Origin of the sequence: Paraburkholderia aromaticivorans (assembly GCF_002278075.1) — a bacterium.
In the GTDB taxonomy this organism is placed as follows: domain Bacteria; phylum Pseudomonadota; class Gammaproteobacteria; order Burkholderiales; family Burkholderiaceae; genus Paraburkholderia; species Paraburkholderia aromaticivorans.
This window is the reverse complement of the sequence record NZ_CP022989.1, coordinates 2,394,723-2,856,095: the sequence shown is the minus strand read 5'-3', so window position 1 is coordinate 2,856,095 and position 461,373 is coordinate 2,394,723. Positions and strand designations below refer to the sequence as shown.

396 protein-coding genes, 10 tRNA genes, 3 pseudogenes and 1 riboswitch (1 of these 410 cut by a window edge) are annotated in these 461,373 nt (G+C 63.6%); of the genes and pseudogenes, 155 read left to right on the top strand and 254 right to left on the bottom strand.

The window, feature by feature from the left end:
- Positions 1 to 38: 38 nt before the first annotated feature.
- Positions 39 to 1,595: a class I SAM-dependent DNA methyltransferase gene (locus tag CJU94_RS13025; RefSeq protein WP_095419020.1), complete on the bottom strand. Its 1,557-nt coding sequence runs from the start codon at positions 1,593 to 1,595 to the stop codon at positions 39 to 41.
- On the opposite strand from CJU94_RS13025, the gene CJU94_RS40845 reads away from it, so the two are divergent.
- The 3 genes from CJU94_RS40845 (at position 1,582) to CJU94_RS13015 (ending at position 4,919) form a co-directional block, all read left to right on the top strand.
- Positions 1,582 to 2,751: a hypothetical protein gene (locus tag CJU94_RS40845; protein ID WP_157763741.1), complete on the top strand. Its 1,170-nt coding sequence runs from the start codon at positions 1,582 to 1,584 to the stop codon at positions 2,749 to 2,751. The genes CJU94_RS13025 and CJU94_RS40845 overlap by 14 nt on opposite strands.
- 141 nt (positions 2,752 to 2,892) lie before the next feature.
- Positions 2,893 to 3,876, top strand: coding sequence for a DUF3644 domain-containing protein (locus tag CJU94_RS13020; protein ID WP_095420337.1), 984 nt, complete (start codon positions 2,893 to 2,895; stop codon positions 3,874 to 3,876).
- Positions 3,877 to 3,950: 74 nt separating this feature from the next.
- Positions 3,951 to 4,919, top strand: coding sequence for a phospholipase D family protein (locus CJU94_RS13015; RefSeq protein WP_095419019.1), 969 nt, complete (start codon positions 3,951 to 3,953; stop codon positions 4,917 to 4,919).
- A gap of 216 nt (positions 4,920 to 5,135) precedes the next feature.
- Here CJU94_RS13015 and CJU94_RS13010 read toward each other — a convergent pair whose 3' ends face one another.
- The 6 genes from CJU94_RS13010 to guaB form a co-directional block, all read right to left on the bottom strand.
- Positions 5,136 to 5,894, bottom strand: coding sequence for a hypothetical protein (locus CJU94_RS13010; protein WP_095419018.1), 759 nt, complete (start codon positions 5,892 to 5,894; stop codon positions 5,136 to 5,138).
- 355 nt (positions 5,895 to 6,249) lie between these two features.
- Positions 6,250 to 9,189, bottom strand: a complete 2,940-nt coding sequence (locus CJU94_RS13005; protein ID WP_095419017.1) for a DUF927 domain-containing protein — start codon at positions 9,187 to 9,189, stop codon at positions 6,250 to 6,252.
- Between the two features lie 133 nt (positions 9,190 to 9,322).
- Positions 9,323 to 10,144 (bottom strand): hypothetical protein, encoded by an 822-nt coding sequence (locus CJU94_RS13000; protein ID WP_157763740.1) that lies wholly within the window; start codon positions 10,142 to 10,144, stop codon positions 9,323 to 9,325.
- 612 nt (positions 10,145 to 10,756) lie between these two features.
- Positions 10,757 to 12,340: a glutamine-hydrolyzing GMP synthase gene (guaA, locus tag CJU94_RS12995; RefSeq protein ID WP_095420336.1), complete on the bottom strand. Its 1,584-nt coding sequence runs from the start codon at positions 12,338 to 12,340 to the stop codon at positions 10,757 to 10,759.
- Positions 12,341 to 12,544: 204 nt separating this feature from the next.
- Positions 12,545 to 13,270: a hypothetical protein gene (locus CJU94_RS12990; protein ID WP_095419015.1), complete on the bottom strand. Its 726-nt coding sequence runs from the start codon at positions 13,268 to 13,270 to the stop codon at positions 12,545 to 12,547.
- 6 nt (positions 13,271 to 13,276) lie between these two features.
- Positions 13,277 to 14,737: an IMP dehydrogenase gene (gene guaB, locus CJU94_RS12985; RefSeq protein WP_095419014.1), complete on the bottom strand. Its 1,461-nt coding sequence runs from the start codon at positions 14,735 to 14,737 to the stop codon at positions 13,277 to 13,279.
- Between the two features lie 272 nt (positions 14,738 to 15,009).
- On the opposite strand from guaB, the gene CJU94_RS12980 reads away from it, so the two are divergent.
- On the top strand, positions 15,010 to 15,987 hold the full coding sequence (locus tag CJU94_RS12980; RefSeq protein ID WP_095419013.1) for a DMT family transporter: 978 nt from the start codon (positions 15,010 to 15,012) through the stop codon (positions 15,985 to 15,987).
- 105 nt (positions 15,988 to 16,092) lie between these two features.
- Here the strand turns inward: CJU94_RS12980 and CJU94_RS12975 are convergent, their stop codons facing one another.
- On the bottom strand, positions 16,093 to 16,425 hold the full coding sequence (locus tag CJU94_RS12975) for an RnfH family protein (protein ID WP_095419012.1): 333 nt from the start codon (positions 16,423 to 16,425) through the stop codon (positions 16,093 to 16,095).
- Positions 16,422 to 16,859 carry a type II toxin-antitoxin system RatA family toxin gene (locus CJU94_RS12970; RefSeq protein WP_028199353.1) on the bottom strand — a complete coding sequence of 146 codons (438 nt, stop codon included), beginning with the start codon at positions 16,857 to 16,859 and terminating at the stop codon, positions 16,422 to 16,424. The genes CJU94_RS12975 and CJU94_RS12970 overlap by 4 nt, the downstream gene beginning before the upstream one ends.
- 100 nt (positions 16,860 to 16,959) lie before the next feature.
- Here CJU94_RS12970 and smpB point away from each other — a divergent pair, with 100 nt between their 5' ends.
- Positions 16,960 to 17,406: an SsrA-binding protein SmpB gene (gene smpB, locus CJU94_RS12965; RefSeq protein ID WP_007181451.1), complete on the top strand. Its 447-nt coding sequence runs from the start codon at positions 16,960 to 16,962 to the stop codon at positions 17,404 to 17,406.
- A 253-nt stretch (positions 17,407 to 17,659) separates the two neighbouring features.
- On the opposite strand, the gene CJU94_RS12960 is transcribed toward smpB, so the two are convergent.
- The 3 genes from CJU94_RS12960 to ppsA form a co-directional block, all read right to left on the bottom strand.
- Positions 17,660 to 18,592 carry an SPFH domain-containing protein gene (locus tag CJU94_RS12960; protein ID WP_095419011.1) on the bottom strand — a complete coding sequence of 311 codons (933 nt, stop codon included), beginning with the start codon at positions 18,590 to 18,592 and terminating at the stop codon, positions 17,660 to 17,662.
- A gap of 50 nt (positions 18,593 to 18,642) precedes the next feature.
- Positions 18,643 to 19,098 (bottom strand): NfeD family protein, encoded by a 456-nt coding sequence (locus CJU94_RS12955; protein ID WP_095419010.1) that lies wholly within the window; start codon positions 19,096 to 19,098, stop codon positions 18,643 to 18,645.
- Positions 19,099 to 19,265: 167 nt separating this feature from the next.
- A complete protein-coding gene (ppsA, locus tag CJU94_RS12950) occupies positions 19,266 to 21,668 on the bottom strand; it encodes a phosphoenolpyruvate synthase (RefSeq protein ID WP_095419009.1) in 2,403 nt (800 codons plus the stop codon).
- A 540-nt stretch (positions 21,669 to 22,208) separates the two neighbouring features.
- On the opposite strand from ppsA, the gene ppsR reads away from it, so the two are divergent.
- Positions 22,209 to 23,024: a posphoenolpyruvate synthetase regulatory kinase/phosphorylase PpsR gene (gene ppsR, locus CJU94_RS12945; protein ID WP_091793354.1), complete on the top strand. Its 816-nt coding sequence runs from the start codon at positions 22,209 to 22,211 to the stop codon at positions 23,022 to 23,024.
- Between the two features lie 63 nt (positions 23,025 to 23,087).
- On the opposite strand, the gene CJU94_RS12940 is transcribed toward ppsR, so the two are convergent.
- The 16 genes from CJU94_RS12940 to rpsB all read right to left on the bottom strand — a co-directional run bounded on the left by CJU94_RS12940 (position 23,088) and on the right by rpsB (position 39,444).
- The gene (locus CJU94_RS12940) at positions 23,088 to 23,873 is read right to left on the bottom strand and encodes a TrmH family RNA methyltransferase (protein WP_095420335.1); all 786 of its coding nucleotides are present in this window, start codon (positions 23,871 to 23,873) and stop codon (positions 23,088 to 23,090) included.
- Positions 23,874 to 23,958: 85 nt separating this feature from the next.
- The gene (gene rnhB, locus CJU94_RS12935; protein ID WP_095419008.1) at positions 23,959 to 24,702 is read right to left on the bottom strand and encodes a ribonuclease HII; all 744 of its coding nucleotides are present in this window, start codon (positions 24,700 to 24,702) and stop codon (positions 23,959 to 23,961) included.
- Positions 24,699 to 25,868: a lipid-A-disaccharide synthase gene (gene lpxB / locus CJU94_RS12930; protein ID WP_095419007.1), complete on the bottom strand. Its 1,170-nt coding sequence runs from the start codon at positions 25,866 to 25,868 to the stop codon at positions 24,699 to 24,701. Before lpxB ends, rnhB begins: the two co-directional genes overlap by 4 nt.
- 3 nt (positions 25,869 to 25,871) lie before the next feature.
- Complete coding sequence (gene lpxA / locus CJU94_RS12925) at positions 25,872 to 26,660, bottom strand: acyl-ACP--UDP-N-acetylglucosamine O-acyltransferase (RefSeq protein ID WP_095419006.1); 789 nt, start codon at positions 26,658 to 26,660, stop codon at positions 25,872 to 25,874.
- A gap of 103 nt (positions 26,661 to 26,763) precedes the next feature.
- A complete protein-coding gene (gene fabZ / locus CJU94_RS12920) occupies positions 26,764 to 27,228 on the bottom strand; it encodes a 3-hydroxyacyl-ACP dehydratase FabZ (protein ID WP_006048683.1) in 465 nt (154 codons plus the stop codon).
- A 258-nt stretch (positions 27,229 to 27,486) separates the two neighbouring features.
- Positions 27,487 to 28,599 (bottom strand): UDP-3-O-(3-hydroxymyristoyl)glucosamine N-acyltransferase, encoded by a 1,113-nt coding sequence (gene lpxD, locus CJU94_RS12915; RefSeq protein ID WP_095419005.1) that lies wholly within the window; start codon positions 28,597 to 28,599, stop codon positions 27,487 to 27,489.
- Between the two features lie 75 nt (positions 28,600 to 28,674).
- Positions 28,675 to 29,196: an OmpH/Skp family outer membrane protein gene (locus CJU94_RS12910; RefSeq protein WP_208645366.1), complete on the bottom strand. Its 522-nt coding sequence runs from the start codon at positions 29,194 to 29,196 to the stop codon at positions 28,675 to 28,677.
- 61 nt (positions 29,197 to 29,257) lie between these two features.
- Positions 29,258 to 31,561, bottom strand: a complete 2,304-nt coding sequence (bamA, locus tag CJU94_RS12905; RefSeq protein ID WP_095419003.1) for an outer membrane protein assembly factor BamA — start codon at positions 31,559 to 31,561, stop codon at positions 29,258 to 29,260.
- 67 nt (positions 31,562 to 31,628) lie between these two features.
- A complete protein-coding gene (rseP, locus tag CJU94_RS12900) occupies positions 31,629 to 33,014 on the bottom strand; it encodes an RIP metalloprotease RseP (protein ID WP_095419002.1) in 1,386 nt (461 codons plus the stop codon).
- Positions 33,015 to 33,021: 7 nt separating this feature from the next.
- On the bottom strand, positions 33,022 to 34,227 hold the full coding sequence (locus CJU94_RS12895; protein ID WP_095419001.1) for a 1-deoxy-D-xylulose-5-phosphate reductoisomerase: 1,206 nt from the start codon (positions 34,225 to 34,227) through the stop codon (positions 33,022 to 33,024).
- 10 nt (positions 34,228 to 34,237) lie between these two features.
- Complete coding sequence (locus CJU94_RS12890) at positions 34,238 to 35,059, bottom strand: phosphatidate cytidylyltransferase (protein ID WP_095419000.1); 822 nt, start codon at positions 35,057 to 35,059, stop codon at positions 34,238 to 34,240.
- Positions 35,053 to 35,835 carry a polyprenyl diphosphate synthase gene (gene uppS / locus CJU94_RS12885; protein ID WP_095418999.1) on the bottom strand — a complete coding sequence of 261 codons (783 nt, stop codon included), beginning with the start codon at positions 35,833 to 35,835 and terminating at the stop codon, positions 35,053 to 35,055. The genes CJU94_RS12890 and uppS overlap by 7 nt, the downstream gene beginning before the upstream one ends.
- Before the next feature lie 171 nt (positions 35,836 to 36,006).
- Positions 36,007 to 36,567 (bottom strand): ribosome recycling factor, encoded by a 561-nt coding sequence (gene frr / locus CJU94_RS12880; RefSeq protein WP_095418998.1) that lies wholly within the window; start codon positions 36,565 to 36,567, stop codon positions 36,007 to 36,009.
- Between the two features lie 100 nt (positions 36,568 to 36,667).
- The gene (gene pyrH / locus CJU94_RS12875) at positions 36,668 to 37,381 is read right to left on the bottom strand and encodes a UMP kinase (RefSeq protein ID WP_011488865.1); all 714 of its coding nucleotides are present in this window, start codon (positions 37,379 to 37,381) and stop codon (positions 36,668 to 36,670) included.
- A 221-nt stretch (positions 37,382 to 37,602) separates the two neighbouring features.
- Positions 37,603 to 38,484, bottom strand: coding sequence for a translation elongation factor Ts (tsf, locus tag CJU94_RS12870; protein WP_091793333.1), 882 nt, complete (start codon positions 38,482 to 38,484; stop codon positions 37,603 to 37,605).
- A gap of 207 nt (positions 38,485 to 38,691) precedes the next feature.
- Positions 38,692 to 39,444 (bottom strand): 30S ribosomal protein S2, encoded by a 753-nt coding sequence (rpsB, locus tag CJU94_RS12865; protein WP_007181432.1) that lies wholly within the window; start codon positions 39,442 to 39,444, stop codon positions 38,692 to 38,694.
- Positions 39,445 to 40,033: 589 nt separating this feature from the next.
- On the opposite strand from rpsB, the gene map reads away from it, so the two are divergent.
- Genes map through CJU94_RS12850 form a run of 3 tightly spaced genes read left to right on the top strand, consistent with a single transcriptional unit; the run spans position 40,034 to position 45,496 of the window.
- Positions 40,034 to 40,843 carry a type I methionyl aminopeptidase gene (gene map / locus CJU94_RS12860; protein WP_095418997.1) on the top strand — a complete coding sequence of 270 codons (810 nt, stop codon included), beginning with the start codon at positions 40,034 to 40,036 and terminating at the stop codon, positions 40,841 to 40,843.
- Positions 40,844 to 40,873: 30 nt separating this feature from the next.
- Positions 40,874 to 43,444, top strand: a complete 2,571-nt coding sequence (locus CJU94_RS12855) for a [protein-PII] uridylyltransferase (RefSeq protein WP_095418996.1) — start codon at positions 40,874 to 40,876, stop codon at positions 43,442 to 43,444.
- A 6-nt stretch (positions 43,445 to 43,450) separates the two neighbouring features.
- Positions 43,451 to 45,496 (top strand): pseudouridine synthase, encoded by a 2,046-nt coding sequence (locus CJU94_RS12850; RefSeq protein ID WP_095418995.1) that lies wholly within the window; start codon positions 43,451 to 43,453, stop codon positions 45,494 to 45,496.
- Positions 45,497 to 45,723: 227 nt separating this feature from the next.
- Here CJU94_RS12850 and def read toward each other — a convergent pair whose 3' ends face one another.
- The 5 genes from def to CJU94_RS12825 form a co-directional block, all read right to left on the bottom strand.
- The gene (def, locus tag CJU94_RS12845; RefSeq protein ID WP_007181426.1) at positions 45,724 to 46,257 is read right to left on the bottom strand and encodes a peptide deformylase; all 534 of its coding nucleotides are present in this window, start codon (positions 46,255 to 46,257) and stop codon (positions 45,724 to 45,726) included.
- Entirely contained in the window at positions 46,254 to 48,320 is a 2,067-nt protein-coding gene (gene ligA / locus CJU94_RS12840; protein ID WP_095418994.1) for an NAD-dependent DNA ligase LigA, read from the bottom strand. Before ligA ends, def begins: the two co-directional genes overlap by 4 nt.
- Positions 48,321 to 48,510: 190 nt before the next feature.
- Complete coding sequence (locus CJU94_RS12835; protein ID WP_095418993.1) at positions 48,511 to 49,797, bottom strand: cell division protein ZipA C-terminal FtsZ-binding domain-containing protein; 1,287 nt, start codon at positions 49,795 to 49,797, stop codon at positions 48,511 to 48,513.
- Between the two features lie 139 nt (positions 49,798 to 49,936).
- Positions 49,937 to 53,455: a chromosome segregation protein SMC gene (smc, locus tag CJU94_RS12830; protein WP_095420334.1), complete on the bottom strand. Its 3,519-nt coding sequence runs from the start codon at positions 53,453 to 53,455 to the stop codon at positions 49,937 to 49,939.
- A gap of 158 nt (positions 53,456 to 53,613) precedes the next feature.
- On the bottom strand, positions 53,614 to 54,609 hold the full coding sequence (locus CJU94_RS12825) for a DMT family transporter (RefSeq protein WP_095418992.1): 996 nt from the start codon (positions 54,607 to 54,609) through the stop codon (positions 53,614 to 53,616).
- 437 nt (positions 54,610 to 55,046) lie between these two features.
- Here CJU94_RS12825 and dapC point away from each other — a divergent pair, with 437 nt between their 5' ends.
- The 6 genes from dapC to cls all read left to right on the top strand — a co-directional run bounded on the left by dapC (position 55,047) and on the right by cls (position 61,322).
- Positions 55,047 to 56,264 carry a succinyldiaminopimelate transaminase gene (gene dapC, locus CJU94_RS12820; RefSeq protein WP_095420333.1) on the top strand — a complete coding sequence of 406 codons (1,218 nt, stop codon included), beginning with the start codon at positions 55,047 to 55,049 and terminating at the stop codon, positions 56,262 to 56,264.
- A 71-nt stretch (positions 56,265 to 56,335) separates the two neighbouring features.
- Positions 56,336 to 57,163, top strand: coding sequence for a 2,3,4,5-tetrahydropyridine-2,6-dicarboxylate N-succinyltransferase (gene dapD, locus CJU94_RS12815; RefSeq protein WP_095418991.1), 828 nt, complete (start codon positions 56,336 to 56,338; stop codon positions 57,161 to 57,163).
- Positions 57,163 to 57,528 carry an ArsC family reductase gene (locus tag CJU94_RS12810; RefSeq protein WP_095418990.1) on the top strand — a complete coding sequence of 122 codons (366 nt, stop codon included), beginning with the start codon at positions 57,163 to 57,165 and terminating at the stop codon, positions 57,526 to 57,528. The genes dapD and CJU94_RS12810 overlap by 1 nt, the downstream gene beginning before the upstream one ends.
- A 158-nt stretch (positions 57,529 to 57,686) precedes the next feature.
- Positions 57,687 to 58,826: a succinyl-diaminopimelate desuccinylase gene (gene dapE / locus CJU94_RS12805; protein WP_095418989.1), complete on the top strand. Its 1,140-nt coding sequence runs from the start codon at positions 57,687 to 57,689 to the stop codon at positions 58,824 to 58,826.
- A 16-nt stretch (positions 58,827 to 58,842) separates the two neighbouring features.
- Entirely contained in the window at positions 58,843 to 59,727 is an 885-nt protein-coding gene (gene prmB / locus CJU94_RS12800; protein ID WP_095418988.1) for a 50S ribosomal protein L3 N(5)-glutamine methyltransferase, read from the top strand.
- 143 nt (positions 59,728 to 59,870) lie between these two features.
- Entirely contained in the window at positions 59,871 to 61,322 is a 1,452-nt protein-coding gene (gene cls, locus CJU94_RS12795; protein ID WP_095418987.1) for a cardiolipin synthase, read from the top strand.
- A 350-nt stretch (positions 61,323 to 61,672) separates the two neighbouring features.
- Here the strand turns inward: cls and CJU94_RS12790 are convergent, their stop codons facing one another.
- A complete protein-coding gene (locus tag CJU94_RS12790) occupies positions 61,673 to 62,152 on the bottom strand; it encodes a glutathione peroxidase (protein ID WP_095418986.1) in 480 nt (159 codons plus the stop codon).
- A 135-nt stretch (positions 62,153 to 62,287) separates the two neighbouring features.
- Here CJU94_RS12790 and CJU94_RS12785 point away from each other — a divergent pair, with 135 nt between their 5' ends.
- The gene (locus tag CJU94_RS12785) at positions 62,288 to 64,252 is read left to right on the top strand and encodes an ATP-binding cassette domain-containing protein (protein WP_095418985.1); all 1,965 of its coding nucleotides are present in this window, start codon (positions 62,288 to 62,290) and stop codon (positions 64,250 to 64,252) included.
- A gap of 121 nt (positions 64,253 to 64,373) precedes the next feature.
- Positions 64,374 to 65,432, top strand: a complete 1,059-nt coding sequence (locus CJU94_RS12780; protein ID WP_095420332.1) for a CaiB/BaiF CoA transferase family protein — start codon at positions 64,374 to 64,376, stop codon at positions 65,430 to 65,432.
- A 114-nt stretch (positions 65,433 to 65,546) separates the two neighbouring features.
- On the opposite strand, the gene CJU94_RS12775 is transcribed toward CJU94_RS12780, so the two are convergent.
- From CJU94_RS12775 to alr, 3 genes are all read right to left on the bottom strand, one after another.
- Positions 65,547 to 65,825, bottom strand: a complete 279-nt coding sequence (locus CJU94_RS12775; RefSeq protein WP_095418984.1) for a DUF2866 domain-containing protein — start codon at positions 65,823 to 65,825, stop codon at positions 65,547 to 65,549.
- 142 nt (positions 65,826 to 65,967) lie between these two features.
- Positions 65,968 to 67,344 (bottom strand): DNA repair protein RadA, encoded by a 1,377-nt coding sequence (radA, locus tag CJU94_RS12770; protein ID WP_095418983.1) that lies wholly within the window; start codon positions 67,342 to 67,344, stop codon positions 65,968 to 65,970.
- A gap of 79 nt (positions 67,345 to 67,423) precedes the next feature.
- Positions 67,424 to 68,494, bottom strand: coding sequence for an alanine racemase (gene alr / locus CJU94_RS12765; protein ID WP_095418982.1), 1,071 nt, complete (start codon positions 68,492 to 68,494; stop codon positions 67,424 to 67,426).
- Positions 68,495 to 68,712: 218 nt separating this feature from the next.
- Between alr and lplT (CJU94_RS12760) the strand changes: the two genes are divergently transcribed.
- Both lplT (CJU94_RS12760) and thiD read left to right on the top strand, forming a co-directional pair.
- Positions 68,713 to 70,020 carry a lysophospholipid transporter LplT gene (gene lplT / locus CJU94_RS12760; protein ID WP_091793303.1) on the top strand — a complete coding sequence of 436 codons (1,308 nt, stop codon included), beginning with the start codon at positions 68,713 to 68,715 and terminating at the stop codon, positions 70,018 to 70,020.
- A 58-nt stretch (positions 70,021 to 70,078) separates the two neighbouring features.
- Positions 70,079 to 70,885 carry a bifunctional hydroxymethylpyrimidine kinase/phosphomethylpyrimidine kinase gene (gene thiD / locus CJU94_RS12755; RefSeq protein WP_095418981.1) on the top strand — a complete coding sequence of 269 codons (807 nt, stop codon included), beginning with the start codon at positions 70,079 to 70,081 and terminating at the stop codon, positions 70,883 to 70,885.
- A gap of 69 nt (positions 70,886 to 70,954) precedes the next feature.
- Here the strand turns inward: thiD and CJU94_RS12750 are convergent, their stop codons facing one another.
- The 4 genes from CJU94_RS12750 to tsaB are packed head-to-tail and all read right to left on the bottom strand — an operon-like array spanning position 70,955 to position 74,442.
- Entirely contained in the window at positions 70,955 to 71,971 is a 1,017-nt protein-coding gene (locus CJU94_RS12750; RefSeq protein WP_095420331.1) for a DUF1853 family protein, read from the bottom strand.
- Complete coding sequence (locus tag CJU94_RS12745) at positions 71,968 to 73,152, bottom strand: uracil-DNA glycosylase (protein WP_095418980.1); 1,185 nt, start codon at positions 73,150 to 73,152, stop codon at positions 71,968 to 71,970. Before CJU94_RS12745 ends, CJU94_RS12750 begins: the two co-directional genes overlap by 4 nt.
- Positions 73,139 to 73,633, bottom strand: a complete 495-nt coding sequence (rimI, locus tag CJU94_RS12740) for a ribosomal protein S18-alanine N-acetyltransferase (protein WP_095418979.1) — start codon at positions 73,631 to 73,633, stop codon at positions 73,139 to 73,141. Before rimI ends, CJU94_RS12745 begins: the two co-directional genes overlap by 14 nt.
- On the bottom strand, positions 73,630 to 74,442 hold the full coding sequence (tsaB, locus tag CJU94_RS12735; RefSeq protein WP_095418978.1) for a tRNA (adenosine(37)-N6)-threonylcarbamoyltransferase complex dimerization subunit type 1 TsaB: 813 nt from the start codon (positions 74,440 to 74,442) through the stop codon (positions 73,630 to 73,632). Before tsaB ends, rimI begins: the two co-directional genes overlap by 4 nt.
- A 585-nt stretch (positions 74,443 to 75,027) precedes the next feature.
- Between tsaB and CJU94_RS12730 the strand changes: the two genes are divergently transcribed.
- The 3 genes from CJU94_RS12730 to aceA all read left to right on the top strand — a co-directional run bounded on the left by CJU94_RS12730 (position 75,028) and on the right by aceA (position 79,201).
- Positions 75,028 to 75,297, top strand: coding sequence for an acyl-CoA-binding protein (locus tag CJU94_RS12730; protein ID WP_095420330.1), 270 nt, complete (start codon positions 75,028 to 75,030; stop codon positions 75,295 to 75,297).
- 456 nt (positions 75,298 to 75,753) lie between these two features.
- The gene (locus CJU94_RS12725; RefSeq protein ID WP_095418977.1) at positions 75,754 to 77,385 is read left to right on the top strand and encodes a DEAD/DEAH box helicase; all 1,632 of its coding nucleotides are present in this window, start codon (positions 75,754 to 75,756) and stop codon (positions 77,383 to 77,385) included.
- A gap of 511 nt (positions 77,386 to 77,896) precedes the next feature.
- On the top strand, positions 77,897 to 79,201 hold the full coding sequence (gene aceA / locus CJU94_RS12720) for an isocitrate lyase (RefSeq protein WP_095418976.1): 1,305 nt from the start codon (positions 77,897 to 77,899) through the stop codon (positions 79,199 to 79,201).
- A gap of 253 nt (positions 79,202 to 79,454) precedes the next feature.
- Here the strand turns inward: aceA and CJU94_RS12715 are convergent, their stop codons facing one another.
- Together CJU94_RS12715 and CJU94_RS12710 are read right to left on the bottom strand one after the other, a co-directional pair.
- Positions 79,455 to 79,889, bottom strand: a complete 435-nt coding sequence (locus CJU94_RS12715; RefSeq protein ID WP_091793288.1) for a universal stress protein — start codon at positions 79,887 to 79,889, stop codon at positions 79,455 to 79,457.
- 189 nt (positions 79,890 to 80,078) lie between these two features.
- Positions 80,079 to 80,981, bottom strand: a complete 903-nt coding sequence (locus CJU94_RS12710) for a LysR family transcriptional regulator (RefSeq protein WP_095418975.1) — start codon at positions 80,979 to 80,981, stop codon at positions 80,079 to 80,081.
- A 180-nt stretch (positions 80,982 to 81,161) separates the two neighbouring features.
- Here CJU94_RS12710 and CJU94_RS12705 point away from each other — a divergent pair, with 180 nt between their 5' ends.
- Together CJU94_RS12705 and aceB are read left to right on the top strand one after the other, a co-directional pair.
- Positions 81,162 to 81,977, top strand: coding sequence for a haloacid dehalogenase type II (locus CJU94_RS12705; RefSeq protein WP_095418974.1), 816 nt, complete (start codon positions 81,162 to 81,164; stop codon positions 81,975 to 81,977).
- A gap of 81 nt (positions 81,978 to 82,058) precedes the next feature.
- Positions 82,059 to 83,669: a malate synthase A gene (aceB, locus tag CJU94_RS12700; protein WP_095418973.1), complete on the top strand. Its 1,611-nt coding sequence runs from the start codon at positions 82,059 to 82,061 to the stop codon at positions 83,667 to 83,669.
- Between the two features lie 233 nt (positions 83,670 to 83,902).
- Here the strand turns inward: aceB and CJU94_RS12695 are convergent, their stop codons facing one another.
- Both CJU94_RS12695 and rraA read right to left on the bottom strand, forming a co-directional pair.
- Positions 83,903 to 84,304 (bottom strand): gamma-glutamylcyclotransferase family protein, encoded by a 402-nt coding sequence (locus tag CJU94_RS12695; RefSeq protein WP_095418972.1) that lies wholly within the window; start codon positions 84,302 to 84,304, stop codon positions 83,903 to 83,905.
- Positions 84,305 to 84,387: 83 nt separating this feature from the next.
- Positions 84,388 to 84,882 (bottom strand): ribonuclease E activity regulator RraA, encoded by a 495-nt coding sequence (gene rraA, locus CJU94_RS12690; protein WP_095418971.1) that lies wholly within the window; start codon positions 84,880 to 84,882, stop codon positions 84,388 to 84,390.
- Between the two features lie 171 nt (positions 84,883 to 85,053).
- Here rraA and CJU94_RS12685 point away from each other — a divergent pair, with 171 nt between their 5' ends.
- Entirely contained in the window at positions 85,054 to 85,968 is a 915-nt protein-coding gene (locus CJU94_RS12685) for an AraC family transcriptional regulator (protein WP_095420329.1), read from the top strand.
- A gap of 121 nt (positions 85,969 to 86,089) precedes the next feature.
- On the opposite strand, the gene CJU94_RS12680 is transcribed toward CJU94_RS12685, so the two are convergent.
- The 7 genes from CJU94_RS12680 to gltX all read right to left on the bottom strand — a co-directional run bounded on the left by CJU94_RS12680 (position 86,090) and on the right by gltX (position 89,010).
- On the bottom strand, positions 86,090 to 86,554 hold the full coding sequence (locus CJU94_RS12680) for a GNAT family N-acetyltransferase (RefSeq protein ID WP_095418970.1): 465 nt from the start codon (positions 86,552 to 86,554) through the stop codon (positions 86,090 to 86,092).
- Between the two features lie 142 nt (positions 86,555 to 86,696).
- Positions 86,697 to 86,773: transfer RNA gene (locus CJU94_RS12675), tRNA-Asp, on the bottom strand.
- An 81-nt stretch (positions 86,774 to 86,854) separates the two neighbouring features.
- Positions 86,855 to 86,930: transfer RNA gene (locus tag CJU94_RS12670), tRNA-Glu, on the bottom strand.
- Between the two features lie 61 nt (positions 86,931 to 86,991).
- A tRNA-Asp gene (locus CJU94_RS12665) sits at positions 86,992 to 87,068 on the bottom strand.
- Positions 87,069 to 87,171: 103 nt separating this feature from the next.
- Positions 87,172 to 87,247, bottom strand: a tRNA-Glu gene (locus CJU94_RS12660).
- A 155-nt stretch (positions 87,248 to 87,402) separates the two neighbouring features.
- Positions 87,403 to 87,478 (bottom strand) — tRNA-Ala (locus tag CJU94_RS12655).
- A 122-nt stretch (positions 87,479 to 87,600) separates the two neighbouring features.
- Positions 87,601 to 89,010: a glutamate--tRNA ligase gene (gene gltX / locus CJU94_RS12650; protein ID WP_095418969.1), complete on the bottom strand. Its 1,410-nt coding sequence runs from the start codon at positions 89,008 to 89,010 to the stop codon at positions 87,601 to 87,603.
- 267 nt (positions 89,011 to 89,277) lie between these two features.
- On the opposite strand from gltX, the gene CJU94_RS12645 reads away from it, so the two are divergent.
- A complete protein-coding gene (locus CJU94_RS12645; RefSeq protein WP_425272192.1) occupies positions 89,278 to 90,369 on the top strand; it encodes a patatin-like phospholipase family protein in 1,092 nt (363 codons plus the stop codon).
- A gap of 157 nt (positions 90,370 to 90,526) precedes the next feature.
- Here CJU94_RS12645 and CJU94_RS12640 read toward each other — a convergent pair whose 3' ends face one another.
- The 5 genes from CJU94_RS12640 to CJU94_RS12620 all read right to left on the bottom strand — a co-directional run bounded on the left by CJU94_RS12640 (position 90,527) and on the right by CJU94_RS12620 (position 97,104).
- Complete coding sequence (locus CJU94_RS12640; RefSeq protein ID WP_095418968.1) at positions 90,527 to 91,192, bottom strand: C40 family peptidase; 666 nt, start codon at positions 91,190 to 91,192, stop codon at positions 90,527 to 90,529.
- A 136-nt stretch (positions 91,193 to 91,328) separates the two neighbouring features.
- The gene (locus CJU94_RS12635) at positions 91,329 to 92,960 is read right to left on the bottom strand and encodes an ABC transporter ATP-binding protein (RefSeq protein WP_095418967.1); all 1,632 of its coding nucleotides are present in this window, start codon (positions 92,958 to 92,960) and stop codon (positions 91,329 to 91,331) included.
- Positions 92,957 to 94,063, bottom strand: a complete 1,107-nt coding sequence (locus CJU94_RS12630; protein ID WP_095418966.1) for an ABC transporter permease — start codon at positions 94,061 to 94,063, stop codon at positions 92,957 to 92,959. Before CJU94_RS12630 ends, CJU94_RS12635 begins: the two co-directional genes overlap by 4 nt.
- The gene (locus tag CJU94_RS12625; protein WP_095418965.1) at positions 94,063 to 95,100 is read right to left on the bottom strand and encodes a microcin C ABC transporter permease YejB; all 1,038 of its coding nucleotides are present in this window, start codon (positions 95,098 to 95,100) and stop codon (positions 94,063 to 94,065) included. The genes CJU94_RS12630 and CJU94_RS12625 overlap by 1 nt, the downstream gene beginning before the upstream one ends.
- 39 nt (positions 95,101 to 95,139) lie before the next feature.
- A complete protein-coding gene (locus CJU94_RS12620) occupies positions 95,140 to 97,104 on the bottom strand; it encodes an extracellular solute-binding protein (protein ID WP_095418964.1) in 1,965 nt (654 codons plus the stop codon).
- A gap of 126 nt (positions 97,105 to 97,230) precedes the next feature.
- On the opposite strand from CJU94_RS12620, the gene fabI reads away from it, so the two are divergent.
- Complete coding sequence (gene fabI, locus CJU94_RS12615) at positions 97,231 to 98,025, top strand: enoyl-ACP reductase FabI (protein WP_095418963.1); 795 nt, start codon at positions 97,231 to 97,233, stop codon at positions 98,023 to 98,025.
- 155 nt (positions 98,026 to 98,180) lie between these two features.
- On the opposite strand, the gene CJU94_RS12610 is transcribed toward fabI, so the two are convergent.
- From CJU94_RS12610 to CJU94_RS12600, 3 genes are all read right to left on the bottom strand, one after another.
- The gene (locus CJU94_RS12610; protein WP_095418962.1) at positions 98,181 to 98,528 is read right to left on the bottom strand and encodes a hypothetical protein; all 348 of its coding nucleotides are present in this window, start codon (positions 98,526 to 98,528) and stop codon (positions 98,181 to 98,183) included.
- Between the two features lie 612 nt (positions 98,529 to 99,140).
- Positions 99,141 to 99,234: transfer RNA gene (locus CJU94_RS12605), tRNA-Ser, on the bottom strand.
- A gap of 181 nt (positions 99,235 to 99,415) precedes the next feature.
- On the bottom strand, positions 99,416 to 100,666 hold the full coding sequence (locus CJU94_RS12600) for an aspartate kinase (RefSeq protein WP_095418961.1): 1,251 nt from the start codon (positions 100,664 to 100,666) through the stop codon (positions 99,416 to 99,418).
- 77 nt (positions 100,667 to 100,743) lie between these two features.
- Between CJU94_RS12600 and CJU94_RS40840 the strand changes: the two genes are divergently transcribed.
- Positions 100,744 to 101,016: a hypothetical protein gene (locus CJU94_RS40840; protein WP_157763739.1), complete on the top strand. Its 273-nt coding sequence runs from the start codon at positions 100,744 to 100,746 to the stop codon at positions 101,014 to 101,016.
- 25 nt (positions 101,017 to 101,041) lie between these two features.
- Here CJU94_RS40840 and tilS read toward each other — a convergent pair whose 3' ends face one another.
- From tilS to cysS, 4 genes are all read right to left on the bottom strand, one after another.
- The gene (gene tilS, locus CJU94_RS12595; RefSeq protein WP_095420327.1) at positions 101,042 to 102,472 is read right to left on the bottom strand and encodes a tRNA lysidine(34) synthetase TilS; all 1,431 of its coding nucleotides are present in this window, start codon (positions 102,470 to 102,472) and stop codon (positions 101,042 to 101,044) included.
- Between the two features lie 48 nt (positions 102,473 to 102,520).
- A complete protein-coding gene (locus CJU94_RS12590) occupies positions 102,521 to 103,492 on the bottom strand; it encodes an acetyl-CoA carboxylase carboxyltransferase subunit alpha (RefSeq protein WP_095418960.1) in 972 nt (323 codons plus the stop codon).
- Between the two features lie 124 nt (positions 103,493 to 103,616).
- Positions 103,617 to 104,666, bottom strand: coding sequence for a DNA-3-methyladenine glycosylase family protein (locus CJU94_RS12585; protein WP_095418959.1), 1,050 nt, complete (start codon positions 104,664 to 104,666; stop codon positions 103,617 to 103,619).
- Between the two features lie 47 nt (positions 104,667 to 104,713).
- Positions 104,714 to 106,111, bottom strand: coding sequence for a cysteine--tRNA ligase (cysS, locus tag CJU94_RS12580; RefSeq protein WP_095418958.1), 1,398 nt, complete (start codon positions 106,109 to 106,111; stop codon positions 104,714 to 104,716).
- Between the two features lie 231 nt (positions 106,112 to 106,342).
- Between cysS and CJU94_RS12575 the strand changes: the two genes are divergently transcribed.
- The 4 genes from CJU94_RS12575 (at position 106,343) to CJU94_RS12560 (ending at position 109,289) form a co-directional block, all read left to right on the top strand.
- On the top strand, positions 106,343 to 107,155 hold the full coding sequence (locus CJU94_RS12575) for a tetratricopeptide repeat protein (protein WP_095418957.1): 813 nt from the start codon (positions 106,343 to 106,345) through the stop codon (positions 107,153 to 107,155).
- A 50-nt stretch (positions 107,156 to 107,205) separates the two neighbouring features.
- Positions 107,206 to 107,787, top strand: coding sequence for a peptidylprolyl isomerase (locus CJU94_RS12570; protein WP_095418956.1), 582 nt, complete (start codon positions 107,206 to 107,208; stop codon positions 107,785 to 107,787).
- A 151-nt stretch (positions 107,788 to 107,938) separates the two neighbouring features.
- The gene (locus CJU94_RS12565) at positions 107,939 to 108,433 is read left to right on the top strand and encodes a peptidylprolyl isomerase (protein WP_007181373.1); all 495 of its coding nucleotides are present in this window, start codon (positions 107,939 to 107,941) and stop codon (positions 108,431 to 108,433) included.
- A 58-nt stretch (positions 108,434 to 108,491) separates the two neighbouring features.
- Positions 108,492 to 109,289 (top strand): UDP-2,3-diacylglucosamine diphosphatase, encoded by a 798-nt coding sequence (locus CJU94_RS12560; protein ID WP_095418955.1) that lies wholly within the window; start codon positions 108,492 to 108,494, stop codon positions 109,287 to 109,289.
- Positions 109,290 to 109,412: 123 nt separating this feature from the next.
- On the opposite strand, the gene cysE is transcribed toward CJU94_RS12560, so the two are convergent.
- Together cysE and CJU94_RS12550 are read right to left on the bottom strand one after the other, a co-directional pair.
- The gene (gene cysE, locus CJU94_RS12555) at positions 109,413 to 110,252 is read right to left on the bottom strand and encodes a serine O-acetyltransferase (RefSeq protein ID WP_095418954.1); all 840 of its coding nucleotides are present in this window, start codon (positions 110,250 to 110,252) and stop codon (positions 109,413 to 109,415) included.
- 202 nt (positions 110,253 to 110,454) lie between these two features.
- Positions 110,455 to 111,291, bottom strand: coding sequence for an RNA methyltransferase (locus CJU94_RS12550; protein ID WP_095420326.1), 837 nt, complete (start codon positions 111,289 to 111,291; stop codon positions 110,455 to 110,457).
- Between the two features lie 409 nt (positions 111,292 to 111,700).
- Between CJU94_RS12550 and CJU94_RS12540 the strand changes: the two genes are divergently transcribed.
- The 4 genes from CJU94_RS12540 (at position 111,701) to CJU94_RS12525 (ending at position 118,217) form a co-directional block, all read left to right on the top strand.
- Positions 111,701 to 112,504: an inositol monophosphatase family protein gene (locus CJU94_RS12540; protein ID WP_095418952.1), complete on the top strand. Its 804-nt coding sequence runs from the start codon at positions 111,701 to 111,703 to the stop codon at positions 112,502 to 112,504.
- Between the two features lie 211 nt (positions 112,505 to 112,715).
- Positions 112,716 to 114,014: a lysophospholipid transporter LplT gene (gene lplT, locus CJU94_RS12535; RefSeq protein ID WP_095418951.1), complete on the top strand. Its 1,299-nt coding sequence runs from the start codon at positions 112,716 to 112,718 to the stop codon at positions 114,012 to 114,014.
- Between the two features lie 158 nt (positions 114,015 to 114,172).
- A complete protein-coding gene (gene mutS, locus CJU94_RS12530; RefSeq protein WP_095418950.1) occupies positions 114,173 to 116,857 on the top strand; it encodes a DNA mismatch repair protein MutS in 2,685 nt (894 codons plus the stop codon).
- A complete protein-coding gene (locus CJU94_RS12525) occupies positions 116,844 to 118,217 on the top strand; it encodes a hypothetical protein (RefSeq protein ID WP_095420325.1) in 1,374 nt (457 codons plus the stop codon). The genes mutS and CJU94_RS12525 overlap by 14 nt, the downstream gene beginning before the upstream one ends.
- Here the strand turns inward: CJU94_RS12525 and CJU94_RS12520 are convergent.
- A complete protein-coding gene (locus tag CJU94_RS12520) occupies positions 118,197 to 118,736 on the bottom strand; it encodes an FKBP-type peptidyl-prolyl cis-trans isomerase (RefSeq protein ID WP_011488927.1) in 540 nt (179 codons plus the stop codon). The genes CJU94_RS12525 and CJU94_RS12520 overlap by 21 nt on opposite strands.
- A 32-nt stretch (positions 118,737 to 118,768) precedes the next feature.
- Here CJU94_RS12520 and CJU94_RS12515 point away from each other — a divergent pair, with 32 nt between their 5' ends.
- Together CJU94_RS12515 and CJU94_RS41755 are read left to right on the top strand one after the other, a co-directional pair.
- Positions 118,769 to 120,028, top strand: coding sequence for a cupin domain-containing protein (locus tag CJU94_RS12515; protein WP_095418949.1), 1,260 nt, complete (start codon positions 118,769 to 118,771; stop codon positions 120,026 to 120,028).
- A 232-nt stretch (positions 120,029 to 120,260) separates the two neighbouring features.
- Positions 120,261 to 120,536 carry a hypothetical protein gene (locus CJU94_RS41755; RefSeq protein ID WP_091792954.1) on the top strand — a complete coding sequence of 92 codons (276 nt, stop codon included), beginning with the start codon at positions 120,261 to 120,263 and terminating at the stop codon, positions 120,534 to 120,536.
- 183 nt (positions 120,537 to 120,719) lie between these two features.
- Here CJU94_RS41755 and yoaA read toward each other — a convergent pair whose 3' ends face one another.
- From yoaA to CJU94_RS12490, 3 genes are all read right to left on the bottom strand, one after another.
- Positions 120,720 to 122,975, bottom strand: coding sequence for a DNA repair helicase YoaA (yoaA, locus tag CJU94_RS12500; RefSeq protein ID WP_095418948.1), 2,256 nt, complete (start codon positions 122,973 to 122,975; stop codon positions 120,720 to 120,722).
- 64 nt (positions 122,976 to 123,039) lie between these two features.
- A complete protein-coding gene (locus CJU94_RS12495) occupies positions 123,040 to 123,258 on the bottom strand; it encodes a DUF465 domain-containing protein (RefSeq protein ID WP_007181361.1) in 219 nt (72 codons plus the stop codon).
- A 127-nt stretch (positions 123,259 to 123,385) separates the two neighbouring features.
- Positions 123,386 to 124,315 (bottom strand): hypothetical protein, encoded by a 930-nt coding sequence (locus CJU94_RS12490; protein WP_095420324.1) that lies wholly within the window; start codon positions 124,313 to 124,315, stop codon positions 123,386 to 123,388.
- A 435-nt stretch (positions 124,316 to 124,750) separates the two neighbouring features.
- Here CJU94_RS12490 and CJU94_RS12485 point away from each other — a divergent pair, with 435 nt between their 5' ends.
- On the top strand, positions 124,751 to 127,096 hold the full coding sequence (locus CJU94_RS12485) for a Tex family protein (RefSeq protein ID WP_095418947.1): 2,346 nt from the start codon (positions 124,751 to 124,753) through the stop codon (positions 127,094 to 127,096).
- 182 nt (positions 127,097 to 127,278) lie between these two features.
- Here the strand turns inward: CJU94_RS12485 and CJU94_RS12480 are convergent, their stop codons facing one another.
- The 17 genes from CJU94_RS12480 to ndk all read right to left on the bottom strand — a co-directional run bounded on the left by CJU94_RS12480 (position 127,279) and on the right by ndk (position 146,778).
- Positions 127,279 to 129,165, bottom strand: a complete 1,887-nt coding sequence (locus CJU94_RS12480; protein ID WP_095418946.1) for a potassium transporter Kup — start codon at positions 129,163 to 129,165, stop codon at positions 127,279 to 127,281.
- Positions 129,166 to 129,448: 283 nt separating this feature from the next.
- A complete protein-coding gene (locus CJU94_RS12475) occupies positions 129,449 to 130,039 on the bottom strand; it encodes a phosphoribosyltransferase (RefSeq protein ID WP_095418945.1) in 591 nt (196 codons plus the stop codon).
- A gap of 3 nt (positions 130,040 to 130,042) precedes the next feature.
- A complete protein-coding gene (locus CJU94_RS12470) occupies positions 130,043 to 131,389 on the bottom strand; it encodes an adenylosuccinate synthase (RefSeq protein ID WP_095418944.1) in 1,347 nt (448 codons plus the stop codon).
- Between the two features lie 204 nt (positions 131,390 to 131,593).
- A complete protein-coding gene (locus CJU94_RS12465) occupies positions 131,594 to 132,745 on the bottom strand; it encodes an ATP phosphoribosyltransferase regulatory subunit (RefSeq protein ID WP_095418943.1) in 1,152 nt (383 codons plus the stop codon).
- Between the two features lie 254 nt (positions 132,746 to 132,999).
- Positions 133,000 to 133,191, bottom strand: a complete 192-nt coding sequence (locus tag CJU94_RS12460) for a DUF2065 domain-containing protein (RefSeq protein WP_007181354.1) — start codon at positions 133,189 to 133,191, stop codon at positions 133,000 to 133,002.
- A 44-nt stretch (positions 133,192 to 133,235) separates the two neighbouring features.
- Positions 133,236 to 134,138: a protease modulator HflC gene (hflC, locus tag CJU94_RS12455; RefSeq protein ID WP_095418942.1), complete on the bottom strand. Its 903-nt coding sequence runs from the start codon at positions 134,136 to 134,138 to the stop codon at positions 133,236 to 133,238.
- Positions 134,139 to 134,150: 12 nt separating this feature from the next.
- Positions 134,151 to 135,539, bottom strand: coding sequence for an FtsH protease activity modulator HflK (gene hflK / locus CJU94_RS12450; protein ID WP_095418941.1), 1,389 nt, complete (start codon positions 135,537 to 135,539; stop codon positions 134,151 to 134,153).
- A gap of 49 nt (positions 135,540 to 135,588) precedes the next feature.
- Entirely contained in the window at positions 135,589 to 136,803 is a 1,215-nt protein-coding gene (gene hflX / locus CJU94_RS12445; RefSeq protein WP_208645313.1) for a GTPase HflX, read from the bottom strand.
- 30 nt (positions 136,804 to 136,833) lie between these two features.
- Complete coding sequence (gene hfq, locus CJU94_RS12440; RefSeq protein WP_006051315.1) at positions 136,834 to 137,070, bottom strand: RNA chaperone Hfq; 237 nt, start codon at positions 137,068 to 137,070, stop codon at positions 136,834 to 136,836.
- 153 nt (positions 137,071 to 137,223) lie between these two features.
- Positions 137,224 to 138,561, bottom strand: a complete 1,338-nt coding sequence (gene der / locus CJU94_RS12435; RefSeq protein WP_095420322.1) for a ribosome biogenesis GTPase Der — start codon at positions 138,559 to 138,561, stop codon at positions 137,224 to 137,226.
- Between the two features lie 447 nt (positions 138,562 to 139,008).
- A complete protein-coding gene (gene bamB / locus CJU94_RS12430; protein ID WP_095418940.1) occupies positions 139,009 to 140,154 on the bottom strand; it encodes an outer membrane protein assembly factor BamB in 1,146 nt (381 codons plus the stop codon).
- 86 nt (positions 140,155 to 140,240) lie between these two features.
- A complete protein-coding gene (locus tag CJU94_RS12425; RefSeq protein WP_095418939.1) occupies positions 140,241 to 140,870 on the bottom strand; it encodes a YfgM family protein in 630 nt (209 codons plus the stop codon).
- A gap of 78 nt (positions 140,871 to 140,948) precedes the next feature.
- Positions 140,949 to 142,289, bottom strand: coding sequence for a histidine--tRNA ligase (hisS, locus tag CJU94_RS12420; protein WP_095418938.1), 1,341 nt, complete (start codon positions 142,287 to 142,289; stop codon positions 140,949 to 140,951).
- A gap of 21 nt (positions 142,290 to 142,310) precedes the next feature.
- Positions 142,311 to 143,627, bottom strand: coding sequence for a flavodoxin-dependent (E)-4-hydroxy-3-methylbut-2-enyl-diphosphate synthase (gene ispG / locus CJU94_RS12415; protein WP_095418937.1), 1,317 nt, complete (start codon positions 143,625 to 143,627; stop codon positions 142,311 to 142,313).
- Between the two features lie 86 nt (positions 143,628 to 143,713).
- Positions 143,714 to 144,823: a helix-turn-helix domain-containing protein gene (locus tag CJU94_RS12410; RefSeq protein WP_095418936.1), complete on the bottom strand. Its 1,110-nt coding sequence runs from the start codon at positions 144,821 to 144,823 to the stop codon at positions 143,714 to 143,716.
- Positions 144,824 to 145,039: 216 nt separating this feature from the next.
- Complete coding sequence (rlmN, locus tag CJU94_RS12405) at positions 145,040 to 146,191, bottom strand: dual-specificity RNA methyltransferase RlmN (RefSeq protein ID WP_095418935.1); 1,152 nt, start codon at positions 146,189 to 146,191, stop codon at positions 145,040 to 145,042.
- 161 nt (positions 146,192 to 146,352) lie between these two features.
- Positions 146,353 to 146,778: a nucleoside-diphosphate kinase gene (ndk, locus tag CJU94_RS12400; protein WP_007181343.1), complete on the bottom strand. Its 426-nt coding sequence runs from the start codon at positions 146,776 to 146,778 to the stop codon at positions 146,353 to 146,355.
- Positions 146,779 to 147,082: 304 nt separating this feature from the next.
- On the opposite strand from ndk, the gene CJU94_RS12395 reads away from it, so the two are divergent.
- Positions 147,083 to 147,781, top strand: coding sequence for a Bax inhibitor-1/YccA family protein (locus tag CJU94_RS12395; protein WP_011488947.1), 699 nt, complete (start codon positions 147,083 to 147,085; stop codon positions 147,779 to 147,781).
- A gap of 140 nt (positions 147,782 to 147,921) precedes the next feature.
- Here CJU94_RS12395 and CJU94_RS12390 read toward each other — a convergent pair whose 3' ends face one another.
- The 10 genes from CJU94_RS12390 to CJU94_RS12345 all read right to left on the bottom strand — a co-directional run bounded on the left by CJU94_RS12390 (position 147,922) and on the right by CJU94_RS12345 (position 157,150).
- Positions 147,922 to 148,695, bottom strand: coding sequence for an MBL fold metallo-hydrolase (locus tag CJU94_RS12390; RefSeq protein ID WP_095418934.1), 774 nt, complete (start codon positions 148,693 to 148,695; stop codon positions 147,922 to 147,924).
- Between the two features lie 7 nt (positions 148,696 to 148,702).
- Positions 148,703 to 149,842 (bottom strand): outer membrane protein assembly factor BamC, encoded by a 1,140-nt coding sequence (gene bamC, locus CJU94_RS12385; protein WP_095418933.1) that lies wholly within the window; start codon positions 149,840 to 149,842, stop codon positions 148,703 to 148,705.
- Between the two features lie 133 nt (positions 149,843 to 149,975).
- Positions 149,976 to 150,902: a 4-hydroxy-tetrahydrodipicolinate synthase gene (gene dapA, locus CJU94_RS12380; RefSeq protein ID WP_095418932.1), complete on the bottom strand. Its 927-nt coding sequence runs from the start codon at positions 150,900 to 150,902 to the stop codon at positions 149,976 to 149,978.
- 43 nt (positions 150,903 to 150,945) lie between these two features.
- On the bottom strand, positions 150,946 to 151,545 hold the full coding sequence (locus CJU94_RS12375) for a class I SAM-dependent methyltransferase (RefSeq protein ID WP_208645312.1): 600 nt from the start codon (positions 151,543 to 151,545) through the stop codon (positions 150,946 to 150,948).
- Between the two features lie 46 nt (positions 151,546 to 151,591).
- On the bottom strand, positions 151,592 to 152,794 hold the full coding sequence (locus CJU94_RS12370; protein WP_095418930.1) for a tryptophan--tRNA ligase: 1,203 nt from the start codon (positions 152,792 to 152,794) through the stop codon (positions 151,592 to 151,594).
- 6 nt (positions 152,795 to 152,800) lie between these two features.
- Positions 152,801 to 153,463: a site-2 protease family protein gene (locus CJU94_RS12365; RefSeq protein WP_095418929.1), complete on the bottom strand. Its 663-nt coding sequence runs from the start codon at positions 153,461 to 153,463 to the stop codon at positions 152,801 to 152,803.
- Between the two features lie 47 nt (positions 153,464 to 153,510).
- Complete coding sequence (locus tag CJU94_RS12360) at positions 153,511 to 154,146, bottom strand: L-threonylcarbamoyladenylate synthase (RefSeq protein WP_095418928.1); 636 nt, start codon at positions 154,144 to 154,146, stop codon at positions 153,511 to 153,513.
- A gap of 139 nt (positions 154,147 to 154,285) precedes the next feature.
- Positions 154,286 to 155,116, bottom strand: a complete 831-nt coding sequence (locus CJU94_RS12355; protein ID WP_095418927.1) for a 3',5'-nucleoside bisphosphate phosphatase — start codon at positions 155,114 to 155,116, stop codon at positions 154,286 to 154,288.
- Between the two features lie 151 nt (positions 155,117 to 155,267).
- Positions 155,268 to 156,152 carry an alpha/beta fold hydrolase gene (locus tag CJU94_RS12350; protein WP_095420321.1) on the bottom strand — a complete coding sequence of 295 codons (885 nt, stop codon included), beginning with the start codon at positions 156,150 to 156,152 and terminating at the stop codon, positions 155,268 to 155,270.
- Between the two features lie 86 nt (positions 156,153 to 156,238).
- Positions 156,239 to 157,150, bottom strand: coding sequence for a ferritin-like domain-containing protein (locus CJU94_RS12345; protein ID WP_095420320.1), 912 nt, complete (start codon positions 157,148 to 157,150; stop codon positions 156,239 to 156,241).
- 330 nt (positions 157,151 to 157,480) lie between these two features.
- Here CJU94_RS12345 and CJU94_RS12340 point away from each other — a divergent pair, with 330 nt between their 5' ends.
- The 3 genes from CJU94_RS12340 to CJU94_RS12330 all read left to right on the top strand — a co-directional run bounded on the left by CJU94_RS12340 (position 157,481) and on the right by CJU94_RS12330 (position 159,605).
- On the top strand, positions 157,481 to 158,005 hold the full coding sequence (locus tag CJU94_RS12340) for a gamma carbonic anhydrase family protein (RefSeq protein ID WP_095418926.1): 525 nt from the start codon (positions 157,481 to 157,483) through the stop codon (positions 158,003 to 158,005).
- Positions 158,006 to 158,069: 64 nt separating this feature from the next.
- Positions 158,070 to 159,020, top strand: a complete 951-nt coding sequence (gene hslO, locus CJU94_RS12335; RefSeq protein ID WP_095418925.1) for an Hsp33 family molecular chaperone HslO — start codon at positions 158,070 to 158,072, stop codon at positions 159,018 to 159,020.
- Positions 159,021 to 159,215: 195 nt separating this feature from the next.
- Complete coding sequence (locus tag CJU94_RS12330; RefSeq protein ID WP_095418924.1) at positions 159,216 to 159,605, top strand: hypothetical protein; 390 nt, start codon at positions 159,216 to 159,218, stop codon at positions 159,603 to 159,605.
- A 121-nt stretch (positions 159,606 to 159,726) separates the two neighbouring features.
- Here the strand turns inward: CJU94_RS12330 and ftsB are convergent, their stop codons facing one another.
- From ftsB to CJU94_RS12280, 10 genes are all read right to left on the bottom strand, one after another.
- Positions 159,727 to 160,164, bottom strand: coding sequence for a cell division protein FtsB (gene ftsB, locus CJU94_RS12325; RefSeq protein ID WP_095418923.1), 438 nt, complete (start codon positions 160,162 to 160,164; stop codon positions 159,727 to 159,729).
- A 107-nt stretch (positions 160,165 to 160,271) separates the two neighbouring features.
- The gene (gene eno / locus CJU94_RS12320) at positions 160,272 to 161,555 is read right to left on the bottom strand and encodes a phosphopyruvate hydratase (protein WP_042322785.1); all 1,284 of its coding nucleotides are present in this window, start codon (positions 161,553 to 161,555) and stop codon (positions 160,272 to 160,274) included.
- Positions 161,556 to 161,720: 165 nt separating this feature from the next.
- Entirely contained in the window at positions 161,721 to 162,575 is an 855-nt protein-coding gene (gene kdsA, locus CJU94_RS12315) for a 3-deoxy-8-phosphooctulonate synthase (RefSeq protein WP_095418922.1), read from the bottom strand.
- Positions 162,572 to 164,245 (bottom strand): CTP synthase, encoded by a 1,674-nt coding sequence (locus tag CJU94_RS12310; protein ID WP_095418921.1) that lies wholly within the window; start codon positions 164,243 to 164,245, stop codon positions 162,572 to 162,574. Before CJU94_RS12310 ends, kdsA begins: the two co-directional genes overlap by 4 nt.
- Before the next feature lie 174 nt (positions 164,246 to 164,419).
- Positions 164,420 to 165,223: an alpha/beta fold hydrolase gene (locus tag CJU94_RS12305; protein WP_095418920.1), complete on the bottom strand. Its 804-nt coding sequence runs from the start codon at positions 165,221 to 165,223 to the stop codon at positions 164,420 to 164,422.
- A 153-nt stretch (positions 165,224 to 165,376) separates the two neighbouring features.
- Complete coding sequence (locus CJU94_RS12300) at positions 165,377 to 168,001, bottom strand: DNA internalization-related competence protein ComEC/Rec2 (protein ID WP_095418919.1); 2,625 nt, start codon at positions 167,999 to 168,001, stop codon at positions 165,377 to 165,379.
- Between the two features lie 111 nt (positions 168,002 to 168,112).
- Complete coding sequence (locus CJU94_RS12295) at positions 168,113 to 168,901, bottom strand: TatD family hydrolase (RefSeq protein ID WP_095418918.1); 789 nt, start codon at positions 168,899 to 168,901, stop codon at positions 168,113 to 168,115.
- A 46-nt stretch (positions 168,902 to 168,947) separates the two neighbouring features.
- Positions 168,948 to 169,691 (bottom strand): lipoprotein-releasing ABC transporter ATP-binding protein LolD, encoded by a 744-nt coding sequence (lolD, locus tag CJU94_RS12290; RefSeq protein WP_095418917.1) that lies wholly within the window; start codon positions 169,689 to 169,691, stop codon positions 168,948 to 168,950.
- Complete coding sequence (locus CJU94_RS12285; RefSeq protein ID WP_095420319.1) at positions 169,684 to 170,937, bottom strand: lipoprotein-releasing ABC transporter permease subunit; 1,254 nt, start codon at positions 170,935 to 170,937, stop codon at positions 169,684 to 169,686. The genes lolD and CJU94_RS12285 overlap by 8 nt, the downstream gene beginning before the upstream one ends.
- A gap of 501 nt (positions 170,938 to 171,438) precedes the next feature.
- Positions 171,439 to 171,684: a hypothetical protein gene (locus CJU94_RS12280; protein ID WP_095418916.1), complete on the bottom strand. Its 246-nt coding sequence runs from the start codon at positions 171,682 to 171,684 to the stop codon at positions 171,439 to 171,441.
- Positions 171,685 to 171,825: 141 nt separating this feature from the next.
- Between CJU94_RS12280 and CJU94_RS12275 the strand changes: the two genes are divergently transcribed.
- The 5 genes from CJU94_RS12275 to CJU94_RS12255 all read left to right on the top strand — a co-directional run bounded on the left by CJU94_RS12275 (position 171,826) and on the right by CJU94_RS12255 (position 178,687).
- Positions 171,826 to 172,947: a regulator gene (locus CJU94_RS12275; protein ID WP_095418915.1), complete on the top strand. Its 1,122-nt coding sequence runs from the start codon at positions 171,826 to 171,828 to the stop codon at positions 172,945 to 172,947.
- Positions 172,948 to 172,991: 44 nt separating this feature from the next.
- On the top strand, positions 172,992 to 174,698 hold the full coding sequence (gene recJ, locus CJU94_RS12270) for a single-stranded-DNA-specific exonuclease RecJ (protein ID WP_095418914.1): 1,707 nt from the start codon (positions 172,992 to 172,994) through the stop codon (positions 174,696 to 174,698).
- Positions 174,699 to 174,889: 191 nt separating this feature from the next.
- A protein-coding gene (gene prfB / locus CJU94_RS12265) for a peptide chain release factor 2 (protein WP_096761528.1) occupies positions 174,890 to 175,994 on the top strand; the annotation gives its coding sequence in 2 pieces (ribosomal slippage) (positions 174,890 to 174,970 and positions 174,972 to 175,994; 1,104 coding nt in all).
- A 138-nt stretch (positions 175,995 to 176,132) separates the two neighbouring features.
- On the top strand, positions 176,133 to 177,659 hold the full coding sequence (gene lysS, locus CJU94_RS12260; RefSeq protein ID WP_095418913.1) for a lysine--tRNA ligase: 1,527 nt from the start codon (positions 176,133 to 176,135) through the stop codon (positions 177,657 to 177,659).
- A gap of 284 nt (positions 177,660 to 177,943) precedes the next feature.
- Positions 177,944 to 178,687, top strand: coding sequence for a glycine zipper 2TM domain-containing protein (locus tag CJU94_RS12255; protein ID WP_095418912.1), 744 nt, complete (start codon positions 177,944 to 177,946; stop codon positions 178,685 to 178,687).
- 123 nt (positions 178,688 to 178,810) lie between these two features.
- Here the strand turns inward: CJU94_RS12255 and iscX are convergent, their stop codons facing one another.
- The 10 genes from iscX to CJU94_RS12205 all read right to left on the bottom strand — a co-directional run bounded on the left by iscX (position 178,811) and on the right by CJU94_RS12205 (position 186,086).
- The gene (gene iscX, locus CJU94_RS12250; protein WP_007181290.1) at positions 178,811 to 179,008 is read right to left on the bottom strand and encodes a Fe-S cluster assembly protein IscX; all 198 of its coding nucleotides are present in this window, start codon (positions 179,006 to 179,008) and stop codon (positions 178,811 to 178,813) included.
- Positions 179,009 to 179,023: 15 nt separating this feature from the next.
- The gene (fdx, locus tag CJU94_RS12245; protein ID WP_091792893.1) at positions 179,024 to 179,365 is read right to left on the bottom strand and encodes an ISC system 2Fe-2S type ferredoxin; all 342 of its coding nucleotides are present in this window, start codon (positions 179,363 to 179,365) and stop codon (positions 179,024 to 179,026) included.
- Positions 179,366 to 179,525: 160 nt separating this feature from the next.
- Positions 179,526 to 181,397, bottom strand: a complete 1,872-nt coding sequence (hscA, locus tag CJU94_RS12240) for a Fe-S protein assembly chaperone HscA (protein WP_095418911.1) — start codon at positions 181,395 to 181,397, stop codon at positions 179,526 to 179,528.
- A gap of 158 nt (positions 181,398 to 181,555) precedes the next feature.
- Positions 181,556 to 182,083 (bottom strand): Fe-S protein assembly co-chaperone HscB, encoded by a 528-nt coding sequence (gene hscB / locus CJU94_RS12235; RefSeq protein WP_095418910.1) that lies wholly within the window; start codon positions 182,081 to 182,083, stop codon positions 181,556 to 181,558.
- 151 nt (positions 182,084 to 182,234) lie between these two features.
- Entirely contained in the window at positions 182,235 to 182,558 is a 324-nt protein-coding gene (gene iscA, locus CJU94_RS12230) for an iron-sulfur cluster assembly protein IscA (RefSeq protein ID WP_007181286.1), read from the bottom strand.
- A 156-nt stretch (positions 182,559 to 182,714) separates the two neighbouring features.
- A complete protein-coding gene (gene iscU / locus CJU94_RS12225) occupies positions 182,715 to 183,128 on the bottom strand; it encodes a Fe-S cluster assembly scaffold IscU (RefSeq protein ID WP_007181285.1) in 414 nt (137 codons plus the stop codon).
- Positions 183,129 to 183,208: 80 nt separating this feature from the next.
- Positions 183,209 to 184,432, bottom strand: coding sequence for an IscS subfamily cysteine desulfurase (locus tag CJU94_RS12220; RefSeq protein ID WP_095418909.1), 1,224 nt, complete (start codon positions 184,430 to 184,432; stop codon positions 183,209 to 183,211).
- A 75-nt stretch (positions 184,433 to 184,507) separates the two neighbouring features.
- Positions 184,508 to 185,038, bottom strand: a complete 531-nt coding sequence (gene iscR / locus CJU94_RS12215; RefSeq protein WP_095418908.1) for a Fe-S cluster assembly transcriptional regulator IscR — start codon at positions 185,036 to 185,038, stop codon at positions 184,508 to 184,510.
- A gap of 142 nt (positions 185,039 to 185,180) precedes the next feature.
- The gene (locus CJU94_RS12210) at positions 185,181 to 185,678 is read right to left on the bottom strand and encodes a low molecular weight protein-tyrosine-phosphatase (RefSeq protein ID WP_095418907.1); all 498 of its coding nucleotides are present in this window, start codon (positions 185,676 to 185,678) and stop codon (positions 185,181 to 185,183) included.
- A 168-nt stretch (positions 185,679 to 185,846) separates the two neighbouring features.
- Entirely contained in the window at positions 185,847 to 186,086 is a 240-nt protein-coding gene (locus tag CJU94_RS12205) for a hypothetical protein (RefSeq protein WP_095418906.1), read from the bottom strand.
- A gap of 274 nt (positions 186,087 to 186,360) precedes the next feature.
- Between CJU94_RS12205 and CJU94_RS12200 the strand changes: the two genes are divergently transcribed.
- Positions 186,361 to 186,933: a hypothetical protein gene (locus CJU94_RS12200; protein WP_095418905.1), complete on the top strand. Its 573-nt coding sequence runs from the start codon at positions 186,361 to 186,363 to the stop codon at positions 186,931 to 186,933.
- 257 nt (positions 186,934 to 187,190) lie between these two features.
- Here CJU94_RS12200 and CJU94_RS12195 read toward each other — a convergent pair whose 3' ends face one another.
- Both CJU94_RS12195 and CJU94_RS12190 read right to left on the bottom strand, forming a co-directional pair.
- Positions 187,191 to 188,606: a lactate utilization protein B gene (locus tag CJU94_RS12195; RefSeq protein ID WP_095418904.1), complete on the bottom strand. Its 1,416-nt coding sequence runs from the start codon at positions 188,604 to 188,606 to the stop codon at positions 187,191 to 187,193.
- A gap of 83 nt (positions 188,607 to 188,689) precedes the next feature.
- Positions 188,690 to 189,412 (bottom strand): (Fe-S)-binding protein, encoded by a 723-nt coding sequence (locus tag CJU94_RS12190; RefSeq protein WP_095418903.1) that lies wholly within the window; start codon positions 189,410 to 189,412, stop codon positions 188,690 to 188,692.
- Between the two features lie 179 nt (positions 189,413 to 189,591).
- Here CJU94_RS12190 and CJU94_RS12185 point away from each other — a divergent pair, with 179 nt between their 5' ends.
- A complete protein-coding gene (locus CJU94_RS12185) occupies positions 189,592 to 190,398 on the top strand; it encodes an IclR family transcriptional regulator (RefSeq protein WP_091792884.1) in 807 nt (268 codons plus the stop codon).
- Positions 190,399 to 190,434: 36 nt separating this feature from the next.
- Here CJU94_RS12185 and CJU94_RS12180 read toward each other — a convergent pair whose 3' ends face one another.
- A complete protein-coding gene (locus CJU94_RS12180) occupies positions 190,435 to 191,682 on the bottom strand; it encodes an ISL3 family transposase (protein WP_095417046.1) in 1,248 nt (415 codons plus the stop codon).
- Here CJU94_RS12180 and CJU94_RS12175 point away from each other — a divergent pair.
- The gene (locus tag CJU94_RS12175) at positions 191,681 to 192,100 is read left to right on the top strand and encodes a hypothetical protein (RefSeq protein WP_095417045.1); all 420 of its coding nucleotides are present in this window, start codon (positions 191,681 to 191,683) and stop codon (positions 192,098 to 192,100) included. The two genes, CJU94_RS12180 and CJU94_RS12175, sit on opposite strands and share 2 nt — an antisense overlap.
- Before the next feature lie 110 nt (positions 192,101 to 192,210).
- Here the strand turns inward: CJU94_RS12175 and pbpG are convergent, their stop codons facing one another.
- Positions 192,211 to 193,383 (bottom strand): D-alanyl-D-alanine endopeptidase, encoded by a 1,173-nt coding sequence (gene pbpG, locus CJU94_RS12170; protein WP_095418902.1) that lies wholly within the window; start codon positions 193,381 to 193,383, stop codon positions 192,211 to 192,213.
- 772 nt (positions 193,384 to 194,155) lie between these two features.
- Here pbpG and CJU94_RS12165 point away from each other — a divergent pair.
- Positions 194,156 to 194,728 (top strand): phasin family protein, encoded by a 573-nt coding sequence (locus tag CJU94_RS12165; RefSeq protein WP_095418901.1) that lies wholly within the window; start codon positions 194,156 to 194,158, stop codon positions 194,726 to 194,728.
- Between the two features lie 356 nt (positions 194,729 to 195,084).
- Here CJU94_RS12165 and lpdA read toward each other — a convergent pair whose 3' ends face one another.
- The 3 genes from lpdA to aceE form a co-directional block, all read right to left on the bottom strand.
- Positions 195,085 to 196,890, bottom strand: coding sequence for a dihydrolipoyl dehydrogenase (gene lpdA / locus CJU94_RS12160; RefSeq protein ID WP_095418900.1), 1,806 nt, complete (start codon positions 196,888 to 196,890; stop codon positions 195,085 to 195,087).
- Positions 196,891 to 197,011: 121 nt separating this feature from the next.
- The gene (gene aceF / locus CJU94_RS12155; protein WP_095418899.1) at positions 197,012 to 198,661 is read right to left on the bottom strand and encodes a dihydrolipoyllysine-residue acetyltransferase; all 1,650 of its coding nucleotides are present in this window, start codon (positions 198,659 to 198,661) and stop codon (positions 197,012 to 197,014) included.
- Between the two features lie 86 nt (positions 198,662 to 198,747).
- The gene (gene aceE, locus CJU94_RS12150) at positions 198,748 to 201,444 is read right to left on the bottom strand and encodes a pyruvate dehydrogenase (acetyl-transferring), homodimeric type (protein ID WP_095418898.1); all 2,697 of its coding nucleotides are present in this window, start codon (positions 201,442 to 201,444) and stop codon (positions 198,748 to 198,750) included.
- Positions 201,445 to 201,719: 275 nt separating this feature from the next.
- Here aceE and fixL point away from each other — a divergent pair, with 275 nt between their 5' ends.
- From fixL to folD, 5 genes are all read left to right on the top strand, one after another.
- The gene (gene fixL / locus CJU94_RS12145) at positions 201,720 to 204,236 is read left to right on the top strand and encodes an oxygen sensor histidine kinase FixL (protein WP_095418897.1); all 2,517 of its coding nucleotides are present in this window, start codon (positions 201,720 to 201,722) and stop codon (positions 204,234 to 204,236) included.
- Positions 204,233 to 204,877 (top strand): oxygen response regulator transcription factor FixJ, encoded by a 645-nt coding sequence (gene fixJ / locus CJU94_RS12140; RefSeq protein WP_007181270.1) that lies wholly within the window; start codon positions 204,233 to 204,235, stop codon positions 204,875 to 204,877. Before fixL ends, fixJ begins: the two co-directional genes overlap by 4 nt.
- Before the next feature lie 835 nt (positions 204,878 to 205,712).
- Positions 205,713 to 207,101: a DUF3300 domain-containing protein gene (locus CJU94_RS12135; protein ID WP_095420318.1), complete on the top strand. Its 1,389-nt coding sequence runs from the start codon at positions 205,713 to 205,715 to the stop codon at positions 207,099 to 207,101.
- Between the two features lie 20 nt (positions 207,102 to 207,121).
- The gene (locus CJU94_RS12130) at positions 207,122 to 208,063 is read left to right on the top strand and encodes a DUF2950 domain-containing protein (RefSeq protein WP_095418896.1); all 942 of its coding nucleotides are present in this window, start codon (positions 207,122 to 207,124) and stop codon (positions 208,061 to 208,063) included.
- Between the two features lie 362 nt (positions 208,064 to 208,425).
- Positions 208,426 to 209,286 (top strand): bifunctional methylenetetrahydrofolate dehydrogenase/methenyltetrahydrofolate cyclohydrolase FolD, encoded by an 861-nt coding sequence (folD, locus tag CJU94_RS12125; RefSeq protein WP_095418895.1) that lies wholly within the window; start codon positions 208,426 to 208,428, stop codon positions 209,284 to 209,286.
- Between the two features lie 110 nt (positions 209,287 to 209,396).
- Here folD and CJU94_RS12120 read toward each other — a convergent pair whose 3' ends face one another.
- A complete protein-coding gene (locus CJU94_RS12120; protein WP_095418894.1) occupies positions 209,397 to 210,512 on the bottom strand; it encodes an acyltransferase family protein in 1,116 nt (371 codons plus the stop codon).
- A 321-nt stretch (positions 210,513 to 210,833) separates the two neighbouring features.
- Here CJU94_RS12120 and CJU94_RS12115 point away from each other — a divergent pair, with 321 nt between their 5' ends.
- Positions 210,834 to 212,942, top strand: a complete 2,109-nt coding sequence (locus CJU94_RS12115; RefSeq protein WP_095418893.1) for a M3 family metallopeptidase — start codon at positions 210,834 to 210,836, stop codon at positions 212,940 to 212,942.
- 105 nt (positions 212,943 to 213,047) lie between these two features.
- On the opposite strand, the gene CJU94_RS12110 is transcribed toward CJU94_RS12115, so the two are convergent.
- Complete coding sequence (locus CJU94_RS12110) at positions 213,048 to 214,340, bottom strand: amidohydrolase family protein (protein ID WP_095418892.1); 1,293 nt, start codon at positions 214,338 to 214,340, stop codon at positions 213,048 to 213,050.
- A 204-nt stretch (positions 214,341 to 214,544) separates the two neighbouring features.
- Here CJU94_RS12110 and CJU94_RS12105 point away from each other — a divergent pair, with 204 nt between their 5' ends.
- Positions 214,545 to 215,243: an aspartate/glutamate racemase family protein gene (locus tag CJU94_RS12105; protein ID WP_095418891.1), complete on the top strand. Its 699-nt coding sequence runs from the start codon at positions 214,545 to 214,547 to the stop codon at positions 215,241 to 215,243.
- Positions 215,244 to 215,938: 695 nt separating this feature from the next.
- On the top strand, positions 215,939 to 216,247 hold the full coding sequence (locus CJU94_RS40835; RefSeq protein WP_157763738.1) for a hypothetical protein: 309 nt from the start codon (positions 215,939 to 215,941) through the stop codon (positions 216,245 to 216,247).
- A gap of 75 nt (positions 216,248 to 216,322) precedes the next feature.
- On the opposite strand, the gene CJU94_RS12095 is transcribed toward CJU94_RS40835, so the two are convergent.
- Positions 216,323 to 216,399, bottom strand: a tRNA-Met gene (locus tag CJU94_RS12095).
- A 78-nt stretch (positions 216,400 to 216,477) separates the two neighbouring features.
- Positions 216,478 to 216,765 carry a hypothetical protein gene (locus CJU94_RS12090; protein WP_095418890.1) on the bottom strand — a complete coding sequence of 96 codons (288 nt, stop codon included), beginning with the start codon at positions 216,763 to 216,765 and terminating at the stop codon, positions 216,478 to 216,480.
- Positions 216,766 to 216,935: 170 nt separating this feature from the next.
- Between CJU94_RS12090 and xth the strand changes: the two genes are divergently transcribed.
- On the top strand, positions 216,936 to 217,712 hold the full coding sequence (gene xth, locus CJU94_RS12085; protein ID WP_095418889.1) for an exodeoxyribonuclease III: 777 nt from the start codon (positions 216,936 to 216,938) through the stop codon (positions 217,710 to 217,712).
- Here the strand turns inward: xth and CJU94_RS12080 are convergent.
- From CJU94_RS12080 to glnA, 4 genes are all read right to left on the bottom strand, one after another.
- Complete coding sequence (locus CJU94_RS12080) at positions 217,709 to 219,832, bottom strand: prolyl oligopeptidase family serine peptidase (RefSeq protein ID WP_095418888.1); 2,124 nt, start codon at positions 219,830 to 219,832, stop codon at positions 217,709 to 217,711. The two genes, xth and CJU94_RS12080, sit on opposite strands and share 4 nt — an antisense overlap.
- 156 nt (positions 219,833 to 219,988) lie before the next feature.
- Positions 219,989 to 221,503 (bottom strand): nitrogen regulation protein NR(I), encoded by a 1,515-nt coding sequence (gene ntrC, locus CJU94_RS12075; RefSeq protein WP_095418887.1) that lies wholly within the window; start codon positions 221,501 to 221,503, stop codon positions 219,989 to 219,991.
- Positions 221,504 to 221,620: 117 nt separating this feature from the next.
- The gene (gene glnL / locus CJU94_RS12070) at positions 221,621 to 222,763 is read right to left on the bottom strand and encodes a nitrogen regulation protein NR(II) (protein ID WP_095418886.1); all 1,143 of its coding nucleotides are present in this window, start codon (positions 222,761 to 222,763) and stop codon (positions 221,621 to 221,623) included.
- Between the two features lie 199 nt (positions 222,764 to 222,962).
- Positions 222,963 to 224,378, bottom strand: coding sequence for a type I glutamate--ammonia ligase (gene glnA, locus CJU94_RS12065; protein WP_095418885.1), 1,416 nt, complete (start codon positions 224,376 to 224,378; stop codon positions 222,963 to 222,965).
- Positions 224,379 to 224,819: 441 nt separating this feature from the next.
- Here glnA and CJU94_RS12060 point away from each other — a divergent pair, with 441 nt between their 5' ends.
- Complete coding sequence (locus CJU94_RS12060) at positions 224,820 to 225,284, top strand: rhodanese-like domain-containing protein (RefSeq protein WP_095418884.1); 465 nt, start codon at positions 224,820 to 224,822, stop codon at positions 225,282 to 225,284.
- Positions 225,285 to 225,615: 331 nt separating this feature from the next.
- Here the strand turns inward: CJU94_RS12060 and CJU94_RS12055 are convergent, their stop codons facing one another.
- The 4 genes from CJU94_RS12055 to CJU94_RS12040 form a co-directional block, all read right to left on the bottom strand.
- On the bottom strand, positions 225,616 to 226,452 hold the full coding sequence (locus CJU94_RS12055) for a competence/damage-inducible protein A (RefSeq protein ID WP_095418883.1): 837 nt from the start codon (positions 226,450 to 226,452) through the stop codon (positions 225,616 to 225,618).
- 30 nt (positions 226,453 to 226,482) lie between these two features.
- Positions 226,483 to 227,316, bottom strand: coding sequence for an EI24 domain-containing protein (locus CJU94_RS12050; protein WP_095418882.1), 834 nt, complete (start codon positions 227,314 to 227,316; stop codon positions 226,483 to 226,485).
- 201 nt (positions 227,317 to 227,517) lie between these two features.
- Positions 227,518 to 228,516, bottom strand: coding sequence for a sterol desaturase family protein (locus CJU94_RS12045; protein WP_095418881.1), 999 nt, complete (start codon positions 228,514 to 228,516; stop codon positions 227,518 to 227,520).
- Positions 228,517 to 228,574: 58 nt separating this feature from the next.
- Positions 228,575 to 229,594, bottom strand: coding sequence for a YVTN family beta-propeller repeat protein (locus CJU94_RS12040; RefSeq protein WP_095418880.1), 1,020 nt, complete (start codon positions 229,592 to 229,594; stop codon positions 228,575 to 228,577).
- A gap of 595 nt (positions 229,595 to 230,189) precedes the next feature.
- On the opposite strand from CJU94_RS12040, the gene CJU94_RS12035 reads away from it, so the two are divergent.
- Positions 230,190 to 232,643: a YadA family autotransporter adhesin gene (locus tag CJU94_RS12035; protein WP_095418879.1), complete on the top strand. Its 2,454-nt coding sequence runs from the start codon at positions 230,190 to 230,192 to the stop codon at positions 232,641 to 232,643.
- Positions 232,644 to 232,881: 238 nt separating this feature from the next.
- Here CJU94_RS12035 and hrpA read toward each other — a convergent pair whose 3' ends face one another.
- Positions 232,882 to 237,336 (bottom strand): ATP-dependent RNA helicase HrpA, encoded by a 4,455-nt coding sequence (gene hrpA / locus CJU94_RS12030; RefSeq protein ID WP_095418878.1) that lies wholly within the window; start codon positions 237,334 to 237,336, stop codon positions 232,882 to 232,884.
- A gap of 23 nt (positions 237,337 to 237,359) precedes the next feature.
- Here hrpA and argA point away from each other — a divergent pair, with 23 nt between their 5' ends.
- The 3 genes from argA (at position 237,360) to proP (ending at position 241,352) form a co-directional block, all read left to right on the top strand.
- Entirely contained in the window at positions 237,360 to 238,748 is a 1,389-nt protein-coding gene (gene argA, locus CJU94_RS12025; RefSeq protein ID WP_095418877.1) for an amino-acid N-acetyltransferase, read from the top strand.
- A 110-nt stretch (positions 238,749 to 238,858) separates the two neighbouring features.
- Entirely contained in the window at positions 238,859 to 239,131 is a 273-nt protein-coding gene (locus CJU94_RS12020) for an oxidative damage protection protein (protein ID WP_007181244.1), read from the top strand.
- A gap of 718 nt (positions 239,132 to 239,849) precedes the next feature.
- Positions 239,850 to 241,352 carry a glycine betaine/L-proline transporter ProP gene (proP, locus tag CJU94_RS12015; protein WP_244220958.1) on the top strand — a complete coding sequence of 501 codons (1,503 nt, stop codon included), beginning with the start codon at positions 239,850 to 239,852 and terminating at the stop codon, positions 241,350 to 241,352.
- 75 nt (positions 241,353 to 241,427) lie between these two features.
- On the opposite strand, the gene CJU94_RS12010 is transcribed toward proP, so the two are convergent.
- From CJU94_RS12010 to CJU94_RS40830, 5 genes are all read right to left on the bottom strand, one after another.
- Positions 241,428 to 241,916 (bottom strand): metallophosphoesterase family protein, encoded by a 489-nt coding sequence (locus tag CJU94_RS12010; protein ID WP_095418876.1) that lies wholly within the window; start codon positions 241,914 to 241,916, stop codon positions 241,428 to 241,430.
- A 191-nt stretch (positions 241,917 to 242,107) separates the two neighbouring features.
- Positions 242,108 to 242,917 carry a hypothetical protein gene (locus CJU94_RS12005; protein WP_167397529.1) on the bottom strand — a complete coding sequence of 270 codons (810 nt, stop codon included), beginning with the start codon at positions 242,915 to 242,917 and terminating at the stop codon, positions 242,108 to 242,110.
- A 202-nt stretch (positions 242,918 to 243,119) separates the two neighbouring features.
- The gene (locus tag CJU94_RS12000; protein WP_095418875.1) at positions 243,120 to 243,536 is read right to left on the bottom strand and encodes a VOC family protein; all 417 of its coding nucleotides are present in this window, start codon (positions 243,534 to 243,536) and stop codon (positions 243,120 to 243,122) included.
- Complete coding sequence (locus CJU94_RS11995) at positions 243,533 to 244,075, bottom strand: helix-turn-helix transcriptional regulator (RefSeq protein ID WP_095420315.1); 543 nt, start codon at positions 244,073 to 244,075, stop codon at positions 243,533 to 243,535. The genes CJU94_RS12000 and CJU94_RS11995 overlap by 4 nt, the downstream gene beginning before the upstream one ends.
- A gap of 137 nt (positions 244,076 to 244,212) precedes the next feature.
- Positions 244,213 to 244,404, bottom strand: a complete 192-nt coding sequence (locus tag CJU94_RS40830) for a hypothetical protein (RefSeq protein WP_157763737.1) — start codon at positions 244,402 to 244,404, stop codon at positions 244,213 to 244,215.
- Between the two features lie 159 nt (positions 244,405 to 244,563).
- Between CJU94_RS40830 and CJU94_RS11985 the strand changes: the two genes are divergently transcribed.
- Positions 244,564 to 246,984, top strand: a complete 2,421-nt coding sequence (locus tag CJU94_RS11985; protein WP_095418873.1) for a glucose/quinate/shikimate family membrane-bound PQQ-dependent dehydrogenase — start codon at positions 244,564 to 244,566, stop codon at positions 246,982 to 246,984.
- A 167-nt stretch (positions 246,985 to 247,151) separates the two neighbouring features.
- Here the strand turns inward: CJU94_RS11985 and CJU94_RS11980 are convergent, their stop codons facing one another.
- Positions 247,152 to 248,072, bottom strand: coding sequence for a LysR family transcriptional regulator (locus CJU94_RS11980; RefSeq protein WP_095418872.1), 921 nt, complete (start codon positions 248,070 to 248,072; stop codon positions 247,152 to 247,154).
- A gap of 249 nt (positions 248,073 to 248,321) precedes the next feature.
- On the opposite strand from CJU94_RS11980, the gene CJU94_RS11975 reads away from it, so the two are divergent.
- A complete protein-coding gene (locus tag CJU94_RS11975) occupies positions 248,322 to 249,095 on the top strand; it encodes an SDR family oxidoreductase (RefSeq protein ID WP_095418871.1) in 774 nt (257 codons plus the stop codon).
- Between the two features lie 228 nt (positions 249,096 to 249,323).
- Here the strand turns inward: CJU94_RS11975 and CJU94_RS11970 are convergent, their stop codons facing one another.
- The gene (locus tag CJU94_RS11970) at positions 249,324 to 250,250 is read right to left on the bottom strand and encodes a LysR substrate-binding domain-containing protein (RefSeq protein WP_095418870.1); all 927 of its coding nucleotides are present in this window, start codon (positions 250,248 to 250,250) and stop codon (positions 249,324 to 249,326) included.
- 110 nt (positions 250,251 to 250,360) lie between these two features.
- Here CJU94_RS11970 and CJU94_RS11965 point away from each other — a divergent pair, with 110 nt between their 5' ends.
- The 10 genes and pseudogenes from CJU94_RS11965 to CJU94_RS11920 all read left to right on the top strand — a co-directional run bounded on the left by CJU94_RS11965 (position 250,361) and on the right by CJU94_RS11920 (position 262,476).
- The gene (locus CJU94_RS11965; protein ID WP_095418869.1) at positions 250,361 to 251,455 is read left to right on the top strand and encodes a tartrate dehydrogenase; all 1,095 of its coding nucleotides are present in this window, start codon (positions 250,361 to 250,363) and stop codon (positions 251,453 to 251,455) included.
- 240 nt (positions 251,456 to 251,695) lie between these two features.
- Complete coding sequence (locus CJU94_RS11960; protein WP_095418868.1) at positions 251,696 to 253,036, top strand: glycerate kinase type-2 family protein; 1,341 nt, start codon at positions 251,696 to 251,698, stop codon at positions 253,034 to 253,036.
- 1 nt (position 253,037) lies between these two features.
- Complete coding sequence (gene pyk, locus CJU94_RS11955; protein WP_095418867.1) at positions 253,038 to 254,456, top strand: pyruvate kinase; 1,419 nt, start codon at positions 253,038 to 253,040, stop codon at positions 254,454 to 254,456.
- A gap of 8 nt (positions 254,457 to 254,464) precedes the next feature.
- Positions 254,465 to 255,757 carry a phosphopyruvate hydratase gene (gene eno / locus CJU94_RS11950; protein ID WP_095418866.1) on the top strand — a complete coding sequence of 431 codons (1,293 nt, stop codon included), beginning with the start codon at positions 254,465 to 254,467 and terminating at the stop codon, positions 255,755 to 255,757.
- Between the two features lie 83 nt (positions 255,758 to 255,840).
- The gene (locus CJU94_RS11945) at positions 255,841 to 257,151 is read left to right on the top strand and encodes an MFS transporter (protein WP_095418865.1); all 1,311 of its coding nucleotides are present in this window, start codon (positions 255,841 to 255,843) and stop codon (positions 257,149 to 257,151) included.
- Positions 257,152 to 257,848: 697 nt separating this feature from the next.
- A complete protein-coding gene (locus tag CJU94_RS11940) occupies positions 257,849 to 258,826 on the top strand; it encodes a chromate resistance protein ChrB domain-containing protein (protein WP_095418864.1) in 978 nt (325 codons plus the stop codon).
- Positions 258,823 to 260,007, top strand: coding sequence for a chromate transporter (locus CJU94_RS11935; protein ID WP_095418863.1), 1,185 nt, complete (start codon positions 258,823 to 258,825; stop codon positions 260,005 to 260,007). The genes CJU94_RS11940 and CJU94_RS11935 overlap by 4 nt, the downstream gene beginning before the upstream one ends.
- Positions 260,007 to 260,174 (top strand): annotated as a pseudogene (locus tag CJU94_RS11930) (chromate resistance protein ChrB domain-containing protein); the annotation flags it as partial. The gene CJU94_RS11935 and the pseudogene CJU94_RS11930, both read left to right, overlap by 1 nt.
- Complete coding sequence (locus CJU94_RS11925) at positions 260,161 to 261,417, top strand: MFS transporter (RefSeq protein WP_095420314.1); 1,257 nt, start codon at positions 260,161 to 260,163, stop codon at positions 261,415 to 261,417. The pseudogene CJU94_RS11930 and the gene CJU94_RS11925, both read left to right, overlap by 14 nt.
- Positions 261,418 to 261,426: 9 nt before the next feature.
- Entirely contained in the window at positions 261,427 to 262,476 is a 1,050-nt protein-coding gene (locus CJU94_RS11920) for a YncE family protein (RefSeq protein WP_095418862.1), read from the top strand.
- Between the two features lie 282 nt (positions 262,477 to 262,758).
- Here the strand turns inward: CJU94_RS11920 and CJU94_RS11915 are convergent, their stop codons facing one another.
- The gene (locus CJU94_RS11915) at positions 262,759 to 263,544 is read right to left on the bottom strand and encodes an IclR family transcriptional regulator (RefSeq protein ID WP_095418861.1); all 786 of its coding nucleotides are present in this window, start codon (positions 263,542 to 263,544) and stop codon (positions 262,759 to 262,761) included.
- Between the two features lie 188 nt (positions 263,545 to 263,732).
- Between CJU94_RS11915 and CJU94_RS11910 the strand changes: the two genes are divergently transcribed.
- Together CJU94_RS11910 and CJU94_RS11905 are read left to right on the top strand one after the other, a co-directional pair.
- A complete protein-coding gene (locus CJU94_RS11910) occupies positions 263,733 to 265,016 on the top strand; it encodes an MFS transporter (protein WP_095418860.1) in 1,284 nt (427 codons plus the stop codon).
- Between the two features lie 4 nt (positions 265,017 to 265,020).
- Complete coding sequence (locus CJU94_RS11905) at positions 265,021 to 265,467, top strand: type II 3-dehydroquinate dehydratase (protein WP_095418859.1); 447 nt, start codon at positions 265,021 to 265,023, stop codon at positions 265,465 to 265,467.
- Between the two features lie 483 nt (positions 265,468 to 265,950).
- Here CJU94_RS11905 and CJU94_RS11900 read toward each other — a convergent pair whose 3' ends face one another.
- From CJU94_RS11900 to CJU94_RS11875, 5 genes are all read right to left on the bottom strand, one after another.
- Entirely contained in the window at positions 265,951 to 266,886 is a 936-nt protein-coding gene (locus CJU94_RS11900; protein WP_095418858.1) for an ATP adenylyltransferase family protein, read from the bottom strand.
- A gap of 42 nt (positions 266,887 to 266,928) precedes the next feature.
- Positions 266,929 to 267,414: an adenosine-specific kinase gene (locus CJU94_RS11895; protein ID WP_095418857.1), complete on the bottom strand. Its 486-nt coding sequence runs from the start codon at positions 267,412 to 267,414 to the stop codon at positions 266,929 to 266,931.
- A 637-nt stretch (positions 267,415 to 268,051) separates the two neighbouring features.
- Positions 268,052 to 269,053, bottom strand: a complete 1,002-nt coding sequence (locus tag CJU94_RS11885) for an NADP-dependent oxidoreductase (RefSeq protein WP_095418855.1) — start codon at positions 269,051 to 269,053, stop codon at positions 268,052 to 268,054.
- Between the two features lie 95 nt (positions 269,054 to 269,148).
- Positions 269,149 to 269,556, bottom strand: a complete 408-nt coding sequence (locus tag CJU94_RS11880) for a hypothetical protein (protein ID WP_095418854.1) — start codon at positions 269,554 to 269,556, stop codon at positions 269,149 to 269,151.
- Between the two features lie 9 nt (positions 269,557 to 269,565).
- Positions 269,566 to 270,426: an oxidoreductase gene (locus CJU94_RS11875; protein WP_095418853.1), complete on the bottom strand. Its 861-nt coding sequence runs from the start codon at positions 270,424 to 270,426 to the stop codon at positions 269,566 to 269,568.
- A gap of 88 nt (positions 270,427 to 270,514) precedes the next feature.
- Between CJU94_RS11875 and CJU94_RS11870 the strand changes: the two genes are divergently transcribed.
- Positions 270,515 to 270,958, top strand: a complete 444-nt coding sequence (locus tag CJU94_RS11870; protein WP_095418852.1) for a winged helix-turn-helix transcriptional regulator — start codon at positions 270,515 to 270,517, stop codon at positions 270,956 to 270,958.
- A gap of 420 nt (positions 270,959 to 271,378) precedes the next feature.
- Here CJU94_RS11870 and CJU94_RS11865 read toward each other — a convergent pair whose 3' ends face one another.
- A complete protein-coding gene (locus CJU94_RS11865; protein WP_244220823.1) occupies positions 271,379 to 272,344 on the bottom strand; it encodes a LysR family transcriptional regulator in 966 nt (321 codons plus the stop codon).
- Between the two features lie 101 nt (positions 272,345 to 272,445).
- On the opposite strand from CJU94_RS11865, the gene CJU94_RS11860 reads away from it, so the two are divergent.
- Positions 272,446 to 273,996, top strand: a complete 1,551-nt coding sequence (locus CJU94_RS11860; RefSeq protein ID WP_095418850.1) for an acetolactate synthase large subunit — start codon at positions 272,446 to 272,448, stop codon at positions 273,994 to 273,996.
- 506 nt (positions 273,997 to 274,502) lie between these two features.
- Positions 274,503 to 275,330, top strand: coding sequence for a class I SAM-dependent methyltransferase (locus CJU94_RS11855; RefSeq protein ID WP_095418849.1), 828 nt, complete (start codon positions 274,503 to 274,505; stop codon positions 275,328 to 275,330).
- Between the two features lie 136 nt (positions 275,331 to 275,466).
- Here the strand turns inward: CJU94_RS11855 and CJU94_RS11850 are convergent, their stop codons facing one another.
- Positions 275,467 to 275,901, bottom strand: coding sequence for a YybH family protein (locus CJU94_RS11850; RefSeq protein ID WP_095418848.1), 435 nt, complete (start codon positions 275,899 to 275,901; stop codon positions 275,467 to 275,469).
- Here CJU94_RS11850 and CJU94_RS11845 point away from each other — a divergent pair.
- The 6 genes from CJU94_RS11845 to CJU94_RS11820 all read left to right on the top strand — a co-directional run bounded on the left by CJU94_RS11845 (position 275,900) and on the right by CJU94_RS11820 (position 280,746).
- Positions 275,900 to 276,157 (top strand): hypothetical protein, encoded by a 258-nt coding sequence (locus CJU94_RS11845; protein ID WP_095418847.1) that lies wholly within the window; start codon positions 275,900 to 275,902, stop codon positions 276,155 to 276,157. The two genes, CJU94_RS11850 and CJU94_RS11845, sit on opposite strands and share 2 nt — an antisense overlap.
- 106 nt (positions 276,158 to 276,263) lie before the next feature.
- Positions 276,264 to 276,572 (top strand): EthD family reductase, encoded by a 309-nt coding sequence (locus tag CJU94_RS11840; RefSeq protein WP_095418846.1) that lies wholly within the window; start codon positions 276,264 to 276,266, stop codon positions 276,570 to 276,572.
- Positions 276,573 to 276,899: 327 nt separating this feature from the next.
- Positions 276,900 to 277,739 carry an ABC transporter permease subunit gene (locus CJU94_RS11835; RefSeq protein WP_095418845.1) on the top strand — a complete coding sequence of 280 codons (840 nt, stop codon included), beginning with the start codon at positions 276,900 to 276,902 and terminating at the stop codon, positions 277,737 to 277,739.
- On the top strand, positions 277,736 to 278,479 hold the full coding sequence (locus tag CJU94_RS11830) for an ABC transporter ATP-binding protein (RefSeq protein ID WP_095418844.1): 744 nt from the start codon (positions 277,736 to 277,738) through the stop codon (positions 278,477 to 278,479). Before CJU94_RS11835 ends, CJU94_RS11830 begins: the two co-directional genes overlap by 4 nt.
- A gap of 36 nt (positions 278,480 to 278,515) precedes the next feature.
- The gene (locus tag CJU94_RS11825; RefSeq protein ID WP_095418843.1) at positions 278,516 to 279,520 is read left to right on the top strand and encodes an NrtA/SsuA/CpmA family ABC transporter substrate-binding protein; all 1,005 of its coding nucleotides are present in this window, start codon (positions 278,516 to 278,518) and stop codon (positions 279,518 to 279,520) included.
- An 11-nt stretch (positions 279,521 to 279,531) separates the two neighbouring features.
- On the top strand, positions 279,532 to 280,746 hold the full coding sequence (locus tag CJU94_RS11820; protein ID WP_244220822.1) for an acyl-CoA dehydrogenase family protein: 1,215 nt from the start codon (positions 279,532 to 279,534) through the stop codon (positions 280,744 to 280,746).
- A gap of 37 nt (positions 280,747 to 280,783) precedes the next feature.
- Here the strand turns inward: CJU94_RS11820 and CJU94_RS11815 are convergent, their stop codons facing one another.
- The 6 genes from CJU94_RS11815 to CJU94_RS11790 form a co-directional block, all read right to left on the bottom strand.
- A complete protein-coding gene (locus tag CJU94_RS11815) occupies positions 280,784 to 281,845 on the bottom strand; it encodes an LLM class flavin-dependent oxidoreductase (protein WP_095418841.1) in 1,062 nt (353 codons plus the stop codon).
- Between the two features lie 150 nt (positions 281,846 to 281,995).
- Positions 281,996 to 282,379, bottom strand: a complete 384-nt coding sequence (locus CJU94_RS11810; protein ID WP_095418840.1) for a nuclear transport factor 2 family protein — start codon at positions 282,377 to 282,379, stop codon at positions 281,996 to 281,998.
- A gap of 215 nt (positions 282,380 to 282,594) precedes the next feature.
- Positions 282,595 to 283,386, bottom strand: coding sequence for an aspartate/glutamate racemase family protein (locus CJU94_RS11805; RefSeq protein ID WP_095418839.1), 792 nt, complete (start codon positions 283,384 to 283,386; stop codon positions 282,595 to 282,597).
- A 14-nt stretch (positions 283,387 to 283,400) separates the two neighbouring features.
- Positions 283,401 to 284,816, bottom strand: coding sequence for a dihydropyrimidinase (hydA, locus tag CJU94_RS11800; protein ID WP_095418838.1), 1,416 nt, complete (start codon positions 284,814 to 284,816; stop codon positions 283,401 to 283,403).
- A 10-nt stretch (positions 284,817 to 284,826) separates the two neighbouring features.
- Positions 284,827 to 285,555 (bottom strand): maleate cis-trans isomerase family protein, encoded by a 729-nt coding sequence (locus CJU94_RS11795; RefSeq protein WP_095418837.1) that lies wholly within the window; start codon positions 285,553 to 285,555, stop codon positions 284,827 to 284,829.
- Between the two features lie 42 nt (positions 285,556 to 285,597).
- Entirely contained in the window at positions 285,598 to 286,893 is a 1,296-nt protein-coding gene (locus tag CJU94_RS11790) for an MFS transporter (RefSeq protein WP_095418836.1), read from the bottom strand.
- Between the two features lie 217 nt (positions 286,894 to 287,110).
- Between CJU94_RS11790 and CJU94_RS11785 the strand changes: the two genes are divergently transcribed.
- The gene (locus CJU94_RS11785) at positions 287,111 to 287,809 is read left to right on the top strand and encodes a GntR family transcriptional regulator (protein ID WP_095418835.1); all 699 of its coding nucleotides are present in this window, start codon (positions 287,111 to 287,113) and stop codon (positions 287,807 to 287,809) included.
- Positions 287,810 to 287,955: 146 nt separating this feature from the next.
- On the opposite strand, the gene CJU94_RS11780 is transcribed toward CJU94_RS11785, so the two are convergent.
- From CJU94_RS11780 to CJU94_RS11730, 11 genes are all read right to left on the bottom strand, one after another.
- Positions 287,956 to 289,182 (bottom strand): HlyD/EmrA/EmrK family protein, encoded by a 1,227-nt coding sequence (locus CJU94_RS11780; protein WP_095418834.1) that lies wholly within the window; start codon positions 289,180 to 289,182, stop codon positions 287,956 to 287,958.
- Complete coding sequence (locus tag CJU94_RS11775) at positions 289,183 to 290,715, bottom strand: efflux transporter outer membrane subunit (protein ID WP_244220821.1); 1,533 nt, start codon at positions 290,713 to 290,715, stop codon at positions 289,183 to 289,185. It lies immediately after the preceding gene.
- 8 nt (positions 290,716 to 290,723) lie between these two features.
- A complete protein-coding gene (locus tag CJU94_RS11770) occupies positions 290,724 to 291,710 on the bottom strand; it encodes a glycosyltransferase family 2 protein (RefSeq protein WP_095418833.1) in 987 nt (328 codons plus the stop codon).
- A 10-nt stretch (positions 291,711 to 291,720) separates the two neighbouring features.
- Positions 291,721 to 293,295, bottom strand: coding sequence for a DHA2 family efflux MFS transporter permease subunit (locus CJU94_RS11765; RefSeq protein ID WP_244220956.1), 1,575 nt, complete (start codon positions 293,293 to 293,295; stop codon positions 291,721 to 291,723).
- A 56-nt stretch (positions 293,296 to 293,351) separates the two neighbouring features.
- Positions 293,352 to 294,683, bottom strand: a complete 1,332-nt coding sequence (locus tag CJU94_RS11760; RefSeq protein WP_095418832.1) for a glycosyltransferase — start codon at positions 294,681 to 294,683, stop codon at positions 293,352 to 293,354.
- A 10-nt stretch (positions 294,684 to 294,693) separates the two neighbouring features.
- On the bottom strand, positions 294,694 to 295,263 hold the full coding sequence (locus tag CJU94_RS11755; RefSeq protein WP_095418831.1) for a methyltransferase family protein: 570 nt from the start codon (positions 295,261 to 295,263) through the stop codon (positions 294,694 to 294,696).
- A 14-nt stretch (positions 295,264 to 295,277) separates the two neighbouring features.
- On the bottom strand, positions 295,278 to 296,240 hold the full coding sequence (locus CJU94_RS11750; protein WP_095418830.1) for an alpha/beta fold hydrolase: 963 nt from the start codon (positions 296,238 to 296,240) through the stop codon (positions 295,278 to 295,280).
- A gap of 426 nt (positions 296,241 to 296,666) precedes the next feature.
- Complete coding sequence (gene argE / locus CJU94_RS11745; RefSeq protein WP_095418829.1) at positions 296,667 to 297,836, bottom strand: acetylornithine deacetylase; 1,170 nt, start codon at positions 297,834 to 297,836, stop codon at positions 296,667 to 296,669.
- Positions 297,829 to 298,506 carry a DUF1028 domain-containing protein gene (locus CJU94_RS11740; protein WP_095418828.1) on the bottom strand — a complete coding sequence of 226 codons (678 nt, stop codon included), beginning with the start codon at positions 298,504 to 298,506 and terminating at the stop codon, positions 297,829 to 297,831. The genes argE and CJU94_RS11740 overlap by 8 nt, the downstream gene beginning before the upstream one ends.
- Positions 298,507 to 298,516: 10 nt before the next feature.
- A complete protein-coding gene (locus CJU94_RS11735) occupies positions 298,517 to 298,954 on the bottom strand; it encodes a RidA family protein (RefSeq protein WP_095418827.1) in 438 nt (145 codons plus the stop codon).
- A gap of 54 nt (positions 298,955 to 299,008) precedes the next feature.
- Entirely contained in the window at positions 299,009 to 300,358 is a 1,350-nt protein-coding gene (locus CJU94_RS11730; protein ID WP_095420311.1) for a flavin-containing monooxygenase, read from the bottom strand.
- 262 nt (positions 300,359 to 300,620) lie between these two features.
- Here CJU94_RS11730 and CJU94_RS11725 point away from each other — a divergent pair, with 262 nt between their 5' ends.
- The 6 genes from CJU94_RS11725 to CJU94_RS11700 all read left to right on the top strand — a co-directional run bounded on the left by CJU94_RS11725 (position 300,621) and on the right by CJU94_RS11700 (position 307,307).
- Positions 300,621 to 301,547: a LysR family transcriptional regulator gene (locus tag CJU94_RS11725; protein ID WP_095418826.1), complete on the top strand. Its 927-nt coding sequence runs from the start codon at positions 300,621 to 300,623 to the stop codon at positions 301,545 to 301,547.
- Between the two features lie 182 nt (positions 301,548 to 301,729).
- On the top strand, positions 301,730 to 302,893 hold the full coding sequence (locus tag CJU94_RS11720; protein ID WP_095418825.1) for an SRPBCC family protein: 1,164 nt from the start codon (positions 301,730 to 301,732) through the stop codon (positions 302,891 to 302,893).
- Positions 302,894 to 302,922: 29 nt separating this feature from the next.
- A complete protein-coding gene (locus tag CJU94_RS11715; protein ID WP_095418824.1) occupies positions 302,923 to 304,104 on the top strand; it encodes an ABC transporter ATP-binding protein in 1,182 nt (393 codons plus the stop codon).
- A 1-nt stretch (position 304,105) separates the two neighbouring features.
- Entirely contained in the window at positions 304,106 to 305,152 is a 1,047-nt protein-coding gene (locus CJU94_RS11710) for an ABC transporter substrate-binding protein (protein ID WP_095418823.1), read from the top strand.
- 37 nt (positions 305,153 to 305,189) lie between these two features.
- On the top strand, positions 305,190 to 306,443 hold the full coding sequence (locus CJU94_RS11705) for an ABC transporter permease (protein ID WP_095418822.1): 1,254 nt from the start codon (positions 305,190 to 305,192) through the stop codon (positions 306,441 to 306,443).
- A gap of 36 nt (positions 306,444 to 306,479) precedes the next feature.
- Positions 306,480 to 307,307, top strand: coding sequence for an ABC transporter permease (locus tag CJU94_RS11700; RefSeq protein ID WP_095418821.1), 828 nt, complete (start codon positions 306,480 to 306,482; stop codon positions 307,305 to 307,307).
- Between the two features lie 179 nt (positions 307,308 to 307,486).
- On the opposite strand, the gene CJU94_RS11695 is transcribed toward CJU94_RS11700, so the two are convergent.
- The 5 genes from CJU94_RS11695 to CJU94_RS11675 all read right to left on the bottom strand — a co-directional run bounded on the left by CJU94_RS11695 (position 307,487) and on the right by CJU94_RS11675 (position 312,816).
- Positions 307,487 to 308,062, bottom strand: a complete 576-nt coding sequence (locus tag CJU94_RS11695) for a TMEM175 family protein (protein ID WP_095418820.1) — start codon at positions 308,060 to 308,062, stop codon at positions 307,487 to 307,489.
- Between the two features lie 122 nt (positions 308,063 to 308,184).
- Complete coding sequence (locus CJU94_RS11690) at positions 308,185 to 308,535, bottom strand: cupin domain-containing protein (RefSeq protein WP_095418819.1); 351 nt, start codon at positions 308,533 to 308,535, stop codon at positions 308,185 to 308,187.
- A gap of 27 nt (positions 308,536 to 308,562) precedes the next feature.
- The gene (locus CJU94_RS11685) at positions 308,563 to 309,963 is read right to left on the bottom strand and encodes an FAD-containing oxidoreductase (RefSeq protein ID WP_095418818.1); all 1,401 of its coding nucleotides are present in this window, start codon (positions 309,961 to 309,963) and stop codon (positions 308,563 to 308,565) included.
- Between the two features lie 131 nt (positions 309,964 to 310,094).
- A complete protein-coding gene (locus CJU94_RS11680) occupies positions 310,095 to 310,283 on the bottom strand; it encodes a hypothetical protein (RefSeq protein WP_091792808.1) in 189 nt (62 codons plus the stop codon).
- Between the two features lie 223 nt (positions 310,284 to 310,506).
- Entirely contained in the window at positions 310,507 to 312,816 is a 2,310-nt protein-coding gene (locus CJU94_RS11675) for a putative bifunctional diguanylate cyclase/phosphodiesterase (protein ID WP_095418817.1), read from the bottom strand.
- A gap of 931 nt (positions 312,817 to 313,747) precedes the next feature.
- Here CJU94_RS11675 and CJU94_RS11665 point away from each other — a divergent pair.
- Positions 313,748 to 314,326, top strand: a complete 579-nt coding sequence (locus CJU94_RS11665) for a lysozyme inhibitor LprI family protein (RefSeq protein WP_095418816.1) — start codon at positions 313,748 to 313,750, stop codon at positions 314,324 to 314,326.
- A gap of 175 nt (positions 314,327 to 314,501) precedes the next feature.
- Here CJU94_RS11665 and CJU94_RS11660 read toward each other — a convergent pair whose 3' ends face one another.
- The 4 genes from CJU94_RS11660 to CJU94_RS11645 form a co-directional block, all read right to left on the bottom strand.
- A complete protein-coding gene (locus tag CJU94_RS11660; protein WP_095418815.1) occupies positions 314,502 to 315,044 on the bottom strand; it encodes a nucleoside deaminase in 543 nt (180 codons plus the stop codon).
- 42 nt (positions 315,045 to 315,086) lie between these two features.
- A complete protein-coding gene (locus tag CJU94_RS11655) occupies positions 315,087 to 316,220 on the bottom strand; it encodes a BMP family ABC transporter substrate-binding protein (RefSeq protein ID WP_095418814.1) in 1,134 nt (377 codons plus the stop codon).
- Between the two features lie 161 nt (positions 316,221 to 316,381).
- Positions 316,382 to 316,690, bottom strand: a complete 309-nt coding sequence (locus CJU94_RS11650) for a helix-turn-helix domain-containing protein (protein ID WP_095418813.1) — start codon at positions 316,688 to 316,690, stop codon at positions 316,382 to 316,384.
- Positions 316,691 to 316,711: 21 nt separating this feature from the next.
- Positions 316,712 to 318,145 carry an aminotransferase-like domain-containing protein gene (locus CJU94_RS11645; RefSeq protein WP_095418812.1) on the bottom strand — a complete coding sequence of 478 codons (1,434 nt, stop codon included), beginning with the start codon at positions 318,143 to 318,145 and terminating at the stop codon, positions 316,712 to 316,714.
- A 169-nt stretch (positions 318,146 to 318,314) separates the two neighbouring features.
- Here CJU94_RS11645 and CJU94_RS11640 point away from each other — a divergent pair, with 169 nt between their 5' ends.
- The gene (locus CJU94_RS11640; RefSeq protein ID WP_095418811.1) at positions 318,315 to 320,630 is read left to right on the top strand and encodes an FdhF/YdeP family oxidoreductase; all 2,316 of its coding nucleotides are present in this window, start codon (positions 318,315 to 318,317) and stop codon (positions 320,628 to 320,630) included.
- Positions 320,631 to 320,647: 17 nt separating this feature from the next.
- Here the strand turns inward: CJU94_RS11640 and CJU94_RS11635 are convergent, their stop codons facing one another.
- The 3 genes from CJU94_RS11635 to CJU94_RS11625 all read right to left on the bottom strand — a co-directional run bounded on the left by CJU94_RS11635 (position 320,648) and on the right by CJU94_RS11625 (position 322,082).
- Positions 320,648 to 321,151 (bottom strand): M48 metallopeptidase family protein, encoded by a 504-nt coding sequence (locus CJU94_RS11635; protein ID WP_095418810.1) that lies wholly within the window; start codon positions 321,149 to 321,151, stop codon positions 320,648 to 320,650.
- Positions 321,152 to 321,170: 19 nt separating this feature from the next.
- Entirely contained in the window at positions 321,171 to 321,803 is a 633-nt protein-coding gene (locus CJU94_RS11630) for a hypothetical protein (RefSeq protein WP_095418809.1), read from the bottom strand.
- Positions 321,804 to 321,997: 194 nt separating this feature from the next.
- A tRNA-Leu gene (locus CJU94_RS11625) sits at positions 321,998 to 322,082 on the bottom strand.
- 183 nt (positions 322,083 to 322,265) lie between these two features.
- Here CJU94_RS11625 and CJU94_RS11620 point away from each other — a divergent pair.
- Entirely contained in the window at positions 322,266 to 323,309 is a 1,044-nt protein-coding gene (locus CJU94_RS11620; RefSeq protein WP_095418808.1) for a LacI family DNA-binding transcriptional regulator, read from the top strand.
- 97 nt (positions 323,310 to 323,406) lie between these two features.
- On the opposite strand, the gene CJU94_RS11615 is transcribed toward CJU94_RS11620, so the two are convergent.
- Positions 323,407 to 324,060: a hypothetical protein gene (locus CJU94_RS11615; protein ID WP_095418807.1), complete on the bottom strand. Its 654-nt coding sequence runs from the start codon at positions 324,058 to 324,060 to the stop codon at positions 323,407 to 323,409.
- 499 nt (positions 324,061 to 324,559) lie between these two features.
- Between CJU94_RS11615 and CJU94_RS11610 the strand changes: the two genes are divergently transcribed.
- The 5 genes from CJU94_RS11610 to CJU94_RS11590 are packed head-to-tail and all read left to right on the top strand — an operon-like array spanning position 324,560 to position 329,296.
- On the top strand, positions 324,560 to 325,609 hold the full coding sequence (locus CJU94_RS11610; protein WP_095418806.1) for an ABC transporter substrate-binding protein: 1,050 nt from the start codon (positions 324,560 to 324,562) through the stop codon (positions 325,607 to 325,609).
- On the top strand, positions 325,606 to 326,430 hold the full coding sequence (locus CJU94_RS11605) for an ABC transporter permease (protein ID WP_095418805.1): 825 nt from the start codon (positions 325,606 to 325,608) through the stop codon (positions 326,428 to 326,430). Before CJU94_RS11610 ends, CJU94_RS11605 begins: the two co-directional genes overlap by 4 nt.
- 47 nt (positions 326,431 to 326,477) lie before the next feature.
- Entirely contained in the window at positions 326,478 to 327,380 is a 903-nt protein-coding gene (locus CJU94_RS11600) for an ABC transporter permease (protein WP_095418804.1), read from the top strand.
- Complete coding sequence (locus tag CJU94_RS11595; RefSeq protein ID WP_095418803.1) at positions 327,377 to 328,423, top strand: ABC transporter ATP-binding protein; 1,047 nt, start codon at positions 327,377 to 327,379, stop codon at positions 328,421 to 328,423. The genes CJU94_RS11600 and CJU94_RS11595 overlap by 4 nt, the downstream gene beginning before the upstream one ends.
- A 45-nt stretch (positions 328,424 to 328,468) precedes the next feature.
- Positions 328,469 to 329,296, top strand: a complete 828-nt coding sequence (locus tag CJU94_RS11590) for a phosphodiesterase (protein WP_095418802.1) — start codon at positions 328,469 to 328,471, stop codon at positions 329,294 to 329,296.
- 16 nt (positions 329,297 to 329,312) lie between these two features.
- On the opposite strand, the gene CJU94_RS11585 is transcribed toward CJU94_RS11590, so the two are convergent.
- The gene (locus CJU94_RS11585) at positions 329,313 to 329,549 is read right to left on the bottom strand and encodes a DUF2569 family protein (RefSeq protein ID WP_341868342.1); all 237 of its coding nucleotides are present in this window, start codon (positions 329,547 to 329,549) and stop codon (positions 329,313 to 329,315) included.
- Between the two features lie 212 nt (positions 329,550 to 329,761).
- Between CJU94_RS11585 and CJU94_RS11580 the strand changes: the two genes are divergently transcribed.
- Positions 329,762 to 330,973, top strand: a complete 1,212-nt coding sequence (locus CJU94_RS11580) for an MFS transporter (RefSeq protein ID WP_095418801.1) — start codon at positions 329,762 to 329,764, stop codon at positions 330,971 to 330,973.
- Between the two features lie 13 nt (positions 330,974 to 330,986).
- Here CJU94_RS11580 and CJU94_RS11575 read toward each other — a convergent pair whose 3' ends face one another.
- The 5 genes from CJU94_RS11575 to CJU94_RS11555 all read right to left on the bottom strand — a co-directional run bounded on the left by CJU94_RS11575 (position 330,987) and on the right by CJU94_RS11555 (position 333,335).
- Positions 330,987 to 331,415: a response regulator gene (locus CJU94_RS11575; RefSeq protein WP_095420310.1), complete on the bottom strand. Its 429-nt coding sequence runs from the start codon at positions 331,413 to 331,415 to the stop codon at positions 330,987 to 330,989.
- A gap of 20 nt (positions 331,416 to 331,435) precedes the next feature.
- Complete coding sequence (locus CJU94_RS11570; RefSeq protein WP_095418800.1) at positions 331,436 to 332,068, bottom strand: response regulator; 633 nt, start codon at positions 332,066 to 332,068, stop codon at positions 331,436 to 331,438.
- Between the two features lie 145 nt (positions 332,069 to 332,213).
- Positions 332,214 to 332,786, bottom strand: a complete 573-nt coding sequence (locus CJU94_RS11565; protein WP_095418799.1) for a ferritin-like domain-containing protein — start codon at positions 332,784 to 332,786, stop codon at positions 332,214 to 332,216.
- A gap of 101 nt (positions 332,787 to 332,887) precedes the next feature.
- Positions 332,888 to 333,049 (bottom strand): DUF1328 domain-containing protein, encoded by a 162-nt coding sequence (locus CJU94_RS11560; protein WP_006052455.1) that lies wholly within the window; start codon positions 333,047 to 333,049, stop codon positions 332,888 to 332,890.
- Between the two features lie 109 nt (positions 333,050 to 333,158).
- Complete coding sequence (locus CJU94_RS11555) at positions 333,159 to 333,335, bottom strand: DUF1328 domain-containing protein (RefSeq protein WP_095418798.1); 177 nt, start codon at positions 333,333 to 333,335, stop codon at positions 333,159 to 333,161.
- A 250-nt stretch (positions 333,336 to 333,585) separates the two neighbouring features.
- Between CJU94_RS11555 and CJU94_RS11550 the strand changes: the two genes are divergently transcribed.
- Both CJU94_RS11550 and CJU94_RS11545 read left to right on the top strand, forming a co-directional pair.
- Positions 333,586 to 335,055: a sensor histidine kinase gene (locus tag CJU94_RS11550; protein WP_095418797.1), complete on the top strand. Its 1,470-nt coding sequence runs from the start codon at positions 333,586 to 333,588 to the stop codon at positions 335,053 to 335,055.
- A 235-nt stretch (positions 335,056 to 335,290) separates the two neighbouring features.
- Positions 335,291 to 335,425, top strand: a complete 135-nt coding sequence (locus CJU94_RS11545) for an entericidin A/B family lipoprotein (protein ID WP_012433647.1) — start codon at positions 335,291 to 335,293, stop codon at positions 335,423 to 335,425.
- 329 nt (positions 335,426 to 335,754) lie between these two features.
- On the opposite strand, the gene CJU94_RS11540 is transcribed toward CJU94_RS11545, so the two are convergent.
- Positions 335,755 to 336,549 (bottom strand): DUF4397 domain-containing protein, encoded by a 795-nt coding sequence (locus tag CJU94_RS11540; RefSeq protein WP_095418796.1) that lies wholly within the window; start codon positions 336,547 to 336,549, stop codon positions 335,755 to 335,757.
- Between the two features lie 362 nt (positions 336,550 to 336,911).
- Between CJU94_RS11540 and CJU94_RS11535 the strand changes: the two genes are divergently transcribed.
- Positions 336,912 to 338,957, top strand: a complete 2,046-nt coding sequence (locus CJU94_RS11535) for an NADPH-dependent 2,4-dienoyl-CoA reductase (RefSeq protein ID WP_095418795.1) — start codon at positions 336,912 to 336,914, stop codon at positions 338,955 to 338,957.
- Between the two features lie 60 nt (positions 338,958 to 339,017).
- Here the strand turns inward: CJU94_RS11535 and CJU94_RS11530 are convergent, their stop codons facing one another.
- Positions 339,018 to 339,947: an EamA family transporter gene (locus CJU94_RS11530; protein ID WP_095418794.1), complete on the bottom strand. Its 930-nt coding sequence runs from the start codon at positions 339,945 to 339,947 to the stop codon at positions 339,018 to 339,020.
- A 948-nt stretch (positions 339,948 to 340,895) separates the two neighbouring features.
- Between CJU94_RS11530 and CJU94_RS11525 the strand changes: the two genes are divergently transcribed.
- The 6 genes from CJU94_RS11525 to CJU94_RS11500 all read left to right on the top strand — a co-directional run bounded on the left by CJU94_RS11525 (position 340,896) and on the right by CJU94_RS11500 (position 347,996).
- On the top strand, positions 340,896 to 341,306 hold the full coding sequence (locus tag CJU94_RS11525; RefSeq protein ID WP_208645311.1) for a GreA/GreB family elongation factor: 411 nt from the start codon (positions 340,896 to 340,898) through the stop codon (positions 341,304 to 341,306).
- A gap of 150 nt (positions 341,307 to 341,456) precedes the next feature.
- Positions 341,457 to 341,575: riboswitch (TPP riboswitch) on the top strand.
- 93 nt (positions 341,576 to 341,668) lie between these two features.
- Entirely contained in the window at positions 341,669 to 343,600 is a 1,932-nt protein-coding gene (gene thiC, locus CJU94_RS11520) for a phosphomethylpyrimidine synthase ThiC (RefSeq protein WP_095418793.1), read from the top strand.
- Between the two features lie 266 nt (positions 343,601 to 343,866).
- Complete coding sequence (locus tag CJU94_RS11515; RefSeq protein WP_095418792.1) at positions 343,867 to 344,079, top strand: glycine zipper 2TM domain-containing protein; 213 nt, start codon at positions 343,867 to 343,869, stop codon at positions 344,077 to 344,079.
- Between the two features lie 267 nt (positions 344,080 to 344,346).
- A complete protein-coding gene (locus CJU94_RS11510) occupies positions 344,347 to 344,835 on the top strand; it encodes a hypothetical protein (RefSeq protein WP_095418791.1) in 489 nt (162 codons plus the stop codon).
- Between the two features lie 323 nt (positions 344,836 to 345,158).
- Positions 345,159 to 346,757, top strand: a complete 1,599-nt coding sequence (locus CJU94_RS11505; RefSeq protein ID WP_095418790.1) for an L-lactate permease — start codon at positions 345,159 to 345,161, stop codon at positions 346,755 to 346,757.
- Positions 346,758 to 347,069: 312 nt separating this feature from the next.
- A complete protein-coding gene (locus CJU94_RS11500) occupies positions 347,070 to 347,996 on the top strand; it encodes a DMT family transporter (RefSeq protein WP_095420308.1) in 927 nt (308 codons plus the stop codon).
- A 543-nt stretch (positions 347,997 to 348,539) separates the two neighbouring features.
- On the opposite strand, the gene CJU94_RS41390 is transcribed toward CJU94_RS11500, so the two are convergent.
- Both CJU94_RS41390 and bamC (CJU94_RS11495) read right to left on the bottom strand, forming a co-directional pair.
- Positions 348,540 to 348,695, bottom strand: coding sequence for a hypothetical protein (locus CJU94_RS41390; protein ID WP_167397528.1), 156 nt, complete (start codon positions 348,693 to 348,695; stop codon positions 348,540 to 348,542).
- 177 nt (positions 348,696 to 348,872) lie between these two features.
- The gene (gene bamC, locus CJU94_RS11495; RefSeq protein WP_095418789.1) at positions 348,873 to 350,108 is read right to left on the bottom strand and encodes an outer membrane protein assembly factor BamC; all 1,236 of its coding nucleotides are present in this window, start codon (positions 350,106 to 350,108) and stop codon (positions 348,873 to 348,875) included.
- A 38-nt stretch (positions 350,109 to 350,146) separates the two neighbouring features.
- Here bamC (CJU94_RS11495) and CJU94_RS40825 point away from each other — a divergent pair, with 38 nt between their 5' ends.
- Both CJU94_RS40825 and CJU94_RS11490 read left to right on the top strand, forming a co-directional pair.
- On the top strand, positions 350,147 to 350,353 hold the full coding sequence (locus CJU94_RS40825) for a hypothetical protein (protein WP_157763736.1): 207 nt from the start codon (positions 350,147 to 350,149) through the stop codon (positions 350,351 to 350,353).
- Positions 350,354 to 350,568: 215 nt separating this feature from the next.
- Positions 350,569 to 351,033, top strand: coding sequence for a DUF2844 domain-containing protein (locus tag CJU94_RS11490; RefSeq protein ID WP_095418788.1), 465 nt, complete (start codon positions 350,569 to 350,571; stop codon positions 351,031 to 351,033).
- Between the two features lie 64 nt (positions 351,034 to 351,097).
- Here the strand turns inward: CJU94_RS11490 and CJU94_RS41750 are convergent, their stop codons facing one another.
- Complete coding sequence (locus tag CJU94_RS41750) at positions 351,098 to 351,394, bottom strand: hypothetical protein (protein ID WP_244220980.1); 297 nt, start codon at positions 351,392 to 351,394, stop codon at positions 351,098 to 351,100.
- Between CJU94_RS41750 and CJU94_RS11485 the strand changes: the two genes are divergently transcribed.
- Together CJU94_RS11485 and CJU94_RS11480 are read left to right on the top strand one after the other, a co-directional pair.
- On the top strand, positions 351,306 to 352,358 hold the full coding sequence (locus CJU94_RS11485; protein WP_244220955.1) for a DUF3443 domain-containing protein: 1,053 nt from the start codon (positions 351,306 to 351,308) through the stop codon (positions 352,356 to 352,358). The genes CJU94_RS41750 and CJU94_RS11485 overlap by 89 nt on opposite strands.
- Positions 352,359 to 352,497: 139 nt before the next feature.
- Positions 352,498 to 354,372, top strand: a complete 1,875-nt coding sequence (locus CJU94_RS11480) for a glycosyl transferase family 1 (RefSeq protein WP_095418787.1) — start codon at positions 352,498 to 352,500, stop codon at positions 354,370 to 354,372.
- 189 nt (positions 354,373 to 354,561) lie between these two features.
- On the opposite strand, the gene CJU94_RS11475 is transcribed toward CJU94_RS11480, so the two are convergent.
- Positions 354,562 to 355,071 (bottom strand): hypothetical protein, encoded by a 510-nt coding sequence (locus CJU94_RS11475; RefSeq protein WP_095418786.1) that lies wholly within the window; start codon positions 355,069 to 355,071, stop codon positions 354,562 to 354,564.
- Between the two features lie 161 nt (positions 355,072 to 355,232).
- Here CJU94_RS11475 and CJU94_RS11470 point away from each other — a divergent pair, with 161 nt between their 5' ends.
- A complete protein-coding gene (locus CJU94_RS11470) occupies positions 355,233 to 355,988 on the top strand; it encodes a cadmium resistance transporter (protein WP_244220820.1) in 756 nt (251 codons plus the stop codon).
- Positions 355,989 to 356,118: 130 nt separating this feature from the next.
- On the opposite strand, the gene CJU94_RS11465 is transcribed toward CJU94_RS11470, so the two are convergent.
- A complete protein-coding gene (locus tag CJU94_RS11465) occupies positions 356,119 to 356,448 on the bottom strand; it encodes a hypothetical protein (RefSeq protein ID WP_095418784.1) in 330 nt (109 codons plus the stop codon).
- 291 nt (positions 356,449 to 356,739) lie between these two features.
- Between CJU94_RS11465 and CJU94_RS11460 the strand changes: the two genes are divergently transcribed.
- Together CJU94_RS11460 and leuA are read left to right on the top strand one after the other, a co-directional pair.
- Positions 356,740 to 357,624, top strand: a complete 885-nt coding sequence (locus CJU94_RS11460) for a class I SAM-dependent methyltransferase (protein ID WP_095418783.1) — start codon at positions 356,740 to 356,742, stop codon at positions 357,622 to 357,624.
- Positions 357,625 to 357,894: 270 nt separating this feature from the next.
- Positions 357,895 to 359,613, top strand: coding sequence for a 2-isopropylmalate synthase (leuA, locus tag CJU94_RS11455; RefSeq protein WP_095418782.1), 1,719 nt, complete (start codon positions 357,895 to 357,897; stop codon positions 359,611 to 359,613).
- A 70-nt stretch (positions 359,614 to 359,683) separates the two neighbouring features.
- On the opposite strand, the gene CJU94_RS11450 is transcribed toward leuA, so the two are convergent.
- The 8 genes from CJU94_RS11450 to CJU94_RS11415 form a co-directional block, all read right to left on the bottom strand.
- Positions 359,684 to 360,472 (bottom strand): amino acid ABC transporter ATP-binding protein, encoded by a 789-nt coding sequence (locus tag CJU94_RS11450; protein ID WP_095418781.1) that lies wholly within the window; start codon positions 360,470 to 360,472, stop codon positions 359,684 to 359,686.
- A complete protein-coding gene (locus CJU94_RS11445) occupies positions 360,472 to 361,149 on the bottom strand; it encodes an amino acid ABC transporter permease (protein ID WP_095418780.1) in 678 nt (225 codons plus the stop codon). Before CJU94_RS11445 ends, CJU94_RS11450 begins: the two co-directional genes overlap by 1 nt.
- A 22-nt stretch (positions 361,150 to 361,171) precedes the next feature.
- On the bottom strand, positions 361,172 to 361,954 hold the full coding sequence (locus CJU94_RS11440; RefSeq protein WP_095418779.1) for an amino acid ABC transporter substrate-binding protein: 783 nt from the start codon (positions 361,952 to 361,954) through the stop codon (positions 361,172 to 361,174).
- A 357-nt stretch (positions 361,955 to 362,311) separates the two neighbouring features.
- Positions 362,312 to 363,763 (bottom strand): dihydropyrimidinase, encoded by a 1,452-nt coding sequence (hydA, locus tag CJU94_RS11435; protein WP_095418778.1) that lies wholly within the window; start codon positions 363,761 to 363,763, stop codon positions 362,312 to 362,314.
- 67 nt (positions 363,764 to 363,830) lie between these two features.
- Entirely contained in the window at positions 363,831 to 365,342 is a 1,512-nt protein-coding gene (locus CJU94_RS11430) for an NCS1 family nucleobase:cation symporter-1 (protein WP_095418777.1), read from the bottom strand.
- A gap of 122 nt (positions 365,343 to 365,464) precedes the next feature.
- Entirely contained in the window at positions 365,465 to 366,799 is a 1,335-nt protein-coding gene (gene preA / locus CJU94_RS11425) for an NAD-dependent dihydropyrimidine dehydrogenase subunit PreA (RefSeq protein WP_095418776.1), read from the bottom strand.
- Positions 366,800 to 366,866: 67 nt separating this feature from the next.
- Entirely contained in the window at positions 366,867 to 368,216 is a 1,350-nt protein-coding gene (locus tag CJU94_RS11420; protein WP_095418775.1) for an NAD(P)-dependent oxidoreductase, read from the bottom strand.
- A gap of 145 nt (positions 368,217 to 368,361) precedes the next feature.
- Positions 368,362 to 369,642, bottom strand: coding sequence for a Zn-dependent hydrolase (locus tag CJU94_RS11415; RefSeq protein ID WP_095418774.1), 1,281 nt, complete (start codon positions 369,640 to 369,642; stop codon positions 368,362 to 368,364).
- Between the two features lie 302 nt (positions 369,643 to 369,944).
- On the opposite strand from CJU94_RS11415, the gene CJU94_RS11410 reads away from it, so the two are divergent.
- The gene (locus CJU94_RS11410) at positions 369,945 to 370,697 is read left to right on the top strand and encodes a TetR/AcrR family transcriptional regulator (RefSeq protein ID WP_208645309.1); all 753 of its coding nucleotides are present in this window, start codon (positions 369,945 to 369,947) and stop codon (positions 370,695 to 370,697) included.
- Between the two features lie 96 nt (positions 370,698 to 370,793).
- Here CJU94_RS11410 and boxA read toward each other — a convergent pair whose 3' ends face one another.
- The 4 genes from boxA to CJU94_RS11390 all read right to left on the bottom strand — a co-directional run bounded on the left by boxA (position 370,794) and on the right by CJU94_RS11390 (position 376,413).
- The gene (gene boxA, locus CJU94_RS11405) at positions 370,794 to 372,032 is read right to left on the bottom strand and encodes a benzoyl-CoA 2,3-epoxidase subunit BoxA (RefSeq protein WP_095418773.1); all 1,239 of its coding nucleotides are present in this window, start codon (positions 372,030 to 372,032) and stop codon (positions 370,794 to 370,796) included.
- Between the two features lie 59 nt (positions 372,033 to 372,091).
- Positions 372,092 to 373,519 carry a benzoyl-CoA 2,3-epoxidase subunit BoxB gene (gene boxB, locus CJU94_RS11400; RefSeq protein ID WP_095418772.1) on the bottom strand — a complete coding sequence of 476 codons (1,428 nt, stop codon included), beginning with the start codon at positions 373,517 to 373,519 and terminating at the stop codon, positions 372,092 to 372,094.
- Positions 373,520 to 373,642: 123 nt separating this feature from the next.
- Positions 373,643 to 375,313, bottom strand: coding sequence for a 2,3-epoxybenzoyl-CoA dihydrolase (gene boxC / locus CJU94_RS11395; RefSeq protein ID WP_095418771.1), 1,671 nt, complete (start codon positions 375,311 to 375,313; stop codon positions 373,643 to 373,645).
- 116 nt (positions 375,314 to 375,429) lie between these two features.
- A complete protein-coding gene (locus CJU94_RS11390; protein WP_095418770.1) occupies positions 375,430 to 376,413 on the bottom strand; it encodes a helix-turn-helix transcriptional regulator in 984 nt (327 codons plus the stop codon).
- A 193-nt stretch (positions 376,414 to 376,606) separates the two neighbouring features.
- Here CJU94_RS11390 and CJU94_RS11385 point away from each other — a divergent pair, with 193 nt between their 5' ends.
- The 6 genes from CJU94_RS11385 (at position 376,607) to CJU94_RS11360 (ending at position 383,999) form a co-directional block, all read left to right on the top strand.
- A complete protein-coding gene (locus CJU94_RS11385; RefSeq protein WP_095418769.1) occupies positions 376,607 to 377,074 on the top strand; it encodes a DUF4863 family protein in 468 nt (155 codons plus the stop codon).
- 8 nt (positions 377,075 to 377,082) lie between these two features.
- Entirely contained in the window at positions 377,083 to 378,672 is a 1,590-nt protein-coding gene (locus CJU94_RS11380; protein ID WP_095418768.1) for a 3,4-dehydroadipyl-CoA semialdehyde dehydrogenase, read from the top strand.
- 141 nt (positions 378,673 to 378,813) lie between these two features.
- Entirely contained in the window at positions 378,814 to 380,406 is a 1,593-nt protein-coding gene (locus CJU94_RS11375) for a benzoate-CoA ligase family protein (protein ID WP_095418767.1), read from the top strand.
- Between the two features lie 8 nt (positions 380,407 to 380,414).
- On the top strand, positions 380,415 to 381,284 hold the full coding sequence (locus tag CJU94_RS11370) for an alpha/beta fold hydrolase (protein ID WP_095418766.1): 870 nt from the start codon (positions 380,415 to 380,417) through the stop codon (positions 381,282 to 381,284).
- Positions 381,285 to 381,479: 195 nt separating this feature from the next.
- Positions 381,480 to 381,806, top strand: a complete 327-nt coding sequence (locus tag CJU94_RS11365) for a hypothetical protein (RefSeq protein ID WP_095418765.1) — start codon at positions 381,480 to 381,482, stop codon at positions 381,804 to 381,806.
- Between the two features lie 81 nt (positions 381,807 to 381,887).
- Positions 381,888 to 383,999, top strand: a complete 2,112-nt coding sequence (locus CJU94_RS11360) for a phosphocholine-specific phospholipase C (protein ID WP_095418764.1) — start codon at positions 381,888 to 381,890, stop codon at positions 383,997 to 383,999.
- Positions 384,000 to 384,117: 118 nt separating this feature from the next.
- On the opposite strand, the gene CJU94_RS11355 is transcribed toward CJU94_RS11360, so the two are convergent.
- The 8 genes from CJU94_RS11355 to CJU94_RS11320 are packed head-to-tail and all read right to left on the bottom strand — an operon-like array spanning position 384,118 to position 391,110.
- Positions 384,118 to 385,407: an MSMEG_0569 family flavin-dependent oxidoreductase gene (locus CJU94_RS11355; protein ID WP_095418763.1), complete on the bottom strand. Its 1,290-nt coding sequence runs from the start codon at positions 385,405 to 385,407 to the stop codon at positions 384,118 to 384,120.
- 26 nt (positions 385,408 to 385,433) lie between these two features.
- Complete coding sequence (locus CJU94_RS11350; protein ID WP_095418762.1) at positions 385,434 to 385,718, bottom strand: MSMEG_0570 family nitrogen starvation response protein; 285 nt, start codon at positions 385,716 to 385,718, stop codon at positions 385,434 to 385,436.
- A gap of 14 nt (positions 385,719 to 385,732) precedes the next feature.
- Positions 385,733 to 386,902 (bottom strand): MSMEG_0565 family glycosyltransferase, encoded by a 1,170-nt coding sequence (locus CJU94_RS11345; protein WP_095418761.1) that lies wholly within the window; start codon positions 386,900 to 386,902, stop codon positions 385,733 to 385,735.
- Positions 386,899 to 387,882 (bottom strand): sll0787 family AIR synthase-like protein, encoded by a 984-nt coding sequence (locus CJU94_RS11340; protein WP_095418760.1) that lies wholly within the window; start codon positions 387,880 to 387,882, stop codon positions 386,899 to 386,901. Before CJU94_RS11340 ends, CJU94_RS11345 begins: the two co-directional genes overlap by 4 nt.
- Positions 387,879 to 388,496, bottom strand: a complete 618-nt coding sequence (locus CJU94_RS11335) for an MSMEG_0567/Sll0786 family nitrogen starvation N-acetyltransferase (protein WP_095418759.1) — start codon at positions 388,494 to 388,496, stop codon at positions 387,879 to 387,881. The genes CJU94_RS11340 and CJU94_RS11335 overlap by 4 nt, the downstream gene beginning before the upstream one ends.
- Positions 388,497 to 388,498: 2 nt before the next feature.
- Positions 388,499 to 389,569, bottom strand: a complete 1,071-nt coding sequence (locus CJU94_RS11330; RefSeq protein WP_095420305.1) for an MSMEG_0568 family radical SAM protein — start codon at positions 389,567 to 389,569, stop codon at positions 388,499 to 388,501.
- A complete protein-coding gene (locus CJU94_RS11325; RefSeq protein ID WP_095418758.1) occupies positions 389,562 to 390,608 on the bottom strand; it encodes a Nit6803 family nitrilase in 1,047 nt (348 codons plus the stop codon). The genes CJU94_RS11330 and CJU94_RS11325 overlap by 8 nt, the downstream gene beginning before the upstream one ends.
- Before the next feature lie 19 nt (positions 390,609 to 390,627).
- Complete coding sequence (locus CJU94_RS11320; RefSeq protein WP_095418757.1) at positions 390,628 to 391,110, bottom strand: MSMEG_0572/Sll0783 family nitrogen starvation response protein; 483 nt, start codon at positions 391,108 to 391,110, stop codon at positions 390,628 to 390,630.
- 351 nt (positions 391,111 to 391,461) lie between these two features.
- On the opposite strand from CJU94_RS11320, the gene CJU94_RS11315 reads away from it, so the two are divergent.
- The 4 genes from CJU94_RS11315 to CJU94_RS11305 all read left to right on the top strand — a co-directional run bounded on the left by CJU94_RS11315 (position 391,462) and on the right by CJU94_RS11305 (position 396,506).
- Complete coding sequence (locus CJU94_RS11315; protein ID WP_095420304.1) at positions 391,462 to 392,853, top strand: aminotransferase-like domain-containing protein; 1,392 nt, start codon at positions 391,462 to 391,464, stop codon at positions 392,851 to 392,853.
- Positions 392,854 to 392,866: 13 nt separating this feature from the next.
- Positions 392,867 to 393,001, top strand: coding sequence for a hypothetical protein (locus tag CJU94_RS42250; protein WP_279636584.1), 135 nt, complete (start codon positions 392,867 to 392,869; stop codon positions 392,999 to 393,001).
- A 102-nt stretch (positions 393,002 to 393,103) separates the two neighbouring features.
- Positions 393,104 to 394,903 (top strand): methyl-accepting chemotaxis protein, encoded by a 1,800-nt coding sequence (locus tag CJU94_RS11310; RefSeq protein WP_095418756.1) that lies wholly within the window; start codon positions 393,104 to 393,106, stop codon positions 394,901 to 394,903.
- Positions 394,904 to 394,925: 22 nt separating this feature from the next.
- Positions 394,926 to 396,506, top strand: coding sequence for a methyl-accepting chemotaxis protein (locus tag CJU94_RS11305; protein ID WP_095418755.1), 1,581 nt, complete (start codon positions 394,926 to 394,928; stop codon positions 396,504 to 396,506).
- Between the two features lie 72 nt (positions 396,507 to 396,578).
- Here CJU94_RS11305 and CJU94_RS11300 read toward each other — a convergent pair whose 3' ends face one another.
- The 7 genes from CJU94_RS11300 to CJU94_RS11270 form a co-directional block, all read right to left on the bottom strand.
- Entirely contained in the window at positions 396,579 to 396,959 is a 381-nt protein-coding gene (locus tag CJU94_RS11300) for a DUF5594 family protein (protein WP_095418754.1), read from the bottom strand.
- A gap of 99 nt (positions 396,960 to 397,058) precedes the next feature.
- On the bottom strand, positions 397,059 to 397,409 hold the full coding sequence (locus CJU94_RS11295) for a ribbon-helix-helix domain-containing protein (RefSeq protein ID WP_095418753.1): 351 nt from the start codon (positions 397,407 to 397,409) through the stop codon (positions 397,059 to 397,061).
- Positions 397,410 to 397,552: 143 nt separating this feature from the next.
- The gene (locus CJU94_RS11290) at positions 397,553 to 399,139 is read right to left on the bottom strand and encodes a GMC family oxidoreductase (protein WP_095418752.1); all 1,587 of its coding nucleotides are present in this window, start codon (positions 399,137 to 399,139) and stop codon (positions 397,553 to 397,555) included.
- Positions 399,140 to 399,186: 47 nt separating this feature from the next.
- Positions 399,187 to 399,891, bottom strand: coding sequence for a twin-arginine translocation signal domain-containing protein (locus tag CJU94_RS11285; RefSeq protein WP_095418751.1), 705 nt, complete (start codon positions 399,889 to 399,891; stop codon positions 399,187 to 399,189).
- Positions 399,892 to 400,001: 110 nt separating this feature from the next.
- Complete coding sequence (locus tag CJU94_RS11280) at positions 400,002 to 400,400, bottom strand: VOC family protein (RefSeq protein ID WP_095418750.1); 399 nt, start codon at positions 400,398 to 400,400, stop codon at positions 400,002 to 400,004.
- Positions 400,401 to 400,881: 481 nt separating this feature from the next.
- Positions 400,882 to 402,552: an acyl-CoA synthetase gene (locus CJU94_RS11275; protein WP_095418749.1), complete on the bottom strand. Its 1,671-nt coding sequence runs from the start codon at positions 402,550 to 402,552 to the stop codon at positions 400,882 to 400,884.
- Positions 402,549 to 403,469, bottom strand: a complete 921-nt coding sequence (locus tag CJU94_RS11270; RefSeq protein WP_095418748.1) for an SDR family oxidoreductase — start codon at positions 403,467 to 403,469, stop codon at positions 402,549 to 402,551. The genes CJU94_RS11275 and CJU94_RS11270 overlap by 4 nt, the downstream gene beginning before the upstream one ends.
- A gap of 176 nt (positions 403,470 to 403,645) precedes the next feature.
- On the opposite strand from CJU94_RS11270, the gene CJU94_RS11265 reads away from it, so the two are divergent.
- Complete coding sequence (locus CJU94_RS11265) at positions 403,646 to 404,350, top strand: TetR/AcrR family transcriptional regulator (protein ID WP_095418747.1); 705 nt, start codon at positions 403,646 to 403,648, stop codon at positions 404,348 to 404,350.
- 105 nt (positions 404,351 to 404,455) lie between these two features.
- Here CJU94_RS11265 and CJU94_RS11260 read toward each other — a convergent pair whose 3' ends face one another.
- Both CJU94_RS11260 and CJU94_RS11255 read right to left on the bottom strand, forming a co-directional pair.
- The gene (locus CJU94_RS11260; protein ID WP_095418746.1) at positions 404,456 to 404,644 is read right to left on the bottom strand and encodes a hypothetical protein; all 189 of its coding nucleotides are present in this window, start codon (positions 404,642 to 404,644) and stop codon (positions 404,456 to 404,458) included.
- Positions 404,645 to 404,786: 142 nt separating this feature from the next.
- Positions 404,787 to 405,695, bottom strand: a complete 909-nt coding sequence (locus CJU94_RS11255; RefSeq protein ID WP_095418745.1) for a LysR family transcriptional regulator — start codon at positions 405,693 to 405,695, stop codon at positions 404,787 to 404,789.
- Between the two features lie 147 nt (positions 405,696 to 405,842).
- Between CJU94_RS11255 and CJU94_RS11250 the strand changes: the two genes are divergently transcribed.
- The 5 genes and pseudogenes from CJU94_RS11250 to CJU94_RS11230 all read left to right on the top strand — a co-directional run bounded on the left by CJU94_RS11250 (position 405,843) and on the right by CJU94_RS11230 (position 412,319).
- Positions 405,843 to 407,963, top strand: a complete 2,121-nt coding sequence (locus tag CJU94_RS11250; protein WP_095418744.1) for a 3-hydroxyacyl-CoA dehydrogenase NAD-binding domain-containing protein — start codon at positions 405,843 to 405,845, stop codon at positions 407,961 to 407,963.
- Between the two features lie 81 nt (positions 407,964 to 408,044).
- Entirely contained in the window at positions 408,045 to 409,253 is a 1,209-nt protein-coding gene (locus CJU94_RS11245) for an acyl-CoA dehydrogenase family protein (RefSeq protein ID WP_095420303.1), read from the top strand.
- 12 nt (positions 409,254 to 409,265) lie between these two features.
- Entirely contained in the window at positions 409,266 to 410,396 is a 1,131-nt protein-coding gene (locus CJU94_RS11240; protein ID WP_095418743.1) for an acyl-CoA dehydrogenase family protein, read from the top strand.
- A 16-nt stretch (positions 410,397 to 410,412) separates the two neighbouring features.
- Positions 410,413 to 410,787, top strand: coding sequence for a helix-turn-helix domain-containing protein (locus CJU94_RS11235; RefSeq protein ID WP_244220819.1), 375 nt, complete (start codon positions 410,413 to 410,415; stop codon positions 410,785 to 410,787).
- A gap of 193 nt (positions 410,788 to 410,980) precedes the next feature.
- Positions 410,981 to 412,319: pseudogene (locus CJU94_RS11230) on the top strand (type II toxin-antitoxin system HipA family toxin).
- A gap of 177 nt (positions 412,320 to 412,496) precedes the next feature.
- On the opposite strand, the pseudogene CJU94_RS11225 reads toward CJU94_RS11230, so the two are convergent.
- From CJU94_RS11225 to CJU94_RS11215, 3 genes and pseudogenes are all read right to left on the bottom strand, one after another.
- Positions 412,497 to 412,712 (bottom strand): annotated as a pseudogene (locus CJU94_RS11225) (RidA family protein); the annotation flags it as partial.
- Between the two features lie 8 nt (positions 412,713 to 412,720).
- Entirely contained in the window at positions 412,721 to 413,470 is a 750-nt protein-coding gene (locus CJU94_RS11220; protein ID WP_095418742.1) for a creatininase family protein, read from the bottom strand.
- 123 nt (positions 413,471 to 413,593) lie between these two features.
- Entirely contained in the window at positions 413,594 to 414,880 is a 1,287-nt protein-coding gene (locus tag CJU94_RS11215; RefSeq protein ID WP_095418741.1) for an MFS transporter, read from the bottom strand.
- Positions 414,881 to 415,016: 136 nt separating this feature from the next.
- Here CJU94_RS11215 and CJU94_RS11210 point away from each other — a divergent pair, with 136 nt between their 5' ends.
- Positions 415,017 to 415,991 (top strand): LysR family transcriptional regulator, encoded by a 975-nt coding sequence (locus CJU94_RS11210; protein ID WP_095418740.1) that lies wholly within the window; start codon positions 415,017 to 415,019, stop codon positions 415,989 to 415,991.
- Between the two features lie 561 nt (positions 415,992 to 416,552).
- Here CJU94_RS11210 and CJU94_RS11200 read toward each other — a convergent pair.
- Complete coding sequence (locus CJU94_RS11200) at positions 416,553 to 416,861, bottom strand: hypothetical protein (protein ID WP_095420301.1); 309 nt, start codon at positions 416,859 to 416,861, stop codon at positions 416,553 to 416,555.
- 125 nt (positions 416,862 to 416,986) lie between these two features.
- Here CJU94_RS11200 and CJU94_RS40820 point away from each other — a divergent pair, with 125 nt between their 5' ends.
- Entirely contained in the window at positions 416,987 to 417,478 is a 492-nt protein-coding gene (locus CJU94_RS40820) for a hypothetical protein (RefSeq protein ID WP_157763735.1), read from the top strand.
- 842 nt (positions 417,479 to 418,320) lie between these two features.
- Here the strand turns inward: CJU94_RS40820 and CJU94_RS11195 are convergent.
- From CJU94_RS11195 to CJU94_RS11120, 15 genes are all read right to left on the bottom strand, one after another.
- Positions 418,321 to 418,397 (bottom strand) — tRNA-Pro (locus CJU94_RS11195).
- A gap of 63 nt (positions 418,398 to 418,460) precedes the next feature.
- Positions 418,461 to 418,880 (bottom strand): MerR family transcriptional regulator, encoded by a 420-nt coding sequence (locus tag CJU94_RS11190; protein WP_095418738.1) that lies wholly within the window; start codon positions 418,878 to 418,880, stop codon positions 418,461 to 418,463.
- 46 nt (positions 418,881 to 418,926) lie between these two features.
- Complete coding sequence (locus tag CJU94_RS11185) at positions 418,927 to 419,337, bottom strand: integration host factor subunit alpha (RefSeq protein ID WP_028200202.1); 411 nt, start codon at positions 419,335 to 419,337, stop codon at positions 418,927 to 418,929.
- Between the two features lie 69 nt (positions 419,338 to 419,406).
- Positions 419,407 to 421,842, bottom strand: coding sequence for a phenylalanine--tRNA ligase subunit beta (gene pheT / locus CJU94_RS11180; RefSeq protein ID WP_095418737.1), 2,436 nt, complete (start codon positions 421,840 to 421,842; stop codon positions 419,407 to 419,409).
- Between the two features lie 157 nt (positions 421,843 to 421,999).
- Entirely contained in the window at positions 422,000 to 423,013 is a 1,014-nt protein-coding gene (pheS, locus tag CJU94_RS11175) for a phenylalanine--tRNA ligase subunit alpha (protein ID WP_007181117.1), read from the bottom strand.
- 158 nt (positions 423,014 to 423,171) lie between these two features.
- Positions 423,172 to 423,531, bottom strand: coding sequence for a 50S ribosomal protein L20 (gene rplT / locus CJU94_RS11170; protein ID WP_006052502.1), 360 nt, complete (start codon positions 423,529 to 423,531; stop codon positions 423,172 to 423,174).
- 29 nt (positions 423,532 to 423,560) lie between these two features.
- Positions 423,561 to 423,758, bottom strand: coding sequence for a 50S ribosomal protein L35 (gene rpmI / locus CJU94_RS11165; RefSeq protein ID WP_006052501.1), 198 nt, complete (start codon positions 423,756 to 423,758; stop codon positions 423,561 to 423,563).
- Between the two features lie 252 nt (positions 423,759 to 424,010).
- Positions 424,011 to 424,535, bottom strand: a complete 525-nt coding sequence (gene infC, locus CJU94_RS11160) for a translation initiation factor IF-3 (RefSeq protein ID WP_073430551.1) — start codon at positions 424,533 to 424,535, stop codon at positions 424,011 to 424,013.
- A 49-nt stretch (positions 424,536 to 424,584) separates the two neighbouring features.
- Positions 424,585 to 426,492 (bottom strand): threonine--tRNA ligase, encoded by a 1,908-nt coding sequence (thrS, locus tag CJU94_RS11155; RefSeq protein WP_095418736.1) that lies wholly within the window; start codon positions 426,490 to 426,492, stop codon positions 424,585 to 424,587.
- Between the two features lie 252 nt (positions 426,493 to 426,744).
- Positions 426,745 to 426,821 (bottom strand) — tRNA-Val (locus tag CJU94_RS11145).
- A gap of 131 nt (positions 426,822 to 426,952) precedes the next feature.
- Positions 426,953 to 429,196 (bottom strand): RelA/SpoT family protein, encoded by a 2,244-nt coding sequence (locus tag CJU94_RS11140; RefSeq protein WP_095418735.1) that lies wholly within the window; start codon positions 429,194 to 429,196, stop codon positions 426,953 to 426,955.
- 60 nt (positions 429,197 to 429,256) lie between these two features.
- A complete protein-coding gene (locus tag CJU94_RS11135; RefSeq protein ID WP_095418734.1) occupies positions 429,257 to 429,610 on the bottom strand; it encodes a RidA family protein in 354 nt (117 codons plus the stop codon).
- A gap of 83 nt (positions 429,611 to 429,693) precedes the next feature.
- On the bottom strand, positions 429,694 to 430,608 hold the full coding sequence (locus CJU94_RS11130) for an alpha/beta fold hydrolase (RefSeq protein ID WP_095418733.1): 915 nt from the start codon (positions 430,606 to 430,608) through the stop codon (positions 429,694 to 429,696).
- 278 nt (positions 430,609 to 430,886) lie between these two features.
- Complete coding sequence (locus CJU94_RS11125; RefSeq protein WP_095418732.1) at positions 430,887 to 431,528, bottom strand: CoA transferase subunit B; 642 nt, start codon at positions 431,526 to 431,528, stop codon at positions 430,887 to 430,889.
- Positions 431,529 to 431,530: 2 nt separating this feature from the next.
- Complete coding sequence (locus tag CJU94_RS11120) at positions 431,531 to 432,235, bottom strand: CoA transferase subunit A (RefSeq protein WP_095418731.1); 705 nt, start codon at positions 432,233 to 432,235, stop codon at positions 431,531 to 431,533.
- A gap of 244 nt (positions 432,236 to 432,479) precedes the next feature.
- Between CJU94_RS11120 and CJU94_RS11115 the strand changes: the two genes are divergently transcribed.
- Positions 432,480 to 433,025, top strand: a complete 546-nt coding sequence (locus CJU94_RS11115; protein ID WP_095418730.1) for a LuxR C-terminal-related transcriptional regulator — start codon at positions 432,480 to 432,482, stop codon at positions 433,023 to 433,025.
- Positions 433,026 to 433,069: 44 nt separating this feature from the next.
- Here the strand turns inward: CJU94_RS11115 and CJU94_RS11110 are convergent, their stop codons facing one another.
- On the bottom strand, positions 433,070 to 433,501 hold the full coding sequence (locus CJU94_RS11110) for an acyl-CoA thioesterase (RefSeq protein ID WP_095418729.1): 432 nt from the start codon (positions 433,499 to 433,501) through the stop codon (positions 433,070 to 433,072).
- Between the two features lie 186 nt (positions 433,502 to 433,687).
- Positions 433,688 to 434,464, bottom strand: a complete 777-nt coding sequence (locus CJU94_RS11105) for an SDR family oxidoreductase (RefSeq protein WP_095418728.1) — start codon at positions 434,462 to 434,464, stop codon at positions 433,688 to 433,690.
- 189 nt (positions 434,465 to 434,653) lie between these two features.
- On the opposite strand from CJU94_RS11105, the gene CJU94_RS11100 reads away from it, so the two are divergent.
- Entirely contained in the window at positions 434,654 to 436,327 is a 1,674-nt protein-coding gene (locus CJU94_RS11100) for an electron transfer flavoprotein-ubiquinone oxidoreductase (RefSeq protein WP_095418727.1), read from the top strand.
- A 63-nt stretch (positions 436,328 to 436,390) separates the two neighbouring features.
- Here the strand turns inward: CJU94_RS11100 and CJU94_RS11095 are convergent, their stop codons facing one another.
- The 4 genes from CJU94_RS11095 to CJU94_RS11080 form a co-directional block, all read right to left on the bottom strand.
- Positions 436,391 to 437,869, bottom strand: coding sequence for a tetratricopeptide repeat protein (locus tag CJU94_RS11095; RefSeq protein WP_095418726.1), 1,479 nt, complete (start codon positions 437,867 to 437,869; stop codon positions 436,391 to 436,393).
- Between the two features lie 51 nt (positions 437,870 to 437,920).
- Positions 437,921 to 439,021, bottom strand: coding sequence for a chorismate synthase (gene aroC, locus CJU94_RS11090; protein ID WP_095418725.1), 1,101 nt, complete (start codon positions 439,019 to 439,021; stop codon positions 437,921 to 437,923).
- 174 nt (positions 439,022 to 439,195) lie between these two features.
- A complete protein-coding gene (locus tag CJU94_RS11085) occupies positions 439,196 to 441,133 on the bottom strand; it encodes an MFS transporter (RefSeq protein ID WP_095418724.1) in 1,938 nt (645 codons plus the stop codon).
- A gap of 281 nt (positions 441,134 to 441,414) precedes the next feature.
- Positions 441,415 to 441,876: a CBS domain-containing protein gene (locus CJU94_RS11080; protein WP_007181102.1), complete on the bottom strand. Its 462-nt coding sequence runs from the start codon at positions 441,874 to 441,876 to the stop codon at positions 441,415 to 441,417.
- A gap of 240 nt (positions 441,877 to 442,116) precedes the next feature.
- Here CJU94_RS11080 and CJU94_RS11075 point away from each other — a divergent pair, with 240 nt between their 5' ends.
- The 3 genes from CJU94_RS11075 (at position 442,117) to CJU94_RS11065 (ending at position 444,788) form a co-directional block, all read left to right on the top strand.
- Entirely contained in the window at positions 442,117 to 443,469 is a 1,353-nt protein-coding gene (locus tag CJU94_RS11075) for an O-acetylhomoserine aminocarboxypropyltransferase (protein ID WP_095418723.1), read from the top strand.
- Entirely contained in the window at positions 443,466 to 444,299 is an 834-nt protein-coding gene (locus tag CJU94_RS11070) for an alpha/beta fold hydrolase (RefSeq protein WP_095418722.1), read from the top strand. Before CJU94_RS11075 ends, CJU94_RS11070 begins: the two co-directional genes overlap by 4 nt.
- A 168-nt stretch (positions 444,300 to 444,467) precedes the next feature.
- Positions 444,468 to 444,788: an Mpo1-like protein gene (locus tag CJU94_RS11065; protein WP_012433756.1), complete on the top strand. Its 321-nt coding sequence runs from the start codon at positions 444,468 to 444,470 to the stop codon at positions 444,786 to 444,788.
- A 119-nt stretch (positions 444,789 to 444,907) separates the two neighbouring features.
- Here CJU94_RS11065 and CJU94_RS11060 read toward each other — a convergent pair whose 3' ends face one another.
- Positions 444,908 to 446,227 carry a YihY family inner membrane protein gene (locus CJU94_RS11060; protein ID WP_208645308.1) on the bottom strand — a complete coding sequence of 440 codons (1,320 nt, stop codon included), beginning with the start codon at positions 446,225 to 446,227 and terminating at the stop codon, positions 444,908 to 444,910.
- Between the two features lie 115 nt (positions 446,228 to 446,342).
- Between CJU94_RS11060 and wrbA the strand changes: the two genes are divergently transcribed.
- From wrbA to CJU94_RS11035, 5 genes are all read left to right on the top strand, one after another.
- Positions 446,343 to 446,945 carry an NAD(P)H:quinone oxidoreductase gene (gene wrbA / locus CJU94_RS11055; protein ID WP_095418721.1) on the top strand — a complete coding sequence of 201 codons (603 nt, stop codon included), beginning with the start codon at positions 446,343 to 446,345 and terminating at the stop codon, positions 446,943 to 446,945.
- A complete protein-coding gene (locus CJU94_RS11050; RefSeq protein WP_095420299.1) occupies positions 446,924 to 447,388 on the top strand; it encodes a DUF2069 domain-containing protein in 465 nt (154 codons plus the stop codon). Before wrbA ends, CJU94_RS11050 begins: the two co-directional genes overlap by 22 nt.
- A gap of 166 nt (positions 447,389 to 447,554) precedes the next feature.
- Positions 447,555 to 448,973 carry an FAD-binding oxidoreductase gene (locus CJU94_RS11045; protein WP_095418720.1) on the top strand — a complete coding sequence of 473 codons (1,419 nt, stop codon included), beginning with the start codon at positions 447,555 to 447,557 and terminating at the stop codon, positions 448,971 to 448,973.
- 50 nt (positions 448,974 to 449,023) lie between these two features.
- Positions 449,024 to 449,830: a metallophosphoesterase gene (locus CJU94_RS11040; protein ID WP_095420298.1), complete on the top strand. Its 807-nt coding sequence runs from the start codon at positions 449,024 to 449,026 to the stop codon at positions 449,828 to 449,830.
- Between the two features lie 115 nt (positions 449,831 to 449,945).
- On the top strand, positions 449,946 to 450,668 hold the full coding sequence (locus CJU94_RS11035; RefSeq protein WP_095418719.1) for an SOS response-associated peptidase: 723 nt from the start codon (positions 449,946 to 449,948) through the stop codon (positions 450,666 to 450,668).
- A 241-nt stretch (positions 450,669 to 450,909) separates the two neighbouring features.
- Here CJU94_RS11035 and CJU94_RS41385 read toward each other — a convergent pair whose 3' ends face one another.
- On the bottom strand, positions 450,910 to 451,068 hold the full coding sequence (locus tag CJU94_RS41385; protein WP_167397527.1) for a hypothetical protein: 159 nt from the start codon (positions 451,066 to 451,068) through the stop codon (positions 450,910 to 450,912).
- A 211-nt stretch (positions 451,069 to 451,279) separates the two neighbouring features.
- Positions 451,280 to 452,218 (bottom strand): LysR family transcriptional regulator, encoded by a 939-nt coding sequence (locus tag CJU94_RS11030; protein WP_095418718.1) that lies wholly within the window; start codon positions 452,216 to 452,218, stop codon positions 451,280 to 451,282.
- Positions 452,219 to 452,373: 155 nt separating this feature from the next.
- On the opposite strand from CJU94_RS11030, the gene CJU94_RS11025 reads away from it, so the two are divergent.
- Genes CJU94_RS11025 through CJU94_RS11010 form a run of 4 tightly spaced genes read left to right on the top strand, consistent with a single transcriptional unit; the run spans position 452,374 to position 457,210 of the window.
- The gene (locus tag CJU94_RS11025; RefSeq protein WP_095418717.1) at positions 452,374 to 453,918 is read left to right on the top strand and encodes an efflux transporter outer membrane subunit; all 1,545 of its coding nucleotides are present in this window, start codon (positions 452,374 to 452,376) and stop codon (positions 453,916 to 453,918) included.
- Positions 453,919 to 453,920: 2 nt separating this feature from the next.
- Complete coding sequence (locus CJU94_RS11020) at positions 453,921 to 456,131, top strand: FUSC family protein (protein WP_095418716.1); 2,211 nt, start codon at positions 453,921 to 453,923, stop codon at positions 456,129 to 456,131.
- Complete coding sequence (locus CJU94_RS11015) at positions 456,121 to 456,321, top strand: DUF1656 domain-containing protein (RefSeq protein WP_095418715.1); 201 nt, start codon at positions 456,121 to 456,123, stop codon at positions 456,319 to 456,321. The genes CJU94_RS11020 and CJU94_RS11015 overlap by 11 nt, the downstream gene beginning before the upstream one ends.
- A gap of 13 nt (positions 456,322 to 456,334) precedes the next feature.
- Positions 456,335 to 457,210 carry an efflux RND transporter periplasmic adaptor subunit gene (locus CJU94_RS11010; protein ID WP_095418714.1) on the top strand — a complete coding sequence of 292 codons (876 nt, stop codon included), beginning with the start codon at positions 456,335 to 456,337 and terminating at the stop codon, positions 457,208 to 457,210.
- 117 nt (positions 457,211 to 457,327) lie between these two features.
- Here CJU94_RS11010 and CJU94_RS41570 read toward each other — a convergent pair whose 3' ends face one another.
- Together CJU94_RS41570 and CJU94_RS11000 are read right to left on the bottom strand one after the other, a co-directional pair.
- A complete protein-coding gene (locus tag CJU94_RS41570; protein WP_208645307.1) occupies positions 457,328 to 457,795 on the bottom strand; it encodes a hypothetical protein in 468 nt (155 codons plus the stop codon).
- 185 nt (positions 457,796 to 457,980) lie between these two features.
- Positions 457,981 to 459,657 carry a methyl-accepting chemotaxis protein gene (locus CJU94_RS11000; RefSeq protein ID WP_095418713.1) on the bottom strand — a complete coding sequence of 559 codons (1,677 nt, stop codon included), beginning with the start codon at positions 459,655 to 459,657 and terminating at the stop codon, positions 457,981 to 457,983.
- A gap of 487 nt (positions 459,658 to 460,144) precedes the next feature.
- Here CJU94_RS11000 and CJU94_RS10995 point away from each other — a divergent pair, with 487 nt between their 5' ends.
- Positions 460,145 to 461,373, top strand: the 5' portion of a protein-coding gene (locus tag CJU94_RS10995) for an MFS transporter (RefSeq protein WP_095418712.1). The gene runs 31 nt beyond the window's last position; the window shows 1,229 of its 1,260 coding nt (coding positions 1–1,229); it begins with the start codon at positions 460,145 to 460,147; its stop codon lies off the right edge, out of view.

The following is a 461,373-nucleotide window of genomic DNA, read 5'->3' as shown; positions in this document are numbered from 1 at the left end:
CCACTATTCGAGACAGCAATTCCGTGAAGGGAACCCAATCAGAACTCATAGCCGAGCCCCCCCAGCTTCTGCCGAATCAGCGTGTCCAGCTCAGCGCCCTTGGCCATCTGCTCACCCAACTTTTCGGTCAGCTTCTGCATCTTCTCGACGAAAGTTTCATCGTCGTCCTCGACCTCTTCAGCACCGACGTAGCGGCCCGGCGTCATTACGTGACCGTGTTCGGCAATCTCGGCCAAGCTCACGCTGCGGCAGAATCCGGGGACGTCAGCATAGGCCACCTTCGCCTCGGCGTCGCCACGCCATGCATAAACGGTGTCGGCAATCTTGGCGATGTCTTCGTCGGTCAGCTCGATCTGCACTCGGCTCACCGACTGTCCAAGCTTGCGAGCATCGATGAACAGCACTTCGCCTTTACGAGTTGTCTTCTGCTTGGCGAGGAACCAGAGGCAGGCCGGGATCTGTGTATTGAAGAAGAGCTGTCCCGGCAATGCGACCATGCACTCGACTACATCGGCTTCGACCATCGCTGCCCGGATTTCACCCTCGCTGTTCTGGCTGGAGCTCATCGAGCCGTTTGCGAGGACGATGCCCGCACGTCCCACTGGCTTCAGGTGATATAGCATGTGCTGCAACCACGCGTAATTTGCGTTGCCCTGCGGCGGCGTACCGTAGGCCCAGCGCGGATCGCCTTCGAGGCTGCCATGCCACCAGTCCGACACATTGAAGGGGGGATTGGCGAGAACGAAATCAGCACGCAGATCGGCATGCTGGTCCCGCACGAACGTGTCGTTCGGCTCCTTGCCAAGATTGAAGTCGATACCACGAATGGCAAGGTTCATCGCTGCCAGACGCCAGGTGGTCGGATTCGACTCCTGACCGTAGATCGACACGTCGCCGAGCTTGCCACCATGCGCTTCAATGAACTTCTCGGACTGAACGAACATACCGCCAGAGCCACAGCAGGGGTCGTAGACCTTGCCGTGATGCGGTGCCAGCACAGCCACCAGCGTCTTAACAATGCTTGCTGGGGTGTAGAACTGCCCGCCTTTCTTGCCCTCAGCGCTGGCGAACTGACCAAGGAAGTATTCGTAGACCTGGCCGAGAATGTCTCGGGCGATGCTCGCATCGCTGCCGAAGCCGATCTTCGAGACAAGGTCGACGAGCTCGCCTAGCTTTCCGTCGGGTAGTTGGGCTCGGGCGTACCGCTTGTCGAGAATCCCTTTGAGTTTCGGGTTTTCGGCCTCGATCAGCGACAGGGCGTCATCGATGCGCTTGCCGATGTCGGCCTGCTTTGCTTGGGCACGCAGCGTTTCCCAGCGGGCAGCCTCGGGCACCCAAAACGCATTGACTTCCTTGTAATAGTCACGGTCGTCTAGTTCTGAAGCGATCAGTTCTTCATCGCAGTCCGGGAGGAAGTAATCGTCGTTCGGATCAAGAAACCGGCGAGCTAGTTCGTCACGGCGACCTTGAAAGGCGTCTGAAATATATTTGACGAAAATGAGACCGAGCACGATGTGCTTGTACTCTGCAGCGTCCATATTGGCCCGCAGCTTGTCGGCGGTCGCCCACAAGGTTTTTCTGATGTCTTCGATCATCGGTAAAAATGTTTGGCCAGAAGTAAGCGTCGGCGTCATTATGACGCTTACGGCGACAGAAGGCGTGTTTCCGAGGACCGCACGATTCGTGCGAATCGTATTAGCGGCAAAATGCTGGAAAGCGAGACGCTGGCCCAGGGGGCTGCTGCGGGCCATAGTGCGGCTGGACGTCAGTCAGAACTTTGAGGATGCGATGGTCCAGCCCGGCGCTTACCGGAGTGACGCGTGTTGGAGCATGACCAAACAGGCACTCATTAGCCATCGAACAAGCAAAATCGCAATGTACACTCCGGATCCGGTATCAGGCGCTACAGTCAAAGGGCAAATGCTCTCTGTCTCAGGCAATCTGACCTTCACAGGATTCCTGTACCGTAGTCAGTCAAACAGAATTTTTTTCGTCACGGCGTTACATCGCCTCACGGAAAACGAATACTACTTCTGCAAACACCGTGGGGAAGAAAACTCGTGGAGCGGGCGGTTCGGCAATGTTCTGAATGTCCCCGCGCTAAACGTCGCGGTTCCCTTGTATAACGGTGACCGGCCGGTGTTCCGTTGGTATCACGACCCATTCAACGCGTGCATCGACGTTGCGGCTGTAGAAATTCAAGCTCCGAAAAATGTCGCAGCAATCAACGATTGTGGCGTGTTCGGTGACTACACGATTGTTGAAACCGGCCTGAGCGTGACCACGGGATCCTCGGGTCTAATGTACTCGTTCCCTGGCGGATACAGTTTTCCCGATGGCCAGGCCGTAGCATACAAGTGCTCGCTTGCTGCCGATTTCCGAGCAAATCAGTTTAACTTCTTTGTACACTCGGCGGGCCGCGCCGGCAGCTCCGGTGGCCCGGTCGTTCTACGTAGAGAGCGACAAAGCGGAATCGAGATGCAGACGATCGGCATGTATGTAGCAGATCTCGGAGCTAATGGTGGTTTCGAGCAATCGAGTATCGAGCGATGCATGCCCTTACATTTTGTTAGAGAAGTTGTTGACGGAGTACCGGCGCTTGACGCACATGGCAATCTGATTCCCTATGCGCCACGGCTCGTGGTGAAGGATTCAACCAACTTGGAACCCTTTGATACTCTGCGCAGTGCCACCACAACGATCGGTTCATTGCCTGGACCGGCATCTTCCGCAGAGGCGCCCACATCGTGACGAATTGAACCAGGCGCCGCTGGGTCACGAGGAATGGACCAGCTAAGCTTAACCGTTTTGAATTGTTCATTGTCGACTGCTGCAGATTGTCGTTTGATTCGAGGGTTGTGATCTGGTCTGATGCTGAATGTCGGGGGAAGCATGGCAGCCAAGAAGCGAATTCGAACAATCGGTTCCGTCTCTAAGGAACTGCTGAAGAAATCTCGTGAAGCAGCCTTGGCTGCGGTGCAAGTTTTCAACAACCCAGCGATCACCTTCAAGGCTGAAATCTACGTGGTCTTGATGGTCATATCTTGGACATATCTTCTTCACGCCAACTACCGCAAGCACGGCATCGAGTATCGCTACTACCGGATGGTCGGCAAGAGGAAGCGATTCGATCACACTGCCAATGGAGCGGAGAAGTACTGGGAGCTTGAGCGCTGTCTCAACGATAAGGCATCTCCAGTTGACAAAAACGCGGCGAACAATCTGCGCTTCTTGATTGAGCTGCGGCACGAAATCGAACACCAGATGACGAAGCGTTTGGATGAGTTTTTGAGTGCTCGCTTCCAGGCCTGCTGCCTGAACTACAACGATCACATCAAAAATCTTTTCGGCGATGAGCACGGCATCGACAAGCATCTAGCGTTCAGCCTGCAGTTCTCTTCGATCACTCGCGATCACGTCAACCTTCTCGATCAAACTGTAGGGTTGCCGGGGCACATTCTTGCATTCATCACCGGTTTCGACGCCAAGTTGACTGCAGACGAGTTCAATGACCCCCGGTTTGCCTACCGCATACTGTTCGTTCCGAAGACTGCGAACCGCAAGGGTCAGGCGGATCAGGTTATCGAGTTCGTCAAAGCGGATTCTGAGCTTGCGAAGGGCATCAATGCGCAATACGCTGTTATCAAAGAAACTGAACGACCGAAGTATCTACCGAAGCAGGTTGTAGCGGCAATGCAGGCAGCTGGCTATCCAAGATTCAGCATGCACCACCACACGCAGTTCTGGAAACAAGTCGATGCAAAGAATCCGGCGAAGGGGTTGGGCACGCTGGTTGTGAAAACGTGGTACTGGTATGAACCGTGGATCGAGCAGGTGAGCGCTCATTGCGCCGACAACGCAGCTCAGTATCAATAGCCCCATAGTTACTGGACTGCTCGTCAGCCGCATTGGGGACTTTGATCAGGTTTTCAGAATACAACGGGGAAACGATGTTCATATGTTCTGACGAGAATGAATACAAACAATACGTCGATAAGTTGATCGAAGACAGCCATTCCATTGATATTGCTGTCGCTTTTTGGGGTAAGGGCGCATCCAAGTATTTGAAGAAATCCGCCAAGACTTTCAGGATTCTCTGCAACCTGACAAGCGGCGGGACGAACCCGGCGGAGATCGAGGAAATTCTCAAGCGGGGCTACGACGTGCGGCATTGTCCTGATCTTCACGCCAAAGTCATCGTCGGACCTAACTCAGCTATCGTGGGCTCCGCAAACTTCTCCACCAATGGCCTAAACATTGAGGAAGAGGAGTTCGACGGATGGCACGAGGCCGGTTATGTCACTGATAAAGTCACGGATGTGCGGAAAATGCAGACGTGGTTCGATGATCAGTGGGCGCACTGCGGACAGAAGATAACTCCCGCTATGCTCCGGCAAGCTAAGCTGAACTGGAGTCGTCGGGTTCGCAACCGAATCGCTCGCACCAAGGGGAATGACTCGATCCTGTCGATGACGCCAGAGCAATTAAAGGGCCGAAATGTATACGTCGCCGCGTATCGACTTGATCCGACTCCGCAGGCAACGCGCGCTTTCTCGAAGTGGCGGCAGACCAACCACCTGAATACTGATACTGAGATCAGCTTTTATGAGGACTGGGATGGTATGAAGACTGGGCAACAGGTCATATCGGTATATTCTGGCCCGGAAGGAGACATTCGGGTAGACGGGGCATACGGAATCGGAGATGTAATTCGAGCAAGGCGAACTGCTGGGTACAACAAGGGGGAAGAGATGATCCTTCACCTCTGCTCGCCGATCGATGAACTCGCCGGACGACAGTTCGGCAACCGGGAATGCGCAGCGTTGGAGAAACGCCTGAGGAAGGCCAAATGGTCCCTCCCGGGGGGAGCGGAAGGCGAACTGATTCCGGTTGAGAAGTTCCTGAATGAGTTTAATTAGCCTACCAGCCTTGCCAAGCGACGGACAAATGTGCAGCCACCTGCTGCCTAGCGCATCACGGCTGGTTTCGCACGCAATGCCGAAAAAGGTTATGTTCTGAAATTGGTTACGCACCTACGCCGTCCTTCAAAAATATCGTTCATCGGCTGGCTCAGTCGGCTCGTTGATCAATGCTTCAAACCTCGCCGCTGCAACGATCATCTGCAGACTGCCGTATCAGCGAACTGAGGCGAGCAGATCATCCACTGACGCCTCTAGCACACCCCACGAGGTCTTGCACGTGGCAAGATCGAAGTTCGCTCGTGTCGTTACCTCCACCCACGGATGTACGACGTTTCTCGATTCACGCAATGCATGACCGAATTTTCCACGGTCAGTCTTCAGCCACCCGACGTCAACGGCAACATCGATCAACGAGTTCAAGCTCCAATCTTGTATCGCCGGGACTTTGTCTTGTCGATCACGTGGCGCTTTCGGTGATTGATATGCCTCCGCAGGAGCGAGATTGGCACGTGCTAGCAAAAGGCCTTCGAGGATGCTGCCCATCATGATCACGGCGGAAGTGAAGCATTCAACGTGGATGCACTTCTGCGCTTCTCTCCATCGCCGTTCGATCGCGTCCTTGAGATTCGGAAGGGTGACTGTGAGCTTCGAGACGTCAGGGGGAGACAGGATAACTTTTTGAGGCTTAGCGATCGAGCCCGATTCAATGAATTTGATTGCACTACGGATGTAGCCAGCCAGTGCCTCTAAACGGACCCTGCGACTTTGCACATCGAAGTCGGTATCGGTTGACATTTCGCCGACAAACGTCCGAGGCAAACCTTCGACCGCCTCGAAGACGTGCTTCGCTTCCCGAACCTTGGCGTCGACTTCCCTCAGGCTACCGTAACGATCCAGGGCAGCCGAATCAGTGGAGGTGGTGATTTCTCCGAGCAAGCCCCGCAGCAATATCAACGCTTGATTTTTGTCCATTTCTTAGCGTAATTCAGCAGCTAAACTAAACCATTGTTATCCGCAAATGGCAAATCGGAAAGCCCCAAGCAGTACGATCGTGACCACGGTGACGGCCACGTGACAAGTGTATTTCTGCAGACCCCTTGACCAGCAAGGCTGTGACAATGTGACATTTGTGACGGTTTACAGAGATTACTCTTATCGACTTGCCGGATAGTAGGGTTTTATACCTGACAGTCGCCCTCCCTGGAAAAATAGAGGAATACTAATTCCATCCGTCACAAATGTCACATTGTCACAGCCTTTGATTGCCTTGGTTTCTACGCAATCAGGTTGGTGACGGCCGCGTCACGTCCGTCACCTAACCCGGCTATCAGGCAATCGCCAAATCTTGCTCGGCCTGCGGTTCCCCAGGACCAAAACCAATGATACGCTCGCTTATCCAGTACGCACGAATCGCGTTCGGCAGATCCGGTACCCGAGCCGTATTACTCGCATCACGCAACAGGAGCCCGTGTTTCCGAAGCGCATCAACGACGAGCTTCACGTTTAACCCCTCGCACACACGGCTCTTGAATGGCTCAGGCAACACGAAAAACATGCCACCGGTCTTTGTCGAGCCATAGTATCCGGCTCGATTGGAAATCACACGAGACTGCTCAGCACCTTCAAGTCCGTCTGGCCAACCTACGCGCTGAAACGCTGACTGACCATGCTGCTCGAAGAACCGCTGGACCTGTCGTAGCGCCTGTGCTTCCTCGCTAGACCCGGTACCGCCACGCTCCACGATCCATGCTTCGAAGCAATGCTGCAACATTACGATCGACTCATCTGCCGCCCAGCCTCCAATTCCTGCTCGTTCCGCCATTTCGCCAGCCAATGCTAATATGGCGAAACGCCGAGCAGCACGATTTACCAGACCGTCGGCATTCGAGCGAACAAACAGATTCTCGATGCCCCCCAGGCGCGTCTGCAATCCTTCGCAAAACACGGCATACCCCTGCTCTGCCATTTGCCCTACGAGGTACGACAGCCACGTGTGTCCCGCCACACCAAAGACTTGCAACGTCGATGTATGCAAATGATCAGCCAGCTCTTTGCTGCTCTCGAAGCCAGCAAGCGAATCGAATAGACCAAAGCCGTGACCGGCGTCGGCAGGCACGTTCAATAGTCGAACTTCCATGCCGGCCCGAGCCATCCGGCCAGCCGACTCGATGTGCTGCTGCAACGGAATCTCTCCCGTTGACATGAACAGCAGTCTCCACTGAAGGAGTCGGGCGGCATGCCCAGAGCGCCCCATCCTTTGCTTTCCTTGACCATTGCCCAGCATGTAAACGGCCTCGCCGGCCTCCTGCGGAGAAGCTTGATTCAGTTCATCGAGCAACAGCACGCTGTCATTCAAGCCGGCCGCAACTACTTCCAGCCCGTTCGAAGTCGAACGCCAAGACTGAATAATACGAGTAGGCTCGCCCCAAACGGATGCAGCTACACGCAAGGACGTAGTCTTCCCAACGCTGCTCGGACCAACGAGGTGAATGCCGCCGTTCTCAACCCCGAGCAAGCCTAGCAACGGTCCGGCCAGAGAAGTGCAAACCGACAGCATCAGTCGGGAATTGCTCGCACACAAGCGACCGACATCTCGATTCCACCTCGCAAGTTCACCATGTTGCCAGAAAGCCTTGCTCGCCGGGGCATCGCTATCGAGGGCCAGCGACTCCGACGCCGCGCCATACACCCTATCGGCTTGTACGAAAACGCCGTCATGCCAGCCCACGTTCCGTACCAGCCGATGCGTGTCCCGAGGAATTGCATGCTCAAGGTACTGCTGGAACTCGGCCCAGTTATAGACGATGACACCGAGATCGTTCATTTCGGCTTTCAGCGTACGGAGGTCAGACAAGCGAGAGCGCGGCAGAATATGCGTCTTCGTTCTGCCGTCCGGAGTATGCAGGACGAGCTCAAGACTCCACCCGGTGCTCACGTCGTCGCGGAGTTGTCGAACGATGTCCACCCGTGAACAAACAGGGACCGAGTACGGCTGACCATCCCTTCCTGCCTTGCTAGCCAATACACGACCGTCCCTCACTAAGTACATGGTGTCAGTGGCCCACGAAACATGTGGCCCCTCAGGTTCGATCAGCGCCTCCGAGGCTGTGGCCACACCATCCACCGATACCTCTCGCGTCGCGGCCGCTACAACTTCAGCAATCACCGAATGGTCCAAGCCAAGTGCCGCGACATCTGCGGCGTCCCAGCCCTTCAGTTCTACAGCTTTTTCGTCGTAGACCCAGCCCATCATTGGGCAGAACGTACGCAACAAGGACTCAACGTCGATCACACTGATCCTCGTGCTCAGATCAATCGCACGGATCAGCTGGACCACTCTGTCCTGATAGTTCAGGCCGGGGCCGTCGTTGTCACGCCAGATCACAACGTTGCGCCCTGCGAGCGGAGACCAGTCCGTCTTCGATGGTGCCGACGCTCCACCAGCGGAGGTCACCACCACAACTGAGGGCAGCATCTTTTGCAGAGCCAGTGCCGCCTTCTCCCCCTCGACAACGAAAACTAGCTGATCATCACACGCACCTGCCAGAGCGTTCAAGCCAAAGAGTGGGCGTTGACCCTCCGGCATTCCGCCGGTCCAGTGAAGCGAACCGTCCTCGTGCCTATCAACACGCAACGTCATGAAGGTCTTGCCGCCATCTGCCCTGCGCAAGCGCAACTGAACGAAGCACCGCTTTCCATCAGTGTTCAAGTAGTCGTATCGCTCTTCCACTGTCGAGCCATGCGACTCGAATCGTCGAACATCAAGTTCCGGGCTCCCGTCTGGAATGGGTTCCATCACTTGTGATGCGACCGACGAGCCGAATCTTTCCCGACCCATGCGATTAGCACTTCGAATTAAATCCAAGGCTGTCGGTACATCAGCCTGTGGCCTGAGCTTCTCCTGCAACTGCTTTGCGGCTTCTATCGGACGGCAGTCCCAGATATAGCTCGCAAGAGCGATCAAGTCCCCGCCCTTGCACTCGTCCAGAATTGCAAAGTCGGCGTATTTCCCGGACTCGACGTTGATCGAGAACGAACCAAGTTCATGGTCGTCGCGCTTCGGATTAATGGCGACGAACTCCTGTCCCCGGTACTCGCCTTCGAGACCAAGGATCTCCTCGACGACCGTGGCGAAATTCGCAAGAGCCAGTTCGGCAAGCTGCCCGAAATCGATCCGTCCTGGCCCCCCGTTGATCGAGGCAAGGGACGAAGCGTTCGTGAGCCCGTCACTCAGGGCGGGCGTTACTGTTTCTGAAAATGAAGACATGCAAGGATTCCTGCTATGTAGCTCTGGTGACACGGGGTATCCGTGTACCCGCTAGGAATCCGATGTTGGCCGCCCGATTTGCCTGACATAACGAATCAGGCAACTTTCTTCACAATCCATATAATTCAATAACTTACAGCGTATTCTGCCCGACAGGCCAGTTGCGGCGCACTTCCCTCGCTTTCGCCTGGAACGTTCGCCAGGCCTCTCCTCGAAGCGGTGCATCCTCGTTGTAAAACAGCACGTTACGAACCGTTTGGTAGCTTACAGACTCCGACAACTTATCTGATGCTCTCCGTGCGACGCGCCGAGCAAGGTCAGTGCGAGAGAGATTGGGAACGTCAGACGCCACCTGCTGGGCGATCTCGAAATACAGCTGGTGTCTATGCTGCGTCTCAGCACGGGGACCGGTCTGTTGCCTGTATCCAGCGGCGTGACTATGCCGTTCAACCCTGGCCTGATGACGGGACAACACGGAGAGCCCCTCTGGCATCGGCCAGGAAGAAGCCGCTGCCCATCGGAGAAAAGCAAGAACCCGTATGGATGCCTGTTGCCCTGGCGATTTGATCGCTAACCGGCCTCCCTGCACAGCATGCCGAACCGCCTCCATCCGGCGCTGATACTCCTTCTCATGGATCCCATAGCCGGGGACCTCCTCCGCCGCGTAAACGAGGTCGGCCGCTGCAATTGCAGACTTCGGATCGATACCCAGCGACAGCAGGACCAGTTCACCAGGCGCCGCCCACAGGCAGTCAGACCACTCCTGGAATCGCGCCGGGAAAATTTTGGCCAGATCCCGGACGTCATCGTCGACCGCAGAGGCCGAAGTGGCATCGCAGTCTTGATTGATGATGTCCGGCGATTCGATCCCGGTCGCGGATGACGCTCGACCCGGCACGATGCCAGCTGCATCGGAAACCTGATCAGGAAAAAAAGAAGTGGGGAAAGCATTCACGTCATGAACCCTCAAAATCGTTGCGATCGGCGATGCACTGACCTGACGCGATGAACACGTCATTGAAGGACATAGCCGTGAAACGAGCGAGGGGAACGGACACCACCTAAGCCGGAACGGGACCGGCAACTCGTGCTCTCGGATTCCACGCCCTGGATGGACCATGGAAACCACATAGCCTCATTCTACCCTGCCGGACGCGGGCGCATCCGAGCGTGGTTTGCCAAGGCCCGCAAGCAATTTTCTCTCAGGCGAGGGATGGTTCTCATCGTACGGCGCCGTAGCTGCCTCCGGCTGACGTGCAACTGTCTTACAGGGTATGTTTGAGCAATCCACCTGGCATGGAGCCATCGCAACCGTGAGTTGGCATGCCGCCCATGCTCTTCCAGTCGCGCCAGCAGGGTTCTGCCCGCCAGTCCGCCTCCACACCTGTTTATGCGACTACAATGCGAAACGGCCTGGCAATTGCCAAGCCGTTTCCTGTCCAAATCCTGTCCAAATCCGGGCTTGGACAGCGGACGAACTGAACCGGAAACCCGGTCATGAACTATCGCACCATCAACGAATGCGCTGCAGCGGGAGTCGACTAAGCCCCTGATTCGTCAGGATTTTTCACTCCCACTCGATGGTCGCCGGCGGCTTACCCGAGATGTCATACACCACCCGGTTAATCCCGCGCACTTCGTTGATGATCCGGTTCGACACATGCCCCAGCAGTTCATGCGGCAGATGCGCCCAATGCGCGGTCATGAAGTCCAGCGTCTGCACGGCGCGCAGCGCAACCACATATTCGTAAGTGCGGCCGTCGCCCATCACGCCGACGCTCTTCACCGGCAGAAACACCGCGAACGCCTGGCTCGTCAGATCGTACCAGGACTTGCCGGTTTCCTTGTCGATGAAGGTGCGCAGCGTCTCGATGAAAATCGCGTCCGCTCGGCGCAGCAGGTCCGCGAAATCGCGCTTCACCTCGCCGAGAATCCGCACGCCCAGACCCGGGCCCGGGAACGGATGGCGGTACACCATGGCCGGCGGCAAACCGAGCTTGACGCCGAGTTCGCGCACTTCGTCCTTGAACAGTTCGCGCAACGGTTCGAGCAGCTTCAGATTCAGCGTCTCGGGCAGGCCGCCCACGTTGTGGTGGCTCTTGATGGTTTGCGTGGCCTTCTTGCCCTTGCCGGCCGATTCGATCACGTCCGGATAAATCGTGCCTTGCGCGAGCCACTTCGCATCGGTCAGCTTGCCGGCTTCGGTCTGGAACACCTCGACGAATTCCGCGCCGATGATCTTGCGCTTCGCTTCCGGATCGGTCACACCGGCCAGCTTGCGCAGGAACACCTCGCTCGCGTCGACGTGAATCACCTTCACGCCCAGGTGGTCCGCGAAGGTCGCCATCACCTGCTCGGCTTCGTTCAGGCGCAGCAGGCCGTGGTCGACGAACACGCAGGTCAGCTGATCACCGATCGCGCGGTGCAGCAGCGCCGCCGCCACCGACGAATCCACCCCGCCCGAGAGCCCCAGAATCACGTGTTCCTGACCGACCTGCTCACGAATCTTCGCGACGGCCTCGTCGATATAGTGGCCCATTTCCCAATCCGGCCGCGCGCCGCAGATCTTCAGCACGAAGCGTTCGAGCATGGCGCGGCCCTGCACGGTATGCGTGACTTCCGGGTGCCACTGCAGGCCGTAGAAATGGCGCTTTTCGTCGGCCATCGCCGCGATCGGGCACGATTCCGTCGACGCCATCAGCGCGAAGCCCGGCGGCATTTCCAGCACCTTGTCGCCGTGGCTCATCCACACCTTCAACATGCCATGACCTTCCGCCGTGGTGAAATCGCTGATGCCTTCGAGCAGGCTCGTATGGTTGCGTGCGCGCACTTCGGCATAACCGAACTCGCGCAGGTGGCCGATATCGACCTTGCCGCCGAGCTGCTCGGCCATAGCCTGCATGCCGTAGCAGATGCCGAGCACCGGCACGCCGAGTTCGAACACGGCTTGCGGCACGCGCGGCGTGTCCGTTTCGGTGACCGAGCTCGGGCCGCCGGAGAGGATCACGCCCTTCGGCGCGAAGTCGCGAATGAACGACGCATCGACGTCGTACGGGTGAATTTCCGAATACACGTTGGCTTCGCGAACGCGACGTGCAATCAGTTGGGTGACTTGCGAACCGAAGTCGAGGATCAGAATCTTGTCGTGCATGGCAGCGGACGGAGTCAAAGAGTAAGCGGATACGGAATGCCGCGCACAGCGCGCGGCGTTGAATTCAAAGCGGTCCACGTGGGGACGATCGAGCGTGAAGCGTGACGATGCAGCGGCGTGGCCCGTACGGCGCCACATACCGTGGCCTGCGGCAAGCGCAAACGAAATCCGGTGACTTCGGCGGACGGCGTGGCGCGCGACGCCTCAGCCATGAAGCGGCGGCCGGGGCGCGTTGGCGGCGCCATCGCGGGCTTCGTCACGCGCGGCCGCGGCTTCTGCCCGCGCTGCGCGTTCGGAGGCCGTCAGGCCGGCTTCGTCGGCCACGGGGTGAAGCGGCGCCGCGACAGGACTGGCGGAATCGAGAGGCCGCGTAACCGGCATGACGGGCTCAACGACCGGCTCGGCGCGATACACCGGAAAGCCCGCTGTCACGCGGCCCGGCTCGCGGCGGTTGGCCGCGTCTTTTGCCGCGTCTTTGACAGCCTGCTTTTCGGCGCGTTCAGCGGCGGCGGCTTCGACCAGCCGCACTTTCTCGCGCCGCCGCACCGCGCCCGACAAACGCACGCCACCCAGACCGATCACCAGCAGCACGACACCCGTCAGCACCGCGACGATCTGACCGAAACCGGTCAGCGCCGGCGTATGCAGGCCGAGCAGCCAGACCAGCATCAGCACGCCGGTCAGCCAGTTCACATGGCCGACCACCCGCGCGACCGAGGACGTCAGCGCTCCGTCGATCGACGCGTGCAAGGCCAGCCACGCAAGCCCGATCAGCGCCACGCCAAACCCCTGGCCGACCAGAGCCGGCTGGGTCTGCACCAGAAGCAGCGCGTTGTACAACGAAGTCCACGGCGTCAGCAGAAACAGCAGGCCGAACGCAAGCAACAGCAAGGCATCGAGGATGAGTACACCGCGCAGCAATGGCTTCATTGGCGTTTAGTCCACGTGGTAGTTGGGTGCTTCCTTGGTGATCTGCACATCATGCACATGCGACTCACGCAAGCCCGCGCCCGTGATCTGCACGAACTCGGCCTTGTCGTTCATCTCGGCGATGGTGCGGCAGCCGCAATAGCCCATGCTGGCGCGCACGCCGCCGATCAGCTGGAACAGGATCGCGTTGACCGAGCCCTTGTAGGCGACGCGGCCTTCGATACCTTCCGGCACCAGCTTGTCGATGTTCGCGGAGTTGTCCTGGAAGTAGCGATCGGCCGCGCCGTCTTTCATCGCGCCGACCGAGCCCATGCCACGGTACGACTTGTACTGACGGCCCTGGAACAGGAACACGTCGCCCGGCGCTTCTTCGGTGCCGGCGAACATGCTGCCCATCATCACGGCATTCGCGCCGGCGGCCAGCGCCTTGCTGACGTCGCCGGAGAAACGCACGCCGCCGTCGGCGATGACCGGCACACCCGTGCCCTTCAGCGCTTCGGAAACGTTCGAGATCGCCGTGACCTGCGGCACGCCCACGCCCGCGACGATCCGCGTCGTGCAGATCGAGCCCGGGCCGATACCGACCTTCACGCCGTCCGCGCCGTATTCGACGAGCGCCTTGGCGGCCGCCGCGGTGGCGATGTTGCCGCCGATCACTTCGACGTGCGGGAAGTTCTGCTTGACCCACTTGACGCGCTCGAGCACGCCCTGGCTGTGGCCGTGCGCGGTATCCACGACGATCACGTCGACGCCCGCCTGCACCAGCAGCTCGACGCGCTCTTCGTTATCTGCGCCCACACCGACCGCCGCGCCTGCGCGCAACTTGCCATGTTCGTCTTTACACGCGTCCGGGTGTTCGGTCTGCTTGGTGATGTCCTTGACGGTCATCAGGCCGCGCAGTTCGAATGCGTCGTTGATCACCAGCACGCGCTCGAGGCGGTGGCTGTGCATCAGCGCCTTGGCTTCGGCGAGCGGCGTGCCTTCCTTGACGGTGACGAGGCGCTCGCGCGGCGTCATGATGTTGCGCACCGGCTCGTCCAGACGCTCTTCGAAGCGCAGGTCACGGTTGGTGACGATCCCCACCAGTTGCGCGCCTTCGACAACCGGGAAACCCGAAATGCCATGCTGGCGCGACAGCGCGATCACGTCGCGCACCTTCATTTGCGGCGGCACGGTGATCGGATCGCGCACGACACCCGACTCGAAACGCTTCACCTTGGCGACTTCACGCGCCTGTTCGGTAGCCGTGAGGTTCTTGTGGATGATGCCCACGCCACCCATTTGCGCCATGGCGATGGCGAGGCGGGCTTCGGTGACCGTGTCCATGGCGGCGGACACGAGCGGCATATTCAGGGAGATGTTGCGGGTCAGCCGGGTCTTGAGGCTGGTGTCGCGCGGCAGAACATCGGAGAAAGCCGGGACGAGGAGCACGTCATCGAACGTGAGTGCTGTTTGGATCAGACGCATGGCAAATCCTATAGGCGCAAAAGCGAATTATACGCGATACCTCCCTGGTTTTCACTGCACTAACAGCAGCTTAGCGAATTTCAGGTCGTTTTTTCGCGTGATCGGGCCGCCTGGATTTCGCTTGGCTGTTCGCCTCGGGTTCGATCCGGTTTCGTTTGCGCGTTCGGGTGCAGCAAGGCGTCGCCGGGTCCGAATGCAGAATCGAACAAGACGCCGGGGCCGCCAACCCGCTATTCTGCCGACCATTCCAGTTTTTCTTGCAGGAGCAGTCGATGCAGCGTGGCGTGGCTTATGGAGTTCTGGCCGGAGCCCTATGGGGCATGGTGTTTCTGGTGCCGCGCGTGCTGCCCGATTTTTCGCCGCTGCTGCTGAGCGCCGGCCGCTACACCATGTACGGCGCGGTCTCGCTGGCCGCCGCGCTGCCCATGGCGCGCTCGCTCGTCAAACGCCTGACCCGCGAGGATCTCGGCGCGCTCGTGAAGCTGGCGCTGGCCGGCAACCTGCTCTATTACCTGCTGCTGACGACGGCCGTGCACCTGATCGGCATCGCGCCGGCCTCGCTGATCGTCGGCGTGCTGCCCGTCACGGTGACGCTGCTCGGCCGGCGCGATCACGGCGCGGTGCCGCTCGCCCGCCTCGCCTGGCCGCTGGCGATGGTGATGGCGGGCATCGCCTGCATCAACATCGACGTGTTTACGGTGGCGGACAGCACGCCGGTGAGCGTCGCCACCAAACTGCTCGGACTGGCCTGCGCGGTCGGCGCGCTGGGCTGCTGGACGTGGTTCGCGGTCGAAAACGCCCGCTATCTGCAGCGCCAGACGCATTTCAGCGGCAATGAGTGGTCGGTTCTTTGGGGTGTCGTGACAGGCGCGCTCGGCGCCGCGCTGTGGCTCGTGATCGCCGTGCTGCCGTCGGGCGGCCCGCAAGACGAGTTGGCCGACGGCCGCTGGCACACCTTCTGGCTGCTCAATCTGGGCCTCGCGATCGGCGCATCGTGGCTCGGCAACGGGCTGTGGAACGCCGCGTCGAAACGGCTGCCGCTGACGCTGTCCGGCCAGATGATCGTGTTCGAGACGCTTTTCGCGCTGCTTTACGCGTTCATTTACGACCAGCGACTGCCGCGCCCGCCGGAACTGGCGGCCATTCTGCTGCTGGTGGCCGGCGTGTGCTGGTCGGTGCGCCAGCATGCCGACGACGATACGTCCGCAACGACACCAATCAAGGACAAGCCGCAAGTGTCGGCTCCTTGAGACCGGGCGCGCCCGGCATTGCCTGACGCACGGCTTCGCTGCCCCATCACCACGCCTCACGTGTCAACTGGCCGCGCGGCTTCCCGCACCCTGACCGCACTCCCCCTACCGCGAATCCTTGTTCTGCCAGCGCCGCCCTTCGATCGAGCCAGCCTTGCGGGTCTTCTCGACGCGGCGTTGACGCGACACCTTGGGATCGACCAGCAGCGGCCGGTAAATCTCCACCCGATCGTGGTCGGCGAGCACCGCGTCGAGCGGTTTGAGCTTGCCGAATACGCCCACCTTCTGCGTGCCAAGATCGATCTGCGGGAAACGCTTCAGGATGCCGCTCGCGTCCAGCGCCTGCTGCAGCGTGGCGCCTTCCGGTAGTTCCACGGCGATCAGCGCCTGCTCGCCGGGCGACGCGTAGCAGACTTCAATCGACAAGCGCGCGCTCATGCCTTACCGTAGCGCTGGTCGGCGCGCTTCACGAACGATTCGACGAAGGTATTCGCGATGTGACTGAACACCGGACCAATGATCTTCTCGAGAATGATGTTGGTGAATTCGTAGTGCAGCGCGAATTCGATCTTGCAGGCGTCGGCGCGCAACGGTGTGAAGCGCCAGAAGCCGGTGAATTTGCGAAACGGGCCGTCCGCGAATTCCATGTCGATGCGCGTGGGCCGCTCCATACTGTTGCGCGTGGCGAAATGCTGCTTGATGCCCTTGAAGTTGATATCGATCTTCGCCTCCATGCCGGTTTCGTCCTGCCGGCGAATTTCGACTCCCCCGCACCAAGGCAGGAAGTTGGGGTAATCGGCGACGTCGGTGACGAGGTCGAACATCTGTTCCGCCGAATGGCGGATCAACACGGTTTTCTGGACATCTGCCATAAATTGAACAGCGCGTGGCAAGGGTGGACGAGCGCAGCGGGCTTTCCTTGCCCCGCTTTGCTAAAATCGTGATTTTAAACGAGTTGGGCACTTTCCATTCATGAGCATCATCGACAACAGAAAAGCCTTCTACGACTACTCGGTCGAAGAACGCTATGAAGCAGGGCTCGTGCTCGAAGGATGGGAGGTCAAGGCGCTGCGCGCCGGGCGCGGCCAGATCAAGGAAGGTTATGTGGTGATCCGCAATAACGAACTGTTCCTGATCGGCACGCACATCAGCCCGCTGCCCGAAGCCTCGACCCATATCAACCCCGACCCGGTGCGCACGCGCAAGCTGCTTCTGCATAGCGAAGAGATCAGCAAGCTGATCGGCAAGGTCGAGCAGCGCGGGTACACGCTCGTGCCGCTGAACTTCCACTACAAAGGCGGCCGCGTCAAATGTGAGATCGGTCTGGCCAAAGGCAAGAAGCAGCACGATAAGCGCGAGACGGAGAAGAAGCGCGATTGGGAACGCGAGAAGGCGCGCTTGATGCGCTCGCCGAGTTGACGGATGGATTCGGCTGATCGGATCGGCGGCCGGCGCTGCGCGGATATGTCGCGCCTCGTTTGCCACCAACGCGCCGGAATCGACTCACAGGCGGCGCACAACCCGGCCCGTGAGCGCTCAAGCGAAAATGGCCCGCGGACTTCGCGGGCCATTCTTCTTTTCAACAGGTTAAAGCGCATCCGGCGGGTTCTGCGCGACATGCGCAGCGGTGCGCTGGCCTCAGCGCCACCCACTGTGCGCAGTGGTACGACGCTCAGCGCATCTCAGCCGCACCCTTCCCTTTGTTCACGATCGTCAGCGCCGAAGCGATCATCGAACTCATGTCGGCAAGGTTGCCCGGCACGATCAGCGTGGTGCCCTGCTTCGCCAGATTGCCGAACGCGTTCACATATTGTTCGGCCACCTTGAGATTGACCGCTTCCATCCCGCCATTCGACTGAATCGCCGCTGCAATCTTCTGAATCGCCTGCGAGTTCGCTTCGGCCACGGCCAGAATCGCCGATGCCTGACCCTGCGCCTGATTGATCGCCGCCTGCCGCTCGCCCTCCGACTTCTGGATCGCCGCCTCACGGCCGCCGGACGCGATGTTGATCTGCTCCTGCTTGCGCCCTTCCGAAGCGGCGATCAACGCGCGCTTTTCCCGCTCGGCGGTAATCTGCGCCTGCATCGCGTGCAGAATCTCCTTGGGCGGCGTCAGGTCCTTGATCTCGTAGCGCAGCACCTTCACGCCCCAGTTCGAGGCCGCTTCATCGAGCGACGAGACGATGCTGTGGTTGATGAAGTCGCGCTCCTCGAAAGTCTTGTCCAGTTCGAGCTTGCCGATGACCGAGCGCAGCGTGGTCTGCGACAACTGCGTGATCGCGAACACGAAGTTGCTCGATCCGTACGAGGCCTTCATGGGATCGGTGACCTGAAAGTACAGCACGCCGTCCACCTGCAGCTGGGTGTTGTCGCGCGTGATACAGACCTGGCTCGGCACCTCGAGCGGAATTTCCTTGAGAATGTGCTTATAGGCAATCCGGTCGACAAACGGAAACGCAAAGCTCAAACCCGGCGTCAGCGTACGGTGATAGCGGCCAAGCCGCTCCAGAACCCACGCATGCTGCTGCGGCACGATCTTGATGGTCTGCGCCGCCAGTACGATCACGATGATCAGAAGCACCGCCCCCACGATGGTCGAATCCATTACTGTCCTCCGGTCCCTGGTTGGAATAGTTGTGTGTGCTGCGAGAAGACTCAGGCCGTGGTGGCCCGTTTGGTCGAATGGCGGGCCGCCACGACGACGAGGCAACTGCCGCGCAATTCCGTGATTTCGTAGAGCTGTGCGTCTTCAGGTTCGCCCGCGGCCAGTTCGACATCCCATGCCGCGCCGCGATAATTGACGCGCGCCCTGCGCTCGTGCCAGGCCGGCACCGTGAGCGTCTGGCCGATGTCGAGATTGACGTCCGGGTTGCGCGACGCCTCCTTGCGCGTTCTGCGGCCAAACCGCGAACGCCTGAGCAGCAGGACCGCCGCCAGCGCCACCACGGCCGCGGCCGCGAACTGCACGTCGGCTGCGGCGCCCAGGAGATGCGCGATAGCGGCCGCCACACAGCCCAGCGCGATCATCAGCAGATAGAACGTGCCGCTGAGCAATTCCAGCACGACCAGCACGCCCGCCCCGATCCACCAGAACAATCCACCTGGCGCCACGTCGACCTCCACAAAGCAAAACACCCCGGATCTACCGGGGTGTTTATAGCACGAAGCGGGGGCATTTCAACGGGCGGCGCAGTACGGTTTAACGTGCATTGGGGCGCACGTTTGAAATACCGCGCCGCGCGTTATGCATGCCGCCTGAAAACGGCATGCCGCTCGCATTACTTCGTCGACTTAGCCAGCTGCTGCCACGTTTCGATGATCGTATCCGGATTCAGCGAGATCGACTTGATGCCTTCGTCGGTCAGCCACTGCGCGAAGTCCGGGTGATCCGACGGGCCCTGACCGCAGATACCGACGTACTTGTCCAGTCGCAGGCAGGTTTCAATCGCGCGCTTCAACAGGAACTTGACCGCCGGATCGCGTTCGTCGAAGTCGACTGCCAGCAGTTCCATGCCGGAGTCGCGGTCGAGGCCGAGCGTGAGCTGCGTCAGGTCGTTCGAGCCGATCGAGAAGCCGTCGAAGAACTGCAGGAATTCTTCAGCGAGGATCGCATTCGACGGCACTTCGCACATCATGATCAGGCGCAGGCCATTCTCGCCGCGCTTCAGGCCGTACTTGGCCAGCAGCCCGACCACGCGCTCCGCCTGCTTCAGCGTGCGCACGAACGGGACCATGATCTCGACGTTGTCGAGGCCCATCTCTTCGCGCACCCTCTTCAGCGCGATGCATTCCATCTGGAACGCTTCGGCGAAGTCGTCGGCGATGTAGCGCGACGCGCCACGGAAACCCAGCATCGGGTTTTCTTCGTCCGGCTCGTAGCGCGAACCGCCGATCAGCTTCTTGTACTCGTTCGACTTGAAGTCGGACAGACGCACGATCACGGGCTTCGGATAGAACGCCGCCGCGATCGTGGCGATGCCTTCGGTCAGCTTGTCGACGTAGAACGCGCGCGGCGATGCATGACCACGAGCAACGCTTTCCACCGCCTTCTTCAGGTCCTGATCGATGTTCGGGTATTCGAGAATCGCCTTCGGGTGAACGCCGATGTTGTTGTTGATGATGAACTCGAGCCGCGCCAGACCCACGCCTGCGTTCGGCAGCTGCGAGAAGTCGAAGGCCAGTTGCGGGTTGCCGACGTTCATCATGATCTTCACCGGAATCGGCGGCAGTTCGCCGCGCTGCACTTCGGTGATTTCGGTTTCCAGAAGGCCGTCGTAGATCTTGCCTTCGTCGCCTTCCGCGCACGACACGGTGACCAGCGCGCCTTCCTTCAGCACGTCGGTCGCGTCGCCGCAGCCGACCACCGCCGGCACGCCCAGTTCACGCGCGATGATCGCCGCGTGACAGGTACGGCCGCCGCGATTCGTGACGATCGCCGATGCACGCTTCATGACCGGCTCCCAGTTCGGGTCGGTCATGTCGGCGACCAGCACGTCGCCCGGCTGCACACGATCCATTTCCGACGGATCGTGAATCACGCGCACCGGACCCGCGCCGATCTTCTGACCGATCGCGCGGCCCGTGGCCAGCACGTTCGATTGACCCTTCAGCTTGAAGCGCTGCTCGGCCTTGCCCGCCGCCTGGCTCTTCACTGTTTCCGGACGCGCCTGCAGAATGAAGATCTTGCCGTCGCGGCCGTCTTTGCCCCACTCGATGTCCATCGGACGCTCGTAGTGCTTTTCGATGATGACGGCGTACTTAGCCAGCTCGATCACGTCTTCGTCCGTGATCGAGAAGCGGTTGCGCTGCTCGTGCGCGACGTCGACGGTCTTCACGCGGCCTTCTTCGCCCGCCTTGGTGAATTCCATCTTGATCAGCTTCGAGCCGATGGAACGACGGATGATCGGGTACTTGCCTTGAGCGAGCGTGGTCTTGTAGACGTAGAACTCGTCCGGATTCACCGCGCCTTGCACGACGGTTTCGCCCAGACCGTAGCTCGACGTGATGAACACGGCGTCCTTGAAGCCCGATTCGGTGTCCAGCGTGAACATCACGCCGGCCGCGCCGACGTCCGAGCGCACCATGCGCTGCACGCCCGCCGACAACGCGACTTCAGCGTGGGTGAAGCCCTTATGGACGCGATAGGAGATAGCGCGGTCGTTGTATAGCGACGCGAACACGTGCTTCATGCGATCGAGCACGTCGTCGATGCCGACCACGTTGAGGTAGCTCTCCTGCTGGCCCGCGAACGATGCGTCCGGCAAGTCTTCCGCCGTTGCCGAAGAACGCACGGCAAAGGACAGCTCTTCAGGCGAGCTGTTTTGCAGGGTGTCGAAGCCCGCACGGATATCAGCCTCGAGTTGCGGCTGCAGCGGCGCCTCGACGATCCATTGACGGATCTCCTTGCCCGCTTCGGCGAGCGCCTTCACGTCGTCGACGTCGAGCGTTTCGAGACGTTTGGCGATGCGTTCAGTCAGATTGTTGTGATTCAGAAAGTCACGGAAAGCCAGCGCCGTGGTGGCGAAACCGGTCGGCACGCGCACGCCGGCTTCGGCGAGCTGACTGATCATCTCGCCAAGCGACGCGTTCTTGCCGCCGACAATCTCCACATCGGTCATCCGCAACTGCTCGAACGGAACTACATACGCCTTATCCTTTGCGACGGTAACTGCGTTAGTCATACAAGCCCCTAAGTGTGAAAGAAATTCACGGTTGTGCAAGTGGGCTTGGACGCGAGACGCCCATTGGGAGCGTGACCTCGCGTCTTGCACAACCTGTTGGAGAAGCAATCGCCGCCAATCGCCCGACGCACCGGATGCACTGATGCGCGACGAAGAACGCGAATGGACGAATTTACCGATCGATCCACCACGTTCGCCGCAACATGGCGACTAAAATACCGGTCAAAAGCGAGGCGTTGACCGACCGTTCGGGGTGAGTTAGACGCCAATCGCCTGCAATTGCTTATCCAACAGGTTGCCGCTATTCTACCGTGCCGACTTTGAAAATGTGACAGTCGGACGAGAATTGCGCCTCGAATCGCGCCCCGGACCGGCTGACGGGCCTTTGCGAGGCCCCGCCGCCATCCGGGCGCAGTTGCGGTGCCCACGGTGCGCTGGTTGCACGCCGCTGCGCTCTCCGGTCAGCCACCGGGCAGCGGCGCCGACACAGCGATGTTTCATTCGAGCGTTTTTTCGCGCTCACGTTCCCCAGCCCCACTGATGCCGCCCACCGTATTCATCGTCTCCGACGGTACCGGGATCACTGCCGAAACCTTCGCGCATTCGATCCTCTCCCAGTTCGACCAGAAGTTCCGCCTGGTTCGCGTGCCCTTCGTCGACTCGACGGAAAAGGCCTACGCCACGCTCGAAAAGATCAACGAAGCCATCCAGCAGGACGGTCGCCGTCCGATCGTCTTCACGACGCTGGTGGACAGCGCGTCGAATCAGATCGTCAAAGGCTCGAATGCGCTCGTGCTGGACATGTTTCAGACCTTCGTCGAGCCGCTCGAACAGGAACTGGAACTGAAGTCGAGCCACGCCATGGGCCGCGGCCACCAGAACGCGGATACCGAGGAGTACAAGAACCGGATCGAGGCGATCAATTTCTCGCTCGCTCACGACGACGGCCAGTCCAACCGCAACCTGGCGGATGCCGACGTGATTCTGGTCGGCGTCTCGCGCAGCGGCAAGACGCCGACGAGCCTCTATCTGGCCATGCAATATGGCGTGAAAGCGGCCAACTATCCGCTGATTCCGGAAGATTTCGAGCGCGGCAAATTACCTACGCCGCTGCTCGCGCATCGGCAGAAGATGTTCGGCTTGTCGATCGATCCGCAGCGGCTTTCGGAGATTCGCAACGAGCGCCGTCCCGGCAGCAAGTACGCCGCGCCGGAGAATTGCCGCTATGAGATCAACGAAGCCGAAACGATGATGCGGCGGGAAGGGATCAAGTGGCTGTCGTCGACGCACAAGTCGATCGAAGAAATCGCAACGACGATCCTGCAGGAAATCAAACTCGACCGGCCGGCATATTGAGCCGCCCGGCAAGCGAGACGGCCTGAAGAAGCAACACGCGCAACAATGCGCGTGTCGCCCGCGTCAAGCACGCCCGCGCTGCTGGCGGCACTGCTCGAACACGCACACGGCCGCCGCGGCCGCCACATTCAGCGACTCCATGCCGCCCGGCTGGGGAATCGTTACCCGCAATGAGACCGCATCGCGCCAGATCTGCGAGACGCCCGCCCCTTCGTTGCCGAACACCCACGCGAGCGGGCCGCTCAGATTGCAATCGTAGATCGCCTCGGCGCCGTGCGAATCCGTAATAACGATCGGCACCGCGAGGCGCTCGATCAGCGGCTGCGCTTGCACGTCCTCGTGGATCTGCAGCAGGAAATGCGCGCCCATGCCCGAGCGCAGCACCTTCGAGGACCACGCGTACGCCGTACCCGGCGCGCAGAACACCTGCTGAATGCCCGCGGCCGCCGCGCTGCGCAAAATCGAGCCGACGTTGCCCGCGTCCTGCACGCCGTCGAGTACGAGGCAGGTTTGCGCAACCGTATCGGGCAGCGGCGTGTCGAGCTTGTCGACCAGCAGCAGAATGCCAACCCCGTGCACGACATTCGACAACTGCCCGAATAGCGCATCCGGCAGTGTCACGACACGATGATCTTCGATGCGCGAAACGATCGCCTGGGCTTCGTCGTGACGCAACGCGCCGTCGGTGACGATGCACATTTCCGGCTGCCCGGCGACGTCGAGATACGCGCTCGCGAGGTGAAACCCTTCGAGCAGCGCGTGGCCGCTTTTGCGCTGTTGATGCGTCGAACCGGCCAATGCCTTCAGACGTTTGTAGAGCGGATTGTCCCGCGAGGTGATGGCTTTCACAGGCAGCGACGACAGTGAGAATGAGGAAAGGGTTGGCGCGGTGGCAGGCTGCTGCACGTCACGCCCATGGGGCGCTTGTGCCAGCTTAGACGCCGCTGAGTTCGCCGAAGGCGTCGTCGTCGAGCATCGCGCCGGGCATGATGACCCTGTCACCGGCCGGCAATGTCACCCCCGTGCCGAAACGCAGATGCGCTTCCCGCACCGGCGCGAACGAACGCCGATGATGCTCGCAAGGCCCGTGTTCACGCAGCGCCGCGAGATGCTGCGGCGTGCCGTAACCGGCATGCGCATTGAAGCCGTAGACCGGATGCGCCTGGTGCAATTCGAGCAGCATGCGGTCCCGCGTGACCTTGGCAAGAATCGAGGCTGCCGAGATGCTCTTGACGAGCGCGTCGCCGCCGATCACTGCTTCGCTGCGAACACTCAGCGCCGGACAGCGATTGCCGTCGACTTTCACGAGCGTCGGCACGACGGAGAGGCCTTCCACGGCGCGCTTCATGGCCAGCATGGTGGCGTGCAGGATGTTCAGCGAATCGATTTCTTCCACCGATGCCGAAGCGATGCAATAAGCAAGCGCCCGGTCCACGATCTTGTCGTACAGATCGTCACGCTTTTTCGCGCTCAGCGCTTTGGAATCGTCGAGGCCGCGAATCATCGGCTTCGCCGGATCGAAAATCACCGCCGCGGCCACGACCGGGCCGGCCAGCGGCCCGCGCCCGGCTTCGTCGACGCCGCAGACAATGTCGTCCGGCGTCTCGAAGTTCAGGCCGACCTGCTGCGCCGCCGCTCCGGCAACGGTTTTGCGGCGAGGTGCACGCGCGCTGGTCACGGCCGCGCCCTGCGCTTTTCGATGACGCCCGCCACGACTTCCGCCGCACGCTGCGCGGTATTCTGCTTCAGCACGTGATGCATCTCCGTGAAGATTTCTGTCAGCGTGCGCCGGTTGGTCTCGTCGCGCAACTGTTTCAGCGTGGCTTCGGCCAAGGCCTGAGGCGTGGCGAAGTGCTGCAGGATCTCCGGCACCACGAAACGCCCCGCGAGAATGTTCGGCAGACCGACGTAGGGCAGATAGCCCTGACGGCGCATGATCTGGCCGGTCAGCCAGGGCACCTTGTACGAGATCACCATCGGCTTTTTCAGCAGCGCGGCTTCCAGCGTCACGGTGCCGCTCTTCACGAGAATCGCGTCAGCCGCGGTCATGGCGAGTTGCGACTGGCCGTCGGTAATCGTCAGCGCGAGGCCGGGGTGGGAATCCACCAGCGGCCGCAGCATCTCGCGCAGCGCCGGCGTGGCCGCCGGCATCACGAAGCGCAGACCGGGCTCCTGGTGCTGCATCATCTCCATCGCGGCGAAGAACGTCGGGCCGATCAGATCGATCTCCGAGCGCCGGCTGCCCGGCAGCACCGCGATGATCGGGCCCTCTTCCGCAAGACCCAGCGCCCGGCGCGCGCCGAGCGTGTCCGGTACGAGCGGAATCTCATCGGCAAGCGGATGGCCCACGTACGAAGCCGCGACGCCCGCCTTCTCCAGCAGCGCCGTTTCGAACGGAAACACGCACAGCATGTGGTCGACCGCCTTGGCGATCTTCTTGATGCGCCCGCCGCGCCATGCCCAGATGGACGGACACACGAAGTGCACGGTCGGGATCCCGGCGTCGCGCAACGGATGCTCGAGACCGAAGTTGAAATCGGGCGCATCCACGCCGACGAATACTGCCGGCGGTTCGGCCAGCAGTTGGCGCTTCAGTTCGTTGCGAATGCCGAGAATGCCCGGAATGTGCTTCAGTGCCTCGACATAGCCGCGCACCGACAGCTTTTCCATCGGGAAGTGGGCGTCGAAGCCCGTGGCGATCATGCGTGGCCCGCCGATCCCGTAGTACTGGGTGCCGGCCGGCAAACGGCTCGCGAGACCGTCGAGCAGCGACGCCGCCAGCAGGTCGCCGGACGGTTCGCCGGCCACCATCGCGACGCGCAGTGGACTGGGTTGCAATGCCATCGGTTAGCGGATGATGCCGCGCTGCGACGCTTCGACGAACGCGAGCAGCGTCTGCACCGGTTCGTCACCGTCGCCGCCCGCGGACGCGAGTTCGCGCAACTGGACCTTCGCCTCTTCCAGCGACAGGCCGTTCTTGTACAGCACGCGATAAGCCGCGCGCAGCGCCGAGATCGCGTCCGGCGAGAAACCGCGGCGGCGCAGGCCTTCGACATTGATGCCATGCGGTTCGGCCTTGTTGCCGGCGGCGATCACGAACGGCGGAATGTCCTGCACCAGCGCCGACGCGCCGCCCAGCATGGAATGCTCGCCGATGCGCACGAACTGATGCACGCCTGACATGCCGCCCACGATCGCGTGGTCGCCGATCGTGACGTGGCCGGCCATCTGCGCATTGCTCGACAGAATGACGTTGCTGCCGACGTGGCAGTCGTGCCCGATGTGCACGTACGCCATGATCCAGTTGTCGTCGCCAAGCGTGGTGACGCCCGCGTCCTGCATCGTGCCGGTGTGGATCGTGGTGAATTCGCGGATCGTGTTGCGGTTGCCGATCACGAGCCGGGTCGGCTCGTCCTTGTACTTCATGTCCTGCGGACGGCCGCCGACCGATGCGTAGTGGCCGATCCGGTTGTCTTCGCCGAGCGTGGTGTGACCTTCGATCACGCTGTGCGAACCGATCGTGGTCCGCGCGCCGATCGTCACATGTGCGCCGATCACGGCATACGGTCCGACTTCGACGGATTCGTCGAGTTGCGCGCCCGGTTCGACGATCGCAGTGGGATGAATCCTGCTCATGCGTCCTCGCTTCTGATTCTGTTGCGTTGTCTGGATGGGCATCTGGCGGGGCGAGCAGCGCGTGTGTCACGCCGCCGCGACCGCCCGGACACTGGCTTGAGCGTCAAGCGTCCTTGTCCGTGTGCCGCACCGCGCACATCAGGTCGGCTTCCGCCGCTACCACGCCATCCACTTCGGCGCGCGCCTTGAACTTCCAGATGCCGCGCATATGACGCTCGAACGTGCAGTTCAGGATCAGCTGGTCGCCCGGTTCCACCACGCGCTTGAAACGCGCGTTGTCGATGCCGACGAACAGATACAGCGTGTTCGACGGGTCGCTCGGCTCTTCCGAAAACGTCAGCAGAGCCGCCGTTTGCGCGAGCGCTTCGAGAATCAGCACGCCCGGCATGACCGGACGGGTCGGGAAATGACCCTGGAAATACGGTTCGTTGATCGACACGTTCTTCAACGCTTTGATGCTCTTGTGCGGCTCGAGTTCGAGCACCCGGTCGACCAGCAGGATCGGGTAACGATGTGGCAGCAGCGTGAGAATCTTATGAATGTCGAGATTGATTTTTTCGGTGCTCATGGTGTTTCTACTCACGCATTGACTGCGCGATGATGACTGCGGATGCTGGTGCAGGTGGGTTGATAACGCATGCTGCCGGCGCTCGCCATGACCCGGCGGCCGTGCCACCCGGTCACGGCAACCGACTTTGCTTCCTGATGCTCGCCCGCTATTTTACGCGGTGCCGGCCGGTTGCCCTGCGAAATGCCAGGCGAATTGTTGCGCGAGTCGGCTGTGGCTTACCCTGGTGCCTTACCTGGTACCTTACCCTGGTACCTCTCAGGCTTGGTCGTCTGCGCCACGGCTTGCGGCATTGGCAGCCGGACTGCCCTGCTTCTCAGCCGCGGCGTTTTCGAGCGCCTTGATACGATCGCGGAGTTTGTCGATATTGCGCAGCAACGCCGCGCTCTTGTTCCAGTCTGCATGGTTCACGGCCGGGAAGGCACTGGTGTACATACCAGGCTTCAGCAGCGACTTCGAGACGCCTGACTTCGCGGTGACGATCACATAGTCGGCGAGGGTGACGTGCCCGGCGATCCCAACCGCGCCGCCGATCATGCAATGACGGCCGATCGTCGTGCTGCCCGCAATGCCCGCGCAGCCGGCGATCACCGTATAGGCCCCGACCTTGCAGTTGTGGCCGATCTGCACGAGATTGTCGATCTTCACGCACTCTTCGATGATGGTGTCGGCCATCGCGCCACGGTCGATCGTGGTGTTCGCACCGATTTCGACGTCTGCCGCAATGGACACGCCGCCGACCTGCGGAATCTTCACCCAGCTGCCGGTACGCGCCTCACCCTCGCCGACGAAATCCGGCGCGAAGCCGAAACCGTCCGAGCCGATCACCGCGCCCGCGTGCACGATCACGCGCTCGCCGAGCTTGCAACCGTAGTACACCGCGACATTGGGATAAAGATGCGAGCCCGCGCCGATGCGCGTGCCCCGGCCGACCACGACATTGGCGTCGAGCCGCACGTTTTCGCCGATCACCGCGCCCGCTTCCACCGTGACGTGCGGGCCGATCACCGCGCTCGCGGCAATCTGCGCCGACGGGTCGATGGTTGCGCTCGGATGCACGCCGGGCACCGCCTTGGGTGCGGCGAGGTCGATGAAGGTTTGCGCGACGCGCGCAAAGTAAGCGTACGGATTCGGCGTGACGATGAAGTTACGATTCTCGCGGGAAGCGAGTTTGGCGAGGTCGTCGGCGTTGATCAGCACCGCGCCCGCACGGGTCGTTTCGACCTGCGACAGGTACTTCGGATTGGCGAGGAACGCCAGCTGGTCCGGGCCTGCCTGGTCGAGCGGCGCGAGACTGCCGACGCGCTGCGAACCATTTCCGACTACTTCACCGCCGAACCGCTGGACGATGTCCTCGAGCGTAAATGCCATGCCTGTCCTGTCTCCTACTGTTCAGTTCAACTTGTGAGATCTTGCGCTGCCGGGTCACCTGAGCGGCTGCCGCGATCAGTTACCCGACGCCGCCAGGGCCTTGAGCACCTGATCGGTGATATCGATACGCGGACTCACGTACACCGCTTCCTGAACGATCAGATCATAGTGCTGCGCCTCGGCGATCTGCTTGATCACCTTGTTCGCGCGGTCGAGCACCGCCGCCAGTTCTTCGTTGCGGCGCTGGTTCAGATCCTCGCGAAACTCACGTTGCTTGCGCTGGAAGTCCGTGTCGAGTTGCGACAGATCGCGCTGCTTCTGCGCGCGATCGGCGGGCGACATCGACGCACCGTTCTTGTCGAGGGAGTCGGACGTCGCCTTCAGCTTCTGCGCCATGTCGGCAAGGTCCTTGTCACGCTTGGCGAACTCGGCCTCGAGCTTGACCTGCGCGGCCTTCGCGGCAGCGGATTCGCGCAGGATCCGGTCGGAATTCACCGCCGCGATCCTTGCCTCCTGCGCATGCGCCACCCCGACACCCAAGGTCATTGCCAGCGCCAGCGCGCACGCCACACGTTTCGAAAACATACCGGTTAGCAAAGTCATCCTCTCGATACTGTAGTTTGGCCAGCCGCTCCTGGCCGAGCCGCCAGCCGCCGGATCAGAACGCCGTCCCGATCTGGAACTGGAATTTCTGGTACTGGTCGCCCGTATGCTTCGTGAGCGGGAAGCCCAGGCTCAGCTTGAGCGGACCGATCGGCGAGATCCACGCCAGACCGACACCATAGCCGTAACGCAGGCCGTTGGCGCCGATACTGTTGCCCTCCGTGCCCCACACGTTACCGGCGTCGAGGAACGTGAAGACACGCAGCGTGCGGTCGTAACCCGTGCCCGGCAGCGGGAACGTCAACTCGACGTTACCCACCAGCAGCTTCGAGCCGCCGATCGGGTCGTTCGTCTTCGCGTCGCGCGGACCCAGCGAGCTCGGCTCGTAGCCCCGCACCGAACCGATACCGCCCGCATAGTAGTTCTTGAAAATCGGATAAGGCTTGCCGCCGAGGCCGTTACCGTAACCGCCCTGGAAGTTGAAGCCCAGCACGAACCCGCGCGAGAACGAATAATAGTACTGCGCGTTGATGTCGGCCTTGTAGTACTGCGTGCCGCCGATCGGCGTGCCGTATTCGGCGTTCGCCTGCGTGAAGTAACCACGGCTCGGCACCAGTGCGCTGTCACGCGCGTCGCGTGACCAGCCTACCGTGATCGGCACGTTGTTCGACACGCGGCCGAATTCGTGCACGTAGTCGATATAGCTTTGCGGCGTGTTCGCGTCGATGTCCAGCTGGTTCTGCTCGAGGCCGGCGCCAAAGTAGACCGTGTCCACTTCGGAGAACGGAATACCGAACTTCAGGTCGCCACCGATCGTGACGATCTTGAAGCTCGAATCCGTGGAGTAATACAGCGGCTGATATGTACGGTAATAAACGTCGGTAATACGCTTGATGCCGTCGACCGTGAAGTACGGATCGACCTGCGTGACCGTCAGCGTGCGGTACGTCTTCGCGGTATTAATGTTCACCGCGAGACTCGTGCCCGAGCCGAACACGTTGTCCTGGGACACGCCCGCGGAGAGCACCACCTTGTCGGTCGACGAGAAGCCCGCGCCCAGCGTGATCGCGCCGGTCGGCTTTTCGGCCACCTTGACGTCCACGTCGACCTGGTCGGGTGTGCCTTCCACCGGCACCGTGGTCACGTCGACATCCGTGAAGTAGCCGAGACGGTTGATCCGGTCTTTCGACAGCGCGAGGCGGTTCGAATCGAACCACGAGCTTTCGAGCTGGCGCATTTCGCGGCGCACCACTTCGTCACGCGTGCGGGTGTTGCCCACCACGTTGATGCGGCGCACGTACACGCGGCGGCTCGGGTCCACCTGCAGCGTGAGGTCCACCTTGTGGTTGGACTGGTCGATCTGCGGCTGCGCGTTGACGGTGGCGAACGCATAGCCGTATTCGCCCAGCTTGTCGACGATCGCCTTGGTGGTGGCCTGCAGCTTTTCAGCCGAGAAGCGGTCGCCCGGTTTGATCTTGATGAGCTTCGCCAGCTCCGGCTCGCGGTCGAGCAGATTGCCCGCCAGCTTGATGCTCGAAATCGTGTACGGCTCGCCTTCATGCAGCGTGACCGTGAGATACATGTCCTTCTTGTCCGGCGAGATCGACACCTGGGTGGAATCGATGTTGAACTCGAGGTAGCCGCGGTTCAGGTAATACGAGCGGACGTTTTCGAGGTCGCCGGTGAGCTTGTCTTTCGCGTACAGGTCGTTCTTCGTGTACCACGAGAACCAGTTCGGCGTGGACAACTGCATTTCGTCGCGCAGCGTACCCGTGCTGAACGCCTTGTTGCCGATGAAGTTGATCTGGCGGATCTTCGCGCTCGGCCCTTCGGCCACCGAGAACAGCACGGACACGCGGTTGCGGTCGATCGGCGTGATCGTGGTGGTGACCTCGGCGGCGTAGTAGCCGCGCGTCAGGTATTGGCGCTTCAGTTCCTGCTCGGCCTTGTCGACGAGCGCCTTGTCGTAATAACGGCCCTGCGACAGACCCACGGCGCGCAGCGCCTTGGTCAGGTTTTCCTTGTCGAACTCATGAATGCCGGCGAAATCGATCGTGCCGATAGCCGGACGCTCCAGCACCTGCACGACGACGACATTGCCTTCGGTCGCAATCTTGACGTCGTTGAAGAAGCCCGTGGCATACAGGGCGCGAATGGCCTCCGATGCCTTGTCGTCGCTGAAGGTGTCGCCTTGCTTGATGGGCAGGTAGGCGAACACCGTACCAGGTTCGACGCGTTGCAATCCCTCGATCCGGATGTCTTGCACCACGAAGGGCGTCGTTGCGTGAGCAACCAGCCCATGCGCGGCGAATGCCGCGGCTATAACCGTCTTTGGAACAAAGCGATGAGGTTTAAACAACGTGCTTCCCCAGTGTGTATAGCTGCATCAGGTCGGGCGGTCGCCATCGTGAACGCCGCCGAACACTTTAAAAATGGATTAAACGAGCCAGATCGTTGAACAGCGCGATCGCCGACAACGCGACGATGCAGGCGAGACCCGCCCTCTGAAAAACGAGTTGCCAGCGATCGGAGACAACTTTACCGGTAACAGCTTCAACCAAATAATATAACAGATGCCCCCCGTCCAATACCGGAATTGGTAACAGGTTCAGTACGCCAAGGCTAATACTGACAAGGGCCAGGAACGACAGGAATGCAGAAGGACCTAGACGTGCGCTCTTTCCCGCGTAATCGGCGATCGTCACCGGGCCGGAAAGATTCTTCAGCGATGCCTCGCCCACGATCATCCTGCCGAACATGCGCACCGAATACACCGCCAGATCCCACGTGCGGCGCGCACCCAGTTGCAGGCTCTCGAGCGGCCCGTAACGCACGTCGATCGACGGCACCTGCGTGGCCAGTTCCGCGCCGATGCGGCCGATCTGCTGGCCCGTCGCTTCGTCACGCTGCGACTGCGGCACGAGGCCGATGTCTTCGAGCCTGGCCGCCGCCGGCCCGCCGCGCTCCACTTGCAGCGTCACCGGTTTGCCGGCGTGCGATTTTACATAAGCGATGAAGGCTGTGGCGTTGTCGGTCGGAATGCCGTCGACGGCGCGCAGACGATCGCCTGCGACGAGCCCGGCTTTCTGCGCCGCGCTGCCCGGCTGCACACCGGCCACCGTCAGCTTGCCACCACCAGGCTCGAAACCGAGATGCGACATGAAGTCGTCATCGACGTCTTTCTCGGTCAGGCCGCGCAGATCGAGCTGAAAGTCCGACGTGCCGTGTGCGTCTTTCGCGCTCAGCACGACGCGCTTGTGATCGAATGCCGCACCCAGCAGCTTCCAGCGCAGGTCCGACCATGAGCGCACCGGCTCGGATTCGCTGGCGTTCTCGGCGCGCACCGCAACGATCGTCTCGCCGCCGTCGAAGCCGGCGAGCGCCGCCGGCGTATTCGGCGCGGGCGCCGCCACCACGGCAGCCGGCTCGGTCACGCCGGTGGCGAAGACCAGCGCGAACAGCACGATGGCAAGGAGGAAGTTCGCGACCGGACCGGCCGCGACGATCGCAAACCGGCGCCACACGGACTGCCGGTTGAACGCATTCGGCAAGGCTTCCGCGGGAATCGGCTCGGCGCCGGTTTCGCGCTCGTCGAGCATCTTCACGTAGCCGCCGAGCGGCAGCGCGGCGATGGTCCATTCGGTGCCCGTTTTCGGGCTCACCCACTGGAACAGCGGCTTGCCGAAGCCGATCGAAAAGCGCAGCACCTTGACGCCGCACAGGCGCGCCACGCTGTAGTGCCCGTATTCGTGGACGACCACGAGTACGCCAATCGCGACCGCGAAGGCGAGCAATTCGATCAGCAGGTTCATGAGCGCCTCACTGGACGGCGCGTTCCGTGCGACGGGCGCCGTCAGGCAGACGCGCGATGAATTCGGCAGCGGCGCGACGCGCGGCGGCGTCCGCTTCGATCACGTCTTCGAGCGCGTGCGCGCTGCGGTTCGGCAATGCGTTGAGCACCGCGTCGACCACCTGGGCAATCGCCATGAAACCGATCCGACGCGACAGGAACGCTTCCACCGCGATTTCGTTCGCGGCGTTCAGGGCCGCGCTCGCCACACCACCCTCGGCCAGCGCCTTCATGGCAAGTGCGAGACACGGGAAACGCGCGTAATCCGGCTTTTCGAACGAGAGCGACGCGATCTGCGCGAGATCGAGCTGCGCGACGCCCGAATCCACGCGATCCGGGAAGGCCAGCGCGTGCGCGATCGGCGTGCGCATGTCGGGGTTGCCGAGTTGCGCGAGCACCGAACCGTCGGCGTAAGAGACCAGCGAGTGAATCACGCTTTGCGGGTGGATCAGCACGTCGATGCGCTCGCCCGGCAGATCGAACAGCCAATGCGCCTCGATCACCTCGAGACCCTTGTTCATCATGGTGGCCGAGTCGACCGAGATCTTGCGGCCCATGACCCAGTTCGGATGCTTGCAGGCTTCTTCCGGCGTGACGTCGACGAGCGTGGCCGGTTCGCGGGTGCGGAACGGGCCGCCCGAGGCGGTCAGAATGATCTTGGAGACGCCGCCGTGCAGCGCGGCTTCGCGCGGCAGGCATTGGAAAATTGCGTTGTGCTCGCTGTCCACCGGCAGGAGCACGGCGCCGTTGTCGCGCACCGCGTCCATGAAGATCGCGCCGGACATGACCAGCGCTTCCTTGTTGGCGAGCAGGATCCGTTTGCCGGCGCGCGCGGCGGCAAGGCTCGGCGCGAGGCCGGCCGCGCCGACGATCGCCGCCACCACCGTATCGCAGCCGTCGCTCTTCGACACGTCGACGAGCGCCTGCGGTCCGTACGTGACCTCGGTCTTGCAACCCGCCTCGCGCAATTTCGCGGCGACGCCGGCGGCCGTCTCGGCGTCGCCAACCACCGCGACTTCGGGCTGAAAGCGCAGGCATTGCTCGACGAGCTTGTCGCCGTTGCGATGCGCGCTCAACGCATAAACCGAAAAACGCTCGGGATGACGCGCGACGACGTCGAGCGTGCTGTCTCCAATCGAGCCCGTGGAACCGAGCAGTGTCAGACGTTTTTGCATATCTCTTTCTCTAGCCGAGCAGCAGCATGGCAAGCGGCAGCACCGGCAACAATGCGTCGATGCGGTCGAGCACGCCACCGTGCCCCGGCAACAGGCCACTTGAATCTTTCACCCCGGCCTGGCGTTTCATCATGGATTCGAACAGGTCGCCCACCACACTGAACGCGACCAGCAGGGTCAGGGCGAGCAACGTGCGCACGGCGCCCCAATGCGCCAGCAACGCAGAATACAGGGTCGGCTCGAACGCATGCAAAAAGACCGCCGCCGCAGCGACGATCATCACCACCAGCCAGCCGCCGATCGCGCCCTCCCAAGTCTTACCCGGACTGATGGCAGGCGCCAGCTTGTGTTTGCCGAATGCTTTTCCAGAGAAGTATGCGCCGATATCGGCCAGCCATACGAGGAGCAGCAATGACAGCACGAACGGCACGCCTTGCACGCGCGCGGCGACGAGAGCATGCCAGCACGCGACGAATACCACAATGCCGGCAAGAAACAGAAAGGAGCGCCAGGCGCCCTGCGCGAGCGTGGGCTTGCGCAGCAGCACGAACGGACCGGCGATCACCCAGAAAATCGCCGCCGCCTGAAAGAGCGGTCTTGCTTGCTCGATACCGGTGCCGAGCCGCGTGCTGGCGACCAGCGCCACCGCGGCCACCAGCGCATAAACGATCGGCCCCGCGCCGCCCAGCTTCAGCAGGCGCGCCCATTCCCACGCGGCGAACACGACGACGAAGGCGATCAGCGCGCCGAACGCGCCCACCGGCGCGAACAGCGTGACCGGCAGGAATACCGCCAGCAGGACGATCGCCGTGATGACACGGGTTTTTAGCATGGAAGCGAATCGACGTTTTGCGATTGCGGCTCGAGTTGAGCACTGGTGCGGCCGAAGCGGCGTTCGCGCTCCGCGTACGAAGCGATGGCGTGGCCGAGCGCGTCGGCGTCGAAATCCGGCCAGAACGTGTCGGTGAAGTAGAACTCGGTGTAGGCGAGCTGCCACAGCAAAAAGTTGCTGACGCGGCGCTCGCCGCCGGTGCGGATGAACAGATCCGGCTCCGGCGCATAAGCCATGGACAGATGCTCGGCGAACGATTCCTCGCTCACCTCGACCGCCTTGCCCGCCAGCGCCGACTGCTCGGCGAGCTTACGAGTGGCCTGCATGATGTCCCAGCGGCCGCCATAATTCGCGGCGATCGTGAGCGTCAGACGGGTATTGCGCGCGGTCTTGGTCTCCGCGCGCTTGATCAGGTCGCGGATGCGCATATCGAAGCGCGACAGATCGCCCACCACCCGCAAACGGATGCCGTTGGCGTGCAGTTTGCCGATCTCGCGCTCCAGCGCGGTCACGAACAGGCGCATCAGGAACGATACTTCGTCGTTGGGACGGCGCCAGTTTTCCGAGCTGAAAGCGAATAGCGTCAGGTATTCGACGCCCTGCCGGGCGCACGCCTCGACGGCCGCACGCACCGCGTCGACGCCGCGCGTATGGCCCGCCACGCGCGGCAAGCGCCGCTGGGTGGCCCAACGGCCGTTGCCGTCCATGATGATCGCGATATGTCGCGGCACCGCGGCGACATCAGGCACGCGCACGGTTGAGCTGGTATAGGTCATGGCCGTCGGGACAGTGACTGCAAATAAAGAAGTGGAAACCCTGAAAGTACTGAGTGCCCCCAAACCTGGCGCTTCACGCCAGCCGCCCGAGGCGGCAGTCCCCGAAAGGGACTCCCTGCGGGCCGGAAAACCCTTGGCGCGGCACGGCGTTTTCTTAAGAGGCGGACGGCCTCAGACCGTCATGATCTCGGCTTCTTTCGTCACGACGAGTTTGTCGATTTCCGCGACGAACTTGTCCGTCAGCTTCTGAACGTCGTCACCGGCACGACGCTCGTCGTCTTCCGAAATTTCCTTGTCTTTGACGAGCTTTTTCAGTTGCTCGTTCGCATCACGACGCAGGTTACGCACGGCGATCTTGGCCGTTTCCGCTTCGCTCTTGACCACTTTGGTCAGCTCGCGGCGGCGTTCTTCGGTCAGCGCGGGCATCGGCACGCGAATCACGTCGCCTTGCGTGGCGGGGTTCAGGCCGAGATCCGACTCGCGAATCGCCTTCTCGACCACCTGAACCATCTTCTTTTCCCACGGCTGCACGCCGATCGTGCGGGCGTCGATCAGCGTCAGGTTCGCGACTTGCGAAATCGGCACCGGCGAACCGTAGTAATCGCACTGAATATGATCGAGCAGGCCCGTGTGCGCACGGCCCGTGCGGATCTTCGACAGGTCGTTCTTGAACGCGTCGATGGAGCGCTGCATCTTTTGTTCAGCGCCCTTCCTGATATCAGCCACAGACATTTTTAAACCTCCGAACCTTCAAAACGGTGCGAGCCGGCCAGCGCGCGCAAGATGCGGCGACCCGGGCTCGCGTCAAAGCCCACGTTATGTGAACGAGAGTTTACACGTGGACGAGGGTGCCTTCGTCCTCACCTTGTACGATGCGCTTGAGCGCGCCCGGCTTGACGATCGAAAACACACGGATCGGCAGCTTCTGGTCGCGGCACAGTGCGAACGCCGTGGCGTCCATGACCTGCAGATTGCGGCCGATTGCCTCGTCGAAGCTGATCGTGGTGTAACGGGTCGCGCTCGGGTCTTTCTTCGGGTCGGCGGAATAGACGCCGTCCACCTTGGTTGCTTTCAACACGACTTCCGCGCCGATTTCCGAGCCACGCAGCGCGGCGGCCGTATCAGTCGTGAAAAACGGGTTGCCGGTGCCGGCCGCGAAAATCACGACTTTGCCTTCTTCGAGCTGGCGAATCGCGCGGGGCCGGATATACGGCTCGACGACCTGGTCCATGCGCAGCGCCGATTGCACGCGCGCCTCGATGCCGGCGTGGCGCATCGCGTCCTGCAGCGCCAGGGCGTTCATCATGGTGGCCAGCATGCCCATGTAGTCGGCCGTAGCGCGATCCATACCCGCCGCACCACCTGCGACGCCGCGGAAAATATTGCCGCCGCCGATCACCACGGCCAGCTGCGTTCCGAGACGGACCACTTCGGCCACGTCCGCCACCATTCGTTCGATGGTCGCGCGATTGATGCCGAAAGCATCGTCGCCCATCAGGGCTTCACCGGAGAGTTTGAGCAGGACGCGTTTATAGGCAGTGGGCATAGGGGTATCCAGATCGCGCAGAACAGGGCAACAACAAGGGACTAATGTAGGGGTGAAATGCTGATTCGGGCAAGCGTCGCCAAATTGACGAACCCTGGGGTTCGCCAGCGGCGGCCGCGCGGCGAGGGTCAACCCGCGCGCAGCCTTGCGGCGCTGCCGACCGCGGCAAAGTCTTGCTTCGCCGCGGGTCCAACGATACAACAGTGATGCTTAGGTGAAACTTATTGTTGCTTTGCAGCAGCGACTTGAGCGGCCACTTCAGCAGCGAAGTCGTCCTGCTTCTTCTCGATGCCTTCGCCGACCACGAACAGCGCGAACTTCTGCACGCTCGCGTTGCCGGCCTTCAGCATCTGTTCGATCGTCTGCTTGTCGTTCTTAACGAACGTCTGGTTCAGCAGCGACACTTCCTTCAGATACTTCTGCACGCTGCCGTCAACCATCTTGGCGACGATTTCAGCCGGCTTGCCCGATTCCGCGGCCTTCTGCTCGGCGATGCTGCGTTCCTTGGCGATCAGATCCGCCGGCACGTCGTCCGACGACAGCGACACCGGCTTCATTGCGGCGATGTGCATCGCCACGTCCTTGCCGACCTGCTCGTCTGCGCCCGTGTACTCGACCAGCACGCCGATACGCGTGCCGTGCAGGTACGCTGCCAGCTTGTTGGCGGTGTCGAAACGCACGAAACGGCGGATCGACAGGTTTTCGCCGATCTTGCCGACCAGCGCGAGGCGCACTGCGTCGACCGTCGAGCCGTCCAGCGGCAGTGCCGACAGAGCGGCAACGTCAGCCGGGTTTTGCGTGGCGACCAGCTCGGCGACCTTCTTCGAGAAAGCGAGGAAGTCGTCGTTCTTCGAAACGAAGTCGGTTTCGCAGTTCAGCTCGACCAGCGAACCCGCGTTGCCGCCGATGAACGATGCGACCACGCCTTCAGCCGTCACGCGCGACGCTGCCTTGCTGGCCTTGTTGCCCAGCTTCACGCGCAGCAGCTCTTCAGCGCGCGCCATGTCGCCGTCGGCTTCCGTCAGCGCCTTCTTGCATTCCATCATCGGCGCGTCGGTCTTTGCGCGCAGTTCTGCAACCATGCTTGCGGTAATTGCCGCCATCATTTGCTCCTTGAGTTCCGTCTGTCACACGCCGCCCGCACTTCGATGCCGGCGGCAAGAATTCGTTTCAGCGTTGTGCGTGCATTTTTGCGGACAACGCCTGGGCACCGCTCGGGAGAGACTGCCGGCAGCGCCCTACTACGATGTCGCGGCTTAAAAAAAGGGGGCCTGTAGAAAGCCCCCTTTTTTGCCGGACACGGGGCAGCTTTACGCTTCCGCGTTGACCTCGACGAACTCGTCGCCGTCGCCGCCACGTGCAGCCTGCACCACTTCGTTGACCGCGTTCGCACGGCCTTCGACGATCGCGTCAGCCACGCCAGCCGTGTACAGAGCGACAGCCTTGGAGGCGTCGTCGTTACCCGGAATCACGTAATCGATGCCTTCCGGCGAGTGGTTCGTGTCGACCACGGCGATGACCGGAATGCCGAGCTTGTTGGCTTCGGTCACGGCAATCTTGTGGTAGCCGACGTCGACCACGAAGATCGCGTCCGGAATGCCGCCCATGTCCTTCACGCCGCCGATCGACTTTTGCAGCTTGGCCATTTCGCGTTCGAACAGGAGCGCTTCCTTCTTGCTCATGCGCTCGGTTTCGCCTGCTTCCAGCGCGGCTTCCATGTCCTTCAGGCGCTTGATCGAGACCTTCAGCGTCTTGAAGTTGGTCAGCATGCCGCCGAGCCAGCGTGCGTTGACGTACGGCATGCCAGCGCGTTGCGCTTCTTCAGCGATCGTGTCGCGCGACTGACGCTTCGTGCCCACGAACAGGATCGTGCCGCGGTTCGCTGCCAGTTGACGCGCGTACTTCAGCGCGTCGTTGTACATCGGCAGCGTCTTTTCGAGGTTGATGATGTGAATCTTGTTGCGATGACCGAAAATGAACGGGGCCATCTTCGGGTTCCAGAAGCGCGTTTGGTGACCGAAGTGGACACCGGCTTCCAGCATTTGACGCATGGTAACTGCCATGAAAATCTCCGCGAGGGTTGGGTCTTAAGCCGGCTGCCGTATCGGCCGCGTTGCCATTTCTGTATCTTTGGCTGAACGCGGCGGACACCCTGGGTGCGCCGGCTTGCGAGTCTGTTGCCTTGTCTTGCTTTCCCACCTCATGGCGCAGGCAACCAGCGCCATGAGAAGCCAATCCTGCCACTTATCCTGCCACTTTAATCCTGCCACTTTATTGCTGCTTTATCGCCCCATAGAAGCGATAAAGCAAGACAGAGATCGACTTAGCCGAAGATTATAGCACGCGACTATTGCACGACTCAACCTGCCCCGGTAGCTCCCGTCTGCCGCGCCGGTTGCACCCGCGTCCCGGCCGTCGAATTCATATAGCCGCTTCGAGCCGCTTCGAGCCGGCCCGGCAAGGTGCAGCCGGCCGCGGCCCGCCTCGACATCGGGCGACGCCCGCACCGCCTGCGGAACGCGCAAGCTCGCAGGACCTGTTCCGGGCCCCGTCTTTCGGGCTCCCGACAGGCTCCACCCTGGTCGCAAAAGCCTGCGGCAGCCGGAATATGGTGCGATAATCTCGCAATAAATCGCATTTCAGGCCCGACTCATGGCTATTACGCTCAAAAACGAACACGATATCGCGCAGATGCGCGTCGCCTGCAAACTGGCGAGCGAAGTGCTCGACTACATCACGCCGTTCGTCACGGCCGGCGTCACGACCGGCGAACTCGACCGCCTGTGCCACGAATACATGCTGAAGGAACAGGGCACGATCCCGGCGCCGCTGAACTATCAGCCGCCCGGCTACCCGCCCTATCCGAAAGCCACCTGCATTTCCGTCAACGACGTGATCTGCCACGGCATTCCCGGCGACAAGACCCTGAAGAACGGCGATGCGCTGAACATCGACGTCACCGTCATCAAGGAAGGCTATTTCGGCGACACCAGCCGCATGTTCATCGTCGGCGAAGGCTCGATCCTGGCCAAACGTCTGGTTCAGACCACCTTCGAATGCATGTGGCTCGGCATTGACCAGGTGCGTCCGGGCGCCCATCTCGGCGATATCGGCTATGCGATCCAGAAGCATGCGGAAGGCCAGGGCTACAGCGTGGTGCGCGAATATTGCGGTCACGGCATCGGCACGGTGTTCCACGAAGACCCGCAGATCCTGCACTACGGCCGCCCCGGCACCGGGCTCGAGCTGCAAACCGGCATGATCTTTACGATCGAGCCGATGATCAACGCCGGCCGCCGCGACATCCGCACCATGCCGGACCAGTGGACCGTCAAAACGAAAGACCGCAGCCTGTCGGCGCAGTGGGAGCATACCGTGCTCGTCACCGAAACCGGCTACGACGTGCTGACCGTTTCCGCCGGCACGCCCGCGCGTCCGCCGGTCGTCGCGGCCACCGCCTGAACGACTTCCGAACTCACCTCGCGCCTGCCAATGAGTAGTGTTCCAGCCCTCGCCCAATCCCCTGCCAGGTCACTCAAGGCGGAGTACAAAGTGGCCAAAGCCCAACTGCTGGAACGCTTCAGGACGGCCACCAACGTCGACGCGTTGATGGCCGCGCTGGCTCGCGCCACCGACGATTCGCTGCGCGCCGCCTGGCACACCTGCGACCTGCCGGCCGAGCTGGCCTTGCTGGCGGTGGGCGGCTACGGGCGCGGCGAGCTGGCGCCGCATTCCGACATCGACATTCTGGTGTTGCTGCCCGATGCGCCGATCGGGCATCTGGAAGCCCGCATCGAACGCTTTATCAGCCTTGCCTGGGATTTGGGGCTGGAACTGGGCAGCAGCGTGCGCAGCGTATCGCAATGTCTCGATGAAGCCGACAACGACGTCACCGTGCGTACCTCGCTACTCGAAGCGAGGCGCATTACCGGTAGCGCCGAGTTGTTCGCCGACTTTGCGAAACGTTATCGCGAAGCGCTCGATCCCAAGGCCTTTTTCCAGGCAAAAGTGCTGGAAATGCGCCAGCGCCACGCCAAGTTTCAGGACACGCCCTACTCGCTCGAACCCAACATCAAGGAAAGCCCGGGCGGCCTGCGCGATCTGCAGCTGATTCTGTGGATCACCCAGGCGGCCGGCTTCGGCAGCAGCTGGCGCGAGCTCGAAGCACGCGGCCTGATCACCGAGCGCGAAGCGCGTGAGCTGCGCCGCAACGAAGGCTTCCTGAAGTCGCTGCGTGCGCGGCTGCATGTGATCGCCGGACGTCGCCAGGACATCATGGTGTTCGACCTGCAAACGGCGGTGGCCGAGAGCTTCGGCTACAAGCCGACCGCCACCAAGCGCGCGAGCGAACAGCTCATGCGCCGCTATTACTGGTCGGCCAAGGCTGTCACGCAGCTCGCCACGATCCTGATCCAGAACATTGAAGCGCAGCTTTTCCCCAGCACGAGCGGCATTACGCGGGTGTTGTCGGACCGCTTCGTCGAGAAGCAGGGCATGCTGGAAATCGCCAGCGACGACGTGTTCCAGCGCGAACCGAACGCGATCCTCGAGGCTTTCCTGCTCTACGAACAGACGCCCGGCGTGAAAGGCCTGTCGGCACGCACGCTGCGCGCGATCTACAACGCCCGCGACGTGATGGATCAGCACTGGCGGCGGGATCCGGAAAACCGGCGTCTCTTCATGGACATCCTGAAGCAGCCGGCCGGCATCACCCACGCGCTGCGCCTGATGAACCAGACCAGCGTGCTCGGGCGCTATCTGCTGAACTTCCGGCGCATTGTCGGGCAGATGCAGCACGATCTGTATCACGTCTACACCGTCGACCAGCACATTCTGATGGTGCTGCGCAATCTGCGGCGTTTCGCCGTGGCCGAGCACGCGCACGAATATCCGTTCTGCAGCCAGTTGATCGCGAACTTCGACCGGCCGTGGGTACTGTACGTGGCCGCACTGTTTCACGATATCGCCAAGGGGCGCGGCGGCGACCACTCCACGCTAGGCATGGCCGACGCGCGGCGCTTCTGCCGCAATCACGGCATTCCGGGCGAGGACGGCGAACTGGTCGTGTGGCTGGTCCAGCAGCATCTGACCATGAGCCAGGTCGCGCAGAAGCAGGATACGAGCGACCCGGAAGTCATCAAGCGATTCGCCGAACTGGTCGGCACCGAGCGCCGCCTCACGGCGCTTTACCTGCTGACGGTGGCCGATATTCGCGGCACCAGCCCGAAAGTCTGGAACACCTGGAAAGGCAAATTGCTCGAGGATCTGTACCGCGCCACGCTCGCCGTGCTCGGCGGCGCGCGGCCGGATGCGCATTCGGAGCTGAAGTCGCGCCAGGAAGAAGCGTTGGCGCTGCTGCGCCTCGAAACCGTGCCGGAAGGCGCGCAAAAGGCGCTGTGGGACAAGCTCGACATCGGCTATTTCCTGCGTCACGACGCGGCGGATATCGCGTGGCAAACGCGTGTGCTGTACCGCCACGTCGAAACGCCGACGCCGATCGTGCGGGCCCGCCCTTCGCCGATCGGCGAGGCGCTCCAGGTGCTGGTCTATGTGAAGGATCAGCCCGATCTGTTCGCCGGCATTTGCGCGTATTTCGACCGCAATGGCCTGTCGGTGCTCGATGCGCGGGTCAGCACGACCCGTCACGGGTACGCGCTCGATAATTTCCTCGTCGCGCATACCGAAGAAGACGTGCATTATCGCGATATTGCCAATCTGGTCGAACAGGAACTGACCGCCCGCCTCACCGGTGACGGCACCCTGCTTCCGGGACCGTCGAAAGGCCGGCTGTCGCGGACCTTTCCTGTTACGCCGCGTGTCGATCTTCGGGCCGACGAGCGCGGCCAATACTACATCCTATCCGTGTCGGCGAACGACCGGCCGGGCCTTCTTTATTCGATCGCGCGCGTGCTGGCCGAGCATCGGGTCGGCGTCGCTTCGGCGCGGATCAATACGCTCGGCGAACGTGTCGAAGACGTGTTCCTGCTCGATGGACGCGGCCTGTCTGACAGCCGTCTGCAAATTCAGGTCGAGACCGAACTGCTGCGCGCGATTGCAGTGTGAGATTTCATGCGAGTCAAATTAACAGCCAAGCACCCGCGGCCGGCTTCGTCCGAACGCGCCCCTGTCCGTACCGGAAGCACCTCGGCGCGTAAGCCGACGCGGCCGGCGGGCCCCCGGCCGGCAACGCCGGGATCGAGCGGCGCGCGAGGCGAAGGCGCTGGTGCCGCGGGCGCTGGCAAGCGGCCGGCAGGCAGCGGCAAGCCGGCCGGTGCCGGTGCGCGCCCCGCCAGGGCTGAAGGGTCGTTTTCGCGCGAGCGGGATGCCGGTGGCGCACGGCGCGCGCCGTCGGATCGGCCGCCGCGCCGTTTCGAAGGCGCTGGCGAGCGTGCGCCGCGCCGGGATGATGCTGAACGTGGTGAACGCGCGCCGCGCCGCTTTGAAGGTAGCGGTGAGCGCAGCGAACGTGCACCGCGCAGGGCGGACAGCGAACGCGCACCGCGCCGGTTTGAGGGCGGCGGCGACCGCTCCGGGGGCGCACCGCGCCGTTTCGAAGGCGCAAGCGAGCGCGGCGAACGGACTGCGCGCCGTGCCGAAGGCGGTGAGCGCGGCGAGCGGGCGCCCCGGCGTTTTGAAGGCGCGGGCGAGCGAGGCGATCGTCCGCCGCGTCGTTTTGAAGGTAGTTCAGATCGAGGCGAGCGTGCCCCGCGCCGCGAAACCGGCGAGCGTGCTGAACGCGCGCCCCGTCGCTTCGAAGGCAGCGCCGAGCGCGGCGAACGCGCTCCGCGCAGCTTCGGCGACCGCGCCCCGCGGCGCGAGGACGGCGAACGCCGTCCATTCAGCGGTGCGCGCCCAGGCGCGGGCCGCGCTTCAGACGGTGCGCCGCGCGGTGCGCGTCCGGAGCGCCGTGAACGCGATGCATCCGAGCGTCCGCGCTTCGGCAGCGACCGTGGCGCTCCGCAGGAGCGCCACGCTGGCGAGCGTGGGCCGCGCAGCGACAGCGCGCCACGCCGTTTCGAAGGCGAGCGCGGTTCATCCGAACGTGGCGAGCGCAGCTTTGCCAAGCCCGTCAAAAGCGGCTACGGCGACCGCTCCGAGCGTCCCGCACGCGCTCCGCGCGACGAACGCGCTCCGGCCAAACGTGAATTCGGCGATCGTCCGGCGCGCGGCGCGGAACGCACCGACCGTGGCGAACGCCCTGCCCGCAGCTTCGACAAGACGTTGCCGGCCGCCGGACGCCGCTTCGGCGACGACCGTCCCGCGCGCGCCGACAAGCCGCGGGCCTCGGCACGAGCCGAGCGCGAGAGCGGAACCGATGCCGCGCCGCGTACACCGCGTCGCGATTACGAAGACGCGCCGGGCACCCTGCGCCTGTCCAAGCTGATGTCCGAACTCGGCCTGTGTTCACGCCGGGAAGCCGACGAATGGATCGAAAAAGGCTGGGTGATGGTGGACGGCGAGCGCATCGACACGCTCGGCACCAAGGTGCGCCCGGACCAGCGCATCGAGATCGACCCCGCTGCGGAGGCCGCGCAGGCAAGCCAGGTGACCGTGCTGATCCACAAGACGGTGGGTTTCGTCTCGGGTCAGGCGGAAGACGGCTATCAGCCGGCCATTACGCTGGTCACGCCGGAGAACCGCTGGGAAGGCGACCGCTCGGGCATCCGCTTCTCGGTTGCGCACTTGCGCCAGCTCGCGCCGGCGGGCCGTCTGGATATCGATTCGACGGGCCTGCTCGTGCTGACGCAGGACGGCCGTATCGCGAAGCAGCTGATCGGCGGTCATTCTGAGATCGACAAGGAGTATCTCGTGCGCGTGGCGTTCGGCGAGCACACCACCGATGTCGAAAGCCACTTCCCGCCGGAGAGCCTCGCGCTGCTGCGACACGGCCTTTCGCTCGACGATGTGCCGCTCAAGCCCGCGCAGGTGAGCTGGCAAAACGGCGAGCAATTGCGTTTCGTGCTGCGTGAAGGCAAGAAGCGCCAGATTCGCCGCATGTGCGAACTGGTCGGCCTCGAAGTGATCGGCCTGAAACGCGTACGGATGGGCCACGTGATGCTGGGCGCGTTGCCGCCTGGGCAATGGCGCTACCTCTCAGCCGACGAATCGTTCTGACGCTGTGAGCCGGATGCGGAGGGCGCGGTTAAATCCTCACCCCGGCCGCTAGCAAGGCGGCGCAAAAAAACAACCCCGCGTTTTTTCGAGAACGTGGGGTTGTTTGCTAATGAGCCGGCCTTTCCGCCACCCAGCCACCCGTCAGCCTGAGCGACGCTGGGCTGGCATCACCTGATAGCCCGGCAACACGCACGCATTTTTAGAACACGTAGCCACGGCAAAGAGGGTCAATCGTCGCTATTCGGATCCATATCCGGAAACAGCACTTCCGTGAAGCCGAACTTCGCGAAGTCGTTGATCCGCATGGGATACAACTTGCCGATCAGGTGATCGCACTCGTGCTGCACGACGCGCGCGTGAAAACCCTCCGCGACGCGATCGATCGGTTTGCCGTACTGGTCGAAGCCGTGGTACTTGATCATCGAAAACCGGCTCACCGCGCCGCGCAGTCCCGGCACCGACAGGCAGCCTTCCCAGCCCTCTTCCATGTCCTGCGAAACCGGCGTGATGGTCGGATTGATCAGCACCGTTTCCGGCACTGGCGGCGCGTCCGGATAGCGCTCGTTGTGGCCGAAGCCGAAGATCACCACCTGCAGATTGACGCCGATCTGCGGCGCGGCGAGGCCCGCGCCGTTGGCGTCGTGCATGGTCTCGAACATGTCCTTCACGAGTTCATGCAGTTCGGGCGTGTCGAAGTGATCGACCGGATCGGCAATGCGCAACAGGCGCGGATCGCCCATCTTGAGAATTTCGCGGATCATAACTGCCCCTCCAGGAGCTTACGCATACCATCTTCGTCGAGTACGGGGATGCCGAGTTCCTCGGCCTTGGCCAACTTGCTGCCCGCTTCGGCCCCCGCCACCACATAATCCGTTTTCTTCGACACGGATCCAGCCACTTTCGCGCCCGCTGCTTCCAGCATTTCCTTCGCTTCTTCGCGGGCGAGGCTCGGCAAGGTGCCGGTCAACACCACCGTCTTGCCGGCCAGCACGCCTTGCGGCGCTTTGGGCGCGGGCGGCCCCTCCGGCCACGTGACCCGGCCCGGCGCGCGCAACTGCTCGATCACCGTGCGGTTGTGCTCTTCGGCGAAGAACTGATGAATCGACTCGGCCACTACCGGCCCGACGTCGTTGACTTCCAGCAAGGCTTCCACCGACGCGTCCATGATCGGATCCAGCGAGCCGAAGTGCCTGGCCAGGTCTTTCGCCGTCGACTCGCCCACATGGCGAATACCGAGCGCGTAGATGAAGCGCGCCAACGTGGTGTGCTTGGCCTTTTCAAGCGAGTCGAGCAGGTTCTGCGCGGACTTTTCGGCAAAGCGGTCGAGTTCGGCGAGCGTCGCGAAGCCGAGGTTGAACAGATCGGCCGGTGTGCGCACCAGATTCTGCTCGACAAGTTGATCGATGATCTTTTCGCCCAGGCCGTCGATATCCAGCGCGCGCCGCTGCGCGAAATGCCACAGCGCCTGCTTGCGCTGCGCCGGACAGAACAGGCCGCCGGTACAGCGCGCAATCGCCTCGTCGGGCAGCCGCTCGATATTCGAGCCGCACACCGGGCATTGCGTGGGCATGACGAATTCGCGGGCGTCGTCGGGACGCCGGTCGAGCAGCGCGCTCACCACTTCGGGAATCACGTCGCCAGCGCGCCGCACGATCACCGTGTCGCCGATGCGGATGTCCTTGCGCCGCACTTCGTCTTCGTTGTGCAGCGTGGCGTTCGTGACCGTCGCGCCGCCGACGAACACCGGTTCGAGTCGCGCCACCGGCGTGATCGCGCCGGTGCGGCCGACCTGCACGTCGATCGCGACGAGTCTGGTCAGCGCTTCCTGGGCGGGGAATTTATGCGCCAGCGCGAAACGCGGAGCGCGCGACACGAAACCGAGCGCCTCCTGCTCATCGCGCCGGTTGACCTTGTAAACCACGCCGTCGATGTCGTACGGCAGCTTCTCGCGCTTCTCGCCAACGGCGTGAAAAAAGCCCAGCAAACCCTCGGCGCCCTGCACCACCGCCCGCTCGCCGTTCACCGGCAAGCCGAGCTCCTTGTACCAGTCGAGCAGTTCACTATGGGTAGCCGGCATCTCCATGCCTTCGAGCACGCCGATTCCATATGCAAAGAACGACAGCGGCCGCTGCGCGGTGATCTTCGAATCGAGCTGCCGCAAACTGCCCGCCGCCGCATTGCGCGGATTGGCAAACTCCTTCTGCTCCGCGGCTCGCTGGCGATCGTTCAGGCGCTCGAAATCGCGCTTGAACATCAACACTTCGCCGCGCACGTCGAGCACGCGCGGCACGCGTTTGCCCTTGAGCTTGAGCGGAATGGAGCGGATCGTGCGGACGTTTTCGGTGACGTTCTCGCCGGTCGTGCCGTCGCCGCGCGTGGACGCCTGAACGAATACGCCGTCGACGTAACGCAGCGAAATGGCGAGACCGTCGAATTTCAGCTCGGCCGCGTAGTCGACCGGCACCGGGGGCTCGTTCGTATTCTTGCCGAGCGCGTCACCGACGCGTTTGTCGAACGCGACGATGTCTTCGTCCGCGAAACCGTTGTTCAGCGACAGCATGGGCTGGTCGTGCACGACCGGCTCGAAACCGCTGGCCGCCTCGCCGCCCACTCGCTGAGTAGGCGAATCCGGCACGATCAGGTCGGGATGTTCCGTCTCGATGCGCTCGAGTTCCTTGAACAGCCTGTCGTATTCCGCGTCGGGCAGGTCCGGCTGGTCGAGCACGTAGTACGCGTAATTGGCGCGTTCGAGTTCCGCGCGCAGCCACGCGGCGCGCTCTGCCGGGGCACTGCTTGCGGAGGGTGAGACGGGGGTTGGGGCCATGCTGTCGGAAGGTTCTTCAGTGAAATTCAGACATTGGATTATCGCAGGAAGCGTGCCCCTTTACATCGGCCGAATGGCCAGTTTCGGCGCGCGGCGCGTCCGCTCGAACGCCATGCGCGAGCTCGCCGCCTGAAACGACAGCGGCCGCACATCGTGCGGCCGCAAGTGACACTGGTAAAACTTAAAAAAATTACTGACTGAACAAACGCCGCGTGGCCGGCGAGCCGGCCGGAATCCCCGCCTGTTCGAGCTTCGCGTAGAGCGTCATCAGTTGCTTTTCGATGGCGAGCAATGCGGTTTCCGGCAACGGCCGCCGGCCGTCGTCGACCACCCGCCCGCCGATGCGCTCGGCCAACGATTTCGCGTAGTCGCACATCAGCCGGAACGGCAGGATGTCTTCGTCGGCCACCGGCACGTCGAGCACCAGCGTGATCATCTGACCGCCTTTGTAGGTCAGGTCGTCGCGCAGGAAGTTGGTGTCGCCGAACTGCAGCATGAACACCGGGCTTTGCCGCGCGTCGAGCTTGACGAAACGCGTACCGTCGCGCGAAAGCAGCAGGCCGTCTTGCGACGCAATCGCCTGCACGTAATTGGCGGACCACGGCGCGCCGTCGGAGAGCACGTTGATCGACAGCTGCGCGTCGCACTGCGCGGCAAAGCCGTCGAGCTCACGCGCCATCGCCACCGTTTCCAGCATGTCCGGAAATTCCGGCGATGCATCCAGCGCGTCCGCGAATTGCTGCACGCCGGTCACGAACTCGGAAAACTCCAGTTCGTTGAGCGCGCCGCTGCGGTTGGCCAATTGCGCGGCCGCACGCAACTCTTCATAGCGCGCGCCGTTCTGCAGCAGTTCCCACGCGCCGCCTTCGAGCTTGCCCTCGATATGCACCGGCTTGCTGCCCGCGCGGCGCAGACGCTGCGCAAGCGGAATCACCTTGTCGCCCGCCACCGGGCCGTTCAAACGGATCGGCACGATACAGTCGATGCGGCGATCGACGATCGCCGGCGGCGCCGACGAGATCGTCGTGGCGGCGGGCAGAATCGGTTCGGCCGGCTCGTCGGCCGGGCGGGCGGCTTGCGCGGCGCTGCCCGCCTGCGCGTGGTCGCCGGCTTCGGCTTCAGCCGTGCCCTCGGCTTCCGGGTAGCCGTTCGGCGTGACCGTCTCGGCCTGGATATCGGCTGGCGTATCGAGAGGCGCCGCTGCGGGGCCGCCGAAAGTCGGCTCGACGCGCGCCGCCGCGGTTTCTCCTGCCGCTTCGGTGCCCACCACCGGCTCGCGGCGCGTGGTCGGCCGGGCCGGCTCGATGAACGGGCTCTGTTCCTCCTGATCGTCCCGCGCGAAGTTCTCGGCGGTGTCGGCCGGCATTGGCCGCGGCATCTTGCGGCGCACCTTCGCGCCCTGCCATGCGTTGTACACGACCACGCCCCCGACCACCACGGCACCCGCGCCGATCAAACCGAGTGTCAACTCGTCCATGCATGCTCCATCAGCAATTCTTTTATCTGCGCGGCTTCTACGCCCGGCTCACGTGTCGCGCGGCCAACGGCCGCTGCGCTGAACGCGGACACCCGCGAATGTCGACTCAAAAGCAATTCAAGCGCAAATCAAGCGCAACTCAAACGATATTCTGGGCGAAACCCGCGGCCGTTTCCATGTCGACGGCAACGATGCGCGACACGCCCTGCTCCTGCATGGTCACACCGATCAATTGCTGCGCCATTTCCATCGCGATCTTGTTGTGCGAGATGAAAAGGAACTGGGTTTTGTCCGACATCGCCCGCACAAGGTTCGCGAAACGTTCCGTATTGGCGTCGTCGAGCGGCGCGTCCACTTCGTCGAGCAGACAGAACGGCGCGGGATTGAGCTGGAACATCGCGAACACCAGGGCGGTGGCGGTCAGCGCTTTTTCGCCGCCCGACAGCAGGTGAATTGTCGAATTCTTCTTGCCCGGCGGCTGCGCCATCACCTGCACGCCGGCATCGAGAATTTCGTCGCCGGTCATGATCAGTCTCGCCTGGCCGCCGCCGAAAAGACGCGGGAACAGTTCGCCGAAATGCTGGTTCACCTGGTCGAAGGTGCCTTGCAACAGCGTACGCGTTTCCGCGTCGATCTTGCGGATCGCGTCTTCGAGCGTTTCGATCGCGCTGTTCAGGTCGGTCGATTGCGAGTCGAGGAACGACTTGCGCTCGGTCGCGGCCTTCAGTTCGTCGAGCGCGGCCATGTTGACCGGGCCGAGCGCGGTGATGGCGTTGTTGATGCGCGTGACTTCGCCCTGCAGATACGACGGCTTCATGTCCGGCGTGAGCTTGGCCTGCAACTGCGCCTCGTCGACGCCGGCCGCGGCCAGCTGCTCGATGAACTGCTCGCCGTTCAGGCGCGCCGCCTGTTCCTTCAACTGCAATTCGTTGATACGGTCGCGCAGCGGCTGCAGCGCGCGCTCGGCCGTGAGACGCGTTTCGTCGGCGGCACGCAGCTTGGCGGTGAGGTCGTCGAGTTCGAGGCGCGCGGCGTGCAGCGCTTCTTCCTTGACGGCGCGGATGTCGAGCGCGTCCTGCAAACCGGTGTGCGCGGTCTGCTCGTTGATGGTTTCCAGCTCGGCGCGCGCGTCTTCCAGCGACGCCGCGACACGCTCGCTCTGCTCGTGCGCGACCTGAATGCTGCGCTTCAGTTCGTCGATGCGGTTCGCCACGTTGCGCGCGGCAAAGCGCGCGTCGGTAGCGGCACGGTCGAGATCGCGCGCCTCGCCGCGAGCGGCGGTGAGTGCTTCGTCGAGCGCTTCGAACGCCAGCTGGTGGTCTTCGAAACGCGCCTGCAATTCGGCGAGTTCACCGTCGTGACGCTCGAAGTTCGCTTCCGACTCCGCGCGCATCGCGCGTTGCTCTTCGATCTGCGCGGTGATCTCTGCGAGTTCCTCGCGAATCTGCGTGCTGCGCTGCGTGTAACGCTCGTGCGCCTGAGTGAGCTTGAGCACGTCCATTTGCAACGCGTGCACGCGCTGGGTGGCGCGCTCCGCCTGCTGGCGCACGTCGGTCAATGCCTGGGCGGCTTGCGTGTGAGCGGCTTCGGCGCGGATCGCGGCGGCCTTCGCCTCGTCGGCGCGCAAGGCTTGCGCGCGAACCTGGCGCGCCAGGTTTTCGATTTCCTGCTGACGCGCCAGCATGCCGGCCTGTTCGGAGTCGGCGGCATACAGTTGCACGCCGACGCGCGTCACCACATGCCCCGCCTTGACGACGAACGAGCCGCCTTCCGGCAGTTGCGAGCGCATGGAGAGCGCCTGCTGCAGATCGTCGGCGACGAACGCAAGGCCGAGCCAGTCGTTCAGGACCGCGCGGATGCCCGCGTCGTCGATCCGCACCAGCGACAGCAGCGGCCGCAATGCAGGCGGCGTGGCGGCCGGCTGGCCGGCTAGGGGCGGCGCGTAGAAGGCGAGCTTGGCGGGCGGCGCGTCGGTGGCGAATGCCTTGACCCAGTCGAGGTTCGACACTTCCAGCGCGGCGAGGCGCTCGCGCAGCACGGCCTCGAGCGCGGTTTCCCAACCGGCTTCGACATGCAGCTTTTTCCACAGACGCGGCAGGCCGCCCAGTTCGTGCTTTTCGAGCCACGGCTGGATCTTGCCTTCGGTCTGGACGTTTTCCTGCAACTGCTTGAGGGCGGCGAGGCGCGCGTCGAGTTGATGAATCTGCGCGCTTTCGGCCTGCACGCGCTCCTGCGCGGCGCGGCGCTCGCCGTCCAGACGCGGCAGCGTTTCCTGCGCGTCGGCGAGCCGCGCTTGCGCGTCGTGCAGGATTTCCTCGTGCTCGGCAAGCTGCATGCGCAAGTCTTCGAGTTGCGCTTCGTCGGGGGCGTCGAGACCGCCTGCTTCCGACTTCAAACGCTCGTGACGCGCCTGCAATTGCTGCAATTGCTGATCGGCATTGCGCTGATGCGCGGCTTCGAGCTTGAGCGCCTGTTCGGTTTGCGCGATCCCGCCGCGCTCGGCGTTCAACTCCGTTTGCGCATCGCGCCAGCGCGCTTCGAGCGCGGGCATCGCGTCGTGCTTGGCGGCGGCTTCGTCTTCGGCCAGCGCGGCTTTTTCTTCGGCAACGGCCAGTTGTTCTTCGGCCTCCGCCAGATCGTCTTGCGCTTTTTGCGCCTGCGATTGCCACTGCTCACGCTGCGCATTCAGTGCGGCGATCTGCGCCTGCACGCGATTGCGCGATTCGACGATGAACTTGATCTCGGCTTCAAGCCGGCTGACTTCCGAATTCGCCTCGTAGAGCGCGCCTTGCGCGCCCTGCATCGCGTCGCTGGCGGAGTAATGCGCGACGCGCAGCGTTTCGAGTTGCGCTTCGACTTCGCGCAGCTTCGCGGTGTGCGCTTCGAGATCGATCTGGGCCTGTTCGATCGCGCGTTGTTGGCGCTCCTGCTCGCTGCCGGCTTCGTTCTTGCGCAACAGCCACAAGAGCCGTTGCTTCTCTTCGCCGTCGGTCTGCAATTCCTTGTAACGCGTGGCGACCACCGCCTGCGCTTCCAGCTTCTCGAGGTTCGCCCCCAGTTCGCGGACGATGTCCTCGACCCGCGTCAGATTCTCGCGCGTGTCGTGCAACCGGTTCTCGGTTTCGCGGCGGCGTTCCTTGTACTTCGACACGCCCGCGGCTTCTTCGAGAAACACGCGCAGCTCTTCCGGCTTCGCCTCGATCAGGCGCGCGATCATGCCCTGCCCGATGATCGCGTACGCGCGCGGCCCGAGACCGGTGCCGAGGAAGATGTCCTGAATGTCCCGGCGACGCGCCGGCAAATTGTTGATGTAGTAGCTCGAAGTGCCGTCGCGCGTCAGCACGCGTTTCACGGCGATTTCGGCATACTGGCCCCACTGGCCGGCGGCCCGGCCGTCGGCGTTGTCGAACACCAGTTCGACGCTGGCGCGGCTACCCGGCTTGCGCGCGGTCGAGCCATTGAAGATCACGTCCTGCATCGACTCGCCGCGCAACTCGGAAGCGCGCGATTCGCCGAGCACCCAGCGCACGGCGTCGATGATGTTGGACTTGCCGCACCCATTCGGTCCGACCACGCCGACAAGCTGGCCGGGGACCTGGAAATGCGTGGGATCGACGAATGACTTGAAGCCAGCGAGTTTGATCGAGGTCAGACGCACGGCGATTTCGCTGTTTGAAAAGGGGAAAAATGGGTGGCTCTTGAGGGCCGCGCCAGCCGTTCGCCGAAACAGCGACACGGCCCGCGAACCCCCGCGAACCCTCGGGACACGGGCGCCGGCTTCACGCGCTCACGCATGCGCCGGCCAATGAGGGGCAATCATACCATCGCGCGTGGGCGGTTCTTGCCGTCCTTGTGCTCGCCGGGGTCCGCATCGCGTTCATTGGCGGAGCTCGCGTCCTGAATGGCCGGATCGGGCGGCATGGACCTGGTCCGATGCACCCAACTGGAGAGCGCCGAAGCCAGCACAATGCACACGCCGCCCGCCCATTCGCGCGAACCGGGCATCTCGCCGGCGAAGAGCCAGGCCGACAACGCCGTGACCACGATCTCGAACAGCATGATGATCGACGCCCGGTTGGCCGGCACTCGCGCGAGCCCGTACTGCACCAGCATATTGTTCGACGCCAGCAGGAAGCCGAGGCCGAGCACCAGCCACGCGGCCGTGCCGAGACGCGCGCCGGTGGGCGGCGCGGGCATTGCCTCGAACAGCGAAGCGCAGGCGCTGAAAATCGCCGCGCCGCCGAAGATCGTCGCGGTGCGCATTTCCGGCCTCATGTCAGGCAGCACGCGGCTCGTCTTGAGAATCAACACGTTGCTCATGGCAAAGCCCATGCCGCCCGCGAGGCCCGCCCATTCGGCGAGATTGCCGGGCACGGGAATGCCCAGTTGCGGCGACCACAGCATGGTCATCGCACCGGCGAGCGAGAGCGCGGCGAGAGCCGCGCCCGACCACGTGAGCCGTTCATGCAGGATGAAGTGCGCGAAGAGCGCGGTCCACGCCGGGGTGAGATAGAACAGCAGCAGCACCCGCATCACCTGGCCGTGAATCGAGCCCCACACGAAGCCGAGGTTGGTAATCCCCGCAGCGAGCGCGAGAGCCGGCAGCAGCCAGTGCCAGCGCACGGTTCTGAGCGCGCGATAACGCACCAGCAGCACGAACAGGCAGCCGGCGCCGCTCGTGAGCGCGCTGGCCGCCGTGCCCGTCACGCCGAGCGCATTCAGCATGCGCAATGGATACCAGATCATTCCCCACACCGACGCGCCCAGCATGATCGCGAGCGTCGGCCAACCGTTGCGAAGCCAGTTGGTCATGGTGCGGGGCTCCTTGCGGAGCCGTTCGCGGGGTTCCCGCCGAGGACCGCGGCGTTCTTGCGCCTGCTGGGTCCGAGTGTCTCCGGGACTGCTGCAACCATTGCTGCTCCTGCTTCTTTCTTGCACGAACCGTGCGCGGTTCGCGTCGTTCCCGCTGCAGCGCATTGCCTGCGCCGCCTGGCGGGTTGCGCCGTGGTTCACCGGCGCGATGTTGTTGGTCCGCTGCGCTGGCATGCGCCGCGCGGCGGCGCGCGGCGGCGGTTTGCTCCGCCGTATGGCCGACGCGCCCCGCGCACCACGCTATAATCATCCGCTCGCCGCTGCGGCCGTCTGTCTGGCGCGTTTGGCGCGCTCGGCCGGCGCGCTTGACGCCGGCCCGCGTGCTCCGCTTTTCCCGCATCCATCAGCGCTCATCTTCGATCAGGCTCGATCCGCCCGTGAACCCGCTACTCGACTCCCTTCAGCCCTATCCATTCGAAAAACTGCGCGCGCTGTTCGCGGACGTCACGCCGAACGCCAGCCTCGCGCATATCAGCTTTGGCATCGGCGAACCGAAACACCCCACGCCCGCGCTGATCCGCGACGCCGTGGTGGCCTCGCTCGGCGGCTTGTCCGCGTATCCGGCCACGATCGGAACGCCGGCCTTGCGCGAGGCGATCGCGAAGTGGGTCACGCAGCGCTACCACCTGCCGCCGGTCGATCCGGCCACCCAGGTGCTGCCGGTATCAGGTTCGCGCGAGGCGTTGTTCGCGCTCGCCCAAACCGTGCTCGATCCGAAAAAGAATGCCGACGGCGAGCCTGCGATCGTACTCTGTCCGAACCCGTTCTACCAAATCTACGAAGGCGCGGCGATTCTCGCGGGCGCGCAACCGTACTTCGTCAATAGCGATCCAGCGCGCAACTTCGCCTGCGACTATTCGGCGGTGCCGGCCGGGATCTGGGCGCGCACGCAACTGCTCTATGTCTGCTCGCCCGGCAATCCGACCGGCGCCGTGCTCACGCTCGACGACTGGCGCGAGCTGTTCGCGCTGTCGGACCGCTACGGCTTCGTGATCGCCTCGGACGAGTGCTACTCCGAAATCTATTTCGACGAAGCCAACCCGCCGCTCGGCGGCCTCGAAGCGGCGCACCGGCTCGGCCGCGGTTTCGAGCGGCTCGTCATGCTGTCGAGCCTGTCCAAGCGCTCGAACGTGCCGGGCATGCGCTCGGGCTTCGTCGCGGGCGACGCGGCGATTCTCAAGGACTTCCTGCTGTACCGGACATACCACGGCGCGGCCCTGTCGACGGTGTTCCAGAGCGCCAGCATCGCGGCCTGGAACGACGAAGCGCACGTGCGCGAGAACCGCGCGAAGTATGTACAGAAGTTTTCCACCGTGACGCCGATGCTCGCCGAGGTGCTCGACGTGCGCCTGCCGGACGCCGCGTTCTACCTGTGGGCGGACGTCTCGCGCACGGGCCTCACGGACACCGAGTTCGCCCAGCGCCTCTACGCCGACTATAATGTGACGGTTCTGCCGGGCTCGTTTCTCGCGCGCACTGCGCACGGCGTGAACCCCGGCCGCAATTTCGTGCGCATGGCGCTCGTCGCCGACGTCGACGAATGCACGCAGGGCGCGCAGCGGATCGTCGACTTTTGCCGCGCGCTGGCGGGTTGAGTTGCGTCAACGGCAACCTCCGCGCACCGCATTCCCTTCTTCAGACCTCAACTCTTCGATAAAGCACGCATATGTCGCAACACCTTCAGCAGATCATTGACACCGCCTGGGAAAATCGCGCCGAACTGTCGCCGAAGGCCGCGCCGGCCGACGTGCGCGAAGCCGTCGCCCACGCCATCGAGCAACTGGACAAGGGCCTGCTGCGCGTCGCCGAGAAGAAAGACGGCGACTGGGTCGTCAATCAATGGCTGAAGAAAGCCGTGCTGCTGTCGTTCCGCCTGGAAGACAACGCACCGATGCCGGCCGGCGGTTACTCCCAGTTCTACGACAAAGTGCCGTCGAAGTTCGCCAACTACACCGCTGAAGACTTCGCCGCCGGCGGCTTCCGCGTGGTGCCGCCCGCCATCGCGCGGCGCGGCTCGTTCATCGCGAAGAACGTCGTGCTGATGCCGTCGTACACCAACATCGGCGCATACGTGGACGAAGGCACGATGGTCGACACGTGGGCCACCGTCGGTTCGTGCGCGCAGATCGGCAAGAACGTGCACCTGTCGGGCGGCGTGGGCATCGGCGGCGTGCTGGAGCCGCTGCAGGCGAACCCGGTGATCATCGAGGACAACTGCTTTATCGGCGCGCGTTCGGAAGTGGTGGAAGGCGTGATCGTCGAAGAAAACTCGGTGATCTCGATGGGCGTGTACCTCGGCCAGAGCACCAAGATTTACGACCGCGAAACCGGCGAAGTCACGTATGGCCGCATTCCGGCGGGCTCGGTGGTGGTGGCGGGCAACCTGCCGTCGAAAGACGGCTCGCATAGCCTCTACTGCGCCGTGATCGTCAAGAAGGTCGACGCCAAGACGCGCGCGAAGGTCGGCCTGAACGAGCTGCTGCGAGGCGACTGATGGCGCGCGGCACCAAGACCGTCGTCTACGGCATCCCGAACTGCGACACCGTGAAGAAAGCCCGCGTGTGGCTGGAAGAGCACGGCGTCGAGTTCGAGTTCCACGACTTCAAGAAGCACGGCGTGACCGAGCCGCTCGTGCAGGACTGGCTGAAAGACGTGAAGCTCGACGCGCTGCTGAACCGTCGCGGCACCACCTGGCGCGCGCTGTCCGACGACATGAAGGCGGCCGCGGACACGCAGTCGGGCGCGATCGCGTTGATGATCCACAAGCCGTCGGTGATCAAGCGGCCGGTGCTGGTGGTCAACGGGCGGGTCAAGTCGCTCGGTTTTTCCGCGGACGACTACGCGGCGCTGTTCGCATGATCCTGTGCGCGTGCTTCAATGCGCATGATCGGTAGCCTGAGCGAACGCAACACGCAGTAAAACGCGGCCTCGGCCGCGTGGCTCAAAAGCTGTTGCCGGCTGCGGTGCCCCACCGCCAGCCGGCATTTTTTCATTTCAAAGTGGCTTGTATCGAATCCATGTCCGGCACCCTCGCCCTTACCGAACAACTGATCGCGCGCGCGTCCGTCACGCCCGACGACCAGCATTGCCAGCGCCTCCTGATCGAACGCCTGGCCGCGCTCGGCTTCGAGCACGAGACGATCGAATCGAACGGCGTGACCAACCTGTGGGCCGTCAAACGCGGCGCCGACGGCACCGCGGGCAAGCTGCTCGCGTTCGCCGGCCATACCGACGTGGTGCCGACCGGCCCGCTCGAACAATGGCACTCGGCGCCGTTCGAGCCGACCCATCGCGACGGCAAACTGTACGGCCGCGGCGCGGCGGACATGAAAGCGTCGATCGCGGGCTTCGTGGTGGCGAGCGAGGAGTTCGTCGCGGCGCACCCGGCGCACCGCGGCTCCATTGCTTTCCTGATCACGAGCGACGAAGAAGGCCCCGCCACCGACGGCACCGTGAAGGTCGTCGAGGCCTTGCAGGCGCGCGGCGAGCGCATCGACTACTGCATCGTCGGCGAACCGACTTCGAGCGCGCGGTTCGGCGACATGGTGAAGAACGGCCGGCGCGGTTCGATGTCGGGCAAGCTGATCGTCAAGGGCGTGCAAGGCCATATCGCCTATCCGCATCTGGCGAAGAATCCGGTGCATCTGCTCGCGCCCGCTCTGGCCGAACTGGTGGCCGAGCGCTGGGACGACGGCAACGAATATTTCCCGCCCACCACGTGGCAGGTGTCGAACATTCACAGCGGCACCGGCGCGACCAACGTGATTGCCGGCCATGCGGACGTGATGTTCAACTTCCGCTTCTCGACGGCAAGCACGGTGGAAGGTCTGCAGGCCCGCGTGCGCGCGATTCTCGATAAACACGAGCTCGACTACGATCTGCAATGGACCGTGAGCGGCCTGCCGTTCCTCACGCCGCGCGGCGAACTGTCGAACGCGCTCGCCACGGCGATCAAGGACGAAACCGGCGTCACCACCGAGCTGTCGACCACCGGCGGCACTTCGGACGGCCGCTTCATCGCGCGCATCTGCAAGCAGGTGATCGAATTCGGCCCGCTGAACGCCAGCATCCACAAGATCGACGAACATATCGAAGTCGCACACATCGAGCCGCTGAAGAACGTGTACCGCCGCGTGCTCGAACAACTGATTGCGTGACCCAAGGACTATTGCGATGACGCTCCCGTTTTCCACCGTTCGCGACCTGCTGCGTTTTGCGGTCTCGCGCTTCAACCAGGCTGATCTATCGTTCGGCCACGGCTCGGCCAATGCTTACGACGAAGCCGCCTATCTGGTGCTGCATACGCTGCATCTGCCGCTCGATCTGCTGGAGCCGTTTCTCGACGCGCGTTTGAGCGCCGCCGAAATCGACGCCGTGCTGAACGTGATCGAGCGCCGCGCCGCCGAACGCGTGCCGGCCGCCTACATCACGCATGAAGCGTGGATGCACGGCTTTCGCTTTTACGTAGACGAGCGCGTGATCGTGCCGCGCTCGTTCATCGGCGAACTGTTGCAGGACGGGTTGCAGCCCTACGTGGAAGATCCCGAACAGGTGAGCGCCGTGCTGGAGTTGTGCACCGGCTCCGGCTGCCTCGCGATTCTCGCGGCCCATGCGTTTCCGAACGCGGACATCGACGCCGTGGATCTGTCGGCGCCCGCGCTGGAAGTCGCCGTGCGCAACGTCACGGACTACAAGCTCGACGATCGCATCGCCCTGTTCGAGGGCGATCTGTATGCGCCGCTCGCCGAGCGCCGTTACGACGTGATCATCAGCAACCCGCCGTACGTGAACGCGGCGTCGATGCAGGAACTGCCCGCCGAATACAGGCACGAGCCGGCCATGGCGCTCGCGGGCGGCGCCGACGGTATGGACATCGTGCGCAGGATCATCTCCGAAGCACGCAACTGGCTGACCGACGACGGTGTGCTGGTCATCGAAATCGGCAATGAGCGCGAGCACGTGGAGGCGGCATTCGGCGGGCTCGATCTGGTCTGGCTGTCGACCAGTGCCGGCGACGACAACGTGTTCCTGATTCAGGCTGCCGATTTGCCGGTCTGAAGTTCCGCCGCATTCGCGCACGAAACCAGCAAGCTCGCCCGGCGCGCCCCGAAAGCACGCGCGTTCGGTAAGATAAGCGCGGTCAGCTTCCCGGCGCTCATCGATTCAGCACGGGCAGCCCCTCGCCAACCCTTCGTCCGCCTATGCAATTCGACCTGCTTCACATCGGCACGCTGGTCGGCCTCTGCCATATTCTCGGCGTGGTCGCCGCGTGCCATGCGATTCTCAACACCCGCACCTCGCAAGGCGCGATTGCGTGGGCCGTGTCGCTGGTCGCGATGCCTTATCTGACGCTGGTGCCGTATCTGTTCCTCGGCCGCAGCAAGTTTGCCGGCTACGCGGACGCGCGCCGCGTCGAAAACGAACTGCTGCGCGCGCGCGCACATCCGCCGCAGTGGGAAGCACGTGCCTCGTCGGCGAGCGTGCCCACGCTGGAGCTCGGCGGCAGGCTCGTGCATTCGCTCACGCGCCTCGGCGGCATGCCGTTTCTGCCCGGCAATACGGTGCGCACGCTGGTCAACGGCGCGGCGACTTTCGAAGCCATCTTCGAGGCGATCGAGAATGCGCGCCGCTACATCATCGTGCAGTTCTTCATCGTGCGCGACGACGCGCTCGGCGAGATGCTCAAAGACGCGCTGATCGCCAAAGCGCAACAAGGCGTGCGCGTCTATTTCCTGTACGACAGCATCGGCAGCTTCGATCTGCCCCGCCGCTATGTGGCGGCGCTGCGCGCGGGCGGCGTGGAGACGCATCCGTTCGCCACCCATCGCCGCTTCGTCAACCGGCTGCAAGTGAACTTCCGCAATCACCGCAAGATCGTTTCAGTGGACGGCGAACGCGCGTTTGTCGGCGGACACAACGTGGGCGTGGAATATCTCGGCGGCAAGCCGCCGCTTTCGCCATGGCGCGATACGCACATCGAGGTGCGCGGCCCGGCGGTCGCCAGCATCCAGTTCGTGTTCACCGAAGACTGGCACTGGGCCACACAGCAGTTGCCCGAGTTCGACATGCCGCCCGCTCCGGCCACCGACCCCGCCGCCAGCCAGGGCATGCACTGCCTCGTGGTGCCGAGCGGCCCGGCGGACAAGCAGGAGACCTGCTCGCTCTTTTTCGTCGAAGCGATCAATGCGGCGCGCGAGCGGATCTGGATCACCTCGCCCTATCTGATCCCCGATGAAGCGGTGTTCTCCGCGTTGCGGCTCGCGGTGCTGCGCGGCGTGGACGTGCGCATTCTGATTCCGAGCCGGCGCGACCACCTCGTCGTGTTCGCCGCCTCGAAACTGTATGCGTATGACTCGCTGCGCGCCGGCATCCGGATCTTCCGCTACCAGCCCGGATTCCTGCATCAGAAGGTCGTGCTGATCGACCGCGTGGCCGCGGCGGTCGGCAGCGCCAATCTCGACAACCGCTCGTTCCGGCTGAACTTCGAAATCATGGTGCTGACCGTGGATCGCGGCTTTGCCGAAGAGGTCGAAACGATGCTGCTGGCCGACTTCGCAAAGTCGAGTGAAATCGACCGCAACGAATACCGGCAGGCAAGCGCGTTCAAGCGCGTGCTGATGCATGTGGCGCGGCTCTTTTCGCCAATTCTGTAGGGGCCGCGTTGCGCCGGGCAAGTCCGGCCCGCCGCTGCTGCCTGAGGCCGGATTCGCAGCCGCGCGAAAACGGCGATTCAGGGCCGTCGAACCCGGGTGCCGTGCCTCAGGGTTAGCTAAGGGCGTAGCGGCCTTGAACTGCAGCCGCGACGCGTCGGAGCACCTGTCTTAGTGCTGTCTTAGTCATGCCGCGAGCGCAGTGGCCTCGGCCATGACGCGAAAGCGCCCGCCTTAGCCATTACGCGAGAGCATTTGCATCAGCCGTGGCGCGATAGCGGCAGCCTCGCCCATGCCGCGAGCGCACTGCGTTCTCCCATGACGCACAGCCAACCCATGATTCCCGCGGCCTCTCACAGCAGCTTTTCAATATCCTCGGTAATCGCTTCGGGCTTCGTCAGCGGCGCGTAGCGCTTCACCACGTTGCCGTCACGGTCGATCAGGAACTTGGTGAAATTCCACTTGATCGCCTCGAGACCGAGCAGGCCCGGCGCCTCGCCCGTCAGATAACGGAACAGCGGATGCGCGTTCGCACCGTTCACCTCGACCTTGTCGAACATCGGGAACGTCACGCCATAGTTCTTCTCGCAGAAGCTGCCGATCTGCGCGGCGTCGCCCGGCTCCTGCTTGCCGAACTGGTTGCACGGAAACCCGAGTACCGTGAGCCCACGCGCCGCGTAGGTGTCGTACAGCTTCTGCAAGCCGGCGTATTGCGGCGTGAAGCCGCATTCGCTCGCCGTGTTGACGATCAGCAAAACCTTGCCGCGATACTGCTCGAGGCTCACTTCCTCGCCGCCGAGCGTGCGTGCCGAGAACGAATAAATCGATGTCATGGGCTCCCCCCGTGAAAGCCGTCAGTCTATGCCAAAAGCTTCGCCGGTACAGTCGGCCGAATGGCCGACCCCGGTTGCGCGCCCGGTGTCAGCCCCGGCAGTCTAAAATAGCGGTTTTCTCCAGCCGGCCTCTTCGTGATCCGCTTTAACCAGTTCAGCCTCGCGCGCGGCACCAAGCCGCTCTTCGACCACACCACGTTCACCCTCAACCCCGGCGAAAAGGCCGGCCTGGTGGGGGCGAACGGCGCGGGCAAGTCGACGCTGTTCGCCGTGCTGCGCGGCGAGCTGCACGCGGACGGCGGCGATTTTTCGATCCCGCCCACCTGGCAGATCGCTCACGTCGCGCAGGAAACGCCCGCCGCGGACAAGACCGCCCTCGCCTACACGCTGGATGGCGACGCCGCGCTGCGCGCGATCGAAGCGCGCATTGCCGCCGCCTCCGCCGCCCATGACGGCGCGGCCGAAGGCGAAGCGCACGCCGCGTTCGCCGACGCCGACGGCTACACCGCGCCCGCGCGCGCCGAAGCGTTGCTGCTCGGCCTCGGCTTCACGCTCGACCAGACACGCGAGCCGGTCAGCAGCTTTTCGGGCGGCTGGCGCATGCGTCTGAATCTCGCGCAGGCGTTGATGTGCCGCTCCGACCTGCTGCTGCTCGACGAACCGACGAACCACCTGGACCTCGACGCGATCGTCTGGCTGGAAGACTGGCTGGCCCGTTATCCGGGCACGCTGATCGTGATCTCCCACGACCGCGAATTCCTCGACTCGGTCTGCAATGTCACGCTGCATCTGGAGCAGCAGCAGATCAAGCGCTACGGCGGCAACTACTCGCAATTCGAAGTGCTGCGCGCGCAACAGATCGCGCTGCAACAAAGCGCGTACGAGAAACAGCAGCGCACGGTCGAACATCTGCAGAGCTACATCAACCGCTTCAAGGCGCAGGCTACCAAGGCGCGCCAGGCGCAAAGCCGCGTCAAGGCGCTGGAAAAGATGGAGCTGATCGCGCCGGCGCATGCGGCCTCGCCGTTTACGTTCGAGTTCCGCACGCCGGATTCCGCGCCGAATCCGATGATGGTGATGGAAGACGTGCGTTGCGGCTATCGCAGCGAAGGCGAACCCAGTGTCGAAATTCCGATCGTGGACCACGTCATGCTGTCCATCCAGAACGGCCAGCGCATCGGCCTGCTCGGCGCGAACGGCCAGGGCAAGTCCACGCTGATCAAGACGCTCGCCGGCACGCTCGAGCCGCTCGGCGGCCACGTGCGGGAAGGCAAGGGGCTGCGCATCGGCTACTTCGCGCAGCATCAGCTCGAAACCTTGCGGCCGGACGACACGCCGTTGCAGCACCTCGCGCGTCTCGCGCCCGATACGCGCGAGCAGGAGTTACGCGACTTCCTCGGCAGCTTCAACTTTTCCGGCGAGATGGCGACCTCGAAGATCGCGCCCTTCTCCGGCGGCGAGAAAGCCCGTCTCGCGCTCGCGCTGATCATCTGGCAAAAGCCGAACCTGCTGCTGCTCGACGAACCGACCAACCACCTGGATCTCGAAACGCGTCACGCACTGACCATGGCGCTCGCGCAATTCGAAGGCACGCTGATCCTGGTCTCGCACGACCGGCATCTGCTGCGTGCCACCACCGATCAATTCATGCTGGTTGCGAAACATCGCCTGCAGGAGTTCGACGGCGACCTCGACGACTACCGCGACTGGCTGCTGCAACACGCGGCCGAACAGCGCGCGGCGCTCAAGGCGGGCGCCGGGTCTAACGGCGGCAATGGGGCAAGCGGAAGCGACGGCGGCGCGGATAGCGGCGTGAACCGCAAGGAACAGCGGCGCCTCGAAGCCGAAACGCGGCAGAAGCTCGCGCACCTGAAAAAACCGCTGCAAAGCCGGATCACGAAGATCGAAAAAGAAATGGACGCGCTCAATGCGGAGAAAGCGACGCTCGATGCATTCGTCGCCGATCCGGCGAGTTACGAGCCCGCACAGAAAAGCAAACTGACGGAGGCGATCCGCCGTCAGGCGGATGTGAACGCGCGCCTCGAAGCGCTCGAAGCCGAATGGCTCGAGACACACGAGGAACTCGAACAAATCGGCTAGCGGCACGCGGTTTCAGGTCCGCGCCGGCATCGACGAGAGGTTGGCTTTGTCTTCTGCGACATCATCAGGCTCAACGCCCGCGGCAGCGGCCGTGTCATCGGCCGGCGCCGCGCCGCCCGCGCTGCAGGGGCTGCGCGTACTCGACCTGACTCGCCTGCTGCCTGGCCCGGTTGCGGCCTTGCGGCTTGCCGAACTGGGCGCCGACGTGCTGAAGATCGAAGCACCCGGTGCCGGCGACCCGACCCGCACCATGATGCAGTCGTCGAGCGACCGCGTGGCCGGGCGGCCCGGCGCGTTTTACCGGCTGGTGAATCGCGGCAAGCGCGAAACGCGCCTCGACCTCAAATCCGAGGCGGGACGCAACGTGCTGTGCGCGCTCGCGGCCGAAGCGGACGTGCTGATCGAGAGTTTCCGGCCCGGCGTGATGGAGCGGCTCGGCCTCGGCTACAAAACGTTGCGCGCGGCCAATCCCCGGCTGGTCTATTGCGCGATCAGCGGATACGGCGCGAGCGGTCCGTTCGTCGACCATGCCGGTCACGATCTGAACTACATCGGCTACGCGGGCGTGCTCGATCAACTGGCGGGCCGTGACGGCGCGCCGATCCTGCCGAACTTCCAGATTGCCGACCTGCTCGGCGGCGCATTGAGCGCGGTCACGCAGATTCTCGCGGCGCTGTGGCATGTGTCGCGTGGCGGGACGGGCCGCTTCGTGGATGTCTCCATGACGCACGTCACCTACGCGCACAACATCGTGGCGCAGGTCGCGCTCGCCAATGAAGGTGAGGCGCCGGCCGCCGGCACCAGCCTGCTCAATGGCGGCGTGCCCTGCTATAACCTCTACCGCACGCTGGATAACCGCTGGCTCGCGGTCGGCGCGCTCGAATTGAAGTTTTGGGAAACGCTCTGCATGGCGCTCGACCGGCCCGAATGGGCCACGCGCCACTGGAGTCTCGGCCAGGCCATCGGCGGCCCGGACGCCGCCGCGCTCACGCAGGAACTCACCGAGGTCATCGGCAAGCGCGCGCTGGCAGAATGGGTTGCGATGCTGGAGGCGCTCGACTGCTGTGTCTCGCCGGTGCTGACGGCGGCCGAAGCCGCGCGGCATCCGCTGTTCAATCCGCCGTTTGACGATGCGGCGTACTTGAGCGGTGAAGAAGAGGAAGACCGGTCGATCCGGTAACGTGGCGGTGAACCCGCGCTGTGGTCCTGTCCGGATTGACCGGCAAAGCAAGGTCGATGCGCCAAGGTCGACGCGCCGCGCGTCCGTTTTCGGGTCTCTTTGTCCCGAACAACCTCAACGCCGCGTGGCAGTCTGTCGCGGCAAGGTCTGCCGCGGCGTCTTTTCGTCGTCGTACAGCATGTGCTTGCGGCCTTCCACATGACGGTCGATCGTCGCGCGGACTTCGGCGGCCGTGGCGTCTTCGGCCACCACCCGTCGCGAAATCTGACCCGCCGTGTCGATCCACTCGACGATCCGGCAGGCACCGCCCCACGGCTGGCGAATTGGCGCGGAAACGCGGCAGCCGCGCACCTGTATCGGCCGCTCGGCCACGGTTTCATATGACTGTTTCAAGGCGCGATCCTTTTTCGGGCATCAGAAGGGATGCAAACCCTTGCAGCTTAGGAAAAAGGAATGTCGGGTAGGTTACAGCCAATATGGAGATATTTACGGGCCATTACGGCGCGTCGGGCGCGCCAGCGCGCCCGACGCCCGTCTATTCGAGCGTGCGGACCCGGTCGATGGCCTGTTCGATCCTTTCGACCGCAACGACCTGTAAGCCTTCTATCGGCTGCTTCGGCGCGTTGGCCCTGGGAATCACCGCGACCGAAAAGCCCAGCTTGGCGGCTTCCTTCAGACGCTCCTGCCCGCGCGGCGACGGCCGGATCTCACCGGCGAGGCCCACTTCCCCGAACACGACCAGGCCCTTGGGCAGCGGCTTGTTGCGCATGGACGAGTGGATCGCGAGCAGCACGGCCAGGTCGGCGGCGGGCTCGGTGATCTTCACACCGCCCACCGCGTTCAGGAACACGTCCTGGTCGAAACACGCGATGCCGGCATGCCGGTGCAGCACCGCCAGCAACATCGCAAGCCGGTTCTGCTCCAGACCGACCGCAAGACGCCGCGGATTGGGCGCGTTGGCGGCGTCCACGAGCGCCTGCACTTCGACCAGCAGCGGTCGCGTGCCCTCCTGCGTCACCAGCACGCAGGAGCCCGGCACCGACTGTTCGTGCTGCGACAGAAACAGCGCCGACGGATTGGCCACGCCGCGCAAGCCGCGCTCGGTCATGGCGAACACGCCGAGCTCGTTCACCGCGCCGAAGCGGTTCTTGATCGCGCGCACGAGACGATACGAGGAATGCGTGTCGCCCTCGAAGTACAGCACCGTGTCGACGATGTGTTCGAGCACGCGCGGCCCAGCCAGCGCGCCTTCCTTGGTCACGTGGCCGACCATGATGATGGTGGTGCCCGACTGCTTCGCAATTCGCGTAAGCTGCGCCGCACACTCGCGCACCTGCGCGACCGAGCCCGGCGCGGAGGTCAGCGCGTCGGAATAGACCGTCTGGATCGAATCGATCACCGCGACGTCCGGTCGCTGCTCGGCGATCGTCGCCTGGATTTTTTCGAGCTGGATTTCCGCCAGCAGTTGCAGCTCGCTCGCCTTCGAGCCCGGCTCGAGCAACGAAAGTCGTTGCGCGCGCAACGCAATCTGCGCGGCCGATTCTTCGCCGCTGATATAAAGCGCGCGTTTGTCGGCGGCGATTTCCGCGAGCGACTGCAGCAACAGCGTCGATTTGCCGATACCCGGATCGCCGCCGATCAGCACCACGCCGCCCGGCACCAGACCGCCGCCGAGCACGCGGTCGAATTCGCTCACGCCGGTGGAAAAGCGCGGCACGTCGGACGCCTCGATATCGGCGAGACGGCGCACCGGCGCGCTCTTCGCGAGCGACTGGAAGCGGTGCGTGGACGGCGCCTCCGCCACCGACTCGACCAGCGTGTTCCACGCATTGCACGAGGGGCACTGACCGGCCCATTTCGGCGATTGCCCGCCGCATTCACTACAGATGTACACCGTCTTGGGTTTAGCCACGCGCTCGTTGCCTGTGTTGCTGTTCTTTGGATTGAAACGTTCAATGGGCGAGCCGTTGCCCTGCGCGCCGCCCGCGCTATTACTCCGCGCGCACCGGCACGCGCGGCGCCACGGCGCACATCAGCTCATAGCCGATGGTCCCGCACGCCTGCGCGACGTCGTCGATCGGCAGCGCGTTGCCCCACAGTTCGACGCGCGAGCCGACGTTGGCGGTCGGAATCGGCGTCAGGTCGACGGTCAGCATGTCCATGGAGACGCGCCCGACGATTCGCGTGCGCACGCCGTCGACGATCACCGGCGTGCCTTCCGGCGCGACGCGCGGATAGCCGTCCGCGTAGCCGCACGCCACCACGCCGATGCGCATCGAGCCGCGCGCCTTGAACGACGACCCGTAGCCGACCGTATGGCCTTCGTTGAGCGTTTGCACGGCGATCAGTTCCGAGGCGAGCGTCATGGCCGGTTGCAGCCCCGTGCCTTCGATCGCGGCCGTGACGCCCGACGGCGACGCGCCGTACATGATGATGCCCGGGCGCACCCAGTCGAAGTGCGTGGCCGGATGCCACAGCGTGGCCGCCGAATTGGCAAGGCTGCGCGCGCCGGCAATGCCCTGCGCGCCGCGCTCGAACGCCTCGACCTGATAGGTGACGCCGCGATCGCCGTCGGCGTCCGAAAAATGCGTCATCAAGGTGATCTGGCCTACACCCTGGCAGGCGCGCGCGCGTTCCCACGCGGCGCGGAACTTCTCCGGCGTGTAACCGAGGCGGTTCATGCCGGTGTTCATCTTCAACTGGATGTTGACCGGTTTGGACAGGCGCGCCATTTCGAGCATGCGCAACTGTTCGTCCGAATGCAGCGCGGTGGTCAGGCTGTAACGGTCGATCACGTCGATATCGGTCGGACGGAAGAAGCCTTCGAGCAAAAGAATCGGGCCGGCCCAGCCCAATTCACGCAACTTAACGGCTTCTTCGAGGTCCAGCAACCCGAAGCCGTCGGTTGCGCGCAGGCCCGGAAAAACGCGTGCAAGGCCGTGCCCGTAGGCATTGGCCTTGACGACGGCCCAGATTTTGGATTTCGGCGCGTACCGCCGGGCGACGGCGAGGTTGTTGGCGAGAGCGGCGGTATGAATCGTGGCTGAAAGGGGGCGCGGCATGGGATATTTTCGTAAAGACGCTTGCGAATCAGCGGCTTACAGGGCGTTTTCAGCGCTCGGCAGCCCGCTGGGCGGTGCGATCAAGGATTTTGCTAGTCCGAATCCAGCTATTTTCGTGATATAAAGCCGTGCGCACAACCCATTTCGAACGGCATAAGCCCGGACTATCAACCAGCGGCCGGGGCGGACAGACCGCAGCGAGGACAGCATCGCATCAGATGAAAAAAGGTTTTTACACCATCATGGCCGCGCAGTTTTTTTCGTCGCTGGCCGACAATGCGCTTCTGATCGCCGCTATCGCACTGCTGAAAGATCTTCACGCCCCGAACTGGATGACGCCGCTGCTCAAGTTGTTCTTTGTGCTGTCGTACGTCGTTCTTGCCGCCTTCGTGGGCGCCTTCGCCGACTCCCGTCCGAAAGGACGCGTGATGTTCGTCACCAACACCATCAAGGTGGTCGGCTGCATCACCATGCTGGTCGGCGCGCATCCGTTGATCGCGTACGGCATCGTGGGTTTCGGCGCGGCGGCCTATTCGCCCGCCAAATACGGCATTCTCACGGAACTTCTGCCACCTGACCGGCTGGTGGCCGCGAACGGCTGGATCGAAGGCACGACCGTCGGCTCGATCATTCTCGGCACCGTGCTCGGCGGGGCGCTCATCAGCCCGCACATCGCCGCGCCGATCCTGCGGCATCACATTCCCACCGTCAATACGCCTGCCGAGGCGGCGATGCTCGTCATCATGGTCATTTACGTGATCGCCGCGCTGTTCAATCTGCGCATTCCCGACACGGGCGCGCGCTATCCGAAGCAGGAACGCGGCCCGATCAAGCTCGTCACCGATTTCGCCGACTGTTTCCTCGTGTTGTGGCGCGACAAGCTGGGGCAGATTTCGCTCGCCGTCACCACGCTATTCTGGGGCGCCGGCGCGACACTGCAGTTCATCGTGCTGAAATGGGCCGAGGTGTCGCTCAGCATGTCGCTCTCCGAGGCGGCCATCCTGCAGGCGGTGGTCGCCGTGGGCGTGGCGGCCGGCGCGATTTTCGCGGCCTCGCGCGTGCCGTTGAAGAAGTCGCTTTCGGTGTTGCCGGTCGGCATCATGATGGGCATCGCCGTGATGCTGATGGCGTTCTACACGCGCGACCTGTTCCCGGCCCATTGGGGTCTCTATTTCGGCCGCATGCACGTGCCCGGCTATCTGATCGTCGCGTATGTGTTCCTGATGATCGTCGGCGGCCTGTCGGGCTTTTTCGTCGTGCCGATGAACGCGCTGCTCCAGCATCGCGGTCACGTGCTGCTGTCGGCGGGTCACTCGATCGCCGTGCAGAACTTCAACGAAAACCTTTCCGTGCTCGTGATGCTGTGCCTGTACGCCGTGCTGGTGTGGCTCGACGTGCCGGTTACCGCGGTGATCGTGCTGTTCGGCACCTTCGTCTGCGTGATGATGTGGTTCGTCATGCGGCGTCACCAGGCCAATCAGCGCGCGTTCGACTCGGTCGCGCTGATCGGCGAAGCCAAGCACTGACCCGCGCGGATCGTCCGCTCATGCCGGAGCCCGCGCCCTTCTCCCTCCTCGCTTTGTCATGACTCAACCGATTCCCAATGTGCTGACGATCGCCGGTTCCGATTCCGGCGGCGGCGCCGGTATTCAGGCCGACCTCAAGGCGTTCTCGGCGCTCGGCGCCTACGGCGCGAGCGTCATCACCGCGCTCACCGCGCAGAACACGCGCGGCGTGACCGCGATTCATGCGCCGGACCCGGGCTTTATCACCGCGCAACTCGACGCGGTGTTCGACGACATCCGCATCGACGCCGTAAAAATCGGCATGCTGGCGAACGCGCCGATCGCGCGCGCCGTGGCCGACGCGCTGCGCCGGCACAAGCCGAAGCACATCGTGCTCGACACGGTGATGATTTCCAAGAGCAATCACGCGTTGCTGCTGCCGGACGCGGTCGCGGCGGTGCGCGACGAATTGCTGCCGCTCGCCGATCTGCTGACGCCCAACCTGCCGGAAGCCGCCGCGTTGCTCGGCGTGCAAGCCGCGACCGACGAAGCCGGCATGGTCGAGCAAGGCGAAGCGCTGCGCGCGCTCGGCGCACGCGCGGTGCTGATGAAGGGCGGCCATCTGAGCGCGGCGGACAGTCCCGACTGGCTGGTGCAGGAAAGCGGTGCGCTGCGCCTGGGCGGCCCGCGCGTGCCGGTGAAGAATACCCATGGAACGGGCTGCACGCTGTCGTCCGCGATCGCGGCGCTGATTCCGCAACGTGGCGATCTGGCGAGCGCCGTCGCCGATGCGAAGCAGTATCTGACCGGCGCGCTGCAAGCGAGCGATCGACTCGACGTCGGTAGCGGCGTCGGGCCGGTGCATCATTTCTATCGATGGTGGTGAGGAGCGCCGCGGGCAGGGGCAGACCGGCCGGGTCGGCCGCGTCGGCCGTCGTACACGTGTGCCGCTCCCCTACTGCTGCCGCGCGTAATTTCGGGCCTGCTCGGGCCACTCGTCCGGCACGATAAAGCCGCGCGAATGCTCGACCAGATTACCCGCGCTGTCCTCGGTGAACGCGGCGACCATCGCCGGGCCGTGCTGATGCGACGTTTGGCCGGCGAGCGTTTGCGCATCGACGAAAATCAATCCCGCGGCCTGCGCCTCATCGGCTGAATGCCGCCGGGGCGCGAGCCATTCGAGCCGCGGCAAGGTTCGCCACTTCTGCGTATGGGCCGCCGCGAACGCCGGCCAATCGCCGCGCGTGACCCACCAGCCACGAGCATGCGTCGGATCGAGCTCGACAGCATCGAGCGGGGTTTCGCCGTGCCGGTAAAACAGCCAGCCTTTAATGAACATCCGCGGCGTCCACGGCCCCGGATAGCCGACCGATGCAAACTCCTCACGCGCGCTCAACGGCAACTGATGATTCAGCACGTGGGCGAGCTTGAGGTCGAAACGGTCTTTCAGGTTCGGGCCGACGTAGTCGGATAACCGCGCGGCTAACTGCGCGTGCCCGTCGCCGGCATGCAGATAGCACTTCACGGCCAGTTCCCAATGCAGACGCGCGCCGCGCCGCGTCTGAACCAGAAAATCGCATTCGCCGAGCGTGACGCCCGCGCGCCGCAAGGGCACGCCCGCGGCCACCAGCCGCGCCGCCGGTCCATGCTGGAGGAACCAGCCGAGCAGCCGTTCGGCGTAGCGGCCAAGACGCGTGATGCGCGTCGCCGCGAGGTCGTGATGCAAGGGTTCGGGCGCGGCGTCGAGCGCGCGCAGCCAGTCGACGGTTGCCTCCACTTCCTGCGGTGTATCGAAGGGATTCGCCAGCACGCCGACAGGTGGTTGCGGGCGCAACAGATCGGCACTGATCAGCAACCACGCCAGATCGCGCACGGCCGGATCATGCAAAGTGTCGAGCAGCGTAGCGCGGCGCGCGGCACCGACGCCAGGCGCGCCGCTCGAACCGGCCGCGGGCTCTCCGGCAGCGGTCACGTCGACGGGTTCGACGGCATACCGCCCGCCGCGCGCCACGTGTCGCGCGCGAGGCACAGGTCGGCCCAGGCTTTCGCCTTGTCGGGCAGGCTGCGCAGCAGATACGCCGGATGGTAGGTGACGATCACGGGCACCCCTTCGTATTCGTGCACACGGCCGCGCAGCGACGAAATGCTCGCGTCGGTTTTCAGCAGACTTTGCGCGGCGAAGCGGCCGAGCGCGACGATCAGCTTAGGCTTGACGAGCGCCACCTGACGTTGCAGATACGGCTCGCAACGCGCGACTTCGTCCGGCTCCGGATTGCGGTTGCCGGGCGGCCGGCATTTGATCACGTTCGCGATATAGACGTTGGTGTCGCGCGCGAGCGTCAGCGAACGCAGCATGTTGTCGAGCAACTTGCCGGCCTGGCCGACGAACGGCTCGCCCAGGCGGTCCTCGTTCTCGCCCGGCGCTTCGCCGATCAGCATCCAGTCGGCAGCGCGATCGCCCACGCCGAACACCGTGTTCGTGCGCTTCTCGCAGAGCCGGCAAAGCCGGCAGGCGGCGACGCGCTCGCTTAGCGCGTCCCAGTCGAGCGTGTGGATCGCGGGGGCAGCGGGCGCTTCGCTGGGGGCGTCCGTGGGCGCGTGGCTCGGCAGGTCGTCGAACCAGGCGAAATCGTCGTCCGGCGGTGCGTCGAATGCGGGTGGTTCGGGCGAACGCGATGGCTGCGGCGGCTGCTGCGGCTGAGGCTTTGGCTGACGCGTTTCAGCGGGCATCGGCGCCTGTTCTCGCGCCGCTTGTGCCGCCTCGTGCGCAGGCCGCGCGGGGTGTTCGCTTTGTGCCGCCGCGGCGTCGGCCCGTTGTGCCTCGCCGGCGCGCACGCCTCGCGGCGTGGTTTCCTGCCCGCGTGCGACGGGCGACGCGGTTTCCCGTGTGCGCGCTGCGGGCGGCGCGGTGTCCTGCGTGCGCGCGGCGGCCGGCGCGGTTGCCTGCGCGCGCGCGACGGCCCCCAATTCCGGCGCCGCGCCGCGCACATCGTCGCGACGGGCACCCGGGCCGGCCACGTCGCCAGCGCCCTGCCCGGCTAAGGCTTCGGCTCGTGCTTCCGCGGCAGCGGGTTCCTGAGCCGCCGCCATCCCACGACGCACCCATAACGGCGCGAGTCCGAACTCTTCCAGTACCGATTCATGCAGCGCCATCTGCGCCCTCCGTGGCAAACGAGAAACGCATCACGATGGCGTCCTCCCGGCTGCGATGCCGCGCCGGATAATAGTTTTTGCGCCGTCCGATCGAAGCAAAACCGAAGCGTTCGTACAACCGGATCGCCCGATGATTCGACGGCCGCACTTCGAGCAACAGACCGTCGAGCTTTTCGGCGCGGGTGATCCGCACCGCTTCGCGCAGCAGCGCGAGTCCGGCGCCGGCGCCTTGCGCCGCAGGCGTCACGCACAGATTGAGCAGATGCATTTCATCGACGACCGGCATCAACACGCAGTAGCCGATCAGCGTGCCGGTGACGTGGCGCAGACAGACGCCGAAGTAACCGTTGCGCAGCGAGTCGCCGAAATTGCCCCGGCTCCACGGAAATTCATAAGCGATTTTCTCGATGGCGGCGACTTCGTCCAGATCGCCTTCGGTCATCGGCGACATATACCGGTCCGCGAGCAACACGCCACTCATTGCCGGCCCTCGCCGTGAGTTGCATCGTGCGCGAGCCGGGCGGCTTTTTCAGCTTTCTCGGCTTTCTCGGCGACCCGCTCGGCCGTGGTCTGCGCCACCTTGTCGCGCACGTACTCCGGCGCGGCCTGGTCGGCGGGCACCGTGCGGCCGGCACGCAACGCGCGCAGCGCGGCGTGGGCAAGCGGCACGGCATGCGGCAGCGCTTCGCCGTCGACCCGGCGCGCCGCGGCAAGCGCGGGCAGCCGCGCGCCGAAGGCCGCGGCGGCGTTGCCGGCCAGCGTGAATGGGACATCGGGCAAAACGAGCCGGTCCGGCGTATCGAGCGAAGCCCTCTGCACGGTGCGCCACTCACCTTGTGCGTCGTCCCACGCGTAGTCGGCCCAATAGACTTCGTCCATGCGGGCGTCGAGCGCGGCGAGCACGCGCGTGACCGACGGATCCCGCAGGCGGGCGCTTTCGGCGCAGGCGAGCAGCGTGCTGACCGGCACGACCGGCAGGTTCAGGCCGAACGCCAAGCCTTGCGCGACGCCGGTCGCCGTGCGCAGGCCGGTGAACGAGCCCGGACCGGAGCCGAAAGCGACGGCGTCGCAGTCCGCCAGTTTCAGGCCGGCTTCGTCGAACAGTTCGCGAATGGCGGGAAGCAGGCGCGTGCTGGAAACCGCGCCGGTTTGCTCGTGGCGCACCCAGACGCGCGGTTCGGCGCGCGTTTCTCCGGGTGCTGCGCCGGCGGCGTGGCCGGCGGACGACACAAGCGCTACCGAGCAGAATTCGGTCGAGGTATCGAGGGCGAGGAGCACAGTTTGAGTCATGGACCGTATTGTAATCGGCACTGCGCGCGCAAATGTGGTTTGGCTTGCGGCGTGGGTGTCTGGGGGAGCGACTTGTATGTTCCGGCCGGTGCATTGGGTGGTTCAGCCGGTGCCTTGGATGGTTCGACCGGTGCCTTGGATGGTTCGGCCTGTGCCTTGGATGGTTCGGCCAGCGCCTTGGATGGTTCGGCCAGCGCCTTGGATGGTTCGGCCAGCGCCTTGGATGGTTCGGCCAGCGCCTTGGATGGTTCGGCCAGCGCCTTGGATGGTTCGGCCTGTGCCTTGGATGGTTCGGGTTGCGGGTTGGACGGTTCCGCTTGTTGGTTGGGTTGGCCGGCTCCGCTTGTGGCCTTGGCCGGTCAGGCCCGTGGCCTGGCCGGTCCCGCCTGCGCCCACGGCTCGCCGCGTTCGCACCCGGATAATTCGCCTTCACGCCCTGTATAGGCGGGGCCGCACGAGGAGCCCGGCGCCGCACCACGGCCCACGGCCGCTGTTTGGAATAAGCCCTCGGCCCCGCGGCGGCGTGCAATTGTTATGATCGTCAGCCGACCTTCATCCCAATCCCGCCCGGCGGGCAACATGACAATGACCGACATCGACACCCAGTTCACCCAGGCTCAGGAAGACGTGAAACAACTGCCGGAGCGCCCGGGCAACCTGACCCTGCTGCGTCTGTACGCCCTCTTCAAACAGGCGAGCGAAGGCGACGTGCACGGCGACAAGCCGGGCTTCACCGACATCGTCGGCAAATACAAGTACGACGCGTGGGCCGCGCTCAAAGGCACCGGGCAGGACGCTGCGAAACAGCAGTACGTCGAGCTGGTCGAGTCGCTGAAGAGCGGCGCGTCGGCCTGAGCGGGCTCCGGGCCGCCCGACGGGCGGTCAAAACGATGTTTGGCGGGCCGCCCCGGCCGGCCGCCACAGCAACTTTTCTGCCAGGAAAATTCCCAACAGTGGCGCGGTGCAGCAAAACCCTATACAATGCTGCCTGCGCTTCACTGCTTTGCCCGGCTTTCCTTTAGCGGCCTTTGCGGCGCAGCGCCTCGTAGCGTTTAGCTCCAATCCAGTTTAGAACCTGTCCCCTCCTGCCTAGCCCCCTACGGGCGATCATGTCCCAGGCTGGCGGCACGCCGTGTTGGCATGTCGCATCCGATACAGCTTCTAACGAAAAGCTCGCCTTCATTGTCGCGAGCTGCCCCCGTTTTTCGATTTGCTCGCTGCTTCTTTGCTCGCTGAATCCGACGACTTGGGTATGCCGATTGGCGCCGACGTTTTAATTCCGTGTGTACCAAGGATTTACCAAGGATTCTCATGACTTCGAGCAATACCCCCAGCAGCCCGTTGAACGCCATCGCCGACCAAGCCCTCGGTCTCGCCGACGCACCCGCCCAAGCCGCAGCCGTTGCTGCCGCCCCGGAAGCCGTCGCCGCGCAAGCCGCAGCGCCGAGCGGCCCGTCGTTCGCGTCGCTCGGTCTCTCGCCGGACGTCGTCTCCGCGCTGACCGCCGCTGGTTATCAAAACCCGACTCCGGTTCAGCAACGCGCAATCCCCGCCGGCATCGCCGGCCGCGATCTGATGGTCTCGAGCCCGACCGGTTCGGGCAAGACCGCTGCGTTCATGCTGCCCGCCATCGAGCGTTTCTCACAACTGCAAAAGGCACAAGCCAGCCAGCCGCGCGAACCGCGTCCGGCTGACGGCGCCCGCACGCGTCGTCCGCAACCGGTTGCCCGTCCGACCATGCTGGTTCTGACGCCGACCCGCGAACTCGCCATGCAGGTCACCACCGCCGCGGCCACGTACGGCAAGCACCTCAAGCGTCTGCGCACCGTCAGCATTCTGGGCGGCGTCGCGTATGGCCAGCAATTGATGCTGCTCGCGAAGAACCCGGAAATCCTGGTTGCCACCCCGGGCCGTCTGATCGACCACCTGGAACGCGGCCGCATCGATCTGTCGCAACTGCAGATCCTCGTGCTCGACGAAGCCGACCGCATGCTCGACATGGGCTTCATCGAAGACATCGAAACGATCGTCGCCGCTACGCCGGCTTCACGTCAAACCATGCTGTTCTCGGCCACGCTCGACGGCAAGATCAGCTCGCTGACCGGCCGTCTGCTGAAGGATCCGGAGCGTATCGAGATCGTTCAGCGTCTGGAACAACGTACCAACATCGCGCAAACCGTCCATTACGTCGACGACCGCGATCACAAGGACCGTCTGCTCGACCATCTGCTGCGTGACGAGGGCCTCGACCAGGCTATCGTTTTCACGGCAACCAAGATGGACGCCGACCAGCTGGCCGGCCGTCTGGCCGACGCCGGTTTCGAATCGGCCGCCCTGCACGGCGACCTGCCGCAAGGCGCGCGTAACCGCACGATCCGCGCCCTGCGCGAGCGCCGTGTGCGCGTGCTGGTGGCCACGGACGTCGCCGCTCGCGGTATCGACATTCCGGGCATCACGCACGTGTTCAACTACGACCTGCCGAAGTTCGCCGAAGACTACGTGCACCGCATTGGCCGTACCGGCCGTGCCGGCCGCTCGGGTATCGCGGTGAGCCTCGTGCATCACGCTGAACAGGGCGCGTTGAAGCGCATCGAGCGCTTCGTGCGCACCCCGCTGCCGGTCAATGTGGTCGAAGGCTTCGAGCCGCGCAAGTCGGCTCCGTCGGGTAACGGCCGTCCTGGCTTTGGCGGCCGCGGCCGTCCGGGCGGTGGCAATGGCGGTGGCCGGCGCTTTGGCAGCGGTGCGGGCAAGCCGGCCGGTAACGGCGGCGGTTCGCGCACCAGCAGCGGCACTGGCGGCGGCTGGGCCGGCAAGTCGGCTGGCGGCGGCTCGCGTGAAGGCGGCTTCGGCGGCGGTTCGCGTGAAGGCTACGGCGGCTCGCGCGACGGCGGCTACGGCGCACGCCGCAGCGACGGCCCGCGTACGGCGCGTCGCGGCAGCTAAGCACTGAGCGGGCACGCGCTGCTTCAGGGCTCACGGGCCGTTTGCAGCGCCCGTATCAGTACTGTGCAGTCAGCTTCAAACGACCCGAATGGCCTCGCGCCATTCATCAGTCGAAAAAACCGGTGCTCATGCGCCGGTTTTTTTTCGTCCATCGTTCGGCACGTCCCAAATTTCACGATGTGGAAAATTTTTTTGCCTCGTAAAAAATCGTGCTGCAAGGCACAAGACGGCCTATTGCAAGATGGGAAAAGTCCTTTCTCAATGTGAAATTATGTCAATAAGTCGCTGATTATAAATAACAATAAATATTCCAAAAACACCATCGGACGACTATTGCGCGACCCTCGATTTGCCTAGACTCTTATATAAGACTTCACGAAACGAAACACCTCACCGGGCCGGCCGCTTCGACGAAGACCGCAAGTTTCTTTTATGGACCAGAGGACGCGCCAAGGCGCCAACGCCGGTCGACAGAGTCACTCATCCATTGCAGGCAACCAAGGAGCAAATCATGTCCCGTCAAGAACAGGCCAAGCAACTTCAACAGCAATGGGAAACGGATCCGCGCTGGAAAGGCGTGAAGCGCAGCTACACGGCGGAAGACGTGATCCGCCTGCGCGGCTCGGTGCAAGTCGAGCACACGCTCGCCAAGCGCGGTGCGCAAAAGCTGTGGGAAAGCGTGAACAACGAGCCGTTCGTCAATTCGCTCGGCGCGCTGACTGGCAACCAGGCCATGCAACAGGTCAAGGCCGGCCTGAAGGCGATCTATCTGTCGGGCTGGCAAGTCGCGGGCGATGCGAACGTCGCCGGTGAAATGTACCCGGACCAGTCGCTGTATCCGGCGAACTCGGTGCCGCTCGTCGTGAAGCGCATCAACAACACGCTGACGCGCGCCGACCAGATCCAGTGGTCGGAAGGCAAGAATCCGGGCGACGAAGGCTACATCGACTATTTCGCACCGATCGTGGCGGACGCGGAAGCCGGTTTCGGCGGCGTGCTGAACGCGTTCGAACTGATGAAGGCGATGATCGAAGCGGGCGCCGCCGGCGTGCACTTCGAAGACCAGCTCGCTTCGGTGAAGAAGTGCGGCCACATGGGCGGCAAGGTGCTCGTGCCGACCCGCGAAAACATCGCCAAGCTCACCGCCGCGCGTCTGGCTGCGGACGTCTCGGGCGTGCCGACCGTGCTGCTGGCTCGCACCGACGCGGAAGCCGCCGACCTGATCACGTCGGACATCGACGAAAACGACAAGCCGTTCCTGACCGGCGAGCGCACCGTGGAAGGTTTCTACCGCACGAAGCCGGGTCTCGAGCAGGCGATCTCGCGTGGCCTCGCCTACGCGCCGTACGCCGACATGATCTGGTGCGAAACCGGCAAGCCGGACCTCGAGTTCGCGAAGAAATTCGCCGACGCGATCCACAAGGAATACCCGGATCAACTGCTGTCGTACAACTGCTCGCCGTCGTTCAACTGGAAGAAGAACCTCGACGACGCCACGATCGCCAAGTTCCAGCGCGAACTCGGCGCGATGGGCTACAAGTTCCAGTTCATCACGCTGGCCGGCTTCCACGCGCTGAACTACTCGATGTTCAACCTCGCGCACGGTTATGCCCGCAACCAGATGACCGCCTTCGTCGAAATGCAGCAGGCTGAATTCGCTGCGGCCGAAAAGGGCTTCACCGCGGTCAAGCACCAGCGCGAAGTCGGCACCGGCTACTTCGATGCCGTGACGCAAACGGTCGAACGCGAAGCATCGACGACCGCGCTGCACGGCTCGACGGAAGACGAACAGTTCTTCGACAAGAAGGTCGCGTAATCGACCGCGCCATCTGCTGGCTGCTGGCGGGAACGCGGCAGGCAGAGGGACGCCAGGCGGCTCCCGTCAGAGAGCCGCGTCACAGGGAGGAGCGCGGCCGTCGGCGTGTGAATCGATCAGCGCCGACGGCTGGAATCTGGGAGAGACGGCAGCAGCAACCCGCTTGCATGGGACAAAGCCAGCGCAACGCATTGTGCGTCGAACACAGCGCGCGCCGGCCTCACCGCCGGCGCGCTTTTTTGCGCTCCCGATTTCAGCGATACACGATCACCGGAATCTTCGTATGCGTGAGCACCCGCTGCGTTTCGCTGCCGATCAGCAGACTGCCCAAGCCGCGGCGCCCATGCGACGCCATGAAGATCACGTCGCAGCCGCCCTGCTCCGCCGCTTCGATGATGCCCAGATACGGCGCGGGGTGCACGCTGGTCCGGCTGTCGACCGTCACGCCGACACGGCGCGCCGCCATTTCCACTTCACGCAGATGCACACGCGCTTCGCGCTCGCTGCGCTGCAGGAATTCGGAGGGCGGTTCGACCACCACGTCGGAGAACGGCGAGTAAGGGTATTGCGGCAGACATGCGTAGGCGGTCACGCGCGCGTTGACGGCCTGGGCAAGATCGATGGCGCCGTCTATTGCCTTGCGTGACAGGTCTGAACCGTCAGTCGGAACCAGGATGTGCCTGAACATGATGCCCTCCGTCGCCGGCTTCGCGCAGCGCGGCGTCAGCGTACAACGAGGCTCGGCGTAAAAGCCGCTTCAATCGATTGTAGGTCGCGGAATTGAGCGCATGAATCCGCCAGGGGTCTGTCCGCATATCGGAAACCCCCTGTTCGCGGCGCCACGCTCGCCCGGCAACGCGCGCGGCGGTGTCCTGCGTCAGCCCCAGTAGCCGGGATCCCCATACGTATGTTTGAGAAAGTCCAGAAACAGTCTTACCCGCAGCGGCAAATGGCGGCGCTGAGGAAACACCGCATGAATGCCGATGGGCGGCGCGGCGAATTCGTCGAGCACGCTGACGAGCCGCCCGGCCGCGATGTCCGTGCCGACCTCCCACCACGAGCGCCACGCGAGACCGTAGCCGTCGAGGCACCACTCGTGCAGCACGGCGCCGTCCGAGCATTCCATCGTGCCGGACACCTTGATCGAGACCACCTTGCCGTCCTGCTGGAACATCCAGCCGCGCTGCTGGTTGGCGCTCGCGCCGAGCGCGAGACAGTTGTGATGCGCGAGGTCGGCGAGGCTGTGCGGCGCGCCGCGCCGGCTCAGGTAGGACGGCGACGCCACGCAGACCCGGCGGTTCTCGCCGAGCTTGAGCGACACCAGCGACGAATCCGGCAGTTCGCCCAGACGCACGGCGCAATCGAAACCCTCGTTGACCAGATCGACGAGCCGGTCGGACAGGTCGAGCGTGATCGACACGTCCGGATGGGCGACGGTGAACGCCGGGACCAGCGGCGCGACGTGCCGGCGTCCGAAGCCAGCCGGCGCGGAGAGCCGCAGATGGCCGCTTGCCTTGACGCCGCCGGCCGACACGCTGGCCTCCGCGTTCTGCATCTCGTGAATGATGCGCTGGCAGTCTTCCAGAAAGGCCGAGCCTTCGAAGGTCAGCGTGAGCTTGCGCGTGGTGCGCACCAGCAATTTGACGCCGAGGCGCTCTTCGAGCGCGTCGATGCGCCGGCCGATGATGGCCGGCGCGACGCCTTCCGCCGAAGCCGCGGCAGACAGGCTGCCTTTGGCTGCGACGGTCACGAAAGTCTCGATCTGCTTGAAACGGTCCATAAGCGAGGGGGCCGCGCCGTCCCATCAAGGCATTTTCCTTGAGACGCGACGCGCAGAAGGTGGTCGGTGCGCGTCAGATTAGGTGCATGAAAGTAAAAGATCAAGTGATGTTTAGCCTCTTTTTTAGCGCAGAGCATCACTAATACAATTCGTCCTGACCTCTGATAGGAGCGCACGGCAATGTCGGCCACAACGACACTCTCCCCCAAAGCAGTGATTTTCGACGCGTACGGCACGCTCTTCGACGTGCATTCGGTGATTGCTGCCGCGGAGCAGATGTTCCCAGGCCACGGCCATGCGCTCTCGCAGTTGTGGCGGCAAAAACAGATCGAATACACGCAGTTGCGCACGCTCGCCGGTCCGGCGGGCAACCCCGGTGCGCACTACCGGCCGTTCTGGGACATCACGCTCGACGCATTGCGCTTCGCCGCGAAAAAACTTCAGCTCACGCTCGGCCGCACCGCCGAAAAACGTCTGATGGACGAATATGCGTGCCTGTCCGCTTTCCCCGACGCCGTGCCCGCGCTGCGCCAGTTGCGCGACGAGCCGTTAAGCTCCGCGCCGTCCGCGGGCGGCGAATCGGCCTTGCGCCCGCGTCTCGCAATTCTCTCGAACGGCAATCCGCAAATGCTCGACATCGCCGTAAAAAGCGCCGGCATGACGGGCCTGTTCGACCACGTGCTATCCGTCGACGCCGTGCGCGCCTACAAGCCCTCGCCCGCGGCTTATGCGCTCGGCACATACGCCTTCGGTGCGGCGCCGCGCGAGCTCGTCTTCGTGTCGTCGAACGGGTGGGACGTGGCGGGCGCGACGTGGTTCGGCTTCACGACTTTCTGGCTCAACCGGCAAAACGCACCAGCCGAAGAACTCGGCGTCACGCCGCATGGCGCGGGCGCAGGCATGACCGATCTGCTCGCTTTTCTGAAGACCCCCGCGTCGCCCGGCCGCACCAGCGGCGCCGGCGGCAGCCGCACACGCCACAGCCCTGGCGCGTGACGGCTCCCTCTGGAAGGCGCGACGCACATCAATCGCATTTTCAACATTTGTATTTGCAATCTGACCGACCAAGGAGAAAACATGGCGAACCCGCAGTCATCGCATTCATCGTTGCAACTGCCGCAAGGCATGGAAATCACGGCTGAGATCAAGCCGGGCTATGAAGCGATTCTCACGCGCGAAGCGCTCGAACTCGTCGCCGCGCTGCACCGCAGTTTCGAGCCGCGCCGTCAGCAGTTGTTGCAGGCACGCGCGGAGCGCACGAAGCGCCTCGACGCCGGCGAGCGTCCCGACTTTCTTGCCGAAACGAAAAGCGTGCGGGAAGGCGACTGGACCATCGCGCCGCTGCCGCAGGATCTGCAATGCCGCCGCGTGGAAATCACCGGCCCGGTCGAGCGCAAGATGATCATCAACGCGCTGAATTCGGGCGCGGATTCGTACATGACCGATTTCGAAGATTCGAATGCGCCGAGCTGGGATAACCAGATCACCGGCCATATCAATCTGAAGGACGCAGTGCGCCGCACGATTTCGCTGGAACAGAACGGCAAGTCGTACACGCTGAACGACAAGGTCGCCACGCTGATCGTGCGTCCGCGCGGCTGGCATCTGGACGAGAAGCACGTGAAGGTGGACGGCAAGCGCGTGTCGGGCGGCGTCTTCGACTTCGCGCTCTTCATGGTGCATAACGCGAAGGAACTGGTCGCGCGCGGCTCGGGCCCGTACTTCTATCTGCCGAAGATGGAGAGCCATCTCGAAGCGCGTCTGTGGAACGACATTTTCGTCGCCGCGCAGGAAGCGGTCGGCGTGCCCCGCGGCACGATTCGCGCGACCGTGCTGATCGAAACGATCGTCGCCGCCTTCGAAATGGACGAGATCCTGTACGAGCTGCGCGAACACAGCTCGGGCCTGAACGCCGGCCGGTGGGATTACATCTTCTCCGCGATCAAGAAGTTCAAGGCCGACCGTGACTTCTGTCTGGCCGACCGCTCGCAGATCACGATGACCGCGCCGTTCATGCGGGCCTACGCGCTGCTGCTGCTGAAGACCTGCCATCGCCGCAATGCGCCGGCGATCGGCGGCATGAGCGCGCTGATTCCGATCAAGAACGATCCGGCCGCGAACGACAAGGCGATGGCCGGCGTGCGCTCGGACAAGGCGCGCGATGCCGGCGACGGCTACGACGGCGGCTGGGTCGCGCATCCGGGCCTCGTGCCCATCGCGATGGAAGAGTTCGTCAAGGTGCTCGGCGACAAGCCGAACCAGATCGGCAAGCAACGCGACGACGTGCTTGTCACGGCGACCGACCTGATGGACTTCCGCCCGGAAACGCCGATCACCGAGGCCGGCCTGCGCAACAACATCAACGTCGGCATTCACTACCTGGGCGCGTGGCTCACCGGCAACGGCTGCGTGCCGATTCACAACCTGATGGAAGACGCCGCCACCGCGGAAATCTCGCGCTCGCAGGTATGGCAATGGATCCGCTCGCCGAAGGGCAAGCTCGACGACGGCCGCAAGGTGACGGCCGAGCTGGTGCGCGAGTTGTCGGCGCAGGAACTCGACAAGGTGAAGCAGGCCGTGGGCGGCGATACGAAGCCGTATGAGCGCGCAGCGCAGATCTTCGAGGAAATGTCGACGTCGGAGCAGTTCACCGACTTCCTGACGTTGCCGCTGTACGAGGAAATCTGAGGCCGCCATCGAGCCTCATGCACCTGAGTGACATCAGGTGCATGAGCAGTGCGTGAGCAGTGCATGAGTGAAGGACGACGCAGTAGCAAGCCCGCCTTCGCGTCTCATACAGAGCGCGAAGGCGGCTTGAGTCGCAAGGCTGACCGACCGGCGGCCCGACAGGCGCAGGCTTGCCGGGCCGTTTTTTTATGCGCGCGTGACGCGCGTGGTTTGCGCTTCGGTTTGCACGTGGGTCAGCGCGTGCTGCGGTACTCGACCCAGTCGCCCGATCTGATTTCGGGCAAGCCCTTCACCGCATTCGGCGCAACGGGATAGAAGCGGCAGTTCACCACATTGCCATCAACTTTCACCATCACTTCGCGCGCGAGAAAACGATCCTCGACGCCCGGGTAGACCGCCTCGATTTCGTCGAGCACCGCGACCAGCTGGTCGTCGATTTCATAGACGTCGCCGATCACGTCGACACCGGCTTCGTCGACCACGAGGCCCGGGTACAGGCCGAAATCGAACAGATGGCCGCGGACCGTGGCGGTGCCGAGCAGATTGGGCGCGGCAATCTCGTTGCGCGCGGCCGCCTGGCTGATGTCGTTCACTTCACCGGCGCGCAATGTGCCGTATACAAAGACGGTCTGCATCGTCGTTTGCTCTCCTTGAATAGGGGCTCGGGTGACTCGTGATTCTGTTCGAGTTCGAGCCCGAGCCCTGGCTGAGGTTCAGTTCAATTCAGCGCCGCGCTCGCCACGAGCACGCCGTCGATATCCGCGTAAATCCATTCCCCGGGACGCACCAGCGCGCCGGGCAATTGCACCGCCACGCCACGCTCGCCGGTGCCGAGCTTCTGGCCGCGCCGCGGGCAGGTGGCCAAAGCCGCGATGCCGACGTCGACTTCATTGAGCTCCAGCGTATCGCGCACACAGCCGTTCAGGACGATGCCCGCCCAGCCGTTCTGTTGCGCGATCTGCGCGAGGTTGCCGCCCACCAGTGCGCAACGCAGGCTGCCGCCGCCGTCGACCACCAGCACGCGGCCCGCGCCCTGCTCTTCGAGCGTGGCGCGCACGAGCGCGTTGTCCTCGAATACCTTCAGCGTCACCGCTTCACCGCTGAAACACTCGGCGCGGCTAAACAGGTGAAAGACCGGCTCGAGCACGCGCAACGTGCCGAGCGCCAGTTGGTCCTCGTGCGCGTCGCACAAGTCCGTGGTGGCAAAGCTCATGGAGTTCTCCTCGGATGTGGGCATCGGGACATTATGCAACGCCGGCTGCCACGCAACACCTACAATGAGAAACCCGCGGCGGTTTGCCGTAGCGGGTTTCGCATGGCGGCGCCTTCGCATCACTTCTGGGTCCGCGCTTTTCGCGTTCCGTTATCGGGATCGATCTTCACCATGACTTCGTCCGTCGACACGGAGCTGTCGAGCTTCGTACGCTTTGCCGACATTCCGCCCGAGTTCCAGCCGACCGAAACGCATCCCATCCGCGTGCGCTCGCGGCAGATGCCCTCGGGCTGGCGCATCGCCCGTCACACGCATGCGTGGGCGCAGGTGGCCTATGCGTCGCGCGGCGTGCTGCGGGTCGCGACGACCGGCACCACGTGGATGGTGCCGCCATCGCGCGCAATCTGGGTGCCGCCGCATGTGACGCACGAAGTCGTCGCCGTCGAAGACGCATTCCTGCGCACGCTCTATATCTCCGAGAGCACGGTGCCGGCCGGGCTCGATACACCGCGCGTGGTCGAAGTCTCGGATCTGCTGCGCGAAGTGATCGCCGCGCTCGACACGCCGGGCATCTCGGCCACGCGCGAGCAGTTGCTCGGCGCGCTCGCACTCGACGAATTGACCCGCTCGGAACCGCTGCCGCTGTCGGTGCCAATGCCCAACGAAAAGCGCCTGCGCGCGCTGTGCGAAGCGGTGATCGCGGATCCGACGCATGGCGAGTCGCTCGAACAATGGGCGTCCAGCGTGGGCGCGAGCACGCGCACCATTGCGCGGCTGTTTCGCCAGGAGCTGGGGGTGAGTTTTTCGCAATGGCGCCAGCAGGCGATTCTGGCGCGCGCGATTCCGCTGTTGAGCCAGGGGCGGCCGCTCTCGCATGTCGCGCTGGAACTGGGCTATCAGAGTCAGAGCGCCTTCTCCGCGATGTTTCGCCGTGCGTTCGGCGAAAGTCCACGCGCGTTCATCGAGCGTGGCTCGGAACATCGCGTGGGAGATGGCGAGCATGGCGACACGGGGACGGATAGCGAGACCGCGGCGCAGGACCGCGCCGATGCATCGAGCGATACTGAACGCAGACTGAGCGGGTAAAGACCCGCGTATCGAACCCGATCTGCCAAACGCGCCGCCGGGGATCCGACGCCTCAGCCGCGGCAACCAATAGACAACTGAGCGGCAACTAAGCGGCAACTAAGCCGCAACTAAGCCGCAACTAAACCCGTCGTGCCAGATGACGGATTGCGCCGAGCTGCGCAAGACGTGGGCCGGTCAGCTTGTAGCCTTTGCGCTGATAGAGCCGTGCGGCGGGATTGTCGACGAATACCCGCAACTGCAACTCGCGCAGCCCACGCTCGCGGGCCCATTGATGCGAGACATCGAGCAGATACGTGCCGGCGCCGAGCCGGCGATGGCCTTCGGCAATCTGCACGTCGCGGATATGCAGCGAATCGCCCTCTTGCGTGATGCGCAGCACGCCGATCGGCGTGCCGTCCACCTCGAGAATGAAATTCTCCGACTCGCGCCAGCTGCCGAGAAACAGATCGCCACGCCAGACGAGATGGTGGCGACGATAGTAACCGCCCATGTTGTTGCGAGTCAGCGCCTCGGCGAACTCGAAATCGTCCATGCTGGCTTTGCGCAGGTGAAACGCCAACGGAGCTTCGGTGGGATCGAACATGGCGGAGCGACGGAGATGAGTCGGATCAACGGTAAAACAGGCCACGCCCGCTGGCAATGGCTGTTTGTCCCGAGCATACCCAGGCGCAATGGATAGCGGAATAAAAAAAGCCCACTTCTTTCGAAGTGGGCTTTCTCAAATCTGGCGGAGCGGACGGGACTCGAACCCGCGACCCCCGGCGTGACAGGCCGGTATTCTAACCAACTGAACTACCGCTCCAGATTTTCGCATGGCGGTTGATGAGACTGGCTCATTGACCGCTGCACCGTTCAAACTTCCAACCGAACGACGCCGATATGCTGGCGTCCCCTAGGGGATTCGAACCCCTGTACTCACCGTGAAAGGGTGATGTCCTAGGCCTCTAGACGAAGGGGACAACGTACTGCTTACACCTTTAATGAAAAAGCCCGTTCAAGTTTGGATGAACGGGCTTTGTCTGGCGGAGTGGACGGGACTCGAACCCGCGACCCCCGGCGTGACAGGCCGGTATTCTAACCGACTGAACTACCACTCCAGTCTTTACACCCTCGCTTGCGAGCGTCGGTTATTTCTCTGCAAGCTGCACTGCTTTACTGCCCACCGAGTTGAACTCGGAACACTAAAGCGACGCTGATGTTTGGCGTCCCCTAGGGGATTCGAACCCCTGTACTCACCGTGAAAGGGTGATGTCCTAGGCCTCTAGACGAAGGGGACATAATCTTTTCAGATCTGTCTTTATCTTGCTGCTAACTCCCGCCAACTTCCGTTTCGTCAGCAGCAAAGACCGATATTCTAACTACGTTACAACTGTTTGTGAAGTCTTTTTTGCTACAAGTTCCAGACTTCGGAACAACTTCACTCTGCTCTGATGGTGGAGGTAAGCGGGATCGAACCGCTGACCTCTTGCATGCCATGCAAGCGCTCTCCCAGCTGAGCTATACCCCCCTTGCAGAACAGAAACGAGATTCTAGAGGCCAATTTGCGCTTTGTAAATACCCTTTGAGCAATTGCATGCGACTTTTTTCACAAGTCACATGCAAACCCGCTCAAGGCATGGGCGAACGCGCTCAGGACAGCGCTTTTTCGATACGACCCACGACGACATCACGCCCGAACAGCATCAGAACGCTGTCGATGGACGGCGTATGCGTGGTGCCCGCCACCAGTAGACGCACCGGCATGGCCAACTGCGGCATCTTCAGCTTATGGGCGCCGAGCGTCGCCTTCAACGCGGCGGCGATTGCTTCCTTGGTCCACTCCACGGTCTTCAGCGCAGCGGCCAGATCGGCGAGCGCCGGGCGCACCACGTCGGTCACGTGTTGCGCGAGGGACTCGGCATCAGGCGCCGGCGTGCGATAGAACATCGCGGCGTTCCCGGCGATCTCCTTCACCGTCGATGCGCGATCCTTCAGCAAACCCACCACGGCTGTCAGATCGGCACCCTGAGCGAGCGCGGCTTCGTCGATACCCAACTCGGCGAAGAACGGCTTCGCCAACTCCGCGAGGCGCGCGTTGTCGGCTTCCTTGATGTAGTGCGCATTCAGCCAGTTCAGCTTGTCGTGGTCGTATTGGGCGGGTGACTTGCCCAGATGCTCCAGATCGAACCACTCGACGAACTGTTCCCGCGAGAAGATTTCCGCGTCGCCATGCGACCAGCCCAGACGCGCCAGATAGTTGACCACCGCCTCGGGCAGGTAACCGGCGTCGCGATAACCCATCACGCTCATCGCGCCGTGGCGCTTGCTCATCTTCTCGCCCTGCTCGTTCAGCACGGTCGGCAAGTGCGCATAGACCGGCGGCTCGCCGCCGAGCGCGCGCAGAATGTTGATCTGCCGCGGCGTGTTGTTGACGTGATCGTCGCCGCGAATCACGTGTGTGATGCGCATGTCCAGGTCGTCGACCACCACGCAGAAGTTGTAGGTCGGCGTGCCGTCCGGGCGCGCGATCACGAGGTCGTCGAGCTCTTCGTTCGAGATCTCGATGCGGCCCTTCACCGCGTCGTCCCATGCCACCACACCGTTGAGCGGGTTACGGAAGCGCAGAACCGGCTGCACGCCCGCCGGCGGCTCAGGCAGGACCTTGCCCGGCTCCGGACGCCAGGTGCCGTCATAGCGCGGCTTTTCGCCGGCTTCGCGCTGACGCTCGCGCAGTGCGTCGAGTTCTTGCGTCGACATGTAGCACGGGTACACCAGGCCCGCGTCCTGCATCTGCTTGAGCACTTCGCGGTAACGGTCCATGCGCTGCATCTGGTAGAACGGACCTTCGTCGAAATCGAGGCCGAGCCACGCCATGCCTTCCAGAATGGCGTCGACGGATTCGGTGGTGGAACGCTCGACGTCGGTGTCCTCGATCCGCAGCACGAAGGTCCCTTTCATCTTGCGCGCGAACGCCCACGGGTAAAGCGCGGAGCGAATGTTGCCGAGGTGGATGAAGCCGGTGGGACTCGGTGCGAAACGGGTACGAACGGAGGTGGTCATTAGCGGTTACTCGGAGGACGGGCGCCGGCGCCCGGGCGGATATCGCCCGTGAAGCGCGGCAGCGGAGCGCACCCATGCGGCGCACAGGCGCCGCGCATGGACACGAAGGAAATAAATGCGAGAGGCGAATTATACCTTCCGCACGCGGGTTGCCTGCCCTCGTCCGAACGGCCGATGCGCCCCGCGTGCCGCGCCTTGCGGGACCCGAGGACTGACTCTGCAACGTTTCATTACCGCGCCGCCGCGGGCGCCGAGCTTTGATTTATGATGTGCGCGCGCTGCGGCCGGAGTTGGATCCACAGCGCATGGAATCGCCGCCGGCGATCCTGCCGTCTGACTATCCGCCTGATCGCGGCCCGGGTGACGCCTGGCGCGTGGCCCGCGCCGTTGCTGGAGAACTCGTTGAAGCCCTCATCGCCCCGCCTTGCCCGCCGCAATTTTTCATTGGCCGCCGCCTCCGCGGTACTGGCCGCCTGCACCACGACCGGCGGCAAAACCGATAGCACGCCCGTCGCCGGCACGCCCCTCACGCCCGCCACGAATACGCCGCCGCTCGACAAGCCGCAGCGGCCGCTGCGCGTCGCGCTCGCGCTCGGCGGCGGCGCCGCGCGAGGCTTCGCGCACATCGGTGTGATCAAGGGGCTCGAGGCGCGCAATATCCAGATCGACCTGGTGGCCGGCACGAGTGCCGGCTCGGTGGTCGGCGCGCTGTACGCCTCGGGCATGAACGGCTTTGCGCTGAACAAGCTCGCCTTGACCATGGACGAAGCATCGATCAGCGATTGGGCCATGCCGTTTCGCACCCGCGGCTTCCTGCAAGGCGTCGCGCTGCAGAACTATCTGAACACCACGCTCAACAACCGCCCGATCGAGAAAATGGCCAAGCCGCTCGGCGTGGTCGCCACCGACCTGAAGAGCGGCCAGCCGATCCTGTTTCAGCGCGGCAACACCGGCGTCGCGGTGCGCGCGTCGTGCAGCGTGCCGTCCATTTTCGAGCCGGTGAAGATCGGCGGGCGCGAGTACGTGGACGGCGGCCTCGTCAGCCCGGTGCCGGCGTCGTTCGCGCGCAAGATGGGCGCGGACTTCGTGATCGCGGTGGATATCTCTCAGCGCCCGGAAAGCGGCCTGACGGCCAGCTCGTTCGACGTGCTGATGCAGACCTTCACGATCATGGGCCAAACCATCAAGGCCTATGAACTCGACAAATACGCCGACGTCGTGATCCGGCCGAACCTCGTCGCCATGAGCGGCAGCGATTTCTCCCAACGCAACGCCGCGATTCTGGCGGGCGAAGAGGCGGTGGCGAAGATGATGCCGGAGTTGCAACGCAAGCTGGCGGCGAGCCGCGCCGCGGCGTAAGCCGACCTGGGAGCGTGGCGCCCGGCGGTTTTGTCAGCCGCCGCTCAAATGCAAAAAGCCTGCTTCATTCGAAGCAGGCTTTTTTACACTGGAACCGCCGCCGAATGGCCCACAAACCGGCCCACAAACCGGTCCACCAATCGGGCCGCGCAATCCGTTACTGATTGCCGCCGATCGCCGCGTTCACACGCTTGCGCAGATCCTGGCCGTCCTGATAGGAGGTTTCGATCCGGCGGGCGCCCGTGAAGCGCTTTTCCCAGTAGCCGCTATCCATGTCGTCGACACGGATCGTGCTGCCGGTGGAAGGCGAATGCACGAACTTGTTGTCGCCGATGTAAATGCCCACGTGCGAGAACGTGCGGCGCATGGTGTTGAAGAACACCAGATCGCCCGGCTTCAGGTCGCTCACGCGAACCTTCTCGCCGACACGGCTCATTTCCTCGGCGCGGCGCGGCAACGCCATACCGAGCGTGTCCTGGAACACATAGCGCACAAAGCCGCTGCAATCGAGCCCGGAATCCGGCGTGTTGCCGCCCCAGCGGTAGCGCACGCCGATCATGTTCAGCGCGCCGACGACCACGTCGCCCGCTTTTCCGGCCATGCCGGAGAGGAACGATTTGGCGCCGCTCTCGCTATCCGGCGCGGTGGCTTGCGAACTGGGAGTGGTCAAAGAATTCGACCCGTTGGGGGTCGAATATAAGGCATTCTGATTGAAACTGCTTACTTCGTCGGCGAACGCGCCGGGAGCTGCTGCCATCAAGACGCCAATGAACATCCCGGCGACGACGCGCGTGCAAGCCTGGGTTAGGTTTCTGTGCTGCATTGGTCGGTATTTTTTGCCTAAAAATCAGAGAGCTACGGAAAAAGTTTGGTCGATACTAGCCAGTAAGTATTCACGTGTCAAAACAAATAGAAAAATTCAATCGAGACACGCACTCAATTGGTGAAAGGGTGAAAAATCAATGATCAAGCGCTGCTTTCAGTAGCTTTCGAGTGTACGGGTGCGCGGGTGTCGCAAAAATTTTCTCAACCTCGCCGGTTTCGACGATCGAACCGTTTTGCATGACCGCGACCCGATGCGCCATCGCCCCGATCACAGCCAGATCATGGCTGATGAATACGAAGCCCAGGTTGTACTTCTGTTGCAACCCGGCGAGCAGTTTGAGCACCTGCTGCTGGATGGAAACGTCGAGCGCGCTGGTCGGTTCGTCGAGGATCAGGATGCGTGGCTCCAGCACCAGCGCGCGGGCAATCGCAATCCGCTGACGCTGGCCGCCGGAGAACTCGTGCGGATAGCGTTGCAGCACCGTGCGGTCGAGGCCGACTTCGCGCAGCACGGCGATCACCTTGTCGCGCCGCGCTTGCGGCGTCATGTCCGGCCGGTGCAGCGCGAGCCCTTCACCGACGATCCGCTCGATGGTCTGGCGCGGCGAAAGCGAACTGAACGGGTCCTGAAAGACGACCTGCATGTTCGAGCGCAAGGCGGTCTGTTCGGCGCCGCGGTAGCTGCCGAGCGGCCTGCCCTGAAACTCGATCTCGCCATGCGTGGTGCGTTGCAGACCGAGCAACGCCATCGCCAGCGTCGATTTGCCCGAACCCGATTCGCCGACGATCCCGAGGGTCTCGCCCTGGCGCACCGACACATTCGCGTCCGCGACCGCGCGAAACCGCCCCGCGCGAAACCAGCCGCTGAAACCCGGCAGCTTCGTTTTGAAATCGACCGAGATCTCGCGCGCTTCGAGCAGCACCGGCGCGATCGGCAGCACGGGCACGACCGTGCGTTGCGGGCGGCTCGCCAGCAGACGTTGCGTGTACGGATGCTGCGGCGCCCCGAACACCTGTTCGACCGGCCCGCTTTCCACCAGAACACCCTTCTCCATCACCGCGATGCGTTGCGCGAAGTGGCGCACCAGATTCAGATCGTGCGTGATGAGCAGCACAGCCATGCCGCGTTTTTCCGCTTCGTCGCGTTGCAACTCGAGCAGCAATTCGACAATCTGCGCGCGAATCGTCACATCGAGCGCCGTGGTCGGCTCGTCGGCCAGCAGAAGACGCGGACGGCACGCCAGCGCCATCGCGATCATCGCGCGCTGACGCTGGCCGCCGGAAAGCTGATGCGGATAGCTGTTCACGCGCTTGCCCGGCTCGGCGATGCCGGTACGCCCCAGCAGCGCCACCGCGCGCTTGCGCGCCTCGTGCGCGCTCACGCCGTCATGCGCGACGATGGTTTCCGCGATCTGGTCGCCGACCGTATAGAGCGGATTGAGCGCGGTCATCGGCTCCTGGAAGATCATCGCGATATCGGAGCCGCGCATGCCGCGCATCTCGCGCTCGCTTTTGGCGAGCAGGTCCTCGCCGTCGAAATGGATCGAGCCGCTCACCTGCGCGTCGCTCAGCAGACGCAGGATCGACAGCGCGGTCACGCTCTTGCCCGACCCCGATTCGCCGACCAGCGCCACCCGTTCGCCGCGCTGGATCGCGAGCGTGACGTCGCTCACCGCGATGGTGCCGCCGAAGCTCACGTGCAGATGCTCCAGTTCGAGCAGCGGCGCCGCGGTCTGGGATACGTTGTTCTGCGGGCCGGCGCTCATTGATTGCCTCCGGCGCGCATGGCATCGGAGATGCGCGTGTCGAGCGCGTTGCGCAGCGCATCGCCCATGAAGGTCAGCAGCAGCAGCATCGCCACCAGCACGCCGAAGGTAGACAGCGAAATCCACCACGCGTCGAGATTCGCCTTGCCTTGCGCGAGCAGCTCACCGAGGCTCGGCGTCGGCGACGGCACGCCCAGACCCAGAAAGTCGAGGCTAGTCAGCGCGAGAATGGCCCCGCTCATGCGAAACGGCAGAAACGTGATCACCGGCGTCAGGCTATTGGGAAGGACATGCCGCCACATGATCTGCCAGTTCGACAGCCCCATCGCGCGCGCCGCGCGCACATAGTCCTGATGGCGATTGCGCAGAAACTCCGCGCGCACGTAGTCGGACAGGCCGATCCAGCCGAACAGCGAGAGCAGCACGATCAGCAGGATGAAGCCCGGCTCGAAGATCGACGAAAAGATGATCAGCAAATAAAGTTCGGGCATCGCGCTCCAGATTTCGATCAGGCGCTGCCCGACGATATCGATACGTCCTCCGAAATAACCCTGCACGGCGCCCGCCGCAATGCCGAAAATCGTACCGATCAGCGTGAGCACCAACCCGAACTCCACCGAGACGCGAAAGCCGTACAGAAGACGCGCGAACAGGTCGCGCCCGCGGTCGTCGGTGCCGAGCCAGTTGTCGCGCGACGGCGGCGCCGGGTTCGGCGCCTTCGAAAAGTAATTCAACGTATCGTAGTAATAGCGATTCGGCGGATACAGCGCGAAATTGCCCGGCGTGTCGAAACGCTGCTTGACATACGGATCGAGATAGTCGGCCGGTGTCGGGAAATCGCCGCCGAACGTGGTCTCTGCGTACGTCTTGAACATCGGGAAATACAGGTTGCCGTCATAGCGCACCACGAGCGGCTTGTCGTTCGACCACAGCGGACCCGCCAGGCTCGCCGCGAACGCCACGACGAACACGATCAGGCTCCAGTAGCCCAGACGCTGCTGGCGAAAGCGCTGCCACACACGGCGCGCGGGCGAAGGCGAGACGAACGCGCGCGCGGTTTCGGCGCGCGCCGACGCATCGGCGGAAAGACGGGCTCGATTCATCAGCGCTCCAGTTGTTCGAATTGGATGCGGGGATCGACCCACACATAGCAAAGATCGGAGATCAGCTTGGTCGCAAGACCGATCAGCGTGAACAGATACAACGTGCCGAGCACGACCGGATAGTCGCGCCGCACCACCGATTCGTACGACAGCAGCCCAAGGCCGTCGAGCGAAAACAGCGTCTCGATCAGCAGACTGCCGGTAAAGAACGCACCGATGAACGCCGCCGGGAAACCGACGATCAGCGGCAACAACGCGTTGCGGAACACGTGCTTCCACAGCACGCGCTTTTCCGACAGACCTTTGGCGCGCGCGGTCAGCACGTACTGTTTGCGGATCTCGTCGAGAAAGGCGTTCTTCGTCAGCATGGTGACCACCGCGAAACTGCCCACCACCGAGGCCGTGATCGGCAACGCGATATGCCACAGATAGTCGAGCACCTTGCCGGCGACACTCAATTGCGCCCAGTTGTCCGACGTGAGATTGCGCAGCGGAAAGAGTTGCAGGAACGTGCCCCCGCCGAACAGCACGAGCAGCAGCACGCCTAGCACGAAGCCCGGAATCGCGTAGCCGATCAGCACCACGAGGCTCGTCGCGACATCGAAACGCGAGCCGTTGCGGATCGCCTTGGCAATGCCGAGCGGCACCGATATCAGATAGGTCAGAAAGAACGTCCACAAGCCAATGCTGATCGACACCGGCAGCTTGGAGACGATCAGCGACCACACGCTTTGATGGCGGAAGTAACTCTGGCCGAGATCGAAAGTCGAGAAGCGCTTGAGCATCAGCCCGTAGCGTTCGAGCGGCGGTTTGTCGAAACCGTACAGCGCTTTCAGTTGCGCAATCTGCTGCGCGTCGACGCCGCTATGCGAGCGCAGGCCGAACGGCGCGCCGGTCTCCGCGCCTTTGCGCAACTCGTGCTGCATCTGCTCGACCGGACCGCCGGGGACGAACTGGATCACGGCGAAGGTCAGCGTCAGCACGCCGAGCAAGGTCGGAATCATGAGCAACAGACGTTTGAGGATGTAGCTCCACATGGCGGCGTTCCGGTGCGAAGGCGATGAATGAATGGCGCGTTAGCGCGGCTGGGCCTGGGCCTGGGCTTGCGGCTGCGGCTGGGCAAACCACCAGGTCGACGTGATCCAGCCTTCCGCTGAATAGTACAGGGGCAATGTTTCCGGCCACGCGAGGCCGCGCTTGAACGCCACCCGATGCGTCGCGCTGTACCAATGCGGCACCACATAGTAGCCATGCATCAGCACGCGGTCGAGCGCGTGCGTGGCGTCGATCAGTTGCTCGCGCGTCTGCGCATGCACGAGCGCGTTCAGGATGGCATCGACCGCGGGTGACTTCAGCCCGATCACGTTGCCGGAACCTTGCGTATCCGCCGCCTTGCTGCCAAAGCGCTCAATCTGCTCCGAACCGGGCACCTGCACGTCCGGCAGGCGAATCGTGGTGGTGTCGAAATCGAAGCTGTCCAGACGCTTCTGATACACCGCGAAATCCGACACGCGAAACGTGGCCTCGATACCGAGCTTCTGCAGATTGCGGATGAATGTCGCGACGATCGGCTCCATCTGCGCGGACGAGCCGGAGTCGTCGAGAATTTCGAAGCGGAACGGTTCACCTTTGGCGTTGCGCAAAGCGCCGTCGCGGTAGGTCCAGCCGGCCTGTTGCAACAGCGCGCGCGCCTGCAACAGATTGGCGCGCAGCGAACCGGGCGGGTCGGTGTCCGGTTGCTTCGGCGGCGGCCCGAACACCGCGGGGTCGAGCTTCGCGCGCCACGGTTCCAGCAACGCCAGCTCACCCGGCGAAGGCAGCCCCTTCGCCTGCAGATCGGTGTTGGCAAAAAAACTGTCGATACGCGTGTACTGATTGAAGAACAACTGGCGATTGAGCCACTGAAAGTCGAGCGCGAGATCGAGCGCCTTGCGCACGCGCACGTCCTGAAACAAGGGCCGCCTCGTATTCAGCATGAAGCCCTGCATGCCGGTGCCGTTATGTTGCGCAAACACGTGCTTGATGAGCTCGCCATTATCGAACTTCTTGCCGACATCGCGCCGCACCCAATTGCGCGCGACGTACTCGACCAACGCGTCGTACTCGCCGGCCTTGAACGCCTCCAGGCGCGCCGTGCTATCCGAATACAGCTTGTAGACGATGTGATCGAAGTTGTTGGTGCCGACCCGCACTGGCAACGCCGCGCCCCAGTAATTCGGGTCGCGCCGGTACGTGATCGTGCGGCCGTTGTCGTATTGCTCGATCAGGTACGGGCCGCTGCCGATTGGTTTTTCGAACGCCAGCTGGTCGAACGCAATCCGGCTGCCGTCCGGCTTCATCCCCCACTTGCGCGAGAACACCGGCATGCCGCCCGCCAGCAGCGGCAACTCGCGATTGCGCTGGTGAAACTCGAAGCGGATCGTGTGCGGGTCGACCACCACCGCGCGCGTGATCTCGCCGAAAATCGATGCGAATTGCGGCGCGGCCTGCGGGCTTTTCAGCGTATCGAGCGAAAACTTGACGTCGTCGGCGGTGACCGCATCGCCGTTCGAAAAGCGCGCGCGCGGATTGATGTGGAAGGTGACGGACAGGCCATCCGGCGCGATGCTGATGTCGTCCGCGAGCAGCCCGTAGGCGGACGCCACTTCGTCGCTGCTGCCGGTGGTCAGGCTTTCGAACATCAGGTCCACACCGGGCGCGGTATTGCCGCGCAGCGTGAACGGATTGAATTTATCGAAGCTGGTAAGACGGCTCGGATTGGCCAGCACCAGCGTGCCGCCTTTCGGCGCCTCCGGGTTGACGTAGTCGAAGTGCTTGAAATCCGCCGGATATTTCGGGTCGCCGTATTGAGCGATCGCATAGACCGCGTGCGCTCCCGGCGCCGCGAGCAAACCGGCCACGGCCAGCACGCCGCACATCATGGCAGCACAGGCGGAGCGCCGGGAACGCGGCGCAATCGCGAGGCCGGCGCGCGAGGGTCTGTGAATCACGCTGCACCAGGGTGCACGAGGCGTTGGAACCCGTCGCGAGCCGTTTGTCATAGGGGCCTTGTTGGTCAGTGGGCGAATGCAGTGTGAGAGAATTCTACCCAATAAACTCACGCGATCCGCACGTGCATTGCACACCGCATCCACGTGCGCGGCTCGCCGAGCCGATCAGGAGATTCCATGGGCTTCCTCGCTGGCAAACGTATCCTGCTGACCGGCTTGCTGTCGAACCGCTCGATTGCATACGGTATCGCGCAAGCCTGCAGGCGCGAAGGCGCCGAGCTGGCGTTCACCTATGTCGGCGAGCGCTTCAGGGACCGCATCACGGAGTTCGCCGGCGAGTTCGGCAGCAACCTCGTGTTCCCCTGCGACGTCGCCGACGACGCGCAGATCGACGCCCTCTTCGCCTCGCTCAAGCAACGCTGGAACGGCCTCGACGGTCTCGTTCATTCGATCGGCTTTGCGCCGCGCGAAGCGATTGCCGGCGATTTCCTCGACGGCATGACGCGCGAAAATTTCCGCATCGCGCACGACATCTCCGCGTACAGCTTCCCCGCGCTCGCCAAGGCCGCGCAGTCCATGTTCACGCCGGACGCGTCATTGCTCACGCTCAGCTATCTCGGCGCCGAACGCGCGATTCCGAACTACAACACCATGGGTCTCGCCAAGGCTTCGCTGGAAGCCAGCGTGCGTTATCTGGCCGTCTCGCTTGGCGCCAAAGGCGTGCGCGTCAACGGCATTTCGGCGGGTCCGATCAAGACGCTGGCGGCAAGCGGCATCAAGGGATTCGGCAAGATTCTCGAGTTCGTCGAACAGAATGCGCCGCTCAGGCGCAACGTCACGATCGAGCAGGTCGGCAATACGGCGGCCTTCCTGCTGTCGGATCTGGCGGCCGGGGTGACCGCGGAAATCGTGCACGTCGATAGCGGCTTTAGCGCGGTGGTGGGCGGTATGGCCGCCGCGGTTGCGGAGTGAGTGGGTCATTAGCATGAGCCGATGGCGCTCTGTCGGCGCCGCTGCTTTTTGCGGGCCTGTTGCAGACTTGTTTGCAGAAGCCCAATAGAAAACCGCCCTTTCGGGCGGTTTTTCTTTGACTTCGCGTTTGGATCAATCAATCGCGGCCTGGATGCTTAGTGCCAGCCGCGATGATGGTCGTAGTGGTCGCGGCCGTAGTCGTACCGGCCCGGCGGATGATGACGGTACCAGTCATCACGCGCCCAGTAGCGGCGGCCATCCCAGTAGCGGTCGCCATGCCAGCCGATCACGATCGACGGGCCGCCGTAGTACACGGGAGCCGGCTGATAGACGACCGGCGGCGGAGGCGGCGGAGGCGGTGCATAAACCGGTGCCGGCGTGACGTAAACCGGCGCGGGAATGCCGATGTTGACACCGATGTTGACCCCGCCGGCCATTGCTGCACCCGACGCACCCAACGCGAAAACCCCGATCAGAAGCGGAACAAGACGAGCGGACTTCATCGATCACCCTTTGGAAGAATGTGTTGTTGGCGGAAATATAGCGCAAGGCGCTGTTCCGCGTATTTCAGCTTTGTAATAACTGATGCATAACATCGCGTTCATGACGGGCCGGTTACGTCTCGTTACATTGGACTGAATTTCGGTGAAGAAGCGGTGGTGTTGTAACCGGCGCGTGCGTCCGTCGCGGCCCGTTTTCCGACATTTCCGACGTTTCCGACGCGATGCGGGGCGACCTCATTCGACGGCGCGTCCATGCCCCCGCTCTTCGCGCCGACGCTGGCATCGACGAGCGGCTACGCACGGCAGCAGACCTCGCCCGCACAGACGCCATACGTAGGATACCCAGGCATTATTCCGTTACCGATATGTGTTGTCGACGCGCGGAAACGCTCGCGCCCTGTCTGCGCTTTAACGAATGCTTCCGCGCCGCGATCTTCCCTCGTGGCAGTGAAGATGGCCGAATTCCAACGAGGCGAGTTGAAAGCCCGACGAATATCGGCGACATGGAAACCATCGCAAAGCCCATCACACTCTGCTCGACGACGCGCTGAATAGCGCGCCCAAAAACAAAACCCCGCAGAGCCTAGACTCTGCGGGGTTTGCCACCATTGCTGGCGGAGACGGAGGGATTCGAACCCTCGATCCAGGTTTTGGCCCAGATGCTCCCTTAGCAGGGGAGTGCCTTCGACCTCTCGGCCACGTCTCCCAAACTTTCGGTCGCGCAGGGAGTCAGCGCGACGAAGCCAAGATAATAGCGGGCCGAACCACGAAGGTCAATGTCTGGCGAACACTTTTTGTGCCAGTTTTGTCATTGACGACGCAATTTATTCACATCGACCACGCAAAACAAACGGAGCGCTCTGGTACGCCCCGTGGTTCAACGCAAATTACGCTTGATCCAGTTCGAACGCTTTATGCAGCGCGCGCACGGCGAGCTCCATGTACTTCTCGTCGATCAGCACCGAGATCTTGATTTCGGAGGTGGAGATCATCTGGATGTTGATGCCCTCTTCCGACAGCGTGCGGAACATCGTGCTCGCGATGCCGACATGCGAGCGCATGCCGACGCCGACCACCGACACCTTCGACACCTTCGGATCGCCCAACACCTGCTCGGCTTGCACGTGGCCTTTCACCTGGCTCGTGAGGATGTCCATGGCGCGCTGATAGTCGCCGCGACCGACCGTGAACGTGAACGCCGTTTTGCCTTCCACGCTCTGGTTCTGGATGATCATGTCGACGTCGATGTTCGCGTCCGCCACCGGGCCGAGAATCTGATACGCGATGCCCGGCTTGTCGGGCACACCCATCACGGCAATACGCGCTTCATCGCGCTGAAACGCGATGCCCGAGATGACTGCTTTTTCCATGGTCTCGTCTTCTTCAAAAGTGATCAGGGTGCCCGACTTCATTTCAGCGTCGAGCGGTATCAGCGGATCGGTCAGGCTCGACAGCACGCGCGTCTTCACCTGATATTTGCCGGCGAATTCCACCGAGCGGATCTGCAGCACCTTCGAACCCAGGCTCGCCATTTCCAGCATTTCTTCGAACGTCACGCGATCGAGCCGGCGCGCTTCTTCCACCACGCGCGGGTCGGTCGTGTAGACACCGTCGACGTCCGTGTAGATCAAGCACTCATCGGCTTTCAGCGCAGCCGCGACCGCGACCGCCGACGTATCCGAACCGCCCCGGCCGAGCGTGGTGATGTTGCCCTCGGGATCGATGCCCTGGAAGCCGGTGATCACCACCACCTTGCCCGCGTCGAGATCGCGCAGAACGCGCTCGCCGTCGATTTCGCTGATACGCGCCTTCGTGAATGCGCTATCCGTTTTGACCGGCACTTGCCAGCCGGCGTAGCTGACCGCGTCGACGCCGGCTTCCTGCAGCGCGATGGCGAGCAGCCCCGAACTGACCTGCTCGCCCGTAGCGGCGATCATGTCGAGTTCGCGCGGGCTCGGCTGACCCGTGATTTCTTTCGCGAGACCGAGCAAGCGGTTGGTTTCGCCGGACATCGCCGACGGCACGACGACCATCTTGTGGCCGGCCTTGTGCCATTTCGCGACGCGCTTGGCGACGTTCTTGATGCGCTCGACCGAGCCCATCGAGGTGCCGCCGTATTTGTGTACGATGAGTGCCATTGTCGTTCTGAACTGGAGGAGAAACCGCGCTGGCGCGCTGGAGACGACCGCACAAAAGCACAGGAGCGCAACGTCTTGTGAACGACGGCAAAATGTGTGGCGGCGTAAATGCAGCACGCGTGCAGCACGCGCGGATTTGCCCGGGAATGATCGCTGATGGCTTATCGGAAACGACGGATCACGATCGCAGACCGGTAAAAGCGACGGCAAAAGCGGGTCGGGCAAACAAGTTAAATTACCCGATCGAGCGTAAAAAGACAAGCCGCAATGGCTATCGAGAGGGGTCGAATAGGGGCCGCAAAGGCTTGTTTCATGCGGATTGGCGCCCTCTTTCCGGATTTGCCGGCTAGCTCATCCGGGTGGCCGACCGGCCGGTCAGGCGATCAGCAGATCCTCGCGCCAGACGATCCTGACGCACGATTCGGCCCCGTCGGCGTGTTCCGGCAACGCCGCGCGATTTATCCCGAGCAAAGGCACGAATAGCAGGTCGTCGCCGACGTAGAGCAGCGGCACGTCGCGCTTCCATGCGGGAATACCGCGTTCCTGGAACAGGTTTTTCAACGTGCGGCTCGGCGCATGGGGCGCCTCGCCTGTGCGCATCCGTTCGCCCCCGCTGCGCGCGCGCGCGCTCAGCACGCCGCGCCGCAGAACGCTGCCGGCAATCGCGTCGGGGTCGCCCGCGGCTGCTTCGGCGAATACGAACGTGCCGCGCCATTGCGGCAAACGCCAGACCGGCTCGCCCTGCCACGCGAGTTCGCTGACCGCGCGCGCGGCGAGCGCGGTTTCGTCGGCGGGATCGCGGCTGTCGCCCGCTTCCCAGTACACGAGGCCACGATAGCTGCGCAACGCATGGCCTGCGTGATCGATGCGCAACGCGTGGCCGTCGTCCGTGGCGCCGATTTCCCGCAGTTGGCGCAGCGCATCGCCAAGACGCGCGCTCGACGCGGCGACGAAACCCAGCGTGCGCATCCAGTAGCGCATGAGATTGAGCGCGCGGTCGTCGTCGAGCGCGAGCAAGGCATCGCGCGAGAGCGCGCGCCCTTCGTCGCGCGATGCGCCTTCCATATCGAGGCGCGCGAGCGCATCGAGCAAACGCTGCGCCGACGCCGCGTGCGCCGCCGTGCGGGCCAGCGCGTCGCGAAAGCCGGGAAAGTGGACAGCCAGCGCCGGCATCACGTCATGGCGCAACGCATTGCGCGCATAGCGCGTGTCCGCGTTCGACTCGTCGTCGATCCAGCGCAACGCGCGATCGCCCGCGTACTGCTCGAGTTGCGCACGCATTAAGTGAAGCAGAGGTCGCACGCGCGTTGCGGACGCCCTTGCCGGCAGATACTCGGGCGCCATCGCGGCAAGACCGGCGAGGCCGGCGCCCCGCAGCAATTGCAACAGCACGGTTTCAGCCTGATCGTCCGCATGCTGCGCGAGCCAGAGCGTGGCGACGCCGCGCGACCTGCACATGGCGTCCAGCGCGCGATAACGCGCCTCGCGCGCGGCGGCTTCGACGCTCACGCCCGCGTCGCGCGACACCTCGACGCGCTCTGCCGCGAACTCGACGCCACGCTCCCGCGCGAACGCCTCGCAATGCGCGAACCACGCATCCGCATGAGCGCTCAGGCCGTGATGCACATGCAGCGCCACGCAACGCGACGCGCCGGCGACGCGCACCGCGGCATCGAGCAGCACACTCGAATCCACCCCGCCACTGAACGCAATCGCAATACGCGCGTTGGCCGCAAGCGTGGACAGCGAAACGCCGACCGCCTCGAGAACGAGGCGGTCGGCGGGTGTTTCGGCGGTGGAGGTCACGTCGCTCGCGCGTGAGGCGCTGAAGGACGAAAGCAAACGCGCGCGGGCTTAGACACCCGGCGTCGTTTCCTTGAACTTGCCGTACGACATCAACCGTTCGAAACGGCGTTGACGCAGGTCGTTGATGCTCATGCCCTGGAACTGGCGCAGCGAATCGGCGAGCGCACGGCGCAGCATGGCGGCCATGCCCTTCGGATCGCGATGCGCACCGCCTAGCGGCTCGTTGACGATCTTGTCGATCAGGCCGAGCGCCTTCAGACGATGCGCGGTCAGGCCGAGCGCCTCGGCGGCTTCCGGCGCTTTCGCGGCGCTCTTCCACAGAATCGATGCGCAGCCTTCCGGCGAAATCACCGAATAGGTCGAGAATTGCAGCATCAGCACGCTGTCGCCCACGGCAATGGCGAGCGCGCCGCCCGAACCGCCTTCACCGATAATCGTCGCGATCAGCGGCGTTTTCAGTTCCGCCATCACATACAGATTGCGGCCGATCGCTTCCGATTGACCGCGCTCTTCCGCACCGATGCCCGGGTAGGCGCCCGGCGTGTCGATGAACGTGAAAATCGGCAAGCCGAATTTTTCGGCGAGACGCATCAGACGTTCGGCCTTGCGATAGCCTTCCGGACGCGGCATGCCGAAGTTGCGCAGTGCGCGCTCCTTGGTGTCGCGGCCCTTCTGATGGCCGATCACCATGCAGGCCTGGCCGTTGAAACGCGCAAGGCCGCCGACGATCGACAGGTCGTCCGCATAGTTGCGGTCGCCGTGCAGTTCGTGGAAATCCGTGAACAGCTCGTTCACGTAGTCGAACGTGTACGGGCGTTGCGGATGACGGGCGATTTGCGAAACCTGCCACGGCGTCAGGTTCGCGTACAGATCTTTGGTGAGCTGTTGACTCTTCTTGGACAGCCGCTCGATCTCTTCCGAAATGTCGACGGCCGAATCGTCCTGCACGAAGCGCAATTCTTCGATCTTCGCTTCGAGTTCAGCGATCGGCTGTTCGAAATCCAGAAAGGTGGTCTTCATTGGTTGTAATCCTTGGACTTACCGGCAGCGCGTATTCTAACCGCGCGCGCCGATGTCAAAACCATCTCGCAACTATCAATCTTTAATAATCGATAGTTTTTGATTTGATCCCGTTTCTTGTTCTTCAGTAGTCGACCGGCAACGGGTCAAGACTACGCCACATGTACCAGGTGGCGACGGTACGCCACGGTTCCCAATTGGCGGCCACCTCGCGCGCTTCACTTCGCGTGACCGGTTCGCCGCTGAAATAATTGACGCTGATCGCGCGGATCAGTCCGAGGTCGTCGAGCGGCAGAACGTCGGGACGCGACAAATTGAAGATCAGGAACATCTCCGCCGTCCAGCGGCCAATGCCGCGAATCTGCGTGAGTTCGGCGATCACCGCCTCGTCTTCCATCGACGTCCATTTGCCGACGTGCAGCGCACCCGAAACGAAATGCTGCGCGAGGTCGAGCACGTACTCGGCCTTACGTTTTGACAACCCGCACGCGGTCAGCTTGTCCAGACCGAGTTTGATGAACTGCTGCGGCACCAGCTTCGGACAGGCGGCCTCGACTTTCGCCCAGACGGCTTGCGCGGACGCCACCGAAATCTGCTGCCCGACCACCGAGCGCGCGAGCGTGACGAACGGGTCCCCGCGGCTGAGCAAATGCACCGGACCGAACTTCGGAATCAGTTTTTTCAGAATGCGATCGCGCTTGACGAGATCGGCACACGCCTTGTCCCAATACGCGGGCCGCGTGACTTCAGGCGTGAGGCCGCCGACCTGCACCGGCACCGCGACTTCGCTCGCGCTCGCCGCTTCGCCGCCCGCGGCGGACGACGCGCGCGTTTTGCGCACGACTTCGCCTTCGTGCCCATCGGCCGTTACGCGGGCGAGCTCCTGCACGTCGCCGGCCAGTTCGACCGGCAAAGCGCCGTTGCCCTTTGCACGCGACGTCCTCGCCCGCTTCGCAACAGGCGCGTGCACCGACGCACCGTTGAGCCCGCGTTTGACCGTGGTCTTCTTCGATGTGCCCGTTGCGGTCTTGGCCACCACCCCGGCGGCGTTCGACGATGCTTTCTTTACCACGCCGCTGCCCGTGCGAGCCGACGTACGTGTCGACTTTCCCGCGGCTGCCGCGTTTGTTTGAGACGCGGCTCGTTTAGCCGGCGTCTTCGTGGCCGTTGCCATCCTGCCTCCTGCCTGGCGAGTCGATCAAAGGGACGGTCGAGGTGCGCTCACACGCGCCGCCACTCGGTCAATCCGCCGGGTTTGTCTTCCAGTGCAACGCCGGCCTCGAGCAATTCGGACCGGATCCGGTCTGCTGCCGCAAAGTCCTTCGCCTGCTTCGCGGCCGTGCGCGCGGCAATCTTCGCTTCGATCGCGTCGGCCTCGAGCGCGCCAGCGGCGGCTGCCCCCGCTGCCTGCTGCAGGAAGGCGCGCGGCTCGCGGCCGAGCAGTCCGATCACAGCACCCAGCGATCGCAATTGACGGGCCAGCGCCGGGTCGCGCGTGCGGTTCACTTCAGTTGCCAACTCGAACAACACCGATACGGCAACCGGCGTGTTGAAGTCGTCGTTCATTGCTGCCTGGAAACGCTGCGCATACGCTTCGTTCCAGTCGAGTTCCGCGCCGTCGGGCGTGACGTCCTTCAGCGCGGTGTACAAACGCGTGAGGGCGTTGCGCGCGTCGTCGATATGCACGTCGCTGTAATTCAGCGGCGAGCGGTAATGCGCGCGCGCGATGAAGAACCGCACGACCTCGGCATCGTACTGTGCCAATACTTCGCGAATCGTAAAGAAGTTGTTCAACGACTTCGACATCTTCTCATTGTCGATCTGTACGTAGCCGTTGTGCATCCAGAAATTGACGAAGGTTTGACCGGTAGCGGCTTCACTTTGCGCAATCTCGTTTTCGTGGTGCGGAAACTGCAGGTCCTGGCCGCCGCCGTGAATGTCGAAATGTTCGCCGAGCAACGTGCAGCCCATGGCCGAGCATTCGATATGCCAGCCGGGACGGCCGCGCCCGTACTTCGAATCCCAGCCGGTGTCGGCCGGCTCGTCCGGCTTGGCCTGCTTCCACAACACGAAGTCGAGCGGGTCCTGCTTCGCGTCGTTCGCCGCGACGCGTTCGCCCGCGCGCAGATCTTCGAGCGACTTGCCCGAGAGCTTGCCGTAATTCGCGAACTTGCGCACCGCATAGTTCACGTCGCCGTCGCTCGCCTGGTAGGCGTAGCCGTTCGCTTCGAGCTGCTCGATCATGCCGAGCATCTGGGGAATGAAGTCCGTGGCGCGCGGCTCGACGTCGGGACGCTGGATGCCGAGCGCGTCCGCATCTTCATGCAGCGCCTTGATGAAGCGGTCGGTCAGCGATTTGATCGTTTCGCCGTTCTCCACTGCGCGCCGGATGATCTTGTCGTCGATGTCCGTGATATTGCGCACGTAGGTCACGTCGTAGCCGAGCGTGCGCAACCAGCGCTGCACGATATCGAACACGACCATCACGCGCGCGTGGCCGACGTGACAATAGTCGTACACGGTCATCCCGCAGACGTACATCCGCACGACGCCGGCTTGCAGCGGCACGAAAGTTTGCTTGTCACGCGCGAGCGTGTTGTAGATGCGCAGTGATTCCATAGAGAACGGTGCGTGGGCCGAAAGAAATCCGCAATGTGTTTCGAGCGCGCCGCGCCCAGCGAACAGACGGCGGGTGCGTCGCGTACAGCGAAACCGGTGCAACGGGTGCGGCGGTCAGGCTGCGATCAAGGCGGAGACGACCACGAGTGGCGAAAAGACAGTTTGCGGTTCGACGGAACGCGCAGACCTTTTGTTAGAATGGGTCGGAGTATAACATCCAGACCTGAGCCTATGAAACCTTCAAGCGGCCGCGCGCGCAGCGCTGCGACCCTCGCCGCGACGGCCTTCGGCGGCGTCGCGCGCGGCATGACGCACGGCGCGATCCACGGCGGCGTTCGTCACACCACGCGCGCCCTCGCCTTGCGCGCCACCCTGGCTGTGGCCCTTGCGGCCGTACCGGCCGCGGCCGCCTTCGCGCAGAAAACCGCCACGCTGCCACAAGGGCCCGCCGTGCGCGACAACACGCCGGAAATCGACGCGTCGATCGCGCAGAAAAACTGGGCGGCCTCATTGACCCAGCTCGACGCGCGCATCGCCTCGAATCCGCGCGACGCACAGGCGAAATTCAAGCGCGGCACGGTGCTCGCCCACCTCGGCCGCGATGACGAAGCCATCACCGCGTTCACCGAACTCACGCAGACCTACCCCGAGTTGCCCGAGCCGTATAACAACCTCGCCGCGCTCTACGCAAAGCAAGGCCGTTATGCCGAAGCGCGCGCCGCGCTCGAAACGGCGACCAAGGTCAATCCGGGCTACGGCCTCGCTTACGAAAATCTCGGCGACCTGTATTTGCGCATGGCCAACGAGGCTTATCGCCGCGCGCAGAGCCTCGGCAAGGCGAGCGCCACCACCACGCAGCGCCTCGCGGAGATCCAGAAGGTGATTTCGCCGGTCAAGACCCAGGCGCCCGCAAGACAGGCCGCCTCTGCGGAAGACGACTACACCGCCCGCGCCACCTCGAACATGACGCAGACGCCGAGCTTCCAGTACGGCGGCGCGAACGGCTCGCTCGCCATGCCGCCCTACATGGCGCCGTCGAAGTAATACGCCGTTACGTTTTTGCGCAACACGTTTTTCCAACCCCGAGGAACTTCATGAAATGGTTGATGTTGGCGCTCGGCAGCGCCGCCCTGATCGCAAACGCGCCCGCTTTTGCCCAGTCCGGTTCGCAAGCCGCGCATCCGTCCGTCCTCCTCAAGACATCGGAAGGCGACATCCGCGTCGAGCTGTATCCTGAGAAAGCGCCCAAGACGGTCGCCAACTTTCTCGACTACGTGAAGTCCGGCCAGTACAGCGGCACGATTTTCCATCGCGTGATTCGCGGCTTCATGATTCAGGGCGGCGGTTATACGCAGAGCTTCGCGGAGAAGCCGACGCGCGCGCCGATCGTGCTCGAAAGCCGTAACGGTCTGAAGAACACGATCGGCACGCTCGCCATGGCGCGCACCAGCGATCCGAATTCGGCCACCGCGCAGTTCTTCATCAACACGGTCGACAATGCCGGCCTCGACTATCCGAATCCGGACGGCAACGGCTATGCGGTGTTCGGCAAGGTCACGAGCGGCATGGACGTCGTGAAGAAGATCGAAGGCGCGCCGACCACCTCGCGCGGCCCGATGAGCGACGTGCCGCAAAAGCCGATCGTGATCGAGTCGGCAACGCTCGTCGGCAAGTAATTGCAGCAATCGGGGCGCGCAACAATCAGCCACATGCAGCGCGCCTGAATAAAAAGCGTCAACGCTCAATCCACGCCCCGGCGCGGCCCGACGTCAACTCATGACGGCTCGCCGCGCCTTTTACCCACCCCGTTCATCAAAGGATTCCATCATGGTTGAACTGCATACGAACCACGGCGTCATCAAACTCGAACTGGACGCTGAAAAGGCGCCGAAGTCGGTTGAAAACTTCCTCAACTACGTGAAAGCCGGCCACTACGACAACACGGTGTTTCACCGCGTGATCGACGGCTTCATGATCCAGGGCGGCGGTTTCGAGCCCGGCATGAAGCAGAAGCCGACGGCCGAGCCGATCACCAACGAAGCGAACAACGGTCTGAAGAACGTGAACGGCTCGATCGCCATGGCGCGCACGAACGACCCGCATTCGGCCACGGCGCAATTCTTCATCAACGTGAACGACAACGACTTCCTGAACCACTCGTCGCCGACGCCGCAGGGCTGGGGCTACGCCGTGTTCGGCAAGGTGGTCGAAGGCATGGACATCGTCGAGAAAATCAAGAAGGTCAAGACGGGTTCGAAGGGCTTCCATCAGGACGTGCCGGCAGACGACGTGGTGATCGAAAAGGCCGTGATCGTCGACTGAGCGTGAGCTCAGCGTGAACCAAGCGTCGACCCGTTCGAACTGATATCAGGCACCTTCAATGCTGCAAGAAACGCCGCTGCGAAGCGTCGCCGCGGGCGTGCCTGGCGAGGGCAAACGCCCGCACGCCGCACGCCCGTTTTTTTTCCTCTCCGATATTCACTTGAGCGAGGCGATTCCGCACACGGTCGCAGCGTTCGAGCATTTCATCCGCGTGACGGCCGAGCAGGCCGATTCGGTTTTCATACTCGGCGATCTGTTCGAGTACTGGATCGGCGACGACATGCTGGCCGAGCCGTTCGTCGCGCGCATGGCGGCGCTGCTTCATACGTTGTCCGAGCGCGGCATCGCGCTCTACATCATGCACGGCAACCGCGATTTTCTGCTGGGCAAGCGCTTCATGAAAGCGGCCGGCGCGATCTGGCTGCCCGATCCGTTCGTGATCACCGCATTCGGCACGCGTATCGCGCTCGCGCACGGCGACGGCCTGTGCACCGCGGATCGCGGCTATCAAATGTTCCGCCGTTTTGGGCGTAGCCGGTTCGCGCAGCTGCTGTTCCTGGCGTGGCCGCTGCGCTGGCGTCAGAAGCTCGCCGAGAACATGCGCTCGAAAAGCGAGCAAGGCCGCTCGCGGCCGGTTTCGCCGAAGTACGACGTGACCGGGTCGGCCGTGGCCGCGTTGTTCAAATCGTCGAAAACGGCGACCATCATTCATGGGCACACGCACCGGCCGGCGCGGCATCGCGAGCCGGGCGGCACGCGCTGGGTACTGCCGGATTGGGATCTCGACCACGGCGAGCGCCGTGGCGGGTATCTGCGTATCGATGCCGAAGGGATACGGGCGTTGCCGTTGAATTGATCGTGGCGGCGCGGCTTTCGCGCCGCGCGATGGTGTGAGAGTCCCCGTGTAAGTGCGGGCGCTAATCGGGGGCCGTTCGGTTTGACGCGGCTTCGGCTTCGGCTTCGGCTTCGGCCAGAAGCGTCAACGCTCCACCGCCGCTCCCTCGACCTTCCCCGCGATCGCAGCCGACAGACGCCGCAGATCGAGCAACGCCGCATCCGCGCCTTGCAACCCTTCCAGACTCGTGCCCAGCCGCTCCAGCGCGTCGACGATTTCGTCGATGCGCTTCGCTTGCGTGGCGGCGTGATCGATCAGGCCGTGAATTGCCAGCGACACGGGATCGTCCGCATTCGGCGTGATGCCGTAAGCGCAGAAGCCGCTGCTTCCAGCGGAGCGTTTGACGTCGCGCGCGGCGCCGCCGGAATCGGCGTTCGCCGCGCGCGCAGCCGTTTCCGATGCCATCGCCGCCGGCACGATGATGCGCGCGGGATTGCCCACCGCCGTGCCGCGCGCCGGCACGGGCTTGGTCACCACCGCGTTCGAGCCGATCTTCGCTTCCGCGCCGATCGTGAAACCGCCGAGCACCTTCGCGCCCGCGCCTACGATCACGCCGCGCTCGAGCGTGGGATGCCGCTTCGCCCCGCGCGTGAGCGAGGTGCCGCCGAGCGTCACGCCCTGGTAGATCGTGCAGTCGTCGCCGACCTGCGCGGTTTCGCCGATCACCACGCCCATGCCGTGATCGATGAACACGCGCCGCCCGAGCGTCGCGCCCGGATGGATTTCAATGCCGGTCATGAAGCGCGCCATCTGCGAGACGAAACGCGCGAGCCAGCGGCGGTTTGCCCGCCAGCAGGCATGCGCGAGCCGGTGCAGCACGAGCGCGTGCAGACCCGGATAACACGTGAGGACTTCCCAGGCGCTGCGGGCGGCGGGGTCGCGCTCGCGGATCGTGGCGATGTCTTCGCGAAGTCTCGTGAACATGGCAGGACTGTGTCGTGGGGAGAAAGGGCTGCACGCGAGACCTGGCACGCGTGACGGCATGGCTTGCCGCAAAGCACGCCGGCAGCTTTGCTTAGAACGTTTCGAGGATTGTAGAGCCAACCCGCAAAACCTGCCGGAAGCCCACGCTGCCCGCGGGGTCGTCGCCGGCCAGCCGGAAAGCACTGGCGACGGCATGCCGTTCTCAGGACGCGTCACCGTCCTTGCGCCCGGTCTTCAACAGGATGTGCTTGGCGATACCGCGCACGATATTCACTTCCTCACGCTCCAGACCGGAGCGAGCGAACAGGCGGCGCAAACGCGACATCAGCTTCTTCGGATTGGCCGGGTCGAGAAATTCGAGCGCCACCAGCGCGCTTTCCAGATGCACGAACATGCTCTCGATCTCGTCGCTCGCCGCCCGCGCACCGGCCGGCTCACCCTGCCCCGCTGCAGCTTGAGGCGCGGAATAGGCCGTGAGCGTTGCACTGTCGGTCGAGAGATACATGGTGCGCAACTCATACGCCAGCACCTGCACGGCCTGCGCGAGATTGAGCGAACTGTAGGCCGGATTGGCCGGAATGTGCGCGAGCGCGCTGCACCGCTCCACATCCTCGTTCGACAAACCCGTGCGCTCGTTGCCGAACACCAAAGCGATCTCGCCGTGCGTCGCCTGCTCGCGCGCGACGCCTGCCGCGGCACGTGGCGTCCATTGCGGCGGTCCGTATTCGCGCAGCCGGGCAGTCAGCGCGATCGACCAATGCACGCCGCTCAGCGCGTCGGCGAGCGTCGGCACGATGTGCGCGGACGCCAGCACGTCGTCGGCGCCGCTCGCCATGGCGATGGCCTCCGGATCGCTTTGCACGTGCGGCACGCGCGGCGATACCAGCACTAGCCGCGAAAAACCCATGGTTTTCAGCGCGCGCGCCGCGGCGCCGACGTTGCCCGGATGGCTCGGTTCGACGAGGACGAAGCGGGTCGAGGTGAAGCCGCCGCGCAGCTCGGCTACGGCGGGATCGGAAGAATGGTGGGTGTGGTCCACGATGGAATTCAGCAAACTAAAGACGCGTATGGTAGCGCCAACGCCGCAGCGGGTCAGAATTGCACGCGAGAGCGCACGAAAATGTGCACACAAACGCGTCCGCACGCGCGCTCGCGAATGCCGAACCGCGCCGCGAAAAACCGTGAAGATGACCGCTCGCCCCGCGAACGCTGCCGCCGCGCCCGGACTCAGGTAAAATACCGGAATTCGCGTCCAGCTTTGCCGCCCGGCCTGGCATGAGCGCCTCGTTCTTATCCAATTCGTCTCCGTCGGCGGAATGCGCACCGGTCCTGGACCGGGCGGGCGTTCCGTGCTGTTTCCGCGCCTCATCGAGGGCGCCCAATTAGCGCAGGTTAGCGCTCATTTACCGGCCAGCAGCCGTGCTGCCCCGGCACAAGGATCCAGTCTCATGCATCCCATGCTCAATATCGCTGTGAAGGCCGCGCGCCGCGCAGCCCAGATCATCAACCGCGCGTCGCTCGACCTCGATCTCATCCAGGTCAGCAAGAAACAGCACAACGATTTCGTCACGGAGGTCGACAAAGCGTCTGAAGCGGCGATCATCGACACGCTGAAGACCGCCTACCCCGATCACGCCATTCTCGCCGAAGAATCCGGCGAGTCGGAGAATGAATCCGAATACCAGTGGATCATCGATCCGCTCGACGGCACCACCAATTTCATCCACGGTTTCCCGTACTACTGCGTGTCGATCGCGCTGGCTCACAAGGGCATCGTGACGCAAGCCGTGGTCTACGACCCGACCCGCAACGACCTGTTCACCGCCTCGCGCGGCCGTGGCGCGTTCCTCAACGATCGCCGCATCCGCGTGGCCAAGCGCGACCGTCTGGCCGACGGCCTGATCGGCACCGGCTTCCCGTTCCGCGAAAAGGACGGCCTCGAAGCGTACGGCCGCCAGTTCGCTGAAATGACCGGCGCCTGCGCCGGCCTGCGCCGTCCGGGCGCCGCCGCGCTCGATCTGGCGAACGTCGCCGCCGGCCGGATGGACGGCTTCTTCGAGCAAGGCCTGAATCCGTGGGACGTCGCCGCGGGCAGCCTGCTGATCACGGAAGCCGGCGGCCTCGTCGGCAACTACACGGGTGATTCGGATTTCCTGCACATCGGCGAAATCGTTGCGGGCAACCCGAAGGTCTACGCACAGATGATCCCGATCCTGTCGCGCTACAGCCGCACGCGCCAGCAGCCCGCATAAGGCCTGCGGCGTGGCGCCGGCTCCTTACCGGCGCGCGGATTGTGACCAAAGCGGCTTCGGCCGCTTTTTCATTGGCGCGCCTGCATGCAGCGGGCGTTCGTGCTACAAAGCGGGAAGCCGCGCCGGCGTGCTCGATTGCCGGCTGCGTTTCGCGCGTTTTCGCTGCGCCCTGCTTTGCGCCTGACTTCTCGCGCAGCTTCCGATCCGCTTCATGAAAAAAGGCTTCTACACAATCATCGCGGCGCAGTTCATTTCGTCGCTGGCGGACAATGCACTGTTGATCGCGGCCATCGCGCTGCTCTCCGTGATCCGCTCGGCCGCCTGGGTCACGCCGCTGCTGCAGATCTTCTTCACCGTTTCCTACGTGCTGCTCGCGCCGTTCGTCGGCGCTTTCGCCGATTCGATGCAAAAGCGGCATGTCATGTTCGTCTCCAACGCGCTGAAGGCGAGCGGCTGCCTGATGATGATCGCGGGCGTTCATCCGATGATTGCCTACGGCGTGGTCGGCTTCGGCGCGGCCGCGTATTCGCCGGCCAAGTACGGCATCCTCACTGAACTGCTGCCTGCGGAAAAACTCGTCAAGGCGAACGCGTGGCTCGAGTCGGCCACGGTGCTATCGACCATTGTCGGCACGATGGTGGGCGGCGCGCTGATCAGCACCTTCGCGGACAAATTCGTCGCGCATGCGCATCTGCCGCTGATCCGTTCTTCCGCCGACCTCGCCATGTTCGCGACGATGGTGACGTATGCGATCGCCGCCGCGATCAACATCTTCATTCCCGACACCGGCGCGCGTTATGAAAACCGCCTGAAAGAACCGAAGAAGCTGGTCGGCGATTTCTACCATTGCTTTAACGTGCTGTGGGCCGACAAACTCGCACAGATCGCGCTGTGGGTAACGACCCTGATGTGGGGTGGCGCGGTGACGCTGCAACTGCTGGTGCTCAAATGGGCCAACGTGAACCTCGGGCTGTCGCTCTCGAAGGCGGCGGTCATGCAAGGCGTCACGGGGCTCGGCATCGCGGTGGGCGCGGCGGCCGCGGCCGCGCTGATTCCGCTGCGCCAGTCGCTACGCGTGTTGCCGATCGGCATCCTGACCGGCGCGGTGGCGATCGCCATGGCGTTCTACAACAAGGACCTGTTCCCGCCGGGTTCGGGCATTCGCATCGGCAGTTACGTCCTGCCGTTCTACATTCTGCTCGCCTATCCGCTGATGATCCTGCTCGGAGCGCTGTCGGGATTTTTCATCGTGCCGATGAACGCGATTCTCCAGCATCGCGGCGCGACGCTGCTCTCCGCGGGACATTCGATCGCGGTGCAGAATTTCAACCAGAATCTCGCCGTGCTGCTGATGCTCGGCGCGTATGCGCTGCTGCTCACTGCGAAGATGCCAGCGCAGTGGATCATTGTCGTATTCGGCACGTTCATCACCTTCATGATGTGGCTCGCCAAACGGCGCAGCGCGGTGAATGAACGCACGGTGGACATGCGGGTGATGGTGGAAGAATGAGGCCGTGCGCAGGATGACACCGACACGGCGACCTCCGCGCGCGGGTTGCCGCCCGGACATGGGGTTCGCGATGCGGACTGGCCGTCCCGCCAGGGTCCGTTCCCCTGGCGACAGGTTAAACTCACGCCCTGAACAGCTAACGCAAGAAAACACCGAGGATGGGCATTCAAACCGCTGCGGCCAACGACGTCGCACAGCACACCCCGATGATGCAGCAGTACCTTCGCATCAAGGCGGATCATCCGGGCACGCTGGTGTTCTACCGGATGGGCGACTTCTACGAACTCTTTTTCGAAGATGCGGAAAAAGCCGCACGTCTGCTCGATCTGACACTCACGCAACGGGGCGCGTCGGCAGGCAATCCGATCAAGATGGCCGGCGTGCCGCACCACGCGGTCGAGCAATATCTGGCCAAGCTCGTGAAGCTCGGCGAATCCGTCGCGATCTGCGAGCAGATCGGCGATCCGGCTACGTCGAAGGGCCCGGTGGAGCGCAAAGTGGTGCGCGTGGTCACGCCGGGCACGCTTACGGACGCCGCGCTGCTGTCCGACAAGAGCGATGTCTACCTGCTGGCCATGTGCGTCGCCCACAATCGGCGCGGCGTCGCGACCAGCGTCGGCCTCGCGTGGCTGAATCTGGCAAGCGGCGCATTGCGCCTCGCCGAAGTCGCGCCCGACCAGGTGGCGGCCGCGCTCGAACGGATTCGTCCCGCGGAAATTCTGGTAGCCGACACGCCCAGCGACTCGGCGAGCTGGACGCCGCCGGTCAACGCGGGCGCCCTCACCCGCGTGCCGGTCTGGCACTTCGACATCAACTCGGGCACGCAGCGCTTGTGCGATCAGCTGGAAGTGGCCGGGCTCGACGGCTTCGGCGCGCATTCGCTGACCTGCGCGTGCGGCGCAGCCGGCGCGTTGCTGCTGTACGCCGCCGCCACGCAAGGCCAGCAGTTGCGTCACGTGCGCAGTCTGAAGGTCGAATACGAGTCCGAATACATCGGCCTCGACCCCGCCACGCGCCGCAACCTCGAACTGACGGAAACACTGCGCGGCACCGAGTCGCCCACGCTGTGTTCGCTCCTCGACACCTGCTGCACCACCATGGGCAGCCGTCTGCTGCGCCATTGGCTGCATCATCCGCCGCGCGAATCGGCGGTGGCGCAAGCGCGCCAGCAGGCGATCGGCACCTTGCTCGACGCGCCGCCGGGCGCGGGCGTCGACGCGTTGCGCGGCGCGTTGCGGCAGATCTCGGACATCGAGCGGATCACCGGGCGTCTCGCGCTGCTCTCGGCGCGGCCTCGCGATCTGTCGAGCCTGCGCGATACCTTCATTGCATTGCCCGAGTTGCGCACGCAGCTCGCGGCCGTTTCGCCGAATGCGGATTCGCTGGCGCGCATCGACGCTTCGCTCGAGCCGCCGCAAGCCTGCGTCGAACTGCTCAGGCGCGCGGTCGCCCAGGAACCGTCGGCCATGGTGCGCGACGGCGGCGTGATCGCGCGCGGCTACGATGCCGAGCTGGACGAGTTGCGCGATATTTCGGAAAACTGCGGGCAGTTCCTGATCGACCTCGAAACCCGCGAGCGCGCGCGCACGGGCATCGGCAATCTGCGCGTCGAGTACAACAAGGTGCATGGCTTCTATATCGAAGTCACGCGCGGCCAGACCGACAAGGTGCCGGACGACTATCGCCGCCGTCAGACCCTGAAGAACGCCGAGCGCTACATCACGCCGGAACTGAAAACGTTCGAGGACAAAGCGCTGTCCGCGCAGGAACGCGCGCTCGCCCGCGAACGCTCGCTTTATGACGCGTTGCTGCAGGCGCTGCTGCCCTTCATCCCGGATTGCCAGCGGGTGGCTTCGGCACTCGCCGAGCTCGATCTGCTCGCGGCCTTCGGCGAGCGCGCCCGCGCGCTCGACTGGGTCGCGCCGACGTTCTCGCCGGAGGCCGGCATCGAAATCGAGCAGGGACGGCATCCGGTTGTCGAGGCGCAGGTCGAGCAGTTCATCGCCAACGACTGCACGCTTACGCCCGAGCGCAAACTGCTGCTGATCACCGGTCCGAACATGGGCGGCAAGTCCACCTTCATGCGGCAGACCGCGCTGATCGCGCTCCTCGCGTATGTGGGCAGCTACGTGCCCGCGCGGCGCGCCGCCTTCGGCCCGATCGACCGTATCTTCACGCGTATCGGCGCGGCGGACGACCTCGCCGGCGGCCGCTCCACCTTCATGGTCGAGATGACCGAGGCCGCCGCGATCCTGAACGACGCCACGCCGCAGAGCCTCGTGCTGATGGACGAGATCGGCCGCGGCACCTCCACCTTCGACGGCCTCGCGCTGGCGTGGGCCATCGCGCGGCATCTGCTCGCGCACAACGGCTGCCATACACTCTTTGCCACCCACTACTTCGAACTGACGCAGTTGCCGGCGGAGTTTGCGCAGGCGGCCAACGTGCACCTGTCGGCGGTCGAACATGGGCACGGCATCGTGTTCCTGCACGCAGTCAGCGAAGGGCCAGCGAATCAGAGCTACGGTCTGCAGGTCGCGCAACTCGCCGGCGTGCCGAATGCGGTGATTCGCGCGGCGCGCAAGCATCTTGCGCATCTCGAACAGCAGTCGGCCGCACAGCCCGCGCCGCAACTCGATCTGTTCGCCACGCCCTTGCCAATGCTGCTCGAAGACGCGGATGACGAGCGCGACGCGAAGGAGAAGCCGCCTGTGTCGCCCGCCATGCAGGCGCTCGTCGAGCGCTTGCGCGGCATCGATCCGAACGATTTGCGGCCGCGCGAAGCACTCGACCTGCTGTACGAATTGCATGAACTGGCCGCGGCGCCGGATGCGGATCATTGACGCACACAGGCGCTCGCAGCGTCCGCGCAAACTTCGCGCGGCGCTGACTCTCGCCCTCCTCACGCTCTCGGGAGGCGGCGTGCCGCTGGCGGGGTTGTCGGCGGGGTTGTCGGCGGGGTTGGCAATCTTCGCGCCGGCGGCCCACGCCGACACGCCGCGCTACACCTTCGCGGTCATCGCCAACACGATGCAAAGCAGCGCCGACGAAACCCCGACGCAGCGGCTGATCGAAGCGATCAGCCGCGAGCGCGACATGTCGTTCATCGTGTACGACGGTAATCTGAAGGGCGCGAAAGAGGCCTGCCGCGACGCGCTGTACGAACGTCGGCACGCGTTGCTCGAAACGTCGCGGCCCGCCCTCTTCTTCATTCCCGGCCAGCATGACTGGGCCGATTGCGGCACGGCCGAGGCCGGCGGCTTCGATCCGGTCGAGCGGCTCGATCTGTTGCGTCAGACACTTTTCGCCGACGCCACGTCGATGGGGCAGAACCCGATCGCACTCACGCGTGAAAGCGAAGTCTCGCGCTTTCGCCCGTATCGCGAGAACGTGCGCTGGCAAGCGGGCGACACCGTGTTCGTCGGCCTGAACGCGCCGAGTCCCAACAATCATTATCTGACCGCGGGCGGACGCAATGGCGAATTCGAAGATCGCGTGATCGCCAACGCGTTCTGGCTCGAACACGCCGGCGAGTTCGCGAAACGTCGCGACGCGCGCGCGATTGTCGTGTTCATTCAAGGCGATCCGGACCCGGAGCGTTACGAACGCCCCGACCGTTTTGCGTGGCTGCGGTTTGCGCGCAACACCCGCCGCGACGGCTTCCTGGAATTCAAGCGCAGCCTCGTCAAGCTCGCGCAGATATTCCACGGACCGGTGCTGGTGATTCATTGCGACGACGAACGCGCGAGCGCCGGCTTTGTGATCGATCAGCCGCTACGCAACGACAAGGGAATGCTGGTGACGAATCTCACGCGTGTCGCGCTCGCGCCGCATGACCGTCTCAATCAGTGGATTCAGGTTGAAGCGGACCTTGGCAGAAAACCGCCGTTCCGCGTGAGTGTGCGCGACGTGCCAAAGCAAATGCCGATGCCCACGGCGCAACCCGTAATGCCGCGCGACGAACCGGCGGCTTCGATGCCGGCTGTACCGGCGCTCGGCCCCGCTTCGGAATTGCCGCCGCTGCTGCAGTCGCCGGGCGATTCGCAACTGGATCAGCAACCGCGCATACCGGCCGATCAGGGCGGCGGTGGATACGGGCCGGCCACTTCCACTCCGCCCGCTTCCGCTACGCAGCCGCGCACGCCAGGCGCTACTTCAAGCGTGCCCGGCCTGCCCGCCAGCTCAGTGCAGCGTGGGCCCTGACTTGTCTTCTTCATCGTCCTCGTCGTCGTCGAGAACTTCCAGGCCGTCGGCGCCGTGCGCGTGTTCATGCTGGATTTCGTCTTCGGTAGCGGGACGCACGTCTTTCACGGTCAACGCGAAACGCAGCGCCATGCCGGCAAGCGGATGGTTACCGTCGAGCACCACCTTGTCTTCCGCGACGTCGGTCACCACGTAGACGAGCGAATCGAGATCCTCGTCGCCCTCTTCCGGCGTGCCCTCGAATTGCATGCCGACTTCGAGCGGTTCCGGGAAGCGATCGCGCGGCTCGATCTTCACGAGATCGGGATCGTATTCGCCGAACGCGTCTTGCGGCTCGAGCTGGATCTGGGTCTCGAAGCCGGCCTCGTGGCCGTCGAGCTCTTCCTCGATCTTGGGGAACGTGCCATCATAGCCGCCGTGCAGATAGACCATCGGCTCGTCGCTTTCTTCAATCAGATTGCCCTGCGCATCCGACAGCTTGTAAGCGACCGACACGACGGTGTTCTTTGCGATTTTCATTCGATTCTCCAGAATACAACTCACATTATACGATGCCCAAGCGGCCCACTGACCACCCGGCCGACGCTGCATCGGCACGGAATTCGTCGCCGGCTTCAAAGCCGGCCCTGCCCGCTGCTCCGGTTCTGCCGCCCTCGCCAGACACGCCGACACCGCTGCTCGGCAATCTCACGCCGTCGCAATTCATGCGCCGCTACTGGCAGAAGAAGCCATTGCTGATTCGCCAGGCGATTCCGAACGTCGAGGCACCGCTCTCGCGCGAAGCATTTTTCGAACTGGCCGATCGGGACGAAGTCGAGGCACGTCTGATCACGCATTTCCGCAATAAATGGCAGCTGGAGCACGGTCCGTTCGCGCCTGACGAACTGCCGTCGCTCAAGCAGCGCGCGTGGACCCTCCTCGTGCAAGGCGTGGATCTCTACGACGACCGCGCGCGCGCCTTGCTCGACCGCTTCCGTTTCGTGCCGGACGCGCGCCTCGACGACCTGATGATCTCGTATGCAAGCGACGGCGGCGGCGTAGGCCCCCACTTCGATTCCTACGATGTGTTTCTTTTGCAAGTAAAAGGCAAGCGACGTTGGCGCATCAGCGCGCAGAAAGATCTGACACTGCAAGCCGGCTTGCCGTTGAAAGTTTTACAGAATTTCCAGGCCGAAGAGGAATGGCTGCTCGAACCGGGCGACATGCTGTACCTGCCGCCGCACATCGCGCATGACGGAATCGCCGAAGGCGAATGCATGACCTGTTCGATCGGTTTTCGCGCGCCCTCCACGAGCGAATTGACCGCGCAGTTCCTCTACCATCTGGCCGAGCGCGGCGAGGCGGCGGGCAGCGCGGGTGCGCTTTATCGCGATCCGCAGCAGCCCGCTGTCGAGCGTCCGGCCGAACTGCCGGCCGCGCTGGTCGAAAGGGTTGGCGCAATCCTTGCTGGCATCAAATGGAAAGAGCAGGATATTGCGTCGTTCCTTGGTACGTATCTCAGCGAACCCAAGCCGAGTGTCGTCTTTGATCCGCCGCAAAGGCCGCTTAATGAAGCACGTTTCATCAGTCAGGCATCGAAGTCGGGTATTCGACTGGACCGGAAGACTAATTTGTTGTACAACCGCCGTTTTTTCTTCGTAAATGGAGAGGAAACGTCATTCGACGGCGCAAAAAAGTGGTTGTTTGACCTCGCAGATCACCGGTCTATGAGTGCGAAACGCTTTGTAACACTCTCACACGATTCGTCGGTGACAGCACGGCTACACGAGTGGTATTGTGCGGGCTGGATACAAGTGGGCGAGCTTGCGTAACTCCGCCTACCTGCTATACCGTACAGTGAAATTTTGTATGAGAAAGACAACGTATTGACCCCGGATTTATGGATTGTCAGTACGAAAGTGCATATAATTTCCGCCCAAGCCGTAGGGAAGATTCCAGCTCGTCAGAAGAGCGTCTCCACCAGCGGCCCAGGTCGGTGTTGGAGCACATTACCGGTTTTATTTTGCGCTGTTGCTTACCTTTAAACCATAAAAGGACGTGATCATGAAGAAATCCCTCCTCGTAGCATCCCTGTTGGCAGCTGTGGCACTGGCTGCATGCAACAAGAGCAACGACCAGGCCGCTGCCCCGGCTAGCGACGCAGCTGCTGCTTCGGCACCGGCTGCCGCAGCTTCGGATTCGGCTGCTGCTGCTTCGGGTGCTGCTGCTGCTGCGAGCGACGCTGCTGCTTCGGCTACGACCGCTGCTTCGGACGCAAGCGCTGCTGCTTCGGACGCTGCTGCTTCGGCTGCTGCCCCGGCTTCGGGCGCAAGCCAGTAAGCTGCTGCATAGGGTTCGCCTCTGGGCGAAAACTGCATCGGGAAATCATCGCGATTTCCCGGGCGGTAAAGCAAAACGCCACGGATTCACATCCGTGGCGTTTTGTCATTTAAGCGCCGCTTTTTCAACGGCGTTCAGTGATTCCAATCCAATTCCAATCAGCCTCGATCGGCGTCAATCAGCTTATTGAGCCGGTGTTGCGTTCTCTTCAAAGAACTCGCGCACCACCTCGATCTCACGTGTGCGTTTGAATGGCGGCAGGCTTTGCCAGATACGGCGCCCATACGGTTTATCGACGAGGCGCGTGTCGCAGATCATCAGCACGCCGCGATCGGTCTCAGCGCGAATCAGGCGCCCTGCGCCCTGCTTCAGCGTAATCACGGCCTGCGGCAACTGATGCACGGCGAACGGGCTCAAGCCCTTCTTGGTGAGCGCGTCGAGACGCGCCGACAGAACGGGATCGTCGGGCGGAGCGAACGGCAGCTTGTCGATCACCACGAGCGACAAAGCGTCGCCGCGCACGTCCACCCCTTCCCAGAAACTCTGGCTGCCCACCAGAATCGCATTGCCGTACGACCGGAACCGATCCAGCAACTCGGTACGGCTCGCATCGCCCTGCACGAGCAGCGGATAGTCCCAGCCGCGCGCTTCGATCGTGTCGCGCAGCTTCGCCGAGATGCGGTCCACCGCGCGCAGCGTCGTGCACAACATGAAGACGCCGCCGCCCGATGCCTCGATCGCCGGCAAGGCGGCGTCGAAGACGGCGTCGGTGAACATCGGCGAGGACGGCTGCGGCAAATTGCGCGGCACGTACAGCAGCCCCTGCGTCGGATAGTCGAAAGGACTGGGCAGCGTCATTGAACGTTTTGCGTTCAGACCCATCTGCGCGGCATAGTGCGTGAAATCGCCGCGCACCGACAACGTAGCCGACGTGAAGATCCACGCGCGCGGCACGCCGGCGCGCTGCTTCGCAAAGATCGGCGCGACCGACAACGGCGTTTCGTGCAATTGCACGGTATGTGCGAAGACTTCGATCCAGCGCACCTTTTCGTTCGGGTCGGCGCGCTCGGCTTTGCCGTCCGCCGAGGTGGCATCAGCCGCCTCGCGCTCGGTCTGCGTGGGCGGCGTGGTCCAGCCGGCGAGCACGCCCTGCAACTCGCGCGCGCGGCGCAGACACGCGCCGATCGATTCGGCGCGCTCGGCCTGACCCGCCAGCGCGGACGCGAGGGCATCGAGTTCCGTCTCCAGCGTTTCGAGCGCGGGAAACAGCGGATGGTCGTCCGGCAACTGGCCAATCGACAGGCGCACCGAGTCTTCCTTGAAGGCAAGCCGGACATCGCGCGCCGCACGTTCGAGCGTCGAGCCGAGCGTGACCCAATCCACCGTTTCACGCGCGTGGCCCAGACCTTCAGCCACCGAATCGCGCGCCAGTTCCAGAAACTGCGTGGTCGAAAGCGTCTCGCCGAAAAACAGCGTGGCTGTTTCGGGCAACTGGTGTGCTTCGTCGAAGATGATGGTATTGGCGGTAGGCAGCAACTCAGCCATGCCCGTATCGCGCAACATGATGTCGGCGAAAAAGAGATGGTGGTTGACCACCACGATATCCGCCTGCTGCGCCTCACGGCGCGCCTGCATTACGAAGCAGTCCTTGTAATGCGGACACTCCTGGCCGAGACAGTTTTCGCGTGTCGACGTGACCATCGACCACACCGCGGCCGTTTCGGGCACGCTGGCCAGTTCGGCCTTGTCGCCTGTGCGCGTGATCTTCGCGAAGCGCACGATATCCTGCAGATACGAAGTTTCCTGGCGCGACGGCAGACGGCCGTTATCGGCGGTGCGCTGGAGATAGTAGTGACACAGGTAGTTCGCGCGACCTTTAAGCATGGCGACCGATACCGGCACCGCGAGCGCATCGCGCACGGTCGGAATGTCACGCTGAAAGAGCTGGTCCTGCAGATGCTTCGTGCCGGTGGAGACGATCACCTTGCCGCCCCATAGCATGGCCGGCACGAGATAGGCGTAGGTCTTCCCCGTGCCCGTACCGGCTTCGACGATCAGCGTGTTCTCGCTGCCGTCGAGGCCGCCCGATTCGGCGTTCTCTGTGGGCTGCGCGGTGGCCTCGGCGCCCGGCGCCTGCAGGCGCCGCGCCGGACGCTTCTGCGCCTCGAACATCGCGGGTTCGGGCATCGCGCGACCCGACGCTTCCATAGCTGCGGCCACGGCGCGCGACATTTCGATCTGCGACGCACGCGAGCGGTATCCGTCGATCTGACGGGCCAGCAAGCCGTTGTCGGCGAAGATCTCGTCCAGTTCGGCGGCGCGGCGCGGGTTGAGCGACGCGCTCAGCGCGGACGCGGGCGCACGCGGCGCCGGTGCAGCGGCTGCGGATGCGTCGTCGCCCGGCGTGACACGGGATGAAGTTTCAAGCGGTGAATTCAAGGCAAGCGCTTCCTGCAAAGTCCGGCTCGCGCGGCGCGCGCCCGGCGCCTGCCAGGCTGCGGACTCAGGCGCGTGCGTCCGGTTCGAGCTGCAACTGCAGCAAGATGATGGTGTCCTTGACTTTGAGTTTGCGCTTTTTCAGGCGCTGCAACTCGAAGTCGTCGATGCCGGGCTCATCCGACATTCGGTCGATCAGGCGGTCGAGGCCACTATGCTCCGATTCCAGTTGCAGAATACGGTCGCGAAGTGTGTCCGCGTTGATGACGTGATGTTGATCGCGCATACTCGCCTCCTCTCGTCGACGGCACGGGCGGCGTATGCCGCCCGATGCCTGAGGTTGCTGTCCGGCTTAAAACGCGTTACGGCGACTACGGCCCTGCCACACACGCTCAGGGCTCACTCCGGCACTGTTACTGCTGCTGTTGTTGCTGCTTTTGCTGCTCTTCGATCTGCTGCTGTTTCAGCGCGTCCTGACGTTTCTGCTCGGCTTTCTCGGCCGCCTGCTTCTGACGCGCTTGAACGTCGGCCTTGTGCTGCGCCGCGTCGGCCTGCTTCTTCTCGAAGCTCTGCTGTTTCTGCACCCGCTCCTGGGCCTTCTGCGCACCTTGGGCACGCGCTTCGTCGAGCTTGCGCTGGAAGTCGGCCTGCTTCTGATCGTACGCCTGCTGGTTGGCCGCGGCCTGCGACGGGCTGACGCCGCGCTTCGCCTGATCCAGCGCATGCTGACGCTGCTTTTCCTGATAGGCCTGCTCATTGGCGCTGCGCTGCGGCGCCTCGGCGGCGCGCTGCGCCTGATCGAGCTGATGCTGGCGCTGCTTGTCTTCGTAAGCCTGGGCGTTGCGCGCGTCTTCGGCGGCGCGCTGCGGCGCGTTCGCTTCGTCCTGCGCGCGTTTCAGCGCGGCCTTCTCGTCGCGCTCGCGGGCGCGCTGCGTGCGCTGTTCGCCGTCGAGCGCAAGCTGTTCCTTGCGAATGTCGGCCTGCACCGAGCGCATGCTGTCGCGCGCCTTGTTCAGGCAATAATTGACGAAAAACTTGCTATAGCAGTCGTGTTCCGCGACGCCATAGCGATAGTTGTTCTCCTCGGTGCGCTGATCGAGGGCTTTCTGGCGCGCGTCGAAAGCGCTGGTCGGCGCGTCGGCGTTGTCCGTGCCGTCGGCACTCGTGCCGCCCTGCGCATTCGTGGCGCTCGCCGCCTCTGCGCCCGGCGCAGCCGCCGGCGCGAGAGCGCCGGCGGGTCGCGCCGCGCCGCTGCCGGCCGGCCTCGCGGATTGCGCCGCGGCCGGCGTGGACGCGACGAGCGCGGCGGCGAGAACGCACGACGCACACGACGCGAGCAACACGCCATTGGAAAGAAGCGCTGCGCCGACCAGCGGGCGCGAAGCCGACACGAGCAAGCCGAGCGGTGAGCGCAGCGAGCGTGGCGAAAAGCGCGACAGGGAGCACGACAGCCAGCGCGATAAAAAACGCGACGATAAAAACGGCGGCAATTGTGCCAGCCGGGGTGTCAAGCAGGAGACCAAGCGAGAGCCCAGGCGGTTGATGGACAAGGAGATCGGCAACGTCGTAGAGGGGCAGCGGAACATGCCCGAAATTCTATCACCCCGCGGTTGAGCCCTTTTGCATTTATGGCAAAATGCCCCGCTCCAGCAACCTGGTCGCAGCGCGCACGCCCGGCGTGCCCGGACGTGCCCCATGTGCCTCACGTGCCCTAACGTGCCTTCACGTGCGGTTAGCGCGCGGCCCCCGAACTGAGTCCGCAGGAACACCAAGACCTTATGACGGAAACCGTAGCACTCAAGATCGTACAGCGCATCGCCGCCGAACTGTCCGTCCAGCCGCGCCAGGTCGCGGCCGCGGTGCAACTTCTCGACGAAGGAGCGACTGTTCCGTTCATCGCCCGCTACCGTAAGGAAGTGACCGACAATCTCGACGACACGCAACTGCGTAACCTCGAGGAACGCCTGCTGTATCTGCGCGAGCTGGAAGACCGGCGCGCCGCGATCATCGCCAGCATCGACGAACAGGGCAAGCTGACCGACGAGCTGCGCGCCGCGATCGAAGGCGCCGACAGCAAGCAGGTGCTGGAAGACCTGTATCTCCCGTACAAGCCGAAGCGCCGCACGCGCGCGCAGATCGCCCGCGAAGCCGGCCTGCAGCCGCTTGCCGACGCGCTGCTCGCCAATCCGCTGCTCGACCCGCAAACGGAAGCCGCCGCCTACGTGGACGCCGAAAAAGGCGTCGCCGACCTCAAGGCCGCGCTGGACGGCGCGCGCGACATCCTCTCGGAGCAGTTCGGCGAAACGGCCGAGTTGCTCGGCAAGCTGCGCGAGTATCTGTTCAACCAGGGCGTGGTGTCGTCGAAAGTGGTGGAAGGCAAGGAAAACGCCGAGGAAGAAAAATTCCGCGACTACTACGACTATGCGGAAACCATCCGCACCGTGCCGTCGCATCGCGCGCTGGCGCTGTTCCGCGGCCGCAATGCGGGCGTGCTGATGGTCAAGCTGGGTCTCGGCGAGGAACTGGACGCGCAGGTGCCGCATCCGGGCGAAGCGCTGATCGCGCGCCACTTCGGCATCGCCAATCAGAACCGTCCGGCCGACAAGTGGCTCTCCGACGTGTGCCGCTGGTGCTGGCGCGTGAAGGTGCAGCCGCATATCGAAAACGAACTGCTGACCAATCTGCGCGACGAAGCCGAGCACGAAGCGATCCGCGTGTTCGCGCGCAATCTGAAGGACCTGCTGCTGGCCGCGCCCGCCGGACCGAAGGCCGTGATCGGCCTCGACCCGGGCATGCGTACCGGCGTGAAGGTCGCCGTGGTCGACCGCACCGGCAAGGTGCTCGCCACCGACGTGATTTATCCGCACGAGCCGCGCCGCGACTGGGACGGCTCGATCGCGAAACTCGCGCGCATCTGCGCGCAGACGCAGGCCGAACTGATCAGCATCGGCAACGGCACGGCGTCGCGTGAAACGGACAAGCTCGCGAGCGAACTGATCGCGCGTCATCCGGAATTCAAGCTGCAGAAGATCGTGGTGTCCGAAGCCGGCGCGTCGGTGTACTCGGCCTCCGAACTCGCGGCGAAGGAATTCCCCGACATGGACGTGTCGCTGCGCGGTGCGGTGTCGATTGCGCGCCGTCTGCAGGATCCGCTCGCGGAGCTGGTGAAGATCGAGCCGAAGGCGATCGGCGTCGGCCAGTATCAGCACGACGTGAACCAGCGCGAGCTGGCCCGTTCGCTGGATGCCGTGGTCGAAGACTGCGTGAACGCCGTCGGCGTGGATGCGAATACCGCGTCCGTCGCGCTGCTCGCCCGCGTCTCTGGCCTGAATGCCACGCTGGCGCGCAATATCGTCGACTATCGCGATGCGAACGGTCCGTTCCCGTCGCGCGAACATCTGCGCAAGGTGCCGCGGCTGGGCGACAAGACCTTCGAGCAGGCTGCCGGGTTCCTGCGCATCAACAACGGTGAGAATCCGCTCGACCGTTCGTCGGTGCACCCGGAAGCGTATCCGGTCGTCGAACGCATGCTCGCGAAAATCAGCAAGCATGTCGGTGAAGTGCTGGGCAACCGCGACGCGTTGCGGGGCCTGTCGCCCGCGGAATTCGTCGACGATCGTTTCGGGCTGCCGACCGTGCGCGACATTCTGCTCGAACTCGAAAAGCCGGGCCGCGACCCGCGTCCCGAGTTCAAGACGGCGACCTTCCGCGAAGGCGTCGAGAAGGTCAGCGATCTGACACCGGGCATGGTGCTCGAAGGCGTCGTGACCAACGTGGCGGCATTCGGCGCATTCATCGACATCGGCGTGCATCAGGACGGTCTGGTGCACGTCTCGGCGATGTCGACGAAGTTCATCAAGGACCCGCACGAAGTCGTCAAGGCCGGGCAGATCGTCAAGGTGAAGGTGCTGGAGGTCGACGTGAAGCGCCAGCGTATCGCGCTGACCATGCGCATGGACGACGAGGTCGGTGTGGCCGCGGCGCGCAGCGGCGGCGGCCAGCAGGAGCGCGGCGGCGCGGGCCGCTCGAGCGGCGGTGGACGCGGCGCGCCGCAACAGCGCTCGCGCGAGCCGGAACCGGGCGGCGCGATGGCGGCTGCATTCGCCAAGCTCAAGCAGAAGTAAGCTCGTGGGTTAAGCGCGTGATTCGCTCACGCGCCGGCTGTGCTTGCCGAGCGTCGCGCTTTGCATGCTCACTTGCCGTGCTCATTGCTCTGCCGAACACGCGGCATATAAAAAACCCACGCATTCGCGTGGGTTTTTTTTCGCCCCTGCTTCCAGGGACATCCGCGAATCCGCGGCGACCGTCAAATCTCGATCTTCGTCCCTAACTCCACCACCCGGTTGGCCGGAATACTGAAGAAGTCCGTCGGCTTCGCGGCGTTCTGGTGCATCCACGCGAACACGCGCTCGCGCCACACCGACATGCCCGGCAACTGCGTCGGCACCACCGTTTCGCGCGCGAGGAAGAACGACGTGTCCATCAACTCGAAGGTCATGTCATGCGTGCGGCCCACTTCGAGCAGCACCGCCTTCACGTCCGGCGTTTCGTTGAAACCATAGGCGGCCTTGACGAGATACAGTCCGCCCTCGATATCCTTCACCGTTACGCGCTCCGCATCGTTGACGTACGGGATATCGCGCGTCACGAAGGTCAGGAAGATGGTCCGCTCATGCAACACCTTGTTGTGCTTCAGATTGTGCAGCAGACTCACCGGCACGAGCGAATCGCTGCCGGTCAGATAGATCGCCGTGCCCGACACGCGATGCGGCGGATGCGCGAGCAGCCCCTGCAGGAAAGGCATGAGCGGAATACCGTCGGCGGCCGTGCGTTCCTTGACGATCATGCGCCCCTTGTACCAGGTCATCAGCAGGAAGAACAGCAACGCGCCGATGCCGAGCGGCAGCCAGCCGCCTTCTTCGACCTTCAGCAGATTGGCGCCGAAAAAGCCTAGATCGACCGTCATGAATACGCCAATGATCAGCGCCACCAGCAGCTTGTTCCAGTTCCACACTTTCACCATCACCACGCAGGCGAGAATCGTGGTGATCACCATGGTGGCCGTCACCGCGATACCGTATGCGGCCGCCAGATTGTCCGAACTCTTGAAGGCAATCACGATGCACAGAATGATGAACAGCAGCATCCAGTTCACCACCGGCACATAGATCTGCCCGATCGCCAGTTCCGACGTGTGCAGAATCTTCATACGCGGCACGTAGCCGAGCTGGATCGCCTGGCTCGTCAGCGAATAGGCGCCGGAAATCACCGCCTGCGAGGCGATCACCGTTGCGACGGTGGAGAGCACGACGAGCGGCAGCAACGCCCAATCCGGCGCGAGCAGGAAGAACGGGTTTTCGATCGCCTTCGGATCGTGCATCAGCAGCGCGCCCTGGCCGAAGTAGTTCAGCACCAGCGACGGCATCACCAGCACGTACCACGCCATGCGGATCGGCTTCGCGCCGAAGTGCCCCATGTCGGCGTACAGCGCTTCGGCGCCGGTCAGCACCAGCACCACCGAGCCGAGCACCACGTAAGCCTGCAGCACGTGCGCGGCCATGAAGGTATAGGCGTAGTACGGGTTCAGCGCGCGGATCACGTTCGGCGACTGCAGGATGTGCCACAGGCCGAGCGCCGCGAGCACCACGAACCACAGCACCATGATCGGACCGAACAGGCGGCCGACCATGGCCGTGCCGTGCCGCTGGATCCAGAACAGCAGGATGAGGATGACGATCGTCAGCGGCAGCACCAGATGCGACAGATGTGGCGCGGCAATCTCCAGACCTTCGACCGCCGAGATCACCGAGATGGCCGGCGTGATCACCGCGTCGCCATAGAACATGCAGGCGCCGAAGATGCCGAGCATCATCAGCAAGCCGGCCATTTTCGACTTCTCGTCGAGCGAGCGCAGCGCCAGCGCCATCAGCGCGAGCACACCGCCCTCGCCGTTATTGTCCGCGCGCATCACGAACAACACGTACTTGATGCCGACCACGATCACGATCGCCCAGAACAGCAGCGAGATCACACCGAGAATGGATTGCTCCGTCAGCGGAATGCCATGAGATGGGCTGAAGGCCTCTTTCAGCGAGTACAACGGGCTTGTGCCGATATCGCCGAATACCACTCCGATCGCGGCAATGGCGAGGGAAGGCAGAGGCTGTTTGTGCTCGTGATTGTTATCTGTCATAGACGCGAGGAAATCCGTTCGCTGGGCGGAAAAAACGACCGCTATTCTAAACTGCCCGTCTGGCGCCGCCCGGCCTGTTGTGGATACACCACGTGATGGTCCGCGCAGTGTAGCACTGCGATATCGGCGCGTCTGCTGCGCGGGCCGTATTGCGGGCGTCGCCGGAGCGCGGTTTGCGAAGTACGCCTGCATGGCGCGCCTACAAAAAAAACGGAGCTCGATGAGCTCCGTTTTGCGAGACGACGCGGGATACGACGCAACAAATTCGGCGCCGATGTGCGCATCACTGTTCCGACGACTCCTGCGCCTGCGCCGTGCCGCGCTTGATCCATGCGCCGAGGTTATGCGGACGAACCGTGTCCCATTCCTCGAACGGTTGATGGATCCACGGATTGGTGGGCAAATACTGCACATGGTAGTCGGGCTTCACCTTCGAGCAGCCCTTGTACCAGAGCACCGCCGAACGCACCGCGGTGATCGCCGGATAGCGCTCTTTCAGATGCTGCTGGACACGCGCGAGCGTCACGCCCGAATCGACCAGGTCGTCGACGAGCAGCACGTTGCCGTGCAGTTCGCCGCGCGTCATGGTGATGTATTGCGCGATGTCGAGCTCGCCCTGCTCCGTGCCGGCCGCTTCGCGATACGAACTCGTGGCGAGGATCGCCAGCGGCAGATCGTAAATGCGCGAGAGCTGATCGCCTACACGCAGACCGCCGCGCGCGAGGCACAGGATCTTGTCGAATTTCCAGCCCGACTCGTGCACCTGCAACGCCAGCAGTTCGATCAGCCGGTGATACTCGTCCCAGCCGACCCATAGATTCTTGTCGTCGTTGCGCGGATCTTTCATCGCAATCATGGGTACACCTTGCACCATGGCTTAAACCTTGAACGGATGACGAAGCAGAATGGTTTCGTCGCGATCCGGACCGGTCGACACCATGTCGATCGGAATGCCCGCGACTTCCTGCACACGCGACAGATACGCACGCGCATTCGCCGGCAGCTTGTCCCATTCCTTGATGCCGACGGTGCTTTCCTTCCAGCCCGCGAAGGTTTCGTACACCGGCACGCAGCGCGCGACTTCCGAAGCCCCACGCGGCAGCAGGTCGACATTCTGGCCGTCGACCGTGTAGCCGACGCACAACTTCACTTCGTCCAGACCGTCGAGCACGTCGAGCTTGGTCATGCACAGACCCGACACGCCGTTGATCTGGATCGAGCGGCGCAGCGCGGCGGCGTCGAGCCAGCCGGTGCGGCGCGGACGGCCGGTGACCGAGCCGAATTCCTTGCCGACGGTCGCCAGTTCGAGGCCGATCGCTTCCTGACGGCCAGCGTTGTCCGCGTCGTACAGTTCGCTCGGGAACGGGCCCGAACCGACGCGCGTGCAATACGCCTTGGTGATGCCGAGAATGTAGTTCAGCTTTTGCGGACCGACGCCCGCGCCCGCCGTGGCCGCACCGGCCACGCAGTTGCTCGACGTGACGAACGGATACGTGCCGTGGTCGATGTCGAGCAGCGTGCCTTGCGCGCCTTCGAACAGCAGGTTGCTGCCGGCCGCGTTCGCGTCGTACAGGCGGCGCGACACGTCGGTCACCATCGGCTTCAGACGGTCGGCATAGCCGAGCATCGTGTCGAGCGTTTGCTGGAAGTCGACCGCGGCGACGCCCAGGTATTGAGTCAACACGAAGTTGTGATAGTCGAGATTTTCACGCAGACGTTCGGCGAAGGTCTCCGGCTCGAACAGGTCCTGCACGCGCAGACCGCGGCGTGCCACCTTGTCTTCGTAGGCCGGGCCGATGCCGCGGCCGGTGGTGCCGATCTTGCCCGCGCCACGGCGCGCTTCGCGGCCTTGATCGATGGCGATGTGATACGGCAGGATCAGGGTGGTGGCTTCGGAAATGAAGAGGCGATTCTGAACGTCGACCCCGGCGGCTTCGAGCTCGCCGATTTCCTTGAACAGCGCTTCCGGCGACAACACGACGCCATTGCCGATGTAGCACGCTACGCCGGGATGCATGATGCCCGACGGAATCAGACGCAAGATGGTTTTCTTGCCGCCGATGATAAGCGTGTGACCGGCATTGTGACCGCCCTGGAAGCGAACGACGCCTTGAGCGTGGTCCGTCAGCCAGTCGACGATCTTGCCCTTGCCTTCATCACCCCACTGGGTCCCCACGACGACGACGTTACGCCCGGGGTTCACATTCACTGCGCTGGCAGACATGTTGTTTCGTAAGCTGGTTAAAAACGTATTCTACCTATGTTCGCGGAACCTTCCGAATTTTTCCGTTTCCGCTCAACGGTATGCACGTTATGGTGGGTATAGCGAAAGTAGCGCGGCCACCGGCCGCGCCCTGCTTTGGCGACATAGTCGACGCCGTCCGACATGCCATGAGGATCGCCCTCAGGCGGGTCTGCTGCAACGCGCTCAGGCGCGCGGTTCGACGACCCAGTTACCGTTGCGCTCGACCAACACGCGGTCGAACGCGAATTCGTCGAGATCGTGTTCGTGGCCAGGCAGCGCCTGAATCACCACCTCGCCGGCATCGCGCAACGCGGCGACGCTCACGCGCAACGCCTCGCCGTGCTGCCACGGCGCAAGAATCGCGCTGCTGCGCGCTTCGACCGGCGAGATCCGCGCCACCTCGCGCAGATCGAGCGAGAAACCGGTGGCTGCCCGCGCGCGGCCATACGCCTGGCCCACGTGGTCATAACGGCCGCCGCGCGCCACCGCGTTCGGCACGCCGTCCACATACGCGGAGAACATCACGCCGCTGTGATAGGCATAGCCGCGCAGATCGGCGAGATCGATCATCACTTCGGCGCCGTCCACCTGGCTCGCGAGGAACGCGAGGTCGTCGAGCGCGCGGGCGATGGCCGGCATGGCCGGCAAACGTGCACGGGCTTCGTCGAGTACCGACGCGTCGCCGTACAACGTGGGCAGCGCGCGCAACGCGTCGCGAATCGCAGGCGTCAAGCTGGCCGTCAGTTCGACGAGGCGCGGCACGTCCTTGCCCGCCAGCGCGTCGTAGAGCGACTGCCCGAGCTCGGCCGCGGCCGGCTCGGCTTCGATCAGCGCGGCGAGCACGCCCGCGTGGCACAGGTCGAGGCGCACTTTCGCGAGGCCCGCCAGACGCAGCGCGTCGAGCATCAATTGCTGGATCTCCAGATCCGCTTCCAGGCCGGCGTGACCGTAGATTTCCGCACCGATCTGAATCTGCTCACGCGTCGCGTGCAGGCCGCGCGGACGCGTATGCGCGACGTTGCCCGCGTAGCAAAGACGCGTCACGCCCTGGCGGTTCAGCAGGTGTGCGTCGATCCGCGCCACCTGCGGCGTGATGTCCGCGCGCAGACCGAGCGTGCGTCCGGACAACTGATCGACGAGCTTGAAGGTGCGCAGATTCAGATCGTGTCCGCCGCCGGTGAGCAGCGACTCGAGGTACTCGAGCAACGGCGGCATGACCATCTCGTAGCCGTACGAACGGAAACGGTCCAGCAAATGGCGCCGCAACTCTTCGATCTTGCGGGCTTCCGACGGCAGCACGTCGGCAATATTCTCGGGAAGTAACCAGGTCGACATCGATACAGTCCTACGACGTTGAACACGGCGGCTGGGTGCGCCGGTAAGTGAGTGTGAATGGCGGGTGGCGGCTCGATTTTGGCGGCTCTCGCGGGCGTTGCAATGACCTGCGGCGAGCGCTTGCGGCTTTTGGCCGCGGGGCGCTGCACTGCGCGGGGTTCAGAACCCTCGGGCACTGGCGCGCAACGGCGGACATGCACTCGAGCGCGGGCAGCTTGCGCAGCCTGTCAGCCCGCCCGCAAAAGCACGCCCCTTCAGGTCACGATGAACAGCAGAATCAGCCCGAGCACCATCACGATCAGACCGCCCACACGAATCTGGTGCGGCGGCCGTTCCGCTATTTTACGAAACGTGTCGCGCCAGGCGCTCGGAAAAACGAACGGAAACATCCCTTCGATAATCAGCATCAACGCGATCGCGAGCAGTAACGAGCCGGCTATATCCATGCGAATGAAGGCGCCGCGATGCGGATGCCGCGGCGTTCCGGTTATCAGTGTTTGCGCGCAACCGCGGGAACGTCCGGGGCAGCGCCGCCGGTCGGGCTACGCATGAAGCGGAAGAACTCGTTGCTCGGGTCGACCACGATCACGTCGCCCGGCTTGAAGGTGTTCTTGTACGCCTGCATGCTTTGATAGAACTGGTAGAACTGCGGGTCGGTGCCATACGCTTCGGCGGCGATTTCCGCTGCCTTTGCATCGCCCTCGCCCTTGATGGTTTGCGCCTGACGATAACCGTCCGCGAGCGTCGCCTGTTGCTGGCCGAGCGCGTCCTGCCGGATCTTGTCGGCCTCGGCCGTGCCCTTCGCGCGTTCGTCGGCCGCGACCTGCTGGCGTGCGGCGATCATCCGCTTGTAGACGGAATCGGCCATCGACGCGGGGAAGTCGACACGCGTCAACTGCACGTCGATCACCGACACGCCGAGCGATGCCGCGGCCTTGTCCATCGCGGCACGCGCCTCGTCGGCGACGGCCTGCTGGCGAGCCAGCGCGTCGGACAGCGTGACCTTCGCGAACGCGTCGCCGAGCGCGCTGCGCGACAGCAAGGTGAGCCGGTCCGGCAGGCTCTGCGCGTCGCCCCTGGTTTCGGCGAGCAGCTTCAGCGGATCGGTCACGCGGTATCTGACGACCGGGTTGGCCAGCAGATCGGTCTTATCGGACGTCACGTAGCGGTCTTCGTCCGGTGCGTCGAGCGACTGGATGCGGTTATCGACCAGCGTGAGCGTTTGCAGCGGCGGCGGCAATTTGACGTGCAGGCCGGGGCCGAGCAGGCTCGGCGCCTTGTCGCCATGCGACGACAGCACGGCCAGATGACGTTGATCGACGACGAACACCATCGACGAAGCGGCAAACAGCACGATAACGACAGCCACGACGAGCGCAATGATCTTGTTCATGAGGTGCGCTCCTTATTGAACGTCGTCTTCACGCATACGGCTGCGGAAGGAGTCGCGTGAGCGCAGCGCGTCGCTGCTGGCTGCCGCCTGGCTGGCGGGCGTGGCAACCGCCGCCGGTGCGGAAGCTGCGGCGCCGGTTGCGGCGGCGGCCGGCGCGGCCGACGGCAAGGCGGCAGCGCTTGCCGCCTGCGGCGCGGCAACGGCCGCGGCGCCCGAAGCGGCAGCCGCCTCGGCTACCCGCTGGCGAGTCTGCTCGACCAGCTTGTCGAGTGGCAGATACAGCACGTTGTTGCCGTTCTTGCTGTCCACAAACACCTTGGTCGTATTCGAATAGATCTGCTGCATGGTTTCCAGATACATGCGCTCGCGAATCACCGCGGGCGCTTTCGAGTACTGCGCGTAGACCTGCTTGAAGCGCTCGGCGTCGCCCTGCGCCTGAGCCACCGTCTTGTCGCTGTACGTTTTTGCTTCGTCGATCTGGCGCGCCACGTCGGCTTGCGCGCGCGGCAACAGGCCCGCGGCATAGGCCTCGGCATCGCGCTTCGCGCGCTCGTTTTCCTGACGGACTTTCGCGGCGTCGTCGAACGCGGCTTGCACCTGGTCGGGCGCCTGCACACCCTGGATCGTCACACCGGTCACGGCGAGTCCGGACTGATATTCATCCAGGGATTGCTGGATCGCCGCTATCAGTTGCTGGCGAATTGTTTCGCGGTCCTGATAGAGGACGTCGTTGGTGCTGCGCGCGCCGACGATGCTGCGCACCGCCGCCTGCGCGGCCTGCATCACGCCCTGATCGGGATCGACGCTGCGAAACAGGTAGTCGGTCGGCTTCTTTACCTGGTATTGCACGGCGAAGCGCACGTCGACGATATCCGCGTCGTGCGTGAGCATCGACGCGTCTTTCACATTCGCGAGACGCACCACGTTATTGCGGCCGACCTCCACCTGGCGGACCTGGCCGATATTGACGAGCTCATGCGCTTCGAACGGATACGGCAGACGCCAGTGCACACCCTGCCCCGCCGTGTAGCGATACTTGCCGAACTGCAGCACGACGCCGGCCTGGCCGTCCTGCACGACGAACACCCCGCTGCCGAGATAAATGGCCAGCAGCACGCCGATCACGATGCCCACGCCAATGCGCGCGCCACGACCGTTGTCCGGGCGGCCACCGCCCGCGCCGCCGCCCTTGCGGCCGAACACGCGGCTCAAACGGCGGTTGAAATCGCGCCACATCTCGTCGAGATCGGGCGGGCCTTCACCGTCCTTGTTCGGCGGACGCTTGGGTTCGTTTGGACGTTGCCGGTCGCCATTGCCTTCCCCCCGGCCCCAGCGCGGATCGTTCAGTGAAAGCATGGCGCGCATGCGCAGCCAGATACTCCGCTCGTTGTAATCGTTCACCTGTGTTCGTTCACCAGAGTAGACAGCGGGTCAGTGCAATTGGAACGGGTCAGTGCCCGAGTTCTGGGACCTTGCGGTCGTCGCGTGGTGCCGCCGACCGGTCTTCTTCCGATAGATCGACCAGCGTTTCGGGAAGAGGTTCGGCAGTAGCGATTTCAGCGATGGCAGCGCGCAGTGTGTCCAGCCCTTGCCCCGTGCGCGCGCTCAAAAAGACGCGCGAAATATTACCATACTCGTCCCTTTCAACCGCATCCCCACGGGCCGCCAACTCGGGCACCGCGTCTATCTTGTTGAAGACCAGCACCTGCCGGATGGTGTCCGCACCGATTGCGTGCAACACCTCGTTCACCTGATCGATCTGGTCGAGCCGCACCGCGCTCGACGCATCGACCACGTGCAGCAGCAAGTCGGCGTGAATCGTTTCTTCGAGCGTGGCGCGAAACGCCGCCACCAGTTGGTGAGGCAATTCACGGATGAAGCCGACCGTGTCGGACACCACCACCTGCCCCGCTTCGTCGCCGAGATAGACTCGCCGCGAGGTGGTATCGAGCGTCGCGAACAACTGGTCCGCCGCGTAGGCCTGGGCCTTGGTGAGCGCGTTGAAGAGCGTGGATTTGCCCGCGTTCGTATAACCGACGAGCGACACGGACATGGTCTGATTGCGGCTGCGCGCGCGGCGCTGCGTGCCGTGCTGACGGCGCAGCTTTTCGAGCCGCGTCTTGAGCGCCTTGATGCGCTCGCCGATCAGCCGGCGGTCGGTTTCGAGCTGCGTTTCGCCCGGGCCGCGCAAACCGATACCGCCTTTTTGCCGTTCCAGGTGAGTCCATGCGCGGATTAGCCGCGTGGACAGATACTGCAGTTGCGCGAGTTCCACCTGCAGCTTGCCTTCGTGGCTGCGGGCGCGTTGCGCAAAAATATCGAGGATCAGACTGGTGCGATCGATCACGCGCCGATTAAGCGCTTGCTCCAGATTGCGCTGCTGCGCAGGCGCCAGAGCGTGATTGAAAATGACGAGTTCGATGTCGTTCGCCTCACACGCAAGACGCAGCTCTTCGGCCTTGCCGCTGCCGACGAACATCTTCGCGTCGGGACTGGAGCGGCGCCCGGTGAGGGTGACTAAGGGATTCGCGCCCGCGCTTTGCGCGAGCAGGCTGAGTTCTTCTAGGCTGGCTTCGAAATCGATCTTACCGAAGTCGACGCCGACAAGCGCTGCATTGATCAAATTGGAGGGTATCAAAATGAGGCGGCCGGAAGTAATCGCCAACGGGCGACGTGACGCCGGCCGCGACGGGGGTTAGGACTGTTCGGAATCCGGGTGGAAATTCACCGGGCGGGCTGGCACGACAGTCGAGATTGCGTGCTTGTAGACCATCTGGGTGACCGTATTCCGGAGCAACACGACGTACTGGTCGAACGATTCGATGTTCCCTTGAAGCTTGATGCCGTTGACCAGGTAGATCGACACCGGCACATGCTCTTTACGCAGTGCGTTCAAAAACGGGTCTTGTAACAATTGCCCTTTGTTGCTCATAGCAAACTCCGTATTTTTTTGCAGGTTGACTTAATTGACGACGAAGAAAAAGAGATCCGCCGTCAACCGCTACACTATAGCCGATTTTCATTTTTGCGCGAGCGACCTGGCCAGGCGGCCAAAGCCAGCACACACGCGGGTTTCAGCCTGGATTTAGCCTTTATCCGCGTAAGGGTTCGTCGACGATCTGAACTCTATGCGCAATGGAGTCCCAGTCAGCTTGAAAGTTTCCCGGAAGCGGTTTTCAAGGTAGCGTTTGTACGTTTCGGTGATCGCGTCGAGCGCGTTGCCGTGAATCACGATGATGGGCGGATTCTGTCCGCCCTGGTGCGCGTAACGCAGTTTCGGGCGCACCGGACCACGTCGGCGCGGCTGCTGGAATTCAACGGCATCGATCAGCGCGCGTGTGAGCTTCGGCGTCGGCAGCTTGGCCATGGCGGCTGCGTACGCGTCGTCCACCGAGCGCATCAATGGGCCGATTCCGGTTTTTTCCGCAGCGGAAATGAAATGGAATTTGGCGAAGTCGAGAAATTTTAGTTTGCGCTCGAGGTCCGCCTTGGTGCGCTCGCGCACATGCGGATCGAGCCCGTCCCACTTGTTCACGCCCACCACCAGCGCGCGGCCCTGCTCCACCACGAAGCCGGCAATGTGCGCGTCCTGCTCCGAGATGTCCTGGCGCGCGTCGAGCAGCAGGATCACGACGTTCGCGTCGGAGATCGACTGCAGCGTTTTCACCACCGAGAATTTCTCGATCGCTTCGAACACTTTGCCGCGGCGACGCAGGCCCGCGGTATCGATCAACGTGTACGGCTTGCCGCCGCGCTCGAAATCGACGTAGATCGAATCGCGCGTGGTGCCCGGCATGTCGAATGCGATCACGCGCTCTTCGCCCACCAGCGCGTTGATCAACGTCGACTTGCCGACATTCGGACGGCCGACGATCGCGATCTTCACGCCGCGCGTCTGCTTCTCTTCGTCGCTTTCTTCCGGCTGACCGGCGTAGGCGACTTCGAGCGCCTCATTGATCATTTCCGTCACGCCGTCGCCGTGCGCCGCGGAAATCGCGCGCGGGTCGCCGAGGCCGAGTTCGTAGAAGTCGGCGGCGACGGTGGTGTACTTCATGCCCTCCGCCTTGTTGACGACGAGGAAGATCGGCCGGCCGACCTTGCGCAGATAGTCCGCGATCGACTTGTCTTGCGGCGCGAGGCCGTTGCGCCCGTCGACGATGAACACGACGATGTCCGACTCCTCCACCGCCTGGCGCGTTTGACGCGCCATTTCGTGGAGGATGCCGTCTTTCGCGACCGGCTCGAAACCGCCGGTGTCGACGACCAGATACGGCCGTTCGCCGGTGCGGCCTTCGCCGTAATGGCGATCGCGGGTGAGACCGGGCAGGTCGGCAACCAGCGCGTCACGCGAACGCGTGAGCCGGTTGAACAGCGTGGATTTCCCCACATTGGGGCGCCCAACAAGGGCAATAACGGGTTTCATCAGATGTTGTTCACGGTGAAACGCGAGGATCGAAATCGACCGTCCGCGTAGCGACGCCATGCGGCCGCTACACGGCAGCGTTTGACGAAAATTATCACGAATTCGGCCAGCCCCGGATGCGCTGTCAATATGCGCACCCGGGCGGACGGGGGTTTGGCTGTATGGGGCAGCGCCAACGGGCCGCCAGGTTCAGCCCTACCTGCTCGACGGCTCGCACGCCAGTTCGAATACGACTCTACGCGGTATTTGCGAAGATGCCGCTGGTGGTGGCGCCGCAAGCAGCCACCGATGGCCACGCGGACCCGTGCGCCATGTCTGATCCGACTTGCCGGACCAGCCAGTCCGGCGTCATTCTTCTACTTACTCTGCTCTGCAACCTACTCTTCTGAAACGCGTACGGCCGGCAAAGCCGGCCTGCACGCTCGACAACGAGTGCCTCCCGCGCGATCAGCGCGGACGGTAGCCGTACAGGTCGCCGTCGTGCGTCAGCACCACCAGCGTCTCGCCGGCCAGCACCGGCGCAGCGGTAATCGGGCTGCCGTCGGTCTTCACGCGCGCGACGAGCGTACCGTCGTCGCGGGACAGGAAGTGCACGTAACCCTGGTAGTCGCCCAGCACCGCGGCGTGGCCCAGAATGAACGGCACGCTCAACTCGCGGTTCTTCAGCTTGTCGTTCTTCCACAGCGGCGCGCCGTTGCTCACGTCGAACGCCGACACCACCGACCAGTCGTCCGCTGCGACCACGGCGCGGTCATCCTGCGCGAGGCCGCTCGTGCTCGAGAACGCCTTTTCCCACACTGCGCGGCCGGAGTTCGCGTCGAAGCAGCCAATCTGGCCCTGGAACGTGACGGCACAGGTTTCCGAACCGACCAGCGTGGGCGGGCCGGTCACGTCGTTGATCCGTTCCACTTCCGTCACGCCCTTCGGATAGGACACCGGCGTTTGCCAGTAGTTGTCGCCCGTCTGCAGGTTGATCGCGGCGAACGCGCCGCCCGGGAAACCGGCCAGCACGGCCGCGTCGCCGGCGAACGTCATGCCCGAGGACACGCGCAGATTGAGCGGCACCGCGCGATTGCGGTAGTTCCACTTCTGCTCGCCGGTTTGCGCATTGAACGCGACGATCTGACCGTCGACCGTACGCACCACCACGAGGCCGTTGCCGACGAGCGGCGGCGAGATGATCTCGCCCGGCGCCTTGGCGGTCCACAGTTGCTTGCCGTCCGCGCCGAGCACATACACGTCGCCCTTCAGGCCGCCGACCGCCGTGAGCGTGCCGTCACTGCCGACACCGGCCGACAGGTCGTCATGCAGCTTGACCCGCCAGATGTCCTGACCGGTTTGCGCGTCGATCTTCGCAACCGAACCGTTCGCGCCAGCCGCGTACACGGCATTGCCGACCGCCACCGGCGAGAACAGATAACGGCCCGCCTTACCGACGCTCGCCTTCCAGGCCTGCTGCACGTCGAGCACGGGTTTGAACTCGGTGAGCGGCGTCGGCACGCGGCGCTCGTCTTTCGTGGATGAGCAAGCCGCCATGGTGAGGACGGTCATCGCACAGGCAACGGGCACAGCGTAACGTTTCAGCAGATTCATCGGTGGACGAAGCATTCAGGAAATGAGTTAAAGGAGACCAACTGGTCGTTGCATGTGGCGCTGATTGTGGCGCTCAGATGCGGCGATCAGCCGCCAAGCGCATCCAGCTTGAACTGAATCAACTGGCGTGCCGAACTATCGTTTTTCGACAGCGAATCGAGCGCGAGCTTGTAGGCCGCGCGCGCATCTTCACGCTTGCCTTGAGCGGCGAGCAGATCGCCGCGGCCGTTCGCCACGATGCCCTTGAACGCGTCGGACTGCGGTTCGGCGAGCAGCGCAAGACCCTGATCGTAAGCCTTGTCGTCGAGCAGCAGCGAAGCGAGGCGCAGCTTGGCGATCTGCTTGAACTCGTCGTCTTTCGCGTGATCGATGGTCCATTGCAGTTGCGCCTTCGCGGCGGCTTCGTCGCCCACGGCATACAGCGCCTTGGCGGCGCCCAGCGCGGTCATCTGCGCATACGCGGTGCGGCTGAACCTGTCTTCCATGTCGGTGGCGACGCGGGTGATCTTCGCCTTGTCGCCCGATGCCATGGCTTGCTGCACCTGGTCATACAGCACGGCGGCTTCTGCCGCCTCGCGCCGCTGCCAGAAATTCCAGCCGTTCCAGCCGGCCGCGGCCACCAGTGCCACCAGCACGATCCATGTGGTTGCATTGCCCCACTGCGTCCACCATGCCTTCAGACTTTCAATCGATTCTTGTTCGTCGTGGTAACTCATTGCCCGGCGATTTCCTCTTTCTTGCTACGTGTGCGTGTCGAGCCCGGTTGGGAATCAAGCGGCTCGACGACATCGCGATCAGTCGTCGCCGTCTTCGGCGGTTGCAACCATCGCATTGATTAGAAATTCGGTCAAGTCTTCGGCGGGCACGTTATGTTGCTCGTTTTTACCGCCGTTAGCATTTGTATCGCGCAGCGGTTTCACGCCGACCGTGCCATTGGCGATCTCGTCTTCGCCGAGCACCACGGCGAAGGCGGCGCCGCTTGCATCGGCACGCTTCATCTGCGATTTGAAGCTGGCTGTCTGACCGTCGGCACTGCAATGCAGGATGACGTCGAGGCCCGTGTCGCGCAAACGCTCGGCGATGATAAAGGCCTGTTCGCGCGCCGCGTCGCCCTGATGGACCACGTACACGTCGCAACCTTCGTCTTCCGGCACGAGCTGCTCTTCTTTCAGCAATTCGAGGATCCGCTCGACGCCCATTGCCCAGCCACATGCCCCGGTGGGCTTGCCGCCGAGCTGCTCGATCAGCGGATCGTAACGACCGCCGGCCGCGACGGTGCCCTGGGCGCCGAGCTTGTCGGTCACCCATTCGAACACGGTCAGATTGTAGTAATCGAGGCCGCGCACGAGACGCGGATTGATGGTGAACGGAACATTGTTCGCTTTCAGAACGCGCTGCAAACCTTCGAAATGCGCGCGCGATTCTTCGCCGAGAAAATCGATCAGCTTAGGCGCGTTCTGCGCGACTTCCTGCATGGCCGGGTTCTTCGTATCCAGCACGCGCAGCGGGTTCGTATAGAGACGACGTTTCGCCTCTTCGTCGAGCACGTCCATGTGCTTTTCGAGGTACGCGATCAATTCGACGCGATGCGCCGCGCGCTCCTGCGCGAGGCCGAGCGAATTGATTTCGAGCTTGATGCCCATCAGCCCGAGGTCGTCCCACAGCCGCTGGCACATCATGATGATTTCAGCGTCGGCGTCCGGACCGGCAAAGCCCAGCGCTTCCACGCCAACCTGATGGAACTGGCGATAGCGGCCGCGCTGCGGACGCTCGTGGCGGAACATCGGTCCGATGTACCACAGGCGCTTCGGGCCGTCGTACAGCATGTTGTGTTCGATCACCGCGCGCACCACCGCCGCCGTGTTCTCCGGGCGCATGGTCAGATTTTCACCGTTCAACGCGTCCGTGAAGCTATACATCTCTTTCTCGACGATGTCGGTCACTTCACCGATACCGCGCTTGAACAGCTGCGTATGCTCGATGATCGGCGTACGGATATTCTGGTATCCATACGAACGCAGCATCGACTTGACGGTCGTTTCGAAAAATTCCCACAGCCCGGCTTCCTGCGGAAGGATGTCGTTCATGCCCTTCACGCCGGACAGCTTGTCGAGCTTTTTCTTCTGTTCACTCATCTGTCTTTCGATAGCCGATGTTTAATTGAGTGCTTCGGCGCGACCATAGCGGCGCTCGACGTAGTCACTCACGATTTGCTGGAATTCTTGCGCGATGTTATCGCCGCGCAGCGTCTTCACCTTCTCGCCGTCGATGAATACCGGCGCGGCCGGGTTCTCACCCGAGCCCGGCAGGCTGATGCCGATGTTGGCCTGCTTCGACTCGCCCGGACCGTTGACGATGCAACCCATCACCGCGACGTGCATCTTCTCGACACCAAGATACTGATCGCGCCACACCGGCATCTGCGTACGCAGATAGGTCTGGATTTGCGACGCCAGTTCCTGGAACAGCGTGCTGGTCGTACGGCCGCAACCCGGGCACGCGATGACCATCGGCGTGAACGAGCGCAGACCCATGGTCTGCAGGATTTCCTGGCCGACGATCACCTCGCCGGTGCGCGATCCGCCCGGTTCCGGCGTGAGCGAAATGCGGATCGTGTCGCCGATGCCCTGCTGCAGCAACACGGACAATGCCGCGGTCGATGCAACGATGCCTTTCGAGCCCATGCCCGCCTCGGTCAACCCGAGATGCAGCGCGAAATCGCAACGGCGCGCGAGTTCACGGTACACGGCGATCAGATCCTGCACGCCGCTGACCTTGCACGACAGAATGATCTGATTGCGCGACAGACCGAGCTCAACCGCCCGTTCCGCCGAGCCGATCGCCGACTGGATGAGCGCTTCGTACATCACGCTTTGCGCTTCCCACGGCGTGGAACGCGCGGCGTTCTCGTCCATCATCTTCGCGAGCAGGTCCTGATCGAGACTGCCCCAGTTGACGCCGATACGCACCGGCTTGTCGTACTTCGCCGCCGCTTCGATCATCTGCGCGAACTGCGTGTCGCGCTTCGCGCCGTGGCCCACGTTGCCCGGATTGATCCGGTACTTGGACAGCGCCTCCGCGCACGCGGGGTAATCGCGCAACAACAAATGGCCGTTGTAATGGAAGTCGCCGACGAGCGGCACCGACACGCCCATGCGATCGAGTTGCTCGCGCACGGCCGGCACGGCCGCGGCCGCTTCCGGCGTGTTCACCGTGATACGCACCAGTTCCGAGCCGGCCTGCGCCAGTTCCTTGATCTGGATCGCGGTGCCGATGGCGTCCGCGGTATCCGTGTTGGTCATCGACTGGACGCGCACGGGCGCGTCGCCACCGATCGTGACGAGCTGGCCGCCCCAGCGGACGTCGACCGCGTGCGACTTGCGCCGCGCGGCCTGGCCGCCGAACACCGGCTCGTTGGAAACGATCTTGCTGTTAGATTGGGATTGAGCTTCGGAATGCATCGAAAGACCCATTTACGCCGCATGCGCCACACAAAAGACGTAGCGCCTGAATTGAAAAAGCGCCGCGGACCGGTTGGCCGCGGCGCATACCGTATCTGTCAAGGCAGCGCGAAGCGCGCCACGTTGCCTTTGGCCGCCGCATATTTCGACGGATCGACCGGCTGGCCATCGAGCGTCAGCGATTCAAGACCGGCCTTGTTGCCGACCGTAATCTTGAATGGCGCCGCACCCGTCACTTCTTTTGTATCGCCCGCATGCACGAGGCCGGAGAACACTTCCTTGCCGTCCTTGCCGCGCACACTGAACCAGCTGTCCTGCGTCACCCGCAATGCGACGACTGACTCGCCGGCAGCCGGCGCCACCGTTGCCGCCGACGCACCCGCGACGACCGCCGGCGCGCTCGCGCCCGGCGCCGCGGCAGCCTGGGCCTGCGAGCCGGCCTTCGGCGCGGCCGCTGTCGCCGTAACGGCCGGCGCCGACGACGGCGTCGTGCCGGTGGCGAGCGGCGCGGGCATCGGCGTGGCCGACGCTGCGTTCTCTGCTGCCACCTGCGCGTCCGGCGTGGACGCTGACTCGGCCAGCGCCGCCTCGGAACCCGCCGACTGACCTTGCGCCACCGCGCCCGATGCGCCGGTCGCGCCGCCAGCGGCACCGTTCGCGCTCGCTTTCAGTCGCGCAAGCCACGCCGACGAATCGCCGCCATTGGTATGCCACATGCCGAGCGCGATCACCGCAACGATCACCGCTGCCACGCCCCACAACCACGAGCGGCTCTTTTGCCCACTGCCGCCCAGCGAGAGCGACACCCTGCCGCGCGGCAAATCCTTACCCGACGACGCCGGCATAGACAGATCCGGCGCGGCGACGCCTTTTTCGCGGCGCAACGCCGCCGTGAACGGCGTGGGATCGGCGCCCAGCATTTTCGCGTAACTACGCACCACGCCCAGCGCGAAGGTGGTGTCCGGCAAGTGGCTGATGTCGCCCGATTCGAGCGCGCGCAACTTGATCGCAGACACTTTCAGACGCGCCGACACGTCGTCGATGGTCCAGCCTTTCGATTCGCGCAATTGGGTCAAGCGCGCGCCCACCGCCGTCAACGAATCCATGCCCGGCTGCACAACAGGCTGCACCACCGCCCGTGCGACCGGCGCCGGATGGCTTTCATTCGTGTCTGTGTCCTGCGGCTGCGGGTGCTGCGGCTCACTCATCCCAAATCCTTTCGCGTCGTTCTTTTTCACTCGTGCAACCCGGACGGGCTCAAGCCTCACGTCCAAATCGCAGACCGTTTATAACAAAATGCGCGGCTTTGTGTGCCGCTTCCGATCGCTTCTGCAAACTTTCTTTTCAATCGACGCCGGCACGGCAGGTTTTCGCGCGTTCGCGGACATTTCCCCGAACGCAGGCGTCCCGCGGCCTCAGCACGATTACACGGCGCGAACCTCGATAATCTTCGCCGCCTTCCCGGTGCGCTCAGCGAGGCGCGTGCGGTCTTTCACCGCACCGGCCAACTGACCGCAGGCAGCGTCGATATCATCGCCGCGTGTCTTGCGCACCGTGGTGACGACGCCAGCGTCCATCAACACTTGTGCAAACCGCTTGATCTGTTCCGGCTTCGAGCGGATGAGGCCCGACTCAGGGAACGGATTGAACGGAATCAGGTTGAACTTGCACGGCACGTCGCGCGTGACGGCGAGCAGCTCGCGCGCTTGCGCTTCGCTGTCGTTCACGCCGTCGAGCATGCAATATTCAAACGTAATGAAATCGCGCGGCGCGACTTTCAGATAGCGCTGGCAAGCCGCCATCAATTCGCGCAGCGGATACTTCTTGTTCAGCGGCACCAGCATGTCGCGCAGCGGATCGCTAGGCGCATGCAAGGAGACCGCGAGCGCCACCGGCAGATCGGCGCCGAGCCGGTCCATCATGGGCACGACACCCGAAGTGGACAGCGTGACGCGGCGGCGCGACAAGCCGTAGGCGTTGTCGTCGAGCATCAGGCGCATGGCCGGCACGACCGCGTCGTAGTTGAGCAGCGGCTCGCCCATGCCCATCATCACAACATTCGTGACGACGCGCTCGCCCTTGCCGTCACCACCCGTGGCACGACCGCCGTCTACGCCGCGCGTGGCGCGCAGCGCGAACTCAGCCATGCGCAACTGGCCGATGATTTCGCCGGTGGTGAGATTGCGGGAAAAACCCTGTTTGCCGGTCGAACAGAAACGGCAATTGACCGCACACCCGGCCTGCGACGACACGCACAGCGTACCGCGCGTTTCCTCGGGGATGTAGACGGTTTCAACCGCGTTGCTGTTGCCGACATCGATCAGCCACTTGCGTGTGCCGTCGGTGGAAATATGGTCGCTGACGATGCCCGGCATCGAGATCGTGGCGCGCCCTTTGAGCTTTTCGCGCAAGGACTTCGCCAGATCGGTCATGCCGTCGAAGTCGGCAGCGTTGTACTGGTGAATCCAGCGCTGCAATTGCTTGGCGCGAAACGGCTTCTCGCCCAGGTTGTCGCAGTAGGCGACGAGCCCTTGGGCGTCGAGGTCGAGAAGGTTGACGGTGGGACTGCTCGTCATATCGAATCCTGCCATTTCAGTGCGAGACTACGTTCATGCAACAAGCTGCATGAACGCAATGCCGTTCGCGCCCATTCCTGCTGCTTTTACCTTACTACTTTGCCGGGCGATTCGTGCGATAAATCAGATCGGCTGCACGAATCGCACTGGACAAGTCCGGCTTAACGCGAGTAGACGTTCACTTGCGGGAAGAAGAACGCGATTTCGACCGCTGCCGTTTCAGGCGCGTCCGAACCGTGCACTGCGTTCGCGTCGATGCTGTCTGCGAAGTCGGCGCGGATCGTGCCCTTTTCCGCCTTCTTCGGGTCGGTTGCGCCCATCAGATCACGGTGCTTCAGGATGGCGTTCTCGCCTTCCAGCGCCTGCACGACGACCGGGCCCGAGATCATGAAATCGACCAGGTCCTTGAAGAACGGACGGGCAGCGTGCACGGCGTAGAACTTCTCCGCGTCGGCGCGCGACAGATGAACCATGCGCGAAGCCACGATCTTCAGACCAGCGTTCTCGAAACGGGTATAGATCTGGCCGATCACGTTCTTGGCCACTGCGTCCGGCTTGATAATGGACAGGGTGCGTTCGATCGCCATAAAAACTCCAAAAAATTAAGAGGTTACAGATTCAAATGAATCCGCTATTGTAGCATGTTCCCGTGTATGATTGCGATTGAACCCTTACAGCATTGAAAGACTCCAAGCAGGAGTTTGTGAATGCTGGTAGCGTAGGCCGCGTGGGTACCACGTGAGTATTTTCAGGGCATTGAAACTCCCCGCCCGCGCGCCAATCTTAGGGAGGAGAGCGCCACACCGGGGCAGGCATTCCACCGGCGCGGCACGGCTCGCTACAACCCGCATCACAACCATACGCAACTTGCTTCTGAGGTAAGGAGAGACCATGAACGATCATCCGTATAGCTTTGGCCGCAATGGCGCGGTCAGCACGGTCGAAACGCGTAACCGCGTGCTACGGAACACCTACTGGCTGCTCGCGCTGTCCATGATTCCGACAGTGCTCGGCGCGTGGGTGGGCCTCGCCACGGGTTTCTCGCTGTTCGCCGCCACGAGTCCCGCCATGAGCATGCTGGCGTTCTTCGCGATCGCTTTCGGCTTCATGTTCGCCATCCAGAAGACCAAAGACAGCGCAGCCGGCGTGTTCGTGCTGCTCGGCTTCACGTTCTTCATGGGCCTGATGCTGTCGCGCATCTTGAGCTTCGTGCTCGGTTTTTCGAACGGCCCGTCGCTGATCATGCTCGCCTTCGGTGGCACTGGTGTGATCTTCGCGTCAATGGCAACCATCGCCACGGTCAGCAAGCGTGACTTTTCGGGTCTCGGCAAGTGGCTGTTCATGGGCGTGATCGTGCTGCTGCTCGCATCGGTCGCGAACGTGTTCCTGCACCTGCCGGCGCTGATGCTCACGGTGTCGGTCATGGCCATCGTGATCTTTTCGGCCTACATGCTGTTCGACGTCCAGCGCGTCGTGAACGGCGGTGAAACCAACTACATCACCGCCACCCTCGCGATCTACCTGGATCTGTACAACGTGTTCGTCAACCTGCTCGCGCTGCTCGGTATTTTCGGCGGCAACCGCAATTAAGACTGATTCGCGGGGCGCGGCGTCAAAACGCCCCGCCTTGAAGAAAAAGCCCACAACGAGCGATCGTTGTGGGCTTTTTTCATGGCTCTCTGGCGGCTGTCGCGCCGGCTGATCAACGGGCGTCGGCCGTCAGACGGACTTCACACGCTCAGCCACGCGAACCCCTCGTCCTGCGACGCCACCACCACTTCCGTAGGCGCCGCGCCCAGCACGCCCGCCATGGCGGCCTGCGCCAGTTCCGGCAAATTGTTCTGCTGACTCAGATGGGCGGCGACCAGGTGGCGCAATCGCGACCGGTCGAGCGAAGCCAGAATTTCAGCTGCCGCGTCGTTGTTCAAATGCCCATGGTTACCGCCAATACGCGCTTTCAGCGATTGCGGATAGCGACTGCCCGCGAGCATCCGCGCATCGTGGTTGCATTCGAGCACGAGTGCGTCGCAACCGCTCAGCACCGAACTGATATGCGGTGTGGACGTGCCGACATCCGTCAGCACGCCAAGCCGGCTCGCACCGTTCGAGAGCACGTATTGCAGCGGCTCGCGAGCGTCGTGCGGCACCGTGTATGGGAGGATGCTGAGGTCGCCGATCGCCACCGCTTCGTCACCCCACAGCACCTGCAGGTCGATATCGGCTTCGTCGGCGCCCACCGCGCGGGCGGTGCCCCAGCTCATGTACAACGGAATCGACCACTTGCGCGCCAGCGTCAGCGCGCTGCCAATGTGGTCGCCATGTTCATGCGTGATCAGAATCGCGTCGAGACCTTCGACGCTCGCGCCGAGCCGCGTCAGCCGCCGCTCGACTTCTTTGGCCGAAAACCCGCAGTCGAGCAGCACACGCGTGGTGGTCGCGCCGCTTTGCGCTTCCACCAGCATGGCATTGCCTTCACTGCCGCTGCCGAGACTCGCGAACCTCACGGCCCGTTTAGTTGAGTTGCGCGTGCAGCAGCGTCACGATGCGCTGCGCGTCGGACGAATTGTCCACCTGCCCGTTCGCGTTCAGCACCGCCACCTGCGTGACCGTGTCGCCCTTCGAGCGCACATTGACGAGGAATTCCTGACCCGGCTTCTTCGCCGAATTGCCGCTGTAGAACAGCTTGCCGAACAAGCCCTCTTTCTTCAGCTCCTGCATCGAGTCCGCGTAGCGCACGTAGTAGATGCCCTTCGCACGATCGCGGTTGTCGACGGTGAAGTTGGTGCGGTCGAGCGCGAGGCCCACGCGCAGCCATGCGCGGTCGAACGACTCCTGCAGATCGAGCGTGGATGCGCCCGCGCTCTGTTCGAGCGTGGTCGGCGCGGCTGCCGGACGCGCGTCGGTCAGCAGTTGCTTCGATTGCGCCTCGGTCAGGCCGAACTTCTGCATCAGCTTGGTCAGGAACAGCGCTTCGAGCGCCGGATCGCGCGGACGCTCTTCCCAGCGCGACGAGGTCTTGTCCTGACCCGTCAGCATTTCTTCCATCGCGCTGTGCGTAATGGAGATGTCGGTGGTGTCGCCGGGCGCGCGCGACACGAGCGTGCGGAAACTGTCACGCGTGCCAGACGAATAGGCGAAATCGATGACCTTGCCGACCGTGCGGCGGAACCAGTCGTCCGGGATGTTGGCGCGGTTTTCGGCCCAGTCGGTCGTCATGATGCCGGTAGCAGGCGCGTCGGTCTTCAACGCGAAGCCGTTCTCCTGCCAGAATTCCTGCAACTGCGGCCAGAGTTGTTCCGGGGTGCGGCCGTCGACGACCAGCCAGCGGCGATCGCCGTCGCGTTCGATATGCATGCCGAGCGGATCCTGCGCGTTCGGCTGGCCTTCCGTGGAATTGCCCGCCGCCGTCACCGCGCGCGGCTGGGCGCCTCCCAGCGCCAGATTGGCCGGCGGCGCGACATAGCGCTGTTCGGTCGGCGTGGTGCTCAGATCGCCCGGAACGGCGAGCGGCGGCGCGCTGGCCGCGCCCTTGTAGTTGACGCGGTCGGAAGCAAACCAGTCGTTCAGCGTGTCACAGCCGGCGAGCGTCGTGAGGGCAAGCGCCAGCGCCGCCATGCGGGTTGCGTGGAGGGAAAGTGCGGAACGTTTCATGAGGTCCTTCGTGATGCTGGAACGCGGTGCCTTGGTTCTGTGTGCCGGGAACGTGGGCTGGATCGACGTCGGTTAAGGGAGTGCCGGTGGCAGGCTTTCGTTAGCGCTGGTGGTTGCCGCGGACGCTATCCGTCTAGCCCAGCAGGCCCGCTTCGCGCAACGCGCCGCGCACCACTTCGTGGTATTGCGGGTCGAGCGGCGTGAGCGGCAGGCGGATTCCGCCCTGCACACGACCTAACTGCTGCAGCGCCCATTTGGCCGGAATCGGATTCGATTCGATGAACAGGTTCTTATGCAGCGACAGGAGCTTCATATGAATCTCACGCGCGGTTTTAGCATCCGCGGCGAGAGCAGCCTTGCAGAGATCACTCATGGCGCGCGGCGCGACGTTGGCAGTGACCGAAATATTGCCGTGGCCGCCGAGCAGCATCAGCGCGATCGCGGTGGGATCGTCGCCGCTGTAGATGCCGAAGTGCGACGGCGCGGACTTGATCAGATGCGCGGCGCGATCGATATTGCCGGTCGCTTCCTTCACACCGATGATGCCGGGCACCTGCGCGCAGCGCAGAATGGTTTCGTTGCTCATGTCCGCAACGGTGCGGCCCGGCACGTTGTACAGAATCACCGGCAGATCGACGGTTTCGGCGATCTTCGCAAAGTGCCGGTAGATGCCTTCCTGCGTGGGCTTGTTGTAGTAAGGCACGACCTGGAGCGTGGCGTCGGCGCCGACTTCCTTGGCCTGCTGGGTGAGCTCGATCGCCTCGGTCGTGGAGTTGCCGCCCGAGCCCGCGATCACCGGAATCCGGCCCGCCGTGTGCTCGACCGCGGTCTTGACCATCAGCACGTGTTCTTCGACCGACAGCGTGGCCGATTCACCGCTCGTGCCGACCACGACGAGAGCGTTCGTGCCCTCTGCGACGTGCCAGTCGATCAGTTTGCGAAACGCCGGCAGATCCAGGCTGCCGTCTTCGAGCATCGGGGTGATGATGGCAGGAATGCTGCCGCGAATCTGAACGCCGTCGTTGCTGCCGAGCTTGCTGCTTTGGTTGCCGTTAGTCATGAAACGCCATGAATTTGATCAGGTAAACCGCGATTGTAGCGGATTAGCCAGCCAACTCGTAACAAGGCGGAGATGCCGCCTGCGCGGGGTCGTCTGAGCGCTCCGCCTCCAGAATTGCGCAGATCCGCTGGACGTAGGCCGGGCGCGGCTGCGCGAGAAAACCGTCCTGAAAAGCGACCACCCGGAGCTGGCCGCGCACCCGCTCGAGAAGCTCGCCGGGCGCCAGCAGAAACGCCGGATTAGAGGGTTTGCCGACGCTTTCGTTTCCTTGCGCGAAGGTCTCGTAAACCAGTACGCCGCCGGGCGCGAGCGCGCGCAAAAGCTGCGGAAAGAGCGGCCGGTGCAGGTAGTTCGTCACCACCACGGCAGCGAACCTCGCGTCCGCGGGCAACGGCCACGCGGCGCCTTCGAGGTCGGCTTCAACGGGTGTGACGAGCGGCTCGCCGCGCAGCGTGCCGAGCGCCGCCGCGTCGCGGTCGATAGCCGTCACCGGATGCCCCCGCGAGGCAAAGAAACGCGCATGCCGCCCCGCCCCGGACGCGATATCGAGCACCGCGCCGCCCGCGGCGACCAGATGCGCCCAATCGCGCACCCAAGGCGACGGCTCGCCCAATCCGTGCATGGCGGCTGCGCAAGTGCTCATCGGCGTACTCATAGCCTCGGGGGGCTCGTCGGTTGCATCGCTTGCGTCAGTTGTACGAGAGGCCCATGGCTTCGCGCACATCGCGCATCGTTTCCGTGGCGAACTTGCGGGCCTTGTCGCAGCCGTCGGCGACGATCGCGCGCAACAGCGACGGGTCGTCCATGTACTTCTGCGCGCGCTCGAGCATGGGCTGCTGCTCGCGCAGAATGCCCTCGATCACCGGCTGCTTGCACTCGAGACAGCCAATGCCGGCCGAGCGGCAGCCCTTTTGCACCCAGTCGTGGGTGGCTTCATCGGTGTAGACCTGGTGGAGCTGCCATACCGGGCACTTGTCCGGATCGCCCGGATCGGTGCGGCGCACCCGGGCCGGGTCGGTCGGCATGGTGCGGACTTTCTTCGTAATCGTCGCCGCGTCTTCACGCAAGCCGATCGTGTTGCCGTACGACTTCGACATTTTCTGGCCGTCCAGACCCGGCATGCGCGACGCCTCGGTCAGCATGGCCTGCGGCTCGACCAGAATGATCTTGCGCGAACCTTCGAGGTAGCCGAACAGGCGCTCGCGGTCGTTCATCGACAGGCTCTGCGATTCCTGCAACATGGCCCGCGCCTGCTCGAGCGCTTCGTCGTCGCCTTCCTGCTGGTAGGCGTTGCGCAGTTCGTGATAGAGCTTGGAACGCTTGCCGCCGAGCTTTTTCGCCGCCTCGTTGGCCTTTTCTTCGAAGCCCGGTTCACGGCCGTAAAGGTAGTTGAAGCGGCGCGCGATTTCACGGGTCATTTCGACGTGCGGCACCTGGTCTTCACCCACCGGCACGAGCGAGCCGCGGTACAACAGGATGTCCGCCGCCATCAGCACCGGATAGCCGAGAAAGCCGTAAGTGGACAGATCCTTGTCCTTCAGCTTTTCCTGCTGTTCCTTGTAGGTCGGCACGCGTTCGAGCCAGCCAAGCGGCGTGCTCATGCCGAGCAGGAGCGCCAGTTCGGCGTGCTCGGGCACCTTGCTCTGGATGAACAGCGTGGCCTGCGCCGGATCGATGCCGGAAGCAAGCCAGTCAGTCAGCACGTCCCAGACGTTCTTTTCGATCACCTCGGGCGTTTCGTAGTGCGTGGTCAGCGCATGCCAGTCGACCACGCAGAAGAAACACGGGTACTCGGACTGCAGCCGCACCCAGTTTTTCAGCACGCCGTGATAGTGGCCGAGGTGCAACGACCCGGTGGGCCGCATGCCGGAGAAGATACGGTCTGGGAACATGATTATTTAGAAAAGCGAAACAAGGGGAGTCAGAATGGCGGTGATCGCGCTGTAGCCGACCGTGACGAGCGGGTTCAACCAGTAACGCGTCAGCGTGCCCGTCATGACCAGTGCCATCACGATGAAGAACCCGTAAGGTTCGAGGCGCGACAGCGTGATGGATTGCCGCGGCGGCAACAGCGCCATCAGCACACGGCCGCCGTCGAGCGGCGGCAGCGGAAACAGATTGAGCACGCCGAGCACGAGATTCACGCCCACGCCTGCTCCCGCCATGCGCGTGAAGAACAGCTCGTCCACATTCAGCACCGCCAAGGCGACCCCGAACAGGCCCCAGATCAACGCCTGCACGAAGTTGCAGGCCGGCCCCGCCGCCGCGACCCACAGGCTGCCCCAGCGCGGATTGCGCAGGTTGCCGAAAGCGACCGGCACGGGCTTGGCGTAACCGAACATGAACGCGCCGCTGGTGGCGAAGTACAACAGCAACGGAATCGCAATCGTGCCGAGCGGATCGATGTGCCGCATCGGATTGACGGACACGCGGCCGAGCACGTAAGCGGTGTTGTCGCCGAGCCAGCGCGCGACGTAGCCATGCGCAGCTTCGTGCAGCGTGATGGCGAAAATCACGGGCAGCGCGTATACCGCAATGGTCTGTATCAGGGAAGAATCCATAGCTCGTTATTGTAACAACGCGATTGCGTGCGTCTGTCCGCTTTCACTCATGCCGTCTCTTCGAGGCCGAACGGCGCGAGAGAACCGCGCCCCGCCCTCACCAGCACCGGTTGCGCGCCGGTCAGGTCGACCACCGTGGACGGCTCGCATACGCAGGGGCCGCCGTCGATCACCAGATCCAGTTGTTTTTCCAGCCTTGCGCGGATTTCTTCCGGGTCGTTCATCGGCTGGGTTTCACCCGGCATGATCAGCGTCGAGCCGAGTAGCGGCTGACCGAGTTCTTCGAGGATCGCCAGTGTGATCGCGTGATCCGGCACGCGCAGCCCGATGGTCTTGCGCGACGGGTGCGAGAGACGCCGCGGCACCTCCTTGGTGGCCTGCAGGACGAATACGTACGGACCGGGCGTCACCGATTTGATCAGCCGGTACTGCCGGTTGTCCACCATCGCGAAATTCGAGAGTTCCGACAGATCGCGCACCAGCAAGGACAGCAGTTGCTTTTCGTCGAGTCCGCGGATGCGCCGCAGACGCTCGACGGCATCCTTGTCGTCCAGATGGCAGGCGAGCGCGTAGCTCGAGTCCGTCGGCAGCGCGACCACGCCGCCATCGTTGATGATCTGCACGGCCTGCTTGACGAGGCGCGGCTGCGGGTTGTCAGGATGAAGCCGGAAGTATTGGGACATGGCTAACGTTAGCTGACGAATGAATGGCGGCCGAACGGCAGATGAGCTGCGGCGGCAGACCGGCCGGCAGACTGGGCGCAGGCGCGCGCCGGGCGCCGCCGGCTTTCGCGCCCGACGTGCCGCCATGGGCACAGCGCGGTCACAGCCAGCGTTCCCAGACGGGTTTCAGATCGGAGGGCAACTGCGGCAGCGTGCCGAGGTCGACGCGGCCTTCGCCGGGTGCGTGGAAGTCGGAGCCGCGCGACGCCTCGAAGCCGAAACGGCGAGCGACATCCGCGTATTCGCGATATTGATCGGGCGTGTGGCTGCCCGTCACCACTTCGATCGCCTTGCCGCCGAGATCGATGAATTCGGCGAAAAACGCGTCGAACTCGACCGGCGAGTAAGCATAGCGCCCCGGATGCGCAATGATGGCTTCGCCGCCGGCGGCCTGGATCCAGCCGACCGCGTCGGCCAGTTTGGCCCAGCGGTGCGCCACGTAGCCGGGTTTGCCGTCGCCGAGATAGCGGGTGAACACGTCTTGCGTCGAACTGGCGTAGCCGCTTTCCACCATGAAGCGGGCGAAATGCGTGCGCGAAATCATGTCCGGGTTCGACACGTATTTGAGCGCGCCCCGATAGGCGTCCGGTATGCCGAGCGTGGCCAGCTGCTCGCCGATCGCCTCCGCCCGCGCGGCGCGGCCGTTGCGGGTGCGCGCGAGCCCGTCGATCAGAATCGAACTGGTCGGATCGATACCCAGGCCGACGATGTGCACCGTGCGCGAAGCCCATGTCACCGAAATTTCGACGCCGCTCAGATAGCCCAGGCCGAGCGCCTCGGCGGCGACTTTCGCGTCGTGCTGGCCGCCCAGTTCGTCGTGATCGGTGAGCGCCCACAGCGTCACGCCACCCGCGTGCGCGCGCCGCGCGACTTCGGCCGGCGCGAACTGGCCGTCGGAAACGGTGGAATGACAGTGGAGGTCGGCGTTCATCGTTGTCTTGAAAAGGATCTGCACTCATTTTACTGCAACGCAGTAAGTGGGCGCAGAGCTATCTCGCGCAAACGCCGCCCCGAAGAACGTGCCCTTGCGGGGCGCTCCGCTCGAAGCGCCCCGCGGAGACGTTTTAGCCTTTCCGGAAACGCTACGCGCAAAACCCCTCGATCAGCGCCGCCACCTGCTCCGGCTGGTCGTGGTGCACCATGTGCCCCGCTTCGTCGATGATCTTCTCGCGCCAATTCGGGAACGCCTGAAAGCGCGCCTTGAATTCGTCGCGCGGGATCTCGCCCGCGATCTGCGCGAGCGTCGGCGAGTTGGCGGCTTCCACGTGCAGCACCTTCGCACTCACCTTGCGCCACGTCGCCATCACTTCGTCGAGGCGATACAGCGCGGGGCCGCGCAGCTTGTGCGCGGGATCGGCGAGCAGCATGAAACGCCCTTCTCCGTCCGGTTTCGACCAATGCTGGGCGAGAAACTGCGCGCGCTGCGGATCGAGGCGCGGATTGGTCTTGATGAGGCGCGCGGCGACCTCGTCGAGCGACGCGTAGCGCTTCAATTGCGGCGGATCGCGCAGCTCGTCGAGCCAGTTGCGCAGGCGTTTGGGCGCCTGCGCCGCGTGTGACGGCGCAAGACCGAAACCTTCGAGATCGACCACCCGCCGCACCCGTTCCGGCCGCACGCCGGCATACACGCAGGCGATGTTCGCGCCCATGCTGTGGCCGACCAGATTCACCTCGCCGGTCGGCGCATAGTGGTCGAGCAAGGCGTCGAGATCGGCCAGATAGTCCTGGATCCAGTAATTGCCGCCGCCGCGCTCCGCCACCGGCCAGTCCGACAGGCCGAAACCGCGCATATCCGGCGCGAGCACCTGCCACTCGCCGCCCAACGCGTCGACCACGAACTGGAACGAGGCCGCCACGTCCATCCAGCCGTGCAGCATGAAGAGCATCGGCGCATCCGGGTTGCCCCAGCGTCGCACATGCAGACGGATGCCGCGTACGGCGACGAATTCAGACTGGGAAGTGTTCATCAACGGCACGTCCAAAAAAAAAGAATGATCGTTCGATTATAACGAGATAGCCGGACAACGCGCGGAGCCGGATTGCGAAGGAAACCTCAGTCGGCGGTGGCGGGCGGCGTCGCGTCCGGCGCGTCGAGCCCCGCGAGGGCTGCCAGTTCGGCCAGTTCCGCTTCATCGAACCCTGCGTCGCGGCGCGCGTCGAAATTGAACGGACCGCGTAATTTCGGTGCGTGATACTGGTCGGCGAGGCGGGTATACGTGGGGTGAGGGTCGAGGCCGCTGGCGTCGCACAGGTGCCGGAACCAGCGGTTGCCGATCAGCACGTGGCCGATTTCGTCGCGCAGGATCACGTCGAGAATCGCCGCCGACGCCTGATCGCCCGCCTGCAGCAGACGGGCGCGGATCGGCGGCGAGGCGTCGAGGCCGCGTGCTTCGAGCGTGCGCGGCACCAGCGCCATGCGCGCCAGCACGTCGCCGCGCGTGCGCTCGCACATGTCCCACAGGCCGTCGTGAGCCGGAAAGTCGCCGTAGACATGACCGTACTCCGCAAGGCGCACGGCCAGCAGCGAGAAGTGATATGCCTCTTCGGCGGCGACTTTGAGCCAGTCGGTGTAGAACGCGGTGGGCATGCCGGCAAAGCGCCAGACCGCGTCGAGCGCGAGATTGATGGCGTTGAATTCGATGTGCGCGAGCGCGTGCAGCAAAACCGCGCGCCCTTGCGGCGATTGCATGCTGCGCCGCTTCAAATGGCGCGGATCGACCAGTTCAGGCCGCGCGGGACGGCCGGGCAGACCGGCGGGTTCGTCGAGTTCGAGGTCTGCGGCGCACGCCACGCCGCCTGCGAGCACGGCGGCGTAGAGCGCGCGGGCCGCGGCGGCCTTGGCGGCCGGATCGGCTTCGCACAATGCGGCGAGTGCCGCGGTGCGCGCGCAATGGGCTCGCCGCCCGAGATCGGCGACGGGTGACTCAGCTGGAACGAATGACGCGAACGGAGCGGCAGACATCATGGGAAACGAATCGACAAAGGAAACGGCAAACAAGGCAAAAAGCGCGGAGGCCGAGGAAACGGCGAAGCGGGACACCGGCACGTCGGCACGCGGTCTTCGCAACCGCGGTGGCGGCGCGGCCACGCAAACGGCCGCCCGCACCACGCGGCAGCGCAGATCCCTGCAGCCGCGCCAAGCGACTGAACCACACAACCGTTTACAATACTCGATTCGACGGCCATCCAACGCGGCCGGAATACTGGTGCAGCGGGACAGCCCGGCGGCACAAGACATCCGGCCAGTTTCGCACCCGAATCCAGCCTACGTAGCGACCGTTCCAGAGGAGACATTGTGACCATTTACAAGCTTGGCGAAGCCGCCCCGACCATCCATGAAAGCGTATTCGTCGCGGATTCAGCCAGCATCATCGGCAACGTCACGCTGGAGGAAAACGCCAGCGTCTGGTTCGGCGCGACGATTCGCGGCGACAACGAGCCCATCACCATCGGCGCCGGCAGCAATGTGCAGGAAAACGCCGTGCTGCACACCGACCCCGGTTTTCCGCTGACGGTCGAGCCGAACGTGACGATCGGCCACCAGGTCATGCTGCATGGCTGCACGATCAAGGAGGGCTCGCTGATCGGAATTCAGGCCGTGGTCTTGAATGGCGCGGTGATCGGCCGCAACTGTCTGGTCGGAGCGGGCGCCATCGTTACCGAAGGCAAGGTGTTTCCCGACAATTCGCTGATTCTCGGCGCGCCCGCCAAGGTGGTGCGCGAACTGACCGAGACGGATATCGCCAACATGCAGCGCGGCACGGCAACGTATGCCGAGCGCCGCGGATATTACAAGGCGCAGCTCGTGCGCATCGGCTAACCAGCCGGAGCGCGCGGCGCGCACGGCGCGGCATCACGCCGCGTCATTCGACCGAGGAAAAGTTGTGAGCGACCAGTTGCAAAAATTCATGTTCAGCGCGGCGCCGGTGCGCGGCGAGATCGTTTCGCTGCGCAATACGTGGCAGGAAGTCCTGACACGCCGCGATTATCCGGCGCCGGTGCGCACGGTACTGGGCGAAATGATGGCGGCGTGCGCGCTGCTGTCGGCGAATCTCAAGTTCGACGGCACGCTCATCATGCAGATTTTCGGCGACGGCCCGGTCAAGATGCTGGTGGTGCAGTGCGGCTCCGACCTCTCGATGCGCGCCACCGCCAAGCTGTCGGGCGAAGCGGCCAACGTGATCGGCGAGACGACCAGCATGGTCGATCTGTTGAACGCGAGCGGTCACGGCCGCTGCGTCATCACGCTCGACCCGGCCGACAAGCAGCCCGGTCAGCAACCGTATCAAAGTATCGTGCCGTTGTCGGGCTCGGATGGCCCGCTTAGCTCCATGGCCGAAGTGCTCGAGCATTACATGCACCATTCGGAACAGCTCGACACGCGCCTGTGGCTCGCGGCGAACACCGAGCGCGCCGTCGGCATGCTGCTGCAAAAATTGCCGGGCGACGGCGGCATCGTCCCGCATCCGGGCGAACTGGACGCAGACACGTGGGAGCGTGTCTGCACGCTGGGCGGCACGATGTCGCAAGACGAGCTGCTGAAGGAAGACCCGGAAACGATTTTCCGGCGCCTCTTCTGGCAGGAAAACGTTCAGCATTTCGAACCGGCGAAGGCACGCTTCGAGTGCACGTGTTCGCGCGAGAAGGTGGGCGGCATGCTGAAGATGCTGGGCCGCGAGGAGGTGGACGGCGTACTTGAAGAACGCGGGCACGTCGAGATTCATTGCGAGTTCTGCAATCAGCGTTACGAGTTCGATCCGGTGGACGTGGCGCAACTTTTTGTCGCCGATGCGCTCTCACAAGGTGTGACGCCCGCGGCTGACCAGCGGCATTAATCGGGTCGCCGGCGCGCGGGCTTTCTGCGCGCCGAACGCTGCTCCATCACCCCCGCATGACGGCAGCAAAAATACTGCGCCGCCCGCTGCCTTTTCAGGGCCCGGGCGGCGCAGTACCTTTGATCGTTGCGTTGAATCATTGGCGGTGCAGGCGGCGCGTGGTTTGCTTAGGCGTCCGACCAATGGAGATAGAACATGAACCACCCTGCTTCATTGATACCGCTGCTTCGTCATACGCGCGCGGCCGCCGTGCTGGCTGCGGTCGTCGGCAGTGGCATGCTGGCCAGCTGCATGATGGACCCGCCGGGCCCGTCGCCGATTTACAGCCGCCTGCCCGCCAATCAGTCAGGCGCCGCCAGCACCGCCCAGCCGCTAACGCCTGCCGAGCGGCAGCGCTACGATGCGATCGACCAGCAGGTCATGGCCGAGCAGAACCAGGCAATCGCCGCCGAAAATGCGGCGCAGGCGTGGTCGCGTTACTACACGCCGCCCGTCAGCGTGTACGGCAGCTATTACGGTGGCGGTTGGGGGCACGGCTGGGGTACGGGGATCGGCGTCGGTTACGGCCCGTACTGGGGCTGGTAAGCGGCGGCAAGCTCACGCGCGCGACGATCCCAGTCCGGTGAGCGAGGCCAAACAAAAAAAGCACGGTGAGAACCGTGCTTTTTTGCGCCATTCGTACTGACCCGTTACGCTGCGAAGAAGCTCAGTGCGCAGGAGGTTTCTTCGCGTTCGCGGCCGCTTTGCCGCCGTGTTTGCGATCCGGCTTGGCGCGCGATTCCGGATTCGGCACCACATGCAGCGGCGCTGCCGACATCTCGCCACGCGTGGACGTAGTGACCGATGGCGTGTTCGCCGTCGGCAAAGGCGCATTCGGCGACACGAACTGCACGAACACTTCGCCGTCCTTCACCATGCCCATTTCGTAGCGTGCCCGTTCCTCGACAGCGGCCGTGCCGTTCTGCAGATCCTGCACTTCGCCTTGAATGCGCTCGTTGCGCAGCTTCGAGTCGGCATTCTTTTGCACTTGCTGCGCCAGTTGCTGCTGCAACTCGTGCACGCGCAGCCAGCCGCCGTGCCCCCACCAGAGCGGGTACTGGATTAGCGCCAGTAGAACGATCAGGACAGCAGTGACAAGCCGCATGAAGTAAGCACAATAAATACACGCCGCCCTGCGCTATACGCAGGGCGGCGGGGTCAATCAGAAACGAAGGATAACCGGCTCATCGGTCAGCGCCAGCACTCCAGCCATTAGCGCAGATTGTAGAACGCCGACTTGCCCGGGTAGCTGGCGATATCACCGAGGTCTTCTTCGATGCGCAGCAACTGGTTGTACTTGGAGATGCGGTCCGAGCGCGACAGCGAACCCGTCTTGATCTGACCGGCGTTCAGGCCGACTGCGATATCCGCAATTGTCGAGTCTTCGGTTTCGCCCGAACGGTGCGAGATCACGGCCGTGTAGCCGGCGCGCTTGGCCATTTCGATTGCCGCGAAGGTTTCCGTCAGCGTACCGATCTGGTTGATCTTGATCAGGATCGAGTTGGCGATGCCCTTCTCGATGCCTTCTTTCAGAATGCGCGTGTTGGTAACGAACAGGTCGTCGCCCACGAGCTGGACCTTCTTGCCGAGCTTGTCGGTCAGCGTCTTCCAGCCTGCCCAGTCGCTTTCGTGCATGCCGTCTTCGATCGAGACGATCGGGAATTTGTCGGCCAGGTTCGCGAGGTAATCCGCGAATTCCGTCGACGACAGTTGCAGGCCTTCGCCAGCCAGCTGGTACTTGCCGTCGTGGTAGAACTCGCTTGCTGCGCAGTCGAGTGCGAGCAGCACGTCTTCACCGGCGCGGTAGCCGGCTTTCTCGATGGCTTGCAGGATGGTCGACAGGCATTCGTCGTTGCTGCCGAAGTTCGGTGCGAAGCCGCCTTCGTCGCCCACTGCCGTGCTCATGCCGCGATCCGACAGGATCTTCTTCAGCGCGTGGAACACCTCGGCGCCGCAGCGCAGTGCTTCGCGGAAGGTCGGCTGGCTGACCGGCACGATCATGAATTCCTGGATGTCCAGGCTATTGTTGGCGTGCGCGCCGCCGTTGACGATGTTCATCATCGGCACCGGCAGTTGCATCGCGCCCGAGCCGCCGAAATAGCGGTACAGCGGCAGGCCGGCTTCTTCAGCGGCGGCTTTCGCGACGGCCATCGAGACAGCCAGCATCGCGTTCGCGCCGAGGCGCGACTTGTTGTCGGTGCCGTCGAGTTCCAGCAGCGTCTTGTCGAGGAAAGCCTGCTCGGAAGCATCGAGGCCCATGATCGCTTCGGAGATTTCGGTGTTGATGTGCTCGACGGCCTTCAGCACGCCCTTGCCGCCGTAACGGCCGGCTTCGCCGTCGCGCAGTTCGATCGCTTCGCGCGAACCCGTCGACGCACCCGACGGCACCGCGGCGCGGCCCATCGTGCCCGACTCGAGCAGCACGTCGCATTCGACGGTGGGGTTGCCTCGCGAATCGAGAATCTCTCGACCGATGATATCTACGATAGCACTCATGGTTTCCTCAAGAAATGACGTTGAATTCTTTACTGTGACACTGTATCTGGCGCAGACCGGTCTCCCCGGCAAACTGCTTGCGCGCCGATACGTTCGACGACCATTGCGTGCATTCGCCGCGTGCCGATTGTGCAATCCGATCGTGACACGCGGTGAATGCCTGAATCAGTTGAAATCGCTTTCGAGGAACGGCGCGCGCTTGACGGCCTGATCGAGCGTAACCAGCGTCTCGAGCAGATCGGCCATGCGATGAAGCGGCACCGCGTTCGGACCGTCCGATTTGGCCTGCGCCGGATTCGGGTGCGTTTCCATGAAAAGGCCGGCCACGCCAACCGCCACCGCGGCGCGCGCCAGCACCGGCACGAATTCACGCTGACCGCCCGAACTCGTGCCCTGCCCGCCCGGCAACTGCACCGAGTGAGTCGCGTCGAACACGACCGGCGCGTTGGTTTCGCGCATGATCGCAAGCGAGCGCATGTCCGACACGAGGTTGTTATAGCCGAACGACACGCCGCGCTCGCACGCCATGAAACGGTCTTCCGACAGACCCGCTTCACGCGCGGCGTCGCGCGCCTTGTCGATCACGTTCTTCATGTCGTGCGGTGCGAGAAACTGGCCCTTCTTGATGTTGACCGGTTTGCCCGAACGCGCGCAAGCGTGGATGAAGTCCGTTTGACGGCACAGGAAAGCGGGCGTTTGCAGCACGTCGACCACGGAGGCGACCTGCTCGATCTCGTGCTCGGCGTGAACGTCGGTCAGCACCGGCAGACCGAGTTGACGCTTCACTTCGGACAGGATGCGCAAACCTTCGTCCATGCCCAGACCGCGGAACGACTTGCCGCTGCTGCGGTTGGCCTTGTCGTACGACGATTTGTAGATGAACGGAATATTCAGCTTCGCGCAGATTTCCTTCAGCCGGCCGGCTGTGTCGATCGTCATCTGTTCGGATTCGACGACACAGGTGCCCGCGATCAGGAAAAACGGCTTGTCGAGCCCGATTTCGAAATCACCAAGCTTCATGCTTTCTCCCCGACTTCGGTCGCCGCGCGCGACTGCTGATGCGCGAGCGCCGCTTCGACGAACGACTTGAACAGCGGATGGCCGTCACGCGGCGTGGACGTGAATTCCGGGTGGAACTGCACGCCGACGAACCACGGGTGCATGCTGCGCGGCAATTCCATCATTTCCGGCAGATCTTCACTCGGGGTACGGGCGCTGATGATAAGGCCGCCGGCTTCGAGTTGGGGCACGAAGCGGTTATTGACTTCATAACGGTGGCGATGGCGCTCGTTCACGTCCTTGCCATAGATCTCTTCGGCCATCGTGCCGGGCTTGATCGGGCAACGTTGCGAACCGAGGCGCATCGTGCCGCCCAGATCCGACTCTTCCGTGCGCTTTTCGACGCGGCCTTCGCGGTCGTACCACTCGGTGATCAGCGCGACCACGCGGCTCGGCGTTTCCTGATCGAACTCGGTGCTGTTCGCGTCTTTCAGACCCACCACGTCGCGAGCGAATTCGATCACCGCCAGCTGCATGCCGAGGCAGATGCCGAGATACGGCACCTTCGCTTCACGTGCATAACGGATCGCGGCGATCTTGCCTTCGGTGCCACGACGGCCGAAGCCTCCCGGCACGAGCACAGCGTCCAGATGCTTGAGGCTTTCGACGCCTTGTGTCTCGATTTCTTCCGAGTCGATGTATTCGATGTTGACCTTGGTCGACGTATGCATCGACGCATGGCGCAGCGCTTCGATCAGCGACTTGTACGACTCGGTCAGATCGACATACTTGCCGACCATGCCGATCGTGACTTCGTGCTTCGGATGCTGAAGCTTCTCGACGAGATCGGACCACATGGACAGATCAGCGGCCTTCGGCGTGAGCTTGAGCTCTTCGCAGATGATCGCGTCCAGCCCTTGATCGTGCAGCATTTGCGGAATCTTGTAGATGCTGTCCGCGTCCCACACCGAGATCACGGCGTCTTCCGGCACGTTCGAGAACATGGAGATCTTCGCGCGCTCGTCGTCCGGAATGCGGCGATCGGCACGGCAGAGCAGCACGTGCGGCGAGATGCCGATTTCGCGCAGCTTCTGCACGCTGTGCTGCGTGGGCTTGGTCTTCAGTTCGCCGGCCGTGGCGACCCAGGGCACCAGCGTGAGGTGCACGAAGCACGCACTGTTGCGGCCCATGCGCAGGCTCATCTGACGCGCGGCCTCGAGGAACGGCAGCGATTCGATGTCGCCCACGGTGCCGCCCACTTCGACGATGGCGACGTCCGGCTCACCGCACGTCGCGGAAGCCGCGCCGCGTTCGATGAACGCCTGGATTTCATTCGTGATGTGCGGAATGACCTGCACCGTCTTGCCGAGATAATCGCCGCGGCGCTCCTTGCGGATCACCGATTCGTAAATCTGGCCCGTGGTGAAGTTGTTGGCCTTGCGCATCTTCGTGCTGATGAAGCGCTCGTAGTGGCCGAGGTCGAGGTCCGTCTCCGCTCCGTCTTCCGTCACGAACACTTCGCCGTGTTGAAACGGGCTCATCGTGCCGGGGTCGACATTGATGTAGGGATCGAGCTTGAGGAGGGTGACTTTAAGACCGCGCGATTCGAGGATCGCGGCGAGGGAAGCGGCGGCAATACCCTTGCCGAGGGAAGATACTACGCCGCCGGTGACGAAAACATATTTGGTCATCGCTGGATGCTCGCGGGAAAAACGGATTATACCGTAAAGCAGGGTCTCAACCCAGCAAAATCCGAGCGATGTCTGCGTGCGCATAGGCCGCGACGGCGGCCGTCGCCCCGCGTCGATCATGCACCGTTTTCTGAGGCATGTGCGCCGCGGCGCGGCGCGGGGCTCAACGCGGCGTCACGCGCGCCGCTCCAGTTCATGCAACATGCGTTGCACCGCGCGGGCGGTTTCGAGCGGCTTTTCCATCGGGTACAGGTGGCTGCCCTCGATCCATTCCACATGACCGCCGGTGGCGCGCCGGGTGGCGTCCAAACCGGCCTGGCGGATTTCCTTCGACCGCGTGCCGGCGATGAACCCCACCGGCACCGGCGCGCCCCGGGCGAGCCGCGAGCCGAGCGTATGCGGCAAGGTTTTGTAGATCTGATACTCGGTACGACGGTCGAAAGCCAGCGAACGCGAGCCATCGGGCGACGTTTGCGGGATGCCGAAGTCGATGTAATCGGACAGCATGCGCTCATCCCAGCGCGCGAACGCCGGCTTCGAATGAAAGTGCCGCCACGCTTCGTCGCGGCTCGCCCACTGGGTGCGGCGCGTGCGGGTGGCGGCCGCTGGCGACAGACGCTCGTCGAGGCCGGTCCATTGCGACACCCGCAGCATGCTGCTGCGCCAGCCGGCGATCACCGGCGAATCGAGCATCACGACCCCTCTCACCCACTGCGGCTTCTTCAGCGCGGCCATCAGCGACAGATAGCCGCCGAGCGAATGCCCTACCAGCCACACCGGGTGTTCGTACTTTCTGCCGATATCGTCGAGCAACTGCTCGACCAGGTGCGGCCAGTCCTGTGTCACCGGAAAACGCGCGTCGTGACCGATCCGCTCGATGGAGCGCAGCTCGTAGTCGTCGGCGAGTTCGGCGAAGATCGTGCGGTAGGTCGACGCCGGAAAGCCGTTCGCGTGCGAGAAGTGGATGATGTTTTTCAACTGCGGCTATCTCCGTGCTGTTTTTTGCGTGCGGGGCTTTCGTGCGAGCTTGCGTGCAGGCAATTCGCACAGCGGCGCGCTTCTTGGGCGAGTCTTGAGCGATTCGTTCGCGCTTCTTCTATCCATGCGGCGGGCATTTCACCAGCGACCCTGTTAGCGCTCCATCCAGTAACGGCGCTGTGTGTCGCGATAACGATCGAGCGTGAGCGTGGCGCCGTTCCCGGCGGCGCCGGCCCGCGCCGCGCCGTTCGGGTTCACCTCGACCCGCACCGCGCCGTCCGTATCGCTGCGCCCGAGCTCGATACGCCGCGCCTTGTAGCGCTCGAACACACCCGCATTCGGATGATGAAAACGGTTGCGATAGCCTACCTGAAATAGCGCGACGAGCGGGTCGATAGAGTCGAGGAACGGCTCGGTCGACGAGGTCTTGCTACCGTGATGCGGCACGACCAGCACTTGCGCCCGCAATGCGCCGCGATCGCGGGCGAGCAGGATGCGTTCGACGGGCGCCTCGATATCCGCCGTCAGCAACGCAACGATGCCGGGCGGCGCTGTTTGAACGCGCGCGGTCGCCTGGCTCGGCGCGGCCGGCGACGTGCTAACCCGCAACACGCAGCAATGCGCGTTGGGCTTGCCTTGCAGCGGGCCGGCGTCCGGCCAGAGCATCGCGAACTCGACGCCGTCCCACTGCCAGCGCTGGCCTGCCGCGCAGGGCAGCGTCCCGGCGCCGTGCTGCCGCGCGTTCGACCACAACGCATTCGACGGCGCCAATGCCGCCACCATCTGACGCACCTCGATCGCATCCAGAACGGCGGGCGCGCCGCCGGAATGATCGGAATCGGCGTGGCTGACGATCAGCGTATCGAGCGCACTCACGCCATGCGCCTGCAAGAACGGCACGACCACCCGCTCCCCCGCATGAGTCGATTCCGGACCCGGTCCCGTGTCGAACAACAGCGTGTGATGCGCAGTTTCGACCAGCACCGAAGTTCCTTGCCCGACATCCAGCGCGGTGAGGCGGAAACTGCCGGGCGGCGGCCCGGACGGCGCCGGCATCAGGAGCGGCAGCCATGTCAGCGGCGCGGCCCAGCGCAACGGCCAGCCACGTGGCGCGAGACACCAGAGCACGCCGAGCGCCGCCGCGGCGAGCGTCCACGCCCCCGGTTGCGGCAAGCGCCAGAGCGCCCACGCAGGACCCGAGAGCCGCTGCAAGCCCGCTATCAGCCATTCCAGCAGAGCGTGCGCGACGTGCCACGCGTGGATGTCGAACGGTGCGGGCAGCGCGACTCCGGCCAGTACCGCCGGTGTCACGAGCAAGCTCACCCATGGAATCGCGAAGGCGTTCGCGAGCGGGCCGATGAGCGGAATCTGCGCGAACCAGTAGACGGTGAGCGGCGCGAGCGCGACCGTCACGGCCAGCTGCACGTGCGCGGCGCCACGCAGCCTTTCGCCGGCGCCCCGCACGCGGCGCGACAACCCGGCACGCAGTCTCTTTAGTCGCGAAGAGGCGTCGCCGCCCTCGTCCGCATCGTCGTGGCGCTGTTCGTGGTCCTGCACATGAGGCCGCCCCGACGTGGCGAACAGAATCGCGGCGACCGCGCAGAACGACAACCAGAATCCCGCCGACACGACCGCCCACGGATCGATCAGCAGCACGAGCCCCAATGCCCATGCGAGCACCGCCGAACGCGCCACGTTGCGCCCGCTGACAAACGCGAGCGCGACGACGCCCGCCATCCACAACGCGCGCTGCGCCGGCACGTTGAAGCCGGCCAGCGCGGCATGCAGCGCGGCGAACAGCGCGCCGCCCGTGATCGCGACGACTTGGGCTGGCAGCCGCAACGGCCAGTCGCGGCCGACCCACCCGGAACGCCGCCAGAACGCGCCCGCGAGCCAGCCCGCCAGGCCCGCGACAAAGCCGATGTGCAGCCCCGAAATCGCCACCAGATGACTGGTGCCGGTGTTTCGCATCAGCAGCCAGTCCGCGGCGCTCACTGCGTCCTGCGCGCCGAGCGCGAGCGCCACGACGATTCCGCGGTGCGGCGCGTCCCCGAGCACCGCGTCGATCCGTGCGCGCAGCGCGGCGCGCCAGCGGTCCACCAGCACGCCGACACCGCGCGCATAGCCGCGCAATCGCACCGCCTGAGCCGGCACGCTCACGTAGCCGGTAGCCCGCACGTTGCGTGCGAGCAGCGTGGCCTCGGCATCGCGCACGCCGAAGTTGGCATTGCCATGCGGACGTTTGAGCCGCACGGTCAACTGCCAGCGGGCGCCGGGTTCGAGAACCGGCGGCGGCGCATCGTCGGCGATCCACGACAGTTGGATCACACGCGGAAAAGGGTCGATCGGCGCGCCGGTTGATTCGACCTCGAATAAAAAACGCGCGCCGCTCTCGTCATATGACGGCAAGCCTTTGATATTGCCGACGACTTCGATATCGCGGCCTTCCCACGCGGTCGGCAAGCTCACCGAGACGCGCATTTCCGAGCGCAGCGCGGCGTAGCCGAAGCCCGCGCACAGCGCCGCGCACCACACCGCGCTCCAGCCGGCGAACGAACGCGCGCGCGGGCTGAAGCGGACGCGGCGCACGGGCGTAGTAAGCGCCGCCGCATGAGCGTGATCGACCCGCGCGCTCGCATGATCGCCCAGCCCCCACACCGCCACCACCGCAGCGCAGGCGACGAGCAACAAGCCGCAAAACGCGAGCCAATCCGGCAGCGCCGCCTGCCGCTGCAGCCACATCACGCCCAACGCAAATCCACACCACCATGCGCGCATCCGCCCTCCGCCAGCAAACGCCGGGCGACGCCGCGGCCACGCGCGGGCGTCAGCGAGCCCGCGGGGCGTGGGTGTCGCCCGGCGCGAACCACTCAGACCATCCGGGTTCGATTATGCAGAGGAAAGTGCGAGCCGCGGCAGCGCGGCGAGCGCGTTAGCCGTTGTGCCTAGGGCGGCTTCGTCGGCGGCCATGCCGCGCAATTGCGCAAGGCCCGCGCCGATGGCCGGAATCTGCTCGGGCGTATTGCGCTGCCTGTAGATCCAGGCAGGCGCGATGTCCGGCGCGTCGGTCTCGACGACCAGCGCGTCGAACGGCAACTGCTCAGCGAGGCGACGAATTTGCCGCGCGCGCTCGAAAGTCAGATTGCCGCCGAAACCGAGATGCATGCCCTGGTCGATATACGCCTGAGCCTGCTGAAAACTGCCGTTGAATGCATGCGCGATGCCGCGATGAATCTGATGCCGCCGCAGTCCCTTGATCACCTGATCCTGCGATTTGCGCACATGGCAGATCACCGGCAGATCGAATTCGCGCGCGAGTTGCAACTGACCGTTGTAGAAGAATTGCTGGCGCGCGTCGTCGAGACCGTCGACGAAATAATCGAGGCCGATCTCGCCGATGCCGACAAAGAGAGGATCGTCGAGACTCGCCTCGATTTCCATGCGCAGCAGTTCAAGATCGCTCTCCTGCGCCGACGGGGTGAACAATGGATGGATGCCGAGCGCATACGCGCCGCCGTCGATCCGGTGCGCCAGTTCGCGCACCGTCGCGAAGTTCTCGCGGCCGATCGCCGGAATCACGATCCGCGCGACGCCCGCGCGATGCGCCGCCGCCGCGACCTGCGCGCGGTCGGCGTCGAATTCCGAAGCATCGAGATGACAGTGAGTATCGATCCACATGACGTGTCTCGCTAGCGGCTCAGCATCGGCTCACGGCGTCCGGCAATCAGACCGGCACCGGCGGCTCTTCGTGCAGCACGCCGTCGCGCAGCCGCATGATGCGGTCGCAACGCCCCGCCAGTTCAGGATCGTGCGTGACGATCACGAAGCTCGTTTCGAGCGTTTGCGACAGTTCGAGCATCAGGTTGAACACAGTGTCGGCGGTGCCGCCGTCCAGATTGCCGGTCGGTTCGTCGGCCAGCACGCAGGCGGGCCTCGTCACCAACGCCCGCGCGATCGCGACGCGCTGCCGCTCGCCGCCCGACAGCTCGCCCGGACGATGCTTCGCGCGATGCCCCATGCCGACGCGCTCCAGCACCGCGAGCGCTTCGCGGCGCGAGGCTTCGGTCGTCATGCGGCGAATCCGCAGCGGCATCGCGACGTTATCGAGCGCGGAAAACTCCGGCAGCAGGTGGTGGAACTGATACACGAATCCCAGTGCGCGGTTACGCAGGTCGTTGCGTTCGCGCTCGGAGAGCTTGGTGAAAGGCTTGCCCATCACCGAGACATGTCCGGCGCTCGGATCGTCGAGGCCGCCGAGCACGTGCAGCAGCGTGCTCTTGCCGGAACCCGAGGCGCCAACGATCGCCAGCTTCTCGCCGCGCCGCACGCTCAGTTGCGTGTTGTTGAGCACCGTCACGTTCAGACCGCCCTGCACGAACGACTTGGAGATGCCGGTTGCTTCCAGCACGTAGGGATGCGGCACGGTGTCGGAAGAAGCCATGGAAAGGTTAGCGGAACGGTCATTCATAGCGCAGCGCCTCCGCGGGGCGGACTTTGGCACCGCGCCAACTCGGGTACAACGTGGCCAGCGCGGACATCATGAAAGCGATCACGCCGATTCGCGCGACGTCGGCCGGAACCAGCTCGGACGGCAGTTCGCTGATGAAATACACCGACGGCGGCAGGAACTGCACGCCGAGCAGATGTTCGATCATCGGCACAAGCCACGGAATGCTCCACGCGATCAGGCAGCCGAGCGCGACGCCGGTGGCCGTGCCGATAAAGCCGATCGTCACGCCCTGCACCACGAAAATCTTCATGATCGAGCCGGGCTGCGCGCCGAGCGTGCGCAGAATCGCGATATCGGCCTGCTTGTTGGTCACCGTCATGACGAGCGAGGACACCAGATTGAACGCGGCCACCGCGATGATCAGCGTGAGGATGATGAACATCATGCGTTTTTCGATCTGCACCGCCGAGAACCAGGTCTTGTTCTGCTGGGTCCAGTCGCGGATATACAGATCGCCGGAGAGGCTGCGCGCGAGCTGATGCGCGACTTCCGGCGCGCGCTGCATGTCGGTCAGACGCAGCCGGACGCCGGTCGGCGCGGGCAGCCGGAACAGCGCCTGCGCGTCCTTGATGTTGATCAGCGCGAGCGTGCTGTCGTATTCGTAATGCCCCGACTCGAAAATCCCCACCACCGTGAACTGCTTCAGCCGGGGCAGCATGCCGGCGGGGGTGATCGTGCCTTCCGGCGCGACCAGCGTGATCTTGTCGTTGACCGTCACACCGAGATTGGTGGCGAGGTCGGCGCCCAGCACGATGCCGAAGTCGCCCGGCACCAGCGCGTTCAGACTGCCGCCTTTCATCTCCTTGCCGATATCGGACACCTGCGGTTCGAGCGACGGCTCGACGCCGCGCAGCGCCACCCCGCTCACCGCATCCTGGCGCGTGAGCAGCGCCTGTGCTTCGACATACGGCGCCGCACCGATCACTTCCTTGTTCTGGCGGGCTTCCTGGGCGGTCAGTTGCCAGTTGGGCATCGACCCGGTCGGCGAGAAGATTTCCACGTGCGCGAGCACCGACAGCATCCGGTCGCGCACCTCTTTCTGAAACCCGTTCATCACGGACAGCACGACGATCAGCGCCGCGACGCCGAGCGCGATGCCCGACATCGAGACGAGCGCGATGAAGGAAATGAAACCGTTACCGGTCGTGCGTTTGCCGGCGCGGGTGTAGCGCCAGCCAATCTGCCATTCGTAGGGAAATTTCAAGCGAATCCTTTTCTGCGTGTTCGGTCCGGCGCCGCGCACGAAGGTGTGAAGCACCTGCCGTGCGGCCCGAGCGTCGTGATCATTGGTGTCGTTGCGCAGCGGATGGTTCCGGCATGGCGCGCCATGCCGTAGCAATGCGCGCACCACCCCGATCCGCGTCGGTCTGAAAGTCAGCCACCGCTGGCACCGCCGTTGCCACCCGCGGTTGCCACCTCAATCAAGCGCGAAGTTTGCCATACAATGCCGCCGGATCGCGCAAAGACAGTCTGGAGCGGCGTGCGGACGCAATGAATGGCCGCGTCCGGTCGGTCCGGCCAACGCGTCTGTCGTGTCGGAGTGCAAAGGTGGCGGCCGTGCCGAGCGACGTGCCGGGACTGAAAAGCTGCGGCCGTGGCGACCGACGTGCCGGCGCGGAAAGGCAGCGGCCGTGCTGACAGCCGCGCTCCAACGGAAAAGCGGCGGGCGACGCGTTCCGGACGCGAGACACCACCCCGATTACCTCTACCGCAGGTTATAACGCCCGCGCAGCTCGTTGATGATGCCCGCGGCGGCGCTGTTGGCCGCCTCGCGCACGTCGGCGTCCTTGCGGTCGCGGTGCAGATGGCTGATGTCCCAATTGCAGCCGCCTTCGTCCTCCACGGTTTCGTGCAAGCCGGTGGGAATCCAGCCGGCCGTGGCCGGATTCGCATCGAGGGCCTTGACGACCAGCGCCAGCAATTCCTGCTCGGTTTTGAGTTCACGCGACATGACAGTCTCCATCGTCCCATGCGCGGTGCCGCCGCGCGCGGCTGTGGCTCCCGGCTGGTGGCGGCGCCGACCCGGCGGACCGCCCGCCGCGTTCATCGCGCGGAAGCTGATGGACGAAATACTCGCACTCTTTGCCCTACAATGCGCAGCATCATGCTCGCCAACCGCCTCCATCTTCTCCTGCCCTTCGCGCTGCCCGCCGCAGCGGACGCCCCTACCGCCCTTCACGACATCCGCAGTCCGGCCCTCGACCGGCTGATCGCGCGCGCGACGCTGGTGGAACGCGTGATCGGCGAAGACTTTCAGCGCACGCTGCCGCACGAGCGCTGGGTGGCGCGCCAGTTCGGCGCATTGCCGAGCGGCGCGGCGGCCGCCGACGAAGCGCCGCTCGCGCCGTACATGCTGCGCGCCGACGGCGGCGAACCCGGCAGCGCGACGTGGGCCTGCGTGCAGCCGGTGCACGTGCGCATCGCGCATGATCATCTGGTGCTGATCGATCCGGCCTCGCTCGACCTGTCCGACGAAGAAGCCAGCGCGCTGCTCGCCGTGGCGCGGCCGTTGATCGAGGAACTCGGCGTGCGTATCGAAGCGCCGCGGCCCGTGCGCTGGTATCTGTCGGGCGAAGGGTTCGGCACGCTGGCGGGCGCTTCGCCATTGCGCGCGAGCGGGCGCAACATCGAAATCTGGCTGCCGCACGAGGCCCATTCCGGCGAGCGTTCGCGCGCCTGGATGAAACTGCAGAACGAAGTGCAGATGGCGTGGTTCGAGCATCCGGTCAATCAAGCGCGCGAGGCGAGCGGCCTGCCCGCCGTCAATTCGATCTGGTTTCACGCGCAAGGCGCGGCGCAACCGGTGCGCAGTCCGTTTGCACGAGTGTTCTCCGACGCGGCGGCCACGCGCGGCCTCGCGCTGACCGCCGGCGTGCCGGTCGATTCGCCACCGGCCTCGTTCGGCGCACTGGCGGCGCTGGCGGAACACGCCGGCGGCAAGCCGCAGGCAAACGCGGGCGGCACCACGCTGGTCGAACTCGATCCGTTCTCCGCACCGTATATCGAGCAGGACTGGGCGCGCTGGAACGACGCCTTCGCCGCCTTGCAAACGGACTGGTTCGAACCGGCGCTCGCCGCCCTGCAATCCGGCCGGCTCGACGAACTCGGCCTGACCCTGTGCGGCGACACCGGCTCGGTGACCCTCTCGGTCACGCGCGGCGATCTGCGCAAATTCTGGCGGCGGCGCGTGCTCGCCTCGCTCTTCATCGAATGAACGATTGATTGAATGACCCAACGAATGATCCACGGCCTTTCCGAATGACTCGAATCGTTACGCGCGCCGCGTCTCCCGTCGACGCCGACATCCTCACCCGCCACGGCCTGCATCCGGTGCTCGCGCGCCTCTACGCGGCGCGCGGCGTGTGCATGCCCGACGAAATCGAAACCGGCCTCGCGCGGCTCGTGCCGCCGGTCGCGCTCAAGGGCTGCGAAGACGCCGCCGCCCTGCTCGCCGACGCGATCCAGAACCAGCGCCGCATGCTGGTGGTCGCCGACTACGATTGCGACGGCGCCACCGCCTGCGCGGTCGCCGTGCGCGGCCTGCGCATGTTCGGCGGCCGGATCGAGTATCTGGTGCCGAACCGTTTCGAATACGGCTACGGCCTGACGCCCGAGATCGTCGCGCTGGCCGCGCGCAGCGCGTCGGGCAAACCGGATCTGCTGATCACGGTGGATAACGGCATCGCCAGTGTGGACGGCGTGGCAGCGGCCAACGCGCTCGGCATCGACGTGCTGGTCACCGATCACCACCTGCCCGGCGACGAGCTGCCGGCCGCCCGCGCGATCGTCAATCCGAATCAGCCGGGCTGCACGTTCCCGAGCAAGTGCATCGCGGGCGTCGGCGTGATGTTTTACGTGCTGCTCGCGCTGCGCGCGGAATTACGCCGCCGCGGCGCGTTCAACGATAACTTTCCCGAACCGCGCCTCGACGGCCTGCTCGATCTGGTCGCGCTCGGCACGGTCGCGGACGTGGTCAAGCTCGACGGCAACAATCGCGTGCTGGTCGCGCAGGGGCTGCAGCGCATCCGCAAAGGCAAGATGCAGCCGGGCATCGCCGCGCTGTTTCGCGCCGCCGCGCGCGACGCCCGCAGCGCGTCGGGCTTCGATCTCGGCTTCGCGCTCGGGCCGCGGCTGAACGCGGCGGGCCGACTGTCGGACATGTCGCTCGGCATCGAATGTCTGACTACTGACGACATCGGCCGCGCCTGGGATCTCGCGCAGCAACTCGACACGATGAACCGCGAACGCCGCGAAATCGAAGCCGGCATGCAGCAGCAGGCGCTCGAAGACCTCTCGGCGATCGACCCCGAGGGCCGGACCACCATCACACTGTTCAATCCCGCGTGGCATCAGGGCGTGATCGGCATCGTCGCGGGGCGGCTGAAGGAGAAATTCCACCGCCCCTCGTTCACCTTCGCGCTCGCCGACGACAGCGGCCAGACCGTCAAAGGCTCGGGCCGCTCGATCGCGGGTTTCCATCTGCGCGACGCGCTCGACCTGATCTCGAAGCGCGAACCGGGCCTGATCGTCAAGTTCGGCGGCCACGCAATGGCCGCGGGCCTCACGCTCGCCGCCGCCGACGTGCCGCGCTTTACCGCCGCGTTCGAAGCGGTCGGCTGCGAATGGCTGTCCGAAGAGGCGCTTTCGCGCACGGTGGAAACCGACGGCGAGCTCGAGGACGCTTACTTCACGCCACAGTTCGTCGAAATGCTCGATGCCGCCGTGTGGGGCCAAGGTTTTCCGGCGCCGGTGTTTTCGGGCGAGTTCGATGTCGCCTCGCAGGCGCTGGTGAAAGACAAGCATCTGAAGCTGCAACTGGTGCGCGGCCGCCAGCGCTTCAACGCGATCTGGTTCAATCACACCGACACCCTGCCCGCGCGCACCACGGTCGCCTATCGTCTCGCGAGCGATACGTGGAACGGCGTGTCGCGCGTGCAACTGATCGTCGAACACGCGGCGAGCTGAAACGGCGAACGCAAGGTTCGAAGCGAAGCACCGGGTCAAGGCCGCGCCGCGCGCTGCGGCCCGGCGCCCGGAAAACGTCGAAAAGCTCCGCAAAATCAACCCCAAACACGCGCCGGATCGCTCGATAGCGTCCGGCGCGTCGCGCCGATCGGCTATAATTTCGTCTTTTTACGAAGCTATAAAAGATCGACATGGAAGCGGAACGTCTCAACGCGATCGAAGCCTCACTGGCGGACCTGCGCACACGCGCGGACTCGCTACGGGGGTATCTTTGACTACGACGACAAAGCACTGCGTCTAATCGAAGTCAACCGGGAACTCGAAGACCCGGACGTCTGGAACGACTCGAAGCACGCCCAGGCCCTCGGCCGGGAAAAGAAGCTGCTCGACGACACCGTGGGCAAGCTCACCGCCCTCGATAACGACCTGCGCGACGCGCAGGACCTGTTCGACATGGCCCGCGAAGAAGACGACGAGGAAACCCTCCTCGCCTGCGAAGCCGACGCGCAAGGCATTGAACAGCGCGTGGCGGACATGGAATTTCGCCGCATGTTCGCGAACCCGGCGGATCCGAACAATGCGTTTCTCGACATCCAGGCCGGCGCCGGCGGCACCGAGGCGTGCGACTGGGCGTCCATGCTGCTGCGCCAGTACCTGCGCTACTGCGAGCGCAAGGGCTTCAAGACCGAAGTACTGGAACAGACCGACGGCGACGTCGCGGGCATCAAGAACGCCACCATCAAGATCGAAGGCGAATACGCATACGGCTTTTTGCGCACCGAAACCGGCGTGCACCGCCTCGTGCGCAAGTCACCGTTCGACTCGTCGGGCGGCCGTCATACGTCGTTCTCGTCCGTGTTCGTGTACCCGGAAATCGACGACTCGATCGAAGTGGACATCAATCCGGCCGATCTGCGGATCGACACGTACCGCGCGTCCGGCGCGGGCGGTCAACACATCAACAAGACCGATTCGGCCGTGCGTATCACGCACATACCGTCGGGCATCGTCGTGCAGTGCCAGAACGACCGTTCGCAGCACCGCAACCGCGCCGAAGCCATGGCCATGCTGAAATCGCGCCTGTACGAAGCGGAAATCCGCAAGCGTCAGGAAGAGCAGGACAAGCTCGAAGCCGGCAAGACCGACGTGGGCTGGGGTCATCAGATCCGCTCGTACGTGCTGGACAACAGCCGTATCAAGGACCTGCGCACCAACGTCGAAATCAGCAACACCAAGAGCGTGCTCGACGGCGACCTCGATCCGTTCATCAGCGCCAGCCTGAAACAGGGCGTCTAAGCGCAACCGGCGCGGCCCGCGAGGCCGCACCGCCTCTTCGCCGTTGCTTCGCTGTTTCTTTACACCGCCTGAGGTTTTTACTGACTGGCCACCCGCATGCGAGCCACTCCCGTGCGGGCCACCGAATACCAAATCATCATGACCGAACCGACCCAGCCGAATGTCGTGCCCGAGGTGGACGACAACAAGATCATCGCCGAGCGCCGCGAAAAACTGCGCGAGTTGCGTGAGCAAGGCGTCGCCTACCCGAACGATTTCCGCCCCACGCACCACGCCGAAGATCTGCAAGCGCAATACGAGCACACCGACAAGGAAGCGCTCGAAGCGAATCCGCTCGAAGTCGCGATCGCCGGCCGCATGATGCTCAAGCGCGTGATGGGCAAGGCAAGCTTCGCGACCGTGCGCGACGGTTCCGGTCAGATCCAGTTCTTCATTACGCCCGCCGACGTCGGCCAGGAAACGTACGACGCTTTCAAGAAGTGGGACATGGGCGACATCGTCGCGGCGCGCGGCGTGCTGTTCCGCACCAACAAGGGCGAGCTGTCGGTGCGCTGCACCGAACTGCGCCTGCTGTCGAAGTCGCTGCGGCCGCTGCCGGACAAGTTCCACGGCCTGTCCGACCAGGAAATGAAGTATCGCCAGCGCTATGTCGATCTGATCGTCACGCCGGAAACGCGCAAGACGTTCGTCGCGCGCACCAAGGCGATTTCGTCGATCCGCAAGTTCATGTCGGACGCCGACTTCATGGAAGTCGAAACGCCCATGCTGCACCCGATTCCGGGCGGCGCCGCGGCCAAGCCGTTCACCACGCACCACAATGCGCTCGACATGCAGATGTTCCTGCGCATCGCGCCGGAGCTGTATCTGAAGCGCCTCGTGGTCGGCGGCTTCGAGCGTGTGTTCGAGATCAACCGTAATTTCCGCAATGAAGGCGTGTCCGTGCGCCACAACCCGGAATTCACGATGATCGAGTTCTACGCCGCGTACACCGATTACAAGTGGCTGATGGATTTCACCGAGCAGTTGATCCGTCAGGCCGCGATCGACGCGCTGGGCACGGCCACCTTCACGTACCAGGGCCGCGAACTCGATCTGGCGAAGCCGTTTCATCGCCTCACGATCACGCAGGCGATCCAGAAATACGCGCCGCAGTATACGAACGAGCAACTCGCCGACAGCGCTTTCCTGCGCACCGAGCTGAAGAAGTTCGGCGTGGATGCCTCGCAGCCGCAATTCCTGAACGCCGGTGTCGGCTCGCTGCAACTGGCGCTGTTCGAGGAGACCGCCGAGTCGCAACTGTGGGAGCCCACCTATATCATCGATTACCCGATCGAGGTGTCGCCGCTCGCGCGCGCGTCGGACAAGGTGGACGGCATCACGGAGCGTTTCGAGCTGTTCATCACCGGCCGTGAAATCGCGAACGGCTTCTCGGAACTGAACGATCCGGAAGATCAGGCCGCCCGCTTCAAGAAGCAGGTCGACCAGAAAGACGCCGGCGACGAAGAAGCCATGTTCTACGACGCGGACTACATTCGCGCGCTGGAATACGGCATGCCGCCGGCCGGCGGTTGCGGCATCGGCATCGACCGTCTGGTCATGATGCTGACCGACAGCCCGAGCATTCGCGACGTGATTCTGTTCCCGCATCTGCGCCGCGAAGACTGATCGCAGCACGGTTCAAGGCGGAACAGGAGCGCCCGGCACGCGCCGGGCGTTTTTTCTGATGGGCGAGAAATGCATCGCGCCTATCTAGTGGTTTGTAACCATAGGTAAAAACTGCCCGTCATACCGATTTGGCCGGCGGGGTTCGCCGTGCGGGCGCGTGCCTTTGACGCCGGGCCGTCACGGCGATTGCCCGGAAATCGTTACAAATTGAAACCCTCGCGGAATCGATTTGCCAGACACTTTGTCTTACCAAAAGTCGACTCTGCTAAAGACGGAGGCAAAAAATGGACAACCGCAACACGCAACCCACCACGCAAATCCAACAGCCTGCGCAACCACGCCGGATTCACCCGCTCGTCGCGACCGCTGCCGGTGCAGTGATCATCGCGAGCCTGGCCGCCACGGCCGCAGTGACCGGCCTGTTTCCGAAGGCGTCCAGCAACGGCGCGCAAAACGATCAGACCCAGGCGGCGCAAGTCGCCACACAAGGCACCCCGCCCGGCGTGATCGATTCGGCGGCGCCGGCCAACCCGACGCCGCAACAGGCCAGCCAGCAGGCCGCCCAGCAGCAGGCTGCGCAACAGCCGCAACCCGCGCCCGCTCCGGCACCCGCACAACGGCAGCAATACGCGCAGCAGCAACAGGCGCAGCCGGCACCTAACTACGCTCAGCAACCGCCCGCACAACCGGCCTATTGCTCGACGTGCGGCACGGTCGAAGCCATCTCGGCGGTACGTCAGGAAGGGCACGGCACCGGCATTGGCGCAGTCGGCGGCGCGGTGGCCGGCGGCGTGGTCGGCAATCAGTTCGGCAGCGGCAACGGCCGCACCGCGATGACCGTCCTCGGCGCGCTCGGTGGCGGTCTCGCCGGCAACTCGGTCGAAAAACATATCCGCAGCACCACGTCGTACTCTGTGCGCGTGCGCATGGAAAGCGGCAAGACGCGCTACTTCACCTACCATGAAGCGCCGCCGTTCCAGCAAGGTCAGCGCGTGCGGGTGGAGAACGGCACGCTCGTGGCAAGCTAGGCGTTGGCCGGGCGGCTTTCGAAACGCCACAAAAAAAGGCGATTCCAATGGAATCGCCTTTTTCTTTGCCGCGGCCGGGAGCGCGAGCCGAACGCCGACCGGCGCCGCAAGACTCAGCGACGCTCAGTAATCCGCGTCTTCAATCCATGCAGCCTGAATCGCCTCGAGGATCTTTTCGTTCGACCGGTTAGGATCGTCGTCGAATCCTTCCAGTTCGGTGACCCAGCGGTGCAAGTCGGTGAAGCGCACCTGTTGCGGATCGATGTCCTGGTGCTTGTCAGTCAGGGCCATCGCGATGTCTTGCGTATCGGTCCACTTCATGGCTGCATCCTCCTGTTAGTGGTTTTCCTTCGCGTGGTTGATCGAGTAGCGAGGGATTTCGACAACCAGATCCTGCTCGGCCGGCACCATGGCCTGGCATGACAGGCGTGAGGTCGGTTCGAGCCCCCATGCCTTGTCCAGCAGATCGTCCTCGTCTTCCTCAGACGGCGTCAAGGCGGCGAAACCCTCACGCACGATCACGTGGCAGGTCGTGCATGCGCACGACTTCTCGCACGCGTGCTCGATTTCAATGCCGTGCTCGAGCAGGCTGTCGCAGATGCTCTTGCCGGGCACGGCATCGATCACCGCGCCTTCCGGGCACAGTTCGACGTGAGGCAGCACAACGATTTGAGGCATACATTTTCCGTTTGGGTCTGAGGCACGGCGGCCGCAAACAGGCTCCGTACCATTTTACTGGCGACGCGAGGACTTTTTAAGTCCACCCGTCGCGATTCGGTTTCTTGCGGCCGAGGAGGCCGAGCGCATCAGGCGGCCTCGCCTGCCGCTACCGCCGCGCTCAGATCTCGTCGAGCTTGCGGCCCGCGAGCGCGCGGCGAATGCCCTTGTTCATGCGGCGGGCGGCGAATTCGTCGGTGCCTTCGGCGAGAGTTTTGGTGGCGGCTTCGATCGCGTCGACGTCGTCGCTTTGCGCGACGTTGCGCAACGCTTCGAGCAGCGTGTCGAGTTCGGCGCGCTCGCTGTCGTCGAGCAGTTCGGCGTCGGCGGCGAGCGCCGCGTCGGTGGCTTCCACCAGACGCCGTGCTTCGACCTGCGCTTCGCGCAGCGCGCGAGCCCGCATGTCGACCTCAGCGGTCGAGAAGCTGTCTTCGAGCATTTTCGCGATGTCGTCGTCGGCAAGACCGTAGGACGGCTTCACCACTACCGACGCCTCCACCCCCGAGCCCTGCTCGCGCGCGAACACCGACAGCAACCCGTCCGCGTCCACCTGGTAGGTCACGCGAATGCGCGCCGCGCCGGCGGCCATCGGCGGAATGCCACGCAACTCGAAACGCGCGAGCGAGCGGCAGTCGCTGACGAGCTCGCGCTCGCCTTGCACGACGTGGATCGCCATGGCCGTCTGGCCGTCCTTGAAGGTCGTGAAATCCTGCGCGCGCGCGACGGGAATCGTCGAATTGCGCGGGATGATCTTCTCGGTCAGGCCGCCCATCGTTTCGACGCCGAGCGACAGCGGAATCACGTCGAGCAGGAGCCAGTCATCGCCGTCCGCGCCGCGGTTGCCCGCGAGCAGATCGGCCTGGATCGCCGCGCCGAGCGCAACCACCTGATCCGGGTCGAGATTGATCAGCGGCGGCTGGCCGAAGAACGACTCGACCGCACGGCGGATCACCGGCATGCGCGTCGCGCCGCCGACCAGCACCACGCCCTTGATGTCTTTGGTCGTGACCTTGGCGTCGCGCAGCGCCTTTTTCGTCGGGCCGAGCGTGCGCTGAACCAGCGCCTGCGTGATGGCCTCGAAAGTGGCCGCGCCGATCGTCAGATCGATCCGGGTGCCGTTGGAAAGCGTTGCCTGCAGCCTTGCATCCGGCGCGTCCGACAACGCCTCCTTGGCCACGCGTACGCTGTCCAGCAGCAGGCGGACGTCTTCCGGTGCGAGCGTTTGCGGCGCGATCCCCACCTGCTCCAGCACGTGGCGATACAGCGCGTGATCGAAATCGTCGCCGCCGAGCGCGGAGTCGCCGCCGGCCGCGAGCACTTCGAACACACCCTTGGTGAGCTTGAGAATCGACAGGTCGAAAGTGCCGCCGCCCAGGTCGTACACGGCGTACAGACCCTCGGAGCCGTTGTCGAGGCCGTAGGCAATCGCGGCCGCGGTCGGTTCGTTCAGCAGGCGCAGCACATTCAGGCCCGCCAGCCGCGCGGCGTCTTTGGTGGCCTGGCGCTGGGCTTCATCGAAGTAAGCGGGCACTGTGATGACGGCGCCGACCAGCTCGTCGCCGAGCGTGTCTTCGGCGCGCTGGCGCAACGTCGCGAGGATTTCGGCTGAGACTTCGACCGGGCTCTTCACGCCGTCGACGGTGCGGATCTGCACCATGCCGGGAGCGTCGACGAAATCGTACGGCGCGTTTTCCGCGCCTTCCACCTCCGCCTTGCCACGGCCCATGAAACGCTTGACCGAGACGATCGTGTTGCGCGGATCGCTCGCCGCCTCGGCCTTGGCTGTGCGGCCGATGCGGCGGCCGCCCTTTTCCAGGTAGCGCACCACCGACGGCAGCAGCGCATGGCCCTCTTCGTCGGGCAGCACGTCGGGCACGCCGCTGCGCACGGCGGCGACGAGGGAATTGGTGGTGCCGAGATCGATGCCGACCGCCAGACGCCGCTGGTGGGGCGCCGGCGCCATGCCGGGTTCGGAGATTTGCAGTAAGGCCATCTGGATCTTCTCGGGGCCACTCGGCCCCGTCCTGAATTTTCGCGTTGCTGGATGAAATGCTACGGCGCTTTGGGTCGCTTTGGGTCGCTTCGGTCGCTATCGCCGCACTCGTGCCGGCGCCGTGCGACCGACGGCGCGCTCTTGCTCGCTCAGGCTCGCTAGTTGTCGAGCCGCTCGATCTGTGTACCGATTTCCGACGCCACCCTCTCGATGAACATCAACTGCCGCACCGCCTCGCCCGCCGCCTGATTCGCGCCGCTGTCGAGCAACGCGCCGAGCTTGTCGAAACGTATGCGCTCTTCGTCGCGCAACTCGGCGAGCAAGGCGTCGAGCGCATCGACATTTTTCGCCGCGGCCGCGTCTTCGATCCTTTCGCGCCATTCCATCTGCTGCATCAGGAACGCCGGCTCCATCGCCGTATTGTTCTCCGCGCCGACATCGATGCCACGCAGATGCAGCAGATAAGTAGCGCGCTTTAACGGATCGCGCAGCGTCTGATACGCCTCGTTGGTGCGCGTCGCCCATTGCATCGCAATGCGCTTTTGCGCGTCGCCGGCCGCCGCGAAGCGGTCCGGATGCACTTGCGTCTGGACCGTGCGGTAGGCGTGATCGAGCGCCGATGCGTCGAGCGCGAATCGCGCCGGCAGGTCGAACAGGTCGAAGTGGCTGTCGTTCAGCGAGGCCATCGGATAGGAGAGGTCCGTTCAGGAAAAGCGCACCGGAGTGCAGTCTAAAAACGCGGCTCGGCGGAGCGTGGCGGCGCGGGCGAATGCGCGGATCAAACTAAAAAGGCGGCCCGCGCCGCCTTTGATCCGCTGCACGCGGAAATGTCCGGAACTACACGCGGAACGATTCGCCGCAACCGCATTCGTCCTTCACATTCGGGTTGTTGAACTTGAAGCCCTCGTTCAGCCCTTCACGCGCGAAGTCGAGTTCGGTGCCGTCGATATAGGCGAGACTCTTCGGGTCGACAATGATCTTCACGCCGTTGCATTCGAACACTTCGTCTTCAGGCGCGAGTTCGTCCACGTACTCGAGCTTGTAGGCCAAGCCGGAGCAACCGGTGGTGCGCACGCCGACGCGCAAGCCGACGCCTTTACCGCGACGGTTCAGGTACTTCTGGACGTGCTGTGCTGCCTTTTCGGTCAACGTAATTGCCATAGCGTTTCTCATTGCGCAGCGCGCGCCGGCCGTTAGTCTGCCCGCTCACGCGCTGCTACCCTCTGCCTGCATCAAATATCGCTCGTGCCGGACGGCTGCTTCAACCTGCGCCGTCCGTTTCGATCCACCTGAAACCGCGTTGCAACCGCCGCTCGATCAAGCGTGCTGCTTTTCGTCTGCGACGACCGCTTCACCGTGACGTTGCTTGTAGTCGGCGACCGCTGCCTTGATCGCGTCTTCCGCGAGGATCGAGCAGTGGATCTTCACCGGCGGCAACGCCAGTTCTTCGGCGATCTGCGTGTTCTTGATCGACATGGCCTGATCGAGCGTCTTGCCCTTCACCCATTCGGTGACGAGCGAGCTCGACGCGATCGCCGAGCCGCAGCCATACGTCTTGAACTTCGCGTCTTCGATGATGCCGTCCGCGCCCACGCGGATCTGCAGCTTCATCACGTCGCCGCATGCCGGCGCGCCGACCATGCCGGTGCCGACCGCATCGTCGTCCTTCGCGAAGGAACCAACGTTGCGCGGGTTTTCGTAGTGGTCCAGAACCTTGTCGCTATAAGCCATGATGACACTCCTTGATTCGTTTCAACCTGCAATTCGTGCAATTCGCAATTCGATAAATCCGACCTGATCCAAACGGCGCGTCAGTGCGCTGCCCACTGGATGGTCGAAATATCGATCCCGTCCTTGTGCATTTCCCACAGCGGCGACAAGTCGCGCAGCTTCGAAATCTTCGTCTTCAGCAGGTTGATCACGTAATCGACATCCTGCTCGGTCGTGAAGCGGCCCACCGTGAAGCGGATCGAGCTGTGAGCCAGTTCGTCGTTACGGCCCAGGGCGCGCAGCACGTACGACGGTTCCAGCGACGCCGACGTACAGGCCGAGCCCGACGACACCGCCACATCTTTCACCGCCATGATCAGCGACTCGCCTTCGACGAAATTGAAGCTGATGTTCAGGTTGTGCGGCACACGCTTTTCCATGTCGCCGTTCACATACACTTCTTCCATTTCCGACAGGCCGCGCAGCAGACGGTCGCGCAGCATGCGGATACGTTCGTTTTCCGTCGCCATTTCTTCACGCGCGATACGGAACGCCTCACCCATGCCGACGATCTGGTGCGTGGCCAGCGTGCCCGAACGCATGCCGCGCTCGTGGCCGCCGCCGTGCATCTGCGCTTCGATGCGGATACGCGGCTTGCGGCGCACGTACAACGCGCCGATGCCCTTCGGGCCATACGTCTTGTGCGCCGAGAACGACATCAGGTCGACCTTCAGCTTTTGCAGGTCGATCGCGATCTTGCCGGTGGCTTGCGCCGCGTCGACGTGGAAAATGATGCCCTTCTCACGGGTGATCTCGCCGATCGCCTCGATGTCCTGAATCACGCCGATCTCGTTGTTCACCGACATGACCGACACCAGAATCGTGTCCGGACGCAGTGCGGCCTTGAACTTCTCGAGGTCGATGAGGCCGTCTTCTTTAACGTCCAGATACGTGACTTCGAAACCTTCGCGTTCGAGTTCGCGGCAGGTATCGAGCACGGCCTTGTGCTCGGTCTTCACCGTGACGATGTGCTTGCCCTTGCTCTTGTAGAAGTGCGCCGCACCCTTGATTGCCAGGTTGTCAGACTCCGTGGCACCCGAGGTCCAGATGATTTCGCGCGGGTCGGCGTTCACCAGCGCGGCGACATTCTCACGCGCTTCTTCGACCGCGCGCTCCGCCGCCCAGCCATACGAGTGGCTGCGCGATGCGGGATTGCCGAACTGCTCGCGCAGATACGGAATCATCTTGTCCACCACGCGCGGATCGATCGGCGTCGTCGCGCTGTAGTCCATGTAGATGGGCAGATGGAGAGTGTCGTTGTTCATCAATTGCTCCGGGGACGTCATGTGCTCTGGCTTCTGGGTTTCTGATCAGGCTGCGGTCGTTGCTCGATACCGCGCCTAGGACCCGGCCATGTTGAAAACGGAATTGGGCCCTTTGGGCGCCACGCGGACGGGTTCGACCGCCGACGCCTCGTTGCGCCTGTCGCGCAATACGGCCGGCGCGCCTTCGCGCGAACGTTGCTGATCGACCAGATCCTTCAGGGAGACCGAATCGAGGTACTCGACCATTTTCTGGTTCAGCGTGGACCACAGTTCGTGCGTCATGCAGTGGCCGTCGTGCTGCTTGGTGCCCTCGCAGGAGCCCTTGCCGCCGCACTGGGTGGCGTCGAGCGGCTCGTCGACCGCGATGATGATGTCGGCCACGGTCACGTCTTCAGAGCGGCGGGCCAGATTGTAGCCACCGCCCGGTCCGCGCACGGACTCGACGATTTCATGACGACGCAGCTTGCCAAACAGCTGCTCGAGGTACGACAGGGAGATATGTTGGCGCTGGCTGATACCCGCAAGCGTCACCGGGCCCTGCTCCTGGCGCAGCGCCAGGTCAATCATCGCCGTGACGGCGAAACGGCCTTTCGTGGTGAGTCTCATATGTAGGGGAACCGCAATTCTCGACAAGTTTTGTCAAGTATAAATACATGAGCGATTTAGTCAAGTATCCCTATCGCAATTTGGGTCATTTGCTTAATTGCTGGAGAGGCGCGGCGCGCCGCGATCAAACCGTGGCCGAACCCTACGCCAGCAAGTGAGGACGTAACGCCGCGATCAGGCCGCGGCAAGCCGCTTCACATTGATCCAGCACCTGCTCGAAACCTTCCGCGCCGCCGAAGTACGGGTCGACGACTTCGCGGGCGCCGCCCCAGCGGGCATCGGCTTCGGGGACGAACTCCATCAGCAGACGAATCTTGTCGCGCTGCTCCGGCGCGCAGACCTGGAGTAACGCGGCGACGTTCTTGTCGTCCATGGCGATCAACAGATCGAAGCGCTCGAAGTCCGCCGCGGCGATCTGGCGACCACGCAAGGCGGCGAGCTGGTAGCCTCGCCGGCCGGCCGCATGTTGCGCTCGCTCGTCCGGCGGCTCGCCGATGTGCCAGTCGCCCGTGCCGGCGGAGTCGATCAGAATGCGCTCCGCGAGCTTCGCTTCGTCAACCAGATGGCGCATCACACCTTCCGCAGTCGGTGACCGGCAGATGTTGCCGAGGCAGACAAAGCAGATGGAGACGGTTTTCATCAGAGGCTTTTCCGGCGCGCCAGGCGCAGCGACCGACGGTTAGCAAACAGGTGCGGCGATTATACAAAGGTGGCCGGATTTTCGCCGGAAGCCCGGCAGCAGCGGTCTGGCGCGGCGCCGCGCGCCGATGCGCTCGCATACCGCTCCAGTCGCGCTTCCCTTTTGCGCTTACGACGCTTCCGCGAGCGGCATCGCGGCGACGGCGCGCATCGGCTTGGCCGGCAGCGTCGAAGCGGCGTCAACCATGCCGTACGACACCGCGCGAGCCAGTTCGGCCGTCAACTGATCGGCCGCGAGCGGGGCTTGCGACGCGTGCGAAGCGGTATTGCCGCAAATGTGCAGATAGGCGACCACAGCGAGCGGCACTACGATGGCAAGGGGCCAGTACACCGATATTGTCTTTTTCATGATGTCGTTTGTTCCGATTGGGGGCGGATGAGCTTGCAGCCCACTATGCCCAGTCGGAATCCTATAGAAATTCGCAATCAGGAAAAACCCGGCGCCGCGAGATACATCGTTGCTCTCAATGAAACAGTCAATCGGCTGCTCTTGCAGCGCGCGCCACCGGCGCGGCTTGCGCCACCAGAAAAGAAATCCTTACAAACGCATACAAAGCTTTTGCGACGGATGGCGATAATGGCGGTCTTAAAGATACATAAGCCCCAGTACTGGTCTACCTCACATGAAACCCTTCGCACCCATCGCCTGTGTCGCTGTTGCCGCCCTGCTCGGCGGCTGTGCGGTCTATCCGGACGGCACGCCGATGTACGGCAATGCCAACAGCGGATACAACGGCTACAACACCTATGACGGCTACGATGGCTACGACGGCTACGCCGCCGGCGTGCCGGTCGTGCCGCAAACCAATGTCTACATGGGCTACGGCAACTACTCGGGACCGGGTTACTATGGCGGGCCGGGCCGTTATTACGGGCCGGGCCCCGGCTATGGAGGCTATCCGGACCGAGGCAGGCCAAACGACGGCAACTATGGACATGGCGGCAACCACGGCGATAACGGCAACTGGCATGGTCAGCCGGGTGGCGGCGGATCGCACGGCGGGCCACCGCCTCAAGGCGCGGTGGGCGGGCCGCGGGGGCCGAGCGGATCGAATGCGCCTCGCCCGGGCGCGGCCGCGCCGCCGCCTCCACCGCCGCCGCAACAGGCAGGCAACGGCGGCCATGGCAATGGAAACAACGCTGCGCCGGTGCGCGGGGTGCCGGGTCGCCAGTCCGGTCAAATGACGGACCACTGAGCGCGGCCACGTCGAAACTGCACGGGGGCGCACCGCATCGGCCATGCGAACGCGCTACGAGCGTCGGCGTGCAAACACGCTGGAATCGTGAACGACGGGACGGCGCTGACAACCCCGCGCGACTGTGCCCCCCTTCAAGAGCGTCAGAACAGAAAGCGGCATGGGCGACCAGACGGCGAGAGCCGGAATCTCCAGCTCCCGCCCAACGCCGCCAGACTTCGAAAGCGCGACGGCAAGCGTCGCCAGGCGAAACCCGTTCAGCCGATGTGGCTGCGCTGCGCGGCGTACAACTCCCTGAATGTCCGTCCGACCGGCGCGGGCATGTCCCGCGTGTCGGTCCAGCCCGCGCCGCCCAACGGCAGCCTGGCGATCGACCGGTTCCTGCCGCCCATGCGTTCCAGCACGCGCACGGCCAGTTTCGTGAAGAGCGCATAAGCATCCGGATGGAGCGCCAAAAAGCCCCACACGGCGAGCCCCGCGCGCTCTTTCCAGGGCCGCAGACGCCGCTCCACCTGCTTTTCGCGCAGCTTGCGCAACAGATCCGACAACGGAATCCCCACCGGGCACACGCTATTGCACTCGCCGCACAAGGTCGCGGCTTGCGGCAAATCCAGCGCCTTGTCGATCCCGACGTAGCTTGGCGTCAACACTGAACCCATCGGCCCGGGATACACCCAGCCGTACGCGTGCCCACCCACCTTCTGATACACCGGGCAATGGTTCATGCACGCGCCGCACCGGATGCACCTCAGCATGTCCTGAAAGTCGCCGCCGATCAGACCCGTGCGCCCGCCGTCGACGAGCACCACGTACATATGTTCGGGACCGTCCTGATCGCCCGCGCCGCGCGGGCCGGTCAGCACGGAGAAGTAGTTCGAAGTGGCCTGCCCGGTCGCCGAGCGCGGCAGCAGGCGCATCGCCGTAGCCAGATCCTCGAGCGTGGGCAGCACTTTCTCGATGCCCGTCACGGCTACATGCACGCGCGGCATGACGGTGCACATGCCTTCGTTACCCTCGTTTGTGACCAGCACGACCGAGCCGGTTTCCGCCACCACGAAATTGCCGCCCGTCACTCCCATGTCCGCCGTCATGAAATGCGGTCGCAGCATCTCGCGCGCTTCACGCGTCATGTCGGTGATTTCGGTGAGGCGCGGGCGGTTGTGGGTCTTCGCGAACAGATCGGCGATCTCGTCCTTATCTTTATGGACGACCGGCGCGATGATGTGGCTCGGGGGCTCGTTGCCGTTGATCTGGAGAATGTATTCGCCCAGATCCGTTTCGATGGATTGCACGCCCATTTGCGCGAGCACTTCGTTCAGGCGCATTTCTTCGGTGACCATCGACTTGGTCTTGATCACCTTCTTCACTTCGTGCCGGCGCGCGATGTCGCCAACGAGCCGCGCAGCCTCCTGGGTCGTCTCGGCGAACAGGACGGTCACGCCACGCCGGGCGGCCTCTCGCTCGAAAGTTTCCAGCCACACGTCGAGATTTTCCAGCGCGCGATTGCGGCGCTCCTTCAGCGCGGCGCGCGTGGCCGGAAAGTCGATCTCGGTCATCGCCGCGGCGCGGGCCGAGACGAATTTGGTCGACAGCTTGGTGAGGTTCTGTTGCAACCGCTGGTCGGCGAGCTTCTGACCAGCGCGTGCCTTGAATTGCATGGATTGGACTTGCATGGCGGCCTATGCGTAATCGGGCAAAGCGCACGTGAAAGCTGACGCGCGCGCATCTGAGAACGGTGGGAATGCGGCGAGGAACGTTACAGGTCGCCGGCCAGCACCTGCGCGATGTGGAGCACCCGCGTGGTGACGTCGCCGGTACGCCGCAAACGGCCTTCGATATTCAGCATGCAGCCGAGGTCGCCGAGCACCACCGCGCCCGTGCCGCTCGCCCTGATATTCGCGCATTTTTCGTCGACGATCGCCGTGGAAATATCGCCGTACTTGACCGCGAAGGTGCCGCCGAAACCGCAGCAATGCTCGCAATCTTTCATTTCGCTCACCGCCACGCCAACCTGCGCCAGCAAGGCGCGCGGCTGCGCCTTCACGCCCAGCTCACGCAAGCCGGAGCAGGAATCGTGGTAGGTGACCCGCCCGGCGAACTCGCCCGGCTGCAACTGCACCTTGGCCACGTTCACGAGGAAATCGGTCAGTTCGAACACTTTGGCGCGCAGCCGGCCGAAACGGTTCATGAGCTCGGGATCGTCGGCGAAGAGGTCGCCGTAATGCGTGCGGATCATGCCGCCGCACGAACCGGACGGCACCACGACGTAATCGAACTGTTCAAATTCGCGCAGGGTTTTCTCGGCCAGATCGCGTGCGATGCGCCGGTCCCCTGAGTTATAGGCCGGCTGCCCGCAGCAGGTTTGGGCAGGTGGCACTACCACCTCGAAACCCGCGGCTTCGATCAGCTTGATGACCGAAAACCCAATCTCGGGACGCATCAGGTCGATCAGGCAGGTAACGAACAATCCGACTCGCATGAGCCCTCCTTCGGGAAAACGTGCCTGATTATCCGCTGTTTGGCGCACAATACCAACGGCCGGAAGGCATAGGACGTAGGTCAAGTTAAATTGGAATAACGGCTCCAAGCGCTTTCTTTTTTTTCACTATACGGGATACAATCAATTTCCGCTGTTTGACGCGTCAACTGATTCCTCCCATGAGCGATACGAACCCGGATCCCAAAACTTCGATCCAGGTGATCGAACGCATGATGCGCCTGCTCGATGCACTCGCTGCGCATAGCGACCCGGTCAGCCTGAAAGAACTCGCCATCCGCACCGAACTGCACCCTTCCACCGCGCACCGCATCCTGAACGACATGGTGATGTGCCGGCTGGTGGACCGGTCCGACCCCGGCACTTACCGTCTCGGCATGCGTCTGCTCGAACTCGGCAATCTGGTCAAAGCCCGCCTGTCGGTACGCGACGCGGCGCTCACGCCGATGCGGGAACTGCATCGCCAGACCGGCCAGACGGTGAACCTGTCGGTGCGCCAGGGCGACGAGATCGTCTATATCGAACGCGCTTATTCCGAGCGTTCCGGCATGCAGGTGGTGCGCGCCATCGGCGGGCGGGCGCCGTTGCATCTGACCTCGGTGGGCAAGCTCTTCCTCGCCGCGGACGAATCCACCCGCGTACGGGCTTACGCCACTCGCACCGGTTTGTCAGGCCACACGCAGAACAGCATTACCGACCTGACCAAACTGGAGCGCGAGCTGTCGCACGTACGCCAGCAAGCCTGCGCGCGCGATAACGAAGAACTGGAACTGGGCGTGCGCTGCATCGCCGCCGGCATTTACGACGACACCGGCAAGCTGGTCGCCGGTCTGTCGCTGTCGGCGCCGGCGGACCGCCTGCAGGACTCCTGGCTCGGCCAACTCAGCCAGACCGCGCTGATGATCTCCGAGTCGCTAGGCTATCGGCCGCAGCCCGCGCAGGACCATTCGCATAGTCATCACGCGTAAGCCGGCACCCGGCTTACCGGCAATAAAAAAGGTTCGTCAGTAAAAAGTGTGGGTTGTCGGCGGCTCGGGCAAATTGCCAAGTGCATGATATAGCGCGATTTCCGTCGTTCGAAACGTCCGGAAGCCGTACGCTTTTCTCATGGTGACTTTGGCCTTGTTGTTCAAACCCTCGACGATTCCGCTGGAGAACTGCTTGCGCGCATGAAAGTAGTTGAGAATCAGTTCTCGATGGGCGCGCACGGTGCGTGCGAACTTCTTCATTGGTTCGATGCGTGAGCGCATGACCCGGGTGCACCACTGATCGAGGAACTTGCCTGCCCAGACAGGCGAGATGTAATCCCAGATCTGCTGGAACTCCTCCTTGAGAAGATAGGCGCGGACACTGCGCAGGTTGTAGTGCAGCAGATCGCGCAGGCGCAGTCGCTGATTGTCAGTAAGGTTCTCTGGCCGCTTGAGCAAACACCAGCGGGACTTCTTGAGGACTGGCTCATAGCCGTCGCGGGTCATGCGGCGAGCTTCCTCGGCGCGAACCTCGTCGATCGCCTTGTTCATTTTGGCAACGATGTGGAAGCGGTCGAGGATGTTCAGCGCGTTGGGGCAATGTAGTGCGATCATCTCGATGTAGGGCCGCCACATGTCCGAGCAGACGAACTCGACCTGCTCGCACAACCGTTTGCCGATCATGACGAAGAACTTTGCGAAGCTTTCCTTCGTGCGCTCCTGGCCAACCCAAAGCAGGCGCACGCAGCTGGCCTCGATCTGATAGACCAGCGTGAGATAATTGTGCCCTCGGCCATACTGGATTTCATCGACGCCCAAAGCGCGGATGGTGCCGAGTTCGCGATGGGCCAGCCCCCAGTCGACCACCCACTCCACCGCCTGGGCAACCTTCTCCCAACTGGTGCGAAAGCTTTGCGCTGTCTCTTTCCAGGAGAGCTTGCGTGCCCACTGCGCGAGAAACAGCATGTAGGCCTTGGTCAGCGTGTGCTTGCCGATGGCCCACGGCACCGTCTCGACCTTCACGCCGCACTCACGGCAGTCGACGCGGCGCATGGCGTACAGCAAAATCACCGCGAAGCCCCAGATCGGAATAAATTCGAAACTACGCGATGCGAGCGTGTCATAGCCGCTGCCAGGCCGGTTGCAACACGAACAGATCGGCTTCGAACCCTTGCGTGGCCGCACGTCGATCTCGATGGTTTTGGACTGCTCGCACAGTCGGGCACTTTCATAGACGAAGCCGGGAAAATGATGGCAGGCATTGAGCAGGCGGGTCAGCAACATGGTTAGCAAGCGCGCGGGAATCAGTAAAGACGCTATTGTTACCTCAGATCCGCACGCACTGGAGCGCTACGTCCCGGACTTGCAGAACTGGCCTGCCTCATGGCGCTTCGAGGACGAGGACATCCCATTCGGACAGGCGCTCGTGAAGGTCTTCACACCTTTCCTGCAACACCTGCTGACCCACGGCTATGCCCGCAAAACGTTGCACCGCCACCGCGATCACCTTTGGATGCTTGGTGGCCATCTCATCGAAGTCCGTCACGTCGATCCGGACTTAGCCGCCATGGATGCCCGCACACTGCTTCTCAATGAGATCCACGAGTTCGGTGGCCCGCTTTCGAGGCACCTCTCCGAGCACGAGCAGAACGCCTTTGACGCTACCTGCAAGAAACTCTATCGCTTCCTCTGTCCCTCATGAATCGCATCAAACCACCCACAGATTCCGCCGACGAGCCATAAAAAAAGCCTCGCAGGTGCGAGGCTTTTTTATTGCGGACCGGTTCGCAAACCGGCCGCTGAGGAACCGCTTCAGGTGCCCGCACCGCTGGCGTCCGCGCTGGTGATGCGCGGCTGATCGCCGCCGTTATCCAGCCACGTGCGCAGACGTGTTGCGTCCGCGAACCGCGAGTACTTACCCGACGAATCGAGCAGCACCATGATCATCGGACGGCCGTGAATGGTCGCCTGCATCACGAGGCACTCGCCCGCTTCGTTGATGAAGCCGGTCTTTTGCAGGCCGATGTCCCACGTCGGGTTACGCACCAGCGCATTCGTGCTGTTGTACGCGAGCGAGCGCTTGCCGGTGTACACCTCGTAGCTGCGATCGGTCGAGAACCTGCGGATCAGCGGATACTGATAGGCCGCGTTGACCATCTTCACGAGGTCGCGCGCGCTCGACACGTTCTGGCTCGTCAAACCCGTCGGGTTTTCAAAGTGCGTGTCGGTCATGCCGAGTTGCCTCGCTTTCGCGTTCATGGCCGCGAGGAACGCCGGACGGCCGCCCGGGAAGTAACGCGACAGCGCCGCGGCCGCGCGATTCTCAGAAGCCATCAGCGCGATATGCAGCATGTCCTCACGCGACAGCACGGAGCCCACCGACAGGCGCGAGCCGGTGTTCTTTTCGTAGTCGCGGTCTTCGTCGGTGACTTCGATCTGGTCGGTCATCGGCTCTTTCGAGTCGAGCACCACCATCGCCGTCATCAACTTCGTGATCGACGCGATCGGCACCACGGCGCGCGAATTCTTGTCGAAAAGCGGTTCGCCGGAGTTCTGATCGATCACGTAAGCGACGCTCGAGCGCAGCATGAGCGCGTCCGGCGTTTCGTGCAGACCGAAAGCTTGGCCGACGCTCGGCGAACGCGGCTCGTACGCGACGCGCCGCACCACGGAGTGGTGACGGCCATTCGACGTGTACGTCACGCGCTTGCGCTTGGCGCCCGCGCGTGGCGCGTCGTCTTCAGCGGCTGCGGTCTTGGCCACCGCGGCTTTCGATGCCTTCGACACCTTGGCAGGGGCGGCGGCCGGCTTCTTGGCCGCTTTCGCGTGTTTGGAGGTTTTTGCAGGTTCGGCGGGCGTGGCGGCAAAAGCGCTCACAGGCGTAGCGAACGCCGCTGCGATGACCATGGAGGCGGCCACCGACAGAGCGGTGCTGCGGGCCGCGCCGTGGATCACTTTTAGCGACGAAAACATGTCGGTTTTCATGGGTGTTCGGTAGGGAGCGGCGAGAGGTTTTCCGCAAGTGTAGTAAAACAACGAAAAATTAGCAATTTGAAGCACTTATGAGCGCTCCTTAAACCGGCTTGTAAGCTCCGATCGCAAAACACGAATAAGTGCCTCATCCCGATCGAAAAAAACGATCGCCGGGGCGCATCGCCTCGCTGCTGCCGCCATACGCGAGAATCGAGGTGATTCTTCCAGCATAACGGCAATTTCGAGACAACCTTGATCAGGGGAAATACGGTCAAGGCTCGGCAGGTCGAGCCCTATCGGTGAAACGGTACGACGCCGGAATTGCACGGATTTGTTAAACGTCCGCTGGAAACCGCCGACGCGCATTCGACCGAATTGTGTCGTTAACGTTCCGTGACACTTTCCGGTTTACATCGATTTGCAACTCACGTTGTTCGCGAATTGTCGGATGTTAGCGCCTTCCCTTCCAGCATGCGCTGGGAGGTCAAAATGCCTCACCAACGTGCCAATCAATACGGCATTTTTCTCGCACCAGCGCGGTGCAACACTCAATTTGACCTGCGTCATGCAGGCGTCATGCTCAGTGCATAACATCTTGTTTTATCAGTAATTTCTTAATATGGTGCGACGCACAAAAAACACTTGACATTCGTTGCCAGCATCCTAAAATGGGAACCATTGCTGCGATGCACAATACATCGCGGTCCGGCGGGACGCACCAATGTGTCTCACCACTTACCCAATGCGGTCCGCATAGACAGACCGCGATCCAGGAGCGTAAATCATGACTCTGCTGACCCCCGAGCAATTCGCCGCAGCCCAGAAAGCCAATTTTGAAACGCTGTTCGGCCTGACGACCAAAGCATTCGAAGGCGTCGAAAAGCTGGTTGAGCTGAACCTGCAGGTCGTGAAATCGACGCTCGCGGAAAGCCAGGAAAATGCCCAACGCGCGCTGTCGGTGAAAGACGCACAGGAACTGCTGGCACTGCAGGCAAGCCTTGCCCAGCCGGTGGCCGAAAAGGCGCTGTCGTACGGCCGTCACGTGTATGAGATCGTTTCGGCAACGCAAGGCGAATTCACCCGCGTCGCGGAAGCACAATTCGAAGAGCAAAACCGCAAGGTCCAATCGCTCGTCGAAAACGTTGCAAAGAATGCCCCGGCTGGTTCGGAAACCGCTGTCGCCGTGATGAAGTCGGCCATTACCGCCGCCAACACCACGTACGAAACGGTTCACAAGGCAACCAAGCAAGCTGTCGAAATCGCTGAAAGCAACTTCAACGCAGCTGCAACGGCCGCATCGAAGGCAGCTTCGCAAGCCGCTGCACAAGCTTCGCGCTCGGCCAAGAAGGCAGTCTAAGCTTCCGTCTCAAGCATCATCCCCGCAGGCATCATTGAGCGCCGGCACAGCTCACTCGCTGTGCCGGCGTTACCGCAAGCAACAGCGTCGTGCCGTTGCCGCTCGCACGGTGTTAATTGGCCGAACGCTCCGATACGTTGCATAGCGTATCGTTTGCCCGGCGCAAGGCCGGGATTTTTTTCCCGCCGCTTTTGTCCCGTCGCCGTTTCGTTCACTTCACATGTGCCGATAACGCCGTCGTTGCGCGGTAACCGCCCCACTCTGCTGCTCAAAAAAAACGGCGCGTCCTTTGCGGGACGCGCCGTTTTTTATGTCATCCGGCCTGCCCGCATGAATGCGGACGGGGCCGAACCGTATTACTTCTTTTTCTGCGGCGGCAAATCGGTACACACGCCTTCATACAACTCGGCGGCCATACCGATCGATTCGCCGAGCGTCGGATGCGGATGAATCGTCTTGCCGATATCCGTTGCGTCCGCACCCATTTCGACCGCGAGACACACTTCGCTGATCAGGTCGCCCGCGTTCAGACCGACAATCCCGCCGCCGATCACGCGATGCGTTTCCTCGTCGAACAGCAGCTTCGTGAAGCCTTCGTCGCGGCCATTCGCGATCGCGCGGCCCGATGCCGCCCACGGGAACACCGCTTTGCCGTACTTGATGCCGGCCGCCTTCAACTGGTCTTCCGTCTTGCCGGCCCACGCCACTTCCGGATCGGTGTAAGCCACCGACGGAATCTGCAGCGCGTCGAAATACGCCTTCTCGCCATGCGCCGCTTCTGCCGCTACGTGGCCTTCGTGCACCGCCTTGTGCGCGAGCATCGGTTGACCGACGATATCGCCGATCGCGAAGATATGCGGCACGTTGGTGCGCATCTGCCTGTCGACGTCGATAAAGCCGCGATCCGTCACCGCGACGCCGGCCTTGTCCGCACCGATCTTCTTGCCATTCGGCGTACGGCCGACGGCGACCAGCACCAGGTCATAGCGTTGCGCTTCGGCCGGCGCCTTTTCGCCTTCGAACGAGACGTAGATGCCGTCGTCTTTCGCTTGCGCACCGGTCGTCCTGGTCTTCAGCATGACGTTCGCGAAACGCTTGCTGTTGTACTTCTCCCAGACCTTGACCAGATCGCGATCCGCGCCGGCCATCAGGCCGTCGAGCATTTCGACCACGTCGATCTTCGCGCCGAGCGTGGCGTACACCGTGGCCATTTCCAGACCGATGATACCGCCGCCGATCACCAGCATGCGCTGCGGAATCTGACGCAGTTCGAGCGCGCCGGTCGAATCGACCACCCGCGGATCTTCCGGAATGAACGGCAGCTTCACCGCTTCAGAGCCCGCGGCGATGATCGCCTGCCTGAACCTGACGACCTTCTTGCCGCCTTCGGTCTGCACTTCCATGTGATGCGGATCGACGAACGTGCCGTTACCCGTCACGACTTCGACCTTGCGCATCTTCGCCATGCCGGCGAGACCGCCGGTCAGCTTCTTGACCACGCCCGACTTGAAGTCGCGCAGCTTGTCCAGATCGATCTGCGGCTTGGCGAACGTGATGCCGTGCGCGCCGAGCGCTTCGGCTTCGTCGATCACGAGCGCGGTGTGCAGCAGCGCCTTCGACGGAATACAGCCGACGTTCAGACACACGCCGCCCAGCGTCGCGTAACGCTCGACGAGCACGGTCTTCATGCCGAGATCGGCCGAGCGGAATGCCGCCGAATAACCGCCGGGGCCCGAGCCGAGCACGAGCATGTCGCATTCGATATCCGCGCTGCCGGAGAAGCTGCCCGCTTGCGGCGCGGGGGTTGCCGCTTTGGCCGGAGCCGCCGCCTGGGCCGCCTGCGGTTTGGCCTCCGCTTGAGCGGGCGCTTTCTCAGGTTCTTTAGCCGCAGCCTTCGGTGCATCTTTCGCGGGCGCCGCGTCCGCCGATGTTTCGACGAGCGCGATCACCGTGCCTTGCGAGACTTTGTCGCCGGCTTTGACGCGTACTTCCTTGACGGTGCCGGCGGTGTCGCTCGGCACTTCGATGGAGGCCTTATCGGACTCGAGCGTCATCAGCGCCTGTTCATTCTCGATGACATCGCCCGGTTTGATATTGACTTCGATGACATCGACATCCTTGAAGTCACCGATATCCGGCACTTTTACTTCGACGAGACTCATTAGTGTCCCCTTCTCTTATTGATCGTTGACGAGGTGCACGCAAACGGACAGACGCGGATCACGCGAGGCAAGCCTGGGCAACCCAGGTAACCCGCGCCTGCAACCTGACCTCAAACCACGATCAAAGAATCACACGCCGGAAATCGGCAAGAATCGCACCCAGATACGCATTGAAGCGCGCGGCTTCCGCCCCGTCGATAACGCGATGGTCATACGACAAAGACAGCGGCAGCATCAGGCGCGGCACAAACTGCTTGCCGTCCCACACCGGCTTCATCGCACCGCGCGACAGGCCGAGAATGGCGACTTCAGGCGCGTTGATGATCGGCGTGAAGTTCGTGCCGCCAATTCCGCCCAGCGACGAAATCGAGAAGCAACCGCCCTGCATCTGATCCGGCTTCAGCTTGCCGTCGCGCGCGGCCTTCGACAGATCCGTCATTTCCTTCGCGATCTCGACCAGACCCTTCTTGTCCGCGTCGCGAATCACCGGAACCACCAGACCGTTCGGCGTATCGGCGGCAAAACCCACGTGGAAATACTGCTTGAACACGAGGTTGTCGCCGTCGAGGCTCGCGTTGAAAGTCGGGAATTTCTTCAGGGCCGAGACGACGGCCTTGATCACGAACGCCAGCATCGTGATCTTCACGCCGGCCTTTTCGTTTTCCTTGTTCAACTGCACGCGCAGCGCTTCGAGCTCCGTGATGTCCGCTTCGTCATTGTTCGTGACGTGCGGAATCATCACCCAGTTGCGATGCAGATTCGCGCCCGAAATCTTCTTGATGCGCGACAGCGGCTTCGGATCGATCGGACCGAACTTGGTGAAGTCGATCTTCGGCCACGGCAGCAGGTTCAACTCGCCGCCACCCGCGGCAGCCGGAGCCGCGGCACCGGCCGGCGCCGCACGCTGGCCGGTCATCACGCCCTTGATGAAGGCGGTCACGTCGGCTTGCGTAATGCGGCCCTTCGGACCCGTGCCCTGCACCTGCGTCACGTCGACGCCGAGTTCGCGCGCGAACTTGCGCACGGACGGCGAGGCATGGCTCGCGTGACGCGCGCCGCCTTCGCCGGCCGGAATCACCGGCGCCATAGCGAGCGCCGACGGCGCCGCCGGAGCCGGCGATGGAGTCGCCGGTGCATCGGACGGCTTCTCGACGGGTTCCTGCTTCGCTGCCGGAGCCGGCGCGGCCGCGCCGCCTTCCGTTTCGACCACGACGATCACCGAGCCTTCCGATACGGTGTCGCCGACCTTGACCTTCAGTTCCTTGACGATGCCGGCGGCCGAGCTCGGCACGTCCATGGTCGCCTTGTCGGATTCGAGCGTCACCAGCGACTGCTCTTTCTCGACGCGGTCGCCGACCTTCACCGCGACTTCGATCACGGGAATGTCTTTGTAGTCGCCGATATCCGGCACTTTGACTTCCTGCAGGCCGCCGCCGCTCGCAGCGGGAGCGGGAGCCGGCGCGGCAGCCGGCGCGGCAGCCGGAGCAGGCGCGGCGGCAGGCGCCGGAGCGGGCGCAGCCGCGCCGCCTGCAGCGCCTTCCAGCACGACGATCAACGAACCTTCCGACACGTTGTCGCCGACCTTGACCTTCACTTCCTTGACGACGCCGGCGGCCGAGCTCGGCACGTCCATGGTCGCCTTGTCGGATTCCAGTGTAACGAGCGATTGCTCTTTCTCGACGGTGTCACCCGCCTTCACCAGCACCTCGATCACAGGGATGTCCTTGTAATCGCCGATATCCGGCACCTTGACTTCGATCGCTTGACTCATTGTTAGTGTCTCCTGGGCCGCGCACGCGCCCGGCCCCTGTCGATCAGGGGCGGGCGCGCACGCCACGGCACACGGGGAAGGATGCCTTAGACGGTCATCGGGTTGGGTTTGGCGGGATCAAGGTTGTATTTCTTGAGCGCCTCGGCGACGACCTTGCGTTCGATCGTGCCTTCGTCTGCCAGTGCATTCAACGCGGCAACCGTGACCCAGTAGCGGTCGACCTCGAAGAAGTGGCGCAGCTTTTCACGCGTGTCCGAACGACCGTAGCCATCCGTGCCCAGCACGACGAACTTCTGCGGCACGAACGCGCGGATCTGCTCGGTCAGCGCACGCACGTAGTCGGTCGAGGCGATGACCGGACCTTGCGCGTCCTTGAGCAGCTTCTCGACGTGCGAGAGCTTCTTCTCTTCGGTCGGGTGCAGCAGGTTCCAGCGCTGCACTTCGTGGCCTTCGCGCGCGAGTTCGGTGAAGCTCGGCACGCTCCACAAATCGGCGGCGACGCCCCAGTCGTTCTTCAGCAGGTCGGCGGCGGCGATCACTTCGTTGAAGATCGTGCCCGCGCCCATCAGTTGCACGCGCGGCGCCTTCTTGTCCGCTTCGGCCTTGCGGAACGAGTACATGCCCTTGATGATGTCGTCAGCCACCGAGTCGCCCTGCGGAATCGCCGGGTGCTCGTAGTTCTCGTTCATCACCGTGATGTAGTAGTACACGTCTTCCTGATCCGCGACCATGCGGCGCAGGCCGTCCCGCATGATGACCGCGAGCTCGTAACCGAATGTCGGGTCGTAGCTGATGCAGTTCGGCACCGAAGCCGCCCACAGCAGCGAGTGGCCGTCTTCATGTTGCAGACCTTCGCCGTTCAGCGTGGTGCGGCCGGCCGTACCACCCAGCAGGAAGCCGCGCGAACGCATGTCGCCCGCTGCCCATGCGAGGTCGCCGATACGCTGGAAGCCGAACATCGAGTAGAAGATGTAGAACGGGATCATGATCTCGCCGTGCGTCGAGTACGACGTCGCGGCCGCGATCCAGTCACACATACCACCGGCTTCGTTGATGCCTTCCTGCAGGATCTGACCGGTTTCCGACTCACGGTAGAACATCAGTTGATCGGAATCTTCCGGCACGTACTTCTGGCCTTCCTGATTCCAGATACCGATCTGACGGAACAGGCCTTCCATACCGAAGGTACGCGACTCGTCCGGCACGATCGGCACGATGCGTTTGCCGAGCGCCTTGTCCTTCAGCAGGATGTTCAGGATCCGCACGAACGCCATGGTCGTGGAGATCTCGCGGCCTTCGCCCGTGCCCTTGAGCAGCGGCTCGAATGCCGACAGTTCCGGCACCGGCAGCGATTCGGCCTTCTGGCGACGCGCCGGCAGATAGCCGCCGAGGTCCTGGCGGCGAGCGCGCATGTACTCGAGTTCCTTCGAACCGTCTTCGAACTTGAGGTACGGCACGTTGACGATCTCCTCGTCGGAGATCGGCAGGCGGAACTGGTCGCGGAATTTCTTCAGCTGATCGACGTGCAGCTTTTTCTGCTGGTGGGTGATGTTCATGGCCTGGCCGGCTTCGCCCATGCCGTAGCCCTTGATCGTCTTCGCGAGAATGACGGTCGGCTGCCCCTTCGAATTCGACGCTTCCTGGAACGCTGCGTAGATCTTGTGCGGATCGTGGCCGCCGCGGTTCAGGTTCCAGATTTCCTCGTCCGACCATTCGGCGACCAGCGCCTTCAGTTCCGGCGTGTTGAAGAAGTGTTCGCGCACATACGCGCCCGACTCCGACTTGTACGTCTGGTATTCGCCGTCGACCACTTCCATCATGCGGCGCATGAGCGCGCCCGATTTGTCGCGCTGGAACAGTGCATCCCAGCGGCTGCCCCAGATGACCTTGATGACGTTCCAGCCCGCGCCGCGGAATTCGCTTTCCAGCTCCTGGATGATCTTGCCGTTGCCGCGCACCGGACCGTCGAGGCGCTGCAGATTGCAGTTGATCACGAACACGAGGTTGTCCAGGCGTTCACGGCCGGCCATGCCGATCGCGCCGAGCGATTCCGGTTCGTCCGTTTCGCCGTCGCCGAGGAAGGCCCAGACCTTGCGGCCGTCGGTCTTCGCAATGCCGCGCGCCTGCATGTACTTCATGAAGCGCGCCTGATAGATCGCCATGATCGGGCCGAGGCCCATCGAGACGGTCGGGAATTGCCAGAAGTCCGGCATCAGCCACGGGTGCGGGTACGACGAGATGCCCTCTCCGCCCACTTCCTGGCGGAAGTTGTCGAGCTGGTTCTCGGTCAGGCGGCCGAGCAGGAACGCGCGCGAGTACACACCCGGCGACGAGTGGCCCTGCACGAACACGAGATCGCCGCCATGTTCAACGGACGGCGCATGCCAGAAGTGGTTGTAGCCGACGTCGTACAGCGTGGCGGCCGACGCGAACGAGGCGATGTGGCCGCCGACGTTGGTTTCCTTGCCGGCGCGCAGCACCATGGCAATGGCGTTCCAGCGGGTATACGAGCGGATACGGTGTTCGATGTCCTGATCGCCGGGGATCTTCGCCTGGCGCGAAACGGGAATCGTGTTGATGTACGGCGTGTTGGCGGAGAACGGCAGGTGTTCGCCATGCACGCGGGCGAATTCGATCTGTTTCTCGATCAGGTAGTGAGCGCGATCTGGGCCCACAGCAGAAATCACGCCATCCAGCGCTTCAAGCCATTCGCCGGTTTCCTGGGGATCGTCGTCTTTTTCAGCAGCGACATATTTCATGACTTCGTCGGGTACAGCGGACATGCTCGTCTCCTGGATGTAGAGGAACGCTCTTTGAACAGACGACGCGGACGAAGCACGGCCGCGGCAGCTTCGGCCGATTGTAATAAGGGTCCCGACGTCCGCGCAACAAAATTTTCGAATTACGAGATTCACTCTCACAATGCGAAAAATTGTTGCGACGCAACCTGATTTGACTGCCGATCGACGGATACGTCGGCTAGTTTGCGCCGATTAAAGGTACTTTCAGCGCTTTTTTGCGCCATTTGCTAGCTACGCGCTGCGCTACAATGCCACGCATGTTGACCGAACGGCTTTTCGCACGCTCGGCGCGCACCGCCGGTTCGCCGGCGGATTCGACGCCGTCCTCCCGCTGGCACCATGGGCCATGGTGGTCCAATTCCTATTTGCTCACGCCGCTCCTGTCGATCCTGGTTTTTCTGGTCGTCATGAGTCTGATTCTGTGGAGTCTGAACCGGCGCGAACAGCAACAGCAGGAAGACACGCTTTACCGTAACGTCGCGTGGGCGCAGCAGCAGATCCGCCTTTCCATGACCGGCGCGCAGGAGCAAATCCAGGCGCTCGCGCGCGATCTGGTGGCCGGCCACGCCGATCCGCATTCGTTCCAGGTGTCCACCACCGACATCATGCAGGGGCATCCCGAGATCCTCTACATGAACTGGTACACGAGCCAGCAGCAGCCGCGCTGGCCGAATACCGCGCTGCCCGTGTTCGGCCAGCGGCTCGCCCGCCCGAACGACACGCAGATGGACGAAGCCGTCAAAGCCGCGTTCGCCGAGGCGCGCAACACGCGCCGCCAGGTTTATTCGCCGCTCATCTACGACGACCTCGGCAACGGCTACATCACGCTGCAAACGCCGGTGTTCCGCGACCGCGACTTCCTCGGCACGATCGCCGCGGTGTTCTCGGTGGAAGGGATCCTCAAGCACGACATCCCGCCCGAACTCTCGGCGAAATACAAAATCTCGATCATCGACGTGAACAACCGCGAGTTGACCACCACGTCGACCCGCCCGCGCCTGCCGCGCGACATGTTCTACGACCTGCCGCTGGACCCGCCGGGCCAGGGCGTCTCGGTGCGCGTCTACGCGTTCCCGCAGATGACCAACTTCACCAACAACACGCTCGTGTGGCTGGTGGCGGGCCTGTCCTGTTTCGTGTTGTGGAGCCTGTGGAGCTTGTGGAAGCACACGCGGCAACGCTTCGAGGCGCAGCAGGCGCTATACGCCGAAGCGTTCTTCCGCCGCGCGATGGAAAACTCGGTGCTGATCGGCATGCGCGTGCTCGACATGCACGGGCGCATCACCCACGTCAATCCGGCGTTTTGCCGCATGACCGGCTGGGATGAAAGCGATCTGGTCGGCAAGAACGCGCCGTTCGCCTACTGGCCGCGCGACGCTTACCCCGAAATGCAGCGCCAACTCGACATGACGCTGCGCGGCAAGGCGCCCTCATCGGGCTTCGAATTGCGGGTGCGCCGCAAGGACGGGTCGCTGTTCCATGCGCGTCTGTACGTCTCGCCGCTGATCGACAGTTCGGGCCGCCAGACCGGCTGGATGTCGTCGATGACCGACATCACCGAACCGAAACGCGCGCGCGAAGAGCTCGCCGCCGCGCACGAGCGCTTCACCACCGTGCTCGAAAGCCTCGACGCCGCCGTGTCCGTGCTGGCCGCCGACGAGGCCGAACTGCTGTTCGCCAACCGCTATTACCGCCACCTCTTCGGGATTCGCCCGGACGGTCATCTGGAATTGGCGGGCGGCGGGTTCGATAGCGCACAGGCGTCGTCCGATTCGATCGATATGGTGGATACCTACGCCGGGCTGCCCGCCGCGGCGTTGACCGAAAGCACCGCCGATGCGCAGGAAGTTTACGTGCAAAGCATTCAGAAGTGGTTCGAAGTGCGCCGCCAGTACATCCAGTGGGTGGACGGCCACCTCGCGCAAATGCAGATCGCGACCGACATCACCACGCGCAAGCAGGCTCAGGAATTGTCGCGCCAGCAGGACGAAAAGCTGCAGTTCACCAGCCGTCTGATGACGATGGGCGAAATGGCCTCGTCGCTCGCCCACGAGTTGAACCAGCCGCTCGCCGCGATCAATAACTATTGCTCCGGAACCGTCGCACTGGTTAAATCCGGTCGGACGACGCCTGACAATCTGCTGCCCGTGCTCGAAAAGACGGCCCAGCAGGCGGTGCGCGCCGGCATGATCATCAAGCGCATTCGCGAGTTCGTGAAGCGCAGCGAGCCGAAGCGCCAGGCCACCCGCGTGGCCGACATCGTCGCGGACGCGGTCGGTCTGGCGGAAATCGAAGCGAGGAAGCGCCGCATTCGCATCGTCACGGATCTGCGCGCGCGCCTGCCGGTGATCTACGTCGATCCGGTGCTGATCGAGCAGGTGCTGGTCAACCTGCTGAAGAACGGCGCCGAAGCGATGGCCGAAGCCCGTCCGAACGCGGTCGACCCGGTGATCCGCGTGGTCGTGCGGCTGGAAGGCGGGTTTGTCTGCATCAGCGTCGTCGACCAGGGACCGGGCGTCGACGAAGCAACAGCCGAGCGGCTGTTCGAACCGTTTTACAGCACCAAGTCCGACGGTATGGGCATGGGGCTGAATATTTGCCGTTCGATTATCGAATCGCACCGCGGTCGTCTGTGGGTGGTCAACAACGTCGAATCCGACGGCCATATCACGGGCGCCACGTTCCATTGCAGTCTGCCAATTGGAGAGCCTGACGGCCCGAGCAACGGCGGGTCACAGGCGCCGACACCACAAACCGTTACGGGAGAGCTATGAACAGCCCAGTCACCACACAGGAAACTGTCTTTGTCGTCGACGACGACGAGGCCGTGCGAGATTCGCTGCGCTGGCTGCTGGAGGCGAACGGCTACCGCGTGCAATGCTTCTCCAGCGCCGAGCAGTTCATCGACGCATGGCAGCCGCACACGCATCCGGGCCAGATCGCCTGCCTGATCCTCGACGTGCGGATGTCCGGCATGAGCGGGCTCGAGTTGCAGGAACGCCTGATCGCCGACAACGCGTCGCTGCCGATCATCTTCGTGACGGGCCACGGCGACGTGCCGATGGCCGTGTCCACGATGAAAAAAGGCGCGATGGATTTCATCGAAAAGCCGTTCGACGAAGCCGAGTTGCGCAAGCTGGTCGAGCGCATGCTCGACAAGGCGCGCAGTGAAAGCAGCAGCGTGCAGCAGCAGCGCGCCGCCGCCGAGCGTCTGGGCAAGCTGACGGCGCGCGAGCATCAGGTGCTCGAACGCATCATCGCGGGCCGCCTGAACAAGCAGATCGCCGACGACCTCGGCATCAGCATCAAGACGGTCGAAGCGCACCGCGCGAACATCATGGAAAAGCTCAACGTCAACACGGTCGCCGATCTGCTGCGACTCGCGCTGTCGAACAAGCCGCAACCGGCGCAATAAGCCGCGCCCGGCGGTATGCCCCGGAGGACATCTCCTCGCGGGAGTCGCCGCCAGAAAAGTGAGCGCGTAGCAATGGCCGGACTATCGATGAGTCCGGCCCGTCTCGCCCTCCGCACCTGTCATGCGCCTCACCGCTTCCCTCCTTCCCGCCTGCAATTTCTCTGATCGCCTCGCGTTTCCCGCCAGTTAGTTCTCTGACCGGCGGACGCTGCCCCGCGTGATATTCCGCTCGACGGCTGACGCTGCCCCGCCTGTCCATTCCGCTCGCCGCATCACCGTCCTCGTCTGTTAGTCCTCTCGCAGCCTCACGCTTCCCCGCCTGCTATTTCGCTTACCGCCTCACGCTGCCACGCCCGCCATTTTGCTCACAGCCTCACGCTCCGCCGCCTGATATTTCCGCGCAGCGCTCCGTTCGACCATCCCCTCGAACTGCGCCAAATCGACGCAGCGAACAGCAAATAGTACGCATTACTCAGCAACCGCTTACACTATTGCGCAACAATTTCTTTCCTCAGACAAGATTGACGGACTGATCCGCACCCTTTAATTTACGCAGAACTCCTTAGCGGATTGCGCCGATAGAGCGCTGCCCGCGGGAACGACGTGCTGCAAAAAACCGCACGCTGAATCGCCTAGTGGTGCGAAACAATCGGACAGGCTCGAACGTGTCCGTTTCGTAGCATCGTGTTCGCCGAGCGCTTTGACGGCCAACCGGACAGCCGCTCGCTTCACCACTCCTTGCCACTTCCTTGCGAATTTCCATCGCGGCGAACCGACGCAGCCCGTGTTGCGCACCAACGTCGCGTCTTATCAACACCACCGGGAGAAATTCATCGTGAAACGATCCGGAGCACACCGCTCGCGTGTGTTGTTTGTCTGCGCCGTCCTTGCCGGCGCCCCGCTCGTGGCTGGACTTGCCGGGCCGGGCGTCGTCCATGCGCAAGGCGCCGCCAGAATGTCGAACCAGCAACTCGATTCGCTGGCCGCTCCCGTCGCCCTTTATCCCGACGCCCTGCTCGCGCAGGTGCTGATGGCCTCGACCTTCCCGCAGGACGTGCGGGCGGCGGCCGCATGGTCGCACGCCAACTCCAGGCTGCAAGGCGACGATGCGGTCAGAGCCGTCGCGTCCGAGCCGTGGGACGCGAGCGTGCAGTCACTCGTCGCGTTCCCGCAGGTGCTCGCCACCATGGCATCGAAAGCCGATTGGGTCTCGCAACTGGGCACCGCGTTCCTCGCCCAGCCCAATGACGTGATGGACTCCGTGCAGCGTCTGCGCAGGCAAGCGCAAGCGGCGGGCAGTCTGAAAACGACTGCGCAGCAAACGGTCGTGGTCGAGCAGAGCACGATTCAGATCGTGCCGGTCAACCCGCAGGTGGTGTACGTGCCGACCTACAACCCCACGGTGGTCTACGGCGTGTGGCCCTATCCCGCGTATCCGCCGGTGTATGTACCGCCGCCGCCCGGTTACACCATCGCCACCAGCTTCGCGGCAGGCCTCGCGTTCGGCACGGGCATCGCCGTGGCGAACGCGCTGTGGGGCGGTTTCAACTGGAACTCGCATGACGTCAATATCAACGTGAACCGGTACAACAACATCAATGTGAACAACCGGCTCAATGTGAACGGCAACACGACGAACTGGAACCGCAACACCGACGTCAATCGCAACGTGCACAACGCGAATGTCGAACGCAACCTGAACGGCAACCTCGGCGGCACGCAGCGCGATGCGTATCGCGGCCGCGACAACGCCCGCGCTCAGGCACAGCAGACCCTGCAGAACCGCACGGGACAGAATCCGGGCGGCAGCGCGAGTGAACGCGTGCAAGGGATCCACCACGGCGGCACGGCAAACCCCGAATTGCAGAACCGCGCGCAAAACGTCAATCGCGACAATGCGCTGCGCGGCGCCGGCGATGGCAACGCCGCGCGCCAGGACACGCTGCGCGGCCAGACGAGCCGCGACGCGCTCACCGACCGCGGCGGCCAGCAGCACACACACGGCGGACTCGGTGCAAACGGCGGTGGCCAGCAACGCCCGCAGGAAGGTCTCGGCGCGAACGGCGGTGGCCAGCAACGCCCGCGGGAGGGTCTCGGCGCAAACAATGCCGGCCAGCCGCACACATTGGGCGGCCTCAACACAAGCGGCAGCGCGCAGCGCGGCGCAAGTGCCGGCAACTGGGGCGGCGGCGCAGGTGAGCGCCACTTCGGCCGCAATCGTTGATCAATGAAAAGGAGTCTCTGATGATGCGTCTATTCTCACAGGGCACGCTGCGCGCCCACGTCGTGACCGTTACCGTCGCTCTCGGCACCACTGCGACGGTGCTCCTCGCGCCGGCGCTGCTGATCAGCACGATCCCGGCCCATGCGCAGGCGCTCTATCCCAGCGCGGACGATGCCGCCAATGCATTCGTCGAAGCGCTCGCCCGCAACGACGAGGACGCGCTCAAGCGTGTGCTCGGCAGCGACTTTCAGCGCTTCATTCCGACCGACGGTATCGGCGAGGACGACATCTATCAGTTTCTCGGCGAATGGTCGAAAAACCATCAGATCGTCCAGGACCCCACCGCGGACAAGGGGCGCGTCACCGCGCACCTGACGGTGGGCTACAGCGGCTGGAGCTTGCCGATTCCGCTCGTGCAAGCGGGCAAAGGCTGGCGTTTCGATCTACCGGCGGCGCGCGACGAGATGCTGACGCGCCGCATCGGCCGCAATGAGCGCGCGGCGATCCTGACCTCGCTCGCCTATCTGGATGCGCAATACGACTATCGCAACCTGACCCGGCACTACGCACAGCGCTTCGTCAGCACGCCGGGACAGCATGACGGCCTGTATTGGACCACGGCGCCCGGCGAAGCGGAAAGCCCGCTCGGCCCGCTCGCCGCCACCATGCCTGGCGGCACGCTGCCTCAGGAGGCCTATCACGGCTATCACTATCGCATTCTCACCGCGCAAGGCCCGCACGCTAAGGGCGGCGCGCAGAACTACCTCGAAAACGGCGTGCTGAGCAAAGGGTTCGGGCTGATCGCGGCGCCGGCCGATTATGGCAAGACCGGCGTGATGAGCTTCATCGTCAATCAGGAGGGGCAGGTGTATCAGAGGAACCTTGGACCGCAAACCACGCAAGTGGCGGCGCAGATCAAGTCGTTCGATCCCGACTCGGATTGGCAAGCGGTCCAGCCATAGCAGGCGAATTGGCGGCCGCGGCGGCGGACCGGCGGTCACGGCCGCACAGGTTGAACGAGCGGAACGAGTCGAAAGCCGGACGTCAAACCGGGCGTCGAGGGGGCGGTCAGCGGCGCATCGAACCCGTCGCGCGGAGCACGCGCGGCACGCACGCCACGGCGCAGCCATGCAGCGGCGCATCCGTAAGCGGCGCGGCTGGCGGGGCCGGTATAATGTCGGACTTTGCAGCGCCGCTTAACCCCGATTCGCGCCGCGCGCTTTTCACGTGCCGACCCATTCCCGCTGAAAAGCGCCATCGCGCCTGGCACGCTCGGGCGCCTGCGCCCTGCCCCGCTTTCCAAACTGCCCATCTCGACCCGACCATGACTGCCAAATTGATCGACGGCCTCGCCCTTTCCAAGACCCTGCGTGCCGACGTCGCCGCGCGCGCCGCCGCCCTCACCGCCCGCGGCCATCAGCCGGGCCTCGCCGTGGTGCTGGTCGGCGACAATCCGGCCAGCGAAGTGTACGTGCGCAACAAGGTCAAGGCGTGCCACGACAATGGCCTCGGCTCGTCGTTCGACCGCTATCCCGCTGATCTGCCGGAAGCCGAGCTGCTTGCGCGCATCGACGAACTGAACCGCGATCCGCTCATTCACGGCATTCTGGTGCAACTGCCGCTGCCGCCGCATATCGACAGCCACAAGGTGATCGAGGCGATCGCGCCGGAGAAGGACGTGGACGGCTTTCACGTCGCCAACGCCGGTGCGCTGATGACCGGCCGGCCGCTGTTCCGCCCGTGCACGCCGTATGGCGTCATGAAAATGCTCGCCGCTTACGACATCCCGCTGCAAGGGGCAAACGCCGTGGTGATCGGCCGCTCGAACATCGTCGGCAAGCCGATGGCGCTGCTGCTGCTCGAAGCCGGCGCGACCGTGACGATCTGCCACAGCAAGACGCGCGATCTGGCCGCCCACACGCGCAATGCCGACGTGGTGGTCGCCGCCACCGGCCTGCGCAATATTCTCACGGCGGAGATGGTGAAGCCGGGCGCGGCGGTGATCGACGTGGGCATGAATCGCGACGAAGCCGGCAAGCTGTGCGGCGACGTCGACTTCGCGGGTGTCAAGGAAGTGGCCGGTTACATCACGCCGGTGCCAGGCGGCGTCGGCCCGATGACCATCACCATGCTGCTCGTCAATACGATCGAAGCCGCCGAGCGCGAAGCAGCGGCACACGCGTAAAGCATGAGAAGGAAAGCCGGCAGAAGCGGATTCGCCGGCATCGAGACCCTGCTGCCCTGGCCTTGCGCCAGGGCAGCGCCCACGAGCGGCGCCGAACGCGCGCCGTACGCTCAGCGCGTGGCTTGATCGCCGGCCGGCATGCCTGCCGCGAGCGGCGTCGAGCGGCGTGCGAGACGCCCGCGGCACCACTTCAGCACCGGCCGCTCCACGAAGTGCCATGACAGCGCCGCGCACAACAGGATGATCGGCGCGGCGACGAGGACCGCCGCCACGTGCCCCAGTTGCGGCGCAATGTTCGCCACGCACTGCTGAACCATGAAGCCGTACAGATAGATACCGTACGAGTAATCGTGACGCGGCACGAAGCGTCGCAACAGCGGCGTCGTCCCGACCCACAGCACGCCGTACACGAAGGCCAGATAGAACAGCGGCTGCGCGCCGGCCGTGTCGCGGAACACCAGAAACACCATCGTGAGCGCGAGCGCCGTCAAGCCGTTGATGTCGATCCGTTCACGCCAGCCGTACAGCAACATGCCCAGCATGAAGAACGGCTCCGGCCAGAACGAATAACCGCCGGGCGTTTCGCTGAAGTCGCGCAAACCCACCTGCCAATGCGACAGATTCACGCGCAGCACGAAGGCGGCGCAACCCAGCGCGGCGGCGAGCGCCACGCCGCGGGAGCTGGACAGCAACCCCACCATACCGGTCACGAGCACGATCAGATAGCAACGCACTTCGAGCGGCAGCGTCCAGAGCGGTGCGCAGACGTCGACAGGAAAACGGTTGTGCTCGAACACGCCGGGCAGTGCCCAGCCGGTTTTCAGCACGATGGTCGAGAAATTGTCGAGATTGGCCCACGTCATGCCGGAGGCGAAATATTCGCGCAGCGGCAACGTCGTAAAGAGCGGGCCGACGACGAACACCGTCACCAGCGAACCGGCCGCCACCGCCGGCCACAGTCGCGCAATGCGCAAGACGGTGAAGCGCGGCACCGAGCGTTGCCGGTCGAAGCTGGCGGTGACCAGCATGCCGCTCAACAGGAAAAAGGCGTAGACGCCCAGCGCGCCGAAACCGTCGAAACCCAGCGCGTTCTGGACCCAATCCGTGGTGCCGTCGGGTGCCTGGAGCAGATACGAATGGCCGTAGACGACGGCGATGGCAGCCAGCAGTCGCACGAGGTCGAAGTTGTTGCCCTTGCGTGATAGAGCATCCGAAAGCAGGTTCATCGATACCTCATTACAAAAACAAAAAGCGCCGCCGACCGATAGCGACACTCCACCTTGCCGCACAGCAGCAATGCGGACCGTTCGCTTTCGCACAGAGCACAGTGGCGCTTTTTTGCCCGCGCGGCGGCGCCCCGCCACGCGCACAGTGCGGCGACATCTGATAATTTGTCTGCCGACGGATTGGAAACGGCGCGCCCTGCCCCAATAATGTCTGTATCGGCTGCGCCAGGGCGTCGTCGCGCACGCCCCGAAAGAAGTCCTTCTGGGGAACCGCCGTCCATGCACCGATTACCCGTTCACCCGCGTCAGACAGGAAGCCTCATGTCCACTACCGCCTCGAATCACGACAATCCGCTCCTCGATTTCTCCGACCTGCCGCGCTTTGGCCAAATCCGCCCCGAACACGTCACGCCCGCCCTCGATGTACTGCTCGCCGATGCGGCCGCCGCCGTCGAGCGCGCCGCCCAGCCGATCACGCCCGCGTCGTGGGCCGACGTGGTCGAGCCGGTCGAGCGCGCCACCGAGCCGCTGTCGCGCGCCTGGAGCGTGGTCGGCCATCTGAACGCCGTCGCCGATACGCCCGAGCTGCGCGCCGTGTACGGCGAGAATCTGCCGCGCGTCACCGAGTTCTGGTCGAGCGTCGGACAGAATCTCGCGCTCTATGAGAAGTACAAGGCGCTGCATGCCAGTAGCGACTTCGCTTCGCTGACCGGCGAGCGCAAGAAGATCCTCGGCAATGCGCTGCGCGATTTCCGCCTGTCCGGCGCGGAATTGCCGGAACACCAGAAGCCGCATTTCGCCGAATTGCAGGAACGCCAGGCGGCGCTGTCCAAAGCGTTTTCGGATCACGTGCTCGACGCAACCAACGCCTATGCGTATATCGTCGAAGCCGGCAATGAAGCGCAACTGGCCGGCCTGCCCGAAGACGTGGTCGAAGCCGCCAGGGAAGCGGCCGAGCGCGAAGGCAAAACCGGCTACAAATTCACGCTGCACTTCCCGTCGTATTTCCCGGTGATGCAGTACTCGGAAAATCGTCCGATGCGCGAAGCAATGTATCGCGCCTATGTGACGCGCGCCTCGGAACTCGGCCCGCAATACGGCAATGGCAAGCCCGAATGGGACAACACCGCGGTGCTCGCCGAGCAGTTGAAACTGCGCGCCGAAGAAGCGCAGATGCTCGGCTACAACAACTTCGCCGAAGTCTCGCTCGCGCCGAAAATGGCGGAGTCGCCCGCCCAGGTCATGAGCTTTCTGGAAGACCTCGCCACGCGAGCGCGTCCGCACGCCGAACAGGACTGGAAAGAACTGCGCGAATTCGCCGCGAACGAGCTTGGCATGGGCGAGCTGCAACCGTGGGACATGACGTTTGCCGCGGAGCGTCTGCGGCAGAAGCGCTATTCGTTCTCCGAGAACGAGGTCAAACAGTACTTTCCGGAAGACGCCGTCTTCAAGGGTTTGTTCAAGGTCACTGAAACGCTGTTCGGCGTGCGTATCCGTCGCGACGAAGCGGCCGTGTGGCATCCGGACGTGCGCTTTTTCCGCGTCGAGAATCAGGACGGCGGCCTCGTCGCACAGTTCTATCTCGATCTCTATGCGCGCGAAGGCAAACGCGGCGGCGCCTGGATGGACGACGCGCGCGGCCGTCACAAGCATACGCACGGCAGCGTGCAAACGCCGGTCGCGTATCTGACCTGCAACTTCTCGGCGCCGGTCGGCGGCAAGCCCGCCTGCTTTACGCACGACGAAGTCATCACGCTGTTCCACGAGTTCGGCCACGGCTTGCACCACATGCTCACGCGCGTCGACGAACTGGGCGTGTCGGGCATCAACGGCGTCGAATGGGACGCGGTCGAACTGCCGTCGCAATTCATGGAGAACTTCTGCTGGGAGTGGGACGTGCTGAGCGACATGACCTCGCACGTCGAAACGGCGAGGCCCTTGCCGCGCGAACTGTTCGACAAGATGCTCGCCGCGAAGAACTTCCAGAGCGGTCTGGGCACGCTGCGCCAGATCGTGTTCTCGATGTTCGACATGCAACTGCATACGGGCTTCGACGCATCCGGCACGAAGAACGCCACCGAACTCGCGAGCGAAATCAACGAGCGCTTCCACGTCGTGCCGCAAGCACCGTTCTCGCGTTGGCCGAACACGTTCAGCCATATTTTCGCGGGCGGCTATGCGGCGGGTTACTACAGCTACAAGTGGGCTGAAGTGCTGTCCGCCGACGCCTACGCGGCATTCGAAGAAGCGGCGCAGGCGGCGAGCGGCAGCGTGCTCGATCAGGCGACCGGCATGCGTTATCGCACGGAGATTCTGGAGGTGGGCGGCAGCCGTCCTGCAATGGAATCGTTCAAGGCATTCCGCGGCCGCGAGCCGAACATCGACGCCTTGCTGCGGCACAACGGCATGACGCCGGGCGTCGCGCCTTGATGAGTTGAGGTTGATACACGCGTCGGCGCCTTGCTCGGGCCGATGAAAGCCGGTGACCTGCTTGACGCAGGCACCGGCTTTTTCATTTGAGCGCCGAACGCGCGACTAGGCGCGATGCAGTTTGAAATCCACCTCAGACGGCCGCCCTTCGAGCGACAGCGCCGCGCGCGCCGCCGGCGCGCGGCTCACTACCTTGCCGCGGCTCACCACCGCGAGGCGCGCGGCGCGCAGGCGGATCGCTTCGACCGGATTGCGCGCGTCGAGCAGCACGAGATTGGCCGCGCAGCCCGGCGCGATGCCGTAGCCTTCCAGACCGAGAATGCGCGCGGGGTTCACCGTCACCGCGTCGAAGCAGGCGCGCATGCCCTCGACACCCGTCATCTGCGCCACATGCAGGCCCATGTGCGCCACTTCGAGCATGTCGCCCGAGCCGAGGCTGTACCATGGGTCCATCACGCAATCGTGGCCGAACGCGACGTTGATGCCCGCCGCCATCATCTCCGGCACGCGCGTCATGCCGCGCCGTTTCGGATAAGTGTCGCTGCGGCCTTGCAGCGTGATGTTGATCAGCGGATTCGCAATCGCCGCGACGCCCGCCTCGCGCATCAGCGGCAGGAGCTTGCTGACGTAGTAGTTGTCCATGGAATGCATCGAGGTCAGATGCGAACCGGTCACGCGCCCCTGCAAGCCGAGCCGATGCGTTTCGGCCGCGAGCGTCTCGATGTGGCGCGACATCGGATCGTCCGATTCATCGCAATGCATGTCCACGCGCAAGCCCTGCTCCGCCGCGTATTCGCACAGCAAACGCACGGACTGCGCGCCGTCGGCCATGGTGCGCTCGAAATGCGGAATGCCGCCCACCACATCCACGCCCATCGCGATCGACCGCTTGAGGTTCTCGAAAGCGCCCGCGCTGCGCAACACGCCGTCTTGCGGAAACGCCACCAGTTGCAGGTCGAGATACGGCGCGACACGGCGTTTCACTTCGACCAATGCTTCGACGGCGAGCAGGCGCGGATCGCACACATCCACATGGCTGCGGATCGCCAGCAGCCCGCGCGCCACGGCCCAGTCGCAATACTGCAGCGCGCGCTCGATCAGTGCCTCCTGTGTCAGGTCCGGCTTCAGTTCGCCCCATAGCGCGATGCCCTCCAGCAGCGTGCCCGACGCGTTCACGCGCGGCAAACCATAAGAGAGCGTCGCGTCCATATGGAAATGCGGGTCGACGAACGGCGGCGTGACGAGCGAGCCCGCGGCATCGATTTCTTCACGCGCATTGGCGGCCAGATTCGGTTCGACGGCGACGATGCGGCCCGCTTCGATGCCGATGTCGACCGGCACGTCTCGCTGCGGCGCGGCGCCTTGCGGCAGCATCGCGCGGCGGATGATCAGATCCATATATCGCTCCCTTTGACCCTTCCTGATTGATCAGGATTCTATCGGCGTCAGAAAGCGCGTGGCGACGTTTTTATGCGGCGCCGTTGCGTCCGCCCGTACCGGCGAGCGACGCGCGATCCGTACCGGCTACGGGTCCCGCCTCCCGCCTATACTCGCCTGACAGACGGTCGATGCCACGCCGTCATCCACTCATGGAGCAGGTACATGAAGACCATCGGCGTGATCGGCGGAATGAGCTGGGAATCGTCCACCGAGTATTACAGGCTTCTGAACCGCTACGCGAAGGCGCGTCTCGGCGGCCACCACAACGCCCGCAGCCTGATGCTCACCGTCGACTTCGCGCCGGTCGAAGCGCTGCAGCGCGCGGGCGACTGGGACGCGCTCGGCCGGCAGATGGCCGACGCCGCGCGCCAACTCGAACGGGGCGGCGCCGATCTGGTGATGCTTGCGACCAATACGATGCATCGCGTGTATGAATCGATCGAAGCGGCGATCGAGGCGCCGTTCCTGCATATCGCCGACCCGACCGGCAGCGCGTTGCGCGCGGCAGGCGTGGAACGAGTGGGCTTGCTCGGCACGCGCTATACGATGGAGCAGACTTTTTACACGGCACGCCTCGACGAGCGCTACGGCCTCACAACGCTGGTTCCCGACGCAGCCGAACGCGCGGACGTGCACCGCATCATCTACGACGAGTTGTGCCACGGCCATGTGAACGACGCCTCGCGCGCGGTGTATCAACGTGTGATCGAAGCGCTGGCCGCGCGTGGCGCGCAGGCTGTGATTCTCGGCTGCACGGAAATCACGTTGCTGATCAAGCCGGAAGATTCGGTGCTGCCGGTGTTCGACACGACCGCGTTGCATGCGCAGGCGGCGGTGGAGTGGGCGATTGGAGTGGAGTGAGCGCGGATGGGCGGGTAAGCTGGAACGCCCGGGGAGCGTGGCAGCTATCGCGAGAAGATTGTTTTGAGACGGAGTCTGCGGCACATTGGAAAACGGACGCGCGAATTATGCTGCTATTCATTTTATCCAATTGATCGAACGATTCCGAACTACATCAATGTCCAGCCAGAACGCTCACCTACATCGCCCCATCAAGACCGCAAAGCATGCATGGCGTGAAAAATCATCCAGCGTTGCCCCCCCGGCGTTCAAAGCGCATTAAAAGAGGCCATGCGTGCTGAATCCGTTTCGGACGCGGATTTCAACGATCTCCTGTGGATCATGGCGCAAGAATCGGCGGGCATCGACGGCACGCGGCCTGTTTCGACTACTGCGGGCGCAGTAGGGCCTGAATCCACGCGGGGAAGCATCCTTTGGTGATGCGAAGGAAGAATGTCAGGGCGGCATACGCTACATCTATGGCCGTTACCGCTCTGCCCATTCCGGCAGGTCATTCTGGCAGTACCCGCCACTGGTATTAAACAATGCGTCTAACCCACGTCCGGTTTGCGGCCTTAATACTCGCTGCGCTATCCAGTTTGAGCCATGCGGAGCCACTTCCCAAGTTTGAGAATTGTTCCGTACCGGTTGAATCAAAACATGCCACGGTCCCGCGCCTGAAGTTTGCCGATGCCCCAGCGCGGAAATACAGGACCGTGATTCGTGATGCAGCCAGTCAGCGGGTCAACTTTGCTGGACACTATGTCCTTGCGACCTGGGGTTGCGGGTCCGGCTGCGTTACGGCGGCGGCAATCGACTCGAAATCAGGTCGGGTCAGCTCACTGCCATTCACGGTTTCCAACTGGCCGATGGACGTCACCGCGCCGCTTTCCTACCGCACGAATAGTTGCCTTCTTGTTGTGCGCGGCAGCCGTAACGAAAGCACCGACCGCGGAACTTACTACTACGCGTTTGATGGCAAGGCGTTCACGCTGCTCAAGAGTAAAAACGAGGCCAGGCAGTAGTCCAGATTGCGACGATGCTGGGCGCACAAGTTAAAAAGCCCGCGTGGCTTGTGCCAGCGGGCTTTCAACAATGCTTGGTTGCGGGGGTAGGATTTGAACCTACGACCTTCGGGTTATGAGCCCGACGAGCTGCCAGACTGCTCCACCCCGCGTCAGAGAAAACGGATTGTATAGAGATGTTCGCAAGACGTCAAACAAACGCACGAATTATTTCGCGTTCGTGACGCGACTCAAAGATCCTGGACTGTCGCGCCGTCCACCTTGCCGTCGATGATATCCGCGCCGTACTGGCTCGCGCTGCGTTTAGCCACGCCGAAATCGGAGAACGTTGACGGCAGCACGAGACGAAACACGCGGCTCGCCGTCGAGCCGCTGATCGCGCCGGGCCGGCAAACCCGCACCGCGACGTCGTAACCTTCGGCGTGACGCTTGTGGCCGTCGAATTTGTCGAACGTCCGCGAAAACACCAGCGGGTGCACTTCGAAGTCCTTATAAAGCGCTGGGTAAAGTTCAGCCATAATGCCTCTCCGATGCGCAAGAATGCGAGTGTGTGTGATCCCACTATACGCCGCAGCGGGACGGCATCATCCTTTTATTTTCACTGCCCCGACGGGGCCATTTTCACGCCCCCCTCTTCCTCGCGATAAGATGCGGGACTATCGGAATCACGCAAGCTTGTGAGAATGTCATGAAAATCGCCACCTGGAACGTCAACTCCCTCAAAGTCCGCCAGCAACATGTGATCGACTGGCTCGAAACCAGCGGCACCGACGTGCTCTGCCTCCAGGAACTCAAGCTGCCCGACGAAAAATTCCCGCGAACCGAACTCGCGGAGAAAGGCTACCGCAGCTGGTTCGCTGGCCAGAAAACGTATAACGGCGTCGGCATTCTGGTGCGCGACGGCCTGAGCGTCGATGAAAGCAGCATCGTGCGCAACATTCCTGGGTTCGAGGATCCGCAGCAACGTGTGATTGCGGCGACTATCGAAGGCACGCGCGTTATCTCCGCCTATTTCCCGAACGGCCAGGCGCCGGGCACCGACAAGTTCGCGTACAAGCTACGCTGGCTCGCCGCACTGCACGACTGGATCGCGAGCGAGATGGCGTTGCATCCCAAGCTCGCGCTGCTTGGCGACTACAACATCGCGCCGGAAGATCGCGACGTGCACGATCCGAAAGCATGGGAAGGCCAGAACCTGGTGTCGCCCGAAGAACGCGCGGAGTTCGTGCGGCTGATCGAGCTCGGCCTCGTCGATGCGTTCCGTCGGTTCGAGCAGCCTGAGAAACTCTACTCGTGGTGGGACTACCGGATGATGGCGTTCCGCCGCAACGCGGGGCTGCGTATCGATCACATTCTGCTGTCGAAGGCGTTGGCCGAGGTGTGCTCGTCGTGCGACATCGACAAGGTGCCGCGCAAGTGGGATCAGCCGTCGGACCATGCGCCGGTGGTCGCGCAGCTCGGCTAACCGCCGACGGGTGGAACCTCACGCGCCGAACCGTTGCGCCGCTGGGCGGCGCCCAGGCAAGACCAGAGGAACTCGATCACGAGCGCGTCCTGCTCCGCCATTTGCAGCCCATCCGCGGCGCCGTGGCCGCCCTGCGTGTCCTCGAAATACCAGACCTCGTCAACGCCGAGCGCTTGCATGCGCGCGGCCATCTTGCGCGCATGGCCGGGGTGCACGCGGTCGTCGCCGGTGGATGTCATGAGCAACACGGGCGGGTACGCGCGATCAGCCGACACCCGATGGTAGGGCGAATATGCGGCCAGCACCCTCGCGTCCTCGGGGACGTCCGGATCACCATATTCTTCGAGCCATGACGCCCCGGCGTGCAGAAGATGGTAGCGACTCATGTCCAGAAGCGGCACCTGGCTGACCACCGCGCCGAACAGTTCGGGCCGTTGCACCATGCACGCCGCCACCAGTAAGCCACCGTTGCTTGCGCCCTGAATGCCCAATTGCGCGGGCGTCGTCACCCCCGAGGTAACGAGCGCCTGTGCGACCGCGATGAAATCGTCGAAAGCGCGCTGGCGATTCGGACCGACCGCCGCAGTGTGCCAGGCAGGTCCGAATTCCCCGCCGCCACGAATATTCGCGACCACGTAGACACCGCCCGCCTCCAACCATCCAACGCCGGTCCCGCCCAGGTAAGCCGGCGTCAGCGGGATCGCGAAGCCGCCATAGCCGCTCAGCAGACACGGCCGTGCCTGCTGTCCGGGCTCGCGCGGCCCGATCAGGGTGTAGGGCACTCGGGTGCCGTCTGCCGACACCGCGTGAGCGCGCGTCACGGCGAAAGGCGCGGCATCGAAATTGGCGGGGAATCGGTCAATCAATTCCCACTGCGTGAGATCGTCCTGCATCAAATCGACAATCCAGCAGCAGCCGGGTTGAAGATAGTCCTCCACGCTGACATACGCCTCGTCGCCCATGGTCGGCTCGATCGGTGCAACACCGACCTGCACGTTCTCCTGCGATGGAAACTCGCGCGCAACCCACTGCCAGCTTGCAGCGTCCGACCGTTTCGCCTGCCACAGAACGGTATGCTGTCGAACGTCGTCGAGATACGAGACGATCAGCACGTGCCGCGTGAACGCGTAGTCGCAGCCCGAAGTTGTCGGCGTGGGCACGAAAAGCGGCGCGCAATCGCGCTCGCCGCGCAAAAACGCTGCCTCGCGAATGGCCAGCAATGCACCGCCGGCATAGACCACCCCGCCGCAGTTCCAGGCAAGGCGCGGTTGCAGCAGCAGCCATCCGCCCCACGCGCCGATTGCAACGTGCGCAGGCACTTCAAAGCGCTGCCATTGCCGCGAATCGTCAAGATAGTAGGTATCCGAATCAAACGAATCGACGCAGACGGATAGCGCGTGGCGCCGGTCGATGGGATCGAAAAGCGCGCCCACCGAAACATCGTCGAATTCAGCGCGGAACACGACCGGCGCGTGCGTTACCGGTGTGCCGCGCGACCAGCGCCGCACTTCGCGCGGGTAGCCGGAACGCGTCACACTCGTGGCGCCGTTGTCCCAACCGAGATAGACGGTGTCACGGTCAATCCACGAGATCGAATGTTTGCCCGGTTCGGGAAGCGCAAATCCATCGTCGACGAAACGAAGTGTCAGGAGATCGAACTCGCGCACGCCGATTGCATCCGAACCGCCGGACGACAGGCAAATCAGCGCCCGGTCGCCATCCGGATAGAGAATTTGCTGATCGACGCACACCCATGGCGTCTGCTCGTCCTCGCCGAGCCGGTCGAAGTCTATCAATGTCTGCCAGACGGGTTGACCGGCACGCCAACTCGCCCACGACGCGCGGCGCCAGATCCCTCGGGGAGTCGCTTCGTCCTGCCGGAAATCGTACGCCCAATCCCGCCAACGCGCGGGAATGACCGGGCGATCGTTACGCAGGTAGATGGAAGCTAGCCGGTTCCTGAGCGAGTCATAGCGCGCCCCGCTCCCCCATGCCGCGAGCGTTCGCGCGTTCTGCCGCTCCACCCATCCGAGCACCGCCGGATCGTCGAGCGCTTCGAGTGCGAGGAAGGTATCGGGGGAAAGCGGCCAAAAAAACGGCCTGGAAAACGACGTCGGCATAACGGCTCCTTCAACAGAAAGGACAACCGATTATGACGCTCGCTGCGCATGCAGCCTCATTAAGGCGACATCGTGCCGCACCATGCGCGCGAGACGCGCAAGGTGCGGCACATCAAGGGGATCTGGATAAACAGGTTTGCCGATCCGGCAGTCCCATCAAGGCTCGAGATTCAGTTCCTGAATCTTGCGCGTTATCGTGTTGCGGCCGATACCGAGACGCTCCGCCGCTTCCACCTTGCGGCCGCGCGTGAAGTCGAGCGCTTCGCGAATCACCGCCGCTTCGAACCGGCGCGCGAGTTCGTCCATGACGTCAGCCGCGTTCTCGCGCAACATGCGAGCGACTTCGGTGCGCAAGCCGCCTTCCCACGCGCTGACGGCATTCGCGACCGGCAAGCCGCCCACGGCGGCCGAATGCGCCACGGCGCTCGCGCCGTTGACCGACGCGCCGCCGGCGAGGCCCGCATCTGCCGTGCCGATCGCGCCGCCACCGCCGGGCAGATCGGTCACGCCGGCTTGCGCGGGTCCGAGGTCGGGCGGCAAGTCCTTGATCTCGATGGTCTGCGCGGGCGCCATCACCGTCAGCCAGTTGGCGAGATTCTCCAACTGACGCACGTTGCCCGGAAACGGCAGCGACGCGAGATAGGCCAGCGCCTCTTCGGACACGCGCTTCGGCTCGACGCCGAGATCGCGCGCGCTCTTTTGCAGGAAGTGGCGCGTGAGCAGCGGAATGTCTTCGCTGCGCTCGCGCAGGGCCGGCAAACGCAGGCGAATCACATTGAGGCGGTGATACAGGTCTTCACGGAACAGGCCCTGGCGGACGCGCGATTCGAGATTCTGGTGCGTCGCCGCGATCACGCGCACATTGGCGCGCAACGGGTTGTGGCCGCCGACGCGATAAAACTGCCCGTCCGACAGCACGCGCAACAAGCGCGTCTGCAAATCGAACGGCATGTCACCGATTTCGTCGAGAAACAGCGTGCCGTTCTCGGCCTGCTCGAAGCGGCCCTGGCGCATGGCCTGCGCGCCGGTGAAGGCACCCCGCTCGTGGCCGAACAATTCGGATTCCAACAGATCTTTGGGAATTGCCGCGGTGTTCAGCGCGATGAAGGGACCGTTCGCGCGTGGGCTATGTCGGTGCAACGCACGCGCGACCAGTTCCTTCCCGGTGCCTGATTCGCCGGTAATGAGCACGGTTGCCGCGGAATGGGACAGGCGGCCGATCGCGCGGAACATGTCCTGCATGGCCGGCGCCTGGCCGAGCATTTCCGGTGTTTCGGTGACGCGCTCGTCCCACGTCTGTTCGCCGCGCATGCTTTCGTCCACCGCGCGGCGAATCAGCTCGACCGCCTTGTCGACGTCGAACGGCTTGGCGAGGTATTCGAACGCGCCGCCCTGGAATGCGGCGACCGCGCTATCCAGGTCCGAGAACGCCGTCATGATGATGACGGGCAAGCCCGGCACCTTGTCACGCACGGTTTGCAGCAATTCGAGGCCGGAGCCGCCAGGCATCCTGATGTCGGACACCAGCACCTGTGGGCTGTCATGGTCGAGCGCGGCCGATGCCTCACGCACATTCGCGAAGCTGCGGGTCGCGAAGTTTTCGCGGGCCAGTGCTTTTTCGAGCACCCAGCGAATCGATTGATCGTCGTCTACTATCCAGATCGGCTTCATATAGGTCGTTCAGAAGTCTTGAGAGGAAAAACGCCCCCTAACCTGTCGCTTCGCGCCAGGCCCCCCGAGGGGGGGTGAGAAACACCGGGACAGCCCGGCGTTTTCCCACCAGGGGTGTTAGCAGTCGAGCGGCAGCAGAATCTGAAACTCGGTGTGGCCCGGGCGGCTATCCACTTCGATCAGACCGTCGTGCTGTTGCACGAAAGTCTGCGCGAGCGTCAGGCCGAGACCGCTACCGTCCTCACGCCCCGATACGAGCGGATAGAAAATGCGGTCACGGATTTCTTCGGGGATGCCTGGGCCGTTGTCAGTGATATGCAAGTCCAGTGCCAGCTTACATAAACGTTTCGACACGGTGATCTTGCGGGCAATACGGGTGCGCAATTCGATCCGCGCATCGCCTTGCGAAATACGTTCGCGCAGCGCTTCGGCCGCGTTGCGCACGATGTTCAGGAGCGCCTGGATCAGTTGCTCCTTGTCGCCGCGCAGGTCGGGCACGCTCACGTCGTAATCGCGCTCGATGGTGAGGCCGCGCGGAAACTCCGCGAGAATCACCTGGCGTACGCGTTCACACACCTCGTGAATATTCACGTCGCCGACGATATGCGGATGGCGGTGCGGCTCCAGAAGACGGTCGACCAGCGTTTGCAGCCGGTCCGATTCCTTGATGATGACCTGCGTGTACTCGCGCAATTCGTCGCGCTGACGCTCGCCGAGTTCGAACTCGAGCAGTTGCGCCGCGCCGCGAATCCCGCCGAGCGGGTTCTTGATCTCATGCGCGAGATTGCGGATCAGTTGCTTGTTGACCGCCGTGAGGTCGTTGATGCGCTCCTCGCGGTCGGTGCGCAGATGCCGCTCGTTCTCGAACAGTTCGAGCAGCACGTAGTCTTGCGCGCCTTCCAGGAAACCGACGATCGCATGCACATGCAGCGGCTCGTGGCCCGGACGCTCGAGCACGGCGTCCAGATGTGTCGCGTGAAAACGATGGGCGGCGATCGCGGAAATGGTCGCGACCAGTTCGTCGGCATTCGAGAAGATGTCCGGCCACGCCATCTGCGTGAGTTGCCGGCGCGAAAGATCCAGCATCGATTCCGCCGACGGATTCGCAAACGCGACGCGCAGCGTGCGCTTTTCGAGCACCAGCACGACCGTCGGCAACGCCTCGAAGCCCGGCAGCAAACCGGAGCTGACGAGTTGCGCGTCGTCCGAGAGCGTCTGCTCGTGCCCTTTCCTTGCCTTGATCAGATTCTTTAGAACCATCTTGCAGTCTGGCCGATAGGAGATGGTGATAAATCAGGTAGTCCGCTTGTTGCCTTGCTCAATACCCATACAACGCCCGTACGCCGCAAACGTTGTGTTCGGCCTAACAAAAAAGGGACGGCGCCGCCGTCCCTTCGTGACCGATCGCGAGCGTCGGGCAAAGCGCTTCGCCGCGTGAAGGGCGAAGCGCCATTGCCGCTTACAGCGAGTAGTACATTTCGAATTCGATCGGGTGCACCGACTGACGATAGCGTTGCAGCTCGCCCGTCTTCAGTTCGATGTACGCGTCGAGCATCGAATCCGTGAACACGCCACCGCGCGTCAGGAATTCGCGGTCCGCGTCCAGCGCGTCCAGAGCCTGGTCGAGGCCGGCGCACACGGTCGGGATCTTTGCATCCTCTTCCGGCGGCAGGTCGTACAGATTCTTGTCGGCGGCTTCGCCCGGGTGAATCTTGTTCTGCACGCCGTCCAGACCCGCCATCATCAGCGCGGAGAAGCACAGGTACGGATTCGCCATCGGATCCGGGAAGCGCGTTTCGATACGGCGGCCCTTCGGATTCGACACGTGCGGAATACGGATCGATGCCGAACGGTTGCGAGCCGAGTAAGCCAGCTTGACCGGTGCTTCGAAGTGCGGCACAAGGCGCTTGTACGAGTTCGTCGACGGGTTCGTGATCGCGTTCAGCGCGCGAGCATGCTTGATGATGCCGCCGATGTAGAACAGCGCGAATTCCGACAGACCTGCGTAACCGTTGCCTGCGAACAGGTTCGTGCCGTCCTTCCAGATCGACTGGTGAACGTGCATGCCCGAACCGTTATCGCCGACCACCGGCTTCGGCATGAACGTTGCCGTCTTGCCGTACGTGTGCGCGACGTTGTGGATGATGTACTTCATCTGCTGCAGCCAGTCGGCGCGTTGCACCAGCGTCGAGAACTTCGTGCCGATTTCGTTCTGGCCCTGGCCCGCGACTTCGTGGTGGTGCACTTCGACCGGAATGCCGATCTGTTCGAGCAGCAGACACATTTCCGAACGGATGTCCTGGAACGTGTCGACCGGAGCGACCGGGAAATAGCCGCCCTTCGTGCCCGGACGGTGGCCGGTGTTGCCGCCTTCGAAGTCCATCGACGACGACCACGGTGCTTCTTCCGAACCGATCTTGACGAACGTGCCCGACTGATCCGTGCCCCACTTGATCGAGTCGAAAATGAAGAATTCGGGTTCCGGACCGAAGAATGCCGTGTCGCCGAGGCCCGTGCTCTTCAGATACGCTTCAGCGCGCTTTGCCAGCGAGCGCGGGTCGCGCTCATAGCCCTTGCCGTCCGCCGGTTCGACGACGTCGCAGGTCAGCACGAGGGTCGATTCTTCGTAGAACGGGTCGATGAAGGCCGTGTTCGCGTCCGGGACCAGCAACATGTCCGATGCTTCGATGCCTTTCCAGCCGGCAATCGACGAACCGTCAAACGCATGGCCGCTTTCGAACTTGTCTTCATCGAATGCCGACACCGGCACCGAAACGTGTTGCTCCTTGCCGCGCGTGTCGGTGAAACGGAAGTCGACAAACTTGACGTCTTCGTCTTTGACGAGTTGAACGACGTCGGCCACGGATTTACTCATAACCTATCTCCTGATTAACGAATTCGGCGGATTCAGCCGCCGCCCAATCTAGCTGACCCGTCCCGGCGCGTCCACCCCTCAATGGTCGGGGATGAATATAAAACTTTGCTCGGACAAATCGATTGGCACCAATAAAGCAGCATCTGTGCCACGTATGCGCCAACCCGGCGCAAAACGACGCCACGCGCGCGTTTGCGGGGAATGGGCGCACCGAACGGCATGCAGCCCCCCAATCTTCACGGCCGTTTACGCACCACAATTGTGCGCGCGGCAGATCAACAACAGCCGGCACTTCTATTTTGGTGCATGCGCAAAAATTTGCACCATATTTGCGCGCGACTGCGGACGCGATGTTTGCCCGAGCGCCGCCGTTCGAGCCGCGGATATGCGGCCTTCGCCGCGCGCTAGAATGTTCATTTAGTCCGAAGGAGATTTGCGCTCATGAGCTCGCTCGAACAGTTGTACGCAGCCGCGGACAAGCGCCGCACCGAGAACCAGTTGCCGTACGCCGGCGCGGTGTCACCGGCCGAAGCATTCGAACTGTTGCAACTCGATCCGCGCACCCGCCTCGTCGACGTGCGGACCCGCGCCGAACTCGATTGGGTCGGCCGGCCGGTGATCGGCGACGGACAATACGCGCACGTCGAATGGACGCGCTATCCGGGCGCGGTGCCGAATCAGGAATTCCTTCAGCAATTGAGCCAGGTCGCCACGCCCGATACACCGGTGCTGTTTCTGTGCCGCAGCGCCGCGCGCTCCAAGCTTGCCGCGATTGCCGCCACCCAGGCCGGCTTCAACAAGGCGTACGACCTGCTGGAAGGATTCGAAGGCGACAAGGACGGCCAGGGGCATCGGAAGACGGTGTCGGGCTGGTGCTTTCGCGGGTTGCCGTGGATCGGCGCGTAAGTGCGGCGCCTGACGGGTTGATTGCGGCCTCGCCGTTGGCTGGCCGTTGGCTTGCTGTTGCCTCGCCGTTGCCTCGCCGTTGCCTCGCCGTTTGCCTCGCTGTTGCCTGGACGGCTTCCCTGAACGTTCCCCGAACGCTGCCTGTTGCCCCACAACGCGCCGAGGCCGGTTCAAAAGCGTCCTGACGAGCCTCGCGCGTGAGGACAGGCCCATCGTCCGCGCCGAATGTGGCGGGCCGATGATGCGCTCAAGGCGCGCGCGGTTCGACAACAATCGCAATGAAAAACGGGCGCCGCAGCGCCCGATCGACTCGAAAGGTACGCCGCGCGGATCAGGCGCGCGGTTTCGCCGCCGCGGCCGCCGCCTCGGGCTCGACGATATCGCCGCCCAGCAGATGCACTCCTTCGCGCAGTTTGACGAAGGCCGCCGCCACCGCCTCGGGCTCGCCCTTCACGCCCAGGTCGATGTGATGGCGCGCGTACACCCCGCCGCGTTCCGCGTCGCCCACGCTCGGCAGGCTGAAGACCCGCACGCCCGGAAAGTCGTGTTCGATCTTTTCCATTAGCGGCGTGAGGCGCGACTCCGGCAACTCGAACACCAGTAGCGACTTCTCCGCGTGCGGCATGGCGTGATGCAGATGCGCGTATTGCGTATCCAGCACCCACTCGATCATCGGCCACGCCATGACCGGGAAGCCCGGCACGAAGTGATGCTGCCGGATCGAAAAACCCGGAATCTTGTTGTAGCCGTTCGGAATGATCGACGCGCCTTGCGGGAAGGTCCCCATATTCAGCCGATGCCGGTTCTCCGGCGACTCCAGATCGAGCGGCGTCGCCGGGTTCGCCGGGTGCATCTCGCGGATGCGCTCCTGGATCAGCTTCGCGGCCTCCGGGTGCAGTTCGAGCGGCACGCCGAGCGCGGCCGCCGCGCATTGGCGCGTGTGGTCGTCCGGCGTGGCGCCGATGCCGCCCGTGGAGAACACGATGTCGCCCGAGGCGAACGTACGCCGCAGCGTCGCCGTGATGCGCTCGGGGTCGTCGCCGATGTACTCCGCCCAGCCGAGCGACAGTCCGCGCGCGCCGAGCAATTCGATGACCTTCGGCAGATGCTTGTCGATACGCCTGCCCGACAGGATTTCATCGCCGATGATGATGACGCCAAATGCCATTGCCGCCTCTTTCGCTTAGTCAGTATTTCATCAGTAGGAAACCGGCGCCGTGTGCCGCACGCCGCCGTGCTCTTCCGCGCGCATGCGTTGCAGCGCGCGCAAACAGTAGTAGCCGAACCATAGCGCCGAGAACACGAGGATGAACGCATAGATCCAGATCGTCACGGCCGTGATCACGGGGAACAGCACGATCAGCCAGACCGACGACGCCCACAGCAGCGTAGGCAGCGATCCCAGCAAGCCGCTTGCAATGCCGATCAACAGCAGCGGCAGGCGGAAACGCCGCACCAGCGCACGCCGCTCGTCACGCGTGGCATGCAGCGCGAGCGCGTCGTAGCTCATCACGCGATACGTGAGCCACCCCCACAGCAGCGGCGGAATCAGCGCGAAGAACGGCGGCACGAGCCAGAGCGGCAGCGTGACGATCAGCAGCATCAGACAGACCAGCGTGGTCCACAACGCCTGAGCGAGGCTACCGTACCACGTTCCGCCGTGGCGCATTTCCAGGCTCGGGAACTGGCGGGCGGACAGGAAGCGGATGACGGCGGGCATCGACAGCGTGGCGATCAGCAGCAGCACCGTGACGACGATCAGCGGAATCGCCATCGCGATCACGATAAACGGCGCGATCGCCGTGTGCAGCGCCGAAAAACCGAGCCAGTCGAACAGATGATAAAGCGTCACCGTGAACGACCAGCCTTCGAGCCAGGCGCGGGTCGCACCGATCAGCGTCTGCCAGGAAAACCACAAGATCACGCCCCACCCGACCGTTGCCGCGAGAAACGGCATGAAGGTCAGCCAGAGCATGCGCGGGTGGAGCGCGCTTGCGAGCGCGCGCCCAAACGAGCGCAACAGATCATTCATGCGAGCCAGTGCCGGTGAACGAAACGATTGGAATAGGAGAAACGCGCGACGAGCCAGCCAGCCGGCCCGCCGCCCGTCCCAAAAGGGGACTTTGCCGCGGGGCGCCCCCAAGGGGACGTCCTGCGGGGCGTGCGCAAACGTGAACAGGATAAACCACGTGACGCGCCGCCGGGGAAACCGGCGACGCGGGAGAATGCGCGCTCAAACGGCGGCGGCGTCGTTACTTTCGGTGCGGCGCTTCGGCGAAAGACGGCCGGCGATGCGCACGAAGGCGAGCCAGTGCTGCGCCCAGAAACCGTCGCCGTAACGGCGGCCTTCGAGTTGATCGCTGATGCCGGTCGGCTCCATCTCGCGGCTCCAGGACACGCTGCGAAACAGCATGTCCCACCACGGAAACAGCACGCCGAAGTTGCAACCGTACTTCAAACCTTCGTGGCCGTAGCCGATCGCATGGTGACGGCGATGGAAGGTCGGACTCACCAGCAGGCGCTCGCCGAGCCAGCCGAAATACAGACGGATGTTCGCGTGCTGGACGCTCTGCGCGAGATTCGTGATCGCCACCAGCACGACGAACTGCGACGGCGGCACGCCGATCACCAACGCGATCACCGCGAAGAAAGAGGCTTGCAGCAGACCGTCGAGCAGATGGTTACGGTCGTCGGACCACAGCGACATCTGCTGCTGGCTGTGGTGCACCGCGTGCAGTTCCCACCACACGCCGATCCGGTGTTCCCAGCGGTGATACCAGTACCCGGCGAAGTCGAGCACGAGCAGATACATCACGAACGTGACGAGCGGCTGTGTGGTCACGCCCGGCCACAAATTGTCGAACTCGATATTCGAGATATTGCGCAGCCGCAGCCACGCCTGCACGTTGTCGAAGAACGGCTGCAGCGCGAAGAAAAAGAACAGGTTGAGAATGCCGAGCTTGGCGATCCACGTGTAGATCACGTCGACGCGCACCGCCTTGCGGTTCGACCACTGCTCGACCGGACGCAGCGCTTCGAGCGGACGCAGGATCGCGTACATGGCCAGCACTTCGAAGACGCCCACGATCACCCAATACAGGCTGTCGTAGGTGTCTTCGTCGTAATCCATCAGGTTAAAGCGGAACAGCAGCGGCTGCACCACGTCGACGTACAGCAACGTCTGCACGGCCGAAACGAAGCTGTCGAGCGAAGAAAAAATCAGATGGAACATGGTGCTGGCCTGTTACTTCATCCGTGACGGTTCGCCTGGTGCAGCATGAGCCCTTCCATCAGGCGCCGTTCGGCGCCGTGACCGGCGCGCGATTGAAGAAATAGATGCCGTGCGGCGAGCGGCCCACGGCAATCGTCTGGATCAGCTTACGCGTTGTCAGGTCGATGATGCCGACGTGCTTGGCGAAGCGGAAGGTAACCCACAGATAGCGTTTGTCGGCGGAAAGTTCCATGTCGTCGGGTCCGGGCATCAAACCGGTGATGTCGCCGACGTTGGTGAGCGAGTCCTCGTCGATGATGCTGATGGTGCTCGCCACCCGGTTCGACACCGCCACGTGCTTGCCGTCAGCCAGCGAGCGGAAGTTATGCGCGCCGTTGCCCGTGTGGATGGTCTTGACGATCTTCTGGTTGCGCCAGTCGACCACCGCGACGTAATCCGCGCCGGTCATCCCGACCAGCAGGTATTTCTCGCCCGGCGTCATCCACAGGCCCGCCGGCACCTTGCCGACCTTCATCTTCCACTTGACGGTTTGCGTGGCGAGGTCGATCGCAGCCAGTTCGCCGGAAACCTGCAGCGTGACGAATACCGTCTTGCTGTCCGTCGTGAACGCCATGTGGCTCGGCATGACCGCGAGCGGCAGGCGCGATGCCAGCGTCATCTGGTTCTTCTGGCCGTCGTAGTGATAGATGTCGAGGCGGTCCAGACGCAAGCCGGTGGTGACCAGCCATTTGCGGTCAGGTGAAAACCCGATCTGATACGGATCTTCGATATTTTCGACCCAACGCTGCACCTGGCCGGATTTGGGATCGACGAACATCAGATTGTTCGACACCGAATTCGCCACGATCAACGACGAATTGTCCGGCGTGGACATCAGATGGTGCGGTTCCTTGCCGGTGGGCACGGTGCCGATGACCTGGCGAGTGGTCTCGTCGATCAGGCTCAGCGTGGCTTCGCCGGAATTGAGCACGATCACGTTGTTGGCGTGAGCCGCCGGAGAAAAAAACCCTGCGGCGGCGACCAGCGCCGCGCCCGCGGCGAACGTGGCAGTCAAGCCGGGAAGAAAAAATTTGCGCATGAAAACTCACATCGGAGAACAACCATCATTGTAGAACGTTTGCCAGGACCAGCGGTTGACGTAGGTCCATGTTCGGACGCAAGAGAATCAGGGGCACGATGACCGTTCGCGCCGCCCGACGAGCGGGCCCGGCGCAGTCCGCGCTCACGCCTTTCTGAACGGCGCGCTACGTTTATCACGCCTGAGAACTCGAATCTCATTTAAAGGCATGTGAATACAAGAACACACTCAAATTAAAAACATAATTGCCAGAAAAACTGCGACCATTCTTTGTTTGATTTATTTTTTCACGCCGGCGAGTGGAAAGTTACACCCACAAAATGATTTTTCCTCGCTGACTTCAGATTTAACTGCCCTCTCCGGACATCGCCGGATTGGACAATCCCGCAGCCTCATCGCCCACGCAATCAACCCGGTGGACGCGCAGGCATGACGCGGGCGTTTCGTGCGCGCAAGAATGACCAGGACGCCGGCACGGTAAAAACAAAACGTGCGGGCGCCTATTCTTGCGCAATTTACCAGGGCGATGAATTCTTATTGGCTCCCCCGCGTTAATGCTCCGTCCACTTACGCAATACCGCGGAGTTTCCAAACAATGAATTGCAGCAACCCCAGTAGCCCATTAATCTGCTGTGAAGCGACGCCAACGTCGCTGTCGGCACCGGCGCCGGCACCGGCGCCGGCAAGATCGAAGACATGGCGAGCAACGGCCCGAACGAAATCGATCGCTCAGGCGGTGCTGATGCTCGCGGCATTGGCGCAGGGTGCGTCCGCGGCTCATGCCACGGTCTATTTCACGGCAGCTCCGTTCAATCCCGCTACCGACCAGGACGCCGCGGCCACCGGCCCCGGCTCGATTGCAGCGGGTATCGCGGCCCAGGCGGCAGGCGCCTATTCCATTGCGCAAGGCATGCAGGCGAGCGCGGCCGGCATCCATTCGATCGCGCTCGGCATGAGCGCGCAAGCGCTGAGCGAAAGCGCGATTGCAACGGGCTTTCAGGCCACGGCGGCAGGCACCTTCTCGATTGCGACGGGCGTGCAATCGACCGCGCAGGCCTTTGGCTCGCTCGCGACCGGCGTGCAAGCGGCGGCGCTGGGCGGCAAATCGACCGCGACAGGCTTCCAGTCGGATGCCGAGGGCGACAATTCGGTCGCGACAGGCGCGCAAGCAAGGGCGACCGGCACGAATTCCGTCGCGATCGGCTACCTGTCCCGCGCGTTCGGCACGAGTGCCTTCGCCGGCGGCAATCTGGCCGTGGCGGCAGCCGACTACAGCACCGCGATCGGCAATCAGGCCTTCGCGAACGGCGTGGGGGCAATGGCCTTGGGCGCATTCGCGCAGGCCGCCCGCGACAATGCCACGGCGCTCGGCGCCAATGCCGCCGCCTCGGCAACGGGCGCCGCCGCGCTCGGCGCCTATGCATCCGCGGCATCGGCAGGCAGTATCGCCGTCGGTTACGCCGCCGTTGCCGAGAACGCCGGATCGATTGCGATGGGCCGTGACGCGCATGCGGCGGCGGACGGCTCGGTGGCCCTGGGCCAGGGTTCAGCGGCCGAGCGCGCCAATACCGTCTCGGTCGGCTCCGCCGGCAACGAGCGGCAGGTCACGAATGTCGCGGCCGGCACCCAGGCGACCGACGCCGTCAACCTGAGCCAATTGCAGGCCGCCAGCGCCAACGCGTCGCGCTATTTCAAGGCGAACGGCCTGAACGACGGAACCGACGGCGCATCGGCCACGGGCGCCGACGCCGTCGCCATCGGCAGTGCGGGACTCGCCGCGGGGCAAGCCAGCGTTGCCGCCGGCACCGGTTCGCAGGCGAGCGGCGACTTCAGCACGGCGGTCGGCGGGTTCGCCACTGCTCAGGCGGACGGCTCCACGGCGGTTGGCCATCAGGCGAGCGCGACGGCCGCCAACGCCAGCGCACTCGGCGATCAAGCCCAGGCCGCGGGCGCGAATTCCACCGCGCTCGGTTATCAGGCCAGCGCAGTGGCCGCCAACTCCGTCGCACTCGGCCAAGGTTCGGTGGCCGACCGCGCGGGAACCGTCTCCGTGGGCTCCGCTGGGCAGGAACGTCAGATTGCGAACGTCGCGCCAGGCTCCGCCGACACCGACGCCGTCAACGTCGCCCAGTTGAAAGCGGTGAGCGCCCAGAGCGCGGCCACCGCCGCGAAGCTCGATGGCGCGGTGATGTACGACAAGAACGCCGATGGCAGCGTGAACCGCAACAGCGTCACGCTCGGCGGCGACAGTTCGGGCGGCGGCAGCGTGATCCCCAGCTTCGCAGCCGGGGTCAACGCGGCGAGCGGCGGCACCATGATTCACAACCTCGCAGCCGGTGTCGCCGGAACCGATGCGGTGAACGTGAATCAGCTGAACGCGGCGATCGCGAGCGCCGTCAACAACGCGGCGGTCGATACGGCCGATCCGTTCTTCAGCGCGCAAGGCAATCGCGATACCGAAGCCGCCGTGTCCTCCGGCACGCACGCCGTCGCCATGGGCGCCAGCGCCCAAGCCACCGGCACCAACGCGATCGCCATCGGCGCGAGTTCGCTTGCCAGCGGCAATAACGCCACCGCGCTCGGCGCGGCGGCGAAAGCCGGCGCCGACAACTCGGTCGCGCTCGGTCAGGGCTCCGTCGCGGATCGGGCGAACACGGTGTCGATCGGCGCGGCGGGCCAGGAACGCCAGCTCACCAATGTCGCCGCCGGCGTGCAAGGCACCGACGCCGTCAATGTCAGCCAGTTGCAGCAAAGCGCGAGCGGCGCGGTCAGCCAGGCGAACAGCTATACCGACGACCAGATCCGCTCGGCCCGCCGCGACGGCTACGGAGGCACGGCATCCGCCATGGCGATGGCCGGTTTGCCGCAAGCGGTCCTGCCAGGGCGCGGCATGGTTGCGATGGCCGGCGGCACCTACGCCGGCCAGTCGGCGTTCGCCATCGGCGTATCGCAGCTTTCGGAAACGGGCAAGTGGGTCTACAAGCTGCAAGGCACCACGGATTCGCGCGGCCAGTTCGGCGCGTCGATCGGCGCCGGCATGCACTGGTAGGCCGAACCGGCAGGACAAGTCCGGGCCACGGTCGCTGCCGTGAGCCCGGGCATCGCTCGAGCGGGTGCCCCGGCGCGGGTCCAAATAAAGGCTCGCGCCTTTCGCGCGTGACGTCATTCTCATAAGGCGACGGCGTCGCGCGCCTTTTTTAACCACGCGGCAAGAGCGTGCCGCCGCGCCACGCGAGCCGACCGCCAGGCCGAGCGCGCATGGCGCGCCGCCCCGCATGTGTCGGCACTTAGCGCTGCATCGACTCCCACACCTTGTAAAGGCGCTTCACCGAAACCGGCATCGGCGTACGCAACTCCTGGGCGAACAGGGAGATTCGCAACTCCTCCAACAGCCAGCGGAATTCCGACAAACGCGGATCCAGCACGCCGCCACGCTGCGCCACCGCGCGCTGATAGTTCTGCAACAGCGGCTGGAATTCGGCGAACTGGCGAGCGTCGCGCGCCGGGTCCGCCTTGAGCTTGTCGATGCGCAGCGCGATCCCTTTCAGATAGCGCGGGAAATGCGCCAGTTGCGTGTACGGCGTGTCGACCACGAAGCGCTTGCCGATCAATCCGTCGAGCTGATTCTGCAGGTCCGCATGCGCCGCCGCGAACGACTTCGCCTGCACCAGTTTCTTCGTCACGCTCGCGTATTCGCTGAGAATCTGACCGACCAGCCGGGCGATTTCCTGAGCCAGCAAAGTCAGGCGGCTGCGCCCCTCGTCGCGGCGCGTGTGGAAACTGACGTCGTCGTCCGGCAACGGGTCTTGCAGACAGGCGCGGTCGAGCGCGGTATCGATCAGTTGATCGCGCAATTCTTCCTGGGTGCCGCGCGGCATGAACTGCATCGCCATTTCGCGCAGCCCCGGCAGATTCTTTTCCAGATACTTGATCGGCTCCTTCAACTGCAAGGCGAACAAGCGGCGCAATCCCGCGCGATGAATCCGCGCGGCTTCGTCCGGGGAGTCGAATACTTCGACGTCGCAATGCGTGCCGCGATCCACCAGCGCCGGATAACCGAACAGCGTCTGCCCGCCGCGGCGGATTTCAAGCAGCTCGGGGAGCTTGCCGAAGTTCCACGTCGTCAACTTTTCATACAGCGCGGTGCCCTGCGCGCCGTCTTGCGGCGCGGTCTGCGGACCCGATCCCGATGCGGGAGCGCCTTTGCCGCGCTGCGCCGCTGCGCCTGCCTGGCCGGACGCTTGCGACGGCGTCGCGACGCTGCCGCCGCCCGCGTCCGCCAATGCCGCGCCCGCCGCGCTCGATGCGATCTTCTGAAAGTGCTGCTGCGCCTGGCCGCCGAGTTCGGCGCGCAATTGTGAGAGATTGCGGCCCATCGCGAGCTGACGCCCGTGCTCGTCGACGACCTTGAAGTTCATGAACAGATGCGGCGGCAGCGTTTCGAGCTTGAAGTCCGACTGCTTCATCGCGACCTGAGTCTGCTCGCGAATATCGGCGATCAGCGATTCCAGCAAACCGCCCGCACCGAAGCGCGCACCGCTATGCCGGTCGACGAAACCCGCCGCATACTCGGGCAGCGGCACGCAATGACGGCGCAGCTTCTGTGGCAAGGACTTGAGCAGCAGCTGCGTCTTCTCCTTCAGCATGCCCGGCACGAGCCATTCGCAGCGCCGCGCGTCGACCTGATTCAGCGCGTAGAGCGGCACGCCGAGCGTGACGCCGTCGCGCGGCGAGCCCGGCTCGAAGTGATACGTGAGCGCCATGTCGACGCCCGCCATCGTCATGCGTTTCGGGAACAGATCGGTGGTCACGCCGGCGGCTTCGTGCCGCATCAGATCGTCGCGCGACAGATACAGCAGCCGCAGCTTGTCTTCCGGCTGCCCGCTCTTTTTCACCTCGTCGCGATACCAGCGCTCGAACGACGCACCGGTGTAAATGCCCTTCGGCAGCGCCTGGTCGTAGTAGGCGAAGATCAGTTCGTCGTCGACCAGCACGTCCTGGCGGCGCGACTTGTGTTCGAGTTGTTCGATATCGGCGAGCAGCTTGCGGTTGTGCGCGAAGAACGCGAGCTTCGTATCGAACTCGCCTTCCACCAGCGCACCGCGAATGAACAGCTCGCGGGCGCGCGCCGGATCCTGTTTGCCGAAGCTCACGCGTCGCCGGTGATAGATCGGCAGGCCATACAGCACCGCGCGCTCGAATGCCGAGACCTGCGCCGCGCGCTTTTCCCAATGCGGCTCGGAAAGCGACTTCTTCAACAGATGCGCGCCGATCTTCTCGATCCACTCCGGCTCGATCTTCGCGATGCAGCGCGCGTACAGGCGGCTCGTCTCGACCAGCTCGGCGGCCATGACCCACTTGCCGGCTTTCTTCACCAGTGCGGAGCCCGGCCACAGGTAGAACTTGATGCCGCGCGCGCCGAGGTAATACGGTTCGTCGTCGGCTTTCAGGCCGATGTTGCCGAGCAAGCCCGTCAGCAGCGCGAGGTGGATCTGCTCGAAGGTCGCTTCCGCTTCGTTCAAGCGCCAGCCGTGCTCACGCACCACCGTGAGCAGTTGCGAGTGCACGTCGCGCCATTCGCGCAGGCGCAGTTGCGACAGGAAGTTCTTGCGGCACTCCTCGTGCAACTGCTTGTTCGACTTCTTGTGCGCGATCGCTTCTTCGAACCAGTTCCAGATTTTCAGCCATTGCAGGAATTCCGAGCGCTCGTCGGCGAACCGGCGATGCGCCTGATCGGCCTGCTCCTGCGCTTCGATCGGCCGGTCGCGCGGGTCCTGGACGGACAACGCGCTGGCGATGATCAGCACTTCCTTCAACGCCTGCTGGTCGCGCGCGGCCAGAATCATCCGGCCGACGCGCGGGTCGAGCGGCAGGCGCGCGAGCTCGCGGCCGAGCGGCGTGAGCTGGTTGTCGTCGTCGACGGCGCCGAGTTCGTTGAGCAGCTGGTAGCCGTCGGCGATGGCGCGGCCCGGGGGCGGCTCGATGAACGGGAAGGTCTCGATCGCCGTCAGATGGAGCGACTTCATGCGCAGAATCACCGACGCCAGCGACGAGCGCAGAATCTCCGGATCCGTGAAGCGCACGCGGCCCTGGAAGTCGCTTTCCTCGTACAGGCGGATGCAGATGCCGTCGGCAACCCGGCCGCAACGGCCGGCCCGCTGGTTGGCGGCGGCCTGCGAAATCGACTCGACCTGCAACTGCTCGACCTTGTTGCGATACGAGTAGCGCTTCACGCGCGCGAGGCCCGTATCGACCACGTAGCGAATGCCCGGCACCGTCAGCGAGGTTTCGGCGACGTTGGTGGCCAGCACGATGCGGCGCGCGTTCGAGGTGCGGAACACGCGCTCCTGCTCGGCCGCGGAAAGACGGGCGAACAGCGGCAGAATTTCCGTATGCGGCGGATGGTGCTTGCGCAGCGCCTCGGCGGCGTCGCGGATTTCGCGCTCGCCGGGCAGGAACACGAGCACGTCGCCGGGACCTTCGCGGCAAAGTTCGTCGACGGCGTCGACGATCGCGTCCATCAGATCGCGATCGGTTTCGCGCTGGGTTTTCGGCCGCTCGCCGCGCGACGCGGACGAAGACGTGCTGCCTTCCGCCGCTTTGACGGCGGGGCTGTCTTCCGCAACGGGCCGGTAGCGCACCTCGACCGGATAAAGCCGGCCGCTCACCTCGATCACCGGCGCGGGCTTCTCGTCGCTGCCGAAGTGGCGCGCGAAACGGTCCGCGTCGATCGTCGCCGAGGTCACGATCAGCTTCAGATCGGGACGCTTGACGAGAATTTCCTTCAGATAGCCGAGCAGGAAGTCGATGTTCAGGCTGCGCTCGTGCGCCTCGTCGATGATCAGCGTGTCATACGCTTTGAGCAGCGGATCGGTCTGCGTTTCCGCGAGCAGGATACCGTCGGTCATCAGCTTGACGGAGGCGCCCGGCGACAGGTTGTCGGTAAAGCGCACCTTGTAGCCGACCACTTCGCCGAACGGTGTGCCGAGTTCCTCGGCGATGCGGCGGCCCGTCGCCGACGCGGCGATGCGGCGCGGCTGCGTGTGGCCGATCAGCCCCGAGCCGCCCGCACCGCGCCCGCGGCCCAGTTCGAGGCAGATCTTCGGCAATTGGGTCGTCTTCCCCGAGCCGGTCTCGCCGCAGACGATCACCACCTGATTCCGTGCGATGGCCCTGGCGATTTCCTCGCGGCGGCCCGAGACGGGCAGCGCTTCCGGATAGGTGATCGGCGGAATCGGATTGGGCTCCACGACACGCGGCGCGCGTGGCGCACGCGGTTCGCGTGGTTCGCGTGACGGCGGCTCGCGGCGGGCGGCATCGCTCGTTACCGGCGATTTTTGCGCCGGCGCGCCGCCGGATTCGCGGCGCGAAGCTTCGCCTTGCGCGGGCGCACGACGCGGTTGCTCGCCGCTGCGCCCAGAAGCGTGACGCGGCTGATCGGCGCGGGCAGCGCCTTTCTGCTGATTCGGGCCGGGCGTAGTCGCGGGCTGTGCGCGCCGCTCGCCGCCGGCCTGTTTCACCGTTTCGCCACTGCCTTCCCCGTGCGCCTCGCGTGAGGACTTATTTTTTTGCGCCGGAGCCTGCGCATTTTCCGCGGCGCGCCGCGATTCGCGCGCCGCGTGCGGCGCGTCGGGTTGAGCGTTCGGCGCATTGCGGCGCGCGGCGTCGCCGGTCTTCACCTGATCGGCGGCCGGCGCCGCATTCTCGTTCGCCGCAGCGGGACTTTTGGGTACATTCGACATGGGGGCGCATTATAATCCCCGGCATGAATTCCCAAACCGACCTCGTCCCCGCGCCCGCGAGCGCTCCGGCCCCCACCGGAGCAACGGAAAACCTCGCACAGCATGCGCAATTCGTCGACTGGATGCGCTCAGTCGCCCCTTACATCCACGCGTTCCGTAACAAGACGTTTGTCGTCGGTTTCGGCGGCGAGGTGGTGCATCAGGGGCTCCTGAATGCGCTCGTGTCCGATATCGCGCTGCTGCAGGCCATGGGCATCCAGATCGTGCTGGTGCACGGTTCGCGCCCGCAGGTCGAAGAGCAGATGAGCCTGCACGGTGTGGAATCCGAGTTTTCGCACGGCATGCGCATTACCGACGCGCGCGCGCTCGAGTCCGCGAAAGAAGCGGCCGGCGAAGTGCGTCTGGATATCGAGGCCGCCATCAGCCAGGGTTTGCCGAACACGCCCATGGCTCACGCGCACATCAGCGTGGTGTCGGGCAACTTCGTGACGGCGCGGCCGGTCGGCATTCTCGACGGTGTCGATTTCGCCCACACCGGCGTGGTGCGCAAGATCGACGCCGATTCGATCCGCCACTCGCTCGCAAGCCGCAAGCTGGTGCTGCTCTCGCCGCTCGGCTTCTCGCCCACCGGCGAGGCCTTCAACCTGTCCATGGAAGACGTGGCGTCCGCCGCGGCGATCGCGCTGCGCGCCGACAAGATCGTGTTCCTGACCGAAACGCCGGGCCTGATGCAAGCCGGCGAAGACGGCCTCGAACTGGTGCGCGAACTCTCGCTCGACGACGCCTACAAGCTGCATGAAAGCGGCGAGGTCACCGGCGACGCGGGTTTTTACCTGAAACACTCGATCCGGGCCTGCCGCGGCGGCGTGGCGCGGGCGCACATCATCCCCTACGCGCTCGACGGCAGCCTGTTGCTCGAACTGTTCCTGCACGACGGCGTGGGCACGATGATCTCGTACGAGAACCTCGAAAGCCTGCGCGAAGCCACGCCGGACGACGTCGGCGGCATTCTCGCGCTGATCGAGCCGCTCGAATCGGACGGCACGCTGGTGCGGCGCGGCCGTCACCAGATCGAGCGCGACATCGACCATTTCTCGGTGATCGAGCACGATGGCGTGCTGTTCGGCTGCGCGGCGCTGTATCCGTACACGCAGGAGCGCATCGGTGAAATGGCGTGCCTCACGGTCGCCCCGGAAGCGCAGGGCACGGGCGACGGCGAGCGGCTGTTAAAGCGCATCGAGCAACGCGCGCGGGCGCGCGGCCTGACGCGCATCTTCGTGCTCACCACGCGCACCGAACATTGGTTTCTCAAGCGCGGCTTCGTCAAAGTCACCGTCGACGACCTGCCGGAAGACCGTCGCAGACTCTATAACTGGCAGCGCAAGTCGCTCGTGCTGATGAAACAGCTCTGAGCGGACGCATATAAAGCGGCTGCCCGCCCACCTTGATAAAGTAGACATTTTTCATGGGACCGCAGTCAGTGCTGAAGCACTGACTGCGGTCGACACAGGAGAAGCACAGCATGACTCGTATGGTTCAATGCGCGAAGCTCGGCAAGGAAGCCGAAGGCCTCGATTTCCCGCCGCTGCCGGGCGAACTCGGCAAGCGGATCTACGAAAGCATTTCGAAGGAAGCCTGGCAGGCCTGGTTGAAGCAGCAAACCATGCTGATCAACGAAAACCGCCTGAACATGGCTGATCCGCGCGCACGTCAATATCTGATGAAGCAGACCGAGAAGTTCTTTTTCGGCGAAGGCGCGGACACGGCGCAGGGCTACGTGCCGCCGTCGGCGTAGTCGAACGCCCGCGCGCCTCAGGCTGCATCAGCGAAATCCGCGCCACGTGCGCGGATTTTTTTGTCCGCGCCGGTCGCGGGCCCTCAGCATGGTCGGCAGAAGCCGGGCACGCCACCGACCCTGCCGCACCCGTTAAAAAATTCTCCAACCGGTACATTTTCGCGCCGTTTTAAGCTACTTCTTCAGACTGCCGGGATCCGCTCAATCCCCCGCCCGGCAAGGGATTGAGCACCCTCGCCGAGCCCCCCGCCGGATACCGGGTTTGCACGATCCTCTGTCATCGTGCTATCATGTGCACCGTTCCAACAGCATTTCACCTTCATTCACGTTCTCTTCAGGCTGGCGCGCAGTGCGTTTGCCGAGCCGGATTGAACAGTTTTTATACAAGAAGGCTTGTCGGTCGTTTCCCGTCTCATGTCACCGCATGAGCAGCGAATAAAGCACCGGCCTTTTTCGTTTCAAGCCTTCCAGCGGCGCACGGGCCGGCTTTTCAGCCACCCCAGCGTCCTCATGCACCTGCCCCCCTTCCACGGCCACGCAGGTGCAACAGTCAGCACAATCTAGACGAGTGTTTTTTCGCGACCTGTCTCGCGAGGCACGGGCGTTGTGTTTTCCATCGCGCCCTGCTCTGTCGCCCTTCCGTGGCGATGGAGACGCTTTTCGCCTCGCCCGCGAAACCGCGCTTCCCAGCAACCGTGGCGGAACGTTCATGCGCATCATGAGTTTCGTCGCAGTCATTGGAGTTTTCACCTTGACCGCTTCCAGCAACGGCTTCTGGCGACATCACAAAGAAGAACAACGCCTCTCTCTGGACGACATTACCGTCGTCGACAAATCTCTCCTCAAGCGGGCCGTCGGCGCGATGGCGCTCGGCAACGCGATGGAATGGTTCGATTTCGGCGTGTACAGCTACATCGCCGTCACGCTCGGCAAAGTGTTCTTTCCGTCGGCGAGCCCCGCTGCGCAGTTGATCGCCACCTTCGGCACGTTCGCCGCGGCGTTTCTCGTGCGGCCGGTGGGCGGCATGGTATTCGGGCCGCTTGGCGACCGCATCGGCCGTCAGCGCGTGCTGGCCATGACCATGATCATGATGGCGCTCGGCACCTTCGCGATCGGTCTGATTCCGAGCTACACGACGATCGGCATTTTCGCGCCGGTGCTGCTGCTGGTCGCGCGTCTGGTACAAGGCTTCTCGACCGGCGGCGAGTACGGCGGCGCGGCGACCTTCATCGCCGAATTCTCGACCGACAAGCGCCGCGGCTTCATGGGCAGCTTTCTCGAATTCGGCACGCTGATCGGCTACGTGCTCGGCGCGGGCACGGTGGCCGTGCTGAGCGCCACGCTCTCGAACGACGCGCTGCTTTCGTGGGGCTGGCGTGTGCCGTTCCTGATCGCGGGTCCGCTGGGGCTGGTGGGTCTGTACATCCGGATGAAGCTCGAAGAAACGCCCGCGTTCAAAAAGCAGGCCGAACAACGCGAAGCGGAAGACAAGGCGCTGCCCAAGCAGTCGTTCCGCGAGCTGCTCATGCAGCAATGGAAGCCGCTGCTCCTGTGCGTCGGCCTCGTGCTGATCTTCAACGTCACCGACTACATGGCGCTCTCGTATCTGCCGAGCTATCTGTCGGCCACGCTGCACTTCAACGAAACGCACGGCCTGTTTCTCGTGCTGCTCGTCATGGTGCTGATGATGCCGATGACGCTCGCCGCCGGCCGCCTGTCCGACACGATCGGCCGCAAGCCGGTGATGCTGTTCGGTTGCGTGGGTCTGTTCGCGCTGTCGATTCCCGCCCTGCTGCTGATCCGCATGGGCACGGTGCTGCCGGTGTTCGGCGGCCTGATGATTCTCGGCGTGTTGCTGTCGTGTTTTACCGGCGTAATGCCGTCGGCGCTGCCGGCGCTGTTCCCGACCAAAATCCGCTACGGCGCGCTCGCGATCGGCTTCAATATTTCGGTGTCGCTGTTCGGCGGGACGACGCCGCTCGTGACGGCGTGGCTGGTGGACCGTACCGGCAATCTGATGATGCCCGCGTACTATCTGATGGGCGCTTCGCTGATCGGTATCGTCTCGGTGCTCGCACTGCGCGAGACCGCCCGTAAGCCGCTGCTCGGCTCGGGCCCGTGCGTGGCGACGCGCGCGGAAGCCCATGCCGTGCTGCGCGGCGAGCGTGAAGCCGCGGAGATCGACGAAGGTTATGCGGCAACGGCCACGGCGCGTGCCTGAGCGCGCGTCGCGCCGCTGTTAGCGCAAGTTCGCTTGTGTGAGAACGGGCCGGCAAACCTTTGCCGGCCCGTTTTTTTATGGGAGCAACGACTCGAAGCTCGCGCCGGCGCTCGCCCCTTCGACGATCAGGATGCCCGCAGAAACCGGCAATTTGAAACGCCTGGGCCCCGCGCTGCCCGGATTGACGAACAGCACGCCGTCGCGTTCGCTGATCGACGGTTTGTGTGAATGACCTGTCACCACCACGCCGAATCCCTGGCTGCGCGGGTCGGCCCCCACGTCGGCGATGTCGTGCACGACGAGTATCGCCACTTGCTGCGCGGTGAGTGTGGCATGCGTCGGCAGCGACGCGGCCCAGTCGCCGGTGTCGTTGTTGCCGCGCACCGCCGTGACCGGCGCAATTTGCGTGAGCGCTGCGAGCACGGCTTCGTTGCAGATGTCGCCCGCGTGGATGATCGCGTCGCAACCTGCCAGATAGTGCAATGCCTCCGGGCGTACGAGGTTGTGCGTGTCGGAGATCAGGCCGATTCTCGTGCGTGTGGTGGGTCGATTGCGCAAGGTCATGTTGGCAGTATCGGGTAAATGGGCGGGCCGTGTGCGGGATCGCGTCTCGCATGAGCGTGCGTGCCGCGGGTCGTTAGCGGAGCGTTGTTAGTCGCTTGCCCTTGGCCGTTAGCCGTACGCGGCAACGAACTGCGACTAGCCGCGACGACCAGAACTGAACCGCAGCAAGACATGCGGCAAAACCCGCGCGCTCAATCCGCCGCCTGCCGCTTGGCGAGCTCACGCGCCACAAGCCGCGCCGGCCGCTTCGCGTCGAGCATCCGCTTCGTCGCGCCCTGCACGACGATCGACACCACCGCCGCGCACACAAAACTCAGCCACACGTCATATCGCGGCAGCAGCGTCGCGGTCACGGCGAAGAATGCCGCAAACGAGGCACGGCCGATCACCATGCCGCGCATCAGCAATGCGACGAAGTCCGCGCCGTGCGCCCGTTGCGCCGAGACCGCGAGCACGATGCCGAGCAAGGGAAATACCGAGAGCAGTCCGCTCCACGCGGCGCCCATCGACGCGGACAGCGTGGTCACGGCGAGCGTCAACAGCGCGCCGCCGAGCATTCGCACAGCGAGGTCGCCGATGCCGAGACGCGCCGCCGGCGCGTGGCCGGTCACGCGCGGCAAGCCGCTGAGCGACACCGCAACCGCCGCGCAGGCCGCCGCCATGGCCCACGCGAGGCCGACCGGACACTGCGTGAGCAGGATCGCCACGCCGACCCAACCCACCATGCCGACGACCAGCGCAAGCGGCCACGCAAAGCGCCGGCAGGTCCATGCGTACGCAAAATTAAACGCTTCCGACGCGGCAATCGCCGCAACCGAGGCCGCCGACGCCTGCGCCGCGAACGGCGAACCGCGCTCCAACGCGAGCAGCAAGACGATGGGCCCGGCGACCACCGGCAGCCCCGCGAGCCACCCCGCCACCGACGGCCCCCACACGCGTCCCGCCACGGTCAGCGCGGCGACAAACGCAGGCACCAGCACCAGCTTGAGCGCGAGCAGCATGTTTATGCTTCCCGCATGAATTCGACGCGTGCGGGTACGCCAGTCAAGCCAATTCCGATCACGCGATTCCGTTGCAATGACGATTGCTTGCCCACACCCGCAAGGCGCACACGCCCGTTCCTCGCGAACGACGAATTGAGCGACGCCCCGCCAACGTGAAGGTGATGGATGTCCCAGCGGCGGAACCGACAATCTCCCCGCATCAGGTGATGCTCCTCGGCGCCTGGATCATCTTCCAGCCGTTGCCGGCGGGGTCGCGGAAACCGGCATCGACACTGCCGTAGCGGTCCACCGGCTCCTGGGTGAATTCCACGCCGCGGGCCTTCAGGCGGTCGTAACTGGCGCGGCAGTCGTCCACGGACAGGACCAGCGGCGGCATGGCTCCCTTGGCGACCATGGCGCGTAAAGTTTGCGCGGTGGCCTCGTCGTGGATGGGCGGGCCGGGTGTGAACAGCCCGAGCTGAAACGACGGCTGATCGGGATGCTGGACCGTGAGCCAGCGATAAGCGCCGTTGCGCACGTCCGTGTGAACACGGAAGCCGAGCTTGTCGACGTAGAACGCAAGCGCTTCGTCCTGGTTATCGACGTACAGACCTACCACATTGATACCCTGGTTCATGACACCTCCCTGGTTGATGGCCGGACTGTAGCTCCGGCCGCACCGCGGCGCTTCTCCAAAACTGCGATGGTGAGATCGGGGCGCTGCGCGGCCTTCACGACGCAGGCCGGCATGCTCTCGAGCCGAGGCATGTTGGCTTGGGCCTCGACGCGCATCGCGCTGGGGCTTTTGCCTGTGATGTCGTGGAAGGTGCGGCCGAACGTTCCGAGGCTCTCCCAGCCGGTGGCAAAGGCAATTTCCGTGATGCTGAGCGCGGTGTCGCGCAACAGCGTGGCGGCCTGTTCGATTCGGCGCGTCAGCAGATAGCGGTGCGGTGGGACGCCGAAGGCCCGCTTGAAGGAGCGCGCGAAATGCGCTTCGGTGACGCCGCTGACCTCGGCCAGACGCTTGACCGGCCAGGCCTCGTGCGAGGCGGTGTCCATGCGGTCTTTGGCGCGCAGCAGGCGGCGTAGCAGGACCGGATCTTGCAACACGTCGACACTGACCCGCGCAGGGGACGAGGCAAGCGGCCGGGCATGATGGTCTTCGCGAGGAGGCATGAGTTCCGAAGGTGCGGACGGAATGCGTAGTTTAGGCTCGCGCGAGACCTTCGTGGGCGCAAATTGCGTGTACGGAACTTCGAGACGCACGGCATCGGCTGCATCCGTATGGGAGACGACAACAGTGGCTTTGTCTCTCATGCGGATGCAACCACGCGGCGCTCCATGCGCCCGTCACCACCTACAATTTGAGCGCGCACGTTGCCGTGGGACACCGTCGCGCAGGTGAAGAACGGCACGACCGGCACCTTCCCGATATTCGCGACGCCGTGCGATTCGCGTTCGCTGACGATCCCGACCGCCAACGAATCCCAGACCCGTGCAAACATCGGGATAATGCAGGTGTTCACGTCACTGTTTTACCGGTCTGCACGAGCGCAGGGAACCGGCCGGATGCGTCGCTGGCGTTCGCGCCGGCGTACGAGCGCTGCGGGCATCGCGTGACAGGCGGTGCGAGCGGCACCCTTAAGAACAAGGTTGAGGTCATCATGTCCAGACAATCGACATCGCCGGGCTTCATCGCCGTCATCACACTGCTGTTCAACGCGCTCACCGCGCTCTATCTGCTGATAGGCGGCGCATGGCTGCTCTCGCTGGGCGGGTCTGCTTATTACGTCGTGACCGGTGTCGTTCTGCTCGGTGTGAGCTGGCTGCTGTACCGCCGCAGTCCGGCGGCGCTCGTGCTCTACGCACTCGTGCTGGTCGGCACGGCCGCCTGGGCGCTGTGGGAGTCGGGTCCCGACTTCTGGGCGCTTGCGCCGCGCTCCGGCGTGCTCGTCGTGTTCGGCGTGTGGCTGCTGCTGCTCGTGAGCTGGCGCCTCGACGCGCCGCGCAGGCTCGGCGTCGCGTCGCTCGCCGGCGCGCTCGTGATCTGGGCCGGCGTGCTCGTCTACGCGAGCTTCAACGATCCGCAGACCATCAACGGCACCCTGAGCGCGGCGTTCACCACGCCCGCGGCAAACCCCAACGGTATCGATCCCGCCGACTGGCCGGCCTACGGCCGCACCCAGGAAGGCACGCGCTATTCCCCGCTGCAGCAGATCACGCCCGAGAACGTGAAGAACCTGCAGGTGGCCTGGACCTTCCGCACCGGCGACATGAAAGGTCCGAACGACCCCGTCGAGATCACCAATGAAGTCACGCCGATCAAGATCGGCAATCTGCTCTATCTGTGTTCGCCCCACCAGATCCTGTTCGCGCTCGATGCGAAGACCGGCGAGCAGAAGTGGAAGTTCGATCCGAAGCTGCGGCCCGATCCGTCGTTCCAGCACGTGACCTGCCGCGGCGTGTCGTACCTCGATCTGTCGGCGAGCGCCGCGACCGCGCAGCCCGCCGCGTCCGCGAGCGACGCCGCTCCGGCAGCCGCGGCGGCGTCCTCGTCCAACGCTGCGTGTACGCGACGCATTTATCTGCCCGTCAACGATGGCCATCTCTACGCGCTCGACGCGCAGACCGGCGAGCGCTGCGTGAACTTCGGCTATAACGGCGACCTCGACCTGCAGCACGCGCAACCGGTCACGACGCCGGGCATGTACGAGCCGACCTCGCCGCCGATCGTCACGAACACGGCGATCATCGTGGCGGGCGCGGTGGAAGACAACTTCTCGACCCGCGAGCCTTCGGGCGTGATTCGCGGCTTCGACGTGCGCACCGGTCAGTTGCTGTGGGCGTTCGATCCGGGCGCGCAAGACCCGAACAAAATCCCGGGCGCGGGCGAACACTACACCTTCAATTCGCCGAACTCGTGGGCTCCCTCCGCCTATGACGCGAAGCTCGACATCATCTATCTGCCAATGGGCGTGACGACGCCGGACATCTGGGGCGGCAACCGCACGCCCGAGCAGGAGCGCTATGCGAGCGGCCTGCTGGCGCTGCATGCATCGACGGGCAAGCTGGCCTGGTTCTACCAGACCGCGCACCACGATCTGTGGGACATGGACCAGCCTTCGCAGCCCACGCTCGCCGACATCACCGGCAAGGACGGCAAGCCCGTGCCGGTCGTGTATGCGCCCGCCAAGACCGGCAACCTGTTCGTGCTCGATCGCCGCAGCGGCGCGCCGGTCGTGCCCGCGCCCGAAACGCCGGTGCCGCAAGGCGCCGCGCCCGGCGATCACGTGTCGCCCACGCAACCGTTCTCCGAACTCACGTTCCGTCCGAAGAACCTGCTCACCGACGCCGACATGTGGGGCGCGACGATGTACGACCAGCTCGTGTGCCGCGTGATGTTCCACAAACTGCGCTATGAAGGCACGTTCACGCCGCCTTCGCTGCAAGGCACGCTGGTGTTTCCAGGCAACCTCGGCATGTTCGAGTGGGGTGGCATTGCTGTCGACACCGATCGACAGATCGCCATCGCCAATCCGATCGCGCTGCCGTTCGTCTCGCGTCTGATCCCACGCGGCCCGGGCAATCCGATGCAGCCGCACCCCGGCGAAAAAGGCAGCGGCACGGAGGTGGGCATCCAGCCGCAATACGGCGTGCCGTACGGCGTGACGCTGAACGCGTTCCTCTCGCCGTTCGGCCTGCCGTGCAAACAGCCGGCGTGGGGCTACATTTCGGCGATCGATCTGAAGACCAACGAGATCGTATGGAAGAAGCGGATCGGCACCGTGCGCGACAGCTCGCCAATTCCGCTGCCGTTCAAGATGGGCATGCCGATGCTCGGCGGGCCGATCGTGACGGCGGGCGGCGTCGCGTTCATCGGTGCGACGGCGGACAACTATATCCGCGCGTTCGATGCGAACAACGGCAAGGAACTCTGGCGCGCGCGCCTGCCCGCGGGCGGCCAGGCCACGCCGATGAGCTATTCCATCGACGGTCGTCAGTACATTGTGATCGCCGCGGGAGGCCACGGGTCGTTCGGCACCAGGCTCGGCGATTATGTGATGGCTTACGCGCTGCCGCAGTAGCGGATTGATCGGGCGCGGTGCGGCGCGAAGTGCGCCAGCACCGCCCGCATTCCGGATTGCAACGGCCGAATGAATCCCGCCATCACCGTAGGCGTCCTTGCCAATCAACCGCTGTCAAAGGTGCTGGCTACCGTGCCAGGAAGAACCGGCGCCCTGATCGGCCGGTTTCACTTTCTTCCACTCGAATTGCCTGCGAGTTGCCCTTTCAACAGCGCATCGAGCCAGTCGGCGAACACCTGAACCCTGCGCGACAGATGTTGCCGATGCGGATAGAGCAAGTTCATCGGCATGGGCGCGGCCCGATAATCGGGCATCACCTCGATCAATTCGCCCGCACGCAGATGCTGCTGCACGTCATAGGCAGGAATCTGGATCAAGCCGAGTCCCGCAAGGCAACACGCGATATAGGCCTCCGCGCTGTTGACGCTCACGCGGCCCTGCGTGCTCAACGTCCTTACGGTTTCGCCGTCTAGCCACTCCCAGGGCGCGATACGCCCGCTCGACGGCGAAGCATAGTGAACCACCTGATGGGCCGTCATGTCGCCGGGGGTGCATGGTGTGCCGTGACGGGACAAATAGCAGGGGCTCGCTACGTTGATCAATGGCAGATCGCCAATGGGACGCGCGATCATGCCGGAATCGTGCGGCTTACCCACGCGCAGCACGCAGTCGACGCCCTCTTCCACGAGGTCGATCGTGCGATCGGTCAGGCTGAGCGTGATGTCGATCTTCGGATAGGAGGCAAGGAAGTCCGGCAGCGCGGGAGCGATGATCAGCCGTCCTATACGACCGGGAACGTCCACGCGCAGCATGCCGCCCGGCCCTACCGAAGTCTGCCGGAACAGGTTCTCGGTCTCCTCGACATCGGCGATCAGACGCAGGCAACGCTCATAGAGCGCGGCGCCATCCTGCGTCGGCGACACTTTGCGCGTTGTCCGATGCAGCAGACGGGCGCCGATCCGCCCTTCCAGTTCCTGAATCGCCGCGGATACGGACGAACGAGGTAAGCCGAGCGTGTCCGCGGCGCGCGTGAAATTCGCGCATTCGACCACGCGCGCGAAGACGCGAAACAGGTCAATGCGATCCACGTTCGCTCCCACCTACAAGACCGCTCGGCTCGATGACATGTTCAGCTTTGTGCGCGGGATGCAGTCCATCGGTCCGGCACGCTCGCGCGCCGGCGGTCTCGCTCATCGTCATGTCCAGGCACGCCTTTCCACTGTTCGACTTTTCTGACCAGTGATGTCAGAAACAATAGGTTTAAATGATTTTCCTGGAATATATCATCCGGCAGGATGGGAGGCTGCATCGGGCGGCTTCGACACTGGGGATGAACCATGGCAGACCACAGCATCAAAGGCAAAACCGTCGTCATTGCGGGCGGGGCGAAGAACCTCGGTGGACTGATTGCGCGGGATCTCGCCGCACAGGGCGCGAAGGCAGTGGCGATCCATTACAACAGCGCCGGCTCCAAAGCCGCAGCGGAAGAAACACGCGCCGCGATCGAATCGGCGGGTGCCACGGCAGTCGCTTTCCAGGCGGATCTGACCTCGGCCGGCGCGGTCGAGAAGCTGTTTTCGGATGTCGCCGCCGCCGTCGGCCGCCCCGACATTGCGATCAATACGGTCGGCAAGGTGTTGAAGAAGCCGTTTGTCGACATCACCGAGGCCGAATACGATGAAATGACGGCGGTGAATTCCAAGTCTGCGTTCTTCTTTCTCCGAGAGGCTGGCAAGCATGTGAACGACAACGGCAAGATCGTCACGCTCGTCACGTCGCTGCTCGGCGCATTTACTCCGTTTTACGCCGCCTATGCGGGCACCAAGGCGCCGGTCGAGCATTTCACGCGCGCGGCGGCCCGGGAATTCGGCGCGCGCGGCATCTCCGTGACAGCGGTCGGCCCCGGGCCGATGGACACGCCGTTCTTCTATCCCGCCGAAGGCGCCGACGCGGTGGCTTACCACAAGACCGCCGCCGCCCTCTCGCCGTTCTCCAGAACTGGCTTGACCGACATCGAGGATGTGGTGCCCTTCATCCGCCATCTGGTCAGCGACGGGTGGTGGATTACGGGGCAAACCATTCTGATCAACGGCGGTTATACGACTAAGTGAGCGAGCGAGTAAGCGAGCGAGCGAATGAAATCGCTCGCATCCGATATCGGCGAGGTGTGGGTGATGGCAAGGGCGGACGACGCCGGTGGTACGGCCAGGGGCGCTGGCGTGCGATACGTGCCCGGCTGTTCCTGGCCGGAACGGAAGATGGGCAGCCTGATAACGCAGCGCGACATCTACGGGGGCTCTCAAGGTACGGTCCGCTTTCAACACCTCGCCGCCAGGCCGTTACGCGAGTTCGCGCGCTTCGCTACCAAGGTCCTGCGCGATAAAGTCGACGAACGCGCGGATGCGATTCGACATCTGGTGGCGCTGCGAATACACCGCAAAAATATCGGCGTTCGGCGTGTCATGGTCGGGCAACACCTGAACCAGTGAGCCATCGGCCAGATACTGTTTGATGTCCCACTCGGCGCGCATCAGGATGCCGTGTCCTTCGAGCGCCCACTTCACCGCGATCTCACCATCGTTCGTCGTCAACGTGCCGTTGATCCGCACGGCTTCCGTCTTGCGCGAAGCGCCCCTGCCTGAGGTCAAACGCCACACGCCGTAGGCTTCATCGCCCTGGCGGATGCCGATGCAGTTGTGCCGCGTCAAGTCGTGCGCGGTCATCGGTATGCCACGTGCGGCGATGTACGAAGGCGCGGCACACAGCAGCCGCCGATTGCCGGCGAGACGACGTGCGACCACGCGCGTATCGGGCGGCTCACCGAAACGGATACAGACGTCGAACGTGTCGTCTGTCAGCGGCGGCGGCGTGACAGACAACTGAAGCTGAACCGACACCTGCGGATGTTTCGCCACAAAGCGCGAAATGATGGGCGCGACATGGCTGCGTCCGAAGCCGAGCGTCGCGTTCACGCGCAGCAATCCCTTCGGACTCTTCTTCGCCGTGCCCAATAGTTCAGCCAACTCGTCGATCTCATCGAGAATCCGGCGTGCGTGCTCGAGGTACAACTCGCCCTCCGGGGTGAGCATCATCCGGCGCGTGGTTCGGTTGATCAGCGCAACGCCCGCGCGGCTTTCCATCAGCGTCAGACGCTTGCTGACGGCTGCGGGCGTCAGTCCCAGTTCCCGGGCCGCGGCGCTCAGACTGCCCGACGCAGCAAGTGTCGAAAAGAAACTCAAATCAGACGGGTCGACGGTGTCGCGCATGACCTTCACTTGTGAATGAAAGTTAAGGATGCTTTGAGTTTAGCACCGGTTTTTGCGGTCAGAGAGGGATAAAGTTCACCCACACCCCACAACACGTGAAGGACGGAGACATGAAGACCTATCGCATCGCAACCATCCCCGGCGACGGCATCGGCAAGGAAGTCGTACCTGCTGGCGCGCAGATTCTCGAAGCACTTGCAAAGACCACAAAGTCGTTTGCGTTTGAGTTCGAAAACTTCGATTGGGGTGGCGACTACTACCGCAAACACGGCGTCATGATGCCCGCGGACGGCCTCGACTCCATCCGCCACAAGGACGCGATCCTGTTCGGCTCGGCAGGCGATCCGGACATTGCCGACCACATCACGCTGTGGGGCCTGCGCCTCAAGATCTGCCAAGGATTTGATCAATACGCCAACGTCCGGCCGACCCGCATCCTGCCGGGAATCGATGGACCGCTGAAGCGCTGCAAACCGGAAGATCTGAACTGGGTCATCGTGCGTGAAAATTCAGAAGGCGAATATTCGGGCGTGGGCGGCCGGGTCCACCAAGGGCATCCGATCGAAGCCGCAACTGACGTCTCGATCCTGACCCGCGCCGGCGTCGAGCGGATCATGCGTTTCGCGTTCCGTCTCGCTCAATCCCGACCGCGCAAGTTGCTGACCGTCATCACCAAGAGCAATGCGCAACGCCACGCCATGGTGATGTGGGACGAGATCGCACTCGAAATCTCGAAGGAATTCCCGGACGTCAAATGGGACAAGGAACTGGTCGACGCATCGACCGCACGCATGATCAACCGTCCGGCCACACTCGACACGATCGTCGCCACCAATCTGCACGCCGACATTCTCAGCGACCTGGCCGCTGCACTCGCCGGCAGCCTCGGCATCGCGCCGACGGGCAACATCGATCCGGAACGCCGCTATCCGTCGATGTTCGAACCGATCCACGGCTCGGCGTTCGACATCATGGGCAAGGGACTCGCCAATCCGGTCGGCACCTTCTGGTCAGTCGTCATGCTGCTGGAGCATCTCGGCGAAGTCGACGCCGCGAGGCGTGTCATGCAGGCAGTCGAAGCCGTCACTGCTGACACGTCTCTGCACACACGCGATCTCGGCGGCACCGCAACGACGGCGCAAGTGACTGCCGCTGTTTGCGCGCTGATCGAGAAAGCGGCCGTTCCCAGCAGCAACGCAGCGTAAGCGCCAGGCCACCCGCGCACGGTTGCAGCCCGCACCGCGCGCCCACCAGGTGGTGGGCGCGGTCGAGCAGCGCGGGCGTCCCACGTGTTCCTCAGACTACGACAACGCCGCTGCGTTGCGCGGCCGGTCGAACTCGTCCTTACGCAGCAAATATGAAGCAGGAGACACCATGTTCACTTCACTCGATCTCGCGCCCTTCGATTCTGCTCCGGCCAGCGCGGCCGCCACGCGAGAGCAGAAATGAAAACCTCCGCCCATGTCAGGCCGTCAGCGAACAACGGCGCGCCCAGCGAACCGGATATCGACTGTCTGCTGCAAGAGATGTTCAAGGCCGCCATCTCGACCGCACAACCGGCGCTTCGCGTCCCTGGCTTCCTTCCGTCTCCGCCTCGCGGGCGAACCATTGTCATCGGCGCAGGCAAAGCCTCGGCAGCCATGGCGAAGGCAGTCGAAGATCACTGGAGCGGGGAGATCGAAGGTCTTGTCGTCACGCGCTACGGATACGCCGTTGCATGCGAGCGAATCGAGATTGTCGAGGCGGCCCACCCGGTACCCGACGAGAACGGGCTGAAAGCAGCTCAACGGATGCTGCAACGTGTCTCGGGCCTGACCGCCGACGACCTGGTGCTCTGCCTCATCTCTGGAGGCGGATCTTCGCTGTTGCCGCTACCGGCCGATGGCCTGACGTTGCAGGACAAACAGGAAATCAATCAGGCATTGCTTTCCAGCGGCGCAACCATCTCTGAAATGAACTGCGTCCGTAGACACCTCTCGGCAATCAAGGGCGGTCGCCTTGCTGCAGCGTGCTATCCGGCTCGTGTCGTCAATCTGATCATCTCGGACGTGCCCGCCGATGCCGCAAGCGATATCGCATCAGGTCCGACTGTGCCGGACGCCACGACCTGCGCGGACGCCCTGGCGGTGCTGCGACGCTACGAAATTTGTGCGTCCCCAGCGATCATCGATCTGCTGGAAAACAACCGTACGGAGACGTTAAAGCCCAACGATCCCCGCTTGCCGGACATCGAAACCCATCTGATCGCGACGCCTCAACTCGCCCTCGAAGCCGCTGCGGCGCAGTCACGCGCCGCGGGAATATGCGCTTACATCCTCAGTGACGCGATCGAAGGAGAGGCGCGCGATGTGGGCGCCGTGATGGCCGGCATTGCGATGCAGGTAAGCCGACGCAGTCAGCCCTTCCCTGCACCCTGCATCCTGCTGTCCGGCGGAGAGACGACCGTCACCATCCGGGGAAACGGCCGCGGTGGACGCAACGTTGAATTTCTGCTTTCCCTTGCCGTCGCGCTGAACGGCGAGCCCGGTGTATTCGCCCTTGCAGGTGATACAGACGGCGTTGACGGTCAGGAAGAAATCGCCGGCGCGCTTCTCAGGCCAGACACTCTGGCGCGGGCCAGGATGCGTGGCATCCGTGCGACCGAGCGTCTTGAAGACAACGATGCTCACGGCTTCTTTCAGGCGCTTGGCGACTCGGTCATCACCGGGCCGACGCTGACCAACGTCAACGATTTCCGTGCCATTTTTATTGCCGCTCAGCACGGCGATCTTTCGGGGAGTAGATAAGATGCGCCGCAATCGAAATGCAAAAATTGTCGCCACCTTGGGTCCGGCTAGCACCAGTCGCGAAACCATTGAAGCGCTGTTCAAGGCGGGAGCCGATGTCTTCCGCCTGAACTTCAGCCACGGAACGCACGAGGACCATCAACGTCGTCTCGAAATCATCCGCTCCATCGAGCAGGACGCAGGTCGGCCCATCGGCGTGTTGCTCGACCTTCAGGGTCCGAAGCTGCGGATTGGCACGTTTGTAGATGGTCCCATCAAGCTTGAGAAAGGCGCCATGTTCCGCCTCGATCTCGACGCAAAGACACCCGGCGACATTAATCGTGTCGCGTTGCCGCACCCGGAGATCTTCGCAGCGCTCAAGGAGCAAACGAATCTTCTGCTCGACGACGGGCGTGTCCAACTCCGGGTCGAGCGTTGCGGCCCGGACTTCGCGCAAACATCTGTTGTTGTTGGAGGCGTACTCTCCGAGCGCAAAGGCGTCAACGTTCCTGACGTCGTGCTTCCGCTTTCCGCAATGACGGACAAGGACCGTCGCGATCTGGAGTTCGGCCTCACGCTGGGTATCGACTGGTTGGCGCTTTCGTTCGTTCAACGCGTCGAGGACATTCTCGAGGTGCGGAAAATTGTAGGCGACCGCATCGGGATCGTCGCGAAGCTGGAAAAGCCCGCAGCGATCGGAAGCCTTGATGCGATCGTAGAGGAAGCAGATGCCGTGATGGTTGCTCGAGGCGATCTCGGTGTAGAGATGCCAGCCGAGCAGGTGCCAGCGATTCAAAAGCGCATCGTGCGGGCCTGTCGCAAAGCCGGGAAGCCTGTCATCGTGGCTACACAGATGCTCGAATCGATGGTTACAGCCCCCGTTCCTACGCGAGCCGAAGCCTCCGATGTAGCAACAGCCATCTACGACGGTGCCGATGCCGTGATGTTATCGGCCGAATCGGCAAGTGGCAAATATCCCGTCGAAGCCGTGCGGATGATGGATCTCATCATTACCCAGACAGAAGCCGACCCGTACTACCGCGAGGTGATCACTGCTTCGCATACGGCGCCTCGTGCAAATACCGCGGATGCGATCGGGTACGCAATGCGCCATGTCACGGGTCTGCTTAACGCGACCGCGACCGTTGCCTACACGAGTTCCGGATATTCGGCGCTGCGGATGGCGCGCGAACGGCCGTGCGCGCCAATTATCGGCATGACCCCGCGACAGGCCACTGCCCGTCGCCTGGCATTGGCGTGGGGCGTGCACCCTGTTCTCTGCGACGAAGTCATCGACGTTCTCGAAGTCAGCGAACTCGCGTGCCATACCGTCCGCGAAGAAGGGTTTGGAAGAACGGGACAGACCGTCGTGATTTCCGCGGGCGTGCCTTTTGGGACACCCGGCACGACCAATCTACTGCGCATCGCGCAAATCCAGTGAGGTGTGAAATGGCACGTATTCAAGACGTCAAGGGATTTGAGCTTCTCGATTCCCGAGGTAATCCGACTGTCGCCGCGCGGGTGACGCTGGACGACGGTTCAACCGGATTTGCCATCGCCCCGTCGGGCGCATCGACCGGCGCGCGCGAGGCGCTGGAGTTGCGTGATGGCGATACGACCCGATACGCCGGCAAAGGGGTCCGGCTCGCCGTAGGCCACGTCAACGGAGAGCTGCGGCAGGCGTTGCTCGGATGCGAGGCGATCGAACAGACTGTCATTGATCGCCGCATGATCGAGCTGGACGGCACACCGACGAAAGCGCGTCTCGGTGCGAATGCGATTCTCGCAGTCTCGCTGGCGACAGCCAAGGCGGCGGCCGTGGCAGCAAGGGTTCCGCTCTACAGGTCCGTTGCAACGACGCAGACGGCGCACTTGCCGTTGCCAATGATGAACATCATTAATGGTGGCGCCCACGCGGACAACAATGTGGACCTTCAGGAATTCATGATCCTGCCGGTCGGCGCACCCACCTTCTCAGAAGCGTTGCGCTGGGGCGTCGAAGTTTTCCACGCACTCAAAAGCGTCCTGAAAGAGCGGGGACTTTCGACCGCCGTAGGCGATGAAGGTGGCTTCGCTCCCGAGTTGGCATCCAATGAGGCAGCGCTCGACATCATCATGCTCGCAATCGAGACGGCCGGTTACGCGCCGGGGAAGGACATTCACCTCGGCCTGGATACGGCGAGTTCCGAATTCTTCATCGATGGCAAATACGAGCTTGCCTCCGAGGCACGGAGTTTCGACTCGCTCGGCTTCGTCGAATATCTGGCAAAACTCGCTGACAGCTATCCGATCGTGTCGATCGAAGACGGCATGGCCGAGAACGATTGGGACGGCTGGAATCTGCTGACCCAGCGGCTTGGTGACCGGCTGCAACTCGTCGGTGACGATCTGTTCGTGACCAACACAGCGATCCTGAGAGAAGGCATCGAGCGCAAAGTCGCCAACTCGATTCTCATCAAACCGAATCAGATCGGCACGCTTACCGAAACGCTGGCAGCTATCGCCATGGCGGAACAGGCGGGCTATTCATCGGTGATTTCGCATCGGTCCGGCGAAACCGAGGATACGACCATCGCTGATCTAAGCATCTGCACGGCGGCGACACAAATCAAGACTGGTTCTCTATGCCGCTCCGAGAGAGCGGCCAAGTACAACCGGCTTCTACTCATCGAGGCGGAACTCGGCGACAGGGCGTTGTATCGCGGAGCATCCGCCCTCCCGTTGGCCATCGGCAGACCATAAAAGCCGGACCAATGGCTGCCGGACTGCGTGCTTACGTATCCCATTTTCAATAGAGCAATGCTCAAGCCTCCAAGGAGGAGACAATGATTTCCGATCTCGAAGCCCGGGTTTCCCGGAAGCTCATGCTGCGGATAATTCCGTTTGTCATGCTGCTGTATTTCGTCAGTTTTCTCGACCGCGTCAACGTGGGTTTCGCCGCGATGACAATGAACAAAGCCATCGGCCTTTCGCCGACGGCGTTTGGCCTGGGTGGTGGATTGTTTTTTATCGGCTACTTTCTGTTCGAGGTGCCGTCGAACCTGATTCTTCACAAGGTCGGGGCGCGATTGTGGATCGCACGCGTGATGGTAACGTGGGGCATCGTTTCCGCAGCGTCGGCTTTCGTGATCGGCCCGAATACCTTTTACGCGCTTCGCTTTGTGCTCGGCGTCGCGGAAGCCGGCTTCTTCCCTGGCATCATCCTGTACCTGAGCCTGTGGTTCCCGGCGCGCCAGCGCGCCGTTGCAGCGGCCTGGTTCATGGCGGCGGCTCCCATCTCCACGGCGATCGGCTCGCCGATCTCAGGCGCGATCATGAAGCTGCCGCCGATCGCCGGCCTGGCCGACTGGCAAATTCTGTACATCCTTGAAGCCCTTCCCGCAATCATTCTTGGCTTCGTGGTGTTGAAGTACATGACGGACGCGCCGTCGAAAGCACACTGGATGCAACCCGAAGAACGCGAGTGGTTGATTGCGAAGCTGAAGGCCGAAGCTGACGCACGGGAATCGCACGCCGGGCATACCGCCGGGGCGCTGAGCGCATTGCGCGACCCACGGGTTCTGGCGCTCGCCTTGATCTACTTCGGTACGTCGGCGGGTCTGTACACGCTCGGCCTTTGGGCTCCGCTGATCATCCGTCAGTATGGCTTCGGCTCGTTCGAGACCGGCCTCATTGCAGGCATTCCCAGCGTACTGGCGGTAGTCGCAATGATTCTGTGGGCCAAGCATTCCGATCGCACCGAAGAACGCACGTGGCACGTGGTGATCCCGTGTGTCCTCGCGTGCCTGGGTTTTGTCTTTGTCGGTCAGGCCAGCACGGCATTGATGGTCATTCTTGCACTGGTCATCGTGAATATCGGTATCAGCGCCGCAAAAGCGCCGCTGTGGGCGATGCCGAGCATGTTTCTTTCCGGCGCGGGAGCGGCTGCGGGCATCGCGATGATCAACTCGGTTGGCAATCTCGGCGGCTTCGTCGGCCCGTTTGTGATCGGCTGGCTGAAAAACGTGACGGGTAGTTATTCGGCCGGACTGTATGTCGTCGCCGCGACGTTGGCGGTGTCCGCCGTCGTGACATTGATGCTGAGTCGGCGAGCACAGCAAACACACGCACCCGTTGGCCAACGGCACGGTCACTAAGCTGACTGATCGTCAGGGATCGAAGCGGCCTGCAGATGGGTTCAGTCTGGCCTTGCCCGGCCGCGGGTATCTCAACTGATGTCGCGAAGACGCCTTACCGAGAGACTTGATCGAAAGCGGTCGTTCGGTGTCACACCGGCGAGCGTCCCTTCGTGGCCGAGAGCACGTATCCGAACGCTCGCCGGGCAGTTCCCGTCCGTCGCGAGAAATAGTCACCCGGTTCCATGGGCGCGCAGTGGAATGCCACGGGCGACCGGGCGTTACACCGGCTGCTATGTCCGCGCCACTGTGTCGGGCGATTTTTCCGACCATACGCTGGCGAGTGATGCGCACCTTCACACCTGCCGCGCAGGCACCCGTGGGTCTGGTCATTGTGCCCTGTTCACGCCAGCATGGTACGGACGGGGACATCGCCGACGGGCTCACCTGGGCAAAGGCATGTCACGCCCCTCAGGAGACGTTCGTATTGTCCCGGCGAACGACCGAAGTCCCTCTGCGAGAGGACGATCGTAGTTCTGGACGCGCGGAGAGTTCGACGGCATCGGCCCTTTGGACAACACATATTCCGTATTCCACGTTCGTCCCTCCATCGACTTCGTCCGCGCGCTCGCGGCGCGGACCACGCCGTGCCCAGGTTGGGCAAACGTGCCCGGACTCCATCTTGTAGAGTACGCTACCATGTTGTAACGTAAACAACATGAACTCATCGAACAACTGGCTGTTACTGGTCCTCACGCTCCCGACCGACAACGCCACCGCCCGCATGCGCTTCTGGCGCGCTCTCAAAGCCAGAGGCTGCGCAGTCCTGCGTGACGGGGTTTATCTGTTGCCCGCGACCGACGCCGCCGAAGCCGAGCTGCTGGAACTTGGATCGAGTATCGGCGAAGCCGGTGGGGCGGCGCATCTCATCCGGGCTCCCAGTCGCGGAGCGGATCAGGAAGCCGAGTTCCGGTCCCTTTTCGACCGGGCCGACGAGTACGCAGCTTTCATACGGGCGCTTGCCGATGCGAGAAAGACCCTGTCCAGCCTCTCGCCCACAGAAATCGCCCGCCTGTTGAGGCGCACGGGCAAGGACTTCGAGGCGATTTCCGGTATCGATTTCTTCAGGAACGAGGCATCGACCCGCGCCGAGGCGGCGTGGCAGGATTTCGTCGCGCTGGCCAACACGATCCTGTCGCCGGGGGAGCCTCATCAGGTCGAAGGCGCCATTCCCAAGCTGCGCCGCGAGGACTATCACGGCCGGATCTGGGCGACGCGCCAGCGGCTGTGGGTGGACCGCGTGGCGAGCGCGTGGCTCATCCGGCGCTTTGTTGATTCCGAGGCGCGTTTTCTGTGGCTTTCATCCCCCGACGAGTGTCCTCCCGACGCCCTCGGCTTCGACTTCGATGGCGCCGCCTTTTCCCACGTTGGCGAGCGCGTGACCTTTGAAGTGCTGGTGGCCAGCTTCGGTCTTATGGACCAACCGGGACTACTCAAACTGGGCACGCTCGTCCATGCGCTCGATATCGGCGGCGAAGTGGTACCGGAAGCCATCGGCTTCGAAGCCGTCATGACGGGAGCGAAAGCGCGTGCGCTGACCGACGACGCGTTGCTGGCAGAAATGAGCAACGTCCTTGATTCGCTGCTGGCGCATTTTGCCGCCACTGAAAAAACCGACGCAGGGAAACGCCAATGAGCACCGTCACGCACGCCGTGCCCACTTACACGCTCGGTCAACTGGTCCGCTACATGTTGCGACTCGGCACCATTGGCTTCGGCGGGCCGGTCGCATTGGCCGGCTATATGCACCGCGACCTCGTCGAACGGTTGGGCTGGATCAGCGAAGAGGACTACAAGGAAGGAATAGCGCTGGCCCAGTTGGCGCCGGGGCCGATGGCCGCGCAACTGGCCATCTATCTCGGATATGTGCACTTCCGTGTCCTCGGCGCCACGCTCGTGGGCATAGCGTTTGTCGTCCCATCGTTCTTGATGGTTGTGGCGCTTGGTTGGGCCTATGCGCACTTTGGCGGCCTGTCGTGGATGCAGGCGGTCTTTTATGGCGTGGGCGCGGCGGTCGTCGGCATTATCGCGATGAGCGCGTACAAGCTGACAAAGAAGACGGTCGGTTCCGACAAGTTGCTATGGGCGATCTTTCTCACACTGGCCGCCGTCACGTTCGTGACGGAATCGGAGATTGCGTGGCTCTTCATCGCCGCGGGCGTCATCGGATGGTTGCGACGCGCGCCACCGAAGTGGCTCACCAAAGGCAGCGTACACGGACTTGCTGTAGGGTACCTGCCCGCAATGAGCGGCTTACTGAGCGGTGTCGACCTTCCACTGCTCGGACAGATCGGGCTGTTCTTCGCGAAAGCCGGCGCATTCGTCTTCGGCTCCGGTCTCGCCATCGTGCCGTTTCTGTACGGCGGGGTCGTCACCGAGCACCATTGGCTGAATGACCGCCAGTTCGTCGACGCGGTTGCCGTGGCGATGATTACACCGGGACCGGTCGTCATCACAGTCGGATTCATTGGATACCTGGTGGCAGGTTTGGCCGGCGCATGTGTCGCGGCCTTGGCCACATTCCTGCCGTGTTACCTGTTCACCGTGCTTCCGGCACCGTACTTCAAGAGATACGGGAAGCTGCCGGGCGTCAAGGCGTTCGTGGATGGCATCACGGCGGCCGCCGTTGGAGCCATCACGGGCTCCGTTCTGGTCATCGCGAAACGATCTCTCATCGATATCCCAACCATTGCGTTGGCGCTCGCAACCGTGCTGCTTCTGTTGCGCTTCAAGAAACTGCAGGAGCCGGTCATCGTCATCGCAGCGGCACTATTTGGTCTTGTCGTTTATCCGCTTGTTCATTCTCACGGTATCTAGTTGTGCGCGGCGCGGACACAAGTCGGCTCGACCCGGCTCCGGAGGCGAGCGGGCTTTACGCGATCTCGATCGGGCTGTCCCGCGATTGCGACCACGAGCGGTTGCGGCACGGCACGGTTGTGTACGGCGCGCTCCATGCGTGGTGTCGAGGCGATGCGCACATCTAGGAGAGAGTCTGCGATCGCCGGTCACAGTGCATTGGCACGCCTGATCTTGCCCGCCGGGGCAGACGAAAGCGCGGTACCCCTGCTCATCGGTCGCGGGTTGCGCGGTTTCTGCGACGGATTCGTCGCGGTGCTTCTGCCGGCGTACCTGCTCGCTCTAGGTTTCGGTCTACTGGACGTCGGACTCGTTAGCAGCGCCACGTTGATCGGTTCGGCGCTCGCGACAATCCTGGTCGGAATCTTCGCCGCGCGCCATCCGCCGCGTCGCGTGCTCATCCTTGCAGCGGGCCTGATGGCCGCGACCGGCATGGGCTTCATGGGATCGTCTTCGCTCTGGCCGTTGCTCATCGTCGCGTTCGGCGGAACGCTCAACCCCAGTTCAGGGGACGTCAGCCTGTTTCTACCGCTTGAACTGGCGATCCTCGCGGGTTCAGCCGCAGGCGATGCGCGCACAGCGATATTTGCCCGTTATAGCCTGGTCGGCGCGGTGTCCGCCGCCGTGGGTGCTTTGGCGGCAGCTATTCCAGGGTGGGTGGTCCTGCACATCGGCCTGTCACTGCTTGCTGCCCTGCGCGCAATGTTCGGCGTTTATGCGCTGGTCGGACTTGCTCTGTGGCTCCTCTATCGCAGGTTGCCAGAACCGCAACAGCAAGAGCCGATTCGCAACGCATCGTTGGGTCCGTCGCGCGGAATCGTCACGCGCCTCGCACTACTTTTCAGCGTGGACGCATTCGCTGGTGGCCTGGTCGTGAACTCGTTGCTGTCGCTGTGGTTGATGCAGCGCTTTGGCCTTTCGCTGGCCGCGGCGGGTCAGTTCTTCTTCTGGGCAGGGTTGTTGACCGCAGGTTCGCAGCTCGCCGCGGTGCCGCTGGCTCGCAAGATCGGATTGCTGAATACGATGGTATTCACCCACATCCCATCCAGCCTCTGCCTGATTGCTGCCGCTCTCGCACCGTCCTTGCTGCTGACGCTAGCGTTACTGCTGATGCGCAGCGCGCTGTCGCAAATGGACGTGCCAACCCGGACCGCCTATGTAATGGCGGTGGTGACGCCGCCCGAGCGGCCTGCAGCCGCGAGCTTCACAGCGGTACCCAGAAGCCTGGCGGCGGCACTCGGCCCCACGCTGGCAGCAGCGCTGCTGGCTGTCGGATGGGTCGGCGCCCCGCTTATCGCCTGCGGGGTGCTCAAGATTAGCTATGACCTTGCCCTGCTAGGGGTGTTCCGACGGGTGAAACTCACCGAGTAGAGTACGGTCATGAATTCACTTCATATCCGGCCGGTCGCTCGTTGGCGGCTTCGTTTCGCGTACGCTCTCGCTGCCGTGCTGGCGCTCGTCGCGTTTCGGGCTTCGCGTGCAGGTGATGGTTTTGAACCCGGCGGTCTGCCACTCAAGTTGATAACCGACGCGCCGCTCGGCGGAGGGCCGACACGACTCGACTACGCGAGCCTCGATCCGGGGCGTCATCTGCTGTTCATCGCGCACCTGGGTGACGGCCAGGTCATCGTGTTCGATACGCGCATTGCGCGCGTTGTCAGCCGGATTCCGGACGTCGCCTCAGTGCATGGCGTACTGGCGATTCCTGAGCTGTCACGTGTTTATGCGTCGGCTACGGGGTCGCACGAGGTTGTCGCAATTGATGAGGTGACGCTGAAGGTCACCGCGCGTATGCCGGGTGGCACCTACCCGGACGGCATGGCTTACGCTCCCGATGCGCATAAACTGTATGTATCCGACGAAACAGGTGCGACGCAGACCGTGATTGACGTTCGCTCGAACACGCGGATCGCGACGATCCCGCTCGGCGGCGAGGCCGGCAATACCCAGTACGATCCGGTTTCCCGGCACATTTTCGTGAACGTTCAGTCCCGACGACAACTGGTGGACATCGACCCCGCCACCGATCAAATCGTCGCGCGTATCGATTTACCCGGCGCACGCGGCAATCACGGACTGCTCATCGATCCAGGACAACGGCTCGCCTTCATAGCGTGCCAGGGCAATGACAAACTGCTGGTACTCGACATGCGCACGATGCACGTCACCTCATCCTTTAGCGTCGGCCACGATCCGGATGTCCTCGCTTTGGACTCCGCACAGCATCTGGTTTATGTGGCAGGCGAAGCCGGCATTGTCTCGATTTTCAGAGCCGAAGCAGGCACCGTATCGAAAATCGGCGACGCTCACGTTGGCCCCAATGCACATGTCGTCGCGGTGGATCAACTTACGCATCGGGCTTACTTCCCGCTCAAAAACGTCCACGGACAGGCAACGTTGCGTGTGATGGAATCGACGCTAAGGCAATAAGTCGCCGTCAGACGCATTGACTCGCGAACGGACGAGGCAGTCTGGTGCAAAGTGAGATGGATGGGGAGGCTGGATGAAGTTCGCTTTCCTGGCCCGGTAAAGTAGCGCACCGATAAGCTCTGCGCCAAAGCAACTTTACAGCCGACCTATGCCAGTGCTCCTTATCGCTCAAGCCGCGTTTTGGCCTGCGGCCCATTCTCCCGTGATGCAGCAGCGCCTCCTCAGCAGTTCGATCGAAGTGGATCAGGCTTGCTTTCCACACGGCGCTGATCCAGTTCCGCCTCATCCCTTACCGAGTGGCGGCCGACTGGGAAACCCCGCCATATTACTCAACTGGGCCAGTTCATTCGCTGCCTCGCGCAGCAGGACCGAGTACTCGTGGATCTTCTCGGCGGTCAGCCGCACCCGTGGACCGGCCAGACTGATCACGCCGACGCAGCGCGAGCCGCTTACCACGGGCACCGCCACCGCTGACATGCGCGGAGCAAACACCTCGTCGATCATCGCGTAACCACGCACACGCGCGGCGTGCAGGAAACCCAGCAGCGCCTTGAGCGTCGTCGGCGCATTGGGTCCGAACTCGTTTGGCTGTCCGAAGCCCTGCTTCAAAACCAGTGCGATCGCCTGTTCGTCGGTCATCGTCATGAGCCACGCGTGTCCGGTCGACGTGCATGAAAGTCGCGCAGCCTGGCCCATGTCGGGATCGTAGCGAAAGCCGATGCGATGCCCGTCCGCCTTACCCACCCAGATAATTGCTTCGCCGTCCACCAACGACAGCCGCGCCAGTTCACCGCTCTGCGCGGCGACGCGTTCGATGATCGGCTGGGCGATATCTGCGATCCCCGTCAGGCTCAGGAACTCGAGTCCGTTCGACGTCATGCGCATTGTCAGGATGTACTGGCTGTGATCGGCCAGTTGCCTGACATACCCGCCTTCAACGAGTTCGGCGAGCACGCGGTGACACGTGCTGCGCGGCAGGGACAAGGCATCCGCAATGGCAACGAGGCCCACGCCTTCGCCTTGCGACGCCAGCAAATCGAGAATTCTTAGACCGTTTTTGAGCGACATGTCCCGCCCACTTCCACAATGTGAAATGCAGTTCCGGTACGGAACGCCCCCTCTTTGCAGCGCAAACAATAGCACTGGTTCGTCGCCAGAAGCGAACGTTTCAACATATCGAAAATTCAGGAGACAACATGTCATTTCTTGCTAATTCAGACCTTGCCGCGGAAGAACAGTCCGCGCAGGCTCACTTGATGGCGCGCCGGGCGGTGGCAGGCGCAACCGTCGGTACGGCGCTCGAATGGTTCGACTTCGCGTTGTATGGCGTCGTCGCGGCCACGATCTTTCCGAAGCTGTTTTTCCCGTCCCTCGACCCGACCGCCTCGCTGCTCGCATCGCTGGCGAGCTTCTGGGCCGGGCTCGCCGCACGTCCGCTGGGTGCGGTGATCTGCGGGATGCTGGGCGACCGTTGGGGACGCCGCAAACTGATGCTGGTCACAGTCTCGGTAATGGGCGTGTCGTCGTTCCTGATGGGATTGCTGCCCACTTACCACCAGGTTGGCATCCTCGCGCCAACGTTGCTGGTCTCGTTGCGGATCATCCAGGGTTTCGCGCTCGGCGGGGAATCGACGGGCGCGCAACTGATGGCGGTGGAGCATGCGTCAGCAGCGCGACGTGGGTGGTATTCGGGTCTACTCGGCATTTGCTCGCCGCTCAGCCAGATCCTCGCCAATTTCTCGCTGTTTACGCTCGCCGCCGTGCTTTCGTCGGACGACTTCGATTCATGGGGATGGCGAATCCCGTTCCTCGCAAGCTTCGTCCTTGTGCTGCTGGGCATCTACATCCGCAGGAAGGTTAGCGAGACACCGGCCTTCGAGGCGCTCAACAGGAGTGGCGCGCGCGCACACGCCGCCAATCCGCTCGGCATCGTATTCAAGTACCACTGGCGCACCGCGCTGCGTCTGACGCTGTTCTTTTGCGGGCCGGCTGCGCTGTTCTATTTGATCGTGGTTTTCTCACTCAGCTACCTGACGAAACACCTCGGCGTACCGAAGCAGACCGGATTCATGCTGCTAATGGTTGCGAATGTCTGTGCAATCGCGGGGGCGCTGGCGGGCGGCTATCTGAGCGATCGGATCGGACGCAAACGTGCGCTGATGATCGGCTCGTTCTGTACGCTGATCTGCTGCCTGATCTACTTCCCGATTCTCAACCAGAACTCGATCGCCATGACGATGGCCGTGATGGGCGCGTTCCTCGGATTCACACAGTTCCAGAGTGGCATCCAGCCGGTCTGGTTCGCTGAGTCCTTTCCGACCGAGGCGCGCTACACGGGGTCCGCACTGTCGTACTCGGGAGCCAACCTGCTCACCGGCGGCCCGATGCCGATCGTCGCCGTGGCGCTGCTCAATGCCTTTAACGGGTCCCCGTGGGCCATCGTAGCGGTTTGCGGCTCACTGAACCTGATCTCCTTCCTGATGATCGCAATATCCCGGGAAACCAAAGGCACGTCCCTGGAACGCTCTTCTACACATTGAAACCATGACTCGCAAACTCTACATCCTCAATGGCTCCAATCTGAACATGCTGGGCGCAAGGGAGCCTCACATTTACGGCACCACCACGCTCAAGGACATCGAAGAGAACTGCCTGACGCTGGCTGACGCGCTCAAGTTCGACTGCGTATTCCGTCAGACCAACAGCGAAAGCGAGCTGATTGACTGGATCCAGGAAGCGTTCCTGCAGGACGCGGCGCTGATCATCAATCCGGCCGGTTTTTCGTTCGGCCGGATTCCGGTGCTCGACGCAGTCAAGCTCGTCCGTCGGCCGGTAGTGGAATTGCATATCACCAACATACATGCGCGTTCGGAAGAATATCGTCACTCGACCATCTCGGTAGCGGCTACGGCGGTGATCTGCGGGGCAGGAGCAAACGGATATCTGCTAGCGATCCGCGCGATTGACGATCTGTGGGGCAATCCAACCTGAGCCGGTCCCTCAATTCATGAAGCACGCTGGCTCCGTGAGGGAGCCGGCTTCGGCCGACGTGCGCGCGTCGAGCATCGGCCGGGTTCGGGGCGGACCAGCCGTTCGAGTAACCGTTGCATGGATGGGGCGAGTGGCAGAAATGGGCCGCATTGAGACCTTACTTTCGGCCACCACTACGGCCGGATCTACGGTCTCGGGTGGCACAGCTATTTCGCATCTGGAAGCCCTTGCCCATTAAGGTTGGGCCGGAACGTCGTCGCGATCCGGTCGTGAGTTGGCACAACTGTTGTGCCCAACGTTGACAGTTTCAATACGCTCTACGCCACCGGGATCCGGTGCTTTGTCGATGACGAAATGCACGCACTGCCTGGCGCGCAGGATCACACCCGGCAAGGCCTGTACCACTTCACTGTCGGAGGCGCGGTGGACAATCAGCGCCCGTGCACATTCCCGCCTCCGAGGTTCAGCCTTGGAGCGATAACGCTATGCAGATGGGCCCGGTTGACCCACGGCAGCAGGGACCGCGACACGTTGCAGCACGGACATCGGACCGAGCCTTTTAATGACTTCCATCTGTGCTGCGTCACGCACGAAGAGCGATCCGGCAAACCCCAGAGCATTCACTGAAATGCCTTCGACGCATTCTGAATGCCGTGGTACGAGCAGCATCCATCGGCGGGTGACAAGCAGGTTGTACGGTGCCGACTGATGCAATTCGCCATTCACATTGATCGCTCTCAGGCCAGTAGCTTCGAGCAACGCGTGGTAGCAATCGATCGCAGCGTTTGCTGCCTGCCGCGAGGCGGCAGGAGCCAGTTCCAGACGGGCAAACGCGTGCAGGAAAGGCAGGCCGGGTACAGTGCCGATCGGATCTTCCATGCCGCTGGGCCTAAACACGGATTCAACGGGTAGCGGCGGACCTGATTCTCCGAGCGGCAGCGGCACGATCTGCAGATGCTTGTGGCGTTGACTCGCGCCGGATTCCGCTCCACCGTTGTAGAAGCCGAGGCCGTCGAACTCGGCCATGCAGGCGGTCAATGCAACAAAGTCCGCAAACTCGAGCAATGCTTCCTGCGGTTTGAAACAACGGGTGACGATCAGGAGATGATGGTCGACGACGTTGAACTTGTTGAGCAAGGCGACGTGAGTGTCCGAGAGATCGGCCACAAGGAGGTCGGGGTCGTAAGGAAGGAACGGATTCACCGCGCTGCACGCGCCCACCTCCACCTTGCGCGGCTGTCCGGCCTCCTCCTTGCGCGCGAGGCTGGAGACCTGACGGACGAGAAAACGTATTCCGCGATCTTCGAGCACCGTCTGGATTGTCGCGATCGGCCGCAGTGCACCAAGACGCAGCGCGTGCTCAGTCTGACGCAGGATGGCCGGCCACAGCGTGCCGGGGTGCAGATGTAGATGTTCCATGGTTCGATCGGCACGCGGGTCGCGCGAGGAGAGCGGCCGCACCTACACTTTGTAACCGATAGCACGTAACAGATCCTTACGCCATTGAACGTCCTCCTCGTTTTCCACGCCGAGCGGCGGGAACCCGTCAACCACACCCAGGATGCCGCGCCCCTGCTCTGTCTCGGCCACCAGAATCTGCGTGGGATTCGCCGTCGCACAGAATATCCGGCATACCTCCGGCACAGCTTTTATCGCGTTCAGAACATTGACGGGGTAATAGCCATCGCCGAGAAAAATCACGAAGCTGTGGCCCGCACCGATGGCCGTGGCATTCCGGCACGCCAACTCGACCAGGTCGGCGTCGGTGCCAGACCGGCGCACAAGGCGCTTACCTGACGCTTCACAAAAAGCCAAACCAAACTTGATACCCGGAACGGTACCGACCATTGCCTCGTGCAGATCCTCGACAGACTTGATGAAGTGGCTTTGCCCAAGGATGAAGTTCATCACTTCGGGTTTGATGATTGTTACCGTAAGCACTTGCATATCGGACCTCGCTCTGTGCCGCCAGGAACACTGGGGGAGAGGCGGTTTTCGCCAGCAGGCGGGTATCGGTTCATCACGTTTTGTCGGACTGCGACCGCCCCGACCATAATCAAGCCTAGTACGAACCGGACACGCATGCTTGTGCATTTCCTGCACCAAGATGGATTTTCACAGTGCCGGACAGCGCTGGCGAGTCGTATCGGACCGGCCAGGTGGATTCGTGCTCAAGAAGTGTAAATGCCAACGTATCGATATTGTTGGAAGAAGTGTGGCCATTTGTTCGAGCACACCGAACATCTCGCTAAACACGAGAGCGCCCATCCGCGTTGCCCGCCATGCGCAAGCGAGAAGTGTCTGCACGTACCGCAGCCATGTATCGCCAAGACGTCGAAAATAGAGCTGAGATCTCGCCTCGCTTCAATTCGTCCATGGAACGGATGATTAATCTTCGGCGCGATATTGTCGCGACGAGAGGCAATGATGATCGTCTCAGGTCGACCCACAGCAGCCGCTCGGACCTCCGCTGCGCGGGCGGCAGCTCTCAGAGTACAACCGCCGTCCGCCCGGGAATTTCGATCAAAAGCGGCGGGCCGCCTTTGCTTCCCCGGAATGGCCGCCCTTCTGTCGGGCACACCCATCACCTCATCTTGACAACGACTTTGCCTTTGGCTCGCCCGGTATCGACGTAGGCCATCGCCTCCCTGGTCGATTCGAAGGGAAAGATCCGATCCACAACCGGGCGTATGACACCGGAATCGACGAGGGCTGTGATTTGGCGCAGCTGGTCTCCGCTTGCCCTCATGAACAGAAATGAATAGCTAACCTTAAGACGTTTTGCCTGCTTCCTGATCCGATAACTCAGGAGGCGCATCACCAGTGCCAGGAACCGGGACAAACCGAGCTCCTTTGCAAAATCCGGATCCGGTGGACCAGAGATCGAGATGAGCTGTCCGCCGGGTTTGAGCACGCGCAGGGATTTGCTGAGCGTCTGCGCGTCGAGGCTGTTTATAACCACGTCATAGTCGGCAAGGATATTCTCGAAATGGTCCTTCCTGTAGTCGATGACGACGTCGGCACCGAGGCGTTTGACCCAGTTCACGTTCGCCGTGCTTGTTGTCGTCGCGACGAACGCGCCGACATGCTTCGCCAACTGGATCGCAAACGTTCCGACACCACCGGATCCTGCGTGGATGAGAACCTTCTGTCCTTTTGCGAGGTGCGCTTTTTCGATCAACGCCTGCCAGGCAGTCAGACCAACCAGCGGAATGGAGGCGGCCTCTTCCATGGTAAGCGTCTTCGGTTTGATCGAGAGGTCCGCTTCGTTCACTGCAATCAGCTCGGCAAACGCGCCGATCCGATCTTTATTGGGCCGCGCATAGACTTCGTCGCCGGCCTTGAATCGCTGCACGCGCGGTCCAACCCGCACGACCACCCCCGCCACATCATGGCCCAGAACGAGCGGCAAGCGGTAGGGCAAAACGAGCTTGAATTCGCCGTCGCGGATTTTGGAATCCAGAAGGTTCACCCCTGCGGCGTGGACCTGGATCAATACGTCATCGTCGTGTAGTTCCGGTTCCGGCATTTCGCCAATCCGCACGCCATCCTTGCGTCCATAGCGTTCGAGAATAAATGCTCGCATAGTGTTTTGTTTCCCAGATTTGACTTGTCGGTCCATGCGTTCTTTTCTTGGCAGCGATCGGGACCTGAGCCTGCACCCCGCAGCATGCTCCGCAACTACGAACTCAGTGTTCCTGCTTCGTGGCTCGCGTCCCCGATGCGTGCGACGCACACGAACGCCAGAGCAAGCGCGGCTTCTATCAGGACGGCAGCCAGGATGCCGGACCGGGCATGGCCGGTGAGGAGCTCGAAGACCCCAAGGCCCGCAAGAGTTAAGCACGCAACAGTAAAACCTTTAACGAGAGCGGAACGGGCGGACGATGGTTCGGCGTTCCTCGCCGAGAAGAACATCACCCCAATGCCGACATACAGAGCAGCTCCGCGCCGACCGATCAGTCCGACCGGATATGAGAACTCGACACCCCACCTTGACGGAAAGAAACTCGGCGCAAGCATCCAGGCGAATCCCAAAGCGAAGAAAACGAGTGCAGACAGGATGGCAAGATTGCGGAAGTTGACGTTCATGGCGATCTGCTATTTTTGCGGGACCGGACTGCCAGACCGCGACGCCGGTATCGTGTCGAGCCGCAGGTCCTTCCGAAGCGCGGCATCCACCATGCCCGCCGGCGCGAATCTGCGCAGCAATTGCAGACGACTCGCGAGCGCGCCGGCTGGGTACCGGAGTCTCGGACGAACCGCAACTGCAGCCCTCAGCACGACGTCGGCCACGACGCGGGGCTCAGTGGCGCTTGCCATTACCTCATTGACACGGTTGCTGACGACCGCACGAGCCTCGCGGTATGCATCGAGCTTGGCATCGGGCTCCAGAAAATTCGCGTCGAACGGCGTCTTCGTGTAAGCCGGCTCAATAACCGAGACACGGATGCCCCAGGTGCGAAGTTCATGGTCGAGCGATTCGGAATAACCTTCAATTGCATGCTTCGTTGCGGCATAGAGCGCACCGTACGGCATCGGCACGAAACCGAGCACCGAGCCGATGTTGACGATGCGACCACTGCGCTGGTGTCGCATGTGGGGCACGACGGCGCGAGTCATCCGGACGACTCCAAAGAAGTTCGTGTCGAAGATCGATCGGGCCTGCTCGATCGAGCTTTCTTCGGCGCCGGCCGGAGCGACACCAAAGCCCGCGTTATTCACCAGCACGTCGATGCGACCCGCCTGTCGTATGACTTCGTTGACCACGGCGGCGACGGATTCATCGCTGGTGACGTCGAGGGTCAGCATCTCGAAGGATCGCTGGCCGGTGAGGGCCGCCCGTCTGCTGGTGCCGAAGACCGTGTAGCCTGCGTCGGCGAGCCGCTGTGCGGTGGCTTGCCCGATGCCGGAAGATGCCCCCGTAACAAGGGCCACGCCCAAATTCCTTCTGTCGACCATGCGAAGCTCCGTGTAAGAGGACTGTAGTAACTATCAATTTGAAATCGACTATACTGGTAAATCGAGAGCATGTCACTATCAAAATAGTATGGACGACAAGAATTTTTGCGATGAGCCGTGTCCGATCGCGCGCAGCCTGGGTGTCGCCGGCGACGCGTGGAGCATCCTTATCCTGCGCGACGCCCATGCCGGTCTCACACGCTTTGACCAGTTCCGCAAAAGTCTGGGCATTGCACCGACCATGCTGACCCGGCGACTGGCAACGCTGACAGAGGAGGGACTGCTGGAAAAACGCCGCTACTCTGAGCACCCGCCGCGCGAGGAGTACCTTCTGACGGCTGCCGGGCGAGACTTCCTGCCGGTGCTCTTCATGATCGGTGCATGGGGGCGGCAATACCGTGGCGACGGCAAGCTGGTTCGCTTCCTGGATGCGGAAACAGGAACTGAGATCAGGGCGGTGGCGATCGACGAGGTCACGGGAGCGAGGATCGGGACTCGTCCGATACGCGTTGTCGACCCGGGCAAAGATTGACGCTGCGATGATTGCGCTGCCTCGCTTCGTGACGTAGGTCAGCCGAACGCCCCAGGGCTTCGATTCTGATGGATCCCGCTGGCAAATCTATTGGGCCGCACAGTCCGTGACAGTCGGCTAGCTGAGCCTAAGCAGGCGCTCTGATGTCTGGGTGCAAGCGAGATCGACCGGCCGAAACCGGCCGCTTTGCAACGAATGCAGAACATTCGAGGCCATCCTGCGCCGCCGGATAACCAGCTTCCTCAGCCGGATCACAACGATCGCGTCCCCACGCCGACGCATGCCGTCGACAGAACCACTTCGGCGTTGCTGCCCGCTTTGTGCGGCGTGTTATCACGCCCCGCCAGCCGCCCATCTGCGCGGCACGGTCCGCAATTCACGATTAGCGGCCGGGGAGGTGTCGATCGGAAACCCTCCGAGTCACAAAAACATCGCACCATCGGCCACCAGCGCGGGAGTGATCCGGCTCTTGAGCAGATCGAGCCACGCCTTGGTTTTTGCGTCGAGAAAGTGTCTGGAGGGGTACAACGCGAAAACACCGATTTCCGGTGTGCGCCAGGACGGCAGGACTCGAACGAGGCGCCCGCTACGAATCGACTCCTTGATCGTAAAGAACGGCAACAACGATATTCCACTGCCCTGCTCCGCCACGCTTAACAGCACGTCCGGGTTGTCGGCAATGATCGGCCCGCCGGGTTGCATCCGGAATGACCGCTTGCCCGATATCAGTTCCCATTGCGCGGGCGCGGAAAAATTGACTAGCTGCACACAGGCATGATCCTGCAGGTCGCGCGGGTGCTTCGGCGCGCCGCGCAGCGCAACGTATTCCGGTGCCGCGCATAGCACGCTGAATATCTTCCCCAACGGCAGCGCGACCAGCCCGGAATCGGAGAGCTCCCGCGTGATATAGATGCCGACGTCAATGCCCTCCGCGAGAAGCGCAGGCGCGTATTGCGAAGTCGCGTACTCGATGCTCACCTTCGGAAACTCGGCGCAAAACGCTGCGATTTGGGGCACGACGTAACGATTGCCAAAGTTACCCATGCATTGAACTCTGAGCCGCCCGGCCGGTTCGATCGTCGATCCCGATGCAAACGCCTCCGCCACGTTGACGCGTTCGAGGATATCCCGGCACTGAGCCACATACGCCTCGCCTGTGCTCGTCAATGCAATCCGACGGGTCGTTCTCTGGAGCAGTCGGGTACGAAGCCGCTCTTCCAGCCCGGAAACGAGGCGGGATATCTGCGCGGTGGTGAGATCCATTTGCTCGGCCGCGGATGTGAAGGTGCCGGCGTCCACGACTCTGACAAACGCCGTCATTGCATGAAGCAGTCCGTAATCGAGATTCTTACGCATGGGGTAATAAAGTTTCCAATCCGGCTCCATTGTTACGCACATTAAGACTGCCGAGAATGGCCGTCAAGCGGTGCCGCGTCCAATCCCCGGGATGTCGGCGCTCACTTATCGACCTCTTTGGAGCAAACACCATGAACGGTGCGGAAAGCCTGCTGAAGTCGCTCGTTGCCAGCGACGTGGAAGTGTGTTTCGGCAACCCCGGCACATCGGAAATGCATTTTGTCGCGGCACTCGACGCCGTAAAGGAAATGAGGCCCGTACTAGGCTTGCAGGAAAACGTCGTGACGGGCGCGGCGGATGGATATGCACGCATGGCGGGCAAGCCGGCCGCCACGCTCCTGCACCTTGGTCCGGGGCTCGCGAACGGTCTGAGCAACCTCCACAACGCACGCCGGGCTTCCAGTCCGATCGTCAATATCGTCGGCGACCATGCGTCATCGCACGCACGATACGACGCACCGCTTGCGTCGGACATCGCGGGCTTCGCGCGCCCGGTGTCCGATTGGGTGCACTCGTCCACGAGTGCCCGATCCGTCGGCGCGGATGCGGCGCGCGCCGTAGCCGCCGCGCGGTCGGCGCCGGGACAGATCGCGACGCTGATCCTGCCGGCCGACACGGCGTGGGACGCCGCCGAAAGCGTCGCGGCACCGCTGCCACTTCTGCCGCGCATGCATGCCGACGGGTCGACGATCGACCGTGTCGCCAGCGCCCTGAAGCGAGGCGTGAAGACCGTCCTGCTGATGAGAGGCGCAGCGCTGCTCGGCGATGCGCTGACAGCAGCGGGCAAGATCGCGGCGAAGACCGGCGCGCGGCTCGTGTGCGACACCTTTGCCCCACGCCTCGAGCGTGGCGAAGACCGGGTACCGGTGGAGCGGCTTCCGTATTTCGGCGAGCACGCAGCCGAATTCCTCGCCGGAACCGAACTGCTGATCCTGGTCGGCGCGCGCCCCCCTGTCAGTTTCTTCGCGTATCCCGACAAACCCGGCTGGTTGACGCCCGAGGGTTGCGAGATCACCGTGCTGACGCATCCGCACGAAGACAGCGCGGCCGCATTGTCGGCCCTCATGGAGGCGGTGGATGCGCGGGGCGCGCAGGCACGGGTCACCCGGCGGGAAGCCATCGCGCTGTCGCTCGACGGCGCGCTCGACGCGAAAAGCATTGCTCAGATCGTGGCGATGCACCTGCCTGTGAACTCGATCGTGGCCGACGAGGGCATCTCGTCGACCCTGCCTCATTACGAAATCCTGAACAACGCCGCATCGCACGATTTTCTTAACCTGACCGGCGGCGCGATCGGCAGCATGATGGCGGTCTCGACCGGCGCCGGCATTGCGAGTCCAGACCGCAAGATCGTGACGCTGGTCGGCGACGGCAGCGCGATGTACACCGTCCAGTCGCTCTGGACCCAGGCACGCGAGAACCTCGACATTGTCACTGTCGTGTTCGCCAATCGCGGCTACAAAGTGCTCAACAACGAGTTGCTCCGCGTGGGCGCTGCGTCGAATGGTCCCGGCGCCGCGGCGATGCTCGACCTCGGCAGACCGGCGTTGGACTGGGCGTCTATCGGACAGGGCCTCGGTGTGCCCGCCTTTCGCGCGCGTTCCCGCCGCGCCTTCGAGGAGGCGTTCGCGGCCGCGATGGCGCAACGCGGCCCCCGCCTGATCGAAGCGGTGATCGAGTAATCGTCGCGCTGGGCGAAGCGCGCTCGCGGCTGAATGGTCGATCGGGTCGTTCGCGAATGGGCGGCCGACACGAAACGCCAGTCAAGCGTGACGCGATTGCATTGCGATTGGTTGGCTTGCAACGGATGTCGCGCCTGCGGCGGCTCAGCCGTGGTTTGCAAGGTCATTGCGCGGCTTTCTCTTCGGTGATCGGCCGATCAGTATCGGTGGACTGCTGACGTGTCTGAGCGTTGAGGCGGTGTTGGGCTATTTCGCCATGGTCTCGCTGCTCGGATCGATTGTGGTCGGCGCTTTCGCGTTGGGAACGGGCGGCCCGATGCGAGACCGCGGCCGCCCCAAGCCGTGTTCGATTCGACGATTGTGTGGAATAGCGCAAGCGGTCATAGTGCGGTCGGAAAGCGAACCCAGGCCCACGCGCCAAGGATGCCAGAGCGGATCCTTGCGGCACGACTGTTCAATCCGTTGCGCTGCACCTAGAATTTCCGCATGAGCATGAAGGAGGCGCCATGGACAGCTTCGACAGCGTCGGTACCGACATTCGCTTCGCTGGCTCAATCCCCGAGCTCTATGACAGTCATCTCGTTCCGCTGATTTTCGAACCCTACGCCGCGGATCTCGCGAAGCGGGTCGCCGCGCACCAGCCGTCCCGTGTGCTCGAGACCGCGGCCGGCACTGGCGTGGTGACCCGCGCAATGGCGCATGCATTGCCCGCACATGTCGAGCTCGTGGCGACCGACCTGAATCAGCCGATGCTCGATCGCGCCGCGGCAATCGGCACCCCAAGGCCGGTCACGTGGCAACAGGCAGACGCGACCCGGCTGCCGTTCGACGACGCGAGTTTCGACATGGTCGTCTGTCAGTTCGGGGCCATGTTTTTTCCGGACAGAGCGCGCGCCTTCTCTGAAGCCCGGCGCGTCCTTCGGCGCGGCGGCCTGTTCCTGTTCAACGTGTGGGATCGCATCGAGGAAAACGAGTTGGCCGATACCGTCACGGCGACGCTCGCTGCCCTCTTCCCGGCGGACCCACCGCTTTTCATGGTGCGCACACCGCACGGCTATTTCGACACGCATGTGATTTCCCGCGATCTCGCGGCTGCGGGCTTCGACGCGGCGCCGCGCGTCGAAACGATCGCGGCGCGCAGCCGCGCGGCATCGGCGCGCGTGCCGGCCGTCGCCTATTGCCAGGGAACGCCGTTGCGCAACGAGATCGAGGCCCGTTCCGCAGCGGGTCTTCAAGAGGCGACGGCAGCGTCCGCGGCTGCCATCGTTGAGCGATTCGGCACGGGACCAGTCGACGCGAAGATTCAGGCACACGTGATCCAGGTCCAGCGCTGACGGGCCCAGCGTTGCTGCGGGGATCCGGCAACCATGCCCGCCCCCCATGGCGGATACGTGGTCGACCCGCAAGCGCACAACCGCCTACGGCCGTATACGCCCTGAAAATCCCCTTGAGAATCCCTTTACCGCTCGATCAAAGACCCCGGCCGTCTCTCAAGACAGCTTCTCCCGTGCGGGGATTGGTCAGGGTGACGTTTTCGAGTGCCTTGATTCGCCACTCGCCGACCTGCCGCGTCAGCACGGCCAGGATCAGCGTATCGACGGCATGCGCGCCCGCCGGATGCGCCGCACCCACCGTGAGGCGGCTCCAGAAATGCATGAGCGTTGCGTCCTCGCCGATCGCGACCACGTCGATCAACTCGTTCTCCAGCGTTGAATCGCTGTAGATGGTTGCGTGGATAGGCGCGTGCAGCTTGATAATCGCCTCCACGCCGCGCACGTAGTGCCCGAAACGGTTCACGAATGTCGCATCGTCATGGAACAGTGCTCCGAGCGACTCCATGTCGTGGTTGTTCCAGGCGGTCTGAAACACGTGAAGCGCGTCTTCGGGTTGTCTCATTTGAGTCATGTGGATTCTCGCCTCTGTCTACATTGACATGGCCGCCGTTCACATCGGGCGCTTGCTGTCCGGCGGCCAATGCCAATTCTGCCCTGCCATCGAATTGCTCGATTCGACGCGTCAAGCAAGCATGCGCGACGATCTCTACCAGCCCGTGCCGTCCATCGTGCACGAAATGCTGCCGCTTGCAATCAGCCGGTTCACGGCGCGTTGTCCGGGCGTAGAATCCAAGCTGAAATCTCGCCCGGGTAAAACGGCTGGATAGCCGAACCCGTATCAGTCTGGCACGATCCCGGCCGCCGGCGGAGTGGAGCGCGAGACGCTCATTCTGTCACGCACCGCACTCGCCGGGTCCTCAAGGAGACATGACCATGGCAAAGCTCGTCGCACTGTACAAGACACCGTCAGACCCGACCGCGTTCGACGCGCACTACTTTTCGAAGCATGTGCCGCTTGCGAAAACGATATCCGGGCTTCAGCGCTACCAAGTCAGCGCCGGGCCGGTAGCCACCCCGCAAGGTGCCTCCCCGTATTATCTCGCAGCGATCCTGAGCTTTGATTCGATGGATTCCCTGCAGCAGGCACTCAGTTCACCTGAAGGCAAAGCGACAGCGAGCGATCTGGCCAATTTCGCCCAGGCCGGTGTCGAGCTGCTCGTGTTCGATACTAAGGACGTTTAAACACGGCGCGTGGAAAGCTTACCCGCCCCCCCACGCGCCCCACTATCAAGCAACCCTGGAAAAGACACCAACGCCCGAGCCGTCGCGCGCCAACCGTCGACCGCTGCAGGCAATGCGCGAGAACTGAAAAGCAAAGCATAAAAAACTGTTTGTCATCGCAATGCCAGTCGGCCTCTAATAACAAACTCGCCTTCGCGAGGCACCGCCTTTTGCCGATACATCTTCGCCATCCGGATCACTGGGCAAAATGAATTCGCCCTGAGGTGTGTTGACCCGTACTGGCTCCCTCTCGGAGCAGTCCTTTTTCATGGCTAATCTGGGACCGACATGGCAGACGTCACTTATTCTCGCAGCAGCTATGTCGCTTCGACCCGGTTCTACCGGGGCGTGTCGAAACGCGCGTTCTACAGATGGCTATCGTGGATCGTCCCCGCTCTAATACTCGTACTGTGGCAAGTTGCGGCGCGCGTTGGACTGATTGCCCCTCAGGTGCTGCCCGCCCCGAGCAGTGTTGCCGCAACCGCGCTGGATCTGGCCAGAAACGGCGAACTCTTCGTTCACCTGGGCGTTTCACTGTTACGGGCCGCCGCGGGCTTTGCGATCGGCGGCACGATCGGACTTGCACTCGGCATCCTGGTCGGCTTTTCGCCGCTCGCGCAGGCGCTGCTGGATCGCTCGATCCAGATGGTGCGCGCGATTCCTTTTCTCGCGATGCTGCCGCTCGTCATCGTCTGGTTCGGGGTCGGCGAAGCGGCGAAAATCTTTCTGGTCGCGCTCGCCGTACTGTTCCCCATCTACATCAACACCATGCTTGGGATTCGCCAGATCGATCCGAAGCTGATGGAACTCGCCAAGGTCATCGGGCTGGACAGGAGCGCGGTTGTGCGACGGATCATTCTGCCCGGTGCGATGCCGTCGATTCTCACGGGCGTGCGTTATGCGCTCGCCCATGCCTGGCTCGCGCTGGTCATCGCCGAAACGCTCGCGACCACGAAAGGCATCGGCTTTCTGGCCATGGATGCCCGCGAATTCCTCCAGACCAACGTCATCCTGTTGACCATGATCATCTACGCGATCATCGGCGTCGTGGCGGACGCGCTGGTGCGGCTGCTTGAAGCGCATTTCCTCTCATGGCACGCGAACTACACCGACGGAGCGCACAAGTGAGCCTCGATCTTGCACTGCCCCAGGATGCCGCCGCTCCGGTTCTCACCGAAGCGCGGGCAGACCGCGCCCCCCTCGCCGTCTCGGTGCGTGGTCTGCAGCGCCGCTACGGCACCCGTGTCGTTATCGACGCGCTGGACCTCGATATCCGCGAAGGTGAATTTGTCGCGCTGCTCGGCGAAAGCGGATGTGGCAAGACTACCCTGTTGCGCGCGCTGGCCGGGCTCGATCAGCCCGACGCCGGTCAGATTCGCGCGCCCGAACGTCCTTCCGTCGTGTTCCAGGAGCACCGTCTCCTGCCTTGGGCGACGCTGTGGGAGAACGTCGCGCTCGGTCATGAAACGACGGTTGGCCGCTCCGGGGCGGCGCGCGCATTGGCCGAAGTCGGACTTTGCGGCCGCGAAGACGACTGGCCGCGCAACCTCTCTGGCGGTCAGGCGCAACGCGTGGCGCTGGCGCGCGGCCTCGTCCGCGAGCCCGCGTTGCTGCTGCTCGACGAACCATTCGCGGCGCTCGACGCGCTCACGCGCATCAAGATGCACGGACTCGTCGAGGAACTCATCGCGCGCCATCACCCCGGCGTGTTGCTCGTGACACATGACGTCGACGAAGCGCTCACGCTCGCCGACCGGATTCTCGTCATGCGCGCGGGGCGCATCGCGGCTTCCTTCGAACCCAAACACCACACGCCGCAGGCACTGCGGCCGATCCTGCTCGATGAACTCGGCGTTCAGTCCCACTGAGCGCTTTTTCCGCATGACTCCAAGGACCTGATAAGGATGAACGATTCTTCATTGAGCCGCCGCCAACTGTTGCGCGCGGCGGGTGGCCTGCTGGCCGGCGCCGCCGCCAGCAGCCTGTTTCCGGTTCGCGCAGCCGAGCCGCGCAAGCTGACCCGCAACACCGATACTGTTCGCGTCGGCTGGGGCTACGGCGCCCTGCCGGACATTGCCAAACAGCGCGGCGTATTCGAAAAGACGCTGGCTGCAAAAGGCATCAAGGTCGAATGGGTCGGGCCGTTCCCGAATCACGCGCCTTCGATTCAGGCTGTGGTCGGCGGCAGCGCGGATTTCGGCTTCTGGGGATCGACGACACCCGCACTGGCCGCGATGCTGGCCGGCTCACCGCTCGTCTTCAATGCGTTCGACATCTATTCGCCCCGCTCGACCGCGATCATCGTGAAGAAATCGAGCGGTATCCATTCGGTGGCCGATCTGGTGGGCCGCAAAGTGGCGATCAACCGGTCGGGATTGGGTGAATTCCTGCTGATCGCAGCGCTGGAAAAGCATCATATCGACCGCAGCAAGGTCGAGTTCGTCTACCTGAATCCGCCCGATGCCGCGCCGGCGTTTGCGCAAGGTGTAGTCGACGCGTGGTCGATGTGGTCCCCGGCCGTGGATATCGCGCGCCACGCCAACGACGCCAGGGACATTTTCAACGAAGGACGCGACCTCGATTTCCCGATCGATTACAGCTCTCTCGTGACGCGCCGAAAATTTACCGAAGAGAATTCCGAACTGATTCGCGCAGTGATCGACGCGTACTACGTCGAAGGCGCGTGGCAGTCGGCGCACTCCGCCGAATCCGAACAGCTCGTGCAGCAGGAAGCCAGATATCCGGATCAGGTGCGCGACTATCTGACGAGCCTCAAGCGTGTGAATCAATTCCACGAACCCGACGACGCCGCATTCATCGCGCAGTTCCAACGCGCCGCCGACTGGCTCGCGGAACGCAAGATCATCAAGTCGCGAATCAAGGTCGCGGATTACAGCGTCAAGGTTTGATGAGGCACATCATGGGAACCACGCTTATTTCGCCATTGTCCGCCACACTCGGGTTTGCTGAAAGCATCGCCCATATCGCATCGACTGCGGCGGAGCGGGAACGGAATCATCGTCTGCCGCACGAGGAGATCGCGATGCTCAAGGCGCTCGGCTTCGGCGCGCTGCGCCTGCCGGCCGACGCCGGCGCGCAAGACGTGTCGTTGAGCGGATTGTTCGTCGTGGCACGCGACGTCGCCGCGGCGGATTCGAACATCGCTCACGCTTTTCGCAATCATCTGTGGCAAGTCGAAGCGGCGCTCAGACGCCGGGACCACCCGTTCCATGCGCACGTTCTCGATCTGACGAGGAACAGGAAAACCGTCGGCCTCAGTTTCACCGAGAGCGATGCGGTGGCGGCCGGCGCGCGACCGAGCCAGGTCCTGAGCCGGCTCGAATGGGACGAAGCGCGGCGCGCGTATCTCGGCTCAGGCGAGAAGGTCTACGCGACCGGCAATCTCTACAACGACGCATTCGTCGGCCTCGCAGTGGAAAGCCGTGAAGGCAGGACCGTGCAATACGTGTTCGACCGCGGCCAGGGCGTCAGCAACGACGACGACTGGCAAGGATTCGGTCAGCGCCTCACGGGCTCAGGCACGGCTAAGTTTCATGCCGTGACCGTGCCCGCGGCTCATGTCTATCCGACCGACCCGCCGCGAACCGGCGAAGCGGCGCCGTGGGGATACACCTTTCACCAGGTCTATCTGACCAACTGCATTGCAGGCATCGTGCGGCGGGTCGCGTTGGACGCCGTCGAGGTTCTGCGCGCACGCGGGCGCAACTTCTATCACGGCGACGCGGCGCATCCCACGGACGAGCCTGTGCTGCAAACGCTGCTCGGCCGCATTCGCGCCTATGCAGCCAGCGTCGAGGCCACCGCCGATCGCGCCGTGGCAGCGCTTCAGCGTGCCTGGGACAGCTATGCAACCGTGGACGAATACGACACCACGCTGGCTGCCACGTTCGCGGCGGCGGAAGCCAAGGTCGTGATCGACGACCTCGCCCCGCAGATCGCCAGCTGGCTGATCGACCTCGGGTCGGGCTCGGTCGTGTCTCGTGTGGGCGCGCTGGACCGGCATTGGCGCAACATCAAGGTGATTGCTTCACACAATCCGCGCCTGTACAAGGAACGGCTCCTCGGGCAGAACCTGCTGAACGGCCAGCTTCCGCCCACCGGCGCGTTCTTCTGATCACACCACGTCGCGCGCGCTTCGGGCCCGGCTGCGCTCAGTTGGACAGCAGCCGGCGAACGCGCGGCACGACCTCCTCCGCGAAGCTGCGCATGTCGGCTTCGAAAGGCTGGAACTGCAGCATGAAGAGTTCGATGCCCGCCCGGTGAAACGCGGCGACGCGCCGCGCAACGCTATCGTAATCGCCGACGAGCCCCGCGGCCGTGCCGCCGTTCGAACCGACCCGCGGCGATTGCGCGAAGGTCTGGTGCATCACGGCTTTCGGATCGATATTGGCCTTCTGCCGTTCGCGCAGCGGCTTGTCGAGCTCGGCCAGCTCGAACAGGTGGGCGAGGTGCGCCTCTGCCTGCGCCGGTGTTTCGCGTGCGATCACGAAGGCCGACAGCCCGAAACGCAATGCATCCTGCCCGGCGGGACGCGCGCGAGCGGAGACGTCGGCGATGAGACGCGCGACATCGTCATGCGGTTGTCCGTTGATGAACCACACGTCGCCGTGCGCCGCCACCAGTTCGCGCGCCGGCTCCGATTCGCCGCCCACATAGATGCGCGGGCGCGCGCGAAACGGATCGGCAGGACGCAAGCGGTATTCGTCGATACGAAAGTGATCGCCGTGATGATTGAGGACTTCGCCGCGCAGCAGCGCGGCGACGACTTCGATCCATTCGCGGCCGTACGCGTAGCGCTCATCGTGCTCGGGAAAGCCAATGCCGGCCCGTTCGAGCTCCGGACGATTCCACGCGTTCACCAGGTTGATCGCAAAGCGCCCGCCGCTGATGTGCTCGATCTGCTGGGCCATCTTCGCGAGCACGACCGGATGATAGAGATAGGGCTTGATCGCCGTGATGATCTCGATGCGCGACGTGAGCGCCGCCAATGCAGCCGATGCGGTCCATGCCTCGAGCTGGTCGAGCGAAGGGTCGTGCGGATTGATGGTGTGCTGGGCGACGAGCACCGAGTCGTAGCCGAGGCGCTCGGCCTCGAGTACGAGCGCCTTGTTGCGCGCCCACGAGGCGTCGTAGGGTTCGGCGGGATCCTGCAATGCGGCTCGGCTGCCGTGCACGAGCGCCCAGACGCCGAAGCGTGGAAGTTTGACTGACATCGATTAGATACGCGAGGAAAGCGAAAGGGCAAAACGCCCATGCTACCCTCGCCGGCGCGCGCGGCCTTCCAATTTCTATCGATATGGAAGTGACGCAAATGCATTAAGCGCGGCGTTGCGACCGCCTCGATCGATCGCCGCAACGCGTTGTTACGCGATCTGCTGGACCCATTGGCTCCGCCAAGCCGGTGCTTCGAAAGGCTCCGAAAAATACTGGGTCTCGTGAACGACCTTGCCGTTGCTGAACTCCATAATGCTCACCGTGTAGTTCAGTCGGTCGCCATAGGTGATGGCGTATTCAGTGATCCAAAGATCACCTTCTCCCTGAATTCGCCTGACATCGAACCCTGCCGGCTTGCCCGGATGATGACTCCGGAGTGCCTGCAAGTTCTTTCGCCCGAGGATTCGTTCGCCCGACTGAGGATAGTCACAGACGGCGTCGGCGTCGTAAATATCGTGCTCCGCGTCGAGATCGCCGGCCGCGGACGCCTGCCAGTGTGCATTCAGGGCTTCACGTATTTCTCTTTCCTGCATGGCGTGCCTCCGGCTACCCGTTGACGTTTTCGATCGCGCGACGCGCGGCATTGCGGGTTGATCAAAGCCCTTCCTTGACTATTCAATACGAATAGCTGAAAGAGATAGTCTCGATCACCCGCTACTCAGGCTTGAATGTGAAGACGATACTCCTTTCCTCCAGCGCTTCCTGAACCAGGCGGCCTGTTGTCGATCAGGGCGGTGCGACCCCCTCATCATCCGCCGGTCTGAGCGGCTGGCGTGGTACGCGCGGATAAGTCGCTCGGTCCACCGTTCAGTAGCCGTTCGAGCGGCTCGGGCAGACCCCGGTTCGGTTTGACTGGCGGATGGCTGAAACTGCCCTTCGTCGCTTTCTTCGGACTTAGCCGGATAAGGCCCTCAAGCTGGGTAATCGCACTCGACACGCCATCCACCACCGGCACCGGCAGTTCGTTGCGGATCTCCCGTGCGAGCCCTGCAAGGGGCGCGCCGGCGATGATAACGACGTCGGCACCGTCCTCGTCTACCACCTGATTGCACAAAACCTTCAGTCTTGCGGCGTAATCCTGTTGCACGCTGCCGATATCGCGCAACGGCTCCTCGAGCGCGCGAATGCTGGCGAGCCGGCTCGCCAGATGACTGCGTTCGACAGTCTCGCGATACCACGCCTTGATTCGCGGCGAGATCGCAATGATCGAGAAGCGCTGCCCGAGCGCTGCCGCGGTGATGAGGGAGGACTCGGTCAGGCCGACGACCGGCACGTCGATCAGTTCCTTGATGCCCTGGAGGCCCGGATCACCAAATGCTGCAACCACGACACCATCGTAAGTGCCATGGCGCTCGGCGGCCACGCACGCTGTCGCGTAAGCGCCGACCAATGCTTCAAAGCGTGTCTCGATGTACGCGACGCCGAACTGTGCGGTCGCGACCTCGATTTCCGTGCCAGGCGATGCACTGCGCTGCGCCTCCGCATGAATCAGCTTCGACACGCTTTCGGAGATGTTTGGGTTGATCACCAGTATCTTCATGCTGCGCTCCGATATCAGAGGTCGACGAACTGCGGCTTGCCAGCGGCGAGAAAGCGGCCACGACCGGCCTCCGGCCCGAGATAGCGGCCGCTCTCGACCAGCAGTTCGCCGCGTGACAGGCAGTGCTGCGGCCAACCTTGCACGCTTCGGCCTTCGTACGGCGTGTAGTCGACGTTGTGGTGCAGTGCGTCGTTGTGGATGGTGACCTGCTTGCGCGGGTCCCACAGCACGATGTCGGCATCGGCGCCAATCGCGATCGTACCCTTGCGCGGATAGAGGCCGTACAGCTTCGCGGGGTTCAGGGAGGTCAGCTCGACGAACTTGTTCAATGACAGCGTGCCGCGGCTCACCCCATCGAACAGCAGCGGCAACCGCGTCTCGATGCCGGGAATGCCGTTCGGGATATGCTCGAACGACACCTCTTTGCCTCCGGGCTTTTTGCCTTGCGGATCGTCGTATGAGAACGGCGCATGGTCGGACGAGAACACACTGAAAACGCCGCGCTTTAGCGCACTCCACACGGCCTTCTGGCTCGACGCGTCGCGCGGCGGCGGACTGCAAACGCACTTCGCGCCGTGATAACCATCCTCATGGCCGAGGTCCGCGGCACTCAGGTACAGGTACTGCGGGCAGGTCTCAGCGTAAATGTTGAGGCCGCGCCGCTGGGCCCATTCAATCTGCTCGATCGCGTCCTCGCCAGACACGTGAACGATAAGGATAGGCACGTCGACGAGTTCGGACAAAGCAATGGCGCGGTGCGTCGCCTCTCGCTCGATCACCCCTGGCCGTGACACCGCGTGATACTTTGGCGCGTGTTTTCCGGCTTCGGTGAGCTTGTCCGTCAGCCACGCGATGCAGTCGGAATTCTCCGCATGCACCATGACGAGCGCCTCGTTGCGCCGCGCAACATCCATCACCTCGAGGATTTCGCGGTCGCTGAGCTTGAGGTCATCGTAGGTCATGTAGATCTTGAACGACGTGTAACCGGCCGCGATCAGTTCCGGCAACTCGCGCTCCAGAACCTCCGGCGTCGGATCGGAGACAATCAGGTGGAACGCATAGTCGGTGACCGCGCGACCGTTGGCGCGGCGATGGTAGTCGTCGACCGCGGACTTCAGCGACTGGCCCTTCGCCTGTGCGGCAAAGGGAATCACGGTCGTGGTGCCGCCGCACACGGCAGCACGCGTGCCCGTGTGGAAATCGTCCGCCATCTTCAGCCCGTCGGGCATTGGCTGATCCAGATGGCAATGGGCGTCGATACCGCCGGGCAACGCCAGCAGGCCGGTGGCGTCGAGTTCGCGCCTTGCTGCATCGAGATGCCGGCCCAGCGCGACGACGATGCCGTCCTTCACGCCAATATCGCAGCTAAAACGCTCTGACGCGGTCACCACGTCAGCGTTACGGATGACCAGGTCGTACATGGTTGTCATGGCAGATCCCTTACGCGACTTCGGCAAAGAGCCGGCCCCAGCCCGCGAGCCGGGTCGTATCGTAGCCGACGAGTTTTAGCGATTTCCATACCACGGTGGAAATGGTGTCGTAGAGGGGAATACCATGGTGCTGCTCCACCTCTGAGGCAAGATGCGCGGCGCGCAGGTTGGTGCAGAAGGTGACGATTGCCTCCGGGCGGTGCATCGCGACCTCGCCGATCTGTGCGCGCAGCGTATCTTCGGTCACTTCGGAAAACTGGAAGTTCACCTTCAGGCCCAGGTGATTTTCGCAAGAGCAGTCGATGCCTTTGTCGCGGTAATTCGCGACGATCCTCTGCTGGACTTCCTTGAGGTATGGAGTGACCAGGCCGAATTTTTTCACGCCGGCTTTCTCCAGGATCTCGTTGAGCGCCAGCACCGACGTGGTCGCGGGGATACCGGTCGCGTCCTCGATCTCGCGGCACAGGCGGCGGTCGGTCTCGAAACCGAGCCAGCCGGACGAAGTGCCATTCCATGCGATGACATCGACCTTCGCGTCGGCCAGCAGCCTGGCGGCCTGAATGATATGGGTCGTGTCGAACTGTCCGAGCGCCCGCTCGGACAGAGAGATCTCGGTGACCGTGAAGCGCGAGAAATGGACGCTGACACCGGGCAACTGGGCCACCATTGCGCTTGTAATCGGTTCGAGCGCGGTGTTCGACGAAGGGGTAAGCATGCCGATCAGGACGCGTTTGCTCATGATGAAGTCTGTAATCAGTTGTTGAAGGTGAGAAAGCCCCGCTCAGACCGGCAGCTTGCGTTCGTAATCGATGAGCGCCGAACAGACGAAGAGCCCTACGCCTGCGGCGGCGAAAAACATCAAGGCCAGAAAGTAGGAGCCGGTCGTCTGAACGATCAGGCCAACAATGATCGGAACCAGAATTCCGCCGATATTGCCGCCAAGGTTCATCAGGCCGCCGAGAAAACCGATCTTGTTGCGCGTACCGAGGATGGACGGCAGGCACCAATAGAGACCGCACCAGCGCAGAAAGAACAAGGTGGATGCAAGCAGCACCACGACCGTCACCGGATTGCCGACATAAGCCACCGAGAAGATCGACACCGTGGCCGCTACGGCTGCTATGGCGAACAGGGTTCGCATCACGCGGTTGGGCGAGCCGCCGGCCGCCTTCCACTTGTCCGCGATCCATCCGCCGACAAGCTCACCCACGAAGCCGCTGAAGAAGATTGCGAAACTGGCTCCGCCCATCTGCTGGATATTGAACCCGTGCACCTTGTTCAGATAGTTCGGCATCCAGGTGAGCAACCCGTAGAACACGGAGTTAAAACACATCCAGCCGAAGAACATGCCCCACACCGAGCGGTACCGGAAAAAATCAAGGCTACGTCCGCTGGCATGAACGGGCTCGCTGCGGTGTTCCTCCTGCAGCGCCGCTTCGAGATAGTCGGCTTCGGCCTGATTGACTGCCGGATGCTCGCCCGGATTGTTTCGAATGTAGTACCAGGCAAATACACCGGCAAGCATGGTGCCCACCCCGGCTACCACGAACGAAGTGCGCCAGGATCCGAACTCGCTGATCAGCCCGGAGATGATGATCGCACCGAGCGCGGCGCCCAGCGGCGCGCCACCGTCAAGCAGCGTCGCCCCGCGGCCGCGTTCGTGGCGCGTCATCCACATTGCGTTGAGCTTGCCGCCGGCCGGATAGATCGGTGCTTCGGCGAGTCCCAACCCCAGCCGCGTGAGGATCAGCGCGGTGGCTGTCGAGCAGACTGCGGCAATGCCCTGAAAGAAGCCCCAGAACAAGGTAGCGCATGCAATCACGATACGCGGCTTGAAACGATCAGCCAGCATGCCCCCCGGAATCTGCATGAACGCGTAGGTCCAGAAGAACGAGCTCAGAATCAGGCCCTGCACAGCAGGGGCTATATGAAACTCCTTTGCGATCAGGGGCATGGCCACGGACAGCGAGGCCCTGTCCACATAGTTGATCGAAATGAGCATCAGCATGATCAGAAAGATTTTCCAGCGTACGCCGGTCCTGACCTCGGCCTGCACGGCGGTCTCTACGAATCGCATCTCTGTCTCCTCCGTCTTGCCTGAACATGGCATTCGGGTTTCAGTTTTGTAGCCGGGACCACTCCCGGTCCGGTGCGCTGCATGCGCCAGAGCAGTATATGATGCCTAATTATGAATTACAAGCGCTGTAAGTGCTTGAATTTTATACATATTTAATTTTGTGGAACATCGAACCAACCTGTAAGACAATTAAGCGAAACAGGAAAACAGGGACGGCATGGAGATGAAGTCATTAACGGCTGAGACACGCAAGCGCATCAGCCTGCGCGGCACGGGCATGTACGCCGCGATCGCCGAACAGTTGCGCGAGATGATTCTCGAAGGCGAATTGCCTCCCGGCGCGCATATCGACGAGAAAGCCCTGTGCGAGCAGTTCGACATTTCCAGAACGCCTTTGCGCGAGGCGCTCAAAACGCTGGTGACTGAAGGTCACGTGACACACCGGCAGCACATGGGTTTTCAGGTCGCGCCAATCAGCAAGGATGAGATAGGCGCGATCTTTGAAGTGCTGCATGGACTGGAAGAAACCGCGGGTCGACTTGCAGCGCAGCGTATTGACGACAAGCAGATGAGAGTGCTGCTGGAGCGCCATCGCACCATGGAGGCTTATCACCGCGAGGGCAAGCGCACGGCCTACTATCGCGCCAACCAGAAAGTGCATCAGCAGATCGTCGATGTGGCCGGCAATGCCGTGCTATCCGACCTGTACGCTTCGTTGATGAGCAAGATCCACCGCGCGCGAGGCGCGGCCAATGCCGATGTTCTGCGGTGGAGCGAGTCTCTTGGAGAACACGGTGCAATACTGGATGCGCTGTCGAGGCGCGACGGAGCATGCCTCGCCCGGTTACTACGCGAGCATTCGGAACATACGGCAGCGGAAGTGATGAAAGTGCTGCAGGCCACGAGCGGGAATTAGCGCAGGCGCCGGCCGGCGGGTCGATCACCCTGGCGCCATATCGGGCAAGCGCTTCCTCCCGGCTCCCGTTCCTGCAACCCGGCGCAGAATCCGGCTGCCCCGTGTGCGCGCTCGTAGCCAACAGCCTGCGAGCGCACCGCAATTCGCTATCTATCCCCTCCCCGCTCGCTATTCTCCCGAATAATTCTCTCGATCAACGCATCCGCATCACGCGCAACGTTGTCATGCACACGCGTGCTTTGCGTCGGCGCGGGCGTATCGTTGCCGATCAGTTGGCCACTGCGCACGTGCGTATCCACCGACACCTGCATCGACAATCCGAGCCGCAGCGGATGCGCGGCGAGATCGGCCGGGTCCAGCGAAATCACGATCGGCACACGCTGCACGACCTTGATCCAGTTACCGGCGGCGTTCTGCGGCGGCAGCATCGAAAACGCACTGCCGGTGCCCGCCGAAAAGCCCTCCACCCGCCCGCGATACACCACCTGCGAGCCATATACATCCGACACGATGCGCACCGCCTGCCCCACGCGCATGCCGCGGATCTGCCCTTCCTTGAAGTTGGCCTCGACCCACAGACGTTCGAGCGGAATGATCGACATCAGCGCGATACCCGGCCCGACCTGCTGGCCGATCTGCACCGAACGCTGCCCGACCGTGCCGTCGACGGGCGACACGATAGTCGTGCGCTGCAGATTGCGATAGGCGAGCCGCACTTGCGCGGCCGCTTGCAGAACAGGCGGGCTCGACTCGATCGGAAATTTGCCGCCGAGCGCGCGTGCGGCGTCCAGTTGAACCTGTGCCGAAGCCAGATTCGCCTGCGCAACGGCGACCGCTTCGCGCGCGCGCGCCAGTTCTTCCGGCGACACGACTTCGACCAACGCGTGGTCGCGCGCCGCCAACGCGCGCTGCGCCAACGCCAGCTCGGCGCGGCGCGCGTCGATGGATTGCACGTAGAGCTTGCGCGAGATCGTCGCGTTCGCCACCTGCCGCACCGCGAGCGTCAACTGTGCGCGCGCCTGTGCGAACGCCGCCGCCGCTTCGGCGTCGTCGAGTTTGACGAGCGGCTGCCCCGCGCGCACCTGGCGCGTGTTGTCCACCAGAATGTCGGTGACGGTACCCGGTATTTGCGCGGCAATCTGGACAATATTGCCGGCAACGTAAGCGTCGTCGGTCTCTTCGAAAAAGCGCGCACTCACCCCCCACCAGCTCAGCCACGCCGCGCCGGCAAGCGCCACCACGCCGAAGAAAATGCCGAAGCGGCGCCGGCGCGTCGCCCGGATGCGATTGCGCTCGCCGAGCGCCGCGCTTGCCGCGTTGACCCGTTCCTCGGTCCAGCCGGCGGCGTCATGTGCCTGTTTATCGTTGTGCATTCAATCGAAGTGCGTATCCGTAATGCGCGCGTGAGAGGGAAAAGAAGTCTGATCATGCGAAATCGGCGCGCCGGCCACCTTGCGCTCGTCGAAGCCGCCACCGAGCGCGCCGACCAGCGCAACCTGCAACAGCCTGCGGCGGCCCTGCAAATCGACCTGCTGTGCGCGTTCATCGAGCAACGAGAGGTCGGCGAGCGTCACGTCCTTCTGCATGCCGATACCACGCCGGTGCCGCTCTTCGGCAATCGCGACGATGCGTGTGGCCGCCTCCACCGCGCGGCTCTGCTCGTTCGTGAGCGTGTCCACCGTGCGCAATGAAGCGAGCTGGCGCGCGACCTCGCCGAGCGCTTCGTCGACGGTCTTGTTGTAGAGGCTCACCGAAGCGTCGACGTTCGCATAGTCGCCACCCAGTTGTGCGCGCAAGCGGTTGCGGTCGAACACCGGCAGCGAGATCGCCGGGCCGATCGAGCCGGTCATCGCCGCGCGCGAGAACAGCGCGGCAGGCGTCAACGCAGTCAAACCGGCGAATGCGACGAGATTCACGTCGGGATAGAACTGCGCGCGCGTGGCGTCGACATTGGCGAGCGCGGCTTCGGCCCGCAACCGCGCCGCCACGATATCCGGGCGGCGGCCCAGCAGATCCACCGGCAGATGCGCCGGCAGCGGAGCATCTGCCGCCGCAGCCAGTTGCGGTCGATGCAGCGACAAACCGCGCTCCGGCCCGCGCCCGCTCATCACGCCGATCTGCAACTCGGTCAAGGTGATGCGCTCGTCGTTGAGCGTCTGTTGCGCGGCGAGCCGGCTTTGCTTGAGCGCCGCGTCCGCGGCGTCGTAGGCGTTATCGAGGCCGCGCGCGCTACGTTCGCGCAACACTGCATCGACCTGCTCGGCCGCCTGCTGCTTCTGCCGCAGAATGTCCCGCATCGCGTACGCGCGATCGAGTTCGCAGTAGAGCGTCACCATCGCGACCGTCAGCGTGAGCCGCACCTGCTCCGCGTCGATCCGTGCCGCGTCGCGCGTCGACAGCAACCCGCGCGAGAGCGCCGCATTCTTGCCCCACAGATCGAGTTGATAGCTTAGACCCGCGAGCAGCGCGGCCGGCGACACCGTCGGATCGTTGAACACCTGCACCGGAATCTGCTGGCCGCCAACCGACACGTTGGCCACATCCGCGGGTTGCGGCAAGCGGGTCTTGCTCACGGTCGCGAGCGCCGTGCCGGTGAGGCCGGTCAGTGACGCGAACTGTTCGAGCTGCGCCTGCGCGGCGCCCACGCGTGCCTTGGCGATCTGCAGGTCCGGGTTGTTCTGCAGGGCTTCGGCAAGCAACTCGTCGAGCTGCGAATCGCGATAGCGCCTGACCCAATCGGGCGTGGGCCACGCGCCCGTCGCGCCCGAACCGGCGGTTTGCGCGAGCGCATCGGCGGATGGCTTGCGAGGCTGCACGTTCGCGTGCAGGCCGGCATCGCTGACGCAGCCGCTCAGCGCCGCTGCAATCAGCAGCAAGGGCCACGAATGGCGCATGAACCATCGCATCGACTGCCTCATGAATGGTGCGTGCGAGGCATCGCACCTTCGGTCGCGGCCGGCGCATTCACGCCGACCGGCCCGGCCGTTTTAGCCGCGAGGCGCGGGCGGGTCCGCGCGAGCGGCCCCATCCGCACGAACAATCCATCGATCAAACCGAGTGCAATCGCATTCAGCTTGCCGAGCTTGTGTTTTTCCAGCAGCACGATCTGGACGATTTGCCACAACGTAAGCAGATTCGGCACGAACGCGACCGGCAGACGCATTCCATATTGGAACGCCAATTGCATGCCGTTACGCGCGCTGTAGTAGCGCCGGAATGCAGGGTGATTCATCGTCGTCAACTCGAAGGGCCCCCATTGATGGCGCCGCCGCGTACCGATCCGATGCGACAACACCAGCGACGGCACCACGTATATCGGTACATTGCTCAACAACGCACGCAGGCAATACTCGGTGTCCACATGATCGATAAACAACGATTCGTCGAACCGGCCAAGACGCGCGAACGCTTCGCGCGAAATCACACAACCGGACGAGATCAGGAACGCGCAGCGCTGCACGCTGAGGTCCGCGCGCAACGACAGTCTTTCGACACCGAGACCGCTGGTCGCCAGTTCCGGCAGGAAGCGCTGATCGTTTTCATCGAAGATGCGCGGGCCGGCAAGGAACGCACCGCCGCTTAGCGACGCACACCGGTCGCGCATCACGTCGAAATAGCCGGCCGGCGCGTCGGAATCCTGATCGAATAGCGCGACGGCATCCGCGCCCCGCTCGAATAGCGCGCTCAGACCGCCATTGAAAGCGCCGGCAATACCGTGGCGATTGCCGTGATGCAGCACCTCGATCCCTGCTTCGCGCAGCATCCGGGCCGCGCGGCTGTCCGGCTGCGGGGAATTGTCGACCACCAGCAGACAGTCGCACTCCGCATGCATCGCCACGGCTCGCGCCAACTGCGTCTCGCTCGGGTGGAACAGGATGACCAACGCGCCCAGCATCGTCATGTCGATTTCCTCAGTGACCTGGTGTCATCGCGGCGCCGCGTTTGGGGCGCGTCAGCCACATCATCGCGGCGAGCACGAGGCAGGTGACGCTCGCCATGTAGAACATGTCGCCGGTCGCCATCATGTACGCCTGTTGCTGCACGATATGATGCAGCGTGCTCAGTTCGCGCGCGCCGTCGATGCCCATGCCGTGCAGGATCTGAACGAAGCGCTGCGTGTTGCCGGAGGACTTCGCCACCGACTGCGCGACCACGTCGTAGTGATACAGCGCGCGGTTGTCCCACAGCGTCACGCTCATCGCCGTGCCGAACGCGGCCGACAGCGTGCGCAGAAAGTTCGACAGACTGGAGGCCGCGGCGAGCTTGTCGTCGGACACGCGCGACAGCGTCGCGGCGGTCAGCGGAATAAAGAAGCATGGCAAGCCGATACCCTGAATCAGGCCGGGCGTGATGATCTGGGTAAAGGTCATCGTCAGCGTGAAGTGCGCGTCCCACCACAGCACGCCCGCAAAGATCAGAAAGCCGAACGTGGCGAGCACGCGCGCGTCGAAACGCGCGGAAAAGATCCCGACGAGAATCGAGAACACCAGCGCGAGCACGCCGAGCGGAGCCGTGGCGAGCCCGGCCTGATACGCGGTGTAGCCCATCACGGCCTGGAGCCACAACGGGAAGATCACGCCGACTACGGAGAAACTCATCATCCCGAGCGAAATGATCAACACGCAGAACGAGAACGTGCGGTCGCGAAACAGACTGAGGTCGATCACCGGATCCTTCTCGCCCGCCTCCCAGATCAGCAGCGACACGATCGCGAGCGCGGCGACGATGGCGAGCGTCAGGATGAGCGGCGAGTCGAACCAGCCGCGGTCGTGACCGAGATCGAGCACCGCCTGCAGCGAACCGACGCCCACGATCAGCAGCACGATGCCCGGCAAGTCGACCGGCGCGGCCGTCGCACCGTGCGCGTCACGGGTATCGGCACGCAGCAGTGTCGTGCACACCGCGAACGAAAAGATGCCGATCGGCAAATTGATCAGGAAGATCCAGGGCCACGAGAAGCTGTCGATGATCCAGCCGCCGACCACCGGCCCCAGGATCGGCGCGAGCAGCACGGTCATCGCCCACAGCGCCAGGGCCACGACGCGCTTATCGGGTGGAAACGTGCGCAACAGGATGGTTTGCGAGAGCGGCACCATCGGCCCGGAAAAGAGGCCCTGCAATGCGCGGCACACCACCAGCACATGAAAGTCGCCGGCCACGCCGCAAAGCAGCGAGGTCAGCGTGAACAGGATCACGGCCGCGAGAAAGAGGCGCGTTTCGCCGAGCCGTCGCGATAGCCAGCCGGTCAACGGCACGGCGATCGCGGCGGCGACCGAGTACGAACTGATCACCCACGTGCCCTGGCTGTTGGACACGCCAAGGCCGCCGGAAATGGCCGGGACCGCGACGTTGGTCACTGTCGAGTCGAGCACCTCGATGAAGGTCGCGAGCGAGAGCGCGAAGGTCAGCAACGCGAGGCGGGCGCCGCGCATGGTTTGCTCGTTGTGCTCGTTGTGCTCGTTGTGTTTTTCGCGCCCGCGGTCCATGCCGGGGCGCACATCATGGCTTGCGTCGCCGCGCTCCGGCAGTCGCGCCGCGGTGCTCATACGCTCTGCCCGCTAAGCGACAACGTGGTCGACAACGCGCGAACATCGCCTTGTTGCCGCAGGTGCGACTGCATGAAACCCTCGATCACGCGCGCCGCCGCTTCGCATCCATTCGGTGATGTTGCAAGCCGGTCGTATATGCGCCCGCACTGCGTCGCTATCGACGGATTGCCGAGCACCTGCCTGAGCGCGCGCGTCAAAGTCCGCGCCTCGACGGGGCCGTCGAGCCGAACCCCGCAACCACTCGCGACGACGCGCCGCGCATTATCGAACTGATCGTGTGCGAACGGCGTCACCACTTGCGGAATACCGGCGGCATAGGCCAGCGCCGCCGTGCCGATGCCGCCGTGATGCACCAATGCGCGACAACGCGGCAACAGGGTTTGCAGCGGCACATAGCGGCGCTCGATCAGCATGGGCAACGAAATCGCCTCATCCTCAGCGGCGCGATGCTCGATTGTCGCGTCGGGCCGCAACAGAATGCCGCGCAGTCCGCTCTCCCGCAGCGTGTCGCGCACCGCTCGCCCATAACGCGCCTGATCGATCAACGTCGAGCCCGCCGTGAACACCACGGGCCGTTCGCCCGCGGCGAGAAAAGCATCGAGTTGCGGATCGGGCGCGCGCTCAAGCGTGTCGTTGAAGAGCGGAAAACCGCTCATGCGATACGGAGCCGGCCAGTCGGGCTGGGGCCGCGCGAACCAGTCGGGAAAAAGACATAGCACGCCATCGGTCGAATGCAACCATTTGCCGACGATGCGCGTGGCCGGTGCGAGCCCCAGTTCCTCGCGCAGCGCGTTCAGCGCCGGACCGCACACCTTGTCGAGCGCGTACCGTTCGATCGCACGCATCAGCGCCACCTTCACCGCGAGCGGCAAGCGCCGTGGAATGGTCAGCCGCGGATGGGTCGGCGGAGCGTGCGCGGAGAGCAGGGTCGACGGCGACACCTGAACCGACACGAACGGCACGTGGTATAGCTCCTGCATCAGCCGCGCGGAAAAGGCCCATAACGTGCCCACCAGCACGGTGTCTTGCGTGGTCAAGGATGCCAGGGTGTCGAAATGCGCCCGCAGGGTTGGCGCTATGACCGCCCACAAGGTGCGAAACGATGTGCGCGGATGCCACAGCGCCGGGTTCTCCATGGCCTGCGCGTATTGCGCGGCCGTGCCGATCGGCACGAACGTGAAGCCGCGGTGCGTCGCCGCTTGCGCGAACGGCGCATGCGTGCAGAACACGATCTCGTGTCCGCGCGACGCGAGTTCCGCGCCGATGCCGAGCAGCGGATGCACGTCGCCCGCGGAGCCGATCGCCGTAATGATGACTCGCGTCATGCCCGGCAGCTCAGAAGAGACCCGGGATCAACGCGGCCACGTCGCGGCGATACTGCGAATAGGCCCGGCCGAAGTGCCCGGTCAGCCAGCTCTCTTCGATCCGCACCTTGTATGCGAGCGAAGCGAAAATCAGCAGCAGCCCGAGCGCGCCGCGCCATTGCATGCCGATCAGCACCGCGCCTGCGAGCGCCAGCAGACAGCCGGTATAGATAGGATGCCGTACGAGCCCATACGGGCCGCTGCGCACCAGTTCGTGATCTTCCTTCAGCGTGACCGACACGCTCCAGTTGGTGCCCAGATGCAAGCGCGCCCACACGGAAAACGCGAGGCCGGCAAGCAGCACGGCAAAGCCGGCGTATTGCAGCGCACCGATCGAATGCGAGTCGAAGGACCACGCCGCGGCATTGAATTCCGGCAGCACGATCAACGCGCCGCCGGCGATCAACGGAATCGACTGCAAGGTGCGCGATACGGACGCCTCTTTGCGCGCGGTCTCCTTGACCCGGTTCGACGTGGCGATCCAATACAGCAGCCACAGTGTCCACGGTGCGACGATGGCAATGCTCTGAGCGATATTCACGGTAGTTCGGCCTGTTAGAACGAGTGATCGGCGGCGGCCTGCAGCGCCGGGGCGGCAATGTTCGCGATGGCGGGTTCGGGCGCGAGCGGGAGTGACGCGCGGCCGCTCAGCGCGTCGAAGCAGTCGAGCGCGCGCACGGGTTGTTGAACCGGCGCGGCGCCGAAGTAATCGAGAATCGACGCGCGCACCTGACGCAGCGCGGCGCGCCCTTCCAGATCGAGGAAATGGCCGGCCTGCTCGATGGTCGCGAACTCGGCGCGCTTCAGATGAAGGCTGAGCGAGCGGACATCGTCAGGCGTGGTGTAATCATCGAGCTCGCCGTTGATGAACTTCAGCCCGCAGTCGATATTGCGGAATTCGTGCAGATACTGCTCGGGTCGAATCGCCAGAATCTGGTCGACATGAAACGCCACCTGGTGCTGCTCGTCGCGCGGCAGCGTCGACAGATAGCGGTAGTTGTAGAGCTTCATGATCCGCGGCAGATGACGGCCAACGGTGTCGTTGAGCAGCTGCGCGGCCTTCAGGTTTTCGCCCGCCGCGATGTAGTCGCGCGCCGCGGTTACGTAGGCCGTCATGGGCTCGTTGAGCAGCGGCGAGAACGACGCAATGACGGCGCGGCGCACGCTCGTGCGCGCTCGCGAGAGCGCGAGCAACGACGCCACGCCGCCCCACGAAACCGACAACAGGAAGCCCGGCTCGAATAGGCCGATCAGATGCAACAGAATGTCGACTTCATCGTCTTTGGTGAGAATGAAGCCGCATTCGTTATGCGCTTTCGATTGTCCCGCATAGGGCAAATCGAAACAAATCGGGTTATAGCGCTCGCCGAGGTATTTGATTGTCTGTCCAAACGACGCCGTGGTGGCTAACGCGCCGTTGATCAGAATGACACTCTCGAAGGCCGGATCGAATACGTGGCGTTCAACGTAGACTTTCAGGCCCGCGGGTAGCGGAACAAGGAGTTTTTCGATGGGCATGGCGTATTCGCATGCACTTGCGCAAGGCAAATGCGTACCGATACCGCGTCCGCTCCTGCGGACGCTTTGCGGCCGTACTACCGTGGATCAGGCCCATGCGACTTGCCTTTACGCCGGCAAATCCGATCCGCGACGGCCGCTGCTGCACCGAACGCATGCATCACCGGACGTGATGCCTGCCCGCTCCCCGCAGCGCCCCGGAACTCGGGTTCGCTTCAATCGAGCGTTCGATGCCTCGTGATATTTCTTATATTTAATTGAAAAGCATTGATTCAACCGCTACTACGCGTCATTCGTCGACACCAGTGTTGCCGCTTTGCGTGAAGCCATGATGTCAACATACGATAACGGAATGCTTTTTAACATGTTTCAAAAACAAAAGCCAAAAAAATCATTGAGTCGATGTTCGAATCGGGAAGTGAAATATTATTGAAAGGATGTGGTCGAGAGGTAGTCCGCGAGGCGAGTCAGCATCGCATCGCAATCGCGCAATTGCTCGACAGTGACAAACTCGTCAGGCTTATGTCCCTGGTCCATGCTGCCCGGTCCGCAGACTACCGTGGGAATGCCGGCCTGTTCGAAAAGGCCGCCCTCGGTGCCGAACGCGACCGTGCCGAATTCGGTGGAACCGCTCAGCAGCGCGAGAAGACGCGCCGCGTCGCTATCGGGCGAAGTGGCCAATCCCGGATAAGCGGACAGCGGCTGAAGGCGAATCTCGGTGTCGGACTTCACGGCGCGCATCTTCGGCAGCAACTCGGCTTCGGCGTAGGTCTGCAACTGGTCGGCTACCTTGTGGGCGTTAAAGCCAGGCAGCGCGCGCACTTCGAAGTCGAACTCGCATTCCGCCGGCACGATGTTCAGCGCACGGCCACCTTTGATCACACCGGTCTGCACGGTCGAGAACGGCGGATCGAAGCGCTCGTCGTGATGCTCGGGCTGCGCCAGTTGCTCGCCGATCTCTTCCAGATGGCCTATCATCCGCGCCGCGTATTGAATGGCATTGACGCCATAAGGCGCGTAAGCCGAATGGCAAGGCGCGCCTTTCACGTGACAACGCATGGCCAGCTTGCCCTTGTGACCCAGCACCGGCTTGAGCTCGGTGGGCTCGCCGATGAGACACAGCGCGGGCTTGTGCGGGCGCCGCTCCAGCTCCGCCAGCATTGGCCGCACGCCGAGGCAGCCCACTTCCTCGTCGTACGAAAACGCGAGGTGCACCGGCAGCGTCAGCTCGCGCTCGACAAACATGGGCACCGCCGCCAGCACCGACGCGATGAAGCCCTTCATGTCGGCCGTGCCGCGGCCATAGAGCCGCCCATCCCGCTCGGTAAGACGGAATGCGTCGACGGTCCACGCCTGGCCGTCCACCGGCACCACGTCGGTGTGGCCGGACAGCACGACGCCGCCTCGCTCACGCGGACCGATGGTGGCGAACAGATTCGCCTTGGTGCGCTCGGCGTTATAGAACAGCTCGCTCTCGACGCCGAGTTCCCCGAGGTAATCCCGAATGAATTCGATCATCTCCAGATTGGAGTCGCGGCTGACCGTGGCGAAGCTGATCAGCCGTTCGAGCAGCGCGCGGCTGGATCGGTCATTCATTGCCCGGCACCCCGTAGCTGGGGGCGGCCGTCGGATTCAACGCCCGCGTAATGTAGTCCTGCATCTGCGGCCGATACGCCTGCCACAGGCTGTCGAGCTGACCGATGGGATCGTCGTCCGCCCAGTCGACCCGCAAATCCACGATCGGCCAGCTCTGCTCGCCCACGGTCTTGAGCGCCGCCGAATGCACGGGCCCCGCTTCGCCGCCGGCTGCCATCGCGGCATGCATGGCCGCGAGCAGGCGCTCGGCGAGTGTGCCGGATGCCTGCTCGAACGCCGGAACCATCGCCTCGATCACTTCGACGCCGGCGAGCATATTGCCCGCCGCCACGCATTGCTTGCCGGCGACAGCGTGATACGTGCCCAGCGCTTGCTTGCCGCTGAAAAAGGCCGTACGGCCCTGGCTGTCCACCACCGTCACCTGCCTGTACTCGCTCCATTCGCTCCCGCCGAGCGCGCGTTCCAATGCCGCGGCCGGATCCAATGATCCGTTCTCCAGAAGATCGAGAACCCGCGGGCCGAGAGCCGGCAGCGTGACGTTCTGAGTCGCGACCGCGCCCACGCCCGCGCGCACCCAGGGGCATCGAGCGCCCACCGCGATGCTGGACGAACTGATCGCGATGCCAAGCTGTCCGGATTCAGCACACCGTCCGACGATAGAAAATGTCATGTCCCGCTCCTTAGGCCGACGGCGGCGTCCATCCATCGGGAATGACCGCCACCACATCGATCTCCATCAACCACTGCGGCTGACCCAGTGCGACCACCACGAGGCCGGTAGAAATGGGAAACACGCCCTTCAGCCACTTTCCGACTTCCTGATAGACCGGCTCGCGGTAGCGGATGTCGGTCAGGAACGTCGTCGTCTTGACGATATGCGACAAGTCGCTGCCCGCCTCCGCGAGCAGTTGCTTGACGTTTTTCATCGCCTGTTCGGCCTGAGCACGCGGATCGCCGAGGCCGATCAGGCGCCCGTCGAAGTCCGTGCCCACCTGGCCGCGCACATAGACGGTGTTGCCGGCGCGCACGGCCTGACAAAGGTCGTTATCGAGCGTCTGGTTCGGATAGGTATCCTTCGTGTTGAACATGCGGATACGGGTGTGCGTGGGTTGGCTCATCAATGCACCTCAATACTGGGGAGAAAGGGATCGCGGATTAAAGACGCGTACAGATCAATTCACGCCCATCACGCTGAGTTTGCGAACGCGTGAATCGGCGGATGGGTTTTCGGCGCCGCCCTCGCCGGGGCTTTGTGCATCGCGCTGCGGGCCGTCGTAGTAAGCGAGATACTTGCGCTGCGTAACGATATGATCGGCGATATGCTTCGCGTCGTGCCATACGCCCCAGATGAACGCGGAACCACGGCGCGACAGCCACGGCAAACCGAGAAAATAGATGCCCGGTTCCTTCGAGACGCCGCGCTGATGTTTCGGCTTGCCCTTTTCATCGAAAGCATCGACGTTCAACCAGTTGAAGTCGAGTGCATAGCCGGTTGCCCAGACAATCGACGTCACGCCGGCTTTCGCCAGATCGAGATCGTGCAGCGGATGGGTCACGCATTCCGGATCCTCGGGAATGATGCGGGCTTCAGGCTCGTCGGGAAGATTGAGGCCGTTGCGGGCGGCATAGGCGTCGGCCGCGTCGAGCAGCGACAGATAGTTCTCGTCGCCGCGCGCGATGTTCTCCGCGAGATCCGTTTCGAAGATCGCCACGCCGTTCTCGAACGACTTCGTCAGTCCGACGAGCGTGATGCCCTGATGCGCGAGTCGCCGGAAGTCCACCGTATGGCCGCCGCGCGCGCCGCTCACCGCAATGGTGACGTGTTCCCTGCCGGGCTTCATGACCTCCGCGTCCCATTCGCCGAGCACGCCCAGCCACCAGCAGAAGTCGCGGCCGCGATAGGCGCGCGGCGGACGATCGTGCGCCCCGACCGACAGATAGACGCGCCTGCCCGCACGCTGCAGTTCGTCGGCGATCTGCACGCCCGACGATCCGGCACCCACCACCAGCACGCCGCCATCGGGCAATTGGTCGGGATTGCGATACTCGGCGGAATGAATCTGCGTGAGACTCGAATCTCGCGGCGCGATCGGCGGAATCACGGGGCGCTGGAACGGTCCGGTCGCGACGACCACGCGATTGGCCTCGATCGTGCCCTTCGACGTTTCGACGGTGAAGCCCGGCCGCCCTGCATTGCGCACGACGCTCCTGACTTCCACGCCGGTGCGGATCGGTGCATCGAACTTCTTCGCATAGGCGACGAAATAATCCGCGACCTGCTCTTTCGGCGCGAAACCGTCAGGGTCGACATCGGCAAACTCGAGGTTGGGGAAACGATCGTGCCATGCGGGGCCGTTGGCAACCAGCGAATCCCAACGTCCCGTGCGCCAGCGCTCGGCGATACGATCGCGCTCCAGGACGAGGTGCGGCACGCCGAGCCTGCTCAGGTGTTCGCTCATGGCGACGCCGGCCTGACCGGCGCCGACCACCAGCGTGTCGATTGACGTTGTTTCCACTGTCATGGCTGTGTCCTTCTGAAAGGCGGAATGTTTCGAATCGGTTGCGGCCTCGCGGCCTTCGAACGCTCGCAACCGTGGCGGATCCAATCGTGTTTTCCGATGGCGCGTACCGCCGTGGGCCGTTCGTGCTCGTGAAAATCTACGCGTCCATACCGAATCTGAAAAATATATTTAAAAAATGCATAGCATTGGATTTTCCTATGCATGCCTTTTTGACCGCCTCACAATCCTCTTCATTGGAGACCCTGAACATGGAGCGTCGTCGATGGAGAGTCACGCCTTGCGCTATTCGTTGCGCCAGTTGCGTTATTTCGTGGTCACTGCGGAAGCGCTGTCCTTCACCGCCGCCGCCAGGCGTCTGCACATCTCGCAGCCGTCGATCTCGACCGCGCTCGCGGACCTCGAAGTGTCGTTCGGCGTGCAACTCTTCATACGGCATCACGCGAGCGGGCTCTCGCTCACGCAGGCGGGACGCGATCTGCTTGGGCAAGCGCGCAATCTGCTGAAGATCGCGGAAGAACTGCAGATGGCCGCCAAGGAAATGGACGGCGGCATGACGGGCGCCATCACGCTCGGCTGCCTCGTCTCGCTCGCGCCGCCGCTCATGCCGAGGCTGATCAGCCGCTTCACGAGCGAGCACACGGGCATCTCGTTTCGCACGGTCGAAGCGCATCAGGATGGTCTCCTGCGCGGCCTGCACGACGGTTCACTCGATATCGCCCTCACCTATAGCCTCGACTTGACTGAGGATATCGCCTTCACGCCGCTGCTGTCGCTGCCGCCATATGCGATCCTGCCGAGGACGCATCGCCTCGCACGCGCTCGCAAGGTATCGCTCGCCGACTTGCTGCCCGAGCCGTATGTGATGCTCGATCTCCCGCACAGCCGCGAATATTTCGCCGCGCTCTTCGATGCGGTGGGCAACCGTCCCGTGCCCGCGTTCCGTTCATCGCAGCCGGAGGTCGTGCGCGGCATGGTGGCCAACGGTCTCGGCTATAGCCTGCTCAACTTCCCGCTCAAATCGACTCGCACCGTGGATGGGGAAGAGTTCGTCATTAAACGCTTCAAAGACAACGTCAACGCGACAATGCTCGGCATTGCCCAATCACGCACGATGAAACCGCGCCAGGTCGTGCATCGCTTCGCGTCGTTCTGCGAGACGTATATCCGGCGGCTGCACCTCGACGATTGAGCGGCGCAGCGCGCTTGCCCGGTTCGAGCCGGTACTCGCTGCATAGGTAAAAACTTTGCTTTGTATCTAAAAACAATATTTTGGCTTGCAATTTGGCTTGATAGATTGATGCCCATGTTGAGCGCTACGCCATCGAGCCTCGTGCCGGCGCGCTCGTCCCGTGATGAATCCAGGAGGATACCGTGGCCAACCCTGCAGCGACGATTGAAGTGCAAGCGCTTGTCGACCAACTGCAGGCAGGTTGCGAACGGCCATTCAGCGACGCGCATGCGATGCCGCCCGGTGTCTATACGTCGGCTGATTTCCTCGCGCTGGAAGAGTGCACGATCTTTCAGCGCGAATGGCAATGCGTTGGCCGCGCGAGTGTGCTCAAAGCGCCCGGCGACTACCTGAGCACGCGTATCGGCGTGCAACCCATCGTCATTCTGCGCGACGACCAGATGCGGCTCAAGGCGATGTCGAATGTGTGCCTGCATCGCATGTCGGTGCTGCTCGAAGGACGCGGCAACGTGCGTCGCATCGTCTGCCCGTATCACGCATGGAACTATTCGCTGGACGGCGCGCTGCAAGGCGCGCCGCTCATGGACCGGCAAGAGGGCTTCTGCAAGGAGGCCTACAAGCTGCCCGCCGTGCGTTGCGAAGAATGGCAAGGCTGGCTCTACGTGACACTCGACGAAAGCGCGCCGCCCGTTCACCTGCAGCTCGCCAAACTGGACGAACTCGTCGGCGCGTACGGCATGTCGGACTACATTGAAACCTTCTATGAAGAGCACGTGTGGGACACGAACTGGAAGATCCTCGCGGAAAACTTCATGGAGAGCTATCACCTGCCGATGCTGCATCGCGCGACGGTGGGACCGCATTCGCGGCTCGATGAAATGGAATGCCCGCCGGGCCACCCCGCCTTCAACTATCACTGGATCACCAAGGAAGCGAGCTTGCCCATCGGCAATGCGCATCCGGACAACACGCGTCTCACTGGGCACTGGCGCAAGACCACTGCGCTGCTCGCGATCTACCCGACGCACCTCGTCACGCTCACGCCCGGCTACTTCTGGTATCTCGTGTTGCAGCCGCAAGGCGTGGGGCGCGTGCATATCCGCTTCGGCGGCGGGCTCGCGCCGGAGTTCATTGCGGATCCCGCGGCCAACGCGCACATGACGACCTTGAAAAAGCTGCTCGACGAAGTGAATGCCGAAGACAAACGCGGCGTGGAAGCGGTCTTTCGCGGTGTGCACGCACCGCTCGCGAGACCCGGCCACCTGAGCCATCTCGAACGCCCGAACTACGATTTCGCGCGCTACCTTGCGAGCAAAGTCGCCGCGGCGACGCTCGGCGCGCCTTGAACCCGCTTGACCGACAGGACGCAATCACGATGTCAAACCCTTCCTTCATTTCGTTCTCGGGCGTGAGCAAAACGTATGACGGCACGCAAAATGTCGTCGACGATTTGAACCTCGACGTGCGCAAGGGAGAATTCCTGTCGCTGCTCGGCCCGTCCGGCTCGGGCAAGACGACCACGCTGATGATGCTGGCGGGATTCGAATCGCCCACGCACGGCGAGATCCGCCTGGATGGCCGCCGGCTCGACGACAAGCCGCCGCATCAACGCGACATCGGCATGGTGTTTCAGAACTACGCGCTCTTTCCCCATCTGACGATTGCGGAGAACGTCGCGTTTCCGCTTTCCGTGCGGCACGTCAGCCGCGCCGAGCAGAAGACACGCGTGAAGCGCGCGCTCGAAATGATCGAGTTGCCGCATCTGGCGAACCGGCGCCCCGTGCAGCTCTCGGGCGGACAGCAGCAGCGCGTGGCGCTCGCCCGCGCGCTCGTGTTCGAGCCGAGCGTCGTGCTGATGGACGAGCCGCTCGGCGCGCTCGACAAGCGCCTGCGCGAAACCATGCAGTACGAAATCATGCGCCTGCATCGCGAGCTGTCGCTCACGATCGTCTATGTGACGCACGATCAGGCCGAAGCGCTGACCATGTCCGATCGCGTCGCCGTATTCTCCGACGGACGCATCCAGCAAGCCGCGACGCCGAGCGAACTCTATGAGAACGCGCAAAACGCCTTCGTCGCCAACTTCGTGGGTGAGAACAACGGGCTGAACGGGCGCGTCGTCAACGTGGGCGACGGTTGGGCAACGCTTGCGCTGTCGGACGGCAGCGTCATTCGCGGCCGTTGCGAACCCGGCCTGCGCGCGGGCGACGAAGCGATGCTCGCACTGCGCCCTGAACGCGCGCACATCCCGAGCGCGGAAGGCACACACATCGACGAGCACAGCAACGTGGTGCGCGCGCGCGTCGAGGAACTGGTGTATTGCGGCGATCACCATCGCGTCCACCTGAAGCTCGGTTCGCGCGATTCCCTCGTCGTGAAAGTGCCCAACACGCAGCGCCACGCGCTGCCTTCGCCGGGCAACGAAATCGACATTGCGTGGCGCCACGACGACTGCAAGATTCTCGCGGCAAGCGCGCCCCGCAGCGCGCCCGCGCTCCACGTATCCACACCGCCGTCACCTTCCATCATCACAACAGCAGCCGCAGGAGCCAACTGATATGCGCACCCTCATCAAAGCACAATGCGCCGCACTCGCCGCACTCGCCTTCGCCACTGTGACCACCCAGGCCGCGGAGACGCTCTCCGTCGTGACCTTCGGGGGCGCGTACGAAGCGGCCGCGAAGAAGGCCTATTTCGAACCGTTCACGCAGGCCACCGGCATCGGCTTTTCGACTGAATCGTACGACGGCGGCCTCGCCAAGCTCTCCGCGATGGAGCAGGCGAAGAACACCACGTGGGACCTGATCGACCTCGAAACGAACGACGCGATCACCGCCTGCGACGAAGGCCTGCTGCAGAAGTTCGACAAGAAGTCGCTCGGCAAGACGAGCGACTTCATTCCCGGCTCGATCAGCGATTGCGCGGTCGCCAGCATGGTCTGGTCCACGGTGTACGCGTACGACGCGAGCAAGCTGAAGACCGCGCCGACCACCGTCAACGACTTCTTCGACCTGCAGAAATTCCCCGGCAAGCGCGGCCTGCGCAAGTCGCCGAAGGTGTCGATGGAATGGGCGCTGATCGCCGACGGCGTCGATCCCAAGGATGTCTACAAGGTGCTCGGCACGCCCGCGGGCGTGGATCGCGCGTTCAAGAAACTCGACACGATCAAGAAGAGCATCGTGTGGTGGGAGTCGGGTGCGCAGGCGCCGCAATTGCTCGCGGACGGCGCGGTGGTGATGACGCAGGCCTACAACGGCCGTATCGACGACGCGGCGAAGAAGGACAACAAGCCGTTCAAGGCCGTCTGGGACGCGCAGGTCTACGACTTCGACTGGTGGGGCGTGCCGACGGGCGCCAAGCATGCCGACGCCGCCGCGAAATTCATCGTCTCCGCGTCGCAGCCGAAGGCGTATGCGGACCTCTCGAAGTACATCGCCTATGCGCCGCCGCGCAAGGACGCGATCGCGCTCGTCGACAAGCAGCGCCTCGCCGATCTGCCGACTTCACCGCAGAACTTCAAGCGCGCGCTGCAGATCAACGCAAGCTTCTGGGCCGACAACGCGGACCAGATCAACAAGCGCTTCCAGGTCTGGCTGACGCAGTAATCCCATCGTCCGACGAGAGCCCAACTTGACTACCAGCATGCCCGCCCCGGCCCGCGCCAAAGCCCTGGGCTCTCCGACGAGAGCCGATGGCGGCGCGTCATTTCAGAAGGCGCGTCGCCGCGCGTCGGTGCGGGCGCTGCTGCTCGCGCTGCCGCTCATCGTGTTCCTCGTGTCGACGTTCATCGCACCGATCGCGCTGCTGCTCGCGCGCAGCGTGCAGAACCACGAAATGTCGAGCAGCATGCCCGCGCTGAGCCGCGCGCTCGACGCGTGGGACGGCCGCGGCGTGCCGGACGAACACACCTTCGCCCTGCTCGCTTTGGGCCTCAAGAAAGCGCAGCAGAGCGGACAACTCGGCACTGTCGCGCGGCGGCTGAACTTCGAGCAGGCTGAATTCCGCAGCCTGTTGATGCGCACCGCGCGCCAGCTTCCCGCGGATGCGCCGCCCGCGTGGAAACCGGCGCTGGTCGAACTCGACGAACGCTGGAATTCGCCAGAGACCTGGCGTCTGCTCAAGCGCGCCGCCGCCTCGCCGACGCCGGACTATCTGCTCGCCGCCGTCGATGCGCAAGTCACGCCGCAAGGCTCGGTCGCGTTCGTGCCGGATAACGCCTCGATCTACCGGCAAGCGTTCGTGCGCACGATCTCGATCAGCGCCACGGTCACGCTGCTGTGCCTCGTGCTCGGCTATCCGGTGGCGTGGCTGCTCGCGAACCTGCCCGCGAAAAGCAGCAACCGCCTGATGCTCTTCGTGATCGTGCCGTTCTGGACCTCGCTGCTCGTACGCACGACCGCGTGGTACGTGCTGCTGCAACCAGGCGGCGTCATCAACAGCCTGCTGACGGGTCTGGGTCTCGCCACGCATCCGCTGCCGCTCATCTTCAACCGAACCGGCGTGCTCATCGGCATGACGCACGTGCTGCTGCCCTACATGATTCTGGCGATCTACTCGGTGATGAAAAGCGTGTCGCCCGTCTATGTGCGGGCCGCGCAATCGCTCGGCGCGCATCCGTTCACCGCGTTCGTGCGCGTCTACATACCGCAGACGCTGCCGGGCGTGGGCGCCGGCTGCTTCCTCGTGTTCGTGCTCGCGCTCGGCTACTACATCACGCCCGCGCTGCTCGGCGGCGCAGGCGACGAGATGATCAGCCAGCTCATCGCGATCCAGACCAACACGCAGCTCAACTGGGGACTCGCCGGCGCACTCTCGGCCTATCTGGTGATTTTCACGGCGATCTTCTATTTCCTGTTCAACCGCATCGTCGGTATCGACCGCTTGCGCTTTGGTTAAGCGCGGTCGCACACGCGCACACGACGAAGGAACGACATGCAAGACAAACGCAACAAGGTGCTGACGGAGCGCATCGCCACGCGCTGGGTGCGGCTGCATAGCGCGCTCGTGCTGTTCTTTCTGATCGCACCGATTCTCGCCATCATCCCGCTTTCGTTCAATTCGGGCTCGTACTTCTCGTACCCGATGCAGGGCTTTTCGTTTCGCTGGTATGAGCAGGCGCTCACGAGCGCGGACTGGCAACGCTCGCTGCTGAACAGCATCGGCATCGGCGCGGCGTCCACCTTGATCGCCACCTGTCTCGGCACGCTTGCCGCGCTGGGCCTTTCTCGCGCGCAGTTTCCGCTGCGCTCGCTGATCATGCCGATCATCATTTCGCCGATGATCGTGCCGATCGTCGTGGTCGCGGCGGGCTTCTATCTGATCTTCGCGCCGCTTGGCCTTGTGAACTCGTATCCCGGCGTGGTGCTCGCGCACGCGGCGCTCGGCACGCCATTCGTGGTGATCACCGTGACGGCCTCGCTGCTGTCGTTCGATCAGAGTCTGTTGCGCGCCGCTTCCGGGCTGGGCGCGACGCCCTGGGTCACGTTCCGGCGCGTCACGCTGCCGCTCATCATGCCGGCGGTCGCGACCGGCAGCGTGTTCGCCTTTGCGACCTCGTTCGATGAAGTGATCGTCATTCTGTTCATTGGCGGCCCGGATCAAACCACCGTGCCGCGGCGGATGTGGAGCGGTATTCGTGACTCGATCGACCCGTCGATCCTTGCCGTGGCGACCATGCTGATCGTATTCGCCGTGCTGCTCTTCGCGAGCATCAACTGGCTGCGCGGCCGCGCGGCCGCGGCCAGCAGCGCGCTCACCTGATGCGCGGGGCCGCCCGGCGCCCGGCCTCGCGACCCTGGCATCGCTCGCGGACCGCGCTCCCGCAGACGGGTCGAAGTGGGTGTGATTGCCTCGCGCCGTTTCGATTCGACTCGCGCTTTGAGCGAGGCACTCATGGCCCGAAAGTCACGCCCGCACGCGCTTGAACGCAAGCGGGCCGCTCAGGCTTCCAGCACGTGCTCGATGCGCCGGTCCGGCACCAGCCACCACGCGGCGGCGAGCGTATAGAGCGCGGCCGAACCCCACGGCACGACAAACGCCAGCGCGATACCCGCCAGATAGATCACGACCGAGACCTTGCCTTTGAAGTCGTTGCCGACGGCTCGGGCGAGGGTCGAGTCCTTGCCGTGCTCGCGGATCAGCACGCGCATCAGGATGAAATACGCGATCGCCGACATGAACAGCACCACGCCGTACATGGCGGTCGGCCAGGACGCCAGATGGTTTTCGCCGACCCAATGCGTCACGGCCGGCAGCAGCGACAGCCAGAACAGCAGATGGAGGTTGGCCCATAGCACCGCGCCGTTGACCTTCTGCACCGCATGGAACATGTGATGATGATTGTTCCAGTAGATGCCCACGTAAATAAAGCTCAGCACGTACGCGCAGAACACCGGAAGCACCGGACGCAGCGCCGCGAGGTCGAAGCCTTCCGGCACCTTCAACTCGAGCACCATGATGGTGATGATGATGGCGATCACGCCATCGCTGAAGGCTTCGACACGTCCTTTGCCCATCGCTTGGGTTCCCTGATGATGATGAATACGGTTGCGCGCAAGGCTCGCCCGCGCCGCTGCCGATTATCCGCGAAGCCGTGACGATTTGTCGATCCGACCGAAAACGGCCGGCGTGCGATGGGTCAGCGGGAGGCGTCGTCCGGGTAATAGACGGCGAGCCACACGCTCGGCTCCCTGTCGCTCGTCCATGCTACCCGATGCCGGCAATGCGCTTCGATCAGCACGTGGTCGCCGGGCTTCATCGGGTGCGGCGCGGCCTCGCCTTCGAATTCGAGCGCGGCCGCCCCGCTCAGCAGCACGACCCACTCGGCGCGAGGACTGTCGTACCAGAAGCCCGGCGCGCTGGCGTGCCCCATCGAGACGATCCGCTCGATGCTCACGCCGCCCTGCTCCACCAGGGTGTCGATCCGCTCGTCGCCGCCCACCGATGCGCCGGGCTCGAATAGATTGCCGCTTCTGAACGCGCGCTTCATCGTGCTTCCTCCGCTGGGCCGCGTCGTTTAATTCATGGGCTTGAGGCCGTCGAGCAAGGTGGGCACCAGTTCGCTGATGGTCGGATGAATATGCATGGCGTACTGCAAGGTCGGATACGGCGCGCCCGCCGTCATGATGTCGATGAACGTATGAATTGCCTCATCGCCTTCAATGCCGTGAATCGCCGCTCCGAGAATCCGCTTGCTCTGTTTGTCCACCATCACCTTCATGAAGCCGTCGGTCTCGCCGCGTTCGCGCGCGCGGCCCACGCGCGTCATCGGCATGGTGGCGATCAGCGCATCGCGGCCCGCTTTGCGCACCTCGGCCTCCGAGGCGCCGACGCGCGCAAGCGGCGGATCGACGAACACCGCATACGCCATGATCCGCGTGTCCACACTACGCGCGCCGCCGTCGAGCAGATTGGCCGCGACGATCTGGAAGTCGTCGTAAGAGGTGTGGGTAAAAGCGCCGCGCCCGTTGACGTCGCCGATCGCCCAGACGCCCGGCACGTTGGTGCGCAACTGGCCGTCCACCGGGATCGTGCCGTGCTTGTCCGTGGCGATGCCGGCGGCCGCGAGACCGAGGTCGTCGGTGTTCGGCTCACGGCCGGTCGCGAACAGCAAGTGCGACGCTTCCAGCGCGGGAATGTTCTGCTCGAAGCCGATACACAATTCGTCCGGATGATGCGGATGCGGTTCGACCCGCGACGGCTGCACGCCGAAGCGAAATTCCACCCCTTCGCGCGCCAGCACCTTCTGCACGGAGTCGGCGAAGTCGGCGTCCTCGCGGGTGAGCACGCGTTCGCCGCGCACCAGCACGGTCACGCGGCTGCCGAAGCGGCGAAAGATCTGCGCGAATTCGAGCGCGATATAACTCGCACCGACGATCACGAGATGACCCGGCAATTCCGTCAGTTCGAGCAGGCTGGAATTGGTGTAGTACGGAATCCGCTCGAGACCATGCAGCGGCGGCACGACGGCGCGCGTGCCGGTATTGATGAAGATTTCGTCGGCGCTGATCTCGTCGAGCAACGTGCCGTCCGGCCCGCTGATAGAGAGCGCATGAGGCCCCGTGAAGCGCGCGTGGCCGTTGAACACGCTCACGTTCTTCGTGCCGCGCAGCCATTTCTCGACGCCGTCGCGCGACTGCCCGATGATCCTGTCCTTACGCACCTTGACCGCGGTCAGATCGACGCTGATTGCGCCGCTCACCTGCACGCCGAGTTCCGCGCAATGACGCGCGACATGCGCCGCGCGAGCGCTGGCCACATACGATTTGGTGGGTGTGCAGCCGACGTTCACGCAGGTGCCGCCAAAGGCCGCGCGCTCGATGACCGCGGTTTTGCGGCCGCTTTGACCAAGACGCACCGCAAGCGGCGCGCCGCCTTGTCCCGTACCGATTACGACTGCATCGAAGCGCTGTGGCATGGCAACTCTCCGGAGGCTGGGGTGCACGTCGTAGCATCTTACGCCCAGCGTCCCGAATCACCATGCTGCATTGCCAATTGCCGATCAGGCGCCGATCGCCCTCGCGGGTCGCCTGTCGCCGCGCGTGAGGTTCAGTCGTGGCAATGCACGGCGCAGATCAATTCGCGCGAGCGTTGCAACGCGGCTTGCGCGCCGCGGGACGCCACGACCCAACCGACCTGGCCCAAATTGAAATCCTGCGACACCATCACCTGCATGAGGGCGACCATCGGCAACAACACGGAGGGCCGGTAAAGCTGGTTCCTGATCAAAGCTGGCATGACAACTCCCGTCGCGCAGCACCGCTTCGGCACCGCGCTCTATTCACGTTTCGATGGGAGGATTGTAGGGAGGCGGCCGTCGCGGATAAATAGCGCTAACGCGAAGGCACTTGTTTGTCAAACCGAACAATCGGGTCAGGCCGCTCGCGGCCGCGCCGGGCGAAATCCCGCATTCGCAAGCCCGGCAAGGCTTCCGGGCCTGCGCGCGGGACCGGTGGCGCGCTCAGGAGGCGTCGACCATGCCAACCTGGGTATTCCACAAACTGCGGGCATACGCACTGGCCCCGACCGGGCGGCTGTAAAAATAGCCCTGCTGCTTGTCGCAATCGATCGCACGCAGAAACGCCGCCTGTTCGGCGGTCTCCACCCCTTCAGCGGTGACGTTCATGCCGAGCGAGTGCGCCATCGCCACCACCGCCTGAGTGATCGCAATCGAATCGCGATGATCCGGCAAGCCGGCCACGAACGAGCGGTCGATCTTCAGGTTATGCAGCGGAAAGCGCTTCAGATACGACAGCGACGAATAACCGGTGCCGAAATCGTCGACGGAAATACGCACGCCCATGGCGTTCAGCTCGCTCAGCATGGGCAGGACGGTTTCGCTGTCGCTCATCAGCAGCCGTTCGGTGATCTCCAGTTCCAGCGCCGCCGGTTCGAGCCCGGATTGCATCAGGCAGCGCTGGATGCGCTCCACCAGGCCGTCGTTGAACTGCCGCGGCGACAGATTCACCGCGACGATCAACTCCGGCGCCAGCGTGCGCCGCCACTGCGCCACCTGCTCGCAGGCTCGCGACAGCACGAAGTTGCCGATTTCGCCGATCAGGCCCGCATCTTCGGCCACGGGGATGAATTCCCCCGGCGACACGTTGCCCAGTTCGCTGTTGTACCAGCGCAGCAGCGCCTCCGCGCCGATCGTGCGGCCATCGCGGCTGTCGACGATCGGCTGGTACACGAGGCTCAATTCATTGGAGGCGAGCGCGCGCCGCAGCGATTGCTCGATCGTGAAGCGCCGTTGCAGCTGTTGATTCAGCTCGGCGGTGAAGAACTGGAAGTTGTTGCGGCCGCGCTGCTTGGCGTGATACATCGCCGAATCAGCGTTGCGCATCAGCGTGGCCACGTCCTGGCCGTCCTCGGGAAAGCGGCTGATGCCGATCGACGCGCCCAGGTAGTACTCGTTGTCCGCCACCGCGAACGGCTCCGCGATCATGTCGAGAATGCGCCGCGCGAGGCCGATCAGCTGCGCGGTGTTTTCATAGGCGCTGACCACGATCACGAATTCGTCGCCGCCCACCCGCGCGAGCGTGTCCTCGGGCGAGATGCACGCCGAAAGCCGCCCGGCCACGCTGCATAGCAGGGAGTCGCCGGCTTCGTGACCGGCGGTGTCGTTGACCTTCTTGAAGCCGTCCAGGTCGACGAACAGCACCGCGACGCTCGCCAGCTCGCCCACGCCGGAGGAGGTATCGAGCGAGAACAGATCGCGCAGCCGCTCCGTGAGATAGGCGCGGTTGTAGAGGCCGGTGAGCGAATCACGGGTAGCGAGGAACTTGAGTTGCCGTTGCGCTTCGCGCACGGGGCCGATGTCGGTGAACGAGATCAGCACCGAACTCGGCTCGGTCTCGCCCGGCTTGATGATCGGCACGACATTCTCGGTGATCCAGACGATGTCGCCGCCGATCAGCTCCACGCCGATCGTGACGCCCAGCACGGGCTTGCCCGTTGCCAGCACCTGAGCGGTCGGGCGCGCGGCGTCGGTGACGAGCGAGCCGTCCTCGTGATAGGCGCGCACCATCACCGTCTGGATGCTGCGGCCGACGATCTGCGGGGTGGCGCGCAAAATGCGCTGCGCGCTCGGATTGCAGGCCAACACCACGCCCGCGCGCGACTGCACGACGATCCCTTCGATCAGATGGTCGACAACGAGGCGGTGATGCTCCTCACTGTGTGCGAGCCGCTGCGCCATGGTGTCCTGATGCACGGCGAGACCGACGCTGCGGCCGATGTCGCGCAGCATCGCTTCCTCTTCGGCGCTCGGACGGCGCGACGTGCGGTAGTACACCGCGAACGCGCCGAGCACCGCGCCGGAATCGTTTTCAAAATGCACCGACCAGCAGGCTCGCAGACCGATCGGTAACGCGAGGTGCCGGTAGTCGGCCCACAGCGGATCGGTTTCGATATCTTCGACCGCAACCAGCCGCCGATCGAACATGGCGGTGCCGCATGAGCCCACCTGCGGGCCGATCGCCACCCCGTCGATCGCCGCGCAGAAGTGCTTGGGCAGCGAAGGTGCGCCCCCCACTCTGGCGTGCACGCCGTCGGCGTCCAGCAGCATGATCGAGCAGGACGCACCTTCTCCCAGCAGCGTTTCCGCGCGGCGGCATACTTCGTCAAGCAATTCCGGCAGCGGCGTATTGCGCGTAATCAAACGCAACACCGTGCGCTCCGAGGCCCGCACTCCTTCAACCAGATTCGCGGCGTAGCGAATCCCTTCAGGCGCGGCTCCCGTCTTGTGTTCTGATGTCGCTTCGCAAGTCATTTGTGCGCCCCCTAACCCGACATCGGCACTTTAGTGTACGCGGCACACCGGGGTTTACGCGAGGGTTGCGAATTTTATTCTTCGCACATCGCGTACCGCATGCCGGATCCGGCTGTCTATCGTCAGGTCACATGGGTCGGGCGCCGGCATCTTGCCGGTGGCGTGGTCGCGATCAGCCGTGCGGTCCGGTGGGCGTCCGCCGCCACCGCCTCTTTCTGCGCCGTTGCCACCGCCCGGCGGATGGCCGCCGCCATTCCCCGGCGACGGTCCGCCTGGTGGCCTCCCGCCGTCATGTTCCGACTGTGGCCCACCTGGTGGCCTGCCACTGTCATGACCCGATTGCGGACCACCCTGTGGCCTGCCACCGTCATGTCCCGACTGCGACCCGCCAGGTGGCCTGCCACCGTCATGTCCCGACTGTGGCCCGCCCGGTGGCCTGCCGCCGCCATGCCCAGACTGCGGGCCGCCCGGCGGACGGCCTCCTGGTGGCCTTCCGGCCCCAGCGCGCGGCGGGGGGCGGCTGCGGATGATGCGCCCAGCGCGATTGCTGGCCATACCACGGTCGGCCGCCGCACAAAGACATCGAACGAGGTGTTGTTTCACTCTTTCTCCCGATTCAACGGCCATGTCCGTCTGCGGGCCTACCCTGCTGGTGTGTCATGAGTGCGGCTTGTTGTTATTGCACGGCCCATCGCATTGCCGCGCGATGCATCGACTTACGCATTGCCGCGCGATGCATCGACTTACAGTCCGGTTGCACGGCGCATGCCTGAAGACGGTCAACCGCGCCCTTCAGCGGTTCTCACGCCGCCTCCGACCGGCAAGATTTGGTAACCACCCGGCCGAAGTCACGCGTTTTTCGGGCGTCCGGGTTCCGCCAATTCGGCCGATCATCGCTGGCATGAAAAAGCCATGCACTGCCGGAACGGCGTTGAACCTCCTGCGTCCGCTTCTGATCGCCACATTGATGCTCACCCCTGCGCTCACCCACGCCGCCAGCTTCGACTGCAACAAGGGACGTTCGCTGACCGAGCAGATGATTTGCCACGAACCCGCGCTCTCGAAGCTCGACGACACGCTGGGGCAACTGTACTGGAAAGCGCGGCGGCGGGTCGCCAACCGGCGTGCCTTTCTCACCGACAGTGACAGCAAGTGGGCATGGCGGGAAGCGAATTGCCGCGATACGGCCTGTCTGGGGACGTGGTATGCGACGCGCATCGAGGAACTGCAAAAGCTGGTAGAAAGTCTGCAGGCCGGGACACCGACGCCGCCCGCCACGCCGGTCGCACCGGACACGCGAAGCCGGCCGCTGACGGCCCCCGTGTCGTCCGAAGGCGTGGCGATGCTTCAATGCACGGCGGCCAATCCTGGGATCGTGGTGAACGAGCAGTGTTCCGCCGTGCTCAAGCAGAGCGGCAGTCAATGGAAATACCAGCCGCACGAAGGTGACTGGTTTTGCGGCGTCGCCACGCTGGCGCCGGCGCAGATGCAGGCGGACGCCGCGAACTAGGAAGGGTGTTGCGCAAGCCTGCGGCCGTGCCGCAGGCTTGCCGGGATGCGGCTTACGCGGGAAGGCAGAAAGCGCCCCGCGCCGAAGGCCAGCAACGCCGCCGCGGGTGAGGCAAGAAGCCCGGCCCGCGAGAAGGCAGGCAGCGCGGCTCGCGGAAAATACGAAGCGCGGCTCGCTACCGGCTGCTCCAGAATCTGCGTTGAACCTCCATCACCTCGGCTTCCACCTCGGGTACCGGCCCGATCACCTCGACCGGTTTCTGGCAATGATCGAAGACATACCGGCAATCGACGCTCATGGTCGGATTCTCGGCGTGATCGCCGGTCGCTTCCAGCAAGCGCTTTTCCGTCATGCCGAACACGACCCGGCCGATGTTGGCCCAATACATCGTCCCGGCGCACATACAGCACGGCTCGACCGACGTGTACAGCGTGCAGCTCCACAAATACTCCGGCGTGAAGTTCAGCGCGGCCACGCGCGCCAGCACCGACTCCGCGTGATTCACCGTGTCGACGTTGCCCTGCTCCATCAGCACCGTCTCCTGGTCCGGGCCGACCAGCACGGCGCCGAACGGATGATGCCCGAGCAGCGTCGCCCGTTCGGCCACCCGGCTCGAATGCCGCAGATGCCGCACGATCTGCTCGTGCGTGGGCGTCAAGCCCTGCGGCGGATAGTTCGCGGCCGCTGCGGCGGCCTGCGTCGGGACGGTCAGACTCACGGGCGATCTCCTTGAATAATAGTTAGATTAACGAAGCAAATTTCACTTCGGCAGCGAACCGTCCACGCCTTGCACGAACCAGTTCAAACGCAGCAGTTCCGGATCGCTCAACGACTTGCCGGCGGCCACCTTCACCGCGCCGGACTGATCCATGATCGGACCGGCAAACGGATTGAATTTGCCGGAGACGATGTCGTCGCGCTTCTGGCTCAGGGCTTTCTGCGCGGCCGGCGACACCGCTTCCGTGTTGATGTCGGCGAGATCGATCGCCTTCTCTTTCAACCCCCACCACACCGGCGCGTTGTTCCACGTGCCCGACATGACCTGCTCCACCAGATGCGTGTAGTACACGCCCCAGTTGCTCACGCACGCGCCCAGTTGCGCATTGGGTCCGAACTTCTTCATATTCGAGTCCCAGCCGAACGCATGCACCTTCTTCTGCTCGGCGGTCTGCATGGTCGCCGTCGAATCGGTGTTCTGAATCAGCACGTCGGCGCCCTGGCCGATCAGCGTTTCGGCGGCCTGCTTTTCGCGGCCCGGATCGAACCAGCTATTGATCCACACCACCTTCACGCGCGCCTTCGGATTGACCGAACGCGCGCCCATCGTGAACGCATTGATGTTGCGCACCACTTCAGGCACCGGCACGGAGCCGACAAAGCCGAGCGTGTTCGACTTGGTCGTATAGCCCGCGACGAGCCCGGCCAGGTAAGCGCTCTGGTACGTGCGCACATCATAGGTGGCGAAGTTGGCCGCCTTCTTGTAGCCGGTCGCATGCTCGAACACGGCGTCCGGGAAGTCCTTCGCGACTTTCAGCTCGAAGTCCTGAAACCCGAAGCTCGAGCCCACCACGATCTTGTTGCCCTTGGAGGCCAGATCGCGGAACACGCGCTCCGAATCCGCCGACTCCGGCACGTTCTCGACGCGCGTCACCTTGACCTTGTCGCCGAACTTCGCCTCGACTTCTTTCACGCCCTGTTCATGCGCGTAGGTCCAGCCGGCGTCGCCCGGATTGCCGAGATAGACGAAGGCGATGCCGATCGGCTGCGTGGCGGTGGCGGCGGCCGCCCCGGCGGCGCTGAATGCGAGAGTCGCGCCAAGCGTGGCCGCGAGGACGGTTCGGACGGTTTTGATGCGCAGTGAATGATGCAGCGCTCGCGCCAGCGTTGTTTTCATGGATTCTCCGAAGATGGTTGAAGGTGCCTGCCCAGCGTTCAGGATGACCCGGGCAAGGCTCCAGCATAGGGGGCCATATTCGAAGGTCAATTTCAGCGGAAAAATTATTATTCGTTATCCCGCCCATAACGGAACCCGTATTCTGGTCGGCGCAACGTATGTCAGTGAAGCCTCGCCGGCGGGTCCAGCCGCTCTTCATCGGCTGGCTCGCCGTCGCCGAACAAGTCGGCGCACAGGCTTTCGCCGAGTTCGCTCAGACGCGCCGTCCCGGTGCCTTCCTCGGTGAAGGTGGTGTGCACGAGTCCACCGTCGACGAGCGCGGTCAGCTGACGCCGCAAGCCGCTCATCGGCACGCCGGCCTGCTTCGACAGTTTGGCGAGCGACCACGCGCCGCCCGGCGTGTCCCGATGCGCGTGCCATAGTTGCGCCAGCACGGCGACCAGCACTGGATCGAGTTCGTTGTCTTCCATGGTGAGTGTCTCCTCGTTCTCTCACGCCATCCGCGTGACCAGTTCGCCGAGCGTCTTCAAGGCCGCTTCGGTCTGCGCCGTCCACGGATAGCTGTAGTTCAACCGGATGAAATGGCGAAAATCGTTGCGCGTCGAAAACATCATGCCCGGCCCGACCGTGATGCTGCGCGCGAGTGCCGCCTGATAGAGCCGCATCGAATCGACGCGTTCAGGCAACTCGACCCAGAGCACGTAGCCGCCTTGCGGCGTCGACATGCGCGTGCCCGCGGGAAAAAACCGTTGCACCATCGCCATCATGATGCTCGCCTGCTGCCGGTAGACCTTGCGAACGTGCCGCAGATGCCGGTCGTAGCCGTCCTGCCGCAAATAGTCGGCAACCGCGACCTGCGGCACCGAGGGCGTGGTCAGCGTATTGAGAAATTTGAGCTTTTCGACCTGCGCGCGATAGCGCCCCGGCAGCGCCCAGCCGATCCGGTACGACGCGGTCAGGCTCTTCGAAAACGACGCGCAATGCAGCACCAGCCCCTTGGTGTCGAAGTTCTTCAAGGTCGACGGCCGCGTCTCGCCGAAGTACAGCTCCTGGTAGACGTCGTTCTCGATCACGGGAATTTCGTGCGCGGCGAGCAGATCCACCAGTTGCCGCTTGCGCGCGTCAGGCATGCAGAAACCGAGCGGATTCTGGAAGTTGGGCATCACCATGCAGGCGGCGATCTTCTGTTCGGCGATCACCCGCGCGAGCGCCTCGACATCGATACCCTGAACCGGATGCGTCGCCACCTCGATCGCGCGCATGCCCAGACGCTCGATGGCGTGCAGCATCGCGTAATAGGTGGGCGATTCGACCGCTACCGTATCGCCGGGCTTGGCGACCGCCTGCAGGCTCAGATTGATCGCCTCGGTCGCGCCGAGCGTAATGATGATTTCGCCGGGATCGACCGGCACGCCGTTTTCGGCGTAGCGCCGGGCGATCTGCCGGATCAGTTCGGCGTTGCCGGGCGGCAGATCGTCGATCAGGTCCCAGCTCGCCTGGCGTCGCGCAATCGCGTTCGCGTACTGGTTGATGCGCCGCCACGGGAACAGCGACGGATCCGGGTACGGCGAGCCGAACGGGACAGCGTCGTGCGCGCGGATGCTGCGCAAGGTCGACAGCACGAGGCGGCTCACGTCCACCGCGGCGGCCACCGGCTGTGTCTGGTGCGCGGGCAGGCGGCCCGGCTGCGGCTCGTCGAGCGCCACTGACCTCGCCGCGGCCTCGCGCACGAAATAGCCCGACTGCGGGCGGGTCTCGACGATCCCACGGTTTTCCAGCAACGCGTAGGCGTGCAACACCGTCTTGATGCTGACGCCATGCTGCTGGCTCGCCTGCCGCACGGACGGAATTCGCTCGCCGGCCGCGAACACGCCGCGGCGCACGGCTTCCGTGATTTCGTCGGCGAGTTTTTCGTACAGTTTCAAGGGCGGGGATCCAGCACAAGCGGGACGGGAGCACCAGTCTATGACAGAAATCCGCCAACTGTATCCCTCCCCTTTGCATTTTTCTGTATGCAGCGCACGTTTTGGAACACAGTAGGCTTGCACGTATCCAGTCATCAGCCTCGTTCAAGCCCGAACCCGCGGCACCGTCATGAAGAAACCCGAAGCTCGCATCGAACCGTATACGCACCCCGCCGCCGGCTGGGGCGCGCTGAAGTACGTCGCCATCAACCTGATCAAGGAAAAGGTGACGGGCGGCGACTACCGCATGCTGCTCAAACAGAATCAGCCGGACGGCTTCGACTGCCCGGGCTGCGCGTGGCCGGATCGCGAGCACGCGTCCACCTTCGAATTCTGTGAAAACGGCGTGAAGGCCGTCGCGGCCGAGGCGACCAGCAAGCGCGTGACGCCTGCGTTCTTCGAGCAGCACACGGTCGCCGAACTGATGGCGCAATCGGACTTCGAACTCGAACAGCATGGCCGCCTGACCGATCCGCTCGTCTACGACGCGCTGCGCGACCGTTACGTGCCGATCGGCTGGGACGACGCGTTCGAGCTGATCGCGGCGCACCTGAAGCGTCTCGACGACCCGGACCGTGCCGCCTTCTACACCTCGGGGCGCGCAAGCAACGAAGCTGCGTTCCTGTACCAGCTGTTCGTGCGCATGTACGGCACCAACAACTTTCCCGACTGCTCGAACATGTGCCACGAGGCGACCAGCCGCGGCTTGCCGCATACGGTCGGCATCGGCAAAGGCACGGTGACGCTCGACGACTTCGAACACGCCGATACGCTGCTGATCTTCGGCCAGAATCCGGCCACCAACCATCCGCGCATGCTCGGCGAACTGCGCGAGTGCGCCAAACGCGGCGCGACCATCGTGTCGATCAATCCGCTCAAGGAGCGCGGCCTCGAACGCTTTGCCAGCCCGCAGCATCCCGTGGAAATGCTGACGATGGGCAGCACGAAGATCAGTTCCGTGTTCATTCGCCCGAAGGTCGGCGGCGATTTCGCGCTGATCAAGGGCGTCGCCAAGCGCGTGATCGAACTCGACGACGAAGCTTTGGCCTCGGGTCTCGAACGCGTGCTCGACGTCGCCTTCATCGCCGCGCATACCGTGGGCTTCGACGCGTTCGCCGACGACCTGCGCGCCGAAAGCTGGGACACCATCGTCGCCGAAGCGGGCGTGCCGTTCGAAGACGTGCTGAAGCTCGCCGACATCTACGTGAAGGGGCGCGCCGTGATTTCGACGTGGGGCATGGGCCTCACGCAGCACAAGAACTCGGTGCCGACGGTGCAGATCCTGTCGAACCTGATGATGATGCGCGGCAATATCGGCCGGCGCGGCGCGGGCCTGTGCCCGGTGCGGGGGCACTCGAACGTGCAGGGCGACCGCACCGTCGGCATCGAGGAAAGGCCGACCGAGGCGTTCCTCGACCGGCTCGGCGAAGTCTACGATTTCGAGCCGCCGCGCGAGCACGGACTCGATGTCGTCAACACGATTCAGGCGATGCTCGACGGCAAGGTGAAAGTGTTCATCGGCCTGGGCGGCAATTTCTCGATCGCGACGCCGGATACGCCGCGCACGTGGGACGCCATGCGTTCGTGCGATCTCACCGTACACATCACGACCAAGCTGAACCGCAGCCACCTCGTGCATGGCCGCGACGCGCTGATTCTGCCGACGCTCGGGCGCACCGAGATCGACTTGCAGAACGGTGTCGCGCAAGGCGTGAGCGTCGAGGATTCGATGAGCATGGTGCATATCTCGTACGGCATGAACAAACCGGCGTCGGAGAATCTGCTGTCGGAGATCGCGATCGTCGCGCGCATGGCGCATGCGACGCTCGGCAGCGCGAAAGTGGATTGGCTCGCCCAGGCGGCGGACTATTCGCTGATCCGCGACGGCATCGCCAAAGTGATCGAAGGGTTCACGGACTATAACGAGCGGTTGAAGAACCCCGGCGGCTTTCATCTCGGCGTGGCGTCGCGCGAGCGGATCTGGAAAACGCCGAGCGGCAAGGCGCAGTTCCTCGTGCATGCCATCGACACGGCGACGCCGATCCATCAAGCGCGCAAGGAGCATGGCGAGCGGCTGATGACCTTGATGACGACGCGCTCGCACGATCAGTACAACACGACCATTTACGGCCTCGACGACCGCTATCGCGGCGTGTATGGGCAGCGTCGCGTGCTGTTCGCCAACAAGGACGATCTCGCGATGCTCGGCTTCGCGGCAGGACAGCGCGTGGATATCACCAGCGTGTGGGCCGACGGAATCGAGCGTCACGCGGAAGGTTTTCTGCTCGTGGAATACGACATTCCGCGCGGCTGTCTCGGCGCTTACTATCCGGAGACGAATCCGCTGGTGCCGCTCTCGTCGGTCGCCGATGGCGCGGGCACGCCGACATCGAAGTCGATTCCGGTTTTGTTGAAGGCTTCCAGGGTCAACCCGGTTGCGGCTTGATACGCGATGCGGGGCCGTCAGGTCTGTTGTTTCGCCAGCTCGCGCTGTGTCAGGTAAAGCCGCAGATCGAATTCGATCTGGTGGTAACCCGGTTGCATGAACTCGCAGAGGCGGTAGAAGGCCTTGTTGTGATCGCTTTCCTTCAGATGAGCGAGTTCGTGCACCACGATCATTTTCAGAAATTCCGGCGCGGCTGATTTGAACAGCGACGCGATGCGGATCTCCTTCTTCGCCTTCAGCTTGCCGCCCTGCACGCGGGAAATGCTCGTGTGCAGACCTAGCGCGTGGCGCACCACGTCGAGTTTGCTGTCGTAGGTGACCTTGTCGATCTGCTCCGCGCTGCGCAGGTGCTCGCGTTTCAGATCGGCGCAATACGCGTAAAGCGCCCGGTCTGTCTGTACGTCGTGCGTGGCGGGGTAGCGCGCGGCGAGATAGGCGCCGAGCTGGTCTTCGGCTATCAGCTTCCTGACCTTCTCCTGTAGCACGGGCGGATAGCCGGTGAGGTATTTCAGGTGGGACATGATTCTGCTCGGCGCCCGGTCAAACGGCGCGGCGATTTTCTTCGCAATCGTCCCAATAGCGCAGCGGATCGCGATGGTCGGGGTATTGCGTGTCCAGCCAGTCGGAGAGAATTTTCCACTGCGGATGGTTCGGACCGCTCCTCGTGTCCCAGAACGATTCTTTCAGCACAGCGTTGTTCCGGCCGCGGTCCCGCACGACGATCCGGCAGTGGTCGTTCGAGTCATGGAATTCCGCCTTCAGGTAGTAGCGCGGAAGTATCTGCAACGTCGCCCCCTCCACGATGCGGCCTTGCGCACGAATCACGCCCGCGCATTCGATGCGCAGAACACCGTCCACCGACTTGTCCGCGCGCCACCCGACCGGCAGCCTCACCACGCATTCGTCTTTGCCGACCTTGATCCAGTCCATGCGCCAGATGCGGGCGAGCGCATCGCGCATGGCCGCCGCATCTTCAAAGCCGGGCGGCAGGTCGAACTGGGCCGGGAGCACGACGAGGGCGTCGCCTGCCGGCGTCGTGCCGGCTGGTTTCTGGAAGGGATCGTCGTCGAAGGGGTTCGAGGGGCGGCTCGCGGTGGTGTTGCGACCGGTCGGCAAATCCCCGAACAGGCTTTCGGCGGCACGCCGTGCGCGCTTCGATTTTTCACTGCCCATCGTCTTCTCCGTTGGAGTTGGGTTGCCTGGGTGAGGAACACAGGTTGATTACGTCATAGCATCGCACGCCGTCGAACCCGTAGGCGAGCGGTCGCACATTTCAAATACGGCGTCGGGAAGGAAGCGCGCCGGTTCCGGCTGCGCGCATTTTGAACGGGATTCGGCTGAACGCGCTCAAGCCCTTGCTGGACAGGTGGTGCCGGGGACCGGACTTGAACCGGCAAGCTGTGAAGCGGCGGATTTTAAGTCCGCTATGTTTACCAATTTCATCACCCCGGCAGGGGTCGGAACGCATGTGGACGCGAATTCTACCATTTCGCGGCAAGCGTACCAAACCGCCGCGGCGCCTGCCCGCCACCCCGATTTCAGGCGCTGCACAGCCAAAAATTGATTTCATCCGGCAGTCACAAACCTTCCCGATAATTCGTTCACGAAAACGTTTACGCTCCGAGCCGCAGCCCCATGACTCCGACGATCAAAGATGTCGCCGCCCACGCCGGCTTCTCCATCGCGACGGTGTCGCGCGCGATCAACGCGCCGCACACCGTGAACCCGGTCACGCTCGACAAAGTGCGTCAGTCCATCGACGCCCTGCACTTCCGCCCCAGCCCGCTCGGCCGTCAATTGCGCGGCGAACGCACGCGCCTGATCGGCGTAATCCTGCCGACGCTCGCCAATCCCGTATTCGCCGAATGCCTGCAAGGCATCGACGAACTCGCCTCGGCGCAAGGCTACCGGCTGATGCTGATGACCACGCAGTACGACGCCGCGCGCGAGCGCCACGCTATCGAGACGCTGCGCGAGCACCGCGTGGAAGGGCTAATCCTGACCGTCGCCGATGCCGACACGCACCCGCTGCTCGACGAACTCGACCGCGCGGGCCTGCTCTACGTGCTGATGCATAACGACACGGTACGCCGTCCGTCGGTCGCCGTCGACAACCGCCTCGCCGCCTACGACGGCGTACGCATGCTGATCGCTCACGGCCATCGCCGCATTCTCATGCTCGCGGGCACGCTGGCCGCCTCCGACCGCGCCCGTCTGCGGCATCTAGGTTATGCGCAGGCGATGCAGCAAGCCGGCCTCACGCCCTCGCCCGCGCTCGAAGTCGATTTCAACGCGGAGGAATTGTCGCCCGCCGTGCTCGCCCATTTGACAAGCGGCCCGAACCGACCCAGCGCGCTCTTCTGCAGCAACGACCTGCTGGCGATGGTGGTCATGCGCGGCCTGCGCCGCGCGCGCCTGCGGATTCCACACGACATGTCGATTCTCGGCTTCGACGGCCTCGCGATGGGCGAACTGCTGTCGCCGCCGCTTGCCAGCATCTGCGCGCCGAATCGGGAAATCGGCTGCGCGGCCTGGCAGCGATTGCTCGCGCGCGTGACCGGCAGTGACGAAACCTTGAATGAAACGCCGCTCACGCTGACCTTGCCGCACAGCTTGCGCGAGGGCGCCACCATCGCGGCGATTTCGAGCCGCAACGAGCCCTCGCCGGTGCTCGCCTGAAACACGCTGGCTGCACAATACGAATCAAACCAGAATCAGGAGAATCGGCCCGGCGCCGACACTCGCGACGACACCGGGCAGAGTCCACGAAGAAAGACTATTTCAACGTGCCTGAAAATATCACCATTTTCACCGTTACTTCGTCCGAGGCGCCGGAGATATTAAAACTGCCATGCCGGCTCTCTTTGGACTGGAACGTATGTTTTCCGCCCTTGTATTCCGGACCGACATAGAACTGCACGGCGAAGCTGAAGTGCGCCCCGTCGTTCATACAGGATTTCTCACTCGAGTCACCCGCATCAAATAGCGTCACATAAGAGCTATTGGCCGGGATGAACCCCGAATTATCCGGACACGCATCGTTTTTGATCTTGACGGCGTAATATATTCCCGGCTCGGTCGTGTCGAATAAAACAGCCCGGTGGCTGGCGCCTCTCGCGTCCTGAACCGTCACATAGTTATAGTTTGTCGGCCCGGCCCGATTGTTCTTGCCTCGCAATGCCTGCCCGCCGGGCCCGGGATTGCAGTCCGAGGTAACGCTGTCATTGGTGGGTTTCACCGACATGCTCCCGGTTGGCGTGATCGCCTTGTATCCGCTCGCAGGGGCAACGACGTTTTCGAACACCAGGTTATTGATATTTAAATCGACGGCATCTTGAATTTTATTAAAAAAACATTCGGTGGCGGCTTTAGCCGGAATGCAAACAGATAAAAGCAGGGCAGTCAAAGCCAATAACAGATTGGTTTTCATATATTCTCCAATATCAAGAATTTACGCTTACCTTCGGACAACATGAGACCAAAACAGGACGCCTCTGGAAACCCTCATTTTTTAAATTTTCTCTGTCTTGCCGTCATGGCCGCATAACAAGCGGCGATTTCATAGTGAATTTGGGCCCGCTCACCGCCCATCGGAGAAATCCTAAAATCACATGGGCTTCGGAAATTTTCATTTCCATAAAAGTCGGATTTCACAAAAAAATGCGGGGGCGATATACGGTCCAAAATCGTCCGGCCGTTTTCACTTCCCCACGACCGCCCTGAACACGCACGCCACAGCGGCACACCACACGTCATAGCGTCGTCACATACGTTCCCGATAATCCGTTCGACGAAAACGTTTACATCGCCGAACCGCAAGGCACGCGTGCGAGCTCCGCAAGCCCGCATCACGTGACGCGCATTCCGTCAGTTCAGCCGTACTCGACACAACCGCCGAAGCCACCTTTGTCCATCTCTGGGAGATTGCAGTGACCCGCCGTTCCTCCACCGCTTTTGTTCGGGCGCGCCAGCTGGCGCGCGCCGCGTTCGCCGCATCGGCACTTGTCCTGAATCTGGCCGCGCCGTCGATCGCGCACGCCGACGAAACCGCGATCTGCTACAACTGCCCGCCCGAGTGGGCCGATTGGGCGAGCCAGATCAAGGCGATCCAGCAAAAGACCGGCATTCGCGTGCCGTTCGACAACAAGAATTCCGGCCAGTCGATCGCTCAACTCATGGCCGAGCAGAAGAGCCCGGTCGCCGACGTGGTGTACCTCGGGGTCTCGTCGGCTTTCCAGGCGAAGGACAAGGGCGTGATCCAGCCATACAAGCCCGCGCACTGGGATGACATTCCCGTCAACATGAAAGACCCGCAAGGCTACTGGTTCTCGATCCACTCGGGCACGCTGGGCTTTTTCGTCAACAAGGACGCGCTCGAAGGCAAGCCCGTGCCGCGCTCGTGGGCCGACCTGCTCAAGCCCGAGTACAAAGGCATGATCGGCTACCTCGACCCGTCGAGCGCGTTCGTCGGCTATGCGGGCGCGGTCGCGGTGAATCAGGCGCTCGGCGGCACGCTCGATAACTTCGAGCCGGGCCTCGACTGGTTTCGCAAGCTGAAGGCCAACGCGCCGATCGTGCCGAAGCAGACCGCCTACGCGCGCGTCATGTCCGGCGAAATTCCGATCCTGCTCGACTACGATTTCGACGCTTACCGCGCGAAGTACAAGGATCACGCGAACGTCGAGTTCGTGATCCCGAAGGAAGGCACGATCTCGGTGCCGTATGTGATGAGTCTCGTGAAGGGCGCGCCGCACGAAGCGAACGGCAGGAAGGTGCTCGACTTCGTGCTCTCCGACGAAGGCCAGAAGCTGTGGGCCGACGCCTATCTGCGTCCGGTCCGCGCGAATGCGATGACGGCGGAAACCGCCGCGAAATTCCTGCCGGCGAGCGACTATGCGCGCGCCAAGCCGGTGGACTTCGGCAAAATGGCCGAGAAGCAGTCGAGCTTCGGCGAGCGTTATCTGCAGGTGATGCATTGAACGACATCACGTTCCCGCTGCGCTGGCGCGCCGCGCTGCTCGCGCCCGCGCTGGCGGTGTTCATCGCCTTCTGGCTGCTGCCGATGGGCGCGCTCGCGCAGCTGAGCGGCGACGGCCACGCGTTCGCCACCTATCGCGCGATGCTGACGAATCCGCGCTACATGTCGAGTCTCGGCGCGACCGTGCTGTTGTCCGCGGCGGTCACGGCGGCGACGCTGGTGCTCTCGGTGATCGCGGGTCTGCTGCTGGCGCGCCGCGAGTTTCCCCTCAAGCGCACGCTGCTTGCCCTGCTCACGTTTCCGCTGGCGTTTCCCGGCGTGGTGGTCGGTTTCATGGTCATCATGCTCGCGGGACGCCAGGGCCTGGTCGGCGCGCTCTCGCTGAAACTCACGGGAGACCGCTGGGTGTTCGCCTATTCGATGAGCGGCCTCTTTCTCGGCTACCTGTACTTCTCGATTCCGCGCGTGATCGTCACCGTGATGGCGTCGGCGACCAAGCTCGACGCGTCGCTCGAAGAAGCCGCGCGCTCGCTCGGCGCGTCGCCGTGGCGCATCATGCGCGACATCGTGCTGCCCGCGCTCTCGCCCGGTCTGATCGCGGCGGGCGCGGTGTGCTTCGCCACCGCGATGGGCGCGTTCGGCACCGCCTTCACGCTCGCCACGGACATCGACGTGCTGCCGATGACCATCTACACCGAATTCACCCTCAACGCGAACATGGTGACCGCCGCGGGCCTCTCGATCGTGCTCGGCATGGTCACGTGGGCCGTGCTGGCGCTGGCGCGCAGCGTGAGCGGTGCCGCCGTGGCGGCAAGCGCATGAACGCCATGTCCAAACCCGGCGTTGCCAGAACGGAAGACAAGACCTCAATGAATTCCCTCACCGCTTCCCTACAACCGGCAGCGAAGCCGCGCTCGCGTTTGCGCCCGCCGAGCGCCAGAACCTGGCTCGCAACGGGCCAATGGCTCGTCACGCTGCTGCTGTGCGCGTTCCTGATCGTGCCGGTCGTCATGTCGATCATGGCGGGGCTGACGGTCAACTACTTCAAGGGCATTTCGAGCGGACTGACGCTGCGCTGGCTCGAAGAAGTGTGGACGCAATATCACAGCTCGGTGTTCCTCTCGCTCGAAGTGGCGGCGGCAACCCTGGCCATCACGCTGCTGACCGGCGTGCCCGCGGGTTACGTGCTCGCGCGCAGCAAGTCGCGCCTGTCGCGCATCGTCGAAGAGTTTCTGGTGCTGCCGATCGCGCTGCCCGGTCTCGCGTCCGCGCTCGCGCTGCTGGTGGTCTATGGCGGCTTCACGATGTTTCGCATGAGCGTGGCGTTTATCGTGGTCGGCCATGTGGTGTTCACGCTGCCCTTCATGGTGCGCGCGGTCGCCGCCGTGTGCGCGAGCAGCGACCTGCGCACGCTCGAAGAAGGCGCGGCCAGTCTCGGCGCGAGCTTCCTGCAGCGCTTCGTGACGATCGTGCTGCCGAACGCGCGGCCCGGCATCGTGGCCGGCGCGTTGGCGGTGCTGACGCTCTCGATCGGCGAATTCAATCTCACGTGGATGCTGCATACGCCGGATACCAAAACGCTGCCGGTGGGTCTCGCCGACACGTATGCATCGCTGCGCATCGAGATCGGCAGCGCCTACACGATTCTGTTTTTCATCATGACGATGCCCCTGCTCGTCGCGATGCAGTGGCTCGGCGTCGATGCGACCGGCCAGCGCAGCGCGGCGAACAAGCGTGCCGCCCTCTCTCCTTCGAAGTCGATCAAGCCATGAAACTCGCCTCCGTCCCCATCGCGCTCACGCAATGCGCGAAAACGTTTCGCGGCACGCGCGTGCTCGAACCGCTCGATCTGCATATCGACGCCGGCGAAACGCTGGTGCTGCTCGGGCCGTCCGGCTGCGGCAAGACCACGACGCTGCGCATGATCGCGGGGCTCGAAACGCCGGACGCCGGCGGCCGCATCGCATTCGGCGACGACGACGTCACCGCGCTGCCGATCGAAAAGCGCCAGGTCGGCATGGTGTTCCAGAGCTACGCGCTGTTTCCGAACCTGACGGTGCGCGGCAATATCGCCTATGGCCTGAAAATCAAACGTGTGCCGGCCGCGACCGCGCGGCAACGCGTCGACGAACTGCTGGGCATGATGCGCCTCACCGCTCACGCCGACAAACCGATCGATCAGCTCTCCGGCGGCCAGCGCCAGCGTGTGGCGCTGGCTCGCGCGCTCGCCGTGCAGCCGCGCGTGCTGCTGCTCGACGAACCGCTCACCGCCCTCGACGCCCGCTTGCGCGACACCTTGCGCAGCGAGATGAACACGCTGCTGCGCGAGCTGGGCATCACCACGGTGTATGTCACGCACGATCAGGCCGAAGCGATGGAACTGGGCGACCGCATCGTCGTGATGAGCGCGGGGCGCATCGAGCAGATCGGTTCGCCGCGCGAGATCTATTACCGCCCCGCCAACCGGACGGTCGCGCAGTTCGTCGGCACGATCAACCGGCTCGCGGGCGAGCGGCGCCACGGCATGCTCACGACCACCGGCGGCGCCGTGCCGCTGCCCGCGGGCTCCGCTCACGTGAGCGCGGCCCATGAGATCTTCTTCCGTCCGGAAGACGCTTATCTTGCCGACCCGGCTCTCGCGCAATTGCGTGGCCATATCGAAAGCACGGCGTTTCTCGGCGAACGGACACGTCTGACGGTGGGCGGCGCCGCCCCGGACGCATTGCTGATCGACGTGGCGGGCCGCGTGGAATTGGCGCGCGGCACCCCGGTCGGCATTTCAATCGCGCAGGACGCGCTGATTGCGTTATCGTAATGAAGTGACGCCGTTCTGCGGCGCGCTATAAGAAAAGGACACCCCATGCTGCTGGCTCAAATTAGCGACCTGCATATCAAACGGCCCGGCGCGCTCGCTTACCGCCGCGTCGACACCGGCGCCTATCTCGCACGCTGCGTCGCCGCTCTCAATGCACTCGAACCGCGTCCCGACGCGGTGATCATGACCGGCGACCTCGTCGACCAGGGCGATCCCGACCAGTACGAACACCTGAAGACGCTGCTCGCGCCGCTCGAGATCCCCTACTTCCTGCTGGTCGGCAATCACGACGATCGCGCCGCGTTGCGGGCCGCGTTTCCCGATCGCGCCGAATTGCAGCGCGGTGGCGAGTTCGTGCAATACGCGGTCGATATCGGCGCGCTGCGGCTCATCGCGCTCGATTCGATGGTGCCGGGGCAAAGCGCGGGCAATCTGTGCGACGCGCGGCTCGCGTGGCTCGCCACGCAACTCGATGCCGCCCCAGGCAAGCCCACGCTAGTCGCGTTGCATCATCCGCCGTTTGTGTGCGGCATCGGCCATATGGACGAATTGCGGCTCGATCCGCCCGCCGCCGACCGACTGGCGGCATTGATCGCGCGTTATCCGAACGTGGAGCGCGTGATCTGCGGCCATGTGCACCGGCCCATGTTCGTGCGCTTTGGCGGCACGATCGCGTCCGCGGTGCCGGCGCCCGCGCATCAGGTCGCGCTCGATCTGCGCGACGACGCGCCGTCCGCGTTCATGATGGAGCCGCCCGCGTATGCGCTGCATCACTATGATCCGGCAACCGGCATCGTCACGCATCATGCTTATGTGGACGCGTCAGACGGGCCGTATCCCTTCTACGAGCCCGAGGGCGCTCTGATCGATTGACGCGCTTACGCGCGAATCAAGGTCTCGTGCACGCGCCGGCGATGACATCGCAGCCGACCATCGCGATCACGGCGCGATACCAGCCATGCGTTTCACGCCGCACGAACCCGGCCAGCAGCGCCCATTCGAGCATCAGCTTCAGCGGTTCGCGCATCACATTTGCCGTATGGACGACCCAGGCGGCAACGCAGATCAAGGCGACGAGCAGCAAGCCGCCGATGCGTCGAGGTTCATGTTTCTTGGTCGAGGCCATGGCGTCGGTCCAGTCGTGATCGGTCGGAAAAGGCGCGCCGATTCTACGAACTCGCCGCGAACAACCCTCTCATGTTGTCCGCGAAGCCCTTTCCAATGGCTTGGGCGCGGCGCCTGTGCGCGCTCGCGGCCGTCAGCACGATCCGCCGTGCTCCGGTATGATCGGCACGCTTGAGGACCGTGCATGGGCCGGTCCGTCAATCGCCCTCTCTCATGTCCACTTCCAACGCGTCCACTCCCGCTTCCGCCGACCGGTCGCTGCGCGGCCTGCTGCTTCTGCTCGCCACGATCGCGGGGGTCGCGGTTGCGAACATCTATTACAACCAGCCGCTGCTCGACGATTTCCGGCAGACGTTTGCGCACAGCGCGTCGTGGGTCGGCGCGGTGCCGGCCGTCACGCAACTCGGCTACGCGGCCGGCATGCTATTGCTCGCGCCGCTCGGCGACCGCTTCGATCGCCGCCTTTTGATCCTGCTGCAGATCGCGGGCATTTGTGTCGCGCTGGTCGCCGCCGCCGCGGCGCCGACGCTGGCCGTGCTGATCGTCGCGAGCCTGGCGATCGGCGTGCTCGCCACCATCGCGCAGCAAGCGGTGCCGTTCGCGGCGGAACTCGCGCCGCCGGTCGAACGCGGCCACGCGGTCGGCACGGTGATGAGCGGTCTGCTGCTGGGGATCTTGCTGGCGCGAACGGCCTCGGGCGTGATCGCCGAATATTTCGGCTGGCGCGCGGTATTCGGCGCGTCCGTGGTCGCGTTGCTGGCGCTCGCGGTGGTCATCATTTTGCGTCTGCCAAAGAGCCAGCCGACCTCGACGCTGCCCTACGGCAAGCTGCTGGTGTCGATGTGGCATCTGGTGGTCGAACATCGCGCGCTGCGCGAAGCGTCGCTGACGGGGGCGTCCCTGTTCGCGGCGTTCAGCATTTTCTGGTCGGTGCTGGCCTTGCTGCTGGCCGGCGCGCCGTTTCATCTCGGACCGCAGGCCGCGGGGCTATTCGGTATCGTCGGCGCGGCGGGCGCGATGGCCGCGCCGCTCGCCGGCAAGTTTTCCGATCGACGCGGACCACGCGCGATCATTACCGTGTCGATCGTGCTGGTGGCGATTTCGTTCGTGGTGTTCGGCGCCTCGGCGAGAAGCATCGCGGGCCTCGTGGTCGGCGTGATCGTGCTGGATATCGGCGTGCAGGCCGCGCAGATTTCCAATCAGTCGCGCATTTACGCACTCAAGCCGGACGCGCGCAGCCGCGTGAATACGGTCTATATGGTGGCGTATTTCATTGGCGGAGCACTCGGCTCCGGCGTAGGCGCCGTGGTGTGGCCGGCGTTTGGATGGCTCGGCGTGAGCGCGGCCGGGCTCGGGTTCACCGGGCTGGCGGCGTGGAACCATCTGGCGCTTGCCGCAAGCGCGAAGCGAGAGTCAGCGCCTTGAGCGCGCGCAGCGCTCATTGGCCGCTTCGCGCAGACGCATAGTCGTGCAGCGCGTCGATCACCCGGTCGAATTCGAACGACTTGTCGTAAAAGTGGCGCACGCCATATTGCTCGCAGCGCTCGCGGTACGCGGGCAACGCATGATTGGTCAGTACCGCGGCGAAGACCCGGTCGATCAATCTCTCGCGCTGCAAGTACGCCAACACCGGCACGCCCGAGCCCTGCTTCAACTGCAGGTCTACGATGACCGCGTCGAAGGGCTCGTCGCTCAACAGAGCGATCGCCTGATCCGCCGAATCCGCGTATGCGGCCACCTTAAGCAGGCCGGAGGCGTCGATCGCTTCCACGAGGCTCCTGCGAATCAGCGGCGAATCCTCGATCAGCAGCACACGCAACGGCGCGTGGCGGGCTTGATCGGCGACAGGGTTCGATTCGCTGTTCATCGGAATATCTCGATCGTCCATTATTCGATCAAGCCGTTCTTGATCGCGTAATAAGTCAGATCGGCGTTGTTCGCCAGATGCATTTTTTCCAGTACGCGGGTCCGGTAGGTACTCACCGTCTTCACGGACAAATGCAATTCCTCCGCAATCTCAGTGGGAATCCGCCCTGCCGCGAGCTTGCAGAAAATCTGGAACTCGCGCTCGGACAGCGCTTCGTGCGGGCGCCCGGCGGCCGGCTTGTCGAGATTGTCGGCGAGCGCGTCCGCGACCGCCTCGGAGAGGTAACGGTGCCCGCGCGCCACTGAGCGAATGGCCCGCACGATCTCCTCGGGTTCGCAATCCTTGTTCAGATAGCCGTTCGCGCCCGCGCGCAGCAGGTTGATCGCGTACTGGCTCTCCGGGTAGCCCGACAGAATCAGCACGCCCTGCTCCGGGCGCACCTGCTTGATCACACGCAAGGTGTCGATGCCGTTCTTGTCCGGCATCGCGATATCGAGCAACACCACGTCGAACGCCTGCTCGCGCACGAGGCTGATGGTTTCGTCGCCGGTGGCCGCTTCGGCGGCGACGCACATATCCGGCTCGTCAGCGACGAACTGCCTGAAGCCGCCTCGGACGATCGCATGGTCGTCAGCTATCAACACTCGAATCATCGGTATGGTGTCCGTGCAATGGAATTGCTCCAGGCAGACATTGTAATGATCTCCAGCACGGCGTCTGCCGGAATCGAAAAACCTGGCGGCGCATGCCGGCGCGGGACACGCGTCAGCCTCACCCGTGCCCGCTGCGCCCTCCCGCTTACTCGCGGCCTTCGAGCAGATCCGCCATATCGTCGGCGTGCTCTTCTTCGACAGCGAGAATCTCTTCGAACATACGGCGTGTCGTCACGTCCTTGTCGCCGAGATAGCGAATGATCTCGCGGTAGGTGTCGATCGCGATCCGCTCGGCGATCAGATTCTCCTTGATCATGTCCGTGAGGCTGCTGCCTTCCTTGTATTCCGAATGCGAGCGCGTCTTCAAACCGTCCGGTGCGAAATCGGGTGCGCCGCCCAGTTGCACGATGCGCTCGGCGATGCGGTCGGCGTGTTCCTGCTCCTCGGCCGCATGTTCGGCGAACTCCGCGGCCACAGCCTCGGAATTGATGCCCTTCGCCATGAAGTGATGCCGCTTGTAGCGCAGTACACACACGATTTCGGTAGCCAGTGCGTCATTGCACAGTTTCAACACCGTCTCGCGGTCCGCGCCATAGCTTTGCGTGACCGGGCCGTCCGACATGTGCTTGCGGGCGTCTTCGCGAATCTTGGCGAGATCCATCACGAACGGGTCGCGGGACTGAGTGGCCGCGCCCTGGGCGCCAGGTGACTTCGACATTGAAATTCTCCTTTATCCGGTATTGGGGGGAACTGCGCATCACGCACGAATCGCGCCTGATGCGCCGGCACAAGGAACGAGGGCTGCGAATCAGCGCCCGTCTACGTTCGGAACACGCCCAGCAACAGCGTGACCACAAACACGACCAGGAAAATGTAGAACAGGATCTTGGCAATTTCAGCCGCCCCGGCTGCGATTCCGGTAAAACCGAACACGGCGGCGATGATCGCGATCACGAAAAAAACGATGGCATAGTGAAGCATGGCGACTCTCCTTCTTGTTGGTATCTGCGCGGCATCGGCCTCATGCATTGACTGGCGGACCGTCTGCCACATTCACAGACTCGGCTTGCGAACTCCTCGTCGAGCCACGCTAATCGACGATCTTTTTCGTCACGACGAAGCCCAGCACGAGGAATACGACGCACAGAATCACGAACACGACGAACAGGAACTTGGCAATCGCCGCCGCGCCCGCCGCAACGCCGGTAAAGCCAAGAAGACCGGCGATCACCGCGACGACGGCGAAGAACAACGCCCATTTCAGCATGATGGCTTCCTCCGAAACATGGATTGAACGATCAGGTCCATGCTATCGATCAGCGACGGCGGGCGCATTCCGACGCACGCCGGTTTTCGTGTGAGAATCCGCTGACATTGGATTACGGCTGCGTTATGGTGAGCGCGCAGGCCACGCGGGGGCGCCGTGTTGCGCCGCGGCAGCGGCCATGGCGGCGCGCTGCTCGCCGCGTCGCCGCGGCCGGCGGACGTTACACTGATGCCCCATCAGAGGAGCCGAAATGCCGGATGTGCAGAACGTGCCGAACGCGCCCACCCTTGGGGCCGCCAGCCGGCTGAGCGAGTGGATGCGCAATCGCAGCTGGGCGATTGCCATGACGGTGGCGATCGTGATTACCGTGGGCGGCCTCGTGATTCTCGAGACCGCGCGCCAGCGCATTGCCGCCGAATACGAAACCGCCCTCGAAGCGCGCGAGGTCACCGTGCAGCTGAGCATCCTCGCCAGCCAGCTATCGCGTCTGAGCGCGCAGCAAAGCGATTTTCTTCTGACGAAGCAGGACGCCGCCGCGCGCGATTTCTGCGCAACCGCGGTACGCATCCGTCAGAGCGAGCAGCAGTTGAACCGCTTCTACCGCGGCGGCAAAGCGGACAGCGCGGAACTCGCCAGCTTCACGCAGATTCTCGCGCTGATCGAGGCGCGTATCGGCGCGGGCGCATCCGCGCTGCAGCACGCGGCGCCCCATCCGCTCGATCTGGCCACCTGCGGCAGCGCAAGCGAAGCCAGTCCGGCCGACGCGTCGCTGGTGGACAGCACCCTCACGCTGCTGCGCGACAACGAGGAGCGCCGCGCGCAGCACGCGCTCGCCGCGAGCCGCGGCGATCAGCGCATCTCCACGTTATGTGCGGCGGGTCTGTCGGCGCTGAACATCGTGCTGTTCATCCTGCTGTTTCGCAATCTCGGCATTCAGATCGATCGTCAGGCGCGCGTGCAGCGTCAATTGATCACACAACAGGAAGGACTGGACCAGCTCGTCAACGAACGCACCCGTCAGCTCGAAGCGCTCGGCTGGCACCTGCAGGCGGTCAGCGAAAACGAAAAGACCCAGCTCGCGCGCGAGCTGCACGACGAACTCGGCGCGATTCTGACCGCGAGCAAGATGGACGTGGCATGGGCCAACCGCAAGCTGAAGGACAGCGCGCCCGACATCTCCGAGAAACTCAAGCGGGCGCTCGCGAATCTCGACCAGGGCATTGCGCTCAAGCGCCGCATCATCGAAGACATGCGGCCCACGGTGCTCGCGAACTTCGGGCTCGTCACCGCCTTGCGCACCCTCGCCGACGAAGCCGCGCAGCGCAACAACTGGACGCTCGAGCTGCACCTGCCCGCCGACGACATCAAGCTCGACGAGCAAACCGAGATCGCGCTGTTCCGCGTCGCGCAGGAGTCGCTCACCAACGCCGCCAAATACGCTCGCGCCTCGAAGGTGTCGATCGCCTTGCAGGTGGGCGACGGCCAGGTGGCGCTGCATATCGCCGATAACGGCGTCGGCATCATGCCGGCCGATCTGAAGCGCACCCACACTCATGGCCTGTTGGGCATGCGCCAGCGCGTCGCGGCGCATGGCGGCCGCTTCGATATCCGGCGCGGCGTGCCCAACGGCACCGACATCCACGTGGAGATGCCGAGCGTCAGCACGGCAACGCCTTCGGTCGATCTGCCGCCGGCCACGCCCTCGCGAACGCCCGTCTAGCCAAGACGGAAGAACCGCCGCGTTCAGCCTTGTAGGAGTGCGCCGACGCAAACACCGGAGCACACCTACAAGAAAATCGCAGCCCAGCCGACAGCGCCGCCCCCGCCCTTTTTTTACCATGCAATCAGACCGGATCGACTGGCGTAAGCCCCGGTCGGACGACAGCTAGCTCAGCTAGCGCGTGCCGTGGAACACGGGCACGTCAACCGATGCATTCTCGACAAGGAGAACTCTCATGAATCGACTGATCGCTTTGCTTCTCATTGCAGGGACAGCTGCGCTCGCCGGTTGCAACACGATGGCGGGGGCTGGGCAGGATATTTCGAAGGGTGGCAATGCCATCACGAACTCGGCCGAACAGGCCAAGTAAGCAGCTCGCAAGAAGCCGACGCCTCGCGCTCCGTAGCGCCGGGCATGGGGGTTCATGAAAGCCCGCCGCGGGAAACCTCGGCGGGCTTCTTTTTGGGTGAAGGTTGGAGGGTCGAGGACGGCGTGCGGCGCCCTTCCTGCACGCAGGGATCAGCTGTACCAATGCATCCGTCACGGCGGTCGCTACCACCACGCATCGAAGCCGCAAACAAAACGGCGATCCACTCGCGTGGATCGCCGCTCCGTCCTCCCCAGGACGTGTCGCTGAATGCATGTGCCTGGTGCAAGCGCCGCTTGCGGGCGCTTATGTCAGCGCACTTTAGCTCACGCTTATTGGCCCGTGAGCGTGTTCGTCAATTCGACGCTCGGCGTCTGCGTATTGCCGTTCTGTGCAACCAGCAGATGAATCTGGCCCGGCACGAGCTGGCTCAGCGCACCCGCGATCGGCACCGACGTCACCAGCCAGTCGGCGTTGTTCGACAACGTGAACGCCGGCGACTGGAAGATCGGCGTCTTGCTGCCGGCCGCGGTCGCGATCAGCACGTACGTGCCGCCGGACACGTAGATCGAATCCTGGCCGCTCGCCGGCACCGCGTTCTTGAATGCCACGCCGGCCATGGTCGGCCCGACATTGGTAATGTCGGTGGCGGTGGACTGGACCAGATACAGGTCGAGATTGGTCGCGTTCGCCGACGCATTGAAGCCGCGCACGCGCGCGCTATTCGAGAGCAGACCCTTGTCGAACGGATCGTCGATCAGGCCGATGTCCGGTGCGGCGAGGCCCGGCAAAGCAAGCACGGTGTATTCGTGGCCCTTCGCGACGTCCGGAAAGTTGCCGCTCGCGAGCGCCGTCGTCGAGCCGGTCGCCGAATAAGCGACGGTCGTGGCGCCGGTGTTGATATTGGTGAAGTTCGTCACGCCTTTATAGTTGATGTTCGTCTGACCCGAGGGCGCGCTGCCGTTCACGAGAAAGTCGACTGCCGGGCCACTGGGAATGGCATGAATGAAGTGGATCTCCGGATTGGTCAGCCCGAGTTCCTTGCCCACGTCGTCGGAACCGCCGCCACACGCGCTCAGAATGGTTGCAACTGCAGCCATTGCCACCATGGTTCGGATCAGTTTCATTATGTTCACCTATCGATGTTGTCGGGCTCTCGGCCCATTGATTTGTGGACGTCCCGCTTCGGACAACACGCCGTCTGAAACCTTGTTCGTTGGTCATTGGAACGGTTTCAGGCCGGCTCTCCGAAGCGGAGCACCCCCTCCTATCCCTGCCGCACATCGCGCCTTCTGGTCGAGCGGCGCGGTCCGTGTCGATGGACGCTCGTTTCGAGCAATGCGTGTGCCGCGGGCTTCGGCATGGCGGGTGGCGGCTGAAGAATGTCTTACGGAGCAACGAGTTGCGAGGATTAGAATTTTTCCTCGGAGGGTTGGCACGCGGCGCGGTGTATCGTTCGTGCGCATCCAATACTTACACGATCCTTCCCATGTCTTACCACCACTTACTCGCCGAACTCGACCTCGGCTTCACCCGCTTGCGCAACCGCGTGGTGATGGGTTCGATGCACACGGGCATGGAAGACCGCTTCTGGAATTACCCGAAGCTGGCCGCGTACTTCCGCGAGCGCGCGAAGGGCGGTGTCGGTCTGATCGTGACGGGCGGGATTTCGCCGAATCGCGAGGGCTGGCTGTTGCCGTTCGGCGGCACGCTGAATTCCGTCTTCGATCTGCGCAATCACCGGCAACTGACCGAAGCCGTGCACGCCGAAGGCGGCAAGATCGCGCTGCAGATCCTGCATGCGGGCCGCTACGGGTATCAGCCGTTCGTCGTATCGGCCTCGGCGATCAAATCGCCGATCTCGAAGTTCAAGCCGCGCGCGCTGAGCATCGCCGGCATTGCGAAGACCGTGCGCGATTACGCGCGCTGCGCGCGGCTCGCTCAACGCGCGGGCTACGACGGCGTCGAGATCATGGGCAGCGAAGGCTATCTGCTCAACCAGTTCCTGTGCCCGCGCACCAACCGGCGCACCGACGCGTACGGCGGCAGCATCGAAAACCGCATGCGGCTCGCGCGCGAGATCGTCGAGCGGGTGCGCGCCGTGTGTGGCGAGCGCTTTATCGTCGTGTACCGGATCTCGCTGATCGATCTGGTGGATGGCGGCAACACGTGGGACGAAACCGTGCAGGTCGCCCAGGCGCTCGAAGCGGCCGGTGCGACGATGTTCAACACCGGCATCGGCTGGCACGAAGCGCGGGTGCCGACCATCGTGACCTCGGTGCCGCGCGCCGCCTTCGCTGCGCTGAGCGCGCGCCTGAAGGCCGCCGTGAAGGTGCCGGTGATCGTGTCGAACCGCATCAATACGCCCGACGTCGCCGAAGAACTGCTCGCACAGGGAGCCGGCGATCTGGTATCCATGGCGCGGCCGCTACTGGCCGACCCCGAGTTCGTGCTGAAGACCGCCGAGGGGCGCACGCACGAAATCAACACCTGTGTCGCCTGCAATCAGGCCTGCCTCGATCACACGTTCAAGAACCAGCGCGCAACATGTCTCGTCAATCCGCGCGCGGGACGCGAAACCGAACTCGTCTACCGGCCCGTCGCCGCTCAGCAGGCCGCGCGTTCGGTCGCCGTGGTCGGCGCGGGGCCGGCGGGATTGTCGGCGGCGACCGTGGCGGCCGCGCGCGGGCATCGCGTGACGCTGTTCGATGCGAGCGCAGCGATCGGCGGCCAGTTCAATCTGGCGATGCGCGTGCCCGGCAAGGAAGAGTTCAGCGAAACGATCCGCTATTTTCAGAGCCAGTTGCAGCGCCACCACGTGGACGTGCGGCTCGGCACGCGCGTCGATGCCGCGCTGCTGGCCGCCGGCGCTTATGACGACGTGATCGTCGCCACCGGCATCGTGCCGCGGCGGCCGGCGATTGCCGGCATCGACGCGGCGAACGTGCTGTCGTACGTGGACGTGTTGCGCGGCGCGCCGGTCGGTGAGCGCGTCGCGGTGATCGGCGCGGGCGGCATCGGCTTCGACGTCAGCGAGTTTTTGCTGCATCGCGCTGGCGACCCACTGCCGATGCCGCGCGACGCATGGCTCGACGAATGGGGGGTCGATCTTGCCGTGCGGGAACGCGGTGGGCTGAAACCGCCCGCCCCGGCGCGACCGCCGCGGCAAATATGGCTGTTGCAACGCAAGGCCGGCAAGCTCGGCATGGGGCTCGGCAAGACCTCCGGCTGGGTGCATCGCGCGACGCTGGCAAGGAACGGCGTGAAGATGCTCGGTGGCGTGTCGTATCGGGAAATCGCGGAGCGCGGGCTGAAGATCGCGCGTGAAGGCGTCGAAGAGTGGCTCGACGTGGATACGATCGTCGTGTGCGCGGGGCAGGAGTCGCTGCGCGATCTGCATCCGCAGACGGTGGCGGCCGAAGCGAGTCGTGCCGACGGGCCGCGTTATCACGTGATCGGCGGGGCCAGGGTCGCGACCGAACTGGATGCGAAACGCGCGATTCGCGAAGGCGCGGAAGTGGCCGCGGCGCTGTGAGCGTAGCGGCCCGCCGGCGCTCGGCTGCAAGCAGATTCGAGGCGCACAGCGAGGCCGGACTCAGGCGAGCCGCTTGTTCCGGTAGTCGAACCAGAACGACAGCCCCACGCTCGCCAGAATGACGATGGTTGCGATCACCGTGGAGCGGGTCACCGGCTCGCCGAGCAGCAGCGCACCGAGCACCACGGCCACCACCGGGTTCACGTACATGCAACTGCTGGCAATGATCGGACTGGTGTGCCGGATCAGAAAGCCGTACGCGACGTAAGCGGCCATCGTGCCGATCAGCATCAGGTAGATGAACGCCAGCACCGGCAGCACATGCACCTCGAGCATCCGCTCGCCCGAGGCCCACGCGACGAGGGTCGACATCGCGCCGCCCAGACCGATTTGCAACGACGTCGAGAGAAACAGGTCCGAGGGCAGCTTCAGCCGCCCGGCCAGATGCGCGCCGCCCGCCCAGAAAAGCGCGCCGCACAGAATCGCCAGGCTGCCGCCGGCCGAGCCCGGCGTGCTGTCGCCGTGACTGAGAATCGCAATGCCGACCAGACCGAGGCCGACCGCGAACCACTCGCCGCGGCCGATCTTGCGCCCCGCCACCGCCGCGATCACCGTCGCGAACAGCGGCACGGTGGCGACCATCACCGCCGCGGTGCCGGTGCCGACGGTGCGCATTCCATAGGCGAGCATGCCGCTCGACAAACCGACCAGCATCGTGCCGACGAGCCCCGCATTGCGGATTTCGGCGGCGCCCGGCCAGACCGGATTGCGGCGCGCCGCGAAAATGAAGAGCCCTACGCCGGCGAACAGATTGCGCAGCCCCGAGAGCAGCAGCGGCGGAAACGAACCCAGCGCGACGTGCACGGCGAGATAGGTCGAACCCCACACGAGATAGACGACGGCGAGCGCGAGCGCGAGCTGGCCGTTGCGGGATTGCGGCAAACGGAGCGGAAGACCACGCGGAAAACGGCTTGGGAGTTGCAGCGACATGCGTTCAACCCGCCCATGCCGCTCGAGGCGCGGCGCCCCCGCTGAAGACCCTGAAACGGGATGGCGGACACCGCATCGGCGATACGGTCTGAAGGGCGAGGCTGGCGGACATGATGGTGGAACGGAAGGACGATAGATGGCCAGTGAGCCACAACGCCGCAGCGGTCGAAGGCAATCGAGCCACGGCGAACACGCGCCAAATGGTGGGCGCGCATCGCATTATGCAGTAAGCGCCCACCGCGTCGCTTGAAAGAATCGTAACTTTTCGGCGTACTTGCAACAAAAAACCCGGGGGCGTCTGGCCGGATCCGCGCCGCCTCGGTGCCCGCGGAATGCGTCGAACCTATGCGCCGGGCGATCCCGCTTCGGTGCGAGCCGGCCCGAATGGCGCCGGATCGTTTCCCGCTCGCGTCTCTGGCCGGCCGGTTGGGCTGATTGCCGACGGAACCGCTCATGATTCGGTATCCATAACGTTCCGGCACGCGGCCAGCAGGCTCGACCACGGCGCAAGCGGTCTGCCGGCGGCGGGCGCCACGTTTCGAGCGGGTCATCCCGGGCGCCGAGTCGAGCGACACCCCGCCCTGTGCTAAAGTCGGGAGACAGCGGGCGCGTGCTAACATTCAGCTTTCTATTGGGCCCATGCAGCGCACCCGCGCCCCGATACTGCGCCGCCCGCCTCACCCTCTCTCGCTACCCACCGGCTACCTCGATGCGTTTTCCGACTTCCCGTGCCTTCTGCCGCTTGCGCCCCCGCCGCGCAACCGGTCGCGCGCGCGTGCAGTTCATGCCGCATCGCGCCGGCGAGCCGTCCCGAACGCTCCCGCTCCACGCCGCCCGGCGCCCGATCTAACGCTGCTCGCTCCATTGCCTGAGCCGCGTTGTCGGGCTCCGGGCCGATCTCATCCGCACGCTGTTTCCCTACATGCAGATCGAATTGGAGTACCCATCGTGAAAAAGACGAAAACCTGTTACCTGACCGAGCTCGACGTCGCCCGTCTGGAGAAGCACGCAGCCGCGCCCGGCGCCGAAGCGCGTTTCCAGGACATGCTCGACGACGTGCTGGAACGCGCCGTGATCGTCGACTCGCACGAGATTCCGGCCAATGTCGTCACGATGAATTCGCAAGCCACGCTGGTCGACGAAACCAGCGGCGAGCACATGACCTGGACCGTGGTCTATCCGCCGAATGCGGACTTCGCGCACGGCCGCCTGAACGTGTTCTCGCCCGCCGGCCTCGCGTTGCTTGGCGCCAAACGCGGCGAGCGCATCCGCTTCACGCCGCCGAGCGGCACGGAAAAAGTGCTGAAGCTGGAAAAGATCCTGTTTCAACCCGAAGCCGCCGACAATTTCACGCTGTAAGCACAGCGCAAAGGCGTAGCAAAACGTGCCGCGCGGCTTCTTGAGCTCCCCCTGGAGCCGGCCACGCCGCCTGCCCTGCCGCACCGATATCCGCCATCCGATGTTTCAGGACGGGTTGCCAAGCGGTGTGCGGCCGGTGTATCGTGTGCGCTGCTAACGCGGGGGTCCTGCGTCGCACGGAGGTTGGAGGTCCGTGTTGCGCGGGTGAGAAATACCCTTTGAACCTGATCTGGATAATGCCAGCGCAGGGAAGCGTACGGATTTCGCACCCCAGCCTTATCGCCTCACCTCTCGCGAATTCCGACAACTTCCATCTCGTCTCCTGCTTAGCCGCCCCACATAGCTTTGCAAAGGAGATACGCATGAACGCCAATCCGAAGTTCCTTTCCGCCGACGCTCACGTCGACGAAGCCGCCGTCGCGCCGCTGCCGAATTCCCGCAAGGTCTACGTGACCGGCTCGCGTCCCGACATCCGCGTGCCGATGCGCGAAATCTCGCAGGCCGACACGCCCGACAGCTTCGGCGGCGAGAAGAATCCGCCGGTCTACGTGTACGACACGTCGGGCCCCTACTCGGATCCGGACGCCACAATCGACATCCGCGCCGGTCTGCCGGCGCTGCGTCAGGCGTGGATCGAAGAGCGCGGCGACACCGAGGCGCTGACGGGCCTGTCGAGCGACTTCAGCCGCGAACGCGCGGCCGACACGGCGACCGCCGAACTGCGCTTCCAGGGCCTGCACCGCACGCCGCGCCGCGCGATCGCCGGCAAGAACGTCTCGCAGATGCACTACGCGCGTCGAGGCATCATCACGCCGGAAATGGAGTACATCGCGATTCGCGAGAACCAGCGCCGCGCCGAGTATCTGGAAAGCCTCAAGACGAGCGGCCCGAACGGCGAAAAGCTCGCCGCGATGATGGGCCGCCAGCACCCGGGGCAGGCGTTCGGCGCGAGCGCGTTCGGTCCGAACGGCCTCACCGAAATCACGCCGGAATTCGTGCGCGAGGAAGTGGCGCGCGGCCGCGCGATCATCCCGAACAACATCAATCACCCGGAAAGCGAACCGATGATCATCGGCCGCAACTTCCTCGTGAAGGTGAATGCGAATATCGGCAATTCGGCGGTGACGTCCTCGATCGGCGAGGAAGTCGACAAGATGACGTGGGCGATCCGCTGGGGCGGCGACACGGTGATGGACCTGTCCACCGGCAAGCACATTCACGAAACGCGCGAGTGGATCATCCGCAACAGCCCGGTGCCGATCGGCACGGTGCCGATCTATCAGGCGCTGGAAAAGGTCAACGGCAAGGCCGAAGACCTGACGTGGGAAATCTTCCGCGACACCCTCATCGAACAGGCCGAACAGGGCGTCGACTACTTCACGATTCACGCGGGCGTGCGTCTGCAATACGTGCCGCTCACGGCCAAACGCATGACGGGCATCGTCTCGCGCGGCGGCTCGATCATGGCCAAGTGGTGTCTGGCTCACCACAAGGAAAGCTTCCTGTACGAGCATTTCGAAGACATCTGCGAAATCATGAAGGCCTATGACGTGGCCTTCTCGCTCGGCGACGGCCTGCGCCCCGGCTCGATCTACGACGCCAACGACGAGGCGCAGCTCGGCGAGCTGAAGACGCTCGGCGAACTCACGCAGATCGCGTGGAAGCACGACGTGCAGACCATGATCGAAGGCCCGGGCCACGTGCCGATGCAGCTCATCAAGGAAAACATGGACCTGCAACTGGAATGGTGCGACGAAGCGCCGTTCTACACGCTGGGACCGTTGACGACGGACATCGCGCCGGGCTACGACCACATCACGTCGGGTATCGGTGCGGCGATGATCGGCTGGTTCGGCACGGCCATGCTGTGCTACGTCACGCCGAAGGAACACCTTGGGCTGCCGAACAAGGACGACGTCAAGACCGGCATCATCACCTACAAGCTCGCCGCGCACGCCGCCGATCTGGCGAAGGGCCATCCGGGCGCGCAGGTGCGTGACAACGCGCTGTCGAAAGCGCGCTTCGAATTCCGTTGGGAAGACCAGTTCAACCTCGGTCTCGACCCGGACAAGGCGCGCGAATTCCACGACGAAACGCTGCCGAAGGACTCGGCCAAGGTCGCGCATTTCTGCTCGATGTGCGGCCCGCACTTCTGCTCGATGAAAATCACGCAGGACGTGCGCGAATTCGCCGCCCAACAAGGCGTGACCGATGACGAAGCGCTGAAGAAAGGCATGGAAGTGAAGTCGATCGAGTTCATGAAGAACGGCGCTGAGATTTATCAGCGGCAATAAGATTGGAGGCGGATCGAACGTTTTCACGTGCGCTTCGATCCGCCACCCGATCCGCCAGACCACTGCATTGCAGCATGAAGCCCGCCACTGGCGGGCTTTTGCGTTTGTGTAAGCCAGGCACGCCGCATGCTGAAGCGAGGGAAACATTTGATTACGAAACCGTCAGTTCGCTGACAAGCGCATACATCCGGATACGGGCTGCGGCGATAACATCAAATGCAAGAAAAGTGACTAGTTCCTACTACAACACTACTGGAGTCAGCATCATGAAAACGATTCGTCAAATCGGCACGCTCGCGGCCATCGTGGCAGTCGTGGTAAGCCTTTCCGCGTGCGAAGGCATGAGCCGGCAAGGTCGCGACACGGCCATCGGCGCGGGTCTCGGCGGCGCGGCGGGCGCGGCGATCGGCGGCAATGCACTGTCGACGATCGGCGGCGCGGCGGCCGGCGGCATTATCGGCAATCAGGTGGGCAAGTAATCGGGGGATGTCAGTCGGACGGCAACTTCACGCGATGCCGGACATGACGTAGACGAGGGTCGCGCGATGCTCGACCCTCGAACCGCCGGATGCGCCGTACCTGAAGCGGCGCGCGACACTTCATGCGCCTCGCGCCTGGCGTCGCGATGAGGTGCGCAATGAGGTGAAATAAGCCGTTACCGTTTTGCAATCCTGCTGGCGTCGCAGCAGCGTAAGCTGGTGCTGTGACGCCCCATTGGCGGCGTTCGATTCATTCAGGAGCGCGTCATGAAGTCCCGCCTCATCCCTAAGGTGCGCGCGATCGGCCAGTGGCTGCCGCTGCGATCTTCCAGGTGTTCCATTCCCCCTCTTTCGCACGCCGGCTTGGTGCTCGGCGGGGTGGTGTGTGCGCTCACGCTGTCCGGTTGCTATTACCCATACGGGTACTATCCAGCCGGCTATTACCCGTACTACGGCACCGTACCCGCTTCCGCCACGCAACAGGCCGTGCCCTTGAACCAGGACGGCTCATACGCAGCGCCCCAGCAGCAACAGGCGCAGGTGCCAGCGGATCAGCAGGCTTCACCGCCCACTTACGCGGTCGCCGCCCCTCCCGTTTACGTGGCGCCCGCGTATCCCGTCTACTATCCGCCGCCGGTCTATCCGGCTTATTACGGCTATCCGGGCTGGTATGGACCATCGGTCTCGATCGGCTTCGGTTTCGGCGGCTACTGGGGTGGCCACGGCGGAGGGCACGGCCACGGCCATGGGCATTAAGGCCTGCCGGCACGATTGCCGTCATGGACTTCACACGATGGACTGCATGGCAGACCCGGCATTGCGCGCCCGCATCGCGTCCCGCGCGTCTTCTCACGTATGGGCAACGCGCGCTCGCAGTCCTCGTGCGCTTAGCCCGTAGTTTCTGCTTGACGCGGCCCGGCGGGGCTCTATGCTTGGGAAAGCCGCACGTAGTACCTGTTTAAAAAAAGCGACCCGGCCCGTCCCACGCGTGCCGACGACGCCCATCCGCCCTGCCAGAGCGACGCGCCCCGTAGAACGGACTGCCGCGTCGGGTGCGAACAACAAAAGAAGGAGACGCGATGTTTCATCAACTACTCACCCCTGTCGGCAATTCGCTATTGCCCTCGTTCCTCGTTGCAGCGTTACCGATCATCGTCGTGCTGCTTCTGCTTGGCTGGGCGCGCCGGCCGGCGTGGCAGGCGTCGCTCGCGGGCCTCGTCGTCGGCCTGGTCGTGGCGATCTTCGTCTGGCAGTTTCCGGTCGGGCTCGCGGTCGATTCGGTGCTCGCCGGCGCGGTATTCGCCTGCTGGCCGGTCATGTGGATCGTGTTCGCGGCGATCCTGCTTTACAACATCTCGCAGCGCTCGGGCCGCTTCGCGGCCTTTCGGATGTGGATGATCGACAATCTGCCGAACGACCGGCGCGTCGTGCTGGTGGTGATCGGCTTTTCGTTCGGCGCGCTGCTCGAAGGCATTTCCGGCTTCGGCACGCCGGTCGCCATCACCAGTTCGTTGCTGATTCTGCTCGGTTTTCCCACGCTGGAGGCGCTCGTCTTCACGCTCATTTTCAATACCGCGCCGGTCGCCTTCGGCGCGCTCGGCGTGCCGATCACCGTGCTCGGCGCGGTCACGCACCTGCCGGCCGATTCGCTCGCCAAGATGGTCGGCCGCCAGTTGCCGTTCTTCGCGTTCCTGCTGCCCTTCTATGTGATCAGCGTCTACGCGGGCTTTCGCAACATGCTGAAAGTGTGGCCGGTGCTGCTGGTATCGGGGGCGAGCTTCGCGCTGACGCAGTTCGTCGCCTCGAACTTCGTGAACTACAGCCTGACCGACGTGTTGTCGTCGATGGTCTCGCTCGTTCTGACCATTGCCTTTCTGCGCGTCTGGCGGCCCGAGGTGGATCCGGAATTCGCGGTCAACATCGACCGTGTCGGCGAGGTGCGCGGCAAGATCAGCGGCGGCCAGGGCTGGTATCCGTGGATCATCGTGTCGGTCGTGGTGATCGTCTGGACGGTAGCGAAGATCTTCCTGATCGGCGACGTCAAGGTGCCGTGGCCCGGCCTCGACAAAGCCGTTTTCATCACCCTGTACAACACGCCGTACGGCGCGGTGTGGGACTTTCAGCCGCTCGCCACCGGCACCGCGATTCTCGTCGCCGCGCTCATCACCACCTTCGTGGTCGGTCTGAGCGCGCGCGAGTTCGGCGCGGCCATCGTCGACACGTGGGTGCAGACGCGCATCGCCATCCTGACGGTGGCGACCATCGTCGGGCTCGCCTATCTGATGAACTACTCGGGGCTCACGTACACGCTGGGGCTGGGCGTTGCCTCGGTCGGACCGTTCTTTCCGCTGGTGTCGGCGTTCCTCGGCTGGGTCGCGGTGTTCCTGTCGGGCAGCGACACGTCGGGCAACGCGCTGTTCGGCAACCTGCAGGTGGTGGCGGCCAACCAGCTGAATCTCAACCCGATCCTGATGGCGGCGACGAATTCGTCGGGCGGCGTGATGGGCAAGATGATCTCGCCGCAAAACATCTCGACCGGCGTGGCGACCACCGAGCTCAAAGGCAAGGAAGGCGTGGTGTTCGCCAAAACGTTCAAGCATTCGATACTGTTGACGGTGCTGCTCGGCGTGCTGGTCTGGCTGCAGCAGAATTTCCTGCAGTGGATGATTCCGCACTGAGTTGAGAGGATTGGGCGCGCATGGAGGCGGCGGCGGAGTGAGCGGCGTCGGCAAAATAATTCACGATCTTCGACCGCGCGCCCTCTCCCGCCTGAACACCGGCGCTCCACCGCACATCCTTGTCGCAATTTTTCTCACATCAGCGTGAGAATTGCTCGTTTTGCGCGGGCCGCCGCGGGGCTTACGATCACGACTATCAGACGCCTTTCATCTCCCGGATCTTGCCGTTTCATTCCAGCCTGAAACGTTTCGCACGATAGCGCTGTTACGATGCGCGGGCGTCTCGACTCAACCGCGCGCGACGCCACTCCGATGAACGCCAAAAACCTGTTTCAGTTGCTGATCCTCGCCGCCCTGTGGGGCGCCTCGTTCCTGTTTATCCGCGTCGGCGTCACCGACTTCGGCGTCGCACCTCTGATGGCGCTGCGCGTGGGCATCGGCGCGGCCTTCCTCGCCGTCGTGCTGATCGCGCGCCGCCCGCTGCGCCAATCCGCGACCATCCTGCGCACGCGGGCCTTCCCGCTACTGGTGGTCGGCATCCTGAATTCGGCGGCGCCCTTCTGCCTGTTCGCGTATGCGGAGCTGACGCTGTCGGCGGGAGTTACCTCCGTGATCAATGCGAGCACGCCGCTCTGGGGCGCGCTGGTCGGCTTCCTATGGCTACGCGACCGGTTAAGCGCGCTGCGCACGCTCGGTCTGGCGATCGGCTTTCTCGGCGTGTTGATGCTTGTGTGGGATCAGATCGCCGCGCCGAACGGCACGGCCGCCACCCCGCTCACCACCGCACTCGCGGCCGCCGCCGCGCTCGGCGCCACGCTGCTGTACGGCGTCGCGGCAAACTACACCAAGCGGCATCTGACCGGCGTCGACGCGCTGACCGTCGCTACCGGCACCATGACCGGCGCCACCATCGTGCTGCTGCCGCTCGCCGTGATCTACTGGCCGGCGGCGCCGGTCTCGCTGCACGCATGGGGCGCGGTGATCGCGCTCGGCGTCGCGTGTACCGGCGTGGCGTATATGTTGTTCTTCCATCTGATCGCGGTGGCCGGACCGGCGCGCGCCATTACCGTCACGTTCGTGATTCCGATCTTCGGCATTCTGTGGGGCGCGCTGTCTCTCGGCGAAAGCGTGTCGCCCGGCATGCTGGAAGGCTGCGGCGTCATTCTGGTCGGCACCGCGCTGGCCACCGGCGTCATCAAACGTCTGCCGTGGATCGGAACGCGCCGGGCGGACACCTGAAGCCCCTTCGTATCGCGCGAATGCTTTCCGGCGTCGCCGACACGCTCACTCTTCCCGCCATCCAGCCGCCTGCCGCAACTCCCGAGCACAAAAAAATAGCCCGCACTCCACAGGAGTGCGGGCGAAACCGTCGCCCTACGAGGATAGGCGACGGGGCCACCGAGGCCGCACGTCACGCGCGCAGGCCATCATCGGGCGAAGCATCGGTTCGTTGTCCGATGCTGCTTTGGAGCTCCGGAGTCTTTGATCGAATCGTGCCGTGGACGATTCGCCGCAAACCCGCGTGGGGTGAGCCAATCCGGCTCTACAAGCGTATAAAAGCAGCTTGCGTGCCAGTTTGTTAAACGACTGGAGGCAATGCCTGCAAACGGTTGATTCTTATTGGATTTACCTGCAGGAGAAAATGGGCGGGGCGCAGCGCGAAGAACGCCCGGAGGGTTACGTCACCGGGGTAACGTCACGTTACATGCGGCCGCACAGAGGGCCGCGAGCCGCATCCCGCCGTGGAAGACGGGATGCGGTTCAAAGGCGAGCGACGGCGGCTCAAAGCGTCGGCCACTTCGTACGCTGCGCGCCCGTGTGGCGGACCCGCAGGCCGGTTGGCCGGCGCGATTCACGCGGATCGAGGGCTGCGCCGCACACGAGCGCCAGGACGAGCAAGCTCGCCGCCCACATCCAGTAAGGCATCACATCGAACATGGCCAACCCCCATTTTGAAGTCCGGCTCGTACCGGTATTCGGGAAGTCAAGCAAAACACATGCGCACACGCTGAGCGTTCTTTTCCGGGCCGCGCGCCGCGAAACACATGGTCGAAAAAAAACCCGCCCGGAGTCGATTCCGGGCGGGTTTCGGACAGCGTTCGAACTGGCTGAGTCTTAGTGCAGTTGGTCGACCATCAGACTCATGATCTGTTTGGCCTGCGGGCTTTCGTCGATCGAGCCCTTGTCGTCGACCACGGCCACGCGCGTCTGGTTAGGCGTCACCGCGCGCACGTTCACGAGATACTGCTTGGCGACCTTTTCCTTCTTGCCGTGGAAAACCTGGCTCCAGAAGCCCTGTTCCGCCGAGGTCATATCCTTCGGGTCGACGTAGCGCACGAAGTACAGGCCGCGGGTCAGATCGCGGTCGTCGACGGTGAAGTTGCTGCGGTCGAGCGCGAGGCCCACGCGCAACCACGCGCGGTCGTACGGCTCGCCGAGCGTGAGCTCGGTGGAGGAAAACTGCGCCGGGGTATTGTTCGCCGAGTCCGCATCCGGCAGCGGCTGCTGCGCGGACAGCGCGACGTTTTGCGCCGCCGTGGCCGCAGCCTTCGACTTGGCGCCCGCCGTTGCCGCGTTGGGCGCCGTCTGGGCACCGGCCGGCGACAGGTCGGCGCCTTGCGTGTCACCCGACTTCGTGCGCGAATCGGCCAGCGCGAGCGCGGCCTGCAGCCGCTTCAGATATTCCTGTTCGAGGCCCGGATCGTTCGGCTTCGGCACCCAGGTGCTCGAATCGTTGTTGGTGCCGGTGAGCGCCTCACGCATGCCCTTCTGGCTGATGAACACGTAGGTGCCGCCATTGGGCGCCGCTTCGAGACGGGTGCGGTACTTGTTGCGCTCCGAGGTCACATAGCTGTTGCCCAGGGCCTTGGACAGCGTGCTGCGGATCAGGCCGTCGTTGATCTGCGCGTGCGTTTCGTTCCAGTCGGTTTCCATCACGCCCTTGTCGCGCTGGTCGACCACCAGCAGGAAACCCTGTTCCTGCCAGAAGCGGCGGATTTGCGCCCATGCCTGGTCGGGCGCCTTGTTGTCGATGACGAGCCAGCTTTCCGTGCCGTCGCGCTGGATATGCATGCCGGCGACCGGCGGCACCACCACCACGGAATTGGCCGAGGGCGCCTGCGCCTGGACCTGCTTGAGCGTGGACAACGAGGTTTCGCCGCCCTGCGGGGGCAACGAACGCTGATCGGCCGTCTCATCAATCATGTTCGGCGGTACGGCAAGTGACACCTGCTTCGATTTCGAGTCGCTCTTGTAGTCGATTTTGGTCGGCGACGAAGTACCGCAGCCGGCGACCAGACCGCCTGCCATCAGCATTACTGCAAACCGCTTGGTAAGACGAAGATCAGTCATGTTCGGGGAATCCTTCCGCTACGCCACGGCAAGTTTCCGTGGATCAACCCGACATTTTACCGATCCCGGCGCACTGTGTGCAAAAACCCGGGTTTGCCCGTGAATTGAGCAGCGTGCGCGGCGCCCCGAACGGCCCCGTTTCGATCCTTGCGAAGGAGACGGAGCCCGCTTGCCGGGCCAACTTTTCGCCGACGCCGGCGCCCCGTTTCGCGCCAGAAGACCCCGCGCTGAAGCGGCAGATTTAACAATTGCCCACATTTCCCAATCGCCTGTCAGACACACCGTAGCTACACGTCAGAACATTGATTCGACGGCGCTTTCCGGGCTCTCCCCAGAGTCAATTTTGAGATCCCAAAAATCGTCGGACGCCGCTTCTGGTAACGGTCCGAAAACCCAGGTGATATCTTGAAATGGACATCTCAAAATGCCTGCGAGAGCACCAACCACGAGACCGACCGTCATGCCATTGCCCACCTTCACCCCTACCCTCGCCGCCTGCGCACTGGCGGCGGCCATGTCGCACCTGAGCGCCGACGCACGCGCCCAATTGGGCGCCGCCATGCCGGCACAGGGAGAGACAAAGGCGAGCGCGCCGCGCCTCGTGTTGAACGGAGCGCTGCGCATGCGCACGCTGACCGACGCGGGCAACACGACCATCAACGAATACGCCACCAACACCGGCCAGATCATCGCCTACGCGTGGCAAGGGCCAACCATGCCGGACCTGCGCGCGCTGCTCGGAAAGTATGCCGACTCGTATCGCGCCGGCGCCGGGACGGCACCCGCGGACGGCAATCTGCACGTTTCGCGCGTTGCCCGGCCGGACGTGATCGTGGAATCCGGCGGCCCGATGCGCGGCTACGTGGGACGCGCCTGGCTGCCTGCGGCGCTGCCGCCCGGCGTCACCGCCAACGATTTCCAGTGACGCAACCGCATCCAGCCTTCGCCTTCACACATGCTCACGACGCCATGAAATCCGCCCTTCGCCTTCACGCCCTGCTGTTCGTCTGCGCCGCTTTCGCGGCTTGCGGAGGCGGCGGCGGCACGCCGTCCGCGACTTCCCAGCCCGGTACCGCCGCGCCGGGCAGCGGTCCGGGCGCTGCCGGCGCGCCGTCGGCCGCCGCGCCGCCCGCCGCTTCGAGCACCGGCACGAGCGGCTCCGTGCCGCAGTCGAATACGCCGAACGTCCAGCCGATCATCGTCGCCAGCGCGCCGGGGCTGACGCGCAACATGCTGACGACGAGCGTCACCGTCTGCCAGCCCGACACCACCAACTGCGCGACCATAAACAACGTGCAGGTCGACACCGGCTCGCACGGTTTGCGGATTCTCGCCTCCGCGCTGCCGGCGAGCCTGCCGCTCGCGGCTATCGCTTCGGGCGGCGGCATCGCCGGCGAGTGCGCGGTGTTCGGCGGCGGCTACACATGGGGCGCGGTGCGCAGCGCGGACGTGCGCATGGCCGGCCAGCTGGCCGCGTCGATTCCGATCCAGACGATCGCCGACCCGGCGCTGCCCACCGTGCCCGCCGACTGCGCGGGCGCCGGCCGCGCCATGCAGACGGTGGCGGGCCTGCGCGCGAACGGCATACTCGGCGTCGGCCTGTTCGCGGCCGACTGCGGCAGCGGCTGCGTGAATGCCGCGCTGCCGCGCTGGTACTACAGCTGCGACGCGAGCGGCGCCTGCCAGGCGAGCACGCAGGCGCTCGCGCAGCAGGTCACCAATCCGGTCAGCCGCTTCGCGCTCGACAACAACGGCGTGGTGATCGACCTGCCGACCATCGCCGACGCCGGCGCGGCCAGCGTATCCGGTTCGATGATCTTCGGCATCGGCACCCAGGCGAATAACACGCTCGGCGGCGCCCGCGTCCTCAAGGCGAATTCGGTGACGGGCTTCGTGGTCACCACGAGCGGCGGTCAGACTTATTCGCAAAGCTATCTCGACAGCGGCTCGAATGGGCTCTTCTTCAGTAACAGCCAGTTGCCGCAATGCGGCTTGTGGTACTGCCCGCCTTCGGTACAAGCCGCGAGCGCCGCGATCACGGGCACGAATGGCGCGTCGAGCATGGTGTCGTTTGCGATCGGCAATTCGAGCGCGCTGTTCGCGTCGGCGAATAACGCCTTCAACAACCTGGCCGGCGTGGCCAGCAGCGGCTTCGGCTGGGGCCTGCCGTTCTTCTTCGGACGACGCGTCTATACGGCGATCGCCTCGCGCGAAACATCGGCGGGCCCGGGTCCGTACTACGCATTCTGAAAGAGCGGCTTCTTTCGGCGCCGAAAATTCCTAAATGCATCGACCGGACAGATTTGATATCGACCGACTGCGATAATTCCCGCTTCCGGCTAACTCCATTTCAATTAGTTAGTCATGCAAATCCTGGAATTGTCGGCAGATGGAAGATCCCACTTTTTCGCTCGACCACTTCGAGCAGCTCGTTTATACGCGGCAGCATGTCAAGGCTTCGATCCAGTTCATTGCCGCGCTGGCGCTTCTTCAGCAGAAGCGCGGCAAGCTGGACGGCCGCTTTCTCGCCTCGGGCATCGCCGATCTTCCGCCTGACGAGCAACGCAAGCGCTTCTGCACGCGCCTCGCCAGCGCGGCATCAACGCTGTTTGCCGACCCGGCATTCGAGCTGCCGCACGAGTGCTTCAGGCTGCTTCTGACACTGCACGAATGGGTCGGACTGGTGTTCTCCTCCACCGCGTTCGGCAATGCCGACCACGTCGCCCGCAACCTGAATCCGCGTGGTCAGGACAACGCCCAGTTTCTGCGCGGCGACCGCTTCGTCGAGAAACTCTGCGTCCTCTATTCCACCGAATCGGAACTGGAACTGAACTTCGCCGCGCTGTGGGCGTACGACAAATCCCTTGCTGCCTGTCTCGCGCTCGTGCTGCTGGCGCCCATCTTCAAGGGATCGGCGAGCGCGCATGTCAAACGCGAGGCGCTAATGGAATGGCTTCCTGGCAAATTGCAGCAGATCGACGACCTCGACGACCTGCCTACCGCCTTGCTGCACAACGCGTATATGTTCTGCAGTTATGCGGTCACGCCGCGTCGGCATGAGATCAAACGCGACATCAATGCGCTGGTGCGCCGCAAGCTGGACCAATTGGGATTGACCGACCTTCCCGCGGCGCAACCGGCCCGCGCCAAGCACCGCAAGCAGCGCGGCAAAAAGCCGCTCATGGTGGTCGTGCTGGAGTGGTTCGGCGGCGCCCATTCGATCTACCGCACCCACTCGCGTACGCTCGAAGCCGCGCGCGAGCATTTCGAGGTGGTGGCCTTCAGCTTCGGCTACGCCATCGACGATATCGGGCGTGCGGTGTTCGACCGCTTCATCGAACTGGAGGAGCCGGAATACATTGGCGAATGCCTGAAAACGATCCGCGACTTTGCCGAGACGGAACGGCCCGACGTGCTCTATATGCCGAGCGTCGGCATGTTCGCGCTCACGGTGTTCATGTCGAACCTGCGCATCGCGCCGCTGCAGATCGCCGGGCTCGGCCATCCGGCCACGACTCACTCCGACAAGATCGACTACGTGAGCGTCGAGGAAGATTATGTCGGCGATCCCGCGTGCTTCAGCGAACGTCTGCTGAAGCTGCCGAAGAACGGCCAGCCGTACCGGCCTTCGGTGGCGCTGCCGGACATCGTCGCCGAAATGCCGCCGTCGCGTGAAATGCTGGAGGTGGTCATCACCGCCAGCGCCATGAAGCTCAATCCCGGCTTTCTCGAAGCGTGCCGTGAGATCAGCGCGCGCGCCGCGACGCCGGTCGAGTTTCACTTCATGAGCGGCGTGCCCGCCGGCTTGCCGCTCGAGCGCATGCGGGAAGTGATCCGTGAGGCGCTGCCGCACGCCGTCGTGCACGGCTTTCACGATTACGCGGATTATCTGGCGCGCGTCAATCGCTCCGATCTCTTTCTCAGCCCGTTTCCGTTTGGCAATACCAACGGTATCGTCGACGCGCTCACGCTCGGTTTGCCCGGCATCTGCAAACGCGGGCCGGAGGTGTTCGAACGGATCGACGGCGCGCTGTTCGAGCGTGTGGGCATGCCGGCGTGGACGACGGCGGAGAGTGTCGAGGACTACATCGTCGCAGCCGTGCGGCTGATCGACGCGCACACCGAGCGCGGCGCCTTGCGGCAGCGTCTTATCGATACGCAGGCGGTACAGCGTTGCTTCGAAGGGCGGCCGCAGGCATTTGGTGAATGCGTGCTGCGACTCATGCGCGATAGGCAGCGGCAGCGTGAGGAGGTGGTGGCTTGAAGTTCGGCGTGGTTTGAATTCGACGTGGCTGGCCTTGCTTAGCGGCTGGCCTTGTTTCGGAGCCCGCTCTGCGTCGTAGCCTGCCTTGCTTCGTGGCCTGCCTTGCTTCGTGGCCTGCCTTGCTTCGTGGCCTGCCTTGCGTCGCAGCCTGCCTCGCTTCGTGCCCGCCTTGCTTCGTAGCCCGATGCGTTATTCGGTCGCGCTAGCGGGAGGGGTCACAAGATTCGCCGGTGCGAGCCAATTGAATGCGTTCAGCGTCGGCCCATGAAACGTACACTCGGCGGCCGCTGGCGTGACGATCTTCTGCGGTTTGGCAGGTTTGCGCGCGAGTGCTTCGGCCGCCGAAACACCTGATGCGCCCGATGCACCAACGGTCGCCGCCGACCCCGCCTGCGCGCCCGACGCAGTAAGCGGCGCTTTAGCCGCGGATGCCGCGGATGCCGCAGCAGCCACCGAAGGCGCCGAAGCCGAAGCCGAAGCCGGCGCCACCACATGCTCGATCGATCCTTCCACGACCACCCGCGCGCCATCGATGCCTGCGCCGGCATGGGCGATCTTCAGCGTATCCGGCGACGTGGCCGCCAGCTTGCTTCGCATCAACTGCTCGCACGCGTCCGTATTTTTATAGACGGCCGTACAGCCCGCTAGCAGCGCCGCAGCGGTCGTGACGCAGGCGATAGAGAGAATCCGAATCTTCATTGACGTTCCGTTTTTCAAGCTGGCGGCAATTGTAGCTTACGACCCGCTCGACCTGCACCCGCTCAGTGCGCCATTTGCGCGCTCGTCGATGGCAGCGCCCCGGCCGCACATTGCGACGGACACTTGACGGCCTATCCGGCGCGGCAAGACACAGTCACCGCTTGACCCCAGCGGCTCGTACCGGCATCGTGTCGAGCGGCCGCCATTGCATCGGCGCACTGCCGGCTTCCCGATCGGGCCTCGCGATGAACCTCGCTTCGCCTTCCCAGTCTTTCCCACTGCGCAACGACCCGCTTTCCCGCATGCTCAGCCTTGCCCTGCTCGCCATCGCGGGTTACACCGCCACCAACATCGACAACCTGTTCGTGCTGCTCGCCTTCCTGGCGGAAGCCGGCAGCGGGCGGCGTCGCGTGATCGCCGGGCAGTATGCCGGCTCGCTGACCTTGATCGTGGGGTCGATTCTGCTCGCCGCTTTGCTCAAGCAGTTGCCGGCCGGCTATGTCGGTTTGCTCGGCATCCTGCCGATCGGCGTGGGGCTCGCCAAAGCGTGGGCGCGCTTTGGCCCCGGCAACGCGCACGCGGCGCAAACGGTGCGTGACGGCGGCCAGCCGGCCGCCTCGCGCGGCTCATCGTGGTGGGTGGTGGCTTGCGTGGCCGTCGCCAACGGTTCCGACAATCTCGCCGTCTATGTGCCGTTATACGCAAGCCATTCACATAGCGAGGGCGCATTCATCTCGCTGGTGTTTATCGTGATGATCGGGCTCTGGTGCGCCGGCGCGGTGTGGCTCGTCAGACATCCATTGCTCGGCGCGCCGATCCGGCGCTACGGCACCGCGGTTCTGCCCCTCATCCTGGTGATAATCGGCGTCTCGGTGATCGCGCAGAACGATACGTTGCGGATCGTCTTCGGAATCTGAGCAAAGCGGGTACGTGGACGGCAAACAGCCCATCGACAAGCAAAGCGCTGATAAAACGGCATGGACCGTACAGGGATGCGCGACTGCTCTCCAGCGCGCGATGCAGCACGATCCTCGTGCGCGCGCCCACTCAATTCGACGGGGCCGCCGGTTGCACGTAAGTACGCACGCCGGCGAGCGGTGACCCATACCCGCCGGAATTCGTGTGGTTCGGCAAGCCGTTGACCAGTTGCGCGCGCGGGTCGGTCGGATTCAGATTCAGCTCCCCCGCCTGCTGGTTGCCGTGTGTCGGGTATTCGCTGCCTCGCGCGGCGTTCGGCATCAAACGGGTGCTGTTTTGCGGCGCGTACATGTCGTCCTGCGGGCTCAGGCCCTGCGCGCCCGCCTGCGCGGCGATCACGCAAGCGGCCGCGCCCAGCAATACCAGCCCTACCCGCGACATCGTCGATGTTCGTTTCATACCTGCCTCCAGCAAAATGAAATGAGGAGAATCAAGTCGCGCTCGACACTCACGAAGTCACCAGGCCCGCGCGCGACGGCAAACGCTGATGAGACGCTGTTCACCTCATTTATACGCGCGACCAGGCACTTCGGATTCGGCAATCGGGACGCGAGGCGCTGCAAACAGGGAAACTGGCGGCCAGGCTCTTTTATTCCTCGATTCCTCGCACGGGCAGCCGCCACGCAAATCCCGCAAGCGCCTATCCTTATGCCGATTGCGGCTTTCCCCCCAGACCGATCGGACCCGATAATGGATGCCATGAACCGTCGACCCAATCTTCAAACGCGCGCGTTGCGCGCCACGCTCGCCGCGGTGAGCGCGGCGCTCGTCGTCGCGGCCTGCGCCGGCCCGTCGGCCTCGACTTCCGCAACGGCGTCGTCGAATCCGGAGCTGCTCGACGCAGCCATTGCCGGACCACAACGCGGCGACAAGGCCCGCGCACGGGACATCTACCGTCATCCGAAGGAGACGCTGCAATTCTTCGCACTCGCGCCGTCGCAAAGCGTGCTGGAGATCGATCCGGGCGGCGGCTGGTACACGGAGATCCTCGCGCCGTACCTGCACGAGCACGGCAAGCTCTACGAGGCGCAGTACGAGGGCCCGCAGCGCGCGCCGTCGGCCGAGGCACAGGCGAGCCGCGCCGCGTTCGCGCGCAAGCTGGCGGCCACGCCCGCCGTCTACGGCAAGGTCGTGGTGGGCACGCTGCACGCGGGCCAATTCAGCGGTTTTCCGGCCGATGCCAGCGTCGACGAAGTGCTGACCTTCCGCAATATCCATAACTGGATCAAGGACGGCCAGATCGACGCAAACCTGCGCGCCTTTTATGCGGCGCTCAAGCCCGGCGGCGTGCTCGGCGTCGAGGAACACCGCGCGGCGCCGGGCACCTCGCTGCAACAGACCATCGACACCGGTTACGTGACCGAAGACTACGTGATCGAACATGCGCGGGCGGCCGGCTTCGAACTGGCCGGCAAGAGCGAGGTGAACAGCAACCCGCGCGACACGAGGAATTACCCCAACGGCGTCTGGTCGCTGCCGCCAACCTTCGAAGGTGGCGACGTCGACCGGGCGAAATACGCGGCCATCGGCGAATCGGACCGCATGACCTTGCGCTTCGTGAAACCGGCGCACTAATCTCGCCCCGCACGGGAACGGCGCTTGACGCCGTCCCAATAATATGGTCCTATTGCGCACTATGTACCGCGCCCAGACCATCCTATCGCTACTACTAGCCCCCTCTTCCGGGCTAGGTCTGCTGCTGCGCGCTTCCATCTGAAACACCCGAAGCACCGCTCAATTCCCCAGTAACTGACCCAGCCCCGGTTTCCGACCGGCGGTCCTGTCATGTCTTTTCGTCGTCCGGTCGACTCCCCAGCTATCTGGTCTCACCCACGGATGATGAAAATGTTGAAGAACCCCGCTACCAAATACCGCTCGTTCAAGCCAGTCAACTTGGCGGATCGCCAGTGGCCGTCGCGCACCATCACGCATCCGCCGATCTGGATGAGCACCGACCTGCGCGACGGCAATCAGTCGCTGTTCGAACCGATGGATGCGCAGCGCAAGATGCGCATGTTCAAGACGCTGGTGCAGATCGGCTTCAAGGAAATTGAAGTCGCGTTTCCGTCCGCATCGCAGACCGACTTCAATTTCGTGCGCGAGTTGATCGAAGGCGGCCATATTCCCGACGACGTCACGATCGAAGTCCTGACGCAAGCACGCGACGACCTGATCGAGCGCACCTTCGAATCGTTGCGTGGCGTGCCGCGCGCCATCGTCCACCTGTACAACGCGACCGCGCCGGAATTCCGCAAGATCGTCTTCAATCTGGAAAAGAGCGGCGTGAAGGAACTGGCGCAAAACGCCGCGCGCACGATGAAGCGCATTGCCGCAACCATGCCGGAGACAAAGTTCACGTTCCAGTACAGCCCGGAAGTGTTCAGCGGCACCGAAATCGAATTCGCCAAGGAAGTCTGCGACGCCGTGTTCGACATCTGGGAACCGACGCCGGGACACAAGGCGATCGTCAACTTGCCGGCCACCGTCGAGATGTCCACGCCGAACATCTACGCGGACCAGATCGAGTGGATGCACCGCAATCTGAAGCGCCGCGATTCGCTGTTCATCTCCGTGCATCCGCATAACGATCGCGGCACCGCGGTGGCGGCGGCCGAACTCGCCGTGATGGCGGGCGCGGATCGCATCGAGGGCTGCCTGTTCGGCAATGGCGAGCGCACCGGCAACGTGGACCTCGTCACGCTCGCGTTGAATCTGTACACGCAGGGCGTCGATCCGGGCCTCGACTTCTCGAACATCAACGAAATCGCGCGGACCGCGGAAGAATGCACGCAATTGCCGATCCATCCGCGTCATCCGTATGTCGGCGATCTGGTGTTCACCGCCTTCTCGGGCTCGCATCAGGATGCGATCAAGAAGGGCTTCGCGGTGCAGAAACCGGACGCGGTCTGGGAAGTGCCCTACATGCCGATCGACCCGGCCGATCTCGGCCGCACCTACGATTCGGTGATTCGCGTGAACAGCCAGTCGGGCAAGGGCGGCATTGCTTATCTGCTCGAACAGGGTTACGGAGTGGTGTTGCCGCGCCGCCTGCAGGTGGATTTCAGCTCGGCCGTGCAGCGCTTCACCGACCACAGCGGCCAGGAAGTCACCTCGGCGCAGATCTGGGAATTGTTCCAGCAGGAATACGTGCAGAACGCCGCGCCGATCCATTACGTCGGCCACAGCCTGTCCGAGCGCGAGGGACGCGAGCACATCAAACTGACGGTCGACATCAACGGCACGCGGCGTGTGCTGAACGGCGCAGGCAATGGTCCGCTCGACGCGTTGATGCACGCGATCGGCGTGCCGGTGCGGATTCAGCACTATGAAGAGCGCGCGTTGACGCAGGGCGCGGATGCGCGCGCGGTGGCGGTTGCTGAAATGGCCGGTGCCGATGTGACCGGCAGCGCGTTCGGCGTCGGCATCGATGCGAATCTGGTAACGGCTTCTATTCGCGCGGTGATCAGCGGTGTGAACCGCGCCTATGCACGTGCCAATGCGCAGGCGAAGGAGCGTTTCTTCGATGCCGCCATGAACGACGCCACGGAGAGCGTGGGCGTTTAAGGGCCGATAAACGTGGCTGCGATTTCGTAGCGCAGATGTTCGAAGGGGGCGTGGTTTAACGCCCCCTTTTTCATTGCGCCGCGTTGCCGCCCGATGCAGTCCATTCGTCCGGCAGACTATGTGTCAGCGTCGACACAAAACGCTCGGTTTCCGGCGCGCGCGGCTGCATGAAGATCTCGCGCGACGGGCCGGCCTCCACCACCACGCCGTTATTCAGAAACACCACATCACGCGCGATGGTCGCGGCGAGCCGCAAGTCGTGCGTGGCCATCAGCATCGTCATGCCTTCGGTGGCGAGCTGCTTGAGCACCTCCACCACTTCCGCGGCGAGACCGGGGTCGAGCGCCGAAGTCGGCTCGTCGCACAACAACACTTCCGGCGACGGCGCCAAGGCCCGCGCAATCGCCACACGCTGCTGCTGACCGCCCGAAAGCGTCGAAGGCCACGCATCCGCCTTGTGCGCGATGCCGACCTTCTCCAGCAATTCGTCGGCGCGCTCCCGCGCCTTGTCCTTGTCCCACTTCTGCACGGTCAGCAAGCCTTCCATCACGTTCTGCCGCACCGTCAAATGCGGAAAGAGCTGGAAGTTCTGAAAGACCATGCCCGTACGGCGGCGAATCGTCAGCACCGCTTCGCGCGAGGGTTTATGCTCGCGGCTGAATTCCAGCCGCTGGTCGCCGAGTTCGAGCGAACCGGACTCGGGAATCTCCAGCAGATTCACACAACGCAGCAGCGTGCTTTTGCCGCTGCCCGACGGGCCGATCAGCGCGGTGACATTGCCTGGAGCAAGTTGAAGATCGACCGAGTTCAGCACCCGTTGCCCGCCGAAGTACTTGTCGATTTTTTCCAGTCGGATCATCAGTTGCCTGCATGGAAAAGTGCGTGGCGGCCGAATTTGCGCTCGAGCCTGACTTGCGCCGACGACAACACCGAACTGAAGACCAGATAAACCAATGCCGCCTCGGTGTACAGAATCAGCGGCTCGTAAGTCACCGACGCGATGCGCTGCGCCGCCTGAAACACCTCAGGCACGGTCAGCACCGCCGCGAGCGAGGTGTCTTTCACCAGAGCGATAAACGAATTGGACAACGGCGGCAGCGCAACGCGCGCCGCTTGCGGCAGGATCGCGCGACGCAAGGCTTGCTCGCGCGTCATCCCCATCGAATACGCCGCCTCCCACTGCCCTTTCGGAATCGACTCGATCACGCCGCGTATCACCTCGGAGTTGTACGCGCCCACATTCAATGAAAAGCCGATGATCGCCGCCGTCAACGGATCGAGCACGATGCCGACGTTCGGCAATCCATAGAAGATCACGAATAGTTGCACGAGCAACGGTGAGCCGCGAAACAGCCACACGTAGAAGCGCACGATCGCCACGGCCCACTTGGGCCCGAACAGACGAACCAGCGCGACGACGAATGCGAGCGCCAGCCCGATTGCAAACGAGACCAGCGTGAGCGGCACGGTAAACACGAGCCCCGCATACAGCAGGGGCCACAGCGACTGCGCCATCAGATGCAACCATGCCGGCATGATTCAGACTCGCGGAAGGCGTTTACTGGGAGACGTCTTTGCCGAAATACTTCTGCGAGATTTTCGCGTAGGTGCCGTCTTTCCTGATGTCGGCGAGCGCCTTGTTGATCGCGGCCTGCAATTCGGGGCTGCCCTTGCGGATCAATACAGCGGACTTGTCGCTGCTGTCGCTCGACGTATCGAGCGCGGCGATTTTCACCTTCGCGTCCGGCTTGTGCTTCTTGAAGTCGAGGAACGACAGCGAGTCGTTGACGGTGGCGTCCACGCGGCCCGAGGTCAGCAGATCGATCGACTCATTGAAGCCTTGCACGGGAATCACTTCCGCGCCGTGCGCGGCCGCGATCTTGCCGAAGTTGCTGGTCAGCGTGTTGGCCGACTTCTTGCCTTTCAGGTCGTCGAAATTCTTGATCGTGGTGTTGTTCGACTGCACGATCAAGGCTGCATGCGACGTGATGTACGGGTCGGAGAAGTCGTATTTGACCTTGCGCGCGTCGGTCACGGCCACTTCATTGATCACCGCGTCGTAACGGTTCACGTCGAGGCCCGCGATCAGACCGTCCCATTTGCCTTCCACGAATTGCGGCTTGACGCCGAGACGTTGCGCGATCGCGGTGCCGATTTCAACGTCGAAGCCGGTCAGCTTGCCCGACTCGTCGTGATAGGTGAACGGCGCATAGGTGCCTTCGGTGCCGATCCGGAACACGCCGGCCGATTTGATCTGCGCGAGTTCATCGGCGGCGAATGCGGAGCTCACGGCCACAGCCTGGAACAACGCGATCAGCAAAATGGAACGAATCGATTTCATCAGGCGGCTCCGTCAAATGTGCCACGTCGGTGGCTTGGTCTTGTGTTGGACGATCCTCACCGGCGCTTGCGCCCGGCTGAGTGGGCGGACTGTAGCAAATGGCCTGGGTTTTTACAAAGGATCAGGTTTCCGATCCATATGCGCTTGCGTGCTAAGCGAGCAGCCATGCCCTCCACTATGACGTGGATTCCCACTTTACAGCAGATAGAACAGACGCGGCATGCATCGCAACATGGAACCCATGTTGCGCGCCATCGGGGAAAACGCGAGAAGTGCGCTGCCGCGGCGAACGCGCGGCATGAAAAAACGGGCGGCGCCGCATTCGATGCCGGCGCCGCCCGTGGGACTGCGAACCGCTTACCGCTCCACCGGACGCGGCTCCTTGCGCTTGTTGGCGACGCGGATCGCGTCGAAGTAAGCCCCGTTTGGCGGGCGCTTCAGATAACGGCCCGCGCCGCGCACCGCGCGCAACTCGCCATCGGTCCAGGCGAGCGCGCCGCGCGTGAGCGTATGCATTGCCACGCCTTGCACCGTCATGCCTTCGAACACGTTGAAGTCGACTTTCTGATGATGCGTCTTCACCGAAATCGTCTTGCTCGCGTTCGGGTCCCACACCACCAGATCGGCATCCGCACCGACCCGCACCGCGCCTTTGCGCGGATACAGGTTGAAGATCTGCGCGGCGTTCGTCGACGTGATACGCACGAACTCGTTCGGCGTGAGACGCCCGGAATTCACCCCGTGATGCCAGAGCACCGCCATCCGGTCTTCCACGCCGCCGCAGCCGTTCGGGATCTTCGTGAAGTCCTCGCGTCCCATGGCCTTTTGCGACGCGCAGAACACGCAGTGATCGGTCGCCGTGGTGTGCAACTGGCCGGCTTGCAAACCGCGCCACAGTGCCTCGCGATGTTCGGCCGAGCGGAACGGCGGGCTCATCACATGGGCCGCCGCGCGGGTCCAGTCGGGATCGCGATAGACGGCCTCGTCGATCACCAGATGGCCCGGCAACACCTCGCCGAATACGCGCAGACCTTCGCTGCGCGCGCGCGCGATGGCATCGACCGCGTCTTTCGCGGACACGTGCACGATATAGACCGGCACGCCCAGCACCTGCGCGATGCGGATCGCCCGATTGGCCGCCTCGCCCTCCACTTCGGGCGGCCGCGACAACGGATGCGCCTCCGGACCGGTAAAGCCTTTCGCCAGCAATTGGCGCTGCAACTGGAACACCAGTTCACCGTTTTCCGCATGCACGGTGGGCAGCGCGCCGAGTTCGAGCGAACGCGAGAAGCTGTTCACCAGCACTTCGTCGTCGGCCATGATCGCGTTTTTGTAGGCCATGAAGTGCTTGAAACTCGACACGCCGTGTTCATGCACCAGCGTGCCCATGTCGCGATAGACCGAGTCGTCCCACCACGTCACCGCGACGTGAAAGCCGTAGTCCGCCGACGCCTTCTCCGCCCAGCCGCGCCATTCCTTGAAAGCGTCCATCAACGGCTGCTTCGGGCTCGGAATCACGAAGTCGATAATGCTCGTGGTGCCGCCCGATAAACCCGCAGCTGTGCCCGTGTAGAAATCGTCGCTCGCGGTGGTGCCCATAAACGGCAATTCCATATGCGTGTGCGGATCGATGCCGCCGGGCATCACATACTGCCCGCCCGCGTCGACGATCGTGGTGCCCGCGGGCGCCTCCAGATCTTCGCCGATCTGCAGGATCGTGCCGCCGTCCTGCGGGTCCGCACACAACACGTCCGCACGATACGTGTTCTCCGCGTCGATAATCGTGCCGCCGCGAATCAGGGTCGTCATGTTGCCGCCTCCTTATGAACTGCTGGTTTCGGTGCTACCTACTTCGTTCATACTCATGCGCTCGTCTCTATGCACTCGCCACGCGCGCACTGGGTCCTTTGCTCAACTTCATCCACGCGCTGTATACGATCGAGGCCAACGCGAGTCCGACAAACCACGCATACGTGTAGAGCGTATTGAAGATCGCCGGCACGTTCGGGAACGACGCCGGAAACGCGGTATGCAAAAAGCCCGGCAGATTCGGCAGCACGCCGATCACGAGCGCGACCACCGCGCCAATATTCCAGCCGCCGGTATAGCTGTACTCGCCGTGTTCGTCGAACAGTTCACGCGTGTCGAGCCGCGTGCCGCGAATCAGGAAATAGTCGACCATCAGAATGCCTGCCACCGGGCCGAGCAGCGCCGAATAGCCGACCAGCCACGTAAAGATATAGCCCTGCGTGGTGGCGAGAATCTTCCACGGCATCATGACGATGGCGATGGTGGCGGTAATCATGCCGCCCACGCGATACGAAATGCCCTTGGGCCACAGGCTCGAAAAGTCATAAGCCGGACCGACGAGATTCGCCGCGAGATTGCAGCACATGGTGTCGAGCGTGAGGATGATCAGCGCGACGCCCACGCCGATGCCGGTCATGCGGCTCGTCAGGTCGATCGGATCCCAGATCGCCTTGCCGTAGATCACCACGGTGGCCGACGTGACCACCACCGAGATCACCGAGAGCAACGCCATCGGCACGGGCAAGCCGACTGACTGGCCGATGATCTGATCACGCTGCGTTCTGGCAAAGCGCGTGAAGTCCGGGATATTCAGCGCAAGCGTCGCCCAGAAGCCGACCATGGCCGTCAGGCCGGGCCAGAACGTGATCCAGAACATGCCCTCTTTCTTGCCGCCCGGCACGAATTGCGACGGCGCCGACAGCATCGAACCCAGACCGCCCGCCTTCGAGGTCGCCCACCACACCAGCGCAATGCACATCACGATCTTGATCGGCGCGGACCAACTTTCCAGCCAGCGGATCGAATCGGTGCCGTGCACGATGAAGTAGATCTGCAGCGCCCAGAACACGAGGAAACACGCCAGTTGCGCGAGCGAGATGTCGAGAAACGGCAACGCCGCGCCGTGCAGCGCGTTGCCGGTGAGAATATTGAGCAGCGTATAGATCGCGCTGCCGCCGAGCCACGTTTGAATGCCGTACCAGCCGCACGCGACAATGGCGCGCAGCATCGCCGGCAATTTGGCGCCCTGCGTGCCGAACGAGGAACGCACCAGCACCGCGTAGGGAATGCCATGCTTCGCGCCCGCGTGGCCGATCAGCAGCATCGGCACCAGCACGATCAGATTGCCGAGCAGCACGGTCAATACGGCTTGCCACGGCGACATACCCTCTTCCGTCAAACCGGCCGCGAGCATGTAGGACGCGATGTTCATCACCATCCCCACCCACAGCGCGGCGAAGTGATACCACTTCCACGTGCGTTGCGCGACGCCGGTCGGCGCCAGGTCGTCGTTGTAAAGACTGCTGCCCTGCACGCCGGCCGCGAACTGCGGGTCGGCGGGTTGCGCTGTCTGCTTCATCTAGGGATCTCCACTCGATCGTTGAGGCCCGCGCGGCTTCTGGCGGCGCGTCGGGCCTTGGGAATGACAGGTTCAGTACTAGCGCCGCGTTTCGTTCAAGCTTGCTTCAGGCACGTCCCGTTTCAAGCGGCGTTTGCCGCGTGCGCATGAGCGGGTTCGGCGGTTTCAGCCGCGTCCGCCGTGGCGCCCTGTTCGGCACCCACTCGCGCCGGATTGTTCGGATGCGTGGTCCAGTTGGCATATTCGCCGGTATCCACGCGTTCCATCGTGATGCACTGTTCGACCGGACACACGTGCATGCACAGATTGCACCCGACACATTCGGAGTCCATCACTTCAAAATGCCGGACGCCATCTTTTTCTTTCATGATCGCCTGGTGAGCCGTGTCCTCGCAGGCGATATGGCACAGGCCGCACTGAATGCACTTGTCCTGATCGATGCGCGCCTTGATGTCGTATTTGAGGTTCAGGTATTGCCAGTCGGTGACGTTCGGCACGGCGCGGCCGCGAATGTCGTCGAGCGTCGCGTAGCCTTTTTCGTCCATCCAGTTGGAGAGGCCGTCGGCGAGGTCTGAAACGATACGGAATCCGTAGTGCATCGCCGCCGTGCAAACCTGCACGCTGCCCGCGCCGAGCACCATGAACTCGGCGGCGTCGCGCCATGACGAGATTCCGCCGATGCCGGAAATCGGCAGGTTCGGCGTTTCCACGTCGCGTGCGATTTCGGCGACCATGTTCAGCGCAATCGGCTTCACGGCCGGGCCGCAGTAGCCGCCGTGGGTGCCTTTGCCGTCGACCATCGGCAACGGCGACATCGCGTCGAGGTCCACCGCCACGATCGAATTGATCGTGTTGATCAGCGACACACCGTCCGCGCCGCCTTTATAGGCCGCGCGCGAACCCAGGCGAATGTCGCTGATGTTCGGCGTCAGTTTGACGAGGCACGGCAGTTTCGTGCCCTCCTTGACCCAGCGCGTGACCATCTCGACATACTCCGGCACCTGGCCGACCGCCGCGCCCATACCGCGTTCGCTCATACCATGCGGACAACCGAAATTCAGTTCGACCGCATCCGCGCCGGTGTCTTCCACGAGCGGCAGGATCCATTTCCAGTCGCGTTCGTTGCACGGCACCATGAGCGAGACGATCATCGCGCGGTCCGGCCAGTCGCGTTTGACTTGCGTGATTTCCTTCAGATTGACGTCGAGCGGACGGTCGGTGATCAATTCGATGTTGTTCAGGCCCGCGATACGCTGACCGTTCCATTGCACCGCACCGTAGCGTGAACTGACGTTCACCACGTGCGGGTCGAGGCCGAGCGTCTTCCAGACCACGCCGCCCCAGCCCGCCTCGAAGGCGCGGTTCACGTTATAGGCTTTGTCGGTCGGCGGCGCGGAGGCGAGCCAGAATGGATTCGGCGAAGTGATGCCGGCAATCGTACAGCGCAGATCGGCCATGTTCGGCTCCTTGGGGACTGCTGTTCTTGTCTGGTATGACGCTTCGTTCGGTTTGGCCTGAATCGCTTCAGGCGGCTTTCACCGCAGTACGAGCGAACTGTGAATCGATAGCGGCCGCGGCGATCTTGCCGTCCTGCACCGCTTGCACCGTGAGGTCGATGCCGCCGGTGGCCGCGCAGTCGCCGCCGGCCCACACGCCCGCGAGCGAGGTCTGACCATTCGCATCGACCGCGATCCGGCTGCCGTCCAACGTCAGCACTTCCCGTTCGATGCCGACCGGCACGAGCGTCTGGCCGATCGCCTTGAGCACCATGTCGGCTTCGACTACGAAGCGCTCCTCGCCGCCATCATTCGACGTGCGAACGAATTCCACTCCCGTGACCGCGCCGCCGTCGCCGATCAAGCGCACCGGCGTGGCATGCGTGATCAGCGTGACGCCGCTGGTCTGCGCGAAATCGCGCTCGACCCGGGTGGCGCCCATCGCTTCGGCGCCGCGCCGGTACACCATCGTCACCGACGTCGCGCCGAGCTTGCGGCTTTGCACGGCGGCGTCCACCGCCGTATTGCCGCCGCCGATCACGACGACGCGGCGGCCCACCGGCACCGTGCCGAGGTCGCTCGCGCTGCGCACCTGTTCGATGAAGTCCACCGCGTTCATCACGCCGCCGAGGTCCTCGCCTTCCATTGCAAGCGCCCGCACGCCGGTGAGGCCGATCGCGAGGAATACCGCGTCGTGCTGCTTGCGCAGCGTGTCGAGTTCGACATCGCGTCCGAGCGCGACGCCGTGTTTGATCTCGATGCCGCCCACGGAGCACAGCCATTGCACTTCACGCTGCGCGAAATCGTCGACGGTTTTATAGGCGGCAATGCCGTATTCGTTCAGGCCGCCGGCTTTTTCGTGAGCGTCGTAGATCGTCACGTTATGGCCGGCGAGCGCGAGCCGGTGCGCGCAGGCGAGTCCCGCCGGACCCGCGCCGACCACCGCGACATGCCGTCCGGTTTCAGCCGCGCGCGTGAAGAGCGTTTCGCCGCGCGCCATCGCCCAATCCGTGGCATGCCGTTGCAGCGCGCCGATCGCCACCGGCTTCGCGTCCTGATGGTTGCGCACGCAAGCGCCTTCACAAAGAATTTCCGTCGGGCAGACGCGCGAGCACATGCCGCCCAGCGGGTTGGCCGACAGAATATCCACGGCCGCGCCCTTCAAATTGCCGTTGCTGATCTTGCGAATGAAACTGGGAATGTCGATTTGCGTCGGGCAGGCGTTCACGCACGGCGCGTCGTAACAGTAGTGACAGCGGCTCGCCGCCACGGCCGCGGCGCTCGCGTCGAGCAACGGCGCGATATCGGAAAACTCGCACGAGAGCTGCTCGGGCGACAGGCGCCGCGCGGCAATGTCGCCGGTTTGCTTGATGGCCATACTCATTCCTTCTTCGATGTGAGGACGAAGCCGTGCCCGCCAGCCGCGCTTCACGCGCAGCCGGGGCGGCATGTTTTATGGGCACTACGGTAAAGCGGGTCAAACGGATAGTAAGGACCGCAACCGCCAAAGCGCTATGACGTCGTCATGCAACCGTCTCGCAGGCACGCTCCAGCATGGCGTGCAGCAGCACGTTGGCGCCGGCCTCGATCCACTCGAAGGTGGCGTCCTCGATCTCGTTGTGGCTGATCCCGTCCACGCACGGCACGAACACCATCGAAGTCGGCGCGACTTGCGACAGATAACAGGCATCGTGTCCCGCACCGGACACCATATTGCGATGCGGATAACCGAAGCGCTCCGCCGCCGCGCGCACGGACTTCACGCAGGCTTCGTCGAACGCCACCGGCGCGTAGTAAAAAATCTGCTCCAGTTCGGTTTCCAGACCGATGCCGTTTGCGATGTTCGCCACGCCCTCGCGCAACGCGGCATCCATTTTCGCGAGCACCGCGTCGTCCGGATGACGAAAGTCGACGGTGAAAAACACGCGGCCCGGAATCACATTGCGCGAGTTCGGATAGACCTGCATCATGCCGACCGTCGCGCAACCGAACGGCGCGTTGTCCAGACCGATGCGATTGACCAGATCGACCACGCGCGCGGCCCCGAGCAAGGCATCGCGACGGCGCGGCATGGGCGTCGGTCCCGCGTGCGCCTCCTGTCCCGTCAGCGTGATTTCGTACCAGCGCTGACCTTGCGCATCGGTCACCACGCCGATGGTTTTCTGTTCGGCTTCGAGAATCGGCCCCTGTTCGATATGCAATTCGAACGCCGCGTGCAGCGGCCGCCCGCCGCACGGCAGATCGCCCGCATAGCCGATCCGTTTGAGTTCTTCGCCAATGGTCTTGCCATCCACATCCTTGCGCGAAAGACCGTAATCGAGCGTGAACACGCCGGCGAATACGCCCGACGCCACCATGGCCGGCGCGAAGCGCGAGCCTTCTTCGTTGGTCCAGATCACCACTTCGACCGGATGCTCCGTCTCGATGCCGTGGTCATTCAGACTCCGAATCACTTCGAGGCCGCCCAGCACGCCGTAGATGCCGTCGAAACGGCCGCCGGTCGGCTGCGAGTCCGCATGCGAACCAGTCACGACCGGCAGCGCAGCGGGATTGCGCCCGGCGCGGCGCATGAACACATTGCCCATCTGGTCGACACTCACCGTACAGCCGGCTTGCTTCGCCCAACTGACGATCAGATCGCGCCCTTGCTTGTCGAGGTCGGTCAGCGCGAGACGGCAGACACCGCCTTTGGGCGTTGCACCGATCTTCGCCATCGTCATCAGGCTGTCCCACAGCCGCTTGCCGTCGACCTTGATCGACGTAGCGGGTACTGAGTGTTTCAGCGCTTCGGATACCGCGTTCATTCGTCTCGCTCCTTTCGGTGAACCGACGTAAAACTGGTGCATCGGCGGCGGATTTTGGGGCGTTGCCGCACGCAGGCGGTGCATGCGCGATGCGTTCGATCGCCTCTTATATAGAGGGCAAACCCTGGGGTATCGCCCGCCCTCCCAATCCTGTCCAGTTGGACAGGTTGTAGACGATTAAACTCGCCAAATCAACACCTTTCGTGCGGTGAGAAACATAGCGAGAAGCGTGCCATTGCATTGCAGCATAGGTTTGCCGCGGTTAGCGAATGCGCGTGTGGACGCCGCGCCAAACGACTAGAATGAAGCGCGACGCGGCACCTATGCCGCCGAAGGCGAATATGAGAGACGACAACGTGGCGGCCGACATCACGGAAAACGACGAAACACGCGCGCCTTTGCGGCGGCGCAAGGCGCGCATTCGCGAGTCGAATGAAGCGCATCTTCTGGCGTGCGCCGAGGCGGTTTTCGCCGAGCGCGGACTCGACGGCACCAGCACGGCGATGATCGCGGAGCGTGCAGGCTTGCCGAAAGCCAACCTGCATTACTACTTCCCCACGAAGCTCGCGCTATACCGGCGCGTGCTGGAGGATCTGTTCGAAGACTGGTATCGCGCGGCGGATACGTTCGAATGCAGCGACGACCCGGTCGAGGCGATCGGCGGCTATGTGCGCGCGAAAATGGAATTGTCGCGGCGCCGTCCGCTCGGCTCGAAAGTGTGGGCGAGCGAGATCATTCACGGCGCGGAACACATGGAGGACATTCTCACGGAGCGCGTGAAGCCGTGGCTCGACAGCCGGGTGAAAGTGATCGACGACTGGATCGCGCGCGGGTTGCTTGCGCCGGTGAACGCGCAGACGTTGATGTACATGATCTGGGCGACGACCCAGCACTATGCCGACTTCGACGCGCAGATACGCGCGCTCAAAGGCAAACGTGCGTTGACGCAGAAGGCATTCGAGGCGACGACGGAGGAAGTCGTGCAGTTGGTGATTCGGGCGTGTGGGGCGGTGTCGCCCGCGCAGCACGAGGACGACGCCGACCCGGCGAGATAGGTGAAAATGAAAACCCCGCTGTCTGTCGATGACATCCAGCGGAGTCTTTGTTCCTCGTTACTCACGTCTATCGAGCGCCTTCATAAGCGTATCGTTTCAATACGTCTCCAGATGCAGCCGCCCCTCCCGCTTGAGCTTTGCCCACAGCGCCTCCCAATCCAGTCGATGCTGCTCGCCGATCTCCTTGAGCGCCTGCAGCACGCCATCCTCCATGCCCTTCAACCCGCACACGTAGATATGCGTGTTGTCGTCCCTGAGCATCTGCGCCACGTCGACCGCGCGCTCGCGCATGGCGTCCTGAACATAGCGCTTCGGCTGCCCCGGCGTGCGCGAAAACGCCAGATTGGTGTCGATGAAATCCTTCGGCAGATTCGTCAGTGGCCCGAAGTATGGCAATTCCTCTTTAGTCCGCGCACCGAAGAACAGCATCAGCTTGCCGGTTGCGCCCTTCAGACGGCGCCGGCGTCGATACTCGGTCATCGCGCGCATCGGCGCTGAACCCGTACCCGTGCAGATCATCAGCAGGTGCGAGTTCGGATGGTTGGGCATCAGGAATGTCCCGCCGAACGGGCCGATCACATTGACCACATCGCCCTTCTTCAGATCGCACAGGTAGTTCGAACACACGCCGTCGGTCGAATCGCCGTGCTGCTGCGACACGCGCTTGACCGTCAGCGAGAGGTTGTTATACCCGGGCCGTTCACCGTCGCGCGGGCTCGCAATCGAATACTGGCGCGCGTGATGCGTACGGCCATCGGCGCTCGCGCCGGGAGGCAGAATGCCGATCGACTGGCCTTCCAGCACCGGAAACGGCATCGAGCCGAAATCGAGCACGATATGATGAATGTCGCTGTCGGTCGACCCATCGGTGAGCCGGTAGTTGCCGACCACCGTCCCGGTAGTCGGCGCCTTGTGCGTGTAGAGATTTACATAGGGCTTCGCGGCCGACCACGGCGGCACGACCGAGCCGCGCACCGTGTCCACTTCGATGCCGCTCGCGTCCGCGGATGTATCGTCCGAAGCGCCCGCGCCCGGTTCGTGCGCAGCGGGCACGGCCATGGTGTTCTGTTCCGGCAGGACGTCCCAGCTGAACTGCTCGTCGATCGGATACGCGTCGGCCTTCAGCACCGTGCGCCAGTTGTCGATCGCGCCGGTCGGACACGGCGGCACGCAAGCCATGCAGCCGTTGCAGATATCCGCCTTGACCACGTAGTTGTTGTCGTCGTGCGTGATCGCATCGACCGGGCACGTCTCTTCGCACGTATTGCAGCGAATGCAGATTTCCGGATCGATCAGATGCTGCCGGAGAACTTCGATCGACACTGGGCCGTTCATGACTTCCTCCACCACGAGGTGCGGCGCGAACGTGCTACACGCCGCCCGCGCATTCAGGTTCAGTTAAAGCGCACGTATTCGAAATCGACCGGCTGACGGTTCACGCCCATTGCAGGCGGCGCGATCCAGTTGGCAAACTTGCCGGCTTCGCTCACGCGCCCCATCAACGACGCGACGTACGCACGGTCTTCCGGCGTGGCGAGCCATTTCGCCTCGTTGGCGGCCCATTCGGTTTCGCTGACCACGCGGCCGTCCGGCGAGACGCGCGTACCCGCGAACGTGCCGATATGGCGATTGAACGCTTTATGCGGCACCGTCATGCGGAAATCGATGCCGGCCTTTTCGAGCACCTTGTTCCAGCGCGCCACGCCAGCCACCGAATCCTTGATGTAGTCGTCGCGCAGCACTTCGTTCATCGCATTGAGCATCGGCACTTCGCGCTCGACCAGCTTGCCGTCCTGCACGTCGAGCAGCTTGTAGCTCTGGCCGTTCAATTGATGATCGTCGTCGCGCTTGTTTTCTTCGTAGCGCCCTTTCAGTCCCGAGCTATAGAACGTGGCCGCGTTCGAAGAATGATCGGCGCCGAACAGATCGATCGTGACCGAATAGTGGAAGTTCAGATAGCGCTGAATGGTCGGCAGATCGATCACACCGGCCGCGCGAATCTTCGCGACGTCGTCCGTGCCCAGTTCGTTCATCACCTTGGCGGTGCGCTGGATGACGCGCGAGACACCCGATTCGCCCACGAACATGTGATGCGCTTCTTCAGTCAGCATGAACTTCGTGGTGCGTGCGAGCGGGTCGAAGCCCGACTCGGCGAGCGCCGACAACTGGAACTTGCCGTCGCGATCGGTGAAATAGGTGAACATGAAGAACGCGAGCCAGTCCGGCGTTTTCTCATTGAACGCGCCGAGAATGCGAGGATTGTCGTCGTCGCCCGAACGGCGACCGAGCAATGCTTCGGCTTCCTCACGGCCGTCTCGGCCGAAGTAACGGTGCAGCAGATACACCATCGCCCACAGGTGGCGGCCTTCTTCCACGTTGACCTGGAACAGGTTGCGCAAGTCGTACAGGGAAGGCGCGGTCAAGCCGAGGTGACGCTGCTGTTCGACCGAGGCCGGCTCCGTATCGCCTTGCGTCACGATAATGCGGCGCAGATTCGCGCGGTGTTCGCCGGGCACGTCCTGCCACGCCGCTTGGCCCTTGTGTTCGCCGAAGTGAATCTTGCGGTCCTGCTCGCCGGGCGCGAGGAAAATGCCCCAGCGGTAGTCGGGCATCTTCACGTGATCGAAATGCGCCCAGCCGCCCGCGTCGACGCTCACCGCGGTGCGCAGATAGACGTCGTAGCCGTGCGAACCTTCCGGGCCCATGTCGCCCCACCACGCCAGGAAATTCGGCTGCCATTGTTCGAGCGCGCGCTGCAGCGCCCGGTCGTCGGCGAGGTTCACGTTGTTCGGAATCTTTTCGCTGTAGTTGATCGTTGACATGGTCGGTTCCTGGTTCGGAAACTGCAGTGACGATGAGAGGCGCGGATCGGGCAAGTGGCGGCCTCGCTCGCGCTCGTTGCGTGGATGGCGCTCAGGCGCACACCCGGCGCGGCTCGCGGGGAATCAAACGCGCGAGACGTCGAATTGCGCCTTGCTGCCCTTGCCGTACACCTTGAGCGCGCCCTTCTCGCCCACTGCGTTCGGCCGGTTGAAGATCCAGTTCTGCCACGCGGTCAGACGGCCGAAGATGCGCGTTTCCATCGTTTCCGGGCCGTTGAAGCGCAGATTCGCCTCGAGTCCGGTCAAGGCATCCGGCGACATGGCGGCGCGTTCTTCGAGCGCGATGCGGATTTCGTCGGCCCAATCGATGTCGTCGGGCGACGCGGTGACGAGGCCGAGCCGCTCGGCTTCCACCGGTTTGATCGGCTGGCCGATCAGGGCGCGCACCGCGTCGAGCGGCCCGGCTTCCTCATAAAAACGTCGTGCGAGACGCGATTGATGCGTGACCATCGGATAAAGGCCGAAGTTGACTTCGGACAGCGTGATGGCCGGCTCTTCGTCTTCGTTGGCCGGCAGCGCCGCCATATACGTACGGTCGGCGGCGAAGGCGAGTTCCGCGAAGGTCCCGGCAAAGCACGAACCCGGCTCGATCAGCGCGAACAGCGAACGCGACGAGACGTCGATGCGCGCCAGCGCGCGGCGCAATAGGCCGATCGTCTCGCGCACGAACCAGTGGTCCTTGTGTTGCATGAGCGAGGCGTCCGCAGCGAGCACGTTACGGGCGTCGCCTTCGGTCCTGAAGACCCACGTGCCGACCGCGAGCTCATTGGTGCGCATGGACAGGATCGCGTCGTCGAGTTCGCGGGCGAATTGCAACGGCCACCAGTTCGCGCCGGCTGCGACGATCGCGTCGATACCCGCGGGCGGTTCGTCTTGCGGGGCCTTCGCCGTGAACGTTGCAATGCGCTTCGCACGATCGATCGTCACGTCGAGCGTTTTATAAGTGAGGCCGTCTTCGCGATCCGTGCGTTCGATGCGCGTGAGCATCACGCCTTGCGCGTCCGCGGGACGGTCACTCTGCCCGGCGAGTTCGAGCGCACGCGCCTGGATCGCCTGGTCGAACTGGTTCGGCTTCACGACTTCATCCACGAGGCGCCATGCTTTCGCGCGTTCGCCGCGCACGCCCTCCACCACCGTGCAGAAGATATCGGCGCGATCGTGACGCACCTTGCGCTTGTCCGTGACGCGCGTCAGGCCGCCCGTGCCCGGCAATACGCCGAGCAGCGGCACTTCCGGCAACGACACCGACGAAGAGCGGTCATCTATCAGATAGATCTCGTCGCAGGCCAGCGCGAGTTCGTAGCCACCGCCCGCGCACGCGCCGTTGACGGCGGCGAGAAACTTCAGGCCGGAGTGACGTGAGGAGTCTTCCAGGCCGTTGCGCGTTTCGTTGGTGAACTTGCAGAAGTTGACCTTCCACGCATGGGTAGACAGTCCCAGCATGAAGATATTGGCGCCCGAGCAGAACACGCGGTCCTTCAGGCTCGTCAGCACCACGGTTTTCACTTCCGGATGCTCGAAACGGATGCGCTGTATTGCGTCGTGCAGTTCGATGTCGACGCCGAGGTCGTATGAATTCAGCTTCAGCTTGTAGCCGTCACGGATGCCGCCGTCCTCGGCGATATCGATGCCGAGCGTCGCGACGGGACCGTTGAAGCTCAGCTTCCAATGCTTGTACTGCGAAGGATCGGTACGGTAGTCGACCGGCGCGACGGCGACTTCTGCTGTGGACATGGGGCGTCTCCTGATTGGGCGATGCGAATTTGTTTTTTGAACAATAGTGCATCACTCAACCCATGTAAAGCACTTTAATGCATGTTTGCTAGTAAACCCTGACGTGGAAATGCATGTCAGCCCACGCGCACCTCATCCGGCGATTCCGCGGCAAGCCTTGCCGCCAGACGGTCGCGCAGTTGCAGGTAGGCATCGGCCAAGGTCCTTTCGCTAGTGTCGAAGCTCATGTCGGCGCGGCCGTAGAGCTCGCTGCGTCCCGCCAGAATGCGCTTCAGGTCGTCCATCGCCTCCTTGTTGCCCGACATCGGCCGCAAGTCGCCTTGCGCGACGACGCGGCGCATGTGCTCTTCCGGCGCGGCCTGCAGCCACACCGTATAGCAGTGCGACAGCAGCGTATTGAACGTGCCCGACTCCGATACCAGCCCGCCCGGCGATGCAATCACGGCATGCTGGTGCTCCTGAATGACGGCCTCGAGCGCCCGGTGCTCATAGCGCCGGTAGGCGGCCGCCCCGTAAAGCGAATGAATCTCCGACGGCGGGCAGCCAGCCAGTTGCTCGATCACACGCGTGAGCTCGACGAACGGCACCTTGCGCTCCTGCGCCAGCATCCGCCCCAGAGTCGACTTGCCGGCGCCGCGCAGACCGATCAACGCAATCCGGTCCTTGCGATGCGGGTCGCGCGGCGCCTGCGCGAACATCTCGGCAAGCGCCACGCGGGCGCGCTGCAAAGCCGCCTGATCGCGCCCGTGCAGCAATTCGCGAATCAGCAGCCATTCGGCGGAGGCGGTGGTTTCGTCGCCGATCACTTCGGCGAGCGAACAGTTCAAAGTGCCCGCGATCTGCCGCAGCACCAGCACCGACGCATTGCCCACGCCTGATTCGAGATTCGCGAGATGCCGCTCAGACAGACCGGTTTCCGTGGCCAACGTCTTGCGGGTCATGCCGCGACGCGCGCGTAAGAGCCGCACGCGCTCGCCCATTGCCGTGAGAAACGGATCGCGCTCTTCGCGCTCGCCACCGCGTTCCGCCGCGGGCGCGGCGCGGCCGGCGTGATCATCCGCTGCGTCGTCCGGTGGTGCCAGAGAGTAATTTTGATTCATGTTTCACTGCCTCATAACTTCAGTACATGTACTATAGTGCTTGACACGCCCGTGGTGAACGGTTAATTTTCGCCAAATATTGATCCAATAACAAACGCTGTCGAGATTTTCCGGCGGCGTCACGGAGAGTGCGCGACGACTCGCATGCATTAACGTGCGTGTGATGGGCGACCGCGCCGACCAGGAGGCTCGCATGTCCCCACCTGAATTCCAGCGCCTGATCGCGGGCGTCACGCAGCAACTCGCCGGCCGGCCGCTCGATGGCAGTCTGGCAGCGTGGCTGAACGACACCTATCCCGCCGACGGCAACGCGTTCCGCGAGCTTGCCGACGCGTGCCGCAGCGGCGTCGCCGCGGGCTGGTTGTGCAACCGCGAAGGCGGCGGCCTTCGTTACGGGCGCATCTTCAAGGCGCTGCCCGAGACCCACGGCTTTTCCGTCGACGTGGTCGACATGAAGGATATGGCCGGCCCGCACCATGTACACCCCCATGGCGAGATCGACCTGATCATGCCGCTGACCGAAGGCGCGACGTTCGACGGCCACCCGGCCGGCTGGTGCGTGTACGGACCCGGCTCCGCGCATCGTCCGACGGTGGCGAACGGCGAGGCGCTGGTGCTGTACCTGCTGCCGCAAGGCGCGATCGAATTCACTCCCGCCTGAGCGCCGCCATGACCGAACTCCTGAAGAACCATGTGGCCGGCCAGTGGATCGCCGGCGCCAGCGCAGGCGTCAGGCTCACCGATCCGGTGACCGGCGTCGCGCTCGTGCGCGTATCGAGCGAGGGCCTCGATCTCGCGCGCGCGTTCGGCTTTGCGCGCGAAACCGGCGGCGCCGCGTTGCGAGCGCTGACCTACGCGCAACGCGCCGCGCGCCTCGCCGATATCGTCAAACTGCTGCAAGCGAAGCGCGACGACTACTACGCGATCGCCACCGCGAACTCGGGCACCACCCGCAACGACTCGGCGATCGATATCGACGGCGGCATCTTCACGCTGTCGTACTACGCGAAGCTCGGCGCATCGCTCGGCGAGGTACACGCGCTGCGCGACGGCAATGCCGACTCGCTGAGCAAGGATCGCTCGTTCAGCGTGCAGCATGTGCTGACGCCGACTCGCGGCGTCGCGCTCTTTATCAACGCCTTCAATTTTCCGTCGTGGGGCTTGTGGGAAAAAGCCGCGCCTGCGCTGCTCTCGGGCGTGCCCGTCATCGTCAAGCCCGCCACGGCCACCGCCTGGCTCACCCAACGCATGGTCGCCGATGTGCTCGACGCAGGCCTTCTGCCGCCCGGCGCGCTCTCCGTGATTTGCGGCAGCTCGGCGGGCCTGCTCGATCAGATTCAGTGTTTCGATGCGGTGTCGTTCACGGGTTCCGCGCAAACCGCCGCCACGTTGCGCGCCCATCCGGCATTCGTGCAGCGCGGCGCGCGTCTGAACGTGGAAGCCGACAGTCTGAACAGCGCGATTCTGTGTGCCGACGCCACGCCCGACACACCCGCCTTCGAGTTGTTCATCAAGGAAGTGGTGCGGGAAATGACGGTGAAATCCGGGCAGAAATGCACCGCGATCCGTCGTGCTTTCGTACCGGAGGCGGCACTTGAAGCCGTGCTCGAAGCACTTAAGGCGAAGCTCGCGAAAATCACCGTCGGCAATCCGCGCAACGACGCCGTGCGCATGGGCTCGCTCGTGAGCCGGGAGCAGTACGAAAACGTGCTGGCCGGCATCGCCGCGCTGCGCGAAGAAGCGGTACTCGCTTACGACGGCTCCGGCGTGCCGCTCATCGACGCGGACGCCAACGTCGCGGCGTGCGTCGCGCCGCATCTGTTCGTCGTCAACGATCCGGATAGCGCGACGCTGCTGCACGACGTCGAAGTGTTCGGACCGGTCGCGAGCGTCGCGCCTTATCGCGTCACCACGGCGGCAAACGCGCTGCCCGAAGCGCACGCGGTCGCTCTCGCGCGACGCGGCGAGGGATCGCTGGTCGCCTCGATCTATTCGAACGACGAAGCGCATCTCGGCCGCCTCGCGCTGGAACTCGCGGATTCGCACGGGCGCGTGCATGCCATTTCGCCCTCGGTGCAGCACAGTCAAACCGGTCATGGCAACGTGATGCCGATGTCGCTGCATGGCGGTCCGGGCCGCGCGGGCGGCGGCGAAGAACTCGGTGGTCTGCGCGCACTCGCGTTCTATCACCGGCGCTCGGCCATCCAGGCCGCGAGCGCGGCAATCGAGGCGCTGACGCAAGCGACGCAGGCGACGTAAGCCACGTAAGCGAACCATGGGCCGCGGCCTGACGGCGCACGAGCCCGGCAATCAGGACCAGGCAGGCGAATCCGCCTGCGAGCATCGAGCGGATCACGAGCACAGAACAGCCCGACCGCGCCCACCCGCTGGAGGAGACACATGGAAGCCCTGCTGGAACAGGCCGCGAACCAACCCGCCGCGACGGTCGCAGCGCCACCCGCGTTGTTCAATTTCGCGGCCCATCTATTTGGACTGAACCAGACGCGCGCCGGCAAAACCGCCTATATCGACGACACCGGCAGCACGACTTACGGTGAACTCGAAGAGCGCGCGCGGCGCTTTGCCAGCGCATTGCGCACACTCGGCGTGCATCCCGAAGAGCGGGTACTGCTGGTCATGCTCGACACCATCGCGCTGCCGGTTGCCTTTCTCGGCGCGCTCTACGCGGGCGTCGTGCCGGTGGTTGCGAACACACTGCTCACGCCCGCCGACTATGTTTACATGCTCACGCATAGCCACGCGCGCGCGGTAATCGCCTCGGGTGCGCTCGTGCAGAACGTGGCGCAGGCGCTGCATGCCACCGAGCATGACGGCTGTCAGTTGATCGTCTCGCAGCCGCGTGAAGGCGAACCGCTGCTCGCGCCCGTGCTCGACGATCTGATCGACGCCGCCGCGCCGGCCGTCAAAGCCGCCGCAACCGGTTGCGACGACATCGCCTTCTGGCTGTATTCGTCGGGCTCGACCGGCAAACCCAAGGGCACCGTCCACACGCACGCGAATCTGTACTGGACCGCCGAACTGTATGCGAAGCCGATTCTCGGCATCGACGAAAGCGACGTAGTGTTCTCCGCGGCCAAGCTGTTCTTCGCGTACGGTCTTGGCAACGGGCTGACCTTCCCGCTCTCGGTCGGCGCCACCGCGATCCTGATGGCCGAGCGCCCTACCGCCGACGCGATCTTCACGCGCCTCGTCAAACATCGCCCGACGGTGTTCTACGGCGTGCCCACGCTCTACGCGAACATGCTGGTGTCGCCGAACCTCCCCGCACGCGCCGATGTCGCGCTACGCATCTGCACGTCGGCGGGCGAAGCGTTGCCGCGCGAGATCGGCGAGCGCTTCACCGCGCACTTCGGCTGCGAGATTCTCGACGGCATCGGCTCGACGGAAATGCTGCATATCTTTCTGTCCAATCGCGCGGGCGCGGTCGAATACGGTACGACGGGCCGCCCGGTGCCCGGATACGAAATCGAATTGCGCGACGACGCCGGTCATACCGTACCCGACGGCGAAATCGGCGATCTGTTTATCAAAGGGCCGAGCGCGGCGGTGATGTACTGGAACAACCGGGAGAAGTCGCGCGCCACTTTTCTCGGCGAATGGATCCGCAGCGGCGACAAGTACTGCCGGCTGCCGAACGGCTGCTATGTCTATGCGGGCCGCAGCGACGACATGCTGAAAGTCAGCGGCCAGTACGTCTCGCCCGTCGAAGTGGAAATGGTGCTGGTGCAGCACGACGCGGTGCTCGAAGCGGCCGTGGTCGGCGTCGATCACGGCGGCCTCGTCAAGACCCGCGCGTTCGTCGTATTGAAGCGTGAATTCGCGCCGTCTGAGATACTGGCGGACGAGTTGAAGGCGTTCGTGAAGGACCGGCTGGCGCCGCACAAATATCCGCGCGATATCGTGTTCGCCGACGATCTGCCGAAAACCGCCACCGGAAAAATTCAACGTTTCAAACTGCGCGAGCAGTCATAAGGTGATTTATGCAGAACCCCGCCAGCGCCAACGCCAACGTGACAGTGACAGTGACAGCAACAGCGACCGTTAGCGACTTCGCTGAATTGCCGGCGACCGCGTCACATGGGCCGCTGCGCATCGAGTACCGCTGGGTGAATGAGCGCGCGGGCGACGCGCCGATCGCCGTCTTCCTGCATGAAGGGCTCGGTTCGATCGCAATGTGGCGCGACTGGCCGCAAACGCTGTGCGAACGACTCGGCATGCGAGGGCTCGTCTATTCGCGGCCCGGCTACGGGCTTTCCACGCCGCGTCCGCATGCGCAAAAGTGGCCGGCCGATTTCATGACGGCCCAGGCGTGCGACATCCTGCCCGCTTTGCTCGACGCACTCAGCATCGATAGGGACGAACGCGGGCGCATGTGGGTGATCGGCCATAGCGATGGCGGCTCGATCGCCCTGCTTTACGCGGCGCTCCATCCCGAGGCATTGGCCGGCGCGGTGGCGATCGCCCCGCATGTTTTCGTCGAAGATATTTCGGTGGAAAGCATCGCGCAGACCAAACAGCTCTACGAAACCACCGACCTGCGCAGCAAACTCAGCCGCTATCATGCGGACGTCGATTCGGCATTCTATGGCTGGAACGACATCTGGCTGGATCCGGCGTTCCGGCAGTGGTCGATCGCCGGAGAAATCGCGTCGATCCGCCAGCCGCTGCTCGCGGTGCAAGGCCATGACGACAACTACGGCACGATGGCGCAGATCGACACGATCGCGGCACGCGTGCCGCATGCGCAACTGGTCAAGCTCGATGCCTGCGGGCACTCGCCGCATCGCGACGCGCCCGAGGCTTTGAACGAAGCGATCGCGGCATTCGTTTTGAAAATCAGCGCGTCCTAGATGGCGGGCGCCGTGGCGCGGCGCCGCGATCGAGGCCGTCGGCGCGATCCAGGATCGCCGCCCCCTCGACACTCACCAAATACTCAAATTTCCACATCTTCACAAAAGTTACACAGGTCAGCGACTATTCTTGCGTATCGCTGATCTGGGCACGTCGATGCCCTCGCGCATCTTTCCCGTGCCGGAGACATTGCCATGTCCGTTGTGTCGAAGCCGTCTAAAGTCTTGCATTGCAAACGTTTGGCGGCGGCGCTGGCCGCCGTGTCGCTGTGCACGCTGATCGGCGCTTGCGGCAACGACGACGACAAAGCGCCAGACACGGCCGCGGTCGGTTCTACCGAAAATTCCGCCAGCAACAGCACTGCCGCCGTGGTTCTCACGGCGAATCCGTCCTCCGCTTCACCGGCGCCACCCGCGCTCACGATTCAAACCCCTGCACGACCCGCATCAAGCGCCGACCCGGCATTGTCCGCGGCCGCGTCGACGCCGCTCGCCGCACCTGTCATCCACACCGCGGACTGAGTTTCGCGCCTCACGCGACGCGCGGGCGAGGCTTGCGCGCCACGTGGATCGTTTCTCCACCGAAGATCGAAAGCCAATACCATGACCTCAAAAAATCGCCGTGATTTTCTGCGCTCCGCCGCGCATGCAGCCGGTTCCGCGACCGCATTGAGCATGCTGCCTCTGGGCATTCGCAACGCGCTTGCCATTCCCGCCAACAACAAGACGGGCACGATTCGCGATGTCGAGCACATCGTCGTGCTGATGCAGGAAAACCGCTCGTTCGACCACTACTTCGGCACGCTCAAGGGCGTCCGCGGTTTTGGCGACACGCGCGCGATCAATCTGCCGAGCGGCAAGCCCGTGTGGTATCAACCGCTCGCGGCGGATGCCGGCTACGTGCTGCCGTTCCGCCCTACCGCGCCCAATCTGGGTCTGCAGTTCCTGCAGGATCTCGCGCACGACTGGAGCAGCACGCACGCGGCGTGGAACGGCGGCCGCTACGATCAATGGGTGCCCGCCAAGAGCGCGACGACGATGGCCTACCTCACGCGCGAGGACATTCCGTTTCACTATCAGCTCGCCGACGCCTTCACGATCTGCGACGCGTACCACTGCTCGCTGATGGGCCCGACGGACCCGAACCGCTACTACATGTGGAGCGGCTGGGTGGGCAATGACGGCAGCGGCGGCGGCCCGGTGATCGACAATTCCGAACTCGGCTACGGCTGGTCCACGTATCCCGAAGTGCTGCAAAACGCGGGCATTTCCTGGAAGATCTATCAGGACGTCGGCACCGGTCTCGACGCGAACGGCTCGTGGGGCTGGACGCAGAATCCGTATATCGGCAACTACGGCGACAACTCGCTGCTCTACTTCAATCAGTACCGCAACGCGCAGCCGGGCAACCCGCTCTACGACAACGCACGCACCGGCACGAACGCAGCGAAAGGCGACGGCTACTTCGATATCCTCAAGCGCGACGTGCAGAACAACGCGCTGCCGCAAGTGTCGTGGATCGTCGCGCCCGAGGCTTATTCCGAACACCCGAACTGGCCGGCGAACTACGGCGCGTGGTACATCGACCAGGTGCTGCAGATTCTCACGTCCAATCCCGAGGTGTGGAGCAAGACGGTGCTGCTGATCAACTACGACGAGAACGACGGCTTCTTCGACCACATGGTGCCGCCGTTCGCACCGTCGTCGAGCGCGAACGGTCTGTCCACCGTCGATACCAGCAACGAAATCTATCCGGGCGATGCGAAGACCCCGGCCGCCCCGTACGGACTCGGCACGCGCGTGCCGATGCTGGTGGTTTCGCCGTGGTCGAAAGGCGGCTACGTCTGCTCGGAACTGTTCGACCACACGTCGGTCATCCGCTTTATCGAAAAGCGCTTCGGCCACGATCACAATCTCGGCGAATCGAACATCACGCCGTGGCGTCGCGCGGTGTGCGGCGATCTGATGTCCGCGTTCAACTTCAGCAACCCGAACGACGCCTTTCCGACGCTGCCGAGCACGAGCGGCTACGTGCCGCCGGATCAGAACCGTCATCCGGATTATGTGCCGCTGCCGCCTGCCCTGCAGTCCGTGCCGAAACAGGAAGCCGGCGTGCGCCCCGCTCGCGCGCTGCCTTACGAGCTGTTCGTGCGCGTGCATGGCGAAGGCGCGGCCAATAAACTCACGATGCGCTTCGTCAACACGGGGCGGACCGGCGCGGTGTTTCTCGTCTACGCCGCCCATAGTCTCGACGCGCCGCGCACCTATACGGTGGAAGCGGGCAAGCGCTTGCAGGATCAGTTGCCGTTGAATGCGGACGGCAGCTACGATTTCACCGTGTACGGCCCGAACGGCTTTCTGCGCCGCTTCGCCGGCAGGCCCGTCGCGCGCAGTTGGTGGCATGGCTCGGACATCGCGCGGCCTGAAGTCGCGGAGGGCTATGATGTCTCGAACGGCAACCTGCAATTACGGCTGGAAAACGTGGGCAGCGCGCGTTGCCAGTTCACGATCGTCAACGCGTACGATCCGGGCAACGTGATCAAGCATTCGGTGCGTGGCGGCGACACCGAGCAGCTCTATCTGGATCTGCGCAATGCGCATGGCTGGTATGACCTGGCGATTACGGTCGACACCGATCCGCTGTTCGCGCGGCGCTTTGCCGGACACGTGGAGACCGGCAAGAGCAGCATGAGCGACCCGGCGCTGGGCGCTTAAGCTCGACATCAGCCTCAGCCGAACGTTTCGGCTGCATACAGCGGCCGCCGCGACAGAAAACGCAGCGGCCGTTTTCCATGCTTTCTGCCGGGCGCCCAGGCGCCCAGGCGCCGTCACGTCATGCGGCGACCGCGGCCGATAACGACGCGCGCTCCCGTGCTTTCTCGCGAATTGCATCCACGATGAACCGGGCATCGCGCGCGACGCCGGAAAAACGCCCTGAGCCCCACGTATGCAGCCACGGCAAGCCGACGAAATACAAACCGTCGATCGGCGTAACGCCGCGCGTATGCGCAGGATAACCGCGACCGTTGAACACCGGTGCATCGAGCCAGCTGAAGTCCGGCGTAAACCCAATGCACCAGACGATCGCGGCAATCCCGCTGGCTTGCAGATCGAGCGTCGTGCGCTCCTGCGCCGGACGCCAGACGGGTTCGTACGCGCCACCCGCCGGCGCGTCGATGCCGTGCTTCTCGATGAAGCCGTCGATACTCGCGTTGATCCGGTTATAGGTATCGTCGGCGGCATCGAGATTGGCCGCCAGCGTGGGCGAAAAATGGAAGCGACCGTCGCGCAGATCGTCGAGCCGGCCGTACAACTCCATGCCTTCAGCGGCGAATTTGCGCAGGTCGATATCGCGACCGCCGTCGCGACCAGTCACATAATGATTGGTGTTGTCGCGCACCCCTTCGCGCAGCGGATGCTTTTCGACCGGCATGTCGTAGTACTGCATATCGGCGAGCCAGTCGACCACGTCGCGGCCCCGATAAAACCGCGCGCAACGCGGCGCCTCGCCAACCGCGAGCACCACCTTGCGGCCGGCCAGATGCAGGTCCTCCGCGATCTGCGCGCCGGACTGGCCCGTGCCGACCACCATCACCGCGCCTTCAGGCAGCGCCTGCGGGTTGCGATATGCCGACGATTGCAGTTGCACGATCCCCGCGGGCAAGCGCTCCGCGAGGCGCGGCACGATCGGCGTGTGATAGCCGCCCGAGGCCACCACCACCTGATCCGCGGTGAAATCGCCTTGCGTGGTGTTGATGGCGTAGACGCCGTCGTCGCGCTGCTTGACGCGCTTGACTTCAGTACGCTCCATCACCGGCGCATCCACGTGCGCGATGAAGCCGTCGAGGTACGCAATGATCTCGTCCTTCCGCATGAAGCCGTTCGGCTCGGCGCCACGATAAGGGTAATCGGGTAACGCGCATTGCCAGTTCGGCGTGACCAGACAGAACGCGTCCCAGCGCTGCTCGCGCCACGTATGCGTGACCGTATTCTTTTCCACGACCAGATGGTCGATGCCGGCCTGCTTCAGGTAATAGCTGACCGACAGCCCGGCCTGTCCGCCGCCGATGACGAGCACGCTGTAATGACCGTCAGCGCGCGCGTGATGTGTTGGATTCGACATGTTGCGTCCTCTGAAAGAATGAGCGCCTAGCTGAATTCGATGACCTTGACGGTCGCACCGGGCCGGTCGCGAAAGCGCGCCGCATCGCGCTCGATCTGCGCGAGCTGGTCCATCGCCGCCGAGCACGCAAAGCCGTATTTCTCGCGTACCCGCTCCGACGCGATGCCCAGCGCCTGGCGCGACCGGTCGACGAAATCCTCCAGCGCATAGGCCTCGCCCGGGGTGAAAAAATCGCCGATCACGAGCGAAGGTGAATAACAATTCGCTTCGTTGCCATCCGGCCATTGAATCCGAAAGTGCATGACAGGCATTGCTTATCCTCGAATCAGTGGGGAATCGGAGCACGCCTCGCGAGCCAACGGCGGTAGGCGTCCATGTGACGCCGCGCGCTTGTCGCCCAGCTAAAGCGTGCGAGTAGCGCAGGCACGGCATGCTCGAAGTCGATGCCGCTTTCGCCGAGCGCTCGCACAAGGGCCGCCGCGATCGACTCCACGTTCAGAGGATCGGCCCAGCAGCAGGTGGCGTCGTCGAGATACTCGGTGAACGGCGCGATCGACGACGCGACCACCGGCGTGCCGCTGGCGAGTGCCTCCAGCACGACGAGACCGAAGCCTTCGCATAAGGAAACCATCGACAGCACATCGGCGCTTCGAAACAGCGCGGGCATGACGGCGTCTTCGAGCGGGCCGGTCACCACGACGTTTTCATGCGGACCGATGGACAGGCCAAGCTCGCTCGCCCGTTGCAATAAGCGCCGGCTATAGGCGTTGTGGTCGAGCAGGCTCGCGCCGCCCGCGATCACGAGTTGTGCGTGCGGCAAAGCGCGGCGCACGGATGCAAATGCTTCGAGCAGCGCCAGCGTGTTCTTGCGCGCCTCGATGCCGCCCACGGCAAGCACGACCGGACCGTCACCGATGCCGAAGCGCTGCCGCAGTTGAGCGTCATGCGGATCCCGACGGGAAGAAAAACGCGCCGCATCCACGCCGTTCGGCACCGTGATTGCACGGATGCCATATATGGAATGCATGTCATGCGTCCATCTTTCGCTCACGCACAGCACCTGGTCCGCCTCCTGATACGCGCGGCGTTGCCACGCCGCCAGCCTCGGATCGTCGAACTGATCCAGGTGATGCACCGTGCGCACGAAGCCGTCAACGAGACCTTGCGCTTTCAACCCGGCAAGCGCGTTGCCGCTGATACTGTCCTGCGCGTGCAGCACATGGAACGCGGCTGTGTCGTAGTCGATCAACGCGCGGCAGAAAGCGTCGATTCGCGCCTCGACCATCGAAACCGTATCGACCTGTGGCAGCACGACGGGCGCATAGACCACCCGGCACGGCGGCAAACGAAACAGCGTCTCGCCGCGCACGGCCGGCACGAACACCGTCACGTCGTGCCCGAGCGCCGTCAATGCCGCCGCCAGTTCGAGCGTGTGCACTACGCCGCCGCGCGGGTTGACCGAATGCGTGAGCAACGCGATACGCAGCGCGCTCATTTCACCTCGCCCTTTCCGACGATGAAGGGCTCGCGCCGGAAGTCCCATAGCGTGGCGACGTCATCGCCCCGATGCAGGATCACCTCGCTCGTTGCATCGACGCAACCGATCACGGCGCACGCCAGCAAGCGCGCGTTGAATGTCGCCTGCACGGTCTGCACGTGTTCGGGCCGCACGGATAGCAGGTAACCGAAACTGGGAAAGGCAGTCAGCCAACGTTCCAGCGGCACATCGTCTGGCTTGGGAATGCAATCGAGGTCGATCCGCGCCCCCACTTGGGAACATTCGAGCAGCATCAACGCGGTGCCGAGCGTGCCCGCCATGCTGATATCTTTCGCGGCGTCGCAAAGACCGCTTTCCGCCAGTTGCGGCAGCAGTTCGAGGTCGGCGCGCAAACGCCGCGGCGGCGCATCCACCGAAGCATTCCAGAATGGATACGGCTCTTCGAAGCGGCCGCGCAGATCGACGGCCATCAGCAGACTGTCGCCCGGCTTCGCATTGAAACTCGACAGCAACGCCTTCGCGCGGCCGACAATCGACACCGCCACTTGCGCCGCGTCGCTGCGTGTATTCGTATGGCCGCCGACGATCGGCACGCCATACGCGAGCGAAGCGGCCGCCATGCCCGCCAGCACTTGTTGCGCCGCGCCGATGCCCGGGCTCCACAGCGCATCCACCACCGCCAGCGGCCGTCCGCCCATCGCATAGATATCGCTGACGTTGACCATCACGCTGCTATAGCCGGCGAACCACGGCATCGCGCTGACGAAATCGCTGACCATGCCTTCGATAGCGAACAGCAGATAGCCGTCGCCATCGGCGAGCGCGGCACAGTCGTCGCCGAGCGCCACGGCCTGCGCGAGATCGCGCGTGCCGCGCGGCAAGCGCTTCGCGAGCGAATCGACGACGCCGACGATATCGGTCTTGTGCCGGAACCCGCGGCTCTCGCGCAAGGCGGCGACCAGATCGGCGACCGTCATGCCGCACTCCGCTCGCGCTCACGACGGCGCGGCAGCGCGTGCGCCTGCGCACGAGTTTGCGTAACAAAACCGCCATACGGCTCAGCGCACGGCGGATATCGATCCAGTTGCGCCTGCATCAGATGGTGCGGCCTGCCCAGCAGGGTCTCCTCGGCGAGCACGTCCCAATACATCGCGCGAAAGAGCGGCACGTTCTGGCTCTGCACGTGCGCGAGGAACGTCTCGCAGCCAAGCGCATGCGCGCTGCTCACCGCCAGCCGAATCAGCGTCGCGCCGATCTTGCCGTGCCGGCGAAATGCCGCATGCACGGCGAGCCGCGAGCCAAACCACACATTGCCGTGATCGCGATGAATGCGCACGGTGCCGACCACCTGCTCCGGCATGCCGGCAAGGCAGCTGAGCGCCACCAGTTGCTGCGCGTGCTGATCGATATCGTCGCGATCATCGCCGACAAAAATGCCCTGCTCGATGCAGAAGACGGCGCGCCGCAACTTGAACGCCTCTTCGGCTTCCCAATTCAGGGTGGTCCATTTGATACGGAATTCGCTCGGCGTATACGGCGCGACATCCATGTCGCCGTCCAGCGCCTCACCTGCGATCGCTTCACCGAACATGATCACTCCTCGTATGAGGACAGCGACGAACACGCGCCGCACTTACCGCAGCCGGCCTTGATATCGCTCGAACGCATGGCCGCGGCATTGAGCATGCCGCCCAGCGGCTGCAATACCGACTTCATGAATTCGGGCGTCGGCGCCGGATGATCTTCGAGCGGCGTGCCGCTGATCGGCACGAACGGCACGACGAATGGATAGACGCCCAACTCGATCAGCTCGCGCGACATCGCCAGAATCGCTTCGGCGCTATCGCCAAGGCCGGCGAGAATATAGGTGCTGACCTGTCCGCGTCCGAATATGGCCACGGCGGCCTCGAACGCTTCCATGTAACGCGACAGCGGCACGCTCGCCTTGCCCGGCATGATGCGTTCGCGCAACGCGGGTGTCACGACTTCGAGATGCATGCCGAGTGTGTCGATGCCGCTCGCTTTCATGCGCGCGAACCAGCGGTCGTCGTCCGGCGGCTCGCATTGCGCCTGGATCGGCAGATCGACCGCGGCCTTGATCGCGAACGCGCTCTCGCACAGAATCTGCGCGCCGCGATCCGGCGTGGGCGGCGTGCCGGTGGTCAGCACCATATGCTTCACGCCGTCGAGCAACACGGCCGCGCGCGCCACTTCCGCCAGTTGCTCGGGCGTCTTGCGCGCAATCGTGCGACCCGCCGCGAGCGACTGCCCGATTGCGCAGAACTTGCAACTCTTGCGGCGGCTTTCATAGCGAATACAGGTTTGCAATACGGTAGTCGCGAGCACGTCCGCGCTATGCAGCGTGGCGATATGCGAGTACGGCACGCCGTCGAGCGTCTGCATGCCGTAAAAACGCGGCGCTTTCGGAAAGCTGATCGAGGCGATCGGGATCGTGCCGCGCAACAGCGCGCTCGTGCCGCTCGCATCCGGCGTTTGCGCAACGAACGGCGAGTGCCACGCGGTGCTCGTGTGCACGGGCACCATGATCGTCACGCCGTCCACCGTCACCGCCTTGTGGTCCGACGGGCCCGCGCCGCCGCGCCGGCTCGCCGCGCCCGCATCCGGCGACACCAGCCGCAAGCCGGCCGACTGCAATTCAGTCATCAATTGCCGGCTCTGCGCCGACAGCGATTCGCTGGCGTTCATCGCACCCTCCTTCGGTTGAATTGACATCCGCCTTGGACACGGGCGGCCACGCCGGCATCGGCGCCACGGTTTCCGCGGGCCGCCGGTTGATCGCGAGACTCAGCAATTCGGGGCGCGCGTAATGGCCGACCGAATCCATCATGCGTTTGCGCTTGGTGATCAGGGCCATGTCGAGGTCCGCGATCACCATGCCTTCGCCCTCGCGCAGCGGCTCGGCAAGATGCTGCCCTTCAGGCGAGACGATCGCGGTATTGCAGCCGCCGCGCAGCGCCTTCTGCAGATTCGGGTCCGGCGTCACGGACGCAATCTGCGCGTCGCTGAGCCAACCCGTTGCATTGACCACGAAGCAACCCGATTCCAGCGCGTGATGCCGGATCGTCACTTCGATCTGATCGGCGAAGATCGGCCCCACCAGCGAACCGGGAAACTGGCTGCAATGAATCTCTTCGTGCTGGGTCATCAACGCATAACGCGCGAGCGGGTTGTAATGCTCCCAGCAGGCGAGCGCGCCCACGCGCGCCACCGCCGTGCGCGCCACCGTCAGCCCGGCCGCGTCGCCCTGCCCCCAGATCATCCGTTCATGAAACGTCGGGGTGATCTTGCGGCGCTTGAGCACGATCTGACCGTCCACGTCGAAGATCAATTGCGTGTTGTAAAGGCTGCCGTGATCGCGCTCGTTTACGCCGAGCACCACCACCATCCGATGCAAACGTGCCTGCTCGGCCACCGCCTGCGTCACGGGACCCGGCACCACCACGGCCTCTTCGTAGAGTTTCATGTGATCGGCGCCGGAGGCGACCGGCGGCCGTACGAAAGAGAAGTACGGGTAATACGGCACGAAGGTTTCGGGAAATACGATCAGTTGCACGCCTTTGCGCGCCGCCTGTTCGATTGCCTCGCAGACCTTCTCGAGCGTGCCGCCGCTGCGCTCGAAGTCCGGTGCGATCTGGACCGCCGCGGCGCGCACGATGCGTTTGCCGGTCGATTTATCGGACATAGTGGTCACTCGCCTCTCGTCAGACCGTCCACGTGTGGATGATCAATGCATTGTCCTTGCGATGGAGCAGCTGGATGTCGAGCACGTCGAGCGGGCTGATCGGGCGAATGCCTTCGATCAGCGAAGCTTCGCCGTGTCCATACAGCGCCTGCAGCGCGAAGCGGCACGCGTAGACCTTGCCGCCTTCTTCCATGAACTTCATCAGTTGCTTGTTGAAGTTCAGATGACCGGGGAACGCTTCGTCGCCGAGGGTCGGAAAGCCGCGCTGCAGACCGAGCGTCACGCCCGGTCCGTACAGCAGCACCGTAGTTTCGAAGCCCTTGCGTTGCAGGCGCGTGGCCTGCAACAGATTGACGAAACCGATCGAGCCTTCGAACGCGACCGTATGAAACGTGACGAGCGCCTTCTCGCCCGGTTCGGCTTTCACGTCTTCGAAGACTTTCTCCTCATAGTCGACAAGGTAATCGCCTTTCTGATGCAGCGGTTTGTTGACGGCTGGCATGACACTCTCCGATCAGGTTTGCTAAGTAAAAGAGGGCGCGCGTTCAAGCTGTGCGCGCTTCTTCCAATGCAACGGCCGTGCCATTGATCGCCCACGCGAATGCGATCAATCAGCAATCAATTCCGCCTCGATTCGAAGTGCGACTCAAAAATCTTTTTGGCGCGAAGGTTGCGTACAGCCGAGGCATCCCGCGCAAACGCTATTGGTGCGCCAAGGCCGCACCAGCCATGTGCGCTTCGCGCCGCCGAACGTGTCGGCGTGGTGCAGTCATTCACCACAGTCGATCAATCCGATCATTTATCGCATGCGGATGCAATCATCTTTTTGAACGTGAAGAGAGACCCGAAGCCGATGAGCAGCCCGACACATCACTGGATCAAACGTCTTGCCGACATTCGCAAACCCGCCTATCTCGCGATCCCCGATCTGATCGAAGAAGATCTCGCCACCGGGCGGCTGCGTCCGCGCGACCGCCTGCCGGGACTGCGCGATCTCGCCGAGGAACTCGCCCTGAATTACACGACGGTGGCGCGCGCCTATGCCGAAGCGCGCAAGCGCGGCCTGCTCGATTCGCGCGCCGGCAGCGGCACGTTCGTGCGCGGCCGCACGGCGACCTTGCCGCTCGCGGGCGGCAGCAGCATTGAGATGTCGATGAACACGCCGCCCGAGCCGCCCGATTACGCCCTGCGCTTGCGCGACTCCGCCGCGCGCCAGATGGCCGACAGCGATCCCTATCAGTTGTTGCGTTACCAGGACTTCGGCGGCTCGGCGGCCGACAAGGATGCGGGCGCCGAATGGCTACGACGCCGCGTGCCGCATTGCGACGCGCAGAACGTGCTGGTATGTCCCGGCATTCATAGCGCGCTGGTCGCGCTCGTCTCGCAGCTCGCGCGACCCGGCGGCACCATCTGTCTCGATGCGCTCGCCTACCCCGGCATCAAGGCGATCGCCGCGCAACTCGGTGTGCGTCTACAGGCATTGCCACGCGACGACGAAGGCCCGCTCGCCCACGCCTTCGAAGCGCTTTGCAAGGCCGACAAGCCGAGCGCGTTCTATTGCAATCCGACGCTGCAAAACCCGAGCACGCTCACGCTGACGCACAAACGCCGCGAAGCGCTCGCCGACGTGGCGCTACGCTACAGCGTGCCGATCATCGAAGACGATGCGTACGCGATGCTGCCGCAGAGCGCGCCCGATGCGCTCGCGAGCTTCGCTCCCGAACTCACCTATTACGTGACGGGCCTGTCGAAGAGCTTCGGCGCCGGTTTGCGCGTCGCGCATCTGCATGCGCCGACGCCGCGCCAGACCCAGCGGCTAGCCGGCGCGTTGCGCGCGACCACCGTGATGGCGAGCCCCTACACGGTCATGCTCGCCACGCAATGGATCGCGGACGGCACCGCCGCGGACATGCTCACTGCGATCCGCAACGAATCGCGCGCACGTCAGGCGATTGCCGCGCGCATGCTCGAAGCGTGGCCGTATGAAGCACATCAGGACGGCTTTCATTTGTGGTTGCCGGTGCCGGTGGAAAGCGGCTGGAGCGCGTCCGAACTCGCATTGCAGTTGCGCAATCAGGGCATTGCCGCCGTGGCGGGCGCGGCATTCTCCACCGACGGCAATCCGCCCAACGCCATGCGCGTGTGCCTCGGCGGCTCGAAAACGCGCGACGAATGCGCACAAGCGCTGCACATCGTGGCGGAGACACTCGACCATCCGCATCATCTGCACTCGCCGGTGATGTGAAACGAATCGCCGGGTGCGCTATCCGGCGTTATTGTCGTACGAATACGACGCCATTCGCGACGCCATTCGCGACGCCACGCGCGACGCCATTCCCGGGCCTCATGCGGCAATCCGCCACGCCGCTCTCCCGGCGAATGTCGGCGATTGACGGAATTTGCCGCTCAAGTCCCGCCCGTTCAGGCCGTATACCCCAAGTGAGGCTCCGGCCTCGCCGATTCCGGTTCACCGCTTACTCCGAAAGACTCCCGACATGTTCACCTCCATTCGCGCTCGCATCGTTGCCTTGAGCGTCGCTATCGTTGTGGTTGCGCTTGCTGTCAACGCGGCTCTCAACTATGTCGTCGCCAACTCGTATAACGCCGATGCCATCGGCAGCAGTCTGACCGCGGTGGAAAGCGGCCACGTGACCGGCATTGGCGACTGGGTCGCCGCCAACAGTCAGATGATCAACTCGCTGCAGGAAGCGGTCCTGCAACCCGATCCGTCTGCCGCGTTGAAGCAGATCGCGGCGGCCGGCAGATTCGCGAACGTGTACGTCGGATATGCGGACAGGACGTCGAAGTTCTCCGACCCGACCGGTATTCCGCCCGACTACGATCCGACCGGCCGTCCTTGGTACAAACAGGCCGCCACGGCGGGCAAGCCGGTGGTGACGCCGCCGTACGTGGATGTGGGCACGGGCAAGCTGGTGGTGGCATTCGCCGCGCCGGTCGTGCGCGACGGCGCGGTGAAGGGCGTGGTGTCCGGCGACGTCGCGATGGACAGCGTGATCGCCAACGTCAAGGCCATTCATCCGACACCCGCGAGCTTCGGCATGTTGATCGACGCAGGCGGTCGTATCGTCGCGCATCCGGATCCGAAACTGACCTTGAAGCCGGTCTCCGACGTCGCGCCCGGCCTGACCAGCGACAAGCTCGCCGCGCTCTTCAGCGCGGATCGTCCGCTCGAAATGGACGTGAACGGCAGCACGAAACTGATGCGCGCACAGGCGATTCCCGGCACCGACTGGTATGCGGTCGTCGCCCTCGACAAAGCCGAAGCGACGGCCGGCATGCGTTCGCTGCTGACCGCTTCGGTGATCGCGCTGATTGTGATCGCCGGTATCGCGGCAGCGATCGTGGCGGCGGTCACCGCCGTGTCGTTCCAGCGCCTGTCGAAAGTGCGCGATGCGATGGACGCCATCGGCTCCGGCGAGGGCGATCTGACGCAACGCCTGCCGGCCGTCGGCAACGACGAGGTCGCGCAGATCGCGCGATCGTTCAATACCTTCATCGACAAACTCAGCCACGTGATGCGCCAGATTCGCGACGCCAGCGAATCCGTGCGCGTCGCCGCGAATGAAATCGCCGCGGGCAACGTCGATCTGTCGGGCCGCACGGAATCCGCGGCCGCGAGCCTGCAGCAAACCGCCGCATCGATGGAAGAAATCACCTCGACGGTCACGCAATCGGCCAGTGCCGCGAAACAGGCCGACCATACCGCGGTGTCCGCCTCGCAGGTCGCCTCGCGCGGCGGCGTGGTGATCTCCGAAGTAATCGCGACGATGGGTGAAATCCAGCATGCGTCGGTGAAAATCTCCGACATCATCGGCGTGATCGACGGCATTGCGTTTCAAACCAATATCCTCGCGCTGAACGCCGCTGTGGAAGCCGCGCGCGCGGGCGAACAGGGCCGCGGTTTCGCGGTCGTGGCCGGTGAGGTGCGCAGCCTCGCGCAACGCAGCGCGCAGGCCGCGAAGGAAATCAAGGCGCTGATCGAAGCAACGGTGGCCAGCGTCTCGTCGGGTTCGGGCCAGGTGCGCCAGGCCGGCGAGACGATGACGGAGATCGTCAGCAACGTCGCCAATGTGACGACGATCATTTCCGAAATCACGCAAGCAGCCAACGAACAGACCCGCGGCATTCAGGAAGTCAACCGCGCGGTCAGCCAGCTCGACGAAATGGTGCAACAGAATGCCGCGCTGGTCGAAGAATCCACCGCCGCCGCGGCCGCCCTGCAAAGCCAGGCCGTGAGCCTCGCGAGCGCCGTGACGCAGTTCAAACTCGACTAAACGCTACAGCCGGACCATTGCAGTGAAGTTTTATAGAAATCTGAAGATCGCCGTTAAATTGGCGTTGCTCGGCGCGGTATTGCTGGCCGCGACGATGATCGTGGGTCTGGAAGGCTGGCACGCGTTGTCAAGAACGCATGCGTTGCAAATCCAGTCCGCACAGTCGCTCAGCCAGTATGCGCAAGCTGCCGACACGGCGCGCGTCGCCCAGGTCGAGTTCAAGAAACAGGTTCAGGAATGGAAGGACCTGCTGTTGCGCGGCGCCGATCCCGCCGCCTTCAGCAAGTACCGTGATGCTTTCAACCGGGAAAGCGGCACGACGCACGCTGCCCTGCTGCGCCTGAAGGATCAGTTGAGCGCATTGGGCGCTAACGTGGACGGTGTCGACAAGGCGCTCGCCACGCATGCTTCGTTGCAGGACAGCTACCTCGACGCGCTCAAACACTACAACGCCGCCGATCCGGACACGGCGCACGCCGTCGATGTTCTCGTGAAAGGCATCGACCGCGCGCCGACCGCCGCGATCGACGACATCGTCGCGGCAGTGATGCAACAGGCGCACGACTCCAGCGTGCGCACGGGCGAGGCGGCGGAACAGGCCTACGCGATCGCGACCGCGCTGTTGCTGTCGGTCGTTATCGGTTCGCTCGGCGTCGGCGCCTTCGCGGTCTGGTTTCTCAGCCGCAGCATCACCGTGCCGGTCAGGCAGGCGGTGGGCGTCGCGCAGGCGGTTGCGGCAGGCGATCTGCGCGCGGAGGTGCCTGTGGTGAGCCGCGACGAAACGGGCCTGTTGCTGACCGCGCTCAACGACATGAACCAGCGCCTGCGGCATATCGTCAGCGAAATCCGTGAAGGCGCGCATACGATTTCGACGGCCACGCAGGAAATCGCCGCCGGCAACCTCGACCTGTCCGCACGAACCGAACAGCAGGCGGCCTCGCTCGAAGAAACCGCCGCGTCGATGCGGCATTTCACCGACTCGGTTCAGCGCAACGCGGCTAACGCACGCGAAGCCACCTCGCTCGCGCAGACCGCCGCTCATGCCGCTCGCGAAGGCGGCGTCGTGATGAGCGACGCCGTGCGCACGATGGGCCAGATCGACGCGGCATCCAAGCGCATCGTCGATATCATCGCGGTGGTGGAAGCCATCGCGGCGCAGACGAACATCCTCGCGCTCAATGCGGCTGTGGAAGCGGCGCGCGCCGGCACGCAGGGACGCGGCTTCGCCGTGGTGGCAAGCGAAGTGCGCAGCCTCGCGCAACGTTCCGCCGACGCCGCGCGCGAGATCAAGACGCTGATTCGCGAGTCGGTTGCCACGATCGAGGCCGGCACGCGACTGATCACTCACGCAAGCAATACGATGGACGGCGTGGTGGAAAGCGCCGGCAGTGTGACACGCATCGTCGAGTCGATCGCGACGGCCAGCGTCGATCAGGCAACGGGCATCGCGGAGGTCAACGATGCCGTCACGCAGATGGACCAGGTGACGCAAAGCAACGCGGCGCTCGTCGAGCAGGCGTCGGCCGCGGCCGACGCGGTGCAAAGCAAGGCGTCGGGGCTCGTGCGAAGCGTGAGTTTCTTCAGGCTCGGCGCCGCGGCCTGACGGACCGGCGCCGTGCTCGCCGCGCGGCGCCGGTTGCAGCCTGTCTGGACGAAGCGGCGCGCAACCCGCCGCTTACGACTCGAAGTCGAGTCCGCCGATCAAGGCGACCGGCTCGGCCTGCGTATGGGAGAGAAAGTCCAGTTCGCGCGCATGATTCCACGCCGCGAGCTTGCGCGGCAGCGCGGCCAGATAGCCCGCGAAACGCGACGGCCCTTCGGCCCCCATCAGCCTCTCGATTTCGTCGCTGTCCCAGGTCAGATACAGATTCAACGGGTGCGGGTACAGCCCCATGTTCTCGATCGGCGCTGCATGAATCCGCACGCGGGTGGGATGCCCGTGGCCGCCGTAAGGCAGCACTTCGGTATGCACGGTGGTGGCGAGGCAGGCGGCAATGGCCTCGGCGATGCGAGGCGCGAACTGTTCATCGAAGCGGGCGGCACTCTCCGGACTCATCCATGTCTCCAACGTTATGCGGAATGTGCCGAGCATCCTAGCACGCGGTCCGGCACGCGCCTCCGGTCTTCCGCTGCGGTTTCGCGCCGCCCTCGCGCATCAAACCGTCTTCAGCATGCGTGGTTTCGTTTCGCTCGCCGCAGCCGCCGGTTCGGGAGCCGCGGCGGGCACGTCGGCGCCCTTCTCCGTACGCATGGACAGATAGCGCAAACAGCACACGCGCAGGAACGACGCGAAGTTAGTCGGCAACTCGCCGCGCAGCGCGATCAGTTCGTCGTACAGTTGCACGGCGAACTGACTGGTGGTCATGCTTTCGCGCGCGGCGATTTCGTGCAGCACGTCCCAGAACAGATTCTCCAGCCGCACCGTGGTAATCACGCCGTGGATGCGCAACGAGCGCGTGCGCGACTCGTACAGGATCGGATCGGCGTTGATGTATATCCCACACATGGTGTTACTCCCGGTTTTCAGGCATGCGTGCCGTGCGCTCTTCATGCAGCCACGGCACGCCGCCGCCTTCGTCAACATACGCCGGCATCCGCCGCTCGACAATCGCCTCGAACCCGAACGCGGCCCTGCCCCGTCGAACCGCTCTACACCGCGCGCTTATTCATCTGCGCGGCGATGTGATCGGCCTGGCGGATCGCCAGCGTGACGATCGTCATGGTCGGGTTCTCCGCCGCGCCGGTGGTGAACTGGCTGCCGTCGGAAATGAACAGGTTCGACACTTCATGTGTCTGTCCGAACCTGTTGCACACGCCGTCTTCGGGCCGTGCGCTCATGCGGGCCGTGCCGAGGTTATGCGTGGACGGATACGGCGGCACGCGATACACCGTCTTCGCGCCCGCCGCTTCATACACCGCGGTACCCTGCCTGAATGCATGCTCGCGCATCGCCTCGTCGTTCGGGTGATCGTCGAAATGCACGTTGGCGACCGGCTGGCCGTACTGGTCCTTCACGTCCGTGTTCAACGTCACGCGATTGCTCTCGCGCGGCATATCCTCACCGACGATCCACATGCCCGCCGTGTACGCGTATTGATCCATGGCCTGGGTGAACGTGGGTCCCCACGCGCCGGGATCGAGAAAGGCCGCGTAAAACGGCAGGCCGAGCGACACGGTCTCCATGTGATAGCCGCCCGCGAAGCCGCGCTGTGGATTGAACGTCGCTTCGTCCTCGATGATGCCGGCCATCGTGGTGCCTTTGAACATCTCCACCTTGTCGTTGAACACCGCGTACACCGAGCCCGTGGTGTGACGCATGTAGTTGCGGCCCAATTGCCCGGAGCCGTTCGCGAGTCCCTGGGGGAATTTGCTCGAATGCGAGTTCAGCAGCAGGCGCGGCGTCTCGATCGAGTTGCCCGCCACCGCGACGATGCGCGCCTTTTGCCGCTGCAATTTACCGTTGCCGTCGTAATAGAGCACTTCCTTCGCTTTGCCGCGCGCATCGGTTTCGATCCGCACCACATGGGCCTGGGTGCGCAACTCCATATGGCCGGTCGCCTGGGCGCGCGGCAACTCCGTATAGAGCGTCGACCATTTGGCGCCCGTGCGGCAGCCCTGGAAACAGAAGCCGCGCTGGAAGCAATGCGCGCGGTCGTCACGCACCACGCTGTTGATCGCCATGTGCCCGGTATTGCATTCTTTGTAGCCGACCTTCATCGCACCGGCCGACAACACCTTGAAGTTGTTGTTGCCCGGCAGACCCGGCAAACCGTTGGTGCGCGTGATGCCCATCTTCTGCTGCGCGCGGTCATAATACGGATCGAGCTCTTCGCGCGTGAGCGGCCAGTCGAGCAGGTTGGCGTCCTTGATATCGCCGTATGTCGTCTTCGCCTTGAACTCGTGCGGCCTGATCCGCAGGCTCGCTCCGGCCCAGTGCGTGGTCGTGCCGCCCACCGTCTTGCAGATCCAGGCGGGGAGATTGGGAAAGTCTTTGGCGATGCGCCAGGTGCCCGACGTCGTGCGTTTGTCGAGCCATGACAGCATCTGGAACGAGCTCCATTCGTCGGTCGTGAAATCGGCCTGCGTGTGCAGCTTGCCTGCTTCCAGCACGACGACGTTGATGCCCTTCTGCGCCAGTTCGTTGGCCAGCGTGCCGCCGCCCGCGCCCGAACCGATGATCACGACGACCTTGTCGTCGTTGTGCGAAAAACGCACCTTGTTGTTGTCTTGATTCATGTCCTGTCTCCGCATGGTCCCATGCATGATGGTTGCCGTCGTGGCGCTTAGCTGTCCGTCGGAATCGGGCCGCTGGCAGCGGCCGGCGGGTTGGGCAGCCACGAGAGACTGTTGAAGCCTTTGCTCAGGTAGCCGCCATCGCCCTCCGACGCGCCGTAGCCGAAATGCGCGTACGCCATGGTGTTGGCGTACAGCGAGACCACCGCGGTGCTGCGTATCGTGTTGAAGAAGGGGGTTCCGGCGAGCGCGGTGACGTCTCGCGCCTGGTCCGAGGGCGCGCGCTTGAGCCAGTCCGAGCCGGCTTGCGCGTCGAGCTGTTTGACACCGTCCGCGAGTTGCTGGCGCACTGCCGGATCGGCTTTCGCTTTCGCGTCGAGGTCCTTTACCACCAACGCATAGACCGCGTTGTCGAGCGTGGGGTGCGGGTAGAGCTGCCGTGTGAAGGCCAGAATCACTTCGCCCTGATGCGTGTCCAGTCCCTGCATTTCCAGCGCCCAGGCGCGGCTCGGCGCGAAGCTCGACAACACCGACGAAGCCGCCAGCGTGCCCATCAGCACACCCGTGCCTTTCAATAGCTCGCGCCGCGTGAGCGGAATCCGCAAGGCGGCGGTGGCGGCCTTCACCGCGCGATGCTCGCCGGGGTGCTGCTCGTGCTCGTGCTCGTGCTCGTGCTCGTGCTCGTGTTCGTGCCCGTGACGATGCGCATGATGTGCGTGTCCGGACGTGACGATCGGGATAATCGTTGTCTTCATGTCTGTCTCCTTGGTCGACCGGAGTTAGCGCTTAGGGGCTTACTCCGGTCCCATGCAACCTGGTTGTTGTGGGGTATTGCAACTACACGCGGCGGCCGCCCGGATTGCTCTTATTGATAGTGGCCGTAGCGCTCCAGCACTTCGATCTTGTAGCCGTCAGGGTCCTGAATGAAAAAGTAGCGCGCCAGCAATTCGCTGTTGTCGTTGTGAAACTCACGCAGATCGTTGGGCGTCATGCCGAGATCGAGCAGACGCTGCCGCTCGCTTTTTGCATCGTCGACGCAAAACGCCACGTGCCCGTAGCCGTCGCCATGCGAATACGGCTCCTCCCGGCCTTTGTTCCAGGTGAGTTCTATTTCGGTGTCGGTTTCCTCGTTGCGCAAATACACGAGCGTGAAATCCGCAAAGTCGAGGCGGTGCGATACGTTTAGATTGAAAGCCTTCTGATAGAACTGCAGCGAGCGCGGCAGATCGAACACGCGGATCATCGTGTGAATGAGTTTGGCCATCTGGGTCCCCTCCTGGTTGAATCCAGTTTAGGAGGCCGCGAACGCGAGTGGTAATGCACGGCTAAATCGCGCCAGGGACTTGCCCTATGCTGCAGGAGCGTCGATCGGCCTGCGTCTGCCGCGCTCGATTGCGATGCAAACGGCGATGAGCCTGAGGCCTCATCAGGTTTGCAATGCAGCACGCGAGGTTATTCGAGTGAACGGTCGCCGAATGGGATTAGGCAAAACCCGACATAGGCCGCCTGCGAACACGCGACAGGCGAAGCCTGTTCGCTTTTGCGCGGGGTTGCGCACGCGCCCCGTTGGGGCTCGCCGTGCGCGGACCGAAGCAGATAGTCGACAAAGCCGTGAAGGGTGACTCGCTGCAGCCCTGACACGCAGCGAGTGTTTTGTCACGCGCGGCGGTCCGGGCTCGGGCCGCGCTCCAGATAAATGGTCGGTGCGATATCCCTGCGCGTAGTGGGTGGACGTTGGCTCGTGCTTATCGCGGTTCAGGCTTCGGCGCGGCATGCTCCGCGTCTTGCCCGAGTCCCTCGCGCAATGCTTTGCGGATCACCTTGCCGGTCGCCGTCAGCGGCAGGCTGTCGACAAAGCGGATCTCGCGCGGATATTCGTGCGCGGCGAGACGCGTTTTGACATGCTGCTGGATCTCGCGCACGAGCGCCGCGTCGCCGATAAAGCCGGGGTTCAGCACCACGAACGCCATCACGATCTCGGTGCGCTCGCGATCCGGTGCGCCGATCACGGCCGCCATCGAAACAGCCGGATGACGCAGCAACGAATCTTCGATCGAAGCCGGCCCGATCCGGTAGCCGGCGCTCGTGATCACGTCGTCGCCACGGCCGACAAAACGGATGAAGCCGTCCGCGTCGCGCGTGCCGAGGTCGCCGGTCACCAGAAACCCGCCGCGGAATTTTTCGCGCGTCGCCGCCTCGTTGCCCCAGTAGCCGAGAAACATGACCGGATCGGGCGAGGCCACCGCGATATCGCCGATCGCGCCTGGCGGCAGTTCGTTGCCATCCATATCGACAATCGCAACATGATGCCCCGGCACCGCGCGGCCGATCGCGCCGAAGCACGGCTCGAAAAGCGCCGCGCACGACGACACCACCACGTTGCACTCCGTCTGTCCATAGAACTCGTTGATCGTGACGCCGAGCGCCTTGCGGCCCCAGCCGATCAATTCCTCGCCGAGCGATTCGCCGCCGCTCGCCACCGAACGCAACGCGAGCTGCCAGCGTTCGGGATGCTCGACGCCGCGCATCATCTTCAGCGCGGTGGGCGGCAAGAACGTATGCGAGACCGCGTGGCGCGCCATCAGATCGAACGCGGCCTGGCCGTCGAATTTCGCAAAGCGGCGCGCCAGTACCGGAACGCCGTGATGCCACGACGGCAGCAGCACGTCGAACAGGCCGCCGATCCACGCCCAGTCCGCGGGCGTCCATATCAGCGTGGCGTGCGCGGGAAAACCCTGCTGCGACATCTCGACGCCGGGCAGATGCCCGAGCAACACGCGGTGCCCGTGCAACGCGCCCTTCGGTTTGCCGGTCGTACCGGATGTGTAGATGATGACAGCGGGATCGTCGGCGCCGGTGTCGGCCGGCGTGAAGTCGGCGGGCGCGTGGTTCAGCGCTTGCCAGAAAGAACGCACGGGTGTTTGCGGATCGCCGTTGTCCTGATCGATATCCACGCTGAAAACCGTGCGCAGCGCGGGCAGCGCGGCGCGGATTTCGTCGACCTTGCGCACGCCGCCGTGGTCCGTAATCAACGCCACCGCGCCGCTATCGCCGAGCCGGTGTTCGATCGCATCGACGCCGAACAGCGCGAAAAGCGGTACGGCCACGAGGCCGGCCTTGTAAGCGGCAAGATGCGCGATCGCCGTTTCGACGGATTGCGACAGGAAGATGCCGATACGGTCGCCGCGTTGCGCACCGGCCGCGACGAGCGCATTGGCGAAGCGATCGGAGAGCGTCTTCAACTGGTCGAACGTATAGCGAGTGGCGTTGCCCTCGGGATCTTCGTAGATCAGCGCAAGACGGCCCGAACCGTCGGCCCATTTATCGCACACGTCGACGCCCATGTTGTAGCGTGCCGGGATGCGCCAGGTGAAGTTTGCCCTCAGCGATTCGTAGGTCTGGCCGTCGAGATTCATCGTGTCTGCTCCTGCAAGCCCGTCGGCGGTTGATAGCGCGGGAAGCCGCTATATTCGATCGTACGCTCCGCCTGCGCAAGCGGCCATGAATGGCGCGCGTTCGGCACGCCGCCGTCGACGCGGATCACCGTGCCGTTGATGAACGCCGACGCCTCCGACAACAGAAATACTGCCGCGCTGGCAAGCTCGGACTCGGTGCCGAAGCGCTGCAGCGGGACCTTGTGCTTCAGCGTGCGCAATAACGCCTGGTAGTCTTCGTTGTAGCTGTCCATGCCCGCGGATGCTATCCAGCCCGGCGCGACCGCGTTGACCCTCACCCCCGCGTGGCCCCATTCGCACGCGGCGGTTTCAGTGAAGTTCCACACACCCGCGCGGGCCGCGCCCGAGTGACCCATGCCGGGCATGCCGCCCCAGATATCCGCGAGCATGTTCACGATGGTGCCGCCGTGATGTTCCATCCATTGGGTGTAGCACTCGCGGGACATCAGAAACGTACCGTGCAGGTTGTTGCGCACCACCGCGTCCCAGCCATTCAGGGAAATCTTTTCGAGTTTCGCGGGGAACTGCCCACCGGCGCAGTTGAAGAGGCCGTCGATGCGGCCCAGCTCGGTGATGATCGACGTGATCGTTTCGCGGACCTGTTGCTCGTTGCGGATGTCGCAGCAATAGCGCTTATGTTCGCCGGCCGGGTGTGGGTGATCCTCGGCCAGTTCGGCTTGCACCGTTTTCAGTTTGTCGTCGCTTCGGCCGACCAGCGCCAGGGTCGCGCCTAACGACGCGAGTTCGTGGGCCGTGCAACGGCCCAACCCGCTGCCCGCGCCGGTGACGATAATCACTTTGCCCGCGAACAGACCGTCGCGGAAAACTGAACGATAGCCGCTCGATGGCGGCGAGGTGCTCGACGAAGCTGCGGGCATTCGGGTGTCTCCTCCAATGTACTGCGCTCTCGGCGTTAGTTGAGTGTAGCTCAGGTTTTACTTCTGCGCGCTGTTTAAAGGTTATCTTTGTTTGATAATAAATCCAACCTTTTGCCGTCATATCATTTGAGCTAGACTCAACTCATGCCGACCCAACTCGCCGCCCATTCCTGCCGATGACCGTATCCACCGTCTCCCGCCGCGTGCCCGTGCAGGCGCGCTCCGAACAACGACTCAAGGCGATTCTCGAGGCGGCCCGGCACGTCTTTTCCGAAGTCGGCTATGCGTCGGCCACCATGACGGAGATCGCCGGGCGCGTCGGCGTGTCCGAGGCGACGATCTTCACGTACTTCGCCAGCAAGCGCGATCTCTGCGTTCGCGTGCTCGGCAATTGGTACGACGAGATCATCACGCAGGTTGAAAACGAATTGCCGCTGATTGCGGGCACCCGCAACAAGTTCGCCTACCTCGTGCGCACGCACCTCTACCGGCTGAGCGTCGACGGCACGGGTTTGTGCGCGCTGATTCTGTCCGAAGGGCGCGAGAAGGACGACAAGTTCGGCGACGTGATCGTCGAACTTCAGCGCCGCTATACGGCGCCGATGATGAACGTGCTCGCCCAAGGCATGGCAAGCGGTGATATTCGCGGCGACATGCCGCTCGGTCTGTTGCGCTCCGTCGTATATGGCCCGATGGAACACGTGCTGTGGGACGCGGTGCGCAAACAGAGAGCGGTAGATATCGAAGCGACTGCCGCTTCGCTGAGCGATCTGCTATGGCAAGGGCTCGTGCCGCCCGATGCGCAGGAGGCCGCGTTGCGGCAACTGCGCAGCGATGTGATTGGCGCGGTGAAGCGGTTCGAGGCGGCGGCTTTGAAGTGAGGGAATCACGCCTTTGGCGAGGCGCTGCTGCGCTCGCGAGTCGAGTTCACTACCATCGGGTTGCCGGCAGCAGACGCCGGACATGAGGCCTCACCTCACCGCACCTCACCCTGCCCGCTTGTTCCGTTGCGCCCGATTGGCACGCCAGCGCAGCAGAAACCCGACGAGTGCGGCAAACGCCGCGCTCGCCGCATAGCCGCCGAGGCGAATCGCGGCTTCGTCCGGCAAGCGGAGGAACAAAAGAACGGCCACGGCGAGTGCAAGCACGGCTAGAAGTCCGATGATCCATTTCATCTCAGGTCTCCGTGACCACGGTTTTTATGAAGTAACGCACCGCTGTTTCGATAAGCATACCTGTACGCGGCTCAAGATGAATCCGCGGTTTCTCCATAGGCGTCACGCGCTGCCACTCGGCAACGTTCCTTCCCGTAGCCGGTTACGCGGGCAACCCTCTGCCCGTGCCGTGCGCCTGCTGCAAGATGAAATCGATGAACGTCGCCGCCGCGCGCGTGTGGTGCCGGTTCGGCATATACAGCATGTACATATGCGTGCCGAAGATGCTCAAGCGCCATTCGTCGAGCGCGGTCACTACGTCGCCGCGCCGCAGGTCGTCCTGCACCACGTAGTCCGGCACGAGCCCCACACCCAGCCCGGCGAGCACCGCCTGGCGCAGAAACAGAAAGTTCTCGGAGATAAGCGTCGGCTCCAGCAGCACTTCATACCGTTCGTCGCGCAAGTAGGCGGCCACGCGCAGCTGCCTGCCGACCACGGCCGCGGTAATCAGCGGTGCCGTGCGCAGGTCGTCGAGCTGCTTCGGCATGCCGTGCGTTTGCGCGAAGACGGGCGATGCGCACGCCACGTACCTGACCGGCCCCATGTCGCGCGCGACCAGGTTCTGCGGCGGCTCGGACATCACGCGCACGGCGATATCCACTTCGTCGCGCATCAGGTCTTCAACGCGATTCTCGAACATCACGTCCAGCACGATGCCCGGATAGAGCCGCTTGAACGCAAGCAGCCAGTCCGACATGACGAGTTGCCCATAGCCGCTCGGCACGCTCAGCCGCACGCGGCCTTGCAGGCTTTGTCCGAGCGTGGCGACGGATTCGCGCGCGGCGAGCAGCGCGTTCTGGATCGTGCGGCCGTGCTCGTAGAGCTGCAGGCCGATTTCGGTCGGCTCGACCCGGCGCGTGGTGCGCCTCACCAGTTGCAGGCCGACGGAACGTTCCAGCTGGTTCAGGTGATAGCTGACATTCGCGCGGCTCATTTTCAGCCGGCGCGCGGCTTCGCTGAGATTGCCCGCGTCCAGAATATCCACCAGCAAGGTCAGGGAGTTGACGTCCATGCCACGGCCTTTGTCAAAGAAACTTTGACAGTCTGTCAACCGTCCATGTGATTGTCAATAAACCTTGACCACCGCACAATCGGAGCATTCGCCAGACCCGGCATGCTTTTTTCGCGTGCATCCGATAAATAGTCAGGAGACGACATCATGACCCCCAACCCCTCGGCCGACGTCGTGACGCGCGAAATGCGCGGCAAGGTGCTGCTCGTGACCATCGACCACGCGCCGGTCAACGCGCTGTCAGCCGACGTGCGGCGCGGCCTGCTCGCCGCCGTCGAAGCCGCGGATGCCGACAAGGCCGTCGAAGCCGTGTTGATCGTCGGCGCAGGCCGCAATTTCATCGCCGGGGCGGATATTCGCGAGTTCGGCAAGCCGCCGCTGCCGCCCGCGCTCCCGGACGTGTGCAACCGCATCGAAGCGTGCACGAAGCCGGTGGTCGCCGCGATTCACGGCGCGGCGCTCGGCGGCGGCCTGGAAGTCGCGCTTGCCGCGCACTACCGAATTGCCGTCGAGGGCGCGAAGCTCGGCCTGCCCGAAGTGCAGCTCGGCCTCCTGCCGGGCGCGGGCGGCACGCAGCGCACGCCGCGCCTGATCGGCGCGCAGGCCGCGCTCGATCTGATCCTGAGCGGCCGCCACGCCGGCGCGAAGGAAGCGCTGGCGCTCGGTCTGATCGACCGCCTCGGCAGCAGCGACGACATCCTCGCCGAAGGGCTCGCCTATGTGCACGAGTTGCTGTCCACCCACGCACCGGTGCGCCGCACGCGCGACGCCACGGTGCCCGGCGAGCGCGCCGCGAGTCTCGCCGCGCTCGCCACGGCGCGCGCGGAAACCGCGAAGAAATCGCGCGGCCTGTTCTCACCGCTGAAAATCGTCGACGCGGTTCAAGCCGCCGTCGAACTGCCCTTTGACGAAGGTCTGCGGCTCGAACGCAAACTGTTCCTCGAATGTCTCGACAGCCCGCAGCGCGCCGGCCTGATTCACGCCTTCTTTGCCGAGCGAGAAGTGCTCAAGGCGCCCGAAACGCGCGAGGCCAAACCGCGCGCGCTGAACACGATCGGCGTGGTGGGCGGCGGCACGATGGGCGCGGGGATCGCCGTCGCGGTGCTCGACGCGGACTTGCCGGTGACGATGATCGAACGCGACGACGCCTCGCTCGCGCGCGGCCGCGCGCACATCGAAAAAGTCTATGACGGCCTGATCGCCAAAGGCCGCATGAGCGCGGAGAAGAAGGCCGCGGTCATGACGCGCTGGAGCGGCAGCACGTCTTACGGTGCGCTCGCCGACGCCGATCTCGTGATCGAAGCGGTATTCGAAGACCTCGCCGTCAAACAGGCCGTATTCGCCGAACTCGATCGCGTCTGCAAAGCGGGCACCGTGCTCGCGACCAACACGTCGTATCTCGACATCGACGCGCTGGCCGCGAGCATTTCGCGCCCCGCCGACGTGATCGGCCTGCACTTCTTCTCGCCCGCCAACATCATGAAGCTGCTGGAAGTGGTCGTGCCGAAACAGGTCAGCGCCGACGTGGTCGCCACCGCGTTCGAACTCGCGAAGAAGCTGCGCAAGACGCCGGTGCGCGCGGGGGTGTGCGACGGCTTCATCGGCAACCGTGTGCTGGCCGTGTACCGCGCCGCCGCGGATGCCATGATGGAAGACGGCGCGTCGCCCTATCAGATCGACGCGGCCGTGCGCGCGTTCGGCTTTCCGATGGGTCCGTTCCAGGTGGTCGATCTGGCGGGCGGCGACATCGGCTGGGCGGCGCGCAAGCGGCGCGCCGCCACCCGCAATCCCGCCGCGCGGTACGTGCAGATCGCCGACCGGCTGTGCGAGCGCGGCTGGTTCGGCCAGAAGACCGGACGCGGTTTTTATCTGTATTCCGAAGGATCGCGCAGCGGCACGCCTGATCCCGAAGTCGAAGCGATCATCGACGCCGAGCGCGCACGCGCCGGTATCACGCCGCGTACCTTTACCGATGACGAGATCATCCGCCGTTATATGGCCGCGATGATCAACGAAGGTGCCAACGTCGTGCATGAACGTATCGCGCTGCGGCCGCTGGACGTCGACGTGACCTTCCTTTACGGCTACGGCTTTCCGCGCTATCGCGGCGGCCCGATGAAATACGCGGACACGGTCGGCCTGCCGAAGATCCTCGCCGACATCCGCGAGTTCGCCAAAGACGATCCGCTCTTCTGGCAAGCTTCACCGCTGCTGGTCGAACTGGTGGAACGCGGCGCCGATTTCGCGAGCCTGAACCAGACGGTCTGAAACGGCGCATCATCGCTATGCATCACGAGCGGCCGCGCGTTGCGCGCGCCGCCCGGCTCACTCTATCCGGAAGAACCCGTCATGGATCTGAATTTCACCGCCGAGGAAGAAGCCTTCCGCACCGACGTGCAGGCGTTCCTGCGCGAGAAGCTCCCGCAACGTCTCGCCGACAAGGTGCATGGCGGCCGCCGTCTCACGCGCGAGGACATGGCCGGGTGGCACGCGATTCTCAACGCGCAAGGCTGGCTCGCCAATCACTGGCCGAAAGAGTACGGCGGGCCGGGTTGGAACGCGGTGCAAAAATTCACCTTCGAAAACGAATGCGCGCTGGCCGGCGCGCCGCGCGTGGTGCCATTCGGCGTCAATATGCTCGGACCCGTGCTGATCAAATACGGCAGCGAAGCGCAAAAACGCCATTGGCTGCCGCGTATTCTCGACGGCTCGGACTGGTGGTGTCAGGGCTATTCGGAACCGGGCGCCGGCTCCGATCTCGCCGCGGTCAAAACCACCGCCGTGCGCGGCACGGATGCCCAGGGCGAGCACTACGTCGTCAACGGCCAGAAGACATGGACCACGCTCGGCCACTACGCGAATATGATCTTCTGCCTCGTGCGCAGCGCCACCGACGTGCGCAAACAGGAAGGCATCAGCTTCCTGCTGATCGACATGAAGACGCCCGGCGTCGACGTGCGTCCGATCATCACGCTCGACGGCGAGCATGAAGTCAACGAGGTGTTTTTCACCGACGTGCGCGTGCCGGTGGAGAACCTCGTGGGCGAAGAGAACAAAGGGTGGACTTACGCCAAGTACCTGCTCACCTATGAGCGCACCAATATCGCGGGCGTCGGTTTCTCGGTGGCGGCGTTCAACCGCCTGCGCAAGATCGCCGCGAAACAGCGGCGCAATGGCCGGCCGCTCGCGCAGGACCCCGCGTTCGCCGCGCGCATGGCGCGTGTAGAGATCGATCTGGAGAACATGAAGACCACCAACCTGCGCGTAATCGCGGCGGTGGCCGGCGGCGGCGTGCCCGGTGCCGAAAGTTCGATGCTGAAGATTCGCGGCACCGAGATCCGCCAGGAAATCTCCTCGCTCACGCGCCGCGCGATGGGCCCGTATGCGCAGCCGTTCGTCGAGGAAGCGTTGCAGGACGGCTTCGACGGCGTGCCGGTCGGCCCCGCCGAAGCCGCGAGCGCCGCTTCGCTTTACTTCAATAACCGCAAGCTGTCCATCTTCGGCGGCTCGAACGAAATCCAGAAGAACATCATTTCCAAAATGATCCTGGGACTGTAAGGGGCGCGCGTCATGAATTTCCAGCACACCGAAGACCGCCGCATGCTGGCGGATTCGCTCAATCGTTTTATCGGCGAGCAGTACGGCTTCGAGACGCGCGACCGGATCGCGCGTTCGGCGCAAGGCTATAGCGGCGATTTGTGGAACCGTTTCGCCGAACTCGGCGTGATCGGCGCATTGTTCGATGAAGCGGACGGCGGTTTTGGCGGCGGCGGTTTCGATATCGCCGTGGTGTTCGAGAGCCTTGGCCGCGGCCTCGTGGTCGAGCCGTTTCTGGATACGCTGATTGTCGGCCGAGCGATCGCGCGAAGCGGCACCGAGGCGCAGAAGGCGGCGCTCGGCGCATTGATCGACGGCTCGCAAATCGTCGCGCTCGCGCACGGCGAGCCGGACGGCCACTACGAACTGGCCCGCGTCACCACGCGCGCGCGGCGCAGCGGCGATACGTGGTGCCTGAACGGCGCGAAAGCGGTGGTGCAGCACGGTGAGCATGCCTCGCTCTTTCTGGTCTCGGCCCGCACGAGCGGTGACGACGATGAAGAAGCCGGCGTGACGCTCTTTCTCGTGCCGAGCGACGCAGCGGGTGTCAGCGTGCGCGGCTATCGCAAGATCGACGGCGGACGCGCCGCCGAAGTCACGTTCGACCACGTCGCGCTCGGCGAAGACGCGTTGCTGGGCGCACCGGACGCGGGCTTCGCGACGCTCGAGTATGCGGTCGGCTGCGGCGTGCTGGCCTTGTGCGCCGAAGCCGTGGGCGCGATGGATGTCGCCAGGGACTACACGCTGGAGTATCTGCGCACGCGCAAGCAGTTCGGCGTGCCGATCGGCAGCTTTCAGGCCTTGCAGCATCGCATGGCCGATTTGCTGCTCGAGATCGAACAGGCGCGCTCGGCGGTCATCAACGCAGCCGCGGCGCTAGGCGCCGAGCGCCAGCAGCGGGAGCGCGCGATGTCGGCGGCCAAATACAGCATCGGCAGGATTGGCACGCGGGTCGCGGAGGAATGCATTCAGTTGCACGGCGGCATCGGCATGACGTGGGAACTGCCGCTCGCTCATTATGCGAAGCGCCTCGTGATGATCGATCATCAACTCGGCGACGAGGACCATCATCTCGAACGGTTTGTCGCGCTGGGGCGGGAATAGGTGTAACGCGGGGAGAATGGCTGTCGATATTTTAAATTTACAGCTTATTTTTTTATTTGTCTTATACAGAACATATATTGTATTTGCCATTTACTGCCTATTTGCTGTTTTCACGTCTAACGAGCCGGCAGTGGACTATCCCGGCAAAACTCCTCGCCAGTTGCGCCCGCTTCTTGTCGGCTTCCGCAAGGCCAGCGGGCTCACGCAGGCCCAGATGGCAAGCCATCTGGGCATCACCCAGCAGACCTACGCGCAGCTCGAGGCCAAGCCCGAATCAGCGAGCATGGAGCGGTTATTCCATGTTCTGAGTGTGCTCAAGGTCGATATCGTTCTGGCTCGAGCGCTGGACCCGCGGACCTGGAAACGCTCCCACCCAAGCGTGGGCGGATAGCGCAGTCGCCTGTCACGGCGAAACAGAAGGTGGCAACCAAGCGCACCACCACCGCGACAACGAAGACGGCACCTACCCTGAAAGCCGCCGCCGCGCCGAAGCGCGCAAGCGGGCAAGCCTCGCCTAAGCCGGCCGCATGCAAACGCGTGGCGCCGACTGCCGCGCCCCCCAGGAAGCGGGAGGACTGGTAGCAATGGGCCGCCGCGCGCACGCCAAACGCCTGAATCTCTGGATGAACGGATTACCCGTCGGAATTTGGGAGACCACCCGGGACGGCGAGAAACTCACCTACTTCGAAGAATGGCGAGCAGACGAACAGGGGCGTTCCTTGTCGCTTTCGCTGCCTTTCACGCCCGGCAACCAGCCCTATCGGGGTAAGGTAGTCTCGGACTTTTTCGACAACCTGCTGCCGGACAGCAAGGTTATCCGCGAGCGCATCGCAGGGCGCTACAAAACTGGCGGTACCTCGCCTTTCGAATTGCTCGCCAAACTCGGCCGGGACTGCTTCGGTGCTATCCAGATGCTGCCTCCGGACGAAACCCCGGTGGATCTCGAGGCAATCAACGGGCGCCCTCTCAATGAGGCGGAAATCGCGCGGCTCCTGCGAGACACAACGGCTGCGCCCTTGTTGGGCCAGCATGAGCCTATCGACGACCTACGACCTACGCCTGTCCATCGCCGGCGCGCAGGAAAAGACCGCGCTTCTGCGGCACAACGGCCAATGGGCCATTCCGGAAGGCAGCACTCCGACCACGCATATTCTGAAGCTGCCGCTTGGGCTGGTCGGCAACCTGCGCGCCGATATGCGAACGTCGGTAGAGAAGGAGTGGCTGTGCTCGAAGATTGCGGCTGCATTTGGATTGCCTATCGCCCACTGCGACATCGCCACGTTCGAGGACCAGAAGGTACTCGTCGTCGAACGATTCGACCGCCGTTATGCAAGCGACGGTTCATGGATACTGCGGCTTCCCCAGGAGGACATGTGTCAGGCGACCGGCACACCCGCTGCGGGAAAATATGAGTCCGACGGTGGGCCCGGCATCCAGCAGGTCATGGAAGTCCTGGCCGGTTCGGAGCGCTTCGCGATCGATCAGCGCCATTTCTTCATGACGCAGATCGTTTTCTGGATGCTCGCAGCCGTCGACGGGCACGCGAAAAATTTCAGCATCGCGCACCTGAAGTCCAATTGCTACCAGGCCACGCCGATCTATGACCTTCTCTCCGCGCATCCGATCATGGGAAGCGGACGGAACCTGCTTTCCGCGCGCCGGGTGAAACTCGCCATGGCGGTGCGTGGCAAGAACGCTCACTATCTGATCGACGAGATCCGGCGTCGCCACTGGATTGCGCAGGGCCAAAAGGTGACGCTCGCCCCAGCCCATGTCGAAGAGATGATCACCACCTTGACCGGCATGACTGAAGAGGTCGTCGCGGAGGTTGAGGCGCTCTTGCCGGAAGCGTTTCCAAGAGACCTGTCAGACCGGATATTCAAGGGTTTGCTGCAGCAAAGCGCGAAGCTCGCCGTCCAGTAGGATCGACCGGTTCGAATCTCTACGCGACCTCGACGGTTTCAATGATTGGACTGCCAGGGCGCCAAGCGCCTCCGCAAGCGCCGCCGGCCGATCTTGAGCACGAGCGCGAGCGCACCTGTGACGGGAGTGTCCGCCAGCACCACATCGACGCAATGGAGACTGCGACCACACCCGCCCTCAACTGCCCTCGACGTTCATCCCCAGTTCCAGACACGCGCCCAACGGAATCTGCGCCACGCCGAAGGCCGAGCGCGCATGCTTGCCGCGTTCGCCGAGTACTTCCACGAGCCATTCCGACGCGCCGTTCGTCACCAGATGCGGCTCGACAAACTCCGGCGTCGAATTGACAAGGCTCATCAGCTTGACGATCCGCGTCACGCGGTTGAGGTCGCCGCGAGCCTTTAGCCCGGCACGCTTTCGCGGCTGAACGCATCCATCTCGCGAATCAGACTCTGTGCGGCCAGCCTCACCAGCGCGCCGCCCTTTTCCGGCGACGCGAGGCCCGGATCCGAGCCCATCCGACCATCGGGATAGCGCGCGCGGAACTCAAGCGCCTCGCGAATCGGTCCCGATGGCGCGATCTTTGGCGTGTAGTCAGCCGTCTTGATCGCCTCCGGCAGCGCCCATTGCGTAATGGCGATCTCGGAGGGCGTGGCATGGATGCCGTGCCCCTCAGGGAACTGCTCGCGCGCCAGTTCGCCGACACCGTCGAGATCCCACCAGTTGCACAGCTTTAGCGCGAAGCCCGAGCGACGTTTCGCGAAACTGGCTTCGGCGTATATCTCGGAGAACGCGGCTTCGATCGACGCGACGTTGCCGCCGTGGCCGTTCAGAAACAGGATCTTCTCGAAGCCATGAACCGCCAGTGAGCGCGTCCAGTCGCCAATGGCGGCCATGAAGGTCGACGGCCGCAGCGAGATGGTTCCCGGAAAGCCCAGGTGATGCTGGGCCATGCCGATGTTGAAGGTCGGCGCAATCAGGAGGTCCGCGCTCTTCTGCGCTTCGTGCGCGATGATTTCCGGGCACAGCCAGTCCGTGCCCAAAAGACCGGTGGGACCGTGCTGCTCGTTCGAGCCGATTGGAACGACGATCGAACGGCTGCGCTTCAGGTATTGCCCGACTTCGACCCATGTTGACTGGTGTAAAAGCATGTGAGGTTCTCTCTCTCGCCGCTTCCCGCAGAAACGCGGCGCATTGGGTTGACTGCGACTTCCCGACGGCGCCTGCGGTGACCGTCGAGCAGCATCCTCATCCGGGCGCGTTCGCCCGGCTCGCTATTCCGAAGGCAACCTGTTCGCGACGAGCAGTGCGGACGCGCATAGCGCCAGACCGGCGACGATCAGGAGTCCAAGATGCAGATTGCCCGTTGCCGTCTTGGCCCAGCCGATGATGGCAGGCCCCCAGAATCCGCCGGACAAGCCGATCGTGTTGATCAGGGCGATGCCGCCCGCGGCCGCATCGCCCTTGATGAATTCAGACGGGATTGCCCAGAACACCGTGTATGCCATCCACAGCATCGTCGTGGCGAGCGTCAGCAGGACAAGTGATGCGACGAGATTGCCGTCGGCCAGAACCGACAGGGAAAGCAATATCGCGGCGAGAAGCGCCGGCACCGAGCTGTGATAACGCCGTTCGCGACGCGCATCCGACCTGCGACCGATAAAGTACATGCCGAAGGCAGCCCCGACGTAGGGAATCGCCGCATACCAGCCGAGCCGGATCGTATCCTCGACGCCTTGCGATTTCACGATGGTCGGCAGCCAGAAGCTCATGGCGTAAATCGACGCGATGATGCAAAAGTACGCGCAAGCCAACAGATAGATCCTGGGATTGCGCAGGACCGCCTTGAACGAATGATCTCCAGCCGGGACCCCGGCGAGCTCGGACTCGAGCAGGCGCTTCTCGTCGTCGCTCAGCCAGCCGGCCTGCGCCGGCCGATCCGACAGGACGAAGAGAGTCAGCACGCCCAGCACGATGCAAGGCAAACCTTCCACGAGGAACATCCACTGCCATCCGGCAAGACCCGCCTTGCCGGCGAGGCTCGTCATCAGCCACGCGGAAAGCGGCCCGCCGACAATGCCGCCGATCGGACCGGCGAGAAACACGATCGCGATCGCCCGCGCCATCCGTGAAGGGCCGTACCAGCGCGACAGATAGAAGATCATACCGGGCGCAAAACCCGCCTCGAAGACGCCGAGCAGAAAGCGCATGCCGTAGAACATCTGCACGTTGCGCACAAACAGCATGCAGGCCGAGGTAATGCCCCACAACACCAGGATGCGGAAGAAGGTTTTCCGTGCGCCGACTCTCGGCAGCATCAGGTTGCTCGGCAGTTCGAACAGTACGTACCCCAGAAAGAAGATGCCCGCGCCGACACCGTAAGCGGCATCGGAAAAGCCCAGGTCGCTTTGCATCTGCAACTTGGCGAAGCCGACATTCACGCGATCCAGATAAGCAAACAGATAGCAGAGCAGAAGAAACGGCAGCAGCCTGAAGTTAAGCTTGGCATAAAGAGCGGGAACGTCGCTCCAGCGAGTCGCCGCGGGTTGAATTGTTGCCATGCCAGTCTCCATGTCGAGCCTCTTGATCAGTTCATCCGGTATGCGAATGGTGGCAACTCTAAGCCGGACTAGCAACAGCAACTAAGTTCACGTATCGTTGCCTGTAGAGCAACGACGGCGACGATGGGAGGCCGACATGCGGGAAATCAATCAGCAGCGCCTGCGCTATTTCTATGAGGTGTTGACGCACGGCACGATTCGCGGCGCCGCGGATAGCCTTAACACGTCGCCCTCCGTCATTACGCGGCAGATCAGGCTGCTGGAAGACGAACTCGGCACGCTGCTGTTCGAGCGGCAGGCGCGTGGCGTCACGCCGACCGAGGCGGCGGCGCATCTGCTCGAATTCTGGCGAGGCTACCGGTCACAGCAGGAGAAGCTGGAAGACCAACTCCATGCCATGAAGGGTCTTCAACAAGGGCATGTTCAACTGGCCATCAGCGAAGGCTATGTCGACGCGCTGATCGACGAAGTGATCAGTCCGTTCTGTGCGCAATATCCGAAGCTCGATATCGGCGTGGCTATTCTGCCGGTCGACGATGTGCTCAATGAGGTGGCCGAAAGCCGCGCACACATCGGCCTTGCCTATAATGCGCCGCCGCATGCGCGCATCGAATATCGCGCCAGTTCCTCGCAGCCCATTGTGCTGCTGGTTCGCTCCGACCATCCTCTGGCGGTGAGAGGAACGCCGGCGACGGTCGAAGACCTGCTCGACTATCCACTGGCGCTGATGCCGGGCAACTTCGGAATAGGTCACGCGGCAAAAATGCTGGAGTTCGCGGAGAACATCGAGATTCGCCCCACCCTCACCACGAACTCGCTCACTGCGCTCAAGCGCATTGTCGCTTCCGGAAACTTCATCACACTCGTGGGCGAGTTTGCTGCGTATCGAGAAATCGCGGCGGGCAAACTGGCTGTCGTGCCGATCGACCACCCTTTGTTCCGTGGTATCAAGGCGCGGCTACTCGTCAAGTCGGGCCGTCCACTGGTCGCCGCCGCGCACGAGTTGCTCAGCTGGATGTTGCAGCGCATGACGATGTTCGCGGAGCCGGACGACGCCGGTCGCGGCCGCACAGTCACGGGCCGGCAACGCCGGCGCGGTACGGCGCGCTAGCACGTGCGCGCGTCGACGAGACGTATTCGCACCTGGCTGGATAGTGATTTCCCGGCGTGCTGACCAGGGTATTTCACGCGAAGGTGCGCGCCCTACCGTTGCCCCGCTTGAGCGGATCGGGCGAATTGCTGCCGTTGAGCGGCCATGCCCTCGTGCGAAGCAAATGAAATTCTGAACGAGCCGGCTTCGTGGCTGCCCGCTGAATTGAAGGTCCAGGTGCGCACAACCCGCACGCGGAGTTCCGGTTGGAATTTCGCGCCGCAGTTGAATATGCAGACTAGTGCGACGGGGGACCGTGAGCTGTTTGCGGAAAGTATTCCATTTGCGCTGGTGGATCGGCTGGATAGCTGAGGCGCCGTGAGCGCGGCTCCGGTAGCGGGCGGGTCTATTCAGGTCGACGGAGGTGCCGCTGCCGGCTGTCCTGTTGCACCTTCCGCGTACCGCCGACCCTGACAGGACCATCGGGCACACACGGGCGGCCGAAACCTGGCCCATGGTCGGCGACATCGAGCGGAATCAACGACGCGCGCGATGATCGCCGACGGTTCTGACGGTGCGCGGTCAAATGCGCGGCAGATCGTCAATGCATTTTTCGACGTGATCGCCGGGGACATCCGTGTCGATCCCGTCGTGGCCGTCGGTGTGGGCGACAGTCACAATTTTTGGCCCCAGATACCGTGTGCCGCCAAGCGTAAAAAGGGACCAAACAGCGTCTCCCCGCCGGATCGCGGCGACGACTTCGGCCACCTCGGCAAGCGAGGTGGGGGACAACCAGTCACGCGTCGACGGGTCGACGGGCGCCCAGCGCACGTGGGTAATCCGGTCGTTTGCCGGGCTGATGCGAATGGCGTCTATAGCAAGCGTGGTCACATCCACCTCCATCGTGTTGATAAAGGGATCTCAGCATTATGCGCCGCTTCTTCTGCCGGGGTCAGGAGGCGAGATCGGGCAAGCCGCGCTGTTGGGTTTCTCCGCGCGGCAGTCCGGTTACCGGGATGGGCTCCATTCTTCGTGGGGGCACGGCGCGGTCGGAAGTGTGTCTGAACGTCATTTGGGATTTGCCCACGGCGCTGGAAACCGCGCTCAACAAGACGCCGCGTAGCGCCTCGTCGGCTGGTGGAGACGATTCCTGCGTTTTCACCTTTTCCGCCTCGGCAGTAATACGAATATCCGCAAACCCGTTGCGCGTCAGAAGTCTTGGCAACGAAGTGCGCGATCACCCCAAAACGTGCGCCCGTGTGCAGCTTTTAGCAGGGTCAACGCCCTACCGTCTTGTCTGTAGGCTCGACATCTTTCCCATCGTGGTGGATCGTTTGTGTTGTCAGAAAAATAGCGGGCCGACGAACATCGGCAGCGGCTCCGCATCGATCCACGGCTCGCGCACGTTGTGCCCCGATGGTCTGATCAAAACGATAGATCGAAAGGATTGCCCTCCAATGTATCTCCTTTTCAGCAACATTCATCAGAGCGTTCTCGGCGGCGGATGATTCGCCACCTGTGGCGCCGCTTGAAGGATGGGGGAGCGCGCAACTAATGCCTACCGCACCAGTCCAGGCACTCAGGCCGCAGCGAGTCACCGCGAAAGCGCACGCGATCATCGCTGAGCATCAGCGTAAGTTTGCCGAGCTACTCGCGGACGCGCAGTCTACGTGCTACATGCTGCCCGGCGACGAGTTGGCGGGTGCATCGTGCGTAAGACCGAACTGATGATTCTCGTGATGTACGGCGTTCTGCGGCACAACCCTGCGCACTTCGCGCATTTGCACGGCATTCGTAATCGAGGCGGTACTTCATTGGGCGACCCGTCAGTCAAACTTGAGACGACACGGGCGCTCCTTGACTGCCGATTAGTTCAAAGACGTCGAACGGATTCACACCCACGTCACGCTGGACCTACAGACGGACTGAGTCCGGGCGATCTCGACGCGGCGAAACGACAAGCAGAATTGGCTTGCGCCGAACTTGCTGAATCGAGCCGAGTGGATTGGCCCACGTCCGAAGGGCGTGCCGCTTTGCAACGGGTTCTAAGGGCTTGGTGTGGTGGGTGAACGAATCGAGGAAGGTCTATCGAGACTCCCAGCGTGCCACAACAGCCCGCGCCAACCATCGCGCGCGCTGAAGAAACCCCGCCGAGTGTTTGCAACTCAGATGCGGAAGAGGCGCTATATGGAGCCTCCCAGGGCGACCCCAGCGGACATGGTAACGGCCCCCATGCCGCACTCCAGGCGGTTCGCACAGAGGACCAACGAAGCCGTAAACGAGAAAGCCCGGTGAGCTTTGTCAGCATTGGCTTTTCCAATACTGGCAAGGCTCACCGGGCTATGTCTCTTGGTCGGGGCGAGAGGATTTGAACCTCCGACCACCTGCACCCCATGCAGGTACGCTACCAGGCTGCGCTACGCCCCGAACAGCACAAAATTATAACAGACACTTGATTCGATTAGAACCGCCTTCTGCTAACAAAGGCGATTAATGGTTCAGCAAATCGATCACATGCAGCAATTCCTTGCGCAACTGTTCGACATCTACCGAGGTTGTGGCTGTGGTTGCGATTGCCGCCGGCACCACTGCGCCCTCACCTTCCTCGATCACACCGCCCGGCGCACCGTGCGCGCCACCGCCGTGTGAATCGAGCCGGTTGCGCGCGCCGTTGATCGTGAAGCCCTGCTCATACAACAATTCACGAATCCGCCGGATCAACAGCACCTCGTGATGCTGGTAATACCGGCGATTGCCGCGCCGCTTGACCGGCCTCAACTGCGTGAACTCCTGTTCCCAATAGCGCAACACATGCGGTTTCACGCCGCATAGTTCGCTGACCTCACCAATCGTGAAGTAGCGCTTCGCCGGAATCGGAGGCAAGACGACTTTTTCGATCGCCGCTGTCATCGTCAGTTAGCCGTCGTGGTGGGTTGCGCAGGAACGCGCCAGTCGATCAGCGCGTGAAGCTCGCTTCGGCGCCGTTCTCAACCAGCGCTTTCAGCTTTTGACTTGCATGGAACGTCACAACGCGGCGCGCGGCGATCGGAATCGCCTCGCCGGTCTTCGGGTTTCTGCCGGGACGCTGGGGCTTGTCGCGCAACTGAAAGTTGCCGAACCCCGACAGCTTCACGCTGTCGCCACTCTCCAGCGCATCGCGGATCACCTCGAAAAACGCTTCGACCATGTCTTTCGCTTCCCGCTTGTTGAGCCCGACATTGTCGAACAGCAACTCAGCAAGTTCCGCCTTGGTGAGTGTCGGCGTTTCAGTGGAAACGGCCGCGGGTGATGTCGGAATATCGCGAATCATGGCGCTGCGTTGCGCCGTAAGAAGGGCTTCGAAATCACTCGAGTTCATTTCATTCATATCTATCAAATGGCGCGCCATGCAAAAAACAAATGATCCGGAAACAGCCGTGCAATTGTTAAATGCGGGTTATCCGCGCAGCCGTGCGCCATATACTCGAGCCAGACGTTCCACCAGAGTTTGAATGGCCAGATCGACCGTTTCATCCTGAAGGGTTCCACCAGTATCTTGCAAGGTTACACGGAACGCAAGGCTTTTCTCATGTGCGGCCAGACCACCGGAAGTGTTTGATTTTGGACGGAATTCGTCGAAAAGCGCAACCTTCTGAACCGTCTTGCAGGCCGGTTCGGACTGAGCCTTCTGAAGCTCGTCGAGCAGTGCCTGAACCTCGATTTTCTGATCGACGACCACGGCAATATCACGACGCACCGGCGGGAATTTGGACACTTCCGACGGAGTGGGCAATACGCGTTGCATTAACGCTTCCGCTTCGATTTCAAACAGAATCGGCGCATGCGGTAAATCATATTTTTGCATCCAGCGCGGATGCAATTCACCAATCCAGCCAACAGCGCGACCATTCAACTCAATACGCGCGCTACGCCCCGGATGCAATGCCGGATGTTCCGCCTTGACGAAACGCGCGACCGCCGGCGCCAGTACGGCTTCGAGATCGCCCTTCACGTCGAAGTAGTCGACTGTGCGCGTCGCCGCGCCCCATTGCTCGTCGAGCGCGGGACCATAAGCGAGGCCGCCGATCATCTTCGGCTGCGCGAAGCCTTCGACCGTCAGCTCGCCGGCCTTGATCGACGGATCGTGCAGGAACACGCGGCCGGCCTCGAACACGCGCACGCGATCTGCCGCGCGTCGGTTCAGGTTCGTGCGCAACACGTGGATCAGGCTGCCGAAGAGCGTGGTGCGCATCACCGACAACTGACTTGCAATCGGGTTCAGCAGACGGACCGGTTTGTCATTGCCGGCGAAGTCCTGCTCCCACTCGGCATCGACGAAACTGAAGTTCACCGTTTCCGCGTAGTCGCGGGCGGCGAGCGCGTGACGGATCACGTGGATCGAACGCTGCGTTTCGTTGGTCGCACGCATTTCGCTGGTCGCGACCGGCGGACGGGCCGGAATTTTCTCGAAGCCGTAAATACGCGCGACTTCTTCGATCAGATCTTCTTCGATTTCGATATCGAAACGATACGACGGCGGCATCACCGAGAACGTATCTTCACCTTGCTCGAACGACAGGCCGAGGCGCGTGAAAATCTGCGCGATCTCGTCCGCGCCGATCTCGATGCCGATGATGCGATTCGCCCGCGAGACACGCATGGTCACGGGCTCGCGCTTCGGCACGTTGACGATCTGATCGTCGACCGGGCCGGCTTCGCCGCCGCAGATGTCGAGGATCAGTTGCGTGATGCGCTCGATATGGTCGACGGTGGTTGCATAATCCACACCGCGCTCGAAGCGATGGCCGGCGTCGGTCGAGAAGTTGTATTTGCGCGAGCGCCCGCGAATGCTGTCCGGCCACCAGAATGCGGCTTCGAGATAGATGTTGGTGGTGTCGAGCGTGACGGCCGTGCTGTCGCCGCCCATGATGCCCGCGAGACTTTCGATGTGCTGCTCGTCGGCGATCACGCCAACGGTGTCGTCGAGCTCGACGGTGTTACCGTTGAGCAGCTTGAGCGTTTCGCCCTTGCGACCCCAGCGTACGTCCATGCCGCCGTGGATCTTGTCGAGATCGAACACGTGCGACGGACGGCCCAGTTCGAGCATCACGTAGTTCGAGATATCGACGAGCGCAGAGATGCTGCGCTGCCCCGAACGCTCAAGGCGCTCGACCATCCACTGCGGTGATTTGGCGCGTGCGTTCACGCCGCGAATCACGCGTCCCGAGAAACGCCCGCACAGATCGGGCGCCGAGATTTTGACGGGCAGCGTTTCATCGAGCTTGACTTCAACCGGCTTGATGTCGAGCGGGCGCAGCGGCGCGCCGGTAATCGCCGAGGTCTCGCGCGCCACGCCGAATACCGACAGGCAGTCCGCCTTGTTCGGCGTCAGTTTGATCTCGAAGACGGTGTCGTCGAGATTGAGCGTTTCGCGGATGTCCTGGCCGATCGGCGCATCTTCCGGCAGGATCATCAGCCCGCTATGATCTTCCGAGAGCTTCAACTCGCGTGCCGAGCACAGCATCCCCTGGCTTTCCACGCCGCGCAGCTTCGAGAGCCTGATCGCGAACGGTGCGCCGCCTTCTTCGGCCGGCGGCAGTTGCGCGCCCACCAGCGCGACCGGCACCTTGATGCCCGGCGCCACGTTCGGCGCGCCGCACACGATGTTCAGCGTCGCGCCCGTGCCGGCGTCGACCTGACACACGTTGAGCTTGTCAGCGTCAGGGTGCTTGACGACTTCCAGCACCTGGCCGACGACGATCTTCGAGGTCGGCGGCGCGGCCGGCCGCAGGTCTTCGACTTCGAGACCCGCCATCGTCAACGCGTGCGACAGTTCATCGGTCGTCAGTTGCGGATCTACAAAAGTTCTCAGCCAGGATTCCGGGAATTGCATGGTTCTGTGTACGTTCTGATCAGGTTAGGTCCACATCCGGCAGTGCTTTGCGTGACTCGGTCATCATCGGAATCATCGAGCCCCGCCGGGGACGCTGTGGCGGCATGCACTGCGTGCGTTGCCGCGCTCTATGCTTGTCGCGTTCGTACGCGCCGGTTCACGCGAATTGACGCAGGAAACGCAGGTCGTTTTCGAAGAACAGACGCAGGTCTTGCACACCGTAACGCAACATGGTGAGCCGCTCGAGGCCGCTGCCGAAAGCAAAGCCGATGTAACGCTCCGGGTCGAGGCCCATGTTGCGGATCACCGTGGGGTGAACCTGGCCCGAGCCCGAAATTTCGAGCCACTTGCCGGCGTTCTTGCCCGTTTCGAACAACATGTCGATCTCGGCCGACGGTTCGGTGAACGGAAAATACGACGGACGGAAGCGCACGAGAATGTCGTCGCGCTCGAAGAATTTCTTGAGGAAGTCGGTGTAGACGCCCTTCAGATCCGCGAAGCTGATGTTCTCGTCGATCCACAGGCCTTCGACCTGGTTGAACATCGGCGAATGCGTTGCGTCGCTGTCCACCCGGTACGTGCGGCCGGGCACGATCACCTTGATAGGCGGCGTGTTAGTGCGCGCGTAGCGAACCTGCATCGGGCTGGTATGCGTGCGCAACAGCAGTTGGCGGCCGTCGGCATCTTTGCCGTCGACGTAAAAAGTGTCCTGCATGGAACGCGCCGGATGATTCTCCGGGCTGTTCAGCGAGGTGAAGTTGTACCAGTCGGTTTCGATTTCGGGGCCGTCGGCCACGTCGAAACCGATCGTACGGAAAATCTGTTCGACGCGCTCCCATGTGCGCATCACCGGGTGCAGGCTGCCTGCGCCGGTGCCGCGGCCGGGCAGCGTGACGTCGATGGCTTCAGCGGCGAGGCGCTGGTTCAGCAACGCGTCGGCCAGCGCCTGACGGCGGGCCGTCAACGCGGCTTCCACTTGTTGCTTGACGAGGTTGATCCGTGCGCCTTCGGTCTTGCGCGTTTCGGGATCGAGTTTGCCAAGGCCCTTCAACAGCTCGGTCAGCGCACCCGATTTGCCGAGAAAGCGGGCTTTCTCGTTCTCGAGGGTGGTGACGTCGGAGGCTTCTGCGAAGGCTTTTTGCGCGTCGGCGACAATCTGGTCCAGATCCATTGATCCCATCATTTCAACGTCAGTGTTCAATCGAAGCAAAACTGGTTCTACCAACAAAAACGGGGCTCGGTGAGGAGCCCCGTTTTTGCTGCAACGTCACCGAGACTACCGGATGTTCGCTGCAACGAACCACGCAGTTTTAATTGCCAAAAGCGCAATCAGGCTGCAACGGCGGCTTTCACCTGCTGAACGATCGCAGCAAAAGCAGCCTTGTCGAACACAGCCATGTCGGCCAGCACCTTGCGGTCGAGTTCGATCGAAGCCTTCTTCAGGCCGTTGATGAACACGCTGTACGTCATGTCGTGCTGACGCACCGCCGCATTGATACGCGTGATCCACAATGCACGGAACACACGCTTCTTGTTGCGGCGATCGCGGTAGGCGTATTGGCCTGCGCGCATGACCGCCTGCTTGGCGATGCGATAGACGTTATTGCGACGGCCGCGGTAACCCTTGGCCAGCTTGATGATCTTCTTGTGACGGGCCCGTGCGGTAACCCCACGTTTTACTCGAGGCATGTTTCGCTCCTATGAGTTTCGGTTAAGGGTTAAGCGAACGGCAGCATTGCGCGTACGGAGTTCAGATCGGAATCATGAACTGCCGTCGAACCGCGCAGATGGCGTTTGTTCTTGGTGGTTTTCTTGGTAAGAATGTGGCGCTTGAAGGCTTGACCGCGCTTGACGGTACCGCCCGGACGCACCACGAAGCGCTTTGCAGCACTCTTCTTGGTCTTCATCTTCGGCATGACAACTCCATTATTAGATGGATATGGGTGTGCGGTCGGCCAGTTGGCCATCACCCGCCCTTCGAAACCCACTCCACTTGGTATGCAGACCGCCTGAACCGCCGGCAGCCGCTATTCAGGAAGCAACGCGCGCTTATGCTTACACGCGCCGTTCCGAAACCTGCCGATACGGCACCGGACACCCGGCACCGCACCGTTTCGATCCTGCACAACCGGAGCGCACGCCACACGGCGCGCCGCTGCTCCAGCCGGTTACTTCTTTTTCTTCGGAGCGAGCACCATGATCATCTGGCGCCCTTCCATTTTCGGCATCTGCTCGACCTGACCGACTTCGTCGAGGTCCGTGCGCAGCCGCTCGAGCATGCGCATACCGATTTCCTGGTGAGCCATTTCGCGGCCACGGAAACGCAACGTGATTTTCGTCTTGTCGCCGTCTTCGAGGAAGCGGATGAGGTTGCGCAGCTTGACGTTGTAATCGCCGTCGTCGGTACCCGGGCGGAACTTGACTTCCTTAACCTGGATGACCTTCTGCTTGAGCTTGGCCTCGTGTTGCTTCTTCGCTTCCTGGTACTTGAACTTGCCGTAGTCCATCAAGCGGCAAACTGGCGGGACCGCTTGCGGAGCGATTTCAACCAGATCCACGTCTTGCTGTTCCGACATGCGGAACGCATCAGCGAGCTTCACGATGCCGAGGGGTTCGTTCTCGACTCCGACCAGACGCACCTCGGGTGCCGTAATTTCACCGTTGATGCGGTGCGCAGACTTATCAGTAGCGATGTTACGTTTCCTCTAAAAATTAAAAAAACGAGCCGGGCTGCCAAGTGGCTCAATTGAACGACTGCACGTCCTGGCGCAGACGCTCAATGAAGGCGTCGAGGGGCATCACACCCAGATCAACACCACCACGGGCACGCACGGCTACCGTTTGGGCTTCACGCTCTTTGTCGCCGACCACAAGCAGGTACGGCACCTTCTCCAGCGTGTGCTCGCGTATTTTATAGCTAATCTTCTCGTTGCGCAAATCGGCCTCTACTCTAACCCCTTGTTTTTGCAACGATTGGGCTAGAGACTGCGCATATTCGGTCTGACTTTCGGCGATATTCATCACCACGACCTGCATTGGCGCGAGCCAGGCAGGCATTGCCCCAGCATGGTGCTCAATCAGAATGCCGAGGAAACGCTCCATTGATCCGACGATTGCCCGATGCAGCATGATCGGACGGCGGCGGCTATTGTCTTCAGCAACGTATTCCGCGCCGAGGCGCTCCGGCAGCACCATATCGAGTTGCAACGTACCGCATTGCCACGAGCGGCCGAGTGCGTCCTTGATGTGATATTCGACCTTCGGGCCGTAGAACGCGCCCTCGCCCGGCAACTCTTCCCACGTCACGCCGCAGGCCGTCAGCGCTTCGCGCAGCCCCTGCTCCGCGCGATCCCACGTCTCGTCCGTACCGGCACGCGCGTCAGGGCGCAGCGACAGCTTGATCTCGACATTGTCGAAGCCGAAGTCCTTGTACACGCTCATTGCCAGCGTGTTGAAGGCGATCGATTCGCTGATGAACTGGTCTTCGGTACAGAAAATGTGGGCGTCGTCCTGCACGAAACCGCGCACTCGCATCAGCCCATGCAACGCGCCCGACGATTCATTGCGGTGGCACGAGCCGAATTCCGCGTAACGCAGCGGCAGATCGCGATACGAGCGCAGACCGTGGTTGAACACCTGCACGTGACCCGGGCAATTCATCGGCTTGATCGCGTAGTCGCGCTTTTCCGACTCCGTCGTGAACATGTTTTCACGATAGTTCTGCCAGTGGCCCGACGCTTCCCAGAGCGAGCGGTCCATGATCATCGGCGTCTTGATTTCGAGGTAGCCCGCGTCGTTCACGCGACGGCGCATGTACTGCTCGACCTGCTGCCACAGCGTCCAGCCACGCGGATGCCAGAACACCATGCCCGGCGATTCGTCCTGCATGTGGAACAGATCGAGTTGCTTGCCGAGCTTGCGGTGGTCGCGCTTTTCCGCTTCTTCGAGCATGTGCAGGTACGCTTCCTGGTCTTCCTTCTTCGTCCAGGCCGTACCGTAGATGCGCTGCAACTGTTCGTTCTTCGAATCGCCGCGCCAGTAGGCGCCTGCCACCTTCATCAGCTTGAAGACTTTCAGCTTGCCGGTGGACGGCACGTGCGGCCCACGGCACAGATCCGTGAAGCCGCCATGCGAGTACAGCTTGATCTCGTCGGTCGCGGGAATCGATTCGATGATCTCGGCCTTGTACTTTTCGCCGATGCTCTTGAAGTAGTCCACCGCTTCGTCGCGCGATACCACGCGGCGCGACACCGGCTCGTCTTTCTTCGCGAGTTCCTGCATGCGCTTTTCGATCTTCTCGAGATCTTCCGGCGTGAAGGGACGGTTGTACGCGAAGTCGTAGTAAAAGCCGTTGTCGATCACCGGACCGATCGTGACCTGCGCTTCGGGGTACAGATCCTTCACCGCGTACGCGAGCAAGTGCGCCGCGGAGTGGCGAATGATATCGAGACCGTCTGCGTCTTTCTCGGTGACGATGGCGAGTGCCACGTCGTGATCGATCAGCGCGGACGTATCGACGAGCTCACCGTCGATCTTGCCGCCGAGCGCGGCTTTCGCGAGGCCGGGGCCGATCGAGGCGGCCACTTCGGCGACGGTCACCGGATGCTCGTACTGTCGAACAGAACCGTCAGGCAGACGTATCGAAACCATTGCGTTCTCCGTGGTGCCGACCGGCGGCGGCACATGCAACCATCAAATAAGCCAAAAAAAAATGCGGCCCCGCTTTCGAGGGGCCGCATTCACATTTCCTGCAAACTACATTGGCGAAAGTGGTCCTCGACTAGCGTCGCTCCGAAGTGGTTTCGGTCAACGTTCGCGGTGTCATAACCGTATTCGCCTTTTGCGCCTAAGGCGCTTACTGCAGCTTGCGAAACCCCGGCAAAACCGGAATTTCTCTTTCGTTGGTAGGCTCGATTGGACTCGAACCAACGACCCCCACCATGTCAAGGTGGTGCTCTAACCAGCTGAGCTACGAGCCTGAAGAAACGAGATTATATGGAGCCCCACACCGCTTGGCAAGTACTTTTATGCGCCGACTTTAAATATCTACTCACGAACTCGCGCGCGTCGGCAGAACGTCCCCGCCGACACGCACCGCATCGCGCTTGCGTCAACTCTTGCGAGATGCGCGCACCACGCCCGTTACTTCGCCAAGCAGCGTACACGCGCGCTGAATCTGCGCCGCGCTCGATACCTCGACGGTGAATTGCATGAACGCCGCGTTGCGGCGCGTCTGCGTCTTCACGCCGATCACATTCATTTTTTCGCGCGCGAACACTTCGGAAATATCACGCAGCAGACCTTGCCGATCCGTTGCCTCGATCGACAGATCGACCGGATAGACCGACTGGCCACGCCCGCTCATCACCTCCGCCGACCATGCCGTCTGCAACACTCGCTCAGGCGCGCGCTCGGCCATGCGCAGGAACGTCGCGCAATCGCTGCGGTGAATCGACATGCCCTTGCCGCGCGTGACAAAGCCGCAGATATCGTCGGGCGGCGCGGGCCGGCAGCAGCGCGCGAGTTGTGTGAGCAACGCGTCGACACCGACCACCAGCACGCCGGTGGACGCACCGCGCGCCACGCTCGCGCCGCTACTGCGCTTCTCGAATTGTTCCGGCGCTTCGACCACGGGCTCCGGCGGCGGCGCATCGTGCAGCGCCTGCTCGACGAGCCGCAAGCTGAACTCTTCCTTGCCCACCACCGAGAACAGATCGTCGGTGGTCTTGAAGCCGAGCTTGGCCGCGAGCTGATCCAGATTCACCGACGTCTTGCCTTCGCGCTGCAAGGTCTTTTCGACCATTGCACGGCCACTTGCGATATGTTCCTGCACTTCAACCGCGTTGAACCATGCGCGCACTTTTTGCCGCGCACGCGGACTTTGCAGATAGCCGAGTTGCGGGTTCAGCCAGTCGCGCGACGGACCGCCTTCCTTGACCGCGACGATCTCGACCGTCTGACCGTTCTGCAGCGGCGTGTTGAGCGGCACCATCGCGCCATCCACGCGCGCGCCGCGACAGCGATGCCCCACTTCGCTATGCAGGTGATATGCGAAATCGACAGGCGTCGCACCGTGCGGCAATGGAATCACGCGCGCCTGCGGCGTCAGCACATAGATGTGGTCGTCGTCGAGCGTAGCCTGGCGCAGTTGTTCCCACGGCTGCGCCGCGCGCTTCTCGCCGTGCTCGCCCTCCGAGACCTCGTCTTTCCACGCGAGCAATTGCCGCAGCCAGGCAATCTTCTCGTCGTACTTCTCGTTGGCGGCGAACTGGCCGCCGTACCCGCGCGTGCCCGCTTCCTTGTAGCGCCAGTGCGCGGCCACGCCGTATTCGGCGAACTGATGCATTTCCTGGGTGCGGATCTGCACTTCGAAAGCGCGGCCGTCGTCGCCGATCACGACCGTGTGCAACGACTTGTAGCCGTTCGGTTTCGGCCGCGAAATATAGTCGTCGAATTCTTTCGGCACCGGCTGCCACAGGTTGTGCACGATACCGAGCACCGTGTAGCAATCCTTGATGTCCGGCACGATCACGCGAAATGCGCGCACGTCGTAGAGCTCGGCGAAGTCGAGCTCCTTGCCACGCATCTTGCGCCAGATGCTGTAGATGTGTTTCGGCCTGCCGCTCACCTCTGCGCGAATATGCGCCGCGGCCAATTCCTTTTGCAACCGTTCGATAGCCTGCGCGACATAGCTTTCGCGCTCGACGCGCTTCTCGTCGAGCAGCTTGGCAATACGTTTATATGTGACCGGCTCTTCGAAGCGCAGCGCGAGATCTTCGAGCTCCCACTTCAGCTGCCAGATGCCCAGACGGTTGGCGAGAGGCGCGTAGATATCGAGCGTTTCGCGCGCCACGTCCGGCGAGGGCGTGATCTTCGCCGCCGCGTAATAGCGCAGCGACTGCAGGCGCGACGCGAGCCGGATCAACACCACCCGGATATCTTGCGCGAACGCGAGCAGCATCTTGCGCAGCGCCTCGACCTGTGCGCGACGCGCGGCCTGGGCGTCGCGTCCGGCTTCGGGCATGGCGTTCTGCGCAGCCCGCAGGCTCACCGTGCCAAGGCGCAGCAACTTGCGCACGTCGCCGACCAGTTGCGCGACTTCTTCGCCGAAGTTGTCGGCAATCAAGCGCTCCGGGTCCTGCAGATGCGGCGTCAGCGCAAACAGCGCCGCCGCCAGCACCGCCGGCGGGTCGACGTTGAGCTTGCGCATGATCGACGCCGTACCGGCCGCGTGATCCGCCAGCATTTCGCCCGATGAGAGCCGCACCTCGCCCGCATGTTCACGCACGAACGCCATCGCTTCGTCAAAAGAAGGAAGGGGGTGCGGCGTGCTCGTAACGATTTCGGTATTCATGGTGCGATGGCCCACCGGGCCGGACGAATCAACGGAATTTCAACAGCGCATGCTGCCGGCTTAGCTACGCTGCGCAGCGACCACGACGACTTCGACGAGGCACTTCGGATTGGCGAGCTTCGCTTCGACGGTAGCGCGCGGCGGCGTCGCGCCTTGTGCGACCCACTCGTCCCACACGGCGTTCATGCCGGCGAAATGCGCCATGTCCGAGATAAAGATCTGCACCGACAGCAAGTGCGACTTGTCGCTGTTCACTTCGCCCAGCAGACGGTCGATGTGGCCGAGCACTTCGCGCGTCTGGCCCGTGATGTCCTGATCCGCGTCTTCGGCGATCTGGCCCGCGAGGTACACCGTGCCGTTGTGAACGGCGATTTCCGAGAGGCGCTTGCCGACGTGGTGACGAATGACTGCCATGAAGGATCCTGAGGTTGGTTGAAAGTTGATCGGAGATGCGTTCCGCATTGCGCCCCGCCAGGGACGCCGGGCGGAACTGTCTATTATGACGCGTCAGCGGCCGGTCCGATAAAGAACTGCCTCGCGAGGTCGATTTGATCGGCCGACAGAAACGCCGGCGCATGCCCGACGCCGGCGATCTCCGCGCTCGATACGGCGCGCCCGGTCTCGACCATCTTCGTGACCGTGTCACGCGAGAGCAGGTCGGATTGTTCGCCGCGCACCACCAGCACCGGCCCCTGGAAAGAAGCCAGCGAATGCCATAACGCGGCTTCACCGAGTCTGGCTGCTTCCTCGGTGGTCGCGGTGAAGGGCTGCGCGATACGCGGGTCGTAGCGGAAGAGCCACGCGCCGTCCTGCTCGTGCAGAAGCGGCGTGTTGATTTCACGCCATTCTTCCGGCGTGAGCGGGCCGAACGACTGCGCGAGCAAGGCGGCGTAGTCGATGCCTTGCTGCAGCGTTTCGAAACGCACGGGCTTGCCGAGATAATCGCCGATGCGCTGCACGGCGGCCGGTTCCAGATGCGGACCGACGTCGTTCAACAGCATCTTGCGAATCGGCGTTTCCGGCAGGCCGGCGAGTCCGAGGCCGATCAGGCCGCCCATCGAGGTGCCGAACCAGTCGACCGTTTCGACATTCAGGCGCGCAATGAGCGTGACCATGTCGGCGACGTACTGCGGCACCGTGTAGAAGTTGGGGTTGGCGAGCCACGATGACAAGCCCCGTCCCACAACATCCGGACAAACCACGCGGTAAGTGCCGGCGAATTCCTGCGCGAGACGGTCGAAATCGCGCCCTGAACGGGTCAGGCCGTGCACGCACAACAGCACGCGCGGATTGGCCGGGTCGCCCCACTCGGTGTAGGCGACGCGGTGCAAGCCGCCGGCGCTCGCGCACTGCACATAGCGTTGGCGCGGCGCGGGCCGCCCGGCGGTGGAAGCGGACGTGGTTGCGGTCATCTGGGTTCCTTGCAAGAGCGCTGCGGGTTCGGCCTGGGCATGGCAGGAGCGGTAAGCGTCCAATCTTCAAACGATTGTAAACCGCTTTGCCGCGCGGCAAGAATCGGCCAGACGGCATAGGACGGCTCAGAACGGCTATCGGCCAGACAAACAAAAGCGGGCGAGACTCACGCCTCGCCCGCCCAGGAACCACCGTGCCGCCGCCTGCCGCGAGGACAGGTCACCGACAGCCTATACAACGGCTGCAGGCCGCTTTGGACGGCCTCACAGCAACTCGTTCAGCCCACCGCGCTCACATCGAGCGGCGCGCCCGTCTTCGCCTTGATTTCCTCGACACTCACACCCGGCGCCAGTTCAGTCACCTTCAGACCGTCTTCCGTGACTTCGATCACGCCGAGGTCGGTGATGATCTGATCGACCACACCCACACCCGTGAGCGGCAGCGTGCATTCTTCGAGAATCTTGTGCTGGTCGCCCTTGGCGACGTGTTCCATCAGCACGACCACGCGCTTGACGCCCGCGACCAGATCCATCGCGCCGCCCATGCCCTTGATCATCTTGCCCGGGATCATCCAGTTGGCCAGATCGCCCTTCTTGCTGATCTGCATCGCGCCGAGAATCGCCAGGTTGATATGGCCGCCGCGAATCATCGCGAACGAGTCCGCCGACGAAAAAATCGACGAACCCGGCAGCGTGGTCACCGTCTGCTTGCCGGCGTTGATGAGGTCGGCGTCCACTTCCTCTTCGGTCGGCGACGGGCCGATGCCGAGCAGGCCGTTTTCCGACTGCAGCCATACTTCGACGCCCGCCGGCACGTGATTGGCCACCAGCGTCGGCAAGCCGATGCCGAGGTTCACATAGAAGCCGTCCTGCAATTCCTTCGCCGCTCGCGCGGCCATTTCGTCACGAGTCCATGCCATGATCAGTCTCCTTTCGCGCGGACGACGCGTTGTTCGATGCGTTTTTCCGGATGCGCATTGAGCACGATGCGCTGCACGAAGATGCCTGGCGTATGGATCGCGTCCGGATCGAGTTCGCCCACTTCGACGATTTCTTCGACTTCCGCGACGGTGATCTTGCCGGCCATCGCGCACATCGGGTTGAAGTTGCGCGCGGTGCGGCGGTAAATCAGGTTGCCCGATCTGTCGGCCTTCCAGGCTTTGACCAGCGCGACGTCGGCTGTCAGCGAGTGTTCGAGCACGTAGTGGTTTTCGCCGAACTGGCGGGTTTCCTTGCCTTCGGCGATCAGCGTGCCGTAGCCGGTATTGGTGAAGAACGCCGGAATGCCCGAACCGCCCGCGCGCAGCTTCTCGGCGAGCGTGCCTTGCGGCGTGAATTCGAGCTCGAGTTCGCCGGCCAGATACTGGCGCTCGAACTCCTTGTTCTCGCCGACATACGACGAGATCATCTTCTTGACCTGACGCGTTTCGAGCAGCAGACCCAGGCCGAAACCGTCGACACCCGCGTTGTTGCTGATGCAGGTGATGCCCTGCACGTTCGAATCGCGCAGCGCGCCGATCAGCGCCTCGGGAATGCCGCACAGCCCGAAGCCGCCGACGGCAAACGTCTGCCCGTCCTTGACGATGTCTTTCAGCGCCTCGGCGGCGCCTGGATAGACTTTGTTCATCAGTATGTCCCTTCCTCTATGGAAATCCGAAACCGGATCGTTGCGGCTCGTATGACGTTGCGCGGGCTCGAGCCCGACACGTCATTCTAGTCATCCCCGGCGGGCTGCGCGCCCAGGTTTCCCCGCGCACCGTGCAAACGCCCGCCGCGGACGGCTTCGCCGCGTTATCGTGTGGTCGAAAGAGTACGCTGGGCGCGCCATGCGGCACAATACGCAAAAATACATAAGTACTTGCCGCCCGCCCATGCCCGCACTGGATTACCAAACCGCGTTCCACCTCGCTCCGATCGGACTCGTGCTGTCGCGCGAGCGGACTATCGAAGACTGCAATGACGAGCTCGCGTCGATCTTCGGCTGCACGCGCGAGTCGCTGCTCGGCCAGTCGTTCCAGGTGCTGTACCCGTCCGCGGACGAATTCGAGCGCATCGGCGCGCGCATTCCGCCCATCATGACCGCGCAAGGCAGCTACGCGGACGACCGCATCATGAAGCGGGCCAACGGCGAATTGTTCTGGTGCCACGTGACGGGCCGCGCGCAGGAACGCGCCGATGCGCACGCCGCGGGCGTCTGGACTTTCGAGGATTTGAGCGCGACGCGGCGCGTGGCGGTCGAACTGACGCCGCGCGAACGCGAAATCGCCGCGCAACTGGTGACGGGGAAAACCAGTAAGCAGATCGGCCGCGTGCTGGATATCAGCCCGCGCACGGTGGATGTCTACCGGGCGCGGCTGATGCGCAAATACGATACGGGTAATGCGACGGAGTTATTGCAGCGCCTGCTTGGGAACTGAAACCGGCGCTGACCGGCCCGCGCCGGGATCCGGCCTGGCGCCGTTCAGGCCGCTTTGACCAAGGCGGCGCGCTCGATGGTCGCACGCAGCAGATCCGGCACCGGTACCGACTTGCCGGCCGCGTAATCGATCCAGACGCAGCGCGCGGCGCCGCGCGCATACACGGTGTCAGGGTCGTCCGCACGCACCAGTTCGAACCCCGTGTCGAAGCTGCTGCGGCCGGGCGTGGCCACTGTCATCCGGCCGATCACGTCGCCGGGATAGTGCAGTTGCTTGAGAAACTCCATCGATGCATTGACGATCACCGGCCCGTGTCCGTCGGCGTTGCTGCCGGCCAGACCCAACTGCTCGAACCAGGAAATCCGCACCTGCTCCATGTAACGAAAATAGACCGTGTTGTTCACATGGCCGAAGGCGTCCATGTCGCCCCAGCGGATCGGCATCGACATCTCAAAAACAGCGTGAAAATCGCTCATCGTACTTCTTTATCGGGTTGAAACGAGGTTGAAGCCGGTACGCAGGCCGGCACAGAGAGAAACAGCAACATAGCGTGCGCGCTCATGCGGCGCCAAGGCCAGAGCGCGTAAAACAGTTTCTTCAAACGCACGCCAATCCGGCCTGCACAGGTTGCCGTGCGAGGGGCCGGTGGCGCGGTTTAGTGCTCAGGAGAGTCCGAATCCGTCATCGGCGGCGATCACCGAGCCGTTGATGAACTGCGATTCGTCGGCCGCCAGCAGGAGCAGGAGCCCGTCCAGGTCCTCCGGTTTGCCGACGCGATGACGCGGCAGCATCGACACGAGCTTCTGCCCTTGCTCGGTCGACCAGTGGTGATGGTTGATCTCGGTGTCGATATAGCCCGGGCAGATTGCATTCACGTTGATGCCATGCTTACCCCACTCCAGCGCCATGGCTTTGGTCATATGCACGACGGCCGCTTTGCTGATCGCGTACAGGCCGATCTGCGGCAGCACGCGCAAGCCCGCCATCGACGCGATATTGATGATCCGGTACGACGGTTTCTGCGCGCTGTTACCGCGCATGATCATGCGCTTGGCAACTTCCTGGGCGACGAAGAACGCGCCGCGGGTGTTGGTATCGAACACGTATTCGAAGTCGGCGGGCGTGACCTCGGAGAGCTTCTGTGTGGTCGACACGCCCGAATTGTTGACCAGAATGTCGATCGTGCCGGCCTCGGTTTCCGCATGCGCGACAGCCGATTTGATGCTCTGATAATCGGTCACGTCGAGCGACACGACATGCGCCGCGCCGCCGGATGCCTCGATCTCGGCGCGCAACTCCTTCAGCCGCTCGGTTCGCCGGCTCGCCAGCACGACCTTGGCACCCGCTTGCGACAACACTTGAGCAAAGCGTTTTCCCAACCCGCTCGAGGCGCCGGTGATCAGCGCAACCTTGCCTTCCAGATTAATCGAACGGCCCATTGTCGTTCCTTGTTCGGTTGTAATTGCAGATGCGGTTGACAGGTGCGGTAAGACCGACAGCGCAGGGTCGATACCGTATCACGTAAATAGAACGATCGTGCTAATGCCTGCTCATCCGGTTGCAGTGCGGGAGTGCATCGCCCACAATACGAACCCGAAAAAAGCATTCTAACGGTAAGAGGAGCATCAATGACCCCCGCAAGTCTCATTGAGCAGTACGGCCCGCGCGAGTCGATGGAATACGACGTCGTGATCGTCGGCGGCGGCCCGGCTGGGCTGTCCGCGGCGATTCGCCTGAAGCAGCTGGCGGCTGAAAAAGGCGCTGAAATTGGCGTGTGCGTACTGGAAAAAGGCTCGGAGATCGGGGCACATATCCTCTCGGGCGCGGTGATGGATCCGCGCGCCATGACCGAGCTGATTCCGGACTGGAAGGAAAAAGGCGCACCGCTGACCGTGGATGTGACCGAAGACAAATTCCTGTTCCTCACCGAAACGGGTTCGAAGAGCGTGCCGGTCTGGGCGCTGCCGGATAACTTCAGGAATCACGGCAATTACGTGATCAGTCTCGCGAACGTGACGCGCTGGCTGGGTCAGCAGGCGGAAGCACTGGGCGTCGAGATCTTCCCGGGTTTCCCGGCTGCCGAGATTCTCTATAACGACGACGGTTCGGTCAAAGGCGTCGCGACCGGCAATCTCGGCATCGGCAAGGATGGCCAGCCGACCGAGAACTTCCAGCTCGGCATGGAACTGCACGCGAAATACACGCTCTTCTGCGAAGGCGCGCGTGGGCACCTGGGCCGTCAACTGAACGAGCGGTTCAAGCTGCGCGAAGGCGTCGATCCGCAGGTCTACGGTATCGGCATCAAGGAACTGTGGGAAATCGATCCGTCGAAGCACCAGCCCGGTCTGGTGATGCACACCGCCGGCTGGCCGCTGGAGAACGACACCTACGGCGGCTCGTTCCTGTATCACATGGATAACAACCAGGTGGTGGTGGGCTTCGTGGTCGGGCTCGGCTATACCAATCCGTATCTGTCGCCGTTCGAGGAATTCCAGCGCTACAAGACGCATCCGGCGATCCGCGCGATTCTGGAAGGCGGCAAACGCGTGTCGTACGGCGCGCGGGCGATCACGGCGGGTGGCCTGATGTCGCTGCCGAAGCTGGTGTTCCCGGGCGGCGCACTGGTCGGCGACGATGCGGGCTTCCTGAACGCGTCGCGGATCAAGGGCTCGCATGCGGCGATCAAGACCGGCATGCTGGCCGCCGAAGCGGCATTTGAAGCCGTGCAGGCAGGCCGCACCAGCGATGAGCTCACCGCCTATCCGGAGAGCTTCAAGACCTCGTGGCTGCACACCGAACTGCATCGCGCGCGCAACTTCAAGCAGTGGATGAGCAAGGGCCTGTACCTCGGCACGCTGATGGTCGGCATCGAGCAGAAGCTGCTGGGCGGCAACGTGCCGTGGACGCTGCATCACCAGCATTCGGATCACGAGATGCTCAAGCCCGCGTCGCAATGCAAGCCGATCGTGTATCCGAAGCCGGATGGCAAGCTGACGTTCGACCGGCTCTCCTCGGTGTTCATCTCGAACACGAACCATGAAGAGAACCAGCCCGCTCACCTGACGCTGAAAGACCCTTCCGTGCCCGTGAACGTGAACTGGCAGACCTACGCGGGTCCTGAGTCGCGTTACTGCCCGGCAGCGGTGTATGAGTTCGTGAAGAACGACGACGGCAGCGAACGCCTCGTGATCAACGCGCAGAACTGCGTGCACTGCAAAACCTGCGATATCAAGGACCCGACGCAGAACATCGTGTGGGTCACGCCCGAAGGCGGCGGCGGTCCGAACTATCCGAACATGTGATCGGCGCCTCACGTGCCCTCACAGCGCCTGCCTCTACTTACCCGCGCTGCGAGGGCAACGCCCTCAACTCCGCCCCACCGCCTCGATCCGCTCCCGCACTTTCGCCACGACCGGCGCCCAGTCGCCGACGCGCGGCTGTCGAACCAGCTCAATCGAATCGTACCAGGCCGTTACCGGCGATTCATCGCCCCAGAACCAGGCGGAAACGTGATCGATCATCAGACAGGTCGGCACGCCGAGCGCCCCTGCGAGATGCGCGGGCCCGCTATCGATCGTGACCACCAGATCCAGATTCGCGAGCAACGCCGCGACGTCGTCGAAGCCGGACTGAAAATGGTGCGTGAGATCGACCACGTCGAGACCCCTGGCGCGCCACAGCGCGACCGTCTCTCCCCGTCCCGGCGACACAGCAAAATAGCTCACGCCCGGTACGTTCAGAAGCGGCTCGAATTGCCCGATAGGCAGCGAACGCCGCATATCGCGGATATGGTCCGGATTGCCGTTCCACACCAGACCGACCTTGCGATTGCCACGCGTGCCGGCCGTATGCGCTTCGACTCGCTCGCGCCATGCCCGCTCACGCGCCGGCTCGGCCGTCAGATACGGCGCGCCCCATCCTGTGGCGTCGACAATGCCGAGCCGCAGCGGCAAGCTCATCAGCCCGCAGTGAAAATCAGGCTGCGTCTCCAGACTCGTTTCGAGCGGCAAATCCGCGGGCAGCATCCGTTCGAATAGATGCCGCAGCGGACCGTCGTGACCGAAAATCACCCGGCCGCCTTCGCGCCGCGCGCGCTCGGCCAGCAACGGCAGAAAGCGTACCGCCCAGAGGCAATCGCCATTGCCTTGCTCGCCATAGACCACCAACGTCCTGCCGGCCAGCGATTCACCCTGCCAGGGCGCGCTGATCGCGGCGAGCGCCTGCTGCGCGTTGTTCAGTTCACCGCCGGCGAACGCGACGCGCGACTCGTAATGTGCCCAGCCATCGGCAAAACGCCCGCCGCGGATCTCGAGCTCCGACAGGTCGAACAACGCGTGGGCGTTCTGCGGCGAGAGCGTCAGGACTTGCCGCAGCAACGCCTCCGCCTCCGCGAACCGCGCCTGCTCCTTGATGCACAGCGCCAGCTTGTGAAGCGCCACCGGATTGCCGGGCACGACGCGCACGGCTTCGCGCAACAGCGACTCGGCGGTGGCGAAGTCGTCGCGCTGCTGCACTGCCGCCGCTCGCCAGATCAGCGCGTTGGCGTCTTCGGCATGGCGCGCGAGCAGCAGCCCGGTGGCGGAGTCGACCAGCGCCCAGTCGCGCAGCACGAAGGCGGTCTGCGCAATCGTGTGCAGAAGCGTGGGTTCGCAGGCGGGATCGAGCTGGTAGGCGCGCACCAGCGCAACCAGTGCCTCGCGTTGACCTGCCTTGTCGCGGCCCGCGTGTTGCAGCAGCGCCTCGCCGAAAGCGAAGCAGTCGCGAGCAGCGGCATCAGGCGCGGCGGCACGCGCGCGCAGGTCCGCGAGCCGGCTCGCTGCCGGCTCGGCGCTGAAATCAGTCATGAGAGACGACACTGCCCGGGTGCAACAGATAAAACGCGTGAACCAAGCCCGTTAAGGCGCGCTCGCCGCGATCCTGGGCGTGCTGACGGACACGTCGCCACATTGCGCGCGATGGCGCAGCGCATGGTCGATCAACACCAGCGCGAGCATCGATTCAGCGATCGGCGTGGCGCGAATGCCGACGCACGGGTCGTGCCGCCCGAACGTTTCGACGATAACCGGCTGCCCCGCCTTGTCGATCGAGCGGCGCGGCGTGCGAATGCTCGAAGTCGGCTTGATCGCAATCGACACCGTGATGTCCTGCCCGGTCGAAATGCCGCCGAGCACGCCGCCCGCGTGATTGCCGACGAAGCCCTCCGGCGTCAATTCGTCGCCGTGCACCGAGCCGCGTTGCGCGACGCTCGCAAAGCCCGCGCCGATCTCGACGCCCTTCACCGCATTGATGCCCATCATGGCGTGCGCGATATCCGCGTCGAGGCGGTCGAACAGCGGCTCGCCGAGACCGACCGGCACGCCGGACGCCACGACATTGATGCGCGCGCCGATCGAGTCGCCGTCCTTGCGCAGCGCGTCCATATACGCTTCCAGTTGCGGCACGATCTGCTCGTTGGGCACGAAGAACGGATTCTCACGCACGTGCGCCCAGTCGACGAACGGCACGTCGATCTCACCGAGCGCGGCCATATAGCCGCGAATCTCGGTGCCGAACTTCTCGCGCAGCCACTTTTTGGCGACCGCGCCCGCGGCCACCGTCGGCGCCGTCAGACGCGCCGACGAACGGCCGCCGCCGCGATAGTCGCGAATGCCGTACTTTTGCCAGTAGGTATAGTCGGCGTGGCCCGGACGGAAGGTGTCGGCGATGTTGCCGTAGTCCTTGCTGCGCTGGTCCGTGTTGCGGATCAACAGGGCGATCGGCGCGCCGGTAGTCTGGCCTTCGAACACGCCGGACAGGATCTCGACCTTGTCTTCTTCCTGGCGCTGCGTGACGTGCCGCGACGTGCCGGGCTTGCGGCGGTCGAGTTCCAGCTGGATGTCGGCTTCGTTGAGCGCCAGGCCCGGCGGGCAGCCGTCGATCACGCAGCCGATAGCGGGACCGTGCGATTCGCCGAAGGTCGTGACAGTGAAAAGCGTACCGAGCGTGTTGCCGGACATGGGCGTCGTCCAAAGAAATGCGGGGAAAGCGCTATTATGCCAGCCCCGTGGCGGCCGGACCGCACCGGGCAGCAGTTCCGACCGATCGACCGGTAAGCCCGCGCGGCCTGGTCCCGCCGGTCGAGGCGGTTTGCCGCTCCCCTCGCCGTTGCCGGATGGGCATGTCCGGCAACGCTACTTGCGCGCCCCGCGCAGTTCCGTGACGATCTGCTGCAGTTTCTCCGGCGTCGCCTGCGCCGGATCGAGCGGCTCACCCACCGCCAGCGTCAGGCGGCTCATGACGCCCTTCTGGATCGGCCGCGGCCAGCGCGCGTCGTCGGCTCGCGAAAACACGCTGCCCCACAGCCCGCGCAGCGCCATCGGAATGACCGGGGCCGGCGTGCGCCGGATGATCTCGGTCACGCCATGGCGGAACGGATTCATCTCGCCGGTCCTGGTGAGCTTGCCTTCCGGAAAGATGCAGACCAGATCGCCCTCGGCAAGCGCCTGCGCGCAGCGTTCGTAGGCGCGCGTCAGCAACTGCGCGTCCTGGTGCGCCGGTGCGATCGGAATGGCTTTTACGTGACGGAACACCCAGCCGGCGAACGGTGTCCTGAAAATGTGATGGTCCATCACGAAACGGATCGGGCGCGGACTCTCGGCCATGATGACGATCGCGTCGACAAAACTCACGTGGTTGCACACGAGCACGGCCGCGCCCTCTTCCGGAATCCGCTCGGCATGCACTAGGCGAATCCGGTAGAACGTGTGCACCAGCACCCACGCGATAAAGCGCAGCAGAAACTCGGGCACGAGCGAGTAGATGTAGGTCGCCACCACGATGTTCAGCAGCGCGGTGACGAGGAAGATCGCCGGAATGCCGAAGCCTGCCGCGGTCAGTGCCATGGCCATCAGCGACGAAGCGATCATGAACAACGAGTTCAGGATGTTGTTCGCCGCGATGATCCGCGCCCGGTGGCTCGGCTGGCTGCGGCTCTGGATCAGCGCATACAACGGCACGCTGTAGAAGCCGCCGAACATGGCGAGCAGGAAAAGATCAGCCAGCACGCGCCAGTGGGCGGGCCGCACGATGAATTCGCCGACGCTCAGCAGATGGCCCGCGGGCGGCAGCGCATGGCTCGCGAAAAACAGATCGATCGCGAACACGCTCATGCCGATCGAGCCGAGCGGCACGAGGCCGATTTCTATACGCCGCTTCGAGAGCTTTTCGCACATCAGCGAACCGAGGCCGATGCCGACCGAGAAGGTGCCGAGCAGCACTGTCACGACATCCGGATCGGCGGACAGCACGTTTTTCGCAAAGCTGAAAAACGACGACAGAAAAATCGCGCCGACGAACCACAGCCAGGATATTCCCAGCAGACTCAGGAACACGGTCCGGTTTTCGCGCGCCAGCTTCAGGTTGCGCCACGTCTCGCTGACCGGATTCCAGTTGATGCGCAGATCCGCCTGTGGCGCCGGCGTGAGCGGCACGAAGCTGGACACCACACGCCCCACCAGCGCGATCGCCACGCACGCGCAAGCCAGCACCACCGCGCCGTGTGCGACGAAACCCGCGCCCACGCCGCCGACGATCGTGCCGAGCAGGATCGCCACGAAGGTCCCCATTTCGACCATGCCGTTGCCACCCACCAATTCGGACGTGGACAGATGCTGCGGCAGGTACGAGTATTTGACCGGCCCGAAGACGGTCGAATGAACGCCCATCAGAAAGGTGCACAAATACAGAAGCGGCGCGCTATGCAGCCAGAAACCCGCGCCGCCGATCAGCATCACGGCGATTTCGAAGCTCTTGACGAAACGCGTGAGCATTGCCTTGTCGTACTTGTCGGCAATCTGCCCGGAGGTGGCCGACAACAGCACGAACGGCAGAATGAAGATGGCCGAAATCAGAAACGCGGCCGTTTTCGGATCGACGCCGGAAAAGCGCGCCGCCTGATACGTGACGAGCGACGTGAAGCCGATCTTGAAGACGTTGTCGTTCATCGCGCCCAGGAACTGGGTCCAGAAAAATGGCGCGAAACGACGCTGGCCGAGCAGGCGGAACTGGGATTCGTGCGCCTCGGGTTGACGGGCGGCGCGGCGGGCAGCAGGTAACGGACGATCGCTCATGAAGTTCCGGAAGCAAGCCAAAGAGCAACAAAGGAGAAAACGCCGCGCGCGCCATTGCCCGTGGACCGGGCGCCGGGCGGCGCGTGGCGGCGGCCTGCCGGCCTGTCCCGCGCGCTCGCGGCAGCCTCGGCATTGGCCCGGCTACAGGGCCGGATAAACAACGCTGGTCATGAAGCCGAACCCGGCGCCGGACACAAAAAAAGCGCACGCTTTCGCGCGCGCCTTGACCGCCTCTTCGCGCTCACGGCAACGGCTGAAGCGTCGCAGTGAGTCGCCGCGCATTAACGCGCCGGCTGCTGTTCCTGCTGCTCTTCCGGCCAGTCGCGGATATAGGCCTTGAGCATGCGGTTTTCGAAACCCTGCTCCTCGACCACCGCCTTGGCGACGTCGTAAAACGAGATCACGCCCATCAGCGTGCGGCTTTCCAGCACCGGCAGATAGCGCACGTGGTGCTCGAGCATCATGCGGCGGACTTCGTTCACGTCTGTTTCAGGCGTGCAGGTGAGCGGATGGTCGTCCATGACCTTGCGGATCGTGGAGGTGCCGACGCTGCCGCCGTTCTTGCTCAGCGTCAGAATGATTTCGCGGAAGGTCAGCATGCCGACCAGATCGCCGTATTCCATCACCACCAGCGAACCGATGTCGTGCTCGGCCATGGTATTGACTGCGTCGTGCAGCGTGGTATCCGGCGTAACCGTGAAAAGGGTGTTGCCTTTGACTTTGAGGATGTCGCTGACTCGCATGATCTGTCTCCCGTGATGCCCGCTAAGCTGGTAATACAACAATGACTTTCGATCCTAGCGGAAAGACCCGTAAAAGGAAAGCGGCCCGCCCACCAAGGCGCTCCGGAGGTTCGCAGGCCGGAACGCGAATCGGCGCACCGGCGCGCATCGGGAAAACCGCGCTTGAAGCGCTGCGTGCCGGTGATAGGATGGCCGCCACTTTCACCTTTCGCGAGGCCGTCCGTGGCCCCGCCGCCCAGGATGTCCGCCAACCGTTTCGACACGCTTGCGCTGCACGCCGGCGCTGCTCCCGACCCGACCACCGGCGCGCGCGCCACGCCCATCTACCAGACTACCTCGTTTTCGTTCCGCGACTCCGACCACGCCGCGGCGCTCTTCAACATGGAGCGCGCGGGTCACGTCTACTCGCGCATCTCGAACCCGACCGTGGCGGTCTTCGAGGAGCGCGTGGCCGCGCTGGAAAACGGCGCGGGCGCGATCGGCACGGCCAGCGGCCAGGCGGCCCTGCATCTGGCCATTGCCACGCTGATGGGTGCGGGCTCGCATATCGTCGCCTCCAGCGCGCTGTACGGCGGCTCGCACAATCTGCTGCACTACACGTTGCGGCGCTTCGGCATCGAGACGACCTTCGTCAAACCGGGCGACCTCGCTGCGTGGCGCGCGGCGCTGCGCCCGAATACGCGCTTGCTGTTCGGCGAGACGCTCGGCAATCCGGGGCTCGACGTGCTGGATGTCGCCGCCGTGGCGCAGATCGCGCACGAGCACCGTGTGCCGCTGCTGGTCGACTCCACCTTCACCACGCCTTACCTGCTCAAACCGTTCGAGCACGGCGCGGACTTCGTTTATCACTCGGCCACCAAATTCCTCGGCGGCCATGGCACGACGATCGGCGGCGTGCTGGTGGATGGCGGCACGTTCGACTTCGAAGCCTCCGGGCGCTTCCCCGAATTCACCGAGCCTTACGACGGCTTTCACGGCATGGTGTTCACCGAGGAAAGCACCGTCGCACCGTTTCTCCTGCGAGCGCGCCGCGAGGGCCTGCGCGACTTCGGCGCATGCCTGCATCCGCAAGCGGCGTGGCAACTGCTGCAAGGCATCGAGACGCTGCCTTTGCGGATGGAACGGCACGTTGCCAACACGCGCCGGGTGGTCGAATTCCTCGCCGCTCACGCGGCGGTCGAAGCCGTCGCCTACCCGGAACTGCCGACGCACCCCGACCATGCGCTCGCAAAGCGCCTGCTGCCGCGCGGCGCCGGCGCGGTGTTCAGCTTCAATCTGCGCGGCGACCGCGCCGCCGGACGCAGCTTCATTGAAGCGCTGTCGTTGTTCTCGCATCTCGCGAACGTGGGCGACGCGCGCTCGCTGGTGATCCATCCCGCATCGACCACGCACTTTCGCATGGACGCCGCCGCGCTCGCCGCGGCCGGCATTGCTGAAGGCACGATCCGCCTCTCGATCGGCCTCGAAGATCCCGACGATCTGATCGACGACCTCAAGCGCGCGCTGAAGGCCGCACAGAAAGCGAGCGGTTCGAGCGCGCCGCACGGCGGCGCATCCGGCACCGCCGCTCAACCCCGCCCGGAGTCCGCATGATCTTCACCGTTCAAGCCAAGCCAGCCTACGCGTACACCGGCGGCAAAGCGTTCGACGCGAGTCTGCCCACCGCCGTTTTTATCCACGGCGCCGAGCATGACCACAGCGTATGGGCGCTGCAAACCCGCTACTTCGCGCACCACGGTTTCGGCGTGCTGGCCGTGGATCTGCCGGGCCACTGCCGCAGCAGCGGTCCGGCGCTGACCACGGTGCCGGCCATGGCCGACTGGCTGGCCGCGCTGCTCGACGCCGCGGGCGTGCAACGCGCGTTCGTAGCCGGCCACAGCATGGGCTCGCTGATCGCGCTCGACTTCGCCGGCCGCTATCCGGAGCGGACGACGCAACTCGCCCTGCTCGCCACGGCGATGCCGATGACCGTCTCCGACACCTTGCTCGACGCCGCCCTGCACCGCGAGCCCGAAGCGATCGGCATGGTCAACCAGTGGTCGCATTCGACCATCGCGGCCAAGCCCTCCTGCCCCGGCCCCGGCTTCTGGCTGCACGGTATGAATCAGCGGCTGATGGAACGCGTCTCGGCACGCGGCGAACCGCACCTGTTTCACACCGACTTCACCGCCTGCAATAGCTACGCGGACGGCCTCGCCCGCGCCGCGCAGGTGCGCTGCGCCGCACGCCTGATCGTGGGCCGGCGCGATGCGATGACGCCGCCGCGCGCAGCCAGGGCGCTCGCCGGCGCGCTGGCACAAGCGGGCGTGCACGTCGACACGGTCACGCTCGAAGCCGGCCACGCGTTGATGACCGAGCAACCGGACGCCACGCTCGACGCCCTTTTCAGTTTCGCTTGCGGAGCACTGCACAAGGTTGGATGAAGGTTGCGAACCATCACGATAGCCGCGCCGGTTGCGGCGCGCCATCGGCCGAATGGCCAGGTTGCGCGCGTGGCCCGATAGCCGCACAATGGCTCAAGCCTGTCCTGCTTCGAGCGCGTATGTCGAGCATGCCGAAGCATCGGGAAGCGTCGCAATCCGGAGGCCGTGATGGCTCAAACCGCACACACAGATCACTTCGCGAGTTTCGCGGAGTTCTATCCGTACTATCTGAGCGAGCATCGCAACACGGTCTCGCGGCGGCTCCATTTCGTAGGGTCGCTCGGCGTCATCGGCTGTCTCGCCATGGCGCTCGCCACCGGCGACTGGCTCTGGCTGCCCGCGGCCGTGATCTGCGGATACGGCTTTGCCTGGGTCGGGCATTTCTTCTTCGAGAAGAACCGGCCGGCCACCTTCCGGCATCCGCTTTACAGCCTGATGGGCGACTGGGTGATGTTCAAGGACATCTGCGTCGGCAAGATTTCGTTGTAGCGAGGCGTTAGCGCCGCCGCTGCTACCAGGTTCACACGCCGGCCGGTGTGCTCTCGCCGCGTGAAGCCGCCTTTCGCGGCATCATGAGTTCGTGCCGCGTCAACCCGCGTCAAGAAGTCTCACGCCGCCTGATGCGGCATGGATGGCGCGCCAGGCTCGTTTTGCAAGGCGCGCGCCGAACGAGTGGCTGCGCGCGCGGCCAGCAAGGCGGCGAGCGTCACTTTCAGCCTGTCGTTATCCAGCGCAGCCAGCAGCGTGTGGCCATCCACCCGCGTGGAGTCCAGTTCGAGCTGATACTCGAGCTCCGCCCGGTCGATCACGAACAGGCCGAATAGCTGTTCGACCGTGATCTGCGCAGGATTCGCCAGCAACAGGAAATGCGGACGCGAGCCGTCCTCCTGCAAGCGCGCAATCCACTCGATCTCCTCGAGCTTTTGCAGCAGGTTGATCGTGGTGTCCATATCGCGGCGAAGCATCCGCGAAAGCTCGGGCACCGTGTAGCCACGCTTGCCCGCATCGCGCGCTTCCGAGAGCCGCGCGAGCAGTTCGAGCGAGTCGAACAGATTGCTGCCTTCGAAGGTAGGCCGGTGAAACTGGCCGATGCGAATGGCCGGCAACGCGGACGCGATCATCGCGCCCGCCAGCGTGATGAACCAGCACAGGTACATCCACAGCAGAAATAGCGGCACGGCCGCGAATGCGCCGTACACCGCCGTGTAGGTAGGAATGCGCCGCACGTAATAGCCGAAGCCGCGCTTTGCGAGTTCGAAGGCGATTGCGGCGGTCACGCCGCCGATCACCGCGTCGCGCCATTCCACACGGCAATTCGGCAGGTAGACGTAAAGAATCGTAAAGGCGGCCGCGGTGAGCGGCAACGCGGCGCCCGCGAGCGCCCACTCGATGACCGGCGTCATGCGCTGGGCCGCCGTGAAGGTCATGGACTGCGTGAACAGATACGATGAAATCGACAGGCTCACGCCGATCAGAATCGGACCGAGCGTGATGATCGCCCAATACACCAGAATGCGCTGCGCGATCGGCCGCGCCTTGCGCACGCGCCAGATCACATTGAAGGCGGACTCGACCGTCATCATCGTCATCACCGCGGTGACGAAGAGAAAAATCATCCCGATGGTCGTCAGGCCCTTCGCCTTCGACGCAAACTGATTCAGATAATTGAAGATCTGACTGTTGAGCTGCGCGGGCATCAGATGGTCGGCGAGAAAAATCTGCAGCGACATCTGAAAGGAAGCAAAGATCGGAAACGCGGTGAACAGCGCGAACGCGACCGTGGCGAGCGGCACGAGCGAGAGCATGGTGGTGAACGTGAGACTGCCGGCCACCTGCGGAATGCGGTCTTCGCTGCTGCGCTGCGCGGCGAACTGCGCGAGGCGTTTGAGCGTGTCGAGATCGAAACGCACCCTGGACAACAAACCCATCTCCTTGGCTTCCTGTAGCGGTGTTTCAGGGCCGCGCCCGCGACCTGGCCGAACGGCTATGAGTGGCCTGTGGATCGGACCCAGCCCCTATAATACCCGTTCACCGATGAGGCCTATGAAAGACATTCTCGTGCTCTATTACAGCCGTCACGGCGCCACGCGCGAACTCGCGCTGGCGATCGCGCACGGCGTCGACAGCGTCCCCGGCATGCAGGCGCGTGTGCGTACAGTGCCGGCAGTGTCCACCGTCTGCGAAGCGACTCAGCCCGATATCCCCGCCGAAGGCCCGCCCTACGTCGAACTGCGCGATCTCGAGGAATGCGCTGGTCTCGCGCTCGGTTCGCCCACCCGTTTCGGCAACATGGCCGCGTCGCTCAAATACTTTCTCGACGGCACCACGCCGCAGTGGCTCTCCGGCGCTCTTGCCGGCAAGCCCGCCTGCGTGTTCACGTCCACCGGCAGTCTGCACGGCGGCCAGGAATCCACGCTGCTTTCCATGATGCTGCCGCTTCTGCATCACGGCATGCTGATCGTCGGCATCCCTTACACCGAGAGCGCGCTGAGCACCACGCAAACCGGCGGCACGCCTTATGGCGCGTCGCATTTCGCGCGCGCGGGCAGCGCCGAACACGGCATCTCCGCGGACGAAAAGACGCTCGCCATCGCGCTCGGCGCACGCGTCGCGCGCACGGCGGCATCCATGAGCGAAAGGCCGTGAGCGAGCCGCACGCCGAAGCGGCCGCGAACGCCCCCACGCCTGCGCCGCCGCCCAACGCTACGGCCGTGCAGCGAAATCGCGCCGCCGCGCTCGGTGCGACCATTGCCCTGGTTGCGCTGATCGCCCTGTCCGTCGCGTGGGAGTGGTGGCTCGCGCCGCTGCGTCCCGGCGGGTCGCTGCTCGTGCTCAAGGCTGTGCCGCTGCTGCTCGCATCACCCGGCGTCGTGCGGCAACGGCTTTATACGCTGCAATGGGCGTCGATGCTGATCCTGCTGTATTTTTCCGAAGGCGTGGTGCGCGGCTGGAGCGACCGTGGGCTGAGCGCCGGTCTCGGCTGGCTGGAAGCCACGCTTTCCGTGGCCTTTTTCGTTTGCGCGCTGGCCTATGTCGCGCCGTTCAAACGCGCGGCAAAACGTGCTGCAAAACAGGCCGCGACAGGCTGAGAACCAGGCTGAGAAGCAGGCTGAGAAGCAGGCTGACAAGCAGCGTGAGAAGCAGCCTGATAAACAGGACGCGAAACAAACTCCAAGCCAGACCACGAACCAGCCCAACCCGACCGTCTGACCAGAACGCCCCGACATCTCGCCCGAACACGCTGACCGACCGAACATGACCCAAACCGCTTTCCTCGCCGCCTGCCGCGATGCCATCGGCGCAGCACAGGTGCTGACCGACCCGCACGACACCGCCCCTTACCTGACCGACTGGCGCCGCCGCTACACCGGCGCGGCGTGCGCGGTGCTCTGTCCGGCCACGCCCGAAGAAGTCGCGGCGCTCGTGAAGCTCGCCGTCGAGCATCGCATCGCGCTGGTCCCGCAAGGCGGCAACACGGGCCTCGCCGGCGGCGCCACGCCGGACGCAAGCGGCGCGCAGGCCGTCATCAGCTTGCGGCGGCTGAACCGGGTGCGTGACATCGATCCGCACAACAATACGATCACGGTCGAAGCCGGCGTGATCCTCGCCGAAGTGCAGAAGCACGCCCAAGAAGCCGGCCGCCTGTTTCCGCTGAGCCTCGCCGCCGAGGGCAGTTGCACGATCGGCGGCAATCTCGCCACCAATGCGGGCGGCACCGGCGTGCTTCGCTACGGCAACACGCGCGAGTTGTGCCTCGGCCTCGAAGTCGTCACGCCGCAGGGCGAACTGTGGGACGGCCTGCGCGGACTGCGCAAGGACAACACCGGCTACGATCTGCGCGACCTCTTCATCGGCGCGGAAGGCACGCTCGGCATCATCACCGCCGCCGTGCTCAAGTTGCATCCGCAACCGGCCGCGCGCGTCACGGCGCTCGCCGCGCTCGCTTCGCCGCACGCCGCGCTCGATTTTCTGTCGCTCACGCAGCGCGTCGCCGGGCCGCTGCTGACCGGTTTCGAATTGATGTCGGATTTCTGCCTGCGCCTCGTTGGCCGCCATTTCGAGCAGATGCGCTATCCGTTCGCCGAGCCGCACGCGCAAGTCGTGCTGCTCGAACTGTCGGACAGCGAGAGCGAGGAGCACGCGCGCGGACTATTCGAACGTTTAATGGAAACGGCGCTGGAAAACGGTCTGGTGCAAGACGCGGTGGTCGCGGAAAATCTCGGCCAGTCGCGGGCGTTCTGGAATCTGCGTGAACACATTCCACTCGCCCAGGCCGAGGAAGGCCTGAACATCAAGCACGATATCGCAGTGCCGATCTCGCGCATCGGCCACTTCATCGAGGAAACCGACGCGGCGATCGCGCAGGCCGTACCCGGCGCGCGCATGGTGACGTTCGGCCATCTCGGCGACGGCAATCTGCACTACAACGTGCAGGCGCCGCAAGGCGTCGACGCAAAGGCGTTCCTCGAACAGCACCAGAGCCCGATCAACCAGATCGTCTACGACAGCGTGCACCGGCATCGCGGCAGCATCAGCGCGGAACACGGGCTCGGCCAGTTGAAGATCGACGAGGCGATGCACTACAAGCAGGACGTCGAGGTGCAGTTGATGCGCGCCGTCAAACGCGCGCTCGATCCGCTGAATCTGATGAATCCGGGCAAGGTGCTACGCTAGCGTCTGAAGCTCCGCGTTCCCGTGCGGAGTCCGTTGCAGGAGTCGTGGTCGTGAAGATTCGAGTGCTGTCCGATCTGCATCTGGAGAACGACGAGCCCGAGCTGATCCCGCATGCGCAGGCGGATCTGATCGTGCTGGCGGGCGACATCCACAATCACGCGGCCGGACCGCGCTGGGCCGCGCAGACTTTCGACGGCGCCGTGCCGGTGATCTACGTGCCCGGCAATCACGAATACTACGACGGCGAGTTCAGCGCGCTCGACGCCGCGCTCTACGACGCGGCCGCCCAGGTCGACAACGTGCACGTGCTGAACAACGCCGCGCTGGTCGACCCGCAAGGCCGGTGGCGCGTGCTCGGCACGACGTTGTGGACCGACTTCGCGTTATACGGAAACGACGCGGATGCGCTCGCCGAGTCGATCGAGGCGTCGCGGCGGGTCATGCTCGATTTTCGCGGGCTGATCCAGATGAACTGGCCGCACGACACGCATGACGCAACGCGTGACTTCACCCCCGACGATTCGCTCGCCCTGCACCGGCAGGCGCGCACCTGGCTTGAAAACGAACTCGCCAGACCGTTTGGCGGCAAGACGATTGTCGTGACGCATCATGCGCCGCATCGGATGAGTCTTGCCGCGCGCTATGCGGAAGACCGCGTGTCGGCGGGCTTCGTCAATCACCTGCCGGAGCTCGTCGGCCCGCCGGTTGCGTTGTGGATTCATGGGCATACGCATACACCGTTCGACTACAGCGTGAACGGCACGCGGGTGGTCTGCAATCCCCGCGGCTACCTCGACCGGCGCACAGGGCTGCTGGAAAATCCGCTGTTTGCATGGGACAAGGTCGTCGAGATCTAGTAGCCGTTTCAGGCGGCTTGGGGCCGATCTGGGTAGCGAGCCCACCCATCAGACGCTACGCTGATGAAGTCGTCGAACCGCGGTTGTCGAATCCCTGGCCGCTCGGAGGTCGCTCATGTGTGGTCGAATCAGCCAGTACCGCGATCCGCATCGCTACGCCGAGCACCTCGGTCTTGCCGATCCGCTCATGCTCTTCGATGCCGCTGACCGGCGTCCCGGCTACAACCTCGCGCCCGGCACGCACCCCCTCGCGGTCTACCCGGATCAAACGATGCGCGCGATCCATTGGGGATATTGCCCCGCCTGGGCGCGAGAACAGCATCTGCCGCAGACGATCAACGCACGCGCCGACACCGCGCCGACCGGGCGCTATTTCGAGGAACTGTGGAAGACCGGGCGGGTATTGGTGCCGGCGGACGGCTGGTTCGAATGGCGCGTGGAAAGCGCGTCCGTCACCACCGCTAGGGAAGGCGGGAACAGGGCAGACGAGCCGGCGAACCGCCAGCCCTACTTCGTGCATCTGAAAAGCGATGCCCCCATGTATCTGGCGGCGCTCTCCAGCGTGCGCGGCACCGAAGCGCAAACGGAAGGCATGGGCATGGTGATCGTGACGGCCGTCGTCGATACGGGTCTTGTCGACCTCCACGACCGCCGACCGCTGGCCTTCGCGCCGGATGCGGCACGCCGCTGGCTGGATCCGTCTTTGCCGCTCGACCAGCTCGAGCAGCTGGCGCGCAGCGCGGGGCTCGCTGCCGGGCGCTTTCGCTGGCACCGGGTAAGCCACGAAGTGAACCGCACGCTCAATGACGAACCCGGTCTGATCGCAGCACTGAACTGAACATGAACGACGGGCGTGACGACGACCCTGACGACGGACCTAATGACCGACATGAGCTCGAAGACACGAGCGAGCCGTGACGCGCCGCGAAGCGATTCGGCAATCGCGGCGCTTAACCGGCCACCAGCGACCGGCCATGAGTGCAATGGCGAGCGCCTGAGCGCAACGAACCCGCGCCCCCGCCCGAACCGCGCCTCCTCCCGCAAACAGGCCACCCCCTAGACAAGCGCCCCAACGAAGCTCAACGGTGGCGCCGTTGTGCCTGCACATCCGGGCGCTCGACCTTGACCGGCACCAGCTGCGGCTGCTGTTCGCGCAGGCGGCGCAGCAGATCGCGCGATGCGGCAATCCCGATCAACCCAATCATGACGGCCACGCCGATCATCAGATGCGTATCCATGAATCCCTCGTGCTTCTGTTGTTGCGATATTGCCGAATGGCGGAAAATCCAGCGCCTCCGGTGCAATACCGCAGCGCATGAACGACACGTTAGCAAATCGATCGCGCGGTGAAAGTAAGGAAATGTTGCGGCGCGGCAGATATGTAACAGTCGGTCACACCCCCGCGCCCCGCACGGTCAACCTTTGTCAACACGCGCGCGCAGCACGGTTTTACACCCGCGCGAACTCGCGCAATTCAGCGTGATCCGCGGCCAGCGTGGCGGGCAGCTCGTCGCGCAGGAACTCGACCCACGTGCGGATTTTCGCGTCCAGATACTGCCGGGACGGGTACAACGCGTACAGATTCATCTCCTGCGACGTGTATTCCGGCAACAGCCACACCAGTTCACCACTTCGCAAGCCGCTGATTGCCGAGTAGATCGGAATCAGCCCGACGCCCATGCCGCGGCACACGGCCACCGCCATGGCTTCGGCCACGTTCACCTGGAAGGTGGTCGCGCCGAGGGCGATCGTTTCCTCGCCGTTCGGACCGTCGAAGGTCCATTTGTCGGTCGGAAACACGGGTGTGACCATTTGCATACAGGTGTGGTGCACGAGATCTGCGGGTGTTTGCGGCACGCCGTGCCGCTCCAGATAGGCGGGCGACGCGCACGCAATGCTGAACGCGCTGCCAAGGCGCTGCGACACCAGCCCCGAATCCGGCAGGCTGGTAGCGAGCGTGAGCGAGACGTCAAAGCCTTCGTCGAGCAGATCGGGCATGCGCTGCGCGAGCGTCAGCTCGATATGCACGTCCGGGTAGCGCTCCTGATAGCGGCCCACGGCCGGCACCACATAGTGCTGGCCGAAGCTCGTCATGGCGTGGACCTTGAGTTTGCCGGACGGGCGGGCGTGGGCATCGCTCGCCTCGGCCTCCGCCTGATCCACGTACGCGAGAATCTGCTCGCAGCGCTGCAGATAGCGCTCGCCGGCCTCGGTCAGCGCGATGCGGCGCGTGGTGCGGTTCAGCAGGCGCGTGCGCAGATGCGCTTCCAGATCGGACACCGCGCGCGACGCATAAGCCGTGGTCGTGTTCAGATGCTGCGCGGCACCCGTAAAGCTGCCCGCTTCGACGACGCGGACAAATACGCGCATGTTTTGAAGCGTATCCATAACTTTCCCTTGTGATCGGAAGCGATTGTTACACGATTCGCAAAGGCGATTGTCTCATAACACGTAAAAATGCCTTGCATCTTTACGTGTTATTCCGCAATTGATCAAAAAATATAATGACGCACATGCTTCTATAGTCATTTCTGGAGGAAATCGTGCAGTCTCCGGTACCGAAAGGGATCGCCGCAGCCGCGGTTCTTACGATCCTATTAACAATCGCCGGCTGTGCCAGTACCGGAGGCGTCGCGCCGCAAGCGAGCGGAGTCGAGCCGGCTTCGCTCGATGCGGGCAACGCGATCCGCGCCGCCAATGCGGACGCGCAGTGGCCCGCCGTCGACTGGTGGCGAGCCTATAACGATCCGCAGCTGAACGAATGGATCGACGCCGCGCAAGCGGGCAATCCAAGCCTCGCGGCCGCCCAGGCCCGCGTGCGCGAAGCCATGTCGATGGCGGGCGTGGCCCGTGCGGCGTTGTCGCCGCAAGTCAACGGCAGCCTGTCGATCCAGCGCCAGAAGTGGGCCGACAATCTGTACTACGGCCCGGGCCCGCTCGCGGGCGAGCAATCGTGGAACAACACCGGCACGCTCGGCCTGTCGTATCACCTCGACATCTGGGGCAAGGACAAGAACGCCGCCGAGCGCGCGCTCGACGCCGCTCACGCGAGCTCGGCCGACGCCCGCGCCGCCCAGCTCGAACTGGAAGGCAACGTGGTGCGCACGTATATCGAGATGTCGATGAACTACGCGCTGCTCGACATCGCCAGGTCCACCTTGCAGCAACAGCAGCAGATCGTGGATCTGGCCAACCGGCGGCTCAAAGGCGGCATCGGCACGCAGCTGGAAGTCAGCCAGGCCGAAACGCCGCTGCCGGAATACGAACGGCAGATCGACGAAATCGAGGAAAAAATCGCGCTCGGCCGCAATCAGCTGGCCGCGCTCGCCGGCAAAGGCCCGGGCGCGGGCGATTCGATCCAGCGTCCGACGCTTTCGCTGAACGCGCCGGCCGGGCTGCCGAGCGCATTGCCCGCGGACCTGATCGGCCACCGGCCGGATGTGGTCGCGGCGCGCTGGTCGGTCGCGGCGCAAGCACGCGGCATCGACGTCGCCAAGGCCGACTTCTATCCGGACATCAACCTGCTGGCGTCAATCGGCGGGTACGCGGCGATGGGGCCGCTGTTCCAGTTCCTGAAGAGCCCGTCGCATAGCTGGAGCGCAGGGCCGGCGCTGTCGCTGCCGATTCTCGACGGCGGCCGTCTGCGTTCGCAACTCGGTGCGGCCTCCGCGGGCTATGACGAAGCCGTCGACCGCTATAACCAGTCGATTGTCGGCGCGCTGAAGGACATTTCCGATCAGGTGATCCGGATCCGCTCGCTGGCGACCCAGGCGGAAGACGCCGACCGTTCGGTCGCGACCGCCCGCAAGAACTACGATCTGTCGCGTGAAGGTTACCGGCGCGGCCTGACCGACTATCTGAACGTGCTGATCGCGCAAAACCAGTTGCTGCACGCGCAGGAAGGCGTGGCGAAGATCCAGGCGGAACGGCTCGGCGCGCATGCGTCGCTGGTCACGGCGTTGGGCGGTGGACTCGACGATCCGGCCAACGGTCCGCAGGCCAAAGAGACGCTGCCGGCGCACGGCAAGGGCAAAACGGTGGCGCCCGGCTCGACCGCCAGCACCCAGCCTGCCAGGTCGGGAAGCTGACCATGTCCGCCTCCCCTTTTTCCGCGCCGCGTCCGGCGTCGTTCGCAGCGTTATACGCGGCCGCCGTCGACTGGGCGCGTAACGACGGCCTGACCTGGATCTATCTGTTCAAGGCGCTTGCCGCCTGCTTCCTCGCGCTCGGCGTCGCGATGAAGCTCGACCTGCCGCAGCCGCGCACGGCGATGACCACCGTGTTCATCGTGATGCAGCCGCAAAGCGGCATGGTGTTCGCGAAGAGCTTCTACCGGATCTGCGGCACCCTCGTCGGTCTCGTCGTGATGCTCGCGTTGATCGGCCTGTTCGCGCAGCAGCCGGAACTGTTCATCGTCGCGACCGCGGTCTGGGTCGGCGTCTGCACCGCGGGCGCCGCGCGCAACCGCAACTTCAGGTCGTACGGTTTCGTGCTGGCGGGCTACACCGCCGCGCTGATCGGCATCCCCGCTTCGCAGCATCCGGACGGCGCGTTTCTGAGCGCGCTCACGCGGGTGGCCGAGGTGGTGGTCGGCATCGTTTGCGCGGGCGCGGTGAGCGGCCTCGTGTTTCCGCGCTTCGCCGGCATGCAGATGCGTGGCGCCGTGCGGGCGCGCTTCTCGGCATTCGTCGAGTATGTATCGGCGTCGCTCGCCGGCCACAACGACCGCGCGCAGATCGAAGCGACCAATGCGCGCTTTGTCGCCGATATCGTCGGCTTCGAGGCGGCGCGCAGCGTGGCCGTGTTCGAGGGCCCCGACTCGCGCATGCGCGGCGGCCGTCTCGCGCGTCTGAACAGCGAGTTCATGACCGCCTCGACGCGCTTTCACGCGCTGCACCAGTTGATGAACCGCTTGCGCAACGCGAACACAAGCGGCGCGTCGATCGCGATCGATGCGCTCGAACCGTACTTCCGCGAAATTGCCCCCCTGCTCGCGAAATCCGGCGAGCCGGTGTTGACCGCCGCGGATGCCGTTCACGCCGCCGCGCAACTCGAGGCCTTCAAGGCCGAGTTGCCCAAGCGCATGCGCGCGACCCGCGCGGAACTGGAAGTGCATCCCGACGCGCCGCTGCTCGACTTCGACACCGGCGCCGAACTGCTGTATCGCTTCATCGACGATCTGCATGCCTATGCGGCCACGTATGCGTCTCTCTCAGTCGATACGCACGAGCGCGAGCGCTGGATCGAGCGTTATGAACCGAAGACGAACGCGATCGCGGCAAGCGTGTCGGGCGTGCGCGCCGCCATCGTGATGACGGTGCTCGGCGCGTTCTGGATCGCGACCGCGTGGCCGAGCGGTTCGACCTTGACGCTGACCGCCGCGGCCGTGTGCGCGCTGGCATCGTCGTCGCCGAATCCGAAACGCACGGCGTTCCAGATGGCCGGCGGCACGCTGGTCGCCACGGTGATGGGGATGATCGCGGTGTTCGGCGTGTTTCCGCACATTGACGGCTTCCCGCTGCTGTGCGCCGCGCTCACGCCGTTCCTGCTGCTCGGCGTGTTCATGACGACACGGCCCGCGCTGGCCGGCTACGGCATCGGCTATTGCATCTTCTTCTGCTTCCTGGCCGGCCCGGACAACGTGATTCACTACGACCCGAGCAGCTTCATGAACGATTCGCTGGCGCTCGTGCTGTCGATGCTGGTGGCATCGATCGCGTTCGCGGTGCTGTTGCCGCCCTCGACGCCCTGGCTGCGCAACCGCCTGCTGATGGATCTGCGCCGACAGGTGGTGCTGGCGAGCCGCGCGGGTATGCGCCGGGTGCGTTCGCGCTTCGAGAGCGGCGCGCGCGACCTGATGTTCCAGATCAACGCGCTTGCGCAGCACGAGCCCGAACTCAAGCGCGACACGTTGCGCTGGCTCTTCTCGGTGCTCGAAGTGGGCAACGCGGTGATCGACCTGCGCCGCGAACTGGCGGCGCTGCCGGCCGACGCGCGCTATGCGAAGTCGATGCCGTGGCGCGGCTCGTTGCGTGCCATGCGAGACGCACTGGCCGCGCTATTCGAGCGGCCGCGTGAAGACCGCTTCGACCGCGCGCTCGCCGCGACCAGCGACGCGATCACCGCGGTTCAGCAGGTGCTGGCCGCTTTCGCGCCGCCGCGTGAAGAACGGCACCAACTGCAACGCATTTTGAGTCAACTGCATTTCATTCGTACCGCGCTGCTCGATCCGCAATCGCCGCTTGAATCGCTGATGAGCGGACGTGCCGGCGCGTCAGAAGGAGTTCGTCATGCCACGTGATATCGCCGTGTTGGACGCGTACGTGCCGGCCATCGTGCTGCTGTTCATCGCGGGCGCCGCGCTTACCTGGGTGCTGGACCGCGTGATCGCCCATACGGGCCTGTATCGCGTGGTGTGGCATCCGTCCTTGTTCCGGGCCAGCTTGCTCGTGTGTGTGTGCGGCGTGCTCGGCCTCGCCGTTTATCGTTGATAAGAGTCGAAACATGACCATCCGAAATATTGTGGGCTTCGTCGCGACAGCCGTTATTTTTATCGTCGCGATTCTGATTGGACGCATGCTGTGGGTTCATTACATGGACGAACCGTGGACGCGCGACGGTCGCGTGCGCGCCGAGATCGTGAATATCGCCCCGGACGTTTCCGGCGCGATTGTCGATCTGCCAGTGAAGGACAATCAGCTGGTGAAGAAAGGCGATCTGCTGATGCAGATCGACCCATCGCACTATCAGCTTGCGGTTGAGCAAGCCCAGGCTGCGGTCGCCGCGCGCAAGGCCGAACTGCAGATGAGGCGCGATGACGCGCAACGGCGTGCGGATATGGATGCGCTGGTCGTGTCGAAAGAAAACCGTGAGAATGCCACGCACACGGCTTCGGCCGCCGAGGCTTCCTATCAGCAGGCTTTGGCGACGCTCGATGCGGCCAAGCTGAATCTCGAACGCACGCGGGTGGTGTCGCCGGTCGACGGGTATGTGACGAACCTGAGCGTGTTCCGCGGCGACTATGCGACGGTGGGTTCGGCCAAGCTGGCGATTGTCGATAGCCACTCGTTCTGGGTGTATGGCTATTTCGAGGAAACCAAGCTGCCGCATGTGCGCGTCGGCGATAAGGCCGAGGTTCGGCTGATGAGCGGCGGCACGCTGCAGGGGCATGTCGAGAGTATTTCCCGAGGGATCTATGACCGGGATAATCCTGAAAGCCGTGAACTGCTTGCCGATGTGAATCCGACTTTTAACTGGGTGCGGTTGGCGCAGCGCGTGCCTGTGCGGGTGAAGATCGATTCGGTGCCTGACAATGTCGTGTTGGCTGCGGGGATTACCTGCACGGTTGTGGTTACGCCTGGGAGCGCCAAGGCTGGGTGATTCGTTTGGGCCTGCTCGGCGGGGTTTTTTTGGGGTGTTGGCCTTTCCTTGCTTTCTTCGTGGTCTATTAGTGTTGCCCCTGTGCGGGGCAATGCTCTCAACTTAAGCCCCGCTGCATCAAGCGAGTTTGTACGCGAGATGGAAGTGGGGCTTGGCTTTTCTGGGTGCTCTTGGATAGGAGCGTGAGGGCTGTATCCGGCATCGGGTCTGGTGGATCACTTCCAGCACACCGACGAGGCCGTCCAGACAGCGCTGGATGCGCAGAAGACACGCGCCGAGGATGGGCTTGAGTGCGCCCAGTGCATACACCCGATTAGGACGGCTGGCATGTCTGTCGTCGTGCGGCGCATCGAGATCGCTGAGCAGGGTCAACAGGTTGTCGGCGAGGATTTTTGCGCCGAATAGCGCGTCAAGTTCGGCCTGCACGCTGGCGCACATGCCGGACATCATCAGCGCGGCCATGCGCGGCAAGGTCAGTGTGCGATTGCGGGTAAAGGCGGTGGGAGAACGACGCACGCGATCGGCGAGCGCCGGATCGAACAGGAATTCGGAGAACTCAGCCAGAAGCCGCGAGGACGCTGGCATTTGAGTTCATATCGTTGATTAATCAGTGAGTTATGCGATGAAGTTTACAGGGGCAATGCCTCGTTTACAAGCTCTTTGGGGCTTAAGTTGAGAGCATTGCCCCGCACAGGGGCAACGCTAATAGACCACCAGGAAAGCAAGGAAAGGCCAACACCCCAAAAAACCCCGCCGACCAGGCCCCCCACTTATAACCTGAACTTCCCCACCATCACCTTCAACCCCCGCGCCTGATCGTCCAACGACCTGGCCGCGGCCGTCGCCTCTTCCACCAACGCCGCATTCTGCTGCGTCCCGGAATCCATCTGCGTCACCGCGAGGTTGATTTCTTCGATCCCGGCGCTCTGCTCGGACGAAGCTGCCGAAATCTCGCCCATGATGTCGGTCACGCGCTTCACGGCCTTGACGACTTCATCCATAGTCTGCCCGGCATCCTGAGCGAGCGTCGACCCATTGCTCACCCGTTCGACCGAGGTACTGATCAAGCCTTTGATCTCCTTGGCGGCCGCCGCGCTCCGCTGCGCCAGATTACGCACTTCCGCTGCGACCACGGAAAATCCGCGTCCTTCCTCTCCGGCACGCGCGGCCTCGACCGCCGCGTTCAGCGCGAGAATATTGGTCTGAAACGCAATCCCCTCGATCACGCCGATGATGTCGCCGATACTGCGCGCGCTGTCGTTGATCTCGTTCATCGTCGCGACCACCCGGCTCACCACCTCGCCGCCCTTCTCCGCGATCTCCGATGCGTTATTGGCCAGCGTGCTGGCCTGCTTCGCATTGTCGGCATTCTGGCGCACGGTCGAGGTCAATTGCTCCATGCTGGTGGCGGTGCGCTCGAGCGCCATCGCCTGTTGCTCGGTGCGCTGCGACAGGTCGAGATTACCCATCGAAATCTCGCCCGATGCCGTCGCAATCGCGTCCGCGCTCGATGCAATGTCGGCGACCGTCGTCGCGAGGCCGCTTTGCATGTCTTGCAGCGCGAACAGCATGCTCGACCTGTCCTTGCGACCCAACGCGATCTCGACAGACAGATCGCCCGCCGCGATCCGGCTGGCAATTTCCTTCGCGTACGCCGGTTCGCCGCCGAGCTGGCCGGCAAGGCGCCGCACCACCCACTCGCTGATGCCGAACGCGAGCACGATCAGGCCGAGCGTCGCGACCGCGATCATCACGAACGACGAGTGGTAAATGAAGCCCGACGCCTCGATGGTCGCCTTCGCCGCCGTGCCGCGCTGCGCGACGAGTTCGTCGACGAGTTTTTCGAGCTTGCCGGTTTCGACCAGCAGCGACACGTCCTGCGTGCCGACCTGCCAGTTCATCTGGGAGAGATCGAGCGGCTGCGCCTTCACGAGCGTCACGAAGTCGCGCAGATGTCCGCTCCACGCCGTCACGGCGGCGGCGAATTTCTTCTGCTGGTCGACGGCCTTCGCGTCGGAGGCGTCGACGTACTGTTGCAGCGTACCGAGTTGCGTGGCGAGACCGCTCAAGCCCGTCTCGATGTCGGCACCGAGATCGTCGCGTTCTTTCGCGGTGGTCGCGGTGAGCAGCATTTTTTGCGCGCGGCTCGCGCGCAGCATGTAGCCGCGCGCCTCTTCGGCCGCACGGCTGGCAACGTGCCCCTGATCGTAGATGGATTGGGCGGATGCATTCAGGCGGCTGATCTGGGTCAACGCAAACACGCCGATCAGCAGCGTTCCGATCAGCAGCACGGCAAACGCGAGGCGCAGCATCGCCTTCACCGACAAACCCTTGAACCTGACCGCGCGCGAACGGCTGCGCTCGCCCTGCGGCGGCGTCTTGCCGGCCGCTTCTCCCTCCGGTACGAACCCCGCGCCCGTCTGGCCACCCAGCGAAACTGCTTTCATATTCCCCGTCCCCACGTGTAGACCTGCCGGAAAGGTCGGTTCCGGCATTGCTGCTCATCTCTCCGGGTCTACGGCACAACGTCTGCGATCTTTAGCGTCGCTCGCGCAATGCCGGTCGTGTGTCACCCGGTCCTCGACGCGCCGCCTCGTAAGCCTCGCGCCCGCGACCGGTTTTATACATGGCCAAAAATCGCCGGGTTGGTATTTATCGGACGAGATGCCGTCGGCGCGGAAGCGTCGCAATACCTCATTGCTGGCACCGCCGCGGTGCGCGCGCCGCCCCGTTTCGGCGCGCGCACGCTGTCCCTCCTCCGCGCCGCCTGTCCGATTCGCGACAAAACTTGTCCTTACAATTCAGTCAAGCCACATTAAACTTCGACAAATAACTGACTTCGCCAAAAACCGCGTCGACATGTCGCAGCACTGAAAACGGTGTTTGAACCGCACCGCGGCGTCAGATCACTCTTTCTCCTCTCTCATCCAGCGTATGCAAACGAGCCTCGAAAAAAGCGCCCTCGCCGGCGCGCCGACCGGCACCGCAACCGCCGCCACCGCCGCGCAGCCGGCCGCCAGCGTCCAGCGCACGGTCTACTCCGTGCTCGGCGCAATCAGCTTTTCGCATTTGCTCAACGACATGATCCAGTCGTTGATTCTCGCGATCTACCCGATGCTGAAAGACAACTTCTCGTTGTCGTTCGGACAGATCGGCCTGATTACGCTGACCTACCAGATCACCGCGTCGCTGCTGCAGCCGCTCGTCGGCATCTATACGGACAAGCATCCGAAGCCGTATTCGCTGCCCGTCGGCATGGGCTTCACGCTCGCCGGCCTGCTGCTCATGTCGGTCGCGCCCAGTTTCGGCGTGCTGCTGGTGGCGGCGGCGCTGGTCGGCTGCGGCTCGTCGGTGTTCCATCCGGAATCGTCACGGGTGGCGCGCATGGCGTCGGGCGGCCGTCACGGGCTTGCGCAGTCGCTGTTCCAGGTGGGCGGCAATGCGGGTTCGTCGCTCGGGCCGCTGCTCGCCGCGTTGATCGTGATTCCGCACGGCCAGCGCAGCATTGCGTGGTTCTCGGTGGCGGCGCTCGTCGCGATCGTCGTGCTGACGCAGATCGGCCGCTGGTACAAGCAGCATCCGTCGGCGAAGAAGGCGCGCGGCGCGGCCGGCCATGCCACGCTCTCGCGCAGCAAGGTCATGTTCGCGATGGGCGTGCTGATCCTGCTGGTGTTCTCGAAGTACTTCTATCTCGCCAGCATCAACAGCTACTTCACCTTCTATCTGATCGACAAATTCCATCTGCCCGTGCAGGCCGCGCAGGTCCACCTGTTCGTGTTCCTCGCGGCGGTCGCGGCGGGCACGGTGATCGGCGGGCCGATCGGCGACCGGATCGGCCGCAAGTATGTGATCTGGGTGTCGATTCTCGGCGTGGCGCCCTTCACGCTGCTGCTGCCCTACGCCAACCTGTTCTGGACCGGCGTGCTGACGGTGATCATCGGGGTGGTGCTGGCCTCCGCCTTCTCGGCGATTCTCGTGTATGCGCAGGAGTTGATCCCCGGCAAGGTGGGCATGGTCGCGGGCCTGTTATTCGGCTTCGCGTTCGGCATGGGCGGCATCGGCGCGGCCGTGCTCGGGCAGTTGGCCGATGCGACCAGCATCACCTATGTGTACAAGGTCTGTTCGTTCCTGCCGCTGATCGGCGTGCTGACGGTGTTTCTGCC

Bases quoted from the DNA above. Each gene is read 5' to 3' on its own strand.
- CJU94_RS12375 (WP_208645312.1), bottom strand. From the start codon at position 151,545: ATGAGCACTTGCGCAGCCGCCATGCACGGATTGGGCGAGCCGTCGCCT.
- CJU94_RS11070 (WP_095418722.1), top strand. From the start codon at position 443,466: ATGATCTTCACCGTTCAAGCCAAGCCAGCCTACGCGTACACCGGCGGC.
- pheS (WP_007181117.1), bottom strand. From the start codon at position 423,013: ATGGATCTGGACCAGATTGTCGCCGACGCGCAAAAAGCCTTCGCAGAA.
- CJU94_RS11590 (WP_095418802.1), top strand. From the start codon at position 328,469: ATGCTGCTGGCTCAAATTAGCGACCTGCATATCAAACGGCCCGGCGCG.
- CJU94_RS12175 (WP_095417045.1), top strand. From the start codon at position 191,681: ATGGTTAGCAAGCGCGCGGGAATCAGTAAAGACGCTATTGTTACCTCA.
- CJU94_RS12695 (WP_095418972.1), bottom strand. From the start codon at position 84,304: ATGCAGACCGTCTTTGTATACGGCACATTGCGCGCCGGTGAAGTGAAC.
- CJU94_RS40845 (WP_157763741.1), top strand. From the start codon at position 1,582: ATGTCTTCGATCATCGGTAAAAATGTTTGGCCAGAAGTAAGCGTCGGC.
- CJU94_RS11320 (WP_095418757.1), bottom strand. From the start codon at position 391,110: ATGCCAGCCGTCAACAAACCGCTGCATCAGAAAGGCGATTACCTTGTC.
- CJU94_RS12000 (WP_095418875.1), bottom strand. From the start codon at position 243,536: ATGAACCAGGGTATCAATGTGGTAGGTCTGTACGTCGATAACCAGGAC.
- CJU94_RS12300 (WP_095418919.1), bottom strand. From the start codon at position 168,001: ATGCGCGCATGGTGGTGTGGATTTGCGTTGGGCGTGATGTGGCTGCAG.
- eno (WP_095418866.1), top strand. From the start codon at position 254,465: ATGGCACGTATTCAAGACGTCAAGGGATTTGAGCTTCTCGATTCCCGA.
- CJU94_RS11785 (WP_095418835.1), top strand. From the start codon at position 287,111: ATGGAGATGAAGTCATTAACGGCTGAGACACGCAAGCGCATCAGCCTG.
- xth (WP_095418889.1), top strand. From the start codon at position 216,936: ATGAAAATCGCCACCTGGAACGTCAACTCCCTCAAAGTCCGCCAGCAA.
- thiC (WP_095418793.1), top strand. From the start codon at position 341,669: ATGAACGCCAATCCGAAGTTCCTTTCCGCCGACGCTCACGTCGACGAA.
- CJU94_RS12520 (WP_011488927.1), bottom strand. From the start codon at position 118,736: ATGAAAATCGCAAAGAACACCGTCGTGTCGGTCGCTTACAAGCTGTCG.
- fabI (WP_095418963.1), top strand. From the start codon at position 97,231: ATGGGCTTCCTCGCTGGCAAACGTATCCTGCTGACCGGCTTGCTGTCG.
- CJU94_RS12210 (WP_095418907.1), bottom strand. From the start codon at position 185,678: ATGAAAACCGTCTCCATCTGCTTTGTCTGCCTCGGCAACATCTGCCGG.
- CJU94_RS11285 (WP_095418751.1), bottom strand. From the start codon at position 399,891: ATGAAGACAACGATTATCCCGATCGTCACGTCCGGACACGCACATCAT.
- CJU94_RS11460 (WP_095418783.1), top strand. From the start codon at position 356,740: ATGGATGCCATGAACCGTCGACCCAATCTTCAAACGCGCGCGTTGCGC.
- recJ (WP_095418914.1), top strand. From the start codon at position 172,992: ATGACTCGAATCGTTACGCGCGCCGCGTCTCCCGTCGACGCCGACATC.
- CJU94_RS11420 (WP_095418775.1), bottom strand. From the start codon at position 368,216: ATGGCCATCAAGCAAACCGGCGACATTGCCGCGCGGCGCCTGTCGCCC.
- CJU94_RS11750 (WP_095418830.1), bottom strand. From the start codon at position 296,240: ATGCCCATCGAAAAACTCCTTGTTCCGCTACCCGCGGGCCTGAAAGTC.
- CJU94_RS12610 (WP_095418962.1), bottom strand. From the start codon at position 98,528: ATGAAGTCCGCTCGTCTTGTTCCGCTTCTGATCGGGGTTTTCGCGTTG.
- rimI (WP_095418979.1), bottom strand. From the start codon at position 73,633: ATGAGTGGCGTGTTGCTCGCGGACCGGTATATGTCGCCGATGACCGAA.
- CJU94_RS12470 (WP_095418944.1), bottom strand. From the start codon at position 131,389: ATGTCTGCCAGCGCAGTGAATGTGAACCCCGGGCGTAACGTCGTCGTC.
- CJU94_RS11790 (WP_095418836.1), bottom strand. From the start codon at position 286,893: ATGCGATTCGTAGAGACCGCCGTGCAGGCCGAGGTCAGGACCGGCGTA.
- CJU94_RS11925 (WP_095420314.1), top strand. From the start codon at position 260,161: ATGCGCACATCTAGGAGAGAGTCTGCGATCGCCGGTCACAGTGCATTG.
- alr (WP_095418982.1), bottom strand. From the start codon at position 68,494: ATGCCGCGCCCCCTTTCAGCCACGATTCATACCGCCGCTCTCGCCAAC.
- CJU94_RS12010 (WP_095418876.1), bottom strand. From the start codon at position 241,916: ATGACCTTGCGCAATCGACCCACCACACGCACGAGAATCGGCCTGATC.
- proP (WP_244220958.1), top strand. From the start codon at position 239,850: ATGAGTTTCGTCGCAGTCATTGGAGTTTTCACCTTGACCGCTTCCAGC.
- hisS (WP_095418938.1), bottom strand. From the start codon at position 142,289: ATGAGTGAACAGAAGAAAAAGCTCGACAAGCTGTCCGGCGTGAAGGGC.
- fabZ (WP_006048683.1), bottom strand. From the start codon at position 27,228: ATGAGCACCGAAAAAATCAATCTCGACATTCATAAGATTCTCACGCTG.
- CJU94_RS11235 (WP_244220819.1), top strand. From the start codon at position 410,413: ATGGCTGTCGATATTTTAAATTTACAGCTTATTTTTTTATTTGTCTTA.
- aceF (WP_095418899.1), bottom strand. From the start codon at position 198,661: ATGAGTCAAGCGATCGAAGTCAAGGTGCCGGATATCGGCGATTACAAG.
- CJU94_RS12565 (WP_007181373.1), top strand. From the start codon at position 107,939: ATGGTTGAACTGCATACGAACCACGGCGTCATCAAACTCGAACTGGAC.
- CJU94_RS11530 (WP_095418794.1), bottom strand. From the start codon at position 339,947: ATGTCGCTGCAACTCCCAAGCCGTTTTCCGCGTGGTCTTCCGCTCCGT.
- CJU94_RS12835 (WP_095418993.1), bottom strand. From the start codon at position 49,797: ATGGACGAGTTGACACTCGGTTTGATCGGCGCGGGTGCCGTGGTGGTC.
- hfq (WP_006051315.1), bottom strand. From the start codon at position 137,070: ATGAGCAACAAAGGGCAATTGTTACAAGACCCGTTTTTGAACGCACTG.
- CJU94_RS12990 (WP_095419015.1), bottom strand. From the start codon at position 13,270: ATGAAGCCATTGCTGCGCGGTGTACTCATCCTCGATGCCTTGCTGTTG.
- CJU94_RS11430 (WP_095418777.1), bottom strand. From the start codon at position 365,342: ATGAAGCAGACAGCGCAACCCGCCGACCCGCAGTTCGCGGCCGGCGTG.
- tsaB (WP_095418978.1), bottom strand. From the start codon at position 74,442: ATGACTCAAACTGTGCTCCTCGCCCTCGATACCTCGACCGAATTCTGC.
- boxC (WP_095418771.1), bottom strand. From the start codon at position 375,313: ATGTCCACAGCAGAAGTCGCCGTCGCGCCGGTCGACTACCGTACCGAT.
- mutS (WP_095418950.1), top strand. From the start codon at position 114,173: ATGGGCATTCAAACCGCTGCGGCCAACGACGTCGCACAGCACACCCCG.
- CJU94_RS12600 (WP_095418961.1), bottom strand. From the start codon at position 100,666: ATGGCACTCATCGTACACAAATACGGCGGCACCTCGATGGGCTCGGTC.
- CJU94_RS12715 (WP_091793288.1), bottom strand. From the start codon at position 79,889: ATGTTCAGGCACATCCTGGTTCCGACTGACGGTTCAGACCTGTCACGC.
- CJU94_RS11855 (WP_095418849.1), top strand. From the start codon at position 274,503: ATGGACAGCTTCGACAGCGTCGGTACCGACATTCGCTTCGCTGGCTCA.
- hscA (WP_095418911.1), bottom strand. From the start codon at position 181,397: ATGGCCTTACTGCAAATCTCCGAACCCGGCATGGCGCCGGCGCCCCAC.
- CJU94_RS11325 (WP_095418758.1), bottom strand. From the start codon at position 390,608: ATGTCCGATAAATCGACCGGCAAACGCATCGTGCGCGCCGCGGCGGTC.
- preA (WP_095418776.1), bottom strand. From the start codon at position 366,799: ATGGCCGATCTGCGCTGTACGATTGCCGGCATCACTTCGCCGAATCCA.
- CJU94_RS12355 (WP_095418927.1), bottom strand. From the start codon at position 155,116: ATGAACGCCGACCTCCACTGTCATTCCACCGTTTCCGACGGCCAGTTC.
- CJU94_RS11290 (WP_095418752.1), bottom strand. From the start codon at position 399,139: ATGAATCAAGACAACAACAAGGTGCGTTTTTCGCACAACGACGACAAG.
- CJU94_RS11940 (WP_095418864.1), top strand. From the start codon at position 257,849: ATGAACTCATCGAACAACTGGCTGTTACTGGTCCTCACGCTCCCGACC.
- leuA (WP_095418782.1), top strand. From the start codon at position 357,895: ATGTTGAAGAACCCCGCTACCAAATACCGCTCGTTCAAGCCAGTCAAC.
- CJU94_RS12410 (WP_095418936.1), bottom strand. From the start codon at position 144,823: ATGAGTGAGCCGCAGCACCCGCAGCCGCAGGACACAGACACGAATGAA.
- CJU94_RS40820 (WP_157763735.1), top strand. From the start codon at position 416,987: ATGGGCTCCATTCTTCGTGGGGGCACGGCGCGGTCGGAAGTGTGTCTG.
- hydA (WP_095418778.1), bottom strand. From the start codon at position 363,763: ATGACGACCCTGATTCGCGGCGGCACGATTATCGACGCGGAGAACACG.
- CJU94_RS12195 (WP_095418904.1), bottom strand. From the start codon at position 188,606: ATGCAAGTCCAATCCATGCAATTCAAGGCACGCGCTGGTCAGAAGCTC.
- CJU94_RS12020 (WP_007181244.1), top strand. From the start codon at position 238,859: ATGACTCGTATGGTTCAATGCGCGAAGCTCGGCAAGGAAGCCGAAGGC.
- aceA (WP_095418976.1), top strand. From the start codon at position 77,897: ATGTCCCGTCAAGAACAGGCCAAGCAACTTCAACAGCAATGGGAAACG.
- CJU94_RS12515 (WP_095418949.1), top strand. From the start codon at position 118,769: ATGCCCAAGCGGCCCACTGACCACCCGGCCGACGCTGCATCGGCACGG.
- CJU94_RS11115 (WP_095418730.1), top strand. From the start codon at position 432,480: ATGCCCGCACTGGATTACCAAACCGCGTTCCACCTCGCTCCGATCGGA.
- CJU94_RS12280 (WP_095418916.1), bottom strand. From the start codon at position 171,684: ATGTCGCGTGAACTCAAAACCGAGCAGGAATTGCTGGCGCTGGTCGTC.
- CJU94_RS11995 (WP_095420315.1), bottom strand. From the start codon at position 244,075: ATGCCTCCTCGCGAAGACCATCATGCCCGGCCGCTTGCCTCGTCCCCT.
- CJU94_RS12745 (WP_095418980.1), bottom strand. From the start codon at position 73,152: ATGGCGCTGCATGAATCGGTACTGGAAGAGTTCGGACTCGCGCCGTTA.
- CJU94_RS11985 (WP_095418873.1), top strand. From the start codon at position 244,564: ATGTCCAGACAATCGACATCGCCGGGCTTCATCGCCGTCATCACACTG.
- CJU94_RS11515 (WP_095418792.1), top strand. From the start codon at position 343,867: ATGAAAACGATTCGTCAAATCGGCACGCTCGCGGCCATCGTGGCAGTC.
- wrbA (WP_095418721.1), top strand. From the start codon at position 446,343: ATGAAAGACATTCTCGTGCTCTATTACAGCCGTCACGGCGCCACGCGC.
- gltX (WP_095418969.1), bottom strand. From the start codon at position 89,010: ATGACCACCTCCGTTCGTACCCGTTTCGCACCGAGTCCCACCGGCTTC.
- rpmI (WP_006052501.1), bottom strand. From the start codon at position 423,758: ATGCCGAAGATGAAGACCAAGAAGAGTGCTGCAAAGCGCTTCGTGGTG.
- CJU94_RS11780 (WP_095418834.1), bottom strand. From the start codon at position 289,182: ATGCACAACGATAAACAGGCACATGACGCCGCCGGCTGGACCGAGGAA.
- CJU94_RS11065 (WP_012433756.1), top strand. From the start codon at position 444,468: ATGGCTCAAACCGCACACACAGATCACTTCGCGAGTTTCGCGGAGTTC.
- thrS (WP_095418736.1), bottom strand. From the start codon at position 426,492: ATGGTTTCGATACGTCTGCCTGACGGTTCTGTTCGACAGTACGAGCAT.
- CJU94_RS11585 (WP_341868342.1), bottom strand. From the start codon at position 329,549: ATGGCCTCGACCAAGAAACATGAACCTCGACGCATCGGCGGCTTGCTG.
- CJU94_RS11725 (WP_095418826.1), top strand. From the start codon at position 300,621: ATGGAGAGTCACGCCTTGCGCTATTCGTTGCGCCAGTTGCGTTATTTC.
- CJU94_RS41390 (WP_167397528.1), bottom strand. From the start codon at position 348,695: ATGTTCGATGTGATGCCTTACTGGATGTGGGCGGCGAGCTTGCTCGTC.
- CJU94_RS11935 (WP_095418863.1), top strand. From the start codon at position 258,823: ATGAGCACCGTCACGCACGCCGTGCCCACTTACACGCTCGGTCAACTG.
- CJU94_RS11095 (WP_095418726.1), bottom strand. From the start codon at position 437,869: ATGACTGATTTCAGCGCCGAGCCGGCAGCGAGCCGGCTCGCGGACCTG.
- cysE (WP_095418954.1), bottom strand. From the start codon at position 110,252: ATGTTCACGAGACTTCGCGAAGACATCGCCACGATCCGCGAGCGCGAC.
- pheT (WP_095418737.1), bottom strand. From the start codon at position 421,842: ATGCAATTCCCGGAATCCTGGCTGAGAACTTTTGTAGATCCGCAACTG.
- CJU94_RS12295 (WP_095418918.1), bottom strand. From the start codon at position 168,901: ATGTGGATCGATACTCACTGTCATCTCGATGCTTCGGAATTCGACGCC.
- CJU94_RS41755 (WP_091792954.1), top strand. From the start codon at position 120,261: ATGAAGAAATCCCTCCTCGTAGCATCCCTGTTGGCAGCTGTGGCACTG.
- CJU94_RS40830 (WP_157763737.1), bottom strand. From the start codon at position 244,404: ATGTTTGCACGGGTCTGGGATTCGTTGGCGGTCGGGATCGTCAGCGAA.
- CJU94_RS11815 (WP_095418841.1), bottom strand. From the start codon at position 281,845: ATGTCAGTCAAACTTCCACGCTTCGGCGTCTGGGCGCTCGTGCACGGC.
- tsf (WP_091793333.1), bottom strand. From the start codon at position 38,484: ATGGCGGCAATTACCGCAAGCATGGTTGCAGAACTGCGCGCAAAGACC.
- CJU94_RS11130 (WP_095418733.1), bottom strand. From the start codon at position 430,608: ATGACCGCAACCACGTCCGCTTCCACCGCCGGGCGGCCCGCGCCGCGC.
- kdsA (WP_095418922.1), bottom strand. From the start codon at position 162,575: ATGAAGCTTGGTGATTTCGAAATCGGGCTCGACAAGCCGTTTTTCCTG.
- CJU94_RS12190 (WP_095418903.1), bottom strand. From the start codon at position 189,412: ATGCGAGTCGGATTGTTCGTTACCTGCCTGATCGACCTGATGCGTCCC.
- CJU94_RS11100 (WP_095418727.1), top strand. From the start codon at position 434,654: ATGACCCCCGCAAGTCTCATTGAGCAGTACGGCCCGCGCGAGTCGATG.
- CJU94_RS11630 (WP_095418809.1), bottom strand. From the start codon at position 321,803: ATGGGCAGTGAAAAATCGAAGCGCGCACGGCGTGCCGCCGAAAGCCTG.
- CJU94_RS12350 (WP_095420321.1), bottom strand. From the start codon at position 156,152: ATGAACACTTCCCAGTCTGAATTCGTCGCCGTACGCGGCATCCGTCTG.
- CJU94_RS11350 (WP_095418762.1), bottom strand. From the start codon at position 385,718: ATGCCTGTCATGCACTTTCGGATTCAATGGCCGGATGGCAACGAAGCG.
- CJU94_RS12115 (WP_095418893.1), top strand. From the start codon at position 210,834: ATGTCCACTACCGCCTCGAATCACGACAATCCGCTCCTCGATTTCTCC.
- CJU94_RS11480 (WP_095418787.1), top strand. From the start codon at position 352,498: ATGGAAGATCCCACTTTTTCGCTCGACCACTTCGAGCAGCTCGTTTAT.
- hrpA (WP_095418878.1), bottom strand. From the start codon at position 237,336: ATGTCGAATGTACCCAAAAGTCCCGCTGCGGCGAACGAGAATGCGGCG.
- CJU94_RS11265 (WP_095418747.1), top strand. From the start codon at position 403,646: ATGACCGTATCCACCGTCTCCCGCCGCGTGCCCGTGCAGGCGCGCTCC.
- CJU94_RS11615 (WP_095418807.1), bottom strand. From the start codon at position 324,060: ATGAAAACCAATCTGTTATTGGCTTTGACTGCCCTGCTTTTATCTGTT.
- CJU94_RS12680 (WP_095418970.1), bottom strand. From the start codon at position 86,554: ATGTTCGATCCCACCGAAGCTCCGTTGGCGTTTCACCTGCGCAAAGCC.
- CJU94_RS41750 (WP_244220980.1), bottom strand. From the start codon at position 351,394: ATGGTCGCGCAGTTGGTGGTGTCGGGCTGGCAGACGGTGACGCTCGTC.
- dapD (WP_095418991.1), top strand. From the start codon at position 56,336: ATGTCGCAACACCTTCAGCAGATCATTGACACCGCCTGGGAAAATCGC.
- fdx (WP_091792893.1), bottom strand. From the start codon at position 179,365: ATGCCTCAAATCGTTGTGCTGCCTCACGTCGAACTGTGCCCGGAAGGC.
- CJU94_RS11715 (WP_095418824.1), top strand. From the start codon at position 302,923: ATGTCAAACCCTTCCTTCATTTCGTTCTCGGGCGTGAGCAAAACGTAT.
- CJU94_RS12460 (WP_007181354.1), bottom strand. From the start codon at position 133,191: ATGGATATAGCCGGCTCGTTACTGCTCGCGATCGCGTTGATGCTGATT.
- CJU94_RS11870 (WP_095418852.1), top strand. From the start codon at position 270,515: ATGGACGACAAGAATTTTTGCGATGAGCCGTGTCCGATCGCGCGCAGC.
- CJU94_RS11140 (WP_095418735.1), bottom strand. From the start codon at position 429,196: ATGAATACCGAAATCGTTACGAGCACGCCGCACCCCCTTCCTTCTTTT.
- CJU94_RS11575 (WP_095420310.1), bottom strand. From the start codon at position 331,415: ATGAACAGCGAATCGAACCCTGTCGCCGATCAAGCCCGCCACGCGCCG.
- CJU94_RS11865 (WP_244220823.1), bottom strand. From the start codon at position 272,344: ATGGAGCCGGATTGGAAACTTTATTACCCCATGCGTAAGAATCTCGAT.
- CJU94_RS11445 (WP_095418780.1), bottom strand. From the start codon at position 361,149: ATGCCGGCATGGTTGCATCTGATGGCGCAGTCGCTGTGGCCCCTGCTG.
- CJU94_RS11375 (WP_095418767.1), top strand. From the start codon at position 378,814: ATGGAAGCCCTGCTGGAACAGGCCGCGAACCAACCCGCCGCGACGGTC.
- CJU94_RS11255 (WP_095418745.1), bottom strand. From the start codon at position 405,695: ATGGACGTCAACTCCCTGACCTTGCTGGTGGATATTCTGGACGCGGGC.
- CJU94_RS11695 (WP_095418820.1), bottom strand. From the start codon at position 308,062: ATGGGCAAAGGACGTGTCGAAGCCTTCAGCGATGGCGTGATCGCCATC.
- boxB (WP_095418772.1), bottom strand. From the start codon at position 373,519: ATGTCAACGATCAACTACAGCGAAAAGATTCCGAACAACGTGAACCTC.
- CJU94_RS12645 (WP_425272192.1), top strand. From the start codon at position 89,278: ATGTGCGCGCGCTGCGGCCGGAGTTGGATCCACAGCGCATGGAATCGC.
- CJU94_RS12485 (WP_095418947.1), top strand. From the start codon at position 124,751: ATGACGGAAACCGTAGCACTCAAGATCGTACAGCGCATCGCCGCCGAA.
- prmB (WP_095418988.1), top strand. From the start codon at position 58,843: ATGACGCTCCCGTTTTCCACCGTTCGCGACCTGCTGCGTTTTGCGGTC.
- iscA (WP_007181286.1), bottom strand. From the start codon at position 182,558: ATGGCAATTACGTTGACCGAAAAGGCAGCACAGCACGTCCAGAAGTAC.
- CJU94_RS11250 (WP_095418744.1), top strand. From the start codon at position 405,843: ATGACCCCCAACCCCTCGGCCGACGTCGTGACGCGCGAAATGCGCGGC.
- cls (WP_095418987.1), top strand. From the start codon at position 59,871: ATGCAATTCGACCTGCTTCACATCGGCACGCTGGTCGGCCTCTGCCAT.
- CJU94_RS41570 (WP_208645307.1), bottom strand. From the start codon at position 457,795: ATGCCAGCGTCCTCGCGGCTTCTGGCTGAGTTCTCCGAATTCCTGTTC.
- CJU94_RS11270 (WP_095418748.1), bottom strand. From the start codon at position 403,469: ATGCCCGCAGCTTCGTCGAGCACCTCGCCGCCATCGAGCGGCTATCGT.
- lysS (WP_095418913.1), top strand. From the start codon at position 176,133: ATGACCGAACCGACCCAGCCGAATGTCGTGCCCGAGGTGGACGACAAC.
- glnA (WP_095418885.1), bottom strand. From the start codon at position 224,378: ATGAGTAAATCCGTGGCCGACGTCGTTCAACTCGTCAAAGACGAAGAC.
- CJU94_RS11415 (WP_095418774.1), bottom strand. From the start codon at position 369,642: ATGAACGCGGTATCCGAAGCGCTGAAACACTCAGTACCCGCTACGTCG.
- CJU94_RS12165 (WP_095418901.1), top strand. From the start codon at position 194,156: ATGACTCTGCTGACCCCCGAGCAATTCGCCGCAGCCCAGAAAGCCAAT.
- CJU94_RS11600 (WP_095418804.1), top strand. From the start codon at position 326,478: ATGAATTCCCTCACCGCTTCCCTACAACCGGCAGCGAAGCCGCGCTCG.
- CJU94_RS12635 (WP_095418967.1), bottom strand. From the start codon at position 92,960: ATGAGCGCCGGCCCGCAGAACAACGTATCCCAGACCGCGGCGCCGCTG.
- CJU94_RS11845 (WP_095418847.1), top strand. From the start codon at position 275,900: ATGTGGATTCTCGCCTCTGTCTACATTGACATGGCCGCCGTTCACATC.
- CJU94_RS12620 (WP_095418964.1), bottom strand. From the start codon at position 97,104: ATGACAAACGGCTCGCGACGGGTTCCAACGCCTCGTGCACCCTGGTGC.
- CJU94_RS12395 (WP_011488947.1), top strand. From the start codon at position 147,083: ATGAACGATCATCCGTATAGCTTTGGCCGCAATGGCGCGGTCAGCACG.
- CJU94_RS11680 (WP_091792808.1), bottom strand. From the start codon at position 310,283: ATGCCAGCTTTGATCAGGAACCAGCTTTACCGGCCCTCCGTGTTGTTG.
- CJU94_RS12560 (WP_095418955.1), top strand. From the start codon at position 108,492: ATGCTGCAAGAAACGCCGCTGCGAAGCGTCGCCGCGGGCGTGCCTGGC.
- CJU94_RS12180 (WP_095417046.1), bottom strand. From the start codon at position 191,682: ATGTTGCTGACCCGCCTGCTCAATGCCTGCCATCATTTTCCCGGCTTC.
- CJU94_RS11775 (WP_244220821.1), bottom strand. From the start codon at position 290,715: ATGCGATGGTTCATGCGCCATTCGTGGCCCTTGCTGCTGATTGCAGCG.
- CJU94_RS12685 (WP_095420329.1), top strand. From the start codon at position 85,054: ATGACTTCGTCCGTCGACACGGAGCTGTCGAGCTTCGTACGCTTTGCC.
- CJU94_RS11565 (WP_095418799.1), bottom strand. From the start codon at position 332,786: ATGTCGAAGTCACCTGGCGCCCAGGGCGCGGCCACTCAGTCCCGCGAC.
- boxA (WP_095418773.1), bottom strand. From the start codon at position 372,032: ATGAACGGCCCAGTGTCGATCGAAGTTCTCCGGCAGCATCTGATCGAT.
- CJU94_RS11765 (WP_244220956.1), bottom strand. From the start codon at position 293,295: ATGGACCGCGGGCGCGAAAAACACAACGAGCACAACGAGCACAACGAG.
- CJU94_RS11960 (WP_095418868.1), top strand. From the start codon at position 251,696: ATGAAAACCTCCGCCCATGTCAGGCCGTCAGCGAACAACGGCGCGCCC.
- map (WP_095418997.1), top strand. From the start codon at position 40,034: ATGGCTATTACGCTCAAAAACGAACACGATATCGCGCAGATGCGCGTC.
- folD (WP_095418895.1), top strand. From the start codon at position 208,426: ATGACTGCCAAATTGATCGACGGCCTCGCCCTTTCCAAGACCCTGCGT.
- CJU94_RS11220 (WP_095418742.1), bottom strand. From the start codon at position 413,470: ATGCTTTTACACCAGTCAACATGGGTCGAAGTCGGGCAATACCTGAAG.
- CJU94_RS11310 (WP_095418756.1), top strand. From the start codon at position 393,104: ATGTTCACCTCCATTCGCGCTCGCATCGTTGCCTTGAGCGTCGCTATC.
- CJU94_RS12425 (WP_095418939.1), bottom strand. From the start codon at position 140,870: ATGAGTTACCACGACGAACAAGAATCGATTGAAAGTCTGAAGGCATGG.
- CJU94_RS11190 (WP_095418738.1), bottom strand. From the start codon at position 418,880: ATGACAGCGGCGATCGAAAAAGTCGTCTTGCCTCCGATTCCGGCGAAG.
- CJU94_RS12640 (WP_095418968.1), bottom strand. From the start codon at position 91,192: ATGCAGCACAGAAACCTAACCCAGGCTTGCACGCGCGTCGTCGCCGGG.
- CJU94_RS12710 (WP_095418975.1), bottom strand. From the start codon at position 80,981: ATGGACCGTTTCAAGCAGATCGAGACTTTCGTGACCGTCGCAGCCAAA.
- hscB (WP_095418910.1), bottom strand. From the start codon at position 182,083: ATGGCCTCGCTGAACGACAGCCACTTCGACCTGTTCGACCTGCCGGCG.
- rpsB (WP_007181432.1), bottom strand. From the start codon at position 39,444: ATGGCAGTTACCATGCGTCAAATGCTGGAAGCCGGTGTCCACTTCGGT.
- frr (WP_095418998.1), bottom strand. From the start codon at position 36,567: ATGTCTGTGGCTGATATCAGGAAGGGCGCTGAACAAAAGATGCAGCGC.
- CJU94_RS12105 (WP_095418891.1), top strand. From the start codon at position 214,545: ATGAAGACCATCGGCGTGATCGGCGGAATGAGCTGGGAATCGTCCACC.
- lpxD (WP_095419005.1), bottom strand. From the start codon at position 28,599: ATGGCATTTACGCTCGAGGACATCGTCCAGCGGTTCGGCGGTGAAGTA.
- CJU94_RS11820 (WP_244220822.1), top strand. From the start codon at position 279,532: ATGGGAACCACGCTTATTTCGCCATTGTCCGCCACACTCGGGTTTGCT.
- CJU94_RS12705 (WP_095418974.1), top strand. From the start codon at position 81,162: ATGTCGGCCACAACGACACTCTCCCCCAAAGCAGTGATTTTCGACGCG.
- CJU94_RS11705 (WP_095418822.1), top strand. From the start codon at position 305,190: ATGCCCGCCCCGGCCCGCGCCAAAGCCCTGGGCTCTCCGACGAGAGCC.
- rraA (WP_095418971.1), bottom strand. From the start codon at position 84,882: ATGAGCTTTGCCACCACGGACTTGTGCGACGCGCACGAGGACCAACTG.
- CJU94_RS12630 (WP_095418966.1), bottom strand. From the start codon at position 94,063: ATGAATCGAGCCCGTCTTTCCGCCGATGCGTCGGCGCGCGCCGAAACC.
- CJU94_RS11215 (WP_095418741.1), bottom strand. From the start codon at position 414,880: ATGGCAACAATTCAACCCGCGGCGACTCGCTGGAGCGACGTTCCCGCT.
- der (WP_095420322.1), bottom strand. From the start codon at position 138,561: ATGAAACCCGTTATTGCCCTTGTTGGGCGCCCCAATGTGGGGAAATCC.
- fixL (WP_095418897.1), top strand. From the start codon at position 201,720: ATGTTGACCGAACGGCTTTTCGCACGCTCGGCGCGCACCGCCGGTTCG.
- CJU94_RS12810 (WP_095418990.1), top strand. From the start codon at position 57,163: ATGGCGCGCGGCACCAAGACCGTCGTCTACGGCATCCCGAACTGCGAC.
- CJU94_RS12590 (WP_095418960.1), bottom strand. From the start codon at position 103,492: ATGAAGACCACCTTTCTGGATTTCGAACAGCCGATCGCTGAACTCGAA.
- CJU94_RS11540 (WP_095418796.1), bottom strand. From the start codon at position 336,549: ATGAAACTGATCCGAACCATGGTGGCAATGGCTGCAGTTGCAACCATT.
- CJU94_RS11795 (WP_095418837.1), bottom strand. From the start codon at position 285,555: ATGAGCAAACGCGTCCTGATCGGCATGCTTACCCCTTCGTCGAACACC.
- CJU94_RS11740 (WP_095418828.1), bottom strand. From the start codon at position 298,506: ATGACATTTTCTATCGTCGGACGGTGTGCTGAATCCGGACAGCTTGGC.
- CJU94_RS12825 (WP_095418992.1), bottom strand. From the start codon at position 54,609: ATGACCAACTGGCTTCGCAACGGTTGGCCGACGCTCGCGATCATGCTG.
- CJU94_RS11635 (WP_095418810.1), bottom strand. From the start codon at position 321,151: ATGTCCCACCTGAAATACCTCACCGGCTATCCGCCCGTGCTACAGGAG.
- CJU94_RS11030 (WP_095418718.1), bottom strand. From the start codon at position 452,218: ATGGATACGCTTCAAAACATGCGCGTATTTGTCCGCGTCGTCGAAGCG.
- CJU94_RS11595 (WP_095418803.1), top strand. From the start codon at position 327,377: ATGAAACTCGCCTCCGTCCCCATCGCGCTCACGCAATGCGCGAAAACG.
- argE (WP_095418829.1), bottom strand. From the start codon at position 297,836: ATGAATGACCGATCCAGCCGCGCGCTGCTCGAACGGCTGATCAGCTTC.
- CJU94_RS11510 (WP_095418791.1), top strand. From the start codon at position 344,347: ATGAAGTCCCGCCTCATCCCTAAGGTGCGCGCGATCGGCCAGTGGCTG.
- CJU94_RS11260 (WP_095418746.1), bottom strand. From the start codon at position 404,644: ATGAAATGGATCATCGGACTTCTAGCCGTGCTTGCACTCGCCGTGGCC.
- CJU94_RS11685 (WP_095418818.1), bottom strand. From the start codon at position 309,963: ATGCCACAGCGCTTCGATGCAGTCGTAATCGGTACGGGACAAGGCGGC.
- CJU94_RS11965 (WP_095418869.1), top strand. From the start codon at position 250,361: ATGAAGACCTATCGCATCGCAACCATCCCCGGCGACGGCATCGGCAAG.
- glnL (WP_095418886.1), bottom strand. From the start codon at position 222,763: ATGGTTCTAAAGAATCTGATCAAGGCAAGGAAAGGGCACGAGCAGACG.
- CJU94_RS11535 (WP_095418795.1), top strand. From the start codon at position 336,912: ATGTCTTACCACCACTTACTCGCCGAACTCGACCTCGGCTTCACCCGC.
- CJU94_RS11075 (WP_095418723.1), top strand. From the start codon at position 442,117: ATGTCCGCCAACCGTTTCGACACGCTTGCGCTGCACGCCGGCGCTGCT.
- CJU94_RS11840 (WP_095418846.1), top strand. From the start codon at position 276,264: ATGGCAAAGCTCGTCGCACTGTACAAGACACCGTCAGACCCGACCGCG.
- CJU94_RS12890 (WP_095419000.1), bottom strand. From the start codon at position 35,059: ATGCTAAAAACCCGTGTCATCACGGCGATCGTCCTGCTGGCGGTATTC.
- CJU94_RS11910 (WP_095418860.1), top strand. From the start codon at position 263,733: ATGGCGCGCCGGGCGGTGGCAGGCGCAACCGTCGGTACGGCGCTCGAA.
- CJU94_RS11120 (WP_095418731.1), bottom strand. From the start codon at position 432,235: ATGAACAAAGTCTATCCAGGCGCCGCCGAGGCGCTGAAAGACATCGTC.
- CJU94_RS12725 (WP_095418977.1), top strand. From the start codon at position 75,754: ATGACTTCGAGCAATACCCCCAGCAGCCCGTTGAACGCCATCGCCGAC.
- bamC (WP_095418933.1), bottom strand. From the start codon at position 149,842: ATGAAACGTTCCGCACTTTCCCTCCACGCAACCCGCATGGCGGCGCTG.
- CJU94_RS11465 (WP_095418784.1), bottom strand. From the start codon at position 356,448: ATGAAACGAACATCGACGATGTCGCGGGTAGGGCTGGTATTGCTGGGC.
- CJU94_RS12005 (WP_167397529.1), bottom strand. From the start codon at position 242,917: ATGCTGCTCGCGCTCAAGCTGGTGCTGGTGCCTGCGTTTGTCGCCGCG.
- CJU94_RS13015 (WP_095419019.1), top strand. From the start codon at position 3,951: ATGTTCATATGTTCTGACGAGAATGAATACAAACAATACGTCGATAAG.
- CJU94_RS11335 (WP_095418759.1), bottom strand. From the start codon at position 388,496: ATGTTCGGTGAAGCGATCGCAGGTGAGGCGCTGGACGGCGACATGGAT.
- CJU94_RS12220 (WP_095418909.1), bottom strand. From the start codon at position 184,432: ATGAACAACGACACTCTCCATCTGCCCATCTACATGGACTACAGCGCG.
- CJU94_RS11125 (WP_095418732.1), bottom strand. From the start codon at position 431,528: ATGGCATGGACTCGTGACGAAATGGCCGCGCGAGCGGCGAAGGAATTG.
- ftsB (WP_095418923.1), bottom strand. From the start codon at position 160,164: ATGCGGCTTGTCACTGCTGTCCTGATCGTTCTACTGGCGCTAATCCAG.
- aceE (WP_095418898.1), bottom strand. From the start codon at position 201,444: ATGTCCGCTGTACCCGACGAAGTCATGAAATATGTCGCTGCTGAAAAA.
- CJU94_RS11675 (WP_095418817.1), bottom strand. From the start codon at position 312,816: ATGACTTGCGAAGCGACATCAGAACACAAGACGGGAGCCGCGCCTGAA.
- CJU94_RS12570 (WP_095418956.1), top strand. From the start codon at position 107,206: ATGAAATGGTTGATGTTGGCGCTCGGCAGCGCCGCCCTGATCGCAAAC.
- aroC (WP_095418725.1), bottom strand. From the start codon at position 439,021: ATGTCCGGCAACACGCTCGGTACGCTTTTCACTGTCACGACCTTCGGC.
- cysS (WP_095418958.1), bottom strand. From the start codon at position 106,111: ATGGAATCACTGCGCATCTACAACACGCTCGCGCGTGACAAGCAAACT.
- CJU94_RS11020 (WP_095418716.1), top strand. From the start codon at position 453,921: ATGTCCGCCTCCCCTTTTTCCGCGCCGCGTCCGGCGTCGTTCGCAGCG.
- CJU94_RS11355 (WP_095418763.1), bottom strand. From the start codon at position 385,407: ATGTCGAATCCAACACATCACGCGCGCGCTGACGGTCATTACAGCGTG.
- dapE (WP_095418989.1), top strand. From the start codon at position 57,687: ATGTCCGGCACCCTCGCCCTTACCGAACAACTGATCGCGCGCGCGTCC.
- CJU94_RS12980 (WP_095419013.1), top strand. From the start codon at position 15,010: ATGCAGCGTGGCGTGGCTTATGGAGTTCTGGCCGGAGCCCTATGGGGC.
- CJU94_RS11805 (WP_095418839.1), bottom strand. From the start codon at position 283,386: ATGAAGATACTGGTGATCAACCCAAACATCTCCGAAAGCGTGTCGAAG.
- CJU94_RS11555 (WP_095418798.1), bottom strand. From the start codon at position 333,335: ATGCTGAAATGGGCGTTGTTCTTCGCCGTCGTCGCGGTGATCGCCGGT.
- CJU94_RS11105 (WP_095418728.1), bottom strand. From the start codon at position 434,464: ATGGGCCGTTCGATTAATCTGGAAGGCAAGGTTGCGCTGATCACCGGC.
- CJU94_RS11010 (WP_095418714.1), top strand. From the start codon at position 456,335: ATGACCATCCGAAATATTGTGGGCTTCGTCGCGACAGCCGTTATTTTT.
- argA (WP_095418877.1), top strand. From the start codon at position 237,360: ATGAATTCCCAAACCGACCTCGTCCCCGCGCCCGCGAGCGCTCCGGCC.
- CJU94_RS12310 (WP_095418921.1), bottom strand. From the start codon at position 164,245: ATGACCAAATATGTTTTCGTCACCGGCGGCGTAGTATCTTCCCTCGGC.
- lolD (WP_095418917.1), bottom strand. From the start codon at position 169,691: ATGAATGACCGTTCCGCTAACCTTTCCATGGCTTCTTCCGACACCGTG.
- CJU94_RS11710 (WP_095418823.1), top strand. From the start codon at position 304,106: ATGCGCACCCTCATCAAAGCACAATGCGCCGCACTCGCCGCACTCGCC.
- CJU94_RS11945 (WP_095418865.1), top strand. From the start codon at position 255,841: ATGATTTCCGATCTCGAAGCCCGGGTTTCCCGGAAGCTCATGCTGCGG.
- CJU94_RS12525 (WP_095420325.1), top strand. From the start codon at position 116,844: ATGCGGATCATTGACGCACACAGGCGCTCGCAGCGTCCGCGCAAACTT.
- ndk (WP_007181343.1), bottom strand. From the start codon at position 146,778: ATGGCGATCGAACGCACCCTGTCCATTATCAAGCCGGACGCAGTGGCC.
- CJU94_RS12365 (WP_095418929.1), bottom strand. From the start codon at position 153,463: ATGGATTCTTCCCTGATACAGACCATTGCGGTATACGCGCTGCCCGTG.
- CJU94_RS11135 (WP_095418734.1), bottom strand. From the start codon at position 429,610: ATGGCAGTCATTCGTCACCACGTCGGCAAGCGCCTCTCGGAAATCGCC.
- CJU94_RS12975 (WP_095419012.1), bottom strand. From the start codon at position 16,425: ATGAGCGCGCGCTTGTCGATTGAAGTCTGCTACGCGTCGCCCGGCGAG.
- CJU94_RS11110 (WP_095418729.1), bottom strand. From the start codon at position 433,501: ATGAGCGATTTTCACGCTGTTTTTGAGATGTCGATGCCGATCCGCTGG.
- CJU94_RS11850 (WP_095418848.1), bottom strand. From the start codon at position 275,901: ATGACTCAAATGAGACAACCCGAAGACGCGCTTCACGTGTTTCAGACC.
- uppS (WP_095418999.1), bottom strand. From the start codon at position 35,835: ATGACCTATACCAGCTCAACCGTGCGCGTGCCTGATGTCGCCGCGGTG.
- CJU94_RS11345 (WP_095418761.1), bottom strand. From the start codon at position 386,902: ATGAGCGCGCTGCGTATCGCGTTGCTCACGCATTCGGTCAACCCGCGC.
- CJU94_RS12730 (WP_095420330.1), top strand. From the start codon at position 75,028: ATGACCGACATCGACACCCAGTTCACCCAGGCTCAGGAAGACGTGAAA.
- hydA (WP_095418838.1), bottom strand. From the start codon at position 284,816: ATGACAACCATGTACGACCTGGTCATCCGTAACGCTGACGTGGTGACC.
- CJU94_RS11915 (WP_095418861.1), bottom strand. From the start codon at position 263,544: ATGTCGCTCAAAAACGGTCTAAGAATTCTCGATTTGCTGGCGTCGCAA.
- lplT (WP_091793303.1), top strand. From the start codon at position 68,713: ATGAAAAAAGGTTTTTACACCATCATGGCCGCGCAGTTTTTTTCGTCG.
- CJU94_RS11875 (WP_095418853.1), bottom strand. From the start codon at position 270,426: ATGGTCGACAGAAGGAATTTGGGCGTGGCCCTTGTTACGGGGGCATCT.
- CJU94_RS11735 (WP_095418827.1), bottom strand. From the start codon at position 298,954: ATGAGCCAACCCACGCACACCCGTATCCGCATGTTCAACACGAAGGAT.
- CJU94_RS12040 (WP_095418880.1), bottom strand. From the start codon at position 229,594: ATGCGCAAATTTTTTCTTCCCGGCTTGACTGCCACGTTCGCCGCGGGC.
- pyk (WP_095418867.1), top strand. From the start codon at position 253,038: ATGCGCCGCAATCGAAATGCAAAAATTGTCGCCACCTTGGGTCCGGCT.
- CJU94_RS11185 (WP_028200202.1), bottom strand. From the start codon at position 419,337: ATGAATGAAATGAACTCGAGTGATTTCGAAGCCCTTCTTACGGCGCAA.
- CJU94_RS11035 (WP_095418719.1), top strand. From the start codon at position 449,946: ATGTGTGGTCGAATCAGCCAGTACCGCGATCCGCATCGCTACGCCGAG.
- smpB (WP_007181451.1), top strand. From the start codon at position 16,960: ATGAGCATCATCGACAACAGAAAAGCCTTCTACGACTACTCGGTCGAA.
- ntrC (WP_095418887.1), bottom strand. From the start codon at position 221,503: ATGAAGCCGATCTGGATAGTAGACGACGATCAATCGATTCGCTGGGTG.
- CJU94_RS11365 (WP_095418765.1), top strand. From the start codon at position 381,480: ATGTCCGTTGTGTCGAAGCCGTCTAAAGTCTTGCATTGCAAACGTTTG.
- CJU94_RS12130 (WP_095418896.1), top strand. From the start codon at position 207,122: ATGATGCGTCTATTCTCACAGGGCACGCTGCGCGCCCACGTCGTGACC.
- CJU94_RS11240 (WP_095418743.1), top strand. From the start codon at position 409,266: ATGAATTTCCAGCACACCGAAGACCGCCGCATGCTGGCGGATTCGCTC.
- CJU94_RS11640 (WP_095418811.1), top strand. From the start codon at position 318,315: ATGAAGAAACCCGAAGCTCGCATCGAACCGTATACGCACCCCGCCGCC.
- CJU94_RS11370 (WP_095418766.1), top strand. From the start codon at position 380,415: ATGCAGAACCCCGCCAGCGCCAACGCCAACGTGACAGTGACAGTGACA.
- CJU94_RS11045 (WP_095418720.1), top strand. From the start codon at position 447,555: ATGACCCAAACCGCTTTCCTCGCCGCCTGCCGCGATGCCATCGGCGCA.
- iscX (WP_007181290.1), bottom strand. From the start codon at position 179,008: ATGAAGTGGACCGATACGCAAGACATCGCGATGGCCCTGACTGACAAG.
- CJU94_RS12080 (WP_095418888.1), bottom strand. From the start codon at position 219,832: ATGCCGACGTCGTTTTCCAGGCCGTTTTTTTGGCCGCTTTCCCCCGAT.
- CJU94_RS11620 (WP_095418808.1), top strand. From the start codon at position 322,266: ATGACTCCGACGATCAAAGATGTCGCCGCCCACGCCGGCTTCTCCATC.
- CJU94_RS12495 (WP_007181361.1), bottom strand. From the start codon at position 123,258: ATGCGCGATCAACATCACGTCATCAACGCGGACACACTTCGCGACCGT.
- CJU94_RS11550 (WP_095418797.1), top strand. From the start codon at position 333,586: ATGCCGGATGTGCAGAACGTGCCGAACGCGCCCACCCTTGGGGCCGCC.
- rplT (WP_006052502.1), bottom strand. From the start codon at position 423,531: ATGCCTCGAGTAAAACGTGGGGTTACCGCACGGGCCCGTCACAAGAAG.
- ppsA (WP_095419009.1), bottom strand. From the start codon at position 21,668: ATGACTAACGCAGTTACCGTCGCAAAGGATAAGGCGTATGTAGTTCCG.
- CJU94_RS11085 (WP_095418724.1), bottom strand. From the start codon at position 441,133: ATGAGCGATCGTCCGTTACCTGCTGCCCGCCGCGCCGCCCGTCAACCC.
- CJU94_RS11390 (WP_095418770.1), bottom strand. From the start codon at position 376,413: ATGAATCAAAATTACTCTCTGGCACCACCGGACGACGCAGCGGATGAT.
- CJU94_RS11505 (WP_095418790.1), top strand. From the start codon at position 345,159: ATGTTTCATCAACTACTCACCCCTGTCGGCAATTCGCTATTGCCCTCG.
- def (WP_007181426.1), bottom strand. From the start codon at position 46,257: ATGATCCGCGAAATTCTCAAGATGGGCGATCCGCGCCTGTTGCGCATT.
- iscU (WP_007181285.1), bottom strand. From the start codon at position 183,128: ATGGCTTATAGCGACAAGGTTCTGGACCACTACGAAAACCCGCGCAAC.
- CJU94_RS12960 (WP_095419011.1), bottom strand. From the start codon at position 18,592: ATGGATTCGACCATCGTGGGGGCGGTGCTTCTGATCATCGTGATCGTA.
- CJU94_RS12370 (WP_095418930.1), bottom strand. From the start codon at position 152,794: ATGTTCCCAGACCGTATCTTCTCCGGCATGCGGCCCACCGGGTCGTTG.
- CJU94_RS11880 (WP_095418854.1), bottom strand. From the start codon at position 269,556: ATGAACGTCAACTTCCGCAATCTTGCCATCCTGTCTGCACTCGTTTTC.
- CJU94_RS11580 (WP_095418801.1), top strand. From the start codon at position 329,762: ATGTCCACTTCCAACGCGTCCACTCCCGCTTCCGCCGACCGGTCGCTG.
- CJU94_RS12850 (WP_095418995.1), top strand. From the start codon at position 43,451: ATGCGAGTCAAATTAACAGCCAAGCACCCGCGGCCGGCTTCGTCCGAA.
- CJU94_RS11275 (WP_095418749.1), bottom strand. From the start codon at position 402,552: ATGAATCTCGACGGCCAGACCTACGAATCGCTGAGGGCAAACTTCACC.
- CJU94_RS12855 (WP_095418996.1), top strand. From the start codon at position 40,874: ATGAGTAGTGTTCCAGCCCTCGCCCAATCCCCTGCCAGGTCACTCAAG.
- pyrH (WP_011488865.1), bottom strand. From the start codon at position 37,381: ATGCCCACTGCCTATAAACGCGTCCTGCTCAAACTCTCCGGTGAAGCC.
- CJU94_RS11500 (WP_095420308.1), top strand. From the start codon at position 347,070: ATGAACGCCAAAAACCTGTTTCAGTTGCTGATCCTCGCCGCCCTGTGG.
- CJU94_RS11895 (WP_095418857.1), bottom strand. From the start codon at position 267,414: ATGCAAGTGCTTACGGTAACAATCATCAAACCCGAAGTGATGAACTTC.
- CJU94_RS11560 (WP_006052455.1), bottom strand. From the start codon at position 333,049: ATGCTTCACTATGCCATCGTTTTTTTCGTGATCGCGATCATCGCCGCC.
- bamB (WP_095418940.1), bottom strand. From the start codon at position 140,154: ATGAATCTGCTGAAACGTTACGCTGTGCCCGTTGCCTGTGCGATGACC.
- CJU94_RS11690 (WP_095418819.1), bottom strand. From the start codon at position 308,535: ATGAAGCGCGCGTTCAGAAGCGGCAATCTATTCGAGCCCGGCGCATCG.
- CJU94_RS12200 (WP_095418905.1), top strand. From the start codon at position 186,361: ATGAAACCCTTCGCACCCATCGCCTGTGTCGCTGTTGCCGCCCTGCTC.
- CJU94_RS12255 (WP_095418912.1), top strand. From the start codon at position 177,944: ATGGACAACCGCAACACGCAACCCACCACGCAAATCCAACAGCCTGCG.
- CJU94_RS11080 (WP_007181102.1), bottom strand. From the start codon at position 441,876: ATGCGAGTCAGCGACATCCTCAAAGTCAAAGGCAACACCCTTTTCACG.
- CJU94_RS12120 (WP_095418894.1), bottom strand. From the start codon at position 210,512: ATGAACCTGCTTTCGGATGCTCTATCACGCAAGGGCAACAACTTCGAC.
- CJU94_RS11380 (WP_095418768.1), top strand. From the start codon at position 377,083: ATGACCGAACTCCTGAAGAACCATGTGGCCGGCCAGTGGATCGCCGGC.
- aceB (WP_095418973.1), top strand. From the start codon at position 82,059: ATGGCGAACCCGCAGTCATCGCATTCATCGTTGCAACTGCCGCAAGGC.
- CJU94_RS11000 (WP_095418713.1), bottom strand. From the start codon at position 459,657: ATGAAAGCAGTTTCGCTGGGTGGCCAGACGGGCGCGGGGTTCGTACCG.
- CJU94_RS11300 (WP_095418754.1), bottom strand. From the start codon at position 396,959: ATGAGTCCGGAGAGTGCCGCCCGCTTCGATGAACAGTTCGCGCCTCGC.
- CJU94_RS12060 (WP_095418884.1), top strand. From the start codon at position 224,820: ATGAGCTCGCTCGAACAGTTGTACGCAGCCGCGGACAAGCGCCGCACC.
- CJU94_RS12480 (WP_095418946.1), bottom strand. From the start codon at position 129,165: ATGACAGATAACAATCACGAGCACAAACAGCCTCTGCCTTCCCTCGCC.
- CJU94_RS12585 (WP_095418959.1), bottom strand. From the start codon at position 104,666: ATGGCAACGGCCACGAAGACGCCGGCTAAACGAGCCGCGTCTCAAACA.
- ligA (WP_095418994.1), bottom strand. From the start codon at position 48,320: ATGGCCCCAACCCCCGTCTCACCCTCCGCAAGCAGTGCCCCGGCAGAG.
- CJU94_RS12465 (WP_095418943.1), bottom strand. From the start codon at position 132,745: ATGTCGACCTGGTTACTTCCCGAGAATATTGCCGACGTGCTGCCGTCG.
- CJU94_RS12050 (WP_095418882.1), bottom strand. From the start codon at position 227,316: ATGAATGATCTGTTGCGCTCGTTTGGGCGCGCGCTCGCAAGCGCGCTC.
- CJU94_RS11210 (WP_095418740.1), top strand. From the start codon at position 415,017: ATGCGGGAAATCAATCAGCAGCGCCTGCGCTATTTCTATGAGGTGTTG.
- CJU94_RS11570 (WP_095418800.1), bottom strand. From the start codon at position 332,068: ATGATTCGAGTGTTGATAGCTGACGACCATGCGATCGTCCGAGGCGGC.
- CJU94_RS11545 (WP_012433647.1), top strand. From the start codon at position 335,291: ATGAATCGACTGATCGCTTTGCTTCTCATTGCAGGGACAGCTGCGCTC.
- CJU94_RS12345 (WP_095420320.1), bottom strand. From the start codon at position 157,150: ATGATGTCTGCCGCTCCGTTCGCGTCATTCGTTCCAGCTGAGTCACCC.
- eno (WP_042322785.1), bottom strand. From the start codon at position 161,555: ATGAGTGCTATCGTAGATATCATCGGTCGAGAGATTCTCGATTCGCGA.
- CJU94_RS12110 (WP_095418892.1), bottom strand. From the start codon at position 214,340: ATGGATCTGATCATCCGCCGCGCGATGCTGCCGCAAGGCGCCGCGCCG.
- CJU94_RS11825 (WP_095418843.1), top strand. From the start codon at position 278,516: ATGAACGATTCTTCATTGAGCCGCCGCCAACTGTTGCGCGCGGCGGGT.
- CJU94_RS11655 (WP_095418814.1), bottom strand. From the start codon at position 316,220: ATGAAAACAACGCTGGCGCGAGCGCTGCATCATTCACTGCGCATCAAA.
- CJU94_RS11760 (WP_095418832.1), bottom strand. From the start codon at position 294,683: ATGACGCGAGTCATCATTACGGCGATCGGCTCCGCGGGCGACGTGCAT.
- CJU94_RS11060 (WP_208645308.1), bottom strand. From the start codon at position 446,227: ATGGGTTTGTTGTCCAGGGTGCGTTTCGATCTCGACACGCTCAAACGC.
- CJU94_RS12330 (WP_095418924.1), top strand. From the start codon at position 159,216: ATGAACCACCCTGCTTCATTGATACCGCTGCTTCGTCATACGCGCGCG.
- CJU94_RS11440 (WP_095418779.1), bottom strand. From the start codon at position 361,954: ATGAAATCGATTCGTTCCATTTTGCTGATCGCGTTGTTCCAGGCTGTG.
- CJU94_RS13020 (WP_095420337.1), top strand. From the start codon at position 2,893: ATGGCAGCCAAGAAGCGAATTCGAACAATCGGTTCCGTCTCTAAGGAA.
- guaB (WP_095419014.1), bottom strand. From the start codon at position 14,737: ATGCGTCTGATCCAAACAGCACTCACGTTCGATGACGTGCTCCTCGTC.
- CJU94_RS11280 (WP_095418750.1), bottom strand. From the start codon at position 400,400: ATGGCCAAACTCATTCACACGATGATCCGCGTGTTCGATCTGCCGCGC.
- iscR (WP_095418908.1), bottom strand. From the start codon at position 185,038: ATGAGACTCACCACGAAAGGCCGTTTCGCCGTCACGGCGATGATTGAC.
- CJU94_RS11490 (WP_095418788.1), top strand. From the start codon at position 350,569: ATGCCATTGCCCACCTTCACCCCTACCCTCGCCGCCTGCGCACTGGCG.
- pbpG (WP_095418902.1), bottom strand. From the start codon at position 193,383: ATGAAAACCGACATGTTTTCGTCGCTAAAAGTGATCCACGGCGCGGCC.
- CJU94_RS11700 (WP_095418821.1), top strand. From the start codon at position 306,480: ATGCAAGACAAACGCAACAAGGTGCTGACGGAGCGCATCGCCACGCGC.
- CJU94_RS12360 (WP_095418928.1), bottom strand. From the start codon at position 154,146: ATGTCCCAATACTTCCGGCTTCATCCTGACAACCCGCAGCCGCGCCTC.
- thiD (WP_095418981.1), top strand. From the start codon at position 70,079: ATGACTCAACCGATTCCCAATGTGCTGACGATCGCCGGTTCCGATTCC.
- CJU94_RS11315 (WP_095420304.1), top strand. From the start codon at position 391,462: ATGAGCAGCCCGACACATCACTGGATCAAACGTCTTGCCGACATTCGC.
- CJU94_RS11295 (WP_095418753.1), bottom strand. From the start codon at position 397,409: ATGTGTGGGATATACATCAACGCCGATCCGATCCTGTACGAGTCGCGC.
- CJU94_RS11650 (WP_095418813.1), bottom strand. From the start codon at position 316,690: ATGGAAGACAACGAACTCGATCCAGTGCTGGTCGCCGTGCTGGCGCAA.
- CJU94_RS13025 (WP_095419020.1), bottom strand. From the start codon at position 1,595: ATGATCGAAGACATCAGAAAAACCTTGTGGGCGACCGCCGACAAGCTG.
- CJU94_RS12205 (WP_095418906.1), bottom strand. From the start codon at position 186,086: ATGAAAAAGACAATATCGGTGTACTGGCCCCTTGCCATCGTAGTGCCG.
- CJU94_RS12185 (WP_091792884.1), top strand. From the start codon at position 189,592: ATGAGCGATACGAACCCGGATCCCAAAACTTCGATCCAGGTGATCGAA.
- CJU94_RS11860 (WP_095418850.1), top strand. From the start codon at position 272,446: ATGAACGGTGCGGAAAGCCTGCTGAAGTCGCTCGTTGCCAGCGACGTG.
- CJU94_RS12625 (WP_095418965.1), bottom strand. From the start codon at position 95,100: ATGTGGAGCTACATCCTCAAACGTCTGTTGCTCATGATTCCGACCTTG.
- CJU94_RS12055 (WP_095418883.1), bottom strand. From the start codon at position 226,452: ATGGCATTTGGCGTCATCATCATCGGCGATGAAATCCTGTCGGGCAGG.
- CJU94_RS12475 (WP_095418945.1), bottom strand. From the start codon at position 130,039: ATGGTGCAAGGTGTACCCATGATTGCGATGAAAGATCCGCGCAACGAC.
- CJU94_RS12790 (WP_095418986.1), bottom strand. From the start codon at position 62,152: ATGACATCGATTTATTCGTTCTCGGCACGCACGCTCGGCGGCGAGGAA.
- CJU94_RS11475 (WP_095418786.1), bottom strand. From the start codon at position 355,071: ATGAAGATTCGGATTCTCTCTATCGCCTGCGTCACGACCGCTGCGGCG.
- lpxA (WP_095419006.1), bottom strand. From the start codon at position 26,660: ATGAGCAGGATTCATCCCACTGCGATCGTCGAACCGGGCGCGCAACTC.
- dapA (WP_095418932.1), bottom strand. From the start codon at position 150,902: ATGACTAACGGCAACCAAAGCAGCAAGCTCGGCAGCAACGACGGCGTT.
- CJU94_RS41385 (WP_167397527.1), bottom strand. From the start codon at position 451,068: ATGGATACGCATCTGATGATCGGCGTGGCCGTCATGATTGGGTTGATC.
- CJU94_RS11885 (WP_095418855.1), bottom strand. From the start codon at position 269,053: ATGCGAGCATTTATTCTCGAACGCTATGGACGCAAGGATGGCGTGCGG.
- CJU94_RS11835 (WP_095418845.1), top strand. From the start codon at position 276,900: ATGGCAGACGTCACTTATTCTCGCAGCAGCTATGTCGCTTCGACCCGG.
- CJU94_RS11330 (WP_095420305.1), bottom strand. From the start codon at position 389,569: ATGACTGAATTGCAGTCGGCCGGCTTGCGGCTGGTGTCGCCGGATGCG.
- CJU94_RS11340 (WP_095418760.1), bottom strand. From the start codon at position 387,882: ATGACGGTCGCCGATCTGGTCGCCGCCTTGCGCGAGAGCCGCGGGTTC.
- lpdA (WP_095418900.1), bottom strand. From the start codon at position 196,890: ATGAGTCTCGTCGAAGTAAAAGTGCCGGATATCGGTGACTTCAAGGAT.
- lpxB (WP_095419007.1), bottom strand. From the start codon at position 25,868: ATGGCATTGCAACCCAGTCCACTGCGCGTCGCGATGGTGGCCGGCGAA.
- CJU94_RS11385 (WP_095418769.1), top strand. From the start codon at position 376,607: ATGTCCCCACCTGAATTCCAGCGCCTGATCGCGGGCGTCACGCAGCAA.
- CJU94_RS11770 (WP_095418833.1), bottom strand. From the start codon at position 291,710: ATGACGATGCTGGGCGCGTTGGTCATCCTGTTCCACCCGAGCGAGACG.
- CJU94_RS12035 (WP_095418879.1), top strand. From the start codon at position 230,190: ATGAATTGCAGCAACCCCAGTAGCCCATTAATCTGCTGTGAAGCGACG.
- hflC (WP_095418942.1), bottom strand. From the start codon at position 134,138: ATGAACAAGATCATTGCGCTCGTCGTGGCTGTCGTTATCGTGCTGTTT.
- CJU94_RS11245 (WP_095420303.1), top strand. From the start codon at position 408,045: ATGGATCTGAATTTCACCGCCGAGGAAGAAGCCTTCCGCACCGACGTG.
- bamC (WP_095418789.1), bottom strand. From the start codon at position 350,108: ATGACTGATCTTCGTCTTACCAAGCGGTTTGCAGTAATGCTGATGGCA.
- CJU94_RS11920 (WP_095418862.1), top strand. From the start codon at position 261,427: ATGAATTCACTTCATATCCGGCCGGTCGCTCGTTGGCGGCTTCGTTTC.
- CJU94_RS11970 (WP_095418870.1), bottom strand. From the start codon at position 250,250: ATGCGCGACACCGTCGACCCGTCTGATTTGAGTTTCTTTTCGACACTT.
- CJU94_RS11360 (WP_095418764.1), top strand. From the start codon at position 381,888: ATGACCTCAAAAAATCGCCGTGATTTTCTGCGCTCCGCCGCGCATGCA.
- CJU94_RS12045 (WP_095418881.1), bottom strand. From the start codon at position 228,516: ATGTTCCATCTGATTTTTTCTTCGCTCGACAGCTTCGTTTCGGCCGTG.
- lplT (WP_095418951.1), top strand. From the start codon at position 112,716: ATGAAAAAAGGCTTCTACACAATCATCGCGGCGCAGTTCATTTCGTCG.
- guaA (WP_095420336.1), bottom strand. From the start codon at position 12,340: ATGCACGACAAGATTCTGATCCTCGACTTCGGTTCGCAAGTCACCCAA.
- CJU94_RS11450 (WP_095418781.1), bottom strand. From the start codon at position 360,472: ATGATCCGACTGGAAAAAATCGACAAGTACTTCGGCGGGCAACGGGTG.
- ppsR (WP_091793354.1), top strand. From the start codon at position 22,209: ATGCCGCCCACCGTATTCATCGTCTCCGACGGTACCGGGATCACTGCC.
- CJU94_RS12575 (WP_095418957.1), top strand. From the start codon at position 106,343: ATGAAACCTTCAAGCGGCCGCGCGCGCAGCGCTGCGACCCTCGCCGCG.
- rseP (WP_095419002.1), bottom strand. From the start codon at position 33,014: ATGAACCTGCTGATCGAATTGCTCGCCTTCGCGGTCGCGATTGGCGTA.
- CJU94_RS12540 (WP_095418952.1), top strand. From the start codon at position 111,701: ATGCATCCCATGCTCAATATCGCTGTGAAGGCCGCGCGCCGCGCAGCC.
- rlmN (WP_095418935.1), bottom strand. From the start codon at position 146,191: ATGACGAGCAGTCCCACCGTCAACCTTCTCGACCTCGACGCCCAAGGG.
- fixJ (WP_007181270.1), top strand. From the start codon at position 204,233: ATGAACAGCCCAGTCACCACACAGGAAACTGTCTTTGTCGTCGACGAC.
- CJU94_RS11410 (WP_208645309.1), top strand. From the start codon at position 369,945: ATGAAGCGCGACGCGGCACCTATGCCGCCGAAGGCGAATATGAGAGAC.
- CJU94_RS12275 (WP_095418915.1), top strand. From the start codon at position 171,826: ATGCGCAGCATCATGCTCGCCAACCGCCTCCATCTTCTCCTGCCCTTC.
- CJU94_RS12090 (WP_095418890.1), bottom strand. From the start codon at position 216,765: ATGGCTGAACTTTACCCAGCGCTTTATAAGGACTTCGAAGTGCACCCG.
- CJU94_RS11730 (WP_095420311.1), bottom strand. From the start codon at position 300,358: ATGACAGTGGAAACAACGTCAATCGACACGCTGGTGGTCGGCGCCGGT.
- CJU94_RS12895 (WP_095419001.1), bottom strand. From the start codon at position 34,227: ATGCAAAAACGTCTGACACTGCTCGGTTCCACGGGCTCGATTGGAGAC.
- CJU94_RS11015 (WP_095418715.1), top strand. From the start codon at position 456,121: ATGCCACGTGATATCGCCGTGTTGGACGCGTACGTGCCGGCCATCGTG.
- CJU94_RS11905 (WP_095418859.1), top strand. From the start codon at position 265,021: ATGACTCGCAAACTCTACATCCTCAATGGCTCCAATCTGAACATGCTG.
- CJU94_RS13010 (WP_095419018.1), bottom strand. From the start codon at position 5,894: ATGGACAAAAATCAAGCGTTGATATTGCTGCGGGGCTTGCTCGGAGAA.
- CJU94_RS11900 (WP_095418858.1), bottom strand. From the start codon at position 266,886: ATGGAACATCTACATCTGCACCCCGGCACGCTGTGGCCGGCCATCCTG.
- CJU94_RS11810 (WP_095418840.1), bottom strand. From the start codon at position 282,379: ATGCAGGAAAGAGAAATACGTGAAGCCCTGAATGCACACTGGCAGGCG.
- CJU94_RS13005 (WP_095419017.1), bottom strand. From the start codon at position 9,189: ATGTCTTCATTTTCAGAAACAGTAACGCCCGCCCTGAGTGACGGGCTC.
- CJU94_RS11975 (WP_095418871.1), top strand. From the start codon at position 248,322: ATGGCAGACCACAGCATCAAAGGCAAAACCGTCGTCATTGCGGGCGGG.
- ispG (WP_095418937.1), bottom strand. From the start codon at position 143,627: ATGGGTCTTTCGATGCATTCCGAAGCTCAATCCCAATCTAACAGCAAG.
- CJU94_RS12970 (WP_028199353.1), bottom strand. From the start codon at position 16,859: ATGGCAGATGTCCAGAAAACCGTGTTGATCCGCCATTCGGCGGAACAG.